The sequence below is a fragment of the Flavobacterium piscis genome, from assembly GCF_031457575.1.
GTDB lineage: Bacteria > Bacteroidota > Bacteroidia > Flavobacteriales > Flavobacteriaceae > Flavobacterium > Flavobacterium piscis_A.
On record NZ_JAVDWQ010000002.1, the window covers coordinates 1 to 461,373 of the forward strand.

Consider the following 461,373-nt stretch of genomic DNA (forward strand, 5'->3'; position numbering starts at 1 on the left):
TACAAACAAAGCCATCTTTCCATTTTATTTGTGCTAAATAAGCTTTGCAAGCTTCATCATCGGGCAATTCTTTTATAAAGTTTAGTATACTTTGATCTTCAAATACTTCCATAATGACTCATTTTAAAGATATAAATATACAGAAACTAAATGACTAACTCAAAACTTTTTTATTTAATAACGATTCTGCCATTCAGCAAAATTGTTTAAAAAATACAAAAATAACGGCGATTATTGCCGTCAAAATAGCTTTTTGTAAATAAACAAATTTATACTACCTTTACTTAACGGCGATTAACGCCGTAATAAAAGTAATTTTTAAATTATGGCAACAAATGTAACACGACGTAAAGAGTTGTATGAAATAATGCCAGAGGGTTTAATAACTACTCATAGGTGGCTTATGGAAAATAATTTCACTCGCCACGCAATAGACAATTTGGTCAAAAGCAATCAGCTGGAATCCATAAGCAAAGGTGTGTATGTTCGAAATGCCTCTAAAATATCATGGCAGTCGCTAGTCTTTTCGTTACAATCAATATTAAAAACAGATTTGGTTGTTGGCGGTCTAAGTGCGCTTGAAATACAAGGATTATCTCATTACCTGTCTCTTTCAGAAAATAAAATAGTTTATTTATTTGGTAATGATTTAATTCCTGAATGGGTTAAAAATTTAGATTTGCATGTGAAACTTGTGAGACACACTAGTAATAATTTATTTCCAAAACAAGATCAAGAAATGCATCCCTTTACATTAAAAAGAGATTGGGATAATGATAATAAAAAACTAATTATATCCTCACCAGAAAGAGCCTATCTTGAAGTGTTATTAGAAGTTCCGCAAAAAACAACTTTTGAACATGCTGATCAATTAATGCAGGGATTAACTACGTTGTCTCCCAGAAATCTTCAAAAAGTACTAGAAAATTGTAAAAACATAAAAGTAAAGCGACTTTTTTTTTGGTTTGCAGAACGTCAAAATTATGTTTGGTTAGACAAATTAAATAGAGAAACAATAACATTAGGATCAGGTAATCGTATGATAATAAAGGGTGGGAAATTAAATACTAAATATAAAATAACAGTTCCAGAATGGCTTTAGATGCAAAAGAGATTTATCGTAAACAAGTACAGCTTTTAATTCGTGTTTTGCCATTAGTAGACACAGAAAAATGTTTCGCTTTAAAAGGAGGAACCGCAATCAATTTATTTTACAGAGCACTTCCTCGCCTTTCAGTTGACATTGATTTATTATACATTCCAATGGACGATCGCGACACAGCATTAATTAATATTAGGGCCGCATTATCTAGAATCAGCAAACTTATACAGGAAAAAATACCCGGAAGCAGAGTACAAGATGCGCATGACCAAAGCGATGCTTTAAGACTAATTGTGAGTCAAGACGAAATACGCATTAAAGTAGAACTGTCTCCAGTAATAAGAGGAACTGTTTTTCCGGAAGTAAGAATGGAAATAGTGGAAGAAGTGGAAACAGAATTTGGATATGTAGAAATGCAGGTAGCATCGCATCCCGATTTATATGCCGGTAAATTATGCGCCGCTTTAGACAGACAACATCCCAGAGATTTATTTGATGTGAAATTTCTTCTGGAAAATGAAGGATTAACGGATGATTTAAGGAAAACTTTCTTAATATTTTTGATAAGTCATCAAAGACCTATGTCAGAATTATTAAATCCACATCGTAAAAACATCAGTGAAATTTATGAAACAGAGTTTAAACAAATGGCTGAAGTAGATGTTCCCTTGGAACAATTAGAAGAAGTAAGAGAACATCTAATTCATCAAATCAATTCTCAAATGACAGATAATGAAAGGCAATTTCTTTTATCATTTAAAAATAAAACCCCAGATTGGAATTTACTAGAAATGGAAAATATTGAGATAGTTGCGAATCTTCCTTCAGTACTTTGGAAAATGATAAATTTAAAGAGGATGCCAGAACAAAAACATAAAGAAGTTTATGGTAAATTAAAAAATGTCTTATACCCATAACAGTATAAGTTAAAATAATTTTTCATTTTTCAACTCATGTTAATGTCATGTAAAAAACTCAACACATTAAATTCTCATGTTAGAAAAATTCAAAAAAGTTAACACGTTATAAATGTCATGTTAATAAAACCATTTACCACAAAGGTCAAAAATAATAGGAATTGCTCTAAATGCTCAAGTGAGGAAAACAAGTGAGGAAAGTCAAAGAACACCACAAAACCTATTTTTAATAAAAACAAAATTAACTGTAAATCAATTTGATACAAAATTAAGTGCTTCAAATTTCAATTTTCATAACCCTGAGGTCACGGGTTCAACTCCCGTCCTCGCTACTCACAAACCCTTAAACATCAAATGTTTAAGGGTTTTTCATTTAAAATACTAATTTAAAGCTAGCAACGTGACAGACATAAAACAAGACCTCAGGTTCAGTGACATCATCCTTATTCCCAAAATAAAAAGCAATCGGTAAAAAAGTTAACACCACAATACGTTTTAACGTAATAAAGTTAGTCCAAAAAAATATACACCTAAGATTAAATTGATTTGAGATTCAAATATTGTGTTTTTTTTAGTTATGCACTTTCTATCAGCCGATGGCTAATAAAAAAGCTAAATACTGCACAAATTAATAATTGCATTAGAACAAAAATATATTTACAAAATTATACGCTTTAACATATAGAAAAATAATTTTTGTTAAAATTATACGTTTTTACATATAATTTATTATTTTTATATAAATTCGTTGTTAAAACATATAATTATGATAGCATTAGCAGATTTTGTAAAGCAGAAAAGAAAAGAAGCTAACCTGACTCAAGAAGCATTTGCTGAACGTGCAGGAGTAGCGCTTACAGTAATCCGAAAAATTGAGCAAGGCAAAGAAAACCTTAATCTAGAAAAGGTAAACCAAGTACTTAAAATGTTTGGGCACACCTTAGCCCCTACAAATGCCAGAGAATTATCTAAAAGCAGCAAACAATAACGATGAGAAAAGCTGCGATATACTATAAAGATCTCTTAGCAGGAATACTTACAGAAACTGACGAAGGTGAATATATTTTTCAATACGAAGAAAAATATGTTCAAGAACATCCTAAACAGTTTCTCTCGTTTACTATTCCAGTAAGAACAAAACCCTATACTGAAAAACGTCTATTTCCATTTTTTGAAGGATTGATTCCTGAAGGATGGCTATTAGACATTGCTTCAAAAAATTGGAAAATCAATCAAAATGATCGTATGGGACTTCTTTCGGCTTGCTGTCAAAGCTGTATAGGAGCAGTAAGCGTTCAACCAATACCACAAGAAAATGAATAATAAAAAATGTTTGTATTGCTACAAGGCATTGGATGAAGGTATTAGTGGCGATTTTCACGAGTATTGTAGTCTTGATTTTTTTGGAACCAAACAGCAGCCTTTATTCGAACATTCTCTCACACAGATGGCAGAATTGGCGAAAAATGTAGTAGAAAGAAGTGTGGCCGTACCAGGAGTGCAGCCTAAACTTTCCTTATCATTAGTAAATGATACCATTCAAGAAGGAAATAAAGGACGTCTTACTGTAGTGGGTACATTAGGTGGAAATTATATTTTCAAACCACCCTCCGACCATTTTCAAGAAATGCCTGAAAACGAACATCTAACAATGCGTATTGCAGAAGCTTTTGATATCAATGTTGTAAAGTCAAGTTTGATTAGATTACAATCTGGAGAGCTTTCCTATATTACCAAACGCATAGATCGAACCGATACTGGCGAAAAAATTCATATGCTTGATATGTTTCAGATTACTGAGGCTTTTGATAAATACAAAAGTTCAATGGAAAAAATAGGTAAAGCTCTAAATGAATATTCAGATAATACTTTATTGGATAAAGTGTACTTTCTGGAATTAGCTATTTTTAGCTTTCTTACAGGCAACAACGATATGCATTTAAAAAACTTTTCGATGATCAATAAAGCAAATCAATGGATATTATCACCAGCATATGATCTGCTAAACGTAGCTATAATCAATCCGGATGATACTGAAGAATTAGCTTTAACTCTGGAAGGAAAAAAGAAAAGGATCACATGGGAAAATTTTGAACAATTAGGAAAACTGTTAGACCTAAATGAAAAACAAATTAGAGGAATTAAAAAACGTTTCCTAAAAAATAAAACCATTGCTTTAGAATGGATAGAGAGTTCGTTTTTGTCTGACCAGTACAAAGAAAAATATAAAACTCTTTTGGAAGACAGATACAAAATCTTAAATGCATAAAATTTTAGAAACTAAAGTACATAGTTTTAAACTATATCTTAGACCAATAAAAAACAAACACTATTAAACATAAAATCAATCCTAATCTCAAGTGAGGAACTCGAGTGAGGAAAACCCAAAAAACAATATAAAACCAAATTTCCACAAAGGCATAAATAACTAACTATCAACAACATACAAAATTCACAAACTATTAAAACAGTTTTCATAACCCTGACTACGAAGCAAGATATACATATAAAATATAGGTGGCAATTTTTTTGCGAATATTCTAAGTGCTCGCCGCCATTGATCTATAATTAGGCTTCGGGATGATACTGGGCCTCACAAAAAAAACTGAATAAAATAAAAAAAGTTTAAAGTTGTTATCGTTATTTTTATCGTAAATAGTTACAGATTAAATCATAAACACTTAATATACTGTATTGTTATTAGGTTTAGTTTCGATTGTAAACTCCGCGCAGAAGTTCAAATTTCCATCAGGCTTTTTTCATTGCCAGATTTTTATAGTGAAAATTCAATATTTGAGAAATTACAGAAAAAACCGAAATTGATTTAGAAAATCTTCCTTAATTTTTTCTCTGCTTTTTGTTGCATATCCACCCTTCTTATTTACTTAACTAAAAAAAGTAAATTTCAAAAATCAGTTTTCCATTGATATGACTAACTAAAACATTTAATAGCAATCTCTTTGTTTATTTGCATAAGAATATATAAATACATCATTTGTTTTACAGGATGCTTCAAATTTTCTACTATCGTCAATACTGTAAAACTACATTTACAATCTTAAAATTCTACTAATTTCATGTGCATATAAATGTATAGTATTCAAAATAAATCATACTAAAAAAACATATACTTATATAAAGGATTTTAAAAAAACCTCTCTAATAACTAATAACACAATAATGAAAAAACAAATTAACAAATATGCATTTTTACTCCTAATTATTTTTGGAAACGGATATGCACAAACAAAAAAACATCTGGATATCAATAAACCAATTGAAGACCGAATTTCACTTCTGATGAAAGAAATGACTTTAGAAGAGAAAGTGGGTCAAATGAATCAATACAATGGCTCATGGGATGTTACCGGGCCAAAACCAGAATCAGGTTCTAATGAAGAAAAATATAATAATATAAAGAAAGGCTGGGTAGGTTCTATGCTGAGCGTAAGAGGTGTTAAAGAGGTTCGGACAGTACAAAAAATTGCTGTTGAGGAAACCCGTCTTGGCATTCCGCTTATTTTTGGTTTTGACGTCATACATGGCTACAAAACCCTCAGCCCTATTCCCCTGGCAGAAGCCGCAAGTTGGGATTTAGAAGCAATTAAAAATTCGGCCCGGGTGGCTGCTGTTGAAGCTTCTGCTTCCGGATTGAACTGGACTTTTGCACCTAATGTAGATATATCAAATGATGCACGATGGGGAAGAGTGATGGAAGGTGCCGGTGAAGATCCTTATCTGGGCAGTAAAATTGGCGCAGCAAGAGTGATCGGTTTTCAAGGAGAAAGTTTAAGCGCTAATACCTCTATAATAGCTTGCGCCAAACATTTTGCAGGTTATGGGTTTGTAGAAGCAGGTCGCGATTATAACAGTGTAGACATGAGTAATTCTAAGTTATACAATAGTGTACTACCCCCTTTTAAAGCAACAGTCGATGCAGGAATTCGAACTTTTATGAATTCATTCAATACTTTAAATGGGATTCCTGCAACCGGAAATAGCTTTTTGCAGAGAGATATTCTAAAAGGAGCCTGGGGGTTTAAGGGTTTTGTTGTTTCTGACTGGGCTTCTATAGCCGAAATGATTACACACGGTTACGCAGCTAATGGTGCCGATGCGGCTAAAAAAGCCGCCATAGCAGGTTCTGACATGGATATGGAATCAAATATTTACGTGGCAGAATTGGTGCAATTAGTAAAAAAAGGATTGGTAAAAGAGAGTGTTATTGATGATGCTGTTCGCAGAATTCTTAGAGTGAAATTTGAATTAGGCCTATTCGATAATCCTTATAAATATTGTGATGAAGCCCGTGAAAAATCAAATATTGGCAGTAAAGCAAATAATGATGGTGTTCTGGACATGGCCAAAAAGTCAATCGTTTTATTGAAAAATGACAAAAACCTGCTGCCTTTGAAAAAAAGCGGAGCTAAAATCGCCTTAATTGGTGCTTTGGCAAATGATAAAAACAGTCCTTTGGGAAGCTGGAGAATTGCGGCTGATGACAACACAGCGATTTCAGTTCTTGAAGGAATGCAGCAATATAAAAACAACTCATTAGTTTATGAAAAAGGAACGGATGTAGCTGTAAATAAACAAACATTTTTAGACGAAGTAAAAATTAATACAACGGATTTTTCCGGATTTGAAGCAGCAAAAAAAGCAGCAAAAGAAGCTGATGTTGTCGTAATGGTTTTAGGTGAAATTGGTTTTCAAAGCGGTGAAGGACGCAGCAGAACAGACTTAAATTTACCAGGTAATCAACAGCAATTATTAGAAGAAGTTTACAAGGTAAATCCTAATGTAGTTTTGGTTTTAAACAATGGGCGTCCATTGGCATTACCGTGGGCCGCAGAGAATATTCCCGCGATTCTGGAAGCCTGGCAGTTAGGAACACAATCCGGAAATGCAATTGCGCAGGTTTTATATGGTGATTATAATCCGAGTGGAAAATTACCAATGTCTTTCCCAAGAAATGTAGGCCAATGCCCTATTTATTATAATTTGTACAATACAGGAAGACCGACTGATAAAGATCAAAATGTTTTTTGGTCCCATTATTCTGATGTCGAAAAAACACCTTTATACCCTTTTGGATATGGATTAAGTTATACTTCTTTTGCATATAAAAATCTAAAAATGGCAAAAACTTCGTTTCAAAAAGGAGAAAAAATTGAAATCTCTGTTGACGTTACCAACACAGGTGATTTTGACGGAAAAGAAGTCGTTCAATTGTATCTAAATGATCCTGTCGCCAGTATTGTGAGACCAGTAAAAGAATTGAAAGGTTTTGAACTTATAGCATTAAAGAAAGGAGAAACTAAAACAGTTCAATTTACATTAACAGATAAGGAACTTGGTTTTTATGATAACGAAGGCAAATTTTTAGTTGAACCAGGACTATTTAATGTTATGGTGGGCTGGAATTCTAATGAAGGACTTTCCGGCAAGTTTGAAGTAAAATAAATGCTGAAGAATTTTAAAAAAAATCCGTAAAAATAGATTTTTCTTTTTTTACAATCTTATAGCCTGAGTACGATTAATCTTTCTAAAGTTATTAATCGAACTCAGGTTTTTGGCAATATGCTAAAATTTGTGAAGAAAATTTATGTGTTCTGTTTAGTTTTATTAATATTGTTTTTAAATGCTTAAAAAATCAATTTGCAAACTCATTTCATCTCAAGTTGAAAAACAATAATTTAAAGTCTAAATGAAAAGTATTAAATATATTCTTGTATGCTATTTTATGTTTATAAATTATCTGTTTTCTCAAGGTAAATTTGATAACTATCAATTTAGAAGCATTCAGGAAACTACTTCAAAAAGAGCTATTTCTTCTATCATTCAGGATAATAATGGTTTCATTTGGATTGGTACAAACGGTGCAGGTATATATAGATATGATGGGGTTAACTATTTTGGATATAATAAACATAATCAAAAACTAAGTTCCATAAACAGCAACTTTATTTATACCACTTTTATTGATTCTAATAATAATTTATGGGTTGGTACGGATGAAGGTTTGTGTCTGTACAATAGAGATTTGGATAATTTTACCAAAATCAATATTCAGGATGCAATTGTAAAAGGGTATACCCAGCCAATAACTATAAAAACAATTATTCAGGATAATAACGGTAATTTAATATTAGGTGCTTATGGTTTTGGGATATTCAACCTGAATATAAAGACTTTAAAAGTTTCTCTGGCTCAGTCAGAGATATTAAAACGGCCAAATTTGCTAATAAAATGTTCGGCAAAAAATAAGCAGGGAATAATTTATTTAGGAACTAACTATGGCCTTTTAGAAATAGATTTAAATGGAAAAATTAAGCAGGTTTATAAAGACAAATTTAAAAGAGAACCTTTATTAGATGACATAGAAAATCTTGTTATAGATAAATTTGGGTATTTATGGCTGGGAACGACTGAAAATGGCCTCATAAAAATTAAACCTGAAACAGATAATTACCAATTTGAAAACTATTTTATTACCAAAAATAAAATCCTGTCTATTGTAGAAAGCAGTCTTGGTTATATAGTTTGCGGAACCGAAAATGACGGATTATTTGTTGTAAATTATAAAGGACAGGTACTGCAAAAATATTTACACAGTAAGTACAACAATTTCAGTTTAAAATCGAACTCTGTTTGGTCTTTGTATGAGGATAAAGAAAAACGGCTTTGGTTAGGTTATTTCAATAAAGGGCTTGGCGTATTTGATAAACCTAATAACAAATTTAATTCACTTGAATCTCTCGTAAACAATGATAATTCTTTACAGACCAGTTATGTTACTTCAGTTGTAAAAGATAAAAAAGGCAATTTGTTGATAAGCAATGAAGGCGGAGGACTTGATATTTATAATCTTACTGATAAAAGTTACATTCACGTTAACAAAAACAATCAAAATTACTATTCCGGTTTAGATGCTGTTGATATTCAGACCATATTTATAGACAGCAAACAAAATATCTGGATAGGAAGCTGGGATCGTGGCATCTATTTTTTGAAAAACGGAACCAGCAAATTTATCAACTACAATACAGCGAATACAGCAGGATTAAAATCGAATCGGGTTTTTAGTTTTTCTGAAGATTCAAAAGGCCGAATCTGGATTGGAACTTTTATAAAAGGATTGCATTATTTTGACAATAAGAACAACATATTTGTGCATTGTGACTCTAAACCATTTGCAGAAAACGACTTGGACAAGGCTTTTATTCGCAAAGTTTTTGTCGACTCTGATGATGTTTTGTGGGTTGGAACAATTTTAGGATTGTATCAGGTAAGTTTAAAAGACGTCCCTAATTTTAAAGTGAGAAAAATGAGGGATGAAATGTTCAGGGACATAACGAAACATAATAGTATCCAGACCATATTATCCATTTATGAGTCCAATGATAAAACGATATGGGTAGGAACAGATGGTGAAGGATTATTTAGTTACAATAAAAAAAATAAGTCATTTTCAGATTATGACGCTTTTCCCGGTTTTAAAGAGAAATCTGTTCGTGCCATAATTTCTGACAACAATGGCTCTTTGTGGATAAGTGGCGGATCCGGATTAACAAAACTCGATTTCAAAAATAAAAAAAGCACCAATTTTAATAAAGACGATGGCCTTATCGATAACGATTTTAACAATAATGCTGTCTTTAAAGATGGAAACGGAAACTTGTATTTTGGAAGTTATGAGGGAGTAAATTATTTTAATCCTGCCGAAATCAAAAAAACAGAAAAAGCCCCAAGGCTGTATTTCAGTGATTTCAAATTATTCAATCGATCCGTAAAACCAAATGAAGAGGGTTCACCATTAACCAAAGTTATTTCTCAAACCAAAGAAATTATCCTCGACTATACACAATCTGTTTTTACAATTGAATACGTTGGAATTAACTATAATTATTCCAAAAAAAATCAATATGCCTATTACCTGGAAGGTTTTGAAAAGGACTGGAATTATGTAGAAAATAACAGAGCGGCTACCTACACAAATCTAGCGGCTGGCAATTATGTTTTCAAAGTAAAATCGGCAAATGCAGACGGTTCCTGGAGCGATACTATATTAGAACTAAAACTAAAAATCCTGCCTCCATGGTGGAAAACCTTTTGGGCCTACTTAATTTACACCTCTGTTTTAGTTTTCCTGATTCTATATTTTAACAAGCTTTATCAAAATCGTTTCAAGGCCAGACAGGCAATTATTTTGGAGAAAGAAAAAACAATTCAATTAGAGAAATTAAACAATAAGAAATTGCAGTTTTTCACGAATATTTCGCATGAATTCAGAACGCCATTAACACTGATTATTAATCCTTTGGAGGACATTTTAAGAAGTAAAAATGTATCCCGGGAAATACATAATAAATTAAAAATCGTACACAAAAGTTCCGATCGGCTTTCGAGGCTAATCAATGAACTTATGGATTTTAATAAATTAGAATTTAATAAAATTTTTCTCCAGGCCAGTAAAATTGAAGTGGTAGCATTTACACAAGGAATCATTAGCTATTTTGATGAAGAAGCCGCTGCCCGCAATATCACTATCAATTTTGAGTCATCCCTTGAAGAATTGGAAGATTGGCTGGATCCTAAAATGCTGGAAAAGATCCTGTTTAATATTATTTCAAATGCATTTAAATTCACTCCTGATGATGGTTTTATTACTATTTCTATAGATAATTCTGATACAGATCATTCATTGCTAATCAATGGAAATAAAGTTCCTTCATTTTCAATAACAATTACAGATACTGGTTCAGGAATTCGCAAAAAAGATTTAAACAGGATTTTTGACAGGTTCTACCAAGTCAATAATATAAATAAAGATTACTACGGCAGTACAGGAATTGGCCTGGAGGTTGTAAAAGAATTTATTGAGCTGCATAAAGGAAAAATTGATGTTGAAAGTCAGGTAGGAGAAGGCACAAAATTTATAGTGACATTTCCTTTAGGCAAATCTTTTTATAAAAAAAGTGAAGTAATTGATGATGTTTTTAAAATAGAAAAAAATAAAAACAAATTCCCGTTTGAATCTGCTAATATTCAATCTGAAGAAGATGAATTTACTGATGAAACAATTGAAGATTCTATAAAAACCTCAAAACCATATACAGTTTTGATTGTTGAAGATAATCCTGAATTAAGAAATTATTTAAAACAGGAACTGAGTAAAACATACAAAGTCATTGTAGCAGAAAATGGTAAAAAAGGGTACGAACTTGCTGTTCAAAAATTACCGGATATAATAATTACAGATGTCATCATGCCGGTAATGGATGGGTTGCAAATGTGCAAAAACATTAAAGGAGATTTAAAAACAAGTCACATTCCTTTATTAATGCTGTCTGCTAAAGCAATGGTAAAAGACAGATTAGAAGGCATAGATTCTGGAGCAGATATGTATTTGAGTAAACCATTTGAATTAGATATTTTAAAATCCAGTCTGGCACAACTGATTACAAGCAGGCAGATCATGTTTAAGAAATTTTATAGCGGAATCACAAAACAAGGGAAAGAAAAGACCACTTCGCTGGATAATGATTTCATTCAAAAAATCCTGCGCTTTATTAATGAAAACATTAGTGAGCCTGAATTGACTGTAGAACTATTATCATCCAAAATCTTCCTGAGCAGGAGTCAATTGTATCGAAAAATAAAAACATTAACAGGTGTTTCAGTAAATGAATTTATTAGAAATGTACGATTAGAAAAAGCAAAACAATTGCTGGAACAAGGCAATAATAATGTTAATATTAATGAAATAAGTTATAAGGTAGGTTTTACTTCCCCCTCCTATTTTGCTAAATGCTATAAAATTAAATATGGACATCTGCCTAAACAAGAAATAGCAACAAAAGAATAGGATAAAACTATCCGTTAAACATAAAAAAAGCTTCGATTTAAAATTGAAGCTTTTTTTATGCCAGACTATTTCTTTAAAGATTATTATTTCTCTTGTGTTGAACTAAACCACTCTGCACTGAAAGTGCAGAGGTTTGGTTGGCAGACTGAAAGTCTGCAAGGTTGCAGTACTTATTTATTAGCCACAAATTACACAAATTTTCACAAATTAATTAGCGCTAATTTGTGTAATTTGTGGTTAAAATATTTTTAGAAGCTAAAGCTAAATGCACTAAAGTGCATAGTTTTAAACTACTTCTGAGACCAATAAATTTACATTTTCAATAAAATTATTACAATTAAATTTTTTTAAAAATATTTTTAGTTTGTTTTTTTAGCAATGCTTCAGTGATAGTTTTTATTTGCTTAGTGATGTTTTTAATGAATTCAGGGGGTTCAGGAGCCCTTTTTGCAACAAATGGTGCACGATTTGCTTCATCCGTTCTACACTTGCAGTCAACTAGATTTTACATTCGTTAAGAAATATTTAAGAAATAGTTTTTGTCATCCACTCCAATAATCAACTTGATAAAAAGCAACATAATTAGATATTTTCTAAACTAAGATTAACTAATTATCAAACAAACTAAACTAAATTTTATGCAGAAAAGAACATTAAAAAAGCTATTGTTTTTAATAGTATTTATGTGGGGAAATTTTTTCTTCGCTCAGACTGTTAAAGGAAAAGTAACATCAGAGGGAGCCAATTTCCCCGGTGTTAGTGTAATAGTACAAGGAACAAAAAACGCAACTACCACCGATTTTGATGGCGGTTTTGTTTTAAACAATGTAGAACCAAAAGCTATATTGCTTTTTAGCTATGTTGGATATAAGAATCTAACATTGCCGGCAGACACCAAATCGGTGATGCAGGTGGTAATGGTCAGTGACCTTGAAAAATTAAATGAAGTAGTGGTTGTAGGTTATGGAACTTCAAAAAGAAAAGATATAAACGGAGCTGTTTCTTCTATTAAAGCGTCTGAAATTCAGGACAAACCCTTTACCTCCATCGATCAGGCTCTTGTAGGTAAGGCAGCTGGTGTAAATGTTACTCAAAATTCAGGTACGCCCGGAGGAGGAATCTCTGTTCAAATTAGAGGAATTACTTCTATTAATGGTAATGAGCCATTATATGTTATTGACGGAACGCCTGTTTTTGCTGACAAAAACAATGATACATTTTCTTTCAGCGCTTTAGGCGGAGGGAACGGACAAACTAAAAATTCTGCTCTGTCCGGTTTGAATATTTCGGATATCGAAACTATTGACATTTTAAAAGATGCATCGGCAACTGCAATATATGGTGCAAATGGTGCAAATGGTGTGGTTTTGATTACCACCAAAAAAGGAAAAAAAGGAAAATCAAAATTTACGTATGAAACGTATTTGGCTACTCAGGAAGTAACAACTTCTGTTGATGTTTTAAACTTGCCTCAGTATGCCAGATATCAGGCAAAGATTTTCAAATTAAATGGTGAGCCTGTTCCTTATCAATATCAAAAACCTGATTTACTAGGAAATGGAACGAACTGGCAGGATGAACTTTTCAGATCTGCTATAATGTACAACCATCAGTTGTCCTTTTCCGGCGAAAAAGAAGGAACACGCTACTATACCTCTTTAAATTATTTTGATCAGGAAGGAATTGTTTTAAACTCAGATTTTAACAGATTATCTATGCGGTTAAATGTAGATTCTAATGTAAAATCCTGGCTGAAAATTGGCAACAATTTATCGGTAAGCAAATCGTCTCAGCAAGTCGTAAGAAATGATGACAGAGGTGGTTTGGTTATGAACACGTTAAGACAATCGCCTGAACTACCTGTCAGATACGCAGATGGTTCTTATGCAGGCCCAACAGGTGGTTTAGGTTCTTCGGCAAATGAGGCAACGAATCCTATTGCTTTGGCGGAATACAATAATTCAACTACGGAAAGGTTTAAAATTAATGGTAATTTATTTGCTGACTTTACTCTTATCAAAGGATTGGTTTTTAGAACAGAATTAGGTTACGATTTAAATTTTTCAAAAAGTGGTGCTTTTGCCCCAAAATATACTTTAGGAAATGTATCGGAGCTTCTGAACAAATCATTCAAGCAACAGGATCAAAGCTATTATTGGAACATTAAAAATTATTTGACGTACAATAAAACAATAAGCGAAAACCACAATTTTACTTTCTTATTGGGTCAGGAAGCGCAGGAAAGTCAATACGAGTATTTAAGCGGATACAGAACGGGTGAATTTTTAAATAAGGATTTCACTAATTTAAATATTGGTGATATTGATACAGCCATTAACGGAAATGGTTCCGGAAGATGGTCTATGGCCTCTTATATTTCGAGATTGAATTATAGTTTTTCCGACAGATATTCTTTCTCAGCTTCTTTAAGAGCAGATGCCTCGTCAAACTTTGGTCCGAATAACAAGTGGGGTTACTTTCCTTCCTTTTCAGGAGGATGGACAGTTAGCAGCGAAAAATTCTTTGAGCCTTTAGCAGACAACATTAATTATTTGAAATTCAGAGCGGGTTACGGATCGGTAGGTAATCAAAATATTCCCGCAAACAGATATCAGACTATTCTATCGTTACTTTCATCTCCATTTGGAGGCGTTTCCCCAACAATTGATAATTTAGGTAATCCGGATATTAAGTGGGAGTCGCTTAAGTCTTTCAATGCTGGTTTTGAAGTGGCTATGATTAATAACAGAGTAAAATTAGATTTTGATTATTATGTCAAAAATTCTTCCGATTTCCTTACCAGGCAAATCAATGACGAATCAAATCAAAGTGCCCTTAATTATTACCTGAATACGGGTGAAATTGTAACTAAAGGAATCGAGCTTACATTGAATACCAGAAATATTGTTACCGATAATTTTACATGGGACAGTACTATTATTTTTTCAAAATACAATAATGAACTTACAAGTTTTCAGGGTGAAGGCAAATCGCTATTAGGAAAGGTACAATTCGATTTATATAACGTAACCCGAACTACAGAAGGAGAACCTGTGGGACAATTTTATGGGTATGTTACCGATGGTTTATTCAAAAACGATGCTGAATTAGCAGCAGGGCCAATTCAGGAAACCGGAACCGGAGTGGGTGATATTCGTTTTAAGGACATCAATAATGATGGAAAAATTGATGCAAAAGATCAAACAGCGTTGGGAAGTGCAATTCCTGATTTCACTTATGCATTTACCAATAACTTTAAATACAAAAACCTTAGTTTATCAGTTGTTTTAACAGGAAGTCAGGGTAACGAAATCTACAACTTTACCCGTCATTACACTGATGGAATTTATCCGGGATTTGGAGATCGGTTTGCAAATGTAAGTACCCAGGCTTTGAATGCTTTTGAAACCGGTGTAAACGAAAATACAGATGTACCAAGGATTACACTTAATGATCCAAATGGTAATGGAAGAATTTCAAGCAGATTTGTGGAAGACGGTTCTTATTTAAGAATCCAAAATGTCTCTTTGAGCTACGACTTGCCAAATACAATATTTGAAAAATCTATTTTCTCTAAAATCAGATTATATGTAAATGTTCAAAATTTATACACGTTTACTAAATATACCGGTTTTGATCCTGCTTTAGGAAATTTAGATCAGAATATAACACTGAGCGGTATTGACTTAGGGCGTTATCCTGTGCCAAGAACGACTTCTGTAGGGATGAATTTGGAATTCTAAGATTTATAAAAAACACATTTAACTTAATGACTCATAATCATTAACATAAAAAAATAGTTATGAAAAAACTTTTTAAACTTTTTATGATGGGAATGCTCATACCATTGCTGTCTTTATTATCCTGTTCAGATGAGTTTTTGGATGCACCATCTGAGAATCAATTAACACCGGGAGATTTACCGGAAGGAATTACCGCTTTTGACGGAATCGCCGAGAGTTTGTATTTCAAACCCTGGTTTACTTTCAACGATAAATTCCTGATCGCTGTTGGCGATATGTATGCCGGAAACGCCTTTACATTCGATGGTGCTTATGCGCAATTTAAAGATGCTCAGGTAACCTCACAAAATCCGATCCTGACAGAAGGATACGTTTCGTTATTTTCGGTTATCGACCAATCCAATAATCTGATGAGCTTAGTCGAAGAAAGAAAGAGCGAACTACCTGAAGCATCGTATAAAAATGCTATTGCCATATCAAGATTCATGAGGGCAAATGCTTATTTCTATCTGGTAAGAACTTTTGGAGCTGTGCCAATTATCAGTAAAGCAGGTTCTGCTGCTCAACCCAAAAGAAATATTATTTCAGATGTTTATAAATTTATAAAACTGGATTTAGAATATGCCATAGCAAATTTACCTGAAACCTCAGCCAAGAAAGGATATGTTAATAAAACGGTAGCCATGGGTATTTTGGCAAAAGTACATTTAACTTTAAACGAATATGCAGAATGTGCCACTTTGACCCAGCAAATCATCGGAAAACAATATTTTTTAATTGAGGATTACGGAAACTTATTCAGCAGTCCGGAAAATAATAATAGTGCAGAAAGTATGTTTGCATTGCAATGGAAAGCTATTGCAACAGAATGGGGAACACAAAATACAAACCAAGCCTACATTGTTCCCGGTGGTACTGGAATAACCGGCGGCGGTGACGGATGGGGAGTGTACCTTCCTTCTATTTCATTGCAAAATGGATTTGAGCCAATGGATACCAGAAAAAAGAGTACGATTATGACTGATGGCGATTTTTATCCTGAATTGTTAAAAAATCAAGGTGGTTTCACTTATAAAAAAATATACTCCTCTACCTCAGCCAACTTCAGAAAATACATTGTAGGTTCAGCAGCAGAAAGAAACGATGTATTTTTCATGAGAACTTCGCAAAACACGATTATCTTAAGATATTCTGACATTTTATTAATGAATTCCGAAGCAATTTTAGCCGGAGCGAGTTCAACAACTTCTGCAGCTGCTTTAAGTTCTTTCAATGAAGTGAGATTAAGAGCAGGGTTACCTACTAAAGCAATACTGACAAGAGATGATTTGTTTAATGAAAGAAGAGTTGAGTTTGCACTGGAAGGACAATATTTCTTTGATTTAAAACGTCGTGGTCTGGCTGAGGCAACAGCCATTATTTCAAATCAGGAAGTTGGTTTTTATTCGGATGATGCCAGAACAGAATTGATTTCTATCAAAATAACTCCCGGAAGCAATTATTTTGAATTGCCATTACCACAATCTGCTATTGATACTAATCCATCATTATTGGAAGCTCCGGTTCCGTTTAACTTTAATTAATTTATACTATGATCAATAAAATTAAATATAGAATACTTATTCTTTTGGCGTTAGCTTCATTTACAGCTTGCCAAAATGATGACATGACTACTGCAAATATAGATGCAATGGTTGCTGAACCGGGAGATTTACTGAATCAGGCCTTTCCACTAAATAAGGTCAGGGTCGAAGGCGAAGGTTTAACGGGATTAAAAAAGATTACACTGGATGATAAAATTGATGTCAGTTTCAATCCAAACCATAATTCAGATAAAGCCTTTATTTTTACTGTTCCTTTTGATGAAGAACTAGGGAGTAGATTTGGCGTCCAGCCTATAACATTTGTAACGCCAACAGGTTCAGTAACAAAAAATATCGAGATTTTACAGCCTGTTCCTACCATTACAAAAACAATTCCGGCTGTAGCAACTCCGGGATTTCCGCTGGAAATTGAAGGTACGTGGTTTTATAATATTTCTTCGGCAACTTTAGGAGGAAAAGCACTGAGTTATACTCCAAAATCATCTTCTTCAATTATTATCAGTTTGCCTGCAGATGCAGTTTCCGGATCAGAGTTAATCATCACTACACCGGGAGGTACAGCTAAAACAACAATAAATTTTGCCACATTAGTTCTTGTGTCTGATTTTGATGGAAATGGTTCCAGAACGGAGTGGAATGCATATGGCGATATCGATAGTTTTAACGCAAACACTACAGGGGGACCAACAGGCAATTATGCAACACTTGCATGGACTGGCTCAACTGCTAATGGTTATAACGGCAGCAGTGCCGGAGGAGGAACCAGTTTTCTAAGTACCTCTAATACTGATGCTGCAAGAACTTTTATAGATATTGATGTAAGTGCAAATGTTGTAGGTGCTCAATTCGCTATACAATTAAACACTATTGATGGTAAAGACTATGGCTATAATTTTAAAGTAACTGATGTTAATTGGACAACAAAAACCATAAATTTAGCTGATTTTAAAGATAATTATGGGTTTGGAGAGCCTGCCACTACGCTGAATGCTTCTAAAGTTAATGAAATTAAGGTAGGGATAGTTCAATCAGATACTCCTAATCCCAGCATAATAAAATATGATAATATTAAAATTCGCTACCAATAATTGATGACTGTATGATTTAATAAAAAGGAGGTTGTCATCAAAAACAACCTCTTTTTAAAAACTAAATCATATCATAAATAATAAAACAGAAAGTATAATAAGAGTATTCCCAAAAAGATATTCTACAATAAATAACAGTATGAAAATTAAATTTTTACTAGTGCTCACCAGCCTCTTCTTTTCTTTAAATTCCTGTTCGAAAGACGAAAATGAAGCTGACACTACTTTAGAAACACCCATTGCAAACGCCCCAAAAGATGTAAATGACAATGGTTTTAGAGCGAAATGGAATTACGTTTCCCACTCTAAAAGCTATCTTTTGGACGTTTCAACCAGCGGTAATTTTGAAACATTTGTACCTAATTACAATTCAAAAGAAGTAACCGATTTAAACGAAGTCGTAAGTGGTTTAACAGGTGGTACCCAATATTATTACAGAGTCCGAGCCAAAAATGAGGCACAAATTTCAGATTATTCTAATGTAATCAGTGTTGTAACTACAGGTTCAAATGGTATTCCCGAAGACCCTACTTTTTTAAAGGTAAAAGCAAATAAATTGGCAAACCCATTTTTTGTTGGTATGGCAGTAAAAGCTTCACAATTAACCAGTGGAAGCCAGTATGATGTAATTTTGAAAAATGAATTCAGTAGTATTTCTGCTGAATACGAAATGAAAATGGATCCAATTTCTACGGCAAGCGGAGTTTACAACTGGACAGCTGCTGATAAAATTGTAGCTTACGGAAATGCAAATGGCATCAATGTTCATGGTCATGCTTTGGTATGGCATAACGCAGTTCCTCAATGGCTAAAAGATTTTTCAGGTACAGATGCCGAATTCGCTTTAGAAGTAAAAGAATACATTACTGACGTTGTTACTCATTATGCGGGAAAAGTAAAATCCTGGGACGTTGTAAATGAAGCGGCAGATGATAATGGCGGGAACATGAGAAATACTATTTTTCTTCAGCGAATGGGACCTAATTATATAAAAGATTGTTTTCAGTGGGCCAGAGCTGCAGCAAATGCAGCCGGTGATACCTCTTTATTATTGTTTTATAATGATTATGCTACATCCACCAATATCCCAAAACAAGATAGGGTTTTTAGCATTGTAGATGATTTAAAAGCCAGCAATCTAATTGATGGAGTTGGCTTTCAAATGCATAATACGTATTTAAGCCCAACCAAAGCCCAAATAGAAACTGATATCAACAGAGCAGTGGCAAAAGGGTTAAAAATTCACGTATCAGAGTTAGACATTCAGGTAAACCAATTTAATGACATCTCTACTTTTACAAATGAAAGAAGATTAGCTCAGAAAGAGAAATACAAGGAAATGGTAAAGATTTATAGCGCTCTTCCGGCTGCTAATAAATACGCTTTGACGATTTGGGGAATGAAGGATGATGAATCCTGGATTCCATATAGTACAGAACTGAACCACGTTGGAAATGACTGGCCTTTACTGTATGATGCAAATTTTGCCATAAAAAGTTCGCATACCGGATTCTTAGAAGGTTTGGATTAAATTTCAAACCATATTTGATTAAGTCATTTATAAATGGATTATTTATGAAAGATCAATAATTAATAAGGTTTGAGAATTAAAACTCTTAGGGTTATTAAAAAACCTGTGAAATATAGTTTTCACAGGCTTTTTTTTGTTTCATTTTAGAAAGTATAAAATCTATTACTATGTACTAAGTTGATATTAAATTGCTTCTCATTCAATAGCGTCTACATTCTATAAAAAAATCCAACTCAGTTATAAAAAAATATTCCGGTATAAAGCTGCTTCATTACTTTATACCGGAATATTATATTTAAAAGTTCAACTTATATTATATTAAATTGGTCTTTTGTAAACGGTTACATCATCTACCCACATCATTACACTGGTAAATAACTTTATTTTATTTGGATCTATAAAATTGGAATCTTTTGAGCCAACGTTCACATTAAAAATAACAGAGTGCGTCCCGAAATTATTAAAATTAAGATTGGCTGCGCTACTATTAGTATATGTTGCAACAGTTATATTATCAACCTTTATGGTCACCGTTACGACATTGTTTTTCATTTTCCAAAAAGATTCATACAAATGCCATCCGTTATTTCCGTTTATATTAAAATTAGCCGGATAGTTTCTTTCTGCTGAGTTTCCTAATAAATTATTTCCAACAGAAGTTCCGTAAAAAATATTGGAAGTAAAACGGCTGGAATTAGGTGCAAAAGAGTAACCTTCCATGATATCGATCTCCCCTTTCGTTGGCCATCCATTTCCCTGCACGGACCAAAACGCTGGCCAGGCACCGTAAGTGTCGGTAAAAGACTTGTATGCCCCACCGTCCAACGCTATTAATTTAATATTAGCAGAAAGCATATATTCAGTATTGTTTTCCGGTTTGTATTGGTAATTAGAAGTAATGAAACCAGATTGGTATTTGTACGTACTCAATTTTGTCGTCTTAATTTCCAAACATTGTTTTCCATCTCTCCATTGTGTGGTAGGAACTGAACTATGGTAGTCACAGTACCAGGAATTATAATCTGCTCGCTGTTCTTTTGTCCATTGTGACAGATTAGAACCTACATTAAATGTATCTTCAAATTGTTTCACCCAGGGTGCTGCTGCATATTTACCGGTATTGTTTTTAACTTCAGTTTTCAATTGATTTTCTGCTATAGCATCAGGATTATCCGAGCAGTAGGTAAATCCTAATGAACATGTTAGGAGTAATGAGATCAAACTAAATTTTTTCATAATTTCTTTTTTAGTGGTTAATTTATAGTAAAGTGTTAATTGAAGCAGTTTTTACGAGTAAAAAACCTACTCTAAGTCAGGATTATTTTTGAAAACAAGCAAACATAAAATACTGTTTATCAACAATAAAACATTCAATTAAAGTAAAATGGTTTTGATAAAATTAGTTTAATATCAATAATCCAAATGCAGTATTTGAAGCAATTGATACGACAAATGATGTATAAGAGTAGCATATTAAATTCTATGTACTGAATTTTGGAAGAATTAAAAGCGAAAGTCATTAAATTACATTGTAACGTCAAAAAACAAGTTGTTTATAAGCAAGTATCGGATATGCAAATAAAAACTGCACATTAAGTTAAGCTGCATATAATTATTAATGACAAAGGAGAATTACTGAGCTTTGCTGTAACTCAGGCTAATGTTGATGATAGAGAACCACTGAAAAATGAAGGTTTTCTGAATGCTGTTTTTGGAAAGTTATTTGGTGATAAAGGCTATATAAGCAAAACTCTCCCAATTATTATTTGTTGATGGAATCCAGCTTATTACAAGCATTCGCAATAATATGAAAATAGCTTAATGGAAATGAGTGATAAAATTTTGCTTCGTAAACGTTCAATAATCGAAACCGTTAACGATGAGCTTAAAATATTTGTCAAGTTGAGCACTCTAGACATCGCTTATTTACTAACTTTCTGTCAAATCTAATTGCTGGAATAATTGCTTATAATTTTCTGCCAAAAAAACCTTCCTTGAAATACGAAACAGTAAAAACTAACCAATTATCAGTCTTTATTAATCGAGTTCAGGTTAATAGTAAGCTCTGGAGAAGGTTTTAATGCCTATTTAAAAGACTAAGCAGAAATGTTCAAATACTTGCTTTTTCCTGAAATTTCATATGAATATTTAGTTTGAATTTTTAAATTATCTCCTTCAGCAATAAAATCTTAGACAATGCGCTAATTCAAGATAACAACAAATCCAATCTTAAGACTGGTTTTTCCAATGTCATTTTCTTTGGTTATAACACTTATCGCTCTTTTTTTTTAAAACTTCATTACACAGCGAAGTCTAAACTCATGACTGTACTTAACCTTTCTTTCCATAAAAATACCCTCAATAGTGTCTAACTTTTTTTGAGGGCATTTCATTGTCGATGGTTTTTATATGAAAAAACCGCCTCAAATTTTGAATTGAGACGGCTTTTAAAAACAGTAGGCACTTCTACCAGAGTTGGGATTGTTTGATCTCGTGTTTACCGGACAAATAATGGTATAACGCGGATCGTTTTATATCTGAGCATAATTTTCTTTATCAAGAGTGTGAGCGATTTATTTTTGGAAGTTCTTCTCCAATCAAATCAGCAATGTCCTGACAGTAAATTCACGATGCTTTCTTTTTAAATCGTGTATAAATTAATTATTAAAGGGAGTTAGCAACCATTCTAAAATGAGTTGTTGTACTTGTAAAAGTGTAACCTCTATAGCCAGTAACCGGTATCTCAGCAAAATAAAGACCATTAGGATTCATAAATTCATCATCAAGCGCTTTTAAGAAAGATGGAGGTGAGATTGCCGGTCCTTTTGGAGTAACACCTGAAGACCCAGCGGCTGCAGTACCTGATTTCCAAACACCCGAAGTAAATGTAACCGTCTTGTTTACATGATCTGCTTTTATAGTAAAGTAGTGATAATATCTTTCTTCCGTTACGTTGTCACCAGATCTGTATTCTATATAATTAGTTCCATCATTATTATTAAACCAAAGCTGTGCTCTAATAAGAGGTACACCACTAACTTTTTCTATGTCTTCTAATAAAGATAAAAACAAGGCAGAGTTTTGCCCTTCTAATTCTGTAAAATTATACATGTAAGCATAGACATTATTTCCGCTTCCAGGCAATAGCAATTTATAATCATCTGTCAAAAACAATGGTTTACTATCATATTTAATTGTAGCACTCACTCCATTTACACCTGTTGCAGTAAAATTTCCTGTAACATCATCATAAATAAATTCAGTTAATTGCTCGTTATTGACCACCACAGCCGGACTTACAATAATACCTGTTTTTGTAAAAGCAATACCCATATTATAACTCATGCTGTAACCCTGCTCTACAGAATTTGCAGTTGCAAATCGAGATCTGGGAGCATAATTAAAGTCTAATTTATGAATATCAGTACCATCATTAATTTCCAATAATCGAAAAAAAGGGCGTTTATCTGAACCAACTACATTTTGAGCCATTTCTGTATTTAATTCCAAATCCATCCAATCTTCAGCCGTAGCTTTTACGAAGCGTAACTCCTGAAAACTTCGGTTGGTTTTAAAAATTATTTCATCATTTTCCTGGCCGTAATATAAAAACTGAAAATCTCCTTTGTATCCTTTACCTTTTAATGCCGATGTAGGATAATCATTGGAATCAGATAACAGGTGTATTCTGTTTTTGGTAGAGAACAATAAACTAATTGTACTCCCAATCTCAATACTATAATCACTATTATGAATACTGGTATCGTTATCAAAATCCGATGCCATATCTACTTTTCCGTCTGCAGTAAATCTAAACAAATGTGTAAATCCCCCAAGTTGTGTGTCATCTGTAAAATAAACTGCTTTCCATCCAAATTCAGACGAAAGCAAGAGATCATTAAGCTCTTTTTTCTGAGCATTTATTCTTTCAGCAGGCGTCTTATCAAATTTTTGTTCTGCTTCATTACTATTACAGCCCCCTAATTGTATAGCAAGAAAGGCTATAATTAGAAACCTAAATATATTTTTTATTTTCATAGTGTTTTCTTTTTTAGTTATCCTAAATTAAATTGGCTTTAATTTCCATTTAGTACAGCAGTGGTATTTTTTTCCGCTTCATCTCTTAAATCATAAAAGTCCAGATTGAACTCTTTTTTGAAATATTTGACAACAATAACTTCTTTGGCTCTTATGGCTGCAACTGCTGCCTCACTATGAATACCTGCCAAAAGGGCTTCATATTCATCTTTAGAATTTATTAGCATAACAGAAGCCATTTCAGCAAAATCCTCATTAATATTCGATTTTGCATACGCTGTAATAAACCCTTCTTCATTAGCATCGGCATCCGAGATAGCATACCAGTTTGCCGTATAACCTGATGGTGTTATTGTTGCCATGGATTTTTCATCATATGGTTTATGCTGATTCAAAATATGAATGTATTCATGCTGAATCGTATGGATAAATTGTTTTACGTTTTCCCTATCTGTGATATCTACATTATCCGTTTCAAAAAGTGTTACTCTTTGTCCGCCTTCTGCCAAACCCAAAGTAAGCGTTCCGGTTAAATCTAAATTTGCTCCCCCAACCATTACAATTTCCCGGGGAGCAATTTTCTTTACAAAATCAGGTCCTGCAATTGCATTATAACTATCCAGCCAAATTTTTTGTATAACTTCTAAAACGGGCTGTACTTTATTTTCCTCAGGCGGATACAGGTAACGATTATTGTCAACAGCATTCTGGTTCCATTTGTATTGGATGTTTATATTATAAGGGTTTAAATAATTATCCGTAATCCAATTATCTAACGCTGATTGAGGAGGATTTGTGACATCTAATTGGCTACCTTCAGGCTGATCTTCACGTGTACATCCCGAAAAAGCAATTGCAGCTATTGCCAAAAAAGTCATCGTATATTGTTTTACTATTTTCATGTGCTTGATATTAATTTATCTTGGATTTTTTTCGATACCATTTATTGATGCCTGAAGTGGTATTTGTAATGCCCTGCGATTGTCATCTTTAGTTAAGACATTTGTTGGCTCATTGTAGATTTGATGCGTAACCTCTAAATTAAATCGTTTAATGTCAAACCATCTGATACCCTCATGTATAAAATCCCTTCTGCGTATTTCTGCTATAGCTTTTATATATGAATTTTGCAAATCTGTCAGAGCATAAAAAGGAGTATATTCATTTGGGATTACAGGATATTTACTAACTATTAATTCATTTGTTAAAATATCGGTTTCGGGATCATAATCCATCGTTCTTATTCCAATAAAATATTGCAATGCTGCCAATGCTTCATCCATTCTGTTTGTCATCACAAGTGATTCGATTCGATTCAAATAAACTTCATCATTACTGAATAATACTAGTGCATCATATCCATTACCAATACCTGCATTGGCGTTTGTATACTTGAAATATTCATCAAATTTGGGTACAAATGCTGTATTGTTATTATAGGATAAGGGTACGTAAAACCAATATTTATTAAAAAAGTTTGTTGCCGCACCTAAAACTTCATCTTGTCTGGATAATGTAAGCTGAAACCTGTTTAAATAAAAAGATCTTGAATAATTAGATAATACTGAGGCAATCAGTAAATTTGTATCCTGAGTTGGCTCGGCATAAATTCTAAATTGAGTACTATAATCAAGACTCTGATAATATGCAAAATCTCTTAATTTTCTATCCGGATTAGCTGCTAATTGATCCGTAAGTTCAATAACTCTGTTCCAATTTCCTTTTATTAAGTAAAAACGTGATGCAAAAGCTTTGGCAGCTTCTTTATTAAAATGGAATTTTGGGTGGTTGTATTCGCTTGTAACATATTTTAAGCCCTCTTCGATATCACTTTCAAGATAGCCAAAAACTTCGGCTACAGAATTTCTTTTATATTTTTTGATCAGTACATCTTCCGGTTCTGTTAAATACGGTATTCCTAAATCTGTATCAGCTGTAGCCGGATCATAACGTTTAGACCAAAAAGAAACCAGCATAAAATGTGCATACGCCCTGGCCAGCAGTGCCTCCCCTTTTTGTGGATTAAGATTTCCAGGGCTACCAAGCTCTTCTATAGCCCTAAGGGCTGTATTAGCGTGCGCAATTGCCTTATAACAGGCATCCCAATATCGCTCCTGACTCTCAAGATTAGAACTATTACTGTTCATTTCCCAGTTGTAATTTTCTGTATTTTGAGTGTTAAATAATCCCGGATCACCACTATCAAAAACATTGTCAGTCATGGTTTCTGCAAACTCCATATAACATGCGTCCGGATAAGCATTAACCAATAATTCAGAAATTTTTTCCGGGGTATCTACTTGTGTCCTGTTGTCAGGTATTTCAGAGAGAAATTCATCACAGCTACTAATACTTGCAAATAGTAATAATGCCAGTATAATTTTTATTTTTTTCATACTATTTATAGATTATAATGAAATGTTTAAAGCAAATGTATATTGAGTTGTAATTGGCAATGCTACACCTCCTGCATTACGAAATTCAGGATCCTGACCGTTTAATCTTTTATCAGAATAAAGTAATAATGGATTAATTGCTGATCCCTTTAATGTGAAATTTGCTAATCCTAATTTTTGCTTGAAAGCTTTTGGGAATTCCCAACTTAAGGATATATTTTTTAATCTTACAAAATCTCCATCTGCAATACGTACATCAGAGAAATTATATGTGTTATAAGCAATTCCCAATTCTTTGGACTGAGCATTATAATTATTAATCAAAGGTTTATCAGCTATTACAGGTACATTGGTACTGTTTTCATCTCCGGGATTAATCCAACGATTTGTAAAATCTTTTGTAAAAACAGTTAAATCACTATAATTGCTGGAATAAACAGGGTTTAAACGTACCTTATTTCCGGCTGATGCAACAACGAAAACGTATAATGACCAATTTTTATAAGTAAAAGTGTTCGAAAGTCCAAAAGATTTATTAGGTTCTATTGAACCCTCATATTTTAAATAATTAGTTACATTATCCCTATCATGAAAACTTGCTCCGGCAACATTATCCGATTGTCCATCTTTCATTACAAAAGTTGGCAGGCCCTGGTTATTTAATCCGGTAAAATGATAAGAATAAAGAGAATTTCTTGGATGGCCAATAGTATTTCCTCCCGTTCCTTCGATTAAATCAAAAGCGGATGCCTGGTTCTCTAATTTTGTAATTTTCTGGTTATATACAGAAAAATTAAAATTAGTTGACCATTTAAAATTGTCAGTTGCTATATTTTTGGTAGTCAGACTAATCTCAAGACCTTTAGTTTCCATATCGGCATTATTGCCTTGTTTTACTTTTTGTCCGCCAATTCCTGATGTTATTACATAATCAACTAAGTCAAAAGCTTTACGGCTGTATATATCAGTTGTTAATTGTAATTTGTTGTTGAACACGCCAAGATCAAAACCAAAGTTGGTTTCAAATTGTTTTTCCCAGGTTAAGTCTGAATTTTGTAATTGATCTATACTAATACCTGATTCCCTGTCATCAATATTTAAACGATTAGTGATGAAATTTTTATAAATCGCTAATGAATTTGTAGCCGGACCTGCCGTTGCTGTAAGTCCATAAGATCCTCTTAATGCTAAATTATTTACAGATTCAATATCTTTCATAAAATTTTCCTCCTTCATATTCCATTTTCCACTAAAAGTGTAAGTTGGAAGCCAACTGGCTGAATTATTATTCCCTTGTCTGTTTGAACCATCATAACGTCCGGTAACTGAGGCTGTATAACGGCGATTATAGGTATATCCTGCTTTTCCAAAGAAACCTGCCGTTCTTTCTCTTTCTTCATTAAATCCAAAATAAGAACTTCCCTCATTAATAATTTTCGCCAACATTTTCGGCTCTGTAAAACTTGTAAGGCCTTTATCGTATTGTATACCGTAAGCAGTAAAATTGTCGCTCTTCCTATTTAAAGATCTTATCTCAGTACCAAATAATCCCTCAAATTCATGCTTAAAATTTAAAGTGCGTCTATAACTTACACTATTCCTTATATAAAATGAATTTAAATCATCTGTAAATTTTCTTAACATTCCGCCATTAGGAAGAACTGGTACTTTTGGTGCCGTTAAATCGTTTGGATCCTGGTATAAAAAAATATTCGCATCTCTGACAGCAGTTGTTTCTGCAGCTTTATAAGCCCCTATTATATTTGAATCTTCCAGTATTTTATGTTCTCTTCCGGTATTGGCATAACGGGCTGAACCTGTAAGATTATAAGTTAGGTAAGGATTAACTTTATATTCTAAATCCATTTGGAAACGAATATCTTTTACCTGGATTTCCATGAAATTATTTTTAAGTTCATTTAAAATATTAAAAGGTGCCCAATTGCTTCTGTAATATTCCAGATTTCCATTGTCATCGTAAGGCCTTAGAGTTCTGTTTGTATTTAAGGCATACTTAAAAGGATTAATATCAAAATTTCGGGTTGTCTTTCCAAAAAGATCATCATTTTCACTATCATAACTTCCTGGTGCACCCTGATTCCTTACAGAAGCTTGTGTACCAAGTGTAATATTTAAGTCATCATTAATATAAAAAGTACTTTTTAAGTTTGATGAAAATTGTTTTACATGATCGGCAATACTCCAGCCCGGATCACTATAATAGGCTAATGAAGCGTACATTGTACTTTTTTCTCCTCCTCCCGAAAAACTCAGGGAGTGGTTTTGGGCAATCGAAGGACTAAACAGTGTCTTAAACCAATTAGTATTGGCTAATTCATATTTTCTTAGAAAGGCGTTGCGTCCAGCCGGGTCATTACTTACTAAATAGCTGTCTGTTTCGGGAACATACGTATTAATTCCTCTGGCTAAAATATTATAAACTCCTCCATAACGTCCTTGAGCGGTTGAAGGCAAATCTAAAAATCCTTTTGCCTCCACTTCTTTCAAAACACTCATGGTTTCTTTTGAATTCAAAATGTCGTATTGGCTATAATTAGGTACTGTTCTCGCCGTTTGTTCTAATGAATATGTTATCTTTAAAGGAGAATCTTTTCGTCCCTGTTTTGTAGTTATAACTACAACTCCATTTAAAGATCTTGATCCATAAATCGAAGTTGCTGATGCATCTTTCAAAATTTCAATACTTTGTATATCATTAGGATTAATTCCGGCAACAGAAGAACTTAATAAGGTTGCAGAATTTCCTGAAGCCAAATCTGATACAGACACATTAATAATATCTTCCTGAACAACACCATCAATAACCCATAATGGCTTTGTATCTCCAAAAATTGAAGAAGATCCACGAACAGTAATTTTTGGAGCTGTACCAAAAGTTCCTGAAATATTCTGTACAGTAACCCCGGCCACTTTTCCTTCTATTGCCCTGCTTATATCAACTAATCCGTCAACTTTAAGTTCTCCAATGGGAATTTTACTGACAGCACCTGTAAAAGTCCTTTTAGAGGTTTTTTCATAACCTGTTATAACTATAATTTCTTTTAAAGTTTGCCCTGATTCGGTTAAAACAATTGTTGGAAAATGATTCTCTGTTCCAATTTCTTTGGTTTCCATTCCAACATAAGAAATAACCAACTCGTTACAATTTGATGGTATTTTGATAGAAAAGCTCCCATCAAAATCAGTTAATACAACAGTTTTAGTTCCTTTGGCAGTTACTGTCACTCCTGGCAGGGGAACTCCGTTTTGGTCAGTAACTTTTCCTCTAATAACAGGATCATTAAACCTATTTGATTTTGTGTTATTTTGCAAAATAATCTGATTGCTTATTTCTATATAAGTAATATTGAATGGCTTCAGGATTCGACTAAGAATACTTGACAATGTTTCCTGATTAGCCTCAATACTAACTTTTTGATTTAGCTGCGGTAATCTTGAATTGTACGAGAATTTTACGTGTGCAGACTTTTCAAGTTTAGATAACACATTATCCAGACTTAAGTTTTCAACTGCAATGGTGACCTTTGTATCTAATTTTTTTTGTCCATTCACATTGTTTGCCATAATAACACTTGAAAACACAAGTGCTAAAACGAACTGAAATAGGGTTATTTTCATGATTCGATAGAGTAATCGTTGTTTACCAACTGATTTTTTCATAATTTTGATTTGTTTTGATTAATACTATTCAAGCGTATTTTTAGAAACACAATAAAATGACTCTTTCCAGAGAGTCATTTAATTTTATCAAGTGTCGGATATGCTACAACATTTCGGCACTTTTTTATTTTTATCACATAGGCAGCAATTTAGTTTTATTAAATTTATATATAGTTTGATTGTATATTACTTAATAACAGCCCTGTGAGGTTATTATAATTTGATTTCCATTCATTTCAAAACTGGTATCAATGCCAATACTTTTACAAATAATTTTAAGCTTTTCTGATAATGGCTGGTCACTTAATGAAGCTGTTAAATGACAATCTTTTAATTTATCCTTAGGGAAATCAATATCAACCAGATATGCCTGCTCTATTGTTTTAAAAATCTGATCTACAGGAATATCAGTAAATTCAAAACTTAATTGTTCAATATTGCCAGTATTACTAGTCAATGTCTTGTCTTCTATGATATTAGTGATCTTATTAAAACTTAAATCACTTCTGAAAAAGCGTAAGGCTTCATTAGGAAGTAAAACAACCTCTTTTTTCCGGTCTGAATTTGCAGCCAATTTGTTTGAACTTACCCTGACTTTACCTGTCCGAACAAGCACTTCAATATTTGGCTGGTCCGGGTAAGCTTTTACCCGAAAACTTGTACCAACTACTTTTGTAATAATTTCGTTTGCGTAAACAAAAAAAGGTTTATGGGAATTTTTACTGATTTCAAAGAAACCTTCACCGGATAAATAAACTTTTCTTTTGTTTCCTGTAAAGATTTTAGGATAACTTAATTTACTATTGGGTTGTAATAAGACAGAACTGCCATCAGACAGAGTAATTACTTGCGGCTTGTTAGAATTATTTGTTTGCTCTACAAGTCCTTCGTTACTATCATTAACAAGTTCCTTATATGTAACAGCAGTATGATTGGTTCGAAATTGATTTTTGTAAAACCAAACCGAGAAAAAGGCAAAAAACATAGCAGCTGCAACTCCTGTTAGCCAATACTTTTTTAAGTATCTGCCAGCATTGATTTTAGTTGATTTATTGCCATTTTCTATCTCTTCAATTTTAACCCATGTTGATTGTAATGCAGTATTTAGTTCTGAAGAAGAAATAATAGTATAAGGTACTTTCATTGCCAGCAATAAAAGCCGGGCATCTGCAACCAATTTAGCGCGTTGTTGATTTTCTAAAGTCCATTCTTCCCAGCCATGTTCATCAACTCTGGACAAAATCCATGTTCGGAATGATTCATCTGATAAGAAATCTTCAATTTCGATATAATAATTACGTTTTTGCATCTATAAATAAGGTTACAAAAACACAGAGGACAGCTTCTTTATTAAGTACTCACCAATTTATATTTTTTTTTATATTTTCTTTTAAATAAATTAAAAAGCACTGGAAGACAGCAATGCAATGATCGAAAGACTTCCTTTCCATTCTTTTCGAAGCTTAAATAATCCACGATGCAAAAGATTCTTTGCCGATTGATAATTAACATCTAACATTTCTGCAATCTCTTCTACACCCAGCCCTTGATTATACCTTAAAAATAAAGCCTCTTTTTGACGCGGGGGTAAATCGTTTAATAATTTATTGAGATAGAAAACACTTTCCGCAGTTGCCTCATCATCAATAAGTTCTTTCTCAACCGAAAAATCAAAAAGAAATTCAATTGAATCTGTAGTTGTAGTTTTTCTAAAAACATGATCCCGTTCGTACAAACGTGCAATTCTCTTTCGTACACTTGACAATAAATATGCCTTTACCACATCTGGTTCTTGCAAGGATTCATGATATAACCAAACATCTGCAAATACGTCCTGGACACAATCCTGAACTCTTTCAGGAAAAGGAGAAAATGAGTTTCCATAATTAATTAAATCACCATAGTACTTTTCAAAAAGCAGGGAAAATGACTTTTCGTCACCCGCTTTAAGTTTATTCCAAAGTTTGTGGTCATCATAGGTTTTCATTGTCAGAGCCTGGGTCTTCATAAAAAAATGCTTTTTAGTAAAAATGTCATTCGATTTTTTAATCATCAGATAAAATGAACATTATTTAAAGAATTTTATGTCTTTAATAATTATTCCAAAATGTGAGTTCTAAAAAAAAATCACTATCAATTAGTGTAATAAATAAGATTAATGTATCTACAAGAATAAAAAGGGAGGCTATAAAACTCCCACGTTTAAAAAAACTTAACCATTCTTATTCAGTTCATGCAATAAAAATTTTCATCCGCAAACCTCATTAAAACTTCATTATTCCATGGTATCCTTTTGTATCAAAAAGGTGCCTCATTTGTTATATTTAATGGTATCGGCTAAACCATGGATTTATAGTTAAAAACCTTTTGGCGAAGAAGGACAGAAATATGGATTTCTAAAAAACTTCCTAAATCTATTTGATTGGAAACTGTACTTTTTTTGTGGGCGAAAGCAAATGATTAAGAAATTTGCTGCTCCGGAAACTTTATAACCATACATATACCCAATCGGGGTTAATTCCAACTTCATCTGATAAGAAATCTTCGATTTCGATATAATAATTACGTTTTTGCATCTATAAATAAGGTTACAAAAACACAGAGGACAGCTTCTTTATTAAGTACTCACCAATTTATATTTTCTTTTATATTTTTTTAAATAAATTAAAAAGCACTGGAAGACAGCAATGCAATGATCGAAAGGCTTCCTTTCCATTCTTTGCGAAGCTTAAATAATCCGCGATGCAAAAGATTCTTTGCCCTCTTTTCGAAGAGTTCTAGTTAAAGAATAATTTGTCTTGTGTGCTGTGCGAATGTCTCCTGACTTTGCACCCGCAACGATAAGACACTAACATATTCAAACAAAATGAACCATAAAAAACAGGCAAGTTCACTTGTTTTTTTATTCTTAAGAAACACCAAATTTTCGGGAGTAGCCGTCTTGGTCTGGAAGCTAAGAATTTAGTGGTATACAGCAGCAGTAATACCAGCACGGTCGTAGATTCAACTCCAACAAATTTCTTATCTTTGACTGGTGATAACTGCCGTTAAAATAGCATTTTGCACACTAAATTTTTAAAACAACATGGATATAGTCAAATTTAAAATCACATCAAAAACGATTAAAGTAGAAGTACGCAATTCTAACAATTATATTTTCAATTTCAATACTGCTTTGGAGATTGAAAAACAAGACAGGGATGTTTTATTGAAACTATACAATGCACTAGATCTTCTCTTTAAGAAAGAAAATCCCAGCGAAATAAAAAACTACATTTCGCCCAACCAAACAAATATACTTGACCAAATTTCAACCGTTGACAATTTAGAACAGGAGAAATAAACCACTCTGCACTGAAAGTACAGAGGTTTGGTTGGCAGACTGAAAGTCTGCAAGGTTGCAGTACTTATTTATTAGCCACAAATTACACAAATTTTCACAAATTAATTAGCGCTAATTTGTGTAATTTGTGGTTAAAATATTTTTAGAAGCTAAAGCTAAATGCACTAAAGTGCATAGTTTTAAACTACTTCTGAGACCAATAAACAAGCTATAGATTATGTTAAATAATTCTAAGTTAATATTCTCTTATTTTCTGGTTGCAGAACATATATACCTATAAAAATGTCCCCAAATTGACAAAGTTGGGGACATTTTAATGGTATCTTATTTAAATTATAAAGGCTATATTCTTACCTTCAGGATCATATTTTCAATTCTGGAATTAGAAATCTCAGGATTGGCTCCCGGTGCTTCAGCTACTAAGGCTCCTACTGCACAGGCAAAATCAATAGCTGTTTGCGGTTTTTTTTCGCCAAGTAATGAAGTTATCAAGGCCGCTAAAAAAGAATCTCCTGCCCCTACTGTATCAGCAACCTTGACCGGATAACCTTCATTTTGATAAAGCTGTCCTTCCCACATTAGCAGAGCTCCGTGTTTTCCTTTCGTTACGCACATAGCCGTGACCTGAGTTTTTTCAGAGATATAAAACATATTTTCTTCCAATCCGGTAAAAGGCGAATGCATGGCTGCAGCTATTTCCAATAATTCTTCGTCATTGAATTTAATAAAATCAGCAGAATGCATTAATTGCTCCAGAATTTCATAGGAATAATGAGGCTTTCTTAAATTGACATCAAAAACCTTATAGACTTTTGTTTGCAGCAATTCTTCCAGAGATTGTCGGGATATTTTGTCTCTGCAAACCAGGCTTCCGTAAATTAAAACATCAGCATCAGTTGCCAGATTTTTAGCCCGATCATTCAATACAATTTTATCCCAGGCGGCTGGGTAGCTTATTTCATAACTAGCCGAGCCACGTTCGTTTAGTGTTACATTAACTAATCCGGTAGCAAAATCTTCTGTTTGCATAATGGCGTTAGTATCAAGTCCTAAACTTTTTACCTGATCAATAATTGCTTTTCCATCTTCATCATTTCCTACACAGCTTATCATGGCCACTTCACACCCTAATGTTTTCATTCGCAAAGCTACGTTTAGCGGAGCGCCGCCAATCTTTTTTTCATTGGCAAAAACATCCCAAAGCACCTCTCCGTAGGCCACCGCCTTAAGGTTTTTTCCGTTATTCATTCCAAAATTATTTTTAATTAATATTATTCGGGTTGTGTAACCTGAAGGTTTGAAATCACTGCATTTTGCCCTTCTGCCAGTAATCCCCATTTGTTTTTATCCCGTCCGTAAATTCGATTGGTCAAGGCTGCTTTTCCGTTGATATAAAGCACTACCACACTTCCTTCGGCAATAATCTCAACATCGTATTTAGTACTTGTTTGAAATTGGAACGGTATTCTTGTCACTTCCTGAGAAGCCGAATTGAAACCTTTTATTTTTCCCTGAGCGATATCAAAAACTATTTTGTAATAAGCACCGGCATCATTCGTATGAAAAATAAATCCTGCTGTACCGGAATTATTTGTCAAAGTAACTTCTGCTTTGATCTTTGCTTTTTTACCGATAGCTTTAAAAGTTACCAGTGCTTTTTCTGTAGTGCCTGATAAAGTATAAGTTCCATTATTTACAGTTGCATTTTCTGAAGTTGCATCAACCTCAGCCGTGGCATTCTTTTTACCAAACAGATCTTTGACCGATTGTGGCGATTGTGTTCCTAAAGTTCCATCAGCATTTTGGATCAGTTCATGAATAACCATGTTTCCTGCCCAATCTTTATTTCCAAGATCATTTTCCGGCGTTTTTCTGGCGTTCCAGCCAAAAACATATCTCTTGTTTCCGTCAGAAGCTGTTTTTCCTGCATAAAAATATTCCCCGTCAATCATGTCATTTTGTGGCGTTGTCCAGGGGCCATTGATAGAGGATGCCATTTTGTAATGTGTTCCCGTATTACCGCTCCAGTTTTCAGAAAAAATCAGGTACCAGTAATTACCCATTTTAAAAATGTCGGCACATTCCATCATCAAATAATTCTCCTGAGGAGTTGTGGTATAAAGAGGTGCTTGAACATCCCATTTTCCGGAAGCCGGATCAGCACTTGTAAAATGCAGTAAAACGGCTTTTCTTCCAGGTTCAGTCTGCGTACTCACCAGCATTGAATATTTTTTCAATTCATCATTATAAAATACATGCGGATCTCTGAAATCATAATTATAATAACCTGCAGGCGCCGTAATTTTAAACGAAGGATTTTTTGTCCAGTTTTTCAAATCCGGACTTGTGGCGCACAATACACTTTCTCTTGCATTGGATTGCAAAAAAGCAGGTAAACCATTGTGTCCTGTATAATAAAAGTAGTAGAGATTCTCCACTTTCACCACTGATCCTGTGCCAATAGCAAAATCAGGGTCATTGGTTTGACCATACGGAATCGTTTGGCCTTCGTATGTAAAATGGGCTAAATCGGTACTTGAAAATTCATGGATATCATGAAATCCTTTTCCGGACGGTTTATTTTGTGCATCATGCAGAAAGTAAATATGAAACTTTCCATTATTAAAAAATGGCATTATATCTCCTGTAAATCCTGCACTGTAATACGGATCGTTTGCTCCCATCCATTGTGCAGGCGGCATAGGAAAAACACTTGTTATTTCAGAATTCCCGCCTGAAACAGAACCTCCCATATATGTTTCGTCAGAACTACAGGAAACAAGCGACAAGAAAATGGAAACTATCGTTATTATATTTTTATATTTCATTTTTGTTGAATTCATGGTTAATCTTTAGCTAAATAATTGATACTATTTTGTGTCAAAAGCTTAATATTGGTTATAAACTCGTTGGCCTGACTTGGCACACCACTGCTGTTGGTTTCGTTATACCAATCATAAGCTCCCATTGAAATCACGATTACATTTTTATTGGCAGATGTGTTTGGAAACTCTGCAATGGTAACTCTTCCGTCAAGACCATTATCCCAGGCTTCACTGGCCAGGTTGGTTCCTCCTGTCTGGTTTCTCCAGCTCTCTCCGTTGCCATATCCACCCCACTCCGGTAAAAACCACCAGGCGGTATGGTTCAATCTGAAAGTTCCAGCTTGCAGCAAATTCGCTTTTCCAGCTTCAAAAGTGACCAATCCCTCAAAAATCGGGTGGCTTTCATGTCCAACAAATGACATTCCCCAGGAATTTCCATCTACAAATCCATTTGGAGGAAAATCCCCAAAAACGTTATTCGGTCCTTTTCCTGAAGGCACAATTCCCAGAGCATCTACATATTGCGAAGCAAAAGAGGTCAAAAGTAAATTTCCTCCGTTAGATCTGAAATTCTTTAAGGCAGTCGTTACAAGAGGATTGTATGCTACAGCAGGTAAATTTGCTGCCGAATCAAAGTGCCACCAAATTACATCGATATCACTTAGATCAGCACCGTTTACAATACTATTGAATGAAATATATCTTGCTCCGGTAAAAGTGGTGAAAAACCAATTTGCAGCTGTAATTTCATCCATATTGGTTAATTCACCTCTTGTTGCTGCTGTTCCTAAGAAAGCTACCACTAATCCTGTAACCGGAAGCCCAATATTAGCGGTATAATTCACGCTTTTTCCATTTGCCGTTACTACAAAAACCACTGAATCAGTAAAGTCAATGCTGGTTCCTGAAGCTGGAGAAACAGAAACTCCTTCTGTCAATTCAATAATCGGTGTCAGAGCCGTTAAATTGGTACCTTCCGGCAACGTCATCGTAATAGTTTTGCTCGCATCATTAATTGTTGCGGCAAGTCCATTAATTTTAAAACTCTTTATTGGACTTAAAACCACAACTTTTACTTCATAATCTTTATATAAGTTACCGTTTACTACTCTAAACTTTACCGCATTTGTAAAGTTAATTGAAGTATTGATGTCTAAATTTGAAGTAGCTCCTTCCTGCAAAATCATGTCCGGCTTAATCGCAGTAATATCTGATCCGTAAGGCATTGTTACAGTAATTTTTCCAGTTTTCTGATCAATTTCGCCTACTGTTCCGTTTATTTTAAAAGAAGTAACATTGGAAGGGGAACTGACATCAAAACCGCCATTTTCGAAACCATTTTCACAGGCTGTAATTACGAAAAGCAATGCTAATACTATAGACACTTTGGTCCAGTATTTATATATAATTTTCTTCATATTGATATATCTTAAAATGGATTAATAACCCGGATTTTGTTTGTATAATCCCTGACTGAAATTAATTTGTTTCAACGGAATTGGGCAATATTCTTCTTTACTTGCATCAAAAAAGGCATCCTGATAGTAGGTACGTTTCGTTTTTTCTTCAGTATAAAAGGCATTCATCACTTCATCAGTCACGCCCCATCTAACCAGATCAAAGAAACGGCTTCCTTCCATAGCCAATTCTAAACGACGTTCCCAGCGTAAAGCCTTACGGGCAAAATCCTGAGTCCAGTTGCAATTGCTTCCGTCAACATAAGTTTCAATTTTAAAATTGTTCGCATACGGAAGTCTTCCGGTACTTTGGGCGGCTCTTTCCCTGATTTGATTAATGAGCGGTAAAGCCTCTGCGTGTCTTCCTAATTCAACTAAAGCTTCCGCACGCATCAGGATCACATCGGCATAACGAATTTGTATTCTGTTTTTTGAATTCCCATAAAACGGATCAATATTTACAAAACAGCTACAACTTGGTGCCACATTTTCTTTTAATGAAGCAAAATAACCATACGTTCCCGGAGATCTTACCCAAGCCTCTACATATAAAAACTCAGGATCATACTTATAAGGCAAGCCAGGCATTGCAACAGTATGATACAATCTTGGATCGACCGTATTGCCATCTCTGTTTTTATAATCAAAATCCTGATCATTATAAGTGTCAAATTCCGGCAAACCATTAGCTCCTGTTTTAAAAGCATTCACTAAATTTTGGCTTGGCTTGTGAAAGTCACAACATCCCAGACCTTGTGGTGTAGACAGTACATCTGAAAAATTTAATCTTCCGTATAAAGTCCCGTCATTGTCTGAAAACTGAATAGAGAAGATAGATTCTGCTCCGTTTTCAAAAGCTCCCGGCAAAAAGTTGTTGGCAAAATCAGGTTCTAAACTTGCTTTTCCGATTACTTTATCAGTAGCAGCAATGACTTCCTGCAAATGCTGCTGATTAATTCCTGTAACCTTATATTTTTCGTCCTGAGTGTAAGCCTGATATAAACGTGTTTTAGCTAAATAAGCATAAGCCGCTTTTTGGGTTGCACGTCCTGCTTGCGGTTGTACTTCTGGTAAATTATCAGCTGCAACCTGAAAATCCTCAGCAATTTTGTTCCAAAGTTCTTCGTTTGAAAGTGCCTTGTTAGAGATCGTTTTATAATCTTCTACCGGAATGTCCTGTGTGATGTAAGGAACATCCCTGAACATAATTTTCAGCATAAAATAGAAATGACCTCTTAAAAAACGCATTTCGGCCATTCTCGTTTTTTTCAATGGATAATCGGCTTCCGAAATTTGTTCCAGTGCTTTCAATGCCTTATTGGCTCTGGAAACCCCAACATAACTGATGAACCAAAAATTATCCAGTTCACCAAAATCTGGTCTGATATTATTGGATACTTCAAAAAAGTGAAAATCCTGAATATCATTAGTCCCGCTACCGCCTTTATAGGCATCATCCGAACGTACATTTCCAAACGGCCACAAGCTGTATGGCGAATCGTAATGATCATTACCCAATTGGGCATAAGCTGCGTTCATAAATCCTTCTACCGATTGCGGTGTTACAATATCATCTTCTGACAATACTCCCCGAGGATCATTTTCGAGAAAATCTGAGCAGGAAGCCAATAGCCCCATCACTAAAAACCCTGTTATATATAGTATCTTTTTCATGTTTTTGATTTAATCTTTATTATAATGTAATATTAAGACCAGCCGTAAAGGTTGTTGGTTGCGGATATCCAAATCCTGCATTTTCAGGATCTACGCCCGTAAAGCTTTTAGCATCAATAATCAATAGGTTTTGCCCGCTGATGTACAATCTGAAAGTTTCTAAATTGATTTTCTTCAATACCTCTTTTGGCAGACTGTATCCTACTTGTAAAACACGTAGTTTAAGGTAGTTTCCATTTTCTACATAATAGGTTGAAAATCTGGATTCTGCATTTCTGTCTACTGTCGTTAAAGCCGGAATATTTGAATTTGGATTATCCAAAGACCAGGCATTTAGCAAGCGTGTTCCTTTGTTAGAACCTACATCATCAACACTCCAGAAATCAGTTTGATACTTAGTATTATTAATCACATCAACATCACTTGCCCCTTCCCAGAAAGTGGTAAAATCCCAGTTTTTATACCCTAATCCTAAATTAAATCCGTACAATAATCCCGGATTTGGATTTCCTATCCAGGTACGATCTTTATCTGTTATTGTTCCGTCTCCGTTTAAATCTTTGTAACGAATTCTGCCAAGGCCTTTTCCTTCCTGATTGGCCGAGTTATCTACTTCGTTCTGATTTCTAAACAATCCGTCAGCTACATAACCGTACATAGAGTTAATCGGGCGGCCTAAAATATTGTCGTTTAATCCGTCACCTCCGTAATTGTTTTTTACTTCATCCGGCAATTGTGTAATCTTGTTTTTATTTGCCGAAACATTTGCCGAGATATCATATTTCAATCCAAATGAAGTTTCATCACTGTATCCTAACGTAACTTCCCAACCTTCATTTTCCATCGAAGCACCGTTTACCCAACGGTTTCCACCTTCGCCAATTACGCCTAAATAAGGTGGCAATACTAAAATATCTTCCGTTTTTTTGATATAATAATCAACAGAACCACTTAATTTTTGCTTAAATAATCCAAAATCTAAACCGATGTTGGTCTGCGTTGTAGTTTCCCATTTCAAATCGTCATTTCCGGATTGAGTTGCTATAAAACCTGATGGCAATAAACCGTTTCCGTTTCCTGCAATATCGTAAGCTGTACCAAAAGACGTTGCCCAGGTAGGGCTTCCGCCGGCATAACTTGCTAAATAGAGACTATAAACCGCCGTATTGCTAATTTCCTGATTTCCGGTTTGTCCCCATCCCGCTCTTAATTTTAAATCTGAAAATACAGGAGCTTTATTTTTGATGAAATTTTCATTGCTGATTCTCCATCCTGCTGAAACTGCGGGAAAAGTTCCGAATTGGTTGTTTTTACCAAATCGGGAAGAACCATCGCGACGAATTGTAGCTGAAACTAAATAACGATTGTCAAACTCATAATCTGCTTTTCCAAAATAAGAAAGCAATGAATATGCTGTAGAAGTTCCACTGGTAAAAGATTCTCCCGTTCCTGCATCCGGATACATATAATCTGGCGTTTCTATCAAAAAGTCATTTTTACGCAAGGTATTGGTATCAAAAACATCTTTGTACATTTCTGTTCCTGCCATCAAATTCAAATTGCTTTTTCCAAAATTCAAACTGTAAATAGCCGTATTGGTCCAGGTCCATTTATCACTTTGCGACTGATCAATGGTTACCGAATTCTGATCATTTTGCAGATAACCGGATTTATAGCTTCTTTGTAGCGTTCGTTTTTTATAAAACCCATAATCAAGACCGAAACTACTTTTGATATGAAGATTTTTGATTATCTCTAAATCGGCATAGATATTTCCGAAAAGACGCAAATAATCATATTTATTGTCTTTGTTATATTCTAAAAGACGCACCGGATTTTGTCTGTCGTTCATTCCTCCAACAGGTCCTCCCCAGCCTTTTCCGTCTACAGTGCGTACCGGAATTATTGGCAAGGCACGAAGTGCAGGATCTAAAACTCCGGGATCTGTAACCTCTTTGGTACGGTTGAAGCTGAAGTTTTCTCCAATAACCAATTTGCCATCAAAATATTTATAGGAACTATTCATTCTGGCAGAAATTCTTTCGAAATCAGTTGTTTTTACAACACCTTCATTACCATAATATCCCAATGAAAAAACATAATTTCCTTTGTCTGACGCATTTGAAACTGATAAATCATACGAATTAGCAATTCCTGTTTGAGAAATGGCATCATACCAGTCAGTATTTGAAGCTTTCAGGGTCTGATCTGCATCCAAATATTCAGGAACCAAAACATTATTTAATTGTGGTTTATTATTATTTACCGACCAGTCAAATTGGTATCGTAAGTTGTTATTGTTCGGATTTAATCCGTCATTAATATTTGCCTGCCATAAAGCCTGACCAAATTGATTGGCGTTCATAACATCAAGTTTTCTTGAGTAATCAGAAAAAGAAGAATAGGTGCTGAAATTAATTCTCATTTTACCCGCTTTTCCTTTTTTTGTTGTAATAATGATAACTCCATTCGATGCGCGTGAACCATAAATACTGGCGGATGAAGCATCTTTTAAAACCTGGATTGTTTCAATATCATTTGGATTAAGTTCGTGCATCCCCGATTTGGTTGGCATTCCGTCAATTACATAAAGAGGATCTGTGTTGTTTAAAGTTCCTACTCCACGAATTACGACCTTAGTGTTCGCTCCACTCGGAGAACCATCAGATGAAACTTTTACCCCCGCTACCCTTCCTTGCAGCGCTTTTATTGGGTTGGGTTCTGGCTGTTTCATGACTTCCTTCATGTTTACAACGGCAACGGCCCCGGTAATATCTGTTTTCTTTTGCTTTGAATATCCCGTAACAACAACCTCATTCAGTTGATTGTTATCTACTTTTAACGTTATATTGAATGTTTTTTGCCCTTTAACAGAAATCGATTGTGGTGCATATCCGATAAAAGAAACAACAATTACAGCATCCGGATTTATTTCCTGAAAAGAAAAATTCCCGTCAAAATCTGTTACTGTACTGGTATTCGTTCCGGAAATAACTAATGTTGCTCCCGGAAGCGGCATTCCGTCATCTGACGAAATTACCGTTCCTTTGATTCCTCCTTCCTGTGCCGTCATTATCAGCATAGGAAAAAAGAAAAATAGAAAATAAAAAAAATTACTTTTCATTGTTAGTGGTTTAGATGTTAGTGTTAGTTCTAGTTTATATTTAATTGGTTCATTACGATATTATTCACTTCTATTCCCTGACCTGAAGAAACTGAGAGCGAGTTGAACGGCTGGTTTAAGAAAAAGATTTCGGTAATTACTTTTTCGCCGTTATTGTAAAATATTTCAATGGATGTTTTATCTAAAATGATTTTAAAAGTTCCTTCTTTTTGGCTACCCTCTAAAATTGCTTTGGTAATAGTGGAAGCAAATTTTTCTGAGAAATCAATTTTTCCTGATTTCGAACGATCCACAAACAAATAGTGATCTGAATTATTGATTCCGAAAGTCAAAGATTCTCCCAATGTATTGGAAAGCGTAAAAGTGTAAGTATCCTGTTTTAAGTTTTTTAAATTTAAATTGATAATGGCCTGTATCAAATCTATTTTTCCTGCTTCCGGAATTGAGATTGTACCTTTTCCTTTTATACTTTTTGCCTTAATCGTTTTAGAAACATATTTATTGATTTCTTTCACAGGGTTAGAAATCAAACTGTAATCATTTCCTTTTTTGATTAACTGAATTTCACGGGCAATTGTCATTGCGCTTCTCCATGCATCCGTTGGTACTTGCTGTGCGTAGTCCCAGTTGGACATCCATCCGATAAATAATCGTCGCCCGTCAGCAGTTGGAACATTATTCCAGGTTACTCCGGCATAATTATCTTTTCCGTAATCGATCCAGACTGCTTTTTCCTTTTCTACTTTTTTAGCAAAATTGCTATCCTGCGTAAAAGTCTTTCCATCAAAATCCCCAATAAAGTATTGTGTTCCGGAACCGCCATTAGCTCCACCCGGATTTAAACTCTGAATCAGAACCCATTTGGTTTCATCAGATCCTTTTACTTTCATCTCAAAAAAGTCAGGACATTCCCAAACACCTCCGTGAGCACCGATATTTTTTCCAAAATCAGATAAATATTCCCAGTTTTTAAGATTGGCTGATTTATAAAACTGAGAACGGTCCTGTGCTGCCAAAACCATTATCCATTGTTTATGGGTTTCATCCCAGGTTACTTTTGGATCACGAAAATCACGAATTCCAGGATTTTTTATGACAGGATTTCCTTCCTCAAATTTCTGCCATGTAAAACCATTGTCATTCGAATACGCTATATCCTGCTGTTCGACATCAATTTTGTTTTCTTTTTCCTTTGTCATATCGTGCAGCGTGTAAATTGCTACGATTGGAGCCGTTTTTCCGGTACCTAAGCCTGAAGTATTGTGTGTATCTACAACAGCACTTCCTGAAAAAATGTATTTATCATTATCCGGATAAATCCCTATTGGAAGCTCCTCCCATTTAATCATATCTTTACTGATTGCATGTCCCCAGTGCATTGGTCCCCATTTATTTCCATCAGGATAATACTGATAGAATAAATGATAATTTCCGTCAGCGAAAAACATTCCGTTTGGGTCATTCATCCATCCTTTTTTAGGGGTAAAATGAAAATTAGGACGATACATTTTTTCCTCAGCCGTACTTACAACTGAAACCGGAGTAGTTTGTGCAGCAGTAGAAAATGGTTTGCAGCCCGATATTGAAAATAGAACAGCACTACAGAATGCCAGCGGTAGATGTTTCTTTGATTTCATTTTTTTTGATATTTTTTTTGGTTAGATTTTCGCTTAATACTTCTAAAGAAATTCCTTTGGTTTCCGGCATCATAAAAATTACAAACAGTAATTGCAGCACCATCATTAAGGTAAAGATCAGGAAAACCACTTCTGGTCCTATTTCTGAAAACAACATTGGAATTAATGACGGAATTATCGCTGCCAAAACCCAGTGTACTGAGCTTCCAAAAGCCTGTCCGGATGCCCGAATATGATTGGGAAAAATTTCTGAGATAAAAACCCAGATAACGGCTCCCTGACCAATGGCATGTGAAGCAATAAAGAGGAAAAGAAAAGTAGGTACTGATAATCCTCCCCAATTGTAATAAAAAGATGCAGAGACCAATCCTAAGGAAATAATATATCCGACAGAACCAATGTACATTAACAACTTTCTTCCTAATTTGTCAATTAATGCCACTCCGATTAAAGTGAATATAAGATTGGTAATTCCAATTCCGATGCTGCTCAGCAAAGCGGTATTTTGTCCTAAACCAGCCTCTTCAAAAATTCTTGGTGCATAATATAAGAAGGCATTAATTCCTGAAAACTGATTAAAAAAGGCAATTAAAAAAGCCAGCATTAATGGAAACCGGTATTTTTTCATGAAAATATTTTCATGTCTCGTAACACCATTTTCTCTGGAATCATCCATGATGTCTTTAAGATCTGCATTCGGATCAATTTGAAACAGCACTTTACGAGCCTCTTCATCACGGTTTTTAGATAATAACCATCTTGGACTTTCCGGAATGGTGAGTATACAAAGAATATAAATAAAAGATGGAAAAGCCTGAACTCCCACCATCCAGCGCCATGCATTTTCACCAATATCTTTTAGAAAGTAGTTTGAAATAAAAGCAATTAAAATTCCAAGTACAATGTTAAACTGATATAAGGCTACCAATCGGCCTCGTTTGTTTGCAGGGGCTATTTCAGAAACATAAGCCGGAGCAGCAATGGTTGAAGCTCCAACACCTAAACCTCCTATAAACCTGAAAGCAGCAAAAACATAAGGATCGTTTGCATAGGCAGCACCAACAGCAGAAATGAAATATAAAATTCCAATCCAGAACAGCGTCTTTTTACGACCTATCTTATTAGTTGGAATTCCTCCAAAAATAGCACCTACAACTGTTCCCCAAAGTGCCATTGCCATAACAACAGATCCATGAAAAGCATCAGATGAATGCCAAAGAAGCTGTAATTGTTTATCAGCTCCAGAAATAACTACGGTATCAAAACCGAATAGAAAACCTGCCAGTGCAGCAGTAACAGACCAAAGTAATATCTTATTCATTGTACATGTATTAAAAACTTGTTGCTAAGATATCCGCAATAAAAACAACTTATTTTTAACGATGTTACAATTTAATTCTATAATTATTGCTAGTTTATCATTTAATCACGAACACCTTTATTTACAAGGCTTTACATAAATTAAATTTTATTTACGAAAACCGTGTAGTTTCGATTTCGTTACATTTTGTATTAAATTGATACATTAATTGCTTGAAAAAAGGGGCAAAGCAACAAAGGTTCTGAGGTTCTAAGCTGTTAAACTATAAGTGAAGAAGATTTCAGGCTTTATTTAAGAGCCTGTTTAAAATTTAAATATTTAGATTTTATGAGATTATTTTTCGATAGATGAGGCAAATTTTGAAAGAATAATAGACTTATTTTTGAGTAAATTTTAAACAGGCTCTCTAAGTTTTATTTTTCTTTTTTGAATTGGCTCCTGCTTTAGCTGGAGGTAATTCAAATCTTCTAATCTCCCAAGGTTCTATATTGTTATCCTAACAGGTTTAAAAACCTGTTAGGTATTCTTCTGTATTGATTATTAATACCCAAAAGACCAGAAAAAAGCTTGCAGGAAAACGATTAATACCATTTAGATATAAAACAGTTTTTTGTTTTCCTCACCCCAGCCCTCTCCAAAGGAGTTAAAAAAATTGGATTATTTTATATTTCTAAATGGTATAAGATCGACTTTCTATTCAAAAATCAATACCAAAAACTCATTAATAATTATCGTTTTTGTATTCTTTTGGTGAAATTCCAAATTTATTCTTAAAAGCTGTAGAAAAATAGTTGGGGGAAGAAAATCCAAGTGAATACGCAATTTCAGAAATATTCATCTCATTAGACTTTAAAAGTTCTGCTGCCTTTTCTAATTTTACATTATTAATATGGTCACTAATATTAATTCCAATAATGGCTTTAACCTTTCGATATAGCTGAACTCTGGAAACACTTAGTTTCTCTGCCAAATCTTCAACAGAGAATTTGGGATCATCTACATTCGTCGAAATGATCGTATTCATTTTAGTAATGAAAGATTGTTCCTGATTACCAAATTTTGACTCGGGTTCAATACGATAAATATTATTGGTATAGTAGTAGCGTAATTTTTCTCTGTTGAAAAGCAAACCTGAAATGGATTGTTTTAAAATAGAAAGACTAAAAGGCTTTGTAAGATATTGATCTACTCCGCTCTGTAAACCTTTTAAAACTGATTCCTTGTTGCTTTGTGCCGTTAAAATAATAATTGGAATATGTGAAGTACGTAAATCTTTCTTTAATTCTTTACTAATTTCATAGCCATCTTTGCCGACCAAATTAATGTCGCAAATAATAATATCCGGAACAATTTCCATTGCTTTTTCAAGAGCGTCACTCCCGTCAGAAGTATGAACTACATATTCGTTAGATAATTTAGCTTTTAAAAAGGTAATCAAATCGACATTGTCTTCTATAATCAAAAGAGTATGTTTCTCTGATTCAGCAATTGCATTTACTTCATTAAAATCAGATTCTATATCCAGGTTATCAGTTATTAAATTTGGAATTATATTTACGTTTTCAGCTTTATCAATGATTTCCGAAGGCTCTAAATGGCTACTGCCTTTTAATAAAGTAATAATAAAATCGCTTCCTTGTTTCGATTTTAGTTCGATTGTTCCCTTATGCAGGAGCACAAACTCTTTTGACAAATGAAGTCCTATTCCTGAGCTGTTTTTGTTGTTGTTTGAAGCTCGAAAAAAAGGCTTGAAAACATTGGACAATTCATTTTCAGGAATTCCAATACCAGAATCTTTAAAATGAATTTTAATTGTATCGTCCTGATTTTCAATAATTGAAATACTTATTTTTCCATTATCTGGTGTAAATTTAAAGGCGTTAGAAAGCAAATTGAAATACACTTTATCCATAAGTCCCCTGTCAATAAAGAGTTCCGTGTTTTTGCTCTTACCAGTTAGCTGAAAATCAATATTTCTGCGGGCTGCTTCTCCTTTAAAATTGGTCATTACTTCATTTGTAAAATCATAAATATTTGTTTTTGAAGCTCGTAACCAGAATTTTTGCTCTTCTATTTTTCTAAAATCTAATAACTGATTTATTAATCTTAATAATCTGTTTGAATTTTTATGAATCAGTTTTACTTCATCAATAAGTGATGTTTTTTTTATCTTTTCATTTTCAATTAGTGATTCCACATAACTCATAATCAAAGTTATGGGTGTTTTGAATTCGTGTGAAAGTCCGGTGAAAAAATTCAATTTGGCTTCATTGCTTCGTTCGGCAATTTTAGCCATTTCCTGAATTTCATTATTTTGATCAATTACGGTTTGATTAATTCTTTCGAGTTGTTTTTTCTTCCTTGAAATTGAAATAGTCGAATAAATACTGTATACCGTCAAACTCAAAATAATCACTAAGAAAAAACTCAGTAACCGAACCAGATTGTTCTGAGAAGCATATTCTCTTTCCTGCACTTTTATCGCTCCCTGCTGCGACTCGATAACTGTTTGCTGCTGGTCTACTTTATCCATCTGGTTTTCAATAATTTCAGCATTATTCTGATCGATAACAATCGTATTGAGGATATTATTTTTAGAAATCGGTTCTTTGTTATATATTTTTAACGCCAGTTTCAAAGCTTCATTTCCTCCTGTTGGATACAAAATAGTCCCATCTAAAACCCCACTTTTAACCAACTCAATTCCGCCATTAACAGTGTTGAGTCCGTCAACACCAATAAATTTAATTTTCTTTTCTAATCCTAGTGTTTTGGCTGTTTCCCAGGCACTTAATGCCATACGGTCGTTATGGGCAAAAATATATTCAATATCAGGATTTTGTAAAAGAATTGCTTTTAACGGTGCTTTAACTGATTCTCCTTCCCAATCGCCATGAATAATGTTCTCGACTTTGAAACGTCTGTTTTCATTGATTATTTGGTCAAATCCCAGACTGCGTTCATACGCTGGTGATGAACCATTTGCTCCGGTAATTTCGATAATTTTGCCAGAACCTTTACTGTGTGAAATAATATATCGGGCAGCAATCCTTCCAATTTCAATATTATCGGCTCCCAGGTAAGCGGTGTAATTTTCTCCCTCAATTTTTCGGTCTACCACAAGAACCGGAATACCTGCTTTAATTGATTTTTCGACAACAGCCGTTAAGGGTTTTGACTGAATTGGTGATACAATAATAATATCTGCTTTATTAGAGATGAACCCTTCAATATCTTCGATCTGTTTTTGAATGTTATTATTAGCGTCACTAATATGTAAATCCACTTCAGGCCGCAAAGAAGCCTCAACTTTGATGGAAATATTCATTTGTTTACGCCAATCGTCCGTAGTCATGGCTTGAGAAAATCCGACTTTGATTTTGTCTCCTTGCTTTTGTTTACAAGAAACGAAACTTAATGATGCTACAAAGAGTAGCAAAATATATTTTATAAATTGATACATGAAATTATGATTTTATGTAAATGAATGACTTTAGAAATATTTCCTTAAAAAATAACAACTTGCCAAAATAATTAGGAAGAATTATTTTTTAACAAGGAAGAAGGAAACAGAAAATTTAAAAAGTAAAATTAAACTTTTATTTCATGCACACAAATCAGAATGGAAAATTCATCGTTAAGAGGGAATAATCCCTGGTGCTTTTTAATAAAAATAAAGTTTTTTTTCTTTAACAAAATCATTAACTTGTTTTAGAATTCAAATTTTACATTAAAAACACTTACTTAATTGTAAATAAAAAAAACTATGCGAGTATCAGTTATCAGAAAAAATATAAAATTTATCCCTGATTCAAAAAGAGTTGTTGCCCGATATTTTATGAATGGTGATGAACGAACCCAACAAATGGTGAGCCGCATAATGATGCTTGATGAAAAACAAGTATTGGAAACCTTAGAACAAACACTTCGTGAATTTGCCAGACGCCATCGAAATATTTCAGCCATATTTTTCAGGCATTGCGAAAAAATCAGAGATTTAATCGAAGCAATGCAAATTGATTATGAAGCTATGTCTCTTGATCGAAAGATGCTCATTGGTTCTTATTGTACGATGGAATACGCTATAGAATCTGCAGCAATTTTTAATCCTTCCATTGTTGAAGATTTTGATCAGTCGGGTTTGGAGGCAGGCGAAAAACGCGTTATCATTTCTTTCCGTGCAACTGGTGAAGGTCATATTTCATCAATTGTTTTTAGAAGAGGAATTCTCGACAAGGACAACAATTTACAGGTAATGAAAATTGGTCATCATATTGACAAGGCTGAGATTGAACACAAAACTTTGTTCAACAAAGAGCGATTTTTGACTAAATTGTCTGAAATGCATACTCAGGACAAATATATAGTACAGATTATGCAGGATCTGCCAGAAGAATTTGAGTTTGCGATTCTAAAAAACATGGTAAATACAACCTTAAGCGATCCTTCTATTAGTGAGGAAAGAAGAATGGCAATGAAAGAAATACTCTGGTTAGCCGATTCATTTTATGATTTACAGTTTAAACATGATTCTGACATCACCGAGCGTGTTATATTTCCAATTTCAGATTCTGAAAGCCGTGGTATCGAAGATGCCCGGTTTGTACGCTTTGTTGATGATGATGATTCCGTTCGTGTTATGGCTACCTATACTGCATATAATGGGCACACTATATTACCAAAGCTTATTTCTACCGAAGATTTTTATACTTTTAGAGTAATGCCTCTACATGGTATTGGTGCCCAGAATAAAAATCTGGCTTTATTTCCCAGAAAAATAAAAGGCAAATATGCTATGCTGGCACGAATCGATGGTGTAAACAATTACATTATGTATTCTGACAGGGCCACCCAATGGAATAACCCGGTTCTTCTTCAGGAACCGCGTCATCCATGGGAATTTACACAAATAGGAAATTGCGGATCACCACTTTGGACTGCAGAAGGATGGCTTGTTATTACTCATGGTGTAGGCACAATGAGACGTTATTGCATAGGTGCTTCTTTATTTGATCTTGACAATCCATCTAAAGAAATTGGAAGACTTAAAGAGCCTTTGCTTTCGCCACTAGAAGACGAGCGGGAAGGTTATGTCCCGAATGTGGTATATTCCTGCGGGGCGATAATTCACAACAAAAGCCTTATATTACCTTATGCTGTATCTGACTATTCCTCTACCTATGCGGTAGTTGATATGGTAGAATTGATAGATGCTTTGAAGAAAAGCAAATAGAAAACCAGCACATCATTACCAGTAAATAAACACAAATAAATTCACATTTTAATTTTAGGCTTGATTTTTGTCTTACATCATATATAACCAATTTAAAATGAAATTATGAAAACTTTAAAATATTTATTGATAGGAATTGTATTCCTTTCTTTTAGTCCTTCACATGCTCAGCTTTCAGTAAATGTAAATATTGGAACTCCACCAGCATGGGGCCCTGCCGGTTATGATGATGTTCGTTATTATTACCTGCCTGATATTGAAACTTACTATGATGTCAACACATCAAATTATGTCTATATCAGTAACGGAAAATGGATAAGAGCCAGATCATTACCTTCTGTCTATAGAAATTATGATCTTTATAATGAATATAAAGTGGTATTGACTAATTACAGAGGAGATAGACCTTATGACAATTTTAAAACCCATAAAGTAAAATATGGAAAAGGCTATAAAGGGAAACCACAAAAAACAATCGGGCAAAAACCTGGTAAAGGAAATAATAAAGAAGCAAAACACAATGGTCATCGTGGAAATGACAAAGGAAAAGGAAAAGGAAAACATTAAAAAAGAGGCTGCCCGAAAGGTCAGCCTCTTGGTTTTTACAAAGGACTGAAAGTCTCCCTATTTTTAAAACCGGGATAAAATTTTAATCTGATACCAGGCCAATTTAAACGCTAAGGCTTTATACATTTTTTTGCGTTACTAAACTACTGCAATAAATTGCAATGTTTTAAACCCTGACCTAAGGTCAATAAATCAATATTATAGCCGACTACGACCATGGATCAAGCACTACTTTTACACAGCCATCTTCCTTTTTCTTAAAGATCTTGTAGGCATGGGAAATTTGCGACAGAGGCAATCTATGTGTAATAATATCATCTAATTTTACCTTTCCCTGAATTACATATTCCAAAAGTTTATCTATATGTTTGTGGGCAGGTGCTTGTCCTCCCTTAAGTATGATTCCTTTATCAAAAAACTGGCCAATAGGAAAATTATCATAATTTACCGGATAAACACCCAGAACCGAAACAATCCCACTTCTTCTTACGGCACTCATACAGGCTTCCAAAACTTTTGTAGATCCTTTTTCAAAATTAATCGTAGCTTTTATACGATCAGCAAAATCCCTGTCGGGTTCAAAACCCACGGCATCAATACAAACATCTGCTCCACGACCTTGGGTGAGTGACCTAATATGTTCTACAACATCTTTAGCATCATCCTCCCAAAGTATTGTTGTTGCCTTAGTTGTTGCTTTTGCTTTATCAAGTCTGTATTGCACTGTATCAACAATAATTACTTGTGCTGCACCGAGCAACCATGCACTTTTGGCAGCCATCAAACCTACTGGCCCTGAGCCAAAGATTGCTACCGTCTCTCCTCCTTGTACTTCACCCCAATCAACTCCGGTATATCCGGTAGGAAAAATATCTGTCAGGAAAAGCACCTGCTCGTCTGTTAAATCCTCAGGAACCATTCTTGGTCCGTAATTAGCATAAGGAACCCGGACATATTGCGATTGACCTCCGTCATATCCTCCGTATAAATCAGTATAACCAAAAAGTGCCCCTCCTTTCTCTGTCAGTATACCACCCTCTGGTCCATAATGTTCCGGATTACTATGTTCGCAGTTTCCCGGAACATCATGGTTGCAAAAAAAACAATTTCCGCAAGCGATAGGAAAAGGAACAACAACACGATCACCCCTTTTAAGATAGGTTACTGCTGATCCCGTTTCTTCTACTATTCCCATAAATTCATGTCCGAGCACCATGGGCCTAGGTTGCGGAAGTCCTCCGGAATAGATGTGCAGATCAGATCCGCATATGGCGGTTGAGGTAACCTTCAAAATAATATCATCTTTTTCTACTAGTTTGGGATCATCTACTGTCTCGTATTGTATTGAACCCGGTCCGTGTATAACAGCTGCTTTCATATGTTGAATTTTAAAAATTTAAAAAAATCTAATTAACTAATACAAAAGGACTTATGATTATATCTTTTAATAAAATAATTACATAAAAAACACAATGGCAATCATATAAAATTTACAATTAAAATTGTAAGAATCTCATTTTTGACATTAGTTAGCTTTGATATTCAGATCTGATATAAAATATTAAACCTTACACTATGAATAAACTGAATACATTAAAAAACTCTAGTATTACTTCGGGTGGAAATGTTTCATTTTGGATTGATTCCTCAGCAATTATGTCCTATAACAAACCATATCAGGATATTATAACAGAAGTACTTATTATTGGCGGCGGAATTGCAGGTCTTACTACAGCTTATAAGTTGCTCAAAGCAGGTAAAAAAGTAGTATTAGTTGAAGATGGCTTCATTGGCAGCGGCGAATCCGGACGTACAACAGCACACTTAACCTGCGCTCTTGATGATCGTTATTATTTTCTGGAAAATACTTTTGGTGAAGAAGATACAAAATTAGCCGCCGAAAGTCATGCTGCAGCAATTGATGAAATTGAAAAAATTGTTAACACTTTAAATATAGACTGCTCGTTTAAAAGAGTAAATGGTTATTTATTTCTGCATCCAACTGATAAGGAGAAAAGTTTAGACCAAGAATTCCAGGCTACTCAAAAAGCAGGATTACAGACTTCATTGCTAAAAGGAATTCCTGCATTGGCAAATTGCGAAAAGCAGCGATGCCTGGCTTTTAGCAATCAGGCACAATTTCATATTCTGCATTATCTTAAAGGACTTGCTAATGTCATTGTTTCTCTTGGAGGTATTATTTATACAGAAGCTCATGCTGAAGAAATTACGAAAAAAGGGGCACAAGTAAATGGCTATACTTTTTCTGCGGACCATATAGTGGTCGCCACCAATACCCCGATCAATGATACTTTAACAATGCACACCAAACAACATGCTTACCGAAGTTATGTTATTGGAGGAAAAATTCCAAAAGGAAAAATTCCTTACTCTCTTTGGTGGGATACAGGAGATCAGGAATCAAAATGGGTTTCTCAACCTTATCATTATGTACGTCTTGAAAATTATGATGACGAATATGATTTACTGATTTCAGGTGGAGAAGACCATAAAACCGGTCAGGCAGATGAGGAAGATATTTCTCAACTGGAAAGATATGACAGACTGGAAGCCTGGACACGAAATTATTTCCCGATGCTGGATGATATATCTTACAGATGGTCCGGACAGGTTATGGAACCTGTCGATTCATTGGGTTATATGGGTAAGAATCCCGGAGATGACAATATTTATATAATTACCGGAGATTCGGGAAATGGTATGACACATACTACCATTGGTGCCATGATTATCTGTGACAGTATTATGGGAATTAAAAATAAGTGGGAGGATTTATACAGTCCATCAAGAATAACACTAAAAACTGCTGGCGATTTTGTTAAGGAAGCGGGTAACATGGCTTCACAATATCTGGATTGGATAAAAGGATCGGACTTGAAAAACACAGCAGATTTACCAACAGGAGCTGGTGGCGTACTTTCGTCTGGCCTGAAAAAAATTGCGGTTTATCGTGATTATGACAATACTTTAAAAGCTTTTTCTGCCGTATGTCCTCATTTAGGATGCATTGTGCAATGGAATGGTGATGAAAAATCTTTTGACTGCCCGTGTCATGGTTCCCGATTTGACACAGAAGGAGCTGTCATTAATGGCCCTGCGGCAACAGATTTACCTAAAATTCATATCAAATAGAATAATATGAAAGCGATTATACTATTGGCAACTTTAAAAAATAAGGGGCGTTCAAATACAGAAACCTTAGTGGAATTTCTAGGAGAATATCTGACCCAACAAAATATTGAATTTGAAGTAATCAAACTGGCAAGCCATACTATTGTTCCCGGAACATTTACCCACATGAATACAAAAGATGACTGGCCGGATATCTACAATAAAATTCTGGAAGCAAAAATTTTGTTATTTGCAACTCCCATTTGGTGGAACAATCATTCATCAGAACTTCAAAGATGTATTGAAAGACTGGATGAGGTTTATGATGTTATCCTTCAAGGTGAAGATTCTCCGCTTGATGGCAAAATTGGCGGTGTAATCGTTACAGGAGATTCAGACGGTGTTGAACATATTACCGGAAACATTGCTAATTTTTTCTGCAGTATCGGTGTTACTGTTCCTCCTTATACCTCACTTGGCATTATTTGGGAAGGTCATGCTAAAGATTCAAAAAACACAAAAGCACAACTCCTGAAGTATTACAAACGCACCTATGCAAAAGATGCAGAAGCAATGGCAGAGTCTTTGAAAAAGGCAGCAAAATAATGAAATTTAGTATTCCTAAATTCTAAAACAAACAGTGTACTTCCTTGTTGCAATTTGTTTCATACTGATATTAATGTTGTTGTCGCACTCACGACAATTATGTTTTAACAGAGAACCTGAAAGTACATTTTTTTTCAAAAAATTAATCATATAAACCCCAGCCCATGAATACCTATACTTTATTACAAATCATTGTTTCGGCAATATCGACAACATCTGTAATGACATTCTTTAGTTATGCAGTTTCGGCAAGTGCAAGGGAATTGTATAAAGAACCTGTATTGCTTAGCTATACTTTAGGTACCAGGCATTGAAGTATCAACACCAGTGAGAGTATAACCTTAGGATGGTTTTTGCATTATCCTATCGGTTTGGCTTTTGTTATCACTTATCCTTAATTTATGGATTTATGATAGTATAGAAATGTCATGGCGTGCAACTTTTCTATTAGGAGCAATAAGTGGTATTATTGGCATATTGGCTGGGTGGTTTTTATTGGAGTTGTACCGAAAAAACCCAATATTGATTTTTAAGGGATATTACATACAACTTTTTGTAGCCCCATGTCTATTTTTACCATAGTTGCATTTGTTGTCTATAAACTTTTTATCTGATGTTATCCGAATACTTATCATCAGTTAATTCTATAATAATGAACGAAAATACTATAAAGCAAAAAACCATAAAGGACTTATTTTTAACTTATTACAAATACAATTATTAACATTATGAAAAACAATGAAAATATAAGAAATCCGCTTACAGAATATATGAAACCTCCTTATGATGAAAAAAAGCAGGAGCTTCCGGGATATGAAGCTTTCATGAATATAAAACCGGATCATGGAGAAAACTCTTATGTAGGATCAGGTAAATTAAAAGGAAGAAAGGCAATAATAACTGGTGGCGATTCTGGTATAGGAAGAGCTGTTGCCATTGCCTTTGCCCGTGAAGGGGCTGATGTTGTCATTTCTTATTTAGATGAACATGCCGATGCAAAAGAAACAGCAGATTATATTGAAAAAGCAGGACAAAAAGCAATATTGCTTCCGGGAGATATTAGTAAGGAAGAACAATGTATCTCAATTGTTAACCAGGCCGTTGAACAAATTGGCGGAATTGATATTATAGTAAACAATGCAGCTTATCAAATGTCCAGAGATTCATTACAAGATATTTCTACAGAGGAATGGGAGACAACTTTTAAAGTCAACATTCATCCCATGTTTTATATTTGTAAAGCTGCTGAACACTATCTTGAGCCAGGAAGTACAATTATAAACACAACTTCTGTAAATGCCTATAAAGCACCTTCACACCTTATACCATATTCTGCAACAAAAGCAGCTATTCAAAATTTTACTGTAAGTCTTGCACAACTTTGGGCAGAAAAAGGCATTCGTGTTAATTGCGTGGCGCCAGGCCCTATCTGGACGCCTCTTATTCCGGCCACACTTAAGGCAGAAAAGGTAGAGCAATTTGGCTCAGACACACCTTTAAAACGAGCAGGACAACCAGCTGAACTGGCAGCCGCATATGTATTACTCGCCTCACATGATTCCAGTTATATGACTGGATCCACTGTTCAGGTAACTGGCGGTTATCCTACTATTTAAAAATAAAAATCAATAAAAAAGTAAGAATTATGGAACCAATAACAACATCTCCGGCACAAAATCAAAAAAGTTCAAAGCTATCGATGCTTAAAAAAAATGTATCAACACTTGAAAGAATCGCCATGATAACCAGTGGCGGTTATCTTTTATACAAAGGTTTATCGCAGGAAAATAAAAGTATCGCAAAAATCGGCAGCGGCAGCGCAATGCTATTAAGAGGTCTTTCCGGATATTGTCCTGTCTATGATGCTGTTGACCATCTTAAAAATGACAAAGCATCAAACGTCAATATTCGAATAAACAGTGTAATCAATAAACCTGTTAATGAAGTGTATACTTTCTGGCGTGATTTTGAAAACCTGCCAAAATTCATGACTCATCTCGAATCAGTTAAACCTTTGAGTTACACCACTTCAAAATGGACAGCTAAAGGCCCTGCCGGAATAGGGAAATTGAGTTGGAAAGCAGAAATTGTGAAAGACGAAAAAGACAAACTTATCAGTTGGAACTCACTGCCGGATTCATCCATACAAAATGCAGGAAAAGTAGTTTTCAGGCCAAGCGGAAAAAACACGGAAATTATTGTAACAATCTCATATCATGCTCCTCTCGGAATTGCAGGAGAAGGCGCGGCAAAATTGCTAAATCCGTTTTTTGAAAAATTGGTAAGAGAAGATCTTATGAATTTCAAGACCTATTTGGAATCTGTTTAATTCCTTTTTTATTCTAAAACAAAAAATAAGCCGTCTCAGTTTTGGGACGGCTTATTTATTGAATTGCATAATCAAAATAACATTTCCTGATTATGAAGATTATTACCGCTTAGAAGCTATTCTCTGTTGGCAGAAGACGTTGAATCTGCTCTCACATTTGGATTTCCTTTTTGTGTGGTTCCGGCTGATCCTGAACCGGTAGAGCTTTCTCCTGTTGCACCTGTAGTTCCAGTGGTTCCGGAATTCACATTCGTTGTATCCACATTTGGCCCGATAGTATCAACTGCCATCTCCGTAGAATCAATTTCACTATTGTAATTATCTGCCGGGGCAGTTTCATTCTTTTTGCAAGAGAATGCAAGACCAGTCAGAACAAGCAGGAATGCTAATTTGGATTTGAATAATGTTTTCATAATAATTCACTTTAAATGTTATAATTCTAAAATTAATTTAAACGAAAAAAAACAGTTTACATAATTCCTAATAATAATTACACATTAAAGACCTGTAAATTATATAATCAGCAACCATTTATTTGTAAGAAATCATACGGCAACCCGGGTACATTTGTACAGATTTGAAAGTAGAACCCATACAAGTTGTTTTTCAACAATAATTCATTCTTAAATTATAAGCACTATGATAAATAATAATGTAAAAAAAATCTCGAAAAATGGCCCTGATAAAGCAAATTTATTAAACGATGAAACCCCGCAATATTATGACATGATAGTCTTTTGTCATTTAAGATGGCAATTTGTTTATCAACGACCCCAGCATATTATCAGTCGATTGTCACCTGCTGTGAAAGTTTTGTTTATTGAAGAGCCATTAACAAACAATTTAAACGAAAAATCAGGAAATCTTATTGTAATTAATGACAACTTACATGTATTGCAACCCAATGTAAAAGACATAGAGTCTATAGCCGGAATAATTCCTGAATATATTAAAAATAAATCTATCCCGGTAGGATGGTTTTATTCAGCTTCATTTTCACCATTACTGCAACAACTCAATTTCGAAACCGTTGTATATGATTGTATGGATGAACTTTCTTTATTTAAAGGTGCTCCGGAACATTTAATCAATCAGGAAAAATATCTGATGGCACATGCCGATATTATATTTACCGGAGGAAAATCATTATACGAATCAAAAAAACAGTGGCACGCCAATGTGCATTGCTTTCCGAACTCAGTAGATGAATCCCATTTTACAAAAGCCTTGAATGATAGTACTGTTCCTCATGATATTGCCAATTTACAATCTCCGGTTGTAGGTTATTATGGCGTTATTGATGAGCGTATCGATTTAGCGCTTCTTCATAAAACTGCTCTTAAGTTACCCAATGTTTCTTTTGTGATGATTGGACCTTTGGCAAAAATTGATGAAACAGATCTTCCAAAAGAAGCTAACATCCATTATTTTGGAATGAAATCTTATGAAGAATTGCCATATTACCTGAAAGCATTTGATATTGCCATAATGCCTTTTGCATTAAACGATACAACCAAATATATAAGCCCAACCCAAACTTTAGAGTATATAGCGGCAGGAAAACCAATTATCTCAACTAAAATCACAGATGTCATACGCGATTACAACAGATGTGTAAGCTTAATTGAAACAGCTGATGAATTTTGCGAAGCCATAACCTTTTTATTGGATAAAACTGACCGTTTATCTATGGAATTGGAATATTACAAAATCCTTAAAAAAACATCCTGGGATGCGACTGCTGACCGTATGAAATCAATCATTAAAACTTTTGCAAAATGAAAACATATCGACATTTTAATTCCTGATGCCGGTATACCGGGATTTGTTTTGGCTGAACGTTATGCCTTACTCGGAAAAAGAGTTTTGATTATTGAAAAACGCCACTACATTGCAGGAAACGGAAGTTTATTTTACAGGAATCATAAAATACAGACGCCCCGTAAACCAAAAATCAAGACCACTGGAGTAAAAGATTTTATTGTTGACGAAAGAGAACCTTATGATCTCCAATCCAAATTTGTGGTATCAGGAAATTATTTTGTGGACAACAGAACAGGATCTTCATAATATTGAACATTTTGATAATTATTAGGAACATCTAAAGGATTTGTAATTACGAACTAAATTTATTTTTATGCCTTCGGAAATAGTTATTAAATGCAGTAAAGCAATAGCAGCAAAAGGATGGAATATCGCTTTTGCCGAAAGTGCCACAGCCGGAAGAATGAGTGCTGAATTTTCGATGACAAAAAATTCCGGAAAAATTTTACGGGGAGGAATTGTTTGCTACGAAGTATTCGTTAAAGAACAATTTCTAAATGTTCCTCAAAACGTTATTGAAAAACATACCCCTGAATCTGCAGAAGTTACTCAAATACTGGCACAACAGGCCGCCAAATTATTCAATACTAAAATAACTGTCGCCATAACCGGACTAACTACTCCTGGCGGAAGTGAAACTGATGATAAACCAGTTGGCACTATTTTTCTGTATATCATTACTCCTGGTAAAAAAATTAATCACGAAGAAGTCTTTAAAGGTTCTTCTGAAGAAATTATATTACAGGCAATTGATAAAACAGCAGAACTCATTATTGAGAATATTGCCAGCCTGTAAAAAATGATAAAAAAACCTGTAATCAATACAAAATGTGATTACAGGTTTTTTATGAAGTGTGATAGAATAATTATTCTTCATCTTCTTCTAAAGCTTCAAAATTGATATTATTATAAGCTGTTTCAGTTAAAAGCGTATCAGCTTCTTTTTCCTCCTCAAGAGTCTGTTGCAGTAATATCAAAGCTTCATCTTCACCCAGGGTTTGGGCAAATGCTGCCAATGTACCGTAAGTTGCAATTTCATAGTGCTCATTTTTTTGTGAGGCACAAACTACATACTGGCTCACACTGCTAACAGGCAGTATCCTCTCCCTGAAAAAAAAGTGGAAATATTATCAGGAGTGGCATAATACGGCATTTTTTCACTGGAAAGTTCCAAAATGCCTAATAGAAAACTATATTCCTGACGGACTGGAACTTGATACATACGATAATATTGCCTGGGTATCGCTTGTATCTTTTGAGGTAAAAAATATGAGGGTGCGAAATCTACCGCCTCTTCCCTATTTATCTGATTTTCAAGAAATAAATATCCGAACTTATGTTGTAAAAGATGGTATTCCTGGAATTTATTTATTCTCTATTGAAACAGATAAACTTATCGAAGTCTTGCTGACACGGGTTTTTATTGGACTTCCGTATAAAAAATCCAGCATTAAACGGGAAGCTAATCGGTTATCCAATAACAATATATTCTCAAATAACCATTTAGATATTCAATTCCAAGGCAATTCTCCTTTAATAAAGAAATCAGAACTGGATTTTTGGTTAACAGAAAGACATTCGCTTTACGAAAAATGCCATACAAAACTATGCCGGTTTGATATCCATCATAAAGAATGGGAACTTAATGCACTGAATGCAAAAATTAACAAAATAAAATATAGTGCCGGAAGATATAATCTTAATGTATATCCGGATAAAATTCAATATTCAAAAAAACTGGATATTGTATTATGGGGAAAGAAACCCCTCTAATGAATACAAATCATTTAGCCGAGAAAGCGGATCAAAAAGGAACAGCTTCTAAAAGCACTTCAAAATCTGTCAAAGACGACAAAACAACAAATAAAACAAAGAAATAATTTTTAAAACAAAGTATTATGAATATAGATGAAAGAGAAAATTACAGCCAGGATGGTCAGTCTTTTCAAAATGATGCACCATACAAAGATACAGACGATTTAGATCCGGATGATTACGAAGAAAATAACCTTATAGAAGACGATGATCCTGACGAGGATTATAACACCGAAGAGGAGCACGATTTAGAAGATGATGATTTGGAAGAAGAAAATGATTATGAAAGTGATTTTAATGGAACAAATTAGATAATGACATTAATGAAACTGGTTCTCAACAACCTCGGGAATTGTAAATTTTTAAATTTAGAAACCGTTTGAACTTATTTTCAGACGGTTTTTATTTGCTGTAAACAAATTATACACATGGGAATTATGTAACAATAAAGAATAATTATACAAATTAAAATTATATCCGGTTTAATATTTTTGTTTTTATGAATACGTTAATCTACTAAAAATAACTCCATGCGCCTCCCAAATCAGACAAAATCTAACTTTAACTTAAAATTTTTTTTACTGCTGTTTCTTGTAGCTCTTGTAAATATCAATTGCGAACATTGTGATGATGAAGATTACATTAGAGAACAAGAAGAAAATACAACCGTAAAACAGCCAGGCACAAAAGTTTTAAATAAATAAAGAAAAGCCTAATTTAAAAATAGGCTTTTCTTTAATCTACTTCTCATTAAATTGGCATTAAGGTCTTGGAGTACCTAAAGTATCACGACGCATTGCCGGATCAGTAGATTTAGTTTTCGTTGTGTTTTTGTCGGTACGATGTTTTTTAATCGTATCCGTCTTATAAGTCGGATTGTCACTTCCTTTTTTACTTTTCTTAATCGTATCAGAAGTACTTGTTGATTGTTTTGTTTTAGTTGGGGTTTCCTGCGCATATATACCTCCAAAAAAAACAAGCATTACGGCTGTTAAAAATACTCTTTTCATAACATCAATTTTAATTAATAATTTGATTTTAAGATAAATACATTTAATAAATATTTTTACAAAACAAATTTTGCAAAGAAATCAGACTAATTTTTACACATTATCCACCTTTATTTTACATGATTACCACATATTGTATGTATTAAATTTTAATCAGTAAAAACTCCTTATCTTTGATTATTAACCTATTTTACTGTACAATCATGATAACCGCAGATATAAAAAACCCACCCAAATCAATACAAAATTTCCCGGTCGTTGGTATTGGAGCTTCTGCCGGTGGACTGGATGCCTTTAAAAAATTACTCGCAGCAATACCCGGAGATTCCGGAATGGCTTTTGTTATTGTTCAGCACTTATCCCCCGACCATCACAGCAGCCTTACAGAAATATTATCTGCCCATTCTAAAATACCAGTTCATGAAATAATTAGCAATATAAATCTGGCACCCAATCATGTCTACATAATTCCTGAAAATAATCTTCTGATAGCAGAAGATGGTGTTTTAAAACTTAAACAGAGAACCCGTAAAGAAAGGCGGAATAATACTATAGACATTTTTTTTGAATCTCTCGCAGATGTCCATAGAACTTTTGCTATTGGCGTTATACTTTCAGGAACAGGTTTTGATGGCACATTAGGATTCAAAAAAATTAAGGAATTAGGAGGTGCCACCATAGCCCAGGATCCTGAAACTGCAGCATTTAAGGGGATGCCTCAGAGCGCTATTGATACTGATGCAGCAGATTATATATTAGCACCAGAGAAAATCCCGTCTCAATTGCTGGAAATACAACAGAGTTATATTACCAATTATGGCTATACGGAAGAGGAACATATTCCAACAAATGATGAGGCGATCCTCTTACAGATTATCAATCTTATTTTTTTAAGAACAGGTAATGATTTTCGGTATTATAAGCAACCTACAATAAGACGGCGTATTGCCCGAAGAATGGTCATAGCAGAAAGAAACACTATAGAAGATTACTATAATTTTCTAAGAAACAACAAAAATGAGCAAGATCTCTTGTTTAATGATTTTCTAATTCATGTAACCTATTTTTTCAGGGATCAGGAAGCTTTTGAGAACCTGTCTAAAACTGTTTTTCCTTCATTAATCAAAAATATAACAAATAATAACCTGAGGATTTGGGTAGCCGGATGTTCTACTGGTGAGGAAGCCTATTCATTAGCTATCTGCCTTCATGAATACCTGTTAGAAACCAACAATAAAAACATCAAAGTTCAGATTTTTGCGTCAGACATATCCGAAAAATGCATTACAAAAGCCAGATCTGCTATCTATACTTATCAGGACGTCCAGCAAATATCAGAAGAAAGGTTGCATAACTACTTTACAAGAAGTGATGGTAATTACCATATCAACAAGGTAATTCGCGATATGTGCATTTTTGCTGTACATAATTTTATAAAAGATCCTGCTTTTGCCAGAATTGATTTGGTTTCCTGTCGCAATGTGCTTATCTATTTTGATCCTTATTTGCAAAATAAAGTTTTGGGATCCTTTCATTATTCGCTTAAAGACACCGGATTTCTGTTTCTTGGAAAATCAGAATCAGCAATTAATTCTCAGGATCTGTTTGAGAGTATAGAAAAACACGAAAAAATTTATATTCGCAAATTTGTACCTGGCAGATATGAGGTTAAGCCATATAAACCAGCTCAAAGCAATTTACAGGTAAAAATGAAACCCTCTGAAATAAAAACTATCCCTGAGGATGATTTCAGAAAGACAGCATCAGACATTTTATTTACAAAGTATACGCCCGCTAGTGTAATAATCAATAAAAATCTTGAAATTGTTCACTTTCATGGTGACACAAGTCCATTTTTATTGCCTCCACAGGGAAAACCCAATTTTAATATTCTAAAAATGGCACGTGAAGGTATTTGTTTTGAATTACAGAATGCCATCTTAAAAGTTAAAGAAGAAAAATTAAACATCCGAAAAGATAATATTCAAGTCAAAAATCAACCTTATACTATCTCTTTTGAAATAGTTTTGCTTCAAAGTGATGATGAATACCTTATGGTTCTTTTTTATAAGATAATGCTCCCGGAGGCAGATTCTAAAAAAAAATTACTGGAAAAAAAATCAGAACAAAAACGTATTGACGAACTTGAGAGTGAGTTGTCACAATTACGGGAAAATATTAAAAGAGTAACAGAAGAGCAACAAACTGCTTTTGAAGAATTACAAACAAGTAATGAAGAATTATTGAGCAGCGGGGAAGAACTTCAGGCAATGAATGAAGAGCTGGAAACTTCAACAGAAGAACTTCAGTCTAATAATGAAGAATTGATGTGTGTTAATGATGAACTTATGGATCGTCAGCAACAGCTTATATCCATGCGGAATTATTCAGAATCAATCGTCAAAACCATTCGCGAGCCATTATTAATTGTAGATAAGGATTTTATCATTAAAAGTGCTAACCCGGCATTTTATAAATACTTTAGTACAACTGAAAGTGTAACAGAAGGTTATAGCCTTTTTGAAATTGGCAATTGCCAATGGGACATTCCTGAATTTAGGCAACAAATTGTTAAAATCGATAATCAATTTTCTATAGAAGACTTAAAAATTGATACTATTTGCGCTGATATTGGAAAAAAAACAATGATAGTAAATGCACGTCGCATTCTAAATTCTACACCTGAAGGCATGATTCTTCTGGCACTCGAAGATATTACGGATTTGGTTACCTCAAATGAACTATTGACGGCAAAGAATTTTGAATTGCAAAAACACAATGAACAACTGGAAGCTTTTACCTCTGCCGCGAGTCACGATTTACAAGAGCCCCTCCGGAAAATTAATATGTTCTGCAAAAGAATTTTTGAAAAGGAAGAAAATTTAAGCGAATCCGGAAAACATAATCTTGAACGCGTCATATTTTCAGTATCTAATATGAGCCAGTTAATTGCAGATCTCATTAATTATTCGAGAATTAACTTTATAGAAAAAGAATACAAAAAAACAGATTTGAATTTGCTTTTAAAAAAGACGCTAAATGACTTAAAAGATACTATTAACGAAAAAGATGCCTCAATTTCATTAAGTCCCTTACCGCAATTAAATATAATCCCTTATCAGATTCAACAGTTATTCACTAATTTAATAACCAACTCAATAAAATATACCAAAGAAGATGATACGCCTCAAATAAAAATTGAGACGGATCGGCCTTCAACTGAGGAAATTATTGAAATTGGGGGAAATCCGGAAATCAATTATGCTAAAATTTGTGTTGCTGATAATGGAATAGGTTTTAACAAAGATTATGAAACCCGAATTTTTGAACCTTTTTACAGATTACACAATAATGATCAATATAGTGGCAGTGGTCTTGGTCTTACCTTAGTTAAAAAAATAGTAGCCAATCATCACGGATTTATAAGAGCTTCAAGCAAGCAGAATTTGGGTACAACAATGTCTATTTATATTCCACTGTAAAAATTAAAATTGGGTAATTTATGTGCCCATTTTTTTTATGTTAATTTTCAATCTTATCTTTTTTGTGTTTCTCTACTTTATTCTTTTTCCAGTATTGGATTATGTTTTCAATAACCTCCTTGAATTTTTCATACCTGTAAGGTTTTATAAAATAACTCTGAGTTGGTATAGAATAAGAATCTATTACAAAACACTGGTTAAAAAGTGTTGTAAAGAACATACAAGGGCAATTCATCTTCAAACATATAGCATTATAAACAACCTGCTCTTTATGAAACAACCTTATATCTGAAAAAACTATAAAAGGCTTGATTTTTTCTGAAACTAAATAGTTTTGCGCATCGCTGCAAGAATCAAAGCAGAGTATTTTATTGGATAATTCTAACTCTGAAAAAATATCTACAAATAATTGGCGATCTTCTTGATTATCCTCAATAAGCACAATAGGTCCTTCTTCATTATTCATAACAAATATTTTTTAAGTTAATAACTACAGAATATTCTTATTTCAAATATTTAAGTTTTTAAACTTTATTATTTACATAATTTCCCTGAAACCTTATACAATTCACATCTTTTAAAATCATATAAATATTATTCCTTTAGCTAATTGAATAACCATAACCGCCCGTAATGTCAAAAATGCGTTAAAAACACATTCCCGATAGGAGTTTTACGTAATAAAAAATACATTTGTTTAAACGAATAAAGTGAGTTTATCACGTATAAGAAACATAATTGTATGAATTATGAAAAATTTATTTTCTGCCTCGAAGGTGTTCACGATATAGATATTGTTACCACTACTGCTGTGGTTAAAAGCCTGGAGGAAATTGCTATTGAACAGGGCATTACCAGTATCTACAAAAGCTGTGATACCATTGAAGGCTTAGAAGAAAGCCTTAATGCCTTACTTTATGAAGATCATAATTTTAAAGATTATGAAATTATTTACTTCGTTATGCCGGGCGAACCCAATAACATTTGCCTTCATGATTATTATTACAGCCTGGAAGAAATAGCAGAGCTCTTTGAAGGAAAGATGAAAGGGAAAGTTATACATTTTGCCAATAAAAAAATATTAGACTTAAATAATGAAGAAGCCCAATATTTTTTAGACATTACAGGTGCCCGTGCGATTTTAGGCTACGGATCATCTTATAATAAAATAGCAAGCTCCAGTACAATCGATAAGGCTTTTTTTAGTTTGTATCAGGAAAATGATAACCTTACTGAGGTTGTTGAGGAATTATATCAAAAGCATTATGCACTCTGTAAATTGTTGGATTTTAGAATGTATTATTAAAAAGTTAATCTAACAGAAAAATAATTAGAAAATTACAAAGCAAAAAAAGGAGAATATTCTAAAAAATGAATATTCTCCTTTTTAATATTTTGAGAAATAAACTAGTTAGTTCATTAATACTTTTGCAGATTTTTCTCCTTCTGCAGATTTTGATCTTACCACATAAATACCTGTGTTTAAATCAAAACTTGTATCAGATCCCGTTTTAAATGATTTAACCAAAACACCACTAATTCCATAAACATCAACTTGTGTATCTGATTTTACATTAGATATAAAAACCAGTTTTCCGTTTGAGTATACGTTTGATGCTGCGTCAGCTTGGAAGTCCTTAGTAGAAAGTGAAGCATCTGTTGATTCAATTTTAAAATAATTAATTGCTGCAGTAGAATAAACATAAATAGTACCTGTACCTCCAGTATAATTTACAGATAGAAAAAGTGGCTTATTTACATCTTCAGATGTTAACTCACCTAAAAGAGTAGTTCCATCACTTATTTGGCATTTACGTCCTCCAGTTCCATTAACTCTAAACCACACTTTTACTGTAGTTGGTCCAGTAACAGGAAAACTAAAATAACGACTTGTCGGTAAGTTACTCGCAGCACCGGCACTAGAACCACCCGACTTAAATTCCTGAGCTGATGTATAACCATCTTCAGTCCAAGTAAGCTCTTTGGATGCAGTTAATGCAAAACCAGCCCCACCAACCTCAGTTATTGGCGGATCACCTACTGTTGTTGTCCCGACAAGAGCTGTAGTGTTTGAAGCAGGCCACAATGTCGTATTGTTACCCATATCCCAACTTCTTTGAGCATTCATTGAAAATGCAGTGAAAAGCACAATCGTAGTTAAATAAAGTAATTTTCTTTTCATAATTTTAGTTTAAATAGTTAATAATTACACTTGTAATCGATTACATAAAATTAATGCTTTTTTTTATTAAATCATATTTTTTAAGATTTTTTTTTACACATCTTTTATAAATAAGTTAATTATTTCTTTATTAAAGAATTTACGGAATCGTAGTTAGTATTATAAGAAAAAAGCAAGCCCTAAAAAAGAATTTAGAGACTTGCTTTTTGAAATAATTAATGTTAAAATCTAATAATTAATACGTCATAATTTTTACAGATTTCTGTCCATCTGAAGCTTTAACCATAACAATCCAAGCTCCATTTTGAAATTCAAAATCAACATCCTGATTTATTTTAAATGATTTTACCTTAGTTCCTGTAATACTATAAATAGCAACAGAAGTTTCTGATTTTACATTTGAAATGGCAATTCTGTTTTTATATCCAAATACATTAACAGCAGAAACTGGCATATTATCTTTAACCCCTAAACTTTCATTAGAAATTAATTGCGGTAACGGATCCCAGTTATCACTTCCTTTTGTAAAATTGAAAGTTGTAATTGGTGTACCATCAGTAAGTGTAGGTACAACTAATTTAGTAGCCCAGGCAGCACGGCTTGCTGAATTATCTACACCTGAATTTTCGATAGTTCCGTATTCGTACATTTTAGCAGATTCTGCGTTACCCAATGAATTATTCCATCCTAGAGGCAAAATTAATGATTGACCTGTATAAGAAGGATTAGTAGAAGTTTCAATAGTAGTGTTATAAAAAACAACTTCACTGGTTACAGCTGCCCAAGGGCGACCAAAATAACCTGGTTTAGATCCGTAAGCAGATGCAGTTTCTGTACCAGGAACTGCAGATGTAACTTTACACTCATACATCAAATAACCTCTTCCTGTAGCTTGTTGTGCAGCTGTTATATAACACACGTCACTGCTCGCATCACTAGTATTCATTGCAAAATCTGTTTTATAAAAAACTGCATTCATACCTCCAAAAATATAATCAGTAGCTCCCATCATAACTCCTTTATAAACGACAACCCTTGCTGTTGTTCCTCCGAAGAAAGAATCCTGACGTCCAATAACACGACATTTATTTAATATCACTTTATCAATACCATTTTTAACAGCAAAGGCCGCTGCTCTTTCTACAAAGCTTTTATCCTGAACAGCAGTACTTCCGTATGTTGTTGGACGAACTCCTTTATTACCTGATCCCAACTCAACAACATCCTGAGATTCTTTTAATGAGATATATTGATTATAAGAGTTCTCAATAATGATATCTTCTGCTATAAATCCGTTTGCACTAATCAGCAATGTTGCATTCCAATAAGAGTTATTAGTAGTTCCGCTTACATTTGTATAGGGCTGATAACCATTTTCTTTATTCACTCTTAAAACATCGGCATCCCATTTTTGATTGCTTTTCATGCTATAATAGTTGTACCCTATTCCATAATAAGAAGTAATCCTTACAGCTCCGGCCGCAATATCAACTCCTTTATTTAACAAATTAATATTTGGCGTTGCAGCCGTATTTTTTAAAGTAACATTAGCCTGGGTAATATCTATCATTTCTTCATAATTCCCGGGATCAATCATAATCGTAACACGATCTGTACTGGTACGAGTCATTCTTGAAACATCAGCAAGGGCCGCATTAATTGTTTTGTATATTTTATTGGTACCAACAGTAAGAACTGAAGTATAAGGAATACTTCCGGTTGGTGCAGGTGCTACAAAATCAAGCGTTTTAGAAACAGCAGCATCAGTTACTTTTAAATTAGAAGTTAAAGTCATCACCACAACACTGCCATTCAAACCACTGTAAGTAATAACATAAGTACCATTACGCAAATTGATTGGGACTCCTGGTGCAAAAGTATAAACATATCCACTTTCATTCAAGTTAGTAAATGTCAATGTCAAACTATTAATTTGAGTAGCATCTAAGCCAGTCGTTGTAATCGTTACAGGATAAACAGGTTTATTAGTAAATGCAACATCCGCAGTAGTTGTACCAGTGACAGTAATTGTATTAGCTAAAACTTCATAATCATTAACTCCCGTTGCAGACACCGTATATTGAGTGTTAGGTTCCAGTTCTACGGTATAAGTAGAATTCGCAGTATTGATGACTGGTTTCGGAATAAAAATTTTATTCGCTAATGGATCAGGAGTATAAGTTAAAGCTAGTTTAGAAATATCAGTTCCCAATCCGGTGACAGAACCAGATACAGTGAATAAATCTATTTTCAAGGCAACTATATTATAGCTTGTTGTTGTTGCTAAAACATTTAGAGAATCACCATTACTGATGATATAGCCGTTTGCATTTAACAAACTCATCTGGTAGGTATATCCTGCAGGCAGTGTTACATTATAAGTTCCGGAAGTTACAGGTGCAGTCCATACCTTTCCGGCAGGGTTTGTAAACACAACAGAGTACCCGGCTATTCCAGGAGCTGCAGTTTCATCTATAGTGCCTGTAATTGTGGTGTAAGTGGCAGGTTTTCTATAAATTCTAAAAAAACTGGCTTTCTGCGTTACATCAAAAATTCTATATGTTCCCTCTGTTTTAGCTACGAATTTAACTTCAGTAATAGCTCCGGAAGCTGATGTTATTGGGGATGAATCCTTTTGCAATAAATAATTAGATTCGAGTGCGAAAGTTAGTTGTCCTGTATCGGCATCACATCTTGCAATGATTGTAACTTCATCATTCTCGTTCAATTTCATGGATAAATATTTTGTGGAAGCCAAACCAGCAACTAGTGAAGGCACTCCATTCGCATACAACCTTCCTCTATAAGTTGTTGCATCTGGAACACTGGCAACATTAGCATCATAACGGGTTAATGCCGTATTTGTAGTTCTTAATCTGTCACTACTACCAACCCAACTTAATACATCAGCTGTAAATACAGTATTTCCCACGGTATTAGTTGTAGCAGCTGTACCAGAACTTCCCAACACACCATTTAAGGTGGATACGTTCAATAAATTATTATATAAATCAGCATCAAGAGAGGTGGCTCCAAAATCCCAAACATCAGTTTTTTGGGCATTAGCAAACGATACTGACAACAATATCGTAAAAAAAAGTAATTGTAATTTTGTTTTCATAAATTGGTTAAATTGGTTAAATAGTTAAGCAAATATATAACCCGTTAAGTGTTATTAAAATCAAAAAATAAATGCACACAACGGGTAGTTGTTCTATAAATTCTAAAATTCAAAAGCTCCTAAGTCAGGCAAAGTCCCTTTAAATGGCAGACCTACATCTATTCCTTTATTAATCATATCACTATCTGCCTTTAATTGAAAAAAAGTCACATCAGGTAAACTACCATCTGCTTTTCTGGCTCCTAATAATTGAGTATAATCAATACTAGCAAAATCATCTGCCGTAACTGTTATTCCGTTTTGCCAGCTGTTATTTGTAACATCTGTAATATCTGCAAACGTGGTTCCATAAGCCCCTAAAACATTGCTATTTTTAATGATTAATTTTGTTAACGGATTTGTAGTGCTAAAAGAATAATTTCTACCATTTTCATAAGCTGAACAATTAAAAAGAGTTACTTCTCCCCTGTTACTATTGTGATCAAAACCATCAGCGACATTTCCTGCTGCTATGCAATTGGTATATTTTGCATTGTGTTTTAGTAATTTATCATCGCTTCCTCCGGTTTTAAATCCGTTTCCGTCTCCGACTCCTTTAGTTCCGTTTTTAAGATAACCGTTTTTGATTGCCCAACAATTTTGATATGTCGTTGAAATATTATCTGCTCCTCTTAAATAACCATCCCAACCGTCATCTAAATTTTGCCATGCCCTGCAACCTATAAATTTATTTCCTGTCCCGGCATTTAATTTACAGGCAAATCCATCGGCATTTTCAAGAGTAGAGTCGGCATTGAAATACGAATCACAATTAAGAATCGTGTTATTTGCAGCACCATTATCCAATTGTAATCCTGAATCAGCACATTCTGAGAAAGTCATAAACTCAATTATATTATTGCTTCCTTTAACTTGCATTCCGTTATCTCCGGCTTTATAAATATCAATTCCTTTAATATGCCAATAATCAGCGGTTAGGACGATTCCCTGATTTACTGAATTTTCCATCATTGCAGAAAAATCCAGTTTAGGTCTTGCAGCTCCTTCTTTTGCTTTAAGCGTAATAACTTTATCTGATGTTCCTGATGATGCTATGGTAATCTTTGAAGTCATGGCATAAGTACCTCCATTCAAAACAATAGTTTCACCTGGTTTGACTTTACCTAAAGCCGTAGTTAATTCCGCAACATTTGAAACCTCATAATCTGCAACTGGAGCAATTGAAAAACCTGTGATCTTAATCTCTTTGTTTGCGGTAACAATACTTTTATCTTTAGCTGTAGCAGTAACCGTTATAGTTCCATTCTTTTTGGCTGTAATCAGACCATCTACAGATATATCGGCAATCGTTGCGTCTGAAACTTTCCATGTAATCGCTTTATTAGTTGCATTTTCTGGGGTTATTTTAGCAACCATTTGCCCGCTAACACCAGATGTAATATCAGCACCCTGAATTTCAATATTTTGAACCAGGACATCAGCAACGTTGACAGCAGTCTCATCATCTTTTTGACATGAAACCAAAACAACTAATAATACCAGTCTGAATATTGTTTTTATTCTCATTTTTTTTAAAATTAAATTTCATCTTAACTAAAAAGGCATGCAAAAATATTTAAATTCAGCATGCCTTTTAACCAACAAATGTTTTATAAAAAACCTTAGTTAATCCAACGAGGATCTCCTATTTTATCATCAATCATAGTTTGATTTTTGATTGTAAAATCACCTGATGCAGCATTAACAAATTGTGGATCAAGAGTAGTTCCTGAGGCATCTACTTTATTACTTGCAATAGTAGCATCCTGAAAGCTCGGTGCACCAAAATAATAATTATTAGTAAAAGTTGGTGTTATTGTAAGTGACTGGTTTGTATAAATAGCTGTAGTTGATGTAATCAAAGTATTTCTTACAATAGATGTATTTGAACCAAATCGAACATACAATATTCTTTTTGGCGCAGCAGTATCAGAAACCTTATACAAAGTACAACTGTCTATTAACACATTAGTAGTTAACCCAGTTCCAGTTAGCCCAGCAGCAGCATCAGTTCTAACAAAATCACGTCCAGTAGAACAGGTATCAAATGTACTATTTTTAAGAACAATATCAGCCACATAACTATTTCTAAAATCTATAAAGTCTGCGCCGATATTAGTATTTACATTTTTAACAATACTATTATCAACAGTTAATGATTTTACTTTTGAGCCTGTAGCTGTACTTGCAGACAATAATGAACGAGTATAATCATGAACTATGCACCCACTTATTAAAAAGTCACCATAATTTGAACCAGATGTACCTATTGTTATTACACTAGCATTAGTAATACCTGAACCATCTAAATCTAAATTTAAAAGCGAAATATTATTTGTTCCTGCATTTGCAGTAATTTTATAATGCAAAACCGGTTTAGCTTTTCCTGGAATAGCGCTAATAGTAATGGATTTTTTTAATATCATATCAGTACTTGGAGTTACTCCATCAGCTCCAAACGATTTGTAATCACCCGATTCTAGAAATAATTGTGCACCTGAATCAGCGTTTTCTATTACTTCTAATAAATCCTCTGTATTTTTCACTAAAATACCATCTCCAATATCAATACCTGTTGTAAATGCAAGAGCGCCTCTTTTCTTAGTGTTGTTAAATAAATTTGCCTGATAGTTTGTTTCCGGGCTTAAGCCTTTAACGGTAGCAATACCACTAATTTTTTCTTCCGCTGTAATAATATGTGTAATATCTCCAGGTATCAATACAATTTGTGTTACACTGCTATTAGCAACCCATCTTAAAGTAGCCTCTTTAGAAGCTATATCACCATCTTGCACAGCTAAGAAAAGTTGTTCTGACAAAGTATTTGCAGTAACCACAGTCCATTTTGAACTTTCTAAACCTGAAGCACTAACTGCCTTAACTCTTATAGAATAAAGTGTTTCTCCTTCTAGAACAACCTGCACTGGTAATTCAGCTCCAGTTACTTCTACGGTTTTAAAAATCGTAGAAAAATTCGGGTCGTCTGCGCTAAATTCTACCACATAATGATCTGCTTGTTCGTTTACAGTCCAATTCAATTCAACTGATGTTTGATTTCTAACAGTTGCCTTAACATTCACAGGAGAAAACACTCTGCTATTTCCAATTCCGTCTAATAAAGCCTCGTTGTAACTATCACAACTCGTCCCAAGTACTACAACCAAAAAAGAAGCAACCAGACCTTTTATTATATATTTTACTTTCATAATTAATGATTCTTATGATTTATATTTTTTCTAATTCGCTATTAATATCCGTAATCGTTAAATATCAAGTTATTACTATTATCTATAAACACTTGCCAGATTGGCCAAAACTGTCTGTTATCAGGATTTGACCCAACTTTGTAAAGTGAACTGATTTTAGTATCCTCTAATTTATTCCAGGCAACGGAAGTATAATCAGCTCCGGGATTTACACTTTCACCACGGTTTAAACCATATACAATTAGTGAAACATTGTCAGCTCCATATTTAAAATATAAAGTAGATGGTACATCGGCATATTCTCCGGAACGTGCTTTCAAATCAGTCATTTTAACTTTTGCCTCATCCAATTTTACTTTAAGCAAATTCCAACGAATAAGTGCCTGCTTACGCTCCATTTCTCCGGTAAATTCATATTTATTTTCTTCAACAATAGCATTCAGCATTGCCTGCTTATCTGTTAGAGCATTTACATAAACATCTACTTTTACAGCATGAGCCGATGCAGGGAAAGCCCTTCTTCTAATTTCTTTCAAATAAGGTGCTGCAGCTGCAGGCCCTTCCAGTTCATTCGCAGCTTCCGCAGCAATTAAAAGTACTTCGGCATAACGCATGTACATTTTATTAACACCATCATCATTAGTAGAAGTAACTCTGCGTATCATCCAATCGTAGCGATATTTACCAAAATACCATGTATCTAAAGTATTCAATTCTTGTTTCGCGATTTGATTTACTGCTGCACCATATTTATAAGGAACGCAAGTCACATCTCTACGTGAATCTGTTTGGTCATAGTCATAAAAAACAAATGGCAGCGGACCTGCTACACCCCCACGGTTAGCTCCATTAGCTTGAAATTGGTCAATAGCAGAAGTATGTCTTACTGCAAAAGTAAACAACATTCTTCCACGCCCATCAGCAAAAGGAAGCTCCCACAATGATTCTCCACCAGCATTAGTATTTTCCTGATTGTATTTTCTCCATAATCCTTCAAAAGTTGGTTCTAATTTTGCTGAACCACTCTGAATAACATCACGAACTTCTTTTAATGCCAATGCATACATATTAGCTACTGAAAGTTCCGGATCATTACTTCTTCTCACGCCACCTTCAGGATATTGTTGATATCCACTGGCTACCATTGCTAAACGTGCTCTAAATGCTTTTACAAAAGCTTTATTTACGTGTTCAACAGTACTTGTGTAAGCGGTTTCATTTGGCCAGGCAACCAAATTTGATGCCTCTCCTAAATCAGCAATCAGTTGTTTATAAATAACATCACGATTTGTTTTAGGTAAATACAAGGTTTCATTATTAATAGGTTCAAAACGAGCAGGAACATCTCCCCATGCTTTAAGCAAATCAGCATAATAAATAGCTCTTAATGTCAAAGCCTCTCCTAATAACTGTCCCATTTCTGTTCCTGGCAAAGGATTCCCATACTGACGTATACCCTTGATACAGATGTTAGCACGTTCTATTCCTGAAAACATCATTGAATAAGCATTATTAGCCGTATTCATTTCTGTATTATTAGGTTTTGCATCATAAACACACAAATCCGCCTTATCTCCAGGACTTTGTGAAGTATTATACCATTCCACATCTGTATTTAAACCGTAATATGGCAAAAAACGCCCCCTATATGAGTTAGTTTCAGCAAATGGTACTTTTATTCCATCAATAGCCCCTTTTGCAAGTCCGGCCGTAGAAAAAATCACAGACGCATCTAACGATGATTCTGCAGGTGCCTCTAAATAATCGTCTTCAAATTGTTGACAAGAACTGAATAAACCAGATATGATCAGTCCTGCTATTATTATTTTATGTTTCATTTTGTAATAATTTAAAATTAGAAATTAAGATTCATCCCAAAAACCATTTGTCTGCTTCTTGGATAAGGACTTGAATCAACCCCAGGTGTAAGTGGATTTTTTCTTCTGGTTGAAACTTCCGGATCAGAACCTGAATAATTTGTCCATACAAAAACATTATTTGCCGTTAAATAAAACCTCAACTTGGAAATTCCCATTTTAGATGTGAATGATTCAGGAGTTGTGTATCCTAATGTTAATGTATTTAATCTCAGAAACGATGCATCTTCAACAGCCCAATCGCTAAATACTGCACTTCTCATGTAGGGAGACCACATAGTAGTGTTTGCATTTAAAGCTGTTAATGCTGCAGGATCAGTTACCAATTGACCTGAATCAGGATCTAGATTCGTCCATCTGCTTCCGTCTGCCATAATTGTATTTAAATTTTTGTATTGTCCTGCACCAGGAATAGCTGTTGAGAATTCAATTTTATCAGCATTATATACGTCATTTCCAACGCTCCAGTTAAACGCTGCCATTAAATCAAATCCATAAGCATTTCCATTAATAACAAATCCACCCGTACTTTTAGGATTTACATTTCCGATTACAGTCTGATCATTTGCATCCACCTTACCATCTCCGGTTATATCTTTCAATTTCATATACCCTGGCTGAATAGCACTGGACGAAACAATACCAGTAGCATCTGCTACACCACTTTTTAAAGTATATTTTGTACCATCCCAATCAAAATCAGATACTTCATATCGACCATCATTTTGGTAGCCATACATAGTTCCCAATGAAGATCCCACTGCCACCAAATAATCAGCTCCGATTTGTGTAGAAGCCCAACCTGTATTAGTTCCAAAGTCATCCATTATACCCAATGAGTTAATACGGTTTTTATTAATTCCCATATTAAATGAAAAGCTCAATCCGTATTTCTCTCTTTCCAGAGCGATTACGTTTATCGTCGCTTCAAATCCTTTGTTTTGTGTTTCACCCATATTACGGAATTGAGAATCATATCCTGTTCCGCCTGTCAGGAAATTTATTAATAAGTCACTTGTCGTATTATTGTAATAATCTAAAGTACCATTTATACGGTTTTTAAAAAAACCAAAATCTAAACCAAAGTTTCTTGTAACTGTAGTTTCCCATTTTAAATCAGGATTAGGCATTATTTTTGAAGGTGCCCATATACTTTCAACTCCATTAATCCACGTTGTTGTTGTCGATTGAAAAGTCTGGACTTGCTGCCCTACAGGTATATTGTTATTACCCGCTTCACCATAACTTGCTCTAACTTTAAGAAGATCTAACCAGGAAACATTTTTCAGAAAACTTTCTTCAGACATTTTCCATCCTGCTGCTACTGCAGGGAAATATCCCCAACGATTTTGTTTTAAAAATTTACTGGATCCGTCAGCACGAAACGTACCAGTTAATAAATAACGATTTTTGTAATCATAATTTACACGTCCAAAAAATGACAATAATTTATCATCCGGATTGTAATAATTATCTACTGCCTGTGGTTTACCCTGTGTTGTTAATGTTTTTGCTTTATTAAAATCAAAAAATGTCGGATAACCATGAATAGTTGTTGTTACTGAGTTTGAATTATAAGTAATACTCTCTTGTCCTAAAAGGGCAGACAAGTGATGATCCTCACCCATTACTTTTTTGAAATCATAATTCAATGTGTTAGCGTTTCTAAAACGTCTGTCTTTGGTATCTGTCATAATCATAGCAGGCATACCTTGATTAACCCCAAGAGGCGCATTATCAATATAGTATGTAGTCAATCCATAAAAACGATAGTCCAAATTATTAAAATTATCTAAACCTAAATCTACTTTCAATTTTAAATTATCTATAAGTTCCCATCCAAAACTACCTAACATATTAAAGTTTTTACGAAACTGCTGACGATCATTATCATAAACAGATGCAAAAGGATTTACCATTAAGTCACCTTCATTTGTATCATCTGTTGCTGACGTCAAACCAGGAACCGGAACTGGAGAGTAACCCACAATTGTACGCATACGTGAATCTGATGAAGATTTTTCATTTTGCTCATTTACTCCACCACCATTAATTTCAGTATCAGAATAACGTATCGTAAATCCGGCATCAATCCTATCTGTTATTTTACTTTTTAATGCCATAGACAGGTTATTTCTTTTATAATTTGAACCTATCATTATGGCTTTTTCATCAAAATGAGCGTAATTGAAATTATAATTCAACTTATCGTTTCCTCCTCTTATCCCTAAATCACGACTTTGAACTTCTCCTGTACGTCCAAAAATTTGTTTTTGCCAATTGTCTCCTTTTAAACCTTTGTATATATCCTGATCTTGCCAGTTTCCAAAATATTTAGTATAAGAAGTTGGATTAGAAGCCACTTTAGTTCCAGTTTGAGAAAGCAAAGCATATTCATATTGCCATTTAGTATAATCTTCCGGCGACAAAACATCAATTTGCTTGGCCATAGTCTTCATACCGTAAAACATATTAAAACTTACAGACATTTTACCATCTTTACCACTTTTTGTAGTAATTAAAATTACTCCATTTGCACCACGAGATCCATAAATTGCAGTAGAAGAAGCATCTTTTAAAACTGTCATGGAATCGATATCAGACGAAGAAATATCATTCATACTGTTCACAGGAAAACCATCAACAATAATTAATGGTGAAGCATCCTGAGTAAGGGAACCTCCTCCACGCACTCTAATTCTTATATCGGCATCTGGAGAACCTTCTGAAGATGTTACCTGTACACCGGCAATTCTACCTGTTAATGCCTCAGCAACATTTGCTACCGGAACTTTTTTCAAATCATTCCCTGAGATAGTTGAGACAGCTCCGGTTAAATCAGACTTCTTAACAGTCCCATACCCAATTACCACTACCTCATTTAAAGCATTTGCTTCTTCTGCTAAAACAACATTAATTGTTTTTTTACCCGCCACCGGAACAGATTGAGTTGTAAATCCAATAAAGGAAAATTCCACAATTGCTTTTGAGTTTGAAAGTTTTAATTTATATTTTCCGTCAAAATCAGTAGACACGCCATTTTTAGTACCTTTCTCCAATACATTTACACCCGGCAAAGTCAAACCCGAAGCATCCTTAACGACACCCTCTAATGTTGTATCCTGTGCACTTACCTGATTGCTGGAGAGCAAACACAATAAGAAAACAAATGCAAAGCAATAATTTGCTCTTTTATTAAGTAAATCTTTAAAATTCATAGTTAGTGTTTAGTTTAATTATTAATTGTTTTTAAGTTTTTTTGTGGTCTTAATTACATTTTCCTTCTTAAATAACTTTAAAATAATGTTTTTTTTCTATTTGAAATTAAATCTGTTTTCTATAACCCCTTGAAAACATTAATAAAATTGATTTTTTTAAATTAAAAAAAGAAAGTGTAATCGATTACACAAACATAAAAAAAAAATCTAAATAAAAAATAAAATTTCCCAAAAATTTCATAAAAAAAATTACATATTAAAAATTATATTCAGTTTTTCTATGACATCTATAATTTTAACCTCAAAAAAATAACAAATATTCTTTTATTTTTTAAAGATACTTTTGCTTTTTATAAAAAAATCAATCGATTACACAATCTATTGATTTTTTCATAATCGCCGATAAAATTTAAAAAATAAAGTAATTTCTTTATAATACCCTATAAAATATAACAGAACAATCTTAATTGAAATATTACGAATTTGATTTTATATTTTTCAAGCAACAGCTGTGACACAGAAGTTATTCTTTATGAAAGTTTTAAATTATAAAAAAGAAAGCCCTTAAACAATTATATATGCTTAAGGGCCTATTACCCGTTGGGGTATTAATTAAAACTCTTATTTGATATCAAAACAGTAGGTTTAATTGAGTAAAGCCTATTTATACTTCACCTGAGTCCATTTGTCTTCGCTCAGGATAAACTTAGTAGAAAGTTTTTTACTTCGAAAAGGCTTCGGCTCCACTTATCCTGACTCTTGTTTTGAATTAACCCAATGGTTGGGCTTATTATTTTTAAAATATAGTTTTAAATATGCTTCAACTGCAATATAGACTTATGTTTTTGCATTAAGAGTAAAGTAATCCCCATTCCAACAACCGACATTCCAACACCTATAAGATTAGGGGAAGCAAAACTATATCCGGCAGCCAACGGCAAACCTCCTAAAAAAGCCCCCAATGCATTTCCGATATTAAAACTTCCCTGAAGCGATGCAGAAGCTATCATCTCAGCGCCAACAGCGGTTTTAATCATCAGCATTTGGATAGGTGCAATAACCGAAAACGAAATACAACCAGTCAGGAAAGTTAAAAACAAAGAAACATATTGATTGTAAGAGAAAAAGTAAACCAAAATTAAATCAACAGACATTATAAACAATAGAGCTAATGTTGTTGGTGCAGGAGAAAATCTATCTGCTAATTTACCACCTGCAAAATTTCCAACAACCATTCCTAATCCAGCTAAAATAAGAATATAGGAAACATCTTCTGGCGAAAATTTAGAAACATTTATCAGCAACGGAGCGATATAACTAATCCAGGCAAACAATCCTCCAAATCCAATAGCCGTAATTCCGATAATCAACCAGGCTTCTGTTTTCTTAAAGAATAACAATTGTGTTTTCATATTTACATTTCCGCTTTTCTTCAGATTTGGCATCCATAAATAGATAAACAATAAGGTTAGTAAACCTACAATCCCAATCAATACAAAAGTATAACGCCAAATAAAATGATGACCTATATATGTACCAATTGGCACACCTATTAAATTAGCCAAAGTTAATCCCGAAAACATAATCGCAATTGCCTGTGCTTCTTTCCCTTTGTCAGCCAAACGGCTTGCAACTACTGCTCCTACGCCAAAAAAAGCACCATGGGGCAATCCGGATAAAAACCTGGAAGCGAATAAAAAATTATAGTTGGGTGCAATGATAGACAGTGCATTAAAAACCGTTAACATCAATGCTAAAATCAGAAGCATCTTTTTAGGCGCATAATTTCTGCCTACAATTACTAATAAAGGTGCACCAATAACAACACCTAAAGCATAAGCCGAAATTAAATAGCCTGCTACCGGAATTGTAACTTTCATATCTGATGCAATATCAGGCAACAAACCCATCATAACAAATTCGGTTATTCCGATTGTTAAACCTCCTAATGAGAGTGCAATAAGACTTTTTTTCATTTGATTTTCAAGAAAGGAATATGACTTTCTATGACGCAAATTTAAGTTAGCTTTACAAAAACTTAGTTGTATATTTACGATATAAACTTGTATATTTAAGCTATGACAAAATTAAATCAGTTTGAAACACTTCTTATTCATGAATTCGAAGATGAAAAATTTCATCTTCCGCCTCATACTCACACCTATTATGAAATCATTTATATAAAAAAGGGAAACGGTATTCATCATTTAAACAACAATTTATTACCTTATAAATCAGGGGATTTATTTGTGATTTCGCCAGACGACGAGCATTATTTTGACATTAAAAAAAGTACTCGTTTTTTCTACATCAAATTCACAGATAGTTATTTTAATTCGAAACAGAATCTTACTTGTGATGAATTTTTAATTCATACTCCGGAAAGTTTCATGCGTGATAAAACACTCAAGGAAACTGTTTTAAAATTAGATGATCCGTGTAAAATAATTTTAAAGAATACTATTGAAAACATTTCGGAATATAATTGCAAAACCGATGTTTCGAACTCGCCAATTGTGTTTTATCAAATCCTTTCTATTTTTGGATTGATAAAAGAAACGATGCGTGGGATGAATCTTGTTGTAAAAGGAAATTCTATTGACCAAGAGCAAATTACTTCTTACATACATCAGAATATTTATCAGCCCAAATTAGTTCAGATAAAAATGATTGCAAATCATTTTAATATTGCTCAAACATATTTTAGTGCTTATTTCAAAAGGACTTTTGCTATAAGTTATCGCGACTATATTCATAATTTAAGAACGACATTAATAGAAAAGCGTTTCCAAAACGATCAGTTACCGGTCAAACAAATTGCTTATGAATTTGGTTTTACTGATGAAAGCCATCTGTCTAATTATTTCAAAAAACGAAGAAAGATGAATCCAACAGATTTCAAAAGGCTTTAGTTATGAAAATCTTAAAAAAAATTTGAGCTCGTTATTTTTCTCTAAATTTGTATTTCAAAAAAAATTTCTTGAAAACACAAGTCTACATATTATTTATCTTCTTAACTATTGGTTTCTTTTTGATTCCAAGTTCTGGTTTTGCATGTGGAAATAATGGTGGAAAAACTTCTCATAAAAAAGAAATCACTTCAGAAAACAAAGAAAAAGATTGTTGCAAAAAAGACTGTTGCAAGAAAGCTTCTGATTCCAAAAAAGAAAAACATGCTTGCGATGGAAAATGCAATCACATCAATTGTACGACCTCATCTTTTCAATTTACTATTCTAGCAGATGAGTTTGATCTTCAAAATAGAGTTTTCTATTTTTCAATAGAAAAACTTATATCTTATTATAGTGAAACCAACATTTCTGATGGCTTTACTTCAATTTGGCTAAAACCAAAAATATAATAATTGTATTTGTGACAGCCATAAATGGGTCTTTTGAGAACCATTTATTTTAAATTTCAATTAAACAACTCAAAGGAAAATCGAAATTCCTTTTCTAAAAACACACAAAATGAAAAATTCAATAGCAACAATAGCAGCGATAATCGCAATAGTATTTTCTACAAATTTAATTCAGGCAAATTCAGTAAAAACAGAAAGAACAACAATAGAAATTCTGGATTCAAGTCAGCTGCAAAGCGTTTATGACGCCTATTTTACTGTAAAAGATGCGCTTATTAAAAGTGACAGCAAATTAACTTCTGCGAAAGCCAAAGATTTACTGGCAGCAATTAGTGCCGTAAAAATGGACGAACTAAAAAGCGACGAACATACAGCGTGGATGAAAGTCATGAAAAAACTGACTGCAGATACAAAAAGCATTTCAGCAACTACAGATCTTAAAAAACAGCGTGAGACTTTTAAATCTCTTTCAAAAAACACTTACGAATTAATTAAAATTTCAAAATCAAATCAGGTTGTCTACAAACAATATTGCCCAATGGCAGATGCTGACTGGTTAAGCAAAGAAAAAGCAGTTAAGAATCCGTATTACGGTTCTTCGATGCTGACTTGTGGAAATGTGGTAGAAACTATCAAATAAATATGACGCTTTATATCAAGAACATGGTATGCGGCAGATGTAAAATGGTTGTGAAGTCTGAGTTTGAGAAACTCGGACTTCACACTATTTCTGTTGAATTGGGTGAAGTTGAATTACAAGAAGAAATTACTGAAAGCCAAAAAATAATATTACTTAAAAATCTTCATTCTTTAGGATTTGATTTAATTGATGATAAAAGAAGCAAAGCAATCGAAAAAATAAAAACGCTTATTATCGATTTGGTTCATCATAAAAACAACGAACTTAAAACCAACTTATCCGATTATTTAGCTAAAAACCTCAACCAGGATTATAATTCATTAAGCAATCTTTTTTCAGAAATTGAAAAAACGACTATCGAAAAATATTTTATCAATCAGAAAATAGAAAAGGTAAAAGAGCTATTAATTTACAATGAACTTTCATTAAGCGAAATTGCCGATATGTTAAACTATAGCAATGTGGCACATTTGAGCAATCAATTCAAGAAAATTACAGGTTTTACTCCTACTTCTTTTAAACAGTTGAAGGACAAAAACCGTATTCAGATCGAAAATTTGTAAATCTTACAAATCATTTACAAAATTATACAATCCGAAGTAATTGTTACTTCGGAAATTTGCATTGTAATACTTAAAAAAGATAAGACAATGACTCATCAATATATAATTTCAGGAATGTCGTGTGATGGTTGTCGTAAAAAAGTTGAAAAAACTTTAAATACGATTGAAGGAATTCAGGCCGAAGTGACTTTAAGCCCTCCGTTGGCGACTATAACAATGGAAAAACATATTCCGACTGAAAAATTTCAGGAAATCTTATCCGAAGCCGGAAATTATGCTATTGAGATGACTTCTTCTAAAAATACTGCAGAAATTGCCGTTAAATCCTGCTGTTCAAGCCAGAAGAAAGAGAATCCCGAAGAACATCATCATAAAAAAGAAGCAACTGTAAATCACAATACTGCTGGTGTTTTTTATTGTCCAATGCATTGCGAAGGCGATAAAACATATGACAAACCGGGAGATTGTCCTGTCTGCGGAATGGATTTAGTGCCACAAGCTGCCATAAATGCTACACAATTTACTTGTCCGATGCATCCGGAAATCATTTCGAATAAACCTGGTGATTGCCCCATTTGCGGCATGGATCTGATACCAATGCAAGCTTCAGAATCTGAAGAAAATAAAACCTACATTGATTTATTAAAGAAAATGAAGATTGCGGTATTATTTACGCTTCCGATTTTTATTATTTCGATGTCAGAAATGATTCCAAATAATCCTCTCTATAAAATCATGTCCATTCAAAGCTGGAATTGGGTACAATTCTTATTTTCAATTCCGGTACTTTTTTATGCAGGCTGGATGTTTTTTGTTCGTGCCTGGAAATCAATCGTCACATGGAATTTAAACATGTTTACCCTTATTGGGATTGGTACAAGTGTTGCCTTTTTATTTAGTATCGCCGGAATGTTCTTTCCTGATATTTTTCCATCCGAATTTAAATCTCATCACGGATCTATCCATCTTTACTTTGAAGCCGCAACGGTAATTCTAACTTTGGTTTTATTAGGACAACTATTAGAAGCTAAAGCTCACGGACAAACCAATGGAGCTATAAAAGAATTATTAAAACTTGCTCCTACTGAAGCTACTTTGGTCGAAAACGGAAATGACAAAGTGATTTCGATTCACAACATAAAAAAAGGTGATTTATTACGTGTAAAACCAGGAGAAAAAATCCCTGTTGACGGAAAAATTACTACCGGAGAGAGTAGTATTGACGAGGCAATGATTACCGGAGAACCCATTCCGGTTGATAAAAAAGCTGGTGATGCAGTAATTTCAGGAACTATAAACAGCATCAATTCATTTATAATGATTGCTGAAAAAGTGGGTTCAGAAACCTTGCTTTCGCAAATTATACAAATGGTAAATGATGCAAGCCGTTCGAGAGCCCCCATTCAAAAATTAGCTGATCGGGTAGCCAAATATTTTGTTCCAACTGTTGTCATCATCTCTATACTAACTTTTATTGTTTGGGCACAATTTGGTCCGGAACCCGCCTATGTTTATGGATTAATTAATGCCATTGCGGTTTTGATTATAGCTTGCCCTTGTGCTTTAGGATTAGCCACTCCAATGTCGGTAATGGTGGGCGTAGGCAAAGGAGCGCAATTCGGTATCCTGATAAAAAATGCCGAAGTGTTGGAAACTATGAACAAAATAGATGTTTTAATTACCGATAAAACCGGAACCATTACCGAAGGAAAACCATCTGTAGAAAAAATTTATGCTGTTAATAATGATGAAAATGTTTTATTACAAAAGATTGCTTCATTAAATCAACATAGCGAACATCCATTGGCCCAGTCTGTTGTCAATTTTGCTAAAGCTAAAAATCAAGTTTTAATTGAAGTTCCGGACTTTGAAGCCGTTGCCGGAAAAGGAGTTATTGGAACTGTAAATAACACAAAAGTTGCATTAGGAAATAAGAAATTAATGAACCTGGTTGGTGCTTCGACCTCAGAGGATATTGAAAATAGAATTATTGCAGAACAAAATCTAGGCAAAACCGTTTCTTATATCGCTGTAGATAATATCGTTTTAGGTTATGTAACTATTACAGATGCTATAAAAGAAAACAGTGCAAAAGCCATCAAAGATTTAATTGATCAGGGTGTTGAAGTGATTATGCTAACGGGAGATAATGGCAATACTGCAAAAGCTGTTGCCGAGCATTTGCATTTAAGTTCGTTTAAAGCAGATTGTCTTCCTGAAAATAAACTGAAAGAAATTCAACGCTTGCAAGCTGAAGGTAAAATTGTAGCCATGGCCGGTGACGGAATCAATGATGCCCCTGCATTGGCTCAGGCAAATATAGGAATTGCCATGGGAACGGGAACTGATGTCGCCATTGAAAGTGCCAAAATTACACTCGTAAAAGGAGACTTAAACGGAATTGTAAAAGCTAAAAAACTAAGTTATTCTGTAATGAAAAACATCAAACAAAATCTGTTTTTTGCTTTTATATACAATGTTTTAGGTGTTCCAATTGCCGCAGGAATATTATATCCTGCATTCGGGATTTTGCTTTCGCCGATGTTGGCTGCCCTGGCAATGAGTTTGAGTTCCGTTTCAGTAATTGTAAATGCTTTGCGATTACGAAATCTAAACCTTTAAAAATCATTATGAAACTACATACTATTCTTATTGTCTTTTTGATAGCCTTTACTGTAAATGCCCAAAAAGTAGTTCGTTACGATTTATACGTTCGGGACACCATTGTCAATTTTTCCGGAAAAGAAAAACGCGCCCTTACCGTTAACGGCCAAATTCCGATGCCAACATTAACTTTTACTGAAGGCGATATTGCAGAAATTTATGTGCACAATGAATTAAAAAAAGAAAATACCGCAATGCATTGGCATGGATTATTTTTGCCGAATAAAGAAGACGGTGTTCCGTATTTAACCCAGATGCCAATTAAACCGGGAACAACACACAAATATAGTTTTCCAATTATCCAGAACGGAACGTATTGGTACCACAGCCATTCGGGTTTACAGGAGCAAATAGGTTTGTACGGACTTTTCATTATCAATAAAAAGAAAGACGATTTAACTTTCAGAAAAGGAATTGATGACTTACCAACAGTTCCGGTTATTTTGAGTGAATGGACCGATTTGAAACCAGAGAATATCCAACGAATGCTGCATAATGCCAACGATTGGTTTTCGATAAAAAAAGGAACAACACAAAGTTATGCCGAGGCAATTAAAAAAGATCACTTTTCAACTAAAGTCACCAACGAATGGAAACGTATGAATGCCATGGATGTGAGTGATGTTTATTATGAGAAATTCTTAATTAACGGAAAAAATGAAAATCAGCTTTCGCAATTTAAAGCGGGTGATAAAGTCAGACTGCGAATTGCAAACGGAGGCGCTTCAAGTTATTTCTGGCTGACTTATGGTGGCGGAAAAATAACGGTTGTTGCCAGCGATGGAAATGATGTTGAACCTGTAGAAGTAAATCGCCTGATTATTGCCGTTTCTGAAACTTATGATGTTGTAGTTACAGTTCCCGAAGATAAAAAATCATTTGCTTTTTTGGCTACAGCTGAAGACAGAACAGGATCAGCTTCTTTATTTTTAGGCGGTGGCGTAAAACAGCCTGTTGCCCATCTATCGAAATTAAAATATTTTGAAGGAATGAAGATGATGAACGGCATGATGAAAATGAACGGTGAAATGAACGATATGGGTATGAATATGTCATTGAATAAAATGGACATGAATGCTGTAATGTATCCTGAAATTTCCGGAGAAGATGAATCTGTCAAAGTTGGAGATCATTCTAATCATAACATGGAAAACATGAAAATGTCAACCGATACTACAGAAGTTGCTGAAATCATAACCCTGAATTACGGAATGCTAAAATCGCCAACCAAAACAACGCTGCCAAAAGATGCCCCGGTAAAAGAATTACGCTTTGAATTATCCGGAAACATGAATCGATATGTTTGGAGTTTAGACAATAAAGTAATCTCTGAAACGGATAAAATTTTAATCAAAAAAGGAGAAAATGTTCGGATTATAATGTACAACGGATCGATGATGCGCCACCCGATGCATTTGCACGGACATGATTTTAGGGTTTTGAATGAACATGGTGATTATTCTCCCCTGAAAAATGTTATTGATATCATGCCAATGGAGACTGACACTATAGAATTTCAGGCGAATGCTGATGGTGACTGGTTTTTTCATTGCCACATTTTATATCACATGATGGCGGGAATGGGACGTATTTTTAGTTACGAAAATTCAGCTCCAAATCCGTTAATTCATGATCCTGAAATGGCCTACAAAATGCTCAAAATGGATGATCGAATGTTTCATTTTATGGCAGAAAACGATTTTGCTACAAACGGAAACGATGGAGAAGCTATGTTCAGCAACACACGCTGGAGCATTAGTACGGAATGGAGATTGGGTTATAACGACAAACATGGTTATGAAACTGAAACCCATATTGGGCGTTATATTGGAAAAATGCAGTGGTTTATGCCTTTTATAGGTTTTGACTGGCGATATCGAAAAATGGGAATGGACGAACAGGAAAAAAATCTTTTTGGTCAATCTAACACCAAAGACAATCGTTCTGTTTTTAGTGCTGGTCTCGAATACACTTTGCCTATGCTTGTAAAAGCACAAGTTGAAGTTTATACCGATGGTAATGTAAGACTCCAATTTGAAAGAAAAGATATTCCGCTTTCCAGACGGTTGCGAATGAACTTAATGTGGAATACCGATAAAGAATATATGGCGGGTTTAAAATATATAGCGGGTAGAAATTTCGGAATTACTACGCATTATGACAGCGACATGGGAGTTGGTTTTGGAGTTAACTTGAATTATTAAATTTATTTTTAACTCAAAGTTCAGAATCTCAAAAGTGAAATCTTATTATATTTGACTTATTATTCTTAATTCAATTTTTAACAAACAACAATTAAATTTTATAAAAATGAAAAAATTATTTACCATTTTAGCAATTGCCTTATTTACAATTGGTACGCAGGCTCAAGAAACCAAACCTGCCAAAAAAGAAAAGGATAAAAAAGAATCATGTTGTAAAAAAACGGATACAGCAAAAAAAGACAAAAAATCATGTTGCGTTAAAAAATAAGCAACACTTATTTCAATACAAAAGAGGCTGTCTTTTAAAAACCCAAAACACTTCTCTCTGAAAGCCTCTTTTTTTGTAATATCATTTTTAAGTCACGAATTTTTACAAATTTTCCAATATAAAGTAATTTGCGAAAATTCGTAAAATTCGTGGCAAAAAACCTTTATAGTTTTACTTCAAACGAATACTCCATTCAAAATCCATTTCAGAAACCTGAACTCCTTTTTCGTCAGTTCCTATAGATTTCATCCAGAAGGTTTGACCCTCGCCTGTTGCAATTGTTTGCTGAATAGCTTCGGCAATTAAATGTCCGTCGTTGCAAACAAACGTTATTCTTCCGGTTGCTTTTTTAGTGAAGTTTCCTTTATTGTTGGCTACCAACATCGAAATCTTTCTTCCGCTTTGCTCAATTTTTGCGATTACCAATGCCCCGGTAGTTAATTCTGCCGCCATTGCCTGAACAGCAAAATACATCGAATTGAACGGGTTTTGGTTAATCCAGCGGTGTTTTACAGTTACCGTACAACTGTTTTCATCAATTGCTTTAACGCGTACACCGCAAATAAAAGCCGATGGTAATTTGAATAATACAAATTTATTGAGTTTGGAAACTGAAATTGCCATAATTTACTTTTTTATGTAAAAATACAAAAAAACTATGCGCGCACAATAAATCCTGGCGATTTTCCGGAAAAACTCAGTGAAACAAGGCATTAGCATTATTTTTTGATTATTTTAAAGCTAAAACAAAATCTTAAACTTGTTAAAATTTTGTTAATATTTAGTACTATGTAAAACAAGATACTGTCTTTTAGATATATATTTGCATAAGAAATTACTATATACTTTTAATCATGGAAACAATAACACCACTCATCATGGAAAACACAACAGAAAAAAACACAGCAACGTTTACGCATTTAAGCACATTGAGTCAGTATATCATTCCGTTTGGGAATTATATCTTTCCTATTTTAATCTGGACGAGTCAAAAAGACAAATCAGAATTTGTAAATCACCACGGGAAACAGACCTTGAATTTTCAGCTAAGCCTATTGCTTTACACCTTGATCTTAGCTTTAATTGCAATTCCGATTTTTGTAGCTGTCCTTTTGAAAAACATACCAATAGAAGCTATTCTTTATAATGACAACTATGTAATCAGAAATTTCAACTTTGAAGGAAACATTGGCTTATTAAGTATTGGAGCAACTGCTGTCGTGCTTTTTGGGTTGTTAAAAGTAGTTGAATTCTTTTTAGTGATTTACGCTTCTATAAAAACGTCGAACGGAGAATTATACAAATATCCAATGACGATTCCTTTTATTAAGTAAATCTTATAAAATTAAAAGTTATAGATTTTCCAAGAGCCCCAGCCCTGACAGAAGCGGCATCCTTTTTCTGGCTTCTTTAGACAGAAAAAGATACAGCGAATGGCAGGAAACAGCTCCTGAAAACAATCAATCATCAATCATCATCATCAATCAAAAAACGAATTGTTCAATCAAAAAAAAACAAAATGAAATTATGAACATTGAAAACACAAAAGCACAGATGCGCAAAGGTGTTCTTGAGTTTTGCATCTTATCTGTATTAAAAGAAAAAGACGCTTATACATCTGAGATATTAGACACTTTGAAAAACGCAAAATTACTAGTTGTTGAGGGAACAGTTTATCCTCTTCTGACCAGGCTGAAAAACGACGGTTTGCTTAATTATCGCTGGGAAGAATCTACTTCAGGACCACCACGAAAATATTATGGATTAACCGAAATAGGACAAACATTTTTAAACGAATTAAACGGTACCTGGACTGAATTATCAGACGCCGTAAAACTAATCACCAATCAAAATCAATAAGTCATGAACAAAACAGTAAATATTAACTTAGGCGGTATGTTTTTTCACATCGATGAAGATGCATATTTAAAATTGACGCGCTATTTTGACGCTATAAAACGATCATTGAATAGCTCATCCGGACAAGATGAAATTATTAAAGATATCGAAATGCGTGTTTCAGAACTATTAAATGAAAAACAAAAAAGCGAAAAGCATGTTGTTGGACTGAAAGATGTTGATGAAGTAATTGTGGTAATGGGACAACCCGAAGATTATATCATTGAAGACGAAGAAAAATCAAATAAATCTTTTAGTGAATATGGTACCAGAAAACACAAAAAATTATACCGTGATAAAGAAAAAGGTATGATTGGTGGTGTTGCAACTGGATTAGGGCACTATTTTGGAATTGAGGCTGTATGGATCAAAATTGTATTTTTAATATTTGTTTTTGCAGGTTTTGGAACAGGTATTTTAGCGTATTTTGTTTTATGGGTAGTAACTCCTGAAGCGGTTACAACATCAGAAAAACTGGAAATGACCGGTGAACCGGTAACCATTTCGAATATTGAGAAAAAGGTTCGTGAGGAAATTGAGTCTTTATCAGATAAATTTAAAAATGCTGATTATGATGCAATGGGAAACCAGGTAAAGTCGGGAGCTGAGAAAATAAGTAGTTCAGTAGGAGACTTTATCATGACGGGGTTTAAAATTTTTGCTAAACTTTTAGGTGTTATTTTAATTATTGGAGGAATTACAGTTTTATTCTTTTTACTGATTGGCGTATTTACTTTAGGAACAAATATTTTTATTGATTTTCCCTGGCAAAACTTCGTTGAAGCCGGAAACTTTACAGAATATCCTATCTGGTCATTTGGTTTGTTAATGTTCTTAGCTGTTGGGATTCCGTTTTTCTTTATGACACTTTTAGGTTTTAAATTATTAGCTCCTAATATGAAATCAATAGGAAACATTGCTAAATATACTTTGTTGGCGATTTGGATTATAGCTATTACAATTGCCATTAGCATTGGAATTAAACAAGCAACTGAAGTATCATACGATAATAAAATGGTGGAGAAAAAAACAATCAGTATTCTGCCAACCGATACACTTTTTGTAAAGTTTAAATACAATGATTATTTTGCTAAAGATCTTAATCACCATAGAGAATTTGAATTTGTTCAGGATTCTGCCAACAATCAGGTAATCTACTCTACAAATGTACGTTTGCGCGTTTTACATACTGATGAAAATGCACCTTACATACAGATAGAAAAAAGTGCAAGAGGAAATTCATTTACTGCCGCGAAAAAAAGAGCAGAAAAAATAAATTATAACATTGAAATTCGAGGAAATCAATTAATTTTGGATAATTATTTTCTTACAGACATAAAAAACAAATTCAGAGGCCAGGAAGTTGAAGTATATTTGTACTTACCAGAAGGACAATTATTTAAACCAGACGCTTCTGTTGAGGATTATGACGACTCAGATGATAATTTTTTCAGCTTACACTTTAATGGTAATTACAATTATAAAGTAGAAGGTTCAAAAGTTAAATGTCTTAATTGTCCGGCAGAAGAAAATGAAGATGCGGAAGAAGAAAATAATATTGACAATGATACAGTAAAAGAAGTTTCGATTAAAATAAACGGAAAAGAAGTTCTTAACAGTAAAAAAAGTTCAGGACGCTTAACCACAGATAAAAACGGAGTCATAATCAAAATTAATTAATCATGATAAAAATAATCATTCACATTACAAAATTTATAATTGCCACTATCACTGCATTATTGTTTGCTTCCTGTAATTTTAACATGAACTCAATTGAAGGCAGTGGAAATGTTACTACTGAAAAAAGAATTGTTCAGGGAGATTTTAAAAATGTATCAGTAAGCAATGCTATTGATTTGGTTATTGAACAATCTGATTCTACTGAAGTTATTGTGGAAGCCGATGATAATTTACAAAAAGAAATTACAACAAAAGTTGAAAACGGGACCCTGATAATTAAATGCAAATACAGTTCGTTTAACGATGTTACCAAGAGAGTAACTGTAAAAATGCCCGTTATTGACAAACTCGAAGCATCCAGTGCTTCTACTGTAAAAAATAAAAATATTATTACAGGAGAGAAAATAGATTTACAGGCATCTAGTGCCGCCAGTATAAATATAAATACAGAGTCTGATGTAGTCATATGTAAAGCCAGCAGTGGAAGTACAATAAATATCGAAGGTAAAGCACTAAAATTAAAAACGGATGCTTCAAGCGGAAGTACTATTGATGCTAAAAATTTAAAAGCAAACGAAATTGATTCTGATGCATCAAGCGGGGCTTCTACAAACATTCATCCGATTATTAGTTTAAAAGCGGAAGCAAGCAGTGGAGCAAGCATCAATTATGAAGGGTCACCAAAAACTATAGAAAAAAAATCAAACTCAGGTGGCAGTATTAGTCAGGGATAAAAACTTTCACCCTGATTCTTAAAATATTAAAAAATCATTCATCAAAAGTGGATGATTTTTTTATATTTGTCTAAAATCAAATTTAGAATTAATGAAAAAGAATACTGCCTTACTCCTATTATTACTTTTTACTACATTTACATTTGCTCAAAAAAGAGAAAAGATAAAAGGAACAAAAATCGTTACCACATCACTGAAAGAAGTTGGTGATTTTGATGCAATTGAAGCTGAAGACAATCTGGAAATTTATCTGGAACGTGGAGAAAAAAATGAAATCAAAATTGAAGCTGATGATAACCTGCATGACATCGTTGGGATGGATTTGAGAGATAAAGTATTGCGTTTATACACTTCAAAGGAATCTACCATTTTTAAAAAATTAGCAGTTCATGTTACATACACCAAGTCCCTGACAAAAGTCACAGCCAAAAATGAAGCAAAAATTTACGCTATTCAGGAATTGTTATTGGATGATATCACTTTTAACAGTGTTGATTTTTCAAAATTATTTTTGAATGTCAATGCTAAGAAATTCAAATTAATTGCTGATGATAAATCAAAATCTGAGATAAACTTAAAAGCTGAAGATGCGAGTTTACAATTAAGTAAAAGTTCTTCCATAAAATCATTGGTGTCAGCAATTAAATTTAAATGTGATTTGTATCAAAAAGCAACAGCAGCCCTTGAAGGAATCGCTGAAAAGGCTACAATTCGTCTGGATAATAATTCCATTTTCACAGGAACAAAATTCACTTTAAAAGAAGCAAATGTTACTGCAGAAAGTTATGCTGCCGGAAGTGTTTTTGCAGAAATATCAATTTCACTGGCCATAGGTGACAAAGCAGAGATTTCACTTTTAGGAAAACCAAAAATAGAACTTACCCGTTTTAGTGAAGAAGCAAAACTATTTAAGAAAATTAAGTAGTTTCAGGTTTCAGGTTTCAGGTTTCAGGTTTCAGGTTTCAGGTTTCAGGTTTCAGGTTTCAATAAATAAAAAAATCCATTCTTAATACGAATGGATTTTTTTATTTATGAACTTCTAAGATTTATGCTCCAACAACTTGAAACTTCAAACAAAGAAAAACCTGAAACTAAATCTTTACTCTTTAGCCGCTAAATAACGTTCAGCATCCAAAGCAGCCATACAACCAGTACCCGCAGCAGTAATTGCCTGACGATACACATGATCTGCAGCATCACCGGCTACAAACACACCTTCTATATTTGTTTTTGAAGTTCCCGGAACATTTATTATGTATCCTGTTTCATCAAGTGCAATGTAATCTTTAAAAATATCAGTATTTGGTTTATGTCCAATAGCTACGAAAAATCCTGTTGCAGGAATCTCAATAACATCTGCAGTAGTTTTATTTAATGCTTTAATGGCATGCACTACATTTCCATCACCTAAAACTTCAACTGTATCATGGTTCATTAAAATCTCGATGTTCTCCGTTTTACGAACGCGCTCTTCCATGATTTTTGAAGCCCTGAATTTTTCACTTCTTACCAACATCGTTACTTTTTTACAAAGTTTAGACAAGTAATGTGCTTCTTCACAGGCAGAATCTCCTGCTCCTACAATTACAACTTCCTGATTACGGTAGAAAAATCCGTCACAAACAGCACAAGCCGAAACTCCTCCACCCATTTGCAAATAATGCTGTTCAGAAGGCAATCCCAAATATTTAGCTGAAGCACCTGTAGAAATAATAACCGTTTCACAGTGCAACTCGATTGTATCATTGATCCAGACTTTATGAATATCTCCTGAAAAATCTACTTTTGTAGCCCATCCATCACGAATATCTGCTCCAAAACGTTTTGATTGTTCTTGCAATTGAATCATCATTTCTGGACCAGTCACACCATCAACATAACCCGGAAAATTTTCAACTTCATTTGTCGTTGTCAACTGACCTCCCGGCTGCATTCCCTGGTATAAAACTGGATTCATATTTGCTCTGGCAGCATAAATAGCGGCAGTATAACCCGCCGGACCAGAACCAATAATTAGGCATTTAATTTTTTCGATAGTATCTGACATAGTATGATTGTATTAATAATTGACGGTGCAAAAATAAGTTTTTATTGTTGGAAAAAAGAACTCAACTAATCAGTTTTTGCTATTCCAAAATAGAGAATAACGAATATAGCAGAAATAAAAAAATCCTTTCTGTAAATACAAAAAGGATTTTTGTCGGGGTGGCAGGACGACCTGCCTATTCCTTAATTCGTTGATTTTATGGGTGTTCTCAAGTATTCTTCCAAAAAGGGTAGCCGAATAGGTCTCATTTATAATGACTTACCTTTGTAGCCGTTTGTTTCCTTGATCAATTTAATCGCAATCAGTCAATGTACTTTAATAAATGTAAATATATTAAAAATGTCAATATAATACAAGATATTAATAATCATCGTCTCGAATTACTAATGTCGTAAATTGGATAAACTGTTGTCTTTGACTATATTTTTTCTATATATATTGATAAGCAGTTATGGCACGCTGCGAAACATCAAATAGTGGACAAGTACACTGATCTTTCAGATTATAGGATTAAGTTTTATTTTAAAATAATCTTTGTCATCGTAAAGTCATATTTGTAGTTAACTATATTCTGATTTAATATCAATTCAATCACTTCATCTATAACTGTTAAAGGAACTTTAAACCATTCTCTAGGTATAAATCTATTTCCAGATTTATCATATAAATCAATATTCAAACATGCCTCAGCAAAAAAACGGTGCAACAGGTTTTCAAAAGCTTTTACATTTAAACTATAACAGTTGTAAGAGGCAATAATTTCTACATCTGCAAATAAATATGTAGCTTCATTTGAAGCATTTTTTATTCGCTCTTTTATTGGGTTTTTAGAAAATCCTATTTTATAAAGATGTTCTATTTTTTTGATTTCTGGGTTTCCTGATTTCGATTTTAAAATGTAAATCCAGCCACTTTGTATATCCTCTTCACCAACTGCACCAAAATTTTGCTGTAATTGATTGTCCATGTCTTTATCTCTGTTTGTAATAATTTTTCCGTTTTTTTGAATGGCTTTACCTAACGATCTAAATAACATGTTTGAAACAGTTCCGTTTTCAAATATTGTAACTGTTCGTCCTTCTATACGCATCCTATCGCCCGTTTTAATTTCCATTAAAGTCCTTTCAGCATTAGAAACTTCAAGATAAGCCAGTATTCCATCTACTAAATAGAAATTTCCCTCAATCAGATTATTTTCTGCATTAGAAAAATCAAGTAGTTTTCGTTTTCCAGCTTTTAAATCTTTGTGAACCTCTTGAAACATGATTTCATATTTCTTAAATTCTCGCTCAGACATAGACTTTCGTTGTGCAATATAATCAGCGTTAGCTCTACTAGGTCCTTTAGGAGTGTATTTAAATTCAAAAATAGAATTATCTCCAACTTCATCTAATAAACCAAGAGAATCATCATTTAAAATATCATCAATGGATTCAATTTGTAGTTCAACATCACCTAATAAATTAAATCGATCAAAAGCTTTTAAAATACTTTTCTTGCGCTCATTATTTTTAAATTCTTTCAGTCGTGAACATAAAGAATATTCGGACATCGAAGATGTAGATGGCTCTCTTTTATTCTTTTCAAAAAATAGATTAATTTCCTCAAAAGAATCAATCAAACGATCTTCGTCGGTTCGGACAAAGTTTTGTTTTCCTTTTGATTCTAATAAACCAAAATCATCATCATTAAAAATATCATCTAAACTTTTAGCCATTTTGAATTTTTCTACGTTTTGCTTCTTGCAAAATTAATAAAGCTTGAGCTAATCGTTGCTCTTTTGCATCATAAGAATTAATGTCCGGTGCTTTTCCTGTGTTTGTTTTCCATCGTTTAATCGCTTCCCAAGAAGCTATAGCTTCTTCTTCCGTCATTTCAATTTTGGTTATATTAATAGTGTCTTGAATTGATTTCAAGATAGAGGTTGTTACATTTTTAGATAAAATTTCAAACGCTTTCTGGAAAGGATTGACAGTATCTATTAAGTCTATATGAATGTCATCAATATTCACAAAGCTTCCAGCCATTCGTATAAATTTTTTAGTCCCATGTTCCTCCACTTCACTATTTTTAATTACAGAATCTACTACTACATACTGTCGTATTGCCTCGACGTCATCTTCAGCTAAATCAGGGTAAATTTCGCGAATTATTTTTGGAATAAGTACCCTGTTTATTATTTCAGGTTCCAAATTTCCTGGCAAAGCTTTTAGCATAGTGTCGTCTTGAAGAATACGTGCTTTCAAGTCATTTAAATCACTTTCAATTATGTCCTTTGCCCTTTGTGAAGTTGGTTTTTTAAAACCTCTTATTTTTATAGTATTTACATCTGAGTCCTCTTCTTCTCCATCATTATCAATATCCTCCATTGGTTTAAACTTAAAGTTCGGAGCTAATACTTGTTCCATCAATAAAGAGGCCGTTATCGCTTTGAGCATATTGTTTACTGCCAAACGGACATCATCATCTACAGCATCTGGTTGAGCTATTAAATTGGTAAATTGGGCATGTGACTTATTATTGCTATCGCGAGTTGCACGACCAATAATCTGAATAATTTCTGTTAGAGAACCTCTGTATCCAATTGTTAAAGCATGCTGGCAAAAAGGCCAGTCAAAACCTTCTTTTGCCATACCTAAGGCAATAATCATATCAATATCTTCGGGAGTTTTTACTCCACGTAAGTAAGCAACAATTTTATCCCTTTCCTTTTGATTGTCATTGACTAAATCTGCAATTTTCAAAATGCGTCCTGAACGTTTGCTTTTTACAAATAAAACACCTGTTTCTGTATCTTGATATTCTAATTCTCCAATACAGTCTATAACATGATTTACTTCTTCAAATTTATCCCCCGATGACTCAGCTGAATTGACACTAGGAATATGAATAATTGTTTTCAAATTTTCATTTAATATTTCTTCTAATGCTGACATATTACGTTCAGGTTGTATTTTATAGTAACGCCCCTGATAAAAATGATAACCGATTCCTAGTGACTTTAAATATTCGTAACCGTTTAGTTGATCGTAATAGTTATAAGTGACTTTAATGAATTTTTCTTCATCTTCCGGCAAGAGCACTGGGACACTATCTCCGCGGAAATAAGACCCTGTCATTGCTACTATGTGAGCAGAAGATTTCGCCATTATATTTCGCATCACATTTCCTAAAATATTATCTCCGTCCGCCGACACGTGATGAAATTCATCAATAGAAAGTAAACAATTATTGAAATCAGATTCTTGCAAACGTTCAAAAGCAAAACGCAAAGTAGCATGGGTGCAAATTAATATTTTTGAATCGGATTTTAAGAATTCTGCAAAAGCTTTTACTTTGGCCTTATCACTTCCAGGAGAACATAAATTATATTTTTGATGAAATTCCCAATCTGCATAAAAACCGTATTTTTTTAATTCTGTCGGAGCAAAGGAATTTCCGATGGATCGTTCTGGCACTGCCACAATAGCTTTTTTTAATCCTTGATTAATTAGTTTGTCCAATGCAAGAAACATTAAAGCTCGTGATTTTCCCGATGCAGGCGGCGCTTTTAATAATAGATATTTTGCTGTTCGTGAATCATAGGCTTTTGCTTGCATTTCACGCATCCCCAATTCATTAGTAGATTTACTTTTACCAGTTTGACCATAGGTAACATTAACCAAATTGATCGGGTTTATATAATTGTTGGCTTTATTATCTTCCATTTCTGTGTCTATAATTTTGCCCAAAAAAAGGCTAATTGTTTTTCTGTTTTTGTATTAAAGTCTAATCGAAATTATTCAATCTTGCCTAAATTCGTCAATTTTATTTTTTATCACATAAAATGATGAGCGTCATTTTAATTCAGTAAATTAACTTGATTGATTAACGAATAAAAATACTATTGTACTCTAGTAGTTATAATTATTTCTTCTTACTTAGAGCTTTTTTGGGCATTTTTTCTTTCGCAAACAAACTTGCTTTTTGATTCATTTCATCATAGAGTTTAAACAAATATTCTAATCGCTCAGCATCGGTATTGAAAGGAGCCAGTCGATAAATTTGCTCTATACACAAATCTAAATCTTTATGAGCTTGCTTTAAACCGCTAGGCATAGTGCCAGGATTATACAGCCAAGCCATAGTTTTTTCTGGATATTTTGCTCTCTCATCCAAAATACCAAAAACACATAGATTAATACGTTCTTTTTGAGTTTCATTGATAGTAGGGAATGGAAATGTATTATAACATAACTTAGCAGAATAACGATAATCAGTTTTTATTTTTCCTCCTACAGCATCAACCCAAATCATATGCATTTTGGAATGTAGTACTCCAAACAACCAAGGTTGGGCGTCATAAATTGCTAAAGCAGAATCTGCAATTATTGTAGCCGAATTTAAAAAACCTAATGGAATGTAGTCCCTTTTTTCAGACGAGTGACGGGGAATTATTATAGCATTGTCAAAAGCTATATTACGATCTCTAAATTGATGAGCTCGCAAAGCTAATTTGTTTGTCCCTTTGTCTTTGCTAGCTAATCTATGTTTTCGACTTTCTTCGATTCTATTTTTAATGAAGTTGTTTTCTAAGACTTCTTCCAATTCATCATCTTCAATCCAAAAACAATATCTATTAATTCCATTTATAAACTCAGTTGAACCTACCAACTTTCTAATAAATTTCTCAGTATTTGGGTCATTTGATGTTAAATTACTTTTCTCTTCTTCGTCTAATATTAATGCGCCACCATCATTTGGCATATTTCCGAAGTTCATTCGCATAAATCCTGCAATAGATTTCATACGTTCTGATATAATTACATTTGGAGCATCTAATAAATATGCATTAATATTTTTAGCTTCCTTTGCAACAGTTTCCGTAAAAATAAATTTATTTCTTGTAGAAATATTTCTTAATCCTAAAATTATAACTGTTACTCCTGCATTTCCTTTGGCGTTATTCGTCCATTTAAACGATAAATGTGCAAACGAAATTTCAATTGAATGCCTTAATACTTTATCCCATAACAGAGCAATTTGTTGACCTTGACAAATTGAATTGGTAGATACAAATGCCAGCTGTGCGTTAATACTTTCAATATATTTAGAGCCTTTGTAAAACCAAATAGAGATATAATCTAAATCTCTATATTTTTTGAAAGAACTAAACACTAAATCCATATCCGTTTTTTGTTCTTCGTCTTGAATTCTTGCTCCCAAATAAGGTGGATTTCCTATGATATATATTTCATCTCCTTCTTTTTTGGGGCAAACGCTTTCCCAATCTATTCTCGCGGCATTGCCAGCCTTTATATTTCCGGCTTCTTTCAGAGGCAATAATGGTTTGGATTGACCGTAGTCCAATAGCTCCTGCTCAAAAACTTGGTTTATTTGATGCTCTGCTAGCCAAAGCGAGAGTATCGCCATTTCGTGCGCAAAATCTTTTATTTCGATGCCATAAAATTGGTCTAACGAAATTTCGGTAAAATAGATTTTGCTTTGACCTCCTGTAATATTCATTTTAGATTGCGAATTCGGAATAATCGTTTGTGGAGTGTGTTCCTTAAATCCAATTTTTGATTGTACGCTCGGTATAATGACACTAGTTCCTGAATTCAAATCAATTAATTGTTTAATGATTTGAATTTCTAAATTACGCAATTCCTTATAGGTAATAATTAAGAAATTTCCGCTCCCACAAGCCGGGTCAAAGAATTTAATTTTAGAAAGTCTAACTAAAAGTTTATCTAATGCTTTCGCATTGTTTTTACTTTTTTCGAATTCTTCGTACAGTTCATCTAAAAATAATGGTTTAATTAATTTCAGAATGTTGACTACCGACGTATAGTGCATTCCTAAATTATTCCTTTCCTCTGGATCGGCCACTGCCTGAATCATCGACCCAAAAATATCGGGATTAATTTCAGACCAATCTAGTTCACCTGAATCAATTAAAATTTGTCGGGCTTTTTTAGAAAACTTTGGGCATTCAATATCATCGCGAAACAAGCCTCCGTTCACATAAGGGAAATCATTTAAATATGTGGGAAAGTTACCTTTTCCAGGCTCGGTGTTGAGTTTCTTAAACAGCAAAGATAGGAACTCTTTAACATCTGAACCATCCACTTGAGTATTGTTGACCAAGCTTTCAGTAAAAATACTTTTGACAGCAAAAATACCCGTATCTTCAGCAAAAAAACAAAAGAGCAATCTTGATAAAAAAATATTCAGCTGATGGCTCCCTTGTACTATCCAATCAGGATTATCAGCAACTAGTATATCATAAAGTTCGCCAAGTTTATAAGCAGCTTCACGATCCAATTTATTATCATTGCTAACTCGATAAATTTCTGCACCTGATAAGGGCAAAAAGAAATCTGTCTGGTCCGCAAGATTATCAATCGTAAAATCTTTATTCGTTTTAAGTTTGGTGTCAATTGCAAAAAAACTATTATAGTTGGTTACAACTATAAAACGTGGCTTTTGTCTGAGGATTTTCTCATCTTTAGACAACTCATCTATAGTATCTAAAAGATTACCTTCAATTAATACTTTAAAAAAGATTTTTCCTTTATAAAAAAGCTCGCCTTCTATTTTAGAAAGATTGTAGTCGCCTTTTTTTAAACGAGTAATAGTTGTCTTAGATAAGCCAAAAGAAGAAAGAAAATCATAAATAAAATTATCTTTATCGATATTGGTGGATATGCTCTGTAAAAGTTCTTTAATTTCAGATTTTTTCATCTTTCTGTACGAAGTATTTTTCAGTAAATATATAAAAGCTATTGGGATTATTAGTCAAATGGAGGGGCTAAATCTATTGGTAATAACCCGCTTCTTATAATAGTTAAAATATTGAACTTTTTCAGCAATATGGTGCGTCGTATTAATTTATAGCGTAAACTTATTTAGTAGATACTCCTTTTACCATGAAAGGAAAAGCATAAGTTTTTTTAGCCGACTACTGTTATTGTACCATATTTGAGATCAAAAAAAATACAATTCAATTAAAATTGAATTGTATTTTTTTTATTTGAGAACAGGTCGAACAAATTAATTGATGGTAATACTTTCCTTATCGGCTTCGGTGGCGAGGTCAATAACATTATGGATTATGAAGGCCTCAACCAACGAAAGTGCGTAGTCCCGATCAATGGGTAACATATCTGCCTTTATAACTTCTTCAATATATTGTTCAGGATTCCATAATTTACGTACTAACTCAGGATGTGCATGTTCAATACTTTGCAGTGTATCCTCGAATTTCCTGTCTGCTACTTCAATGAATTCCTTGTGATCTTTTTCACCCAATGGCAGGGTAGTAATTTTAATTGTAGATTTCTTTTCCATGGGTTTAATTTTTTGATTTTCAATTGATGCTTTATCTCTTTTAGCCAAACGGTAGTCGTAACCACTTTGATGGCCATCTACATCTGCAAAAACCGCTTTAAAAATGTCCAGTTTAAACTCGTCATCAAATAAGAAACCTTTCTCATCTTGCTCGCCCGAGATATAAATATCCCATTCCTCGATACTGATTTTATGCATGTTATCGAACAATAATTTTGATAATTCCAGTGCCTCTGGATTTGCTTTCAGAAGCACAGTCCATTTTTCAAATCCTCCCAGCCTGGCAATGATATGCTGTGCATTCATCAGTGTGAAATGGTTTTCATGGATCTCAAAGTCTGTGACCAGCGCATCAACATCGAAAAATTTTGGCGAATACTCAAAGAGATTGTCGCCTAACGAAGAATCGAAATAAGGTTTTTGTGTTTTAAAATCTTTGTGCAGATTTTTTGCTTGGAGTTTGAAGTACTCAATAGTTTTCATAATACATTCCTTTAGTACCAACTTAATTATCCTGGATATTTGCGTTCGTAATCTTTATTTGGATAATAAGCAGGTAGGTTAGCATTATTAAACTATTGGCTGATGAAATCTTTGCACGAACGAGCAAGCTTGCCAATAAGCATATGCAATTTTAGGAATTAAATTTTAATCCACCAAATTTATTATACAGATTTAGCGTACGAATGATTATTTATATCTTTGTATTTCAGCATTATACTAGATATAGGTGAATATTTGTAATAGGAATTAAAGTGCCAATCTGCTTCCTAAAATAATCATTGCGTATAATTGTTTTGCGGTAAGACTAAGTTAATCAGGTAGTAATACTTATTCATTGAATTAAAAAAAGGCAATTTAAACATTGATAATATTAAAAAGGTATGGGAAGTTTTTGCGCATTAACATTAAATGGTTATGAAATAGACGAGTCTAAAAGTTACATCAATACGTTATGGTCGTGCTTCTTTAATGAAGATGACAAACGTAGTCGTTATGTTTCATATGATCTTTATTACACAGAGCCCATTACAGATAATGATGAAGTGCCGACCTTTGAGTATGCCGCTTCTGTTGAAACTATGAAGCTGCGTCTTGAAATCATGGGATATACTCTAGATAAAGTTAAAATTAAATATGCAGAGGGCCTTGAGCGGGCTTTAAAAACCAGACAGCAATACAATACTGAACTATCAAGCACCGTTGAAGATACTGATGAAAATCATATCAGTACTTTAAGAGATGGCGGATTTGACCACTGGTTAACATTAATTAAGTATATTTTTGATAACAAAATTACCAACTATAGCGATAACCTTGAGGAATATGATGATATCTATCGCTTTATTGTTGATTATAATGACATTGACGAAAACTTGTATTTTGGTTACCCCAATATAGGTATAGGATACTTCCTTCGAGCAGCATTGGAAGCTGTAGAACCTTGTTCAGAATTAATTTTAGATATAACCTCCGTGGTTTATTCCGGATATTATAAAGAAGAAGAGCTTGTTTGTGCTAGCACCGCGCAGATACATCTTGATTCTACTTTACCATTCCAAAAAATTATCATCCTAACTGAAGGATCTTCAGATAGCAAGATACTAAGCAAAGCTTTGAAATTACTATATCCTAAAGTAGATAACTACTTTTCATTTCTGGATTTTGATACCTACAAAGCAGAAGGCGGATCAGCCATGCTTGAGAAAACAGTTAAATCTTTTGCAGCGGCTGGAATCAGCAACAAAATTATAGCATTATTTGATTATGATGCAGCTGGCGTAGCAGCGACTGAGAGATTAAAGAAGAGAAAATTCCCTAGCAATTTTAGAGTAATGAACTTGCCTGCAATTGATCTTGCAGATAACTATCCAACTATTGGACCGCAAGGAATAATAAATGAAAATGTCAATGGACGTGCGTGCAGTATTGAAATGTATTTAGGTATTGATATTTTAACCGACACAAATAACCAGTTGGCTCCTGTTAAGTGGAGAAATATTGAACCACAAATAAATACTTTGCAAGGCGAGATTTCTCATAAAGCTGACCTGCAAAAAAAATATTTGAAAAAAGTAAAAATTGCTAACGAAAAAGGCTTGCTTCAAGCCAGGCATGACTGGAATGGCTTAATATCAATATTTGATAGCATATTTGCTGTTTCAGCTAGTATCGATCATGCGCCAACGTACCTGAATTATCGCTGATTGGTATCTAATTTAAAACTACATTGGAGTAGTCAAACATTAAATGATAGATAGAAAATGCTTGATTGTTGTGTTTCCTTTTGTGCTTGGAAAGATATGTCCCATTTACAGAACTATGGAGCTTTTCCGGTAGTAGAAACAAGTCCGTATTGATCGTTAATGTTGCCTTTAAAATGTCATTGACTTCATCAGAAATAATTTGATCATTTAGGCGTGTATTTTCAATAAAAGCTATCTGTCCCTCAAATGGTAGTCTCAGATCATGGTGAGCCCTGTTTACAAACTTTTCTATATCCAAAACATAATCTTTTGAGTCGGATTTTATTGATATCCGTTTACACTCAAGGGCAAAATAAATGTTTTCATCTGGTTCATGTAGCCACGCATTCTGCAGTCCCAACTTATTTATGAAAACGTCGATTTTATCAGGTTTTGTTTTTCCGTCAGTAAAATCCGTGTATCTTTTTTGTGTTTCACAAGCAAAATTTATTTGCTCAAGATCAGATATTTTATTTTTTAATAATTCTTTTTGTTTTACTAAATATTTTTCTACAAATTCAAATTTTAAATGATCTTCAAACATGACAGTTCCAGCGGCACTAACGTCGCTTTTAGAATAAGTTATGCCATCAGACTTAAAAAGCTTATGACATTCAAGTACATATGAAAGAATTTGTTTTATCCTTTTTTCTGTGATAGAATTTCTTCTGGCCTTAACGAATGTAGAAGCTTCAGAACCCATTGGAATCAGCATTTATATGGTTCAATTCTGATTCTTCGATAGCTTCTTTAAATTCAGCCACATCATACCATGCAATTGCTTGATGCCAACACTTGTATTCGTTAGGCTTAATTATATAAAAAGAATTCTTTTCAAAACCTTTTATATCTTTTTGAATGAATAAATTGTGCTCCGAATTTTTTGCATCTGTAATATTTGAAATACTTAAGGAATTTGCTAATTTTTTCAATACTTCTTTTTCATTTTTTCCGACTGGATAAATTATTTTTTCTTTAGGTTTTTCATTAGAAAAAACAAAGTTAACAGCTATAAAATAGTCCAACGGATATATCTCTACTTGTAAAAATTCGTCATCGTAAATTTTTTCAAATTCTTGTATATAAACATTTACATAACTATTTAGTACATGCACTCTATTTCGATGATCATTTTCATTAAAATCGGAAACTAAATGCTGCTTGCTTTCTTGAAATTGATAGCGGGCAACGTTCATTACATAGTCAATCAAATCTTTTTCAAAGTCCTTAATTTCATAGATTTCTTCAACAATACGATCGATTTCATTTAATATCGCTTTTTCTGGTTCACCCTGATAAAGCATACTTGGATATTTTTTATAAAAGTCTTTGTATGGTTTCAGTAAATCTCCAACGATAGATACCAGCTTAGTTTTTTGAGATTGATTCGGCTCAATGAATGGAAAAGATAAATACTCGTTCAAATTAATTTCAGGATTGTAAACTCCCCAATTTGAAGTTGTTAAGTATTGAAAATATGTATATAGGCTAGAATTTAAAAAAGAAAATATCTGCGAAACAAATTCGTCATCACTTCCAAGTGGAACACCATATGCACTGTTTCTAAAAACCGCACTATCTTCACAAAGTGATACGCTTATTTCAGTCTCCCTTTTAGGTCTCCTAGTAAAAAGAATCTTTTTACCAGTAAACAAACTTGCATTTCTACCAGCTTCCAGAAAAACATCTTCTTTCTCCAGTATTTTGGCATATTCTGTTACAGGGGTATAAAACTTTTGAATGTTATCAGTTTCGATTATTGGCATACCAATCAATTCTTCAAAATATCTCTTTGGCGTACCTTTATGGATACCATTTCCCGGTTTAGGAGAATTTTGCCTACCAATAAAATCCTCAGTAGTACTGTTGATCCCACCTAGTCTTTTCAAAAATAAATAGTCTAAAGTGTTACCATACAACGCAACTTTAAACATCCAATCATTATCTATGAAATACTTTTGGGAAATAGATTTATGGTCATACTTTTCAAGTACAAGATTTTTTGAAAATTTGTTAAAAAACCTATTCTGTTTGACTGATATATGTTTAACAATCGAATTAAAGTTAGCTTCTTGCAGAGAAGGATTGCTCTTAAAAAATAAAATCATCGCAGGATTATCTGCACCTTCAAATACTAGTCTTCGTACTGAAGACAAATCAAAACATTGGGTTAACCCATTATGATTTAGGAAGTGATGTTTGAATTTCTTTGCCTTATTATTATAAAAAACTTTACTGGTAACTATTAATGCCACTTCAGAATTATCCTGGACAAAATCTTTAACTCTTAGCAGATAAGATTGCGCAATCTGCTTATCACTTACTATCTTGCTAAACTTAGTTTTGTCAAGCCAATCTAAATGTTCTATCGAATTGTCACTTTTCCAGGGCGGGTTTCCCAGTATGAAATTTAACTTCTGATTTTTAATATTATTCAGAACTTCTTCTTGCTGAAGATCAAAAAAGTGAATTTTAAAAAAATTTTTATCTCGTAAATTTGGAAAATGATATTCATCTATATCGCCTGGGCTTTGGTAATCAAGCAGAGCGACATAAATAGAGAAGCACGCAACATTAATAGCTTCGTCATTAATATCAATACCGTAAAGGTTATTTTCAGCAATTTCTCGAATCCTATTTCCGAATGTTATATTGTCGCTTTTATCATTTATTACTAACTCGCGCTCAATCATTCTTCTTAAAGCCTGAACCAGAAAAATACCAGATCCCATTGCTGGATCAAAAATCTTACATTGACTTGTTGAACTGTTTTCTTCGAAATATTTATCTACAGTTTCAGTAAGAATATAATCAACTAAGAAAGGCGGGGTGTAAACTGCTGAAGTTGCATTCTTCGTATCTTCATCCAGCAGTGTTTCGTATATACCGCTTATGAGCTCTACCGGGATAATACCAAAATCAAAAACGTCATACTGAAAATCGAAATCAGAAAATAAATGATGCTTATCCTCCACGGTAACTCCGTCTGGATTAAACAGTTTCGAAAGCAGCAATGCCTGTTGTGGTGTTAATTCAATATTTGAGCTTTTAAAAAGCACACCGTTGAATCTGTTATTTAAATAGTCGAAGAACGCAACCAATTGTTTAGGCGTTGCGATCAAAGCACTAAGAGATCTTCTTCGCTCTGTTACATTCGAAACTTCTCCAGAGATGAAGGCGGTATCTATCTTAATTTCCCTATCTATAAGATAACGAATAAATATTAATCTTAAAACCAGTATTTTCGCTAAACTTTCATCTAAGCTAAATTTGTCTTTTAGTAGTATTATTGTTTGCTTGATATTTTCGAAAAGTTGCTGATTAACACGTTTTTTTAAAACTGTCTTTTTATGCTTTTCGTAAAACCAGTCAAAAGATTGTCCGCTTTGAAGATTCCAAAAGGAAAACCTCGTATTTCTCTCCTCCTCAGATAATAGAATTTCTTCTAATCCTTTATTCTTTTCAAAATTTAAAGCATTGTATACTTTGATTTCAGCTGCTTTTATTACAAAAATGACCGGTGAATTATCAAATGACCATACCTTCTTATGAATATCTTTTTCCCTTTCCACATCATAATTTCCAGTTAAATCGAAAAAAAGAATAAGGGGTTGATTATTAAATACATAAAATGCGTCGGCTTCAAGATCCTGAAGTTTTTTAACTATATCAGATGGGAAATCATTAAACACCTCGCCATCTTCTTCATTTCTGAAGAAAACCGCTTTGTTTTCTATTAAATCTAGCTGATTTAGAAGGCTTTTTAATGACTTTTTCAAAATATTAATTAAATGTTTTTTACAAAAATAAATATTTATATTTATATCCCGAAGATATTAAATGTATGATATGATAGCTTATAATTAAAAGCTATAAAACATTGGGCTAAATTATAACATTATATCTCAATAAAGATTATCTCACTTGTTATAAATCGTCACAATTTCTCTATCATTATTTTTCAGAGCAACTGTTTGAAAACGAAAATCATTTTTAAAGCAAACTTCTTTATAAAAAATATCCAGCAGAGAACATTTTTGATTTGTTGTGACAAGTTAAATTAGGTTAAATTGCTACTTTACTTCAATTCCTAGTTCCTTTAAAATATCCCTTTTCATCCTGCTCAATGGTCGTTTTTCAAAATGGTTATCTGTATGATGAACCCCAAAAGCTAATCTATATATTTCTTCTTCAGAAATACTTAAACCTTTAAATTGGGTGGCTAAAATTTCCAAATAGCGATCTGTATAAGTGTCCCTAATTAATCTAAGGTCTTTAATTTCATCCTCATGAGTTTCATATACGTCTTGTAATTTAAATGCATCAATCGTATTCTGCCCTTTTTCACTCAAACCACGAACATTAAAACTGAAATTCGAATAGTCCTTATGTTTCCAGCTAAAAACCATCTTTGTGTTAATTTCAATATCTAGGTAAGGGTGGTAATGTAGATCCAATTTCATATCTAAATTTTTTTTTACTGCGCTGTTACAGACATGGCAGCTTGGTATCAAATTGTAAAATGAAAGCGCTAAGATTGGATTTTTACTCTTAGGAAACCAGTGGTCAAATTCAGGTCGTGTTATACAGTTTGTGCCATTGACGGTTACAGTCTTGGTATATAGTCTGTTGCAGTAAACGCATGTTTGGATATTTAATGCCCTTGCGAGATCGTACGCATGATAAAATTCATAAAATCCCTCTTTGTTAACCCAATTCTCATAATTAAAAAGTAGCTGAAGCTCTTCCTTGCAATGATAATATTTTGTCTTTATGCTTTCAAGTTTATCTGGAGTGCCAATTAGAATTATTCTTAAATTTGCTTCATTGTTGAGGTATGAGCGTAATCCTTGAGTAATACCATTCATTATGTTGATCCTGGGCATTCCAGAAAAAGGGGCGCTTTCAGCATAACTAGCGCCATTAAGTTTCTTCATAATAACATATTTCATGAATTTGAAATGTAAGGCAGCTGCATCTTTTATTTTTTGATCATTTGGATTTATATAAATCATAAATTATCTCTTCTATTAGTCAAAATTGTTATCTCCCTCTCAAGCAGCTCACGTTGCAAATCTTTTCCTTCTAACACCTCATCCAACATTTCGGCCAGTTTAAATTTTATAATTGGCTCGTCAATCATCGCAATAACATTTTTGTGAACATCAAGGATTTTACCGTCAATTAAGAAATTCTCTGTGTTAGTTGCCTTTTGTAATTTACAGTCGTTTATCCATTGAATTGTATCTTCAATCTTACGTTTAGCAAAATCACCAATTAAATTTTTATCTTGATCATTAAAAAAGAATGAGTCTGCAAGAAGGTCCGTAATATTTGCTCCAAATGACTTCTCGGGTTTCTCGCTTCCTTCCAGAACTATTGTCTTTTTGGAACTATCTTTCTTAAGGTAAATAACATTACTGTTTGGAATATCTGACAGTGTTAGCGGGTCATGAGTTGTGAATATAATTTGAAGGGATTTGAATGTAGCAATTTCTTTCATAATATCCGGTAAAACTTCAACTATAGAAGTTACAAACCTCTTTTTCCATTCTGGATGATACCCCAAATCAGCTTCGTCAAGAAGCAAAATATAATGTTTCCATTTATGAGCATTATGTTGGGAATTCATTGTATAATCGTAGAATTCAGAATATAAATTAAGTAAGGCCTTTTCTCCCGTTGAAAGTCTTTGACTTTCTCCAGAAATCGCATCATAGAAATTAAATTGTAATAGTGAATGTGTGTTTTTTGGCAAGACTGTTTTCTCAAATATTTTTAGTAGTTTTTTGTAATTTTTGACAATTGCCGTAAACGTTTCAGTGATAGCTTCATCTTGGTTAGGATTGGTGAAAATAATTTTATCTCTTTCGAATTTAAAGCCTTCTTTTGTGTCTAATTCCTTTATAAAATAGTAAAAGGTTTCTATCGCGTCAAATAATTGAATTGCTTCATTAACAGCAAAGTAATTATCAAAAGATGAACTCGTGATACTTGCCTTGACATGATGCTTAAAAGCATCCGGCTCCATATTCAAAAAATCCCTGTAAATTTCTGTATTAATAACATAAATATATTGCGCTTTGAATTTCTGGAGAACATCTTCAAATCTTCCTTCAAGAATTTGCTCAATATTATATAAAATCCCACCACTTCCCTGGACCATAGGATAAGTATTATTCACTATCAGAATGGCAAGAATATTGACTTCTATATTTTCTATGATATTATTTTGGGGATGTGTAAATTGATCATAAGTACCTTCAGAAAAATTGTACTTCATCCACAATTTGTCGAGAGCAGAATCCATTCCCTTTTGCATATTGGATATTGCGTAAACTTTTCTGTAGTCTACTTTGTATTGTAACCTTCCCTTAATTGAAACTCCATATATTACGGGGAAATTTCTCTTATAATTATTTTTTAAAGTTTGGGCAAGAAAGGAATAATTAAAAATGACTTGCTTTTCTAGACGGTTTAAATAAAAATCTTCAAGACTACCTTCAAATTTTGAAGAGAAATTTGTGTGAGATACTATATCTACTAAATCAAAATCTGCGATAGGTGAATAATACTCGCTTTTAACTTTTTGCGGATGTTTAATAATTCTACTTGCATCTTTGTAATTAAGATTCGTCAAAACTTTAAAACCATTAGAGGTTTCATATACAAAAGCTATATTTTTATTAGAAGAACCATTTCGGATTTTATCAAAATTATCAATTAACTCTTTTAGTAAACTTGTTTTTCCAGCTCCATTTTCACCAACTATCGACGAGACTAGCGAAATTTGATTACCCCAAAATCCTTTAATAAAATTGGGGTTTACACTTATGACTTCCACCAGTAACTCATCGTTTTTCTCAATTATTGAGTAATTGTAGGCGCCACCAAAGTTTATTACTTGTGGTTTATTAAATAAAAAATGATTTTTTAAGTAAACTGCTGCTAGCCTCATATATAAATGTTTAATCAAATATATAAAACAATTTAAGCGAATACTATTACAGTAGGTAGATAACTGAAACCAAATAATTTTCGCGTTGCTGTTTTAATAAATGAAATTTTAGCATTCAGCTTCTTTCGATAAAAACAATAGAAACTTGAACTACTTTATACTATTTCTACTCCCGGCAGTTTACTAAAGCTATATTCACTACTTCCTCATTTTTTTTAAACTAAAAATCCAGTATGCTTTTGTCTCATTTCAGCAGCAAAGGTATTTCCGTGTCCTTAACGCAATAGCAAGGCCAGGCCCTTCAGGTTTGACAAAAAATCTCCACCCATACGGGTTGTATTTTTTGTCAAAACCTTGCTATGGCTAGACACTAACCTTTTTATGCTCCCGAAACGAAACATAGCATACTCCGGCTCTTTAGACGAATAAAAAAAATGTCAGCATTGAGAAATAAAATATTAAAAATGGATTTGATGAAACAAAACAGCACCTCCTCTCATTGCCGAATAAAATTTCAAAAAAAAATTAATCACTAAAAATCGTAGGAATTATGAACATCACAGGAAGAGTGACAGCAGATGCGCAGGTACGCAACGTGTCGAACAACAAAACAGTAGTAAACTTTTCGGTAGCCATCAACGACAGCTACAAAAACAAAGCGGGCGAGCGCATAGAGCAGACAACGTTTTTCGACTGCGCCTACTGGCTTAGTCCAAAAGTAGCACAGATACTCACTAAAGGTACGTTGGTAGAACTGACAGGCAAAGTGAGCGCAAGAGCGTGGACAGGAAGTGACGGACAACCGCACGCAGGACTGAACTTCAACACCTCGCAAATTAAACTGCACGGGGGCGGTAAAAGAGCCGAAGCGGTACAGGCTCCTACAGGAAACAACAATGATGATACAAAGGATGACCTACCATTTTAACAACGAGTACCTAAATAATTTAAACAATTTAAAATTTAAAATCATGGCACATAATATCAATTTTAACAGCGAAACAGGACGTTATTCTTTCTTTAGCGTAAAGGAAAAAGCGTGGCACGGACTAGGGCAAATTGTAGAGCAATACCCAACAAGTGAAGAAGCTATCAAATTTGCAGGATTAGATTATGAAGTCGTTAAAAGTCCGCTATTTACCAAAGGTTCGGGTATTATTCAAACGGCTGACAGTATCGAGATAGGGAGTAACGAATTGGAAGTCCCTAACTATTTTGCCAATATACGCACGGATAACAATGCAGTATTGGGCGTGGTAGGCAAAGACTATCATATCGTGCAAAACCGTGAAGCATTTAATTTCTTTGATGCCATTGTAGGCGGTGGAGAGGGAATACTATATGAAACCGCAGGAGCGCTGGGTAATGGGGAACGCATATTTATCACAGCCAAACTACCCGACTATATCCGAGTTGGAAATGGTGATGATGTAACCGAAAAATACATTTTCCTGACCACTTCGCACGATGGTAGCGGAAGTATCACAGCCGCTTTTACTCCTATTCGTATCGTATGCCAAAACACGCTTAACGCCTCCTTACGCAGTATGACTAATGTAGTGCGTATCAAACACACTTCGGGAGCAAAACAGCGTATTGAGAACGCTCACAAGATTATGGGATTGGCGAACACCTTGAGCAGTCAGTTAGAGGGCATTTTCAATGAATGGGCAAAAGTAAAGGTATCCGACCGAGAGGTAAGAAAGCTAATCCAATTAGCACTTTGTCCTAATAAGGAAACGTATGATTTGCTTAAAAAAGGTGCGGAAGATGAAATCTCCACCGTGTTCAAAAATACAGTTGAGGATGCTTTTGTATATGCTATGATTAGTGACACACAGCAGATGGAAACTACAAAAGGCACATTGTTCGGAGCCTACAACGCTGTTACAGGCTACTATCAGAATGTACGCAATTACAAAGATGATGAAGCCAAGTTACAGAGCATTGTTTTGGGCGGTACTGCTCAACTCAAATCACAAAAAGCATTTGACTTGTGTACAGGCTTTGCCTTGGATGGTGCAGAAATCCTAAACCTTAATTAGATAACCAAAGGCTACCGCCTTAATCGGTGGTAGCCTGTTATAAAATAACTGATGTGAAAGCAAAATCAATAGACGAAGCTAAAAGTATGGCTAAATCACAAAGCCTTGAAACGAAATACAAAGACGAGGCTGTATATATCATTTACTGCAATAGAACCGAGTATTTCTATATAGATACCAATAGCCTTTTAAGGACTTGGGAAAATCTTACAGGCTATTATGAGAACGGAGTTTATACCGCTGAAAACCGAACCGATAAGTTATGAAGATAACAGATTTGAACGGCTGTCCTATTGAGGTGACCAACCTGAAAGAAGCCATTAAAATGGCAGGACAGTACAAGAAATACCGCCACGAGGATAAAAGTTTCTCCGAGTTCGATAAAAGGCAAAGAACCTATTGGACAGATATGTACGAGAAACTCAGAGCCATTAAAAAACAATTAGACGACAATTAAAATTTTAAAACGATGAATACAAATTTTTTCAATCAGATAGCACAGTTGCAGATTACAGGTGATTTGCAACTTACCATAGCACAGGGGGCAGAAAACAACCTTATCGTATCGGTTATGCTCCAAAATGAACAATGCGGAGATAACGCAAAGAACATCATACCGCCCCTTAATCTTCGGGGAACAGCCGAAGAACTCGACAACGGTTTTTTCGAGAAGATAACCACACCCATACAAGCCGTTTCGGGCTTAATGGTCGATATGGAAAGCTTTATGAAGCAGTTGGAAGAAACCAAAAAACAGTCGGCAATGGAAAAAGAAAAAGCGGACAGGCAGAAGAAAGAACAGGAAGTCAAAGACAAGAAGTTCAAAGACGCAATGGCAAAAGCGGATGAACTTGAGAAAGAAGGAAAGCACCGAGAGGCGTGGGTAAAAGTACCCGAAATTACAGAGTTCCCTGAAAAGGCTGACGAGATACGCAGACGTAAAAGAGAACTGTCCGACAAGTTTTCTGCGCCAAGTCTTTTTGGTGCTATCGAGGAAGAAAAAGCCGAACCCGCAAAAGCGGAAGAAGTAACTGCCGAGTACTTAGCAGAAACTGAGGAGGAAAACTAAATGTAATAACTTAAAATTCATAATCATGTTATTAGCAACGCAATTGGAAAGAGTGTTTATACTTAAAGATAAAGGACACGATATTATATTAACCGATCCTGAACCACGTTGGAGCGTGGAAGCAGTACTAAATTTTTATGCTAACAGATATCCTATTTTGACAACCGCCAAAATATCTGCACCCCACATCAAGGATGATGCAGTAGAATACCGATTTGAGAGCGTAATGGGAACTAAAGGATAATCTAAAATTTTAAAGCAATGGACTATGCACAAACATATCATATCGGGAACAATAAAGCCACCCGAAGAAAAACGACAAAGGCAGTTGTACAGACAGCTCAGCGAGTTCAACCAATGGATGCAAAAACCAAAGGATGCCACCGAGGTTCAAAAAGACAAACGCAAGTCAGTACCTGTGGAAATGTTGCCAATGGTTTTCTAAAGACTTCGTTCCTGCCTAGACTGAATGGAACGGAAACTGTACAGGCTTGCACAGAAACAGTAAGAACAGAAAGGGATTTTTATCAGTCCCTTTCCAAACTTGCCAAGCATTACAAGATAGAACCAATACAGACCAGTCAATTTCAATACCCGTACAATATGGCATTGGCTATATGGGATATTGAAGAAAAGTTAAAACAAAGTGTTCTGAATTGGCACGAAATACGTTTGGTGCAGGATAGTAAGAGAACCTATTTCATCAGTGAGGAAAAATACAACACAGGGACAACCCTTTATTATATACCGATTGAACCGCTGTATCAGATGCTCCACGACCCCAAACGCAAAAGAAACGCACAATTGCTTATTTCTGTTTGCTCGTACCTGTACCACATTGCTGATATTCCTTATTTCAGACAGGAAAGCAGTTATCTGTATTGGATGTATGAAATGCACAAAGAATGGGTGGAGCATGACAATGAAACGGAAGAAAACGAAGTGTATAAGCTTGAGTTTGAAAAAGCGGAATTCATTGGAGATTGTATCGAGCAAAAGATTTTTAACCCAATGAGTTTACAGGTATTTGGTCAGCGTTTAAACACTTTTAAAAGAAGTGATGCATTCGACCATGAGTGTTGGCTGACGGCTTATAATGCCTTTGCACTTTTTACGGAATATCCAAAGGCAAGCATTTTCCGAAATGCTCCAATGCCTGAACAAGACCCTGATAACGATGACGACGACAATGAAACCATTGGTATGGAAAAATATATCTCTTTTATATCGCACACAAAAGGATGGCTTTACGAGAACCTTGCAGAGAGCATCAACAATGAATTCAACGAATACGCAGAAATGCAGGAACCGACAGTCTGCAAACGTTTTGACAAAAAAGAGGTAACGAAAACCACCCTTGATTTTGAAAACAGATTATTTGCCCTTCTGGACGATATGTGCAGTCTGCTTTACAACTATAAAACCACAAGAAAATGAAAAATACAACAGATATAACTGAAAGCTTCGGAACGCTGTACCATCCTAAATCCGCACTCGTTTTCTATGAAACCAAAGGAGCAGACAGCGATGTATATGTGGAGCATTTCGATATGGACAAGAACGGCAATCCTGTTAACGCCCACCCACTGACAGAGCGGGAAGCCAAAGTATTGGCAAGGGCATTGGTAACAGAAAAGGACAAGGATAAAGCCTTTTTAAAATCCAGCGGAATACTGCCGACAAACATACTGCACATCAATCCAAACAAGGATAAGGGTGCGGTACTATGGTACACGAAAGCACAGCAAAGGCAAATGTATTTTGTGGACACTTTGGGCATACCCAGCGGAAAGGCACAAGTACCTGCAATGCTTTGGCTGGCAAGCAAAAGCAGTCTTACCGTATTTGCCTTGGCAAACGACAGAAGACCGACAGAGAAAACGCCGTTGCATTATGCACCATTTTTCAATATCTACGAAAAAGGTAATGTATGTATGGGAACAGTTACTATTGATATTACAAATTCGGCTTCAGTCGAGGAATTTACCCGAGCGTGGGAACACTATTTTTTTAATTCTTATTTCAGTCATTCATTATGCGAAAACCTGACAAGAAAAAACATTGTAAACCTTTGGAAAGACCTTATCCAAACAGGAAACCCTTTTCCTAAAGAGGTACTGAAAAAAAATAACAAAACCCTTAAAAATCTATTGTGATGAATACCGAGAAAACAAAAATACATTTTACGGATAACTACCTCATAAATCCGACTAACCCTATCACTGTAAACTTAATCGGTGCAGGAGGCACGGGTTCAAAAGTATTGACCGCCTTAATGGAAATGAACCACAGCTTAATTGAACTTGGACACGCAGGGTTATCGGTTCGCCTTTGGGATGACGATATTATAACAAGTGCCAATTTGGGCAGACAGCGTTTTGCTGAATGTGAGGTTGGGTTATATAAATCCGTTGCCCTTATAAACCGAGCCAATCGTTTTATGGGAACTTATTGGAAAGCGGAAACCCAAAAATTTGAAAAAGACAGTTTGGGAAGACTGCTCCAAAATGCACAGGCAACTATCTATATTACTTGTGTGGATAATGTAAAGGCGAGATTTGGCGTTGCCGAAATACTTAAAGAATTATGCAACCGCAGAAATCATAGAGATACACCTAAATATTGGTTAGACTTTGGCAACAGCAAACATACAGGACAGGTCATATTATCCACTATTGGAGAAATTAAGCAACCCAATTCTGAAAAGTATGAAACGGTGGCAAGCCTGCCATTTGTTACCGAAGAATTTGGGGAATTGCTACTACAGTCCGAAGAACAGGACGACACACCAAGCTGTTCCTTAGCAGAAGCCTTGGAAAAACAGGAATTGTTTATCAATTCTGCCTTGGCACAAATGGGATGTTCGCTGTTGTGGAGTTTGTTCCGTTATGGCATGACCGAGTACAGGGGATTTTTCCTTAATCTTGGAAATTTTCAGTCACAACCCCTAAAAGTCGCCTGATCCAAAATCGGGCGGCAAAAAGACACTCCCTCCCAAAAGGTCGGGACAGTCTTTTTGCGTTTAAGCGGTGCAGTCATTTTAATAAAAATGCACAATGCGCCATTTTATCAAACAGACTGCGAAAATTTTATAAGGGATATGCAGTATCCCTTTTGTTATTTTAGAGGACTTCTTTTCTTTCCGTAAAAGCGGCCAAAGAAAAGAAGCAAAAGAACGCCGCAATTCGGACAGCTTTTTATAATTGTTATCCTATTTAACTGGGACTGTTTTCCAAACAGAAAAACCCTTAAAAAGATGTTCAATGTGTTCAAACTCAATAAAAGCGATCAGTTCATTTTTACACTTCCCTTTAAATCCCCTGAAACACTGAAAATCCTTGAGGGGGATATTTGCAAGTTCTCCTATGGTAGTAATCCCTAAAGCCTCGATTATAGTGAACATTCTCTTGCTGAAAGGAAAATGGGTATCATATAGCAATTTATTCAGGTCAGTTTCAGCTTTACTTCTTCTTTTTTTAATCCGCCCTGTTTCGTATTCAAAGTCTTCTTTTAACTGCTCTAATTTCTGTTTATAGTGGTCTATATCGTCAAGCAGTTCAGTAACACACTTCACTTTTTCAAATGTCCTTTCATATAATCTACGGACACTCTCGCCGGTGACCCCGTAATTGTCACCCACCTCCTTAAGTGTCATTTTATCTATCAAAAGTTTCTGGAGTATATCATATTCCTTTTCAGAAAGTACCTTTCTGGACATTTCGATATAAAATCTATTGGTACGGTCTATCAGTGTATTAGTTAACATCATTCGTAAGATTGTAGTTAAGTGTCGTCACAAAGTATATATAGTGCCTCACAAATTTGTAGCGTGCTCCTGAATTAAGCCAAATCGCTGTTTCCTGCTAAGTAGCTTAAGGCAGTTTTACTTATTGTCTCGCTGAAATAATACTCTCCCTGATCCAGCTTGATTACAGCTTTTTTTAGTTTTTCAGGATCCGAACCTTTCAGTACATAGCCCCGAACGCCAAGACTAAGCATTTCGATTATACTTTTCTTATTGTCAAGACTGCTGAAAACCAATATCTTGATCTCTGGGTATCTTTCTGCCATCTGCTTGGCTGTCTGGTAACCATCCATAACAGGCATGCTGATATCAAGAATACAAATGTCTGGCAGTACTTCCTGCATCTGCAAACCCTCGATTCCTTCCTGACCGTTAGCAGCATGAAGCACCACTTTAAAATTACTATATTCCAAAAAATTTTGAAGGGATATTCTAAGCCCTTCATGGTCATCAATTAAGGCAATCGTAATCTGATTCTCTTTTTCCATTATTGCTTATTTAATGTTGAACAAATTATAGAAAATAATGACCCATAATTTGTCGCCATAGGACTTTCGTCCTATATGTAGTGATTAAAGACTTTATTAATACTTCAGAGTAATAATAAAAGGTCTTTATAAATTACTTGTCGATAACTGCAAATATGTTCCTGCTTAGTTAAGTAGCCGTAATCGCCGTTCTATAAAAAATATGGCGCAGACCACTACACTTATCGGAACTGAGGCACTGGTATACCCGACCACGAATAAGCGAGCGCCCACGCCAATGGCATGAGCGTCCTTACTTATTTGTCTCGCGGTCTTTAAAAATTACCAGTTTTCAGTTACCGAGCCTTAAGCAAAAACACTAAATGAGTTTTCTATATTTTGTCCAAAGATAGTAACGTTTGTGAAGTTATCCAATGTTTCTTTAACAGAATCCGTTAATAACTGACAATAAAACAACCCGAAGATGATCTCCGGGTTGTGCTTAAAAAAATCGAAATTTTACTGTTTATATTAAACTAATATGGTACTCTTAATCGCTACTGTTAAATTCAAAACTCAATTGTTTTTCATTCCCAAAGTTATCTGAAATCCACACTTCAAAAGACTGGGAAACGGTGGAGTTTGAAGTGTAATACAGTCTGAACTGTTCTGTTGGTATCGAATATAAATCATTTGGCTGGTAAGCCGGTTCATTGTAATAGCGCAATGTGCCATGTCCGTCGAATTGAAAATAGCGAATAAAATAGTGCGTGCCTGTGTAATTACCTGTAGGCTCTATTGTTAACCTTATTTCTACGGTATCTCCAATGGCAATTTCCTTGGGTACGGGCATGACATTTACCTCAAATGGGAACTCATGCTGTATTTCCAGTTCTTCCTTATCACAGGATAAGAGTGTGGCAGAACTTAGCAGGACTGCCAGCAATACCTGCAGTAACCCTATTCTCAACTTATTAAAAAATGCTGTCATCGTTTTTCGTTTTAAAAATTAAATCTTAATCCTACACCTGCGGATGGGCGGAGCTGTTTCAGGTCAGTACCCCACAAAACTTTTGTACGCCCTTGGAGGACTAGTACAAATCGGTCAGATAGGTATGTTTCAAAAGACAGCCGTCCGCCAGCACCGTAAATGAAATTGTCTTCACTTACAATTTTCGCCCCGTCAAATAAAAGCTCTTCGCCTCGATTGATACTTTCATACCCGACTACACCTGTTATAGCTGCATTGAATGTAATGTTCTTACGGGCATCACCCAGCAGCAAGAAACTGTAGCCGCCTTCTGCGGTATAGGTCTCCTGCGGAATGCGGAGGTCTTTATATTGATAATATTGGTGTGCATACTCTAAAGCCCAAAGCTGGTAATTCCCGTTTTTACCATTTACGATCATAGCCGCATTAATGTAATAATCATTGCCGATTTTGTCATTGGATAATACACCTGCATTTACTTCCAGTCCTTTTTGTTTAGGCAGCATACGTTGTGCTTGCGCAATTGTGATACTCATCAAAACGAGCATTACTGTATAGATATACTTTTTCATTTTCTATTGCTTAATGGATTACTAAAACTTCAGATGCATGTCGCTAATTAATCGGGCTTTTATCAAATCCGAATTTTCCACCTGAAGCGTCTGATGCCTTCCGCCGTTCTTCTCAAAAATCTCAATCAGCAATACCTTATCATCGGCAATGGTAAATTGGTCCAAAAGGAATACGTTTTGTTCGACTTCTTTACTGCCAATCACACCCAGTGGCTTGTAACTGCGAAGCGGTATCATCGGTCTTTCCTGTATCACGGTGCGTTTGGCTATTTTCTTATCTACCACCTTGAAATTCATAAATTCAATCTGGAAAGGAACATTCGTGCGATTATCCAGTTCCGTATGGAAATAGTATTTACCGTTGTGGATGTAAATTCCCTTGAGAATAGACTGAATACCGAAACTTTTCGCCCCAATATGTTTTACAAAACGTTTGTCCTTTTTATAGATTGTTTCCAGTATCAAACCTGCCAGAGATGGCGAGTTGTTCCCCAGCTCTTCAAATAGCACATCTTGTCCGGCGGATCTATCCACCGCCTTTTGCATTGCCAGAAGGTTGTAACTCAATGTAGATGGGCAGGCACTATAATAGGCGTCGAAGCTGTAAAAACGACCGTCGTCGGTAATCACCGAAAAATTAGTTTCAGGCTCAAAGTCCTTTACCGACGCTTTTACGCGCAACACATTTTCTGCGTCTTCTGCTTTTCCTGCAATTAAGTACTCACTTCCCAGATCCACGTAACGTATTGCGCTTGGGAAAATCAGATGAGAAGTCTTGTCGTAAGTAACCTGCATTTCGTACGATTCTATCCTGCCCAGGGCAAGCGAAGTTTTTGCAGTTTCCTGCGCAAAAGAGGCAGCGGCAAAGCCGATCATAAGGGCAGCAGCCCAAAAGGTTTTTAGATAATTTTTCATTGTTAATTTATTTTAGTTTATTATTATTTTTTAGAGACAAGAAATACCTGATAGCCCGCTTTCAGGGTAACTTTTGGCGTTTTTACTTTTTTGGAGAAATAGCCTGAAATGCCCTGTACAACGCCTCTGCTCAAATCTGCCGCAACCTGCTGTCCTGCTGATTGGGTCAGCATCAGGCTCGTTCCTGAAGTCTGGCTCATATTGCCTGCCATCTCAGTAAGGGCATTCATTTCAGGAGAATACGGGACGTACAAACCCTGCTGCCCGTCAAGGTCATAAATGGTTATGTCTACCGGGATAATATTACCATCGAGTTCTATGGAAGTAATTTTCATCTGTAAACGACCTCCCTGAAATTTAGCGATTGCCGTTAAGAGCGTTCCCTTCGGGATGGTGCGGTTAGGGGTTTGGGCAGGTTCCAATAAACGAAGGCGCACGCCGCTTTCACCAATAATAGTTTGTGTTTCCTGTATGCAGGCTTTCACACTGTTTTTCGGCTGTGCAATCTGCTGTATAGATCCCGGAGTATAAAAATTCCTGTTTTTGTTTGCGCTCCAATCCGCTAAAAAAGCACTATCTGAAGGCTCTCTGTACAAAGCCGAAACGGCTTTTTTTCCTGCAGGGGCGAATGCCACAAAATATTCTTTCTGCGTACTGGCAGAAGCTGTACTGCCTTTGTTGGAGGACGCCTCACCGATACTTGCACCTGTAGGAAGATATTTTGCAGCCATCTGGTAGGACTTTTCCATGAGTGCCAGCTGGTCATCAACTGTCACGCTTTTGGGAACGTCTTTATCAGCCAGCTTTTCTTTCAGCTCATCAAGCTGTCTGCGGAGTTCTTGCGTTTCATTATTATCATCCTTATAAAAGGAGCCAAGCGCACTTTGAGAATTTCGGTAACTGTTTAGTGCCGGATTAGCTGACCTTCCCGGATTGTTGCCGAAACCCGTGCTTTGATCTTCCTGCTCAGGGAGTGTATCCTGATTGTCTTTAGATGAACTGTCCTCATTCCAGTAATCGGACAGCGTGGTCAGTGCATTACGTTTTTCCTGGTCTTTCTGCTCTAGCATTTCTTGCTCATATGCTTTCTGTTTGTCGGCCTGCATGCCGGCTTCGCTGGCCTGTGGGACGGCATCGTTAAGCCCGATATTCTCGATTTCCTTCTTGTCTGCAGACGGTTTAAATATCAGGTACATACATCCGAGAAAAACGATTCCCATAAGTATGAATATTACCGGTTTTTTAAGCTGTTCTTTGCTGCTCTTTTTATCATCGGGCAGATTGGATGCTCTGGATTGGTCAGCTTCTTCAACCAGAACGCTGACCCTTTTTTCATTTTCTTTCATAAATCTTTTCTTTTATTTTTGTTGATAATGTGTCCAATTGGGAGGCAGGACTTTCTTTTTTACGCACAGGGTTGTCAATATGCTCGATGACCATCCTGTTATCAGATTTTGCCGTGTCGTACCACACTTTTAAAATAACCACGACGGTAACCAGCAGGTACACTAAAAAAAGGCAAAGCGTATATCTTCGCTGTCTGTCTAAGGATAAGGCCCGCCAGCTTTTATCCTGCTTGTCAAACCACTTGTCTATATTTATTCTTATTGTTTTCATACTGTTAAGATTATGGATATCACATTCGAAACCCTTTTTTTCGCGGAGCAATCTCTTCTTTAGGTTTTTCTGACACCTGGGCAATAGCCTCCTTTATTGTCGGAACCGAACTTGCCGTAAGGTTTGTCAGTTTAAATTCCTTCATTAATTGCCCGTAGCGGTCTGTTCTTTTTATATACATTTCTGTATCCCCTAAATCGAATTTCCCGTTCTCGTATCTTACCCTCATATTGCACTCAACCTTTGGCATGTCTTCGCCATTCCATTCGAGGTAGGTAGATAAATGCACATAATTTGCTAATGATGGAGCATTAGTACCATTTTCCCAAGTCTGTAAAAATCCACTGATGCTATCCTTTAGTTTGCCTGGACAACAGCTCTCAGTGTGGAAATAACCGTCATATCCCTTATCTGTCAAGGATTTTGCGAATGCGTCTAAATCAAGTAAAAGTTTCATATCACTTAATTCTTAGCGTTCAATGACTTCTATGTCCTTATTTTCCACCACGGAAAATTTTTCGATATTAAAGCCCTGCGGGTTATTGTCCGAACGGACGGAGTTAACAAGGAAACTGGACGTAACAAGGTTACGTTTTGTCACATTGCTCGAACGGATGATAAACTGTTTGGCATAGGTGCGGACGGCATACGGATAATTCTCGAAATTGCAGGCCACACTATCTATTTCAATTCGCTGCTGCACATTGCCCGATATGATACGGTTGTAATATCCTTTTTCCGAGAGGTCTTTGTAATAATCAAAGGCGCTTTTATCGGCAAGATTAAATGCCCTTTTCATGTTGCTCTCAATAGCGTTTTTATCTGGAGCGAGCGTAAAGAACAGTTCGTGGAAGCGCCTTACGTGTTCCCTTGCTTCTACGGGACGATTTATAGACGCATCCTGAGCGAGTGCCAGCATGAGTGATTTGCCATTGTCCAGCACATATATTTTTTGTCTCTGCTGTTCAGCAAAACTGTAAGATCTCCATACGGCATATCCTGCAACGCCTGTGCAGAGCACGGCAAAAACTATAGCATACAATCTTATCTGCCTGAAACTGTTTTCGATATTTCTTAGCGTTTTAAATTCCATTTTCTTAAATAATTAGTTGTTTTATTTGCTCATCAGCCTGCCACCAATATTTCCTGCTGCTGAACCGGCTCCCGCTCCGGTAACATTTCCTGCTTTCATCGCTGTCTGGTTGACATTGCGGGTAAAGTTCCCGGCTCCGCCGGCCTGGATAATCCAGCCTGTTACTGTTGGAATTGTGAAGTAACCCACAATTCCTATAATCATAAATATGATATACACGGTATTTGAAGTGTCGGGAATAAATGTCGGATCAGACAGCATTTCAATGTCACGTTCCAGTATTAGGGACTGAATCCTCGCGAGCATTGAGCTAAAGAGGTCGGCTACAGGAAGCCAGAGGTAGACACTTATATATCGTGTGAACCACTGATTAAGCGTAGACTGAAAACCGTCCCACACGGAAATAGCGAAGGCAATCGGGCCAAGTATAGACAGGACGATAAGAAAAAATGTCCTGATGGTATCGATCACCAATGCTGCCGCCTGAAACAGTACTTCCAAAAGATTACGGAACCATTCTTTCATTGCTTTCTCAATCTTATACTCCTGACGGTCCATGTACATTCCTGCCATTGTCCCAATGTCTGAAGGTGACCAGCCGAGTTCATCAAGCTTCTTGTCGAACTCTTCATCCGAAACCATATAGGCAGTTTCGGGATTTCTTACCATTGCTTCGTATTCCAATTGATCTTTTTGCTGCTGTAGTTTGTTTAGGTCAAGCACCTGGTCTTCGAGTATAGCATGTGTTCCTGTAACTATAGGGCTTAGTACCGCATTTACGGTTCCAAGGACGATCGTGGGAAAAAACATGATACACAATCCTAAGGCAAAAGGCCGCAGGAGTGGAAACATATCAATAGGTTCGGCACGGCTTAACGCCTGCCATACCTTTAATGCTACATAGAACAGCGCACCCAGTCCGGCCAGACCTTTAGCTACTGCTGCCATATCACCTGCAAGCGGCATCATGTCATCGTAGAGCGAACGCAGGACTTCGTGAAGATTATTCCATTCCATCCTTTACCAGTATTTTTGGTTGGAGGTCCCATAGAGTTCAAGTACACGCTTAGCGTCATTTTTCTTTTTTGCTCTCAGGTAGCTGACAGAAATATTCTTGCTGGTATAGTAGCGAACAAGACTGTGATACTCTTTGACTTCTTTATAAACGCGGTCGATAACGTCCATGCGCTCTTTGTCATTTAGAGAAAGATTCGATGCAGTTACTATCTGCTTGAGTTCCTTCAGAAGTTCGGTACTCTCATTGAGCAGTGCTGAATAACCGTTTCCAATAGCCGCAAGTTCCTGCGGTGTAAAATTGGGATCGTTCATCATCTTGCCGAAGTTGGTAACATACATCTCCGATACGTCGCCAACCAAAAGCACGGTCTGCTGCACTTTACGGGCATCTTTCACAAGGTTGCTTACGGCTTTTAGTTTGTCGTAATACTCTTTTCCCTGGTTGTACACTTTCTCCACCTCCTTGAAATTTTTAACAACATTGGATACCGTAGATGAAGTCTGTACGATTTCATTAGCGCTGTTGAGGATACCTGAAGCCAGGTTCGTAGGATCTGTAACCACCCATTGGGCTTTTACCGAGGGCGCTGCGGCAAGCATAATTGCGGCATACACCATGAACATTAGTTTTTTCATTTTTCTTAAATTTAAATTGTTAATTATTATTACTAATTTGCTTTCTCGCGTCTCTGCATAGCAATATGCTTAATGGCGAGTTCCACATTGCCGTCCAATTCTGATGCGAGCTGCATCACTTCCATTTTTTCTGTTTCTTCAGTGGTATAGGCGAGGTACTCCTCAAGGCTCACTTCTGTAGCATATACTGCTGAATCAGTACCACCGAGACCTATCCATACTTCCTTGTAAAGGCGCGAAGCATCATTATTCATATTGATAGAAAGTACCTGTGCTTTTTCCTTATCGGTTAGACCGAGCATCGCCTGAATGTCATCGAACTTGTTCATGTACTTGCGCTGGTCCAGCAGGATTTTGCAGTCGGAATTGTTGATAATACTTTCCTTGACGATAGGTGACTGGATGATATCATCCACTTCCTGCGTAACGACTATTGCCTCGCCAAAGAATTTTCTAACCGTCTTAAAAAGATACTTTATGTATTCCGCCATTCCTTCCTTGGCAATGGCTTTCCAGGCCTCTTCAATGAGGATGAGCTTGCGGATACCTTTGAGCCTTCTCATCTTATTTATAAAGACCTCCATAATGATGATGGTCACGATGGGAAAAAGAATTTTGTGGTCTTTAATGGCATCAATCTCAAAAACGATGAATCGCTTGGAAAGCAGGTCTAACTGCTTATCGGAATTGAGTAGGTAATCGTACTCTCCGCCTTCGTAATAAGGTTCCAGTACATTGAGGAAATTGGCAATATCAAAATCTTTTTCCCTTACCTGTTTTTCCTGAAGTACCCGGCGGTAATCGCCCTGAACATATTCATAAAAGCCATTGAAAGACGGATAGACCTCATCATGCTTAATGCGTTCGATATAACCGCTGACAGCATTGGACAGAGCCACTTCTTCAGATCTTGTGGGCGGCTCATCATCCCGTTTCCAAAGGGTAAGAATGAGCGTTTTGACACTTTCCCTTTTTTCAATGTCAAATACGCCATCATCTGTATAGAAAGGGTTAAAGGCAATGGGATTGTCCTCTGTATAGGTAAAATATACCCCATCTTCGCCTTTGGTTTTGCCTTTTATTAGCTCACATAATCCCTGATAGGAATTACCGGTATCGACCAGCAGTACGTGTGCGCCCTGCTCGTAATATTGCCTTACCATATGGTTAGTGAAAAAAGACTTGCCACTTCCTGACGGACCCAAAATAAATTTGTTTCGGTTGGTGATAATGCCACGCTTCATCGGCAAATCAGAAATATCCAGATGGATCGGTTTGCCTGTGAGCCTGTCTGCCATCTTGATACCGAACGGCGATGCCGAATTGTGGTAATTCGTTTCTTCCGTGAAGAAGCACAAAGCAGGTTCAATGAAGGTGTAAAAACTTTCCTCGCTTGGAAAATCACCTGCATTTCCAGGCATTCCAGCCCAATACAGCGTGGCCACATCGGTGGTATTATGTCGTGGCTTGCATTCCATTAGCGCCAGTGCACTCCCGCTATCATTTTTTAGCTGTTTAAGTTCCCCCTGATCATCCGACCATGCCATAATGTTGAAGTGCGCCCTGATGGAAGAAAGACCGAATGAATGTGCTTCGTTCAGGTATTTTTCTATCCACTCTTTGTTGATCTGGTTGGCACGGCTGTAACGAGCCAAAGAGTGCATATTTCTCGCTGATTTTTCAAACTTCTGAAGGTTCTCTTCGCTGTTATCCAAAAACAGGTATTGGTTGTAAATATGATTGCAGCTCAGAAGCAGTCCAACGGGTGCAGCAAATGAAAGTCGGCAATCGCTTCGGTCTGTAGAAAGTTTTTCATAACGTGTATCTGCCGAAACGTTTCCGGGCAGGTCATCCGTATCGGACAAGGTATGCAGGCACAGCCTTTTGTTTCCGATACGAACCTCTTCAGCGCCCAATACAATATCCTGCATCGGTGTCTCTGCTTCTCTGGAAAGCGTTAGGTATTGTTCCAGTAATCCCTGCTTTTCATCTGTACCAACGATGTCTTCTTCGCTCAGGCGATTCAGCTTGATAAGTCCGCTGTCGTTAATGATACGCTCAAACTGTCCGACGGCTTCCATAAAACGATGGATCGCTTCCTTGTCCCTGATTTCCTTTGGTATGAGTGAACCTTTGCATAGCGAAGAGAAATTGCTCTGCATTCGCATCCTTTCCTTAGTGGTCTTGGTCAGGAAAAGGTAACAGTAATGGTTCAGGAATGGACGCTCATTAAAATGACGCTGGTAGGATTTAGCCAGAAAGCTCTGGTCATCCTTTGCCAAATCAGGGGCGTAGTTTTCCTTGATATACCAATCTTGTTTGTGGATTACCGTAAAATCAGGCAAAGTCTTGATAGCCTTGTGCCAGGCAGAATGAATAGCTTCATATTCCGCAGATGCAACTGTAAAAAGTTCAGGTAAACGCACTTCAAAGCAGGCGGTAATGTCCGCGTCCTTTGACAGGATGCAGTTATTCTCTACCGCCAGTAATGGAAACCTGCTTTCCAATGTTGTGGTCTTTGCTGAATTTCTCATACGGCATTGGATTTAGGGGTAAACCTCAGATAGCAGTGTACAGGCTTGCGGCAGATGATGTAGCGGGGATGCCTTTTCTTTGCACCCACCTTCATGAGTCCGTGCTCACCGTATTTTTTATTCAGGGAGAAAGTCTGCCATACAATAAGAGAGGCACCGCCGGCTCCAAGAAACAGGCAGATGAAGGAGTTAACTCCCGCCATGTATAGTATCATGACCAGGATAAGAGTTCCGAGCAGTCCGCCGGCAAAAATGAAAAGGTATTGTGCTTTCAGCCCCTTAAACTCTACGGTTCTCCCAATGCCCTTGTTGATGTTATAATTACTCATAAGACTGTGGGATTAAAGGAAGAATGAGCGCAGGATGGTTGCAGCTACTATGAGGAAGATACAGGCACCGAACCAGCTTGCTGCGGTTTTGCTTGTATCGGGATCGCCGCTGCTGAATTTGTTATATACCTTTACACCTCCGATAAGGCCTACCACGGCTCCGATGGCATAAATAAGCTGCGTGGCGGGATCGAAATACGAGGTTACCATCTGCGTGGCTTCATTGATACCCGCCGTACCATTTCCCTGTGCCAGCGCACCGAAACCTGTCAGCATTGCCACTGCTGCCAACAGGATTTTGTTTGTTTGTTTTTCCATGATTAAAAACTTTAATTTTTTCTGATTTCCCACACTTTGCGGGCGTTCAGTACAAAGATGTTATAGAAATCAAGGCGTCATAACAATATGGCAGTCAGTGGAATTACTTGGCTAACTTTGGCATTATTGTAGATGTTTAAGCATAAAAAAACGCCAGACTTCTTTACTGTCTGGCGTTCTGTTCTCGGAGTTCCGACTTACATTTTTTGTCCTTTAGGTTTGCTTATATCCGGTTGTGCAAGCAGCTGTTTTTCGTTGGCTTTTTGGTGGTTCTTTTCGGTTTTGAGGTTGCTTTCAATCAAATCAGGAAGAAAGGTTTTTTTCCATGGAATAGGCTTCGCCGTAAACTTTAATTTCAAACCGTGCTTTGCAAGTCCTTGCGTAAGTTCAAATCCGTGTTGCCTGTTCCATCCAATTCTGTCAAGCAATCTTTCAGAGGGAAACTGCACTGCTATTAAATCTTTGGGAAGCTCCTTGATATTCTGATAGTCGGGCTCCTGGAATTCGTGGGTGTTAGGATTATAAGGTATGGTATAGGTTCTTTTGTCTTCGTCGTAGTAGTTTTCGATATCCGAGAGCACAATACCTTTAGAAAGGAAATCATCTTTTGGTCGGAGCATATCCATTCGGATATCAACATAGAAAGTATGCTTTGCGATATCCACAGTTGGAAGTATTCCTTTGTTTACCCGCATATTATAAGCTTCCTGATCGATCATCAGGTTAAAATCAGATTTGCCCTTTATCTCTTCTAGTGGATAATTATATCGGGCAGCCATTCCTTCCGGATCAAGTACCACAAATTCAGAAATCTTAACTGTTATACAGTCACGGTCAAACATATCCGGAAGATTTTTATTTTTCAGGCTGTAGTCAAAAGTATAGCCATCGCCTAAATCTCGCATATCTTCAAATGCAATGGTATTTGTCGGGTCAGCCTTTTCCCTGAGTTCAAGTTTGGAAACATCTACTATAAAGTCGGTACCTTCAATATTTATGACTGGCAGTTCTCTTTCCATGATATTATGTGTTTTTTATTAAACAATAAAGGGGAGTATTGCCCTTTCAAACAAACTCCCCAATATCAAAATCACCCAAATCATTTTTCCGCAAAGTGGAAGAACCGGAATCAACTTCAGAGAGACTGCTGTCCAACAGCATGGCTATTTTTCTTGAAGCACCCTCTATGGAATTTTCCAGCAGGCTGAATAATTCAGTACCCTGTAATTTTTGAACTATTGCAATTGCCGTTTCTTTTTGGGCTTGCTCCAATTTTTCTTTTTGGAGTAACACCCCTACGGAGCTTAATTCATCATAGGTAACCCCTTGGGCAAGACTGTCATCACCTGCGGATATTCCGTACCTGTTCCATTCTTCTTCTTCCTCTTCAAAATCAGGCATATTACTGAAAACTTCGTCCAGCTCTTCCTGCGGAATTTGAATACCTACGTTTTCATTTTTGTCGTATTCAATGTCTAAATTATAGGGATTTATCTCTGTTTCCTCAATTTGGCTCTCACTGGCATTGTTTGGAACTGAAAGGCTTCTTACAGGCTTGGGCTGCCCCATAATATCCGGCAGGTTTGGGTTAACTTTTTCCTGTTTCGGCTGCTGTTGCCCCGATCTTTTCTTAATGACAATCTTGTCCTGCAAAAGCAGAACAATGACTATCAGCAGGCATATCACAATTACATTTTCCATAGCTTATAAAATGGGTTTAAAACGTTCGTTGAAATAATCAGTAATATCATCCCCAAACTCCTTAAAGTGATGTTCAAGGATGTTGTCAATATATGAGTACAGTGTTGTCTTTTCTTCCCTTGTTAATTGCACAATGCGGATTAACCTTTCGTGGTATTCGGGACGTATGTAAACAACCTTTCCGTTACGGCCTGAAGGAAACCGATTGACCAGAAATATCTCCTCATAATTCAGCTTCTTTGAAAAAGCGGTGCGGGCTTTTTCTTTTGGTTTTGGTTCCTTCTGTATTTCTTGTTGCTGATTAGCTTCGGGTACAGTAGAAGACTTATTACCACTCATGATGTTCATGATTAACTCTTCATCAACAGCAGGTTTATCAAAGTCTTTTCTTCTTTTATCTATAGACATCCTTAAGTGTTTAGAGATTAACAATTTTTAAAAACTCCTCGACAAACAAATCTATTCTAGTTGCTTTCATAAGCTGTGGTTCGGCAGGTAGCAAGCTTGACCGAAATACACTGTTGAGTGTATCATCCGTTTCTTTCCTGAAACGTTTACTATCCATTATTTTTGAGGTCATTACAAATAAATCAAGCTCGTTAATAACACTTTGGTAAGCTTCATATATTCCTGTCTTTTCCCGACCGTCTACCTGGTTCCAAAACATCCACATTTGTTGATCCTTATTACTCTGATCTGTTTCGGGTAAACCAAGGAATGCCTTAGTAAAGCTTAACGTACTTTCCATAACCAGACGGTCAGCACTGATTGGAGAAAAAATAAAATCCATTCTTCTTAAGGTAGTAAGCACACCTTTTGTATTGGCTGTACCGGGAAGGTCAAAAAAAATTATATCAGGCTCTATTGCAGATTCATTTACGTATTCAAAAGCCTGTGATAAGGCATCCTCCGCTTTACAACTGATAATCGGATATGCCTTTTTATTGATACTTTGATACAACTTCATTGCAGCTCTTTTATGGTAGGGATTCTGCATAATCGTTTTTAAATCTCTTTCTCTCATATTTGCTAAACTGTGTTGTGGAAAATCACAATCCATTACAAGTACATTAAATCCTAAACGATAATGCAATACACTTGAAAGTAGTGCAGTCATCGTAGATTTTCCAACACCGCCCTTAGGCGTTGAAAAACTGATTTTTAAGGTTTTCATTTTTGTTTCCATTTTTTAAATATTTATTGTTACACATTTTATTTGTTTGGCAGGTTTGAATATTGGTGTATTTGAATAGTACCTACTTTCCGTATGCCTGTATTCCCCTTTTGAAAATTTCCTTGATTGTTGTTTGCTTTCATTACAACTTGGTGAGTTATAATTTTTAGCAAATGGTAACCGTTGCAATCGGTAAACTGCTTTACCACTTTTATGCTTTTACATTTTTAAAGTTTTACGCTTTTAAAACCTTATACTTTTATTCCAAAATACCTGTGTCCAAATACTTCTTTCTTGTTTACCTGTACACAATTTTTATAACCTGCATTAAAACCATAAAGCAAATAAAGCGATTGAATTAGCTTCTTATTGTTGTGTGGCAGTGTTTGGCACTCAAAGGCAGAGTTTGACTGGTGATTACATTACAATATTCTTACAGACAGGTCTTTACTTTGCAAAATGATATTTATTAACAGATTTATGCGAAGCACCCTGACAGAATGGAAACTAAACAGAGCGGCCTTGAGCCGTTTTTCCCTGTTATATTTAATCCGTCCCGAAGGGCGGATTTTTGTGTTCACCCGAACACGGCAAGTTGTGTTTTGAGGCACTCTAAACCGAGTTAGTGCCCCAAAACAACTTGCCCTGCCGGGGACTGAAAAAAACCTTCCGAAGTCAGGGTTTTGTATAAGAATTAAAATGGACAGGTTATGGACGAAAACAATGACAACAAACGCAATAAGGGGGGGCGCACGCCAAAAGACGACCCCAGTATCCACCGCCACGTATTTCGTCTGACGGATGAAGAAAACGCCAAACTTTTATCGCTTTTTGAAGCTTCGGGAATGCCCAATAAAGCAAAATTTATCATTTCGCTGCTTTTCAGCAAGGAGATGAGATCGGTTAAAATTGACAAAGGGACAGTTGATTTTTATATGCGATTGACTTCTTTTCACAGCCAATTTCGTTCGGTAGGCGTGAATTATAACCAGATTGTAAAGGTGTTGTATCGTCATTTTTCCGAGAAAAAGGCGGCAGCTTTTCTCTATAAATTGGAAAAACAGACCGCTGAAATGGCGGTACTATGCCAAAAAATCATTCAGATAACCGAAGAATTTGAAGCAAAATACCTCAAAAAAAAGCCTTAGAAATGATAGCAAAAATAGGAAGAAGCGGAAATTTATACGGAGCATTAGCGTACAATCAGCTCAAAGTGGAGAATGAAAACGGGCAGATTTTGTTTGGCAATAAGATGATTGAAACCGCGAGCGGTCACTATTCCGTCGCAAAGTTAGCCCAGTCTTTTTCACCTTATCTCATTGCCAACCGCAATACGGAGAAACATACGTTGCATATTTCGCTCAATCCCGATCCGAAAGATAAGGTAAGTGATGACAGGTACAAGGAGATGGCAGAAGCATATATGCAGGAGATGGGTTACGGACAACAGCCTTATGTGGTGTTCAAACATACTGATATTGACCGAAGCCATATTCATATTGTATCGGTTTGCGTGGATGAACAGGGCAAAAAGATTTCGGACAAGTTCGAGAAAATGCGTTCTATGAATGTGTGCCGTGAGCTGGAAAGGAAATATGGATTGATACTCGCAACAGATAGAGAGCATAAACAGAGCGACAAGGTTTTCCGTCCTGTAGATTATCGGGAAGGTGATGTAAAAAGTCAGATAGCTTCAATAGTACGTCACCTGCCGAATTATTATAAATACCAAACTTTGGGAGAATGCAATGCCTTGCTTTCCCTCTTTAACGTTACCACCGAAAAAGTTGGAGGGGAATTACAAGGAGAGATGCGACAGGGTTTACTGTACATTCCTTTAAATGAAAAAGGCGAAAGAGCGGGACATCCGTTCAAGGCTTCTTTATTCGGAAAGAGTGCCGGACTGTCGACTTTGGAATTGCACTACGCGAAATCCAAAGAAACTTTAAAAGACCACCCGGCAAAGCCAACCATTACAGCTGCAGTTACCATTGCTTTACAATCAACAAGTAATGAGCTGGCTTTTAAAAAACAGTTAGGCGAACAGGGAATTAACGTAGTAGTACGCAGAAATGATACAGGACGTATTTACGGAATAACCTTTATAGACCATAATTCTAAAACAGTGTGGAACGGTTCACGATTAGGAAAAGAGCTTTCTGCCAATACCTTTAATAATTACTGGAACAATAATATCGCACCTGAGATTAAAGAGCCAGTCGAACTACAATCGAAAATATCCACAGTAAATGATGTAGATCTTCCTGCTGAGGAACCCCATCATTTGTTCGACTTCCTGAGTACTGCTGAAAAACACGAAGACGGTTTAATTGAAGCATTAGGCGGCTTATTGCCAGAAGCCAACGGCGAAGATTATCAGGAACAGGATTTTGCCAACAGAATGAAGAAAAAAAGAAACCGCCAAAGAGGTCAGAAATAGCATTCTGCCAAACACTGCCCCGCCCAGCCATTGACTTCCACATTCTTATAGCCGAGCTGCACAGCTTTTAAATTCACGCCCGAACATTAAAAATTAAAATAATGCAGGGAGAAGATGATTTAAGAGGACTTGCCAAAATTATGGCTTTTATGCGGGCAGTAAGTATCCTTTTGGTACTGATGCACCTTTATTGGTTTTGCTACGGTTACTTTATAGGTCGCGGCTGGACTTTAGAAGTAATCAACAAAATATTAGGTAATTTTCAGCGTACCGCGGGATTGTTTTCGCATACTTTATATACCAAAGTATTTGCCCTGGTATTATTGGCACTAAGCTGTTTGGGTTCAAAGGGAGTTAAACACCAGAAGATAACCTGGACCAAAATTTATACTGCTTTGGCGATTGGGTTTGCATTTTTTTTTCTGAATACACCTTTATTAAAGCTATCAGTAACTACCGCCACAATACTTTATATCCTTACCACTGGTTTAGGATATATTGCTTTAATGGTAGCGGGAGTCTGGATGAGCCGATTGCTTCGTAACAATCTCATGGACGATGTTTTCAACAACGAGAACGAAAGTTTTATGCAGGAAACTACATTGATGGAAAACGAATATTCGGTAAACCTTCCCACGAAGTTTTATTACAAAGGAAAATGGAACAATGGCTGGATTAATATAGTCAATCCTTTTCGAGCAACGATTGTCTTAGGTACACCCGGTTCGGGAAAATCATATGCAATTGTAAACAATTACATCAAACAGCAGATTGAGAAAGGTTTTAGTATGTACATCTACGATTTCAAATTTGATGATCTTTCTACCATTGCCTACAATCATTTAATGAAACATCGGGATAAGTACAAAGTGCAGCCCAAATTCTATGTTATCAACTTCGACGACCCACGCAAGAGCCACCGTTGCAATCCCCTTAATCCCGATTTCATGACAGATATCTCAGATGCTTACGAAGCAGCTTATACAATTATGCTGAACCTCAACAGGTCTTGGATACAGAAGCAAGGCGATTTCTTCGTCGAGAGCCCGATAATCCTTTTGGCAGCCATAATATGGTATCTGAAAATCTATGACGGCGGTAAGTATTGTACATTCCCACACGCTATTGAACTCCTGAATAAAAAATATTCAGACGTATTTACCATTTTAACCTCATATCCAGATTTGGAAAACTATTTGTCTCCTTTTATGGATGCGTGGCAGGGAGGCGCGCAAGACCAATTACAGGGACAGATTGCATCTGCAAAAATTCCTCTGTCAAGAATGATTTCACCACAACTCTATTGGGTTATGACGGGCGATGATTTTTCATTGGACATCAACAATCCTAATGAACCTAAAATATTATGCGTAGGTAATAATCCCGACCGCCAAAATATCTATTCTGCTGCACTAGGATTGTACAATTCACGTATCGTAAAACTCATTAACAAAAAGGGCCAATTGAAGAGTTCGGTTATCATAGACGAGCTGCCCACCATCTACTTTAGAGGATTGGATAACCTTATTGCAACTGCAAGAAGTAATAAGGTCGCAGTATGTTTGGGATTTCAGGATTATTCCCAGCTGACAAGAGATTATGGCGACAAAGAGAGCAAGGTAATTCAGAACACCGTAGGTAATATTTTTAGCGGTCAGGTTGTCGGAGAAACAGCCAAAAGCCTTTCTGAGCGATTCGGGAAAGTATTACAGAAAAGGCAAAGTATGAGCATCAACCGCAACGACACATCTACCTCAATCTCTACCCAATTAGACAGTCTGATACCAGCTTCCAAAATATCTACCTTGACGCAAGGTTTTTTTGTTGGATCTGTATCGGACAATTTTGATGAACGTATCGAGCAGAAAATCTTCCATGCTGAAATTGTCGTGGATAATGAAAAGGTTACTTCCGAAACTGAAGGGTATCAAAAAATACCGGAAATCTTATCTTTTGTTGACGAAAACGGTAAAGACAATATGAAGCAGGCAATCGAGGGCAATTACAGGCAGATAAAAACGGATATTGTACTGGTTATCGAAACCGAATTGGAACGTATAAAGAATGATCCCAATTTAAAGCATTTAGTGCCAAAGGATAGTCATAAAGGGGATAAATAAATTAAGTATATCTACAGTCCATAAGCTGGCGAAGCTATCGTGTTATACTAAAAAAACTTTTCAATGATTGATAAAAAGGATATATTTACCATTACAATAAGCACATACATTTATTGAGCAAAGCCAACATGAAATTAATTCCATTGGTCAGTTTTTATCAACAATATATACAAGTACGCAGCAAGTTTAAAAGACCAATATGGATAGCAAACAAAAAGTAAAAGAATTAGTATTAGATCAATTTCGAAAGGGAAATCTTCGTGATAATGATATCATAATGATGCGTGTTTTTATTAATCTTGAGTACAAACTTCCTCCAAAACAAAGAGATGTTTTTTACGAAGCAATCAATGAATTAATAACAGAGGAATATATTATTTATGAAAAGTCCACGCCAGAATGCTTACGTTTAACAAAAAAAGGATACGATTATATATACATGGAAGAGGACGAAATTAAACCAACTAATATGTCTGAAAACTCAACAGATACAAATAAAGAAAAATCTTCAGATCCTTCTGCACTGGAAATTTTGAACCAGGCAATTACTAAAGTACCATTTGTCAAATATGCTTTGGGAATTGCCGGAGTAGGCGCAGCAATAGCAATCGTCGCAATGTTTGTCACAGAAGACGCAAAAGTGCCAGTAATAAGCTTACTTATTATGCTTGGACTTATGGTTTTGCTTTTTGTCTTAGCAAGAGTCGCAAAATCAAAAGAAGTACATATTAAGTACGCTGGATTTATTTTATTATACTTCATTGTGGCCGTAACTTGCTTATCGTGTGCATTACTTATTACAGCTGTCTTTTTTGATTTTCCTAAACCAATCGGCGACATAATTAAATAATAAACCTGCCGCTAACAGCTATCATATTCCATTGCAGTTTTCCAGTTGCAATAAAATTTATCTTTTTCACTATATTTATCATAGCTTAAACAACTCTGCTTCGTTTCCGCAACAAAATATGCTAGCAAAACGTTAGCTACAACTTTATGACAACAGCACTCTTCAAAAACATCAAAAAAAATATTGAATCGAATATTTATTCGGCGAAAGAATCAATTGTGGTTTCTGTTGCATGGTTTACTAACAAAGATCTTTTAGGACAATTAAGCGACAAACTCGAAAGTGGCTGCTCAGTTGAAATAATAATCAGTGATCATTTTGAAAATACAAGATTGTCTTTTGAAAATTTCATTAAAAAAGGCGGGAAAGTTTTTATTTTACAAACACGAAGTGGAAAATTTTTACATGATAAGTTTGCTATATTTGATGGGGTAAAATTAATTGCGGGCTCTTATAATTGGACATATTCTGCAGAACATTATAATCATGAATTTGTTATTCAGAGTGATGATCTGCAGCTTCTAAAGCAATTTTCTATTCGTTTTCGAAATCTTAAAGAAATTGTTATCAACTATGACAAATTAATTTTGAGTACACATGATGCACTTTTATCAGAAACAAAAGAAGATTCATTTTTAGTATTGGAGAATGAATTGCATGACGAACTAATTGCTTCTGTGGATTTATCAATAAAGGCCGGGGCGAAAATTAATAGGTCAATTATTCTAAATCAGATTTACGATTACGGAGCTATTGGTGCCGCAAATCGTCTTATACAAGAAGGCACAGAAAAATTACATTCAGGATTAATAAAGATGTTTCACATTAACAGACTCGATCTCACAATTGAAAGTATAATTCAAAAGGATAAATATAGGGTTTTGTTTACTGACGAAATACTTTTAAAAGCCAAGCAAAGGCTGGCAAAATTGCAATAATTAAACATTGACTAACGCTACGATATTCCATTGCAGTTTTGTAGTCAGGAGCATTTTATTTTTTAACTATATTTACCACAGCCGAGACAACTTGTACACTTTCGTCAACATAAATATGCAAGTATAACTTTGTAGGCATTTATAAACAAATCGCTTAAATTATGGACCAAGCTTTACGAATATATTGGAAACTTTATAACGAAATCTTTTCAAATGAATTAATGATTCACAAGAGCCATAATTTACTTAGGAATTTTGAAGAAGAATTTATTGAGGGGCCAATACTTGAATTAGGCTGCGGACAAAGTAATTTTTTGGTAGAATTTTCAAAAACCGGAAAAGAAATATTTGCAATTGACAATGAGGATTTACAATTAAATTTATTAAAAAAAAGAATTGAATCATACGCTGGAAAAGAAGCTGGAAAATTACATTTATTGAATATTACAATTCCAGAGAAAGAAATCCCACAAGAAATATTTTCATTAGTAATTGCATCTGATTTTTTACATTTTTTTTCAATAAATGAATGTAAGAAAATCATTTCTCAGATTATTTCAAGAACACAAAAAGGTTCTTTAATTTATGTCAGAGTTCATTCGAAATCACATTCTTACAGTGTTTCCCCAGATCCGCAATTGCACGAGTATTTTAAACATTTTTTCACAGAAAGTGAATTGACAGAACTTTTTGATGAACAGTATTTCGAGAGAATGATTCTATCCAGTACAGTTCAGAATATTAGATCTAAGTTTACAAGAGATATGGAGATAAAATGGACAGTAAATGTATTAGATGAATATCAAATTTTCGATCCACAGGAAAGGCAGGAACATCTTGATGAAATTAGTCAAGAATTAAACGTTGGTTATTTAGAATGTATTTACAGGCGAAAATAGCTGCCTGCAGCAAGTACTGAGCGAAGCTATCACGCCTTTAAGCGCATCGCAGGTTTATCTTGCTCGTGACTATCATTGATTTCAATAGTTTCTTTATGCTCTTTATTTTCAGGACTAATAGATAATTGTATCTTCCTCTCAATAGCAGCAAGCCCCGTTTTGAGTTCACTCAATCGGCTTTCCTTAGACCACATACCGTTTATCACTTCCTGAAGAACGGGAAGGTCTTTTAGTATTTCAGTAATCTTCTTTTTTTCCTGTTCGATATAGCCTGGTAATTTCTCCAGCGCATTAAGAAAGTTCATAGTTGCCAGCTTTTCATCTTTAGCGATTAAACCGTTGTTGTACGTATATTTAATATTTCCCGCACCTTGTATCAAAAATCGGTTTATCCGGATATCCACGCCCTCTTTTTCAGATATTTCCGTTTTGACCAAAAGCGTAAATCCGTACAAAGTACCGATTTCTTGATATTGACCTCCGGTACGGGCTTTCTCTGCAAGCTCGTTGAGCTTGGCACCGATTTGTTTATTATCAGCATTGGAAGGTAAACTGTCCAATCGCAAAGGATTTTCGATAGTACCGTCCAAACATTTTTGTATGCGCTCTTGTAAGTTTTCCCAATCAAGGCTCATTCGGTTAAAACGGGATTGGGCACTTTCAAGTAATTCCGTAAAATCCTGCAGCTTGTATTTGGCACTGAACTTAGAACGGTTAAACGCCTGCTTTTCGCTTTCCAACCCTCCAATCTGTTTTTCCAGTTTGGCTTTATCCAACAGGTCGGTATTTCCCGAAAGAATGGCCACGTATTCCGAGAAGTTCATTCCTGATTTTTCGTCCATACTGCCTTCGTCAATAGTCCGTTTGCCCAGATTGTTGTTTTTTAACTGGTCTATAAATAGCTGTTTATTGTACAACAGGTTAAACTTATAGCTGTCCAGTGATTTTTCTACTGCATAGATAATGACATCTACTTTGTTATCGGCAAAGAACTTAGCAATCTCATTGCCTTTTCGGACTGCCCTTCCGTCGCGTTGCGCAAGGTCACTTGGTCGCCACGGCGTATCTAGATGGTGAACGGCAATGGCTCTTTTTTGTGCATTTACACCGGTTCCTAACATACTTGTTGAACCAAAAAGTACACGGATTTTTCCCTCGTTCATTCCCTTGATCAGTTCCTTACGCTGCTTATCGGTCTTGGCTTCCTGTATAAACCGGACTTCATGTGCAGGTATGCCGTGGTCTTCCACGAGCTTGCGTTTGATTTCGGAATACACATTCCATTCTCCCGGCTTGTAAGTTCCCAGATCCGAAAAAACGAACTGCGTTCCTTTCTGTGCGTTGTATCGGTTGTAATATTTGGCAATGCTTACCGCACAATGCGAAGCCTTGTTATCGGGGTGGTCATCATATAGGCCGTTTACCATACGCATATCCAGCGACATCTTACGGGCATAATCTGTGGCAATGAGCATTTTCGCTTTCTCTTCCGATTGGGATAGCGGAGCTCTTCCCAGTAAAGTAGCATTTCCCGATTTGGCAAACTCCATTAGCTTTTTGATAAAATCTTCCTGGTCTGGAGTAGGTGGTATATTATACAATACCTCGTTCTTATTGGGCCGGTCAATACCTATATCTTTTGCCGTGCGGTAATCCGTGATTTCCGAATAGAATTGGGCTAGCTCCGGCACTTTGATAAAGTATCGGAAACGTTCTTTCGCTACAATATTGTTAGCCACCGAAAATTCATAATCAGTCGTTTTCCTTGCATAGATAGCCGCCCACGCATCAAAAGAGTGAATGCCTTGTTTTTCCATTGCTCGTGGTCGCAGGTATTTGAACAGCAGGTACAGCTCAGTTAATGAATTGCTGATAGTTGTACCCGAAAGAAAGGTTGCTCCCATATCAGTATTGATGCGTTCCTGAATAGTACGGATAGCAAACAAAAGGTTCATTGCCTTTTGGCTTCCGTCCACATTACCCAATCCGGCAACCCTTGTATGTCTTGTGTTGAACATCAGGTTTTTAAATTGATGGCTTTCATCCACGAACAAATGGTCAATGCCCATCATCTTAAAGTCCACTACATCATCTTTGCGGTTTTCAATATCGTGCTGCAGGGTTTTGAGTTTGACCTCAAGGTTTTCTTTCCGCTTGATTACTCCGGCAAGCATCCCCCTTGTAACTTCCTTGCCTTGCGATTGCAATGCATCTATGTTACGCTCTACGCTGTCCAATTCTATTTCGAGTATTTCCTTTTGTATTTCGGGCGATTGCGGTATCATACCGAATTGGTCATGTGTCAGGATAACACAATCCCAATCGTTATTTTTAATATCCCCGAAAATCCGCATCCGTTTTTGCGGCGTAAAGTCTTCTTTTCCAGGAAACAGAATTTTAGCGTGTGGATAGGAAGTACGGTAAGCTTCGGCAATTTCGTGAACATTGCTTTTTAGCCCGATAATCATAGGCTTATTGGCTAGTCCCAAACGCTTCATTTCCTGTGCAGCCGCGCACATTACGAGCGTTTTTCCTGCGCCTACTTCGTGGTCGCAGATCGCACCGTTGTTAAGCTTTATCATCCAAACGGTGTCCTTTTGGCTCGAATACAAATCTTCGATGCCCAATGCTTTTCGGTCCAGTCCCGGAAAATCCTGATGGCTTCCATCATAGTTTGGTCGGACGAAACAGTTAAACGTATCGTTGTATTGCCCCGTCAGCCTGTTCTTAAACTCATCGTTTTGGGCGTGAAGCCAGTCGGTAAAGGCGGTACGGATTTCATCGATCTTGGTGTTGGCCATTTGTATGGCTTCCATATCCCGTACCTTGACCTCCTGGTCGCCAACCATTATTTTTTTGGTAATGTCCGGTGTGGTATTGACAAGGGCGTGTTTGAGAAGAGTAATCCCGTCAAAGTTCCGGCTTTCGGCTTTGACAGCATATTTTTCCCATATATGCAAATTCCCCTGATGGCATTTTACCGAAAAGTCATCGGAGCTTTCCGAGTAATTTATAAGTACATCTGCATCGAAAAGATGTGAAGCAAAACGGGCATAAAGGCCTGTAGGTATCCAGCGTTCGCCCAAATTAAAATCGAGTTCCTCAAATTCGATACGTCTTGGTCGGGCTTCATCCAAAACGGTGAGGCTTGCTTGGGCTTGGCTGTCTTCAGGATTGTTTTCGAGGTAGGCTTTGACCTCTTGGGCTTTTTCAACTACGTTGCCTGCAATCCAGCGTTCGGATATTTCATATTCCTTTTGCAGGGGATTGTAATAAATACGACCGTGTAATGCTTCTTTCAGGTCGTCGTCCGTCATACTGCTGATTTCAGACATATAGTCCAAATTCACAGTTCCGTATTTGTTCAGCGAAGCAGCCAGCGCTTCTTCGGGATTATCCATTGCTATTGCTAAGGTGGAGAAACTTACAGGACGGCTGAATATATCGGCCTTATGTACAACACCGCCAACGACACGTTCCAAATAAGGGATTTCCTTGCCGGAGTTATCCGTTTTGATGAGCTTGATATTATCGGCATTATTAAGGCTGCCGTACCTTTTGACAAAAGAATCGTAAAGGCGGTTAAGGTTTTCCCTTTCTTCTTTTTGTTCAGTCTGAAACGTTGCCTCCTTATTGTAAAGCTGTTGGTAAACATCACGTACAGCTATGTACGCTTCGGCTCTTGCTTTCTGTAAAGGTGGCAGATGCAAAGGGTGGAAAACCGCCACGCCCTCTGATGTATCTACATCTTGCAGATGACCGACCCAGCCATTATTTGCAACAAGGCAGTCGTTACGATGGAACGATTGCACCTCGCTACTGTACGGAGCAGGTTTGGGAATAACTGACGTATCAGTTGGATTGTTACCGCTTGTACTCGAAAACAGGTCGCCGATAGCTTCCTGTTTTTTATCTTCGGCTGAGGTATTTCCATTGGTAAGAGTTGGCGTGTACGGTTGCTGCATCGCACTGAAAAGGTCAGTTTGGCGACCTATCGCACGGCTGTTTTTTTTAGTACTTTGCTTTTTGACTTTGGGAGTTCCTTTATTTGGAACAGCTAACATTACAGGTTCGTCCACATTTTCAAACAGGTCAAAAATGCTTAACTGCTTTAATTCCTGCAGGCTTTCCCGATTGGTTACAGGAGTTGGTACAGATAGCGACTTTTGTATAATGCTCACGGGTTCGACAACTGCTGGTGTAGCCGTTGTTTGAGTAGGGGTCTTTGTTGTAGGTCCTGCGTTACTTTCTCCTTTATACAAACCAAAATTCAAATGCATTATAAAATCGTCGGAAAGCATTTGCTTCAAGTCTTTGGCAATTCCCTCAAGGCCGTCTTTATGCGTATAGATTAATGCAGGTTGCCCATAGGCGTCGGTATCTAATTTACGTTCGGTATGCACAATTCTTGTACTGTCCTGAAAGAGTGCATTGCCCGGTGTGTTGTATTCTGTCTGCATGCTTTGGCAAAACAGATCTTCCCTTTGGGTCAGGCCTTGCTTTGCCCTATTCTTTTGCAGGATAATCAAATCACTTCCAACTGCTGTTCCGGCGTAATCTGTAAACAGGTTGTTGGGCAAGCGAACAACCGAAATCAGATTATTATCCTGCATGAGCGCCCTGCGTATAGGCTCATTGTTCTGGCTGTTGAGAATGCCCTGCGAGGTAATGTAAGCCAGCAGACCACCCTCACGGAGCATATCAGTACCTTTGAGAAAAAAGTAATTGTGAACGCTTCGGGCTGCCTGTACTTTTGCACTGTCCTTGCTCCGGGAATAGGAAAGGTCGAAAACGGAAGTGTCTCCAAAAGGGATGTTACTGGCTATTACATCATAGCTGTTTTGTTCCTTTTCGGGGATTTCTTCAAAACCGGAAATACGGATATTGCTTTCAGGATAAAGCTGTTTTAAGATCTTGCCTGTGAGCAGATCTTTTTCGTAAGCAGTAACATTGGCTTTTTGATTTTCTGAAAAGGATTGTATGAATGAGCCGACACCGGCAGAGGGTTCGAGGAATTTATCAATGTTCAGACCGCTTTCACGCAAGGTTACGGAAATCGCATTAATGACCTGTGACGGAGTATAAAAAGCCGTCAGAACGGAGCTTTTCATACTATCAACATATCTGCGGTATTGCTTTTCGTCTTCTGAATTTTCTTTGAGTAGCTGGTGGAGTTCGCGGGTGATCGGGAAAAGGTCGTGTTCGGTTTTTCTCCAATTATTGATGTCAATTTCATTCGCTATAGGGTTCAACACGAATTTAAGACCGCCAAATCCGCTGTATTGCATCATTAGAAGTCTTTCGCCTACGGTGGCTTGTCGTTTCTCCTTTTCCAGTTTAAAAGCAATTCGCAGGGCATCAATGTTCTGTTGGAGATGCTGCTTTTTACTGAAGCCCATGTTTCTGTATCCATATTGAGATGGTTCCCGTTATTTCGGAATAGAGCAGGTCAAACTCATAACTGTACGCGAAGTCATCGGTTAGCTCGTATCTGGAAAAAAGAGGCGTGCAGACAGGAAACATTTTAAGGGCAAATGGTTGCAGTTCCTCGTCTGCCATAATAGTATCAAACTCATTGCAGACAACCTGAAAAACAGTGTCAAACCTGGAGAAATATAGGTTTTCAAACAGGATGTAATTTGCTATTTCACTGCATTGCTCAATAGTGTTTCCCGAACTAAATGCGCCCTCATAAGCATTGGCTGCCCACGAGGAACGCTGTTCAATAAACTTTTGGTCATTAGTTTTTTCGGGGAAGCTGATATTTAATAATTCTTGCAGTCGTAATCTGAAATACGATAAGTCTTTTCGCTGAGTATCCATACTGTAATTTTGTTTAGAATTGGCATGATGCCTAAAATTATAGCACTAGATAATAGCCTTTACTGAAGTTGAATGCTTTGGCTTTGCGTGGCAGGATTTGGTGCAAAGAGATTAGTTGTGAAAAATTTAATTTGTATTTTTGTGGTTGACAAATAAGCTTTCAAGCTTGCACATAAAATATACGCATTGCTTATATCTAAGGCTACCTTACAATAAAAAAACTTGAACTCTGAAAAAATTAATTCAGAATCTCTATCTTTGTAGTCTGATTTACTAATTAACATATTATCTGTGTCTTTCTCAAAAAGACAAGCTCGACAAAACGAGCTATTAATGCATAGAATCTTCTAATTCTTTAATGCACAGATAATCGTATCCAGTTATTTTATCCAATCTTAAACAAAAACAATTGATTACAAATCGATTGCTTCATCACTTTGCATTGTGTCCAATATGTGATGATAATACAATGATTAAAAATGAATAGTAAACAGTTAATAAGCAGAAATATAGAAGTTTTTTATAATAATGCATCAGAAGAAACCAGACTTGATAAAGGAATGGGCATATTTGAATTTGAAAGAATTAAATCACTCATAGAAAAATATATTCCATCTTCGCATTCAATAATAATAGATGTTGGTGGTGGTACAGGAAAGTATTCAGAATGGCTTGCAGAAAAAGGACATCAAGTTCATTTAATAGAACCAGTACCAAAACATATTAAATTAGCCCAAAATAGAGCGAATAAATTAAAAAATAAATTTTCCGTACAATTGGGCGAATCTCGAAAATTAGATTTTAAAAATAATTTTGCCGACTTAATAATACTTCACGGACCACTTTATCACCTTCAAAAAAAAGAAGACAGAGATTTAACCATTTGTGAAGCTAAAAGAGTTCTAAATAATAACGGAATTATATTAGCTTTTGCCATTAATTATACTGCATCAACTTTGGTCGGTCTTTTAAATGGTCTAATTCATAAAAATTCATTCTTTGAAATGTGCAGAGAAGAATTAACATCAGGAATACACAATCCACCTGATGATTTCCCTTGGCTTTTAGCAGAAGCATATTATCATAAACCTGAACAACTAAAAGACGAGTTTATAAATCAGGAATTAACCCATATTAATACTTATGCAGTTGAGGGAATGGCTTGGTTGGATAAAGAATACTTTGCAAATATGATGAATGACAAAAAGAAAAAAACATTATTAGAACTTATTAAAATCACAGAAAATGACAGTTATCTTTTACCTTTTAGCCCACATATGATGATAGCTGTTCAAAAAAATAACCTATGAAAATTAAAGAAGTATATTATAAAGCATTAATCGAAAATAATGGTCAACTAAATGAAATTGACCTTGGTGAAAAATTTGGACTTAATGAAGAAGAAACAAGAGAAATAATTGTACAGCTTCTATCTGAACATAAAATCGAATATGTCGAATATAGGTCTTGCAATTACAGATTGAACAAACTCAATAAAAGAAAAAAATAACTGTAGCTAACACCTAAATAATTACTTGTTTTAATGCTAAACAAAGGGAATTACTGTTTTGCTACATCTGATTTTTCTTCAGAAAACACTCGTACAACTTATTATTAAAGATCAATTCAAAACTAAACCCTCTTAATAATCAGAGGGTTTATTGTTTATACAAGATTTGTAACATCCTTCCAACCTCAATATCCATTCTCGAAAAGGCAAACCATTTCTTGCCCAGGTCTTTGAGTGATGCTCCGATATGGTAAAGCTCCGTATCGTCAATTATCATAAAGCGGTCGTGAGCATTTGAAAATAATTCAACTTCAATGCGAGGATATTGGCTGTTGTACCGTTGCATATCCAACCGTAATTGATTGCTTATGCTTTTGGTATAAATTGTTGCGGTTACATTGTCGCTTCGCTTGCCCAATAAGGTTAATACCGTGTCATCCACATAATTATCCAGCAGGATGATGGAGCTTTGAGCACTTCGGATAATATCGGACACAAAGGCATAGGCATCAAAAATCTGCCCATTGTAGAAAATCCCTTTTTCGCTGTGGAGCTTATCGCTTTCCAAAGCCTTAAAAATCTCTTCAAATTTTTGGTCGGATTCGGATTGCTTCAGTTCAATGTTATCCAAACGATAAAATAGGGAGGCATTGCTGATAAGCACTCTTCGCATTTCCACAAAGGCTTCCATAATTTCAACACTGACTTTAACGGCTATATCAGAACGAAGTATAGCAGAAGCCATTGCGACCCCTTGTTCCGTAAAAACATAGGGTAAATAACGTCTTCCGCCGTAGCTTAAACTTGAGGTTCCAATTTGGAACCTCAAGTTTTCAACGTCCTCTTCGGTCAGTTGAAAGCAGAAAGAAGCAGGAAACCTTTCAATATTTCTTTTTACGGCTTTGTTGAGGTTCTTTGTTTCCACCTGATATAAGGAAGCGAGGTCGCTATCCAGCATCACTTGCTTTCCACGTATGGAATAAATCAGATTTCTGATTTCCATTGTGCTAATGGTAGGCTTATTTTCCATTACTTTTTGTAGATTTTATTTTTATCAAACTCAAAGGAAGTTTCGGCTTTGTCATTCAATACGATATACGCATCGAATTTTTTACCTGCCTTGCTTTTCATTCCCTTGATAAGGGAAGTTTTGCCTTTATTGACAAGGTTTTCAATATCGGCAATGCCGATTTGTACGCCACACACGTTGCGGAACTGCACCCAACTGCAAACTTCGTCAGGACATTTGACAATCTTATCCCGGATAACGAGCTGTTGGCTTTTACATTTCGGGCAAATGAGTTGTGGCAGGTTATTTTGAGCAATGGAAGTCTGCAACAATTCAGTGGTAATAGATGAGGCATAAATTTCCATTTCTTTTTGAAATGCCGTTGCATCCGTTTCGTTGTTCTCGATTTTCTGCAATGCGAGTTCCCACTGGGCTGTCATTGCCACATCTGCTATTTTTTGGTCTTTAACCAATTCATATACCTGCAGTCCTTTTTCTGTTGGTATCAAGGATTTATTATCCCTTTGGATATATTTACGGGTAAACAACGTTTCAATTATCGCAGCTCTTGTCGCCGGGGTTCCGATACCAATATTTTGCAAGACTTTGCGTTCGTCTGCATTTTCAATTTCTTTTCCGGCACTTTCCATAGCCGACAAAAGGCCTGCTTCGGTATAAAGTACAGGCGGTTTGGTTTTCTTCTCCAAAACGCAAGCTTCTTTTATTTTAAGATCATCTCCTTTTTTCAACTGGGGCAAATCCTGTACCGGTTCTGTATCATCATCGGAGAAACTGCCTTTAATGGAACGCCAGCCCGCTTCTATAATCTTACAGCCTTTTGCGGTAAAATCATAATGCAATACCTGTAAACCGACATCCGTTAACTCTTTGACGCAGGCCCCGGAAATGGCTTCGAGTAATCGAAAGGCAATCATATCATAAACCGCATTTTCCTTTGCATTAAGCGCTGATGGGATTTTATCAGTAATTAATAATCCATGATGGTCCGTAACACGCAAATCGTTCACGATACGTTTATTAAAACGACCCCATTTCACTTGAGATAGGGTTTGTTTAATGTTTTCTCTGTTTTGTAAAGCTCTTACAAGAATGGGAATTTCTGCCCACATATTTTCAGGAATGTATTTGCTTCCTGTACGTGGGTATGTAATAAACTTTTTTTCGTAAAGACTTTGGGAAATGTTGAGGGTTTCTTCAGCAGAAAGGTTCAATTTTTTGTTAGCTTCTTTCTGCAAGCCAGTAAGATCGAACAATAAAGGCGGTTGTTCAGTAACGCTTTTGGTTTCTACCGATGTAACTACTGCCGTTTCGCTGCGCTGAATGGCTTTAAGCGTATCGCCGCTAAGTTTTTTGTCTTCCCATTTGATTTTTGAGGTACTTTTAAAATCTATAAGCTCTTTGTTATGTGACAATTGTACCTGCCAATAATTTTTTACAGGGAAACTTCTGTTATCCAAATAGCGTTTGCATATTAAAGCCAGTGTAGGTGTCTGCACTCTTCCGAGTGAATAAACCCCATTGGCTGCTGCTATCGAGAGTGCTTGTGTAGCATTTATACCTACTAGCCAGTCGGCGCGGCTTCTGCCTTGCGCGGCCTGATATAATCCGTCAAATGCTGTCCCACCTTTGAGATTGTCAAAACCTTGTTTAATGGCTTTTTCAGTAAGCGAGCTAATCCAAAGCCGTTCAAAGGGTTTGTTGCATTTCAGGTATTCGTAAATGTACCTGAAAATGAGTTCGCCTTCACGTCCCGCATCGGTGGCTACGATAATGCATTTGCTTTTGTTGAAGAGCTGTTCAATGATTTTCAGTTGCTTTAATGCACTTGTATCTGCAGAGTAGCCTTTATCTTTTTTGACCTTTCGGACAGTCAGTAAAAAAGGGTTTGGGAGTATAGGCAGTGACGCTTTGTCAAATCCCGTGATCCCGTAATCTTCGGGCATGCCCAATCCAATGAGATGGCCTAGTGCCCAAGTAACAAAATAGCCGTTACCTGTCAGGTAACCGTCCTTTTTCTCGGATGCGCCCAATAAGCCGGCTATTTCCCTTGCTACGCTTGGTTTTTCTGCAATTATAGTTTTCATACATCTTACATTTTACGTCCTTTGGATTTGGCAGGTGCGTCAGGTTCTTCCTGTTGTTCCTGCTGCTTTCTGTTGTTGGGATTTGTTTGACCGGATTTCAAGGGCTCCTTGATATTCTTGGTTGCCTCATTGGTTTTGCCTTCTGAATTGACCGCCGTCTGCGTTTTATGTGCTTCAGTAGGTTTTGCCTGTTCCTTAATCTTGTCCGGATTTTGGAAAGAGAAATCCGTTTTATTGGTTTGCTTGTTGAAAGTGATATAACCATTATATTCCTTTCCCTTCTTATCAACCAAGCCACTTACATAAACCGTCTGCCCATCTTTGAACTTTTGGTATTGCTCTTTATCCAGCTCTTTGTCCCTGAAAGTTTTCGGAACTTCCTGCGATTGGTTTTGCTGATTGTCCTGTGTTTGTTTGTTGGTGTTGCTCCTGTCGAACTGGAACTCTACAAAACGCTTGTCGGCATTGAATTGTACGGTTGCATCGAACTGAGTTCCTTTCTTGGAAGTCATTCCTTCTAAATAAAGTGGCTTGCCCTCCATTAAGGTTTGCTTCTGCTCATCATTAAGTTTTACACCTTTGAGCTCATCAGGGATTTTTATAAACTCAGTACGTAATGCCACCAGTTCATTGGTAAGTCTGTCCACACTTATAATGGAAGGAATGGTCTCGTTTGGATTTTTTATATTGACAAGATTAACAACACGCCCCATATTTCCTGTTTCTAGCAGGTTGTTCTTGTCTGCCTGACTGAAGCTATGCCCAAAAAACTCAAAGTTCAGGTTGGGCTCTTTTCGAATTCCGTGAATGGCAACTACTACCTGTCCGTCGTCATTCGATTGCAGCGATAATCGGGCGTCCATTCTCGTAACGGCGGTTCCCAGGTTTAGGCTTACAGGTATAAGCTCATTTGTCTTGTAACCTTTAAGTAGCGGATCGAGCAAGTTCATTTTTTCAAGTTTCTCTTTACTTAATCCCAAGTTGTTCATGGTTTCCCAATCAATCTGTTCCGGTTTGTATTTATACTCACTTGTGTCCGGTGTGCTCTGCGTTGTTTCCATATTATTTTTATTTTCTTGTTTATGATTCTCTTGTGGTGTCTTCACTTCGTGCTGCTTCATCAACTTATCACCTTCAGGATTTGGTTGATCTACCTGTTTTTGCATTTCTTTTGCCAACTTAATACTTAGTGGTGCAGGAATTTTAAAGAAGGAAAAATTGGTGGGGTTCTTAAGCTGGCTGAAAAAATTGGAAAAGAAGTTGGAAAATAAATCCCCTTGCTTATCGACACGCATGAATTGGTTCTGGTTTTTCTTTGAAGGTTCAATGGTTTCCAGTTTTCCATTTTCATCAATGCCCTTTACTGCCATAATTTTCATTTTCTCTTTATCCAGCACCAATAATATCTCCGATATTTGTTCGGGAGACTCTGCTTTTTCTGAAATTTGTTCACTCATAGTTTAAAATTTTTAAATTTAATACCGAAAGTAAAAGAGGTCTTTGCTATCTGGTGTTAACTGGCATCCGATGGCCTTATTTGTCACTTGCTGGCTTTCTTTTAGGCACCGGGGCCGTAAAGCTTTCCCTGACCAATTGATGTATATCTGAGAGCTTATAATAAATTTTTCCGCTGATTGTATAATATGGTAGCTTGCCTGACGAGCGGTATCTTTGCAATGATCGTGCACTTATCTTGAGCATCTGAAGGACATCCTGACTGTCCAGTAACTCTTCTCCATCAACAGCAGTACGCTGATTCTTACTTGTGTTTACCACATCCATAAGGATGTCGAATCTCTCCATGATTCGGTCCATCCACGCCGTGAATTCCATTCTATCGATATTCATAACCGCTACTTTTGGTTTAACACCACAAAATTGACACATGAAAAAATTATTTTCTGCCAAGTCTTGCCCATTGGCAAGGAAGATTTTTTTAGCAAATCGTTCTATAAAATGGTGGGATATCGAAGTCTGGGATTGAGCGTTCATTACGATAAGTAAGGGTTTTGCCTTTTGCCAATGGGCAGACATGGGCTATAAAAAAGCAGTGCTGTGGGCACTGCTTTAAGTAACAGGGGCTGATATAAAACCTACAGCTCCTTATCCATATACTGCTCAAGGGAAGATTTGAGCTGGTCCAGGAATAAGGTACGATTGGAGGCCCTATCTTTCATGCGATGAAATGAATGATGAATATCTCCAAGCGGTACACGAAAAAGTATTTGAAATACAAGAGTAATTTTGCGAATACCAATTTTTCCATGAGATATTACTCCCGAAGCGTAGAGCGCATAAATGAGTTCGATGAGTGCATTTTTAGAGTCGGTCCAAAAAATATCTTTAGTTGACTCATGATTATTCAGCACAGAACCTGAATGTTCCTCAGGATTTATCTTCGTTATCAGATAGGTATAAATTAATTCGTTGGCCATAATCCTGGCAACTTTAGAATCGTAGTATGTAGAAAACTGGTGGTCGATTTCAAAAACGTAACTGTTGAGTCCGTCCCTGTAATTAATTTTTCCTCTCAAAAAATATTCCTCATCTCGGTCTATTCTCCCTGATCTGTAATAGCGATAAAAGTGACAGCCGCAGACATCTTCTTTAAACTCCTGTTTAAGTGACTGAAGCTGGTTCATGAAAAATTTCTGGTACATCTTGCCGTTCTTTACCGGACAGATGGTTTCAATTCTGAATACTTTATTATAATACATCAGTTGTCCTAAAATATAGGGCTTAATGTCACGGAAAAATTGTATCTCGTCGGCTTCATTTGCGAAGCCCTCTTTTAAGATTTGTTCTCTGGTTGTATGCAGCATCTCATTCAAATACAGTGTCATTTGATAAGCCTCATCAATCAGATGGGAGGTTTCCCGCGAAATTTGATCTTCCTTACTATGGATTTCGGAAATAATTGTACTCAATGGTTTCATAGCTCATATGGTTTTAATGTAATACCTTTCAAAAAAACTTATGGACTATATAAACATTACTGTGCTTACTGTACAAATCATGCTATACGATTAAGATGGGGCTATTCACAAGCAAAACCAATTATGAAAAGATATTACGGTTCAGTAGATTTACAGTTGGATTAAAAGAACGGATTAAAATTTTAGATGTAAGCGGTATTGGGTCGGCGTTAATTTGGTATGTTTTTTAAAAAAATGGCTGAAAGATTGGGGATTTCTAAAATTTAAGTGCTCACCGATCTGGGTAATGGTAAGGTTAACATCTGCCAGTAGTGTGTACGCTTCAGATATAATTGCCATTTCAATATAATGTTTGGCAGACATTCCGATAGCATTCCGTACAGCCTTACCCAAGTGCCCCTTGCTGACAAATAAAGCGTCCGCATAAAAGCTTACATCATGGCGTAGTCTGCAATGCTGCTGCACAAGTGCCAGAAAGCGCGTACTAATTTTTTCAGTGCGGCAGTAAACATCAATTATATTTTCACCATGCTTGTAGCATATCCCGCTGAATTCATAAAGGATAAGATTGAAATAAAGCAGTACCATTTCTTCCTGAAAAATACTGTCCCTGCTACTAATTTTTTTCTTAAGAAATCCAACAACCTCTATCAGATAAATTATTTCAGCCTGTGTAAGCGAAATTACAAAAGGTGAATGGCTGGTAAGAATCTCTATGTAACCGATACCGGATTTTGAGAACCTGTTGGTAATGGCAAAATCCTTTTTACAAGAGATAAAGCTGACCTTTAGCGACGGTGTCTGTTTAATGACTTCAGCCGTACTGGGAACTGCGTACATATCTCCTTGGGAAAGACGGACCGTTGATGGACCATCCATAAAATATATTGTGCCGGATACTATCACAAGGAGAGAAAACCAGTCTGGATTCATCAGGGTTTTGCGTGCCTTAAAAGATTTAAAATCTATAAGATGATAGACTTTTAATTCCTTTTGCCAGCGTCTATTTTTTAAGGTGTCCAAAATGTTAGTGTTTTATATTAATAAAATGCCGCTCAAAGCGTTTCATCGCTTAGTCAGCTTTTAGTACAACATACGCACAGAGCAGTAAAAACAAATAGGATATTGCATAGTGCAGGAATTAGAAAAACATACACAAAGTCATGTGGATCGGAACTCTTAAGTCCCCCGTCAGCGAGATAACCCACCATTTCATCATAGCTCAGAAGATCTATGATGAAATAAAGGCTACCTACATTCAATGTTATGAGCAGAAATCCTGAAGCTATAGCAACAGTTCGCTCATAACGTTCCAGCAGAACAATAATCCAGTTCACAGAGTAGGGTCGTTGCTTTGATATATCTCGACGGTTAATGCCATTTTTAGCCCCAGAATCAGGTTTTGCTCTGCACCGCTAACCGTCGCAGCTATACTGGTAACGTTGGTCTCCCAGTCTTTGTCTTTTCTTTTCTTCTCATAGGCTGTATATCGGGCAACTGAAGTAGCAGTTAGGATTATACGTTTGTCCTCATCAGAGAATCCAGTATTGGCAAGAACGCCTGCCTCATAGGAAACAATAACCGAATGGATATCATCATATGGATCATTAGCAACTAAAGGGAGGTTATTTACAAATGTTATAAAGTTTGCCTTGGCACTTACTCCCATTGTACATGCTGTCAGCACATCGGTAATAGCATTTTCGTTATTTACTATCCATGTGATTTCTGACAGTCTTCCGGACAAATTATAATCGCTGGATAATGGCATCAGCTCAGGGTGGGCATCTGAAACCGAATCAATTAAAATAGCTATCTCTTCAATAGACTGGGAGTTAAAGTCGGTATCGCCGATAATCTCTAGGATTTCATTATGCATACTTCCTGCGGTATCGAAGGGATTCGCTGGATTACCAGGTCCAATGCCTGATTTTTTTGCACTTTCATTTCGATACGCAATTTCCGTAGTCTTACCTGTAAAATCATCTATATAATCATCTGAACAGGCAACAGTGAATAATGGCAGGATTGCCAACAATACTTTTAAATTTTTCATGTGTACTAGTGTTAAATGTGACTGATTACTTTTTTTCGTCAGTTCATTTTTCACCTCGAGGGAAAGCAGAACGGTGCTGGTTTTAAGCCAGACTTTGCTTTTGAATTCAGAGCAAAACTATTTGCTAAATGCAACATTGACAAATGGTTGTCTGGACATTTACAGTATTTTTACTATCGTTTTTCAGAAAATCGACACAGCTTTTTTGTGTTCGCTTTGTAGGTTTTTCCTGTTTTTATAGTATATTTGATATATTCATCACTATTTCGTTTGCCCCAACTCTCACTATCATACTTATTGTATTAAATGGGGGTTCCTACCAATGAAAATAGCTTAAATCTAATCTATGATTGTAAGATATTTCCTTGCAATATCTTTATGCTTTAGTTATTGTATACACGCACAAAAGCATATGATTCAAATTCCTGATTCGTTAAAGAGTAAGGATTTCGACTATATATTTGATCGTATCGAAGATGATAGTATAAGTGATGGTGCTAGATCAGTATACCTGATCTCATTTCTAATAAAGGCCAAGTCGGAGGAAAACTGGGAGGAACTTTCCAATGGCTATAAGAACTATATCTACTATGCCCCAGACCAGTCAAAACTTATCTACGCCGATAGTATGGTTTGGGCAGCTAAAAAATCAAACAACGATGAAATTATAGGATCAGCATACCTGTCAAAAGGCGTTGCTTACTATAGTCAAAAACGTCTCAAAGAGGCAATGGATATTTACTTAGTCGCCGACTACTACATTAAAAAAACAAATGATCCATACCTCATTCACAAAACCAAATATCAAATTGGGCAGATAAAACTTTATTTGGGATATTATAACGAAGCGATCGCACTTTTTAAAGAGTGCATCAGCTACTTTAAAGATTCCAATGTCAGGGCATACTTAAACTCTCTGCATGCATTGGGAGTCTGCTATAAAATGGTTGGCAATCATGGGCTTTGTACTGCTACAAATGAAATAGGTATAAGTGAAGGAATCAAAACCGGAAACCTCGACATGCAGTCCTACTTCATATTTTCAGAAGGAGTCAACCAATGCCTGATCCGCAATTATGCCATAGGCATTGAAAAGCTGCAAGATGCATTGCCAGACATTCTGGACAATAAGGACTTTTCCAATGAAATGGTGGGATACTTTTATATTGGAAAATGTTACTGGGGATTAAACAATAAGGAAAAGGCTCTGAGATACTTTAAAAAAGTTGACCAAATCTATATGAAACGGGATTTTATGCGTCCTGACCTGAGGGAAGCATATGAGTTTATGATTACTTATTACAAGGACAAAAATATGATCAAGTTGCAGTTACATTATGTTGAGAAATTACTCGAAATAGATAAGAAACTGCATCATACCTATACCTATCTTCAAGGAAAAATCCGTAAGGAATATGAAACTAAAGAGTTGCTGGCTGTTCAGCGTACGCTTAAGGGAAGGCTGGATCGGCAGAGCTATAAGAATCAGATATTGTTTTCTATCATTGGAGTAATGTTCATTGTCATAGTATACGGGATAGTTAATTATTTTAAAAATAAGAAGGAGGCTAGGATTAAGTATGAAGAATTGTTGCAAAAAATTGAAAACTCAGAAAAGAGTAAAGACAATAAGATAGATGAGCACGATTTTTCAATGAGCAAAGATGCCGAAGACGCAGTTTTAAACAGTTTGAAGAAATTTGAAAATAGTAAAAAGTTCCTTGAAAAGGATCTGAATCTAACTAAGCTGGCAAGCTACTTCAAGACCAACACTAAATATTTATCACTGATAATTGCCCGTCACAGAAATAAAAAATTCAATGAGTATATTAATAGCCTTAAGGTCGACAATATCGCCAAGAGGATTCGTAAGGAAAAAAATCTGCAGAATTATACCCATGAAGCGCTCGCTGATGAAGCGGGATTCAGCAGTACGCGAAGGTTTGTAAAGGCCTTTGTAGCCGATACTGGCATTTCTCTTGCGTACTTTATTAAAGAATTGAAAAAGGGAGATTTTCAAGACTAGCATTTTACGATTGTAATATGTAATTATCAGGGATACTTTTTCTAAAAATGAACCAACTATTTTATCAAGAGTATCCACCGCGTAGAAATACCTGTTTTTTCATCTTACGTCAAATACATGATTTTTATTTGTACTATTGTATTAGTAATCAATAACTTAATATTTTTTATTATGACAAAAACATTACTTTCAATCTATCTCCCCTTACTCTGCCTGCTTAGTTCCTGTGCTGGCATAACTCACAATGAGGTCACAGACGAATCCAAGAATAAGGGTTTCAGGTATTACAACAGCTCGCCATACCTTTTGGCCTATTCGAATGGCAAAGGCGGCGTTACCACGCAAATCATATTCCTTGCAGATCCCCAAAAAAAAATGTCGGCGGCTCCTTATAATTTTCTTGCAAGTATTCAGGCAACCATGGAATTTGAAAAAGGGATCTACAAAAATGGAAAAACAACAGCCGACGGAACAGTCGTTTTGTCTTCCATAGCTAAAGCTGTGGAAACTGTCGCCCCCCTGATCCTTGCGGCCCTTAATGCTCCGGAATTGACTGAAAGGGAGGTGCCTGCACCTTATCTGTACAAGATTGTGATTGATGGTGACAAGGTGAATTTTATAGGAGGACAGGGTGACATATCTGTCAAGGTTAATATTTTAAAACAGAAAGAAAATGCAAAATAAGCTGTTTTATTTCATCCTTGTGCTGATAGCATCAGGATGCACAATAGTGAGGGTAACAAAGGTAAAAGAAGCAAATAAGAACACCGTAAAAGGTATTCGCTATGCCCTAGGCAAGCCGTTCATCAAAGCCACTCCGTCCAGTAATGGAGATGGGACTTACACTGTTGAAGTGGTATACCTGCCTGATGAGGATCAAATTTATGCTGTGGATGCAAGGACCTATTTTGCCAAGAGCGAAATGGAGATTGCTGTCGATGAGAGCGGCATATTAAAAAAGATCGACTGGAAGGGAACAAGCGATGCTACGGCATCCGAGGTTGCAAAAGCGGCCGGAAATATAGCAAAAGCTGATCTGGAAAACACCAAGAAGGAAAATGATGAGAAGGAGAAAGAATATAAGGACAAAAAAAAGGCGGCAGAAGAGGCTGTAAAAGCCCTGCAGACATCATTAGACCAGAAGAATATAGACAAGGCAGTTGCTGAAAATGATAAAGTGCTGCTTGGTCCGCCATCCAATGATGCCACCAAAGAAAAAATCCGGCTTCTTGACAGTTTAATTTTCAAGCTTGATGCAGAAATCAAGGCCCTTGAGAATAAGATTAAAATAGCCACAGCAACTGCCAGCAGTTTTAATAATCCGGAATCCAAGAAGGAGATGAATGCCTATGGTCCTGTCCTTTATCGCATAACCGAAACATCAGGAAGAAATCCGACACTCAAACTGGAAGCGGTTAGCACTTTAACCGACATAAAGCAGCTTCAGTTTGCTACAGTTTCAAAGGCAGAGCAGCCTGCGGCTTCTGCAGCTTCGGTTCCTGTTCCCAAACAATCGGTTTACGGTCCTGTTGACTACGCTGTTGATGGTACGGCCTCTATTGTTGTGGAATTTAAAGACCCGATAACGAAAATAAACGAAACCATATCTGCAGTATCACCTGCACAGTACAGTTTTTCCAAGATAGCAGTTTCAAGTGCTGACAATAAAAGCTATACTTTGAAATTTAATAAAACTGATTTTCCGGCAGGAGAGTATATACTGACACTGAGCTACAGCTATAGGGATGAGGCTGGGGAACTGCAGGATGCCACGAAAAGCCTTAATGTTAAATTAAAGTAATAATGCTAAATCTTACCTGCTATCTAGGAGCCGTGCGGACATCTTGCATCCCGGATTTTCCGCTGCTCCTAAACAGCTTTACCATACCGCAGCATTTTTCAAGAGGTTCCATGGATGACATGGGAGTGCCAGGTATCAATCTTCTCATGGATCAGCTATCGCGGATAAATACAAGTATCATTGGACCAAATGCTAAGACTGATACTTTTCACCTGCAGGAAGCATTGCGCAGGCTAACCCGCAATGATGTTTTCAATCGCAACATCGATAGTATCGGACTGCTGTTTGCTGACCGGTTCTACGGTCATGCAGGGGTTTTTGGGTATATGTTTGATCAGGGTTTCGATCCGGAAGGGATTGAAAGAGTGGATCAGGTCTTCCACATGCTGCCCAGGGAAGGGTGCGTGGTATTTCTAGATGAAATTAGGGATCACCGTAATTCGGGTGATTACGCCAATGAGGTAATGTTCACGGCCATCCATGAACTGGGGCACGTCTTTAACCTGTGGCACATAGAGGATAAGTTGAATTTTATGAAAACCAGCTCACCTGACAGGTCTGCATACGGTAGTGAGGCACAACTATTTACAAGAAATCACCGACTGCGGTTACACAATGCCACAGATCCGTATGTCCGTCCGGGAGGAAAACCCTATTCTACATGGGGAATGGGCGGTCCTCCTGCAAATAATCCATTTAAGGAAACTCAAAAAGAGCAGTACCTAAAACTCGAGATTGAAATTCTTCAAAATGAATTCTGGTATTTTGAGCCAATTGAAATGGATATACGATTGTCAGCTATCGTTAAGGGAAAAGTTTTTGAAGTCCCTGATGAGCTTGATCCCGGATATGAGCGCTTCTGCATTTATATTACCCGTCCCGATGGTACGGTAACCAAGTACAAGTCAACGAAGCATTTTTGTCATAATAACGGCACTCTGAAAATTTCTTCGGGGGAAGGTTTTCAGCGCGATATCAGCATATTTGGACAGTCCGGGGGCTATACCTTTGAAGGCGACGGGCTTTATAGCGTAGAGTGCTTTTTTAAACCGTACCAGACGTGGATAAGATCTAATACGATAGAAGTAAACGTGAAGTCTCCCCTTCCCAGAAGCCAATCTTATAGTAAGATCAAAAATCTTTTTTCCAACTCCCAGACAGCAAAACTGCTGTACTACCGCAGCGGTTATTATTCTCAGGAAATTATCCGCGAATTGACACAGCAGAGCAAGAAAAAGAGAGGCGGCCATCTGACAGCCAATTTGTCCTATGCACTGGCGTGTTATATCTCCAAGTATGAGACGGCAGGAAACAGCAGTAAGAAACTTGCGGCATTGCTTGTCAACAATGCACTGGATTCAGGAAATTTAAGTTTAAATAGAACGAAGAACCTTCTAAAGCTAAACGAACGCATGGAGCTAAGATGATAGAGCAGGAAATCATCCCAAGGTCCTGACGTAGGATTTTCTACGAGAAGGACGATTTGCCCTGGAGTGCAAAAATTCCAAATTAAGATTTTCTTCTTTTTCCGTTTTAAAAAATGCCTCCATATCCGAAAATTCTAACTCATAAAGATCTTTCTTAAAGATTAATAATGAATATTTCATAAAGTAATTACTTTTAAATTTCTATGCAAGGCTTATAAGGAACCAGATTTCCTGACCTAACTTTTTGAGCTGGATTTTCTAAAATTTTCACCTCAGGCTCAGAAGTACCTGTTCCATATACCCGATAAAATAAGTATTTTTCATTTTTGCTTAACATAAATTTCCATTCTTGCTCCGAAAGATAAACCAAATCTTTGGTTAAAGACGGCGTTCCTTTTACTTCAATAAATAATTGATCTCCTTCATTATCTACCATAAAATCATATGGCATGTAGCTTTCTGTTTCTTCATTCATCCAATTTATCTTTGCTTCAGGATAATTTTGCTTTAATAGTCCATTGACAAATTCTTCCGCCCATCGCCCATGACCTTTCCGTAAGCCTTCATCTCCCATCTCCTTGTATACAACTTCTGTTTCTGTTTGTATTTCGTCTGTCTCTGGATCGCGATCACTATTTGATTCTTTAAAAGTAATTTTCGAATAGTCAAAATCAGTGGCAACCCAATTTGGTACATACATGGCGGTATTATGCTGTTCTTCATCTACGAAATCATCTGTGACCGTTACCAGACTATTAACTTTAATCGATTCTATTTCAGGCGTTAAAATTTGTTGTTTATTAAATTTTCTGATGCTTTTTATGGTAGAAATATTTATATCGTTTTCCTTTAGCCAACTTTCAATCTCAGCAAAATCAGGTTCCAGCAAAAGAAATCGAAATTCCTCGTTTGTCCCTGGAAATATTAAATATTTTTTTAATTCATCTAAAAGTTCTAATAAGATCCTTTCACTATTCCATTTCCCTTGAAAGTTAATTTTGTCAGGTTCGCGAAAAACTTTAACTAGAGGCCCTTTAATATATTCCTCACCATTTTTAAATGATAAATAAATAGTGCTTGCCGTACCGAAAGACATATTGTCCAAAAGCGAATAGAGCCTATCAAATTCATCAGATTCTTCAAGGCTTTTCTTTTGAGAGATTAAAGCCAGGTAAGGTAGAATTTTTTCGAATCTGTCTTTCAAAGTATCGTCATCTCTCAGATTTTCATATTGAGGTATAAATTCACGAACAGTCAGTACTCCGAACAAATCCAATAATGAACCAAGATCTTCTTTATCACAATTGCTTGGAATTAAAAGTATCTTCAAAACTGAAACTTTAGAAAATCCCTCTTTCGTTATTCTCTTAAGTTCCGAAGTGGGTTCGTAAGTATCTCCTATTGTCAGAAGTCGTGCTTTTTCTCCCCATTTTTTAATTTTACTTCTTTCATCACTTGCTAAATTGGGTAAGAGCATGCATAGTTTACTATATACTCTGCCAATATTTTTAATATCTTTCTTTGTCGGGCTTTGACTTTTGATTGCAATTTTATCAAGTATTGTTAGATAATCTTCAACTTCCAGCTTTTTTTTAAAATTAAAATACACACTCCAATCTGCTGTAATATTATCATCATATTCCAACACGGGGAAATATTCTCCGGCAATATCACGTATCTCTTTAATGCTTATGTAAACATCTTCAGATTTTTCTAAGGTTCCCAATGATGTTGGTATACAAGCATTATTCGCTACGAAATAATGGAAATAATTTTTTACCGGTACCTGATACCTGTTTTTTCCATTACCTGTACCATAATAAAATACAGCATCAACTGCAAGTTCGCGAGCTAAACTTGAATCGTCCAACATGTGCTTCCAGAATATTTTGCTGTAATCATAATTACTTGCAGTTGCATGTAAGAAGGAAGGAATTTTAACCCCATATATAAGATTTGAGCTTGCAAATCCAAATCCTCCTTTACGCTCAGCCAATTGTCTTCCTATGTCTTTAGTTTCATTTACCCAGTTAGCACTAGAAATTACCTCAATACTTGATAATGTACAATTTGATGTTATTGTTTCAATCTCTATGCTGTCTTTTACACTAAGTGCCTTAAAAAAAAGATACATGTCAGTTATCGAAATTCCTATCTGCAAATATTGTTCTGAAACAAAAGTCAAGGACACAATATCTTCTAAATTTACTTTTGGATTGTAATTTTTTGAAAGATAACACTTTTGTGCCTGTTCAAACGATAGTTCATCTTCACCCGTTTTTAGCTTCAATATGCGCATGCGTGCCAACATCTCATCATCCAAGATTCCCTGTTTAAACATCTTGACTAAATAAACAGTTATACTTACATAGTTCGCAATGGTTATAAAGTTGTCATTACCTAGCTGTGGTAGAATAATGTTAGTGATGTAGGCACTTTCAGAAGGTGTTTGAGTACCCAATTTTAAAAACCAGTCATGTATTGATTTCTCCTGATTGATGAATTTGTAGATTTCGTTAGCGATCACTGGTACATCTCCCATTTCAAAACGATTAATTCCATCACCAGCAGGAAAACAAATACCGTCAGAGGGATTCCGTAAGATATTATCCTGATCAAATACAAATGGCAAACTTCGAAGTTCATCAAGTAAAACACCAGTTTGATCTTGATCGGATTTTTGCTTCAAAAATTTTATAAGCTCAAAATTATCCTTAATCTTATGGCTATCTAAAAATTGTCTCGATTTGAAGAACTCTGTGATATTTTCCAATGAAAATTCTGTTACCTCTAATTGTGATAATTTGCTTTTTAGCTCCATTTCTGGATGAAGAAAACAATTGTCCTTAAAAAGTATTTTTTTTTCGTTCTCAAGATATTTTATGATAATGTTTTTTTCTATAAAAGCCTGTTCAGATAAAGATGTTTTATCATAAAGTGTTTCATCTGGGCTAAGTATATCACCATTGTAAGAAGCTAGAAATCTTCCCTTTATAGCAGATGAATTGAAACCATCGTTAAAGGCATTTTTCAACTGATTTGTTCCTGTACTGAATTTATTACCGAGTAATTTTAAGAGCTGAAACTTATAGGATGTTGACGCCAATTCCTCAAGCCATGAAATGTTTAGATGAGCTATTGTTTCAAATAGCCAAATGTTCCAAGGATTATCCTGATGTATAGATTCTCGTGGAGAATTTGTTAGAAAGTTGCCATTTACCAGATATGGAAAATCATATTCTTTAACCTTGGTTGGAAGGAAGGTATATATTAATCTTTGATCTCTGGCAGGTGTGTCTATTTTATCGTCATTTAGTACAGCAGCAAAAGTAATTTCAGAATGTGTGGCAGATTTAAGCTTTTCAGGTACTTTATCATCATCTGCAAGTGCTAGAGACACCTTAGAAGGAACATCAATATCTGAAAAAGTACGAACTAGCCAATTGCTGAGCGTTTTGCCATTTTTAAGTAACGTTACTTTTTTTGACAATGTACTTTTTGTATCTACCGATTTTTCCAAAACAGTTACAGCATTTCCGTCGTATGAAATTATTATTTGATTTACACGTCGCAAAAAAAGAAGTATCTCACCTTCTCCTAATAATCCTTCTAATGAGGCCTTAAGGTCAAAAACACTTTCCATTTCAATCACTGTGATAACTGAGTGCTTTAGAGTAGAGATGACATCCTGAAGATTACGAGGTAATTCGTTTATTTCTGTCCATATAGGTATTGTCTGCCAAGGATAACCATCTTTTACAACTGCTTTATCGAATCTAAACTGATATCCGTCTGAAAAGATACTGACCCTGCGCGACCTTCCGAATACCGATTTAAACCCGATACCTTTATATCCTGTTGTTGCCTTTTTTGATGTTTTTGTACTTGCCCCGGCATCAGTAATGGAATCTATATCATCCTCTGAAAAAGAATCTCCATCATGAGAAACGATTAGTGCATTTTCGCGAAAATCGATATATACTGTGTTTTTATCAGAAGATGCAGAGTCGTCCGCATTCTGAATCAATTCGTAAAAAAAACGTTGGCTTTCAGAGTAAATGTCAGCTGATACTATATCAAGTAATTTTGTGATGCTTCTTGCTTGTGAATCATGTTTAAAATCCGAGCGCATTCCATGTAACTGTTCAATAAATTCTTTTTTACTCATAATAAGGAAAATGTGTTAATGCTAGATTGGTTAGGAAGTAAATTACGATCTCATTATAGAATAATCCATTTGTTTCCGAAAGCGTTAAATGTGAGGATGCACATAATTTAAAATTCAATAAAGATTTATCAGGTAAATAACTAATAAATTATAGCTCCGCGTATTGCTTTACTGTAATTCATCTATTGAGATTTCTTCTCCAAATGATTTCCACCCCATCCCTTTACATTCGTAATAAACTATTGGAGAAGACCCCTTCATATCTGGATCAGAAAGAATTTTATCAAAGTACTCTTTGCTAGATTCTCCATATTTTAAATCTAATACTTGCTTGTTTTTATATATAAACTCTTCGCACTCATAATCCATGTCGTTATCATTATGTCGGAAATAATACATTTTTGAAGTTGTAGAATCAATATCTATCTTAAGGTAAATGTGCCCATCAAATTTTTTTCCCATAGGTTCTATTATGTTTTAGTGTATAAAGTGTTATATATTAATCTAAAAAAAATCTTTTTATTAAGTGTTTCTTACTTTATAAAATGTTTTGTTATCAAACCTACAAAACCATTTTTTAGTTATTATATGGTTTTCCGTAATTCATCTCCAAAAGTTGCAAAATACTTCTTTTAATGATAAAAAGACCACCGTATAAATACCTGTTTTTGATTTCGAAAGATCATAAAAAAAGAATACAAGATGCAAAATGCATCTTGTATTCTTTTTTTATATCTTAATTATTTTAGACTTAATCAAATTATGCTTAAATACTATTATAGTAACCACTTTACCATCGCGAGAGCTATTATTCCAAAAATAATAAGCAGCCCGCCAATAAAAGTTAGGATACTCTCCCAAAATGGAGTAAGTAATGCACTACGGTAATTTTTATAGCCTTCTGCACCTGAAGGACTTCGGCGATAGAATCTTCTTCTGCCAATAAAGAGTTTAAGGAGAACACCTATAATTAGTGCTAAAACACCGAAAATGATAAGTACTGCATTATCTCTATTCATAGCATTTGCTTTAAAGTAGACAATTAATTAATTCTATTTGCGAAGAAAAGTTGGTGTTAATTCTCACACTAATTTATAAAAAAATATTACAATAATTAATTATTCAGTTTCCAAAAATTGGTCTTTATTAAAATTGAAGATAAAAGAATGATTTTATGAAATTTTTCGAGGAATAAAAAAAGGTCTATTTTTTGGTACTTCTTGGTTGTTCAGCTATTTTTTTTTTAAATAACTCTATGTCAGAAGTTACAATTGAATCATAAACTTTTGAAAAATCTATCAAGGAAAAACCCATTGCTTCAATAATTAAAAACAATGTTAATGAATTTGGAACTGACTTTGCATTAAAAGTATTAGATACAGTAGCTTTTCTGATATTTGCAGTCGTAGCAATTTTATCATAACTCTGCTTTATTGGCAAGTTACCATTGCTTTCAAGTAGCTTCCGTAGACTAATTGAAATCTTAAATATAGTATTGTCGTCCGTCTCTTTTTTCACAACTGCAATTAACATTAACTAAAATAATTTATCGGTACGTTTTGGCGTACCGATATTTTTTAATATATTTGGCTCAGTACTAGTTAATCAGTACGTGTTTTATTAAATTTGCGATTCTTCAATAGAAAACATTTGAAGCATTCGCTTGGAGTCTCGTTTCCGAAAACTGGTAATTTTTAAATGCGCGAGATGATAAGTGTAAATGCTCACGCCTATAAAGGGCGTGGGCTCACTTATTCGCGCATAAGGGTATACCAGTACCTCGGAAGCGGATATGTTGAGTTCTGCGCCTATTTTTTTTCGGCAACATCCTCAACTTCTCGAAGCTACTTCACTATATAGAAAAGAATCGCAGTCGTATGTTTAACCATTATCGGTTTGCCTATGTTGTAGTTTCTTTATTTCATTTTTATAATGCCTGGCCCTGTTTTGGTATCCTGCTGAGTTAGTCAGGGGAAGGGCCGGGTTATTATGCTATCAGCTTTGCCTTTTAGCATTACTACAAAATTGCAAATCGTAAAACCACACAAGAACAAGTTTTAACTTATAAATAACCAAAACCAAATTATGCCTATGATTAATTAATTAACAAGAAAAGCCTTCTAATACTCGTGGTGGAACATTCGTATAGAAGGCGAGAGAAAACCAAACTTTCGTTCAATTTTAATCCTTTTTAAATTTATGAAAAATCTTTCATTTAACAAAGGCAGGCCTTACTGTCTTTGTATATTTATTTTCGTAATACTGCTTTCAAATCATAGTAATGCCACTGGACTAACGTTCAGAAGCTACACGAAGCAGTTACAACATCAAATTACAGGTACAGTTACCGATGCCACTGGACCACTTCCAAGCGTGACGGTCATTGTCAAAGGAACTACAACTTCAGCCGTAACAGATGAAAAAGGCAATTTTTCAATTACGGCTAATTCAACAGACGTACTCATCTTTTCATTTTTAGGTTATGCCACACAGGAAATAATGGTTAGAAACCAAACTTCCATAATTGTGATATTAGCAGAAGACAGTACACAGCTTAAGGAGGTGACCATCAATGCAGGTTATTACAGTGTAAATGACAAAGAAAGAACCGGAAGTATTGCCCGCATTACATCCAAGGATATCGAAACTCAACCTGTAAACAATGTTTTGGCAACCATGCAGGGAAGAATGGCCGGTGTGGAGATAACACAGAACACAGGAATTGCAGGAGGTGGTTTTGAAATTCAAATCCGTGGACGTAACAGCATTAGGTCTGATGGCAATGCTCCTCTCTTTATCATAGATGGTGTGCCGTATTCATCAGAAGCCATCGGCTTTAGCGGGACTATGAGCGTACTGAACACTTTTACAAGTCCCTTAAATAACCTGAATCCTGCCGATATACAAAGTATAGAAGTACTAAAAGATGCCGATGCCACTTCTATTTACGGATCGCGAGGCGCTAATGGTGTCGTACTGGTTACAACTAAAAAAGGTAAAGCAGGACAAACAACGGTTAACGTAAATTTTTCAAGCGGAGTGGCACAAGTAGCACATTTCATGGATCTTCTTAATACGCAGCAATACCTCACAGTTCGAGCCGAAGCATTTCAAAATGATGGCATTACTGAATATCCCGAGGGCGCTTATGATATCAACGGAACTTGGGATCCTAACCGTTATACAGACTGGCAGAAAAAATTATTAGGCAATAGTGCCCAAATTACAAATCTCAGTGCAGGTATACAAGGTGGCAGTGAATATACCCAGTTTTTACTATCTAGTAATTTTAATCATGAAACTACGGTCTTTCCGGGCGACTATGGATACAAAAAGGCTAATGTAAGAACAAGTATCTCACATCAGTCCAAGGATAAACGCTTCCACTTGGATTTTTCAGGCGGTTATACAGTTCAACATAATAATCAGCCCCTTGCAGATCCAACACTTGAAGCAATAACCACTCCGCCAAATGCACCTGAAATGTATGATGCACAGGGTAACATCAATTGGGAGGACAACACCTTTGAGAATAACCCCGCAAGAAACTTTCTGGGAAGCTCACAATCACAAACCTATGATTTGGTTGCTAACATCCAGTTATCGTATAAAGTCTCGCAGGATATTACCCTTAAGACCAGTTTAGGCTATACAGACCTTAAACATCACGAGTCATCCGCTTATCCTTATACTATCTATCTGCCAAATTATGGGCTCGGCGCGGAATCTTCGGCCATTTATTATAATGATGTGGCACGTCGCTCCTGGATTATTGAACCTCAACTTAATTGGAAAAAATTATGGGGCAGGCTTCAGACTGAGTTACTAGGAGGAGCCACTTTTCAAAGACAGGATAACGAGCAGATTGCCATGTCAGCATTAGGTTTCGCCCATAACAGCCTGATGAATAATCCCGCTGCAGCAACCTACCTTACAGTATCAGGCAACGATGAGTCCATATATAAATATCAGGCCCTTTTTGGACGTCTAAATTTGCAGTTGGATAATCGTTACATTGTGAATCTTACAGGAAGAAGAGACGGTTCTAGCCGCTTTGGTCCATCAAATCGTTTTGCATGGTTTGGGGCAATAGGCGCGGCATGGATTTTCTCAAGCGAAGATTGGTTTGTTAAACAGGATGTCCTTAGCTTGGGAAAACTCAGGGCTAGCTATGGAATCACCGGCAATGACCAAATAGGTAATTACCAATATTTGGACAGTTATGGTACCTCGGGCAACAACTATCAGGGAATTCCGGGATTGCAGCCTAGCCGCCTGTACAATCCTGATTTTGGATGGGAAACCAATAAAAAATTGGAATTTGCCTTAGAAACTGGATTTTTACAAGACAAAATTCAATTCACTGCCGGCTGGTACCGTAATCATTCGTCGAATCAACTCGTAGGTGTGCCTATGCCGGGAACAACAGGTTTTCCTTCACTTCAGGCTAATCTTGATGCCACCGTAGAGAATAAAGGCATCGAATTGACACTACAGACGACTAATATACAGACCAAAGATTTTAGCTGGACCACGGATTTTAATTTCACATCAGTAAAAAATAAACTGCTATCCTTTCCGGGATTGGAAAACTCCACTTATTCTAATCAATATGTAATTGGACAACCCCTGAATATCATTAAGCTATTTCACTACACAGGGTTGGATTCACAATCAGGAATTTACACTTTTGAAGATATAAATGGCGATGGTTCTATAAATTCCCCCAGTGATAAGCAGGTTTTGCTTAATCTCAATCCCAAATTTTATGGCGGCGTGCAAAATCAATTCCGGTATAAGAATTGGCAGCTTGACTTTTTGCTTCAGTTTGTAAAGCAGGACAATATCGATCCAAGAAAAATTATTGGTGTTCCGGGAGAAATGGGCAATAGATCGACACAAATTCTCGATCACTGGTCTGTTCCTGGAGATAGCGGTGCTGTGCAGCTTTATACAACAGGAGTAAATTCGGATGTAGAAAGTGCTTTCTTTAATTATGCAGCTAGTGATGCTGTAATTACAGATGCATCTTATATACGTTTGAAAAACCTTCAACTCTCCTATAACCTGCCTGCCAAATGGATAGGCAATACCAAATGCAGGCTTTACTTACAGGGACAGAACCTTTTAACCTTTACGTCTTTTAAGGGACCTGATCCTGAGTTCCGTGCTGTTGGAACATTACCTCCACTTCGAATCCTTACTATCGGCACACAAATAAGTTTTTAAAATATAGAAAAAATGAAAACAAAATTTTATAAAAACACGATGATAAAGGCTTCCTTAAGTCTTATCGCCATATTGCCCCTTATGGGAGGATGTGATAATTTTACAGAGACTGGCCTCACCCCAACGCAGCTTGACACGAATGCAGTATTTGAAAATTCAAGTACTGCTACAGCTGCCCTAACGGACGTTTATGCTCGCATAAGGGAAGCAAGCCTGCTTTCGGGAAAAAACAGCGGAACAGGATACCGCCTTGGTCTTTATGCTGACGAGCTCACCTGGTATGGCAGCACTGCTATTCAAACCGCATTTTATAATAATAGTGTACTTCCTTCTACAGCCGGCCTTGATGTTATGTGGAACAATACCTATTCACAGATTTATGCTACAAATGCTGTTATAGAAGGGGTAGCTGCTTCTCAAACACTGCAAGAATCCGACAAACAGCAATTAACAGGTGAAGCCCTTTTCATACGTGCTCTTGAACATCTTTATTTAAATCAGCTTTGGGGAGAAGTACCTTATATAACCACAACAGATTACCGCATCAATCGTATTGCAAGCCGGGTATCCCAAGCAGAATTCAACCAGAAATTAATAGATGATTTAGAGCAGGCTGCACAATTACTCCCCGATGCATATATCGACATTGATAGGGTAAGGCCCAATTCATTTGCCGCCCGTGCATTACTGGCAAGAGTATACTTGTATGCACAGCGCTGGGCAGAAGCGGCAAACGAGGCTTCAGCTGTCCTGAACCAGACTGAGCTTTATGTATGGGACACTGACCTGAGCCAAGTATTTTTAAAAGATAACGCTACCACGATCTTGCAGCTCAAACCAAGAAATGAAGGATTAAACACAGACGAAGCTTCCTCCTTTTACTTCAATTCAACACCCACTGTGGTAAGCCTGAGACCCGATTTAATTGCGGCCTTCGAAACAGGGGATCTTCGCCTAAGCAACTGGACACGTAAAGTCACCAATAATAACGGTACATGGTACCATGCCTACAAATACAAAGAGCGTACAAATACTGGGAGTTCTGTTGAATATTCAAAAATATTACGCCTCGCAGAGCAATATCTCATTAGGGCTGAAGCCAGGGCTCGTCAGGGCGAGCTTATTGGAGCACTTGAAGATTTGAACGTAATTAGAAATACAGCTGGTTTAGGAAATTGTCTGGCTGTATCTCAGGAAGAAGTTATTCAGGCTATCCTGAAGGAAAGAAGGGTCGAATTGTTTACCGAGTATGGTCATAGATTTATGGACTTAAAACGTTACAACCAGCTTGATGCTGCTTTGGAAACAGTAAAACCAGGATGGGATACTACTAACAGGCTCTTGCCCATTGCGGAAAGTGAGTTAAGCCTGAATCCGAATCTCAAGCCCCAAAATCCGGGTTATTAATTATGAAATATTTTAATCAAAATAGCGTCATACTGCTTTTTTTACTTTTCGTAATTTATGCAAGCTGTCCCGCACAGGGGCAGCCTCTTAAAAGACAGCTGACAGAACAGGATTATAACAAGTGGGGAATGATAAAACCTGGCCCAATTTCGCAGGATGGAAAATGGGTGAGTTGGTCCGTGCATTACGATGAAGGGCAAGATACTCTTTTTGTTGCAGCAAGCAGTGGCAGGAAATGTTACAAATTTGCTGCAGGCCGACAAGGCAAATTTCTTGGAAATGAAATTTTTTACTTTCAGAACACAGGAAAAAACAGCTGCCTTATTGAGCTAACTTCCGGTAAGCATCACAATATTGGACAAACTGGCAAAACCGCTGTTTGGGAATCATATCTTGTTGCTGCTAATCCTGAATTTAAAAATATAGAAGTATGGAATAACGAGGGCAGTAAATTAAAAGAGATCAAAGACATTAAGCAATTTTGCGTTTCCTCTACAGGACAGACTTTTGTTTATATAACACACACTAATGAAAAGAGCTTGCTGCATCTATCATTATTAAACTCAAAGAAAAAAATTTCTGAAAGTGAAATCAGTTTAGGCGAATATCAAAATCTAACTATTTCGAAACCTATATGGTCTGAAGACAATAAATCTGTATCTTTTTATAGTAAAACCGAGCGCGACACGACAGTATTTTATTTTGACATTAACGCTAATGAGTTAAGGCAATTAAATAACAGCCATCTTTCAAACGAGATGAAAATCGATTTTGACGGAAATCTAAGCCTGACACCACGAGGCGAAGTACTTGCTACAATACGTGATGCTGCATTACCATCAATTGAAACCCCAATAGTGGAAGTATGGAATACTTTGGATAAGGTAATATACCCTAAAGCTCTAGAAACCCATAATTGGAAATATGCCCCTAAAACTTTACTTTGGAATCCCAAGACAGGCAAAATTCAGCAACTCACTACTACGGATTATCCTCAAGCCGCACTTGTCCCCGGTGGGAAATATGCTTTGCTATGGAACACGGATCACTATGAACCTCAATTTGAATGGGTTTCTAATATTGACCTGTACTTATTGAATGTAGAAACAGGAGAAAAAAAGATTCTTCTAAAGAATCAGCAAAACAGCTCCATGTCATGGCAGATATCCCCTGATGGTAAATACCTGACCTACTTTACACAAGGTCATTGGTACAATTATAATTTTTCGAAGGGCATTCATGCAAAGTTGTCACATAATTTTCTGGCTGGCTCAGATACACCAAGCTCTAAGGTAGCACCTAATGCACCTGTTCTCTGGACAAAGGATGGTAGATCGATACTTCTGTGTGATGATTTTGATATTTGGCTGGTATCGGCTGACGGTGGATATACCAAGCGGCTGACCAATGGAAGGGAGCATAATATTATTTTAAGGATACCCCAGCAACATGCCGTTAGTCCTTTAAAACCTATTATCAATGGCTGGGGTAGCTCCAGCGTGGATATGACAAAAGATATTGTCCTTGAGGCCAGGGCCCCTGACTATAGCAAAACAGGGTATTATCTCTTAAAGAAAAATGGTGTACTGGAAACTATAGTTTTTGACCAGTCACGTAACTACAATCTGGCGCAAGCCGGGAAGACCATTAGCTGGTATTCGGAGCGTTATGACAGTCCCACAGCAATTCGTTGCCGCAGAGGAAAAGGCCCAATTGTAGATGTAACGCAAAATCAAAAGTCAATCGCAGAATTTTACTGGGGAGAATCAAAGCGAATTTCTTATCAATGGAAAAATCATTCACTAGGAGGGATATTATATTATCCGGCAGATTTTAGAAAAGGAAAAAAATACCCGATGGTCGTTCACGTATATGAAAAACAATCCCAGCGCTTACATTATTTTATAAGGCCAAGCCTTTACGATGGTGAAGGTTTTAATGTCACAAATTTAACCAACAAAGGCTATTTCGTTTTTCTGCCAGATATTGCGTACCAACTCGGCAGCCCAGGCGATTCTGCACTGAATTGCACTCAGGCAGGTGTGATAGCTGCTATTACAGATGAAGCTGGAATTGATGCTGCGCGGTTAGGTCTTATCGGCTATTCTTTTGGCGGATATGAAGCGAGCTTTATTGCTACCAAAAGCACTATGTTCAAAGCTATTGCCGCTGGAGCAGGGGTTACGGATTTTGCAAGCAGCTATTTTTCCTTGGCAGAAAACTACAATATTCCGGAATATTTCCGGTTTGAAACTTTCCAAATGAGAATGGGAAAACCTTTCCATGAAAACATTCAGGGGTATATCGAAAATTCTCCTGTTTATCAGGCAGCAGGTGTAAAAACGCCTATCTTAATTTATACTGGAGGAAAGGATAAACAGATTCGTCATAATCAAAGCCGTGAATTTTATTTTGCCCTTAGACGATTGGGAAAACCAAGTATTCTTCTTGTTTATCCAGAAGAAGACCATGCCTTTGAAGACCGAAAGACAATTATGGATCTGACCCATAAAATTGAAATCTTCTTTGGACATTATCTTAAAGGACTTGAAAAGAAAGACTGGATGGAACCCAATTTTTAATAGCAATGCAGCCCTGGGGCTGCATTGTTTTTTTGCTATTGTGGGCGGAAAAGCTGCACAATGCATTGGTTGTTCTGATTCTTTTTCCATAAGCGTGTAGCTCCTGGAACATCTCCCACCGTACACATTTGGCTTCCCGTAGGAGAGCACTCGTCGGATGGTTCACAATCGGTAAGATTGCTGTGGCGTATATACCCCACCTCATTAACAAGTGCATTTTTTACCGAATTCTGCGGTGCATTCATCGCCGCTGCTGCGGCAAATCCCATCACTACGACAGGCAAAATGAATTTCAATAATCTTGTTTTCATGATTTAAAAAATTATGGTTTGCAGCCTACTCTTTTTCAGGTTTTCGGCTAAATCCCTGATACCCCGGCCGGGTATATTTAAAACTAATTGCTTTTAGGTAAGTTGACGGACTTTGATTTATATTTATTGGTAAGATCTTTATTAAGAGGTACTTTCGATATCCAATTTCCGCTAAGGGCATATAAAGTTTTTCCCTGTACCATAAAACTGCGCATGGGTTTGTTTTCCACATGGTAGATGTAAAAACTGGAATCGTATGAATTATTGTTTATATTATAGACATCTATGATGCTGGCCTGCCTCCACATCTGTGCATCTTCATATCGCCCGATTAGCTGGGAGTTCACAAATAATAAATTGTCATATGCCGCTGCGGTTCTGTTGACAATAAGAGGAGGTGCCGATAATTTTCTCTCGTGGCGATCTTTTAAATAAGCAACCTTCAAATTAGCCTGATAAACGGTATCAATAGTATGTGCCCTTCCCCTCATTATTAGGCTGCTATCCAATCTGAAAAATTCATTGCGATAAAAATAGATGTAGTGAAAATCGGAAGTATATCCATTTCTAAATAACAGCCCATCACTGTCAAAAATACCATCATGTTGGGATATAATTAGGCCGGGCTTCCATATAGGATTTGCTGAGCTGTTAAAATCCAATAACGCAAGGGAGTTCTGCATTTGTGTGGGATGGATTGCGCGTATCACCATATGAAGGGAATCAATAGGCTCAGCATGAGTAAAAGGTACTTCCTGTTTATCAATTAGCTTTGCCTTCCAATCTTTAAGATTACCACGAAATACGCAAGGCACAGTACCATCGGTAAGATAGAAAAATGGAGGTGCAACCCGAATATGAACTGCCCTGAAAGGCAAATCCATATGATCAAGCTCAATTAGAATACGGTCTACTTTATTAAAGCTCGTATTAATGGCAAGCAACATTCTTGGTGCCAGTGTATTACCAAGATAGATGGTTGATCCGTCGGCACCGGCAAAATAAAAAGAGGAGGATTTAAGATCAAGCTTTTTACTCTCAGGTTCAGAAAATGCAGAATAACGCCGGACAAAATTATTGCGGTGGTGGATAATATCTTCCGACCATACGTAAAGCAGGGCCATTGTTATAATATTAAACACAAATAGTATGAGTATTCTAAATGCTGCTTGTAAAGGTCTTTTGAAAAACTTATCTTCTTTTGATGTCAAATCTAAAATTATCGCCAGAAATAATAGAAGAACGAAGAAAAGATTAAAAAGAAGATGTTCCTGCCAACTAAGCTTTTCCAGTACACCGCCACAGGAACATGGAACATATGATCCGTAATTCAGTATTATATAGATATAAGCTGTGAACATTGCCATTAATGAAAAAGCCAGTACTAATCCCACGAATCGGGTACGGGGTATCGCTAACATTATTGCTATGATAAGTTCGCTCAGCGGAACCAATATAGCAACCCATCCAGCAAAAGCACTTAACATGGGTGACTGTCCAAGCTGTACACTAAAATTTTCAAAATCCACAATTTTACTGACAGATGCATAGACGAATAACAAAATACAAAGAAGACAAATAATCTCAATGATAATATTTCTTATGGATTTAGGTATTTTCATCTCATCAGTTTTAATATAGTAAAAAGCGGCTTTTCTGATACGGAATTATTAATTTCCAATTTATGTTCGACTAAAGCTTTGATCTTCAGTTATAAAGCGAAATTAGAACAATAAAAGAGAAGGATTGTTAACAAAAACAATCCAAAATTTGCAAAAAACGATCCATTTTGCATTGTATGAGAGAATTACAAACAAAAAAGCTGGCATAAGCCAGCTTCATAGTACAAGTATCCCATTTATCTCTTCCGTTCCAGTCTTCGAATGTCATTCTTTAATTCCATAAACATTTCTTCAATACTGCCGGGAGTAATGGTAGTCCTCTTTTTGTCTTTTTTGCCCAGATTACATTTGAATTCCCATATCTGTTCAATCTCTGATGCCCTGACTTCATAAGTAGCATAAAAAGATTCGTCTGATTCCAGTACAAGTACGTTTCTTTTGTTTTTATTCATCCGTTTATAAACAATGCCATCATTTTTAGTAATGATAATGTAAGTCCTGCCGTCAACTACTTCATCAAGTCTTTCTATATATTTGGCAACAATCACATCACCGTCTTCGTGCGGGGGCATAGAATCACCGTCTACTGTAAATCCCCTATGAAGACCTGGTCCCAAAAAAGGAAGTGAAATACGCGGAAGGCTTTCTATATATTCTGGATCTGAATATCCATTCATATAGCCTGCCTTAGCTTTTTGCGTAACAATTTCTATAAAACTTTCACCGTCATTATTCACCATAACTGGTAATAGAACCCTGTTATCCTCAAGCTTGACCAAATCATCAATTTTGACTTTCCTTACGTCAATGCATAGCAGGATGTCAATGCTAACCTGGTAATATTTTGATATCCTTTTCAATATTTCATATGGAGCTTCTGAAGTCCCGTCTTCATACTTTGCATACCTCCCACGTGTTATTAAAAGGCTTGTAGCGACCTTTTCCTGCGAAATTTTCTTTTTCAACCTTAAGCTTCTGATGTTATCGGAAAATAAAGACATATAGTTTTTGTTACAATTTGTATCAGCAAATATAATTTATTTGTTACAATATGTACTAATTTTGTTTGGTACAAAAATGAAGGTTATGGGAAGGGCAATTGTGCACATGGATTTGGATACATTTTTTGTGTCCTGCGAGAGGCTGACCGATTCAAGATTGAATGGTATTCCATTGATTATTGGCGGAGGTGAAAGGGGTGTCGTTGCTTCATGCTCTTATGAGGCTAGAACTTTCGGCGTACGCTCAGCGATGCCAATTAGAATGGCATTGCGGTTATGTCCGCAGGCAAAAGTGATGAAAGGCGACATGGAATTATATTCCCGGTTATCACATGAAGTTACTGAAGTTATAGAAGAAAAAGCTCCAGTCATGGAGAAAGCCAGTATCGATGAATTTTATCTCGACATCACAGGGATGGATAAATTCTACGGTTCATACTTATGGACTAACGAGCTGGCTCAGTCCGTTACAAAAGAAACGGGCTTGCCTATTAGCTTTGCATTATCGATCAATAAAACCGTATCCAAAATTGCAACAGGTGAAGGTAAGCCTAAAGGTAATCTTGAAATACCGGAAGATATGGTACGACCTTTTCTTAATCCATTGTCTATAAAAAAAATACCGATGGTAGGCGACGCCACTTTTCAATTGTTATCGCGGATAGGTGTCAGAAATATCCAGACACTTTCTGAAATGCCGGCTGAGGTACTACAGCAGATGATTGGTAAGAATGGAATCGAGTTATGGAAAAAAGCTAACGGTATCGACAACAATCCAGTTGAACCGTATACGGAGCGTAAATCAATTTCTACAGAGCATACTTTTTTGCAGGATACAATTGATCTCGACAAACTCAAAAGAGTACTTCAGGGTATGGTGGAAAAACTGGCTTTTCAGCTTCGTTCTGAAGGCTGGCTTACCTCAACGGTGGTCATTAAAATACGCTACGCAAATTTCGATACTGAAACCAAACAATGCAGAGTTCAGTACACTTCTGCAGATCATATACTGATGAAGAACGTAACAGACCTTTTCAACAAACTTTACCAACGCAGGATGCGACTTCGACTTATTGGTATTCGCTTCTGCGGTCTGGTTAGAGGAACTTATCAGATCAACATGTTTGAAGACACCGAAGAAATGCTTTCGTTGTACCAGGCAATGGACAGAATGAAAACCCGATATGGTTTTGATGCAGTAATGCGTGGAGGCGGCGCAACATTCAAGCCCAACAATAAAAATGAAATATTAAAAAGAAAAAAATAAGCCATGTACCTGAATTGCCATTCATTTCATAGCCTACGCTATGGCACTATACCGGTTGAAGAATTGGTACAGCTGGGGATTCAATGCAAAGCAGAATCTATGGCACTTACTGACATCAATACGGTAACAGGCATTTACGATTTTATTAAATTATGTCAGGCTGCATCTATAAAGCCCCTCATAGGAATTGAATTTCGCTACCAACATACATTACGATATATTGGTCTTGCCTTAAACCGCGAAGGTTTAGGAGAAATGAGCCGATTTTTGACAAAACATAATTTTGAAGATTCAGCGCTTCCGGTCCTTGCGCCGGCATTCGTGAATGTTATAGTAATTTATCCTATCAGCAATGCCCCGGCTAACCTACAGGAAAATGAATACATCGGTATCAAGCCTGATGAACTTTTTATATTATATAAAGAAAAATGGAAAAACAGATTAGATAAAATGGTGATGCTGCATCCTGTTACAATTAGGAATAAAAAGGAATATAACCTTCATAAAATATTACGTGCTGTTGATCTAAACGTGATAGGGTCAAAATTAACTACGGAGGATTATTGTAATGATTCAGAAACAATGCTGCCCCTTTCAGAATTATTGGAAAAATATACGCTCTATCCTACTATAATTCAGAATACCCAAAACATAATTGAAAGGTGCAATTTTGAATATGAATTCGGAATACCGCGAAATAAAAAATATTTCACCAACAGCCGTGATGAGGATATGCAACGGTTAAGAGAACTCGCCCAGGAAGGAATGGTAAAAAAATATGGACCTGATAATATTATTGCCAAACAGCGCGTTGCCAAAGAGCTAAAAGTCATTGAAGAATTGGAGTTCAGTGGTTATTTTCTCATAACATGGGATATTATTAGGTATAGTATCAGTAAGGGTTTTTTGCACATAGGACGGGGCAGCGGAGCTAACAGTATTATCGCCTATTGTCTGGGGATTACCGATATCTGTCCTATTGAACTGGATTTGTATTTTGAGCGATTTCTGAATGTAAACCGAAAAAGCCCGCCAGATTTCGACATTGACTGGTCATGGAAAGAACGTGATATAATATTAGAATATATCTTCAACCGCTACGGAGTGGAGCACGTTGCTTTCTGCGGCACCAATGTTGAGTTTAAATATCGGTCAATATTCAGGGAAGTCGGAAAAGTATTTGGACTGCCAAAAGAGGAACTTGATGCCCTGGCTAAAAACCCGCTAGAACTTCACGATAATAATAAGGTGGTGAGGATGGTTCAAGAATACGGAATGATGCTTGAAAAATATCCCAATCAGAGAAGTATGCATTCATGTGGGATACTGATTTCTGAAGAGCCTATCATCAATTTTACAGTACTGGAAATGCCACCAAAAGGATTTCCAATAGCACTGTTCGATATGCATGTGGCAGAAGATATTGGTTTTGAAAAATTCGATATTTTGAGCCAGCGCGGAATAGGACATATTGATGATAGTGTCAAACTGATACGTAAGAACCGTGGTATAAATGTTGATATTAGGGATACATCGCTTTCTAAAGATGAGGCTTTATGCAATCAATATTTAGGTCGTGGTCAAACTATTGGTTGTTTTTATATCGAAAGTCCCGCAATGCGCGGGCTTCTCAGAAGACTACAATGTAATAACTATAAGATACTTGTGGCCGCATCGTCCATTATTCGTCCTGGTGTTGCCCAAAGTGGAATGATGAAGGAATATATTTTCAGACACAACAACCCGACACAATTTGAATACTTCCATGAAGTATTTAAGGAGCAGCTCGGTGAGACGTATGGCATAATGGTATATCAGGAAGACGTAATAAAGATAGCCCTGCATTATGGAGGACTTCCCGCTGCAGATGGGGATATTTTGCGCAGGGCAATGAGCGGAAAAGGGAGGTCAAAATCCGCCCTTCAGAAAGTAAAAGATAACTTTTTTGAATGCTGTGAGCGTCAAGGCCATCCTTTGGAACTTAGTCAGGAAATTTATCGCCAGATCGAATCGTTTGCCGGATATTCTTTCTGTAAGGCACACTCAGCATCTTATGCAGTTGAAAGCTATCAGAGCTTATATCTTAAAGTACATTATCCAATTGAATTTATGGTTGCGGTTATTAATAACCAAGGAGGTTTTTACAGAACTGAAGTATATGTGCATGAAGCCCGGATGTCAGGTGCCATAATACATAATCCATGTGTAAATAAAAGCGAATATGAAACTACACTTTATGGTATCGACGTTTACCTTGGGTTTATGCATCTTGAAGGATTGGAAACAAAAGTAGCAGAGCACATAGTTAACGAGCGTCAATTAAATGGAGAATATAAATCACTGGAAGATTTTATAAATAGAATACCGATTGGCATCGAAGGAATCCAAATATTAATATTTATTGGAGCATTCCGTTTCACGGGAAAAACAAAGAACCAGTTATTAGTCATTGCAAGGCTGATACTGGTTAATTTCAAACCTGAAAATCGCAATTTGATGCTTCTTCAGGAACCAGTAAAGGAATACAATCTCCCGGTCTTAGAACGCTCAAGGTTTGAAGATGCTTTCGATGAAATTGAATTATTAAACTTCCCTGTTTCCTGCACGCCGTTCGATCTGCTGCAGACAAAATTCCGAGGCGATGTAATGGCAAAAGACTTATTACAACATCACAAAAAAACGGTAAAAATGCTGGCTTATTTGATCTCTCGAAAGCACGTTCCTACAAAGATGGGCGCAATGTTTTTCGGAACATGGATAGATGTAGAGGGAGAACTGTTTGATACTGCTCATTTTACTGGCAGTCTTAAAGAATATCCCTTTCAAGGAGGAGGATGTTATCTGTTGCTAGGAAATGTGGAGGTCGATTATCACTTTCCTACGATAACAGTAACCAAGATGGCTAAAATGCCTTTTATACCAGATCCAAGATATTCTGAAAGTAGCGAAAAACAATATGATGCGCATAGAAATATCCGCGAAGATATAAGCATGACCCAGAGAGCGCCATACCCGCAGGAGCATGAGATAGGTCTGCCACGACATAAAATGGGAAGTGCCTGAAGATGATCAGTAAAGAAACCACGTAAAAATACTTGTTTTTACTTTTTGAGGTTTTTCCGTAAGGATATAGAAAAAATATTTTGTATGTTCGCTTCGGAAAAGTCTTACCTACTAAAAGCTTATTAGCTGTTTCATGTCCACGCCAAGCGCGTCAGCAAGATGTGTTAGATAGATTAGGGACGGACTAATCCTGCCGTTTTCAATACGGCTGATATAGGAGATATCCAAATCGCTGTCAATAGCAAGCTGGGCTTGAGTAAAGCCTTTGTCTTCGCGAATTTTCTTAAGGTTGGCTCCAAAATTTTGTAAATATTCTTTGTCTTTATCCCTCACAGGACAAAATTCAGAGTTCTAATAATAAATACTGTAGGACGTACGTCCAAGTTAAAGATAAAGTGAGAAATAATAATCTTTTCGAAATTTACAAGCTTATTAAGATAGCCTTTTGCGTTTTTCTTTATATCGCACAAGCTTCTGGTCAATCTGTACCCAAGACAGATTTGCCCGTAATTCAACCAACTCTTCCAACTCTTATTTTACCGAGTATGGATAATTTTATTATACCTACTTCAAATTATTCAACTTCATCTGGTAATACTTATCAGCAACAGCAAAATAGGCGTATTATGAACGAAGTAGATCAGCATGAAAAGCTTCGTCAAGAGACTTTGTACAGTGTGAAATCTGACATAGATGAACTACGATCTGAAATTCATTACGATCTACCATCTAAATCAAACATAGAGGGTACATCCGCATATAAGATTCTTTTTGATAAGATGCTTACGTTGGACGTAAATAATTATTCCGTAAAAGGTGTAAATTTTGATATTGAAAACGCGTATTTCAACAATAAAGCAGATAAGTCCCAATTTGACCAAATTATACATCATACTGGAGAATTTCTGACTGCTAAAATGAAAGAATTAAAATATGATCATAATAGCAATTCAGCAAAAAATTATATACTGTTTCAGTTTTTTTCGGAGGAAATGAAATTAGGGAAACAAACGCATTTGCCTTTCAAATACGATTTTGAAGACTATATGGGTGTTAAAGATTATTCAAAGATGTTTGTGTCCAAACTCCTTTCCACAGGTTCTGGACAGTGTCATTCATTGCCTCTATTATACCTTATTCTTGCAGAAGAAATTGGTGCGGAAGCTTATTTATCTCTATCACCGAATCATTCATATATACGCTTTCCTGATGATCGCGGAAAATGGTATAATATTGAATTGACCAACGGAATGTTTTCAACAGAATCTTATATCTCTCAATCTGGTTATATCAAGTCGGAAGCCCTACAAAATAAGATTTATATGGAAAATTTATCAAAAAAGGAGCTACTATCAAAACACTTTTCAGATTTAGCTGAAGGCTATATTCATAAATTCGGGTATGATGAATTTGCCCAAAGTGTTATCGACAAGGCACTTGAATTGTATCCTAATAGCATATCAGCAAATATGATTAATGCAAATCTTGCTACTGTACGCGTGAAATATGTAGTGAAGCAATTAGGAATTGATATTTCTGATGGTAAGGAACGTGAAAAGATTCTCAATTATCCTAAAGCAGTGGAACTTCTTAAAGAAATGCAAAAGCAATATGCTGTTATTGATAATTTAGGATATGAAAACATGCCGCCGGAAGAATATCAGAAGTGGCTTCAATCCATGAAAGGCGAAAAACAAAGGGAAGAAACCAAGGTTATTGAAAAACAATTTAAGGGTGCAATAATTAAGTCAACAAAACAATTAAAGGATTAATGAAAAGATATTTACTACTATTTTTACATATTATATTCACGGGGTTTGCTGTAGCACAAAGCCAAGAAACGCTGTACATGAACAGCTTCAACACACTTAACAGTATGCTGGCCGACGGTACTAAATATAATTTCAAACAGGCTGTGTTTTCAGTCGAAAATGCATATCTGCAAGGAAAACTGGACATTGCTGAAGTTGATAAAGAAATCCATATCCTCACCGCTGTGTGTAACTCTCTTGTAGAAGGTAGGTTTTTAGCATATCTGGAAAATGATAAAAAGGACGTAAATAAGTGGGCAGCTGCATATCAGGTAATGTGCGACAGCATTCCAATTGTTATAAAAGACAAACAGTATAAATATATCCCTTTCCGTTATGACTTCGATGATGTATTTGGAAATCAAGACATAAGCAATATGTTTGTATCAAAACTGTTATACACCCGCAAAGGGAACTGTCATTCATTACCTTATTTGTATAAGATTTTATGCGAGGAACAAGGAACTACAGCACATCTAGCCTTAGCGCCAAACCATGTTTATATTAAGCACCAAAATAAAAAGAACGGATGGTATAATACTGAGCTAACCAGCGGAATATTTCCTAATGATTCATGGCTAATGGCTTCTGGTTTTGTCCACTTGGATGCCATTAAAAACGGTGTGTATATGAAAGCTCTTAATAACAATGAAAGTATAGCAATTTTATTGATAGATTTAGCAAACGCTTATCAAAAATCCTTTCCTGAAAATGACGGTCTCTTCCTTATGAAATGTGCTGATGCTGCAATTGGTGCATATCCAAATTTTGCAACAGCACTTATTTTAAGAGCAGAACTTCATAAGAAGCAAGTAGAAAATGAGGCAGACAGTAAAAAAGCAAATGCAGATTTTAAACTTTTGGAAAAAGAATATGCACATATCCATGAAATTGGTTATCGTTTCATGCCAGAAGAAATGTACCTTAATTGGCTCGTATCATTAAAAACTGAAAGGGAAAAGTACGAAAACAAAAAATTGAATACCTTTAACAAGCAATAAACCAGATCAATGAGAAAAAATTATTTTTTAATACTACTGCTGCTTTTTGCGGGTTCTATGTTAGCGCAGGAGAAATTATCGCAGGAAGAAAAAGCCCGTCGTGAAAAGAATATTGAAGCAGCAAATCCTTTTAAGCAGTTTGGCTATAAAGCAAAAGTCGCAACCTTAAGCAAAGGGAAATATCTTGAAGTGCATGACCTTGATAGTATTGTCACCATAGGGTCTGTAAAGTTTCATGTAGATAGGAAAGAAATCGTAGGAAATGTAGATAAGGATACTATAAATGGTATATATGCAAGACCAATAGGCGACATGCCTAGCAGATGGCTTTCTCCAGACCCACTGAGTGAAGAATTCTCAAGCTGGTCCCCATATTCATTTGTGTTTAATAATCCAGTAAGATACACCGATCCTACGGGCATGGCTCCTGATGATGTTATCATTACCGGTGCTCAGAGCCAGGCCGCTTTGCAGGAACTACAAAGATCTGTTCAAGGACAACTAACTTTGGCAATGGATGCAGGAGGCAGAGTAAGTTACACGCAAAGTGGCACTGGTCCGCTTACTGCAGATGCTGCACAATTGATGACTGCTGTTGACGATCATTCGGTTACTGTTAATGTATCAGCAACAAGTAATACTACCACATCAACAGGAAATTTATATATAGGTGGTGCTTTCATGGGTAATACTGTTGCACCAGGTGATCCTTTGCTAGGAGGCGGTAATACGGTGAGTGCAAATCAAGAAATTAATCCTGGAGTACTATCAGCTCTGAGCACAGCATATTCTAAACCAGGTGCAGACACTCTACATGAAGTCACCGAAGCTTATCAAGGTGCTACTCTTTCGAAGGCAAGTGGAGTAAGCTCTGGTACGGCAAGCCAAGCCGGCTCCGTGTATCAGCAAGCACATAATGCTGCTACTCCCCAATCTGGATCAGTGGTGCAAGAAGTTTATGACGCAAATAATAATGTAGTCCCACAAGCTGCCAATGGAGGGTATCCAAATGGAGTTCGTGCAGAGTTTATAGCAAGACATGGAACACCTAATCCTGTTATTATACAGACATTACCTTAAACATTCATAATATGAAAAATTATATACTTGCAGTTAGTGCTATAATATTTATTGCCTTAAGTTGTAAATCTAGTCTTCCAAATAGAGTAAGTGAAAATTTATATAGAATCTATAAAATTGATTCTATTAATGACTACTACCTTATCTACGCTAAAAGAGGCGACTCCTTGTTTAAAATAGTTTCTAAAAAAGAACTTGTCGGAAAGCAACAGGAAATAAAAGTGAATAAGTCTTATCCATTAAAACTACATTCTAGAAGGGAAAATTTGCCTACGATTGGTGGAGTAAAACTAGAGCCAATGAATTATCTAGATGTGGAATGTTTTGGGTATGATAAAAATACGACTATCTGTATTGAAAGAGATTCAATAAATGATCTTCATTATGCAGAAAACATCAAAGGGAAATATTTTATAAAACAGTAATAACCTAAGAAATAAGGTTGTCGGTTGGAGTTAATTTGTACCATCCATTAATTTTTGGATATCCTCATACCGATAGTACATTAACCCGCCGATTTTGTTGTAAGGAATGGTACCGTTCACCCGCAGATTTTGCAAGGTTCCAGCGGAAATATTTAGAAGTTTACGAACCTCGTAGCTTTTAAGCCATACACGAGCTTCCTGACCTTGTTTCCGCGGATATTGCTGATATCTCCGAATTTCTTCTAACAGTTCTTTTTTAAATCTTTCAAGGTCATCCCGGGTAATAAGATCTACATTCATAATTCACACTTTTAAATTGAACAATATCTAACTTAGATTTTGACAGTTTTTACAAACCATTTGCAAATTAAACTCATGAGTGAATTGAAAAGGTAATAATGACCATGTTTGGCTGATTGTGGCTTCCCTTTACCAGAGAAATGCGGTTGTTATCATATACATACACAAAAGGTGGTCGATATCGACCACCTTTTAAATTTCTATATTTTTGATTGTCCTACACACTAGTAGACATTCGTTGTTTAAGATTATTCATGTCTTCACTAAGCTTGCACTCTACAACCTTTGCATATATCTGAGTAGTTCGAATACTGGTATGGCCGAGCATTTTTGAGACGCTTTCTATTGGTACCCCATTGCTCAGTGTAACAGTAGTCGCAAAAGTATGACGCGCTATATGAAATGTCAATGTCTTGGTTATCCCACAGATATCAGCAATCTCTTTCAGGTAGCCATTCATCCGCTGATTTGAAATTACAGGGAAAACTGTACCGTTATTCAGAGCCCTCGGATCATTTCTATACTTCTCCATCAATTCTATTGCCTGTGGCAGCAGCGGCACACGTACACCTGTATCTGTTTTAGCCCTGATTGTAGATATCCAAAGTCCTCCGTCTATGCCTGTTACAATTTTGTCTGTGGTAAGTTCAGCAAGTTCAATATAGGAAAGACCTGTATAGCAGCTATACAGAAACATATCTCGAACATGCCTTAACCGTTCAATAGTAAACTCTTTATTTGCTAATGATATTAGCTCTTTGTTGTTTAATGACTCCCGGTCAACTTTATCAAAATGCTTCTTGAAACTAGCGAAGGGATCTTTGGACAGCCAATCCAACTTAACAGCCATATTTATCATTTTGCGCAGCCTTTCAATATGCTTCATGATTCCGTTATTGTTCAGTGGCTTTTGGTGGTCCTTGGGAACATAATTAAAAAGGTAGCGTTCAAAGTCTAGAATAAATTTATACGTAAGCTGTGAAAGGAGTAAGTCATTCCTGTAATATTTCTCTCTTAGGAATTTTTCGATATACCGCTGCGTTGTGTAGTAGTTTTTCATAGTTCCCGGAGCAAGTTTAATTTCCTGCTGCTCGTTATGATATTCTATTAGGGATAATAATGTTGGTGCCAAATGATCCGTACCCAGTACCTTATCGCGGATTGCAGGTCCATCTATCGCCGCATCATTCAATAACATCTGCTGATATGTATTTATAATTTTTGCCTTGAATTGGTTAAGAAACATGTTAAGTTCAACAGTTTCTTTACGGCTGCCCTTTGCCATTCCTTTTCTTTCATCCCATTCATTTGCGTTTACCGAACGCTTTACGGAAATCTCAGTGCGTTTTCCATTTACAGTAACCCTGGCGCATATTGGCGCCCTGCCTTGTATGGAGGTCTTTTGTGTCTTTAAATAAAAGAGCACCCCAAATGTTGTAGTAGCTGTTTTCATATCTCAAAAATTTAATGTTCAGATCATTTGCACATTAAATGGGTCCCAAGAGAGCTGGATTTCTGCTGAAAACCGACATACTCAGAAAAGCATCAAATGTTAAAATTTGAGCACAACAGACTGAAAACGATGGTATTAAAATGATTTTTGGGACCTAAAGGTAAAAAAAGAAAAGGGGTAGCCGAATAGGTCCCATTTTCTTTGATATAACTTGAATATTTTGGAGGTGAATAAAAAAGAAAACCCCTTAAATCCAATGATTTAAGGGGTTTTGACGGCCTTTGAAGGCGTTAGTGTCGGGGTGGCAGGATTCGAACCTGCGGCCTCCTGCTCCCAAAGCAGGCGCGATAACCGGGCTACGCTACACCCCGTAAGCGGGTGCAAATATATAACTATTTTTTGCTTATCCAAAACAATTTAAGAAATAAGAAATATTTTTAATTATCAGACATTATAGTAAGTGTGAATCTTTAATCTTACTATTTCAATTAACATGAAAAGAACAAAAAAAAGAATGTTCGTATTAAAATGTTATTATATTTACAAAATCATAACATAATACTATCTTCTTATGGAAAGCTTTCTTCTGGTTGCGTTATTTTGTTTTCTAATCTATATATTAAATACTATCAAAGGCCGTTTTAACAATCTTGAAGATGACATTCAAAGACTGAGTAAAAAAATAGATCTTTTAAAAACAATTGAAAAACCTGTCGAAAAACCATCAGTTGCGCCTCTTGTAATTCCGAAGGAAGAAATCAGTTTTGAAAAACCAAAAGAAGAGAAACTGGCTCCAGCTTCCATCGTTAAGAAAGAAGTTCCGGAGGAAAAAACAGAAAAAGTTGTTTTTTCTATGGAAAGCAAAGCAACTCCTGTTACTGAAAAGATCACTACAAAACCAATAACCCCAATTGTTCCCAAAAAATCATTTTGGGAGAATTTCAAAGAACAAAATCCTGATTTAGAGAAATTCATCGGTGAGAACCTAATCAATAAAATTGGAATTTTAATTCTCGTTTTAGGCATCAGCTATTTTGTAAAATATGCTATTGATAAAGATTGGATTAACGAACCGGCGCGTGTAGGAATAGGTGTTTTATGCGGTGCATTGGTTATGGGAATCGCCCATAAACTGCGCAAAAATTATGCTGCTTTCAGTTCTGTAATTGTTGCCGGAGCGATTGCGATCTTTTATTTTACTATCGGAATCGCTTTTCATGATTATCATTTATTTAATCAAAGTGTAGCTTTTGGAATAATGGTCGTAATTACCGCATTTAGCGCACTCATTTCATTATCATACAACAGAGTAGAATTGGCAGTTTTATCATTAATAGGTGGTTTTGCAGTTCCGTTTATGGTAAGCACCGGCGAAGGAAATTATATAGTGCTGTTTAGTTACATCATCATTCTGAATATTGGAATTTTAGCTATTGCTTATCACAAAAAATGGAATCTTGTCAATATACTCACCTACATTTTCACCGTGTTACTTTATGGAGGCTGGCTGGCTAATGATTTGGCAAACGCCAAACCCCATTATCCTGGCGCTTTATTATTTGGATTTGCCTTCTATTTTATTTTTATTTTAATGAATATCATTAATAATATAAGAACAAAAGGAGAATTTTCTAAAACCCAATTAACTATTTTAGCAAGCAACACCTTCTTATTTTATGCAGCGGGAATGGCCGTTTTATCTAACTTCCATCCTGAATTAAGAGGCCTGTTCACTACAATTATTGCATTATTAAATTTAACTTATGCCTGGTTTTTGTATAAAAAATTCGGTCTTGACAAAAAAGCAGTTTATTTGCTTATTGGATTAACACTAACTTTTATAACGCTTGCAGTCCCTATTCAGTTTGAAGGCAATTACATTACATTATTCTGGGCAGCAGAAGCTGTATTATTATTGTGGCTTTCTCAAAAATCAAAAGTTTCAAGCTATAGATTCGGTTCTGTAATTGTACATGCTTTGATGGTTATCAGCTTAATAATGGACTGGAGTCTTATTTATAATCGCAGTCTGCCTTTAACCATAATAATCAATCCAATATTTATAACAGGCCTCTTTGCCGTAGCATCATTATTGACTGTTTGGTATTTATTAAAAAATGAAAATGAAAATTTCACTCTTTTCAGTATTGCTTTTAATACTGAAAAATATAAAAACTACATTATAATTTTAACCATCGTAATTTCGTATATAACAGGTTTTCTTGAAGTCACTTACCAATCCAACAGTCATATAGAAAACAGCAATAGTGCTATTGCACTCCCTATCTTATATCATTTGATTTTCTCTGTGTTACTATCTTTTGCTTCACTTAAAAAGAAAACAGATTCACGATATCAGGCAGTTATTGTAATTGCAATTACTAATATTGTCCTGTTTACTTTTGGATTTTCAAATTATTCGTTTTTTGAACATACCGATATAATTGCAACCGGAAACGGACAGCCAATTGCCTTTTATCTGCACTACATTTATTTGTTTATCATTTTATACTTTGGCTATCTATTATTTCAAATTAACGGCAAAATAAATTTTAGTATTTTTCAAAACCGTTATTTTGTTTGGGTTGTTGCATTTTTTATAATTTACATAGCCAGTTCAGAAGTTATGCTTCACGGTCTTGTACTAATGAATTCTCCTGTTACGTTACAAGACATACAGTCAAGCCCAATGTATGCCTCATTCAAATCTGATTTGCCGTACATACAAGGGTATATTGCTGATGAAGTTATTGAAATGGCAAGAATTAAAATAATAAAAACAGGTTTTCCGGTTCTTTGGGGAATTTTGGCTTTTGTATTTTTAATCATTGGAATAAAAAAACAGCATAAAACATTGAGAATTATTGCCTTGAGTCTGTTGGGACTAACTATATTAAAATTATTTTTATACGACATCAGTAACATTTCTGAAACCGGAAAAATAATATCGTTCATCCTTTTAGGAATCTTAATTCTGATTATCTCTTTTGTTTATCAAAAAATAAAAGTTTTAGTTATTGATGAAAACAAACCAGCTGAAACAAATGAAACTAAATAATTTTTTTATACTCTTATTTTTGACAAACTTTTCGTTTGGACAATTTCAAGTAACGGGAAAAATAAAAGATATCACAGAAAATGGTTTCCATGAAATTCTTTTATCTCCGGATATCCGTTCGTTTTCGAAGCAGGACTTAAGTGATATCAGAATTTTTAATTCGAAAGGAAATGAGATCCCTTATTTTATTCAGAATAATTCAGAAGCATTATTAAATACTTTTGAAGAATATACCATTGTTTCGAAAACGGTTTTCCCTAAAAAAAGCACTTCAATCGTTATTGCTATACCCTCAACTCAGAATAACAATCAGCTCACACTTTTTATTGCTAATGCCGATGTTGAAAAAAACTATTCAATATCAGGAAGTAATAATCAGAAAGAGTGGTTTGGGATATCCAATTCAAAAGTGTTATATGATTTGAATAGTAGAACCGAAGCGAGTGTTGTCAAAACCATTTCGTATCCGTTGAGCACTTATAAATATCTAAAAATAGACTTTGATGACAGAAAAACACTTCCTGTAAATATTTTGAAGGCTGGAAATTTCAATACACAAATTCAAAAAAAATCATGGCTGGAAATTAAGCCAAAGAGATCGCCAACAACAGAAGATCAATCTAAAAAAGAAACTCAGATACATGTTATTTTTGATGGTCCGCAAATCATCAATCAGATAATTTTTGAGATTTCGAAACCAACTTATTATAGCCGCAAAGCCATTATTTACAAAAAAGCAACACAGAAGACAAAGCGAAAATCTCAAATATACAATCAGGAAATTGCCTCATTTGAGTTAAATTCAAACACAAAAAACAGTTTCACAATTCCGGAAATATTCGAAAAAGATTTTTATATCAAAATAGAAAATCATGATAATCTGCCTTTATCAATTTCAGCAATAAAATACAATCAGAAACCCATCTCTATCATTGCTGATTTAAATGCAAATGAAAAATACAATATAAAAACAGGTGATAAAAATTTAATTGGGCCACAATATGACCTTTCAGGTTTCAAAAACAATATACCTGATAATTTACATCAAACATCGATTTATGATATTACACAAATAGCAGACATAAAAAACAAATCCGAAGAAAAATCTGTCTGGCAGCAACCCTGGTTTATGTGGACATGTATTTTATTTGGTGCAGCTACTATTCTGTATTTTACCGCCAGCTTAATAAACGATTTAAAAAGAAAAGATTAAATCTGTTTTAGGAATTTTAAATCTGAAACAAGGCTATTTCCCAAATACAAAAAGTCCGAATAGAGAGAAATTTCGGAGTTATAATTTATAACAAACACCCACCACACAGCGACTAATCAAAGTTTAGCAAATGTTAACAAAATAGATTTTCAAAAACCATAAATAATTGTATTTTTACGGTTCAAAATTTAGAAAATAAATGGGCAAAATCATTGCGATTGCTAATCAAAAAGGAGGCGTTGGAAAAACTACTACATCAGTAAATCTTGCAGCCTCATTAGGTGTTTTAGAGAAAAAAGTATTATTAATTGATGCTGATCCTCAAGCAAATGCTACATCCGGTCTTGGAATTGACGTAGATTCTGTTGAAATTGGAACCTACCAGATACTTGAACATAGCCATACACCTAAAGAAACTATTGTAAAATGCACAGCTCCTAATGTTGATGTTATTCCGGCTCACATTGATCTTGTCGCCATTGAAATAGAATTGGTCGATAAAGAAAACAGGGAATACATGCTAAAAAAAGCATTAGAAAGTGTTAAGGATGAATACGATTTCATTATTATTGATTGTGCACCATCTTTAGGCCTGTTAACTTTAAATGCTTTAACAGCAGCAGATTCTGTGGTTATACCTATCCAATGCGAGTATTTTGCACTTGAAGGTTTAGGAAAATTATTGAATACAATAAAAAGCATCCAAAAGATTCATAATCCTGATCTGGACATTGAAGGTTTATTGTTAACCATGTATGATTCAAGATTACGTTTATCCAATCAGGTTGTTGAAGAGGTTCAAAAACACTTTAACGATATGGTATTTGATACTGTAATTCAGAGAAATGTTAAATTAAGTGAAGCTCCTAGTTTTGGCGAAAGCATTATTAATTATGATGCAACCAGCAAAGGTGCTGTTAATTACATTAATTTAGCTCAGGAAATTATAAAGAAAAACAGCAAATAGTTTTTTATGACAAAAGCAATTAAAAAGCAAGCCTTAGGAAGAGGATTATCAGCCTTATTGAAAGATCCTGAAAATGACATTACATCAGTAGAAGACAAAAATGCTGACAAGGTTGTTGGAAATATTATTGAGCTGGAAATAAGCGCTATAGAAATTAATCCGTTTCAGCCCAGAAGCAATTTTAATGAAGAGTCGCTACGGGAATTAGCCACTTCTATCAAGGAACTTGGTGTAATCCAACCTATTACTGTTCGTAAATTAGATTTCAATAAATACCAGTTAATTTCCGGAGAACGTCGTTTACGTGCTTCAACTTTAGTTGGTCTGACACATGTTCCGGCTTACATCCGTATTGCTAATGACAATGAATCATTAGTTATGGCTTTGGTGGAAAACATTCAGCGACATGACTTAGACCCTATCGAAATTGCGCTTTCTTACCAACGTTTGATTGATGAAATTCAATTAACGCAGGAACAAATGAGTGAGCGTGTAGGAAAAAAACGTTCTACGATTGCCAATTATTTACGTCTTTTAAAATTAGATCCAATTATTCAAACAGGTATTCGTGATGGCTTTATCAGTATGGGGCACGGTCGCGCAATTATCAACATTGAAGATTTAGATATTCAGACCGATATTTACCAAAAAATAGTTAGCCAGAATTTATCTGTTCGTGAAACAGAAAGCTTGGTAAAAAACTATCATGAAAGCCTTAAACCAAAAGCAGAAGGAAAAGCAAAAACTGATTCTTCATTTATGGTTAAAGAAACTCAAAAAAACACTTTCAATGATTATTTTGGTTCAAAAGTTGATATAAAAGTCGCTGGTAACGGAAAAGGGAAAATCACGATTCCGTTTAACTCAGAAGCTGACTTTAACAGAATTATAAAATTAATAAACGGGTAGTGAATAAAATTGTCCCCATAAGTCTATTGTTCTTTCTCTTAGGAACCGTCTCTCTTTTTGCCCAGGTAAAAGAAGAAACGGTTTTAATCGCTAAAGACACTACCAAGTTGCAGGAAATAGACCCGCTTACACCTGCCAAAGCAGCATTTTATTCTGCTATCTTGCCAGGTTTAGGACAAGCATATAATAAAAAATACTGGAAAATACCTTTGGTTTATGGTGCTATTGGTACTAGTTTATACTTTTATCTCGACAATAATAAAAAATACCATGAAGTTAGGGATGAATATAAAAGAAGATTAGAAGGTTACGAAGGAGATGTAAAATTTGTGAGACTTGATGATTCACGATTAATTGATGCACAAAAATTTTACCAGCGTAATCGTGATCTATCCTCATTATTTGTTATAGGCTTTTATGTTTTAAATATAATTGATGCCAATGTTGATGCTGCATTAATTCAGTTTAATGTTAACGAAAGATTGTCTTTGCGACCAGAAATTTATCCCAGCGATGTAACTTTTAAACCAAATGTTGGACTAACTTTTAATTACAATTTTTAAATAGGTTTTATTTCTTATTTAAATAAATATATAAAAAAATGAAAATTGCACTTTTAGGGTACGGAAAAATGGGTCAGGTAATCGAAAGGATTGCTTTAGAAAGAGGTCATGAAATAGTTTTGAAAAAAGACGAATTTAATACTTATGATGGGCTTTCTACAGCTGATGTGGCTATCGATTTCAGTGTTCCTACCGCTGCAGTTAGCAATATATCAAGTTGTTTTAACAATAACGTTCCGGTTGTATCAGGAACAACAGGCTGGCTGGAACATTATGATGAAATGGCAGCGCTTTGCAACGAAAAACAAGGCGGTTTTATTTCAAGTTCAAATTTTAGTCTTGGAGTAAACATTTTCTTTGAACTAAATGAATATTTAGCCAAAATCATGTCCCAATTTGATTCTTATAAAGTTTCGATGGAAGAAATTCATCATACCCAAAAACTGGATGCCCCTAGCGGAACTGCTATTTCTTTGGCTAAAGGTGTTATTGAAAACAGCAGCTATGCTAACTGGACGCTGGATCAGGCAAAAGACAAAGAAATCCATATTGCTGCAAAAAGAGTTGGTGATGTTCCCGGAACCCATACCGTAACTTATGATTCAACTGTAGACAGCATTGAACTGAAACATACTGCCAATAACCGTGAAGGCTTTGCCCTTGGAGCTGTGATTGCTGCTGAATGGCTGGCAGGTAAAAAAGGCATTTATTCTATGAAAGATGTTTTGAACTTAGAATCAAAATAAAAAAATTAAAAAATATTCTGAATCTCAGAACTAAAATATAAAACTATGACACTTTATCTTTGGTTTGTTTTTTTCCTTGCCGTACAAATAATTCATTTTTTAGGAACCTGGAAATTATATCAGGCAGCGGGTAGAAAATCCTGGGAAGCAGCAATTCCCGTTTATAATTCGATTGTTTTGATGAAAATAATTGGTCGTCCAACATGGTGGACCTTTTTACTTTTTATTCCAATTATAAATCTGATTATGTTTCCGGTTGTCTGGGTTGAAACCCTGAGAACATTCGGAAAAAAGTCAACCTTAGATACTATTTTAGGAATTTTTACATTCGGGTTTTACATCTATTATATCAACTATACCCAAAAATTAGAGCATAATCCCAACAGAAAGTTAACTCCTGAAAATAAAACTGCAGACACGATAAACTCTTTGCTTTTTGCCATAATAGTAGCTACATTGGTGCATACTTATGTAGTACAGCCTTTTACTATTCCAACTTCTTCATTAGAAAAATCATTATTAATTGGTGATTTTCTTTTTGTGAGTAAAGTAAACTATGGACCACGTGTACCTATGACAACTGTTGCTTTGCCAATGGTTCATGATTCTATTCCTTTAACAAAAAAGAAATCATATTTAAGCTGGCCACAACTACCCTATTTTAGATTACCTGCTTTAGAAAAAATTAAAAACAATGATATTGTCGTTTTTAACTGGCCAGTCGATACGGTACATTACTTTTTTGAACCAAAAGGAAGGCCTGGTGTCATCAAACCAATAGACAAGAAATCAAATTACGTTAAGAGATGTGTAGGTATTCCTGGGGATAACTTATCTATAAAAGATGGTTTTGTATTCATTAACGGAAAAAAATTAGTTTTACCTGAAAGAGCAAAACCGCAGTATGAACATACAATTTACGCTGCCAAAGGCATATCAAATGAATTATTGAAAGAAACAGGGTCAACAGAGTTTTCAAGAACTTACATCATAAAACCTACTTCTGATGCACAATTAGAAGCTGTAAGACCTTATATTATTTATGCGAACCAAAATCCGGACAATTCATTCACTATACAAACTGGATTTAACGGATTACCGGCAAACATAATTCAAACTACAGGGATCTATGCACAGGAACAATATCTTGCCGAAACGAATGCTAATCTCACTTTAAAGGCAGCGGATGAATTAAGAAAGAATAAAGCAATTGATTCCATTATTCAATATGTGGAGAAAAAACACAGCGGAACAGAAATTTTCCCTCATAATGGAAAATGGACAATGGATGAATATGGGCCAATATTAATTCCTAAAGCCGGTGCAACAGTACAGTTAAATAGTGAAAACATAGGTTTATATGCCCGAATAATTGGCACTTATGAAAACAACAAATTAGAAATAAAAGACAATCAAATAAAAATCAACGGAGAACTGGCAAACAGCTATACGTTTACAAAAGATTACTATTGGATGATGGGAGACAATCGTCACCACTCTGAGGATAGCCGTTACTGGGGCTTCGTTCCTAGCGATCATATTGTAGGAAAACCGGTTTTTATATGGTTAAGCTGGGATACAAACGGCAAAGGGATCAACAAAATTCGTTGGGACAGGGTTTTCACTACTGTTGATGGAGAAGGCCAGCCACAATCGTATTTCAAATATTTCTTAATTATCCTGGCTGCATATTTTATAGGCGAATATTTCTGGAGAAAAAGAAAAGAAAGCAAACAATAATAGTCTAACGTCTGAAAGTCAAAAGTCATAAAGTCAAATCAAAATAGCACTTTATGACTTTTGACTTTCACACTTTAAAACTTAGGACAATATGAATTCCTTATTACTTCCAACCTATTTCCCTTCAATTAGTCATTTTGCGGTTATGGCTCAATCTGAAAATATCACTTTTGAAATGGAAGATAATTTTCAGAAACAAACTAATAGAAATCGTACTTACATTTACAGCCCAAATGGAATACAGCTTTTAAATATTCCTGTTAAACATTCCAAAAATACACATCAAAAAACTAAGGATGTCTTGATTGAGAATGAATTTGACTGGCAAAAACAACATTTTAAATCATTGGAAGCTGCATACAGAAGTTCTCCCTTTTTTGAGTTTTTTGAAGATGATATAACTCCTGTTTTCCAGAAGAAACATACTTTTTTGATGGATTTAAATATGGAAGTTTTAGAAATAACAGCCAAGTGTTTAAGAATGAAACTGGAATTTGATAAAACAAGCGAATATTTCCATGAAGCTGTAAATATATCTGATTTCAGATATCTGGCAAACGGGAAAAAAGACATAAATTCATTCGAAAGATATCAGCAGGTTTTTGATGATAAACATGGCTTTATAAACAATTTAAGCGTTTTGGACCTGCTTTTTAACGAAGGTAAATTTGCCATGGATTACTTGAAAACTCAGAAGATAACATAATTTGCTAACGCCTAACATCAGCATTATTAATATCTTGATTATCAATCTTATCACTGAATTTCTTACCAAAGTTATACGTTAAAATAAGCAATAAATTTCTTGAATTATTTTTAGTTTCTATTTTTTGATAAAAATTATCATAACTACTTATATCAGTAAAACCACTTGCTTCTTTCCCTAGTAAATTTCTACCATACAAGCTAATATTTAATTTATCTTTTAGCACATTGGTTGCAATCGTAAAATCCAGATATGGTTTAGTTATTCTTTTTGATAACAAAGAATAATTTGGACCATCCTGTCTCCCTGAGAAAGACATTGAAACTCTATCTCTAAAAAACTTAGTGCTTAAATTAACACTCCCCCTGAATGTATAACCACTATTTTTCTCAATTACTGCCATTTCACTGTTATCCTCATAGACATTATAATCTAACCCTGAGTTTAGATTTGTAATTATTTTTTCAAACAATTTAGTTCTAAATCCAATATTCATTCCGGTAGAATTATATTTTGCAGCATTATCAAGCGTTTGAATTAACAAGTCACCATCTTTTCTATAAACTTCAGTAATTGCATTATTGATTGATTCATTATAGATTTTAAATGACAAATTATCATATTTAAAAAATTTACTTAAAGTCAGGGAATAATAATTACGTAGTTGAGGATTAAGTTCAGAATTACCCTGTTTTGCTATACCAGGATAAATAATTATTACTTCATCATTCAAATCACTTGCACTTGGCCTTAACACCTTTCTAGAATACCCAAATTTCAGGTCAGTCTTATTTTTAAAATGATACAATGCATTAATAGTTGGCAATAGCAAATTATAGTTTTGATTTATACTCCTATTGAAATCATTTGTATTTTCAAAAGTTAAAGCCAATTCAGTCGAAAATTTATTAGACCAATTTGAATCCAGTTCAGCCGAAGCATCAATGACATTTTGATTAATATAATAACTTTGATCCGAAAAATCATATTTTCTATTTATGAACTTCAGGTCGGAATAAAAATCCATGTCCTTACCCAAAAAAACCAACTTCTCTAATTCATAATTCATCTGCACTGAAAATTCTCTGTTTTTCGAGTTAACATTAAAATACTCTGGGCTTCTATCTTCATAATTAAACTGGCTAACATCCGTTTTACCATATGTAGAATATGCACTTTTAACAAAGAATATAGAGTTTTCCTCAATTTTGTAATTATATACAGACGCAATATTCCAATTTTTCATTTTATTTCTGTTGTCTTTAAAGAAATACTGAGGTATATCATTATCAACTATACTAAACCCCGATGCGTTGCCTAAAAAATCATAACCATAAAAACTATTAGTCAATGTAAGACTGGATTTATCGCTAAAATTCAATCTTGCTCTTGTACTTGAACTTATTTGTTTGTTTCGGGAATGATTAATATTACTTTGCAAAAAAGTTCCGTTTTCATCAACTCTTTTAGAATTAAAATCTATAATTTGAGGATTATTAACATATCCCAAATTAGACTTAATAATAAATATTCCCTTCTTATACGAAAAAGCAGGGTTTAAGCCCCAAAAATTATTTATTAGTCCAATAGTAGTTTCCAAACTGCCTTTGATAAATTCTTCAGCTTTTTTTTGCGTTATAATATTTATTATTGCCCCAAAAAAATCAGATCTAAAATAAGCCGCAGAGGGATTATTTATAATTTCAACGTTTTTAATATCGGCAGCATCAATATTTTTGAGCTCATCAGGCATGGCCTCTAAACCATCTATGAATATTTTTGCATTTAGGTTCCCATCAACAATTATCTTACCGTCAAATTCATTAAAATAAACATTTGGCACAGAACTCAAAACCACTCCTGCTTTTGCATTTTTTAAATAATCTTTTTGATCAATTTTATAAACATTTTTTTTAGCCTTATTAATAATTTTACTATCAGATGTTATAATAATTTCTTTTAATTGTTCAGGTTCATCAATAACAAGATGAATATCAAAAACGCCAATTTTATTATTTTCTGCAATCTTTTGATCATACATTTTGTAACCAAAACTATTAACTTTCAATATAACAGAATCATTCGATATTATATATTCAAACTTATATTCTCCTTTTTTATTACTTATTGCAAACTTAGAAATTGTACCTGTCTTTAATTCTACTAAAATATCAGGTAGCACAACTTCATTTGATAAAATTTTTCCCTCTATAACCCGTCTTTCCTGACAAAAAACATTACTCAAAATAAATAAAAAAAATAAAACTAAAATTTGACTTTTCATAAAATTATGTGCCTAATGGTACTACTATAATAAAAAACTTTCCTGGCCAGAAAAACTAGCCAGGAAAGTAATAACTAAAAAAAATACTTTATGTGTTATATTCTCCAACGATTACCCTACCGTCATCTGTTTTTCCACATTCTTTAGTAGAACCCGAACAGCCACCAGTATTATCCTCTTTTTGCTTTGCGCTCATATCAATCGAACCAAATAATGCAACAGTTACATCAAAAACTGCAATAATAAATTTTAAATAATTTTTCGTTTTTTGTTAATATATTTATGATTATCCGTTTTCAATCATAACCCTGAAATACTATTATAGCTTTCTTCAAAATATCTTCGATTGAGTTTATAAACAAAACTCGTTTAGATATAATTGAAGATATTTCCCTTTTATTTTATGATAATTTCCTGAAAAACTACGTTTGGCATTACTAATTGCAATCTTGAAAACGCAAAAACTTTTTTAACTTAATCCATCGAAAGCGTTGCCATAATTGGATAGTGATCTGAATTTTCAAAATCTGAGAAGCTTTCAAATTTTTTAACTTTCATCTTACTGTCAGCAAAAATATAATCGATTCTTGCAGGATAATATTTGAATTTATATGTGGCTCCAAAGCCTTCTCCGGCTTCTTCAAATGTATCTTTTAATTTTCCTTTTATATTTCGGTACACGTATGAAAAAGGACTATTATTCATATCTCCACAAATAATGATTGGATTTTTAGATTGTTTGATATTTTCCTTAAAAATTTCTGCCTGTTCTTGTTGCTGTCTAAATCCTTTGCTAATTCTGCTGTAAATAAGCTGTGATTTACGCTGATTTACATTATCAATATCATCTGAAATTTTATCTACATCCGGAGAAATTTTGATCGACTGCAAGTGCATATTGTATACACGAATAATATCTTTACCACGCTTAATATCGGCATAAATTACATTGTTATCTGAATTGGGAAATACAATGTTGCCTTCATATAAAATAGGAAATTTAGAAAAAATTGCCTGTCCTGTTTTAATTTGATTTCCATCTATAAAAATATAACGATGCGGATATACTTTTAAATCCAGATGGGCAGAATTCGAATATTCCTGAATACACAGAATATCCGGATCTTTTTCATCAATAAAAGCTTTAATATTAGACGGGATATCATCACGATCCAGCCATTTAAAAACATTAAAAAGGCGTACATTATAACTCATTACTGTAAAATCTTTTTCCTCTTTAAAATATTCTTTCCCTGATATTTTATAGAATTTACTAATGAAGGTAATACCCGTTAACAAAACCAAACCAGACAAAATAAGCCGTTTTTTAAACTGTACCCCCCAATAAATAAAGAACAAGCCGTTCAGTATAAAAAAAGCCGGCATAAACAATGTCATCACCGATAAAAGAGGAAAGCTCTTAGGTGCCAGAAAAGGTAAAATATAGATAGTAAAAGTCAATACAGTTAACACTATATTCAAAAAGAACATTATTTTATTAAACCAAGACAGGTTTTTCATACTCTCTTTATTACCGGATTATTTTCCTGCTTTAAACAAAAATTCCTTTTCTTCTTTTGTCAGGCAATCATAGCCGGACTGACTGATTTTATCCAAAATCTCATCAATTTGCTGTTGAGTTTTATCTTTGGTAACAATTCCTGAAGATGCTTTTTGTGTAGTTTTATTATAATTTTTATGTACTTTTTTAAAAGGAGTTGTTGAAGATTTACTGAATAAGTTAGCAAAAAAATCTAATGTTTTAGAAATTCCTATACTCAGATCAGTTCCGTTTTGAAGTAATTTAATAAAAATAAATCCGAAAAAAGCACCCGCCAAATGCGAAATATGACCTCCCATATTCCCTAAACGAAATTGCATTAAATCCAGAATTAAAATTACTCCTGTTATGTGCCATAACTTGACATTTCCAATCAATAACAAACGAACATTCATCAAGGGCTGATAAGTAGTTGCAGCTACCAAAATTGCCATAATGGCAGCAGAAGCACCAACAATAGTTGCAGAATAATTCAAAAAATAATAACTTAAAACAAAAACTACACCTGAAAAAACAGCACTTAAAATATACAATCCTAAATATTGCTTTTGAGTAAAAAAGGTCAAAAACAAATTACTCGCAAAATTGAGCACAATCATGTTAAATAACAAATGCCAAAAGGTAAAATGTAAAAATGCATACGTTAAAAAAGTCCATGGCTTAAACAAAAAAACATCTGGATCCGAATATAACGCAAGCCAATTTGGATAATTAAAACCACCTCCTGAAAATTGATAAAAAAACACCAAAGAAATCAGGAAACAGGCGATGTTCCAGTAAATAACCCTCATTGCGATACCGCCTAATTTATATTGCAATTTTAAATCATCCAGAATATTCATAAAAGCTTTTTTGGTTTTGATAATTAATATTAAAGTTAAAAATTAATTCCAACGGTTCTTATTAAACTGATTTTTTTTCCAATACCACATAATTAAGAATCCGAACAAAGCTCCTCCAATATGGGCATAATGTGCAATTCCTGATTCAATTCCCATAAATGAACTTCCAAAAATACCAAAGAATCCATCAAAAAGAAGCATGTAAATTGGAACAAAAAATTTAGCTTTTATCGGAATAGGTATAAACATAATTCCAAGTTCAGCATTAGGAAACATAAAAGCAAAAGCAACCAGCAATCCATATACTGCGCCCGATGCTCCTAAAACTGCTCCCGTGTAAGCTTCAACAAAATGTGTAAATTCAGAAACGGACAATATTTGTTGCCATCTAGTGTCAATTTTTCCTTCATTAAGTAAATTAAGAATATCTGTTTTATGAAAGCCATTTGCTAATAAAACATTCAAACCATCTTGATAAAAATAATAATTTACAGCATAATTAACCAAAGCAGCGCCTAAACCACATGAGATATAAAAAAATAAGATTTTTTTACCGCCCCAAAAATGCTCCAAAGTTGAGCCAAAAGAATATAAAGCAAACATATTAAATGCGATATGCATGAAATTACCATGCATAAACATATGAGTAATAGGTTGCCAAAATTCAAATCTAGGATTTTCAGGAAAAAAGAGTATTAAGTAAGCTTGTGCAGCCTGAACTAAATATGTACCAATAAAAAATATAATATTAATAATCAACAATTGTTTTACTACGGGAGTTATCTTCATCATAAGGCAAACTTTTTATCTATATCTTCCACACGCATGGTGATGAAAGTGGGTTTTTGAAAAGGTGAAATATTAGGATCTTTACAGGCAAATAAACCATTTACAAGATTGTCCTGTTCTTTTTCGGTTAAATAGGAGCCTGTTTTAACCGCTAAACTTTTAGCCATCGATTTCGCAATGGTATCATTCTGGCTGTAACTGCTCGCTGGAATTCCGTCTTGTAAATCGCTCAATAATTGTTCGATTACCATTGAAACTTCACTTTCGGTAATATTGACAGGAATTCCGGAAATTACAATATGATCTGTTTGTGCTTCTTCAAAAACAAATCCGGTTGTTTCTAATGAAGGTTTTAATTCTTCGATTAATGTCATTTCATCTGAAGAATAGAATAAATTTAAAGGGAACAACAATTGTTGGCTTGACGCCTGATTTACTGTCATATTCAGCAAAAACTGTTCGTATAAAATACGCTGATGAGCACGTTGCTGATCGACAATTACCATTCCTGATTTTATTGGCGAAACAATATATTTTTTGTGAATCTGATACGTTTTCTGAATCGCTTGTTCTACATCATTATCATTAAACAACGAAGAAGTCACTTCTTCATTTTCGAATGAAAAAGGGGAACTTTCAATACTTTCAGTTTCTAAACCCACATATAAACTTTCCCAACTGGCTGTTGGTTCTACTCTTTTAGAATAACCTGAATACGAATTTGATCTCGAACCTGCTTTAGAATAATGTTTATTTGTCTTATCATCTGTAAAGGGATTAAAAGTACCGTCAACCTGAATTGTCGGCGTTTCAGCTTCCAGATCTTTATAATGATAGGGTGTGTCCAAATTAGAATCCCGATCAAAATCAAGAACTGGTGATACATTAAACTGCCCTAAACTATGTTTAATGGAAGCTCTTAAAATTGCATATAAAGCCTGTTCATCATCAAACTTAATTTCAGTTTTGGTGGGATGGATATTGATATCAATTGTATTGGGCGGAACTTGTAAATACAGAAAATAACTTGGCTGCGAACCATCTTTCAAAAGCCCGTCATAAGCCGCCATAACAGCATGATGCAGGTAACCGCTTTTTATAAAACGATCATTAACAAAAAAGAACTGTTCTCCCCTGTTTTTCTTTGCAAATTCGGGCTTACAAACAAATCCCTGAATGGATATAATTTCAGTCTCTTCGTTTACAGGTACTAATTTCTCATTGGTTTTACCTGAAAAAATGCCTACAATTCGCTGACGAAAATTAGAAGCCGGCAAATTATACATTTCACTTCCATTGTGATAAAAAGTAAAATGAATGTTTGGATGTGCTAAAGCTACTCGTTGAAATTCATCCATTACATGACGAAATTCAACCGTATCCGACTTTAAAAAGTTACGCCTTGCCGGAATATTAAAAAAAAGGTTTTTAACTGCAAAAGAAGTTCCTTTCGGTAAAACCGCCACTTCCTGCGAAACAAATTTGCTTCCTTCAATAACAATATGTGTCCCCAGTTCTTCCTGGTCCTGTCTGGTTTTCATTTCCATGTGGGCAATCGCCGCAATAGAAGCCAAAGCCTCACCACGAAATCCTTTTGTACATAACGTAAATAAATCCTCCGCCTGACGGATTTTTGAGGTGGCATGGCGTTCAAAACACAATCTTGCATCTGTCACACTCATACCTAAACCATTATCGATAACCTGAACCAATGATTTTCCGGCATCCTTAATAATGAGTTTGATATCGGTTGCTTTTGCATCAACAGCGTTTTCTAATAATTCTTTTACGACTGAGGCCGGTCTTTGAACCACTTCACCAGCGGCAATTTGATTCGCAACATGATCAGGAAGTAATTGAATAATACTCGACATTAAAAATTGGGTTTTAAGGTTAACTTTTCCAATTCAATGGAATTAATAAGGTTTAAAAAATTTAAACCAAGGAGTACAAATTTAATGAATTTATACGGTGTTTCAGAACATCTGTAATCATAAAAAAAACAAAAAACCTATACTATTTGAAAAATAGTATAGGTTTCATTATTTCAATAATAGTTTTATAAGGGTATATTATTCTCTGGTGTAAAACTGATTCCCTAAAATATCTTTGAGACCAACAATAACCATCCAGACAAAAATAAAGAAAAGCCAAATCGCAAATCCGGATTTCAAACTTCCAATGGTCAGCGAAACTAAAAAAACAGCTAAAACCATTGAACAAATCCCAATCAGTGCAAGAAAAATAAGATTTGTTTCTTTTTCTCTAATTTCATTTATTCCAATAATTAACAGGCAGACCGCATACCCTAAAATGATACAATTCACAATAGACACTGAAAAATCCGGATCTGTTTTCAACTTATTGAAGGAGTCGAAAAAAATCAGCATCGAAAAAAAAATTCTGGAAATAGCCCAAAAAAGCCTGGTTTTACAGAAAAACTCATCCATACATCTTATTCTTTTTCTATTTTTCTTGGGGTCTCTTCAATTTGAATTGCACCTGAAGCCAACAACGGCTGATTAAACGAATGCGAAATAGAAGCCTGCTGGCGTATGTATGCCATTTTTATAGCCGCAATTGCCGCCTCCGTACCTTTGTTTCCATGAATTCCTCCACTTCTGTCAATAGACTGCTGCATATTATTATCTGTCAAAACACAAAAAATAACCGGAATATCTGTTTGAACATTCAGGTCTTTGATGCCTTGCGTAACACCTTCACAAACAAAATCGAAATGTTTGGTTTGTCCCTGAATTACGCACCCAATTACAATAACTGCATCAACATTTTGCGTCTGCAACATTTTTTTTGCACCATAAATCAGCTCAAAACTTCCCGGAACATTCCAGCGGATAATTTGCTGAGCAGGAACTTCATTATCTATTAATGCTTCAAAAGCACCATTATAAAGCCCTTCTGTTATAGTATCGTTCCATTCAGAAACAACAATCCCAAATCGAAAGTCTTTCGCATTTGGGATTGTGTTTTTATCGTATTCTGATAAATTTTTATTTTCAGTAGCCATCTTTTATATTTAAGATTTTAAAGTTCAGATTTTAGATTATTTATCTAATGAACTACAAAACTAATATATTTATTGCGCTAATCCAATCAATACATCAACAGAAGCAGCTTCTGGTGTACCGTCATAATTTTCTTTAATATCTGTCAAATATTTTAAAGCATCTTCTTTTTGACCTAAAGCCAGCGCTGTTTTACCTGCTTTCAATAAGAAACGAGGTGTCGTAAAATCGTTTTTATCAGACTCAGCAGCTTTTACATAATAGCTTAAAGCCTCTTTTTGATTGTTTTTTTGAGAATAAGCATCTCCTATTCCACCAATCGCCAAAGCATTCACAATCGCCTCATCAGACTTAAATTCACCTAAGTATTTAATTGCTTCATCAAATTTACCAGTATTCAGGTAAGCCATACCAGCATAATAATTAGCTAAATTTCCTGCATCGGTACCAGAATATTCATCAGCAATTTTAATGAATCCGAATTTCCCTTCAGAACCATTCAATGCCAGTTTATACAATGAATCGCTAGATACACCATTAGTTGCCTTTTCGAAGTTTTGCTGTGCAACAAACATTTCATTTGCAGCTTCCTCTTGCTTAGGAGCCTCGATAAATTTTTGGTAAGCCAGATAACCAATAGTTGCAACAGCAATACCAGCAACTAAACCAATAATGATTTTTTGATTTTTAGCAACCCAATCCTCCGTTCTTGAAGCAGTTTCGTCTAATTTTGAAAATACACCAGCTGTTGTACTGTCTTTTTCATCAACGACTACCTGTTGTTCCTCATTTACTTCTTTAACTTCCTTTTCCTTTGGTGCTTTATATCCTCTTTTATTGTAAGTAGCCATTTAAAATTAATTTAGTGAACGGCAAAAATAAAATTTTTATTGAAACCCACGTATAAAAAATCAACTTTATAGCTAATTTTATAAAAAATATTTTCAACAATCGTAACTCGTTTGTCTTCAGCATCAAAATAATTCATCCGGAAACATCCCAAAAGCCTTTTATATCGATAATTTTCGATAATTTGCACCCTCAAATTTTTGCTGTTCAAAAACACTGAGTTTTATCCCTAGAGTTTCTTAAAAAATGCATTTAAACAAAATTTCCTTATTTAATTATAAGAATTTCTCCGAAGCCAGTTTTGATTTTGACCACAAGATCAATTGTTTTGTTGGAAAAAACGGAATTGGCAAAACCAATGTACTTGACGCTATTTATCATTTGGCTTATGGAAAAAGTTATTTTAATCCCTTAGCTGTACAAAATATCAAACACGGAGAAGAGTTTTTTGTGATTGATGCAGAATTGGAAAAAAATGAAAGAACGGAACAGATTGTCTGCAGCTTAAAAAAAGGACAAAAAAAAGTCCTGAAAAGAAATGGAAAGGCTTACGATAAATTCTCCGATCATATTGGGTTCATTCCATTAGTCATTATTTCTCCTGCTGATCGTGATTTAATTGTAGAAGGAAGCGAAACACGCCGTAAATTTATGGATAGCGTGATTTCGCAATTAGATTCCACTTATCTGCACCAGCTTATTCAATATCAGAAAATAATTGTACAGCGAAATGCTTTGCTTAAATATTTTGCCCTGAATCATGTTTTTGACAATGATACCTTATCTATATATAATGAGCAATTAAATGGTATTGGAAAATCTATTTTTGAAAAGCGAAAAAATTTCCTGGAACAATTTATACCTATATTTAATATCCATCATCAGGCAATAACAGGTTCTGAGGAAACCGTGCAATTGGTTTATGAAAGTCATTTGTATGAAAAAGATTTACTGACACTTTTACAGGAAAATATTAATAAAGACAGAGCGCTGCATTACACGGGTGTTGGTATCCATAAAGATGATTTATCATTTGAAATAGATTCCCATCCAATAAAAAAATTCGGATCACAAGGTCAGCAAAAATCATTTTTGATTGCTTTGAAATTAGCTCAATTTGAGTTTTTAAAGAAACAAAGTGGTGTAAAACCGCTGCTGCTTTTTGATGATATTTTTGACAAACTGGATGAAAGCCGCGTTGCCAAAATTATAGAAATGGTTAATAGCGAAACTTTTGGTCAGCTTTTTATTTCGGACACACATCCGGAACGGACCGAAGCAATTGTAAAATCGACGCATCAGAGTTACAAAATATTCAATTTATGATTTCATTCGAAATTCAAAATCAAAAAAAACCTTAATTTAGCGATACTTTAAAAATTATTATCATGAAATTCCCTCAGACCTTATTAGTAATAGTCGTTTTTATATTCGCTTCTTGTCATGGGCAAACAGCCAAATCATTTGAAGAAATTACTCCGAAAGATTTTGCCGAAAAAATAAAAACTACTGAAAATCCACAAATTTTAGACGTTCGTACTCCTGACGAATTTGCATCTGAACACCTTGACAATGCAATAAACGTAAACTGGAATAGCGATGACTTTTCAGCAAAAGCAGCAACTTACAACAAGTCAAAACCTGTTTTTGTCTATTGTTTAAGTGGCGGAAGAAGTAAAAAAGCAGCTGCAAAATTAACCGAAATGGGTTTTACAAATGTTTACGAAATGGAAGGCGGTATCATGAAGTGGAAAGCCGAAGGTCTATCGAAACCATCAACAGCACAAATTGGAATGACGCAAGATGATTTTAATAAATTATTACATACTGACAAAAAAGTTTTGGTTGATTTTTATGCCGAATGGTGTGGGCCATGTAAAAAAATGGAGCCTTACCTTTTGAAAATGCAAAAAGAAATGGCAGACAAAGTAACTATTATTCGTATTGATGTTGATAAAAACAAAACACTGGCAACCCAAATGAAAATTGACCAGCTGCCGATTGTTGTATTATATGAAAATCACGAAGTAAAATGGAAGAATCTGGGTTACATAAGCGAACAGGATTTAAAAAAACAACTGCAATAACATACCCTATATGCTAACAAAAGAATCATTGCAATTTTTAGACGATTTAAAAATCAATAATAACCGGGATTGGTTTCAGGATAATAAAAAAAGATACGAGATTTTTAAAAAAGATTATCATCAATTGGTAAGTGATTTTCTGGACGCCATGAAACCGCTTGATCCTTCATTGGAATTATTAGAAGTAAAAAACTGTACATTCAGAATCAATCGCGACATTCGATTCTCTAAAGACAAATCGCCTTACAAAGCACATTTAGGTGTTTGGATGTCATCTGGGGCCAAAGGCGCAAACCGTGCCGGATATTATGTACATATTGAGAAAGGCGCTAGTTTTATAGCCGGTGGATTTTATTCTCCTGAAGCGGATGATTTAAAAAAAGTACGTAAAGAAATTGCCTTTTTTCATGATGACTTAGAGGCTGTTTTAGTTGAGGAAAACTTCAAAAAAGAATTTAAAAGTTTAGATGTAAATGAAAACAATTCGCTTAAAAATCCGCCAAGAGGTTATGAAAAAGACCATCCTGCAATTGAGCTTTTAAAATTGAAAAGTTTTACAGCTACTCAAAAGTTTGACATTTCCGAGGTCATCAAAAAAGATTTTGTTATAAAAATGAGCCAGAAATTAATTGCGCTGAAACCTTTAAACGAATTCATTAATCGTGCTTTAGAAACGGATGAATTTTAAGCTGACCGAATGAAAAAAAGGAAAATACTTTTTTTGGGCGAATCCTATCGTGCAGATGCCATTACGTGGATGAAAGGCATAAAAGAATTTGGTGATTTTGAGATTTGTACCTGGGAACTTCAAACACCAAACAATTCAAAATTCAATCGATTCAGGCGTATTTTAGAATATGCTTTTGCCCCAGTTTCTATTCGTAAAACAATCCGTCAGCAAAAACCGGATATGATAATTGCAGAAAGAACCACCAGTTATGGTTTTCTAGCTGCAATTTCTGGCATGCACCCTATTGCAATTGCACAACAAGGCCGGACAGATCTATGGCCGGAAGATTCTGTTTTATATCTTTTTAAGAAATTTATTCAGAAGCACGCTTTCAAAAAAGCCGATTTAATTCACGCATGGGGTCCGGTTATGACGATCTCGATGGCAGCAATTGGCGTTAATATGAGTAAAGTTTTAGTTCTCCCAAAAGGAATTGACTTATCGCTTTTTTCTCCTTCAACAAATAATTCAAATAAAATTGAAGCAATCGTAACACGTTCTTTACAACCTGAATATCGTCATGATTCTATTTTAAAAGCATTTGCAATTTTAAATCAAAGAGGAATTAATTTTTCTCTGACGATTGTAGGTGACGGAACCCGTTTACAATATCTGAAAGATTTAGCCAAGGATTTACAAATTGAAAACAAAGTAACTTTCACCGGAAGAATCCCTAATACAGAACTTCCTCAACTATTACAGCAATCCAATATTTATATCAGTATGCCGATTACAGAAGGTGTTTCGGCTTCCTTGTTTGAAGCAATGGCTTGTAATTGTTATCCGGTTGTTTCTGATATTCCAGGCAATCAAAGCTGGATTACACATCGCAAAAACGGACAATTGATTGAAATTGATAATATCAAGCAATTATCCGAAGAATTAATTTGGGCTTTTGAAAATTCAGGATCACGAAATGAAGCTATTTTACAGAATAAAAAATTTGTTGAAGAAAATGCTAATTACAACATCAACATGAAGATTATTGCAAATAAATATCATGAATTATTGGATACATATAATAATTTTAAACCCAATGAATGGAAGATTTAATTAATGAATCCTATGATTTTGAACAAGTTGACAATGATCCTTTGCATACCAAATATGATTTTGTAAGCAATGGTAAAAAAGATATCCCTAAGAGGATTGCAATGATAAAGTATCCACACCCTGGTTTAGAAAGATTTTACAATTTAGGATTTGGCAATATCTTTATTGATGAAAATGGCAACGAGTCAATTTCTGATATGTCAAGAGATAATAATAAAGATGATAAAGACAAAGTTTTAAAAACAGTTTTCACTTGTGCTCTGGACTTTTTATCAACCTCTCCCAATTCGATTTTGACTTTTTATGGCAATACTTCTGCAAAGCACAGATTGTATAAAATGGACTTAAATAAAAATTTATTATCTATTGAAAATTGCTTTATTATCAAAGGCTGTGTTATTCATGATTTAAAAATTACAGAAAGCAAAGAAAATGGAAAGGAACTAAATTCAGTTATCAATATTGACAATATTGAATATCAAGTATATGATCCTGCAAAAAGCAGGATATATAGTTTTATAACTTTTGAAATTAAAGATGACTTAAAATAAATTGTCTATATTTGTACCATTAAAAATGATGTTGTTATGAAAAATATAATTAAAGATATTTTAGACAAATCTGGAAAAAAAACTGTTGTTTCCTACAAAGACAAGGAAAACAGAAAATCTTTTGATGAAACTTTTGGAAAAAACAAAATGGAAATTGCCTCAAAAATCATAGGAGACAATTCGATTTCCCTTTCTAAAAAATTAGCTGCAAAATAAATTTAAAAAATATTACTGATAAGCCTTCAAATTTTGGAGGCTTTTTTATTTCCATGTTAAGAATGACAAAACCCTCCGTTTAATTTCTCAAAAAAAATATCTATTCAAATCACAACTGATATTTTGTCAAAATTGAATTCAAATAAATTATAATCCTTACTTTTGAAGCCAGAATCAATTCTTCAAAAAGCCTTTTATTTATGGAAATCCAATGCAATTTTTCTTTAAAAAACTACAATACTTTTGGCATTGAGGCCCAGGCCAGGCGATTTGTTGCAGTACATTCTGTTGATGAACTGAAAACAATTTTAGAAGAAAACAAAAACGAGAAAAAATTTATTTTGGGAGGCGGAAGCAATATGCTTTTAACCAAAGATATTGAGGCGTTGGTGATTCATATTGATTTGAAGGGCAAAAAAATAATCAGGGAAGATGATGATTTTGTCTGGATACAAAGTCAGGCTGGCGAAACCTGGCATGATTTCGTTCTTTATACCATCGACAACAATTTTGGTGGCTTAGAAAACATGTCGCTAATCCCGGGAAATGTTGGAACAACACCGATTCAGAATATTGGCGCTTACGGAACCGAAATAAAAGACACTCTTGTTTCCTGTGAAGCAATCAATATCAAAACTCAGGAATTGAGAACTTTTACAAATGCGGAATGTAATTTTGGCTACCGCGAAAGCATCTTTAAAAACGAAATTAAGGATCAATACATTATTACATCGGTAGTTTATAAACTGACTAAACGCAATCACAAAATCAACACTTCATACGGAGATATTACTGCCGAACTGACTAAAAACAATATTACAAAGCCAACTCTAAAAGAGGTGAGCAATGCTGTAATTGCCATCAGACAAAGTAAATTACCTGACCCAAAAGAATTAGGCAACAGCGGAAGTTTCTTTAAAAACCCAATTTTATTGAAATCTGATTTTGAAAAAATTCATCAGAAATTCCCAGAAATGAAATATTATGAAGTTTCAGAAACCGAAGTAAAAGTTCCTGCTGGCTGGCTGATTGAGCAAGCTGGTTTTAAAGGAAAACGTTTTGGAGATGCGGGAGTTCATAAAAACCAGGCTTTGGTTTTAGTAAATTATGGAAATGCAACCGGTCAGGAAATTTTAGCAGTTTCAAAAGATGTCCAGGAAACCGTTTTTAAAACTTTCGGCATTCATATTGAAGCTGAAGTGAATGTAATCTAATGAATTCACAAATTTAATTCCTAAATGAAAAAACTTAACATTAGAGTAATTTTATTTCAATTACTCGGAATGATTTTCCTTATTCATGGTGTATTACAACTAAGATTTTACACCGTAGCTGAAAAATTCATTTGTGCTACAAATCATTTTCAAGAAGAAAAATCAGAATGCTGGAATAGGTTATTCCCGGCAAAAGATGATATTTTTAATTTTTTGCCCAGTATATACATCTGGATATTTTTGGGTCTGTCATTGGGAGTTATCATAATTGCTTTTTTGAATTGGAAAAACAAACTGTCGGCCCTGAACACGATTTTAGTTTCAATAATAATGTACATTATTTTGAGGCTGAAGTTTTTTAGAAAAGGAGTATTCTCTCGTTTGTTTGATTATTTCACATCAGCATTTTCTGATGACCTTACAACACAATTTATCATTGGAGGAATTACTTTTACTGTGATTGGAATTACAATTTTATGGATAAGTACTGATCCAAATTTATTTAATTTCAGGAAAGTTTCAAATTAATTATTAAATGTACACACCAGATATCTATAAAAACGAAGATCCGGACTCCATCAGGACTTTTTTAAAGGAAAACAGTTTTGGAATTCTGATCAATCAGACGAATGGAAAATTATGCGCCACGCATATTCCGATAGAACTTGAAATGAATGCTGATGGAAAAGAAATATTACAAGGCCATATTTCAAAGCTGAATCCGCAGGCAGAAGGTTTTATAGAAAACGATCAGGTTTTGGCAATCTTTTCTGGTCCGCACTCTTATGTTTCCTCATCCTGGTATGATCATGAAAATGTACCTACATGGAATTATATAGCCGTACATGTTTATGGCAGAATTAAGATCGTGAATGAGGATACTACAACAGAGCAACTTAAAAAGTTAGTTGATAAATATGAAGCTAATTCAGTGAATTCTGTTCGTGTTGAAGATTTATCTGCCAAAACCATGCGTCAGGTTAAGGGAATATTTGGTTTTGAGATAGAAATTGATGAAATTCAGGCCACAAAAAAACTTTCGCAAAACCGTGATAACCATAATTATAAAAACATCATTTCAGAATTAAAAAAAACTGAAAACCCACAGGCCATTGCCATTGCAAAAGAAATGTCAAAATACCGAAAGTAAATCGATTTTAACCATTGAAAATTAGGAATTCATAATTACATTTGCACTCGCAAGATTCAGAAATTAAAAGACATTAAAACATATGCTTATATTTTTACTTTACTTCTTTATTGCTATTGTATTCATACAAATTTTTTACTACTTAGGTGTTTTTGGGAAGTTTGCTTTCGCTAAACCACAAGAGATTACACCAAATAAACTTCCGGTTTCTGTAATTGTCTGTGCAAAAAATGAAGAAGAAAACGTAAAAAAATACATTCCGCTATTAGCTGAACAAAATTATCCTGATTTTGAAATCGTCTTAATTGATGATGCCTCAAGCGACGAAACCCTGGAAGTTTTTGAACAATTTGAAAATCAGTATCCTAATATACGTCTGGTAAAAGTAAAAAATAACGAAGCCTTTTGGGGTAATAAAAAATACGCTTTAACATTAGGAATAAAATCTGCCAGAAAAGATTATTTGTTGTTTACTGATGCTGACTGTTATCCAGCCTCAAAAGACTGGATAACTGCCATGACTTCGCAATTTACATTGAATAAAACAATTGTTTTGGGATATGGTGCACACGAAAAAATCGAGCGTTCTTTACTGAACAAGATTATTCGTTTTGAAACCCTTCTTACAGCTATTCAATACTTTTCATGGGCTAAAACAGGATTTCCATATATGGGAGTAGGAAGAAATTTAGCCTATAAAAAAGAGGAATTTTTTAACGTGAATGGCTTCATAGACCACATACAGGTCCGCTCCGGTGATGATGACCTTTTTGTAAACCAGGCAGCAAATAAAGCCAATATTGCAATTGCTTATACCCCTGAAAGTTTTACGTATTCTAAACCCAAAAAATCTTATAAAGAATGGTTTACACAAAAGAGAAGACACGTTACTACAGCAAATCACTATAAATTTTTTGATAAACTTCAATTAGGTCTATTTTATACATCGCAATTATTCTTCTTTTTATTAGTTATAATTTTACTGGCATTTCAATTTCAATGGATCGCTGTATTGGCTTTAATGGCAACACGTTATACCATTGCATGGATTGTCGTTGGGTTTTCTGCCGGAAAATTAAAAGAAAATGATATAAAAGTTTGGTTTCCTGTTGTGGAAATCATGCTTATATTCACCCAAATTAATATCTTTATAACTAATCTCTTTTCAAAACCTGCACATTGGAAATAAATTCTAAAATAGAAAAAGCAAAAAAAGGCGACCAGATTGCCTTTACTTTTTTATTAGATTATTATTGGAATGAAGTGTACGGATTTATGTTAAAACGTACCGAAAACGAAACCACTGCCGAGGATATTACAATTGAAACTTTTTCTAAAGCTTTTGATAAAATTGCTACTTATAACAAAGAATTCCAATTTAATACCTGGCTAATTGCTATTGCAAAAAACGTTTATATTGATTTGTTACGTAAAAAGAAAACTTCTCTTTTTGTTGAAATCACAGATACCGAAGACCAACAAGCTTACAATATTGCTGACCCTACCCCATCTGCTGAAGATGCATTAATTAAGGAACAAAATTTATCCCGACTGCTGCAATGCATCAAAGAATTAAAGCCACATTATCAGGAAGTCATTCAATTACGTTACTTTCAGGAAATGACCTATCAGGAAATTGCCCTGAAAATCGATGAGCCGCTAAGCAATGTAAAAGTAAAATTACTTCGTGCTAAAAAATTATTAGCCGAAATCATAGAACGTAATAGATAATTTATTATCTTTAATCAAAAGACAATATATCTTTACATTTACTCTTAAAAAAACAACAAATTCATACATTTATAATTCCAATTGTTTTCGTTCTTAATTAAACCAAAATCGCGTTTGCTTATGATTTAATACTACTTAACCTTTTAAATCTATTAACTATGTCTAAATTAATCCTTTACGAAACCGGATGGACAAATCTTGTTTTCGAGAACAAAAACAAAGAGTACGGCGCGTATCAATTACGTCAGGAAAGTTCAAAAACATCATTTTCAGCACTGTTTCTCGGATTGCTGTTTATAGCAACCCTGGCCAGTGTGTCAATTTTGATTAGCAAATTTCAAACACCTGTTATCGTAGAAGGGCCCACCACGGTTATTGACGAACCTATTGTAGTTGTAAACTTTGATAATCGTCCGCATACAATTCTGCCGGAAGACCCACAGCCTATTGCTCCGCCTGAACAAACTGCAACACCATCAATTACAGAACAATTAGTAAATCCGGTTGTAGTTCCGTCTGATCAGGCTACGCAAAATATTGCAGAGAATACGGACAACAAACCGATTGTAGATAATGCTTCTACAGGAAACGGAACTAGCGTTAATGTATTACCAACTACTGGTGGCGGTGACGGAGATATTGCACCATCAACCGGGACAAGTAATGAGCCTGTTTTAGCAACTGCACTAGATAAGTTACCTGAATTTCCGGGAGGAATGAGTAAATTTTATACTTACGTAGGAAATAATTTCAACCGCCCTGAATTGGATACCGAAAGAATGTTAAGGGTATATGTTTCTTTTGTAATCGAAAAAGATGGTTCAATGACTGATATTACAGTAAAAAACGATCCGGGTTACGGATTAGGTAAAGAAGCTGTACGTGTCTTAAAATCATTAAAAACAAAATGGACCCCAGGAATATTAGACGGAAAACCAGTACGAACTGCATACAATCTTCCGATAACTATAAAAACGGAAATAGAATAACAAATATGAAAAGCAGAATTTAGGTTCTGCTTTTTTTATGGTTTTTTATTAAATCCAAGCTAAACAAACAACAATTTATTTCCAAAACTATTACTTTTACATTCCTTAACCAGGAAAAATTAATTATTAAAAATAATAATCTAAAAGAATGGGAATATTTTCGGCACTACTTGGTAACGCTGGCTCAGTTAGTCAGGAAGATTTACTTAAAAAATACGGACAACTTTTAACTGACAATGAAGAAATTGAAATGGGTTTTAAATTAATCCGGGACACGTTTATTTTCACCAACAAAAGATTAATCCTGGTTGATGTACAAGGTCTTACTGGCAGTAAAACAGAATACAAATCAATTTCATATAAAAGTATTACCCGATTTAGTGTAGAAACTGCGGGTACTTTTGAACTTGATGCCGAATTAAAAATATGGGTATCTAGTGAGACTCAGCCCAGCATTATAAAACAATTCAACAAATCAGTTAATGTGTATGAAGTGCAAAAAGTATTGGCACATCACGTTTTAGGATAATCATCAGATAGAAAACCCGGCAAGTTTCAGAATTTGCCGGGTTAATTTTTATCAATAGAAATTATTTTTTCTTTTTAACCGGTGTCTTTTTAACCGGTGCTTTTTTAGCCGGAGGAGTCGTATTTACAATCTTCTGTTGCACATAGGCCTTGTAAAGTCCTTCTTGTTCAGCTCTTTTCTTTGAATCATCAGCCCTTTTCTTTGAATCCGGATGAGAACTCATCATTTGATCAATAAACGAAGCTTGTGTTCCTTCACTCATTTTGGCTAAAATTCTAAAAGCAGACTCTGCAGCATTAACATTATAACCATTTTTTTTCAAAAATTCATACGCAAACAAATCGGCTTCTGTTTCTTGTTTACGACTATGTTTACTATCAATTAGAGCACTTCCAATTTTACCCAACTGGCTATCTGTAACCGTTGCAACGGTAGCTGACTGGGAAGAAACACCATCAATCAAAGCTTCTTTTTGATATGCTGCACGCATCGCATCTCTTGAATCATTGTTCGCAACATGACCAATTTCATGACCAATTACTGCCAGCAATTCATTATCATCCATAATATCCATTAATCCGGAATATACACGAACGCTTCCATCAGCAGTGGCAAATGCATTTACTTCTTTTAATTTATATACTTTGTAACTTAAAGTATACCCTTCTCCGGAAGTATGTTTTCCAAAAAGCCTGTTTAGTCTTAGGGCATAAGGATCGTTTGGTCCGGCAACTTCATGTTCAGCATCCATCTTTTCAACTGCAGCTCTGGATAATTTTGCAGCATCTTCATTGCTTAAAGTAAAACTGGCAACTCCTTTTTGAACCGCTCCCAACGCTTTTTCTCCAAAATTAATTTGGGCATTCATTTTGGCAACACTAAAAAAAGCAAGCGAAATTCCTAAAACTATAAATTTATTTTTCATTTATTTTTGATTTAAATTGACAACACAAATATACTTAGAACTAAAAAGATAAATAAAATTAATATTATTTGTTTTCAATTGTTAAAAAACTATTATATCATTCCCTTATCCAAATCAGTATCGAATTCAGGCTATGAAATTAACAAATTATTCTTAATCAATCCATAAACCCAACAAGATAAGAAACGCAGATACCGCTAACTTAAAACAACTTTATGTATCTTTGCACTTTGAATTTTGAGATATGGAAACAGTCATTGAAAATATACCAACTCCAAAACCTAAATGGTTAAAAGTTAAACTTCCGATTGGACAAAAATATACCGAGCTTCGTGGTTTGGTTGATAAATATAGCCTAAATACAATTTGCACTTCAGGCAGCTGCCCAAATATGGGAGAATGTTGGGGAGAAGGGACAGCAACTTTCATGATTTTAGGAAATGTATGTACACGTTCTTGTGGATTTTGCGGTGTAAAAACCGGAAGACCGGAAACAGTAGATTGGGACGAACCAGAAAAAGTAGCGCGTTCTATAAAAATAATGAATATCAAACATGCGGTAATTACCAGTGTTGACAGAGATGATTTAAAAGACGGTGGTTCTATTATCTGGATTGAAACTGTAAAAGCAATCCGCAGAATGAATCCCAATACTACTCTTGAAACTTTAATCCCTGATTTTCAGGGAATCGAAAGAAACCTGGATCGGATTATTGAAGCTAATCCTGAAGTTGTTTCCCACAACATGGAAACTGTTCGCCGTTTAACACGCGAAGTCCGAATTCAGGCAAAATACGATCGTAGTCTTGAAGTTTTACGTTATTTGAAAGAGAAAGGAATTAACAGGACCAAATCAGGAATTATGTTAGGCCTTGGAGAAACGGAAGATGAAGTTTTTCAAACCATGACTGATTTACGAAATGTCAATGTTGATGTAGTAACTATTGGTCAGTATCTACAGCCAAGTAAAAAACATTTACCGGTAAAAGAATTTATTACCCCTGATCAATTTGCCAAATATGAAAAATTTGGTCTTGAACTAGGTTTTCGTCATGTAGAAAGCGGCCCATTGGTTCGTTCTTCTTACAAAGCCCAAAAACATATTTTATAAAAGGCTATTTGTTAAGCTGTTTATTCGTTTAATCGTCAAAATGATAAAATAAACAAACAGTTAAAACGATTAAACAAATAAACATTAAGACTTGAAAACAAGAGTTGCTATAAATGGTTTCGGAAGAATTGGTCGAAATTTATTTCGATTGCTTTTAAATCATCCAGAAATCGAAGTCGTTGCCATAAACGATATTGCCGATACAAAAACCATGTCGCATTTGATAAAATATGACAGTATTCATGGTGTATTGCCTTTTCCGGTAAGCTACAATGATGAAGGAATTATTGTAGATGGCAATTCTTTTTTATTCTTCCACGAAAAAAATATTCCAGACTTAAACTGGAAAGTTCACAACATCGATTTTGTAATAGAAGCTACAGGAAAATATAAAACTTACGAAGAGTTAAACGCTCACATTATTGCCGGTGCAAAAAAAGTAATTCTTTCGGCTCCATCAGAAGTTGAAATCATCAAGACAGTAGTTTTAGGCGTTAATGAATCCATTCTTGACGGTACTGAAACTATTATATCCAATGCAAGCTGTACTACCAATAATGCAGCTCCAATGATCAAAATTATTGATGAATTGTGTGGCATTGAACAAGCATACATTACCACTATCCACTCTTACACTACCGATCAAAGTTTACATGATCAGCCGCATAAGGATTTACGAAGAGCAAGAGGAGCCAGCCAATCTATTGTTCCTACAACTACCGGAGCTGCAAAAGCCCTGACTAAGATTTTCCCTAAACTCGTTGACAAAATTGGAGGTTGCGGTATCCGCGTTCCTGTTCCGGACGGTTCATTAACAGATATTACCTTCAATGTAAAACGAGCCGTAACAATTGAAGAAATCAACAAGGCATTTGAAACAGCTTCAAAAACCAATTTGAAAGGGATTTTGGATTATACGGAAGATCCTATTGTTTCTGTTGATATTATTGGCAATAGAAATTCATGCCTGTTTGATTCCCAACTTACCTCAGTAATTGATAAAATGGTTAAAGTTGTAGGATGGTATGATAATGAAATAGGATATTCATCACGACTTATCGATTTGATCTTGCTTTCAGTAAGGATAAATACTCAAAATTCTGAACATACACCTTACGAAACTGTACTTTAAATTATTAAATCTTTACATATTCTAAAATAGCCGCATCGAAATTTTGTTGCTGATTGACAAACCTGCTTTTTATGGGCAGATAATACAATTCAGCAACCAATTTAGAATCTTTTAAACGAACATAATCCTTTTCGGTCGTAATAATTTTTCTCCCTTGGGCTTTATTCTCAATCGAATCTAAATCGGCTTCAGAAAAATGATGGTGATCCGGAAAAGTCAGGCATTCATCATTTTTATTTTTTAAATAATCGAAAAATGGCGCTGGTTTTGCAATTCCGACCAAAAGTAATTTAGGCTCTGACTTAATTTCGGCAACATCTATTTTTTCATTTTTACCATAAATGGCATTGTCGTAATCTATAAAAGTAAAATACAATTCCTGATCTGTATTTAATTTTAGCTTTCTTCGAATTCTATCCTGCTCTTCATCAGACAAATTCCTGGAACATTTAGTTACAATAACGATATTGGCCCGATTAGCTCCACTCCTGCTTTCACGTAAATTTCCAGTTGGCAGCATAAAATCATCAGCATACAAATCACCGTAAGATGTAAGCAAAATATAAAAACCAGCCTTTACTTTTCGGTGCTGGTAAGCATCATCGAGTAAAATTATACCAGGTTTTTCATTTTGTGAAAGCAATTGAGTGATTCCATTAATTCGATTGGCATCAACAGCCACCTGAATATTTGGAAATTTTTGATAAAACTGAAAAGGTTCATCTCCTAAAATTTCGGCATTTGAAGTTGAATCTGCCAAAACAAAACCTAAGGACTTACGTTTGTAACCACGGCTTAAAGTCGCAATTTTATATTTATCCGATAAGAGTCGAATCAGATATTCAATTTGAGGCGTTTTGCCTGTTCCGCCAACACTTAAATTCCCAACCGCAATAACCGGAATATCAAATGCAGTAGATTTCAGAATTCCTTTATCAAAAAGAAAATTCCGAATTGTAGTAATGAACCCATATAAAATGGCAAATGGAAAAAGTGTTTTTCGAAGTAAGTTCATAAAGTTATTTATCAGAATAATGCCCCATTACTGAAACAACAAAAACGGTTACAATTTCTTCTTCTACCTTATAAATTAATCGGTCTTTTTGATTGATTCGTCTTGACCAGAATCCTGAATATTCAAATTTCAATGGCTCTGGATTTCCAAAACCCTCATAAGGATTTTTACCAAGATCAATTAAAATTTTAGCAATATTATTAATTGAAATTTTATTACCTGATTTTATATGTTTTTCAATATCTTTATTTGCGGTTTTAGTTACTTCAACCCTAAACTTCCCCATATATCATCTGGATTCAGCGTTGTAGTTTCGCCATTTTTAATGTTTTTTTCTGCTTTTTTAATTTTCGCAATAAATTCAGGGCTATATATACTTTTTTCCTTTTTTAATTTTTTCGAATCCGTTTCGACAATCTCTACACCATCATCACCTTTAGTAAATGCTTCAGACAAGAGCGCCATAAAGGCTTTTCCTGTTTTGGTACGCTCATTGATTTTTATGGTTATTGTAGTCATGATTATTGATTTTGAAATACAAATATACGAAAATCGTACTATTAGTATGAATAGTACGAAAATATCATATTAAAAAATCGCCTTTCAAAGAATCATAAATTTTCAAAGTTAATTCGTTAATTTGTATTGAAATAATCAAAAATAAATGATAAAAATTAAAGACATAATCGCAGCGCTCGAAGAAATGGCTCCTTTGGCTTACGCCGAAGATTTTGACAACGTTGGCCTTTTAGTCGGAAATTCTGAAACTGAAAGTACAGGAGTTTTGGTTTGCCACGATGCGTTGGAAAATGTTATTGACGAAGCCATTGCCAAAAACTGCAATTTGGTAGTTTGTTTTCACCCTATCTTATTCTCCGGAATCAAAAAAATCACAGGCAAAAATTATGTTGAACGGGCAATTTTAAAAGCCATCAGGAACGATATTGCAATTTATGCTGTTCACACTGCTTTAGACAATCATTCACAGGGAGTAAATAAAATCTTCTGTGATGCCCTGGGCTTATTAAATACTAAGATTTTAATTCCGAAACAGAATTTCATTCAAAAATTAGTGACTTATACCGTTCCGGATAATTCTGAAAAAGTTCGAAATGCTTTATTTGAAGCCGGTGCCGGAAGAATTGGCAACTATGACAATTGTAGTTTTAACACAGAAGGCTTTTTTACTTTTGAAGGAAATGAAGACAGCAACCCTGTAATTGGAGAAAAAGGTAAATTACACACCGGAACCGAAATAAAAATTGAAGTTATTTTTGAGAAACACTTACAATCTAAAATTTTAAAAGCGCTTTTTGCCAATCATATTTACGAAGAAGTCGCTTATGAAATTTATGATCTTCAAAATTCTCATCAGAATATTGGTTTAGGAATGATTGGGGAACTTCCTTGTGAAATGGATGAAAAAGAATTTCTCACTTTCGTGAAAAATAAAATGGAAGCTGATGGAATCCGCCATTCAGCCTTTACAGGAAAAAAAATAATAAAAGTTGCCGTTTTGGGCGGATCAGGAAGTTTCGCTATCAAAAATGCAATTATGGCCGGAGCAGATGCATTTTTGACTGCCGATTTAAAATACCATCAGTTTTATGAAGCCGAAAACAAGTTACTTTTAGCCGATATTGGTCATTTTGAGAGCGAACGCTATACAAAAAACTATATTGTTGATTATCTTCAGAAAAAAATCCTTAATTTTGCCATCATTTTATCAGAAGAAAATACAAATCCAGTTAAGTACTTATAGAATATGGCGAATACGAAAGAATTAAGTGTTGAGGACAAGTTAAGAGCAATTTACGATTTACAGCTTATTGACTCCAGAATTGACGAAATCAGAAACGTAAGAGGAGAACTTCCATTAGAAGTTGAAGATTTAGAAGATGAAGTTGCAGGTTTAAGCACGCGTTCAGAAAAACTGAAAAGTGAACTTGAAGTGGTTGAGGATCTTATTAAATCTAAGAAAAACGCTATTGATGAACACAAAGAAGTCATCAAAAAATACACAAAACAACAAGAATCAGTTCGTAATAACAGAGAATTTAATTCGTTGACAAAAGAGGTTGAATTTCAGGAATTAGAAATTCAATTGGCTGAAAAGCAAATCAAAGAAATGAAAGCTTCTATCGAACATAAAAAAGAGGTGATTTCTAATTTAAAAGAAAAATTAGAAGCTAAAAGCACGCATCTTAAACATAAAAAATCTGAGTTAGATGCTATTATGGCTGAAACTCAAAAGGAAGAAATCTTCCTGACTGAGAAATCAGCTGAATACTCTGCACAGATTGAAGCGAGATTATTAGCTGCTTATAACAGAATCAGAAGCAGTGTTCGTAATGGTTTAGCTGTAGTATCTATTGAAAGAGGAGCTTCTGCAGGATCTTTCTTTACGATTCCGCCACAAACGCAGGTAGAAATTGCTTCCAGAAAGAAAATTATCACTGATGAGCATTCAGGAAGAATCCTGGTTGACAGTGTACTTGCTGATGAAGAGAAAGAAAAAATGGAACAGTTGTTCTCAAATATCTAAATAAATTGTCCCGATGTTTATCGGGACTTTTTTTTATCATTATTTTTGCCATAGATTAAAAGATTCATAAAGGATTTCATCTCAGAATTTGAGTAATTTAGAATCTTTGATAATCTATTTAATCTATGGCAAAACTTTTTTAGCTGGTTTACCAATCATTCTTTACCTTTAAAAAAATTACGTTTTGGGACTTAAAAAAGGAATTCGTTTTATTACATTAAAATCGGTTGGACAATATATCAACTTCCTCAGTTATGTACGTCCGCAAAAAGCCGTAGCTCTTTCGTATGCGCTTTTCAGTCAACCCCGAATTGGCCGGTTACAGAAAGAGAGTCTTCCTAAAATTCTGAAAAATACAGAAACAGAAACGTTTCATCATAATGAGCATCATTTTCAAACTTATGTATGGAAAGGAAATGATACGAAAATTTTACTCGTGCACGGTTGGGAAAGTAATGCTTCGCGCTGGAAAAAAACCTTGCCTCATCTTCAAAAATCCGGAAGTACCATAATTGCCATTGACGCCCCTGCTCACGGTCAAAGCAGCGGTAAGGAATTTAATGTTCCGCTTTATGCCGAGTTCATCAACAAGGCAGTAGAAAAATATCAGCCCACTATTATCATTGGCCACTCTATTGGCGGTGCAGCCTGCGTTTATCATCAATATTTATTTCCAAATACAAGTATTAGTAAAATGGTAATTCTTGGGGCACCATCAGATTTAAAAACCTTAATTGACAATTATATTGCGATGCTAAGTTTAAACACCAAAATGTTTTCACTTTTAGAAAGCAAATTTGCTAGTCGTTTCAATTTTAAACTCGAAGATTTCTCCGGGCAAAAATTCGCTTCAGAATTTAACATTTCCGGATTGGTAGTACATGACACTTCAGATGATATTGTTTCTTTTGAAGAAGGCAAAAAAATCGTCAGTAATTGGAAAAACAGCCAGTTTATAGAAACCAAAGGTTTGGGGCACGGCATGCACGATGATGAATTGTACCAGAAAGTAATTGATTTTTTGTTTGCTGCAGACAAAGTTTAATCCCATACAGGTTTTCCTGTGAAATTTTGAGAAACCCGGAACTAAAATAGAAGATGATTAAACAACTATTTTAAAATACCTCAACAATTCTTTCTCGCCTTTACCTGTTATAGTAATTGCTCTTGAATTTGTTGTTCTTCTGATCCAATCCTCATCGAGCATCTTATGGAACAGTAATGTTCCTATTGAACCTGCAATATGGTTTCTTCTTTCGCTCCAATCCAGGCAAGGTTTTAAGAACATTCTTTTTTGCTTTTGGGCTTCTTTTAAATCAATTCCAAAATCTGAAAACCATTTTTCTCCTTTGCGGCTTATTTCAAAAGTATTATTCCTTTCGATAAATATTTTTTGTTCCAATAAATTATCAGTTACAGCGACACCAATTTTTCCGGCTAAATGATCGTAACAACTTCTGCAGAATTTTATTGGAGGATAATTTTCTGTTTTACTTTTTGAAGAAACTTCAGGCTTTGGAATAAGATTTATTATGGCTTCAACTGCATACGCAACATCCTTGTTCGAAAACCTGTAATATTTATGACGACCTTGTTTTTCCACACAAAGCAAACTAGCCTCCAGAAGTTTTCCTAAATGCATGCTTATGTTTTGCGGAGAAGTGTTGGCAATAACAGCTAATTCTGTTGCCGTAAAAGCCCTTCCATCTAATAAAGTCCATAAAATTGATGCGCGTGTCGGGTCGCCAATTAACGACGCAGTTTTTATAAATTGATCTTCCATTTGGATTTTATAGTTAAGTACAGAATGAAGTGTTTCTTTGTAAAGTTAAATAACTTTGGCAAAAAATTGATATGTCTGCTTTATTCCTTCAGTCTGACGTTTGCGATCCTTATTCGGTATATAAATCGATGTTAGAAAAAAATCCTGTTTATTGGGATGAAATGAATAAAATATGGGCAATTTATTCTTATGAAGACTGTATTTCAATTCTAAAAAACCCTAACACCCGGATTCCAATTGTAAATCCAGACAACCAGCAAAACCTAAATCAGTACGCTTTAGATATTTTAAATAATCTGACCCGATTGACAAATGGGATTCAGCATACAATAGCAAGAGAAATCGCGATGTTGTTATTAAATATGAAATCTGTTCCTATCAATACACTCATTTCTCAATTAATTCAAAATGATTTAATCGAAAATAAAATTGATTGGGTAAATTCTGTTTCTAAAAAACTGCCGATTCTTATTATTCTAAAAAGTTTTGGTTTTGATGAAGATGATGGTGCTTATATTTTGGAGAAAATCGAATCTTTCGTCAAAATAATGCTTCCGAATAAAACCGAAAGGCAAGTGACCTTAATCAATCAGAATTCAGAAGAAATATATTTCATAGTTGAAAAACATTTATATTCTTTATCATTTTATAAACCTTTATTAGTACAAATTTCGGAAGAACACAATATGCAATTCGATCAAATTATTCCAATTGTTATTAGTAATTTAATTGGTTTTTTTATTCAGGGTTTTGATGCCGGTCGTGGAATCCTGAGTAATTCGTTATTACAAATTCTCCAAAATAAAAATACTTCAGATAAAATTCACATAGAAAAATCAATTATAGAAACTTTGCGGTTTGATCCGCCAATTCATAATACAAGAAGAATTGCTGCTAAAGATTTTATCATCGGCGAAAGCCTCATTAAAAAAAATGATTCGATATTAATTGTACTGGCATCCGCAAATCGTGATCCTGAAAAGTTTCACAATGCTTTGGATTTTGATATTGAAAGAACTAACAATAATGAAAATCTAACTTTCGGAATTGGTGGTCATATGTGTCTGGCGAAACATTTTTCGATTCATTTAGCAACAGAAGCTTTATGGTTTTTATTTGAAGAATATAAAACGATAAAAGTTTTAGAAAACAACATTCAATACGAACCTATGATCAACGCCAGATTACCAAAAAACATCTGGATTTCTATACACTAATTAAAATACATCACTATGATAGCCGTAATTTTTGAAGTTATACCTAATGAAGGAAAAAAAGGAGAATACCTCGATATTGCCACAAGTTTAAAACCGGAATTAGACAATATAGAAGGTTTTATCTCTATAGAAAGATTTCAAAGCTTCAATGATCCCGAAAAAATTTTATCATTGTCTTTTTGGAAAGATGAAGAAAGTATCCGGCAATGGAGAAATCTCGAAAGGCATCGCTATGCACAGGCAAAAGGGCGGAATGAAATTTTTAAAGAGTATCATTTAAGAATTGCTACTGTAGTTCGGGATTATGGTATGTCCGACCGAAAAGAAACCCCAAAAGACAGTACAGGATTCCATGATAAATAGAAGCAATGTAATCTTAAACACTGTGCTCAACGAATTATCTAACAATCTAAGAAGCCTAACAATCTAAGAAGTCTAAATTTTGACTACTTTTGCGGTATGGAAGAGAATTTAAAACGTCTTAATAAATTTATTGGTGAAACAGGTTACTGTTCTCGTCGTGAAGCCGATAAATTGATTGAAGAAGGACGCGTAACAATAAATGGTGTTGTTCCTGAAATGGGAACTAAAGTTTCTCCGAATGATGAAATACGCATAGACGGAAAATTAATTGTAGAGAAACATGAAAAAATGGTGTATCTGGCTTTCAACAAACCTGTTGGAATTGAATGCACTACTAATCTGGAAGTTCGAAACAATATTGTCGATTATATTAATTACCCAAAACGCATTTTCCCGATTGGAAGATTGGATAAAGCCAGTGAAGGATTAATTTTTATGACGAATGACGGTGATATTGTAAATAAGATTTTACGCGCCAGAAACAATCACGAAAAAGAATATACGGTAACGGTTAACAAGCCAATCACTGATCGTTTTATACAACGAATGGGAAATGGTATCCCTATTTTGGACACTGTTACCCGAAAATGTAAAGTAGAGCAAATTAGCAAAAACATTTTTAAAATTATTTTAACGCAAGGATTGAATCGTCAGATTCGTAGAATGTGTGAATATCTGGGTTATGAAGTTACGGCCTTAAAGCGTATCCGGATTATTAATATTTCGCTTGATATTCCAGTTGGCCGTTATCGTGATTTGACTGATGCTGAGATCAAAGAATTAAACGAATTAATCGAACCTTCGAGCAAAACCGAAGAAGCCAGCTTACCCAAAGCAGAAGCCCCCAAACGCAGAACCGAATTTATTTCAGAACATGATCCACGATTTAAGAAAAAAGGTGATTATTGATTCTTATATTAAAACTAAAAAATCCTTCAGGAATCAGAAGGGTTTTTTAGCTCATTTATATTTCTGAGCGTAAAATAATTTACTTTAAAATGCGGAAGTTTTTAACAAAATCTTTGTATTTATCGCTCAATGTAACCTTATGATTTCCTTTTAAAATGACCAAATTATCATTTACGATTATTTCTTTTATTTTACTTGCATTTACAATATAGTTTCGATGTGTCTGAAAAAACTTTACCGGATCCAGAAGCTGAATAATTTTGGTCAATGATATTAAAATGACAAATTTTTCGGCTTCGGTAATAATATTACAATATCGATCTTCCACCTCGATGTAAACAATATCCTGAATTCGTACTTTCTTCAAGGCCTTGTTTTTTTTAATAAAAAGAGAATCATTGCTTATAACCGTGTTTTGGTCTTTACTGTGAAAAACATTTGTTTGTTCATAGAATTTCTCTACGGCCATTTCCAGCGCATATAAAATTTCAAGTTCATTAAAGGGTTTTAATAAAAAACTAAAAGGTCTTGTCAGTTTTGCTCTTTCAAAAATCTGGCGATCTTTAGAACTGGTTAAAAAAACAAATGGTTTTAATCCGTTGGGAACAATATTGATGGTCTCCGCAAAAGTAATTCCGTCTGGTTTTCCATCCAGAAAAACATCAATTACTATAATATCAACATCATTTTGATAGAACAATGTCAGCGCTTCATTATGAGTAGTGGCAACTCCGACAACATTATAATTATTTTCGGTAAACACTTTTATGAGTGCATCACTTTCTGCAGGTGTATCTTCGACAATCAATACATTTATATTATCCATGGTTTTTAAACTTTGGTAAAGCTATAATTATTTTAGTCCCAACATTTTCTTCGCTCTCTATATCAAGTTTGCCGCCGTTTTTATGAATCATGCTTTTACACAACTGCAGCCCTAATCCGGTTCCTATTGCGTCGTCATTTTTTTTTCTGGAAAGCAGAATAGTATCTTTTAATAATTCTTCTCTGGTTGATGCATTCATTCCTAATCCGGTGTCTTCAATAACCAAATAACAAAAATCCTCAGATGACGGTCGTGTATAAATAGAAATCGTTCCATTTTCCTGAGAGAATTTAATAGCATTATCTAACAGGTTTCGGATCACTATTTTAAGCGAATCCAAATCGGCAAATACATAATCTGCTACAGCAACATCGTTTTTAAAATTGATGTTTTTATTTAACATCAAGGGCTTATAATTGTATTCTACATGTTGCACAATACTGGCCAGATGCAATGACTCCTGATAAAAATAGGCTTGCTGGGTTTGCAACAATGCCCAGTTAAGCAAATTGTCCAGTAAATTATAAGCACCGCTGGCAATTGAACTGTTTTTGTGCAGTAAAACATCGAGTTCTGTGTAGTTTTTACTCTCCAAATTGTCTAAAAGTTTACTATTACTCACTTTTAAAGCATTTACAGACGATCGTAAATCATGACTGACGATGGAAAACAATTTATCTTTTGTCGCATTCAATTCATCGAGCTGATTCTTTTGTGCTAAGATTATCCTGTTGTTTTTAATTTTTTGCCTGTAAAAATAAACCCCGGCACCAAACATGATAAGCAATAAAACCGAAGAAATGAGAAACCCATTTCTTTCGGCTATTTTTGCTTTATTCTCGGCAGCCAGAACGTTGACTTCTTTTTGTTTTTGTTTTACTGCAAATTTCTTTTCAAGATCTGCAATTGCCCAGACCTTGTTTTGATCGTTTAAGGAATCTTTCCAGGCTTCGTATTCTTTTCTGTAGACTAATGCCGCTTGATAATTTTTTCTGTTTTCTTCAACAACAGACATATTTATGGCGGCTGTCTGTTTTAACTCTACTGGTTTTACTTTTTTAGAAAGATAATATGCTTTTTCAAAATAGGGAATCGCTTGATTGTCTTTATATTGTTCATAATACAAAGTCGCAATATCCATATAAGATCCAATCAGCAACATGGTATCTTTTTCAGATTCCTGGATTCTTTTACTTTTAAACAAATATTCTTCAGCCTTATCAAATTTATTTAGATGCAAATAACATAATCCAATATTATGAATTACAGTACTCTTTTTATAAATATAAATAATGTTATTAGGTAAATCTTCAATCTCTCGAAAATACTGAAGTGCATTTTTAAACTCCCTCTGACTTAATGCTATTTCACCCAAAGAAAATTTCACTTTATAATAAAATCTAAAATTCTTAGATATTTTATTAAATTCTTTTTTAGCCTGATGCAAAAGTTTTTTATTTGTAAAACTTATTGCTCTAAAATAATGGCAATAGTCACTTAATTCTATAGTTCTGTTTTTACTTAGCTGTTTAGCAGAATATACTAAAGTAGAATCCCAATTATTCTCAAAAAAAAATAATTGGGTCTTCATAAAATTGATTTCCTTATTAAATTTTCTTGTTGCCTTTTCTACTTCAAACTTAAGTAAATCATCACTGGATCTTAGCTGAGAAAAAAGAATAGAAGGATAACATATCAATATCAAAACAACGAAAAAATTATTTTTAATCATTGTATATACTATTTAAAATGGATGAACTCAATAATACTGCTTTAATTTGCTTGTACAGTAGTCACAGTACCTCTTGATGCTACCGGATCTACATCCCAAAGGAAAGTTTGAATGGTTTTTATATCTGAAAGTTTTCCTGGGAAAATATTTTGCTTTGCATGAAAATCAATCTCATAAATAGTAAAGTCTTTTGATATTTTTTCAGGCATATCATAAGCAATAAAAAACTGTAATTGAGCCTTTCCATCTATATCAACATAAGAATTTTGATAGATTGAGCAAACGAAAATTTCATTTTCTAAAGCATTTACATCAACATACACAACTGCTCTTGCTGTAAGAGTATTCTTTTCAGCATTGTAATAAGCCTCAACGTAAGGGGCCAAAATTCCTTCCGACTTTCTTTTAGGAAATGAGACACTTCCTACTGAAGAATAAACTTTATCATCGATAATTTCAATTCCAGGAGGATTAATAGTTTCAACAGGCGATTTTAAGGTAGTTTTTTCCATGGTTTATTTGTTTTTAAAGGTTAAAAATTATTAGTTATTTATGCTTTTAAAATATTCTATTCAAAAACACACAAATATTTTTTTAGCAATCAAATATAACAAAGTATTTCTTAATAACTTTTATTTCAATGTTCATTATCGATAATATCTACTTTTTAACGTTAAAAAAATAGGCTGCTTTCTAGAGACAAATGCATTTATAAAAAAAATCCTACTCTGAAAAGAATAAGATTTGGATTGATCGCTTATTTTTTATTTTTCAAAAACTCATAATACAAAGGTTTAGATAAAAACGTTTTTTCCTGATACATATAAATATTATTTTCTCTGTTTAACTCAGTCTTACTCTCCTGAATTTTATTTTGCAAAAAGTATTCACGGCGGGTTTCATCATTAAAATTCAAATCACTCAAAAAACCTGGTTCTATGCCTTTATTCACTGAAATATTATAATTGGTAATCAGATTTCCCCAATTGACATAACTGCATAATAAAACGGTTCCATAAAAATACCAAACCATTTGATTTACCAGATAGGCATTTGTTTTCTGTCTTACAATTTTCAAGAAAGCGTAAACCAGACCAATAATTGCCAGAATTAAAAAGGCATACACTCCTAAACGTTTATATGTCAAACCGAAAAATGAAACATATTCTGAATTTTTAATAATCGTGCTTACAATCAAAACGCCATTTAAGAAAATCCAGATTTTGGCCAGTCTTTTTAACTGAACAGCTTTTTCATCAAAATTAAATCCGCCTTTGAAGTAAAACAAAATCACACCCACCGCCATTACGATTGAAAAAATAACTGCATTTACCCTTTCGTGCGTATCAGCACTTAAATTTGTTTTTTTGATAGTTTCGAAAAACTGTTCATAATTATACGTGACAATAAAAATTAACAGCAATGCATTTAAAAGAAACAAGGTGATCTCACCGCTTTTTCTTTCAAAATCAATATCAAGAAACGAAAATGAACTTTGATTTTGTGTTTTAGCATCTTCACTAAAATCATTATCCAGTATTTGATTTTTTTCATAACAAACTTCAGGAATCCAATAATTCCAAAAAGTGAATGATATATAAAATCCTAAGCCTGTAATTACGATAAGCTGCCAGATATCAATATCTAAATAATAATCAGTAAACAAGGATGAAAAATGGTCACTTCCGAAAGAATAAACAATAAAAAACAGTCCCAAAAACATAACCGGAATAATAAAGTAGGCTATCAGCTTTTTAGCAAAACCATTGTTTACTTTTCTTTTTGGAAGGTATTGACTAAACATTAATATTCTCCCCAATGAAGCAATTCCGTTTACGATTATTAACGGAAATGCCTGTAACAGTTTCAGCTTAGGCTCCTGAGTTTTAAATTGTAAAAAGATAACTGAGAATACTAACGCTAAAAACGATGCAACATCGCCGTACCAGGCAAAAGCGAGACAAGACAGGACCGATGTAACTACTAAAATTAAATGTGAGCGACTGGTAAACCGATCCTGGAAGAAATAACAAATCGTGGCGGTTAGCACTATTCCGAAAATAGCTAAGTTAACACCTAATTCCTCGTTGTAAAAAAGCAGTGTGAAAATTAAACTGCTGGCTAAAATAAAATGTAGTTTTTTCATTGTTTCAAATTAAAAGTACTTTGTTTTTCAAAGTAATTAGACAAAAAAATTTGGTTATTAAGATTTCATTAATTTTTCAAGGTAGGATAAGTGTTCTTTAAAGGCCGCGCGTCCTTTGTCCGAAACTTTATAGGATGTCCTTGGTTTTTTCCCCACAAACTCTTTCTTTACTTCAATGTATTCCGATTTTTCCAGAGCTGATGAATGGCTGGCTAAATTACCGTCTGTGATGCCTAACAATGTTTTCATCTCAGTAAAATCGACCCATTCATTCACCATCAGAATGGACATAATTCCCAATCTGACACGGCTTTCAAAATCTTTATTTAATTTATCGATAATTCCCATGTAGGCTATTTATATTTTTTGAACATCACTAATCCGTATAAGATATGCAAAATACCAAAGCCAATAATCCAAAAAACCAAACCATAGCCCAGATAAAAAAGAGAAAAACATCCCAAAATTAACTGGCAATACCCTAAATATTTTATATCTGAAAAAGTATATTTTTCAGCATTTATAAGTGCTAATCCGTAAAATAATAACGTAGCTGGCGCAATCAGAACATATATCTGATGGTACAAAAGTGCCAGGCAAAAAATACCACCAACCGCCAATGGAATTGCGAGATTCAATAGCATATTTTTGGTAGCCGATGTCCACACAGGCAAATTATATTTTCTGCTCTTTCTGATGGTAAAAAGGAGACCGAATGTAAACGCAAAAGCTAAGATAACAAGACCTGTGGCAAACAATTCAAAAACGAGATTTGCAGAATACAATTTATGTTCACCATTAAAGTATTCCAGTCCATTTGATTTGAATAATTGATAAACATATAATCCCCCAATTAAGGCAGAGAGTCCTGCAAAAACCCCGGAGAGTCCACTTAGGGATATAAATCTTGAAGAACGCTCCATCATGGAACGGATATGTGCTAAATCTTCCTGGTGCTTCTGATTCATAATTAAAGTACTTTGAGATGCAAAGTTATGTTTTATTTTGAGATGACAAACAAAAAATGAAATTTTTATTCAATAAACCACCAATTAATGCCAACAAGGTTTTGGGAGCCTTGCTGGAACTCATAAAAAACAATAAAGTTCGTTCTACCGAATGAGCTTTATTGTTTTTTATATAATTTCTAAATCTAATCTTTATATCAGAACCATCTTCTTCGTTTAAACAAAAACACCCCAAAAGCGGATAATACAACTGAAATAAACAGAAGAATCCAAATGCCATATTTACTTTCTTCCAAACCATTGGGAACATTCATACCATATAAACTGGCTATCAAAGTAGGGATCATTAAAATAATAGAAATAGAAGTCATTTGCTTCATGATATTATTCATATTATTCGAAATTACCGAAGCATATGCATCCATCATCCCTGTCAGGATATTGCTGTAAATATTAGCCGTATCCTGTGCCTGACTTAATTCGATTTCAACATCTTCTAACAAGTCAAAATCATAATTTGCTTTATGTGCTTTTAAGTTTTTAATTCGATGGAATAAAACATCATTCCCTTTTAATGAGGTAATAAAAAACACCAGACATTTTTCGATTTGAAGCAATGCCTGTAATTCTTCATTTTTGATCGATTTCTCTAAATTATCTTCAGCCAGTTTTATCTTTTGATTGACTTGTTTCAAATACTTTAAATACCAGACACTTGATGACAGGAGCAATCGTAAAACCAAATCAGGGTTGTCTTTGATTTCGATATTTTTACGTTGCGTATACAGCACAAAATCAGCAATGATTTCTGTTTTATAAAAAGTGATGGTAACGCAAATGTCGTCTTTAAAAATTAAACCAAGCGGAACGGTCTGAAAAGGGAGTTTAACATCGTCACTTTTTATAGGAACACGCATTATAATCAATGTCCAGTCCTCTTCGATCTCAATACGAGGTCTTTCGTCGATATCCTCAATGTCGTTGTAAAATGCTTCGGGAATCAGAAGTTCATCCAGCAAATATGCTTTTTCTGCTGCTGTTGGAGATTCAATATTAATCCAGCAGTTTGGAGTCCATTTTGAGATTTCTGTTAATCCGTTGTTGTTTGTGTAAAAGGCTTTCATTTCAAAATTAATGGTTTTATCATAGCATTTTGAAATTTTCAAAAGCTACTTTAATTTAATACTAACGAATAATAATCGTCCATTTGGAGAAGTTTTTTTAAAAGTGTGGCAAAAGTATCTTTTATTTTTTAGAACCAAAACTTTAAATTATTAATTATATATTAAAAACAACAAAGCCTACTCAATTGAATAGGCTTTGTTGTATTGATATTCTATAAAATATTATTTTCTTGCGTTTCTCATTTTGCGTGCTAAAAGCGTATTTTTAAGCAACATTGCAATTGTCATTGGTCCTACTCCACCTGGAACTGGTGTAATGAAAGAAGATTTTTTGCTTACTTCATCAAAATCAACATCACCTGTAATTACATATCCTTTTGGATTTGAAGCGTCCTCCACTCTTGTAATTCCAACATCAATAACCACTACTCCGTCTTTTACCATATCAGCTTTTAAGTAATTTGGAACTCCTAAAGCTGTTATGATGATATCTGCATTTTTTGTAAACTCTTCAATATTCTTTGTTCTGCTGTGTGTTAAGGTAACAGTTGAATCTCCGGGATTTCCTTTACGGCTCATTAAGATGCTCATTGGTCGGCCTACAATGTGACTTCTACCAATAACAACAGTGTGTTTTCCTGCAGTTTCTACTTTATAACGCTCTAACAACTGCATGATTCCGAAAGGTGTTGCAGGAATGAAACTTTCCATTTCCAGAGCCATTCTCCCAAAGTTAGTTGGATGAAAACCATCAACATCCTTATCAGGATCAATTGCCAATAAGATTTTTTGCTCGTCGATATGTTTTGGCAGTGGCAACTGAACGATGAAACCATCAAGATCGTCATCTTCGTTCAGTTCTTTAATTTTAGCCAACAAATCAGCTTCTGTAATATCTTCCGGTAAACTTACTAACGTGGAATCAAAGCCAATTTGCTGGCAAGATTTTACTTTACTTCCTACGTAAGTTAAACTGGCTCCGTTTGTACCAACAATAACAGCTGCCAAATGAGGTACTTTTCCTCCCGCATCTTTTATCAATTGAACTTCGGCTGCAATTTCGTTTTTAATATCTTCTGCTGTTTTTTTACCGTCTAGTAGCTGCATTCTTTTTTAGTTAAATGTTTCAGGTTTCAAGTTTCATGTTGAAACTCATATTTGTTATATTAAAAAAGTTTCAAATTTCAGTCTCAAAACCTGAAATCTGACACCTGAAACTTTTAATTTTTTTATTATCTCGGCATTCCGCCTGGCATTCCTTTCATGCCCCCCATCATTTTCATCAGGTTTTTTCCGCCCGGACCCTGCATCATCTTCATCATTTTGCTCATTTGGTCAAACTGCTTCATTAACTGATTTACCTGCTCGACTTTGGTTCCGGAACCTTTAGCGATTCTGGCCTTCCTTTTTACGTCAATAATGGCAGGTTTGCTTCTTTCGATTGGTGTCATCGAATGGATGATGGCTTCAATGTGTTTGAAAGCATCATCTTCTATTTCTACATCTTTCATGGCTTTTGAAGCCCCCGGTATCATTCCGACCAGGTCTTTCATATTACCCATTTTCTTTACTTGTTGAATCTGTGTTAGGAAATCATCAAAACCAAATTCGTTTTTAGCGATTTTCTTTTGAAGTTTTCTGGCTTCTTCTTCATCAAATTGTTCCTGCGCTCTTTCTACAAGCGACACAACGTCACCCATACCTAAGATACGCTCGGCCATACGATCCGGATAGAAAACATCAATTGCTTCCATCTTCTCGCCTGTACCTACAAATTTGATTGGTTTGTTTACAACCGATTTAATAGAGATTGCAGCTCCACCACGAGTATCACCGTCTAATTTTGTTAAAATAACTCCATCAAAATTCAGGATATCGTTGAACGCTTTTGCCGTATTTACAGCATCCTGACCTGTCATGGCATCAACAACAAACAAAGTTTCCTGAGGCTGAATTGCTTTATGAACACGGGCAATTTCATCCATCATTTCTTTGTCTACTGCCAAACGACCAGCCGTATCGACAATCACTACATTGAAACCGTTTGCTTTTGCGTGTTTGATTGCATTTTGAGCAATTTCAACAGGATTTTTATTTTCCGGTTCTGAGTAAACGGCAACACCTATTTGGTCTCCTACAACATGTAACTGGTTAATCGCCGCAGGACGGTAGATATCACACGCTACTAAAAGAGCTTTTTTATTTTTCTTTGTTTGTAGAAAGTTCGCTAATTTTCCTGAGAAAGTCGTTTTACCAGAACCTTGCAGTCCTGACATTAAAATAACTGAAGGAGTTCCTGAAAGATTAATTCCTGCAACATCACCTCCCATTAATTCTGTCAACTCATCTTTTACCAGCTTCACCAACAATTGTCCTGGCTGAAGCGTTGTAAGTACGTCCTGACCAATTGCTTTTTCTTTTACTTTTGTTGTAAAATCTTTAGCAATTTTAAAGTTAACATCGGCATCAAGTAAGGCACGACGAACTTCTTTTAAGGTATCGGCAACGTTTACTTCTGTAATTTTACCGTGTCCTTTTAATATATGGAACGCTTTATCTAATTTATCACTTAAATTATCAAACATAGTATTGTTTTTTTTGAAGTTGCAAATATAGAACAAAGTTGGAAAGTTTCAAAGATTCAGACTCGCAAAGGTTTAAAGTTTTAAAACGTCTTGTCATTACCTCATCAGAAAATTGTAACCATAAAAAAAGAGGCTGGATAAATCCAACCTCTTCCAAAAAAAAATAAAAAAAACAAAGCTAATGATTAACTAGATTTTACAACAAAGCAATCTGAATATACTTTTATTGAACTATGATTTTACCAGTTTTAACTTCTTTAGTTCCTGAAAGAATTTTATAGAAATAAATTCCTTTTTGATAACTCGCAGGAATATCCCAATTTACAACTTGATTTGGTGTTACTTTTCCTTTAAAAACTGATTTTCCATTTCCTAACTGAATATAAAACGATCTCAATTTTCTTTATCAGTTGAGAAATTTATTGATTCAGATATTGGATTTGGCGAAATAATAACCAATTCCCCTTCAGACTGAACTTTTGAACTTTCTTTATTTAATAAAGATGTAGCATATAAACTTATTTTGTTACTATAGTAAAACTTAACGGATCATACTATCCTTATAATCGAGCGGAAGGATCCGTTTCTAAAATATTAATTGCTCTCCAATATGGAGTCAAATCCAAATCCCTTGTAGTCTCATCAAATATAATAGAGTCTTGCTGGCTACTTAAAAACCACGAATATCTATAATCACCAACTCCACCTGTCGTCTGATTACCAGTTATTTGATATCCATCAATAGAAATTGTATTTAAAATTTGCAACAAAAATATTCTTTTAAAATGTTGTTGTACTATTAGCCTGGTATGCAAAATTAAAAGTATAATATCTTGCTTCAGATGTTGTCGCATCAGGTTCTGCAGGCGCATCCTTATAGTAGCTTAAGATTTCAAATTTTGCGTATTTACCATCGTGTGTTTTTACAACAAAAACTTTTCCAGCTTTTGCAGAAATAATGTGTGTTAAAGAATTATAATCATACCAAGCATCAGTTCCTGAAGTTGGAAATGCATAAATTGAAGCACCATCCTGAGCAAAAGTTGCCGCTGCGGGGAATGTAGTTACACTCTCAAATATACCTGAAACAATACTTACTGCCCCTGACCCGGTTCTTGCTGGTTCGCCTGCATCTTCAGCATTAACTTTTACTCCTCCATTTACAATAATAAACGTTCCACGAAAAGCAATATCCCATTTATCGGTAGTAACAACTTTATTTTCCGAAAAGCTAAATTTTGTAAATTCACCACCAATTGGCTGCCCTTGTCCTCCTGTTTGTGGAGCTGAAAGGTTAGAAACTTTTGTTGTTACAACTACAGGAGGAGTTGTATTGTTGTCATCATCACTACTGCAAGATGCTGTAAAAATAAATAATGCTAAAAGCGAAAGTTTTAAAAAATGTGTTTTCATGGTAAAAGTGTTTAAATAATTGTTAATTAAAAATTGTATTGAATTCGGGCAAAAAGCTGCCTTCCCGGAAGATTACTAATTTGACCGGGATCTGTATAATCAAATAAATTATTGGCGCCTGCCTGAAGTAATAATTTATCCGTTATATATTTTGAAATTGATAAATTGGTTATCAAATAGTCATTTACAAACTTGTCGTATTTATCCAGAATGTTATTGTTATTGGTATCGAACATTCCATATTTGCTGCGGTAGAAAACACGTAAATTAATATCCGTTTTTATTTTTGGAATAGTGTATGCAAACTTCATATTAGCTGTATGTTTAGATCTGTTGAATAATCCGAAATAATCCGATTTATTAATCTGAACCGTTTGCAATTGCGAATTTCTTATGTATTGATGATCTTCAAAATTGTCCACAACCGATTTATCTTTCGCAATTAGATATTGATATCCAAGCGAAATTGTAAATTCCTTACTGAAAGTATAAGTAGAATTATACTCTACTCCGTAAGTAAAAATTTCACTGATATTAAAATAGCTAAAAATATTCTGACCATTGTTTTTTTGAGCTACAGCACGTGTATCAATTAAATTTTTTATTGAATTATAAAATGCATTCACTTCTAATTTAAGTTTGTTTCTTTTGTAAAAAGTTCCAAAATTAAAGTTTACACCACTTTCTGCTTCCAATGGATTTTCAAAACTTATTCCTGGCGCCCTTGATAAAAGCTGGCCCTGATTTTCAAATTGGTTCAAACGATCTTCTGCCACATTATAACCCAAAACTGTATATCCAACTGAGGGATTCGTAAAATCGAAAAACAACTGACGAAAATCTGGTGCTTTATAACCATATCCTACAGAACCTTTCAAAGAAAAATTATTGTTGATTTTATAATTTACAGCTAATTTTGGGCTAAATTGTGATGCGTATTCACTATGACTATCATATCTAAATCCAGTAAGGATATTCCATTTCTCTGAAGGATTATAATCATATTGTATAAAAACATATTGTGAATTAAAGTTTACATTTTTAGCAAAATAGGTCCTGTCTAAAGTTTCATAATTCAATCCAATGCCCGAAGATAATTTGTTGTTTTTTATTGATAAGGTTGTTCTGATTTCTGGTCGAAAAAGCCATTGATCATAATATGATTTTTCAAAAAGCAAATTGTCCTGATCATTTAAAAATGAATCATTTTTATAATTGGTAGTATATAATTCATATTCTGAATACAACTTAGAATTCCACTTATGCTCAAATTTAACTTGCGCATTCCACTCTTTTTCTGTTGCATCGCCATTATATTGTTCAGAATCAATTATAGCAGCATTATTCATCTTTTGATTATAAAAACGATTACTAACAATTAGCTTCAGATTTTCCGAGAAATCGTAATACAATTTTGGCTGAATTGTAGTATTATAAAAATTTTCGATATTTTTTAATGGCGTAGTTTTATCTAAATCATATCCGTCAGATGAATAAAAATTAGTAAATAAGTTAGCAGAAAGCTTCTTCTTTTTCCAAAGAAGATTTGTATTTATATCATTCGTATTAAAAGTTCCATATCGATAGGAAAGATTCCCAGAAAACACATCTTTTACAGGTCTTTTTGTAATTACATTAATCACTCCTCCCATTGCTTCTGAACCATATAAAGCTGATGACGCCCCTTTTACAATTTCAATCCTCTCTATATTTCCAACAGAAACTCTTGACAAATCCAAAACTCCGGCACTTCTGCCTACAAGAGGAACTCCATCAATCAGAATCATGGTATAAGCCGCATCTAAACCCTGCATCTGAATTCCTTCAAAACCACTTTCATCAGGTATTAAAATAATTCCTGTCTGCTCATTTAGAATTTCATTTAGTCTCGTAACGCCTGATTTTATAATCGTTTCAGATGTAATAATGACAACTGGCAAAGGTAATGAAGACACTATCCTTTCTGTTCTTGTTGCTGTAACAACCGTTACTTCATTTAACTTCTGCGTTTTTAAATTACCCGTGGTTTCTTCATCCTGACCAAACGAAAGTTGACAAAAAAGAAAAGTTGTAAAAAGGATAATTCCGGTTTTCATTATTTTTATTTAATCTTAATAACACTGCAAATATATAATTATTTTTAATTATTCTAAATAAAGTTTATATATTTGCAAAAATAAAAACCAAAAATAATTATGATTACAAAGAGCCTCTATTTTTCAGCCATTATGGCTTTGACTTGTAGCCTTGGTTTCAGTCAGGACAAAAAGCAACAAGACATCAAATCAATAAAATCAATGTGCGGATGTTACGAAGTGAAATTTAATTTTGTAGAAACATTTCAATATCCTAAAGATTCAGCGACCTATAAACCTTCACAAACCAAACATGAATCAGCTTTGGAATGGGTAGAATTATTAGAAGACACCCCTAATAAAATTGTGATGCAACATTTATTAATTGTAAGTGACGACATGATTATCAAACACTGGAGACAGGACTGGTTGTATGAAAACACCTATTTATATTCATTTGACAAAAATACTTCTTGGAAATTCCAAAAACTGGATAAAAAAGCAGTCAAAGGACAATGGACACAAAAAGTATATCAGGTAGATGATAGCCCAAGATATGAAGGTTCTTCGACTTGGGTACATGTTGACGGAAAAGACTATTGGGCAAACGTGACTGACGCTCCGCTACCAAGAAGAGAGCACACAAAACGTAATGATTACAATGTTTTAAAAAGAAGAAACATTCATGAAATTACAGCTACGGGATGGAATCATGAGCAGGACAATGCCAAGTTAATCCGGGACGAAAACGGAAAAGATATTTTGCTGGCACAAGAAAAAGGATTTGATGTTTACACCAAAGTCCCAGATATTAAATGTATCGCTGGTCAAAAATGGTGGAAGGAAAACAATGCCCTTTGGAAAAACGTACGTGATAAATGGCAAACTGTTTTTGAAAGAAACAAAGACTTAAACTTAGAAGCAAAAGTCGACAAAAAAGCACTTTATTCGCTGTTGTTTGATTTAAAACCAAACGCACCAAAAGCAGAAAGTGATGCTATTATTGACAAATTCGTAAAATAAAAATGTTTGTGTTAGTTGTTAAAAGAGCCGATAGTTTTAGGACTATCGGCTCTTTTTACTTGGTCAAATTTAGTTTAAAACTATGTACTTTAGTGGATTTTGCTTTAACTTCTAAAAAAATAGCAGCCACAATCTTTACCATTTACTATTTACATTCTCTCAGGAACTTCAATTCCTAATAAAGTAAATGCTTCTTTTATGACTTCGGCAACTTTCTGCGAAAGCTGAACCCTGAATATTTTTTTGGTTAAATCCGCTTCTCCTAATATATGTACAGACTGGTAGAACGAATTATATTCTTTTACCAGATCATAAGTATAATTGGCAATCAAAGCCGGACTGTGATTTTGAGCAGCATTTTGTATAACTTCAGGAAAAAGTTCAATTACTTTTACCAGTTCTTTTTCTTTTTGGTGTAATTCCTCAATACTGACTTTAGCAGAGAAATCAAAATCTGCTTTACGGATTATGGATTGAATTCTCGCATAGGTGTACTGAATAAACGGGCCTGTGTTTCCTGCAAAATCAACAGATTCTTCCGGATTAAACAAGATGCGTTTTTTAGGATCTACTTTTAAAATATAATATTTTAAGGCTCCCAAACCAATTGTTTTATACAATTTCGCTTTTTCTTCGTCAGAATAGCTGTCTAATTTCCCTAAATCTTCCGAAATCTGTTTGGCTGTATCCGTCATATCCTGCATTAAGTCATCAGCATCAACAACAGTCCCTTCACGGCTTTTCATTTTTCCGGAAGGCAAATCTACCATTCCGTATGATAAATGATATAAACTTGAAGCCCAGTCAAAACCTAATTTTTTAAGAATCAAAAACAAAACCTTAAAGTGATAATCCTGCTCGTTGCCAACCGTATAAACCATTCCGCCCACATCCGGCATATCTTTTACACGCTGGATTGCAGTACCAATATCCTGTGTCATATAAACTGCAGTACCATCAGAACGCAATACAATTTTACGATCGAGACCTTCATCTGTCAAATCTATCCAAACTGAACCATCAGGATCTTTTTCGAAAACACCTCTGTCCAGTCCAACCTGAACTACATCTTTTCCTAATAAATAGGTATTGCTTTCGTAGTAATATTTATCAAAATTAACCCCAAGATTGGTATAAGTAGTCGCAAAACCATCATAAACCCATTGGTTCATTTTTTTCCAAAGTTCAATTACTTTTTCGTCACCAGCTTCCCATTTCTTAAGCATTTCCTGAGCTTCAACAATAATTGGAGCCTGTTTTTTAGCTTCTTCTTCTGTTTTACCTGTCTCTATTAATTGATTAATTTGGGCTTTGTAAGCTTTATCAAACGCTACATAATATTTACCAACCAACTTATCTCCTTTTAATCCGGAGCTTTCAGGAGTTTCTCCGTTTCCAAATTTCTCCCAGGCCAGCATCGATTTGCAGATATGGATTCCTCTGTCATTTATGATTTGGGTTTTGTAGACTTTTTTACCGGAGGCTTTTATGATTTCAGCCACAGAATAACCTAACAAATTGTTACGAACGTGACCTAAATGCAAAGGTTTATTGGTATTTGGTGAGGAATATTCTACCATAATTGCTCTGTCCTCAGGATTTGGCATTACATGACCAAACTTAACATGATCTTTTATTTCATTAAAGAAATTCAAATAATAACTATCCGCAATTACAATGTTTAAAAATCCTGACACTACATTAAATCGTGCCACTTCAGTAACATTTTCAACGAGATAACTTCCAATCTTATTTCCTAATTCGGCAGGATTGCTTTTAATCACTTTCAGCAAAGGAAAAATAACCATTGTAATATCGCCTTCAAACTCTTTTCGGGTAGTCTGAAATTCAATTTTATCAACAGTAACATCAAATAAGGCTTGTATTGCTTTTTGTATAGAGGGAGAAAGAATTTGTGATAATGACATGTAAACTTGTTTTTTAAATGAGCAAAGATACTGCTTATTCATCAATTACAGAAAACGAAAAAGATATAAAATACCACAAAAAAATAGGAATTTTTGAAAAATAGCTCCAATTGAACACATAAAATTGTCAAAAAAATCAAACACTTAATCTCTTATAAAACAGCGTTTAGTAAAAAAAACAAAAAATTATTTAAAATATTCTGTAACATATCGATGATTAAATAGTCTTAATAGCAACTTTAAAATTCATTTAAAAACTTAATCAAAGCAAATAATCATCATCAATCAATCAAAATAATCAATTATTACATTATGAAATTAAAATTTTTTCTGTTAGCATTACTGGGTGTAATGACAGCAGCTCAAGCCCAAAATTCAGGAACAGTTTCCGGAAAAATTACAGAAAAATCAAACAATGCCCCTATTTCTTATGCTACTGTTACTATCAAAGACAACGGGAAAGTAATATCCGGAGTAAATACAGATGAAAATGGAGACTTTACAGTAAAGAATTTGGCTTTAAAAAGCTATTCTGTCGAAATTCAATATATTGGGTTTAGAAAATATATAGGTTCTCTAATTTTAAGCGAAAATAAAAAAACAGCAACCTTTAATGTGTCTCTTGAAGAAGAAGCTACTCAGCTTAAAGGCGTAAACATTATTAATGAGCGTTCTACAATTGAACAAAAAATTGACAGAAAAGTGATTACTGTTGGTAAAGATTTAACTACAGCCGGAGCTTCTGCATCTGATATAATGAACAACATTCCATCTGTAAATGTGGATCAGGATGGTAAACTTTCGCTTCGCGGAAATGACAACGTTCGTGTATTAATTGACGGAAGGCCTTCTAATATTGATCCTGCACAATTATTAAAACAAATTCCATCGACTTCTATCAAAAAAATTGAGTTGATTACCAATCCAAGTGCCAAATACAATCCGGAAGGAATGTCCGGAATCATTAATATCATTTTACATAAAAATGCCAATACAGGTTTTAATGGCAGCTACAGTGGCGGAATCACTTTTGGAGAAGTTGCCAAACACAATCAATCTTTAGACTTAAATTACAAAACAGGTAAAGTAAATTTCTTTGGAAATGTGGGTCAAAACTTCGGAACTTATTATAATGAGGGTTTCATTAAAAGATTAGACCAGGATCTTGTTCAAAATATCGATGTTGTAAATGATAATGATTCGTACTTGTATAAAATTGGTATGGATTATTTTATTGATGACCACAATACCTTGTCATTTTATACTAATCAAAACAAATCAAATGGCAAAGGATTTGTAAATACTGATATTGATTATAACAATGTAGCTGATTCAGATATTTCTAACATTTTTCAAAAATCAAGATACTGGGGACCCGATCAGGTTGGAACCTATAATTTAGCTTACAAACATATTTTTAAAAAAGAAGGTCACACATTAGATTTCGAAGCCAACTATAGCGATAATAAGAAAACTCAAAACGCTTCTTTTGATACCAGAACAACAAGATTAGATGATTCAACAGCTGATGTTTTATTTGAAGATTACCTAAAAGGAACTCGAAAACTAAGTACCATAAATATTGATTATGTTAATCCTCTAAATGAAAAAACTACGCTGGAAGCCGGTGCAGAAGCAAGAATAACAAGAACAGATAATGATTACATTACAGGCAACCCTGGAATTCCTGCTACTGACCGTGTTTCTAATTATACTTACGACACTGATATTTATTCTGCTTATGTAACTTTTGGACAAAAATTCACCAAATTCAGCTACCAGGTAGGCGCTCGTTTTGAAAGTTATAAAGCAGCGGCCAATTTAAACTTTGGTGCAGATAAATTTGATGATGATTATATTACGCTATATCCATCTGCCTATTTAACGTATAATTTAAATGAGAAAAATACTTTTCAATTGAGTTACAGCCGTCGTGTTGACCGCCCTAGTTTAGAGCAGACAAAACCTATCCGTGAGTTCGCTACACCATTAGTAACATCATTAGGAAATCCGGAGTTAAGACCTCAGTTTACCAATTCTGTTGAGTTAAATTATACAAAAACTCTCGAAAAAGGAAGTTTTACTGCCGGCGTTTTTGTTAGAAGCATCAACGATCAGATTAGTAGAATTTTATATCCAGATAAAGCAGATCCAAGCGGTGAAAAACAAATCATGTCTTATACCAATTACGATCATAATACTGCATACGGATTCGAAATGTCTTTTAATTACAAAATCACAAAATGGTGGGATATTTCGCCATCTATTGATTTTTCCAGTATTGATCAGCAAGGAATTGTATTTTTATTCGATCCGGCAGACAAATCAAGTAAACCTTATGAAAGAAACATTACTGTTGCCGCATTTAACGGACGTATGAACTCCAACTTTAAAGTGAATAAACGACTAAGCTTTTTAGCTTTCGGTTTTTACAGAGGCGCAGTTGACGGACTTCAAAATGACAGTCATGAAATGTACAAGATGGACATAGGTTCCCGTTATACATTGCTGGACAACAAAATGAATATAAGCGTTCGTTTTAATGATGTTTTCAATACTATGAAATATGCTTTTGACACCATGTATCCTTATCCTCAGGCGGGGCAGTTTACCTGGGAAAGCCAAACGGTTTATTTGGGTTTAACTTACAACTTTGGAGGTGCAAAAATCAAAAACTTACAACGTAAACAAAGAGATGACAACACTAATAAAGGTGGTGGCGGAATGTTTTAACCACTCTCTTATATCTAGGATTTTAATATTTTTGAATTAGTTCTTGTAGAAAAAAAGCCTGAAGTATGTAAACTTCAGGCTTTTTGATATTTATAAATGTGCCAATAAAGCTTTTATCTCTTCTGGATCAGCAATTTCTGCTTCTCCCGTAATTGCTGAAGAATGATAAAACGTTGGCGTTAATTTTTCCTTTAATAATTCAATATTTGAAGATCTCAAACCTCCTCCGGGCATGATTACAATTCTGCCTTTTGCTAATCCCTGAATTTTTTCTAATTCAGAAATCCCTTCAACCACATTTACGCCTTGTCCTGAAGTCAAAATTGTTTCAAACCCACAATCAATTACATCTTCCAGGGATTGTTGTACATTTTTAACAACATCAAAAGCACGATGAAATGTACAAGGCAAAGAACCTGCTAAATTGATCAACTCCTGATTCCGGGTTTTATTTACACTCCCGTCAGAATTTAAAATTCCAAAAACAAAACCATCGATTCCTAATTTTTTAAACTGCTTTACGTCTTGTTTCATCGCAACAAACTCTTCATCTGAATAGACAAAATCCACACCTCTGGGCCTTATTATTACATGCATTTTTATCGATAACTTTTCCCGAACTTTCACCGTCAAAATATAATTAGGTGTTGTTCCTCCAAGATGCATGTTTTCGCACAATTCTATTCGGTGAGCTCCATTTTCCTCTGCAATAAGAGCAGATTCATAATTAAAGCAGGCAATTTCGAGTTGGTTTTTCATTTAAATTAAAGGTATTAACTTATAATCTTTCATTCCGAAAAAAAGATTTCTCATTTCTCAGCAAAATACTAAAATATAAATTATCATTTTATATGTTTCGAAAATCTCATAATAAAATGCTAATAAAAATTTCATTCCTCTTATAAGTTTATATTTTTGCCTTATGTTAAATTCAATCAGACAAAATAAACAACTGAGATTCTTTTGTGTTTTTATGGCAGTGTATCTTCTTAATTGCAGTGTTGACACCAATGATTTTAACTCAAACTTTACTGCAGAAAATTCATCTATAAACTATCAGGAAAGTATTATAGAACTAGTTGTAGAAAAAGTTTTAGGGTATCAAAATGCAATTCCTGAAATAGATGATTGCGACTCTGACAACCACACTATATTGAAAAAAACGGTCACATTAGACTTTTTTACGCTTCCTTTTTTTGCTATCCGTATTGGTGAGGCTGAATGCGAATTGGGGACTAAAAACACCTGTTTAAGCAATTCTGCTCCATTAAAAACTTATTTAGAAATTCATTCTCCTCCTCCCGAGGCTTAATTTGTTTATTTCTGTTTCATCTGATTTTGTTTTTCCAAAAGAAAAGCAAAGCCAATTTATGTTTAACAAAATCCAACAAATTATAATGAAAAACAATTCATTAAACAGCATCATGCTTTTAATTAGTATAGCATTGACAATTAGTGCAAATGCTCAAATCAAAAACCAAAATGAAAGTACACTTGACAGTCTTTATATTCAAGAAGTGGAGAACATAAAACGACCGGTAAAAATTTTACATGCTGAACCCTTATATATTGATTTAATTAGGGATTTAGGAGCCCGAAAAGGTGAAAAAGAATGGAACGTAGGTTTTGGACTTACTGATAAGAATAATTATGATGAATATTTAACATTGATAGAATATGAATGGGCGCCAATAGATCGATTGGGACTCGAAGTCGAACTGCCTTTCACAATTTATCCATCCAATAAAAATTCTGATGTACCGGGCAGCAAACTAAATGGATTGAAATTAGCAGCCCAATATTCATTTTTTGTATCCGAAAAACTCAAAACATCAATGGCCATTGGCTATATCCATGAATTTGAGTTGACTGCCTTTAATCAATACGGAAACAGCAAATTATTTACAGGAAACATCTACAATCCATTTTTTGTAATTGCAAAGCGATGGGGGAATAATTTTCATACACTTCTTTACACAGGACCAGCAATTAAACATCATTTTGAGGACAATTCGACCTCAGCTTCCTGGCAAATAAACACTAATTTTCATTATATGATTCCGGGCACCAAAAACTTTATAGGTGTCGAATTTAATAAAGACCTCCATAAAGAAGATTTTGACATGATTATACGACCGCAAATGAGAGTTGGCATTGCCGAAAATCTTTTAGTGGGTATTGTTACAGGAATTCCAATTAGTAGGGAAAATGAAAGATTTAGTACTTTTTTAAGGTTAATTTACGAACCCAAACATTAACTAAACCATTAGCGCTGAAATAGATTTGGCTGGCAGATTTAAAGCCTGCAAGGTTGTAACACTATTTATTAGAAGCAAAATACAATAAAGTATATAGTTTTAAACTTATATCTGTGACCCATAAAATCCCCTAAGAATTATACTCTTAGGGGATTATTTTTTTTCAAAATATTAAAAATTTACCATTTAATAATAGCACTTGCCCAGGTAAATCCACTTCCAAAAGCAGCTAAAACAACTGTGTCCCCTGATTTTATTTTTCCTTGTTCCCAAGCTTCTGTCAAAGCAATTGGAATTGAGGCTGCAGTTGTATTTCCGTATTTCTGAATATTGTTATGTACTTTATCATCAGACAATTTGAATTTGTTCTGAATGAATTGTGAGATTCTCAAATTCGCCTGATGCGGAATCAGCATGTCGATATCGGAAACCTGTAAACCATTTGCTTCTAAACCTTCATTGATTACTTCTGCAAAACGAACTACTGCATTTTTAAATACAAACTGCCCGTTCATATACGGATAATAACTTTCGTCATTTGGGTCGTTATCCGCTAAAATATCTGTTACCCATCTCGCCCCCATTCCTGGTGCCTGTAAAGCTAGTTCTTCGGCATGTTGTCCTTCAGAATGTAAATGTGTTGATAAAATACCTTTTGTCAAATCTTCTTCACGGCTCAAGACAGCGGCTCCTGCTCCATCTCCAAAAATTACTGAAACACCACGCCCACGAGTTGTCATGTCTAACCCTGTTGAATGTACTTCAGAACCAATTACCAAAATATTTTTATACATTCCGGTTTTAATATATTGATCCGCTACCGAAATAGCATACACAAAACCCGAACATTGATTTCTTACATCAAGTGCCCCTACAGTTCGTAATCCTAAATCACGTTGTACTAAAACCCCTGGTCCAGGAAAATAATAATCCGGGCTTAATGTTGCAAAAACAACAAAATCAATATCTTCTTTGGCAACACCTGAACGCTCGATAGCTATTTTAGCGGCTTTTACACCCATTGAAGTGGTAGTATCTTCTCCACGAATAATATGTCTTCGTTCCTGAATTCCTGTTCGCTCCTGAATCCATTCGTCATTGGTATCAATAATCTTCGACAAATCATCATTTGTCACCACATTTGAAGGAACATAATATCCTAAGCCTGCTATTTTTGAGTGATACATATTCTTTTTGTTATTTGTTAAAAAATTGGACTGTAAATTTAAACATACTTTAAAACATTAGCGTACAAATTACTACTTTTTTAGTAATTAACAATTCGATATATTCTTAAAAAAATATTTTAGTCAACTCTAATTTGTTTTATAAATCGAAAAAAGAAGACAATAGCACAAGAAATGTAACAAGATTACAATACTTTAGACTAACCAAATATATCCTCGCTTTTTTAAAAACAAAAAATTGAACTTATGAAATTAAAAGTAACCCTGCTTCTATTTTTAAATCTTAGTTTTATTGCTTTTGCGCAAGAAAACCTAACGTATCAAAAACCTTCCAAATCAATTTTAGATTTGGCCAATTATGAAAGAGCACCTACCGTATCAATGGATACCAAAAAAGAGTATATGCTTTTATCCTACAGAAATACTTACAAAACTTTAGATGATCTAAATCAGGAAGAACTTCGTTTGGGAGGTTTAAGAATTAATCCGATAACCAATATTTCGAGTACCGTAACATATATCAACAATTTTAAAGTACGAAAAATAAATGGCAAAGAGGAAGTACAAGTTTCCGGCTTGCCAGACAATCCAAAAATAAGCAACATACTTTGGTCTCCAAACGATAAGAAAATTTTATTTTCGCATACCACAAATTCGGGAGTTGAGCTTTGGGTATTGGATGTCGCCAGTGCCAAAGCAACTAAGCTTACTGAAGGAACTTTAAATGCCAATCTTGGAAATCCGTTTAGCTGGTTTTTAGATAACGAAACTATTTTGGTCAAGTTGCTGCCAAAAAACAGACAACCCCTACTTGATTCCAAAAAAGATTTGCCAACAGGTCCTATTATTTCAAATACTTCCGGGGAAAAATCTCAAAACAGAACTTATCCTGACATGTTAAAAAACAAAAATGATGAAACAAATTTTGAAAACATTATCACCTCTGAATTATACAAAATTAACCTAAACGGAACTGCTGCCTTATTTAAAGAGGCAGCTATGTATGCAGGAGAAAAAATATCGCCTGACGGAAACTATATTATGCTAACGACAATCCAAAAACCTTTTTCGTATGTTGTACCGTTAAACAGGTTTCCTTCTAAAACGGTTGTTTATGATAAAAACGGTGCGGAAATAAAAATAGTAAACGAAGTTCCGCTCAATGAAGTTATACCAAAAGGTTTTATGGCTGTTAGAAAAGGGAAAAGAGAAATGGCATGGAGAAATGATAAACCGGCCACTTTATCTTATGTATTAGCTTTAGACGAAGGAAATCCTGCTAATAAAGTAGATTTTAGAGATGAAGTTTTTCTTTGGGATGCACCATTTACAAATAACGCCACTACTTTAGTAAAAGTACCTCAGCGATTTAACTATATCACTTGGGGAAATAACAACACAGCAATCCTTTCTGATGAATGGTATGACACACGAAATACAAAAACGTACCTGATAAACCCTTCAAATCCTGACCAGCAACCCAAAGTGATTTCAGACAGGAATTCGCAGGATATTTATGCCGATCCCGGTATTTTCGAAACCAGGAAAAATGAATACAACAAATATGTATTGGCTATTGAAAATGACAATGCTTATAGAATTGGTGAAGGTTTTACTAAAGACGGGCAATTTCCTTTTATTGATGAATTCAATCTAAAAACATTACAGACCAAACGTCTTTATACTTCAACTTATAAAGATAAAAAAGAAGATTTGTTAGCAATAGAAGATTTTAAAAACGGAAAGGTTTTAGTTCAGATTCAATCAAAAAATGACTATCCGAATTATTATTTCAGAAACATCAAAAAAGAAAATAGCCTGACTCCTATTACAACTTTTAAAAATCCGTTTGAAAGTATTAAAAATGTTAGCAAAGAAGTGATTAAATACAAACGAAAAGATGGTGTCGAATTATCTGGCACATTGTATCTGCCTGCTGGTTATGACAAAGTCAAAAAAGAAAAATTACCTTTATTAATCTGGGCTTATCCGGCAGAATATAAAGATAAAAGCAGTGCGGGGCAAACAACTCAGAATCCAAACGAATTTACTTTTCCTTACTATGGTTCCTTTGTATATTGGGTAACGAAAGGATATATTGTTTTGGATGATGCTGCTTTTCCTATAATTGGAGAAGGCACAACAGAACCAAATGATAACTTTATCACACAATTAGTTGATAATGCAGAAGCTGCAATAAATGCTGTTGATGCCTTAGGATATATTAACCGTAAAAAAGTAGCAGTTGGAGGACATTCTTATGGAGCCTTTATGACCGCCAATCTATTGTCACATTCCAATCTTTTTGCCTGCGGAATTGCACGAAGCGGAGCTTACAACAGAACCCTGACCCCATTTGGGTTTCAAACTGAACAACGTAATTACTGGGAAACTCCATCTGTATACAATACCATGTCTCCTTTTATGAATGCTGATAAAATGAAAACCCCAATTTTATTAGTACATGGCGAAGCCGATAATAATCCAGGTACTTTCACTCTGCAAACAGAACGCTATTTCCAGGCATTAAAAGGATTAGGTGCTCCTGCAAGAATGGTAATTTTACCAAAGGAATCACATGGATATGCTGCCAAAGAGAACATTTTACATTTACTTTGGGAACAGGACCAATTCTTAGAAAAATATTTAAAGAACTAATTATATTCAGTTTTCTAATTCCAGAAAAAGCCCCTAAACAATAAATTTAGGGGCTTTCATTTCTGTCATTTTTTAATCTTAACCTTTTAACCAGGCATTTTTAAGTTTGTCTTTTGATGGATCAGTAGCTTTAAAAGTTTCTTTTTCTTCGTATGGTAATTTTACTGTTCCTTTAATAGTTTGTTCTTTACCGGCACGTTTTATCTGAACTGTAACAGCATCATTTTCTTTCCAGACCTCACTTTCAGAAATCAAATCGTAAATATTAGCCAGGGAATAGGGTTTATTGTTTATGGATATGATAACATCCCCGCCTTTAAGATTTAAATTTGTAAAAAAAGGATTTAATTCGACATTAGGACGAACACTTATTTCTTGCGTTTTCTGGTCTACTGCTATATAAGGAACTTGCCCTTTAAGAAAAATAGATCCGGGAACTTTTTCACTTGCTTTTGTTACCCCTGCTTTTGCTAAATAAGTATCATACGAAATTGGAGTTGTTCCGGCTACATAAGTCTCTAAAAATTCTCCTACTTCCGGGTAAGTTAACTCTGTGATTTTAGCAAAAAGTTCATTATCATTAAATGGTTTTTCAACGCCATATTCTTCTGATAATTTATGCATCAAGTCCAGAATTCCTCTTTCGCCGCTGCTTTTTTCCCTAATAATGATATCAATACACATTCCAATCAAAGCACCTTTTTGATATACGTTCAAATATTGGTCTTTGTAAGGCTGCTCTAAAACATTTTTACTCATTGTTGTAAATGACATGGTATCGTTTAAGCCTTTGGCCTGTTCAATTTTATCTGCAATACGAGTATAAAATTCGGCCTCATCAATTAAGCCCTGATTAATTTGAAAAAGATTAGCAAAATATTCTGTTACACCTTCATACATCCATAAATGCTCTGACATTTTTGGTGCATTATAATCAAAATACTGAATTTCTTTTGAGTGAATAGTCAATGGTGTTACTATATGAAAAAACTCATGCGATACTACATCTTTCATAGATTCTACCAACTTTTCCTTCGGCATCGATTCAGGCAAAACAACCGTAGTTGATGTTGGGTGCTCTAATGCCCCAAAACCATGGGCATCGTCTTTTGCCATGCTTGATAAATATAATAAGACAGTATATTTTTTAGTAGCATTCACTTTACCTAAAAAGTTTTTCTGAGCAGTCATCATGGTTTTCATTTCTGGTGTGATGCTTTCTGCCGTAAATTTTCCTGTTGGCGAGTAAACTGCAATTAAAATATCCATTCCGTTTACATTGAAAGTTGTATAATCCGGCTTAGAATACATTATCGGATTTTCAACTAAAACAGCATAACGAGGCGTTACAAACACATCACTTGTATTACTTGCATCTTCATCTGTCATTGATGTTGCTCCCCAGAGTGTTTCAGGATGCGTAACCGTTACTTTATAAGGGGTGTCCAGTTTATCCTGAAAATAACCTACAAAACCATGTGTATTCAACATAAAGTTTTTACCCGCATCTATATTAGTTCCTGCTGGTGAAAAAACATCATCATTACCAAATCCTGTCCCTTTTTCAGTATCAAATGTATCCCCAACTAAATAAGTAATTCTTGATAATATTTTTGCATTGGAAACAGACCAGGAATTATCATCAATCCTTTTTACTGTCAATGCATTTCCTTTAGCATCAAAAGCTTTAAAATCATCAGAATATTTACCATAATTATCCGTAGAATATGTTCCCGGAACAGTTTTAGGAATGCTATAGATAACCTCATCCGTTTTTATTTTGGGAGCTGTAACCGTAACCAAAACCCTGTCATCTTTTACATCAATAAGATTAATATTAACATCAACCGTATCGTTTTTAGCAGCACCAGAAGTACTACCTGTTTTACAGCTCCAAAATGCTACTGCAAGAGCTAATGTGTAAATTATTTTTTTCATTTGTTTGTGTTTAGTATTTTTATAAGTCTTACAAAATAAACAATTGTTACAGGAAGGATATAAATATAAAAAAACTCCTGTATTTCAGGAGTTTAAATTTAGTCTAGCTTATTTTTTATGTAATATTTACCATCCAGATCCTCATCAAAATCGTCTATTTTAACCGGTTTTGGTTTTGGCTTATTTGCAATGGCCTTTTTTTTCCACATCTCAAACTTTTCAAGAGGCATTTTCTTCTTCATTATTTCCAAAACTTCTTTTTCTGAAAATCCGAATTCTTTTTTTATAATTTCGAATGGATTTCTTTCTTCCAGTGCCAGCGAAACAAGTTTTTCTGTTTGTTCCCAATTCAATTCTTTGCGGTTACTCTTTTTCATCACGTGAAAATTAATTCAAAATGGAGATTAAATGATTAATAGATTGATTTTCAATTTAAGTATCAATATTAATAAAAAAAGTAATTAGTTCATCAGATTGAGTATCTTTTTTTTATTAATTATAGCTATTTTTTACTAATTCTGGCTTTCGAAACGGAATTTGCAATAAATCATTCAATTTATCCATTTTCTACTTCTGTCATATGAATATCAACACTATGGGTTACGATTTTCTTTGTTCTCATAAAAGCACCCTTAAAACCCGATATTGTTGAATAAAAAAAGAAAATCAAATATAAATATAAGATTTTCTCTCTTCAAAATAAATTACTTCCCGCAGTATTTATGTTTTTTTAATCAGGCTGATTATAAATAATAATACCCATGCTCCACCAACGGCAATTAGAATCTGCCAAAGAAGTCCGCCACCACCAATACCGAATCTACCAGCAATCCAGCCGCCAATGATTCCGCCAATGATTCCAACGATGATATTACCAATTAATCCAAAACCTGCTCCTTTCCAAATCTGGCCTGCTAACCATCCGGAAATTGCTCCAATAAGTAAGAAATACAAAAATTCCATAATTTTAAATTTTTAATGTTAGTAATGAATATATTATGCTTCGTTGTGATTTTGCAATACTGTTTTATAAATAAATCCAGCCACAATTGCACCCAAAATCGGAGCTGCCCAAAACAGCCAAACTTGCGATAATGGTTCACCTCCGGTAAAAACAGCCTGAGATAATGATCTTGCAGGATTAACAGAAGTATTAGTGATTGGAATACTAATTAAATGAATTAAGGTTAAAGCTAATCCGATAGCGATTCCGGCAAATTTTCCGTTTGCAAATTTATCTGTAGCACCTAATATCACTAATAAAAAGAACAAAGTAAGAACAAATTCAGCTATAAAGGCTGATGACATAGAATAACCATCTGGTGAAAATGCACCAAAACCATTAGATGCAAAAGCACCTGCTCTAGTATTATCTATTACATTTCCGGCTTTTCCGGACCAAATAATAAACAATGTTCCGGCAGCGGCAAGAGCACCAATACATTGTGCTATTATGTATGGAATCAAATCTTTTGCAGAAAATCTTCCGCCAGCCCATAATCCTAAAGATACAGCAGGATTAAAATGTCCTCCCGAAATATGCCCAACAGCATATGCCATTGTTAATACCGTTAAACCAAATGCTAACGAAACACCTGCAAACCCAATTCCTAAATCGGGAATTCCCGCTGCAAAAAGAGCGCTTCCACAACCTCCAAAAACAAGCCAAAACGTTCCAAAAAACTCTGCAAATAATTTTTTCATAATAAATAATTTTAATTAGTGGTTAATAGTTAAAAAGTATATTGGTATGCCCATAAAATCAATAAAAGTTGTAAAGGCAATCGCAATAGTAAAACCCATTTTGATAAACCAAAACTTGCCTCCGTATTTTGATACATGAAAAGATTTGCAGGAAATACGGCAATTAGCAAAGCTATGATTCCCCATGCGGCAAATTGAGTCAAAGAAGGTAACATTAGGAGAATACCTAAGACTATTTCGGCTGCTCCGCTTAAAATATTTAATAATTTGGGATTTGAAAAATAAGAAGGAATAATTTTAAGGTACATTCCCGGGTTTCTGAAATGGTTAATTCCCGCAATTATATAAATAAAAGCCATCAAATATAAGTGCCAGGATAAATCCATGATAGTTCTGATTTTAACACGAATTTAATAAAATTTTAGGACTACTCACCTTTAAGTGTGATTTTTTTTACAATTAATTCAATTGTCCCTTCTAAAATTTATATTCATTATAATGATGGCCAGGATAATAAAAACAATTCCAACCCATTGCAGAAAAATAACTTTTTCATTTAATAAAACAAAAGCCATCATGACAGAAACAGGAAGTTCAAGTGCAGAAACTATACTTCCTAAACCAATTCCGGTTAATGGAAAACCTGCATTCATTAGCATTGGCGGTATTATGGTTCCAAAAAGTGATAGCACAATACCCCACTTCAGAAAAATAGTACTATTAAAAGGAGTTATCTGAGTAGCAAATGCAAACGAAAAAACAATTATTGCGCCACCCAAAAGCATATATAAACTTCGCTGGGCTGAAGAAATATTGATTGCTACCCTATTTGCGGTAAACATAGTGGTTGTAAAAGATGCTGCTGCCAGTATTCCCCAACCTATGCCTCTCCAGTCAGGTTTTACATCATTATTAATGATATTGGTCGCAAGAACAGTTCCGACAAGAACAATAAAAACGGCAATTATTTTTTGTTTTGATGGGAATTTCTTTTCTAAAATCATTTCAAGCAGAACACCCATCCAAACAGTTTGCATCAATAAGACTATACCAATTGAAACAGGAATATATTTTACTGCCAGATAATAGAATAAACTTGTCATACCTAAGGAAGTACCTGCTAACATTAAATTAAAAATGTTTTGGGGTGTGGCTTTTACTACCTTTTCTTTATTTTTTATTTTCTGGAAAGTATTGATAAGCAAAACTCCAAAAATCCCTAATATAAATTGTGATGTAGTAACTTCTGCCGTAGTAAAACCTTCATCATAAGCCATTTTTACAAAAGTAGCTAACATTCCATAACTTGTAGCACCCAGCGCAACCAGAAAAACTCCTTTAAGAACATTTTTTTGCAACATTTTTAATCCTTTTTTAAATTTTGAGCCAGCAAAGATAAGGCATAGTTTCATCAAAAAATTTATATCCCAGAAAAGAATAGACAAGATTTTATGTGTAGTTATTTTCTTGGGTTTTAATCAAAAGATTCCGATTTAGAATTTCACTTATTGCATTATATCATTTAATTAAAACATAACAAGATTTCTGAGCCGACAGTCGCAGCCTCTGATGATTTTATAAAAATTTTGAATTTAGAACTTAAAAACTCCTGAAAACCAGTTTTAAAAATAAAAGAAGGATTACAATCTTAAAAACCCGATCACTAATTATTTTTCAAAAATTAAACGCCTTACACTATTCATTAAAACATTTTTCTTTATTTTGCAGCAAAATCTAAAGAACAATGAAAAAATCAATTATTGCCTTTGTTGCAATTGTACTGTTAATCTCATGTGACAAAAAAGAACCTACTGATGGTTTGCACTTAACCGGAAACATAAAAGGACTAAAAGAAGGCACTTTATATATCCAGAGAGTAGTAGATACGGCACTTGTAGCCATAGACAGCATTAAGATTGAAGGCAATTCAGCTTTTGAAAGCAATATAAAATTAGAATCACCAGAAATGCTGTATTTATTTTTGGATCGCGGGGTTACCAACTCCTTAGACAACAACATTATGTTTTTTGCTGAACCGGGAAAAATAAATATAGATACCAATCTTGATAATTTTATATATGGAGCAAAAATAACAGGTTCAAAAAACCAGGAATTATATGAAGAATATATAAAGATAAACTCTCGTTTCAATGATGAAAGCCTTTCATTGGTTGAAGCAAAATTCAAGGCACAGAAAAGACAAGACCAAAAAGCGCTTGACAGCATCAACGCAAAAAACGATTCAAATATTAAAAGGAAATATCTATTTGCCACTAACTTTGCCATTAATCACAAAGATCATGAAATAGCTCCTTATATTGCTTTGGCTGAGATTTACGACATTAATATTAAGTTTCTGGACACCATTCAGAAGTCAATGACTCCTAAAATAGCAAAATCATTATATGGCAAAAAGCTAACTAAGTATGTAAATACTATCAAACAACAAGAGAATAAATAATCTTTATTATAAACAAAAAGTCCTGAAAAAATTTTCAGGACTTTTTGTTTATAATAAAGACCCCAGATTGATCCTTAATCCAGATTGAAAAATCAAATCCAGATTCAAATCATTCTATACGATATCAAGAACGATACATTGTCAACTATATTGAATTATTTTGACAACAGAAGCACCAAATGCTTCAGCAGATCTTTTTAAACCACTCCTATGAAAGCCCATAGATTTAGGTTGGGACTCAAAGTCTGCAAGGTTGTACCACTATTTATTAGCCACAAATTACACAAATTAGCACTAATCAATTTGTGTAAATTTGGCTAATATTTTTTTAGAGGCTAAAACAAAATGTACTAAAGTACATAGTTGTAAACCATATCTGAGACCAATAAAAGTTTTTAGATTTCAATTTAAAGACGTAAAAAATATAAAATTCTTCCTTTTGAGGCTAACTAATATTTATGCCTAAATTTTCTCGCTCCACAACATTTTGTGTTGATCCGATTGATCCCCCGGATCCCCTATTTTACATCTCGCATCAAAAATTATCCCATAAAAAAACCATCACTAAAAAGTGATGGTTTATGTTGAGCCGGCGGAGGGACTCGAACCCACGACCTGCTGATTACAAATCAGCTGCTCTAGCCAACTGAGCTACGCTGGCGACTCATTACGGGTGCAAATATAATCCTGATTTTCGTATTTCCAAAATAAATTTGCACTTTTTTATTATTTTTTTCGACTACAATTCGTTGATTTTAGCAATCAATTGATTTGCAGTTTGTTCCAATTCAACATTAATTTGTTTGAAGTGTGCTTTTTTATTCTCAACATTCTTAGCGTTTACTTTTGTGATTAAAGTATCAAAAGCAACAATAGCTTCGTCGATTAAAGCATTCGTTTCCGGAGTTGGGTTTCCTGTTGTAGACATCTCGAATAAGTAAACTGCTTCAATAATATCTCCTAATACGAAGTTGATGTCTTTTTTTAAATTTTTAACGTTTGCCATTTTATTTTAATTTTAATTTGCGACTGCAAAAGTACATATAATCTTTTTATTACGTGCTATGAAATGTAAATTTCTAAAATTGAAGCTTTTCCGCTTAAAATAAATGCATTTATCTCAGCCGGAACCAAAACAGTATCACCTTTACTATAGGACTGCTTAAAATCATCAGACTCAATTTCAAAACTTCCTTCAATACACATATAGACCGTAAAACTTGTTCCTGATTTAGAAACTTCAACTTTATCTTCTAACGGAATAAAATTGGTTGTAAAATAAGAGCAGTCAACCACTTCATTTGATATATTGATTTTCGATTCGTATTTCTTTTGAGTATCAACTTTTTTATAATTAATAGCATCTAAAGCCAGATCAACGTGCAGTTCTCTTGTGTTACCTTCAGCATCTTTACGGTCAAAATCATATAAACGATAGGTTATATCTGATGTCTGCTGAATTTCTGCTACCACCAATCCGGCACCTATGGCATGAACAGTCCCTGTTTCTAAAAAGAAAACATCGCCTGATTTTGCTTTTACATCATCTAAAATTGAAACTAAGGTCTTATTATTTAAATGATCCAGATATTCTTCTTTACTTGAGTTTTCTTTAAATCCAACAATGATTCTGGAATCAGGATCAGCCTGCATTACGTACCACATTTCGGTTTTACCAAAGGAATTATGACGTTCTTTAGCTAACTTATCATTTGGATGGACTTGTATAGATAAATCCTCACGGGCATCTAAATATTTGAAAAGCAACGGAAATTGTTTTCCGAAACGCTTGTAAACTTCCGTTCCTAAAATTTCATTTGGCATTTCCTCAATAAGCTGCACCAATGACTTGCCTTTTAATGACCCATTGGCAACAACACTGACATCTCCATTAACAGTTGATAACTCCCAGCTTTCCCCGGTAATTTTAGAAGTAATGGGTTTATTTAAAAGCGCTTTTAATTTTTCACCTCCCCAGATTCTTTCTTTTAAGATGGGTTCAAATTGCAAAGGGTATGTTTTTGAATTCATGTTTTTTTTGGGCTAATATCTTTATTAATTTAATATTGATGTAATACTATTTTTTAAATTTATAATACTAATTCTTTAATTGTTTGTAAGGCTTTAGGGATGTGTTTTGCAGCATTCATACTATCGAAAATTAAAATCACGACACCATTTCTATCAATAATATAAGTTACTCTCCCTGGCAAAAGACCAAATAAGTTATCCCTAACTCCAAAAAGTTTTCTTATTTTTTTATCCTGATCAGATAACAAAATGAAAGGCAACTGATATTTATTTGCAAATTTATGATGCGATTTTACGCTATCACTACTAATTCCAATAACTTCAGCCCCCAAATCTTTAAAGTCTTCGTATTGATCCCTGAAACTACAAGCTTCAGTCGTACAGCCCGGAGTATTATCTTTTGGGTAAAAATAAATCACGAGCGGTTTTCGACCTAAAACACTTTTACTTTCAAAAAGCTCTCCCTGATTATCTTTAGCAGTAAAATTTGGAACTATATCTCCTATTTTTAATGACATTTATTATTCTCCTTTATAAGTTACAAAATTGCGGTCTGTTTCATTCAAAACGATTTCTAAATCAAAATCGGATTGAATTCTTTTTCTAATTTTATTCCATATCACAACGGCAATATTTTCAGCTGTTGGATTCAAATCCTGAAATTCCGGCACATCCAGATTCAGGTTTTTGTGATCAAACGGAATTTCCACTTCTTGATGGATAATATCCGCCAATACCTTTACATCTAAAACAAAACCCGTTTCGGGATCAATTTTTCCAGTAACACTTACTGTTAAACCATAATTATGACCATGAAAATTGGCATTATTGCACTTTCCAAAAACAGCATCGTTTTTTTCGAATGTCCAATCTTTCCTGTGCAATCGATGTGCGGCATTAAAATGTGCTTTTCTTGATATAGTTACTCTCATTTGGGTTGTCGCTAATATGTATGTTAAAGTTTGTGGTCTTCTAAATAATGATAAAATTCATCAAAAATTATTTTAAACCACACGGTATAAATTTCGGGCCGATTTTCAATATCTATTTTTATATCTTCAATTTTCATCCACTTCCAATCCTCAGCTTCATCTAAATTAATGTTCGGATTACCACTATAATATCCAATCATCACATGGTCTAGCTCATGTTCCGTCAAACCATTATCAAAAGGGGCTTTATATATAAAATGAAATAATTCTTTTAAATCAGTTTTAAAACCCATTTCTTCAAATAACCTTCGGTTTCCTGCAGCTATATTTGTTTCTCCTTCGCGCTGATGACTACAACATGTATTGGTCCAAAGTAAAGGGGAATGATATTTTTGATGAGCTCTTTGTTGTAACATCACCTCGTTGTTTCCGTTTAAAATAAAGACCGAAAAAGCACGATGCAGAACCGCTTTTTCATGTGCTTCTAATTTTGGCATTAAGCCAATTTGTTCATCGTTATGATTAACTAATATTACGTTTTCTTCTATCATGGCTTTTATTGTACAAACAAAAATACGAAAAAAGAAATGGCTTGAAAATCTTAGAAAAGATTGTGAAAAGTTTAACGGGCTAACTATTTCATAAAACGCTAATAATCAGAATATTTGATTTGAATAAATTATTTTAAAAACCTCTATAACAAGAAATAAAAATCTAACGCTGCTGAGTTCACGTAAATAGGAAAAGTTAAATCATACTTAAAAAAATCTGAATTATAAATTATACCATATTAATTGACAAAGTCTAGTTGTACCTTTGATAAACAAAAATAAAGCCTCATGAAAATTATGAATACAAAATCTCAATTTTTCAGTCTTTGCTTTTTAATTCCGCTTTTTATTTTTCAAGCGTGCGGACAATCTGTAAAAAAACAAAATACAAAAACTGTTGTTATGGAAAACAAGATTAGCAAACCCGGAAATCCATATTATTCAAATACAGATACGACAAAGCTAAATGTGAGTGATGCCGAATGGAAAAAAGTATTACCCGAAGATGTATATGCCGTAATGCGTCAGGCTGATACTGAAAGACCTTTTACCGGAAAATATTGGAATACCGACGAAAAAGGAACTTATTATTGTGCTTCGTGCGGGAACAAACTTTTTAGATCTGGTGCAAAATTTTCCAGCAATTGTGGATGGCCGAGCTTTTTTGAACAGGATAATAAAAAAAGTGTTATTTATAAAAGTGACAATTCATTGGGAATGGAAAGAACTGAAGCTCTTTGTGGTCGTTGTAACGGACATCTGGGCCACTTATTTGATGACGGCCCTGAACCTACAGGAAAGCGTTATTGCATGAACTCAATTGCTCTTGATTTTATTCCTGACAACAAATAATTAAAACAATGAAAAATATACTTGCTATTTGTATTTTCGCATTATTCCTAAACGGATTTGCCCAAACAAAAAAAACTTCAAGTTTAGAAACCATTACCCTTGGCGGAGGTTGTTATTGGTGTGTTGAAGCGGTTTATGAGAATTTAAACGGCGTTAAATCAGTTGTTTCGGGATTCTCCGGAGGAAAAGACGCTAATCCAACTTATGAAGATGTCTCTACAGGAACATCCGGACATGCAGAAGTTGTACAGATTACATTTGATAATACCGTAACTGACATTAATCAAATTTTTAAGGTTTTCTTTACCGTGCACGATCCAACAACATTAAACAGACAAGGTGCAGATGTTGGGACCCAATATCGTTCTGTGATTTTTTATAAAAATGAAGAACAAAAAAAAGCGGCTCAAAACATTATTGCCGAACTTAATAAAGAAAAAGTTTACAACAGCCCGATTGTGACAAAAGTAGAACCGCTTACAAAATTTTACAAAGCCGAAGATTATCATCAAAATTATTATGCAAAGAATAAAAACCAACCCTATTGCAAAATGGTCATTCAGCCTAAAATAGAAAAATTTGAAAAAGTTTTTAAAACTAAATTAAAAAAGAAATAAATTAATACTTTACTTAAAGATATTTCTATAAAAAAATCTGTTTCATAATTTACGAAACAGATTTTTTTATTATAATATGTACTTAATTCTTAATGTGTCACGTCTAATGAATAGAATTTCACATTGGCATAAGATCCTGTTATATCACCCTGCAGATTACATCCTACTGTAAAGTAATTATCAAAAGCTCCCCATTTTTTATAATTATCTCCAGAGTATACTTTTGTTTCTCTATTTACTGTTACTTCCATTTTTCCGTCAGTAATTTCAATTTCCAAAGTAAACTTATCACCATTTACCTTATTTTTAAATGTATGTCCATCGTCATCAATCCAGGAATCTTCCTTCAATAAATCATTTCCTGAAATTGATGGATCAGCAATTCTCTTAGATCTTAATTTTATATAGCCATTATCCCAGTATACTTTTAATATTGAAGGTGCATTTTTGTCTTTAGCACCAATTAAACTAACCTGGTCTTCTTTTAGCCTTCCTCCTATCTGAACAAAAATTACTCGTGGATTAATATCGTTTTTCTTAGAAATTTCTCCCATTTTAACCACTGCTTTCAGTTTCGCACCTTGCCTGAAACTCCAGCCGGCATCACCACCAAATGAGTTTTGTTCTTTTAGATCAGTCTTATTGAAAGTTCTTGTTGATTTAATAGATGGATAGGCGTAAAAAACCAATGATCTGTCTGATAAATCATTAAACATAAACTTATGAATTTCAAAATTATTGGCGTAATCTAACAATTTTGGTGCTTTATAAGTCGTCACTGAACCTTCCGGGATAGTTAATTTCCATAAAGTCAAATCTATTTTTGGTGCTTTTTGGGCATGACCTATTAAAGTAATACAAGTGAATAATACAAAAAAACAAGGTTTAATTTTTTTCATTTCCGTTTGGTTTAAGTTAATAATAAAACATTGATTTAAGAGCAATCTAACTATAAGAAATTCTTAAAAAATAAATTTTAAATAATCCTTATATTAAATTTAGATACTACATCCAACTCTTTGTAATCGATTGCATAAAAATAGATTTTTTTTACGATTACTTTCTAATTTTTTTTATATTTTTTTATATTTAATAAAAAAACAATTAAAAAAATACGAACATCCAAAGAAGACATCGAAAAACCTGAACTATTAAGAGGAAAAAAAGGTTAAAAAAGAAAAATCCTTAAACGTCTTTTTAACATAAATTAAAAATTAATCCTTAAATTTTTACAAAAACAGGATGTGAGGTCTTAAAACACAGAATAAAGATAAAAATCGGCTTTTTATATTAAAGTAACGGCTAGAATGGCACTTAGAAATAAGAGTCGGATAAAATAAAGGAAGTATAAATTATAAACTATTGATTTCAATTCCTGTTGCTTCAGATAATTCAAGTATTTTACACACTTCATCTTTATTTACAACAAAAAACAAATAATTATCCCCATGCGTGTCATAGGTCATCAACTCTAAGTCTAATTTCGTTAAAGCAGCTTGTATATAGGGAAACAAATCATGACTGTACGTTTCTTCCGGGTATTCGAAATTCAGATTTTTACCAATCATTCCTGAAATAAAATATTCAGCATCTTCCGGATCAAATTTCCAATCGCTATTCCAACAATTTATAGCTTCAAAAAATTCAAAATGTCCTTCAACCACTTTATGATATTCTTTTGACTCTTTTTTGAAATTCTTAAAAAGTTTTTTAGATTGTTTCTTAAGAAGTTTTTCATCAGCATTTCCTCTTGAAATTAATCTGATAAATTCTTCAAAAGTTTTCGTTGTAACTTCAATTTCTTCTGGTAGTAAATTATCTGTTGAAGAAACTTCAATGCTTTCGGGTATTTCAATTTGCAAATACTGGCAAATTCCCTGCACAATTCTCTCAAATTCTTTAAATCCTATTTTCTGTACGTCGCTTTTAGGATTTTTTATATCAATGTATTCAGTATCCAGAATTCCTTTGGTGTAATCAAAAAAGTAATTATTAGTATATAAAATTCTAAAATCGTTGGTTTCTAAGCTATTGGTGCAACAAAAGAAAATGATGAAATTATGCAAAACATGCTTCAGATGCTTTTTTATTTCCGGAGTTGGTTCTGTATAAAACTGAATGTGAATATAATCAAATTCTAATCCCTCATTTATCTGATCTTCAGTTATAGGCCCGATATTAATCTTTTCATACAATTCATTTAAAACTTCATAAGCATTTTTATAACCAGCTCTCTTAATTTCGTTTTGTGCTTCTTGATAATTAAATGAAGCAGGAAACGAATATAAATTTACTGCAACTGTATCATAAATACCTTTTATTTTAAACTCGAATTTATTTTGCTCATGATATAAATAAGAATAAATAGCATCTAAAATACCAAAAGACACAATTGATTTTGGATCATTATCTCTTCCAAAGAAATTAGAAAAGAAGTTTTTCATGAAAGACATAATCATTTCAAAGTTTCTGCAATCATCAAAGCGCATTTTTCGCCATCTATTGCGGCCGAAATTATTCCGCCGGCATAACCTGCCCCTTCTCCACACGGATATAAACCTTTAATTTGCAAATGTTCGTATGTTTCAGGATTTCTCGGAATCCGAACTGGTGATGAAGTCCTGCTTTCCGGCGCATGCAATATTGCCTCATTGGTTAAATAGCCACGCATTGATTTTCCAAATTCATTAAATCCTTCACGCAAAATCTGTGATAAAAACCCAGGAAAAACCTGCCCCATTTCCACAGAAGTTGTTCCGGGAACATATGAGGTTTTAGGAATGTCTGATGACACCTTATTTTGTGTAAAATCTACCATTCTTTGTGCGGGAACTTTTTGGGTTTCGCCAGCCAAATGCCATGCTTTTTGCTCGATACTTTTCTGAAATTCCATTCCTGCCAAAGCACCAAATTTAGCGAAAGGCTTAAAATCTTCCAACTTCAATTCGATTACAATTCCTGAATTTGCCGTAACCTGATCACGTTTTGATGGTGACCAGCCGTTGGTAACCACTTCGCCCGGGCTTGTCGCACAAGGCGCAATTACACCACCGGGACACATGCAAAATGAATACATACCGCGGCCATTAACCTGCTTCACAATAGAATAAGGCGCTGGTGGCAAATGTTCTCCGCGATAATCGCAACTATATTGAATACTGTCGATTAACTCTTGAGAATGCTCAGCACGAACACCCAATGCAAAAGGTTTTGCTTCAATAAAAATTTTCTTTTTATCTAATAATTCAAAAATATCACGTGCTGAATGCCCTGTTGCCAGGATTAGTTTATTGGCAAGAACGGTATCTCCGTTTTGAGTTACAATTCCTTCCACCTCGTTATTTTTCACCAAAATATCAGTCACTCTTGTATCAAACAAAACCTGACCGCCAAATTCAATTATTTTATTTCGAATGTCTTCGATGATTTTAGGCAATTTATTGGTTCCTATATGCGGATGCGCTTCTATCAATATATCTTCAGAAGCTCCAAAAGCAACTAAAAGTTCTAAAATTCTGGTTACATCGCCACGTTTTTTAGAGCGTGTATATAATTTTCCGTCAGAATACGTTCCAGCACCGCCTTCTCCAAAACAATAATTAGAATCTTCGTTAACCAAATGATCTACATTGATCGCTTTTAAGTCACGTCGGCGTCCCCGAACATCTTTTCCTCGTTCAACAACAATTGGTTTTATGCCTAATTCAATTAATTGCAATGCAGCAAAAAGTCCGGCCGGGCCTGCACCAACTACAATCACTTCCTGTGCAGAAGAAACGTCTTTATATATAGGTAATTCAATTTTAGTTTCCTGAAAAGGTTCGCCTTGCAGATAGACAACTACTTTCAAATTGATTTTTATCGCTTTTTGACGTGCATCAATTGAACGTTTTAAAATTGAGACATGCTGAATTTCCTGTGGAGAAACTTTTATCTGTTTAGACAAATAATCTTTAAGCAATAATTCGTTTGCTGCTATTTCCGGTGTTACCTGAAGTAAAAGTTCTCTTGGCATTGTATCGTAATTTATTCTATTAGCTTTTCTATTTATGAAAAGAACATGCAAAAATAACATTTTGAACTGAAATTAAGAGACTAATATAAAATCCATTTTCAAGATAGACTTTGTACCTTTGTATCTCAGGAACTTTGCATCTTAAAATAATGTCTAGAAAAATAAAACTAATTTGGGATTTCCGTGGTCCGGCTTCTGCCAAAACAGCTGAGCATCATGAAATTCATTTGAAGGAATATATCGTGATCGAAAAATTACCGTTGAATATTACCGGTTTTAAGATAATAAACGACATGCAGGCGATTGCTTTTATGGTTGTTACCGATGAGAATATGATTCAGGTAAGAGATGCTTTGAAACCGCATCGTGGGGAAGTTTATTCTGAAGAGTAATTTAGTCTCAGTTTCCAGTCTCAGTAAGAAACTGGAAACTGAGACTGGAAACTTTTTTTAATTAGCTACTTCACTAATGAACTTAATTCGCATCAAACGCAATTCATCAATATCATATTCACCATCGAATTCTTTAAGGGCATCTTCGATTTTATCAGATTCTGATTCCATGAAATAATCGTGAATTTCTTCCTGCTGATCATCATCAAGCATATCATCTACCCAATATTTAATATTCAATTTGGTTCCGGCATATACAATCATTTCCATTTCTTTGATCAAAGCATCCATTGAAAGCCCTTTTGCAGAAGCAATGTCACTCAATGGTAACTTTCGATCAATATTCTGAATGATGTACAATTTATTTGCAGAGTTTACTCCGGTAGATTTTACCACTAAATCATCTGGACGAATAACATCATTATCTTCAACATAACGGTTGATTAAAGTAACAAAATCCCCTCCATATTTTTTAGCTTTTCCTTCACCAACACCATGAATATTAAATAGTTCAGCAATTGTAATTGGATATTTTAAAGCCATATCTTCCAGAGAAGGATCCTGAAAAACCACAAACGGAGGAACTCCTAATTTTTTGGCTACTTTTTTACGTAATTCACGCAACATCCCCATTAAAACCTCATCAGCCGTACCGGAAGATTTTGCTGCTGTAACAATTGCTTCGTCTTCAGATTCATTATATTCATGATCCTCAGACATCATGAACGAAATCGGTTTTTTAATAAAATCCAATCCGCTTTTGGTGATTTTTACAACACCATATGTTTCAATATCTTTTGATAAATACCCTGCTACCAAAACTTGTCTGAGCAATGCCATCCAATATTTTTCGTCATGATCAGAACCTGATCCAAAATAAGACTGGGTATCTGTCCTGTGCGCTTTGATAACAGCATTGATACGACCAATTAGGGTAAATACGATTTCTTTTGATTTGTAAATGTGTTTGGTATCCCTGACAATTTCCAATAATTTAACAACCTGCTCTTTTGCTTCAATTCGGGTTTTAGGATTTCGAACATTATCATCCATATCTGCACCATCACCATTATCCGGAAATTCTTCACCAAAATAGTGCAATAAGAACTTCCTGCGTGACATGGAGGTTTCAGCGTAAGCCACTACTTCCTGCAATAAGGCAAAACCAATTTCCTGTTCGGCAACTGGTTTTCCAGACATGAATTTTTCCAGCTTCTCAACATCTTTATAAGAATAATAGGCCAGACAATGCCCTTCTCCCCCATCACGACCGGCACGACCAGTTTCCTGATAATAACTTTCTAATGATTTTGGAATATCGTGATGAATTACAAAACGAACATCAGGTTTATCTATTCCCATTCCGAAAGCAATTGTTGCTACCACTACATCAACATCTTCCATTAAAAACATATCCTGGTGCTTCGCTCTTGTTTTAGCATCTAAACCTGCGTGATACGGAACGGCACTTATGCCGTTAACCTGTAAAACTTCAGCAATAGATTCGACTTTCTTTCGGCTTAAACAGTAAATAATACCTGACTTTCCTTTGTGTTGTTTGATAAACCGAATAATATCCGATTCTATATTTTTAGTTTTTGTTCGAACTTCGTAGTATAAATTAGGTCTGTTGAATGATGCTTTGAAAGTATTTGCATCAGACATGTCCAGGTTTTTAAGAATATCTTCCTGTACTTTTGGGGTAGCAGTTGCAGTAAGACCGATAATTGGAACAGTACCTAACTGCTTTATTATATTTTTCAGGTTTCTGTATTCTGGCCTGAAATCATGACCCCATTCTGAAATACAATGTGCTTCATCAATTGCGACAAAAGAAATTGGTACACTTTGTAAAAAAGCAACATATTCTTCTTTTGTCAAAGATTCAGGTGCAACATACAAAAGCTTGGTCAATCCGGAAGTAATATCTTTTTTTACCTGAGTGATTTCAGTTTTTGTAAGAGAGGAATTCAAAACATGGGCAATCCCGTTTTCTGAAGAAAGGCTTCTGATTGCATCAACCTGATTTTTCATCAAAGCAATCAAAGGAGAAACAACAATAGCAGTTCCATCCTGAATTAATGCGGGCAATTGATAACAAAGAGACTTACCGCCACCAGTAGGCATGATAACAAACGTATTTTTTCTGTTTAAAATACTGGTAATGACTTGCTCCTGCAAACCCTTAAATTGGCTAAAGCCGAAATACTTCTTTAATTCTTTATGTATTTCAATTTCGTTTGAATTCATTCTTTATTTTATGGTATTTTGTATAAATTTGCATTATAAAGATACAAATTTCTTTCACACTCACAAATTTTAACTTTCCTGTTTTGATAACAAAAGAAAATATTTTAGCTATCGCAAAAAAAACAATACTTTCTGAAAGTGAAGCAATTACAAAACTAATTGACTTTCTTGATGAAAATTTTTACGAAGCAACACAGCGCATTTACGAAACTAAAGGAAGATTAATCGTAACAGGAATTGGAAAGAGCGCTATTATTGCACAAAAAATGGTTGCTACTTTTAACTCTACAGGAACCCCCTCTATGTTTCTTCATGCTTCCGAAGCTATTCATGGCGACTTAGGAATGATACAAAATGATGATATCATAATCTGTATTTCAAAAAGCGGTAACAGTCCTGAAATCAAAGCTTTAGTTCCTTTATTAAAACGTTTTGGAAACATTTTAATTGGAATAACAGGAAACATTACTTCGTTTTTAGCGAAAGGTTCTGATTATGTTTTAAATACGACTGTTGACATGGAAGCATGCCCAATTAATCTTGCACCAACCAATAGTACAACTGCACAATTGGTTATGGGGGATGCCCTGGCGGTATGCCTGATGGAAATGCGTGATTTTAAACCTGAAGATTTTGCCGTTTATCATCCTGGCGGTGCCTTAGGCAAGAAATTACTACTTCGTGTAAAAGATATGATCGAAAATTCATTAAAACCAATGGTAACTGCGGATACATCAATCAAAAAAGTTATTTTTGAAATATCTGAAAAAAGATTAGGTGTTACTGCTGTTATCGAAAATGATAAAATTATCGGGATTATTACCGATGGGGATATCAGAAGAATGTTGAACGACAGAGATACTTTTACAGATTTAACAGCTAAAGATATTATGACAAAAAATCCAAAATTAGTAACGTCCGAAACAATGGCAGTTGATGCATTAAATATTCTGGAAGACTTTTCGATAACACAATTGATTGTTTCGGACAATGGAGAATATAAAGGAGTTTTACATTTACATGACATTTTAAAAGAGGGAATTGTATAATGGCAAAGAAAAACCTTAGCGAAATGTCATTTTTAGATCATCTGGAAGAACTAAGATGGCTATTAGTCCGAAGTACAATTGCTGTTCTTGTAATGGCTTTTTTTACTTATTTTATTAGCGACTACCTGTTTGATGTTATACTGTTAGGCCCCACAAGACCTACCTTTTTTACTTATCAATATTTTTGCGAATTATCGCATCAATTAGGTTTTGCAGATAACATTTGCATTACTGAAATGAATTTCATCATTCAGAATACAGAAATGGAAGGCCAGATAAACATATTTATATGGATGTGTATTTTAGCCGGATTTATTTTGGGATTCCCTTATATATTATGGGAAATATGGAAGTTTATCAGCCCTGCCTTATATGAGAAAGAGAGAAAAAATGCACGGTTATTTATTTTTGCATCCTCATTGCTTTTTTTCTTAGGTGTTATTTTCGGTTATTATGTTGTAATTCCGATGTCTGTAAATTTCGTTGCAACATTTTCTGTGAGTGATGTTGTTCAAAATCAATTTACTTTAAGCTCTTATATGGGAATGGTAAAAACAAGTCTTTTAGCGGGTGGCTTATTTTTTGAATTACCTATAATTATTTATTTCCTGACCAAACTAGGGCTAGTAACTCCAACTTTCTTAAGAAAATACTGGAAATATGCTGTTGTTATTATACTTATTGTAGCTGCAATTGTTACTCCTCCGGATGTTGTAAGCCAGACTATCGTTGCCATCCCAATGTTAATAATCTATGAAGTAAGTATTCTTATCTCAAAAATTGTTTATAAAAATAAAAACACAGAAAATGTCTGAAATCATTCAAGAGTTTAATGAGTATCGTTCTAAAATGAACGAAAAATTACTGGCTGACAACAATAAAATTGTAAAACGCATTTTTAATCTTGACACAAATGCTTATGCTCCCGGTGCTCTTGACGTTAAAACTAAAGAACTTTTAGGGTTGGTTGCTTCAGCCGTTTTACGCTGCGATGACTGCGTAAAATATCATTTAGAAACAAGTTTCAAGGAAGGCGTTTCAAAGGAAGAAATGATGGAAGCGATGGGAATTGCTACTTTGGTTGGTGGGACAATTGTAATTCCTCACTTAAGAAGAGCATACGAATTCTGGGAAGCTTTAGAGGAGAACGCCCATTAGATAATTTTAAAAATGTGTCAATTAAATAATTTTGAAAATGCAATTATTTGTTAATTCCTTTATCTGATTGATTATTTTACTTTTAATTTGCTTCTTCTAATTTACTCATAAATTGAATTGAGCTAATTTTTCAATTATCTCATTTTCTAATTATCACATTATCTAATTAAAAAAATGAAGCTAAGAGCCGATAATTTAATCAAAACCTACAAAGGCCGCAGTGTTGTAAAAGGAATTTCTGTTGAAGTAAATCAAGGGGAAATCGTTGGTCTTTTGGGTCCCAATGGCGCCGGAAAAACAACTTCTTTTTACATGATCGTGGGATTGGTAAAACCAAATTCAGGAAATATTTATCTTGATGATTTGAATATTACCGATTATCCAATGTACAAACGTGCCCAGCAGGGAATTGGTTATTTAGCACAGGAAGCATCCGTTTTCAGAAAATTAAGCATTGAAGATAACATCCTGAGTGTTTTGCAATTAACCAAACTTTCCAAAGAGGAACAAGTTGCCAAAATGGAAAGTTTAATTGAAGAATTCAGCTTAGAACACATTCGCACCAACCGGGGCGACTTACTTTCCGGAGGAGAACGCCGTCGTACCGAAATTGCACGTGCATTGGCTACTGATCCAAAATTTATTTTATTGGATGAACCTTTTGCTGGAGTTGACCCTGTTGCGGTTGAAGACATACAAAGAATTGTAGCTCAGCTAAAAAATAAAAATATCGGAATCTTGATTACTGATCACAACGTTCAGGAAACTTTAGCAATTACCGACAAAACATATCTGATGTTTGAAGGAGGGATTTTGAAAGCAGGTATTCCCGAAGAATTAGTAGAAGATGAAATGGTTCGCCGCGTTTACCTTGGACAAAATTTCGAATTACGTAAAAAGAAACTTGAATTTTAAGGAAGTAGACAGTCGCAGTTTTTAGTTTGCAGTTTTACTTGAGACTGAAAACGGAGGGATTTCGAAAACAGATATTCCCGAAGAATTAGTAGAAGATGAAATGGTACGCTGTGTTTACCTTGGACAAAATTTAGAATTACGTAAAAAGAAACTTAAATTTTAAGGAAGTAGACAGTCGCAGTTTTTAGTTTGCAGTTTACTGAGACTGAAAAAGAAGGGATTTTGAAAACAGATATTCCCGAAGAATTAGTAGAAGATGAAATGGTACGCTGTGTTTACCTTGGACAAAATTTAGAATTACGTAAAAATAAACTTGAATTTTAAGGAAGTAGACAGTCGCAGTTTTTAGTTTGCAGTTTACTGAGACTGAAAAAGAAGGGATTTTGAAAACAGGTATTCCCGAAGAATTAGTGGACGATGAAATGGTACGCTGTGTTTACCTTGTACAAAATTTAGAATTACGTAAAAATAAACTTGAATTTTAAGGAAGTAGACAGTCGCAGTTTTTAGTTTGCAGTTACTGAGACTGAAAACTTGAGACTAAAAACTAAAATCACTCAACGGTTATAAACTGCAGCTGCTCTAAATCTCCGTTATATATATTTACATCAACACGGTGTTTTATTCCCGGCAAAGATGCTTTTTCTGTAAATTGCCAAAAAAGCCAGTCGTCTTCAATTTTCTCCCTGTAAAAATTGTAGTTGGCAATCCAAAAGAGATATTCGCCAAATTCTTCTTTCAAAAAATCACTGTAATAGCGCTCTCCTGTATAGATTATCGGCCGTACCTGATAATGGGCTTCAACTTTATTTAACCATCTCTTTAATCCTTTTTTCAGACTGTCCAAAGATTGATTTTTGGGCAATCTTTCAATATCCAAAACGGGAGGTAAATCACCTTTTTGCAACTTTACCGTTTTGATAAAAAAATCTGCCTGTTCAATAGAATTTTCATTAGGTCGATAATAATGATAGGCCCCTCTAATAATTTTATATTTTTTAGCGCCCTTCCAGTTATGCTCAAACTGTCTGTCAATTCTATTATTGCCTGCAGTTGCACGAATAAAGACAAATTGAACAGGATATTTTTCTTCAAAAATTTCTATTTCACCCCAATCAACGATTCCCTGAAATTCAGATACATCTATACCTACAACTTTACCTTTATGTTTCTCCAGAACCTGAATATTACGAACGTCAGAAAGATGCTTATCAACTTCATCTTCACTTAAAACCTTACCTGATTTAAATCCCAAATAATACGCAAGGCCATCACGATAATGATAAACTCCAAATAAAAAGAGCAATCCTAAACTTGTCGCAACAACAAATCGTAACACTTTGCTAAAAATCGATTTATTAGGTTTCGTTTTTCGGTTATAAGTAGTTCTTCGCGAAGTCGTTTTTCTTTTCATTCAAATAAAACTACTTTTTCAAAAACTTATTATTTACTACGGACAGCATCACGTAAAAAATGATAACCAATGGAATCGCCACATAATGAAGTAACAACACTAACACAATAGAAATCAACAGAAAAATAACCTGAATTATATTATCTTTCAGATTAAACTTCTTGATTTTTAAAGCAAATAATGGAATTTCGGCATTCAGAATATAAGCACTACATAACGTGATCGCTAACAAAATCCATTGATTGGTTAAAATTTCAAGAATTATTAAAGAATTTGAAAATTCAATAACCAACGGCAAACTCAAAATAAAAAGTGCATTTGCCGGCGTCGGCAAACCAATAAACGAATCAGTCTGGCGTGTATCTATATTAAAATTCGCTAAACGATAACAAGATCCTAAAGTAATTATAAATCCTAAGAACGGAATAAAAGAGTTTGTTCCTATTTCATGCGCACTATTGGTAAACATGCTAAACATCACGTAACCCGGAACAACTCCACTCGTTACCATATCTGCCAAAGAATCCAATTGCAGACCCAATGGGCTGGAAACTTTAAATAAGCGGGCAAAAAAGCCATCAAAAAAATCAAGAAAAATACCTAAACAAACAAAATAAAAAGCCATTACAAAATTACTTTCCGAAACAAAAACTACAGCAATACAGCCGCAAAAAAGATTAAGCAATGTAATTAAGTTAGGAATGTGTTTTTTAATATTCATGTTTTAAAATTTTGAGAGTCCAAAGAGCAAATTTAGTATAATAAGTCAATCTAATATGCGTTTTTAAATGAGTTTTTTTGTTCTAAAACCGGACTTTTACAATATTTATCAAAAGGAAGAAATAAGCTCGGTAAAAAATTATATTTTTGATAAAAATTAAAACAGGCTTTGGTTTGTAAAAAAAACATCCGTTGAAGAAACTTTTTCTGCTTTTATTAGTTTGCAGTTGCATGACACACTATGGGCAAACTGTTCGAAAATATTCGAATGAGTTTATGAACATTGGTGTTGATGCTGCAGCATTAGGAATGTCGAGTGCGGTAGTAGCTTCTACGAATGACGTAAATTCTGTGTATTGGAATCCTGCAGGTCTGACACATCTTGAAGATCACCAAATTTCATTAATGCATGCCAGTTATTTTGCGAATATTGCACAATACGATTATATTGGATATGCAATTCCGATTGATGACAGAAGTGCCTGGGGAATTTCGATGATTCGTTTTGGGGTAGATGACATTTTAGATACTACAGAATTAATTGACAGCCAGGGTAATATTGATTATAACAGAATTAGTTTGTTCTCAACTGCTGATTACGGTTTTACATTTTCGTACGCAAGAAAATTACCCATTGAGGGTTTTCAATACGGTGTAAATGCGAAAATAATAAGACGTATTATTGGAAAATTTGCCAATTCATGGGGATTTGGTTTTGATTTTGGATTACAATTCGAAAGAAATGACTGGCAATTTGGATTAATGCTTCGCGATATCACAACAACTTATAATATATGGAATATTGATGAGGAGGAATATCAGAAAATTGCAAATGCAATTCCTGGAGAAAATCAGGAATTACCGGAAAGTACTGAAATTACTTTACCCAAAGCACAATTAGGAATAGCTAAGAAGATTGAATTTCACAATGATACCAGCCTTTTGATTGCTACTAATCTGAATATGCGATTTGAACAAACTAATGATATTATTTCATCAAAAATAGTAAGCATTGACCCGGCTGTTGGATTTGAATTTGGCTATACCGATCTTATTTTTTTAAGGGCCGGGGCTGGTAATTTTCAAAATGTTACTCAATTAAACAATGCTGAAAAATTAAACTTCCAGCCTAATATTGGACTAGGCTTTAAGTATAAAGGCATTCAGGTCGATTATGCTTTAACTGATTTAGGAAATCAAAGTACTGCCTTGTATTCAAATATATTTTCTTTGAAAGTAGATTTAGGTATCTTTAGATAATAATTTTCAATTATAAAATGCAGATTATGAAAGGATTATCATTTCAAACAGCGGTTTTTATTATACTATCATCTCTAAATTTACAATTTGGTTTTGCTCAAAATTTGCCATTATCAGAAAAAACCCTCGTTAGCATAATAACCTGTGGCTTAGGCAATGAAACCTATTCTTATTTTGGACACACCGCCATTCGGGTTAAGGATACAGTAAACAATATTGATATAGTGTATAATTATGGTGCTTTTGATTTTAGGACTCCCAATTTTGTTATGAAATTTGCGAAAGGTGATTTGCAATATTTTGCTGTTGCTCATTCTTACAATGATTTTATAAAAGATTACACATATGAAAGAAGAAGTATTTATGAGCAGGAATTACTGATTAGTCAGGATTTTAAACAAAAAATATTTGACAACCTGAACGCTACACTGCTTTCAGAAGATCGATATTACACTTATAAATTTATTGACAAAAACTGTACTTCGATGGTAGTTGATGTAATTAATAAATCCTTAAATGGAAATATAATCACTAAAAAAGTTGACAAGGATAAAACCTATCGAACCATTTTATTCCCTTATTTTGACGGACATTTTTATGAGAAATTAGGAACCAGTATTATTTTTGGAAGTAAGGTTGATCAGAAAGGAACTAAAATATTTTTACCTTTTGAATTAAAAAATAGTTTAGCAAAAACAGCTTTTCAAAATCGTCCTCTTGCACGTAAAAGTAAAACGCTTTTAAATTTCGAAAAAGAAACTCCAAATTCGTGGTGGAATAATATTTACTGCTATATTGCTTTACTTGGTTTAGTCGCTTTCTTAAACAAAAGATTCGTAGATAAACTATATCTTTTCATTTTATCTCTAATGGGAATATTTTTTGTTTCAGTTGGTTTTTACTCATTTCACCAAGAGTTGGCTATGAATTACAATGTATTTTTATTCAGTCCGCTTTTGTTGATCTTAATTATCCTATCAGCTGTGAATAATAAAAAAGGCACATATCAGTTTGCAGTATTGCATTTATTGTTATTAATTATTTATACTCTTTTCATAATTAATAAGGCCCATCTTTTTATTGTTCTGCCAATGATACTTACAAGTGGAATTGTTTTGGTTAGAGTCGCAATTCGGAATAAAAAAAGGATTCCAATAATAATCTAAATTATTGTCCTCTATAAAATAAAACCGTGGTAATTGTTTTGAAAGTGATACTTAAATCAAGAAAAACACTTCTATGCTTAATGTAATAAAGGTCGTATTGTAGTTTTATCAAACTTTCTTCTATCGATTCACCATATGAATAATTAACCTGTGCCCAACCTGTAAGTCCGGGCTTAATTACATGCCTTGTTTCATAAAAAGGCATAATTTCGGCAATTTCCTTCACAAAAAATGGCCTTTCAGGTCTTGGCCCAATAACTGCCATATCCCCTTTTAAAATATTGATAAACTGAGGAAATTCATCCATTCTCGTTTTACGCATGAATTTACCAAAAGGAGTAATGCGTTTGTCATTTGAAGTGGCAAAAGTAACTCCGTTTAATTCTGAATTTTCTACCATTGTACGAAACTTATAAATTTCAAAAACAACTCCATTTTTACCTACTCGCTCTTGTGTATAAAATAAACTCCCTCTATTACCAATACAGTTCCCAATAAAGATAAAAGGGATGAATAAGATGCACAATAGTAATCCGGTTAATGAAAAAGCAAAGTCAAGAAATCTGACTAATAATAAGTATAATTTATTATTATTGCTTCGGCTAAAGGGAAAAAAACGGTAGAAATCCCTTGAAATATAATGTACTGGAATACGTTGGGTTTTACTCTCATAAACCTGAGTGTATTCTCTAATTATATTTCCAGATTCTAATAAATGAAGCAATTGCTGATACAAATCTGCTGTAATACCTTCTGTTTTTTGAGATGCTATAACGATTTCAGAAATATTATTTGTTTTTACAAAATTTTCTAATTCCTGCTTTTTTATTTCTTTTACATAACTATTAACGAAATTTTCTCCGGTTAAAGAATCAGAATTTACAAAGCCAATAATTTTATAGTGCGGGTCAACATTTTCGAGTCCTATAACCAATTCTTCTACCTGATTATTTCCGCAAATTAAAACTACATTTTGTGAAAAACGATTTGATGCTAAAAAATAAACATAAAAAAAACGCCAAATTAATAATGCCCCGAGTACTATAAAATAGAAAATGACTATTGTTAATCTATGTTTAGGAAGTTCCGGAGATAATACAGGTGTAAATAAATAAACCAAAACAGTGGTTGTTGCAGTAAGAATAACACTTCTAAGAATCTGAAATTGATTACTTGCCACTTGTAAATTATACATTTCGAAAATTGCTCCAAAAACATTTATGTAAACTACAAGCAGAATAAGGGCATAATATTTAACATCCCCAAAAATAAAATAATGATAATTAAATACTTGTTCCATTATGTACAATGCTGTGATAATAAAAACAGCGTCAAACAAATGAAGTAATACTTTGCGTTCCGATATTTCGAAATGCATTTTTTTTTTCTGTAGCATTTTTTTAGTTCTTGGTTAAGCTTTTTCTATAATTAAATTTGGGGAATTTAAAATTACAGAAACAAATGTATCAATAATTAGTAAAAAGACATTATCTAATCTGTTATAGATTCCTTATTTTTAGTATTGTTTGTTTTAATATTAGTTACATTAAGTAAAGTCAAAGCATATACAAAAGCCGGGGCTGCCGTACGCATGGCGGCGTGATTAATGGTCAGCAGCCAAAAAAAGTAAAATGATAAAAAATAAAAATGCTGTCTATTACCTATATACATAATAAGCGGAGTGATAAAAAGTATAATTAATCCTAACAGGCCAAACAAACCGTGTTCACTTAACATTCTGGTAATTTCGTTGTGTGTTGCTGCATCTTCAATTTTGCCCATATTTTTTCTGTTTTCTTTTCCTAAACCTGCCCCCACTCCCATAACAGGATTAGTGATAAACATATTAAGCTCTGAATTCATAATGGCCTCACGACCGCCTAATCTATCTTTTTTGACTCTTCCCACAGCATCTTCATTAGCGTATCTTTTATTAATTAGTCCTGAAGTCTGAAACGAACTATAACTCCAGACAGCCAAAGCTAAAATCGCTGTTACCATTAAGACCAAACTTAATTTTGTTTTTACTTTAGCATTTGAATAACAATACAACAAAAACATTAACCCCATTATCATCACTACACCGGTCATTACCCCACCACGGGAAAAAGTAACAATCGCCCGATAACTTATGAGTAATACCAATCCCCCGTTCAATAACAACATTTTTTTTGACTGGGAAAATAAAATTAGCTGTGTAAAAAAAACAAACATTCCTAGTCCCAATATTGTAGACACCTGATTAGGCCCAAACCCTCCTGAGGTTTCAAAATTTGATTGCGTACCAGTAACAACGTCCTGAACACTGGGATTATATAAAAACAAATAAGCTGTAGTCGTAATAATAGGAAGCCCCATTACTTTGACAATATTTTGTAAATCTGAAAAAGAAATATTTCTTTTAAAAGTATAAATTGCCGCGATCCCTAAACAAACAGGGCCTGAAATATTAAACACCAGGACTTTTTTAATATCAGTCGAAAAATCAGCTGATGTTGCTGTAAGTAAAATACCGGGTATCAATAAAATCAAAAAAAAACTATAGATCAATGAGTTGACCGTAAAACCATTATACACCATTCCTATCAGCATAAAAAAAATGATATTTACTTTTACATATTCATTATTAAAATTCCCTCCTGTCATTCGCAGAAAAACCTCAACCCCAACCATGTACGCAGCTATCAAAAGAACTTCGTTATTTTTATTTTTAGTACCAAAAACATATATTAATCCCGCAAAAGGAATCAGAAGAGCATAAACTTTAGATAAAAAAGGTACAGCAAAAACAGCCAGGGCAATAGCTAAATGAATTAAAATAAGGGTAGTATAGGAAAGCGAATTATTTTTCATTCTGCAGGGAATCTTTTTTAGTAAAATTAGACAAAGAATTTAGCCATGTCACATAATGGTCAATAATATTTTTCTCACTATATTCAAATAGTACTTTTTTATTCAATGTTAAAGCAATTCCATCCCTGTAATTTTCATTAGGAATGAGTTTTTTTAAAGCATTAATAAATTCATTTACATTATTCGATTCAACAATTAATCCTTCTTTTTCAGAGGTAATTATTTTATCAATTTCACCAACTTTAGTTGCGATTACTGGCAATTTATGTTGTCCATATTCAAGTATTGCTAAAGGTAATCCTTCTGATAAAGATGTTAATACTGCAATATTACATTGTTGTAAAGCCGAAACGATATTATTTGTTGATCCATACAAAAAAACGGTTTCTTCTAATTTAGAATCTTTGATAATGTTTTTTATTTCCGCAGAATATGTATCTTCAAAATCTTTCCCAAAGAGATGAAATGTCCAGTCAGGATATTGCTTGTTAATAGTAATTGCTGCTTCAAGTAGTAATTTATGATTCTTTTGTGGCCTCAAATTGGCTACACAAATAATTCTTTTACCATCATATCCTTTTAATTGTATTTTTTCAGTATCATCATGTGTAGTACTGATAAAATTAGGAAAATAAACAACATTAAAATTCAACAAATACGATTCTGCCCAATTTTTCAAAGATGAATTAACTGCGATACTTCCGTTAAACAGAAGAGAGGCTAATTTTAATACTACATTTTTTCTGGACGATAAATCCTGAGAAATCCCATAATGATCATGCCAAATAATTTTTATTTGCGGCAAAGTCAATTTTACCAAAATAGCAATAAAAAAAGAAGAACTATGGGCATGAATAATAGTAACTCCACTTTTTTGAATATATTTTCTTAATCGAAAAACGGCCGAAAAATCAATCTTTTTCTTTTTGTTCAAAAATAGGTATGAAACTTTTTCATTAATCTGATTTTGCAAAACCCCCTCTTTCCGGGTTGCTACCAATCCCGAAAACTCGATTTTTTGAGTCAATCCATTAGCATAATTCACTGCCATACGCTCAGCACCACCTGCTTCTAATGAATCTATAATCTGAATAATTCTCATCTTTTTAAAAGCTTTTTTATTTCGGTTTCAAAAACATCAGTTGTATATTTTCGTGACCATTCACCTGCCAGTATACTTTTAAGTTCAAAATCTACTTTATTTTTCAAAACAGCAGTAATTTGAGAAGTATCGGCTTCCAAATCCATTTTCAACAAAACACCTCTATTACCAAAATCCAACATAAAGGGAACACAAGAAACCTGTGTTGAGACAGGAACACAACCAAAGAACATTCCCTCTGCAATTGCTTTAGGCCAACCTTCACTCTTAGATGGCAAAATAACAAAGTGACTTTTTTGATAGGCTTTTTTTAATGTTTCCTTATTTTGATTTCCATGCAAAGAAATATGATTTTCCAACTGATTTTTTCGAATATAATTTTCCAGAGATTCTCTTTCCGGACCTTCACCATATATATCCAATGTAACTTTATTTGCTTCTTGTATCAAATCCTGAATCAATTTTACAGCATACATTGGATTTTTACCTATAACCAAACTTCCAACAAAAATGAAACGAATACCAGAATTAAAATTCGTTTTCGGAATTATTTCTTTCTCTGATTCCGAATAGCTGGCCGTAAAAAAAGGTCTTACATTTTTAGATTGATTCTCCCATTCTCCGTAAACCAGAACCTGCATATTGCGTGTTAAAAATGCATTATTTAAAATAGATTTTTGTAATTTATATGTCCAGGGCTGTTGCGCATTGGGGTCCCAATTTCCTGCATATTTAGCCGTTTTAGTTTTATTTGGGAAAAATATTTGGGTCACACAACCAATCAAAGCTATGTTTCCAGGGCATCGTAAATGAATGTGATCTGCCTTTTTCATGGCTTTAAACAAAACCACAAAATTATATATACTCTGAAAAATTGCTTTAAAGATATTTTTAAAAGAATTGAGATTTGAATCAATTACTTTAAAATGTTTTATGAAATGAAATGGCAATTTAGAAATTAAAAGTCCTCTATCTGTTTCCCAAACCGGACATGCAAAATAAATTTCATGGTTAAATTTCGCTAAAACAATCAATTCATTTACATATGGACTGTAGGCATAAACACTATTATCGCTATAAATTAAAGGCGCAGTTGAAACTATTAATAATTTCATTAAATATATCCTTTTGAACCCTTTTGGGAAATTAATATTGCCGGAACTCCCAAAACAACTGAATTATTAGGAAAAGAATCTTTTACCATCGAGCAGGCACCAATCAATACATTATTACCGATTTGAATATTACCTGCAAGAACAGCATTCGCACCAACATAGACATTGTTTCCTAAAACTGGCGTACCTCTCTTTTCTTCCGTCCCTGAAATACCAAAAGTTACTCCTTGCGAAATATTACAATTATCTCCAATTATGGTGTTTGCATTAATAATGATTCCACCAAAATGACCAATATAAAATGAATGACCAATTTTTACGGAAGATGGGATTGAAATTCCTGTAATAATTTCGATCCCTTTTTGCCACAATAAAGCCAAAAACAAAAGTGGAAACCTAAAAAGCTTCCACTTTACATTCTTGTAAATGCAATGTGCAAATCTGTATTGAAAAATGGCCCAAAAACCTTGTGTAAAAAAAACAATGGCAAAAAAATGACTACCGTATTTTTTATACTTTTTATAATCTGATTTTATCAGTTGTAATAATGTCATATTAATAGCTTCAAATCTAAATTATATTAATGTTTTACTTTTGGTTTATTGAATAACAAACTCCACCAGCCTATTTGTCTTCCTAAACTTTCTGTAAAGGCCTCTTTTTTATTATTCGAAGTAAATGTATTACTAAATCTTATCAGAGTCAAAAGAATCGTTATTGCATGCCATTTTAAAACGTCTTTGAAATTTGGATTTGGATTCTTTATATGCCAAACATACCAACCGTTTCTAACCACCATTTTACCATACTTGTATTTGTTTGGTCTGCCTGATTCATCATGAAAGTGACTTAATCTTGCGGCAGTATTTAAATATAGTTTTCCGGATTTTGCAACACGCAATGTAAAATCAGCATCTTCATATAAACCATAACCTTCAAAATAAGTAGAGAAAGCAAATTTTTCAAAAACTGATTTTTTAAAAGAAGATACACCTCCCATCAATTGTTCAACTTCATATATCTTATTACTCGGAGGCAAAAAACCCACACTTCTTCCGTGCGAAAATAGAGGAGAAAAACCAGGCTCACAATTACTGTCCAGATTTAGTTTTTTCCGTAACACAAAACGGCTTCCATCTTTACGCTTCCATCCATCAAAATAAAACTCGTTTATTTTTGGCACATAATTATCTGTAACATTTTCCCATTTTGTTTCATTAAAAATATATCCCCCAACTCCGAGAGCTCCGGGAAAATATTGGTAAGTTTTTATTAAATTTTCAAAATAATCTGCTTCTAAAACTGTGTCATCATCTAAAAAACAAACAATTTCGATATTTTCGCTTACTTTATTAATTCCGAAGTTTCTTTGTTTGGTAAGTCCACGATTATAGTCATCAACCACAAAATATTGTAGATTCTCAAATTGATTTTCGTTTAAAACAAGCTCTGTTTTATTATTTGTAGATCCATCAATAATTAAAATTGCATCAGGATATACACTTTGTATCTTAACTGACTGCAATAATTTCAGCAACGGTTCAGGACGCATATAGGTACAAATTATTAGGGAAAATTTCATGTTTTTATTTATGTCTAATTCCTAAATCATTGAGTTTTTTAGCATAAAAAAGCGATTTTTTAAACTGCCGATTCTTATACGGCAATCTTAAAAAGCGATATAAAAGTCCTTTTTTTGAACCTTTAAAAAGATACAAAAAAAAATGCTTATACTTATATTCAACTACTTGCTGGGCTGTAAAATGTTTTACAATTCCATACATTACCGTTGGGCTGGGCACTGGACGAACAAATTTAACCGGAGTATCTAATTCCCAAGGCTGAGCTTTTCTCTTTTTTCCTAAAATCCTGGCCTGATTACCCCAAAATCGATATCCTCCTACTGGTGGTTTTAAATGTAAATTTGGAGAAAAAGGATTAAGAATCACAATTTGCCCTAATTTAACTAGCGACATCCCGAAATCACTGTCTTCGCCATACCCACCATCAAAATTAATATCATTTCCTACTAATTTTCTAACATATTCTGTTTTTACGCAGGAGTTGGCATTACTGAAACCGGAATTTGCTCCAACCTTCCATCTCTTATCTCCTAATTCCTTCAGCTTTTCTTCTAGATCTGTCAAATCCTGCTGTTGATTATCAGCTCTTATATCTAATCCATTACAAGCATTTACCTGGTAAGTCTGTAAGATTCTAATATGATTTTCTATAAAATCCGGTTGCACACGAACATCATCGTCTCCGAAAACAATATAATCTCCGGTACATAAATCTATTGCTTCATTTCTGGCTCTGCAACTTCCCTTTGTCTCCTGCCATTTTACAATTAATTCAAAAGGAAATTCTTTTTCATTATATAACTTTTCATCTCTTAGATTTTCAGGAGTTGCATCTACTATTACTACTTGAGAAACAGGATACGTCTGTATAGCTAAATCTTCTATTAACTGCAAAGTAAAATCCTGACGCATCATGGTTGGTATAATATAACTTATTGACGGATTTCCTTCGATACTTTTTAATTCACGGGCTTTAACAACTGGTTTTTCTCCTGATTGCCTGAAATTTTTCTTTGCATAAAAAAAGGCCTCCCATTCTTTCCATTTCCAAATTCCTTTGCGGTATAACATAAAAATAGAATGATCTATCTTGAAATTTTTTCTAAAAAATACATATCGGTCTTTTACCGAAATATGGATTTCTTCCTTAGCAGTTTCTTCAAAGAGCCCTTTTATATATAAGGGAATGGCAGAAGAATTTCGCAATGCATTATATCCAAAATCTAAAGCCTGTAACTGAACGTTTTTATATTCAGTATCAAAGCCTTTAAGGGTTTCCCAAACTGACTTACGAACTGCAAACTGATTCGGATTAATTCGCCAGCTCAAACATTCATCGAGATTATCAAAATCATTAATAAATATAAAAAAAACGGCCGTTTGATATACTAGTTCCTGAAAAACGTTTTTATATCCTTGCTCAAAAGAACTGTGCCAAATATCCCCTGCTCCTTTTGATACTATTTCTAACTTATCGAAATTAGGTTGTCCGTTATAAAGAATAATTTCTCCAGTTGCTGTTACAAATTCTTTTAATTTCATTTTTATATTCTGGATTTATTATTTTATTGAGTTTTTATAAAATTCAATATTTTGCTTTGCCAGTACTTCTATATCAAAACATTTCATCACTTTATCTCTTGCCTCTTTACTAAACTTTAACGAAAGTATTTGATCATCGAGCAAAAGATTAATTTTTTCTGCAAAAATCATATAATCCTTCGGGTGGACTAAAAATCCATTTACTCCATCATCAATCATTTCTTTCGCCCAGCCAATACTGGAAGCTACAATAGGTTTTTCCATAGCCATAGCTTCAAGCCATGAAACCGGAAAAGCCTCTGCAAAAGAAGGAAAAACACAAACTGAAGCTTGTTTAATTTTTTCTTTTATTTCATTGTATGGCACACTATCTACATATTCGACATTTAATAATGCTTTATCTGAAAATAGTTCCTGCATCATCTTCCACGTTGAGGATGTACCAGAAACAATATCGGGAACATCTTTACCAACTAAAAGTAACTTTGCAGAAGGATTATGCTTTATTACCTCATTAAAAATTAAAGGTAATTCTAAGAGCCCTTTTTTACGAATCAGACTTCCAAAATATAATATGCTTTTTTCTTTTTGAGTATTTTCATTATGAGATTGAAACAAACTTGCATCAATAGGATTTGGAATAATGGTAAACTTTTTATTTAAACCAAAAACGACATTTGTTGTATCTGCAGTAAATTGACTAACTGATATTAATACGTCTGCTTTTTGTAACGCCCTTTTTTCATGAAAATGATTTACCCATTTTACAGGACGATTATCCAAATGACAGAAATAAGTATCAGAACCATTTAATCGAATTATTAATGGGCACTTCTCAGGTTTAATAAAAGATGAAATTCCTGTCCAGTCTGGTGCTTCTACTAAATCAATTTCTTTATCTGAATATAATTGATTAATGATACTTTCTAGTTTTTTCCTAGTTAGAAACCATGATAGTCCTTTAAATTTTACATTTTTTATCTGCTGAATAAAAACGCCATTATCATCAAAAAAACCATCTTCTTTCTGACCGTACACAAGAACTCTGACTGAAATGCCCTGGGCAAAAAGTCCGATTGCCAAATTTTTAATACTAGTACCAATACCACCTGAATTTCCGGTTTTAGGATGTGGATACTCTGGGGTCAGAAAAGCTATTTTCATCATTATTTATTAAAAAAGTCTTTTAAAATTTTCTCGGTAAACATTCTCGCCCCTGAATCATTCATGTGTCCGCAGGAAGAAAAGTATTTATTTTCAACTACTACATTTTCATAATTATGGATTTCCGGGTACTTTTTTTTCACTTTGTCAAAATAGTTCATGCCTACTACATTTTCGCACATTGGGGTCATTACAGGAATAAAATTAATTTTATTCACTTTGCAGATATTTTTAATTTCTTCGTAATATTTATTGTGAGGTAACGGATTAAGGTTAGCGATATTATTTTTCATATTGCCATTTTTATGTTTAATTAACGGATAATAACCTAAGTTATCTAAAGCATTAGTTTTTTTATTAATTGACGTAAAAAACATTTCTCTAAAACCTATTTTACTATCAAATTTTATATATCTGTAAAATGGAATGTAATATAATTCATTAAAAATTTCTTCTGATGAAAAATGATCTTTTATAACATTTGAATTATGAATATAAGGCAAAAATTTAGCGGAGATTCCTTCAGCTTGATGATCATTAGAAAGATTTAAATCGGCCTCAAGAATAACATTTTTAATTACATATTTTCTTTCTATCATTAATTTCAATAGCAAAGAAGCTTCAAATAAATGCCCGCTGCTCATTCCGTAATTAAAGGTCTTTAATCCTTTATCTTCAAACATTTGAGAAACAAAATGATTATTAGCGCGGGACGAACCTAAAATAATTACATCTAGTTTTTGTGGTTTAGAGTTAAAAACAGTTTCAATTTTACCTCTGTTTTTAGATTGCAAAAAAACATAAGTATAAAGTCCGTCTAAAACCACAGCAATCAGGATAGCTATGATTAAAATTTTGGCCGTATAAACTAAAAAAATCTTCATTAGAACTGAAAATATATAAATTCTTTATAATCTGAAAACGTTCCGAAAGCCATTATCGCTGCTATTGCCAAAGATAATTTCAAGATGCTTTTCTTACCTGATAAAGGCTCTATTTTGTTCCGGTTATTCCATTCGACTAAAACAAAAAGACCAATCATTAGTAACAATTCGTAACTATATCTTTCATTATCCAAATATTGAAAACTAAAATCGTTGCTTGTAATGATACGCTTTAAATACAAAACAGCATCTGTTATTGTTTTAGCTCTAAAAAATATCCAGGCTACACAAGTCAATAAAAAAGTATATAAAATGCTCATTATGACTTTTACAGAATCAAAATTCCACTTTAATACAATAGCATCCATATTGTTCCTGTTGGAGTTTGATAAAAGTAAGGGCAAAAAGTAAACAGCATTTATAAACCCCCAGGCAATGTAGCTCCAATTGGCTCCATGCCAAAAACCGCTGACAACAAAAATGATAAGTGTATTTCTGATTTTTATCCAGATTCCTCCCTTGCTTCCTCCCAGCGGAATATATAAGTAGTCACGAAACCAGGATGAAAGCGAAATGTGCCAGCGACGCCAAAACTCGGCAATATCTCTTGAGAAATAAGGGTAGTTGAAGTTGCGTAACAAATCTAATCCAAAGAGTTTTGAGACTCCCAATGCAATATCTGAATATCCTGAAAAGTCCCCATAAATTTGAAATGCAAAATAAATCGCTCCCAGAATTAACGAAAACGAGTTCATTGACGAATAATTATCAAAAATAGCATTGGCGTAAGTCGCACAAGTATCGGCTATAATTACTTTTTTGACTAATCCCCAAACGATTTGATAAATACCTTCTTTGCCCAATTGAAAATTAAATTCCCTTTTCATTTTTACCTGAGGCAATAAATGTGTCGCTCTTTCTATTGGCCCGGCTACAAGAAGTGGAAAATAGCTCACAAACAGGGAATAATCAACAAAGTTGTATTCTGCTTTTATTCGTTTGTAATAAATATCAATTACGTATGATAGTCCGTGAAAAGTGTAGAATGAAATGCCGACTGGAAGAACTACATTCAATAAAATTGGACTTGCCTTAACTCCCACAGAATTTAATAAATCAGAGAAAGAGGCGGCAAAAAAGTTGTAATATTTAAAAATCCCCAAGAAACTTAAATTGACTAAAATGCTGAGCCAAAACCAAGATTTCCGACTTGCTTCTGATTTTCCTTTTTCGATTTGAATTCCGGTGTAATAATCCAGAAATGTAGAAAAAACCAGTAAAAAAAGAAATCTCCAATCCCAACAAGAATAAAAATAATAACTGGCAACAACTAATAAAGCATTTTGTGTGCTTTTGGTTTTATTGAAAACAAACCAATACAAGAAAAAAACGATTGGCAAAAAAATAGCAAATGCTATGGAGTTAAAAAACATCTGTGGACCTTATGAAATTTTAAAATTATTTGTTTCCTCTAAAATTAGTTTTAAATGATTTTCGACCATTTTCGGCAAAGAAAAGCAATTGGCTATCAATTCTCTTGTATTAACCGATATCTTTTTCTTTCCTAAGTAAACATCTTCAAGAATTGCCGTTAAAGATTTGATGTTTTTGGTTTCAAAGATATAGCCATTTTCAGCATCAGAAATTACTTCCGTATTTCCTCCTACATCGGTCGTAATCACAGGAACGTTGGCGGCGAGGCTTTCTAAAATCGACAAACTAAAACATTCCATGTGCGTGGGCTGCAGCATATAATCGTATTGAGAAAAAATCTCATTGAGATTTGCTTTACTTCCTTTAAAATCGAAACAATTTTCAAGCCCGTAATGTTTTACTTTTTCTATTAAATCCTGTTTGTATGGTCCATCACCATAAATGCTTATTTTAATTTCATTTTTAATGAAGGTCGGAAGACCATTTACCGCATCAATTAAATCCTGAATTCCTTTTGATTCTCTGAGATGCGATGCTACTAAAAAACCTGGCTTAACTATATTTCTTAATTCTCTAACTAGAATGCTATCTAAAATAACACCATTGTAAATTGTTTTCGATTTTGATTTTAGATGAGAACCAAAATCTTTTAAAATAGCTTTTACCGTATAATTAGAAACCCCAATAAAAACATCAATATATTTTGAAAAGAAAATTCCTTTTAGTCTTTTGTTAATTCTCTTTTTGAATGAATATCCGTTTAAAGGTCTTGGATTATGATCAACAGCAATGATTGTAACGTTTGATATTTTCTTGACTGCAGAGAAAAATGGAGTGCATAATTCTACAAAATGAGTAATAACAAATGCATAATCTGTTTTGTTTTGTTTACAAAAAGAAAGGAAATTATTCTCTACACTTGCATTTATATCACTATAAATAGTCAGGTCAGAATAACTTCCGTGATTCGCAGTATTGGGGAAAAACCAATCGATTTCGATATTATTTTCTTTACATTTTTTATCAAAATCCCAGAAAAAATAATCCATTCCTCCCACTCGTTCTGGAAGTAGTTCATAATTACAGATTATAGCTATCTTTCTATTAGTCATGAAATGAGGATAAAGTTGTTGCGATGCGTTCACTTGTTCCCACTAAACTTTTTCCGATTTGCAAATCGATCATGGCATTCCTGCCTGCTGTTCTTTCTATAGGATTATCGAAAGTTTGATTTATCTGGTCAATCAATTCTTTTTTATTTTTAGCAATTGTAACGGCATTACCATCTATAACTTTTTTATAATGATTGTAATTTAAAAATCTTTGATCATTATAAAATCCATTTTCCGGATTTCCGAAAACGGTATTAATTACGGGTTTGTCAAAAAGCATAAAATCTAAGCTCATCGTAGAACACATATTAATACTCAAATCGGCATTTTCCAGTATTGAGCGTAAATCTGTTATATCTTCCTGGCTTGGTATTCTTTGAGACCAGCTTTCCTGATGATTTTCTCTTGTTAATATCCATTTGGGAACATTCCATGTAATTTCAGGAAATTCTTCACGAATGGCTCTAAATCTGCTATCATCTTCGGCAGGAGAGGTTCGTACCAAAAGCTGTACTTCAAATTTAATTTCATTATTTCTAATTGCCTCAGCAATAGCTTTAATTGCTATAGGATCATTACCGCCAATTGAGACATCAGCACAGCTGTAACAAATTATTTTTTTATCAGGATCTAATCCAAATTTAGCAAGGAAGTTTTCTTTTGCAGCTTTATATTTATCGAGAACATAAGGTTCAAATTGAGGTGTTCCCACAATTTGTACATTTTGCTGTTTTACATTTGGATAAAAATAAAGCAATTCATCCTTCATTAATTGACTCCATACTAAAAAATGATCAAAAGTTCCTAACATTCTGCCTTTAGATGCTAAGTTGTCCCAACTAAAAATAAATGTACTTGTTGGAATTTTTAACTGGATGGCAGCATACAAAAACGGAGCTAAATAAGGAGGTCTCTGATGCGTGAAAAACAAATGAGACGGCTTATCATTTTTAAGTATTTCGATATATTCTTTGGTAATTTTATTATTTGAAAAAGATCGAAACTGCAATTTTTCTGCTAATAAAATACTTGAATTTGTATTTATGTAATTCGTAAAAGAATACACTCCTTTTACAAATATGGATCGAAGTGAATTTGTTTTAGGATACCCTGAAACCAAATTATCATTCATTCCGTAGAATGATTTATATTTTTGTAAATGGGCGATTTCTTTCCATTTTCTAAAAGCCCATGTTGTTTTTCCTTCCTTAAAAACAGTTAATTCCTTTATTTCGAGGTTCGGATTATTAAAACTCTGATAACAACTTTCAGGCAAACCAGAATAAATTATAATTTTATCAAATTGCAACAATGCTTCTACTATGAAGTTACTCATGATAAAGTTTCTGTATCCTACGCCATCTGTTATTACTATTCCTAATTTCTTCATTTTTTATTATTCTCAGACTTTAAAAATCTCTAAATTGTTTCTGATGATTCAGTTGCCAAATCTCTGCCTTTTGGATACATTGAAGAAATAATACGTTACTATTTCCATGACCAAAATCATCTTCAACAATTTGCACCTTATGTGAATCGATAATTGAAAGTGCCTCTTTTATACCAATTTCTGAATAATCTGTATTGATAATATCTGCATGAACAGCCCTGTTTTGCTGACGGGTTCCAATATTAATAATTGGAATACCGTAATATGGCGCTTCTCTAATTCCTGCACTACTATTGCCAATGATAAATTGGCTGTTTTTTAATAATGTCAGGAAATATTCAAAACGAAGAGACGGAAAAATCCTGAATCTTGAATTGTTTTTTAATTTTTCGTATGCTTCTATAATGAATTGGCTGCCTAAATCATTATTTGGAAAAATAACAATGTAGTTATGATGATCCTCCAGTAAAGAGCCAACAAAATCTTCTGCATATTGTTGCATTTCTTTAATTTCAGTAGTTACCGGATGAAACATAACAATAGCATATTTTTCGAAATCAATTTTATAATAATCTTTGGCAATTGCTAAAGCCGGTAACTGATCTGAAAACATGATATCAATATCAGGAGAGCCTATTGTAAAAACAGACTCTTTAATTTCTCCCATTTGCATCAATCTTTTAGCAGCTTGTTGATTTGACACAAAGTGAATGTGACTAAGCTTGCTAACACTATGACGGATTAATTCATCTACGGTTCCTGAAATTTCTCCTCCTTCTATATGAGATACTAATATATTATTTAGCGATCCTACAATGGCACCTGCGAGAGTTTCGACACGGTCGCCATGCACAACAATCATATCAGGATTTATGTCTTTGCAACAATTAGACAATCCTTCAATGGTTTTTGCCAATGTTAAATCCATTGTAGTTTCGTGTGTATGATTTTCGAAGGTAAAAACGTTTTTAAAATTACAACGTTCAATTTCGATTAAAGTATAACCATATACTTCTTGTAAGTGCATTCCGGTTACGAATACAAAAATTTCAAATTCTGGTTGTTGTTCCAAAATCGAAATCAATGATTTTATTTTACTAAAATCGGCACGAGTTCCTGTTAAAAAAAGGATTTTTTTCATTTTAATACTTTACTCGAAATCAGTAAAATCTAATTGCTCATCATTATTAATATCCCTAGATGCAATTTTACCTATTAAATCATTAAAATGTTCTGCTAAGATTTTCCCTGTTCCCGGACGTTTTACCCAAATATTTTGTTTAGATAATTTTTCGCCTTTTTTAATTGAAGCAATTGCGCAAACGGTAGCAAAAGCGAAATCTATTGTTACTTGTTCTTCCAATGCCGGTTTTTTGGTTCCACCGCGCATCAAAGCTATTTCAGCACTTGAAATTATCAGTTCCTGACAAGCTTTTTCGTCCATACTGCAAACAATATCCGGACCTGTGCGTTGCATATGATCTGTAAAATGTCTTTCTAAAATACTTGCGCCAAGAGCTACTGCCCCTAAACAGGCATTGTTATTTAATGTATGATCACTTAACCCAAAAACTTTACCGGGAAATGCTTCATGCAACTCAACCATTGCACCAAAGCGAACCAAATGAATAGGTGTTGGATACAAATTTGTCGTATGCAAAAGGGCCACCGGAATATTATGTTTATCGAAAATAGCCACTGCTTTTTGTATGCTTTCGATCGTGTTCATGCCTGTACTCAAAATTACAGGTTTTCCAAATGAAGCAATATGTTCTAATAATGGATAATTATTACATTCTCCTGAACCTATTTTGTAAGCTGGAATATCAAATTTCTTCAATCTTTCTGCGGCAGCACGGGAAAATGGCGTCGAAATAAAAATCATTCCTTTGCTTTCGACATACTTTTTTAGTTCGAGTTCATCAGCCTCATTAAGTGAGCAACGTTCCATAATTTCATAAATAGAAACATTGGCATTACCGGGAATTACTTTTTTAGCGGCTCCGCTCATTTCATCTTCCACAATATGAGTTTGATGTTTAACAACTTCAACTCCTGTTCTTTTTGCAGCATCTACCATTTCTTTGGCAACCTGCAAAGAGCCTTCATGGTTAATTCCTATTTCGGCAATAACTAATGGAGGAAAATCTGGTCCAATTTTTCGTCCTGCAATTTCTATAAATGGGTTCATAAAGTAGGTTATGAATTTAAGATTTTATATGTTTATGGTATAAATATTCTGCGTAATCAAAATCGTCCTGAGTGTCGATATCGACATAGGCAAAAATAGAATCTATTTTGAAAGGAAATGCATTTTCGGCTATAATTATATTTTCAAGAATCAATGCAGCTTTTGTAATATAAAGCAACCCATTTTCAAAAAAAAGCAGCTCTAACTCCTGACTTCTTTGTCCAATTTCATAATTGTATGGCACAAATTTTTGGTTGACTATTTTTCCGAATTTCTGATGATTTCTGGAAACTGTAAATAAACTATTGCAATTTTCTTTTTGATAAATATCAAATGCTTCATGCAACATTTTTTTTGGGCGAAGCGGATTTGTAGCTTGTAATAAAACAACATTCTCAACCTCATCAGTAATTTGTTCCAGAACATTTTTTAAAGCCGAAACTGTAGGCTCTAAGTCGCCTGAAATACTTTCAGGTCTATTGATGACTTTTGCCCCAAACTCTAAAGCAACATTTTTTATAGCTTCATCATCGGTCGAAACATAAACCTCATCAATGATCTCCTTATTGGCTTTAGCATATAAAATACTATGGGCAAGGAGGGGAATTTCACCAAGTAATTTTATATTTTTTTGAGGCAGTCGTTTAGATCCCCCCCGAGCTGGAATAATTGCAATAGTTTTCATTTGACTAAATTATTTATCTTCTGGTTTCCAATAGATTTTTGTTTCTTCTAATTTTTGATATTCCTGATATTCTTTTAATGATAATCTGTTTGCGTTTTTAATAATTTTCGGAATTGAAATCAACAAATCAAACTGGGCTAACAGCATAGCTTTTAATGCCTTCAAATCGCCTTTAAAAATTTTTAATCTCAGTTGCATCCAAATAGAATATGCTAATTTTCGCGGGATTATCTTAATCGGATAAAATAAAAAATACAAATACCAGCCGGCTCGTAATGATCGTTGCAAACGTAAACTATAATCTGTATTTTTTTTACGGGATTTTATGTCTACTCTATGATTCACTAAAACCTCTGGCAAATAATGAATCTCCCATTTTTTTTTAAATAACTGATAGGATGCAAAATCTTCTTCTCCATAAAAAATAAACCAGTCGGGATAATTAGGAATATCTAGCCAGGCACTCATTCGCCAAACGTGACCACATCCAACAAAACTTTTCATACGATGTGAAACCTCATCAGAACTATTTATTTTGGGTTCCTGAGGATTCCAAAAAACCCTAAAACCGAACAAACCAATTTTGGAATTTTCATTAAAAGCATTTCTAATAATTTCTAAAGGATTTTGAGTAATAAAATGCAAATCATCATCAATAGAAATGGCAAATTCGGTACTAACCAGATCCATTAATCTGTTTCTGCTAAAAATTAATCCTTTGCTTTGTGTATTTCGAATGAATTGAATATTAGGATACTCTTTCTGAATAAATATATCTGTGCCGTCTGTTGATCCATCATCACAAATAATAAATTTGACATCTTCCCTATCTAATAGATACTGACTTTTACGCAATGTAAGAGCCAGATCATCTTTTCGATCTTTGGTCGTAATTAATATTGAAAATTCTTTGGAAGTAAATGTCATTTATTAATATTTTGAAATCATTCCTTTAGGTAACTTTTTCCACTTTAGAAACAACTTTATCAATACTTTTATCGAAATAAACTTTACGAAAAGCTTATTTTTTATCCAGTATAAAAATGGACTTATTTTTTTGTTTTTCTTAAAACTGTATTTTAATTGCTCAATATTTTCTTGTAAATTTTGAGGAACAATCATCCAGTTTTCTAAAGTGTTTCCCATGTGAAAGGCATAATTATCTTGCGTTGTTACACGCCAATAATCTTTTTTAAGTGGCATTTTATCTAGATATTCTTCACTTGTACCACCCATTTTAAATTGGATGTAACTTATTATTTCGTTAAAAATATCTTTTTTATAAGTTGCCACAAAATGGCCGGAACCTAACAAAACATTTTGATTGCTATTAATTTTAAGCCCTAAATTATATTCAATATAATCCTGATTGTAGTTTCTATCCCAACCCAAACTATCATAAAAACGTATTAAAGCTTCTTTGTTTTTTACAGGGATAAATTGAAGTTTTGAACTAAGGATTGTATCAAATAATATATTGCCGCAATTACTTTCGTACATTTTGAACTGAGGCACAATTCCAACAACTCCAGCTTTTGGAACTGTTTTAAAAACATTAACTGTTTCTTTTTGCCAATTGTTTAAAAATAGCACGTCTGAATCAGAAATGGTAACCAATTCTATATTATTCCCGGCTAATCCTTTTAGTATGGCATTTAGTTTTCCAATATTTTGGGTATGAATAAGTTCCTGAATCTTATTTTCTTTTAGAAGTGAATCTAAATAATTTACAATAATTATATCACTTCCGTTATTTACAATTGTTATACACGTTTTATTATGTATCGTTGCGAATAAGGATTGTAAGCATAATTTCAGAATTGAGAGACTATCCTTGAAATATCCTTCGTGATTAGGAATATATACCGGAATGATTATCTGGTGTAAATATTCTGAATCTTCTTGTTTTTTATCTTTATGTGGATTATATCCTACCCGCATGTTTATTAAGTCTTAGCTTTATTTTTTTTATTAGTTTTTTTAATTTCAACAGTAAATTATCATGCTTAATCTGGTTTTTAAAAAAGAAATTATTCTCTTCGATTATAAATTTGTATTTCTGTTTAAGAGAATTATAAACTGCTTCTTTCTTTTTATTGATGTAATCAGAATTTTCATCTTTATAACGAACTACATACAAAGCTTCAATAATTTTCCAGCTATTAATCAAACTATATAATTTTTCATGAGAATCAAGTTCGCTTAAATTTTCATTACCCTGAACAACTTTTCTATGATATACAATCGCCTTTTCTTCAAAAATTATTTTTGAGGCATTCGATATAATCCGGAAAAAAAATTCTCCATCATCATTGTTTGTTAAACTCTCGTTCCAAAAACCTGAAAAATTGATTATATCACGAGAAATTAAAAATACCTCCGGGGGGAAAAACCCACCATATTTTCCAATTGTTTTAAAATATTCCCCTGTGTCATCAAAGTTTCTGTAATCTGCTTTATTATAAAACTCCTTAATCTCTTCTATTAAACTTTCAAATCTTTCCCATTTACAAGTACTAATGGTAAATCTATCATTTTCATTTAGTTGAGCTACTTGAATTTCAATTTTTTCTGAATGTAAAAGATCATCTGAATCAAGAAATTGAATGTAATCTCCTTTTGAATTATCGAGCCCAATATTTCTTGAAGCGCTTGCTCCTTTTTTTTGACCTTTATTTTTTACAATAAATGTAAATCGAGGATCTTTTTTAACATAACTGTCAATTATTTCAACCGAATTATCATTACTTCTATCATCTATTATGATACATTCCCAATGCTGATATGTTTGTAAAAGTACACTTTCAAGTGTTTCACTTATTACGCCAGCCCGATTATAAGTGGGAATTATTATAGATACCAGTGGATTTTTACTTAACATAACTATTTTCCAGATTTTGCACTTTTGTTTAAACTCCTAAAAATTTGTTTGAGAAAATTAAAATACTCCTGAAACAAAAACCTGATAACAAAGTAGTTAGATAGCCTTAAGAAAAAATTAATGTTTTTTTTATCATTTATATAAATTCCCTTTATCTCTTTCAATAATTCATTTCTTTGAAAAGTGTTAAAAACTTCCTTATCTAATACTAGTAGATAATGTAAAAAATCAAAGGCAGCTTGGCTTTTTAATTTATCCAGTTTTTTGTTTCCTGAGATACTTTTATCTGAAACACGTATATAGGCGATTGAATCATTAATTGTATAAACGTTACCAAAATCTGATATTTCTAAGACCGCTAAAATATCAGTACACCAGGCTAAAGGAAAATCTTTAAAACCAGTTTCTGAAGCCTTTTTTTTATTAAATACATATTCACTTAAAGACGATCTTCTTTCTTTGAAAAAAAAATCAACAGAGCTTTCAATAACCGGATTTTGAAATAATATTGATGTTTGCTTTCCATTTTCATCAATATTACAACTTGCAAATCTTACAACATTATATTCCTGACTAAAAATAGGAATGTTATTATAGAAACTTTCAATATAATTATCTGCCAAAACATCATCATCGCCCAAAATAACAAACCATTCTTCTGCGTCAGATAAATTTAAGCATCGTTCCCAATGTTGTACTAATGAATTTTTTCCAAGATTATTGTCAAATTTTTGATATACAAAATCAATTTGACTTTTATACTTTTCCAAAAGATTCATTGGATTTTCTGTACTGCAATCATCGCCAATATAAACTTTAAAATTTTTATTAGTTTGATTTGCTAAAGATTTTAAAGTAGTTTCGAAAAAAGTATATTTATAATAGGGAACAACAATTGCTAACATTTATATTTTCTTAAATTTATGAGAACAAACTCAAAATAAACCTTCTGATACATTTTAAAAAAAGTAAAAACTCAGTGTTTAAAAAGTAAAACCTCAATAAGCTCAACCATTCTTTAGTTTTTAGTTTTCGATTCTTCTTAATGGCTTTTTCATATTCTAATGTTAAATCTGTTTTTTGTTTTTTATCAAAGCACGTTATGTTTTTATAAATACATTCTGAGTAAAATTTTTCGCATGCTAAATTTTTCAAACCCTGATCCAATTTATTTCCAGATATACTAAATGCTGAATATCTAATAAACACATTACTATCATTTATAGTATAAATTGGTTTATTATCAGCGAAAGTTAACCACGCAGCATCATCGCTATGCCAGGCCAATGGAAAATTATGGAATCTATATTTCATAAAAATTTCTTTTGAGAATATATATTCTGAAAGTGTACTTCTGGTCAAACCCTTAAATCTTCTGTAATAAGAATCTGTTGCTTTCTCCCATAATGGATGTACAACCAAATCGCTAACCTTATTCAATTTCATGTTTACAGATTTTGTTGCAAACCTGATTACATTTGATTTTTCAATAAACGCATCATAGTGTTTGTACCAAGATTCTATAACTGTTTCTTCTAAAAAATCATCGTCTCCTAGAATCATTATCCATTCTTCATTTTCAGTTAGTTCTATGCATCGTTCCCACTGCTGTACTAAAGATTTTTTACCCAGATTCTCTCTAAAACGATGGTATATAACATCAAATTGATTTTTGTAATTGGATAATAATTTTTCAGGATTTTCAGTACTGGCGTCATCTCCAATATAAACCTTAAATCTCTGATCTGTTTGTTTTGCTAAAGACATTAGTGTCTCTTCAAAAAAAACTTTTTTATAGTATGGAATTACTATCGCCAGCATCATTTTGATATTTTCTTTAAATATTCTTTATATACACCTGATTTTAATGAAATGATAAAAAAATCTAAAAGAAGACTGATCGTTATTCTGTTAAATCCTAAGCCTAAAATTTGTTTTATATATTTTGTTGCATTTTTAAGCTCCAGCTTTTTAATTTCTTTAGTATCGTTGGCTGATCTTGTGGTAACGGGAAGGTATTCGCTATATATCTTATGAAATTTGAAAATTGCTTTTAGCCAATTTTGATCTAGTTTCCCAAGAGAAAAATGCTCTATTAAGATTTGATTTGTTACGATTATTTTATAGCCATTCTTTTTAAAATTCAGGGATATACTCAAATCATAGTTATGAAATCCTTTTATCTTAGAATCAAATTGAATAGTTTCATTTTTTCTCATGGCCATAAATACGCCATCAATCACTGCAACTTCTACATTATTTTCTTGTTCAAAACCATAATCCCATGTTACTTTTCTTTCAGTACTAAAGTGTTGAATTAAATTAACTGCTTTTTGATTATGAGGACAATCCCACCATCCTGATGGCATTTTGGTTTTTACTTTTGCTCCTGCCACTCCTATCAATCCTATTGTCTTATTTTTATTAAAAAGATCGATCAATAAAACTCCCCAATTATTTGTATATATGAGAATGTCATCATGTAAAAAACAAAGCAGATTATTTTTGCTTTTTGCTATTCCAATATTGTATGCTTCAAATATCGAATACTGGTTTGTAGAATTATCAATAATGATCAATTCATAAACACAACCTATTGTGCTATTTATGTTTTCAGATAAAATTGAATTAATTGTACTTGTTCTGCTGCAAATAATTATTGATATCATTGAATCTCTTTTATTATTTCAGCGGGCACGCCTGCTGCAATACAATTTGGAGGAACATCTTTAGTTACTACAGCATTTGCTGCAATTATACAGTTTTCACCAATTGTTACATTTGGCATTATAGCAACTCCTTCTCCTACCCAAACGTTATTTTTAATAACAATAGGGCCTTTAGATAGTAAAGGTCGTTTCATAGGAAACCATTGTAACATTTCTTTAGTTGTTTCTCCATGATTGTGATCACTTATAAATATCCTGCTTGCAAACAGACAATTATCTCCAATTATTATGGAATTAATGCACCCTATGTGCATATCAGTATTAAAATTTACATTATTTCCTATCTTAATAGTTGGGGTAAATGTTTGATCACCAAAATTATCAATAGCTTCAATTCGAAATCTTTCTAAAGCTTTAAAATCATCTCCTATTTCTATATACTGAGGATTATAAATACTATAATCTTTTTTTATTTTAAAATTTACTCCAAGGCTCTTAAATTTATCTTTTACCTCAGCCAATTCTACTTTTTGTTTATATGCCAGTAATCTATTAAATAAGGTCAGTAACAGCTTCTTCATATTTTTCTTCTAGGTTTAGCAGTCATTAATTTATTAATCGCTTCTTTCATCCTCATAGAATCTGCACTAAACTTTTTTCTTCCTTTACTGCCTTGTATATATAAATTTGGAAGATGGTGAATCAAATTATCTTCAAACTCAGATATGCAAATCATCTTTTTCATTCCTCCGTATAGAAAAACATCTGTATTTACTTTACATTTTTCACTATATAATTTTATCCTGAATAAATCTATTTTAAATATTTTTTTAATCCCTCTTTTAATGAACAAAATTAGCTTTGGATCGTCTTCATTTACGAGTTCAGTAAATTTTACTTTTTGTGAAACTTTTAAAAGCTGTTCTTTAGTTAATATAAAAGTCGCCTGATGCAAATTGTTAAAAAAGGCAAAACGTTTATTTCCGTATATTTCAACAGTATCAAAATCCCATTCAAAACCTGAATGATATCCTGGGTAATAGATCTGATTATTTTCCTCTTCATATTGCACTAAGCCCGGTATTCTGTTTTTAGGTAAAATAGCTGAATATTTTATATGCCTATCGATATGACTTTCTAAAAATAGATGATCGTTCTCTCCATAAACAAACAAGTCAAATTGGTCTTTATTTTCCCAAATAGTTTCTCTGCATGTTAATGGCAACAATTGATAATTATCTAAAGTAAACAGATTAACCTTATCAATGCCTTTTATATCCAAATCTATATTGGAATTAACAATCACTGTTACTTCAAATTTCTTAAAACTTTTTAACTCATTAACAACTTGTTCTAAATACTGGAGTTGTTCACTTCCATAATTAACTAATACTGCCAAAACTTTAAAGCATTTATTTTCCATTTAAATTGAGTTTAACTTTCAGGAAAGTAAAATTATTAGCTTTACTCGCTTCCTTATATTCTTTTATTAGATTAGCATTTTTTATAAGCTTTCTTAAATAAAAAATATTACTTTTAAAATAGAATCTGTTTGTATTTATTATTGATTTTAAAATACCTTTCAATGTCATTTTCAACATTCTATTTACAGAAATATTTCTATTAGGATCCATCAATTTTACATCATTACTATTTACAAAAGTTTTTAAATCATAAGACCTGTTTTTCAAAATTCTATCATGAAAAGCCATGGCTTCCGGAACAATTCCTATTTTCATCTTTTGATATCTACATCGGTTTAAATAATCATTATCCTCCGCATAATGAAAAAAGTAAGGATTAAAACCTCCAACGATTTCTAATGTTTTCCTAGAAAGTAACCAAACCGCTGCGTTCACAAATGGAAGTTCATAAATTGATTTCAATTCTTTTTTTAAATAAACATCGGAATAAAAATTCTTACAATTATTAGGCCCACAATAAATTTGAAAATACAAATCAATTTCGTCTCCATTCCCATTTAAATGAATTGGGCTCAAAACTCCATAATCAATATTGGATTGCATTGCATTTATTAATATTTCAACTGTATCTGGTTTTACATAAACATCTTGATTAAGCAATAAGAAATAATCACCTCCATTTTCTAATGCTAAATTTAAACCTATATTATTAGCGGCTCCAAAACCTAAATTTTCATTTTGATTATAAACGTAAACCATATTGAAATTAGCCTCTATAAACTCGCTTGTCCCATCACTACTACCATTATCGATAACTATAATTTCTAATGGTGTTGAACTATTTAAAATACTATACAAGCATTTTTCAATCCAATTCATCGCATTATAAGTTACTATTACAACAAATATCTTCATAATAGTGCCTCAAGATATTTTGTCCCCCATTTTTGACAAGGCTCTAAATGATTACCCTCTGCCCATTCATTCCAAGCATTTATAAATATGAAATTTTCATCTAAGCCTTCAAAATTTTTTACCTTAGTTTTGTTTTGATACCAAAATTTAAATAAATCTGGGCTACTATTAACAAGCATAGTCGCATTTTGTCCTACTCGGCGAGATGAATTATCCCACATTGGTGTAACCCCTGGATAAACTCCCTTATTAACGTTTTGAATATCAAAGTTTATGAATTCCTTATAATTTACTCTTAAATCAGCAAGTATTATTTTAGGTTCCAATTTTAATTTTTTGCGGAATTTATTTTGAATTCGTTTCAAAATCTTTCTTTTTTCTAACAACTTTTTAAATTCACACATTGAATTCGATAAAGGTTGAAATTCAATTATTGCATCAAAATCAAACTCATCCATCTTTTCTTTCTTCCATCCATTCCAACGTTCAAAACACCCCAAATATAATTCTAAGTTTTCTCTCAAGGCTTCCTCCCTAAATATAGCTATTGTCCGAGCCATATTAGGAAATAAATCTGGTTTATAAAAAATAAAGAAAGGTTTGTCATTAACTCTTATATATCTTTCATCTTTAAAAAAAGACAATAGAAAGCTTATATGTTGTCTATCATCATCTTCAGAATAGTTTTGTTCCAGTAAAACATCTTTTATTCCACCATCCCAAGCTCTGGTCCAGTTTTCATTGGCCCAACACATCATAAAAGGTAAATCTTCTTTACTATTTTTTAATTTTCTGTCTAACGGTTCATACAGAATGCGTTTTCCGTTGAACCAATAATGATAATAACAAAAGCCATGAACACCATAATCTTTTGCCAATTGTTCCTGAGCTAATCTTGCTTCTTCAAGTCGCAGATCATAGAAACCTAAATCTGCAGGCAGATGTGGTTGATAATGTCCTTTATATTTTGGTTTAGCTTTTGTAACATTGGTCCATTCTGTAAAACCTTTTCCCCACCAGCGATCATTTTCTGGAATAGGGTGAAATTGTGGCAAATAAATCGCAATGGGTTTAATTTTATGTGACATGACGCGCTATTAGTAAAAAAAATTACTTTTCTATAAGTTCTTTAAATATATCATAAACAAATTCATCATTAGAATGTGTTGAATTAAGATAAAAATTTGCATTCTCGCCTAATTTATTTCTATATTCCGTATCATTGTAAAGATTTATAATTGCCTGAATAACTCCCTCAATATCTAGAAAAGGTACAATTATCCCTCCACTAGAATCTAATATAAAATCTTTACTTCCGCAAACTGAATCAAAGCAAATTGAAGGAATATTGAATTTTGCTGCTTCAAGAATAACAAGCGGATATGGATCTTCCCTTGAAGGTAATAGTAGTAGATCGATAGAATTATAAAAATCATTTAAATCTGAACTTGAAAATTCAAAAAAAACTTTGTTAGTCAATTCACTTTTTCCTATTTCATAATTTAATTTATCCAATTGAATTCCAGAATTTGCTCCCGCCCATCGAAAGACAATGGAAACATCAGGATATTTTAAGAATAGTTGTTTTGCAATTACAATAAGCAAGTCAGCCCCTTTCCGCCAATCAGTAGTGCCACAGCCACCAACTATAAACTCTTTTTTTATTTTTTTTAGTTTTATTTCAGATGAATAATTAGGGATATGATAAGGCATTGTAAAAATATTATGCTGATCAATTTTTAATTTATCTTTTAAATAATTATTTACAATAGAGGACGGAACCCAAAATCTAGTTGAATTTTGTATTAGTTTCAATATATTTTGTTCATTTGAAAAAGTTTTTGATGCAATTTCAAGTTCATGTATATAACTAATTATTTTTCCTTGATATGTTTTTTTTATTATTTCTAAAATATCACCATTAGTAATTGTATTTGAAATAATGAGATCGAAACTATTTAAAAACAAATGGTTTTCGATAATACTTTTTTTTATTCTAAACAAAAATGACAACCTACTTCTCTTTTGTTTATTTTTTAAAAAATAAGTGGGAGCAATAGAACTAAAATCAGTCTCTAAGACTCCTCCATTTTTCAAAAGAAATGTGACTTCATGTTCATTAAAATTTAAAATTAATTTAGCTAGATTTAATAATAAAATTGGTGCTCCAGTTCTTGATGCATCATGAGAAATAAATAATATTTTCATTTAAAAAAAAATTGGATTTTTTTTGATAATCTTCTAATAATCTCATTTATCAAAAGTCTTATCCTGATGTTTTTAATTTCTATTTCAGAAGAAAGTTTAATCTTATTGCTCAAATGTGTTTCTATCTCATAAAACAATGATGCATGACAATTTTTATTATACTTATAATTTGTTTCCATGTCAACTAAATTTAATAACAAAGCACTATCATAAACTTTCTTTATTCCAAAATGAGTATTGGATATCCCACCTTCATGTAATCTGTAGACAGACATTACTTCATTTAAGTATTTTATATTTCCTTTTAGTGCAAGTAGAAAAAGAAGTAATTTATCTCCGCTTTGCACTTTAGAATACCAATCTGGAATTTGAAGATTATTTTTAAAAACAATACTCGCTGTGGGTATAAAATGTTTTTCAAATAAATCTTCAATAGTAAAAACAGATTTGTTTTTACTTACATATTTATATAATTTAACATCATTTTTTACTACGAATGCATCATGAAAACTCATTGAAAACTCAGGATTGTTTTTTAGGAAATCAACTTGTTTCTGTAATTTATAAGGATCAGTCCAGTAATCATCTCCTTCACATAAGGCAATATATTTACCTTTGGCTTCAGGAAATAAAATATCAAACCAAGGTTTTATTCCTTTTGAGTATTGGTTTTCCTTTTGATAAAAAATTCTAAACAAATTTGGAAACTTCCTTTCGTATTCTTTTAAAATTGAAACACTTCTATCTTTTGAAGCATCATCATTTATTAGGATCTCAACTTTAAAATTTGTTTTTTGCATTAAAAAGCTATCTATCGCTTGGGCAATAAATTTTTCATAGTTAAAGCATGTTACAATTATACTTAACGTTACATCTTGGTTATTATAGAAATTATTTTGTATTGAAGATAAATTTTCTGTTTTCATAAATTCTAAAAAATATTTTCTTCAGTAATAATACTAATGCCTTTCATCGATTTTATTCCAATTTTTGGTTTCAATAATTCCTTTTCAATTTTTTCATTCAAATACCATTTTATAATTGCTTTTGGCAAGTTAACCCCTGCTTGATGACTAAAAGGATAACCTCCCCCAAAACGAGGATTAAACTCTAAAACTGAAGGAGTTGTTCCGTCAAAAAAAACATCCACATCCATATTAGCTGGATGTTTTGATAATACAGCTAATTTTTTACCAATTGCTTCTAAAACTGGTTCGTTTACAGTAATTGCAGAATCCGTTTCGCCTGAACGCATCATAAGCTTTTTTTTTACAATGGTGCAGCAATAGTTTCCGTTCAAATCATTTATAACATCTAAACCATACTCTTCTCCTTTTAAAGCAGTTTGAATCAAAATTGAATTATCAGTATCCTTATCACTTTCATATTTCAAATATGTATTTTGTATTTCTTTTTTTACCTTCTCATAATAAAAATTGAGTTCCACCATATTATCCGCTTTAAAAACTGAAATTGACCCCATACCCCATCTTGGTTTTATGTAAACTGGAAAATCTATCAAACCTTTATCAAATGCATCCAAAAAATCAAACTGATTTTGATAGGTTGGCAGCACTTCAAAATTATTTTCCTTAAGAAATAAATAAGTTTTCCACTTATCATTTGCGATATCTGTAAACCAAGTATCAGCTACTATTATAGTTATTGCGGAAGATGCAAACTTATCTTTGAGTCTTGATAAAACAGGAAGCTCTATATCAAACAACGAAATAACTACATTAATTTTATTCTCAACACAATAATTAAGCAAAAACATCTCATACTCATTATCATAAATCAAAGGGCTTTTAGCTGAATAATCAGCTATCCAAAGTGCTGGAGAGTCTAAGTCACTATTTATTGCAAAAACTTTTCCCTTGTAAGGTTTAAGTGCTTCTTTAAAATACTCAACCATATAATTTCTTCTGCCAGCACTTGTTAATAAGACATTCATTATATTTTAAAATATTTACTAAACTCTTCTTGAGGATAACGTGATTTTATAAATTCTTCTTTATATACAAATACTGTAAACTCAAACAGTGCATAATTATGTCGAATCTCAAAAAACCGGCTCAATTCATCATTAATAAAATTTATAAGCTTGGGCATATTTGAGTAGTACACCTGAGTTTGATAAAAATCTACAAATGGTGAAATAAAGTTGAATGCAATACCTTTATTACACATTTCGAAAGAATTTTTAAGAATGTTTTGAGAAAATTTTTCCCAATCACGTATAGAAGTTTCCCTTCGTTGATGAAAAACACCACTCATCAAAAGATAATCATATTTGTCTTGAAAAAATGATTCAGCTATATCTCTATGAAAAAAATCCAATTCTGGAAAACGTTCTTTAGAATCCTGAACAAATTCTTTTAAAATTTCTGACCCCGAATAAACAACCTCTTTTTCCGAAAAATTTTCTTTTATAAAAACATTTAAATCTGCAATTCCCATTCCAACATCATGCACACTAAATTTATCATCCTCTTTAAAAATTTCGCATATTTTACTAAATCTCAACTTTTTATGGTTTAAGGATTCTGAACTTACTGCCATAGGTGTCCCCGCATGTTTTTCATAAAGTTCTTTATAAATTTTTTCTTGAGATGCTCTGGTTTTATTCATTTAGTTTTTTAAATAATTGGTCTTTATTCATCTTTAATAAAATATTAGCTGGGTAAGATCGCCTATATTTATAATACTTATCAAATTTCTGTATTTTTTTTATTTTAAGAACAAATTCACAGTTTTTTTTCAGAATATAAATATTGGATTTATTGTCAATTGAAAACACATAAAGATTAGACTCATATTTATTCTCCAAATATTTTTTTTCATTTTTCCCTATATTCAAGAGTTCGGTTTCTCTCACAATATATTTTTTTTTATTGTATTCAAAATAAGGTCCAAGATATTGAAAACTTTCTTGAGTGTTAGCTAAAATATGATAATGAATACTTTTAAGTGATTTAGCCCAATCGATTAATAAGTGCGCTTCATTCCACTGCCATTTTTTGTAATAATGGTAGTATATAGGATTATGCTCAACATGAAAAGTTTGTTTTTTACCATGTTTTTCAATTTCTTTTAATAGCGGAACCATTATATCTGCACCAATATGACCTAACTCATAAAATAACTGTTGTGGTGTTATTTCACTACTCATCTTAAACTCTTTTTGTGCTAAAATTCCTCCAGTGTCAAATGTTCCATCAACATAATGAATTGTTGATCCTGATTTCTCTATTCCATATAATACTTGCCACCTAGTTATAGAAGTCCCTCTAAATTCAGGCAAAAGGGATGGATGGGTATTCAAACAGCCCAATTTAGGAAAAGAATATACTCTTTGTGGTATAAGTTCATGCCAGCCACCTCCTAAAACAATGATGTCTGGATTTATCCTACTTAACTCTTTAAAAAAAGAGTCAGATTTAATGCTTTCTGCCCAAACAATAGGAATATCATATTTCTTTGCAAGAAACTCTTCAGAGTTAATTGTTCTCAGTGGCTGACAACGATAATAGAGACATTTTACCTTATATAAAAAAATTAAAAAAAAACGAAAGAATCTAACTCTCCATTTATCTTTATTTTTATGCAATAAAACTGCTTCAATATTAAATCCCCTTTCTATTAGTTTCTCTAATAAAATATACCCACTATGATTGAAATGCCTTGTCACATAAAATATCTTCATATTTTTTTATAATTCAACTGATGGCTTACTAAATTAAAAACTTTACTATTTACCAAACAAATACTCAAAACAAGTGCAGTTTGCATAAAACCAGGTACACCTGTTAAGTATAAAAAAAAATGCATTGATATTACTAAAAAAATCAATAAATAATTATACCTGTTGGTAAAAAAAATTAAAACACAAAGCAATTCAATTATTAATGAACTGAATGACAATAATCCAAATACTAAACCATTTGAAGAATAATCAAAAAGAGGCTTTCCAAATATATAATAAAAAGCGCTATCCAAAAATCTATCATAAATAATTTCCTGGCTTGTGCCTCCATTTAACCAACTCAAACCCTTTGAAACAGGAAAAATCTTTGCAAGTCCGGCAGCAAAATAAATATAAGCAAACCAACCCGATATAACTTCAACTGGCCATCTATAAACATTATTCGGAAGTTCATTATTAGAATTTGCTGTCTTAAAATACTTATCTAAGGATAAGGTATCTGCTGATCTACAAAAACACATTATTAAAAGTGGAAACCAAATATAAAGCCAAGGTACGGGGGCGTTAAAATGGTTATACCAAAAACCAAATAGCAATAAAAAAGCTACAAACAAAACAGGAAGTATTATTCTTGTAAACAAGCCTAAAACAAGAAAAACACTTAATACTTGAACGATGCCCTGGAGATACGGAACAGCAATAACTTCTACTATATTGTCAAGAAACTGCGGAAATATAGTTTTAGTTTGTTTAGTTCCGTCGACAACTAACAAAAGATGTAATAACTTACTACTTGAAGAATACAAAATTTGTAAACCTAAGGCAATTCTAAACAGGGCAAGTTGCAATGCTGAACCTGGAAGTTGCATTCTACTAAAAATATTCTCCTTAATGTAATCTATGTTCATCACACTTTTTTATTTGGTATTCTGGAATAAAAATTGGCCCATAATGTAAATTTGGATTATTGTTGATATTTATAGCATTGCAAATATTTGGATTGAACCAAACTTTTTTCGTTTTATAATTTACAGCATGAATTCCAACCCATATTGTATCTATCCCTCTCTCTCTCAGTTCCGACATTATAAACTCAAAATTATCTTTTTGAGCCTTGTTATGATAGGTACTTGCAAATGTAAATTCATGTGTATATCCTAATCCCAAATGTTCTGATAAAAAATAAAAACTTTCTTTTCTTATATCCAATATTTTGACAATACCATTCTTATAATAATAATATTTGGGGTTATAAACAATCTCGCTTTTAGCCTTAAAAGATGTATTCCAGCGAAACATACCAACATCATAAAAAGGATATAATGGTTTTGCTAAAATTATAGACATTGCGTTCCCAACAAAAACTACACAAATAGCTATTTTGGCACCTTTTGGAATATCAAGTTTTAAAAAAAAATTATACAGCTTCACTAAAAAACTAGTTTTCTTATAAATTTTTATAAGAACAAAGACTAATAATAATATTATTATTAAGAGATGAGTAAAAAGTAATAATTGAATTTTTCTTGAATCACTAAAAACTTCAAACAAATAATTACTTTGTTTTAAATTAATAATCAATGCCAAGAATAAAACTATTGCAAAAATTTCAATTGATTTACTCTCTAAACCTTTAGGTATTTTTAAATTCATCTATTTTGAGAATTAATTAAACTTGCAATTAAATCTAATTCACTTTCTTTTAACCCCAAATACAAAGGCAAACACAATATTCGTGATGCAATACTCTCAGAAATTGGCATTTGCACGCCTTTTACATATTCAATTGTATTTAAAGATGGATAAAAATATCTTCTTGGAAAGATTTGTTTCTCATTTAATATTTTTTGAGTTTGAAGCAATTGATTTTCGTTTTTAAAAATAAGAGGATAATAACTATTGTTCCACTGTGTGTTTTCTCTGATTTTAAAAGTATTGACTTTAGAGAAATTAAGGGTCTTATAATAAAAATCTACTACTTTTTTCCTTTCGTCGATTATATTCTCGATATACGGCAAAACAGCTAATCCCATTGCAGCGTGCAGTTCAGACATTTTACCATTAATTCCCAGACCATGAAAAGCAAGTGCTCCATTATGTCCAAAGTTATGACTATAAAATAACTGATGCAGCAAATCTTTATCTTTGGCAAACATAGCTCCGCCTTCTCCACTATGAAATAATTTTGTAGCATGAAAACTACAGGTACTTACATCACCATAATCAAAAATAGATTTATCTTTATATTTTACGCCAAAACAATGTGCTGCATCATAAATAACTTTTAAGTTGTATTTTTTTGCTATTATTTCTATTACTTCAACATTGCATGGATTCCCAAAAACATGGGTTGCTAAAATAGCTGTTGTTTTATCAGTAATAGCAGCTTCAATTTTAGTTTCATCAATTGTTAGATATTCTGGATGGATATCTACAAAAACAGGAGTACAATTCTCCCAAACTATTGCTGCTGTAGTAGCTACATAACTAAAAGGAGTTGTTATTATTTCACCTTGATTACCTAATACTTTTAGAGCAATTTGTAGAGGTACAGTACCATTGTTGGTTAGTATAATATTTGATACAGACAAATAATTTTCTAATTTCTCTTCTAATTCCTTGACTAATTTGCCCCGATTAGTAATCCACTGATTATCCCAGGCACGCTGCAGATATTTGTTATATTCTTCAATTGATGGCAAAAAAGTTTTGGTAACATTTATCATTTTTATGGTTAATTTCGTAACTAAATAATTTGAGATTACTTAATTATATTGTTTCAAACTTAGATTTAAGCAGAAAAGGTTCCCAAACTTCTTCGGGATGTGAAACCTGAAAAGTAAGTATATCATTAATTCTTAGTATCGGTATTTTTGTTGTTTTATCCCTAACGGCTAAACTTAATGTATAGAGTCCCTTCGAAAATTGCAAATTCTGATGCATTATTTTAAATTCAACAATTGTATTATCCGGATCCGGATTTAAAGATTCTTGATTTCTTTCTAATACACCCACCGCTCGTTGTTCCTTATCATTAATAATAATACTAAAATCAAGGCTATTTACCGGCACTTTTATCCTCAGCTTAAAATATAATTCAAGATCTTCTCCCCATTTTAATTGTGGAATATTCTTCTCATAAACTGCATTAAAAACCTCAACTTTTTCCAAAGCAAGGCTGCCATCATCAAATACTGCATTAGACTCATTTTGGGCAAAACGACTATAATAAAGATCAATTGCTTTGCCTACATCACTGCCTTGAAACTCTGTCTTCCCATGTTCCATGAGTATAATTTGATTACATATTCGGGACACCATGGGCATACTATGAGAGACAAATATAATAGCAGTTTCTGGCAATATAGTATCAATAGTTTTAAAACATTTCAATACAAATCCTAAATCGCCTACTGCTAAAACCTCATCGATAATTAATACATCTGGTTTCATCTGGGCAGCAACAGCAAAACCTAAACGTACCTTCATACCACTGCTGTAGTTTTGCACGGGCATATCTATAAATTCACGAATTTCTGCAAAATCAATAATTTCTTCAATTTTAGAATTGATTTCCTTTTTGGTAAAACCCAAAACTGCTCCATTATTGTAAATATTTTCGCGACCTGTTAAGATAGGATTGAAACCGGCACCAAGTTCAATCAGTGCACCAACTTTGCCTTTAATAGTTACTTTGCCTTCATCAGGATTAATAAGTCCGTTTAGTATTTTTAACAAAGTAGATTTTCCTGCTCCATTATGACCAATAAGACCTAAACATTCACCTCGTCTTAGTTCGAAATTTATATTTTTAACAGCCCAAAACTCATCTCGACGTAAAAAACGTTCATTTTTGTTACCCCATATATTATCATATAAGTCTTTAACCCCATACCATAAACTAGTTTTAAGGTCTTTACAAAACTTTTTTGAAAGATGTTCTACTTTTACTAATACTTCATTGTCTATCATAATCTAAGCACTCATTCGTTCAACAATAATAGGAATCGAAATTCTATAAAATATTAATCCGAAAAAAAACAACGGAACGCATGCTATCATAATTACAAGATAATACATAGTATATTGTGAATTTTGTCCCATCAACAAATCTCTCGATGTTAGAATTAATGGTGTTAGAGGATTAATTTCCATAATGGTTTTTAAGAAACCTGTTTTAGGAATTGCATAAACCACTGGTGTTGCATACATCAAAAAACTGAGTCCCATAGTAATTATTTTTCCAATATCATTATAAAGCATTCCCAAAGGCGTAAGGAATAAACCAATTGTTGTCCCAAAAAAAATAACCCCTAAAAATGCTAAAGGAAAAAGAAGAATAGAAGAATGGAAGCCAACTCCATAGGCAAATAAAAAAAACATCAATAATGCTATTTTCATAAGACTGCTTAATAATAGTTTGTAAACACCCGAAACAATTAAAGCTTCTTTCGGAAAATTAATTTTAGAAAGTATCCCTTTTGCGGCATTTGTATTCATCATCGGTGCATTAATGGATTCTGTAATAATAGACCAAAGCAAAGTACCTGAAAAAACATAAACTGGATATGGAATGCCTGTATCTGTGACTGAAATAGTTCCTGATTTATTTAAGACAACCCAAACCAAAGCAGTAGTCAACGGTGTGATAAATGCCCAAATAACACCTAAATATGATTGGCGATATTGTGCCTTGATATCCCTAACTGCAAGCTGCTTTGCTAAAAAACGGGAAATCACCATATCATTAAAACTTTCTTTTAAAAGTTTAACAGTATTGCTATTATTTTCTTTTTGATAGACTGTTGTCTTTAGTTCCATTTAAAAATTCAGGATTAATAATATTATTTAAAAAGTAATTAATAATTAAGTTGCTATAGTATAATCAACAAGATTTTTATTCCTGTGTAATTTGCCTAAAAGTAAAAAGGTGTTTAATAAAAACACCTTTAATAATTTATGAGTATAAATTATTTATCCAAAACCTCAAAAGCAGAATTCATACTTTTAAATTCCGGTACAATTTTTTTCATTTTAGTTACAATATCATCATTATCATAATAGTTGGCAATACCTATTAACTCATCGACTTCTATATGCAGGTTCTCATACTCGTCTTGTATTTCCTGTGCAATCATGATTTTGTTATGATAAGTAGGTAATGTCTTCGAAGTATCATTTAACAATTCCTCATAAAGTTTTTCTCCTGGTCGCAAACCTACAATTTTTATCTTTATTTCTTTTTCAGGTATGAATCCTGCTAATTTGATCATTTTTTTAGCCAGATCAATTATTTTTACCGGCTTGCCCATATCAAAGATATAAATCTCACCTCCGTTGCCCATTGCTCCGGCTTCGAGTACCAATTGACATGCCTCAGGAATAGTCATAAAATAGCGAATAATATCCTGATGGGTAATAGTAACTGGACCACCTTCTGCAATTTGTTTCGTAAACAAAGGAACAACGGAGCCATTTGAACCTAAAACATTTCCAAAACGGGTTGTAATAAATTTTGTAACCCCTTCTACTTTTTCTTTTTGGTTTTTTAAAAACAAAGACTGCACGTATTTCTCTGCAATTCTTTTACTGGCTCCCATAACATTGCTGGGATTAACCGCTTTATCTGTTGAAACCATTACAAATCTCTTTACCTTATATTTACAGGATAAATCAGCCAGGTTTTTTGTTCCCTTAACATTTGTTAATATCGCCTGTGAAGGATTTTCTTCCATCAAAGGAACATGTTTATAAGCTGCTGCGTGAAAAACCACTTGAGGACGATAATCTTTGAAAACTTTTTCCAGAGCCGATTTACTTTTAACATCTGCAATCACAGCTCTTATCTTGGTTTTAGAATCTAATGTCAATGTTTCCAAACATAAATGATGCAGTGGGGTTTCGGCGTGATCCAAAATAATAATCATCTTCGGATTGAACCCTAAAACCTGTCTTGTTATTTCACTCCCAATAGAACCTGCTGCACCAGTAATAAGTATTACTTTATCTTTTAATTGTTTGGAAATTAACTTACTGTCCAGTACAATTGGTTTTCTTTCCAGTAAATCCTCAATCTGAATATTTTTTACTTTTTGTGAAATTTCTTTTTGATTCTCCCAATCTGAAATTAAAGGGACTGTATAAACCCTATAATTAAATTCTAAACATTGATCAACAATAATCAACTGATCTTCTTTAGACAAACTTTTATCAGCTATAATAACCCCTTCAGCGGCTACAGAACGCATTAAAGCAGGAAGCTTTTTCTTTTGAATCAGGATGGGTAAATCCAACATCCTTTTAGAAGCGTTTTGACTGTTTTTATCAACAAAACCAACAATCTTAAAACGGGATGGAGTTTCAAATTTTAAAGCATTAGCAACTGAAATAGCGTTAGCATCAGTTCCATAAATTACAGTTCTTATTAATTTAGAATTAGTTTTTTCGGAGAAATAAATTTCAAATGTTTGTTTGACAATCACACGATATAAAAACAATCCACAAAAAGAAAGTACAAGATTAATAAATAGTGCTGTATTTAAAAAGGCTTTATGACCTGCATATAATTCAAATATTAAATTGAAAAACAAGAAAAAAACCAAAACCGACATTTGAGAAAATAAAAGCTTAATAGCATCTATATAGGAAGAATGTCTAATAATTCCTGAATATGTTCTAAATAACCAAAAGAAAAAAACATTTACAATAATTAAACTAGTGACAAAATAAAAATGATGAGAAGTAATAATATACCCTAATGCTGTTCCTTCAAACAACATATAGGTAAAAGTGAATGAAAAAGCAAGAACCATTACATCAATAGCCACAATAATCCATCTAGGCAAGTAACTTAGGTTATTTATATTTGCCCTTAAATTCCTTGGCGAAAAAAAAATATGAAATAAGGATCTTATTTTGTTTGGCTCGTTTGTATTCAATTTTGTTTAGTTTGTTTTGTATTGTAGAATTAGTATGATAACAAAAATACAAATTAAAGTTTTTAAAAGATTATTTCTTCATGAAAATTAAATTTTAACCCCCTTCTCCTTTTGTTTTAAAAAATCAATTAAATAAGACCCATATCCGGATTTCACTAATGGCAATGCAAGTTTTTCTAATTGTGCATCATTTATAAATCCTTGTCTCCAGGCTATTTCTTCTATACATCCTACTTTTAAGCCTTGTCTTTCTTCAAGTACCTGAACAAATTGTCCAGCCTGCATCAAACTGTTAAAAGTCCCTGTATCCAGCCAGGCGGTGCCTCTGCTTAAAATCCCAACCTTTAAATCCTTTCGTTCTAAATACACTTTATTCACATCAGTTATTTCATACTCTCCACGAGCACTTGGCTTAATGTTCTTAGCAATTTCAACAACTGAGTTATCATAAAAATATAACCCTGGAACTGCAAAATTAGACTTTGGCTGCTCTGGTTTTTCTTCAATTGATATGGCATTCAAATTTTCATCAAATTCTACTACACCATAACGTTCAGGATCTGAAACATGATAAGCAAAAACAACTCCACCGTCAGGTTTTGTATTTGATTTTAAAAGCTCTTGCATATTAGACCCAAAAAATATGTTATCCCCTAATATAAGCGCAACATTATCATCTCCAATAAATTCTTCTCCAATCACAAAAGCCTGTGCCAAACCATTTGGAACCGCTTGTTCTGCATAACTGAATTTACAACCTAAACTAGAACCATCTCCTAATAATTTTTTAAAATTGGGTAAGTCATGCGGAGTAGAGATAATCAATATTTCGTTTATTCCTGACATCATCAAGGTTGACAATGGATAGTAAATCATTGGTTTATCATAAACAGGCATCATTTGCTTACTCATTGCTAGTGTTAATGGATGCAATCGGGTGCCAGAACCTCCGGCTAATATTATACCTTTCATAGATCTAAATTTTATGATTTTAGATTTTAATTTGGATTTCATTTTGTAAACGAAATTTCACCTTAAATCTAATAATAATTTATATAAACATTTTCTTTAAACTTTCTTTATAATCAGGAACATTCACTTTATAAACTTCTTTAATTTTCTTTTTTTCCAATAATGAAAATTCCGGACGTCTGGCCGGTGTTGGATAGGATGCTGATGGAATACCGCCAATAATACAATTATATCCTCCAAGTTCTTTTATTGCCAACGCAAATTCGTACCAACTTATTTCCCCTTCGTTTGAAAAATTGTAAATCCCGGGCTCCCACTTTAATGATTCAAGAATATCCATCATTGCCACTGCAAGATCTGCAGCGTAAGTTGGAGAACCAATTTGATCATTTACTACATTAATTTCATCTCTTTCCTCCATTAATCGTTGCATCGTTTTTACAAAATTATTTCCAAACTTACTATAAACCCATGAAGTCCTAATTATAATAGAATTAGGATTTTCATTCAAACAAGCTACTTCACCAGCTCGTTTACTAACGCCATAAACATTTATTGGATTTGTTTCTGCTTCTTCATTTAAAGCTATTGAAGAAGAACCATCAAACACATAATCAGTAGAAATATGAATTAATTTTGCGTTATTTTCTTTAGCATATTTAGCGATCACTTCTACAGCTAAATGATTTACGGTAAAAGCCAATTCTTTTTCTGATTCTGCTTTATCTACTGCAGTATAAGCACCACAATTAAAGATTATGCGGGGCTTAATTCCTTCTAACTGAACCCGAAGAGTTTCTAAATCATCTAAAGTAATTTTAATTCTATCAGCAAAAGCCCATTCATATTGAGGATAATTTGATGATAAAACAGCAAGTTCAGACCCTAATTGTCCATTTGCTCCTGTTACAAGAATTCTCTCCATTAAAATAAGCTGTTACAATTTTCAATAAAAGGAAGAACCTGATCTTTTTCTGACACAATTGCGTCATTTAAATTCAATCCCCAATCAATATTTAGTGATGGATCATCAAATTTAATTCCTCCCTCTGAAGCTTTGTTATAAAACTGATCACATTTATACATCACTGAAGCAGTCTCGCTGACAACCGAAAAACCGTGAGCGAAACCTTGCGGCACTAACAATTGTTTCTTATTTTCAGCAGAAAGCAAAATGCTAAAAGCTTTTCCATAAGTTGGAGAATCTTTTCTTAGATCTACAGCAACATCAATAATCTCTCCTTCTAAAACACGAACAAGTTTAGTTTGTGCAAATGGCGGGTTTTGATAATGAAGTCCTCTTAAAGTTCCTTTTTTTGAAAAAGATTGATTATCCTGAACAAATTCTATATCAATTCCTAAATTTATAAATTTAGTTTTGCTGTAAGATTCAAAAAAATAGCCTCTTTCGTCTCCAAAAATTATTGGCTCAATAATAACCAAATCTTTTATAAATGTCTCTTCAATTTTCATACTATAATATATTAATTCCTAATCTACTTAAAGAAAGTTCCGATCACTTCTTCAATTCTATTTTTATCTTCAATTGTAAGGGTTAAACCTGAAGGCAAACACAGGCCTTTTTCAAATAATTCTTCAGCTACTTTATTACCATAATAAGGATATTTCATAAAAACTGGTTGTAAATGCATAGGTTTCCACAGAGGCCGGCTTTCAATATTTGCTTCTTCAAAAGCAAGTCTTACACTTTCCTTATTTATATTTTTGCCTCTATCTGTTTCAATCAAGATAGTGCTTAACCAGTAATTTGAAAAATAGTCTTCGTTTAAAACTTCAAATAGGGTTATGCTTTTTATCTTTTTGAAAATTTCTTTATAAAAAGAATGCATATTTCTTCGCGCTAAAATGTTATGTTCCAAAATTTTTAACTGCCCAAGCCCAATTCCGGCGCAAATATTACTCATTCTGTAATTGTAACCAATTTCGCTATGTTGATAATGAATTGCTTCATCTTTAGATTGAGTAGCATAAAATAACGCTTTTTCCTTTAATTCTTTTTTGTTTGAAACTAATGCTCCCCCACTAGAAGTTGTAATGATTTTATTGCCATTGAACGAAAGAATTCCAAGATCTCCAAAAGTCCCACACTTTTTTCCTTTATAACTACTTCCTAGTGCCTCAGCACTATCTTCTATAATCGGAATTTCATATCGATCAGCAATTGCATGTATTTCATCAACCTGATATGGGTTCCCATATAAATGAACGGTTATAATTGCTTTAGGCTTTTTACCCTTTTTAATTCTTTCCTTAATTGCAATTTCAAGGTTCTCAGGACAAATATTCCAGGTGTCGAATTCGCTATCTACAAAAATGGGGATCGCTCCCTGATATAAAATAGGGTTAGCTGATGCCGAAAATGTTAAACTTTGACAAATAACCTCATCTCCCGCTTTTATGCCTAGCAAAATTAATGCTAAATGAATCGCAGATGTACCAGAATTTAAAGCTGTCACATATGATTCATCAGAAAGATAATTTTCGAGGACTTTTTCAAAATCATCTACATTTGGGCCGCCTGAAGTTATCCAATTATCATCAAGTGCTTTCTGAATATATTCTTGTTCAAAACCACTTTGTTGTGACAAGGATAAAAAAATTCGCTTCTTATTCATTAATTTTCCAATAATCAGAATTGTAGCGAACATCATCATCACTAACATTCACTAAAGGTAAAGTTGAAAATGATAGTAGCTTTGAATTTGTTTCCAATGACTCTATTGCATTGGCATAACCTGCCGGGATATGCACTATTTTACTTTCTGAGGCATCTACCATTATAGTTTCGATTCTCAAATTTTTTGAGGGATTCTCCCAGTTATCAATCTTTATGAAATGAATTTTGAAAGAACCGCTTAAACAATAGAAATTCTTAGCATCTAATTTATGCCCTTGCCAGGCTCGAACTGGGTTTTCATCAGAATTACTAATAATATAAAATCGTTCGATACCCTTGAAACTAAAATCATTTACAAATGAAATAGTACCTCGACGATCCGAAAAATTTCCACCATGGATTATTTTAGGATTCATGAATTTAATTTTAAATCATTTTTCAGTAGATAAAATTTCAAAGAATATATCATAAGCAAAGGAGAAATTACAATTACAAACAGTATTATGTCTGAAACCTTCTGATATAGAGAAATAACCACTGTAGAAATTAAAATTTGTGCTAATCCATAATATAGGGCAACCAATCGATGCTGTATTTTATTTTCATTGCTTAAAACCTGATAAAAATGCAGACGATGTGCTTCGAAAATGTTTTGTTTTAAATATAAACGATGTAGAATTGTACAAACGGCATCTACTCCATAGACTGCTAGAAACAAAATCCATATCAGTGAATTTGTAACTAAAATAAGTTTCAAAACCAGATAAATAATCCAAAAAGCGATTGCTATACTACCAACATCCCCTGCGAAACATTTTGCTTTTTTTCTATAATTAAAAAATAGAAAAACCACACTGGCGATCATGGCATATATTATAAAATCATGATCTGTAAATAGTTGAACATTTTTATTAACATATAATAACGATCCCATTACTACCAAAGTATAAAGACCAGTTATACCGTTGATACCATCCATAAAGTTGTAAGCATTAATAATGCCTATGGAAAAAATATAAGCTAGCATAATTTCAAAAAAAGGTAATGAATGAAAAATATCAAGATCATAAAAAATTAGAGAAATCGCTAAAAAGTGAATTGAAATTCGAATCTTATTAGACATACTCTGAATATCATCCAAAAAACTAACTAAGCTAACTAGAGATATTCCTGCAAAAAAGAAGTAGCTACTTTGAAGATGTTGAACAAAATATAGCAAGACTGCAAACCAAAAAATAATCCCTCCTCCTCGCAAAGTGATATCGCTGTGGGAACTTCTTTCATTGGGTTTGTCAATGATATTAAAATGATTGGCTACTTTAAAATACAGTAACATTAAAATCATTAAAAGAATTCCTAATAATGTATAACCCATAATTAAATTAATATTAATTCCATCTAAATTTTTAGAATTCCACACCCAAATTGGCACTATAACTCCTAGAATAAATTACTCATCCTTAGTATAGTAGCGATTTATAAGGAATTAACTTGAACTCATCCTTACATGCACTCCCGCTATTAATTTGTATAGCCCTAAAATAAGGCAAAAAATAAAAGCAGCACATAAAAGAGATAAGCCAAAATCGCCTATTTAGTAAAGCATAACGAATGATATCGGCAACAAGAATAATTTCAAAAATTCTAAAATAAATATAAATTCTCGTTAATTCGGTAGATTCCGAAAATAAATTCAAGAAAAATATAGAACAGACATAGAGCAACAACAAGTATCTTTGATAATCATACTGAAACTTTTTTTTGTTAAAATAATTTATCACCAAAATCCCCATTATGTTCATAATTAATAACTTTAATAAAGGAACTGGAACTGCTTCTTTATTTGAAACATAATACAAATAATGAGAATCTTTAAGTAACAAACTCGCCCAATAGATAAATCCTATTTGCGATATAACAAATGAAATCCCCATCAATATATACAAATGATAGTTTTTCATATAATCTCCCCATAAAAAAACTAAAAGAAAAATTACAAGCGGTATCAAACAACTGTAATGAAATGAAACTCCTACTAACATCCATAGAAAGTAAATAAAGTATTTTCTCTCCAACAAAAAAGTAAAAGCATAAAAAGCGATGGTAACAGATAAATATTGTCTTATATAAGTAAATGAATATAAAAACAAAACTGGAATCAAAAAATAAAGCATCAAAGGTAAACTTCTTTTTTTAGTATATTTTTTGATTCCCAGATAAGCAAAGAGATAAGTAAAAAAAGAAAAAAAGAAAAAAAGAAATTCATAATCTAGATTTAAATACCTAAACACCCTCATGACTGCTAAAAAACCAAATTCAAGATCATTATCTCTGGTTCCTTTAAAATACCAATTCGTATAATTAATAAAATCCCAACCTATTCTATCCCTAAATCCCCCAATTAAAATCAAAATACCCAAAAGCGTTAAACTTATGTTTTTTTCCGAACTTGGATATCTATAACTAATAAGGAATAGAGCTAGTATTACGAACAATAATAAAACATAAAAACCCATTCCATTTGTTTATTTACAATGCTCTGTGCACCTTATTATTCTACAACTATTTAAAATAATATAAACATAATTAATCAAACTCAGTTTACCTAGAACTTTTCATTTAAGAAAAGGAATATTTAGTATTTTGATATTACCAAGTATTTAAACCTGTTGAGTTGTTTATTTTAAATCTACTTAATTCTAACCATTAATTTTTTTCACACATATTTAAATTCCCATATCTGTTTTTTTAATCCTCCAATCTGCAACATTTAATTGAGAAGCCCCATTAGTTTATGATGAATTATTATACTTTACAAAATCACCCATCCAAAGTTTCTATTTTTACCGAAATGATATTAAATATTCATTCCCGACATTAACTAATCCTAAACCATCATAATTTTAGATATATTGAAATTACATTTTAGCTTAGACTGAACATTTATAAATGACAAAAAATTAAATAACACAAATATAAGATTCCTGCTTTATCAGGCAATCTCTGAGTTTCATTATACAAATTAATTATGCTATTTTAATAAAATCTCTCTAAATATAATAGATATAATATAGCAAGGTTACAAACAAAAAAATTCGTCTCTCTTTCTTAAGTAATCTCAGCATTTGAGCTCCTTTGATTAAGTTTATTATATTTAAAGCTATCGGCTTTTAATTAAAATGATTTTCAGTATTCTGCATTCCGTTAATTTAATTAATTCCTTCAATCCAAATATTTGGTTCACTATTGACAAACAAACATGACAACCAACCTTTTAATGACATTCTTTCGTATAAATCTTCATCAATAATTTTATAATTAGATTCAAAAAATTCTTTGTTCAAGTGGATATTTTCTCTGTCAATAATCAAAATATTATCAGGATTGTAAAATTTATACTTTTTAACTTCAATATTTGTAGTAATCATTTTCCTATTAGCTCCTATAGTTTCAAAAGTACGCATAGTGAGTCCTTTTTGTCTAGGGTGATTTATATCCAAAACAACTCTAGATTTTTGATATAACTGAAATAAATCTTTTGTTTTTAAGCTTTCAAAACTCAATTTTTTATAATCGAATTCTTTAAAAGTTTTATCAAACATTCTTTTATAAAAATAGACTAATCTTCCTTGCATATAATAATAACAATATGCTTTAAGTTTATATTTATCGCACCAACCTGCAATATGATTACTTATTCTATATCTATCAGAATGTGCAGTTCCTAAAAAAAGTAAATCGTTTTTTATTGCTACATTAGAAATTAAATCTATATCCTTATAAAAATCTAAATAAAAAAGAGGCCTAAATTCTAAGCCATAGTTAACAGCGTCATCTGAATCAAATGAAAATTTCTTATGAAAATACTTTAAAATTGTTAATGCATTTTTATTGTTTGAAAAAGAATCCCAAGTATAAAAAATGCATTGACAGTTCGGTTGTGCTTTTTGAAATTCATCCAAAAAGAATTCAGGAACAACCTCGCCTTTATTCACAAATAAAAAATCATAATCTTTAGCACTAATTTCGAGCAATATTTTTTTATAATATTTTTTTATTTTAAATTGATATATACTCCTCTTTAACCTTATAATGCCTTTAGTTAAATTACTATTTGAAGGTCTCTCATCAAAGTAATCTACATTTGCGCCTAATTCTTCCAACTTTTTAATGATTTCTTTTTCAAGATTAAAAGTCTGAACAGAAAAAAACAAAATATTCTTATCTATAAGAGCTTCTTCAATTATCATTTTAACAATCCTTTTTTCTTCATTTCTTCAAGAGATTTACTTAATTTGTCTTCTTGAATTTCTTGTTGTAATACCCAAGAAGAAAATTTCTCTATCCCCTCTTTAAAAGAAACTTTAGGTTGAAATCCTAAGTGCCTTATAATTTTAGTTAAATCAGCATAATTATGACGAATATCTCCTAATCTAAATCTACCTGTTACAGTTACCGGCACATTTATATCATAAGCTTTTATCAAAGAATTGGCTACTTCAAGAACATCTGTTCCAACACCTGTTCCAACATTAAAAACATGTCCATTAGCTTCCTCTTTTTCTATTCCTAGTATAGTTGCATCAACAACATCATCAATAAAAACGAAATCTCTTGACTCTTTTCCATCTTCAAAAATTTGAATTGGATTATTATTCCTAATTTGAGTCGAAAAAATTGATAAAATACCTGTATATGGATTTGATAACGATTGTCCAGGCCCATAAACATTTTGATACCTAAAGCCCACAGGTGCAATTCCTAATGTTGGACAAACAGTCATAATCATTTGTTCCTGATTTTGTTTAGTAATACCATAAACAGACGAAGGATGAATTTTTGATTCTTCGTCTGTAGCAAGTAATTCAAGAATTTGATCATCTGCGAATGTAAGCTCAAAACTTCCTGCCATCATATCTTTTTCTTTTCTATGCAAAGGATATACAATCCCTAATTCAGGATGTTTGTATTTCCCTTCACCATAAATTGAACGGGAAGAGGCAATAACAATTTTTTTAACAGAATGTTCATTATTAGCTAATATATCGAGCATGATTGACGTACCTTGAATATTTACTTCGGTATATTTTTCAATACAATACATAGACTGACCAGTTCCTGTTTCAGCAGCAAAATGCACCACTACATTTTGATTTTCTAATGCTTTTGTCCAATCTTCTCTTGAAGTAACAGTACCTTCAATAAAAGTAACTTTATCTTTTATACTTTTAAAAAGTGGAGAAGTAACTTCCGGATTTTCGCCATGTATTTGTTTTGACAGGTTATCTAAAACTGTAATTTTATGTCCCTTTTCTATAAGTGCAAGAGCTAAATTGCTTCCTATGAAACCAGCTCCTCCAGTAATTAAAATGTTCTTCATGATTTATTTATAGATATTTTTCCCATTTCTGAGATTGAAAATTAAATTTTTTTATTGGTTTTGCAGGAATTCCAACTGCAATTACAAAGTCCGGTAAGCTTTTCGCAACTACAGAATTAGCACCCACTATTGTTCCCTCTCCTACTATTACTCCTGGCAAAATGGAAACTGATTCTCCAAGCCAAACGTTATCTTTTATTATTACAGGGGAAGAAAAAAGAACTCTATCTGATGGATTAGTCTTTGGATTACTATCATTATTATCTCCTGAATAGCTTCCATGAGTACAATCTGAAATATAAATTTTACTTGCCATCAATACATTATTGCCAATACTTACTTTTTCCATTGCTGTAATATGAACATAATCATTTATTTGAACATTTTTTCCAATAAAAAGAACCTTATCTCTATTAGTTGGATATGCCTCTAATCTACAACCCACACCTGTTGTAAAACCTTTTGATATTGAAATAAATTTCTTTCCTCTTACATCAAATGGAAATCTTATTATTCTAGCTTCTTTAAATAAAAATTTTGTTCTAATTACATTAAAAAACAGAATAATTAATTGATATAAAGAGTATCTTTTAAATAAACTACTCATTTAACTATCGTTTAAGTAAGTGATAAAACGAATAAATTCTCATATTGATTTTTTTCATAAAAGAGTTATTACTCTTTGTTCCTCCAGTAGAAGCATTATCAAGATGTCTACGGTATTTAATTAGGGGCTCTTTAACAAGTTCAACTTTATAATAGAACTCTGCAATTAAGGTCAACCAATAATCGTAAGCGCAAAGCTTTTGATTCTGAGGAAATGGTAAAGCCTTCTGCAAAATTTCCCTCTTAAAAGCCATACAAGCTCCAATATATCTTGTTTTTAAAAAATTTTTCAGAAAACCCTTTTTTACTTGATATAAATCAAAATGAGAATTATTGATTAAATCTAATTGACTATCAACAATCAACGCATTATGTATTGCCAACGGAGCTTTATACAATGCCTCAATCATAGTTTGAATTTTATTATCAAACCAAACATCATCTTGATCGCAAATAAAAATAATATCTCCCGAAGCTTTCTTTATTGCATTTTCAAAATTTTTAGAGTAACCATTTTCCATTTCATTGTTAAAAATTTTTATTCTGACATCCCCTAAATCTCTAATCACATTTAAAGTATTATCTTTTGAATGGTCATCAGAAATAATCACTTCATCATTATTATCTAATTGAGACAAGATAGAATTTAGTTGCTCTCCTATATATTTCTCCCCATTATAAGTTGCTATGCAGACTGAAATCATAAAAATTTTTCTTTTTGTAATTCTACTAATTTTGAAAATACTATAACAGAAATCAAAATCATCAATAATCCAATTGGATTATTCATATATGGGTTTGTACCAGATTGTAAAATAATAAAAATTACACTTAATAAAAAAGGAAGAGCAATATTTCGGTAAGATTTAATTTTAATTTTTGCATATAAAAAAAAAATATAAAAAAATAAACCAAACCAAAACGCTAAACCAATTATGCCTTGTTTATGAAAAATTTCTAAAAAAGACAATTCCATATGAACTGGCCGTGATTCAACACCAACTCCAAACCCATGTCCGATAATAAAACTTAATGGATTAATACCTTCAATTACTTCATTGATTTGCAAATATCGCAAACTATCAGAATCTGACTTATCTCCCAAAATATCTAATAATATCGGCACTAAAATTGAAAAAGCAATTATTCCAAGTAAAAATGTAATCCATTTAAGTACAATGTTCTTATTAATAAAAAAAACATAATAAGCAGATATTAGGATCGTAAATAAAATAAACCCCCTTGTCAGTGTCAGTATAATACAAGCAAATAAAAAGAGAGCACCAAATTTATTTCCTTTCCCATCAGATAATAAGAAAAAAAAATAACCAACACATAAGTAAAGAAAACCTTTATAGAAAAAAAGTGTTTCATTTCTAAACATTATTTCTCCAATTTTACTTTGCTGATAATAAAAAGCCGTGAAATTTATTTTTCCTAGAAGTAACAATATTATTACCAGAATATAAATAACTCCTAATATCAAAGGACCTATTTTTAGTATTGTAGAAATTTTTTTTATATCGTCAATATCTTTTACCACAATAGCAAAAAATAATAATATATAAAAAAAAGATAATGGCTTTAAATCCTCTAAAACTGAGCCAAGGTGGGCATTATTCGAAAACCCTACAATAGAGCTAAAAATAAGTGTCATTGAAAATGACAACAATATGACACTTAGATCTTTCTTTATAACTTTTTTTTCTAAATAATATATAATTGCTAAAAAAATTACTACGAGGTAAGCAACTATCCTAAAAGTTATCGGACCAAATTCCAAATAATGACCACTCCCCCCGATTACCAGTTCATATAAAACAGGGACAAATAGTAATTTTAAAAAAAATAAAAAACTAAAATTTAATTTTTTAAGCATTCCTATGGCGCAATAAAATCTTTAAAGTAAACTTATAATATTCTTTATTTCTAAACTTTCGTTGCTTTAGAATTCTAAAAAATAACCTTAACTTAAAAACAGCAAGACTTATAAAACTCTCTTCCATAATAAATAGGCTTTCTGCTTTTAACATTTGCTTATATCTTTCAATTGAAACACTTTCTTCAAAGTTTTCAAGAACTGATAGGTCTTGATTAATTGTGGCATTCAGCAAAAAAATATTTTTCCCATCATCAAATATTTTTTTAAAATACCAATGATCTAACATATCTAAAGTATAATTTGCATTAAATCCATCAATAGACTTAAAATAATCAACTTTTAAAATAGTACCTGAATTAATTCCACTAATCTTAGATGTAATTATGCCTTCTTGATAATTAAATGGTCTACAAATTCCTCCTAATATAATCTTAGCCGGAGAAATTTTTTGGTTATTTGTTAAAGATTTTACCCTAGGAATAACAGCAACAGTCTTTTTGTCCAATTTATCTACTCTTAACATTTCAACTGCATCAATATATTCTTTTGTAAAACAAGTATCCTGATCTAATAACAACAACCATGAACATTTATTATTTACGGCTAATTTCAATGCATAATTATACGCTTTACTAAGTCCAACGTTTGTGGGATCATGAAAATACTGAACATTAAATTTATTGTAAGAAAAACTCTCTTCAGGATATTGTTTCTCTGAACTATTATCGTAAACAAATAAATTAATCTTTTTATCTAAAGAAGTTTCCAACGTTTTAATTGTTCTTGAATTCTCTAAATTATTTTTATAAAGAATGATAATGACAAATATATCTTCTAGTTTCATATTATTCTATCATTCTTCTTAACCAATTCTCAATTGAATATTTAGAGATAATTTCATTTGGAATTGGAGTGTATTCAGATTCAAAAAAAGACTTTTCTAAAACTGGATTACCACGGTTAATAATTAATATATTGTTTGGATTATAAAAATCGTAGTTTAAAATATCTTCGTTTGTTGTAACTATTTTTCGCTGTGCCCCAATAAGTTCTATTGTTCTCATTGTCAAACCACTTTGAAATGGATGCGCTATATCTAAAGTCACTTTTGAATTTAGGATATTCTGGAAATTTGTTTTAGCCGAAATAGGTTTAAATGTCAAAAAACTTTTATTATTTTTAAGCTGACCTCCAAAAATAGATTGAAAAATGTAACTAAAATAGCCTGTAAACAATATAAATTCATATTTTAAATTATTCTCTTGGCAATATTTGGCAATTTTTTGTATTAAAATCAATCTGTCTGAATGATACCAACCTAAATGATAAATATGATTATTTTGTATGCAATCATTGCTTTGATTTAAATACTCATTTCTAAAAAATAAAGGATTCAAAATAAACTTTTCGTTTTCTACACAATCTAATCGATCAAAAGAATATACTTTATCAAAAAGAATCAATTTTTCATTGACATCTTTTATCCTACGTATTGAATCCCATAAATACAATACATATTTGGCATTGGGATTTTTTGCTTTTAAAATTTCTATTGCATTTCTAGAAAAAGATTCGCCTTTAATGATAAAAACTAAATCATATTTTACATTCAAATTTTCAACAATTCCTAGACTATGTTTCTCTTTGAGAGACTCAATTTTTTGATATTTTTTGAGTCGAGAATACAATCGATATAAAAATGTATTAGGAGGGGTTCCTGAGAAATAATCAATTTTGTAATCTTGCTTTTTAAATTCCTCAATAATTGCATCTTCATAATCATAAAAACCAATACCAATAAATAAAACTCTTTTTTTTGTCATTATAAAATATATTTAAGTAATTGGAATGATTTGTTGTTGTATTATTAAAAATTTTAACTATTTGTTTTTTAGTCAATTAAGATAATTTATATAAAAGTAAAACACGACATTATTTCTTTTTCACTACTTATACTACAAAATTCCCTTTGCCATCCGTTTTTTTCCAACTAGCAGAATCAAAACAATATCTTTTTATTATTTTCGCCGGAGCGCCAACAACAATGCAATAATCTGTAAAATTCCCACCAACAACACTGTTTGCACCTATAACGCAATGCTTCCCAATTTTTGTTCCAGGTAAAATAACTACATTATTATAAATTTTACAATCATCACCAATACTGACTGGAGTAACTATTAATGCGTGTTTCTCAATAGGCAAATCGATATTTTCATATGGATGATTGATATCCGTTATAGTAACATTTGCCGCAATGGCTGTATTTTTTCCAATAAAAATATTTTCAGCACACGTTAAATGCAAATTTTGCTGTATGGTACAATTTTCACTTATTTGAATATGAGGAGAAAAACTAACTCCTTCATAACTCGTTATCCCTTCTATTCTTGAATTAGGCAGAATAAAAACGTTATCAGAAATAGAAATATATTTTGGGGTTATTATCAATGCATTTTTAACAAATGTATTTACACCTAATTTCTTATAACTCCTTTTGTTATAAAAATGCCAAAATCTTCTATATAAAGCGTTATAAATTCTAATCATAATTATGTCTCACTTACTTTTGATTAAAAATTTAGTTTTAATAAAATTTAAATCAATGTTTAAAACTTTAAAACTAAGAAGAATAAATAATAATGAAATAAAAATTTTGATAGTTATATTTGACACTATTTTAAAGTTAAATAAAGTATCATAAACTGTTGGTATCAAAACCACTAATAGCATTAATATAATTTGAGTAATAATATATTTTTTTGTAATAACAGTATTATATTGAAATATAACATTAGAAAATAAAAAAGAAGTTCCAGATGCGATTATGGCGCCATAGCAACCATAATAAGGAATAAAAATAAGATTAAGAGCAACTGAAATAATGGCAGAAATAATAGAAACTAATGATACCATTTTTTGTTTTTTATTTGCTATCATCAAAATAATTAAATATGTATTAATTCCTGAAATAACTACAGAAACAATAAAGAGTGGTACTAATTTATAGCCTTCTCTAAAAGTACCTGAAGTTGCTATCATAAAAAATTCTTTGCTAAAAATAGAAGCTCCAAAAGCTCCAACAAAAATGGCTAATAAATAAATTTTATATAATTTCAGGTTAGTCTCCTGAAAATTTTCATTAAAATATTCTTTAAATAAAATAGGCTCAAATGTTTTATATAAAGCTTGAATTACAATATTTAAAACGGAAGCCAAAGTGATTGCGACAGAAAAAATCCCTAATTGATCTAATGAAATATATCTCTCTAAAATAATTCTATCACTTAAAGACACAAATAAAAAAGCTAAGCTACCAGGCAAAATGGGCAATGTAAAATATAATGCTTCTTTTACTAATTTAAAATTTATCTTGAAAATACTGTTTCTATAAATCATGTAAAAATAGATGAACATGAAAGGAGCATTTACAATTAATCGTGCATAGTAACTTCCTAAAAGCCCTTGATTATAGACGACTACAAAAATATAAACCATCAAAAATTGTAATAGTGTTCTTGAAAGACTCAATATTAAAAACCCTTTGGCATTTTCTTTAACTCTATACAATACTAACGGTATAATAGAGATTACATCGAAGAAATTATTTAAAATTGCTAATTGAAAATAAGGTTTAAATGGAATATTAATATTAAAAAAGTTAATTATAAATGGAAAAAAAAGCATTTGAAGAAGAATCAAAGCGCAATTAAATCCAAAAATAAACAGAAAGATACTACCAATTAATTCTTTTCTTGAATTCTCATCTTTTGAGCCATAATAATGACGTAAAACAAAAGTGTTTAATGATAAGGTTGCAATTACAAATACAAATGTCATTACAGAATTTGTATAGCTCACTATTCCGTATTCATTGGCCGTAAGATATTTTGTTAAAATGGGTAATAATAGAAACGATATAATTCTGGGAACGATTTCTCCTATTGAATAATATAGGGTCGTTTTTACGATTTTTTCAGACATTAAAAAAACGAATTAAAGCATTTGAAGATGATCTCAATTTACTAGTAGTGAATTACCCACAAATTGATCAAATTTATAAGAATCAAAATTTTTAAAAAACAAATTTTCACTCAAATCATCAATAACAAACTCTTTATCGTATGCTTCGACAATCTCATTAGCATTATTTATTAGGTTTATATTTGGCAAATCAAAAACATGTTCATGTCTTCGATAGGTTTGTTTTTTATATATGAATGCTATTTTTTTTAAATGGTAAGCTTCATATAGAGCAGTAGATTGTATAACTAATATTGCTTTTGAAATTTCTAACAATTCATAAACACTATTTTCGTTAGTATAAACCTTTACATTTTCAAAATTTGCAAATTGATCTATGTAATATTGTTTTTCCACAAATTGATTAGGGTGCAATTTAAAATATACCGGAATAGTTTTATTAATATTAACAAAGTCAATTACTATTTTTTTTAAGTTTTCACCAAATACATCAGAACTAGCTACTAGTAATCCATTTACGCTTTTATTTTTATTTTTACTATATTGAGCATTAAAAAAATAAGAATTCCCCATTGAAATAATTTCTTTTATTGGAAAATTTAAATCTTTTGCCCAAAAATCTGAAAATGAAAAAAAATAAGTAGGTAAGTAAATTTGATTTTTTATATAATCAATTTTTTTAGAGTAATTATAGGCCAAGTGGGCATCATCTATAATTCCGTGTTGTACTTCTACTATAGGAATATTTCTTTCTTTAGCGGCAGCAAAAAGTCCTTTTTGAATACCATTTTGAGTGATAAAAATGGCTTTAGGTTTCTTAAATTTAAAAATTACAGAATAATACAAACAATCAATTTTAAAATCTAAGATCAATCTATTAATATCTTCACTTGTGAAGGCAGAATTTGAAAACTCAGCATTGATTAAAGAAATTAGTTCAGAGTAGTCTTTTTTTTGCTGATAAAATATCTTTGTTATCTTTTTGAAAATAGCTATCGGATTAAATAAAGTATTCTGATAATACCATTTTGACTTATTCCGTTCAAAGGTTTCAAAAGCACAATAACTTCCTCGTATATTGTTTAAAATATCACCTAAATTTTGGTCAAAAAACTTATCCTTATCAATCATATTTCGGGAAGATGTAAAAAACAAAAAATCAGGCTTTTTAAATAAAATAAAAACAAAAAAAGATTTAATTTCGTCAAAAATTTGTCTTTTAGTTACTGCTGATTCTTCACTTTTTACATTTGACTTATGATTCCACAATAGGTGATAAAATAATTCAAACCGTATTAGATCCCAATAAAATAAACCATCGGATTGTTTACTAAATAGATTATATTTTTCTTCAAAATCAAAAAAAGTATTTTGGTTAAAACCTGTTTCTGTTTTTTCTTTCTGCATAAGTTATGTTCAAAACATACAATTTAAAAAAATCTCTTAAATTACTATCTAAAAATATTTGAATTACACACTTAGTTGTTATTTGTAAATCAGGCACTTAGAGTTTAAATTATGAAATTTAAAAAGCAAAACTTTTATAGAGATTAGCTATAATTAATAAAAACATGAATTATTGATTATTAGCAATATATAAAATTACTTAAGTGTATAACTCAATAAAAATATTTTATCTATAAACCAAGATCGCTTAATTTAACATTTTTAATATAAATATCTGAATGTCGCCCTTTATATCTATCATGCGATGAGTAATAACTTACCCATAATTCTCCATCCTTGATTACCATTCCTGCATAGCCACAATCTCCACCACTAGGAAAGGTAAGTAACTTTCTATAGTTATTATTAATTAGATCATAACTATAAAGAACTACTTGCATTGCTCTAGAATCACGACCTGTAATTAGCATTTTATTTTCATAAAAAATAAAATTAGGGCCTCCCAATGACAATACTTGTATTTTATCAAAAACTTGCCATGATTTATTATGATCAGTGCTTTTAGCCAAAATAAGATCTGTACTTCTAATTACAGCGTAAAAGTCTCCTTTATCATCCACTCTTATTGTTGCTTCACCTCTAAAAGGAAAAGCTTTTGGAATAATATTTAAGCAATTGAATGCTAACCCATCTGTGCTGTCATATAAATCAAATCCCCATGAACTGTAACCAAATGTATATGCCTTATGTTTATACCAAGTAACTCTCCATGGCCATCCCTCGTTACCTTTTATTTTTGAAATCAAAGGTTTTGAGTTAAGTAACTTAACCTCTTCTAAATCCTCCCAATTGTTTCCTTCTATACAAACAGACCTATAGTCTGAAAAACCTAGCAATTCTTTATCAACATACTTTGACCCGTGTAGGTATAACATTAATTGATCATCATTTACTGAAAACTTTGGGTCTCTTAAATCAATACCATCAACTTTAAAAGTTTTAACTAATGTCCAAATTTCGTTATCTAACCTTGTGTACAAATTAATAACTCCATCTTTGCCAAAAGCATGGCTATCTGACTCTCTAAAAATTAGAAACCATCTCTCCTTAAAATAAACGAGATCAGTAAAGTTATAAGATATGTCGTCAGTAAATGGGACAATCGAATTTAATTTAATACCTTTATTATTTACATTCCTTTCTGAATTTTCTTGAGTGGAACATGAAACTGTAGAAATTACAAATATAACTGTGAGTATTTTTTTTATCATAATTCAGTCTAAGATTTTAATAGTTATATTTAGGTTTAATTTATTTTTCCCATGATTAAAACTTTGACAAAATAAAAAAATTAGTTGTTAAATGCTGAAATGGATATAATTATTGGTCAAACTTATTTAAGGATTTAAAATAAAGTTCTAATACTTTTTCCATCTCAGCTTCGCCTATAATTTTTTCCACAAATTCTCTAAAAGCCCCATCCCCACCTTCTTTGGTTAACAATAAATTTGTATGTTTTTTAACATAATTAGGAGCATTAATAGGGCAAGCACTTATTCCTACATTCATTAAAACCTGAATATCATTAATATCATCTCCTATATAAGCAACATCTGAGATTGAAATATTAAACTTTAGACATAAATCTTTAACAACTTCAAGCTTATTTTTAATTCCCATGAACAAAATATCTATGCCTAATTTATTGGCTCTATTTTGTATAATGTTATTTTTTTCCCCAGTAATAATTCCAACTGGTATAGTAAGTAATCGGCAAAAAAGAATTCCAGCACTGTCTGATGTATTGTATTTCTTAAATTCATTTCCTGTATTATCATAATACATACCGCCATCAGTCCAAACGCCATCAATGTCTGTAAGAATAAGTTTTGGGAGAATCATAAGATCACTTAATAAAATCAGAATAAATTATCTCATTTGCAGAAACATCTTGTTTTAATACCTGCCCTATAAGCTGTTCTTTTTCATCCCACTTCAAACCATCACCTGGACTTAATAAATGCAAATCAACTTCAGAAATAACATGCCCCTTTTTTAAATCTTTTAAAGTTGCAATAGATCTTTCCAATTTAACTTTTGCTGAATGAACAGAATCCGCTATAAATATTTCTTCCTTACCAATAGAAAGTTCAAGATTTCTAATATCTCTAACCATTCTTTCAATTCCTTCTACAGCTAAAGATCCTGCCTGATCAGTACCTTTCATTAATCTATCTAATGTAATGTGCTTTTCAATTATTTCAGAACCCATGGCTACAGCCGCTATTGGAGTTGCAATGCCAATTGTATGGTCTGAATATCCTATAATAAAATCAGAATAATTTTTTTGGAGATATTTTATAGTATTCAAATTAACATTTTCGTATCTAGTTGGATACTCAGATACACAATGAAGAATACCAATATTATTATGATATTTAACAATCACATCTAATGCATTGTCAATTTCTCGTACGCCTCCCATTCCAGTAGAAAGAATAATGGGAATTTTAGTCTCGGCCATAGCATTTAGCAATGGCAAATTTGTTAAATCTCTTGAAGCTACTTTTAGTTTATCAGGAGTAAATAATTTTAATAAACTTAAACATCCTATTGCACACAAAGTCTCAACAAAATCTAAACCATAACTTTTAGCATAATTATAAATTTCAAAATGCTCTTGGTCATCTAATTCTAGAAACTCTCTATGTTCCCCATAAGTTTTACCAAAAGAATGTGGTGTATCATAAGCTTTTGACATTTGGGAAGCAGAAAGTTCTTGGTTTAAATCACGCTTAGTAAGCTTTACTGCGTCCATACCTTTTAGTTTTTTACCAAAAAGTTTATCTACAACTGGTCTCGATGCTACATCGATAATTAATTTTGCAATATCAACTGATCCATTGTGATTTTGACCAATTTCTCCAATAATATAAGTCATTTTGAATATTTTTTTATGTTATTAATCATTTTAATTTTGTACTCCTCATGAGAATCTATAAAACCAATCAAAAAACGAATATCATCTTGTTTACTATATGTAAGGCTATAAAGAGATGCCAAGTAATCAAAATCTTCTTTATCATCTAATGTTAATCTTATATCCTCTCTTAAATGAACCTCAGAAGGGCTATTTAGTAATTTTATATTAAAAATTTGTGGATTAGAATATATAAAATTTGTAACATGTTCTTGATAAATTAGTTCATTCTGAAGATTAGTAGCTTTTAGTAGAGCCTTTAAGGATACAATTTCAGTAAATAATCCTATGTGTGTTTTAATAACTGGAATTCCTAAATAATTACAGTAACTTAAATAATCAATTTCTGGACTATCAAGTTCTTTTATCAAAAAAGATATTAGATTGATATTTAAAAACGGGTTATCAGAACAAATACGTAACAAATGAGTTAATCTTCCATTTACGCCAACCTCAACAAATCTACTCAATACATTTTCTTCACTCCCTTGATAAAACTCAATTTGATGCTTTAAAGCAATTTCAGACAAAACATTATCATTCCTATTAATTGAAGTTGCAAGAATAATTGGATAATTAAAAAATTTAGATTTTAACTTTTCAATTAATATGTCTAATATCGATTTATCTTCATAAAAATTCATTAAAATTTTATTTGGAAGTCTGCTCGAACCAGTTCTTGCTTGTATAACAATACCAAGTGAAATATCTTTTTTTTTTGTCATTTCCCAGTCATTTTAGAAAAACTTAAATTATTATTACTTAAATAGGGATATTAAAGTTTTTTCAAAATTCTTTTAGTAATTAAAAATAAAACAATAAAAAAAACTCCTAGAAATCCTCCTAAAATTATTCCTTTTATTTTACCAAACCGTTCTTTTGCTAACGGTAAAATTGGTCTGTCAATAATTTGAATTAAAGGTGTCTCTTTACGTAAAGTAACTTTTGCCAACTCAGTTTGTTTAACTAATTCTGTTAAGATTGCTGTATTTGCTTGTACATCAACTTGTCTCCTCGCTGATGGTGCTCGACGAACATTAAGTGCTGGATTTAAATTAAATGTATTATCATTGGCAACTGCAACTCCTATAATTGCACCATTAAGTTCCCTTCGAATAGAATCTGTTTGATGTTGTAAAATAGCCATATTCATTCTTGCTTTTTTACTTTTAGTAGTTACGTAAAAATCAGATACTTGTTTGGCTAATGCTTCACAAAAATATTTTGCAAAAAGCTCATTTTGAGAAGTAACATCAATACTAATAATTGAAATTTTTTTGTCTTTTTGAGCGACAGACAAGCCTCCTTTTGACAAACTTTCATACATTTTTCCCATAATACTATCCTGAACGCGGGTGTATGGTTCTCGGTTTGCATTTGGTAAAAATTCTAAACTTGCAAATTTTGGATTATCATTCCAGCCTTTACGCCACTCATTATTCTGAATATACATTTCTGCCAAAGAAATTACCTTTCCATTTACATTAACTGGGGACAACAACGTTTTCTCTACCATTGATCTGGATTTAAATAATTCAGTCAGATTAGAACCCGTAAAAATACTCCCACCTCCGCCACCTAGATCGATACCAAAAGAACTTACTAATCCTAAAGCGCTTCCTAAACCACCTCCGCTTTTTTCATCTTCCAAAGCAAACGACAATGTCGCCGTATAAACAGGCTTTTTAATAATCGAATATGTGATTCCCAAAGCAGCTCCTATTAGTCCGATAAGAAAAATAATTTTCCATTGTGAAAGTAAATATACCCACCATTCTTTTCCTTTTTGCAGTAATTCTTTTAATGAAATTTCATCATTGTTACCTTGCAAATTATTTTCCATATAGAATTCTAAATTTATTTAAAAGCCGTAATGATTAACAATGCTAAACTAGTTAAAACACTACCAATACTTACCCATTCTCCTGTAGACATTTTTTTAGTTTCAGGTTTTTCCGGAACAACAATTTGAGAATCAGGCCTAACTATCGGATAAGACCTGAAGAACAAAAATGAACCTGTCACAGAAGCCTTTCCATTTGGGTAAATGATATATGCCTTTTTTTTCCATCCTTTATTATCAACTCCCCCAACTGCATTTATATAATATTTAAAATTTTTACCTCTTCTGTATGGAATTTCTGAAGTCAATAATACATTTCCAGTAACTTTCACTCCTTCGTTATAAACAGCAACTTCAATTTCGTCTCCGGGGAATAAGGTAACATTTGAATAATGGTTCCTATTCTTTACAATTTTTTCCCAATTGACTGGAATTACTGCATACCTTAATTCATCTTTTAATCTTTTAGACAATTTGTCCTTTACACTATCATTCTCTGCTAAATTTAAATCAATACTTTCAAGTTGATCAATTTGATCTTGTTTAATAGGCCTTTTAATTTTCATACCATCTAAATTAGCAATAGAGGTTAACCCTCCGGCTCTCATAACTACATTATAAATCGTTTCTTTTTTATTGGCTAAAACATATTTACCTGGATAAGCAACTGCACCATTTACTAAAACCATTTGAGGTTTTTCATAAACGGCGATCCTTCTAATATTAATAACATCAAATGGTTTTAATACAAAATTTTTAATTTGTTCATTATTATCAGCAGTGATTTCAAGTTCTACCAGTTCAATACGTTTTGGATCTGCATCATCTATTTCATCTGATTTAACCATTCTTGCTATCTCTACCCTTTTTGATGCAGACCCTGTTAGTCCTCCAACCTGAACTACCAAATCATTTAAAGTTAGATTTTCAAAATATTCATATTCTCCCGGATTTTTTACTTCACCGTCAATCGTCACTTTATATTCTTCCCTGAAATCTAAAATTGAATATACAGTTACTATATCTTCTCTTTTTAATTCTATATCTGAGCTTAAATCTCCAGATAACACAGCACTTAAATCGATGTTTACAATTTCCGTTGTCAAATCTGATTTTAAGCGAATTATTCTGGCTCTTTTACTGTATGCATCTTCTTTGAGTCCTTCTGCTCTCGCAATAAGATCGGAAATCCTCATTCCTTCTGTAAAAGAATAATAGTCAGGTCTAAAAACAGCACCTTCTATCTTAATACGGTTTTCAAATCGATTTAAAATTTTAGTGACTTTAAAAACATCTCCCGATTGAGGTTGATACGAATCAAACTCACTTTCATTTATATCCTGAACCTTAAATTCTTTACCTGTTTTTTGCAAAACATTTACGGAAGCTGTATAGGCGAATTCATTAAATCCAGATGCAAAACTTAATAGATCGGCAAATGTTTCCCCGTTTTTCATTTCAAAAATACCAGGTCGCTTTACCTCCCCTTCAACAGTTACTCTCTGGCTATAAGATGGAATCCTGATAACGTCATTTTCTTTTAAACCAACATTATCAGACTGATCTCCTTTTACCAAAAATCTATAAATATCAATATTTTTATAAACTTTATTATTTCTAATTAATTCAATATTTCTATAACTTCCATTTTTTCCCGGACCTCCCGCTAAATGTAATGCGTTGTAAACTGTTGCTAAGGAAGAAATAGAATAATTTCCAGGTTGCTTACCTCCAACAACAGTAACTTTAATAGTTCTTATACGATTCAAAGTGACACTTACTTGTGACTGACCTGAACGCAAAGTACTGTAAACTTTTGCTATTGCAACCTTAATTTTTTGTGTAGCAGCTTCAATTGACATTCCTGAAACAGAAATTTGTCCGACGTTCTGAATAGTAATGTTTCCTTCAGCACTCACCGGAACGCTAGCATTGTATTCCTGAACACCATAAACACTTACCTGAAGTTCATCTCCTGGTCCTAAAATATAATTTACTGGAGTAGCCAGATTCAAATCTGGTTCAAAATTTAAAGTTGGATTGTCAAACAGCTCCGAGCCAAAAATCAAAGCATTTACTGTATCCTTTATTTTATAGTTCAAAATTTTTTCCTGACTTCTGCCCGAATCATTTTTATTATCCTTGCGATTTTCACTCTTGTTTTTATTTAAAGAACTTGCTGGTCCATCGTTTAGTCTTGTTTTCAGTTTAGCAAATTCCACAGTACTCATTCCTTTTGACAGAGCCATTGGTTCAGCTTGCTCAATAGTCATATTATTACTTTGTAATTGCATTCTTATTTTAGCAATATCGTTATCAGATAAATAATCAACTTTTACAGTACTCAAATCATTTGATTTAATTAAATCCTGAGCATTTATTTGATATGAAAATAAAAAAGTAAAAAATAATACAATAACAGTTGTTATTTTTTTCATATTTATAATATTTAATCCCGATTAAATTAACAAATCGAAGAAGAATTATTTTTTAAGAATATTGTTTTTGATAATAATCTTTATAAGAACCGGAAGTTACATTCTGTAACCAGTCTTCATTATTCAGATACCAATTAATTGTTTTTTCTAAACCTTCTTCAAATGTTACCGATGGTTTCCATCCTAGCTCTTTATTGATTTTTGAAGCATCGATAGCATAGCGTAAATCATGCCCGGGCCTGTCTTTAACATATGTAATTAATTCTTGGGATGTACCTGATTCCCTTCCTAACTTTTCATCCATAATCTGGCATAATAATTTTACCAAATCAATATTTTTCCACTCATTGAAGCCACCTATATTATAGGTTTCATGATTTTTTCCTTCATGAAAGACTAGGTCAATTGCAATGGCATGGTCTTCTACAAACAACCAGTCCCGGGTATAATTACCATCGCCATAAACTGGCAGTGGTTTATTATTTATAATATTATTTATAAACAATGGTATCAATTTTTCAGGAAAGTGATAAGATCCATAATTATTGGAGCAATTAGTTAAAACATAAGGCAAGCCATAAGTTTCGCCATAAGCTCTTACAAAATGATCGGAACTTGCTTTTGAGGCTGAATAAGGAGAATTTGGGTCATAAGCTGTAGTTTCTGTAAAAAGACCTTCAACACCAAGAGAACCATAAACCTCATCAGTACTTATATGATAGAATCTTTTTCCTTCAAAATTGTTTTTCCATTGGTTTTTTGCAGTGTTTAATAAATTCATCGTACCAATGACATTAGTTTTTACAAATGCTAATGGATCTTCTATAGATCGATCAACATGCGATTCAGCCGCTAAATGCAAAATACCATCAAAATTATGAATTGAGAAAAGCTCCTTTATAAAAGTTTCATCTACGATATCTCCTTTTATAAAAGTATAATTTGGTTGATTTTCAATATCTTTGATATTCTCCAGATTACCTGCATATGTTAAAGCATCTAAATTATAAATATGATATTCCGGATATTTATTTACAAAGCGTCTCACGACATGTGATCCAATAAAACCGGCTCCGCCCGTTATGAGAATTTTTTTCATTTTGAATTTCAATTAATTTAATAATTCTGAATTTTGTTTTTCCAACTTATTGTATATATCCTTCACATCTTGCGAATTTTCTTTTTGCAAGATTAAATTAGCACTCTCAGTATAAACAAAAATAATGTTTTTTAATCCCAAAAAGGTAGTATGTTTTTCACAACCTATTACCATATTACCATTCTCATCAACAGGATGACTTTTTGAAACTAAATATTCATAAACAGATTCAAACGATCCCAAATCTGACCATGAAAAAGATGCTGGCACTACTTTTATTTTTTTACTTCTCTCCATTACAGCATAATCAATACTAATGGATGGGATTTCCAATGATAAATCTAAATCTAAGAAACCATTTTTACTTGCTTCCCAAACTGCTTTTGATTTTTCATAAACTTCAGGCTGAAACTGTTTTAATTCGTTTAGCAAAACTTGGGCTCTAAAGCAAAACATACCACTATTCCATAAAAAATTCCCTTTCGCAATAAAATCTTTTGCTGTAGTTTCGTTAGGTTTTTCCCTAAATGAAATTACTTTATCTCCCTTTGATTCTATATACCCATACCCTGTTTCTGGCTTTGTTGGAATAATCCCAAATGTTACAATAAAACCATCTTCTGCTTTTAAAACTGCTTCTTGGATGGCCGTATTGTAATCTTCCATTCTATCAATAATATGATCGGAAGGCGTTACAATTAAAATATCATCCGGATCAGCTGCAAAAGCTGCAAAAGCTATAGCCGCCGCTGTATTTCGAGGTGTAGCTTCAACAATGTTAACATAAGAAGTTTTTGTCTTCTCCATCACCTTACCACTTAAATGGTGATTGTCTACATTTCCAACTACCATAACTTTATCAGCTAAATGGCTGTTGCGCTCAACGGTCATTTCGAATAACGATTTATTTTCAAAAATTTCTAAATATTGTTTTGGCTGGCTTTTACGAGACAATGGCCATAATCTGCTGCCTATTCCTCCTGTTAAAATTACATGTATTATTGAATTATTTGTTTTCATTTCTTTTCCAATTAAGAGAGAGTTTTTAAATACTATAATCTATTATCAGCTATAGTTCCTAAAACTCCCTTTACATCATAAATTAAACTATTTAATTTTTGTAATTCTAAAAAATTTAATTTTAGAAATTCTGAATGTGCGACTCCTAAAACTATTGCATCAAATTTTTTTACAGGAAGGTTTTTTACTGTCTGCAATCCATATTCCTTTTTCACTTCTTCAATATTAGCTAAAGGATCGTAGATTGTAACTGAAATTCCATATTCTTTTAGTGCTTTTACTACATCTACTATTTTGGTATTTCTTACATCCGGACAATTTTCTTTAAAAGTAACCCCAAGCATTAAAAGTTCTGCCTCATTTACTGATATCCCTTTTTTAATCATCAATTTAACAATCTGGGATGCAACATATTCTCCCATGCTATCATTTAAACGACGTCCTGCCAAAATTATTTCAGGATGATATCCAAATTCTTGAGCCCTTTGCGCTAAATAATACGGATCTACACCTATACAATGTCCACCAACCAGACCGGGTTTAAAAGGTAGAAAATTCCATTTTGTTGCTGCTGCTGCCAATACTTCTTGTGTATCAATATTCATAAGATTGAATATCTTAGCCAATTCATTAACAAAAGCAATATTTATGTCTCGTTGTGAATTCTCTATAACTTTTGCTGCTTCTGCTACTTTTATGTTTGGAGCGAGATAAGTCCCTGCAGTAATTACCGATTTATAAAGTGCATCCACTTTTTCTCCAATTTCCGGAGTAGATCCTGAAGTTATTTTAAGAATTTTTTCTACTGTATGTTCCTTATCTCCAGGATTGATTCTTTCAGGTGAATATCCTGCAAAAAAATCTTCATTAAATTTCAATCCTGATACTTTCTCTAAAACTGGTACACATTGTTCCTCGGTTGCACCTGGATAAACAGTTGACTCGTAAATTACAATATCATTTTTTTTTAAAATTTTCCCAACCGTCTCGCTAGATTTATACAATGGTGTTAAATCCGGGCGATTATTTTTATCTACTGGAGTAGGAACAGTTATTATAAAATAATTACAGTCCGCTAAATGGCTTATATCTGAAGTACAATATAATCCTTTTTGATAAGGAACATCAACCAAAACATTTTGTAAAACAGCATCTTCAACTTCTAAAGTACTGTCTGTTCCTGATTTCAAACTTGTAATTCTGGTTTGGTTTATATCAAATCCTGAAACAGAATATTGTGTTGCAAATAAACGAGCTAAAGGCAAACCAACATAACCTAAACCAATTACAGCTATCTTTATGTTATTATTCATATTTTTCCTTAATTTCTTTTATCATGTTGTACGGCTTCGCCATTCAAAGTCACATAATATGACATGAATAATCTGGAATTGGATTCCGGCAAATATAGCACAATAAGTCAATTTAATCAACTCTCAAAAAATTTATAACTAAAAAAAGAACCTAAAAATCACAAAAAAACTCAACCCATTATAAGTCAACAAATAATGATGTGTGCTCTAAAAAAACAAAAAATCACTAAAATTAGTGACCTTTTGTTTTTGTTTTTTATGTAAGCTAATGGAATTCAGATCATTTTTTTCTTATATTCATTTTTAAAACACATCCTAATGACTCTAAAACCAATATATAATGTGTATTTGAAATTTCCTGTACTATTGCATCCTGACTGCTAAACACTCCGGTTTCTAATTTTATTTTATCCCCTTTTTTATACGGCAAAACCAAAACTTCGGAAATATCTACATCTAAAAGACTTTTTTTTATTGTTTCAATTTCCTCATCTCTTACTATTGCAGGTTTTCCTAGCCAAAATAAGTATCGAATAACTCCTGCTACTTTAAATACAGAAGTTCTATTGGCATCTGGCAAATGAACAAAAACATAGGAATTAAAAAGTGGTCCCTCGACTTTCTTCTTTCTATCCGACCATTGTTTTATTTGTGTAATTAAAGGGCAATAGCACTCAATACCTATTTGATTTAGCCTTTCAGCTACTTTCCTTTCCCATTTAGGCTTTGTATAAACAACATACCAATTCATTTTGATTTATTTTAAGAACCTATTCCTTTGTAGATAAATCCAATTAATTCTAATTCTTTTGCGTTTAATATATTTCTACCGTCAAAAATGAAAGCTGGCTTCTGCATTGAATCGTATATTTTTTGCCAATTATAATTCGTAAACTCATCCCATTCTGTAAGAATAGCAATCGCATGTGCTTCCTTACAGGCTTCATAAGCATTATCAAAAGAAGCAACAGCATTCGCATTATCAATGGCGTTTCTTGTTTCTAAATAATCCAGATCATTCAGGATTTTATTTCGGGATACTTTAGGATCATAGACAGAAATTTTTGCCTGTTCATTGATTAAATCATCTGCAATATATATAGCGGCAGATTCTCGGGTATCATTTGTATCTTTTTTAAATGCCCAGCCTAAAAATGTTATTTTTTTTTCAGCAACAGTGTTATAAAGCGTCTGAACAATTTTATTCGAAAATCTTCTTTTTTGATGATCATTCATAATGATTACCTGTTCCCAATAATCAGCAACTTCATTTAGTCCGTAAGTTTTTGCTATATAAACTAAGTTCAAGATATCTTTTTGAAAACAAGAGCCTCCAAAACCTACTGATGCTTTTAAAAATTTTGAGCCGATTCTACTGTCCATACCAATAGCACGAGCAACCTCATTCACATTTGCCCCTGTTTTCTCGCACAATTCTGACATTGCGTTAATAGAAGAAATTCTTTGCGCCAAAAATGCATTTGCCGTAAGTTTAGACAATTCCGAAGACCAAACATTTGTGGTTAAAATTTTATCTCTGCTTACCCAATTTGAATAAACATCAACTAAAGCATTAATAGCAGATTTACCTTCTGGTGTTGTGTCACCACCAATTAAAATTCTATCCGGATTCAATAAATCCATAACTGCTGTACCTTCTGCCAAAAATTCGGGATTAGAAAGGATTTGAAACTGCACTCCATTTCCTGTATTATCAAGAATACTTTTTATAGCTTCAGCTGTTCTGACAGGCAATGTGGATTTTTCCACGACAATTTTATTTTCTTTGGCAACTTTTGCAATTTGCCTTGCGCATAATTCGATATATTTTAAATCCGCAGCCATTCCTTTCCCTTTACCATATGTTTTGGTTGGTGTATTTACCGAAATAAAAATAACCTGTGCCTCATCTATAGCTTTTTCAACATCTGTTGAAAAAAAAAGATTCCTTCCTCTTGCTTCAGCTACAATTTCAGAAAGCCCTGGTTCATAAATTGGAATATTGTCCGTATTCGGATCATTCCATGCATTAATTCTTTGTTCATTTAAATCGACAACAGTAACTTTAATATGAGGGCATTTTTGTGCAATCACTGCCATAGTAGGCCCTCCAACATATCCTGCACCAATGCAGCAAATTTTTGTAATTTCCATTTAATATCTTTTAAATTAACTTTATTTTATCTTAAATTATTCCAATACCAATTCACAGCATCCCTGAGACCAGCTTGTAAAGAATATTCCGGGTTATAACCCAACAATCTTTTTGCTTTATCAATACTTGCTAATGAATGCGGAATGTCACCTACTCTATTGACACCATAAATAATTTCTACATCAGCAATTTTGGAATCAAATTCAGTTAAATATTGTTGTAGGTATCCAACCAAATCATTCAAAGTATTCCTGTCTCCAAATGCAGTATTATAAACAGTATTAATTGCATCGGGATTTTCACTTGAAATAGCCAGATCATTCATTTGAATTACATTATCTATATAAGTAAAATCTCTTGAATAATTTCCATCGCCATTTATTACCGGACTTTCATAATTCATGAGCTGCATCACAAATTTTGGAATTACAGCAGCATATGCTCCTTTTGGATCTTGTTTTCTTCCAAAAACGTTAAAATAACGCAACCCAATTGTTTCCAGTCCATATGTTTTACTGAAAATTTCAGCATACAACTCGTTTACATATTTTGTAATTGCGTATGGCGACAATGGTTTTCCTATTACTTCTTCAACTTTAGGCAATCCTTCAGAATCTCCATAAGTAGAGGAACTCGCTGCATAAACAAAGCGTTTAACTTTTGCATCACGTGATGCGACTAACATGTTTAAAAAACCAGAAACATTAACATCATTGGTCGTAACAGGATCATTGATAGACCTGGGTACAGAGCCTAATGCGGCCTGATGCAACACATAATCAACTCCTTGGGCCGCTAAATTACAATCGTTTATATTTCGAATATCACCTTCTATTAATTTAAAATTTGGATTTGACATGAAATCTTTTAAATTATGATGATGCCCGGTAGAAAAATTGTCCAAACAAATTACTTTTTGTCCCTTCTCCAAAAAGTACTCACATAGATTAGAACCTATAAATCCTGCTCCTCCTGTTATTAAAATTGAATTTTGAATCAAATTTTTCATCTATTTCAATTTATTTTTTATTGAATTTATTAAAAACAGACTTTATAAAACCTTCTTTTACTTCCTCTTCATGATATCCATTAGAATATGCTCCATATCCATAACCATAGCCATATGCTGATCCATACTTTGCTTTATTTTCAAATCCATTCAAAACAATACTTACATTAGTTAATTCCCCTCTTTTTACACGATTATTCAACAGCATAATCATTTCCTTTTTTGTATAATTTTGCCTTACTACATATAGGGTAACATCGCTAAACTCAATCAATTCTAATGCGTCAGAAACAAGTCCAACCGGTGGTGTATCAAGTATGATATAGTCATAGTTTTTTTTGAGTTCATCTATAAATTCCTTCATTGTTTCGCCTATAATTAATTCCGAAGGATTTGGAGGAACTGGTCCCGAAAGAATAACATCCAAATATGGGATTTTAGTTTTATTTACAATTTCTGCAAGGCTTTTTTGTTTTATTAAATAATTAACAACCCCGAAATTATTTATTAAATTAAATTCTTCGCTTAATTTTGGTTTTCTCAAATCCAGACCCACTATAACAGTTCTTTTTTCACTCAATGCAAATACGGTCGCTATATTTATAGAGCAAAATGTTTTTCCTTCACCACTAATAGAGGAAGTAATCATTAATGTTTTTGCACCATCAAGCTGTTGCTTTTTATATAAAAATTGTAACGACGAACGTATTGCCCTAAAGGCTTCTGATAATGGCGATTTAGGTTTATCAAAAACGGCTAAACTTGATTTTTCTTTATTTACACCAACCACACCTATCAATGGGATTTGGGTCTGATTGGTAATATCATCCGTATTCTGAATAGAATTATTGATAAAGAAAAGTATGAAAACTATAATTAAAGGAATTAAGATACCTAAAAATAAAGCCAGTACATAATTCACAGAAGTTTTTGGACCAATTAGCCCTCCTCCTATATCTTTAGCAGGATCTATAAAATAAATATCCGATAAATTAGATGCTTTTACAATATCGGCCTCATTTCGTTTCTGTAAAAAAGTACTGTAAATATTGTCGCTTAAATCATATTTTCTTTTTATTTTTAACAGTTCTTGCTGCTCCTCGGGAAGTTTTTTTATAGTACTTTCTACCTCCCCAATTTTACTGCTGATTATTGCCAAATCATATTGTAAAGAAGATTTTGCGGTAGCGATGTTCTCTAACAAAACATTTTTAACAGCTATCATCTGATTGTCAAAATCCTTGAAAATCTTATCACTTTTTACTGCGTAAGACATTTCAGATCTTTGAGTTGACAAAGTTATAAGTTTAGAAATATTTACAACAATATTAGGGTCTTCAATACCAGCCACGGATGGAGCAGGTAATTTAGAATAATCTACACTGTTTCTAAGATATGCTTTTAATGAATTGTAGTAGGCAATTTTTCGGGTAACTTCATCTTTCTGCACATCGAAACCAGAGATTTTATCAGAAAACTTTCCTCCCCCCTGTTCAATATCATAAATATTTTTATCTTTTCTAAATGATTTTAATTCATTACCTGTTTCCTTTAATTGAGACTCCATAGCTACAAGTGTACTATCAATAAAACTGATTGTATTGGTAGCGAATTGATTTTTACTATCGAGTTGCATCTTAATAAGCATTTTAACAGTCGAATTCAAATATTCTACCATTCTGGCTTTGTTTGTGCCATTTAAAGACAATGTAAGAATAGACCCCCCTTTTTCCGAATCAACATTAATTCCTCTGTAACGAGAAACAGTACCGTCAAAATTGTTAAATCTTATAAAATATTCTTTGCCTTTGTAAAATCCAGGGTTATCTTTTATCTCAAGTTTCCAATTTAAAAAAGGTAATGAAACTTGTTTCCCTACTTTATACTTTTTGACAAATTCAATGGGCTCAACTGCTGTTTGACTATAACTATTACTTGAATAGGTAAATAATGAAACCGAATTATTTTCAAAAGGTATTCTAATTTCATATTCATTTTCACTTATAAATCTAATTCCAATTAACGAACCTGATAACTGAGGTTTCGATTTATCAATATTAATATAAAAAGGAGTTGCTCCATAAACATCAATCATATTATACTTCCCCTGCTCGAGATAATCAATATAATACTGCAATTTATCCACAACTATTTCATTATGGGATCTTGATTGTAAAATAGTTGAGACACCTGTTACCTGATCTGAAATCCCTCCCCAATTAAAAACTAAACTTGTATTAGAGGTAAAAAAAGGATTGCTTTGCTCTTTAATAGAAATTAAAGTTTGCATTGCATATATCTTCTCTTTGCGAATGTTTACCTGATAAGCAATTGTAAATGCTATTAGTAAACTTATTAAAAACAATTTCCAATAGCCTCCGATTTTAATCAAAAAACCTTTAAAGTCAAAGCTTTTATGGTTTTCAAAAATCGAAAAATCTTTTATATCTAACATGGTGTGAACTTAATTTTTAATTTTTCAACAATAAATAAACCGTTGTTGCTAAAGACAACAAAGTAATAATTGTTCCTATTGATTGTATTCCTGTCTGACCAGTCCCCCACGTTTTTTGTTTTAATGGTTTCACATATACATAATCATTTGGCTGTAAATAATAATAAGGTGATTTCATTACATTTACATCGGTAAGATCGACATCATTCATTTGTACCCCTGTAGGTGTTTGTCTTATTACGGTCACCGATTTTCTATTACCAACTGTTGTAATATCACCTGCATTTGCAATAGCTTCCATAATGTTTACATGTTCCTGAAACAATGTTTTTGTTCCGGTACTTCCAACTTCTCCGTTAATAGTATATCTAAAGCCTGCTAATTTAACGGTAACAAATATATTTGCTTCTGCTTTAAAATATTCTTCGAGTAATTTTTTTTCAATTTTTATGCGGACTTCTTCAAGGGTATACCCAATAACGTTTATCTCCCCTAAAATTGGCATTCTGATATTACCGTGATCATCAACCGTAAATCCTTGAAAATACAATCCTGATTCTGATTTACTATTATTTCCTGAAGCAGAATTTTCTGAAGAACTAAAAATACTAACTAGTTTAGGATCTATTGCCTTTATATCTACACTCAAAATATCGTTTGCCTGCAACCTGTAGGGTTTTGATTCTACAGATAATACTGTAGTTTGATTATCTGAAGTTCCTTTATCTTGTAAATACACTAAATCTTTTACGGGAATACATGAAGTAAACAGGACGCTAATTAATAGTAATATATAAAAACCGTTTTTTGTCATTTTTTAATTTTTATCAGCAAATATAGCTTTTCCTTTAATTATGAGAAAATCTTGATTGCATACGTTTTTATTTTAAATGTTTTTAAATGTTTTTTCAAAAGGAACACGATGTAAAATACTTCTTCCAAGTGTGACTTCGTCTGCATATTCTAATTCATCTCCAACTGATATTCCACGTGCAATAGTTGAAATTATAATTTCAGATTCAGCTATTTGTTTATAAATGTAAAAGTTAGTTGTGTCTCCTTCCATTGTTGAGCTTAACGCAAAAATAATTTCCACGACCGTTCCTGATTTTACTTTTTCTACTAAGCTCACAATATTTAACTGACTTGGGCCCACTCCTTCAATTGGAGAAATCTTACCTCCTAAAACATGATAAATACCTTTATATTGCCCGGTATTTTCTATTGCCATAACATCCCGAATATCTTCGACAACACAAATTGTTTGTTGATTTCTCGATGAATTGGCACAAATTTCGCAAACTTTTGTATCAGAAATATTATTGCAATTTTCACAGAACTTAATATCCTGACGCATATTTAAAAGCGCCTGAGATAAAAAACCGGTTTGTTCTTTGGGTTGTTTTAATAAATGCAAAACAAGTCGCAATGCTGTACGTTTACCAATACCAGGTAATTGCGACATTTCGCTGACAGCCTTTTCTATTAGTTTTGATGAAAATTCCATATTAACAAAAGTAATACTTTTAATGTTTTTTTAAAGTATAGCCCCAGACACAGTAACGTCATCCTTTTTCTGACTGCTTCCAGCCTGAAAAGACATGGTGGATCGCCCGAAATAGCTCTTAAAAAAAACTAATATTGATTAGTGGCGAGCAAAACTAAGGTACAGGCAACTTCTGCCTTAATATCGTTTAAATCAAGTAACTGATACAATTCGGGATTTTCTGTTCCCGGGTTAAAAATTACTCTTTTTGGCTGAGCTTCGATGATATAATTATAATAATCCCGCTGACGAACAGGGTTTAAGTACAAAGTTACAGTATCAATATTTTTAACTGGAATTGCCTTGGTGTGAATTTTTACCCCAGCAACTTCACCTACATTCTGGCCTATTGCCAAAACGGTGTGACCTTTTTGCGTTAACATATTTATAGCTTTAAAAGCATAGCGTTCAGGTTTAGTCGTTGCTCCCAGAACTAAGGTTTTTTTATTTTTCATTATTTTTAAATATGCTACAAAAGTAATCAAAAAAAAACATTAATTCCTCTGCATTATTGATAGAGAGATCTTAAGATAAAAAACTATATCCTAACATGAATTTGAAATAAGATCTTAAATTTTGACTATTTTTACACTACTAATCAAAAAAAATATGGATTTATTTATCTACTTATTTGCTGCTCTTTTCTCTGTTTTAAACCCTATTGGAACCGTTCCTATCTTTGTTGGATTAACACATGATGATTCAAAAAGAGAACGTTCCAGAATTTCATTATGGACCGCTATAAATGTTTTTATTATCCTGATGGTCTCTTATTTTATTGGTCAGTATGTTTTGACTTTTTTTGGAATTAGTATTGATGCTTTAAGAATTGCCGGAGGAATAGTGATTGTGAATTCAGGATTTTCATTGTTGTCGGGAAAATTTAATAAGAAACGAGGAATCAATAAAAAAATTGAAACTGATGCACAAAAAAGAAATGACATTGCCTTGACACCTTTGGCTATTCCAATGCTGGCGGGTCCCGGATCTATTTCTTTATTGATCGCTTTTTATCAGGAACATCATCAAATAAACGAAATTATTATTTCGAGTTTAGCTATTTTAGCAATTGCGATTGCCATTTTTGCTATTTTGAAAAGCGCACATTACCTCGCCAGAATACTGGGTGCATCCGGAATTGTGGCAATTTCCAGAATTGTTGGATTTATTGTAATCTCTATTGGAATACAATATATAGTAAGCTCCATTATTAATATTATTAAAGGAAATCTGATGTAGATTATTTCATTCATATAAAAACAAAAAAGGGATAAAAGCGTGAATCTTTTATCCTCTTTTGTTTTATTAATAATATTTTTAGTTTCTTGGTAAAAACACTTCCGCTATCATACATCTGGCACTTCCTCCTCCACAAGCTTCAATTGTATCTAAACTTGAACTTAAAATCTCGGCATGGGTTTCTAATTGTTTAATTTGTTTTGGAGTTAAACTTTGATGTGCAGATGCACTCATAACAATATATTTTTTGTCATTTGCACCTTTAACTTCCAACATATTACCTGCAAAATTATTTACTTGTGCTTCAGTGATTAAAATGATTTCCTTCTTATCAGCTTGCAAGTTTTCCAGAACCATTTTGCGTTCTTTTCTATCATCAATGCAATCAGCACAAATTACAACAAATGTTTCCCCTAAGCACATCATTACATTCGTATGGTATATTAATTTACGTTCTCCATCAACTGTCTGAAATGCCTCAAAAATTACCGGTGCATAATCAAAATCTTCACAAAATTCAATAAACAATTCTTCATCAGCACGAGGTGATAAAGCACAATAAGCTTTAGCATTGACTCTGTCTAAAAGCAAACTACCCGTTCCTTCCAGAAAAAAGCCATCTTCTTCCGCAGACGTATAATCCATGATATTATTAATCTCAAAGCCTTTTTCTTCTAAAATATCCAAAATATCTTCACGGCGTTCCTGACGACGGTTTTCAGCAAACATTGGATACAAAGCCACATCTCCGTTTTCATGAAATGAAACCCAGTTGTTTGGAAAAATGCTATCTGGTGTATCAGTTTCCAGATTATCTTCAATAACCGTAACGTCAACCCCAACCGATCTCAATTTTTCTACAAAAACATCAAACTCTTGTTGTGCTTTAGCATTTACCGTACTTGGCAAAAGCCCGTCTAAAACTTTTTGATAATAATTATTAATAGCTGTTTGCTCATTCATTCTGAAAGCAACAGGTCGAATCATTACAACTGTATTGGTTGTTTGTTTCATGTTTTTGATATAAAATTAATCTCTAATTAATGGTAAAGTCGAGCATCTCAATAATCCTTCTTGCTTTGCAATTTCAGCATACGGAATTTCTTCCACTATAAAACCATTTGCACGCAGCCAATTATTTAATCTAGTAAAATTTTTCTCTGAAACTACTACGTTTTCATCAATTGAAAACACATTGGAAAACATATTATACATTTCATTTCTTTCAATATGAAATAAATTCTCTCTCCCAAAAAGATTAACTAAATACATATAATCAGCTTCTTCGCGGAAACCTCTTTTATAAATTATTCCTTTATTTTTTCCAACTGGCTGAAAACAACAATCTAAATGTAAAGCGTTATCTCGGGCTTCAATCTTAGATTTAACCAAATCAAAATCTTTTACAACCTTGTTCGGAAACAATTCTTTAATAAAATTTACACCATGCATATTAGTCCTTGCAGTAATATAATCTTTATAGTCACTTCCTTTATAGGTTCCAATGAAAACATGATCGTTCCATAACATAACATCTCCGCCTTCAATATGAACTTCTTCTGGCGGACGAACTACCTTCATTGGATTAATTTGATTTATAATATATTGAATTGCATCAAGTTCACGCTCCCTATCTGGTAAAATATTAGATTTTACAAAAATATCATCAATCACAAAACCAATATCTCTTGCAAAGATTTGATTATAATTATCAATCATTTCAGGGCGATAAACAGTTACATCATATTTTTGAAACACACTATTAAAAGCATCCATTTCTGCAATCATATCTTTTTCGACAGGATATGTTCCTGCTTTAATATGTTCCAATGATTTGGGATCATAAGCCTCATCTATTGATGGTGTTGGCCCATTATGAACGGCAGAACCCAAAACTACAGCACGTAATCTTGATGTTTCATTCTTTATATTTAATTGCAACATAAATGTATTAGATTTTGTGCAAATATAAAAAAAGCTTCACAGTTAAGTGAAGCTTTTGAAATGATTTTATTTTTTAGACTTAAAGTCTCTTAGCGGATGTCCTGTATAAATTTGCCTTGGCCTACCAATTGGTTCTTTATTTTCACGCATTTCTTTCCATTGTGCAATCCAGCCCGGTAATCTTCCAATTGCGAACATAACCGTAAACATATCTGTCGGAATCCCTAATGCTCTGTAAATAATTCCAGAATAAAAATCAACATTTGGATATAAGTTTCTCGATTTGAAGTAATCATCTTCAAGAGCTGCAGCTTCTAATTTTTTAGCTATTTCTAAAATCGGATCTTCAACCCCCAAAGTTTCTAATACTTCTTTAGCTGCTTTTTTAATGATTTTCGCTCTTGGATCAAAATTTTTGTAAACTCTGTGACCAAATCCCATTAAACGGAAAGGATCATTTTTATCTTTTGCTTTTGCTAAAAATTTATCTGTATCTCCACCATCTTTATTGATTTCTTCTAACATTTCAAGAACAGCCTGATTAGCTCCTCCGTGAAGAGGCCCCCAAAGAGCAGAAACTCCGGCAGAAACAGAAGCAAATAAACCAGCATGAGAAGAACCTACCATTCTTACTGTAGAAGTAGAGCAGTTTTGTTCGTGATCAGCATGTAAAATAAATAATTTATCTAATGCATCGATAACAACAGGACTTGCTTTGTAAGGACCTGTCGGTAATTGAAACATCAATTGCATAAAGTTCTCTACATATCCTTTTGTATTATCGTAATAATTTAATGGATAACCCATAGATTTTCTGTAAGTCCATGTAGCAATTACAAGAAACTTAGCCATTGTTTTACAAATAGCTTCATACATTTCTTTTTCATTTTCTACATTTACTGCTTTTGGGTTAAATGCTGTTAAAGCACTTGTTAAAGCAGATAAGACCCCCATTGGATGAGCCGTTTTTGGAAAACCATCAATGATATTTTTCATTTCTTCGTTTACCAAAGTATGTTTTTTAATATCATTTTCAAATTGTTCTAATTCCTGAGCAGTCGGTAACTCCCCAAAAATTAAAAGATAGGAAACTTCAAGAAAATTAGCTTTTTCAGCTAAATCTTCGATTGAATACCCTCTGTAACGTAAAATTCCTAATTCTCCGTCTAAGAAAGTGATTTCACTTTTACAAGATCCTGAATTTTTGTACCCTGGATCAATTGTAATAATACCTGTTAAATCACGTAATTTGTTAATATCGATAGCTGATTCATTTTCACTTCCAGTAATTATTGGAAGTTCAATTTTTTGACCATCTACTTCTAATGTAGCTATTTTTGACATAATATATCGGAAATAAATCTTTAAAATAATAATTTATCAAATCTAAGGAATTTAAGACTAATTAAAAAAGGAATAATGCTATGAATTTGTTAAAACTCCAAAAAAAAACCATTCGCAAAATACGAATGGTTTAATTCTACACTATAAATCTTATATTTATTTAATCTTGAATGCATTTAATCCCGGAAAATATGCCGTATTTCCCAACTCTTCTTCTATTCTTAATAATTGATTATACTTTGCCATACGATCAGAACGTGAAGCAGAACCTGTTTTAATCTGACCACAGTTTAAAGCTACTGCTAAATCAGCAATAGTATTGTCTTCTGTTTCTCCTGAACGATGAGACATTACTGAAGTATACCCTGCATTTTTAGCCATATTTACAGCTGCAATAGTTTCAGTTAAAGTACCTATTTGATTTACTTTTACCAAAATTGAATTTGCAATACCTTTTTCGATTCCAGTTGATAAACGTTCAACGTTAGTAACAAATAAATCATCACCAACTAATTGTACTTTATCACCGATTTTTTCAGTCAGCAATTTCCATCCATCCCAGTCATTTTCATCCATTCCATCCTCAATAGAAATAATTGGATATTTGGCAACTAATTCAGCTAGATATTCTACTTGTTCAGCAGAAGATCTTACTTTACCGGTTTCTCCTTCAAATTTAGAATAATCGTATTTACCATTTACATAAAATTCAGCAGAAGCACAGTCAAGAGCAATCATAATTTCGTCACCGAAAGAATATCCTGCATTTTCAACTGCTAATTTAATTGTATCTAAAGCATCTTCAGTTCCACCTGCCAAATTTGGCGCAAAGCCTCCTTCATCGCCCACAGCTGTACTCAATCCCCTGTCATGTAATACTTTTTTCAAACTATGAAAAATCTCAGTTCCCATTTGCATAGAATGTGAAAAAGAAGTAGCTTTTACAGGGAAAATCATGAATTCCTGAAACGCAATTGGAGCATCAGAATGTGAACCACCATTAATAATATTCATCATTGGCACAGGCAAAGTATTTGCAGAAACTCCACCTACATATCTGTATAATGGCAATCCAAGCTCATTAGCAGCAGCTTTTGCAGCAGCCAAAGAAACCCCAAGAATAGCATTAGCCCCTAATTTTGATTTATTTGGTGTACCATCTAAATCAATCATTAGCTGATCTATAGTGTTTTGTTCGAAAACAGAAGTCCCAACTAATTCTTCAGCAATAACAGTATTTACATTATTCACTGCATTTAAAACTCCTTTTCCAAGAAATGCTTTTCCTCCGTCACGTAATTCAACAGCTTCATGTTCTCCAGTTGAAGCTCCAGATGGAACAGCAGCTCTTCCTAAAACTCCATTTTCTGTAATAACATCAACTTCAATAGTAGGATTACCTCTGGAATCAAAAATTTGTCTTGCGTGAACTTTTATTATAATACTCATTATTTTTTAGTTTTTAGTTTCTAACACGCAAATATATTCTAACTTTTTCATTCTAATCAAAAAAATATCGAATTTTATTAACGATAACGTTGTAATCTTTACAATAACACAAATTTTCCTGGCTGATAGAAAATTAGAAAAGACAAATTCTTTATTTTTCTATTTGATATTTCTACCTGTTAAAAACACCTCTAAATTGATACAATAACCTTTCTATTAATCTTAAATCTTCAGTAATTATGTCTGCAGAACCAGACATTTCTTGCTGAAAAACAATCTGTCTTTTATATGATGTTTCCAAACCACTTGGCAAAGAAACATCAACAAGAAGATTTCCGTCTTTATCAGGCGTTAACGAAATTGCTTTTACTTCTCCCATAACAATTCCAAATTCTCTATCTGGATAATTAGCCAGTCGAATATTTACAGATTGTCCTGTTTTGATTTTACCTGAGTTTAAAGCCGGAGCTCTTAATTTCCCTATATATCCATTTTCATTAGTTGGAATAATTGTAAAAACATTTTCCCCAGCATTCACAATTTGATTTTCGGCCCAAAGTTGCAAAAAACTTACCTTTCCATCAATTGATGAACGTAAAACGTAATTTAACTCCCAATCCTTAATAGCCTTTTTAAGCTGATAAAAAGATTGAATTACATTGCGCTTTAAATTTACGCTTTCTTTATTTTCATTAATTCGTGTAGTCTTATTACTTCTATTTAATTCATTTAGTGAAGATTTTAATTGCGAAATTGTACTCAAAACACTCTTGTAATTTTTTTGAGACTGTAAATAGATTAACCTTTGTTTCTCAATTTCTTGCTCTGAAACAATCCCTTTATTATATAATATTTCGTAACGATTAAGGTCGTTTTTTTGAAGTTGTAATTCATTTTGATTAATTTCTTTTTGCGATTCTAATAAATTCAAACGTTGTTTTAACTGAATAGCTTCATAATTTTGCGCCTCTTTTTCTACTTGGTACGGATGCAAATTAGCATTCAATTCATCAGTAATGCTTTCTTTTTGAAAAATAGCAAAGGTATTTTCAACATCTCCAAATTGCGCTAGTTTTAACTTCTCAAAAGGAAATTTACTTCTATCAATATTAATAGTATCAACAATACTTCTTAGCAAGAACACATCTTTATAATTAGCTGAATTTTCAATAATAGCAATTGGAGTATTCTTTGAAACTACTATTTTGTCTTTTACTAAAATAGCTTCTATTTTCCCTGTTACTTTAGCAACTAACTTTTCAGGTGGAATATTGGTTGTAATAACAATTTGTGTCGAAATTATATCCGGATATTTAAACAACCAGGATATGAAAAACAATGATAATAAGATTGATAAAATCACAACTGAACCCCAACGGATCATCCAAGGCGGAACTCGCGTTAAGATTTCTTGCACTTCTTCATTTCTTAACTCTATCTCTTTTTCGTCTAGCATTATATCTTTTTTAAATACTTAAATCAAAAATCATTAATTTCATACTAAAATCTTAATTACCTAATTGCAATTGATTTCGTACCAATTCATAATATTTCCCTTTAAGTTTCACTAATTCATTATGATTTCCAATTTCAACAATCTTTCCTTGTTCTAAAACTACAATTTGATCAGCATTCATAACAGTACTTAATCGGTGTGCAATGACAACAACAGTTTTGTTTCTAAAAAAAACATCCAGTTTCTGCATTATCTCTTTTTCGTTATTAGCGTCAAGAGCAGAAGTTGCTTCGTCAAAAAACAGCATTTCTGGATTTTTATAAACCGCTCTAGCAATTAATAGACGTTGTTTTTGTCCTGTACTCATACCTATACCTTCCATTCCTATTTTAGTATTGTATCCTAAAGGATAATCTTGAATAAAATCTTTAATATTTGCCACATCAGCAGCATAAACCAATCTCTCTTTGTTGATAATATCTTGACCAATAGCAATATTATTAGCAATAGAATCATTAAAAATATAACCTTCTTGCATTACCGTTCCTACATGGCTTCTCCACGCTTTTTGAGTAATTGTTTTTAGTAGTATTTTATCTAGTAATATTTCGCCAGTAGTTGGTTCATAAAATTTTAACAGCAATTTCATCAAAGTAGTTTTACCGCTTCCACTTGTCCCTACAATAGCCGTTATTTTGTTGGCTGGAATTGTCAAATTTAAGTTTTCTAAAACAGGCGTATCAGATCCAATATATCTAAAACTCAAATTATTTATTACAATATCACTATCAACAGAGATTTCATGTGTTTGTACCTCTTCTTGTCGAGTTTCATCTTCTTTTTCGTGTATTTCAGACAATCTTTCCAAAGATATTTTGGCATCTTGTGCCTCTCTAATAAAACCAATCAATTGTAAAACAGGCCCGTTTAAACTACCCACAATACTACTGACAGCAAGCATCATCCCTAGAGTAATCTGCCCATCGATAACCAGTTTTGCCGACAGAAAAACAATTACAATATTTTTTAATTCGTTGATAAAATTAGAACCTATAGTTTGGGTTTGTTCTAATACCAAACCCTTCATAGAAACCTTAAAAAGTCTTGCTTGAATGTATTCCCAACCCCAACGTTTCTGCTTTTCAGCATTATGAAGTTTTATTTCCTGCATTCCATTAATAAGTTCAATGACTTTACTCTGTTCTTGACTTACTTCTGCAAAACGTTTATAATCTAATTCTTTTCTTTTCTTTAAAAAAAGTGTAACCCAAAAAAAATAAAGAATACTTCCAACAAAAAAAACAAAAAATATTTTCAAATTATAATAAGCCAAAACACCACCCATTATAATCATATTAATAAGTGAAAATAAAACACTTATTGAGGATGTAGTTAAAATTCTTTCAATTCTATGATGGTCGTTAATACGCTGCATAATATCTCCAGTCATTCTAACATCAAAGAATGAAATAGGCAAATTCATTAGTTTAATAAAAAAGTCTGAAATCAACGAAATATTTATTCGAGTAGAGAGATGTAATAAAATCCAGCTTCGTATTAGCTCCAAAGCTGTCTTACCAAAAAACAAAAAAAGTTGTGCAAAAAGCACCAAATAAATAAAATGAATATTCTGGTTCTGAATCCCTACATCCACAATACTTTGAGTAAGAAAAGGAAAAATTACTTGCAACAAACTTCCAGCCAACAAACCAATCGCTAACTGAATCACAAATGATTTATATGGAAAAAGATATTTGAATAACAACGAAAAACCAAAGGCTTTTTTATTTTCAACACCAAACTCATAATCATAAAACTTCGGTGTTGGTTCTAATAACAAAGCAATTCCATCTTGGGTAGTCTCATCGACATTATTGCCCATCCAAAATTTAAGAAACTCCGTTTTGTGGTAACTTAACAACCCTATAGATGGATCTGAAATATAATAAACATCTTTTTTTATTAAATATAAAACGACATAATGATTTTTATTCCAATGCAACATACATGGTAAAGACGCCTCAACTAAATTCTCCAAATTGAGCTTTACACCTAAGGATCTAAATCCTATTTTTTCAGCAGCGTCACTTAAGGCTAATAAGCTGCTTCCCTCACGGGTAGCTTCGCTAAAATTTCGTAAAATTTGTATGTCGATGGTTTTATCATAATGCTTTGCAATTATTTTTAAACAAGTTGGTCCGCAATCCTTAATATCAAGTTGTTTATAATTTGGAAAATTTAACATTTTAGTTTTTTAATTATTTGCCATCAATTTAATCGATTATGTAAAATCACTATGTGTTAGCAACTTGGGAAAAAAAATATTTTCACACTATTATTACTAATACTTAAAAATCATCTTCTATGAGATCATTTACAAAATAAGACAACAAATCTCGATCATATGTTTGCGGATATTCATATCCATTGATAAAAATGGCAGGAGTAAAATCGAAATTATTTTCTTGACACCACTTATATTGAGTATCGAAGATTACATCAAACTCTGAAGTTGTATTTACAGAAAATAAACTAAGCCATTCTTTTGCCTCTCTAATTTCAAACCAACTTTTTAATGCATTTACAAAATCCGTTTCTCCCTTTTTGTCATAAATAGTTATTAAACTTCTAAGGACATTTTTATTATCACTGCTTTCCTCTTCAATATTTGTTTTTAGTATTACTTGAATTTGTAAATCGTCATCATGTTTTTCTAAGATAGATTCCAATAACTCGTGTGCTTCTTTACAATGAGTACAAAACAGATTGAAAACGATGCTAATTATAATTTTACTTTCAGGATTACCCAAAATTATTGATGTTTTAGGCAATCTGAAAGATGGATTGGCTATCAAATTATTCTTGAAATTTCCATAATTACGCTCAAAACGAATAGATTTAAACAATTTTTCTTTTAGTTGTTTTTGTTTTGTCAATATTTTTTTTAGTTGGTTCCAAATCGAAAACACTAAAACAAATGTGAAAGCTGATAATAAGAATGCGTCAAATGAAAATTTATGATTAAAATCAATTGCGAAATAAATAAATATCATTTCCATAATAATTATAGAAATGATAATCAAGCAAATAGGACACCACTTTTTCTCTACAAATTTTTGAAAATATAAAGACGCCAACATAACAGGTATCGAAATTAAAAGCAATATTATTTGTACGATTAAAAAACTATAAATATTATTTGTTAAAATAGACAAAAATAAACTTACTAACTGCGAACAGAAAAGCACAATACTTAAATCACTGAAATTTATAATTTTAAAAACTTCCCATTTATTTGACTCTGAAACACTAGAGCAATTAGAAGATAATGTTACACTACAAAAATTATTAATTAATTTGCCAGTATCCCCAAACAAATTCTTAAGTGCCGCAATTGAAAGCAAAACACCAACAAAAGGAAATACAAAAAATAAATTGATTTTCAAAAATGAACTGAAACGATATAGAATACCTAAAAATAAGATCAAAACAAATCCAAGCAAAATCCAATTATAATTTTTAATGCTATTTTTAACAACATAATCAAATTCTGATTTTTCTACTAAAAGCACAACATTAGTCCATCTATCTTCTAAAGACGATTGAGAAAGTATAGAAAATTCATTATTATCCGCAAAACAAATGTATTCATTATCTTTTTTTTCTATGAAACAAAATTTTGGCACACCGTTTTCTTGTTTCAAAGCTGTTATAAAATAATTGGGCAGCAATAGTATTTCTGAAAAACACACATTAATTGCGTCGTTCTTTACATTAAATTGCGCTAAAACATCTGTTATTGCCAATAGTGACGGATATTCTGGGTGTGATTTGAATTGAAAAATAAATTTAGATTTTTCAATAAACACGCCTTCCTTTTTCAAATATTGAAAAAGACAATCAAATTCATTCATATGTTTTGAGTTCGTAAGTTCGATTATTTTTGAAACTAATACTGTTTATAACATATCATTGTAATAAAGTCAAATATCCATGTTCAACAAGTTCAGTTTTTTCTTTAAGATGAATTGCCCTTGTATCTTTAACTAAATAAATTTTTGTAGCAATATCCAATACATTTTGATAATCATGATCTGTAATAATTATTACTTTATTCTTTGAACATTCTTTGATTATTTTTTTTATTTTTTCTATTAATAAAGGAGATAATCCTAAGAAAGGCTCATCTAATAATGAAATAATCGTATCTAAATATAAAATTAATTTTATTTCCAAATATCTTAACTCACCGCCAGATAGATTGCGAATTCTAGTATTTTTAATGGAATCAATAATCTCATCATTACTACTGATTTTATCAATATTTGGGGAACCTAGGAAAAATTTTATTGCATCAGAAACAAATAGCTCTTTCGGTATAAAGCTATCTTGCGGCAAATATGAAATTATATTTACCTTTTTATAAGGCTTCATTAAAATCTTATTATCAATTTTAATCATCTTATTTTCCGCATCCTCAGTCCCATAAATAATTTTCAACAATGTTGACTTACCTGCTCCATTTTTTCCAAATATTGCTAATATATCACCTGTTTCACACTTAAGATATACATCTAATAATATTGATTTACTATTATACTTTTTTATAACACTATCAACTTCTAATATATGAGCCATAACAATAGTTTAATTATTATTGATAAAATAACATTAAATGAAAAGACATATCCATACAATTGAAATTTTGAAAAATTATTATTATGATAATAATAAAATTCATTGTTTTTATATGCTTCTTTATAGAGTATTGCTGTTACAAAACTAATTGTGCAAAAAATAAAACAAAAAAATGAGACATCTGGAATGAAAAGAAATGACAAAAATGACAAACTTAAACTTACTGGTAAAGTACTTTTATAGAAGAGAAGAAAAAGATAAATTTTATTCATAAATTATTTTAATCATAACATATAAACCAAACCTTCAAAAAAGAAGGCTTGGTCAACTAACATAAAGCATTAACAACTATAAGATAAATCGCACCACCAATGCCACATACGACGATAACAGACATTACAAATATGATCAGGATGATAACTACCTCCATTGATTTCCTTCATTTCACTTCTCTTGAGAGTCTTAAACTTTTTTAAAGTTAATTTTTTCATAATTTTAATTTTAATTTAATTTTTTATAAATATCCACGATATAAAACTTAAAAATTAATTAAATAATCCGTCGACTCATCAATTAAGAAAATTTTAAGAATTTATACAAAAACAAATTTACAGAAAACATTTACAATATATAAAAACTAAAGTTTTAATTATGACAACTAATGTTTATTTTTTACATTAGCAAAAACTATTAAAAATGACATTAGGCACTAGGTTATCTAATTTTAGAACTTCGCGAAATTTATCTCTAGAAAAATTAGCGTATGAGTTACAAATTTCTAAAACTGCTATCGGCAAATGGGAGGCAGATAAAGCCAAACCCAGCATAGACAATCTCCTGAAAATCTGTGATTATTACGAAACAGATGTTTATAAACTGCTTGAAAACGTAGATAATGTAAATTTTGGTAATGCACAATTCAAAGGAAATCAATATGTAATTTATCCAAACAACTCTACAATAAATTATTCAACTTCACAAGAACTTGTAGATACCATCGTTATTAATCAAAAAACGATTACGGAGTTGATTCAGGCACAAAATGATTTAATTATAAAACTTTCAAACAAAAAATAGAAAAAAATCAAATCTTGTAAAAGTTAAAAATCCGATTGAAACTTGTTATTTCAATCGGATTTTAAAAAATTTATTTCGAAAGATTCTCTATGAACTGATCAAATAAATAGGATGAATCATGTGGCCCAGGACTTGCTTCCGGGTGGTATTGTACTGAAAAACAATTTTTATTTTTCATCCGCATTCCTGCAACCGTATCATCATTTAAATGTATGTGTGTAAGCTCTAATTCCGGATGCCCATTTAAAGCTTCTCTTTTTACAGCAAAACCATGATTTTGTGAAGTAATTTCACCTTTTCCGGTTATTAGATTTTTCACAGGATGATTAATCCCTCTATGACCACCAAACATTTTATAGGTTTTAACGCCATTTGCTAAAGCAATTATTTGATGCCCCAAACAAATTCCAAATAAAGGTTTGTCGTCTGCAATAATTCTTTTTGCAACTTCAATAGCACCATAAAGTGGATCCGGGTCACCAGGCCCATTCGATAAGAAATAGCCATCAGGATTAAATACGGCTAAATCTTCGTATGTAGAATTATATGGAAAAACCTTAATATAACAATCTCTCTTTGCAAGATTTCTTAGGATGTTCTTTTTGATACCTAAATCTAAAGCTGAAATTTTATATGCTGCATTTTCATCACCAAAAAAATAAGGCTCAGTAGTTGAAACTTTTGATGCCAACTCTAAACCTTCCATATTTGGCACATTAGCCAATTCTTTTTTCAAATCTTCTACAGGAGTTCCGTCTGTACAAATTACTGCATTCATAGCTCCGTTATCACGGATGTAGCTTACTAGGGCGCGAGTATCAACATCAGAAATACAGATTAAATTCTGCTTAGTAAAATAATCTTCTAAACTTCCGGACGCATCTTCTCTAGAATAATTAAAACTGAAGTTTTTACAAACTAAACCAGCAATTTTGATGCTATCTGATTCAATTTCCAAATCATTAACACCATAATTTCCAATATGTGCATTGGTAGCCACCATAATTTGACCAAAATAAGAAGGATCAGTAAAAATCTCCTGATATCCTGTCATTCCAGTATTAAAACAAACTTCACCAAAAGTTTTACCGCTAATTCCGATAGATTTTCCGTGAAAAATTGTTCCATCACTTAGTAATAAAATGGCGCTTTGTCGTGTAGTGTATTTCATTATTTAATTTGTATTGTTTTTAATTGTCATATGAAACTCGCCAGGCTCATTCCATTTGTAATTAGATATTTTGCAAATTTACTTCTTTAAAAGAGTGCTTCCAAGATTTTTTAAAAAATTCATTCATAAAAATAAAACCTAAGTGCATAAATAAGTTAAATTATAATTTTACTCAAAAAATTTCAAAAAAAAAGGATAAACTAAAAATTAGCTTATCCTTGATTTCTATAGAATCATTACTTTCATAATTATTCAGAAGCTTCAGTAGTCGTTTCTGATTCAGCAGCAGGAGCTTCCGGAGTAGTCTCCTCAGCTTTTTTAGCTTTACCACCACGACGGCTTTTTGCTTTTTTAACTTCTTTTTTACCTCCATTATAAAGCTCATTAAAATCTACAAGTTCGATCATTGCCATATCAGCATTATCTCCCAAACGATTTCCAACTTTAATGATACGAGTGTATCCACCTGGACGGTCTCCAACTTTAGCAGCTACGTCTCTGAACAAGTCAGTTACCGCATATTTACTACGTAAGTAAGCAAAAACTATACGACGATTGTGAGTCGTATCTTCTTTTGATTTTGTGATTAAAGGCTCAACGAATTGTTTAAGCGCTTTAGCCTTAGCAACAGTAGTGTTAATACGTTTGTGCTCAATAAGAGAACAAGCCATATTAGCTAACATAGCTTTTCTATGTCCAGTCTGTCTGCTTAAGTGATTGAATTTTTTTCCGTGTCTCATTGCTATTTTAAATTTAATCCCGCAAGCGGGATTGAATTATTCTTTATCTAATTTGTATTTAGCTAAGTCCATTCCGAAAGTTAAATTTTTAACAGCTACAAGTTCATCTAGCTCCGTTAAAGATTTTTTACCAAAATTACGGAATTTCATTAGGTCATTTTTATTGAACGATACTAAATCACCAAGTGTATCAACTTCAGCCGCTTTCAAGCAATTTAATGCTCTCACAGATAAATCCATATCAACAAGCTTAGTTTTAAGCAATTGTCTCATATGCAATGACTCTTCATCATACGATTCTGTTTGTGCAATTTCGTCAGCCTCGAGTGTAATTCTTTCGTCAGAAAACAACATGAAGTGGTGAATTAAAACTTTTGCAGCTTCAGTAAGAGCATCTTTTGGATTAATAGAACCATCAGTTTTAATTTCGAAAACTAATTTCTCATAATCTGTTTTTTGCTCCACACGGAAGTTTTCAATTGCATATTTTACGTTTTTTACCGGAGTAAAAATAGAGTCTGTAAAAATGGTTCCAATTGCAGCATTCTGTTTTTTGTTCTCCTCAGCAGGAACGTATCCTCTACCTTTTTCGATTGTTAAATCGAAGTTCAATTTGATTTTAGAATCTAAATTACAGATAACAAGGTCTGGGTTCAGAACTTGAAAACCTGAGATAAATTTTTGAAAATCACCTGCTGTTAATTGATCTTTACCAGAAACAGAAATAGTAACTGATTCATTATCTATATCTTCAATTTGACGTTTGAAACGCACTTGTTTTAGATTAAGGATAATTTCGGTAACATCTTCAACAACACCTGAAATAGTAGAAAACTCATGATCTACACCTTCGATACGAACAGATGTAATTGCATAACCTTCTAATGCTGAAAGCAAAACTCTTCTAAGTGCATTACCAACTGTCAATCCATAACCAGGTTCTAAAGGTCTAAATTCGAATTTACCTTCAAAATCGGTTGAATCGATCATGATAACTTTATCGGGCTTTTGAAAATTAAATATTGCCATAAATTTCGACTAAGTCAATTATTATTTGTTGTACAACTCTACGATTAATTGTTCTTTAATGTTTTCTGGAATTTGTAATCTTGCAGGTACAGAAACGAAAGTTCCTTCTTTAAGATCTTGATTCCAGGTAATCCATTCATAAACATGACTTGAATTTGATAAAGAACGTTCGATAGCTTCTAAAGATTTAGATTTTTCACGAACAGCCACTTTATCACCAGGCTTAAGGTGGTAAGAAGGAATATTTACAACTTCACCATTAACAGTAACGTGTCTGTGAGAAACTAATTGTCTGGCACCTCTTCTAGAAGGAGCAATACCCATTCTAAAAACAACGTTATCTAATCTTGCTTCACATAATTGTAAAAGAACCTCACCAGTAACACCTTTAGTAGCTGATGCTTTTTTGAATAACCCTCTGAATTGTTTTTCTAAAATTCCATAAGAATATTTAGCTTTTTGCTTTTCCATTAACTGAACAGCGTACTCAGATTTTTTACCTCTTTTTTTTGCCATCCCGTGTTGTCCAGGTGGGTAATTTCTTTTTTCGAAAGATTTGTCATCTCCGAAGATTGCTTCGCCAAATTTACGAGCAATTCTAGTTTTAGGACCAGTATATCTTGCCATTTCTAAAAATTAAATTTAAAGTAGAGATTATGAATTCAGGTCATATCCTTCGATAATCGTTTATTCTACCTTGTTATACTTAAATATATTATTAAACTCTACGTCTCTTTGGAGGACGACAACCGTTGTGAGGCATTGGAGTAACATCGATAATCTCTGTAACTTCAATTCCACCGTTATGTATAGAACGGATAGCAGACTCACGTCCGTTTCCTGGCCCTTTTACATAAACCTTAACTTTTTTAAGTCCTGCCTCAAGAGCTACTTTACTACAATCTTCTGCTGCCATTTGGGCTGCGTAAGGAGTGTTCTTTTTAGAACCTCTGAAACCCATTTTTCCAGCTGAAGACCAAGAAATAACTTCACCTTTCTTATTAGTTAAAGAAATAATGATGTTGTTGAAAGTGGCAGAAATATGAGCTTCACCCGTTGATTCAACGATAACTTTACGTTTTTTTGCAGTTGCTTTAGCCATATTACTTATTATTTAGTTGCTTTTTTCTTGTTAGCAACAGTTTTTCTTTTACCTTTTCTTGTTCTAGAGTTGTTTTTAGTTCTTTGTCCTCTTAACGGAAGACCAGATCTATGACGGATACCTCTGTAACATCCAATATCCATTAAACGTTTAATGTTCAAAGAAACTTCAGAACGCAATTCTCCTTCAATTTTATAAAATCCAACAGCATCACGAATTGCTCCGATCTCGTCATCATTCCAATCTTGAACTTTTTTGTCTTGGCTAACTTGAGCTTTCTCTAAAATCTCAATTGCTCTACTTCTTCCTAATCCGAAGATATAGGTAAGTGCTATAACACCTCTCTTATTTTTTGGGATATCTACCCCTGCTATTCTTGCCATAATTATCCTTGTCTTTGTTTAAATCTAGGATTCTTTTTGTTTATTACGTACAATCTCCCTTTTCTACGCACAATGATGCACTCGGGACTTCTCTTTTTTACTGATGCTCTAACTTTCATAGTGAATATCCTTTAATATCGATAAGTAATTCTTGCTTTTGACAAGTCATAAGGGCTCATTTCCAGTTTCACTTTATCACCAGGTAATAATTTGATGTAATGCATACGCATTTTTCCAGAAATATGAGCAATTACAATATGTCCATTTTCTAACTCTACACGGAACATCGCATTTGATAATGCTTCAATGATAGATCCGTCTTGTTCTATTGCTGATTGTTTTGCCATAAAATTAAGCTACTGCTTTTCTATTTTTACCAGTCTTCATTAAACCATCATAATGTTTATTTAACAAATATGAATTGATTTGCTGAATAGTATCTATTGCAACTCCAACCATAATTATTAAAGAGGTACCTCCAAAAAACATTGCCCAAGATTGTTGTACATCCATAATACTTACAACAATAGCTGGGAACACAGCAATCAAAGCAAGGAATAAAGATCCTGGGAAAGTTATTAAAGACATCACTTTATCAAGGAAATCTGAAGTTTCAGCTCCAGGTCTTACCCCTGGAATAAAACCACCACTTCTTTTCAAATCATCAGCCATTTTATTAGTAGGTACCGTGATTGCAGTATAGAAAAATGTAAATACAATAATTAAAGTTGCAAAAACAAAATTATACCAAAATCCGAACATATCACTAAATGTTCCGACAATAGATTGTGATGTGTCTGACTTAGACAATCCAGCTACCGCTGCAGGTATAAACATAATTGCCTGAGCAAAAATGATAGGCATAACCCCGGAAGCATTAAGCTTAAGTGGAATCCATTGTCTATTTCCTCCTGCTAAATCTTGCTCATAATCACCTGTAGTTGTACGACGAGCGTATTGTACTGGAATTCGACGTACTGCCATAGTAAGTAATACACAAGCAACAATAACCAATAACCAAACAATAATCTCGATGGCCATTAACATTAAACCACCAGCATTATTAGTAACTACAGATTTAAATTCTTGTATAAAAGCTTGCGGTAAGCGAGCCAAGATTCCAACCATAATTAATAATGAAATTCCGTTTCCAATTCCTTTATCCGTAATTTTTTCTCCAAGCCACATAGCGAAAATAGTACCTGTAACTAAGATAATAACAGAAGAAAACAAGAACTCCGGAGAGTTAAACCCTAGCAAAAATGCATTACCAGGTAATGTTCTGTATAAATTATAGATATAAGTTGGACCTTGAACCAATGTAATAGCAATAGTTAACCAACGTGTAATTTGATTAATCTTTTTTCTACCGCTTTCTCCATCGCTTTGAAGTTTTTGCAAATAAGGAATCGCAATTCCCATCAACTGAACAACAATCGACGCAGAAATATAAGGCATAATACCCAAAGCAAAAACTGAAGCTTTAGAAAAAGCACCTCCGGTGAACATGTCCAGGATTGATCCTAAACCATTTTCTGTTTGTCCCGCTAAACCAGTCAATTGCGTTGCGTCAATTCCAGGAAGCGTAACGTGTGCTCCAAAACGATATACCAAAAGCAAACCTAATGTCATTAGGATTCTATTTTTCAGTTCTTCGATTTTCCAAACATTACTTATTGATTCAATAAATTTCTTCATACAATAGAAAAATTATATTGTTACAGCCTCTCCACCAGCAGCTTCAATAGCAGCTTTTGCAGTAGCAGTAAATTTGTGAGCAGTTACTTTTAATTTTGCTTTCAATTCTCCTCTTCCTAAAATCTTAACGATTTCGTTTTTGGTAGCTAGACGGTTTGCTACGTAATCTGTCATTGAAACAGAATCAGTAATCACACCATTGTCTACTAATAATTGAAGCGTGTCTAAATTAACACCTTCGTATTCTTTACGATTGATGTTTGTGAAACCAAACTTAGGCACACGTCTTTGAAGCGGCATTTGCCCTCCTTCAAAACCAATCTTTTTAGAATAACCAGAACGAGATTTTGCTCCTTTGTGACCTCTTGCAGAAGTACCACCTTTTCCAGAACCTTCTCCTCTACCTAATCTTTTATTTTGATTGTGTGTTGACCCTTCAGCTGGTTGTAAGTTACTTAAATTCATAACAGTATTTGTTATTTAGCTTCTTCGACAGAAACTAAGTGTTTAACTTTGTTTATCATCCCAAGGATAGCAGGGTTTGAATCATGCTCTACAACTTGTCCCATTTTACGTAGACCCAAAGCTTCCAAACCTCTCTTTTGAGAAAGAGGACAGTTGATTTTGCTTCGTACTTGTTTTACTAATAATTTAGCCATAATTTCCTTGAATTAACCTTTAAAAACTTTTTCTAAAGAAACACCTCTTTGTTTTGCAACAGTGTAAGCGCTTCTCATTTGTAATAAAGCATCAAAAGTCGCTTTTACTACGTTATGAGGATTTGATGATCCTTGAGATTTAGATAATACATCGTGAATACCTACTGATTCAAGAACTGAACGAACAGCTCCACCAGCAATAACCCCTGTACCATGAGAAGCAGGAATTAAAAACACACGTGCACCACCAAATTTACCTTTTTGTTCGTGAGGAACAGATTGTCCGTTCAAAGGAATTTTTACTAAATTTTTCTTAGCATCTTCTACTGCTTTCGCAATTGCTTCAGAAACATCTTTAGATTTTCCTAATCCGTGACCAACTACTCCGTTTTCATCACCTACAACTACAATAGCAGAAAAACCGAAAGCTCTACCACCTTTTGTAACTTTAGTAACACGATTAACACTTACCAGACGATCTTTAAGTTCAAGACCACTTGGTTTTACCAATTCTACATTTTTGTATTTAGACATAATATATTAGAATTTAAGTCCAGCCGCTCTTGCGCCTTCTGCTAATGATTTAATACGACCGTGATACAAATATCCACCTCTGTCAAAAGTGATGGTATCAATCCCGGCTTTTAACGCTTTTTCAGCAACTAGTTTTCCAACTGCAGCAGCTACTTCAACGTTAGTACCTTTTCCTATTTCTTTTTCTCTTGAAGATGCAGCTAATAAAGTAACTCCATTTACGTCATCAATAAGTTGCGCATAAATTTCCTTGTTACTTCTAAATACAGATAGTCTAGGGTTAGTAGCAGTACCACTAATCGATTTTCTAATTCTGAATCTAATTCTCTGTCTTCTATCAGATTTTGTTAATGACATAATCTTATTTTTTAAGCTGATTTACCTGCTTTTCTTCTTAATACTTCACCCACAAATTTAACACCTTTTCCTTTATATGGCTCAGGCTTACGGAAACCTCTGATTTTCGCAGCAACCTGACCTAAAAGTTGTTTGTCAAATGATGTTAATTTTACGATAGGGTTTTTACCTTTTTCAGATATTGTTTCAACAACTACTTCAGCAGCAACTTCTAAAACAATATTGTGAGAATATCCAAGAGCTAAATCTAGCTTTTGACCTTGGTTTGAAGCTCTATAACCAACTCCAACTAATTCAAGTTCCTTTGTAAAACCTTCATTTACTCCAATAATCATGTTATTGATTAGTGATCTGTATAATCCGTGTTTTGCTCTTTGGTCTTTATGATCAGACGATCTTTCAACTAAAGCCTGATCGCCTTCAACTGTTACAGTTACGTCCGAAAACTCCTGAGTAAGTTGACCTTTTTTTCCTTTTACTATAATAATACCGTCTTTAACTTCTACAGTTACGCCAGCAGGGATTACAATTGGGTTTTTACCTATTCTTGACATCTTATTTAGTCTTTAAAATTAGTATACGTAACAAATTACTTCACCACCTACATGTAATTGCTTAGCTTGTTTTCCAGTCATCAAACCTTTAGATGTAGAAACAATAGCAATTCCTAATCCGTTAAGGATTCTAGGTAATTTATCAGCACCTGCATATTTACGCAAACCAGGTTTACTAATTCTTTGGATATCTTTAATTACCGGCTCTTTAGTATCTTTGTCATACTTCAAAGCAATTTTGATTGAACCCTGAACAGAGTTGTCCTCAAATTTGTAACTCAAGATATAACCTTGATCAAATAAGATCTTAGTTATTTCTTTTTTTAGATTAGAAGCCGGAATTTCAACAACTTTGTGGTTTGCAGCCACAGCGTTACGAACTCTAGTCAAATAATCTGCAATAGGATCTGTATACATATGTATTTGATTGCGATTATGGTTTTCGGGAGACACTCGTCTCCCGAACCTTTAATCAATTAAAATTATTTTTTGGTCTGCAAAAGTACAAACTTATTATGAGATTACCAAGATGCTTTTTTCACACCAGGAATTAATCCATTATTAGCCATTTCACGGAAAGTTACACGCGAAATACCGAATTGACGAATATATCCTCTTGGTCTACCTGTTAATTTACAACGATTGTGCAAACGAACTGGTGAAGCATTTTTAGGTAATTTTTGTAATCCTTCAAAATCTCCAGCCTCTTTCAAAGCTTTTCTTTTCTCAGCATACTTTGCTACCGTTTTTTCTCTCTTAACCTCACGGGCTTTCATTGATTCTTTAGCCATGTCTTAATTCTTTTTAAAAGGTAATCCTAATTCAGCCAATAATGACTTTGCTTCCTTGTCTGTTTTTGCAGTAGTAACAAATGTAATATCCATTCCAGAAATTTTGTTTACTTTGTCAATATCAATTTCAGGGAAAATGATTTGCTCCAAAACTCCAAGATTATAGTTACCTCTTCCGTCGAAACCAGTAGCTTTGATACCACTAAAATCTCTAACTCGTGGCAAAGCAGAAGTAACAAGTCTATCTAAAAACTCATACATTCTTTCTCCACGTAAAGTAACTTTTGCTCCAATAGGCATCCCTTTTCTCAATTTGAAAGACGCGACGTCTTTCTTTGAAATTGTAGATACTGCTTTTTGTCCAGTGATCTTTGTCAACTCATCAACTGCATAGTCAATAAGTTTTTTATCAGATACAGCTGCACCAACTCCACGGCTCAAAACGATTTTTTCAAGTTTTGGAACTTGCATTACGTTTGTATATCCGAATTCCTCTTTAAGAGCAGAGATTACCCTACTCTTATATTCTTCTTTTAGTCTAGGTGTATATGCCATTACTATAGTACTTGATTAGATTTTTTTGAAAATCTTACTTTCTTATCTCCTTCTACTCTAATACCAACTCTAGTTGTTTCCTTAGTTTTAGGATCAATTAGTGAAATGTTTGATATTTGTATAGAAGCTTCTTTTTTAACGATACCACCTTGAGGGTTTTTAGCACTTGGTTTTGTATGTTTCGAAACCATGTTTACACCTTCAACTATCGCTTTATTTTTCTCACGGTAAACACGTAAAACTTTACCTTCAGCACCTTTATGGTCTCCAGCAATAACTCTTACGATATCTCCTGATTTTATTTTTAGCTTTATCATCTTAAAACGAATTAAAGCACTTCTGGTGCTAATGATACAATTTTCATGAATTGTTTTTCACGAAGTTCTCTTGCTACCGGACCAAAAACACGAGTTCCTCTCATTTCTCCTGCAGCGTTCAAAAGAACACATGCATTATCATCGAAACGGATATAAGAACCATCAGCTCTTCTCACTTCTTTTTTGGTACGTACAACAACTGCAGTTGAAACAGCTCCTTTTTTAACGTTACCGTTAGGAGTTGCATCTTTAATAGATACTACAATCTTGTCACCAACAGAGGCATACCTTCTTTTGGTACCTCCTAAAACACGGATAGTTAAAACTTCTTTTGCTCCCGTGTTATCTGCTACTTTTAGTCTTGATTCCTGTTGTACCATAATTATTTAGCTCTTTCTAAGATTTCAACTAATCTCCAACATTTTGTTTTACTTAAAGGACGCGTTTCGCTAATTCTTACAGTATCTCCAATGTTACAGTCGTTTGTTTCGTCGTGTGCAACATATTTCTTAGTTTTCAACACGAACTTACCGTATAATGGGTGTTTTACTTTTCTTACTTCAGCAATAACAATAGATTTATCCATTTTATTTGAAGTAACAACACCAATTCTTTCTTTTCTTAAATTTCTTTTTTCTTCCATCTTTCAGCAGAATACAATTATTGTAACTCTCTTTTAGTTAACTCTGTAGCCAATCTCGCAACTGTTCTTCTTACACTTCTGATTTGAAGCGGGTTCTCAATTGGAGAAATAGCGTGAGCCATTTTTAGGTCAGCATATACTTTCTTAGTTTGACTAAGTTTTTCTTGCAACTCCGCTGCAGAAAGATCTTTTATTTCTGATTGTTTCATAATATAAATTTAATTATGCTTCGAAATCTCTAGCAACAACGAATTTAGTTTTTACTGGAAGCTTTTGAGCCGCAAGACGTAAAGCCTCTTTTGCAACTGATAAAGGAACTCCTCCAACCTCAAACATAATTCTTCCGGGTTTAACAACGGCAGCCCAATATTCAACGGCACCTTTACCTTTACCCATACGTACCTCAAGAGGTTTCTTAGTAATTGGTTTGTCTGGAAATATTTTGATCCATAATTGTCCTTCTCTCTTCATGAAACGAGTAGCAGCAATACGCGCAGCTTCGATTTGACGAGAAGTTAAGAACATTCCATCTTCATGTACAGATTTAATACCAAACATTCCATTAGAAAGTTCATGCCCTCTTTGAGAGTTACCTTTCATTTTACCCTTTTGTACCTTACGGTATTTTGTTCTTTTAGGCTGTAACATTTTTCTTTAGTTTAAAAATTTACTTTCTTTTACGAGCGTCTGGTTTACTACCTTTATTAAAAGGTTTTCTGTCTCCTCTCGGAGAATCTCCACCTTTACCACCACCAGTTCCGGATTGTTTTTTATCCATTCCTGCAAGTGGGGAAAGATCTCTCTTTCCATAAACTTCACCTTTCATGATCCATACTTTGATACCCATTCTACCATAAGTAGTGTGAGCTTCAGCCAAAGCATAATCAATATCTGCTCTGAAAGTTGATAGAGGAATTCTACCTTCTTTGAAACCTTCTGAACGTGCCATCTCAGCACCATTCAAACGACCAGAAATCAAAACTTTGATACCTTCAGCGTTCATACGCATAGAAGCAGCAATAGCCATTTTGATTGCACGTCTGTAAGAAATACGGCTTTCGATTTGACGAGCGATGCTTGTCGCCACAAGATAAGCATCTAATTCAGGTCTTTTGATCTCAAAGATGTTGATTTGAACCTCTTTGTCAGTAACTTTCTTAAGTTCTTCTTTTAACTTGTCTACCTCTTGTCCGCCTTTTCCGATAATGATACCAGGTCTTGCAGTAGTGATAGTAACGGTTACAAGTTTTAAAGTTCTCTCGATTATTACTTTTGATACACTAGCTTTTGATAAACGAGCGTGGATATACTTTCTGATTTTGTGATCTTCAGCAAGTTTATCGCCGTAATCATTTCCACCATACCAGTTTGAGTCCCACCCTCTGATGATACCAAGTCTATTTCCAATTGGATTTGTCTTTTGTCCCATGCTGCTTAAGAATTGCTTTGTGTGTTATTGATAGCTCCAAGCACGATTGTTACGTGGTTAGAACGTTTTCTTATTCTGTGTGCACGACCTTGTGGAGCTGGACGAAGTCTTTTCAACATCATTCCACCATCTACTCTGATCTCTTTAACAAATAACCCAGCTTCTTCTAAATTACCTTCACTATTTTTTTGCTCCCAGTTGTTGATTGCAGATAATAATAGTTTTTCTAATTTTCTTGAAGCTTCTTTAGAACTGAATCTTAAGATGTTAAGTGCTCTTTCTACCTTCTGACCTCTTACCAAGTCCGCTACTAAGCGCATTTTTCTAGGTGAAGTAGGGCAGTTATTCAATTTTGCGAAAGCAATAGACTTATTAGCCTCTTTTCTCGCATCTGCTGTTTCTCTTTTACGAACTCCCATTGCTTCTTATTTTTTACCTTTATTTTTTGCTCCAGCATGACCTCTAAAAGATCTAGTTGGTGAAAATTCTCCTAATTTGTGACCTACCATGTTTTCTGTTACGTAAACTGGTACAAATTGACGACCGTTATGAACTGCGATAGTTTGTCCAACAAAGTCTGGAGTTATCATAGAAGCTCTAGACCAGGTCTTTACTACTCCTTTGTTTCCGTTTTCAATGTTTTCCTGAACTTTCTTGTCTAACTTATAATGAACGAAAGGTCCTTTTTTTAATGAACGTGCCATATCTTATTATTTCTTTCTACGTTCTACGATATACTTGTTACTCGGGTTTTTCTTAGAACGAGTTCTATAACCTTTTGCTGGTATTCCATTTCTTGAACGTGGATGTCCACCAGAAGAACGTCCTTCTCCACCACCCATTGGGTGATCAACAGGGTTCATAGCAACAGGTCTTGTTCTAGGTCTTCTTCCTAACCATCTTGTTCTACCAGCTTTTCCTGATACAACTAATTGGTGGTCTGAATTAGAAACAGCTCCAATTGTAGCCGAACAAGTTAACAAGATCAATCTCGTTTCACCAGATGGCATTTTGATTGTAGCATATTTTCCATCTCTTGCCATTAATTGAGCAAATGTACCAGCTGAACGAGCGATAACCGCTCCTTGACCTGGACGTAACTCAATACAAGAGATTACAGTTCCTAAAGGAATTCTGCTTAAAGGCAATGTATTACCAATTTCTGGTTGAGATTCTGGACCAGAAACTAATTTCTGACCAACTTTCAATCCGTTTTGAGCAATTACATAAGTTTTCTCCCCATCAGCGTAAGCTAATAAAGCGATAAATGCAGTACGATTTGGATCATATTCGATTGATTTCACTGTAGCCGGAATTCCGTCCTTAGTTCTTTTGAAATCAATAATACGATATCTCTGCTTGTGACCACCACCCGTATAACGCATGGTCATCTTTCCTTGACTATTTCTACCTCCAGAGTTTTTTATCGGCGCTATCAAAGAGCGTTCCGGCTTATCAGTTGTAATGGCGTCATAACCATTCACAACTCTAAATCGCTGACCTGGGGTAATAGGTTTTAATTTTCTTACTGACATTTTTCTATCTTAGATATTGTTGTAAAAATCAATTGTTTCTCCTTCTTGTACTTGAACAATTGCTTTTTTATATGCATTTGTCTTTCCACTGATCAAACCACTTTTAGTGTATTTTGTGCTTCTATCCGGTCTTACGTTCATCGTGTTAACTGAAACGATAGTTACTCCATAAGCAGCTTCGATAGCTTTCTTAATTTGAACTTTGTTTGCTTTTTTATCAACAACGAATCCGAAGCGGTTTAAAACTTCACTTTCTTTGGTTACTTTTTCCGTTACTATAGGTCTGATTATGATACTCATATTCCTATTATTTGCTTAAATTTTCTTCAATTAACTCTAAAGAACCTTCCAAAAGCACTAAATTATTAGTGTTTAATATAGCGTAAGTACTTATTTCTGAGCTAGTTACAACGCTAGAAGCCTTTAAATTGCGTGAGGACAAATATACATTTTTATTCGACTCTCCCAACACAAATAGAGATTTTTTATTTTCTAACCCTAAAGCTTTCAAAACGTTAATGAAATTTTTAGTGTTTGGCACTTCAAAATTAAAGTCTTCAAGAACGATGATATTCGCTTCTTTTGCTTTGATTGAGAATGCTGATTTTCTAGCCAATCTTTTTACAGCTTTATTCAATTTAAATGAATAGCTTCTTGGTCTTGGTCCGAAAATTGTTCCACCACCTTTAAACAATGGATTTTTGATACTTCCCGCACGAGCCGTACCTGTTCCTTTTTGTTTTTTAATCTTACGTGTACTTCCTGTCACTTCAGCTCTTTCTTTAGCCTTATGAGTTCCTTGTCTTTGATTAGCAAGATATTGCTTAACATCAAGGTATACAGCGTGATTGTTTGGTTCAATTGCGAATACTGAATCAGAAAGTTGAACTTTTCTTCCAGTATCTTTTCCGTTGAAATCTAATACTTTTACTTCCATTACTTCTGAATGATTACATAAGAGTTTTTATGTCCAGGAACGCATCCTTTAATAACAAGCAGGTTCTTTTCAGCAACCACTTTTAAAACTCTAAGGTTTTGAACTTTTACATTGTCTCCTCCCATTCTTCCAGCCATACGCATTCCTTTGAATACTCTGGATGGATAAGAAGAAGCTCCCACAGAACCTGGCGCTCTTAAACGGTTGTGTTGACCGTGAGTTGCTTGTCCAACACCACCAAATCCGTGACGTTTAACAACCCCTTGAAAACCTTTACCTTTAGACACACCTTGCACATCTACAAATTCTCCTTCAGCAAAAATAGAAACATCAATAAGATCTCCTAATTTTTGTTCAGTTGCAAAATCTTGAAATTCAACGACTTTTTTCTTAGCAACAGTTCCAGCTTTTTTAAAGTGGCCTAAAGCCGCTTTAGTGGAATGTTTCTCGTTTTTGTCATCGAAACCAAGTTGCAACGCTTCGTACCCGTCAACACCTTTGGTTCTGACTTGGGTAACAACACACGGCCCAGCTTCGATTACTGTACAAGGAATGTTTTTCCCGTTTTCATCAAAAATGCTAGTCATGCCGATTTTTTTACCAATTAACCCAGACATAAATATTAATTATTAATTACTAAAATTCCCTTCAATTTGAAAATAACAAAAATTTCCAAACAGGGAGTGCAAAAGTAGATATTAAAATTGAATATACCAAACAGTTACAAAAATTAAATGACTCATTATCAAAATCCAAGAAACAAACTTACCGCTAATTGTATTTAATTTATTCAAAAAAGCAGATTCCTCTTTTTAACTTAGAACATCATTAGCCTTAACAATTCCTTAATCAACAATAGAAAAAACTTTGCGAGCAGCCTAAATAAAGGATATTTCAACAAAAAAGAATATGATTAATTAAAGAAAAACATTTCAACAATCACAAAACAAAATTTTACACAAACAAAAAAAGCGAAACAGAAATGTTTCGCTTTTTTTTATAAAATATAATGAAAAATTATACTTTTATTTCTACTTCAACTCCACTTGGCAATTCAAGTTTCATTAATGCATCAATAGTTTTAGATGAAGATGAATAAATATCAATCAATCTCTTGTATGACATTACTTCAAATTGCTCTCTCGCTTTTTTGTTAACGTGCGGAGAACGAAGAACAGTGAAAAGTTTTTTGTGAGTTGGTAACGGAATTGGACCTGTTACAACTGCTCCAGTAGTTTTTACTGTCTTTACGATTTTTTCAGCAGACTTATCTACCAACATGTGATCGTAAGATTTTAGTTTTATTCTGATTTTTTGACTCATTTTCTTAAGAATTACGCGTTACCTTTTGCTTTTTTAATTACAGCTTCCGAAATATTAGAAGGTGTTTCTGCATAATGTGAAAACTCCATTGTTGAAGTAGCTCTACCAGAAGATAATGTTCTTAATGTTGTTACATATCCAAACATTTCTGATAAAGGCACATCAGCTTTAATAGTTTTAGCACCATTTCTGTCACCCATGTCATTCACCTGACCTCTACGACGGTTGATATCACCAACAATATCTCCCATGTTTTCTTCTGGCGTAATAACTTCCATTTTCATGATTGGCTCCAAAATAATTGCTCCAGCAGCTTTTGCTACTTCTCTATAACCCATTCTAGCTGCTAATTCAAAAGAAAGTGCATCAGAATCGACAGGGTGGAAAGATCCGTCTGTCAAAGTTACTTTCAAACTATCCACTTGATAACCAGCCAAAGGACCAGTTTTCATAGCTTCACGGAAACCTTTTTCTACAGATGGAATATATTCCTTAGGAACGTTACCACCTTTTACCGCATTAACAAACTGTAATCCTACAGGAACTTTACCATCAACTTCATCAGCTGGCTCAAGTGTAAATACGATATCACCAAATTTACCACGACCTCCTGATTGTTTCTTATAAGTTTCTCTATGAGTAGCAGTTCTTGTAAACGCTTCTTTATATTCAACTTGAGGCTCACCTTGGTTCACTTCAACTTTAAATTCACGTTTCATACGATCTACCAAAATGTCTAAGTGAAGCTCACCCATACCTGAGATAATAGTCTGCCCTGAAGCCTCATCTGTTCTAACAGTAAATGTTGGATCTTCTTCAGCCAATTTAGCCAAAGCCATACCCATCTTATCAACGTCAGCTTTAGTTTTAGGCTCAATTGCAATACCAATTACCGGCGCAGGGAATTTCATAGACTCAAGAATAATTGGGTGTTTTTCATCACACAATGTATCTCCAGTTTTGATATCTTTAAATCCAACAGCAGCCCCAATGTCTCCAGCTTCGATATAATCGATTGGGTTTTGTTTGTTAGCATGCATTTGATAGATACGAGAAATTCTTTCCTTATTTCCTGAACGGGTGTTCAAAACATAAGAACCAGCATCCAGACGTCCAGAATAAGCACGGAAGAAAGCTAAACGACCTACAAATGGGTCAGTAGCAATTTTAAATGCTAAAGCTGCGAACGGCTCTTTTACATCTGGTTTACGCAAGATTTTAGTTTGATCTTCTTCCAATAATTCAGCATCATCAGGATGAATTCCTTCGATACCTTCCTTATCCATTGGAGAAGGTAAATATTTACAAACCGCATCTAACATAAACTGAACTCCTTTGTTTTTGAAAGAAGAACCTGCAATCATAGGAATGATTGCCATATCCATAGTAGCAGCTCTTAAAGCTTTGTTGATTTCTTCCTCTGTGATAGAGTTTTCATCTTCCATGAATTTCTCCAAAAGATTTTCATCGTAATCAGCAACTGCTTCAATAAGAATCGATCTGTATTCTTTAACTTCAGCTAACATATCTTCCGGAATAGGCACAATATCAAAAGTCGCCCCTTGAGTAGCATCATGCCAGATGATAGCTTGGTTTTTTACTAAATCCACAACACCTTTGAAATCATTTTCTTCACCAATTGGCAAAGTGATTGCAACAGCATTTGATTTTAACATATCACGAACTTGTTGACAAACTGCCAAGAAGTTAGACCCCTGACGGTCCATTTTATTTACGAATCCCATACGAGGAACTCTATATTGATCAGCAAGTCTCCAGTTAGTTTCTGATTGAGGCTCAACACCATCAACAGCACTAAACAAGAAAACTAATCCGTCAAGCACACGTAAAGAACGGTTTACCTCTACAGTAAAGTCAACGTGTCCAGGAGTATCAATAATATTAAAGTGATATGGCAATGACTCAGGCAATATTTTACCTTGCTCCGTTGGAAAATTCCACTCACAAGTTGTTGCAGCTGATGTAATTGTAATACCTCTTTCCTGTTCCTGAGCCATCCAGTCCATTGTCGCAGCACCATCGTGCACTTCACCAATTTTATGTGATTTTCCAGTATAAAAAAGGATACGCTCAGTTGTTGTTGTTTTACCAGCATCAATGTGAGCAGCAATTCCAATATTTCTTGTATATTTTAAATCTCTAGCCATTTCTTACGAATTAAAATCTAAAGTGAGAGAAAGCTTTGTTAGCTTCTGCCATCTTGTGAGTATCCATTCTTTTCTTAACCGCAGCACCTTCTTCTTTAGCCGCAGCTAAACATTCTGACGCTAAACGTTGTGCCATAGATTTTTCATTTCTTCTTCTGGAATAAAGTATCAACCACTTCATTGCCATAGAAATTTTTCTGTCTGGTCTAATTTGCATTGGAATTTGAAATGTAGCTCCACCAACTCTACGACTACGTACTTCTACGTGAGGCATAACATTTGTTAAAGCATCTTTCCAAATTTCTAATGAAGATTTTTCTGAATCCTGCTTCTTAGACTCAATGATGTCAATAGCATCATAAAATACTTTGAAGGCTGTAGATTTCTTACCATCCCACATTAAGTTGTTCACAAAACGTGTTACCAATTGGTCGTTAAACCTCGGATCTGGTAAAAGTGGTCTTTTCTTTGCCGCTCTTTTTCTCATGTCTTTTTTTTAATAAAAAGTTATAGGTTATCCGTTAAATGTTATGTGTTAAAGATTTTTAACTTTCGCCTTCAAACCCTGACCCTTAACTCCTAACCTCCAACTCTTAACGTTTTAAATTACTTTTTTGCTTCTTTTGGGCGTTTAGCACCGTACTTAGATCTTCTTTGCGTTCTTCCTGCAACTCCTGACGTGTCAAGCGCTCCACGAACGATATGATATCTAACACCTGGTAAATCTTTTACCCTTCCACCTCGCACTAATACTATCGAGTGCTCTTGTAGATTGTGTCCTTCTCCAGGGATGTAGGCATTCACTTCATTACCATTTGTCAAACGTACACGCGCAACTTTACGCATTGCAGAGTTTGGTTTTTTTGGTGTAGTAGTGTAAACACGCGTACAAACCCCTCTTCTTTGAGGACAAGAATCTAAAGCAACCGATTTACTCTTCTTAGTGATCTGAGTTCTTCCTGTTCTTACTAATTGTTGAATTGTTGGCATAATTAATACTAAAAATTTATTATGTATATTAAATTCCCGCTTTTTACGGGGTTGCAAATGTATAAAATATTTTTCACTAAGCAAACGTTAATCCATTAATTTTCAATAACATTATTTATACTTATGTTTTTACAAACAAACAATAGATATTTGCAATACATTTAATAAAAAAATCAACTATTTAGATTTGAAACAGATTTTATACATATTATTCCTTTGCCTCGGATTAAACACTTATGCTCAAAATTTTTATTTAAAAATAGAAGGAACAAATCATACAGAAAATCTAACAATTGATTCATTAAACTACTCAAAAAAACATACGAACTTAAAATCATTATTTGAAGAGGCAAATAATTCCGTAAAAGAGCTTTCAAAAAAAGGATATTTAGACATTAACATATTAGAAAACAAAAGAATAAACGACAGCACTTACCTATCTAAAATCAACCTAAAAACAAGAACAAAATACATACATATATATATAGGTATAAATAATACTTTTTTTGATTCATCAGAAACTAAAAATGACACCTTAAAAATCCCATATGAAGACATAGAAAATTATCTAAATCAAAAAGTAATTGATGCTCAAAAATCAGGATTTGCGCTAACTAAAATAAAACTTGAAAATATCCGAAGAAAGAATTCAATAATTTATGCCGACTTAAATTTCAATACCGAAAAAAAACGCAATATAAATTCCGTTATTATAAATTACATAAATAGCAATCGTAAGGATATTTTCCCCAAAGGACACCTAAAACAAATCAATAAAAAATACACCAATAGAATTTTCAATCAGGAAACCGTCAAAGAACTATATAGCGATTTAAACAATTATGAATTCATTACACAAACAAAATATCCTGAAATATTATTTACAAATGATTCAACAAAAATATATACCTATCTGGAAAAAAGAAAAGCAAACACATTTGACGGCTACATCGGGTTTACTAATAACGAAAACAAGAAAATAAATTTTAACGGATATCTTGACGTTACATTACTAAACACACTTCATGCCGGAGAACAATTTTCTTTATATTGGAAAAGTGACGGTAATCAGCAAACCACTTTCAATACAAAAATAGAAATTCCATATATTTTTAAATCATCTTTTGGAATCAAGGCACAACTCAATATCTTTAAACAAGACAGTACATTTCAGAATTCTAAAACAGCAATCGATTTAGGGTATTATATCAATTATAATTCAAAAATATATTTAGGCTATCAATCTACTGAATCAAGTGATATTCAGAACACCAATAACACCTCAATAAGTGACTATAAAAATTCATATTTTACTTCAACATTTGAATACAAAAAAACAGATCCTGATAATCATTTATTCTCAAAAAAGACAAATATTAATTTTATAATTGGTTTTGGAAAAAGAAACACAAATAACCAACCAGAAACAGTTAGCACAAGTAGACAGTTTTACTCAAATCTGAATTTATCATATAATCTTGAACTTAATGAAAAAAATTTCATTAACATAAATTCACAAAATTTTTATTTAAAAAGCAATAACTATATTATAAATGAAATATTCCGTTTTGGTGGAATAAATTCAATAAGAGGGTTTTTAGAAAATAGTTTCCAGGCAAATTTTACTTCTTCAATTCTTACAGAATACAGATATATTGTTTCAAACAATATATATATCCATTCCATTACAGATTATGGCATATATCAAGACCTGACACGAAATACTCAGCCAAATGAAATTTCAAAATTAATAGCAATAGGACTTGGAACCGGCATACAAACAACAAACGGGTTATTAAAAATCACTTTTACCAATGGAGCACCAGACATTAAGCAATTACAATTATATAACACTATCGTAAACTTATGTTATAATGTTAAATTTTAGTGTTTTCCAAAAAAAGAGTTTCATTCATTAGGATAGTTAACAAATTATTAAGAGTTTTGCGTTACTAATTCAAAATATTTAAAAATGAAACTAAAGTTCAATGGATTCTTAGTGCTTTTAGTAGCACTAATGGCGCAATTTACTTTTGCGCAAGAAAGAGCTGTTTCAGGAACTGTTTCTGACAATGCAGGTATGCCTTTACCAGGTGTGAGTGTATTAGTTAAAGGAACAAAATCTGGAACACAGACTGATTTTGATGGTAAATTCTCTATCAAAGCATCAACAAGCCAAGTTTTGGTATTTAGCTACATTGGAATGAAAAGCCAAGAAGTAGTAGCAAGCTCATCAGTTATTAATGTTAAACTTACTGACGATTCAGTAGAACTCGAAGGTGTTGTAGTAACAACAGCTTTAGGTATTAAAAGAGAAAAAAAATCTCTTGGATATGCTACACAAGAACTTAAAGGTGACGCCGTATCCAATGTGAAAAGTTCTAACTTTGTAAACTCGCTATCTGGTAAAGTGGCAGGTTTGGAAATTAAAACTTCAGGAAATTTAGGTGGTTCTACACAAGTAGTTATTAGAGGAAACAACTCAATAGCTGGTAACAATCAAGCTTTATTTGTGGTTGATGGCGTGCCAATAGATAATAGCAACACAAATACAACAGATCAAAAAACTGGTAGAGGTGGTTTTGACTATGGTAATGCTGCATCTGATATCAATCCAGATGATATTGAAACTATTAACGTCCTAAAAGGTGCTGCTGCAACTGCACTTTATGGTTCTCGAGCTTCTAATGGTGTTGTAATGATCACAACCAAAAAAGGTAAAAGGCAAAAAGGTATTGGAGTAACAATAAATTCAAGTATAACTTTAGGAACTGCAGACAAAGAAACATTACCAAGATATCAGAATAAATATGGAGCTGGGTATGGTCCTTTTTATGACTCTGCAGATGGTTATTTTGGTTTGGCCGATATAAATGGAGATGGTATTGATGATTTAACAACTCCTTTTACAGAAGACGCATCTTATGGTGCAGCATTTGATCCAAATTTAATGGTTTACCAATGGAATTCCATTTATCCACAATTAACAGCAACTTACGGCAAAGCGACTCCTTGGGTGGCTGGTAAAGCAAATCCAAATTCAGTTTGGGGTACAGCCAGCACTGCAGTAAATTCTGTTTCATTAGATGGTGGTGATGAAAAAAATTCTTTTAGACTAGGTTTTACCAACTTAACACAAATAGGTAATTTACCCAACAGTAGCATCAAAAGAAACACTATAGCTTTTTCAGGATCGCATAATTTGACCGAAAAATTAAAAGCTTCCACTAGTTTCAATTTTATAAAAACTGATGGTAAAGGAAGAAATGGTACAGGTTATTCTTCTACTAACGTAATGCAGCAATTTAGACAATGGAATCAAATGAACGTTGATTATGATGAACAAAAAGCCGCTTATTTTCTTACAAGAGAGAACATTACTTGGAATCCTAACTCCTCTACTAATTTGAAACCAATTTATTCCGATAATCCATATTGGACATTCTATGAAAATTATGAGACGGATACAAGATCAAGATACTTTGGAAATGTCGCTTTAGATGACAAGCTAACTGATTGGTTGAGTATAATGGGTAGATTTTCATTTGACACTTATAGTGAATTGCAAGAGGAAAGAATAAATGTTGGAAGTGCAGATGTATCAAAGTATTCAAGATACAACAACAATGTTGCCGAATACAATTATGATTTAATGTTAAATTTTAATAAAAATATAACAGAAAAGTTAAATTTGGAAGGAAACATTGGTTGGAATCTAAGAAACAATATTCGAAACAGCATTTTTGCGGCTACCAACGGAGGTTTAAACAAAGCCCGTCTATATTCGCTTTCAAATAGTGTAGGTCCTATTGAATCCCCTACAGAATATGCTGCAAATAGTATGGTTGATGGTGAGTACATACGAGCAAGTTTAGGTTATGATAGTTTTGCATATCTAGAGGGTACCTTTAGAACTGACCGTTCTTCAAATTTACCAAAAGACAATAACAGGTATAATTATTTCTCCGTTTCAGGAAGTTTAGTCTTCTCTAAATATATTGATGCAAAATGGTTGTCATTCGGTAAATTAAGAGCCAATTATGCAGAAGTTGGTAGTGATACAACCCCTTATAGAGTTTTCAATACATTTGATATTGGAACTCCTTTTAACGGAACTGGGATTGCTTCAAATCCTGGCGCTCAAAATAATTTGAACCTTTTACCAGAGAGACAGGAAAGTTATGAATTTGGTATAGAAATGGCCTTTTTTAACAGACGTCTTGGATTTGATGTATCCTATTACAATAATTTAAATATCAATCAAATTACAAGTATACCATTATCAACAACCACAGGATATACTTCAGCTGTATTAAATGCTGGAACTATCGAAAACAAAGGGATTGAAGTACAGTTTAATGCTACACCAATTAAAACAAATGATTTCAGATGGGATTTAAATCTAAACTGGTCTCAAAATAAAAGTTTAGTTGTTGAATTACTTGGAGGTATTGAAAACTTGCAATTAGCATCCTTACAAGGTGGTGTGTCTATCAATGCAACACCAGGACAACCTTACGGAACCATCAGAGGTAGTGATTTTATTTATGCTGCAAATGGCCAACCAATTGTTAACCAAACAGGAACTGCGTCAAGAATTGGTACCTATCAAAGAACTGATGCAAGTAATGTGGTAATTGGAGATATCAATCCTGATTGGAAAGCAGGACTTAATAACAGTTTCACATATAAAAATTTCAATTTAAGTTTCTTAATTGATATGCAAAAAGGTGGAGATGTTTTCTCTCTTGATACATGGTACGGCTATGCAACAGGTATGTACGACTTCTCTGCAGCTGATAATGACTTAGGAAACCCAGTAAGAGACCCAATTACAGGAACACCTGGAAACTACGGTGCTGACAGTGGTGGTTTTATTTTGCCTGGGGTTGCTCCTGATGGAACACCAAACCAAGTTAGAGCTAATGGGAGTGTATATACAACTGCTTGGGGTTATGCAAGAGCTCCAAATAAACTTCACGTTTATGATGCGGGCTATATTAAGTTGCGTGAAGCAAGTTTAACTTATAATTTTAACACCAAAACATTAGGAGACTCTCCTTTCACTAATATTGCTGTATCATTAATTGGAAGAAATCTATGGATTATCGATAAAAACACTCCATATACAGATCCAGAAGCTGGTCTAAGTTCTGGAAATGTTCAAGGATACCAATCTGGAGCTTATCCATCTATAAGGGAAATCGGAGCAAGTCTTAAACTACAGTTTTAAAAAATTAAATTATGAAAAAAATAATATTAACAACTTTAACTATTATATCTTTAATGACATCATGTCAATCTGATGAGCAATATGAAGATAAAAATAGAGATCCAAAAAACCCTACACAGGTTAGTTCAGATTTTTTATTCAATTCTGCAACCAAGAGTTTATTTGATCAAATGACGAGCACCAATGTAAACACTAATATCTTTAGGATGTTAGGTCAGCATTGGACTGAAACGACTTACGTGGACGAAGCCAATTATGATTTCAATACACGCAATATTCCACAAAACCATTGGTCTGAAATGTACAGAGATGTTTTGTTGGATTTAGCTACTGCAAAAACAAATAATGATGCAGATACTGAAATTTCAGACGCTACCAAAAAAACAAGAAACGCTCAAATTGAAATATTGGCAGTTTATACTTGGGCACAAATGGTTGAAACGTTCGGAGATATTCCTTATAGTCAATCGTTAAATGCTGGTACTTATGTATTACCGGTATATGATGATGCTGCAACTATTTACGATGACTTGCTTACACGTTTGACTGCTGCAATTCCTAATTTAACTGATAGTGGTTTTGGTGCAGCGGATAATATCTATGGAGGGAATACCACCAATTGGAAAAAATTTGGTAATTCATTATTGCTAAGAATGGGAATACGTGTTGCAGATGTTCCAGCACTGGCAGCTAAATCAACTGCTGCAATTCAATCAGCTGTTAGTGGTGGAGTATTTACATCAAACGCTGATAATGCTGCTTTAACTTATTCTGGATCAACACCTAACACCAATCCTGTTTGGGTTGATTTGGTACAATCTGGAAGATCAGATTTTGTTATTGCCAATACATTAGTAGATAAGATGAATGCTCTTAATGACCCTAGAAGACCTTTTTACTTTGATGAAAATTTAGGAACTGGAGTTTATGTTGGTGGACCTTATGGTGATAACAATAACTTTTCAGCATACACTCATGTAAGTGCTAGAATAATAGACCCAACAAATCCAGCATCTTTAATGGACTATTCAGAAGTATGCTTTTACTTGGCTGATGCCGCAGAACGTTCTATTTCAGGAACACCAGCTGCTGCAGCCGGGTTTTATAATGCAGGTATTACTGCATCATTTGACTATTGGGGTACTCCTAACGTAGCTGCTTATTTACTTAATCCTGCCGTGAATTATGCAACAGCTTCAGGAACATGGAAAGTAAAAATTGGGACTCAGCTTTGGTTGGCCATGTATAACAGAGGTTATGAAGCGTGGACTGCTTGGAGAACTTATGATTTCCCAGGTTTTAACTTGCCAGCAGTATCTGAAGATCCTGTTCCGACAAGATATACTTATCCTATTAACGAACAAAATTTGAATAAAACCAACTATACTGCAGCATCTACAGCAATAGGAGGTGATAATCAAACAACAAAACTATTCTGGGATAAATTCTAATCGCCCCTAAAATTATTTAAAACCATCAGTGAAAGCTGATGGTTTTTTTTTTGAAACCAAAACCTATAAGAACTGTGAATTAAGAGATAAAAACAGCTAAATCCAAAGAGATTTTTTATAAAATTCTCTGTTTTCTTTAATAATTACGATTGTGTATATTATGCTTCATAATTTTGAATATTATGAGCTATCGGGTAAATTTAACCAAGGGAGAATTAGTTAATTTAAAACGGATAAAGCATGAAGCCAAGGATAGTAAAATTCTACGTAGGCACCAGTGTCTACATATGTTGCACACAGGAATGAAGCGACAGAATGTAGCTGAATTATTAGATATTTATATAGACACGATAACTGACTGGGTCAAAACCTATCAAGGCAATAATCGCGCAGAGCAAAGCAAAAAAGCATGGAATAGACTTGGCATGTTTACCCCATATAGTCCAAATCTGAATTTGATAGAAAGGTTATGAAAAGAAAAAAAATTAAGGAAAGTAATTAAAAAAAATACTATGAAGATTTCAAAACATTTAAAACTGTTATAGAAAAAAATTTGAAAATTTTGACCAGTACAAATTATAAGTTATCTCAAAACTTATCGTTTTAAACTAAAATGACCTTTCCCCTCTCGACCATCTTCTAATTTTATCGTATACCAATAATCATCTGAAGGCAGTGGGAATCCATTAAAATTTCCATCCCATCCTTCGTTTGATAATGGAACCATTTGTTTGATGAGTTTCCCATATCTGTCAAAAATATTAATCATGCTATTGGTATAAAAAGGAGTATTTACACCTTTTACATTCCAATAATCATTATAACCATCATTGTTTGGAGTAAAAAAAGCCGGTGCATCGAGCACTGAGATATTTTCTCTTATTTGCCCACAACCATCAATATTTTCTATTATTATTTCGTGAAATCCACCAGGCATATTTATAAAAATGGGAGAACTTTGAAATGGAGTTGTCGTACCATTTTCAAATTTAATCATATATTGGTAATTACTTGGATTTGCAACTTCAATCATAACATTATTTAACGATAGTATATCGTTTACAATTATGTTATTTATTCTTGCTGTATAAGACAAACTTACAATGCTTTTATGAGTTGCTGTACAACCATATTTATTTTTTACAATAACAGTATATTCGCCTTCTTTAGCAACAGTTATTGTTGGAGTTATTTCGTTTGTTGACCACAAATAGCTAAAATCGCTAGCAATGTCAGGTGCTAAAATTCCAGCATCTAATATAACCGAAGGACTTGCTGTGCCTTCGCAAATTATCATGTTTTCTAATGGATTGATTTTTGGAGTTGGTTCTACCACCAAATCAAATTGCCCAGTTCCATAACATCCGTCTTTATTTTCGGCACGAATAAAAAGTGTTTTTGAAGTCGAAGAATATAATCCCTTTAATTCATTTTTACCTAAATCTGCATCGTTTTTATTGGAATAAAAAAACAAAACAACATCCGATGGCAAACTTAATTCGATTTTGATTAATACCTTCTTTTGATCTAAATCAAATAATGTTGACCCATCACCGATGTCGCATTTGTTATAGGATTCAGGTAGTATTGCAATGTTTTTATTAACATGCAAAATAATGGTTCCAATGTTGTAGCAAGAAGAGTTGGCTTGAAATACTTTTGCATAAACAATTTCATCCCGAACATTATTTTGATAAATGACAGGAATCGATTGAATATTTTCAGTATCATTTTCCGCTTCAACAATGCTGTGATAATAGGTAACTTCAAAATCCTTTTGTCCTAAACATAAAGGTTCATTGGCAAGAGATAAATTAAATATTGACACACCATCTGATGGAAAAGCATCTCGCGTGTCGCACTGTATTAATTTATAAGGTGTTCCCAATATGCTTGGAGTTTCATATATCACAATGTTTTTTTCTACAGGTTCCCTATTTTCACCATTCACCGTTTTAATCAGGGTCACCTTATAATCGCCAGGTACCAAATAAGTATGATAGGGTTCTCTGTCAGTCGATGTCGTTCCATCGCCAAAATCCCAAACAACAGAGTCGATTGTTTCTACGGAATTAATAAAAAAATGGGTGGCTTGACCAAAACAATTAAATTCGTAACTAAAAGTATAAAGGAATAAAGAAGTAATGAATGGTGGCAACCCCTGTTCTGTGCTACCTGTTTTCAAATCAATGGCATTTGGTAAATAATTGCAACTAGTTCCGTCTAATTCTGGATTATTGATTACGGATATTTTATTACGTTTAAAATCAGTTGTTAGATATCCTGCACAGTATATTTTTTCATCGATGCCCAATTGTAGTGCTCCTGATATGAGAGGTGAAGTATTTACAATCGTCTTTGAGGATAGAATATTGGCACTTTTTAGGTCATATTGGATTAATGAACTTTCTAAAATGGTCTCACCATCTGCATTAAATTTATTTGCCGTAACATATATTTTTTTTGTTTTAGACGAAAATTCTACACCATAAGGATTTGAATTGCTCAATAGCAACATTTCATTACTTGTTATTCCAGTACTCGAATCGAAATCGTAAAGTAAAACATTGCCGGTATCTCTGATAGGATTGCCTTTTGGTCCATTTTCATTTGTTCGCCTTGAGGCATTGTTTGCTATAACTATTTTTTTTCCGTTAGGAGACGCTTTTAAGCATCCAATGGCATTGGCAAGATAACCTCCTATTGGGATAGTAAGAGCAGTCGTTGTCTTGACAGGATTATTATTGACTCCTTGTGCACTTATTTTGAAAGCATAAAAATTATTTATAAAATGTGTAATTACCCAAAAAGAAACCCCATCTCCGTGTTGAACGGCCGTAATTTTCTCGGAACATTTGTATTTGACTTCTTCGCTATCATTTAAATCATAAGTAACAAGAGGAACGTTTTTTTCAGTAACCACTATGTCTCCAAGACCATTGTTTAGCCTAATGTCAACTTGGGAATAATTCAATCCATTATTTGGAGGATTCATATCGTTTAATGGATTGTCATCGGCATTTGCGGGAAGTGGCTGGTCAACTGTAAAAATATAATATACATAAGGATTGTTTGGTTTTGGAACAATTATCGCCGACTGTGTACTTGAGTTATGCCCCAGTAAACCTGACCCATTTGGCATAATTTGATGGTTTTTATTGTAAACGATGGAGCCATCCGTATAAAAAAGTAAATTACCATCTTTATCAGAAATAGTGGCGCAACCCTCTTTAGTAATTAATTTGCCATTTGTTAGAGCAACCGGACTGCCTGAATTGAAATCAAGTCCAGCATAATTTCCAAAGAACCAGATAGCCGCTTCTTTTTGTGCAAAAGAAGGAGTTGCTAATATGAAAAGAATAAAAATGAATTGGGCACTAATTTTCATATTTCTTCAATATTTTATTTAAATTCAACAAAATACAATTTTTAAATTATAAAATAAAGAACAAGTATTTTATATATTAATAATTTGTCCTTGTATTTAATATAAAAATACATTTATCGTTTCGACTTTACAAGTCTGTTTTTAAGGAGAAATCTATTTAGAAAGAGTTAAGCTCATTGTTTATTTATAACTGCTTTATGTAAGTAAAAAATAGTTTTTACAGCCAAACCCAACGATTTATAAAGAAATTTTGGTTTTCTTTTAAAAAACAGTTTCTTGTTGATACTCGATAAACTGTTACTGCATTCAAATACGTACTAGATTACTTATAAAAAAATAAATCTTTGGAAAAGAATCTGATTTACTTTTTTCCTTTTACTTAAATATGAATTATATCTTTTTATATTTTTTTTTAGTGCTCACAAAAATAAAAAAACAGTACCTTAAAAATGGTAGTTTTTTGTACCTTTGCGCCATGGAAAAAGAACATCAAATATTTGGAATTAGAGCCATAATAGAAGCAATACAAGCAGGAAAAGAAGTTGATAAAGTATTTATACAAAAAGAAATATCCGGTGAATTAATGAAAGATTTAATGAAGGTAATGAAACGTGCCAACATCAATTTTTCGTACGTTCCTGTTGAAAAACTAAATCGTTTAACACCAAACAATCACCAGGGTGCCGTAGCCACAATATCACCTATTGGATTTATAGATTTAGAACATTTGGTAGAATCTACTATTGAAGCAGGTTCAAAACCTTTATTTTTGATTTTAGATCAGATTTCAGATGCCAGAAATTTTGGGGCTATCATCAGAACTGCAGAATGTACGGGCGTTAACGGAATTATTGTTCAGAAAGCAGGTTCTGCCCCAGTAAACGGAGATACTGTCAAAACTTCTGCCGGTGCCGTTTTTAATGTTCCTATTTGTAAAGTAGAACATATTAAAGATGCTATATTTTATTTGCAGGGATCCGGAATTAAAACTGTTGCTGCAACTGAAAAAACAGAACAGAATATTTACGACATTACCTTAAATGAACCTGTTGCTATTATCATGGGATCTGAAGACAGAGGTATCAATCCTTCTGTTCTTAAAATTGTTGATGAAAAAGCTAAGTTACCTATGTTTGGAACAATTGGATCACTGAATGTATCTGTTGCCTGTGGTGCTTTTTTATATGAGGCAGTTCGCCAGAGAAGCTAAATAGTTTGCTATTCAAATCAATTATTATCTTCTTTTGATTCACTTTTCGTAATGGTATAATTAACCAAAACATCAGAATTAAAATAGAAATTAGAATTCTCTGATTCTTCAATTGGTTTCTCTGTATTGACAAAGTTTCCGTTTTCGTCAAAGTGCTTCATAAAAGGATCATTTTCCGGGCTAAAATCAGTTTTTTGCCAATCATAAACGATAGGTTTTGTATATTCCGGCGTCTTGTAAAACAAGGTCATTGCAAAGCCGGATATAAAACCTGCCAAATGCCCTTCCCAGGAGATTGAATTATCAATTTCAGGAAAAACATACCAGATCATTCCACCGTAAAGCAATATAACCGATAATGAAAGTGCTACTAACCGATAGTAGCCAGTCTGAATCCCTTTGAAAAAAATAAAACTTACCAAAACATAAATCAATCCACTAGCACCAATATGATAATTTTCACGACCAATTATCCAGGTAATTAATCCGGAAAAAAGAATTCCGAATACGATTACCTTAACAGATAGTTTGGGATAAAAGTACTGCAGAGCTGCTAACAATACCAATAATGGAATTGAATTATTGTATAAATGATTTAGATTTTCATGAATGAAAGGACTAAACAAAATACCTTGTAAACCTGAAAAGTCTCTTGGATAAATTCCGTTTTTGTAAAAATCAAAATCATAACGAATCTGGAACCAGTACAAAATCCATAAAAAAAGAACAAAAAATACTGGAAATCCAATAACTGCGTTAGAAAATTTAAACTGATTGTCATCCATATCGGGTATATTTCGTAAATTGAATAAATATCAAAAAACTATCCAAATACAATTTACTGATAATTTGTCAGTTTAACGCAAATATCATCATATACAAATTATAGCCCTGATGGAAACAGTATCCTTTTTTGGCTTTTTCTGCCAAAAAGATATAGTGGACAGCAGGACACTGACGAAGTAATTAGCTTCTAAAAAAATTAAAATCCAAATTGAAACTCGTAATTTTACAAAATGGAAGCACCTTTAGCCGAGCGTATTCGCCCACAGAAATTAGAAGATTATATTAGTCAAAGCCATTTGGTTGGACCAAACGGATCATTGACGCAACAAATTTCTAAAGGAATTATTCCGTCATTAATATTTTGGGGACCACCGGGAACTGGAAAAACAACTTTAGCCCAGATTATCGCACAGGAATCTAAACGACCGTTTTATATACTAAGTGCGATAAATTCCGGCGTGAAAGATATCCGGGATGTGATTGAAAAAGCCAAACAAAGTGGTGGATTGTTTACTACCAAAAATCCGATTCTTTTTATTGATGAGATTCACCGATTTAGCAAATCCCAGCAGGATTCACTATTGGCAGCTGTAGAAAAAGGCTGGATTACCCTTATTGGTGCCACGACTGAAAATCCGAGTTTCGAGGTTATACCTGCTTTATTGTCACGCTGTCAGGTTTATATATTAAATGCATTCAGCAAGGAGGATTTGGAAAACTTACTTCATCGTGCCATGAAAATGGATACAGAGTTGGCTTCAAAAAATATTATCTTAAAAGAAACAGAAGCCATACTACGCCTTTCTGGTGGTGATGGCAGAAAATTATTGAATATTTTTGAGCTTGTTGTCAATGCTTCTGCGAATGACGAAATCATTATTACAAATGACCGTGTTTTTGAATTGGTACAGCAAAACACAGTTTTATATGATAAAACCGGCGAACAGCATTATGATATTGTCTCGGCTTTTATAAAATCGATTAGGGGTAGTGACCCAAATGGTGCTGTTTATTGGCTGGCCAGAATGATAGAAGGCGGTGAAGATGTAAAATTTATAGCAAGGAGAATGCTTATTTTATCTAGTGAAGACATTGGAAATGCCAATCCCACGGCTTTTATTATGGCAAATAATACTTTTCAGGCAGTATCCACTATTGGGTATCCTGAGAGCCGAATTATACTAAGCCAATGTGCTATTTATCTGGCTACCTCACCAAAAAGTAATGCTTCGTATATGGCAATTGGAAGCGCACAACAATTAGTCAAGCAAACAGGTGACCAGCCTGTTCCTATTCATTTGCGCAATGCACCAACAAAGCTCATGAAAGAATTGGGCTATGGTGAAGATTACAAATATTCACATGATTATGCAAATAATTTTGCTGAACAGGAGTTCTTGCCAGATGCCATAAAAGAAACGGTTCTTTATAATCCGGGAAGCAATTCCAGAGAGAATAGCAACCGTGAATTTTTAAAGAACCGTTGGAAAGATAAATATGGTTATTAAACCCTTTTTTTATTTAGAATTTAACCGAAATTTTTTCAGAAATTAATTTATCGTTCTGATAATATTCAAAAAACCATTGATTGTCTTTTGCATTTAAAGTTCCCTGAACACCATCTTTGATTGCAATAAACGAATCAGGACGGGATGTTTTAAGCAACTTCATTACCACTTTTGGAGTTTTATCAATAAGTTGAAAACCATTTTCTGTTGGCTGTGCATATAGTAAATTCGGATCAGCCATATCTGCTACAGGAGTCATTGTGGCTGCAGCGGGTGCTGAAGTTACTGCAGGAACACTCTTAGTAACGGTAGTTGTTCCGTTTTCAGAAGCAACAGTTTTTTTACCATTGTATTTATAACCGAGTTTGTATATAGACAAAAATGCCTGATCAATACATTCCCTGTAGGCGACATCATATTCTTTCTCTTTACTTTTCCCTATTTCAGAAGTATAGATCACTTTTCCGTAGCAATCTTTAAATTCTATATAAAGCTTACTGACTAAAAAGCCACTTTCCTTTTTTATATCAGCATATAAAAGTTCACACCGTTCGCCATATCCGGCAGGAAGCTGTTCGTTTTCATAAAAAGCCTCAAAACCGGCTTTTATCAAATTTGATTTGGTCAACGTAGACATTCGATGGGGATTTACACCTTTAGCAAAATCGAATTTAATCGGTACGATTACCGCTTTATAGTCATTTATGGTCTGCGAAAAACCAATGAAAGAGGTGAAAAGGATAAGTAATAAAAATTTAATTCTCATAATTATAAATATTTTTTTAGTTCTAATAAATTATTTATTTGTTTAATATTTTCCGGAGCTTTCATTTTTTTATCATTAAAAAAAATAGCATCTAAACCGGCATTTAAAGCGCCATTGACATCGGCATCCAGACAATCACCAATCATAATGCAATTTTCTTTTGACGCCTGTGCCAAATTAACAGCGTAGTCAAAGATAATACTATTTGGCTTTTTTACACCAGCCGATTCAGAATTTGTAATGGTGCTGAAATATCCGGAAAGCAATGCATTATTGATTTTTTTCTCCTGGATATTTGCAAAACCGTTGGTGATAATATGCAATTTATATTTTGGTTTGAGATATTCTAAAACCTCAATAGCACCATCAAAAAGGTGATTGTTTTCAGTTAAAGAATTGATATAATCATTTGCAATTTGATTAATATCCTGATCTGATATAACAACATTTAAAGCATCAAAAGAAAACTTTAATCTATTGTAGCGCAATTGAAGATGTGTAATTTCATCATTTTGATATAATTTCCAGCAAGCATGATTTATTGGAATATATTTTTCAATAAAATCATTACAATTTATTTCAGGAAATTTATTTTTGAAAATGCTGTTAAAAGCAATTTCAGAATTTTTATCAAAATCCCAAAGCGTATGGTCCAGATCAAAAAAAATGTCGGTAATATGGGTTTTCATATTTTAAAAAATTCCTTGATCTACAAAACTATAATATTTTGTTTCAGTAATAATCAAATGATCTAAAACTTTAACATCCAGACTCTCTCCTGCAAGTTTTAATTTCTTTGTAATTTGTTTATCGGCATCGCTGGGCAGTAAGGTTCCCGAGGGATGATTATGACATAAAATCAAAGCTGTTGCTCCCATTTCAAGAGCTAATTTAAAAACCAAACGCACATCTACAATAGTCCCTGAAATACCTCCTTTACTTAGTTGCGATTTGGAAATTGCTTTATTGGAATTATTCAAAAAAAGCACCCAAAATTCTTCATGAGGAAGTTCTCCTATAATAGGTTGCATGATTTCGAAAACCAATTTACTGGATGTTATTTTTACCAATTCAACAGCATCTTCTGCTCTGCGTCTTCTTCCTAATTCTAAAGCTGCAATAATAGAAATTGCTTTTGCTTCGCCTATACCTCTAAAATTAGTTAATTGAGAGATAGACATCTTGCCCAATGAATTTAAATTATCTACGCTATTCAATATTCTTTTACTTAAATCTACTGCCGATTCATTACGGCTGCCCGAACCTATTAAAATAGCAATCAACTCAGCATCACTTAACGCATTTCTACCTTTAAGCATTAATTTTTCGCGAGGCCTGTCGTCTTCTGACCAGGTGGTAATAGGGAAATGTATAGTTTCCATTGTCATAAAATTTAAATAATAGATTTGCTCATACAGACACTATTCAATAATCCTACATACGGCTCATAATTTTCTACAATTTTAAAACCTTTTTTTTGATACAAATTAATAGCTTCTATTTGTTTGTATAAAGTTTCTAAAATCAAAACTACAAAACCTTGATTCTTAGCTTCTGCTTCTAATTCTTTAATGACTAACTGAGCCAAACCGAATCCTCTTGCTTCGGGTAAAACAAACATTCGTTTGAGCTCAGCTGATTCTTCATTATATTTTTTGAAACAACCACAAGCAACGGGTTTTTCATCTAAATAAACAATAAAAACATTTACGTTAAACTCTATTAAATTATTACCCCAATAATTTTTTTCTAACTCTGGATAACGCTCCCATAAATAAGCATCAAAGGTTTCTATTAAAAATATAAAATCAGGATTTTTGCTAGTTGTTTTCACAACTTTAATCTTTGCATTCATATAAAAATATCTTATTCGGCTAAGCTACATAAAAAAAGAAGAAATTTCAGTCAAAATAAATTTAAATCTTATTCTAAATATGTTTAAATTTAAACAAAAAAAGATGAAATATACTTCTGTTCTGTTAATCATAATATTGTCATGTTCTTGCAGCCAAAAAGAAAAAAACAAAACCTTGTCATTCGTTACAAAACAAACAACCAATACATTTGGGGAAAAATTATCAAATGCAGCAATATCAATAATAGATCCATCCATAGATTATGATCCGGCATATTTTTCTATAAAATATCCAAACGGGGATATCCCGCCAAATAAAGGAGTCTGTACAGATGTTATAATCCGGACATACCGAAAACTGGGCATTGATTTGCAAAAAGAAGTTCATGCAGACATGAAAGCTAATTTTGCATTATATCCAAATTTAAAAAAGTGGGGAATGACAAAAACAGACACTAATATTGATCATAGACGTGTCCCGAATTTAGAAGTGTTTTTTGAAAGAAAAGGAACAAAATTACCGTTAACTCATAATGCCGCAGATTATAAAACAGGTGAATTGGTCACCTGGATGATAAACGGAAAATTACCGCATATTGGGATTATCACCAACAAAAAATCAGAGGATGGGAAACGAAATCTTATTGTTCACAACGTTGGTGGCGGGCAGGTTTTGGCAGATTGTTTGTTTGAATATAAAATTGTGGGACATTATAGCTACACAAATTCCAAAATATAAATTTCAAATTCCAAAACTCAAAAAATGTGTCAACCACCAAACAGCGATTGACACATTATCCAATTTTCTAATTGACATATTATCTAATTAATCAAGGTCTTAACCTCATCAAAATCCAAACCTCCATAATTCCCTGAGCTCATTAAAAGTAATGCTGAATTATCCAAATTCAAGTTGAATAAATAGTCTTTAAATTCTGTTGGATTGGTATAAATAATCAAATCTTTTCTGTTGAAAGAACTGGCAATCTGCTCATAGGTAACTTCTTCCAATTGTTTAATTTTTACTGCATCGGGAGAATAAAAAACAACTGCGACATCAGCACATTCTAAGGCTCCCTCATATTCTTTCAGGAATTCAGCATTTAAACTGCTATAGGTATGTAATTCTAAACAGGCTACTAAAGTCCTGCCTGGATATTGTTCTTTTACTGCCTTGGTTGTTGCTGCTACTTTACTTGGTGAATGTGCAAAATCTTTATAGGCCACTTTTCCTTTTCCTTCAGCAATTTTTTCTAATCGTTTTGAAGCTCCTTTGAAACTGGCAATGGCTTCGTAAAAATCAGCTTCGTCAACGCCCATATTTTGGCAAATCCATTTGGCTCCTGCTAAATTATTAAGGTTGTGTGCACCAAAAACTTCAATTGGCATGTCTCCTTCCGGGGTTTTTAACAATGTTATACCATCATTCACAGTATATTCCGGTGTGTGATAGGCTAACTTACGTATCGGATTTGTTGCGGCTTCGGCAACGCGTTTTACTTCCGGGTCATTTTCATTATAGACTACAATTCCGCCATTGGTAATTTTAGCAATGAAAATTTCGAATTGCTCTACATAATTCTCATACGTTGGAAATACATTAATATGATCCCAGGCAATTCCTGAAATCAAGGCAATGTTAGGTTGATATAAATGAAATTTTGGACGTCTGTCAATTGGGGAAGATAAATATTCATCACCCTCCAAAACCATAAAATCATTTTCTTCTGTAAGATGCACCATGGTGTCAAAACCTTCTAACTGTGCTCCTACCATATAATCTACTTCGATATTATGATAATGCATCACGTGCAAAATCATTGAAGTTATCGTGGTTTTTCCGTGTGAACCGCCAATTACTACACGTGTTTTATTTTTAGACTGCTCATATAAAAACTCAGGATATGAATAAATTTTCAAACCCAATTCCTGCGCTTTTAGTAATTCGGGATTGTCAGCTTTGGCGTGCATTCCTAAAATTACGGCTTCAATATCTGAACTTATTTTCTCAGGAAACCAACCTAATTCAGCTGGTAAAATTCCTTTTTTTTCTAATCTGGATTTCGAAGGTTCAAAAATAGCATCATCACTACCTGTAACCTGATATCCTTTATTATATAGTGCTAATGCTAAGTTGTGCATCGCACTTCCGCCAATGGCGATGAAATGTGTTCTCATTTAAATTCTATTTTTTTATATTCCGAATTCCATTTTTCATGGAATTTATATTTTGAAACCTAATTAATTATGCTTCATGTTTTCGTTTTAATTCCTGTGCCTTTTTTGGGTCTTTTAATTTGTTCAAATATAAATTATATAATTTTTGAAATGTAATTTTAGAATTGCCAATTTCATGTGCCTTCAAATAATTTTTTTCGGCTGCAGCATATCTTTTAAAATATTCATCAATTCTTCCTTTTGAAAGATACCCATCAACCGGTGATAATTTCACCAATTCATTCGAATATTTCAAGGCTTTCGATTCGCTTCCACCCACTATTCCGGGCAATTGCAAATATAATTCGATTAAGGCCCATCGCGCTGGAAGATGTTTCGGATTTAAAACAATGGCTCTTTCGAATGAAGATTTCATGTCATCGACCATTCCAAAAGCTTTGAATTTATTCACTTCTAAAGCCCTCATCCCTAAACAGCCACCATATTTATAAAAATAATCGGCATCATTGGGTTTTAATTGCTTTAGCTTTTTATAATACAATGATGCTTTTTCCCATTCTTTTTCCTCTGAAGTAATCTCTGCCAGACGCTCGAGTGTTTTAATATCATTAGGATAATACTTTAAGTTTTCCTGAAAAACTACTTCTGCTTCCTTGTGTTTTTTAGCATGAAATAACTTATCTCCTTTTTCGAAATTGGATTGTGACCAAAGAAAAAATGGTGTCAATAGCAAAAAAAGCAGTAACTGTTTCATCTCTCAAAAATAAGGAAATATTAAAACGGACATTTGATTTTGGAGATAAATTACTAATTTGTACGAAATTTATTTTAAAACCGTCCCAACCTTTTTTAGAAAAAGACGCTCTTATATATTAAAACTCACTTATGAAAAATATAGTATTTGTCTTTTTATTACTTTCTACTGTGTTATTAGCACAAAAAAACGATAAAAATTGGGAGAGAGTTATTGCTTATGAAAACGAAGGCAAAGTAAAATCGGCAAATGATATCGTAACAAAAATTTACAAAAGAGCAGTTACTGACAAAGACGAAGTGCAAATGATAAAATCTTTTTTTTATCAATCCAAATACCTCCAGGTTGCTGATGAAAATGCACAGACCAAAATTTTAAGAAATCTAAAAAGTGAAATTAATCGGGTTTCTATTCCATCAAAAGCAATTTTGAATTTGGTTTATGCGAAATGTTTAGATGATTATTACAATAGAAATAGTTATCAAATAAGACAAAAAACCAATACAACCTTTCTTGATGAAAACTTTTTGACCTGGACAGATACTATATTTAAAAATCAAATTGATACTGCCTTAAAGCAAACATTATCTAATGAAAAAAAATTAAAAGCTACTCTATTATCACAGTATGAACCCGTTTTTGATTATTTCACACTAGAGAAATTCAAAGATGAAAATCTGTTTGATTATTTATTAAAAGAAAATATCAAATTTTATACTCATAAAATACAACATTGGCAAATTCAAAAAAATGATTTTAACACAATTAAAGATGCGCTTTTAGGAAAACCAAAAGATTTTACAAAATTGAACTTCGGTTTTGTAACTGAAAGCAATCTTAAAAAAACCTTGTCATTATTTCAAAAACAGGAGATAGAAAAACCAACCCCTGAGAATCAGTTTGAACGCATGCAATTTTGCCATACTTATTTAACTACACTGAATGATGATGATTTTTTGAAGTCGTTGAATAGCCTTCAAAAAAAATCCAATGACACAAATTTGATTCAAAAAATACAATTAGAGAAAGCTTTAACTTTCAAAAAACTAGCATCAAAAGAAACGCATCCGGATTATAATAATAAGGCAATTGCGCTACTTGACAGTATTATAATGATTAATAATCGCTCAAATGCTTATAAATTGGCTATCCAAAACAAACAAAGTATTATTTTTAAATCCCTGAATATACAGCTTCAAAAACAAAACTATTCTGATGAAAATACCCGGGCTTTTATTCAATTTAAAAATATAAATCGGTTAGCTGTTTCATTTTACAAAATCAATCAGAAAGAAATTCAACTCTTTAAAAATTCTTCGTATCCAAAAGACAGTTTAGCAGAGAACATTATCGAAAATCAAAAACCTGCTGTTTCTGAAAACTACAACCTTTTGAACAAAAATGATTATTTTGAATATACTACAGAAGTACTTTTGCCTCAGCTTAAAACTGGCAGTTATTTGGTGTATTTTGAAAGTGATTCAGATCTAAAAACCGGAAAAGCTTTTGCCTTTGAAACCATTTCAGTTTCAAATTTAGCTGTTCTGGCAACTCAAAAGAAAGACACTCAAATTTTTCTCGTTACAGATAGAAAGACTGGCAAACCTTTAGAAAATATTTCGGTAAACTTACTCAATCAATCTATAAAAACAGATAAGAACGGTTTAGCTTCCTTTATAAAAGAAAACAATTATTACAATCAGGAGCCTATTACATTATCAAGTGCAAGCGATACACTTTCACTTACAAAAAGTTATCTGGGCCAAAACAATGATTACTCTACAAACGAAAAAGAAGAAAATAAAGGCAATATTGAATTTTATTTAGACCGAGCTATTTATCGTCCCGGACAAACGGTATATTACAAAGGCATTGTCATTCAGAAAATAAAAAATAAAGCAAGTGTTGTAACCAATACCGGGGTTAAAATTACTATTCTGGATGCTAACTACAAATCCTTTAAAGAATTTGAAGTAACGACCAATGAATTTGGCTCTTTTTCGGGCGAATTTGTTTTACCAAAAACGGGTTTAACAGGTACTTTCACTATAGATGCAAGTGCCCCAAAAGTCCCGCTAAAAATTGCTTCCGGTTTTTGGAAGACAGGTAATTTTGGAAACGCTATTACCCGATTTAGAGTTGAAGAATACAAACGTCCAAAGTTCGAAGTTCGTTTTGAACCTAAAAAAGATACCTATAGGGTTAATCAAAATATTAAAGTAGCCGGAATTGCAAAAGCATTTGCAGGAAGTACAATTTCAGATGCAAAAGTTACTTATACGATCTCAAGATTTACAAGTTACATTAAACAATATTATTATGAAGAAGAAAAGGAAACTATAGCTACTGGCGAAACCCAAACGGATGCTGCCGGAAAATTTGTCGTTAATTTTGATGCGCAACCTTCTAAAAATGCTGTGCAAAAAGAATTTCCTGTTTTTAATTATCAAATAAATGTAACTGTTACCGATATAAATGGTGAAACGCACACTGCAGAAACTATTATGAAAATTGGCTATCATGATTTATTGCTTAGCGCAACAATATCAAACGAAATCGAGACGAAAAACAAAAATAAAATTAGCCTTACAAGCACTAATTTAAATGGAGAATTTCTAGCAGTTAAAGGAGAACTAAAACTATACTATGTTAGTCCCTTTTCGAATAAATTTAAAAACCGTGTTTTCCCACAGCCTGAAATTCAACAGATTACCGATTCTGAATTTGAACGCCTATTTCCTTATGAGAAGAACTCCAAAACCAACACTTTAAAATCAAATAAAACTTTACTGCTTTCTAAAAAAATTGATACCTCAATAGATAAAAAATTAATTTTAGACTTTATCACCAATTACAAATCAGGGAATTATCAAATTGTTTTTTCTGCAAAAGACAGTTTCGACAATCCAATTGAAACTTACACTGATTTTCAACTGACACAAAGCAAAGATAAATTCAATCCCCGTAAATTATTTACTGCAGAACAAATTAATAGTGACCCTAAAAAAGATGGTTTTATTTTAATAAAATTAGCTTCGGTAATACCTGAACTTTACATTGCTACAACTGGAAATTACAGAAGTCAAATTTATTTCAGCAATATGTTTCATTTAGAGAACAATGAACTAATTGCACAAATACCGCTACAAAAAGATTTTGAAGAGAAATTAAATATAGGTTTTGAAAGTGTTTTTGAAAATGAAGTTTTTAATGATCAAATACAAATTCTTCTAAAAAAAGAAGAACCTAAATTAGAAATTGATGTATCTAGTTTCAGAAATAAAATAGAACCTGGCAGCAAGGAGAATTGGTCTTTTCAATTAAAATCAACCAATACCAGAAATGAAGCTGAAATTTTAGCTTCAATGTATGACAGCTCTTTAGACCAGTTTACAATAACAGATTGGGACAAATTAACATTTGTAGATTATAATTATAATAGTGCAAATTTTAAAACACGTTTAGGTTTTGACAAAACGTCAAACTCATTAAGAAATCTAAATCCTTCTTCATACGGAATTAGCCTAAATGATGAAACCACCAAATTAATCTGGTTTGGATTTAACTTTAATGATTCGTTTAATCATTATCAGCAAAATGAATACTTAAAACAAGTGAACAAAAAATTAAAAAAACCAGATAATGCAAAACTTATTTATGGCATTATTACTGAAAAATCTGGTTTGATACTTCCCGGAGTTATTGTAAATATAAAAGGAACACAACGAGCAACAGTATCTGATTTTGATGGTTATTATGAAATTGAAGCAGCTGTAAATGAAGAACTTATTTTTTCTTTTATTGGTTTTAAAAATAAATCTGTTTTAGTCGGAAACAAAAAAACAGTCGATGTTGTTTTAACTCATGATTACAATGCCTTGAATGAAGTGCTCGTCATTGGATATGGCAAATCGAAAAGAAAAGATCTTACGGGGGCAATATCTTCAATATCGGGTGATGAGCTTCGTGAAACACGACCAGTAACAATCGATCAGGCTCTTCAAGGCAAAATTGCTGGTGTTATGATTTCTGGTCAACCAGGAGATGGGATTAATGTGCAAGTTCGGGGTCAGTCTTCTTTTGGTAATAATTCTCCCCTGTATGTGATAGATGGGGTTATTATTGATGGAGGTAACGGTACAAATCCATTGGCAACTATTAATCCATCAGATATTTTATCCATAGATGTTTTAAAAGATAACAAAGCAACAGCTCTTTACGGAAGCAAAGGAGCAAACGGAGTTATCATCATTACAACAAAAAAAGCCTTAGAAGCCTTAACACAAGTAAAAGCCAGAAAAAATTTATCAGAAACAGCGTTCTTTTTACCGAATTTGAAAACTGATGCTAAAGGAAATATAAATTTCAACTTTACTTCGCCCGAAGCTTTAACATCATGGAAACTTCGTTTATTGGCACATAACAAAGAAGCCGTTTCCGGTTATTTGGAAAAAAGCGTAGTAACTCAAAAAGAACTGATGATTTTGCCAAATTTTCCGCGTTTTTTCAGAGAGAAAGATACGATTGTGATTAGCACCAAAATCTCAAACATTACCAATGATGTCAAAACAGGAATTGCTATTTTACAATTCTTTGATGCGGCAACCATGCAGCCAATTGACGCCAAAATGATGAATCTAAAAAATGTTAGAAATTTTACCATTCCTGCCTACGGAAACACAACTGCAAACTGGACAATTTCAATTCCTGAAGGTTTACAAGGAGTTCAATATAAAATTCTGGCCAAATCAGGTAATTTTTCTGATGGAGAAGAAAATATACTTCCGGTTTTAACGAATAACAGGCTGGTAACAGAAAGTATTCCGATTTGGGTTAGAGAGAATTCAACTAAAGAATATACATTTGAGAATTTAAAAAACAATACTTCTTCGACTTTAAAGAACCATCAATTTACGTTGGAATACACATCAAATCCTGCATGGATTGCGATTCAGTCACTGCCTTATTTAATGGAATACGAACATGAATGTGCTGAGCAGACATTTGCACGATTTTACGCAAATACTCTGGCTTCGGAGATAATTTCGAGCAACCCTAAAATAGCAACTGTTTTTGAAGACTGGAGAAAGAACGGAAAATTAAAATCTAAGTTAGAAGAAAACGAAGAATTAAAATCAATAATTCTGGCTGAAACTCCGTGGCTAAATGATGCTCAAAGTGAAGACGAAAAGAAAAAAAATCTGGCACTTTTATTCGATTTGGAGAAAATGAAAACTTCTCAGAAAGCGACTTTCGATAAATTAAAACAAAAACAAAAATCATCAGGAGGTTTTGCCTGGTTTGATGGAAGCGATGAAAACGAATACATTACCAGACATATTTTGAGTGGTTTAGGGCATTTGTCAAAATTATCTAAAAATAACATTTCACAAATTGACCAGATTGCCAAAACCGGAATTCCTTTTTTAGATCATAATTTTTTGACTTATCATAAAGCAAGAACAAAAAATTTAAAAGCAACAGACAAATTAATGGGGATCAATCCATACAGTGATTTGCATTATTTATATACCAGAAGTTTTTATTTAGACAAGTATCCGTTATCCGATACTTTGAAAAAAGCAACAAAATTATATTTGGAAACTGCCAAAAAAGATTGGCTATCGTATTCTCTTTACGAAAAAGGTCTGGCAGCATTGACTTTAAATCGTTTTGGAGAAAGTGAATCTGCCAAAAAGATTATCGAAAGTTTAAAAGAGACCTCATCGAATAATGAAGATTGGGGAATGTACTGGATTACGAATAAGGCAGGCTGGTATTGGTATCAGGCACCAATAGAAACACAGGCTTTATTAATTGAGGCTTTCGCAGAAGTAAATCATGATACAAAATCAGTGGATGCCATGAAAGTTTGGTTGTTAAAAAATAAACAGACCAAAAACTGGCCAACTACAAAGTCAACAACCGAAGCAGTGTATGCTTTGTTGATGCATGGAAACGATTGGTTAAGTGTAAAAGACAATACAATTATTAAAATTGGAGATGAAAAAATCCTAACTAAAAAATTATCAGAAAACGAAAAAGAAGCCGAAACTGGCTACATCAAACTGAACTGGAAAGCTGATGAAATTAAAAAAGAAATGGCAACCATCAACATTCAGAACAAAACTAAAGTTCCCGGTTTTGGTGGCGTTTACTGGCAGTATTTTGAAGATTTGGATAAAATCAAAAACAACTCTGGTGCCGTTTTATCGGTTTCAAAAGAATTATATCTGAAGAAAAATACCATGAAAGGTGATGAACTACAAAAAATTACTTCTAAAAATGAATTAAAAACTGGCGATCTGGTTACTGTAAGATTGGTTATTTCATCTAAAGAAGACATGGAATTTGTGCATTTAAAAGACATGAGAGCTTCCTGTTTTGAACCTGTTAATGTACTTTCTGAATATCAATACAAAGATCGACTGGGATATTATACGAGTACGAAAGATGCTGCAACACATTTCTTTTTTGATCGAATCAACAAAGGCACTTATGTATTAGAATATGATATTAGGGTAAATAACAGCGGTGAATTCTCAAACGGAATTACCACAATTCAAAGCATGTATGCTCCGGAATTTTCAAGCCATACAAAAGGAATTAGGGTAAAGGTGATTCAACAAAAAAATTAAATATTAAATCCGTCAGTATTCATCTGGCGGATTTTTTATCACAAAAAATAATTCTAAATATACATTCTCATAACATAGCACTGTTACTTTCGTAAAATAATTCGTGAAGAGAAAACGACTATAATGAAAATATTTTATGCGATTCAGGCTACCGGTAACGGACATATCAGCCGGGCAACACAGTTATATCCGTATCTGCAGAAATTTGGTTCGGTAGATTTTTTGGTAAGTGGTATTAACGCCAGCCTCGATGTTAATTTGCCAATAAAATTTAGAAGTAATGGCTGTAGTTTACATTATAGCAAATGCGGTGGATTGGATTATTGGGATATTGTAAAAAACATACGTCCACATCAAATTTATAAAGATGCAAAGTCGTTGCCACTAAAAAATTACGACATTGTAATTAACGATTTCGATTCGATTACGTCTCTTTCCTGCAAGCTGCAAAAAGTACATTCCGTTCAATTCGGTCATCAGGCCAGTTTTATATCACAAGCTACCCCAAGACCTGACAAAAAAAGTGTAATGGGAGAAATGATTCTGAAACATTATGCCCCTTCCCCAAAAAACATTGGACTGCATTTTGAAAAGTATGATTCGTTTATTTATCCTCCGATTATCAAAGATGAGATTGTAAATGCCGAGCCAAAAAACCTGCAGCATATAACGGTTTATCTTCCATCGTTTCAAAAAGATTGTTTGGAAAAAGCTTTCAACAAACTTAAAGACGTGAAATTTCATTGGTTTTTATATAATGTAAAATTTGAACATACGATTGGTAATATCACTTATTTTCCGGTTAATCAGGATTATTTTAATCGAAGCCTGATTGATTGCGAAGGTATTATTACAGGTGGTGGATTTGAAACACCATCCGAAGCTTTGTTTTTGGGAAAAAAGATTCTTAGTATTCCAATACGCGATCATTATGAACAGGAATGTAATGCTGCCGCTTTGAAAAAAATGGGAGTACCGGTTATGTATGATGTCGAAGATGATTTTGATCAGATTATAGCAAACTGGCTTAATTTAGATGTAAAATATCCTACTATGAAAGCCAATAATATTTCTGAAACGCTTCAAATGCTATTTGACACTTATAAAGATTAAAACTTTAGTAAATAACAAAACCCCATTCAAGATAAAATGAAATGGGGTTTTGATTTAAAAAACATAAAATTATTTTATAATGGTCATTTCATCAATAATATTTTTGGCTCCGGCGTATTTGTCAATAATCCAAAGTACGTAACGAATATCAACGTTAATAGTTCTTTGTAATTTTTGATCAAAAATAACATCTCCGGCCATAGCCTCAATGTTTCCGTCAAAAGCAATTCCGATTAATTGCCCTTTCCCGTTTAAAACCGGAGAACCAGAATTTCCACCAGTAATATCATTATCAGTCAAAAAGTTTATCGGCATATATCCTGCCTTATCAGCATATTGTCCATAATCTTTTGCTTTGTTTAATTCTAATAGACGTGATGGCAAATCAAATTCCTCATCTCCTGCTTTATATTTCTTCACCATACTTTCCATAGTGGTGTAGTTGTTAATTTTAGCATCATTACGTTTGTCTTCAGGTAACGCGCGAACTTTCCCGTAAGTCAGTCTCAAGGTAGAGTTGGCATCAGGATATTGAACCGCATTTAATTTTGATTCTCTCAAACCTTCAACCAATTTACGGAAAGCAATTGCAAAACCATCATCAGCTTTTGCCTGATCATCTGTTTTTGCACGATATTTTGTAAGCAAGTCATTAGAGATAATATACAAAGGATCGTGTACAATTGCTAATGGTTTTGGGTCAGCCATAAAGGCTAATACTTTTTCTTTAGTCGTAAAATAACTTGTTTCAGTTGCTTTGGCAATATCTGTCGTAAAATCACCATTATTTGCTGATTTCATTTTAGCTATTTGCGGTGCTAAACCATATTCAGACGCTTTAGAAGCATATAAATTTAATTGCGCAGCTAACACATCTTTTTCTAATGGCGCATAAAATTCACCATAAATATTATCGATTATTTCGTTAATTTTAGGCAACATTTCGGCTTTTTTAGCGTCATTTTCTTTGTAGTACGCAATTAAAGCATTTCCTAAATTCGCCGGCCCGGTTGCATAAGCTGAAGTTCTTAAAAGCTGTATTAAATAATTATCGTGAGTTGCTTTTAAATTTGTTTCTCTGTAATAATCATTAATAGTTGGAATTACATTTTCATATTTTTCCTTATTTGCCGGTTTAGTTGCCCATTCATAAAACTTATCTTCTTGTTCTGCTTTAGCAGCTGCAGTTCCCGCTTTTGTTAAAGCATCAATCATACCCTGACGGTTCTTCCAGTAATTGGCAGTAGAAGCATATTTAGAGGCATATTGCAAACGAACAGTAGCATCTTTATCCATATACTTTTTCATTTGGTCCATTCCGGTTTTTGCACCTTCAACCCATGCAGGATAAGCAAATTTTACGTTTTGCTCGATTCCGCCAGCCGGCATCCAACGGTTTGTTCTTCCGGGATAGCCTAAAATCATGGCAAAATCATTCTCTTTGACTCCTTTAATGCTTACTGGCAAATAATGTTTTGGCTTCAAAGGCACATTATTTTTTGAATAAGCTGCAGGATTTCCGTCTTTATCCGCATACACCCTAAACATAGAGAAGTCTCCAGTTTGACGCGGCCATTCCCAATTATCTGTATCTCCACCAAATTTACCCACACTTTCGGGTGGTGTTCCTACTAAACGTACATCTGTATAATCCTGGTAAACAAAATAGTAATATTCATTTCCCTGAAAGAAAGGACGAACGGAAACGGTATATCTCCCGCCTTCGTTATTTTCTTTTTCGATCAAAGCAATTTCCTGCTGAATGATTTTGTTTCTTTCAGTCTCCGTCATTTGATCATTTACTTTTGATAAAATTCTTTTCGAAACATCATCCATACGAACGAAGAAACGAACATACAACGATTTTGGTTTCATCTCAGCACTTTTTTCTTTTGCCCAAAAACCGTTTTTCAGGTAATTTTGCTCTGCAGATGAAAGTTCAGCAATGGCATCATATCCACAGTGATGATTGGTTAATACCAGTCCGCTTTTAGAAACGATTTCAGCGGTACAACCTCCATTAAATTGCACAATAGCATCTTTTAAACTATGGTTATTAATGCTGTAAATTTCTTCGGCCGTCAATTGCAGACCCATTTTCTCCATATCTCTATGGTTTAATCTTTCGATAAACATTAAGAACCACATTCCTTCATCGGCTCTTACAGGAAATGCCATGAGGCACATCGCTAAAAATAAGACTATTTTTTTCATATAATAAATTGAATTAGTCTTGCGAAGATACTTCATTTTGATAACCGTATCATTCAATTGGCATTGAAAATGCATTTTAGAGATGCAATTTTATCATTTTATTACGAATTCAATATTGTTAAAACAAAAAAGATGCCCTGTTTCCAGAGCATCTTTTAATATAAAACTTGTCATTTTGTTATTCATTCAGCATTTTCCATAATTTGTCTTTCAACTCAGTTAAACCTTGTTGAGCCACAGATGAAATAAACATGTATGGAATATCTTTGAAAGCGACATCTAATTCTGTTTTTAATTCGGCTTTAAGCTCATCGTCCAGCATATCGCATTTTGAGATTACCAAAAGACGTTCTTTATCCAGCATTTCAGGATTGTATTTGGTTAATTCGTTTACCAAAATATCATATTCACCTTTAATATCAGGAGTATCAACAGGTACTAAAAACAGTAATGTTGAGTTACGCTCGATATGACGCAGGAAATAATGACCTAAACCTTTTCCTTCAGCAGCTCCTTCAATAATTCCCGGAATATCAGCAATTACAAAAGACTGATAATCCCTGTAGGCTACAATTCCTAAGTTTGGTTTTAAGGTTGTAAAAGGATAATCTGCAATTTTTGGTTTTGCTGAAGTCAGTACAGATAATAAAGTCGATTTTCCTGCATTAGGAAAACCTACCAATCCAACATCAGCCAAAACTTTCAATTCTAAAATTACGTCCATTTCTACGCCCGGTAAACCTGGCTGTGCATAACGGGGTGTTTGGTTGGTTGAACTTCTAAAATGCCAGTTTCCTAATCCACCTTTTCCTCCTTTTGAAAGGATTCTTTTTTCACCATCTTCGGTAATTTCGAATAAGGTTTCACCCGTTTCTTTATCTTTTACGACAGTCCCTAATGGCACTTCGATAAATTTATCATCTCCATCAGCACCAGTACTACGGTCTCCTCCTCCATCACCACCGTGCCCAGCTTTGATATGACGGGCAAATTTTAAGTGAAACAATGTCCATAGACCTTTATTCCCTACTAAATATACGTGTCCCCCACGTCCTCCATCACCACCGTCCGGGCCTCCCTTTTCAATAAATTTCTCCCTATGTAAATGTGTAGATCCTTTTCCTCCCTTTCCGGAAGAAACATATATCTTAACATAATCTACAAAATTTCCTTCTGTCATTGTTTTTAGTATTCAGTCGCAGTCGCAGTTTTCAGCGCAAACTGCGACTGAAAACTGCGATTGAAAACTATTTTGTTTTTTACTCTTTTAGTGCTTTTATCAACACTTTATCAATCTTTACACCATCCATATCGATGACTTCTAACACAAATTTCTGCCAGATTAGTTTTTCGCCTTCTTTCGGAATACGTGAAAGCTCGGTCATAATCATTCCGCTTACCGTGTTTACTTCGTAATCGTTCGTCAATTCATCCAATTCAAAATAGGTTAGGAAATCATGCAACGAATAATGCCCGTCAACCATCCATGAACCATCTTCTCTTTCTACAAGCTGGAATTCATCCTTATAAAAATCGGATGCATCGCCCACTAAAGCTTCCAGAATATCATTCAGCGTAATAATTCCCTGAAAAACACCATATTCATCTGAAACTAATGCATAATGTACACCGGTTCTTTTAAAGTTTTCCAATGCTTTATATGCGGTTGTCTGTTCCATTAAATAGGGAGGGTCTGTCATTATTGCTGATAAATCAAAATGATCACTTTCAATATTGGCAAAAATATTTTTGAGCGTTACGATTCCAACAATGTCATCATAATTATCACTAAATACAGGATATACGGTATGCAGATCATGCAACACCAACTCTTTTATTTTTTCCTTATCTGCATTTAATGGCAACATATCTACCGATTTGCGGTGTGTCATTAATGAATTTACTTTGCGGTCTCCAATATGAAAAACACGCTCTACAATGTCCTGTTCAATTTCCTGAACTTCACCACCTTCAGTTCCTTCTTTGATAATGGCTTTGATTTCTTCCTCTGTCACTCTTCCGTCAGCTGAAGGTTTTATTTGCAATACATTCAATAAAAAATCCGTTGAAGTTGTTAATAACCAGATAAACGGTGCTGTAACAATAGACACTATTTTCATTGGCAACGCCACCATTTTTGCAATGGCCTCCGGATAATTTAATCCGATACGTTTTGGTAATAATTCTCCTAAAACTAAAGAGAAAAAAGTTAAAATAACCACTACAATTCCAACAGCAACTGAGTGGGCATAAGGTTTTAAAACTTCAAATCCTCTGACAAAAGTCTCAACATCCATTGTTATTTTGTCACCACTGTAAATACCCGTCAAAATTCCGATTAAGGTGATTCCGATTTGTACGGTTGATAAAAACTTGTTTGGAGAATTAGCCAGATCAAGTGCAATTTTAGCACTTTTATTGCCTTTTTTTGCAGCAGTTTCCAGTCTGTTTTTTCTAGCTGAAATCAGTGCGATTTCTGACATCGAGAAGACTCCGTTTAATAGTATTAGAAAAAATATTATTAGTATTTCCAATTTATGGGTTATTCGTTATTTAATAGTCCGTTAATGTAATTGTACCCTAAGCATGTTATAGCCCAGATGGAAGAGAAAAGCCCGGAGCTAAAAAAACTAATTTTTCCTGCCAGAAAACAGCGACCGGCGGAAGCTCGTTTTATGGTGTGGAAAAATAGTTTTTTTAGCGAGGACTTGAAACGTACAGCTGGAAAATGCTTCTACAAATTATCTATAACTGACGTTAATCGCTCTGTAATTTCTTCAATCGTTCCGATACCGTTTACGGCATGAAACTTATTTTGTTCTTTGTAATATCCAATTAATGGTGCTGTTTTTTCGTTGTATTCCTGATATCTCACCCGAATTTTTTCTTCGTCCTGATCATCTGGTCTTCCACTTGTTTTTCCTCTTTCCAGTAAACGTGCTACCAGAATTTCATCATCTGCTTCCAAAGCAATTGTTGCTGTAACTTTTGAACCGATTGTTGGCAAAAATTTATCTAATGCCTCTGCCTGGTCAATTGTTCTTGGATATCCGTCGAATAAAAATCCGTTTGTATCCGGGTGTTTATTTACTTCATCAATTAACATTGCAGTGGTAACTTCGCAAGGAACTAATTCTCCATTGTCCATAAAAACTCTTGCTTTTTTACCTAAATCCGTATCGTTTTTTAAATTAAAACGAAAAATATCTCCCGTTGAAAGATGTGTTAATTTGTATTTTTCTTTTAAAAATTCTGCCTGAGTTCCTTTTCCTGCTCCCGGCTTTCCAAATAAAACAATGTTAATCATAAAAGTAATTTAATGATTAAAAGATTTTAAATTGAAAGATTTTTGCAATCTTAAATAATTTAAATTTCTCTAATCGTGTTGTTAATGTGTAGTTATGTTATTTTTTAATCTTTAAAATGCTTAAATCTATTCGGCTAATTTATACACTTCGGGAAGGTTTCTTCCTAAACCATCGTAATCCAGACCGTAGCCAACAATAAATTTATTGGGAATCCTGATGCCGACATAATCAATTTTAATATCTTTTTTATAAGCTTCGGGTTTAAAAAACAAAGTGGCTACTTTAAAGTGTTTTACATTTTGAGCTTTAAACAAATGCTTCAATTCTTCGATTGTATTTCCTGTGTCGATAATATCTTCAATAATGATAACGCTTCTGCCTGACAGATCCTGATTAATTCCGATTAATTCTTTAACGGAATTGGTACTTTGAGTTCCTTCGTAAGAAGCCATTTTGATAAAAGACACCTCGCACGGATTTTTATATTTTTTCAAAAAATCGGCAACCACCATAAAGGCACCATTTAAAACGCCAATAAATATTGGGGTTTCATCTGCAAAATCATCTTCGACCTGAGCAACTATCTTCGTTAAAGCAAAATCAATTTCCTTAGCCGAAATAAACGGAACAAATTGTTTATCGTGAAGTTGTATCATTATTTTCATATTTAAAATAATGCGCAAAGATACAGAATTACAACCAAACTGTAAGTAACAAATCGTATTGTCACTACACTTTTTTCAGAATGTTAAATATCACTTAATATTTACAGTTTTTTTATTTGTACTATTTTAAAATTTGTTAAATTGTTGTTTTATAAACCTTTAACTCCAGATTCAATGAGAACATCTACACAAATATTTTCAATATCCTTATTAATAATAATAACAGCCTGCAACGGACAGGTAAAAAAAGAAGAAAAAGAAGCTTTGGCAAAACAACCGGGAAATGTTGTAAAAACTGCTATTGGAGACCTGAGATTACCACCACCTTATGCAACCGAATCTAAGACCAATAACAGTAAAGTTATTGGCTGGCCGGAAGGAAAAACGCCAAAAGCACCAGAAGGCTTTACCGTAACAAAATTTGCAGACGGTTTCGAAAATCCCCGTTGGACTTATATCGCACCCAATCAGGATATATTTGTTGTAGAAAGCGGAACAAGAGCGAGCAAAAACCAAATTACAGTTTTACGTGATAAAGACAAAGACGGAAAATTTGAAACCCGGGAAGTATTTATCAAAGACCTGAACAAACCGTTTGGAATGTTGGTTATAAAAGACTTTTTCTATATTGCCAACACGGATGGCTTATACCGCTATCCGTATAAAAATAATCCGCTTAAACTAGAAACAAAAGGAGAAAAAATTCTTGAACTTCCTGCGGGAGGCTACAACAATCACTGGACAAGAAATTTATTGGCGAATGCTGACGGCTCTAAAATTTATGTTTCTGTAGGTTCAGGAAGTAATGTTGGAGAAAATGGCATGGATAAGGAAATTCGCCGTGCTGCTATTTTAGAAATTAATCCTGACGGAAACGGTGAAAAAATCTATGCAAGCGGACTTAGGAATCCGGTTGGAATGGACTGGAATCCGGCGAATAAAGAACTTTGGACGGCGGTAAATGAACGTGATGAATTAGGTGATGATTTGGTTCCTGATTATATTACCAGTGTTAAAAAAGATGGTTTTTATGGATGGCCGTATTCTTATTTCGGAAATATTTTAGATCCAAGACTAAAAGGTGAACGTAAAGATTTAGCAGCAAAAGCTATTGTTCCGGATGTTCCGGTTGGTGCCCATACTGCTTCTTTAGGACTGGCTTTTTACAACAAAGACAAATTCCCTGCAAAATATAAAAATGGGGCTTTCGTAGGACAGCATGGTTCCTGGAACAGGGCAAAAATTTCGGGTTACAAAGTGGTATTTGTTCCTTTTGCTAACGGAAAACCTTCGGGAAAACCGGAAGATTTTTTAACCGGTTTTATTTCTGACGAAAACAAAGCTGAAGTGTATGGACGTCCGGTAGCGGTTACGGTTATGAATGACGGGTCGCTTTTGGTGAATGATGACAGCGGAAATACAATTTGGAAAGTTACTGCTAATAAATAAATTTCAAATTCCAATTTTACCGGGAATTCAAAAATGCAGAATTTTATTTGAGCATATTAATTTTGCCGCAGAGGCAGAGAAAGCAAAGTTCGTACAGCTTTAGTCATTTTTGTCAGAAATGACAAGATTGTGTTTAAATTTGCGACTTCTGCGATTATTTTTTTATCATTTGAATCTAAAACCTAATGTTTTTAAAAACTACGTTCTAAAATTTCATTTATGATTATAAAAAAATATTGCTTTCTTCTTTTTGTTTTTTTTGTTTTTCAAAACATTTCGGCACAGAAAAAAGAAGGCAAATCTATTGATTCTGTAAAAACAGAAAAATTGAAGGAAGTTGTGATCAGTTCCCTTCATATCGATACCAATTTATTAAACACTCCGGCTTCAATTGGGATTCTCTCTAAAAAAGATTTGCTGCAAAATAACACCACAGATATTGCAACGGTGCTTAACACAATTCCGGGTGTGTTTATGCAATCCTCCAACTTTACCACAACCCGAATTTCGATTCGTGGTATTGGAGCGAGAACGACTTATGGCACAAATAAAATCAGGGCGTTTTACGGCAGTATTCCGTTAACTTCCGGAAACAGTGAAACAGTAATTGATGATATTGATTTGGAAAATATCAACCAGATTGAGATTATCAAAGGACCGCTTTCTAGTGTTTACGGTGCAGGTTTGGGTGGTGCGATTTTGATTTCACCTCAGCTTTCTAAAGATCACGGGCAAAGTGCCAGCATCAGTTCGGTTTTTGGCTCTTATAGTTTATTAAAGAACAGTTTGAATTATAGTCTGGATGAAAAGCAAGGCAGCCTGAATATCAGCTATCATAATTTGAAAACAGACGGCTGGCGTGAAAACAGTGCCTATAACCGTGAAGGAGTTACGCTTGCAGGAGAATTATTCCGAAAAGAAAACAGCAAACTGACTTACTTTTCCAATTACACTTATTTAAAAGCTTTTATTCCGAGTTCGATTAATAAGGAAGCTTTTGACAACAATCCAAAATCAGGAGCACCAACGTGGGTTGCTTCAAAAGGTTATAAGGAATACAAATCGACTTTGGGCGGACTGGCTTATGATTTTAAAATTAATAGCAACTTAAACAATTCTACTTCTGTTTTCATCAATTACAAAGACAGCAACGAGCCGCGTCCTTTTGATGTTTTACGGCAATATACTTTTGCTGCCGGAGCAAGGACGCAATTTTCAGGTGCTTTTAAAATCGGGAAAACACAAAATAATTTCATTGCCGGAATTGAATATTTCCGTGATAATTACAGCGGAAATACTTTTGAGAATTTGTACCAACAGAATAATGGCCTGGGAAGTTTACAAGGGGATCAGCTTACCGAAACAGATCAGAAAAGACATTTTTACAATATCTTTTCCCAATTACGAACTTCGCTATCACAGCAATTTGAAATTCAGGCAGGATTGAATTACAACAAAACACAATTTGAACTTACCAATTTTACGGATGATTCAAATCAAAAATATAGTTATGACGGAATTATTTCTCCGCAACTTTCTTTTTTATTTAAACCCAACCCACAGCAAACTATTTATTTTTCAGCCAGTCGTGGGTTCTCATTACCTGCCACAGAAGAAACGCTTACCAGCGAAGGCACAATTAATACCGATATAAAACCTGAAAACGGTTATAACTTTGAAGCAGGTGGAAAACTCTATTTTTTCAACAGAAGACTTTATACAAAAATTGCTGTTTACCGAATGGAAATTAAAGATTTATTAGTTGCAAAAAGAGTTGGTGACGATCAGTATGTGGGTCTAAATGCCGGAAAAACATTTCATGAAGGAATTGAAATTACCTTTAACCATAACTGGCAAATCAATCGGTTTTTTTCTGTGAATTCTTATTTAGCGGGTTCTCTTGGAAATTATGAATTCAAGGAATTTGTAGATAACGAAAATGATTATTCGGGAAATAAATTAACCGGAGTTGCTGCCAATAAAATCAACGCAGGATTATTTCTCAATACAAAATCGGGAATTTATTTAAGTGCCGATTATCAATTTGTGGACGAAATTCCGATGAATGATGCTAATTCTGCTTTTTCAGACTCTTATAATATCATCAACTTAAAAACCGGTTATCGATTTGAGATTCTTCCTCGTTTAACTACAATTTTCGCTGCCGGAATAAATAATGTTACTAATGAAAAATACGCATCATTGATTTTGCCAAATGCAGTAGCCGTTGGAAATGCAACACCCAGATATTATTATCCCGGGCTTCCTGTAAATTATTACGGAACTATATCGTTAAATTATTTATTTTAGGAGCGTTAAATCAAATTCAAAAAAGATGCCTTCAGAATTACAAGAAAAGTTGGATTATGTGAATGCCTATAGAGAAAACCGTTTAAAAGGCGCACAGGATATACTTGAAAATCCATCTTTATTTGATGAATTGATTTCGATTTGTTTTTCTCCGGAAGACAAAAACAATCATAAAGCCTGCTGGATTTTAGAATTTGTTTCTTACGAAAAGTTAATCTGGCTGCAGCCACATGTTGATTTTTTGTTTTCGAATCTAAAAATTCTCAAAGATGAAAGTTCCTTTAGACCAATTGCAAAAGTGGTGCAGCTTTTAGTAAAGTCACATTACAAAAAAGACGAAAACTGCATCGTTCTTTCCAAAGAAAATCTTCAGGATTGTATTGAAGCTTCTTTCGACTGGCTGATTAATGATGTAAAGGTGGCCACAAAAGCCTACTCCATACGAACTTTATATCTTTTAGGAAATCATTACGACTGGATCCATCCTGAATTGCAGATTATTTTAAACAAAGATTATGCAGATCATTCGGCTGCTTATAAAGCGGTTGCGAAGGAAGTTTTGAAGAAAATAAAATAGCGTTTTCCTATTCAATCATTATAAAGTATCTTTGCGCATCACAAACACACAACAATGAATTATTTTTCTTCTGATTTTAAATTAGGAATATTAGGCGGCGGACAATTAGGTAAAATGCTGTTGTCTGACACCCGAAAATTTGACATTCAAACTTATGTTTTAGATCCGAGTGATGAAGCGCCGAGCAAAATTGCCTGCAACAAATTCTTTAAAGGCGATTTGATGGATTATGAAACTGTTTATAATTTTGGGAAACAAGTTGATGTTTTAACTTTTGAAATTGAATTGGTCAATCTTGAAGCTTTAACGCAATTAGAAAATGAAGGCGTAAAAGTGTATCCATCGCCAAAAACCTTAAAAGGAATTCAGAATAAAGGCGTTCAAAAAGATTTTTATACCCAAAATAATATTCCGACAGCTGCCTATTTACGATTTGATAGTCCACAGCATTTGCAAAAATCTGTTGGGGACAATGAAATTACCATTCCGTTTGTTTGGAAATGCACCGAATTTGGTTACGATGGAAATGGCGTAAAAGTAATTCGCCAGATTTCTGATTTGGATGATTTGCCTAATGTTGAATGTATCGCAGAAACAATGGTTCCATTCAAAAATGAATTGGCGGTTATTGTATGCAGAAACTCATCGGGAGAAATTAAAACCTATCCGGTTGTTGAAATGGAATTCCATCCGGATGCCAATCAGGTAGAATATGTAATCTGTCCTGCCAGAATCGATGAAAAGGTTGCAGAAAAAGCCCGGGCAATTGCGTTGAATGTTTCGGAGAAATTCAATCATGTTGGTCTTTTAGCTGTCGAAATGTTTCAAACCAATGATGATAAAATTCTGGTAAACGAAGTAGCCCCTCGCCCACACAATTCGGGTCATTATTCTATCGAAGCCAGTTATACGTCACAATTCGAAAATCATTTACGTGCGATACTAAACCTTCCATTAGGAAATACCGACAGTAAAGTTGCCGGAGTTATGGTAAACTTAGTGGGTGCCGAAGGTTTTTCAGGAGATGTAGTCTATGAAAATATCGAAACTATTTTAAGCTGGGATGGTGTGACGCCGCATATTTACGGTAAAAAACAAACTCGTCCTTTTAGAAAAATGGGTCATGTGACGATTGTAAATGAAGATATGACCGAGGCGAGACGAATTGCAGAGGAAGTTAAAAACACAATAAAAGTAATCAGTATATAGTCACAGTTTTCAGTCTCAGTTCACAACTTGAAACCTGAAACTTGAAACCAAATGAATAAACAGTTTTCAATCTCAACAAAAACATGAAACCTGAAACAAAAAAAAAAAACACATGAGCAAAGTAGCCATCATAATGGGAAGTATCTCAGACATGCCAGTCATGCAGGATGCCATCGACATATTAAAACAATTTAATATCGAAACTGAAGTAGATATCGTTTCGGCACACAGAACGCCGGAAAAATTATTCGATTTCAGTAAAAATGCACATACTCGCGGTATTTCAGTAATTATTGCCGGAGCCGGAGGCGCTGCGCATTTACCTGGAATGGTGGCTTCGATGTCGCCGCTTCCTGTAATTGGAGTTCCTGTAAAATCAAGCAATTCTATTGATGGCTGGGATTCGGTTTTATCGATTCTGCAAATGCCGGGTGGTGTTCCAGTTGCAACAGTTGCTTTGAACGGAGCAAAAAATGCCGGAATTTTAGCAGCACAAATCATCGGAAGTCACGATAAAAAAGTGCTTGAAACAATTATTTCATATAAAGAAGAATTAAAAGCGGTTGTTAATAAAGCGGCTGAAGGTTTGAAAAAATAAGATTGTTCCACGGAGATACACAAAGAAAGCACAGAGATTCACTAAGATTTTTTACACTTATTATTTGAGAAAAATTTTGCGAATCTCTGTGCTTTCTTAGCGAGTCTTTGTGAAACAAATTTATTATTTATAGTTTCTTCTGAAATTAAGCTTCAATTTCCTCCAAAACAGATTCAAATTCAGATTCCGTTATGTCTTCTTTATTTATCCAATTCTCCGACGTAACCAGATTATAATTGACATCATCTTCTGTTGTCAGCTCCCAAATAATACTTTCTGCTTCTGGAAATGGAATCTTTTGAGATATTTGATTTTCAAACAACCTTTTAATAAGGTTTCTGTCAGACAAACCATTATTTAATAATTTCAGGACGTTTTCTTCGGTCAATTTTTGTACTTCTCCATCCGTCGGCGTCATTGAAAAATGAACCACAGAGGCTTTTGCATTCGGAAATTTTCCGTTATATGCCTTAAAAAGCAATTGATTCACATGAAACATTGTTCCCTGCATGTGTATTTCCGGATATTCCTCGCAAACCTTATCGATTAACATGTTGTTCGAAATTTGCTCAATTTGCCCTTCGCTTAATTGATCACCTAATTTATAGTCCAAAACTATTGCGGCAGCTTCATTAGCTTCATAATCCGAAATAGCCATTTCTAATAATTCCGGCAAACTGCTTTTCTCAGCAGTTGCACCATCGGGATAATTGAATTTTTCTAATAATGCAATAAAATCATTATCAGACCAATATCCTTCAACTTCATTCACCGTGTCTATATTCTTAATTGCAACTTGATAATTCATCTTTTAAATTTTTATAATTACGATTAGTATTTTATGATTCTAACCTATTTTCTCAATTTACGCTTTTAAAGCCGCCTAACGAAATAAATAACATATCTATAACACAATTTAAGAGAGTTTTATATCAAGAATCAATTTCATATAACAGATTAAATTTTTATAAATTGCTATCTTTGGAATTCAGAAATTTGACTTCAACTAATAAAAATAGTATATCATAATGAGTGTTTTACTTTCAAAATTCAATACCAAACATAACACAGCCCCTTTTTCACAAATTAAAATCGAAGATTACGTTCCTGCTTTTCAGGAAGGAATTACTTTAGCTAAGGCCGAAATTGATGCCATCGTAAACAATTCCGAAGCGTCAACTTTTGAAAACACAGTAGTGGCAATGGATTTTGCCGGAGATATTTTAGATCGTCTTTCGAGTATTTTCTTTAATTTGAATTCGGCTGAAACGAGTGATGAGATGCAGAAAATTGCTCAGGACGTTTCGCCTTTATTATCTGAATTTGGAAATGATATTACGCTGAACGCTGCTTTATTTGCTAAAATAAAAACGGTTTACAATCAAAAGGAACAATTAAATTTAACTCCTGAGCAAACTACGCTGTTAGATAAAAAGTATAAAAGTTTTTCAAGAAACGGAGCGAATTTACCGGAAGGCAAAAAAGATCAATTAAGAGAAATTGACAAGGAATTATCAAAACTGAGTTTGCAATTTGGCGAAAATGTATTGGCAGAGACCAATGCTTTCGAATTGCATTTAACTGATTACAACCATTTAGCCGGTTTACCGGAAGGAACCATTGAAGCTGCCCGCTTATTAGCCAAAGAGAAAGAAAAGGAAGGCTGGATTTTTACATTAGACCATCCCAGTTATGTTCCGTTTTTAACGTATGCGGATAATCGCGAATTACGTAAAAAAATGGCCATTGCTTTTGGGGCAAGATCGTTTCAGAATAATGAATTTGACAATCAGCAAAACGTTTTAAAAATTGCCCAATTACGTTTTGAAAGAGCAAATTTACTAGGATATAAAACGCACGCTCATTTTGTATTGGAAGAAAGAATGGCGCAAAGTCCGGAGAAAGTTTTCTCTTTTCTAAATGATTTATTGGCAAAAGCAAAACCAGCAGCCCAAAAAGAATTTGCAGAACTGACTGCTTTTGCGAAAAAACTGGACGGAATCGAAGAACTTGAAAAATGGGATGGGGCTTATTATTCTGAAAAATTAAAACAACAGCTTTTCAATTTGGATGATGAGAAACTAAAACCTTATTTTCAATTAGAAAAAGTATTGGACGGTGCTTTTACCGTTGCTAATAAACTATTCGGATTAACCTTTACCGAAGTTTTTGATATCGATAAATACCACGAAGAAGTAACAACTTATGAAGTAAGGGATTCAGAGAATAATCTGGTTTCGATTTTCTATGCTGATTTTTTCCCAAGAAAAGGAAAACGAAACGGAGCCTGGATGACTTCATTCAAATCACAATATGTAAAAGACGGCATAAACGAAAGGCCTCATATTTCGAACGTTTGTAATTTTACCAAACCAACCGAAACCAAACCATCATTGTTGACTTTTAATGAAGTTACGACTTTATTTCACGAATTTGGTCACGGATTACACGGAATGTTGGCGAACACCACCTATCCAAGTTTATCGGGAACTTCTGTTTATTGGGATTTTGTAGAATTACCAAGTCAGATTATGGAAAACTGGTGTTACGAACCGGAAGCTTTGGCTTTGTTTGCCAATCATTATGAAACCGGAGAAATGATTCCGATTGAATATGTGCAGAAAATTAAGGAAAGTGCCAGTTTTCAGGAAGGTATGGCAACGTTGCGTCAGTTGAGTTTTGGATTATTGGATATGGCATGGCACGGACAAGACCCAACTCCTATTACGGATTTAAAAGCATTCGAGACCGAGCAATTTGCCAACACACAATTATTTCCTGATGTAAAGGAAAACGCCATGAGTACTGCTTTTTCTCATATCTTTCAGGGAGGATATTCTTCGGGATATTACAGCTACAAATGGGCAGAAGTACTGGATGCTGATGCTTTTGAATATTTTCAGGAAAAAGGAATTTTCAATACAGAGGTCGCGAAGAAATTCAAAGACAATGTACTTTCAAAAGGAGGAACAGAGCATCCGATGACTTTGTACAAACGTTTTAGAGGTCAGGAACCAAAACCGGAAGCTTTGTTGAAAAGAGCGGGATTAGTTTAGATTTGTTAGATCGTCAGGCTTCTTAGATTATTAGTCATTTTAAAACCGAGGTAGCAATATTTCGGTTTTTTTATTGAACCTGAATAAAACGCTCAAAATAATTTTACTTATCTTCACAACTTTATTTAACTTTAATCTTACAAAATTGAAATTGAAAAAATATTTAAAAATAATTCTGTACCTTTTTATTATTGTATTAATTGCAGTTGTTTCTGCCAATTTACACGTAAAATCTACGACCAAAAACCGTATTCATCATTCACTGAAAAGATTTCCAAAGAATGATGTCGGAATTATTTTTGGTGCTGGAATTAATGGCGACCAGCCAGGCAAATATTTAAAAGACCGATTGGATGCCGGGATTTTATTGTACAAAGCAAAACGAATCAATAAAATTTTGCTTTCGGGTGATAATGGGCGCCAGGAATATGATGAATTAACGGTAATGAAAAATTACTGTTTTAATCACGGTGTGGATACAACCAAAATATTTATCGATTATGCCGGTTTCGATACCTACTCTACAATGTATCGGGCAAAACATGTTTTTAAAATCAAAAGAGCGACTTTAATATCTCAAAAATATCATTTAAACAGAGCGATTTACATTGGACAGAAGTTTGGAATAAAATCCGTTGGATATTCAGCAAATAAAGGAGACTACAACGGTTATGAATATGTTACTTTCAGAGAATATTTTTCCGTTTTTAAATCGTTTTTTGATGTTTTAAGAAATCGGGAACCCCACTTTTTAGGAAATTCAATTGATATAAATGGATATTCGAATTATTCTAAGGAAGACAAACGATAAAAGAAAACTGAAGTAGAGATGCTTCAGTTTTTTTTAATTCCTTTTTTCTAAAAACAAATCTTTCTATACTTTTGACAAGACAAGAATTAGAATGGACATTAAAGAAATAAGGAAATACATCAAGACAAATAGCAATCCAAATTCAAGAAGTAATTCAAAATATGTATATCCCATAATTACTGAATATTCCCTTAGTAAATTTGAATTTGAATGCGAAGGCAGTTATGGTGACTACATCATAGAAATTGACATAAAAAACAATAACATAAGCACCTCTTGCTCTTGCCCATACAAAAACACCTATTCTGGTATTTGTAAACACGTAATTGCCTCTTTAAAAATAATTATCGAAGATTATAATGGTGCCGTTCCAACAATAGTTCCGGAGAAGGATATAAAAACATATACTATATTCGAAGAACTTCCTGTTGCAACTGCAACCAAAACCAACAAGCTCAAAGCCAACCAAACCAAACTGATTAATGGTGTTATTACAGCAAACATTATTAATAACTGGACGGTTGCTCCCAGATACCGTGGCTACAATTATGATGAATATAAAATAACAGCAGCCTCCCAAACAGAAGTAAACACTCAAACAACGGGCTGGAATACTTCCAAACAAGTATTTAAGTACAACCCCGAAACCGAAATTTTAGAATTTGAATGTACGTGTACCAAAACAAAAAAAGCCTGCGAACATATTGGGAATGCATTACAAGAAATAGAAACCGTTTTTGGTAAAAATTTGTTTGCTAAAAATTATATCGAAGAAAAAACAAAAGAGGCAATTGCAAAATATGGCTTCACAACTGATGATGACTACAATAGTGTTTTTAATTTTAAAATCACAACCAATGGATTTGAAGCCAGATCAAAAGCCAAAAACATTACAACCGATTCCAGAGACTACTCAAAAATATTCAAAACCATCGAAGCGGAAACAACATTGAATTTACCGCTATTAGAAAGCAAAAACAACGATTTTGGCTTAGGAATTTGTTTTGAATTTGAGAGAAAAAAATTTCAGGAATTAATACTCTTCCAAGCCAAATACAATAAAACAAAAACCGATTTCTCTTCCTCAATTACAAGAATTAACTATTATAATATTGAAGAAGCCTTAATGATTTATAATTCGGAGCGAGAGCAAAATTTGATTGTAAAAACAATGCAAATCAATACAGCATTGTCCAAATTCAAATCTACCGAAGACGTAAATTATTTAAAAAAAGCCATGGTTTCCAACCAAGAACTTTTGGCGATCTTGCAAGACAGTTTTAGCTATACTTATGACGGCAGTAAAAACCTGGTCTGCAAAAATTTAACGCCCTGTGTGTATGATAATAAAACGATAAAGTTGTTTTTTACAATAAATGAAACTGCTCATTTCTACACCCTAAAAGCTAAAGTTTCGCTGAATGACAAGAACTATAATTTAGATGCTGCCGCAATTCAAATTACTCCTTTATATATTTTTGCAGATGATGTAATTATACCCATAAATGACGCCAAACTTTCAGTATATCTAAACCATTTTAGCAATTATGCGGAGATTAATTATCTAAAAAAAGATACTCCTGATTTTTTTTGAAAAAATTGTACAACCGTTATCCGAAAAATTTGAAATTCAAACGGCAATTTTCAAAAAAGAAAAAGAAAAAATCAGTGACGATGAACTCGAAAAACAAGTCTATCTAACGGATTATGAAGGCGAATATATTACTTTTAAACTAGCCGTTAAATACCCAACACAATTGGTGAATGTACAGTCATCCGAAATTTTATTTAACAAAGAAACCAATAGCTACCAGGAACGAAACCAAGCCGTAGAAGATAATTTTACAGAAGAATTCAGGTTACTGCATCCTGCATTTCAAACCCAGGACGAGCTTTTTTATCTCACACCTGAGGAACTTTTTGAAAACCACTGGATGCTCCACGCCATCGAAAGGATGAAACAATTGGGTATCACTGTTTTTGGGGCAAATGATTTGAAATCATTCAAATTTAATTTGAATAAACCCGTTATTCGAGTTAATTTAAAGTCGGATATTGATTGGTTTGATATCGAAATCGACATTAGCTTTGGCAATCAAAAAGTAAGCATTAAAGAATTGCAAAAAGCATTTTTGAAGAAATCAAATTATGTTACACTCGGTGATGGAACGCTCGGAATCTTACCTGAAGAGTGGATGAAAAAATTTGCCAATTACTTTAAAACAGGCGAAATCAAGAAAAACGGGGTTCAGATTTCCAATTATCAATTCGGGATTATCGACGAATTGTATGACGAACTCGAAACCAAACCTACTTTCCTGGAAGAATTGTACAACAAAAAAATGCGTTTACAAAACATTTCCGAAATTGAACCGATTGCTATCCCAAAAGGCATCAAAGCCAAATTGAGAGATTACCAGCATCACGGACTAAACTGGCTGGCATTTTTGGACAAAAATCAATTGGGCGGATGCTTGGCAGACGATATGGGGCTGGGGAAAACCCTGCAAACCATTACGTTTTTGCAACATTTAAAAGTAAACAACCCTAAAGGTCAGCCTTCGCTAATTATAGCTCCAACTTCGTTAATTTTTAACTGGAAAAATGAAATCGAAAAGTTTTGTCCAACCTTAAAATTATTGATTTTTACAGGTGCTAACCGTATCGAAAACAAAAATAATTTCAACAAATATGACTTGATCATTTCTACTTACGGTTCGTTGTTGAACGATGTAGAATTTTTAAAAGATTTTAAATTCAATTATGTCATTTTAGACGAAAGTCAAGCCATAAAAAACCCTAACTCCAAGCGATACAAAGCCGTTCGATTACTGCATTCGCACAACAAAATAGCTCTTACAGGCACTCCAATTGAAAACAATACCTTTGATTTATATGCCCAACTCAATTTCCTAAATCCGGGATTATTAGGCAATATGACGCATTTCAAAAACAACTTTTCGGATGCTATCGACAAAGAAAAAGATGTAGATGCTTCACAACTTCTGGGCAAAATCATTGCGCCTTTTATGTTGCGAAGAACAAAAGAACAAGTTGCTACCGAATTGCCCGAGAAAACGGAAAGCATTATTTTTTGCGAAATGGAAAAAGAGCAACGCAAAGTCTATGATACTTTCAAAAATCAATACCGTGATTATTTACTGAACAAAATTGACGAAAACGGAGTCGAAAAATCGCAAATGTATATCCTGGACGGATTGACAAAATTGAGGCAAATATGCAATTCGACAGCTCTAATTCCTTCTGAAGAAGATTTTGGAAATTATTCTGTAAAGCTCGAAGCTTTAATCGAAAACATCAAAGAGAAAACGGGAAATCACAAGATTTTGGTCTTTTCGCAATTTGTAAAAATGCTCCAAATTGTAAAAACCCGCCTCGAAGAAGAACATATTCAATACGAATACTTAGACGGAAAAACCAACAACAGGCAAGACAGAGTGGATAATTTTCAAAACAATTCAGCCGTACGGGTGTTTTTAATCAGCTTAAAAGCAGGCGGAACAGGCCTTAATCTAACCGAAGCTGATTATGTTTTTTCATCGATCCCTGGTGGAATCCTGCTGTCGAAAATCAAGCTATTGACCGTTGTTACCGCATTGGGCAAACCAAAAAAGTAATGGCTTACCGAATGATCTGTAAAGATACCATTGAGGAGAAAATAGTTTCCTTACAACAAAAAAAGAAAAATGTAGCTTCAAGCATTATTTCGATAGACGACGAAAAGAAATCCTTTGACATTAATGAAGTCAAGGAATTGTTTCGATAATTTTTGATTTAAAACCGAAGTAGCAATGCTTCGTTTTTTTTACCCTAAAACTTCTTCGTGTTTTATGATATAATTCAGTGCTTCTTTGACAACATCATTCAAGTTTAATCCTTTTTTGGATGCCAAAAGAGCCGTTTTTTGATGTAATTCTTGTGAAACTCTTACGTTAAACGAACCTTTAAAAACCTTATCCGGGTTTTTATTTAATGCTTGACAGGTTTCTAAATAATCTATAACTCCTTCTTGAAAAGATTGCTCTAATTCATCTACCGAAGTTCCCTCAAAAGTCACTAAATCATTTATTCCTTGAATTTTACCAAAGAAAATTTTGTCTTCAGCTGAAAATTCAACCGTACCGATATATCCTTTGCATTCTAAATAATTTTTCATTTTCTACAATTTTAAATAGTCAATAATGATATCCAACTGATACGATTTCAAAATTTTTTGTGGATGTGGTTCGTGTAAGCTGATAATCTGTTTTTCTTTATTGATAAATTTTCGCCTAGAACCACCCGTTTTTCCTTGCGCTAATTGTTCGAAATCAAAATATTTCAAAACTTTAAGCATTTCATCCCAAGTAAAATCTTTTGGTCTTGATTTTAATTTCTCTATTAACTTTTCAACTTTACTCATACAAAGATACTATTTTTTTTAATTGCAACTAAAAAATAGTTGCATTCTAATTTGGCATTAATAACAATTCTTAAACATAAATAAAATCCCTCAAAAAACAACATTAAACAAACTTTCATTTATTTTTGAAAGTTTAAAAACTTTTACTTACATTTGTTTCAAGAAAAGGAAATAAAACCAAAATGGAATTCAAAGAAGCAAAAAATAAGTTCGTACAAACCTGGGGAGCATTAGGTTCTCAATGGGGAATTAATAAAACTATGGCCCAGATTCATGCTTTATTAATGGTCTCGAACGAAGCTGTTTCGATGGAAGACATTATGGAGGAATTGCAAATCTCCCGTGGAAATGCCAGTATGAACCTAAGAGCTTTAATGGATTGGGGAATTGTTTATAAAGAATACAAAGCCGGAGAACGAAGAGAGTTTTTTACTGCTGAAAAAGATTTGGATGAATTGGCAGTGAAAATTTCAAGAGAAAGAAGCAAAAGAGAAATTAAACCCGCTCTAAAAATATTGAAAGAAGTTTCGACAATTGAATCAGGAAATTCCGCTGAGGAAAAACATTTTATAGATCAAACTTCTAAATTGTATGATTTTGTTTTAAAAGCGGATAACATGTTAGACAAAATGACAGAATTTAATGAAAACTGGTTAGGCCGTTTGGTTCTAAAAATTATGAAATAAATTATCACAGTAAAAAAATTTAATCAAAACTTTCATTTTTTTCTGAAAGTTTAAAACAAACTATAATTATGAAAACAACATTTAAAATAATGGAAATTGTAAACATAGCTGCTTTACTATTTCTGTTGGCAGGAGCATATGGAATAGCCGTTACAGGAATATTACAGATTTTGGCAGCCCTGCTCTTTTTAATACTTTTTCCAAAAAACAAATGGATTTATCTTTATTTTGGGCTGGTTATATGCTTCTTTTTAATTTGGGCTGGTGAACTTTTAAACTGGCTTTTTTTACTGCCAATTTCATTAATATTTTTCTTAACCTTCATTATTTACAATCAAAAAAAGAAATTATGAATACAACTATCCCAAATTGGCTTATAATTCTAAGTGGAATTGGCCAGATATTTACAGCCCTAATTTATCCATACATTCGACATAACGTTTTTGATTGGTACAACGATGTAAAACAACTTAAACCACTTAATCAGGAAATTGCCAAAACTTATGGAAGATACATTCAGGGATTAAACTTTTGTTTTGGATTAATCGCTATTGTTTTTACTACAGAATTAAAAGAGCAATCAGCATTGGCAGTTGCATTGACCGGATTAATCGCTCTGTACTGGGTTGGAAAAGTAGCGACTCAGATAGCCTATTATCCAATGTACCAAATTCCGCAAAAATTAATTTTCAAAATTGGAAGTTACTGTATGAATGCCTTATTTGTGTTATTTGCAGTAATAAACTCTGCTTTGTTCATTCATAATTTAACAGGTCATTATAAACTACTTTAATCATGAACCTCAACATCATTGGATATTTTATTTACCTCAGCATAACGATTTTTATCATCTTGAAAGTGGGTAAAATCTGCTACAAAAACGGAAATATTTACGTTGCGGAACTCATTCCAAATCATGCAGACATTTGTCAAAAAATCAATCAGGTTTTGCTTTTGGGATATTATCTATTAAATATTGGTTATTGCGCTATGACTTTAATTTCCTGGCAGAAAATCACATCATCACCACAACTAATAGAAACTATCGGAATCAAAACAGCGATTATTATTTTCATCATATCGCTACTACATTATCTCAACATTATAATTCTAACCAAGTATATTCATAAATTAATTAAATAACTCCTAAAATCAAATATCATGGAAACTACAAAAATCCTAATCGGTTACAGCATCTATCTGCCAATTGCATTATTTCTTACTTATTATGTTTCTAAAACACTTTTTAAAAACGGAAAAATATTCATGCTGGACATATTTAAGGGAAGAGAAGATATTGCTCAGGCAACCAATAAACTCTTTGAAACCGGGTTTTATCTTTTAAATATTGGATTTGCGCTGATGATTCTTCAAATGAATATTAGCGAGAACAGCTATCAGGAATTAATTGAAAGATTAAGTTATAAAATTGGTGGATTTTCTATTTATCTTGGCTTCATGCTGTTCTTTAATTTATACTTCTTTTTTAGAGGAAAAAGAAAAGCCAAAGAAGCTCAAAACACAGAACGATTAGTTTTTAAAGCTTAAATATTCTGGATCATGAAAACTCTCGAAAACCAAACCCTACTTTACGATGAAGATTGTCCGCTTTGCAATGCTTACACAACTAGCTTTGTAAAAAGTGGCATGTTAGATAAAAACGGAAGAAAATCATACAGTCAATTATCTCAGGAGGAACAAAATTTTGTAGACTTAAAACGTGCTTCAAATGAAATTGCTTTGGTTGATAATAAAAATAAAACCGTAATTTATGGAATTGATAGTTTATTGAAAGTAATAGGTTTTTCATTTCCATGGATTGAAAAAACAGGGACAGTTAAACCCATTCATTTTATCTTGAAAAAGCTCTATTCTTTTGTTTCATATAATAGAAAAGTAATTATCCCGGAAACTATAAAAGAAGGAAACAAATTGCAATGCATCCCTGATTTCAATTACAAATACAGATTTATTTTTATCGGATTTGCTTTAACAATAACCACTTTTATATTGTTCAAATATTCTAATTTAATTCCAAGTTTACCAAAATCAAGCATTTTGAGAGAAACTGTTTTAGCATTTGGCCAAATCATTTTTCAAAGTTCATTTCTTTTAAAATTCGATAAAAAAACAATTATTAATTATGCCGGAAATTTAATGACCGTTTCTTTAATGGGTTCTCTAATTTTAATGCCGATATTGCTTCTTAGTCAATTTATGAATCTTTCTGAAACACTGATTTTAGGTTGGTTTGGAGTTACAGTTTTCATTATGTTTGCCGAACACTTCAGAAGAATTAAAATTTTAAAACTTCCATTTTACTTATCATACACCTGGATAATTTATAGAATTATTGCTTTTCTATTAATTTTAAATTTATAACATGAAAAAACTCATCATCGCAGCCGGAACTGGTTTTTTAGGACAGGTTTTAGTCCATCATTTCAAAGAGAAATTTGAAGAAATTATAATTCTGACCCGAGGAAATTCAAAAACAATCGACGGAATTAAATATGTAAACTGGAATGCCAGAACTTTTTCAGGCTGGGAAAATGAATTAGAAAATGCAACGGTTTTAATAAATCTCGCAGGAAAATCAGTTGACTGCCGTTATACTCAAAAGAATAAAAAAGAAATTTTATTGTCCCGAATTGAAAGCACCAGGATTTTAAACAAAGCTGTTTTAAATTGTAAAAACCCACCGAAACATTGGCTAAATTCATCTACGGCAACTATTTACCGATTTTCTTTAGACAAACAGATGGATGAAATTAGCGGTGAAATTGGAAATGATTTTTCTATAAATGTCGCTCTTTCATGGGAAAAAGCATTTTTTAAAACTAAAACACCAAATACATTGAAAACTGCTTTACGAACTTCAATTGTTTTAGGAAAAAACGGCGGCGCTTTTATTCCGTTAAAGGCTTTGGCAAAAATTGGCTTTGGAGGAAAACAAGGAAAAGGAAATCAATTTATCAGCTGGATTCACGAAGATGATTTTGCAAATGCAATTGATTTTATTATTCAAAAAGAAATTACGGGAATTATTAATGTTGTTTCACCAGAACCAATTCGCAATTCAGATTTTATGCAGAAACTTCAAAAAGCAATTGGATTTCCTTTCGGGATTCCGATGAATACATTCTTATTAAAAATTGGCTCTTTTATCATTCGAACAGAAGCCGAATTGGTTTTGAAAAGCAGAAATGTGATTCCGAAAAGACTATTGGAAAACGGATTTAAATTTAAGTTTAAAAATATTGATAATGCTTTTATAGATTTACTCAAAAAATGAAAACAAACAACACAAATTGGATTTATTGGGTTAAACATTGTCTTTCTACATTATTATTAAGTCCATTTATGTCTGAAATAATAATGCTTTTTAATCCCAATAAAACTCTTAGTCTTCTACAAGTTTATCCTTTTGTATTTATTATAAGTTTAATTTTCTGTTTACCAACTTATGCTTTTTATGCATTCATATATAAAAACTTATCCGAAAAAGAAATTTCAATTATTTATGCAAAAGTAATTCTAATTACAACATCAGTTATTGGCATTTTTATTACAATGTATATCTTAATGGGAGATAAGTGGGTAGATTTTGCATTATCATATTCATTAACATCTATTATTACCGGATTATTTTTTAAACTAAATTTTGAAGATAGCTAAAAACCATTTTATGACTACCATAAACCTCACCACAAAAATAAAAGCATCACTACAAACCGTTTTTGATGCTTCAAGAAACATTGATGTTCATCAGCAATCTGCAAATAAATCAAACGAACAAGCAATTGCCGGTGTAACATCAGGTTTAATAAACTTAAACGAAACCGTAACCTGGCGCGGGAAACATTTTGGCTTTTATCTTACCCATAAAAGCAGAATTACAGGAATGGATTTGCACGACTATTTTGTTGACGAAATGGAGGAAGGGAAATTCAAAACATTCAGACATGAACATTTTTTTGAAGAAAAAAACGGAGTTACCATAATGACAGATAAACTGCAATATGAAACTCCGTTTGGCATTATTGGAAAATTATTCAATGCTTTGTTTTTAAAACCCCATCTGATCGATTTTCTTTTATTGAGAAATGACATTCTCAAAAAAATAGCCGAAAACCAATGACTTTTTTTAAAATCAACAACCTTTTAATCACCGCAAATTGGTAAACTTTTCCCCAAAAAGCACAACCATTAGTGATTATTGTTTAGCACGAACAAACTCTTCAAATTGATTTAATTTCAGAACTCTTGTTTCTTCAATACGTTTCAGTTTAGCATTATTTGCATTTTTAGCACTTGGTTTAGGTGCGTAGTATACAAATAAGATTCAAACACATGGCTTAAATACAAAGGAGATTTCCCTTTGTGTATGGTATCAAAATTTTGAGATTGATGACAGGCAAAACAACTTACCAGATTGGTGTTGTTAATAGTATGAATATCTTTCTTAAAAGTCTGAGTGTACGTTTCCATTGGCCAGATTAACAGAACCTCTGGCTAACGAATTCAGAACCGCCTCGTTTTTTAAGTGGGTTATGCTCCACTTTTTTACTTTATGTTTTCACTAATACATTATCGTAACAAGTAAAATTTTATAAAATGTATTTTTGTTTACTTTGAAATAGCCTTTTTAAACAATCATTTTTTTTATTTTCTTTATTAAAATTACATTGTATATGAAGTCTCAAATAAAAAAATGTCATGAGAGCGGTTTTTTTATCCATAAGACAAATAATAAGTGGAATAAAGCTGTTTTCGGAACAACTAAAACATATTACTTTCTAAAAAAACATTATCTCAAATCCAGCAACATTGGGGTTTTAGCAGTATTGGGGTCTGTATACAATTCAGCTGCTGTAACCAGCAAAACTTTAACTTCCATGAAGTGTTCATTGTAGTGTAATAGTTTTTTTAATTCTGCACATTTTTGCTGAACAAAATCCAGTCTTTTATTTTTGGAAACATTTTGCACAATTAACATCCGAACAACTTCTTTATAAATTTCATCAGTAGATAATTGAATCTGGAAAGCATCTGCTTCATTTGTAAGAGGAAGTAATTGCTCTAAATCATAGTGTTCTTCACAAACAATAAAAGATTTCGTTTCTCTGGATTTTAATTCCAGAAAAGATTTACCATCTAAATCAACCCATCGCCCTAAATCGCCTATTGCATATCGAAAGACCGGAAATCTTTTACGAAAAGTATTGGTAACGGCAATTGTACCATATCCGTCTTTATCAGGATTAATAATTTCGACTATAATCCCTTTAATAACTGAAAATAATGATGGGTTCTTAGTAAAATCCGACCAGGCCCAAATCCCGGTTTCTGCAGAGCCATACATCGAATAAATTTGTTGAAAGCCGAATTTTTTTTGCAACAGCTTTTGTATGTTAGGCCTTAAAAATTCGCCTGCATAAAACAAATTTTCTATCTCTAATTTTTTGTTATTCTCTTCTAAAAACTGCGCAAAACATAATAATTTTGAAGGTGTTCCCAATATAAAATTCGGTTTAAAATAACGTGCCGCCTGTTCGATATCAGTATAGCTTGCATGCGCACTCAATGCCAATGTTGTTCCCTGACATTTTTCTAAAATATCATCCATAATGGCTGCTGTGCGATACATATCTGAATAACCAAAAATATTTAAGGCAATTGTTTTAGCAGTAAAAAAGTTATTTTTAGTCAGTTCCTCTGCCAGTTCAAGGCGTTGATTTTGATTTTCCTGTATGTCAACCGGAAAGACCAAAGGCTTTTGAGTACTTCCGCCTGAACGCACCAAATACACACCAGTTTTTTCTTCCTGAAGATTAAAATTTGTCTCTAAAATTGACATTAATTCTTTTTTGCTCAGCATAGGAACTTCTGCAGCAAAATCATTTCCTTTATAGAATTCGATGTATAAAGGATTCTTTTTAGCCAATTCAAAATAATCCTGCAATACTGAGTTGTCTATTTTTGGAGAAATACAAGCTGAATACATAAGGTTGTTATTTTATTTACTTCTTTTTTTGAAATAATAGCGGTTTTTAATTAAGATCGCGGAATGATTTAAAATAAATAAAGCTTTTTGTTTCCAGGACGGTAATCGCTCCATTGCGTGTTCAAACCACCGTTGTGACAACATTCCCATTAGCTGTTGATCGTACCGGTTAGAACTTTTCTGATATCGCTTTATCGTAACCGGAATTTCTAATGCTGCCCAATGAGCATAATTCTCTCTGGATAAACTCCCTTCAACCTCTCTTACTTCGATACAGATTTTATTCAGTAAACCGACACGGGTCTTTTTTTTCATGTTTTTCAAAACGCGATACCAAAAATCAATTCCTTCATTTAAGGAAACATTAGTCTCGTAACGAATGCCTTTTAAATGCTTTTTTTTGATTACAACATTACTGCCAACACCCATAATAAAATCTGGCGAACTAATACTATGCAATACATTTGGTATCAAAAACAATTCATCCGACAGGAAAAACAATTCTTTTTTAAACGATTTAATGTTTGGCAGATAATATTTAAATGGTACCAATAGAATTCCAAGTATCAAAACATCCATTTTTTCTTGTTCCATAATTAAATCGACCTCTCTTAAACAAGAAGAAGTATAACAATCATCTGCGTCCAAAAAACTTATAAGATCTCCGGTTGCTAATTCTATCCCTATATTTCTTGCATTGCCCGGGCCTTTATTTTCTTTTAATTCAATGATTTGAATATCAGTTTGCAAAAATTGCGGTGCAAAAAACGATAATGAATCTTTTAAATAAAACAGGCTTTTATCAGTACTAAAATCATCAACAATAATAATTTGTGATGCTTTTTTTTCCTGAAAAGCCAACGAACGAATCGTATCATATATGTACGCTTCTTTGTTGTAAAGAGGTATAACAACTGTATGTTTCATGATTTTTTATTAGTCTAAAATTGGATAAATCAAAGCCCTTCCCTGATGCACATTTACAACTGATTCATCTGAACCACGGAACAAACCAGATCCATAATTTTTGTCATCTTTACACAGCAGCATGCCAACTAAATGAATCTGACGATTATTTTCAACATCGTTAAATTCTTTCTGGTCAACAAAATGCTGAATCAGGTATTTATCCCAATTTTCCCTGATAATGATATTCCAGTCTTCAGTTGTACAATCACTTTTAACATAAGCACCTATTCCTCTTCCTCCACTATTTAATTTTAAAATCAAATTCTGTTCACAATCAGTAAAAACATCACAACCGGCAGGGTCAATAACAACAAAACTCGGAATAAGGTAATTTTGTAAAAAACCATACTCTTCTTTGCTTAAGTAATCACTCATTATTTGAATATCGTACATTACCGCCAAGACCCTTTTGTCATGAATTAAAATTAAGGTGCGGATATCATTGAAATAAGAGTTCTCTTTGATTAGCTTATCCATTACGTCCGGACTTATTTTTTTTAACTCTTCTCTGTCCATTTCTAATATAAACTGCGAAACAGGTACTCCATTTACACATATTGAATCATTTGATACTATTAAATCCTGAGGTTTTGCAGAAATTAATTCGATGTCTAGTTTCGCCAATTCCTTTTGAAAATAAAAAATCTCGGTTCCTTTTTCATCATCATGAATAAGAGCTACTTTTCTATGAGAGGCAAATTGATTGTATAAATCACCGATAAGATTTTCTAAAGCTGTATTTTCAGCACTTACTCTGCCTCCATAAGTATTTGTCTGATTGCTTATCAATTTTAAATAATAACTAATCATCCATCCGTTTAGGGGATATCGTGCTCCTATCTCGCAAATTTTTGCCTGATCGTTTGTGTCATATAAAAAATCAGGGCGATAAAAACCCTGATTATATGCTTCGTTATTGCATTTTTTTAATAAAGCTTCCAGATCTTTATCCAGTTGATAATATTTTCGAATTCTATCGTCCTCAAAATAATTCAAAACAATTGCTTTACAGGCCTTATTTAAAATAGCACACAAACGATTCATTTGCTGGCTGTACTCTAAAGACAGGGTTACCGAAGAATTAGCAAATAAATTGCTGTTTAATCCTGTATCTTTTTGAAAATATTCAGAAAATAACTGATTCCATTTTTTCTGTTTATCAGCTTGGTTTTGCTGTAACTTAATTTTAGACATAATGAGCTGGAGTTTCTTTCTTTGTAATAATTATTGCTGGAATATGGATTTAAAAACTATATTCTTCAACTGTCATAAGATCCTCCATTACGGCAGATTTTTTAGCCAAATAATCTTTAATAATTCCCTCTAAATCATACGATTCAAGATCAATATTCATTGCTTTGGCATAATGAAAAATAGAACTAACAGCAAAAAAGAAATGATTTTTTTCAGTTGGACCGCAATGAACGCTTATCCATGCCAATGTTTTTTCGCATTCCTCTTCTGAGAAGCCATAATCGTTTATCAGCCAGGATTTAAATTTTGGAAGTATTAATTCCACTTCACCATGTGTATAAATTTCGTGTACCAAGGTTGTCAATAAAGCAATCATTATGTCTTTATTACGCAATGAATTTTGGTCTTTCCATGCTTTAAAATCACAAGCGCTTTGGTTTAAATATTTACGTAAAAGCCAATCATCATCAGTACAAATAGTAGTTGCCATTGTATAAAACAACTGAGAATGTAAAATTCTGCCAACAACTGCCAAATCTTCATCTACAATTCTATTTAAACTTGTGATTGAATGCAATAGTGCTTTTTCATCTGCAATTGGTTGATTTTTATGAACCAGCATTGTCATGCGATTGCTAATTCCAGCAACGGTCATTGCGCTGTTGTTGGTTTGGCTCCAACTATGAAAAAAGCGTTGTAATCGTTCCTTATCTTGTACTTTCGATGTCAATTGATTAAAACTTTTTTCAATTTTTGAAAATGACTCTTCCTGATTTGGCAAAAATTTTAATAATTGATCTTTTAAATGTGATTCCTCCATTCCTTCAAGGACCGGAAGAATAATTGAACTTAAATTGGTCATGATTATTCTGATTTTAAATTGGTTACTGTTTGATTTTGCTTTCTAATATTTGTTAAGAATCTGCTTTTTTTTTAATAAACCTACTTTATAAAAATGCAGGATAAATGCAAAATGTCATAAACACATTAATATTAGGTATGAAGTGATTAATTCATGTAATAAAGAAATTAGCACAACCAAATAAAATCTTTTACCCTGCTCATGACAAGAAGATTTTAAAATTTAATTAATCCTTTACAGAACGATAGTATTTAATTTTCCTGACAACATCAATATCCTTAAAATGATATTGTTCTAACCAGTTGGCTTCATCAAAAAAAGTGCAACGGGATTCAGCAATCACGGTAATGGGCTTGTTTAATGAAATCCGATATAACTTATTTAATAATTCAGCATATTGAAAATCAAAAAGAGGGTTGTACAGATAAAAAACATTCCCGTCAGAAATATCGGCCTTTAAAATATCACCACAAATTGCAATAACATTTGCTATTTGTTCTTTTTCGATTAAGTTAGCACAAACTTCATTTCGTTCCTGAAGGATTTCAATTCCTTTAAACTGTGCATCAGGATATTTTACAGCGCCATATAAAATTATATTTCCATAACCTGAGCCTAAGTCATAAAATACCGTTTCGTTTGTTATTTCAATAGGATCAAAAAGATCAGCTAAAAAACTGGAAGATCCATATCTATACGAATTAAGACCGTGTCGAATTGTGATTTCAGGCAGACTTAAAGCTTCTTCAATATTATACGAATATTTATCAATTTCAGATTGAATTTTCTTTAATAACTCCATATTATTTCATCATTAATAATTCTAATTTTTCCAGCGAGCGTTTTGCTTTTTCCATTTTAACGGCATATTCATCGTTTACTTTTTGAACATCGGCGTTACAAAAACTGCAAGTAGTTTCTTCTTCATAAACATAATTATCACATCCATTGCATAATTTAAGTGCTTTGGGTATTCTGGGAACTCTATCTGTAATATCTGATACTGGAATTAAAGGAGTATCATTAGGGGACTGTATTTCTACCATTTCTCCTTTTTCATTTTCTACTATAATTTCAAAAAGTCCCTGGTCAAAAGAAAGCCCTGGTGCTTCTTGTGTTTTTCTTATACGTTCTCTAAGTCCTTTCTTTTTTAATTCTAAAGCACGGTGATGACAAAACGGATTATTCCCTCTCTTACCAAACAGCACGTGGCTTGTCCATGTACAGCCGGCCAAACAAGAAGACTCATAATAGCAGCCTTTACAGCCTCCCCATAATTCTTCTTTATTTCTATATCTGGAAAAAACCATTTCTTCGCTATATTTCCAAATATCTTCGAGTTCCATGTCTTTAACATTTCCTCCTGTATATTCGCTTGTTGGTAATGACGGACAGCCTTTAATTTTACCATCGGCCTCTATACCAATTCCGGTATGTCCTGCTGAACATCCTGTATAATATTTTTCGTTACCCTGTCTCCAGATATGCTCATAAGGTCCAAAGTAACCAATGTTATTTCCTGCTTGTATTAAAACATTATTGGCTAATGCTTTTCTGTATATTACAATAAGGTTATCGTAAAAATCATTTAATTCATAAGGCTGCAATATCAATTCTTCCGAATTATCAACGGCATTTCCCATAGCAACTGCCAATTGTATTTGCCAATTTTTTACACCATTTTTAATCAAAACATCCAATAATTCATTCAGCTCTTTTTTATTGGTTTTTGTAATCACGGTATTTACGCTGGACGGTATATTGTGTTTTTTTAACAGCTGAAGACAATTAATTACATGTTCGAATGAATCTCTTCTTCCTCTTATTTTGTTATGAGTATCAGGCAATCCGTCTATAGAAACACCAATATTTCTGATTCCCGCTTTTTTGGCATCAATGATTCTTTCTTCATTTAAATTGTATGCTCCGGACTGCATGGAACATTCAATTCCGCTTTGACTTATTTTTTCTATTATTTCAAGCCAGTCTTTTCTTAAAAAAGCTTCGCCCCCAATAATCGTAATCTCTCTTGTACCAAGACGTTTAAGACTATCAATAACACCAAAACATTGTTCTGTAGTTAATTCACCAGGCCTTACTTTTCCAGCTCTTGATCCGCAATGCGAGCATTTCAAATTACAGGCTAAAGTAATTTCCCATACTACATGAACCGGAGTGGCTGTTTTATAATCATCTCTTACTCTGTATCGTGTCGAAGTCTTGTCCATCTTAATTTTATTTATGGTTTGATAATTACTTAAAAAACGGTTTAAAAAGTAAAACTTAATAAACCGTCTTTTTTTTTAGATTACTTTCTCAGCGATTCAATTGCTTCTAACAATTCTATCAATGCCGAGCTTAAGTCTCCTTGTTCTCTAACAGTTTGTTTAGCCTGTTCAGCTACTGCCTTCATTTTTTCTAAATCATTTGAAGCGATTGCCTCTCTGATTCCTGCTGCGTAAAGCATTACTACTCCCATAACATTTTATTTTAAGTTATTCCTACTCTTAAGGTTTTTCGGATCCACCCTTGTTTTTGTTAACAAGACAACTCTCTTTTATTTTTTATTTTTTAGAGCATCGATGGCTTCCAGCAATTCTAACAAAGCAGCACTTAGGTCTCCTTGTTCTTTTACTGTTTGTTTTACTTGTTCAGCAACAGCTTCCATCTTGGCTAAATCATTTGAAGCTATAGCTTCTCTGACAGCGGCACCATAAGGCATCATTATTCCCATAGTTGTAATTTTTATATTAATTATTACTTGTTCTGTTGTTTAATTATCAAACCCAAATTGACGTAAAAAAAGTGCCGGCTCGTTTGGATCCAAACAAGTCAAATTACCCATAGTAACCGTTTTACCGTCTTTGTTTTTTCCGGTGATCATGATATTTTTCATCCCTGTCACTAATTTTCCTAAACGATTACCTTCAGTTACTTCAATTCCCATTTCATGAGGTGTACCTGTTCTGGTAGCAATAACATTCCCTGCCCCATTTTCAATTAGCAATATCTCCCCTATTGCTGGCGGTGGAAATGACTGTGTAACTGTAATATCAGTAAGTGGCCCTAGAGTAATATAAGGAGGTATACTTCCTGCATTAATAGCTACAGAGTCTTTCTTATTAAGTGTGATGGTTCTTCCAAATTCTGGTTGGCTACCATTATTTGTGCAATACATCCACGGAGTAGTGAAAGGAGTACCATCTTCTGTCTCTCCTATTGCTACATATCTCTGGTGTATGCCAAGTTTAGGTTTTTGAGTTTGTAAATCAAGATCAAGATTGTAAAATACAGACATCAAAAGTGTACCTACAGCGTAGGTTCCGCTGGCTCCTTCAATAACAGGCCCAACACCTCCACCATTCCAATCTATATAAGGATATACATTTACATTTTTAACTTTTACTGGTATTGCTTGCATAAGAATTAATTTTAGATTCCTACTCATGAGGCTTTTCAGATCCGCCTTCGCTTATTACTGTGTGAAACAGTTCGTTTTTTCTGTGGGTTCTGCTCCACTTTCTAAATTTTGTTGTTTCTCTATAATTTGTCTTTCTCATCTAACGAAGTTTTATAAATCATATCAACTGATTAAGGTTGTCTTATGAGAGATAAATTAGAAACAAATCCTGAAAATAAATGGTGCTGATTTTTATTTTCTATAGTAAAATTACGACAGAAGTAAAGTCCAGAATAAAAAAATGGTATGAGAGGGGGATTATTACGTATGAGAGCCTTAAAAATTAACGCGAGCTATTTTTTTTATAAAACACTCACTATCAGTATTAAAAAAAATTAAATACAATCCAGAAAGTCGCTTATAAAATGAAAAACAAAAAAACTTCGCAAAATTTTATGTTCTAAAGGAATGCTGTTTCTATTAAATTTGTTGTTCATCAGTGAATCTAAAACCTTACTAAATTTCTCCTTTTTTAAGACCTAATTATGGCTCTAATTTATTTTAGACCATCCCTTTTTTACTTGGGTCAGATTACAAATTCATTTTATAGCGATTTATTAGTTAACCCAAAATCCGGGTTATACTTGGTTGATACACCTGAATTATTTGATCTCACGGACTATTTTTAAAGCAGAAAACGAAGTTCAGTGGATACCAATAAGAATAGTCCCCCATGAACTAATGCTTCTGAATTTTAATATAAATATAGAAGGAGTATTAGTTCTTGAAGGAAATTCTAATTGAAGTTAATTTCTAATGCGGATTCCAGGTTTAGGCTCTATAATATCAAAAGGTCATCAGTCTGATTCTTGTTTGCACAACAATGATTCTTAATAATTTCATACGAGGAATAAAGAGCCACTTAGGGAATCTTGGATATTCCAGGTGCTCACTAATCATAATAAAAGTTACAACCAGCATCGCTAAATTGTGCCCTTTGGGTAAAAGCATAGGAAAGAGCATCAATGCCCATCCAGAACCAATGCACCAAACACCGTGAGTAAGCCCAAAAAATAATGAATCCCTAAAGGCCTTCCATCCAAAAGCTGATAGAATTCGATGATCATGACCGAGGTTTAAAAAGCGCTGCTTAATTGGAGAAATCTCCCATACTACTGCAATAACAAACAATCCAAATGCAGGAATATAGGACATAGGTAGTAAAAGGTTAACTCCCATTATTATTTCTATCATAAAAACACCAACAATCATCCATACTAATATATAACCAAACACAAATAATAAAGAACACAAGAAACGATAGCGTTTGAAGCTCTGCTGGTAAATAAACTGAATGGGTAGGATTAATTTAGGAAGCATCATTGCAACCACCATAAGCCCCCAACCAATTAATTGCGACGAAAAAAGCTTCATCTCAAGCAACATCTGAAATGATGTTGCAGAGGGACATGAAGCAAAGACATGGCAGTATTTCATTGCCATAATGTGGCCAGGGTTTACCAAAAGTAATGTCCAGACAAAAATGCTGATAATTACTAAATTAATTGCAATACACTTATTTTGTGAAAGTTTCATATGTCTTTTTTGACTTATTGCCCTGAACGGTAAATTCCTATTCGTTCTACTGTGATTTCATTACCATCGAGAGGGGCATCTTTACTCTTTATTTGAACATCTAGTGAATTAATATCAATGGCACTCTCCAGATGTAATTCGTCAATGATACTTGTGATATTAAATTTAAAAGTAAGTCCTGCACCGCCATGAGCGGTATTTTTCATAGATGCACCAAGGAGTCCAAAAAGGGAAACAGACTTGATAAATGTTTGATTTACATAAACTGAAAGGAAATTGGAGTCACCACCTCCTTTTACACCTTCTAACTGAAGATACACCTCATCAGGGACATTAGAGACAGAAGCTTTTAAAAGACTATTCTTTACTGATTTCCATGCCGTTTTATCCAATTGAACAATAGCTTTGGTTTCTTTATCCTTTAAAGTAATTGAACCACTACTTGCTCCTACTAATTCATTATTTTGTTTATTGGTCATCTTAATTCCTGTTTCTAAATTTGTCGTACCCAGTTTAGTTAATCTAAGAGATAAACTCTTTTTCAAAGAACTCGGTTGAATTGTGTCATAAGAAGTTAAAGAGAGATCGCTATATGTATAAGAATAATAAGACCCGTTATACTTCAAATTATTTGTCGTTTGAACATCTGCAGGTGTGTAATACCAAGCAGTACCCTTTGCATCCAAAGGCATAGCAAATTGTGAATTGCCATTAGCAGTTGGTCCGGCTAGCCAATTTACATCCGAAGGATTGTTGTTTTTTCCTGTTACATTCCAGGCATCCCACATACGATCAATATTAGAATGATGCAAGAAAAATATAGGGTCGAGCCCTGCTGTTGCTGGCACACCCATCAAACCTATTTGTCTCGCGGCATTTTGTCCGCCAACCATACCATGGACAAAATTATGAGGATTCTGCTCAAGATCGCCAGTTTCTGAACCACTATGTGAAAATCCAGTTTCTCCTCCGCCATAAAAATAGCCATTTAAATCACCTGGTCCAAGTTGTGCAGGAGCTGACCCTTCACTGTAAATGGTATCCCATTGGCATTGATCATTTGCTGAATTCTCTCCATTGCCTACTTGTACATTAGGTCCATAACGCTCAGGTACGTACAAAGGATTTGGTGTGTTATCCGGTAAAACAGTAAGTGTAAATGCTGGAGGGATATTCGATTCAATATAGGCAGTAGATTGGCTTAGATAATTCCAATATGGCAATGCCCAGTCCGAAGGACCATTTAATTGAGATATAATTGTACGAAGAATATTTTCGAGTGCTACCAAATAACCCCTGTGCCAAGGAGGAAAAAACCAAGTACCATGCTGGCATTGATCCCAAAAAACAGTTGTTAATGCACTGGATGGAAGCGTACTTAAATTTGCAGCTGCTCCTATGTAGTTAATGTTTATCCAGTTTAGATATTGGTATGGCTTTGGATATAAAGATCCTGGCAATAATAATTGACCGTGGATTGCAGCATAGAACCACCAGCTAGTAGGGTCGCTTATTGGGCGGGATTGCATTACCTTAACAGCTTTTGCATACCAATAAAGGTCGGTATAATTGCCAGACTTATCTATAAATTGCCCACCGTTATTGGCATCCCATGCATTTTTTCTTAAATAAACTAATTGTTTCCAAGTTGTCCCATTATCCCAATTTATTTCAGAATTGTTTCTTGACAGCGTACCTGTTTTATTTCCTCCATCATCCGTAAAGTTTACAGTAATTACTGATGGATTAGAAGTATTAAGAGTACCTTGAAAAGGGCCACGTCCGTTGCCATAAGTGACACTAATGCTAGTTTTAGATCCAGTAATTGTGATTAACACATTTTGTTGATCTACCCATTTTCCAATAAATGAATTCATATTTTAATGATTTAATTATTTGTCTTACTCATAAGGCTTTTCAGATGACACCTTCGCATTTTACTGTGCGAAACAGTTCGTTTTTTAAGTAGGTTCTACTCCACTTTCTAAATTTTGCTGTTTCTCTATAATTTGTATTTCTCACCAAACAAAGTTTTATAAATCATGTCAACTCATGAAGGCTGTCTTACAAGAAATTAATTAGAAACAAATCCTGAAAATAAATGCTGCCAGCTTTTATTTTCTATACTAAAATTACGTCAGAAGTAAAGTCTGGAATAAAAAAATGGTATGAGAGAGGGATTATTAAGTATGAGAGCCTTAAAAATTAACGCAAGCTAATTTTTTCATAAAATACTCATTATCAAAACAAAAACACGATTGTATTTTTTTTGAATAAAATTAGGCCCTGGAGTCTAAAAACACTTCATTTCAATTGTCTTGACAACAATCGAAAATATCGAGAGGTACAAGTAATTTTTGTTACTAAACAATTGTGCAAGATGGATTTAGAGGAAAGGTATCAACATATATTTCTTGTTGGAGTAACTCAATATTTAGGCTGCCATCATCCTCCGTTTTTATGTAATTTGGTTCTGGCAAATACCTTAATTGAAGGTGAGGGTGATACACCGTTTTTCTGCCTTTACGGAAATACGCACACATTACCGAAAAGCTACTATTAGAGCAAACCAGTATGTCAGCTTCAACAAAGGATTTAAAAATAGAATGAATTTGATCATAATTTTTTTCCTCACGATCAGAGCCAAGTACTACTCTGGTATGCTTTCTGTTATTAAACCTTTGTAGAATAGCCTCTGCATTTTGTTTTTCGGTGTAAATATTAAAATGAACCTTCCCTACGCCATACGCTTTTTCTATATGCAAAATAATGTTTTCGTAATAATCCATATCAAACATATACCTCACTGCAAATGGGCTTGTAAAGTGTTCTGGAAATTTTTCTCTATCGTAATCCGTTCCTCTATTAATATGAACGGCAACTTCTATAGGTGATTTGAATTTATTTATTTTTAAAGAGTGGAGTTCATTGAAGTTCTGAGATACTTCTTGTTGAATTTCGGCAAAAATATTCCGAGTCGTTCTTCCTTCCAGATACCATGGTATCGTTTGAAATGGATGAACTCGCAAAGCATTTTCTAAGATTACTAATGTGTCGTTACTGGTTTTAGGTAAAACTTTTTCAAAATATTCTAATAACTCCTCGTAGTCATCAATTCCGCACCACAGAGGGCCTTCAATTCTTACTGTTTTTTTATATTTCGATTTACGCCCTGCTTTTTCTACAACAGGATATTTAAATCCAAGTCCAAAATAATCCAAATAATCGTATGGAGTATGCACATAATTTAAATTCAATAAGCGACCAATAGTAAGACCACCCAATGCGTCTTTCAGTTGATGGCCGTGATTTCCTCCAGAGGTAAATTCGATTGTGAAGTCCATTTTATATTTTTTTGTTTTACGAAAGTTTATTTTACGATCCTCTCTAATAGTTCTACTGATTTGAACATCTCGTTGACATGATCTTCTCCTTCTAAGTACTCATAACCATGCTTTTTTTCTCTACTTATCTCACTCATTCGGTTTACATACCCTTTATGTTTTTTGTATAAATAATCCTTGCCTAAATACTTGTAATGCAATAATTTAAATTCCATTTCTGAGTCTGCAATTGTATTTTCATAAAAAACAGGCTTGCACAAATGAGCCCCGGGTCTGTAGTTAATCTCTTTTATTCTTTTCGGATCAAAAATGATGTGTTTGTCAAATCTATCAGATCTCACGCCATGCTTAACTTGTTCTGTTATCAGCCTTTTATAGTTGGTTGGAAAATCATCACTCATCATATTGTAACCTATTATGGTTGGCATAATTATATTTTGCTGTTTGGCTATTACTAAATTTTCCAGTAAATTTTCATCGTATAAAAATTCATCCATATCACAAACAATTACATAATCTGCGGTACTTCCTTTCCAACAGTTATTTTTTGATTCTGTCAATTTATCTTCGATGAATTCATTTCCCGAATCCAAATATTTAAATGCTACATTTTTATAATTACTTGCTAAACGTATGGAATCATCTGTACTCTGATTATCAATAATGATAATTTTACTGCATATTTTAGAATAATAATTTAAAGTATGCATAATCATTTTTTCTTCATTAAAGCAAAGCAGATAAAGCTCAATAGTAATAGCGCTGTTTTGAATCATAATTTTCTTCGCTTACATTTTATTTGTCCAACCATCATGTTTCATACTCACAAGACATTTGAATCAGTAGTATGAAAAAAAACAAGTCCTGAACCGAGCTGAAATGCTAAAAAATCAGATAGAAAACTCGATAAAATATATTTTGTGAATTGCTGTTTTTTTCTATTTCAAAGCTATAGTGACCTTCTGAATTTAAAAGAAAAATTGTAACAGGAAAAAGAATCTTTGTCATGAGGCAAACAAAACCGGTCATAACTATTCTTTAAAAAAATATTTAGAAAACTGCCGTGAAATTTCAGAAAAACAATTTGACGTTTTTTCCCCGAAAAGAGACTACGCAGCTTTTCTTTATAGAAAGAAAGAAAAAATGGTAGGAGAAGAATCAAAAAAAATAAAATTAGAAAAAAACAACCATCAGCCACCAAAGAATCGGTACACTTTCGACCCAAAAAGAAGTATAATATTTAGATCGTGCCGGGTTTGCAAATAATATAAACAACATCAATACTATTACCATAATAAGATTGATAAAGAGATCATGATAATTAAATGTAGAAATAAAAACTTCCAGGAACCAAAACGGAACCAAAAGTGAAAATCCTAAAATTTTAGTCCGCTTTACGCCGATGGTTTGTGGAACAGTTTGCAAATGGGGGTCATCATTGGCTAAATCTAAAATCTCAAAAACAAGAATTAGAACAAAAACCAATATAAACCGCTGAATACATTTTATAAAGAAATTAGCCGTAAAGGGAATTTCGGCATTTATATAAGGCAAAACCAAAGTAGCGCCTACCCAACAAAGCGCCACAATATAAATTTTTACGCCCGCCCAATTTCTGGCATTTTTACGATTTGGAAAAAACGGGAGTGTATAAAGAGCTGTTATGGCAAATATTCCGAATGAAACTATTTGAGTAATGCGTTTCAGTTGAAAAAAATAATAACCAATTAAAATCACCGAAATCAAACTCAGAAAAGCAATAATTTTTAACTGATTTCCTATCGGTTTTTTTTTCACCCGAACCAAAGCATCATATTTGACAAAATTATATCCTACGATTGTACCGAAAAAAACAAATAAAGCTATCGTTTCATCGTATTGAGTATGAAATACATGAAACGTAATCCGAACCAAAGCATAACACGACAAAGCCACATGAATACTGCTGTTGAGGTAAAAATCAAATATCAGTTTAAACAGTTTCATCTCTTAAATCTAATCAATTATTAACAAATCAACTCATTAGTTGAAAATTTCACAAAAATTGAAGTTAAAAATACCCATTAAATTATTAATAATACTTAATTTTGCGCCACAAAAAAACAACACATTTACTGTAAAATGTAATAAACCTGGTGTAACACTTGATTAAAATCAAAAATACGCTTTGCAAATTACATTTCTTTTTAAAAAAAAATAGATAGCTACAAATGAAAACAGATGCTTTTGCTTTAAGACACATTGGCCCAAGAGAAACAGATCTTCAACACATGTTAAAGACTATTGGAGTGGAATCAATTGAACAACTTGTTTACGAAACCCTTCCGGATGATATCCGTCTAAAAGCACCTTTAAACTTAGATCCGGCAATGACCGAATATGAATTTTCGAACCATATTCAGCAATTAGGAAACAAAAATAAAATTTTCAAAACCTACATCGGTTTAGGTTACAATCAGGCAATTGTTCCTGCTGTAATTCAGCGTAACGTTTTTGAAAACCCGGGATGGTATACGGCTTACACGCCTTACCAGGCAGAAATTGCTCAAGGTCGTCTTGAAGCTATTTTGAATTTTCAAACCACGGTTATCGAGTTAACCGGAATGGAAATTGCCAATGCCTCTTTATTGGATGAAGGAACTGCTGCTGCCGAAGCTATGGCTTTGTTACTGGACGTTCGTTCTCGTGATCAAAAGAAAAACAATGTAAATAAATTTTTTGTTTCAGAAGAGATTCTTCCTCAGACACTTTCTGTTTTACAAACTCGTGCAACTCCAATTGGCGTTGAATTAGTAGTTGGAAACCACGAAACTTTTGACTTTTCAACAGAATTCTTCGGGGCTATTTTACAATACCCTGGAAAATACGGACAAGTTTACGATTATACATCATTTATAGAAAAAGCGGCTGCAAGCGAAATAAAAGTTGCCGTTGCTGCTGATATTTTAAGCTTGGCAAAATTAACCCCTCCCGGAGAAATGGGAGCTGCAGTTGTGGTGGGAACAACACAACGTTTCGGAATACCGTTAGGTTACGGAGGCCCACACGCGGCTTATTTTGCAACAAAAGACGAATACAAACGCAGTATGCCGGGACGTATTATTGGTGTTACTATTGATACCAACGGAAACCGCGCTTTACGTATGGCATTGCAAACACGTGAACAACACATCAAACGTGATAAAGCAACTTCAAACATTTGTACGGCACAGGTATTATTGTCTGTAATGGCGGGAATGTACGCTGTTTACCACGGACCAAAAGGTTTGCAATATATTGCTGATAAAGTACACGCATCTGCTGCAACTTTGGCAAACGAATTAAAAAAATTAGGCGTAGAGCAAATCAACTCTGCTTTCTTTGACACTATTTTAGTGAAAGCTGATGCTAAAAAAGTAAAAGCAGTTGCAGAAGCAAACGAAGTAAACTTTTACTATGTTGATGAAAATACCATTTCAATTTCGCTAAACGAAACTACAAGTATTACTGACTTAAATCAGATTCTTAGTATTTTCGCTTCCGCAAAAGAGACTCAGGCAAGTACAATTTCTGAATTAACAGAAACAAATCATTACCCGGATTCAGTAAACAGAACTTCTGCTTTCTTAGAGCATGATGTTTTCAACAAATACCATTCGGAAACTGCTTTGATGCGTTACATCAAAATGTTAGAGCGTAAAGATTTAGCATTAAATCACTCGATGATTTCGTTAGGTTCTTGTACCATGAAACTGAACGCCGCTGCAGAAATGTTGCCGTTAAGCAACCCGAACTGGAACAACATTCACCCTTTTGCCCCGCTTGACCAGGCGCAAGGCTATCAGGAAATGTTGAAAAAATTAGAAGAGCAATTAAACGTAATTACTGGTTTTGCCGGAACTACTTTACAGCCTAATTCTGGTGCACAAGGAGAATATGCCGGACTTATGGTTATTCGTGCGTACCATCAGTCCCGTGGAGACGATCACAGAAATATTGCTTTGATTCCTTCATCAGCACACGGAACCAATCCAGCTTCGGCAGCAATGGCAGGAATGAAAGTCGTAGTTACCAAAACTCTGGAAAACGGAAATATCGATGTTGAAGATTTACGTGAAAAAGCGATTCTTCACAAAGACAATTTATCATGTTTGATGGTGACTTACCCATCAACACATGGAGTTTTTGAAAGTGCTATTCAGGAAATTACAAAAATTATCCACGATAATGGTGGACAAGTATATATGGATGGGGCGAACATGAACGCTCAGGTTGGATTAACAAATCCGGCAACAATTGGCGCTGACGTTTGTCACTTAAATTTACACAAAACATTCGCAATTCCTCACGGTGGCGGAGGTCCGGGTGTTGGCCCTATTTGTGTGGCACCGCAATTAGTTCCTTTCTTGCCAGGAAATCCGGTAATTCCAACAGGAGGAGAAACTGCCATAACCGCTATTTCTGCTGCTCCCTGGGGATCAGCTTTAGTATGTTTGATCTCTTACGGATACATTTCGATGTTAGGAGCTGAAGGTTTAAAAAGTGCTACAGAACATGCAATTTTAAATGCCAACTATGTCAAAGAAAAATTAAACGGCCATTACGATACTTTATATTCCGGAGAAATGGGCCGTGCCGCTCACGAAATGATTTTAGAATGTCGTCCGTTCAAACAAAAAGGAATCGAAGTTACCGATATTGCAAAACGTTTAATGGATTATGGTTTCCACGCACCAACAGTTTCTTTCCCGGTTGCAGGAACTTTAATGATTGAACCAACTGAAAGTGAAAACTTAGAAGAATTAGATCGTTTTTGTGATGCCATGATTTCGATCAGAAAAGAAATTGAAGCTGCAACAATCGAAGACAGCAATAATGTATTGAAAAATTCTCCTCATACTTTAGCGATGCTAACTTCTGAGACCTGGGAATTTCCATACACAAGAGAACAAGCCGCTTTCCCATTAGAATATATCGCCGAAAATAAATTCTGGCCTTCAGTTCGCAGAGCCGACGATGCTTTTGGAGACAGAAATTTAGTTTGTAGCTGTGCTCCTATTGAAGCTTACATGGAAAACTAAGAAATAGTTTTCTTTAAAATAAATCCAAACCCGACAAAGTAGTTGTATAAACCTGTCGGGTTTTCTATTTTAGTTGGTTTTGTTTCAGGTTTCAGGTTCGAGCATAACCTGAAACCTAAAACTAAATGCTGTCGGGCTATCCAGGCTGCTCCGGTAGCTTCCTCTTATTTCAATGTCATTAAGTTAAGCTTTTTTAGTCGTCACTTCGATCATTTTAATCTGTCCAATCTGTCGCATTGCTTTTAAAACCTCCCTCTTTGTGAATCTTCTTTTTTATCTTCATCAACAAAAACTTTCGTGAATCTTCGTAAAAAAAAATTACAGCCCACTTTCATTTCAAACGTTTGAAATCTCTGTAAAATCCAAAATTCATTAAAAAATAAACAATATATTTAGTAAAAATTTATTATTTGATAATTATATGCATGCATAGTATTTTTTATGATAGTTATCATAATTTTATTTATAATTTAGCAATAAATTTATCTGAATAATTAAGGAATAATGAAAATAAAGATAATAGGCATCGGAAGTTACATTCCTAATAAAGAAGTTAGTAATACAGACTTTGACAAACATGTTTTTTTGAATGATGACGGGACTCCTTTTGGATACCCAAACGAGGTGGTAATTAAAAAATTTAAAGGAATAACAGGTATCGAAAACCGTCGTTATGCCGAAGACCATCACACTACATCTGACTTAGCTTTTTTTGCTGCCAAAAAGGCAATCGAAAACGCTAATATCAATAAAGAATCTTTAGATTATATCATTTTCGCTCATAATTTTGGCGACGTAAAATCAGGCACTCATCAGTCGGATATGATTCCGAGTTTAGCTACCCGTGTTAAAAACAAACTGGATATTAAAAATCCAAAATGTGTGGCATACGATATTCTTTTTGGATGTCCAGGATGGATTGAAGGCGTTTTGCAGGCCAATGCTTTTATTAAATCAGGCATGGCAAAAAGAGTTTTGGTAATCGGAGCCGAAACTTTATCAAGAGTTGTTGACGACCATGATCGTGATTCTATGATTTATTCTGATGGTGCTGGTGCTTCCATATTAGAAGCTTCTGATGACGAAACTGGTATGTTGTCATACGAAAGCGCAACTTTTGCTAATGACGAAGCTAACTATTTATACTTCGGAAAATCATACAATCCAGACTTAGACCCAGACATTAAATACATCAAAATGTACGGTCGTAAAATATACGAATTTGCGTTGAGTCAGGTGCCTTGTGCCATGAAAAGCTGTTTAGACAAAAGCGGAATTGCTATTGATGATGTCAAAAAAATACTGATTCATCAAGCTAACGAAAAAATGGACGAAGCGATTATTGCCCGTTTTTACAAGTTATACGAAAAAACACCTCCCGAAAACATCATGCCTATGAGCATTCATGACTTGGGTAATAGCAGCGTTGCAACTGTACCAACTTTATATGATCTTTTACTTCAGGGAAAATTAGAAAATCACGAAATCAACAAAGGCGATGTGGTTATTTTTGCTTCAGTTGGAGCAGGAATGAACGTTAATGCATTTGTTTATCGATATTAAAAGTCGCAGTATTCAGTCACAGTTTACAGTCGCAGTATTCAAAGTCTACCAAACTGATCACTGCGACTGAAAACTAAAAAGTCCGCATCCTAAAATGCGGACTTTTTAGTATATTTGCGACCTAATATAAAATCAAGAACGAGCGATTGCTTCGTTCCTCTCAACGAATATGTACGAAAAAACGTTTCCAAATAAAAGATTCAGACTTACTTTAGAATTTTTACAAAAGCATATCAAAACTTCTGAAACAATCCTTGACTTAGGAGTTGAAAATCCGTTTTCGAAAATCATGAAGGAAGCTGGTTATTCAGTTAAAAATACAACTGGAGAGGATTTAGATTTAGATCAAACTGTTTTAAAAACTGACAATCAGAATGTGGTAACTGCTTTTGAAATCTTTGAACATTTATTAAATCCGTTCACGATTTTAAATGAAATAAAATCAGACAAACTTTTAATTTCAATCCCGATGCGTTTGTGGTTTTCACCGGCATATCGTTCTAAAACAGACATGTGGGACAGACATTACCACGAATTTGAAGACTGGCAGTTAGACTGGCTTTTAGAAAAAACAGGCTGGAAAATCATCGACAGGCAAAAATGGACCAATCCTGTAAAGAAATTTGGTATCCGTCCACTCTTGCGTAGTTTCACCAATCGATACTATATTGTTTACGCAGAAAAAATTAAGATTTAAGATTGTAGATTAACGAATGCTGATTTGTGATTGTGATAATGGATTTAAAAAATCTGAAATCGTTAATCTTCATTCAAAAATATTTTAAATGAAATATTACATCGTAATTCCCGCACATAACGAACAGGATTTTATTGGACTGACATTACAATCTTTGGTTTCTCAAACCGTATTACCGTCTAAAGTTGTTGTAGTCAATGACAATTCTACTGATAAAACAGAAGAAATCGTCTTGGGATTCGCAAAAGACAATCCGTTTATCTCTGTCGTGAGCGCTACATCAGACGCGATTCATATGCCAGGCAGCAAAGTCATTCAGGCTTTTCAAAAAGGTTTTGAAACCCTGGACGCAGATTACGACATTATTGTAAAACTGGACGGTGATTTAATTTTTCCATCCAACTATTTTGAAACGATTATCAAACACTTTCAATCAGATCCCAAAATTGGAATGGCAGGAGGATTTTGTTACATTGAAAAAAATGGGGATTGGGTTTTAGAAAACCTAACCGACAAAGATCATATTCGTGGCGCACTGAAAGCCTACCGTTCGGCAGCTTTTCAGCAAATTGGAGGCTTAAAACCGGCAATGGGCTGGGACACGGCAGACGAGTTGCTTTGTAAATACTATGGCTGGAAAATAGCTACAGACCCTTCTTTACATGTAAAACACCTCAAACCAACAGGTGCCAATTACAACAAAACAGCACGTTATAAACAGGGAGAGGCTTTTTATACATTAGGATACGGCTTTTGGATAACAGCGATCGCATCGGCAAAGCTGGCAATGATGAAAAAAAAACCATTGCTTTTTTTTGATTACATAAAAGGATTTTGGAAAGCAAAAAACACCAAAACCCCTTTGTTGGTTACTCCGGAACAAGCTAAATTTGTCAGGAATTATCGTTTTCAGAAAATGAAACAAAAGCTTTTTTAAACTCAAAACTTAAAAAACTGTAAACTGAAACAGTAAACTGTAAACTAATCCTTAATTTAGCCAATATTTGTAAAACTATGATGCTTATTCGTTATTTATCTCAAATCGGAAAATATTTTTTAATGCTGAAAGAAATTTTCAACAAACAGACCAAATGGCCTGTAATGAAAAAATTAATTTTCAAGGAAATCGACGATTTGATTATCGACTCTCTGGGCATCGTTTGTTTTATCTCATTCTTCGTTGGAGGGGTTGTTGCCATCCAAACAGCTTTAAATTTAACCAATCCTTTAATTCCTAAATATCTAATTGGTTTTGCCACACGTCAATCGGTTATTTTGGAATTTGCCCCTACTTTTATTTCGGTTATTATGGCCGGAAAAATGGGGTCTTTCATTACTTCCAGTATTGGTACCATGCGTGTTACTGAACAAATTGATGCTTTAGAGGTTATGGGTGTGAACTCTTTAAATTATTTAGTTTTCCCTAAAATAATCGCTTTATTATTGTATCCTTTCGTTATTGGGATCAGTATGTTTCTGGGAGTTTTTGGCGGTTGGCTCGCAGGAGTTTACGGAGGTTTTACGACCAGTGTAGAATTCATTAACGGTGCACAAATGGATTTTATTCCGTTTCATATTGTTTATGCTTTTATCAAAACCCTGATTTTCGCCATGTTATTGGCAACAATTCCGTCTTTTCATGGTTATTATATGAAAGGCGGGGCTTTGGAAGTAGGAAAAGCAAGTACAGTATCGTTTGTCTGGACTTCAGTTTCGATCATTCTTTTTAATTATATACTAACACAATTGTTATTAGGCTCATGATAGAAGTAAAAAACATAGAAAAATCATTTGGCGACACCAAAGTTCTGAAAGGGGTTTCTACAGTTTTTGAAACTGGAAAAACCAACCTGATTATTGGACAAAGCGGGTCCGGAAAAACTGTTTTATTAAAAAGTTTATTAGGAATCCACACGCCGGAAGTAGGAACAATTGAGTTCGACGGACGCGTGTATTCTGAATTGAATCCCGATGAAAAAAGAGAATTAAGAACTGAAATCGGAATGGTTTTTCAGGGAAGTGCTTTATTCGATTCGATGACAGTTGCTGAAAATGTAGCATTTCCTCTAAGAATGTTTACCAATGACAACAGAGCCAAAATAAAAGAGCGTGTTGACTTTGTTTTAGAAAGAGTAAATTTGGTTGATGCGCATACAAAATTACCTTCAGAGATATCGGGAGGAATGCAAAAACGTGTGGCGATTGCCCGCGCTATTGTTAATAATCCAAAATACTTATTTTGCGATGAGCCAAACTCTGGCCTGGATCCAAATACCTCTACCCTAATTGACAATTTGATTCAGGAAATTACCAAAGAATACAACATCACAACCGTAATCAACACACACGATATGAATTCGGTTATGGAAATTGGCGAAAACATTGTATTCCTAAAAAAAGGATTAAAAGCCTGGCAGGGAACTAAAGAAGAAATCTTTAGGACAGATAATAAAGACATTGTTAAATTTGTTTACTCTTCTAATCTATTTAAAAAAGTAAGGGAAGCATATTTAAAAGAATAACTTTTTTAAATTTTAAATATAAAAAATCCCAAATTAGCTTTAGTCAAAGTTGAATTTGGGATTTTTTATTGTTTTAATTATGACTGGGCAAAAGTTCTACTTCAGCATTTGGATTAAAAAGATAAGTTTTTCCTGAACTGATTTCTATACATTCGAAACGCTTGGTTCTAACCGCTAATTTCTTGAATATTTTTCCGTTTTTAATCCTGAAAACACTGCCGTAGGGAATTTCAAAAACATAATTTTTATCATTCCCTGCATCGAATTGTTTTAAAGCTAAAGACAAGGTAGTATCAGTATCACTACTTGCTGAAGGGTTTTTAAAATGTCTGGCCAGCAAAGGCAATATATGACCCGGAAAAATCTCAGGCCGAATAAAGGGCACCATCAATCGCTGAAATGTATACTTCCATTCATTTCCATGAGGTTTAATATTCCGTCCAAACTTTTCAAAGGCTACCAAATGTGCAATTTCGTGAATCAGGGTAATCAGAAAACGATATTTATTCAAACTCGCATTTACCGTAATTTCATGTTTTCCACTAATCCCTTTTCTATAATCACCATGACGCGTTTGGCGCTCATTTACAATTTTTAGATGCACCTGATTGGCAACTATCAATTCAAAAACGGGTTTTACAGCGTGTTCGGGTATGTATTTTGAAAGCGTTTCGTTCAATTTAAGTTAAGTATTATTTGTTAAAAGTTAGAAGTTTTTTTCAATTACTTTTAAATTCGAATGCTCAATTTTATTTATTATTTCTTCTAAATCTAAATTCATTAAGTTTATAATATTTAGCTTTTTCAAATTTTCATACATAAACTTTATATTCTTTTCAAGTAATCCCGCTGATTCTGATTTTATAAATTCAGTTTGCAAATCTATCATGATATCAATGATTTGAATATCTGCTTTTTGAAAATTTCACGTCTTAGATTATTAAAAACCCAAACCGTTTTTTCATCATAATCCATTTCAGAAAACACTTTGGTATAATCTTCGCCTCCATCAAAATTAATATGTATAGCAATTAATGAATTCTTAATTTCCCTGAATTTCTCCCAAGGCCATCCAAATCCCTACCATCCAAATAAAATAGTTAAAACAGAATATTTAATTCCAGGAATATTGCACTTCCTCCATTTCATAAACTTTTGAATTAGTATAAAAGGAAAAAAGAAAATATTTATACTTGTTCTATATGTTCTATATTTAATCTTATTATCGGTCATAATTCAGAACTCATAATTTATAATTAATTAAGGATTTGTCGAGGAAACCTCTAACACTTTTCCATTAAAATATTTATTTCCGTTAAGGGCAAAATCATAAATGTAAGTGGCCATTCCTTCTGCAGAAATTGGTGCCTGATACCCCGGGAAGGCTTCTTCGAGCATTTCTGTCTGAACGGATCCCAAAGCAAGAACATTAAAGGAAATTCCTTTTTCTTTATATTCCTCAGCTAATAATTCTGTTAAAGTAATCACGGCTCCCTTACTTGAACTGTAAGCTGCAAGACCTGCAAACTTCAAACTTCCTCTCACCCCGCCAATCGAACTGATGGTTACCACATGGCTTCCTTTTTGAAGATAGGGTAAACATATTTTGGTAAGATTCGCTACGGCAAAAACATTTACTTTGTAAATACTTTCAAAATCGACTTGTGTTGTTTCTGCAAAAGGTTTCAATAATAAAGCGCCCGCATTATGTACAAGAGCATCCACTTTTTTCCATGTAGAAGAAAGAAAATCAGTTACCCTTTGCAGAGCTTCCTCATTTGCCAAATCAACAGACAAACAGGTAACATTTTGATGCTCTATTAATATTTGAGGTGTTTTTCTGGAAATAGCCAAAACCTGATGACCTGCGTTAGCAAATTGCAAAGCCAGTTCATAACCAATTCCTCTGCTCGTTCCGGTAACAATAATATTTTTCATAAGGCAAAAATAAACAAATCCAGCAAAAGGAGCCGTTATTATTTCATGGTAATTTCTTCTGTTGGAGAAGCTGCCATTAGAGTTACAGCCGGCAGAAATTCTTGTATAAAAGAAGTCATGTGTGGAATATCCATTAATTTAAATTCATCTGAAACATGATGGTAGAATTCGAAATTTTCAAAATCAAAGGTACTTATGGACTGGCAAGGCTTCTTGAAAGCTTCAAAAAAAGGATAATTATCAGATCTGAAAAACAATTTGTATTCTGCTTCTTTTGGTAAAAAGCCAATAGTGTTTTTACCGGTGTATTCATTAATCTTTTCGGCCATATTCGATTTATCAAAACCTGTTATATAAGCCAAATAATCCCGTTTCATTGGTACACCAATCATTTCAATATTTAACTGGGCGTACAAATTAAAATCTTGCTTTTTTAGTTTCTGAACCAGACTTTTAGAACCTAACAAGCCTTTTTCTTCTCCGGTGAAAAATACAATGAGGATACTTCTTTTATTAGATTTGGTTTCACTGAAATATTTTGCCATTTGAGCGACAGCCGTTACACCGGAAGCATCGTCGTTTGCTCCATTATTAATAACATCCGCTTTTTTATTTTTCTCTAAACCAATATGATCATAATGTGCACTTAAAATAACAAATTCTTTTTTGAGTACCGGATCTGTTCCGTCTACAACCCCAACAATGTTATAAGCAGGAGATTTAAAATTGGTAAGTGTATCACGATAGGTCTTAAAATAAGGTTTTACATTATTTTTTCCTAAAAAATCTTCCAGAAAAATTGCTGCTTTCTCAATTCCTTTTGTCCCGGTTTCCCTTCCTTCTAATTCATCAGAAGAAAGATATTCTAAAAAATCAGAGACTTCAGATTCATTAACTTTATAAGTAACCTCAACAGGGTTAGCTACTGATTTTGAAGTTTTATCGTTTACTGTATAGATATTGGATTTACAACCTAAAAGAACAAATGGAAGAAGAAAATATAGTTTTTTCATAACGAATGATTTTGGATTAATACAGCTTTAAATCCTAAACTATTGATTTAAAGACTAAAACTTCTGAAAAGTAAAAAAAATAATCGTAAAAAAAACCCTTTCAAAGCTAAAAAAGCAGAAAGGGTTTATGAGATGAAAAAGAATAATTATTTATCCGGCAATAACTGATCTTGAAATTACAATTTTCTGGATTTCTGAGGTTCCTTCGTAAATCTGGGTAATTTTGGCATCACGCATAAAACGTTCTACGTGATATTCTTTTACATAACCGTTTCCACCATGAATCTGAACAGCTTCTACAGCAGTATCCATAGCGACTTGCGATGCAAATAACTTTGCCATGGCACCACTTACATCATAATTTTTATGCTGGTCTTTGTCCCAGGCTGCTTTCATACACAAATGACGGGCAGCTTCAATATTCACGGCCATATCTGCCAATTTAAAAGCAATGGCCTGATGGTTACAGATTTCCGTTCCGAAAGCTTTACGTTCTTTTGAATATTTCAGGGCCAATTCGTAGGCTCCTGAAGCAATTCCCAAAGCCTGAGAAGCAATTCCGATACGTCCGCCGGCAAGGGTTTTCATGGCAAACTTGAATCCGAAACCATCTTCTCCTATTCTGTTTTCCTTAGGTACTTTTACATCATTAAACATTAACGAATGCGTATCTGAACCACGAATACCCATTTTTTGCTCTTTTGGACCAATCGAAAAGCCCGGCATGTCTTTAGTCATAATCAAAACATTAATTCCTTTATGTTTCAATTCAGCATGTGTTTGGGCAATTACCAAATAAACTGATGCTGTATTTCCATTAGTAATCCAGTTTTTTGTCCCGTTTACTAAATAATGATCGCCCATATCTATAGCAGTAGTTTTTTGAGATGTTGCATCGCTTCCGGCTTCAGGTTCACTTAAACAAAAAGCGCCGTGAATCTGGCCAGAAGCCAAACCCGGTAAATATTTTTGTTTTTGTTCCTCGGTTCCAAATTCCTGCAGTCCCCAACAAACCAATGAATTGTTAACAGACATTACTACAGAAGCTGAAGCATCTACTTTAGAAATTTCTTCCATCGCAATTACATACGAAATGGTATCAAGACCGCTTCCACCGTACTTTGGATCAACCATCATTCCCATGAAACCCAGTTCTCCCATTTTTTTCACCTGTTCGGTCGGAAAAATTTGTTTTTCATCACGTTCAATTACACCTTCCAACAATTCATTTTGTGCAAAATCCCTCGCGGCTTGTTGAATCATTAAATGTTCTTCAGTAAGATTAAAATCCATAACAATGTATATTTAGAAAACTTGAATAAAA

General features: G+C 33.7%; 416 protein-coding genes, 2 tRNA genes and 6 pseudogenes. 153 read left to right on the forward strand and 271 right to left on the reverse strand.

The genetic code is table 11. The features are described from left to right. The coding region (locus J2W48_RS03065) for a transposase (RefSeq protein WP_310279135.1) at positions 1–112 on the reverse strand (112 nt) is incomplete at its 3' end. Between the two features lie 213 nt (positions 113–325). On the opposite strand from J2W48_RS03065, the gene J2W48_RS03070 reads away from it, so the two are divergent. The 11 genes from J2W48_RS03070 to J2W48_RS03120 all read left to right on the forward strand — a co-directional run bounded on the left by J2W48_RS03070 (position 326) and on the right by J2W48_RS03120 (position 19,853). Continuing rightward, positions 326–1,102, forward strand: a complete 777-nt coding sequence (locus J2W48_RS03070) for a type IV toxin-antitoxin system AbiEi family antitoxin domain-containing protein (RefSeq protein ID WP_310277918.1) — start codon at positions 326–328, stop codon at positions 1,100–1,102. Beyond that, positions 1,093–2,019, forward strand: coding sequence for a nucleotidyl transferase AbiEii/AbiGii toxin family protein (locus J2W48_RS03075; protein WP_310277921.1), 927 nt, complete (start codon positions 1,093–1,095; stop codon positions 2,017–2,019). Before J2W48_RS03070 ends, J2W48_RS03075 begins: the two co-directional genes overlap by 10 nt. Before the next feature lie 766 nt (positions 2,020–2,785). Further along, on the forward strand, positions 2,786–3,007 hold the full coding sequence (locus J2W48_RS03080; RefSeq protein ID WP_310277924.1) for a type II toxin-antitoxin system Y4mF family antitoxin: 222 nt from the start codon (positions 2,786–2,788) through the stop codon (positions 3,005–3,007). Positions 3,008–3,009: 2 nt separating this feature from the next. Beyond that, positions 3,010–3,342 carry a HipA N-terminal domain-containing protein gene (locus J2W48_RS03085; RefSeq protein ID WP_310277927.1) on the forward strand — a complete coding sequence of 111 codons (333 nt, stop codon included), beginning with the start codon at positions 3,010–3,012 and terminating at the stop codon, positions 3,340–3,342. Next, the gene (locus J2W48_RS03090) at positions 3,335–4,288 is read left to right on the forward strand and encodes a HipA domain-containing protein (RefSeq protein WP_310277930.1); all 954 of its coding nucleotides are present in this window, start codon (positions 3,335–3,337) and stop codon (positions 4,286–4,288) included. Before J2W48_RS03085 ends, J2W48_RS03090 begins: the two co-directional genes overlap by 8 nt. A gap of 911 nt (positions 4,289–5,199) precedes the next feature. Next, positions 5,200–7,482, forward strand: coding sequence for a beta-glucosidase BglX (bglX, locus tag J2W48_RS03095; RefSeq protein WP_310277932.1), 2,283 nt, complete (start codon positions 5,200–5,202; stop codon positions 7,480–7,482). A 244-nt stretch (positions 7,483–7,726) separates the two neighbouring features. Beyond that, positions 7,727–11,887, forward strand: coding sequence for a hybrid sensor histidine kinase/response regulator transcription factor (locus J2W48_RS03100; protein ID WP_310277935.1), 4,161 nt, complete (start codon positions 7,727–7,729; stop codon positions 11,885–11,887). Positions 11,888–12,525: 638 nt separating this feature from the next. After that, positions 12,526–15,630 (forward strand): SusC/RagA family TonB-linked outer membrane protein, encoded by a 3,105-nt coding sequence (locus tag J2W48_RS03105; RefSeq protein ID WP_310277938.1) that lies wholly within the window; start codon positions 12,526–12,528, stop codon positions 15,628–15,630. A 59-nt stretch (positions 15,631–15,689) separates the two neighbouring features. Next, positions 15,690–17,213: a RagB/SusD family nutrient uptake outer membrane protein gene (locus J2W48_RS03110; RefSeq protein WP_310277941.1), complete on the forward strand. Its 1,524-nt coding sequence runs from the start codon at positions 15,690–15,692 to the stop codon at positions 17,211–17,213. 8 nt (positions 17,214–17,221) lie between these two features. Beyond that, the gene (locus J2W48_RS03115) at positions 17,222–18,322 is read left to right on the forward strand and encodes a hypothetical protein (RefSeq protein ID WP_310277944.1); all 1,101 of its coding nucleotides are present in this window, start codon (positions 17,222–17,224) and stop codon (positions 18,320–18,322) included. Positions 18,323–18,461: 139 nt separating this feature from the next. Continuing rightward, positions 18,462–19,853 (forward strand): endo-1,4-beta-xylanase, encoded by a 1,392-nt coding sequence (locus tag J2W48_RS03120; protein WP_310277947.1) that lies wholly within the window; start codon positions 18,462–18,464, stop codon positions 19,851–19,853. 318 nt (positions 19,854–20,171) lie between these two features. On the opposite strand, the gene J2W48_RS03125 is transcribed toward J2W48_RS03120, so the two are convergent. Next, entirely contained in the window at positions 20,172–21,089 is a 918-nt protein-coding gene (locus J2W48_RS03125; protein WP_310277950.1) for a glycoside hydrolase family 16 protein, read from the reverse strand. 399 nt (positions 21,090–21,488) lie between these two features. On the opposite strand from J2W48_RS03125, the pseudogene J2W48_RS23050 reads away from it, so the two are divergent. Then, a pseudogene (locus tag J2W48_RS23050) lies at positions 21,489–21,803 on the forward strand (transposase). Between the two features lie 714 nt (positions 21,804–22,517). On the opposite strand, the gene J2W48_RS03135 reads toward J2W48_RS23050, so the two are convergent. The 6 genes from J2W48_RS03135 to J2W48_RS03160 all read right to left on the reverse strand — a co-directional run bounded on the left by J2W48_RS03135 (position 22,518) and on the right by J2W48_RS03160 (position 31,976). Next, complete coding sequence (locus J2W48_RS03135; RefSeq protein ID WP_310277952.1) at positions 22,518–23,891, reverse strand: DUF4302 domain-containing protein; 1,374 nt, start codon at positions 23,889–23,891, stop codon at positions 22,518–22,520. A gap of 38 nt (positions 23,892–23,929) precedes the next feature. Then, positions 23,930–24,793, reverse strand: coding sequence for a zinc-binding metallopeptidase (locus J2W48_RS03140; RefSeq protein WP_310277956.1), 864 nt, complete (start codon positions 24,791–24,793; stop codon positions 23,930–23,932). Positions 24,794–24,808: 15 nt separating this feature from the next. Further along, positions 24,809–26,287, reverse strand: coding sequence for a RagB/SusD family nutrient uptake outer membrane protein (locus J2W48_RS03145; protein ID WP_310277959.1), 1,479 nt, complete (start codon positions 26,285–26,287; stop codon positions 24,809–24,811). A 12-nt stretch (positions 26,288–26,299) separates the two neighbouring features. Further along, positions 26,300–29,968 (reverse strand): SusC/RagA family TonB-linked outer membrane protein, encoded by a 3,669-nt coding sequence (locus J2W48_RS03150; RefSeq protein ID WP_310277964.1) that lies wholly within the window; start codon positions 29,966–29,968, stop codon positions 26,300–26,302. A gap of 190 nt (positions 29,969–30,158) precedes the next feature. Further along, positions 30,159–31,277, reverse strand: a complete 1,119-nt coding sequence (locus J2W48_RS03155; protein WP_310277967.1) for a FecR family protein — start codon at positions 31,275–31,277, stop codon at positions 30,159–30,161. Between the two features lie 90 nt (positions 31,278–31,367). Continuing rightward, a complete protein-coding gene (locus J2W48_RS03160; protein WP_310277970.1) occupies positions 31,368–31,976 on the reverse strand; it encodes an RNA polymerase sigma factor in 609 nt (202 codons plus the stop codon). A gap of 1,077 nt (positions 31,977–33,053) precedes the next feature. Here J2W48_RS03160 and J2W48_RS03165 point away from each other — a divergent pair. After that, on the forward strand, positions 33,054–33,311 hold the full coding sequence (locus tag J2W48_RS03165; protein WP_310277973.1) for a hypothetical protein: 258 nt from the start codon (positions 33,054–33,056) through the stop codon (positions 33,309–33,311). A gap of 342 nt (positions 33,312–33,653) precedes the next feature. Here J2W48_RS03165 and J2W48_RS03170 read toward each other — a convergent pair whose 3' ends face one another. The 8 genes from J2W48_RS03170 to J2W48_RS03205 form a co-directional block, all read right to left on the reverse strand. Beyond that, positions 33,654–34,559, reverse strand: coding sequence for a carbohydrate kinase family protein (locus tag J2W48_RS03170; RefSeq protein ID WP_310277976.1), 906 nt, complete (start codon positions 34,557–34,559; stop codon positions 33,654–33,656). A gap of 23 nt (positions 34,560–34,582) precedes the next feature. After that, positions 34,583–36,154, reverse strand: coding sequence for a glycoside hydrolase domain-containing protein (locus J2W48_RS03175; protein WP_310277980.1), 1,572 nt, complete (start codon positions 36,152–36,154; stop codon positions 34,583–34,585). A 2-nt stretch (positions 36,155–36,156) separates the two neighbouring features. Further along, positions 36,157–37,554, reverse strand: a complete 1,398-nt coding sequence (locus J2W48_RS03180; RefSeq protein WP_310277983.1) for a DUF4960 domain-containing protein — start codon at positions 37,552–37,554, stop codon at positions 36,157–36,159. Between the two features lie 21 nt (positions 37,555–37,575). Then, complete coding sequence (locus J2W48_RS03185; RefSeq protein ID WP_310277986.1) at positions 37,576–39,267, reverse strand: RagB/SusD family nutrient uptake outer membrane protein; 1,692 nt, start codon at positions 39,265–39,267, stop codon at positions 37,576–37,578. A 19-nt stretch (positions 39,268–39,286) separates the two neighbouring features. Continuing rightward, the gene (locus J2W48_RS03190) at positions 39,287–42,391 is read right to left on the reverse strand and encodes a SusC/RagA family TonB-linked outer membrane protein (protein WP_310277989.1); all 3,105 of its coding nucleotides are present in this window, start codon (positions 42,389–42,391) and stop codon (positions 39,287–39,289) included. 29 nt (positions 42,392–42,420) lie between these two features. Beyond that, positions 42,421–44,028 (reverse strand): glycoside hydrolase family 32 protein, encoded by a 1,608-nt coding sequence (locus tag J2W48_RS03195; RefSeq protein ID WP_310277992.1) that lies wholly within the window; start codon positions 44,026–44,028, stop codon positions 42,421–42,423. Continuing rightward, on the reverse strand, positions 43,991–45,349 hold the full coding sequence (locus J2W48_RS03200) for a sugar porter family MFS transporter (RefSeq protein WP_310277995.1): 1,359 nt from the start codon (positions 45,347–45,349) through the stop codon (positions 43,991–43,993). Before J2W48_RS03200 ends, J2W48_RS03195 begins: the two co-directional genes overlap by 38 nt. 721 nt (positions 45,350–46,070) lie before the next feature. Then, positions 46,071–48,812 (reverse strand): substrate-binding domain-containing protein, encoded by a 2,742-nt coding sequence (locus J2W48_RS03205; protein WP_310277998.1) that lies wholly within the window; start codon positions 48,810–48,812, stop codon positions 46,071–46,073. Positions 48,813–49,115: 303 nt separating this feature from the next. Here J2W48_RS03205 and J2W48_RS03210 point away from each other — a divergent pair, with 303 nt between their 5' ends. Together J2W48_RS03210 and J2W48_RS03215 are read left to right on the forward strand one after the other, a co-directional pair. Beyond that, positions 49,116–50,582, forward strand: coding sequence for a glycoside hydrolase family 130 protein (locus tag J2W48_RS03210; protein ID WP_310278001.1), 1,467 nt, complete (start codon positions 49,116–49,118; stop codon positions 50,580–50,582). Positions 50,583–50,687: 105 nt separating this feature from the next. After that, positions 50,688–51,149 (forward strand): hypothetical protein, encoded by a 462-nt coding sequence (locus tag J2W48_RS03215; RefSeq protein WP_310278004.1) that lies wholly within the window; start codon positions 50,688–50,690, stop codon positions 51,147–51,149. Between the two features lie 208 nt (positions 51,150–51,357). Here the strand turns inward: J2W48_RS03215 and J2W48_RS03220 are convergent, their stop codons facing one another. Then, a complete protein-coding gene (locus J2W48_RS03220) occupies positions 51,358–52,527 on the reverse strand; it encodes a zinc-dependent alcohol dehydrogenase (RefSeq protein WP_310278009.1) in 1,170 nt (389 codons plus the stop codon). 197 nt (positions 52,528–52,724) lie between these two features. Here J2W48_RS03220 and J2W48_RS03225 point away from each other — a divergent pair, with 197 nt between their 5' ends. The 5 genes from J2W48_RS03225 (at position 52,725) to J2W48_RS03245 (ending at position 57,216) form a co-directional block, all read left to right on the forward strand. Then, positions 52,725–54,302: an FAD-dependent oxidoreductase gene (locus J2W48_RS03225; RefSeq protein ID WP_310278012.1), complete on the forward strand. Its 1,578-nt coding sequence runs from the start codon at positions 52,725–52,727 to the stop codon at positions 54,300–54,302. A gap of 6 nt (positions 54,303–54,308) precedes the next feature. Continuing rightward, positions 54,309–54,887, forward strand: coding sequence for a flavodoxin family protein (locus J2W48_RS03230; protein ID WP_310278015.1), 579 nt, complete (start codon positions 54,309–54,311; stop codon positions 54,885–54,887). Between the two features lie 164 nt (positions 54,888–55,051). Continuing rightward, complete coding sequence (locus J2W48_RS03235; protein WP_310278018.1) at positions 55,052–55,201, forward strand: hypothetical protein; 150 nt, start codon at positions 55,052–55,054, stop codon at positions 55,199–55,201. 414 nt (positions 55,202–55,615) lie between these two features. Further along, the gene (locus J2W48_RS03240; protein WP_310278021.1) at positions 55,616–56,503 is read left to right on the forward strand and encodes an SDR family oxidoreductase; all 888 of its coding nucleotides are present in this window, start codon (positions 55,616–55,618) and stop codon (positions 56,501–56,503) included. 29 nt (positions 56,504–56,532) lie between these two features. Then, positions 56,533–57,216, forward strand: a complete 684-nt coding sequence (locus J2W48_RS03245; RefSeq protein WP_310278023.1) for an SRPBCC family protein — start codon at positions 56,533–56,535, stop codon at positions 57,214–57,216. A gap of 116 nt (positions 57,217–57,332) precedes the next feature. On the opposite strand, the gene J2W48_RS03250 is transcribed toward J2W48_RS03245, so the two are convergent. Beyond that, a complete protein-coding gene (locus tag J2W48_RS03250) occupies positions 57,333–57,629 on the reverse strand; it encodes a hypothetical protein (protein ID WP_310278025.1) in 297 nt (98 codons plus the stop codon). 226 nt (positions 57,630–57,855) lie between these two features. On the opposite strand from J2W48_RS03250, the gene J2W48_RS03255 reads away from it, so the two are divergent. The 3 genes from J2W48_RS03255 to J2W48_RS03265 all read left to right on the forward strand — a co-directional run bounded on the left by J2W48_RS03255 (position 57,856) and on the right by J2W48_RS03265 (position 59,836). Beyond that, positions 57,856–58,998 (forward strand): glycosyltransferase, encoded by a 1,143-nt coding sequence (locus tag J2W48_RS03255; protein ID WP_310278027.1) that lies wholly within the window; start codon positions 57,856–57,858, stop codon positions 58,996–58,998. Between the two features lie 48 nt (positions 58,999–59,046). Then, positions 59,047–59,286 carry a hypothetical protein gene (locus J2W48_RS03260; RefSeq protein WP_310278029.1) on the forward strand — a complete coding sequence of 80 codons (240 nt, stop codon included), beginning with the start codon at positions 59,047–59,049 and terminating at the stop codon, positions 59,284–59,286. Between the two features lie 67 nt (positions 59,287–59,353). After that, on the forward strand, positions 59,354–59,836 hold the full coding sequence (locus J2W48_RS03265; protein WP_310278031.1) for a CinA family protein: 483 nt from the start codon (positions 59,354–59,356) through the stop codon (positions 59,834–59,836). Between the two features lie 70 nt (positions 59,837–59,906). Here J2W48_RS03265 and J2W48_RS03270 read toward each other — a convergent pair. Continuing rightward, a pseudogene (locus tag J2W48_RS03270) lies at positions 59,907–60,110 on the reverse strand (DUF892 family protein); the annotation flags it as partial. Positions 60,111–60,147: 37 nt separating this feature from the next. On the opposite strand from J2W48_RS03270, the gene J2W48_RS03275 reads away from it, so the two are divergent. The 3 genes from J2W48_RS03275 to J2W48_RS03285 all read left to right on the forward strand — a co-directional run bounded on the left by J2W48_RS03275 (position 60,148) and on the right by J2W48_RS03285 (position 61,559). Beyond that, the gene (locus J2W48_RS03275; RefSeq protein WP_310279138.1) at positions 60,148–60,813 is read left to right on the forward strand and encodes a YqjF family protein; all 666 of its coding nucleotides are present in this window, start codon (positions 60,148–60,150) and stop codon (positions 60,811–60,813) included. Positions 60,814–60,938: 125 nt separating this feature from the next. After that, a complete protein-coding gene (locus J2W48_RS03280) occupies positions 60,939–61,166 on the forward strand; it encodes a hypothetical protein (protein ID WP_310278033.1) in 228 nt (75 codons plus the stop codon). Positions 61,167–61,385: 219 nt separating this feature from the next. Then, positions 61,386–61,559 carry a hypothetical protein gene (locus tag J2W48_RS03285; protein ID WP_310278036.1) on the forward strand — a complete coding sequence of 58 codons (174 nt, stop codon included), beginning with the start codon at positions 61,386–61,388 and terminating at the stop codon, positions 61,557–61,559. A 57-nt stretch (positions 61,560–61,616) separates the two neighbouring features. Here the strand turns inward: J2W48_RS03285 and J2W48_RS03290 are convergent, their stop codons facing one another. After that, positions 61,617–61,865 (reverse strand): hypothetical protein, encoded by a 249-nt coding sequence (locus J2W48_RS03290; protein ID WP_310278039.1) that lies wholly within the window; start codon positions 61,863–61,865, stop codon positions 61,617–61,619. Between the two features lie 203 nt (positions 61,866–62,068). Here J2W48_RS03290 and J2W48_RS03295 point away from each other — a divergent pair, with 203 nt between their 5' ends. Beyond that, positions 62,069–65,347, forward strand: a complete 3,279-nt coding sequence (locus tag J2W48_RS03295) for a CheR family methyltransferase (protein WP_310278042.1) — start codon at positions 62,069–62,071, stop codon at positions 65,345–65,347. A 40-nt stretch (positions 65,348–65,387) separates the two neighbouring features. Here the strand turns inward: J2W48_RS03295 and J2W48_RS03300 are convergent, their stop codons facing one another. Beyond that, positions 65,388–65,813 carry a response regulator gene (locus J2W48_RS03300; protein WP_310278045.1) on the reverse strand — a complete coding sequence of 142 codons (426 nt, stop codon included), beginning with the start codon at positions 65,811–65,813 and terminating at the stop codon, positions 65,388–65,390. Positions 65,814–66,089: 276 nt separating this feature from the next. Between J2W48_RS03300 and J2W48_RS03305 the strand changes: the two genes are divergently transcribed. Then, complete coding sequence (locus J2W48_RS03305; RefSeq protein ID WP_310278048.1) at positions 66,090–66,653, forward strand: DUF6642 family protein; 564 nt, start codon at positions 66,090–66,092, stop codon at positions 66,651–66,653. 105 nt (positions 66,654–66,758) lie between these two features. Here the strand turns inward: J2W48_RS03305 and J2W48_RS03310 are convergent, their stop codons facing one another. From J2W48_RS03310 to J2W48_RS03340, 7 genes are all read right to left on the reverse strand, one after another. Next, on the reverse strand, positions 66,759–67,529 hold the full coding sequence (locus J2W48_RS03310) for a T9SS type A sorting domain-containing protein (RefSeq protein WP_310278051.1): 771 nt from the start codon (positions 67,527–67,529) through the stop codon (positions 66,759–66,761). A gap of 235 nt (positions 67,530–67,764) precedes the next feature. After that, a complete protein-coding gene (locus tag J2W48_RS03315; protein ID WP_310278053.1) occupies positions 67,765–70,650 on the reverse strand; it encodes a pectinesterase family protein in 2,886 nt (961 codons plus the stop codon). A 102-nt stretch (positions 70,651–70,752) separates the two neighbouring features. Next, a complete protein-coding gene (locus tag J2W48_RS03320) occupies positions 70,753–72,216 on the reverse strand; it encodes a right-handed parallel beta-helix repeat-containing protein (RefSeq protein WP_310278055.1) in 1,464 nt (487 codons plus the stop codon). A 95-nt stretch (positions 72,217–72,311) separates the two neighbouring features. Next, positions 72,312–73,895: a DUF5123 domain-containing protein gene (locus tag J2W48_RS03325; RefSeq protein WP_310278057.1), complete on the reverse strand. Its 1,584-nt coding sequence runs from the start codon at positions 73,893–73,895 to the stop codon at positions 72,312–72,314. Between the two features lie 41 nt (positions 73,896–73,936). Further along, positions 73,937–75,733 carry a RagB/SusD family nutrient uptake outer membrane protein gene (locus tag J2W48_RS03330; protein ID WP_310278059.1) on the reverse strand — a complete coding sequence of 599 codons (1,797 nt, stop codon included), beginning with the start codon at positions 75,731–75,733 and terminating at the stop codon, positions 73,937–73,939. A 17-nt stretch (positions 75,734–75,750) separates the two neighbouring features. After that, complete coding sequence (locus J2W48_RS03335; protein WP_310278062.1) at positions 75,751–78,990, reverse strand: SusC/RagA family TonB-linked outer membrane protein; 3,240 nt, start codon at positions 78,988–78,990, stop codon at positions 75,751–75,753. A gap of 809 nt (positions 78,991–79,799) precedes the next feature. Further along, entirely contained in the window at positions 79,800–80,966 is a 1,167-nt protein-coding gene (locus tag J2W48_RS03340) for an MFS transporter (protein WP_310278065.1), read from the reverse strand. A 102-nt stretch (positions 80,967–81,068) separates the two neighbouring features. Here J2W48_RS03340 and J2W48_RS03345 point away from each other — a divergent pair, with 102 nt between their 5' ends. From J2W48_RS03345 to J2W48_RS03375, 7 genes are all read left to right on the forward strand, one after another. Beyond that, entirely contained in the window at positions 81,069–81,902 is an 834-nt protein-coding gene (locus tag J2W48_RS03345) for an AraC family transcriptional regulator (RefSeq protein ID WP_310278068.1), read from the forward strand. A gap of 68 nt (positions 81,903–81,970) precedes the next feature. Continuing rightward, complete coding sequence (locus tag J2W48_RS03350) at positions 81,971–82,351, forward strand: hypothetical protein (protein ID WP_310278071.1); 381 nt, start codon at positions 81,971–81,973, stop codon at positions 82,349–82,351. Positions 82,352–82,460: 109 nt separating this feature from the next. Further along, positions 82,461–82,991, forward strand: a complete 531-nt coding sequence (locus tag J2W48_RS03355) for a DUF3347 domain-containing protein (RefSeq protein ID WP_310278074.1) — start codon at positions 82,461–82,463, stop codon at positions 82,989–82,991. Positions 82,992–82,993: 2 nt separating this feature from the next. After that, a complete protein-coding gene (locus J2W48_RS03360) occupies positions 82,994–83,554 on the forward strand; it encodes a helix-turn-helix domain-containing protein (RefSeq protein WP_310278077.1) in 561 nt (186 codons plus the stop codon). An 87-nt stretch (positions 83,555–83,641) separates the two neighbouring features. After that, complete coding sequence (locus tag J2W48_RS03365; RefSeq protein ID WP_310278080.1) at positions 83,642–86,176, forward strand: heavy metal translocating P-type ATPase; 2,535 nt, start codon at positions 83,642–83,644, stop codon at positions 86,174–86,176. 8 nt (positions 86,177–86,184) lie between these two features. Next, positions 86,185–88,422 (forward strand): multicopper oxidase family protein, encoded by a 2,238-nt coding sequence (locus J2W48_RS03370; protein ID WP_310278083.1) that lies wholly within the window; start codon positions 86,185–86,187, stop codon positions 88,420–88,422. A 106-nt stretch (positions 88,423–88,528) separates the two neighbouring features. Then, on the forward strand, positions 88,529–88,690 hold the full coding sequence (locus J2W48_RS03375) for a hypothetical protein (protein ID WP_310278086.1): 162 nt from the start codon (positions 88,529–88,531) through the stop codon (positions 88,688–88,690). 171 nt (positions 88,691–88,861) lie between these two features. Here J2W48_RS03375 and J2W48_RS03380 read toward each other — a convergent pair whose 3' ends face one another. Next, positions 88,862–89,314, reverse strand: coding sequence for a DUF4442 domain-containing protein (locus J2W48_RS03380; RefSeq protein ID WP_310278089.1), 453 nt, complete (start codon positions 89,312–89,314; stop codon positions 88,862–88,864). 230 nt (positions 89,315–89,544) lie between these two features. On the opposite strand from J2W48_RS03380, the gene J2W48_RS03385 reads away from it, so the two are divergent. The 5 genes from J2W48_RS03385 to J2W48_RS03405 all read left to right on the forward strand — a co-directional run bounded on the left by J2W48_RS03385 (position 89,545) and on the right by J2W48_RS03405 (position 93,928). Then, positions 89,545–90,024 carry a DUF4870 domain-containing protein gene (locus J2W48_RS03385; RefSeq protein WP_310278093.1) on the forward strand — a complete coding sequence of 160 codons (480 nt, stop codon included), beginning with the start codon at positions 89,545–89,547 and terminating at the stop codon, positions 90,022–90,024. Between the two features lie 193 nt (positions 90,025–90,217). Further along, complete coding sequence (locus J2W48_RS03390; RefSeq protein WP_007804050.1) at positions 90,218–90,550, forward strand: PadR family transcriptional regulator; 333 nt, start codon at positions 90,218–90,220, stop codon at positions 90,548–90,550. Positions 90,551–90,553: 3 nt separating this feature from the next. After that, the gene (locus J2W48_RS03395; RefSeq protein ID WP_310278097.1) at positions 90,554–92,269 is read left to right on the forward strand and encodes a PspC domain-containing protein; all 1,716 of its coding nucleotides are present in this window, start codon (positions 90,554–90,556) and stop codon (positions 92,267–92,269) included. A gap of 2 nt (positions 92,270–92,271) precedes the next feature. Continuing rightward, positions 92,272–93,003 carry a head GIN domain-containing protein gene (locus J2W48_RS03400; protein WP_310278100.1) on the forward strand — a complete coding sequence of 244 codons (732 nt, stop codon included), beginning with the start codon at positions 92,272–92,274 and terminating at the stop codon, positions 93,001–93,003. A gap of 91 nt (positions 93,004–93,094) precedes the next feature. Then, the gene (locus J2W48_RS03405) at positions 93,095–93,928 is read left to right on the forward strand and encodes a GIN domain-containing protein (protein ID WP_310278103.1); all 834 of its coding nucleotides are present in this window, start codon (positions 93,095–93,097) and stop codon (positions 93,926–93,928) included. Positions 93,929–94,102: 174 nt separating this feature from the next. Here J2W48_RS03405 and trxB read toward each other — a convergent pair whose 3' ends face one another. The 5 genes from trxB to J2W48_RS03430 all read right to left on the reverse strand — a co-directional run bounded on the left by trxB (position 94,103) and on the right by J2W48_RS03430 (position 102,688). After that, entirely contained in the window at positions 94,103–95,050 is a 948-nt protein-coding gene (gene trxB / locus J2W48_RS03410) for a thioredoxin-disulfide reductase (RefSeq protein WP_310278106.1), read from the reverse strand. Between the two features lie 517 nt (positions 95,051–95,567). Beyond that, positions 95,568–96,767, reverse strand: a complete 1,200-nt coding sequence (locus tag J2W48_RS03415) for a GIY-YIG nuclease family protein (protein WP_310278109.1) — start codon at positions 96,765–96,767, stop codon at positions 95,568–95,570. Then, the gene (locus tag J2W48_RS03420) at positions 96,760–98,757 is read right to left on the reverse strand and encodes a DEAD/DEAH box helicase (RefSeq protein WP_310278112.1); all 1,998 of its coding nucleotides are present in this window, start codon (positions 98,755–98,757) and stop codon (positions 96,760–96,762) included. Before J2W48_RS03420 ends, J2W48_RS03415 begins: the two co-directional genes overlap by 8 nt. Positions 98,758–98,956: 199 nt before the next feature. Beyond that, positions 98,957–101,776: a class I SAM-dependent DNA methyltransferase gene (locus J2W48_RS03425; RefSeq protein WP_310278117.1), complete on the reverse strand. Its 2,820-nt coding sequence runs from the start codon at positions 101,774–101,776 to the stop codon at positions 98,957–98,959. Positions 101,777–102,085: 309 nt separating this feature from the next. After that, the gene (locus J2W48_RS03430; protein ID WP_310278120.1) at positions 102,086–102,688 is read right to left on the reverse strand and encodes a hypothetical protein; all 603 of its coding nucleotides are present in this window, start codon (positions 102,686–102,688) and stop codon (positions 102,086–102,088) included. A gap of 578 nt (positions 102,689–103,266) precedes the next feature. Here J2W48_RS03430 and J2W48_RS03435 point away from each other — a divergent pair. Then, positions 103,267–104,589, forward strand: a complete 1,323-nt coding sequence (locus J2W48_RS03435; protein WP_310278123.1) for a HEPN/Toprim-associated domain-containing protein — start codon at positions 103,267–103,269, stop codon at positions 104,587–104,589. Positions 104,590–104,596: 7 nt separating this feature from the next. Here the strand turns inward: J2W48_RS03435 and J2W48_RS03440 are convergent, their stop codons facing one another. The 4 genes from J2W48_RS03440 to J2W48_RS03455 form a co-directional block, all read right to left on the reverse strand. Continuing rightward, positions 104,597–105,331, reverse strand: a complete 735-nt coding sequence (locus J2W48_RS03440; protein WP_310278126.1) for a hypothetical protein — start codon at positions 105,329–105,331, stop codon at positions 104,597–104,599. After that, a complete protein-coding gene (locus tag J2W48_RS03445) occupies positions 105,321–108,407 on the reverse strand; it encodes a DNA methyltransferase (protein ID WP_310278130.1) in 3,087 nt (1,028 codons plus the stop codon). Before J2W48_RS03445 ends, J2W48_RS03440 begins: the two co-directional genes overlap by 11 nt. Positions 108,408–108,701: 294 nt before the next feature. Continuing rightward, positions 108,702–109,643 carry a hypothetical protein gene (locus J2W48_RS03450; RefSeq protein WP_310278132.1) on the reverse strand — a complete coding sequence of 314 codons (942 nt, stop codon included), beginning with the start codon at positions 109,641–109,643 and terminating at the stop codon, positions 108,702–108,704. Then, positions 109,640–111,586: an AAA family ATPase gene (locus tag J2W48_RS03455; RefSeq protein ID WP_310278135.1), complete on the reverse strand. Its 1,947-nt coding sequence runs from the start codon at positions 111,584–111,586 to the stop codon at positions 109,640–109,642. The genes J2W48_RS03450 and J2W48_RS03455 overlap by 4 nt, the downstream gene beginning before the upstream one ends. A gap of 550 nt (positions 111,587–112,136) precedes the next feature. Between J2W48_RS03455 and J2W48_RS03460 the strand changes: the two genes are divergently transcribed. The 9 genes from J2W48_RS03460 to J2W48_RS03500 are packed head-to-tail and all read left to right on the forward strand — an operon-like array spanning position 112,137 to position 117,662. Continuing rightward, positions 112,137–112,514: a single-stranded DNA-binding protein gene (locus J2W48_RS03460; RefSeq protein WP_310278138.1), complete on the forward strand. Its 378-nt coding sequence runs from the start codon at positions 112,137–112,139 to the stop codon at positions 112,512–112,514. A gap of 43 nt (positions 112,515–112,557) precedes the next feature. Beyond that, complete coding sequence (locus J2W48_RS03465; RefSeq protein ID WP_310279140.1) at positions 112,558–113,631, forward strand: DUF932 domain-containing protein; 1,074 nt, start codon at positions 112,558–112,560, stop codon at positions 113,629–113,631. A 53-nt stretch (positions 113,632–113,684) separates the two neighbouring features. Next, positions 113,685–113,897 (forward strand): DNA-binding protein, encoded by a 213-nt coding sequence (locus tag J2W48_RS03470; protein ID WP_310278140.1) that lies wholly within the window; start codon positions 113,685–113,687, stop codon positions 113,895–113,897. Further along, a complete protein-coding gene (locus tag J2W48_RS03475; RefSeq protein WP_310278143.1) occupies positions 113,894–114,088 on the forward strand; it encodes a hypothetical protein in 195 nt (64 codons plus the stop codon). The genes J2W48_RS03470 and J2W48_RS03475 overlap by 4 nt, the downstream gene beginning before the upstream one ends. 12 nt (positions 114,089–114,100) lie before the next feature. After that, entirely contained in the window at positions 114,101–114,700 is a 600-nt protein-coding gene (locus J2W48_RS03480) for a PRTRC system protein E (RefSeq protein ID WP_310278146.1), read from the forward strand. Positions 114,701–114,725: 25 nt separating this feature from the next. After that, positions 114,726–114,944, forward strand: coding sequence for a PRTRC system protein C (locus tag J2W48_RS03485; RefSeq protein ID WP_310278149.1), 219 nt, complete (start codon positions 114,726–114,728; stop codon positions 114,942–114,944). A gap of 17 nt (positions 114,945–114,961) precedes the next feature. After that, positions 114,962–116,137: a hypothetical protein gene (locus tag J2W48_RS03490; protein ID WP_310278151.1), complete on the forward strand. Its 1,176-nt coding sequence runs from the start codon at positions 114,962–114,964 to the stop codon at positions 116,135–116,137. After that, positions 116,134–116,856 (forward strand): PRTRC system protein B, encoded by a 723-nt coding sequence (locus J2W48_RS03495; protein WP_310278153.1) that lies wholly within the window; start codon positions 116,134–116,136, stop codon positions 116,854–116,856. Before J2W48_RS03490 ends, J2W48_RS03495 begins: the two co-directional genes overlap by 4 nt. Then, positions 116,856–117,662, forward strand: coding sequence for a PRTRC system ThiF family protein (locus J2W48_RS03500; protein ID WP_310279142.1), 807 nt, complete (start codon positions 116,856–116,858; stop codon positions 117,660–117,662). Before J2W48_RS03495 ends, J2W48_RS03500 begins: the two co-directional genes overlap by 1 nt. 249 nt (positions 117,663–117,911) lie before the next feature. Here J2W48_RS03500 and J2W48_RS03505 read toward each other — a convergent pair whose 3' ends face one another. The 18 genes from J2W48_RS03505 to J2W48_RS03590 all read right to left on the reverse strand — a co-directional run bounded on the left by J2W48_RS03505 (position 117,912) and on the right by J2W48_RS03590 (position 131,881). Then, positions 117,912–118,418: a sigma factor-like helix-turn-helix DNA-binding protein gene (locus tag J2W48_RS03505; RefSeq protein ID WP_310278156.1), complete on the reverse strand. Its 507-nt coding sequence runs from the start codon at positions 118,416–118,418 to the stop codon at positions 117,912–117,914. A 122-nt stretch (positions 118,419–118,540) separates the two neighbouring features. Next, positions 118,541–118,993: a response regulator gene (locus tag J2W48_RS03510; RefSeq protein WP_310278158.1), complete on the reverse strand. Its 453-nt coding sequence runs from the start codon at positions 118,991–118,993 to the stop codon at positions 118,541–118,543. Between the two features lie 529 nt (positions 118,994–119,522). Continuing rightward, the gene (locus tag J2W48_RS03515) at positions 119,523–119,963 is read right to left on the reverse strand and encodes a DUF3872 domain-containing protein (protein ID WP_310278161.1); all 441 of its coding nucleotides are present in this window, start codon (positions 119,961–119,963) and stop codon (positions 119,523–119,525) included. Between the two features lie 11 nt (positions 119,964–119,974). After that, on the reverse strand, positions 119,975–120,535 hold the full coding sequence (locus J2W48_RS03520) for a conjugal transfer protein TraO (protein ID WP_310278164.1): 561 nt from the start codon (positions 120,533–120,535) through the stop codon (positions 119,975–119,977). A 21-nt stretch (positions 120,536–120,556) separates the two neighbouring features. Beyond that, positions 120,557–121,450: a conjugative transposon protein TraN gene (gene traN / locus J2W48_RS03525; protein ID WP_310278166.1), complete on the reverse strand. Its 894-nt coding sequence runs from the start codon at positions 121,448–121,450 to the stop codon at positions 120,557–120,559. 23 nt (positions 121,451–121,473) lie between these two features. Next, on the reverse strand, positions 121,474–122,796 hold the full coding sequence (gene traM / locus J2W48_RS03530; protein ID WP_310278170.1) for a conjugative transposon protein TraM: 1,323 nt from the start codon (positions 122,794–122,796) through the stop codon (positions 121,474–121,476). After that, entirely contained in the window at positions 122,783–123,067 is a 285-nt protein-coding gene (locus tag J2W48_RS03535) for a nitrogen regulatory IIA protein (RefSeq protein ID WP_310278173.1), read from the reverse strand. Before J2W48_RS03535 ends, traM begins: the two co-directional genes overlap by 14 nt. A gap of 19 nt (positions 123,068–123,086) precedes the next feature. Then, positions 123,087–123,485 (reverse strand): hypothetical protein, encoded by a 399-nt coding sequence (locus tag J2W48_RS03540; protein WP_310278176.1) that lies wholly within the window; start codon positions 123,483–123,485, stop codon positions 123,087–123,089. A 51-nt stretch (positions 123,486–123,536) separates the two neighbouring features. Then, a complete protein-coding gene (gene traK / locus J2W48_RS03545; RefSeq protein ID WP_310278179.1) occupies positions 123,537–124,160 on the reverse strand; it encodes a conjugative transposon protein TraK in 624 nt (207 codons plus the stop codon). 21 nt (positions 124,161–124,181) lie between these two features. Beyond that, complete coding sequence (gene traJ / locus J2W48_RS03550) at positions 124,182–125,177, reverse strand: conjugative transposon protein TraJ (protein WP_109746246.1); 996 nt, start codon at positions 125,175–125,177, stop codon at positions 124,182–124,184. 3 nt (positions 125,178–125,180) lie between these two features. Next, a complete protein-coding gene (locus J2W48_RS03555) occupies positions 125,181–125,813 on the reverse strand; it encodes a DUF4141 domain-containing protein (protein ID WP_277011883.1) in 633 nt (210 codons plus the stop codon). 32 nt (positions 125,814–125,845) lie between these two features. After that, entirely contained in the window at positions 125,846–128,347 is a 2,502-nt protein-coding gene (locus tag J2W48_RS03560) for a TraG family conjugative transposon ATPase (RefSeq protein WP_310278186.1), read from the reverse strand. Beyond that, positions 128,344–128,676 carry a DUF4133 domain-containing protein gene (locus tag J2W48_RS03565; RefSeq protein WP_272092593.1) on the reverse strand — a complete coding sequence of 111 codons (333 nt, stop codon included), beginning with the start codon at positions 128,674–128,676 and terminating at the stop codon, positions 128,344–128,346. Before J2W48_RS03565 ends, J2W48_RS03560 begins: the two co-directional genes overlap by 4 nt. 12 nt (positions 128,677–128,688) lie before the next feature. Beyond that, on the reverse strand, positions 128,689–128,994 hold the full coding sequence (locus J2W48_RS03570; RefSeq protein ID WP_310278190.1) for a DUF4134 domain-containing protein: 306 nt from the start codon (positions 128,992–128,994) through the stop codon (positions 128,689–128,691). A 197-nt stretch (positions 128,995–129,191) separates the two neighbouring features. Continuing rightward, entirely contained in the window at positions 129,192–130,013 is an 822-nt protein-coding gene (locus tag J2W48_RS03575) for a hypothetical protein (protein WP_310278194.1), read from the reverse strand. A gap of 46 nt (positions 130,014–130,059) precedes the next feature. After that, a complete protein-coding gene (locus J2W48_RS03580) occupies positions 130,060–130,695 on the reverse strand; it encodes a conjugal transfer protein TraD (RefSeq protein WP_310278196.1) in 636 nt (211 codons plus the stop codon). Positions 130,696–130,698: 3 nt separating this feature from the next. Next, positions 130,699–131,103, reverse strand: a complete 405-nt coding sequence (locus J2W48_RS03585; RefSeq protein WP_310278199.1) for a DUF3408 domain-containing protein — start codon at positions 131,101–131,103, stop codon at positions 130,699–130,701. Between the two features lie 10 nt (positions 131,104–131,113). Continuing rightward, positions 131,114–131,881 carry a ParA family protein gene (locus J2W48_RS03590; RefSeq protein WP_310278202.1) on the reverse strand — a complete coding sequence of 256 codons (768 nt, stop codon included), beginning with the start codon at positions 131,879–131,881 and terminating at the stop codon, positions 131,114–131,116. Between the two features lie 698 nt (positions 131,882–132,579). Here J2W48_RS03590 and mobA point away from each other — a divergent pair. The 6 genes from mobA to J2W48_RS03620 all read left to right on the forward strand — a co-directional run bounded on the left by mobA (position 132,580) and on the right by J2W48_RS03620 (position 139,116). After that, positions 132,580–133,017: a conjugal transfer protein MobA gene (mobA, locus tag J2W48_RS03595; protein ID WP_310278205.1), complete on the forward strand. Its 438-nt coding sequence runs from the start codon at positions 132,580–132,582 to the stop codon at positions 133,015–133,017. Between the two features lie 2 nt (positions 133,018–133,019). Next, complete coding sequence (gene mobB / locus J2W48_RS03600) at positions 133,020–134,309, forward strand: conjugal transfer protein MobB (RefSeq protein ID WP_310278210.1); 1,290 nt, start codon at positions 133,020–133,022, stop codon at positions 134,307–134,309. 101 nt (positions 134,310–134,410) lie between these two features. Further along, positions 134,411–136,429, forward strand: a complete 2,019-nt coding sequence (mobC, locus tag J2W48_RS03605) for a conjugal transfer protein MobC (RefSeq protein WP_310278213.1) — start codon at positions 134,411–134,413, stop codon at positions 136,427–136,429. A gap of 199 nt (positions 136,430–136,628) precedes the next feature. Next, a complete protein-coding gene (locus J2W48_RS03610; RefSeq protein ID WP_310278216.1) occupies positions 136,629–137,279 on the forward strand; it encodes a hypothetical protein in 651 nt (216 codons plus the stop codon). A gap of 146 nt (positions 137,280–137,425) precedes the next feature. Beyond that, entirely contained in the window at positions 137,426–138,217 is a 792-nt protein-coding gene (locus J2W48_RS03615; protein ID WP_310278219.1) for a phospholipase D-like domain-containing protein, read from the forward strand. A 161-nt stretch (positions 138,218–138,378) separates the two neighbouring features. Then, positions 138,379–139,116 carry a methyltransferase domain-containing protein gene (locus J2W48_RS03620; RefSeq protein WP_310278222.1) on the forward strand — a complete coding sequence of 246 codons (738 nt, stop codon included), beginning with the start codon at positions 138,379–138,381 and terminating at the stop codon, positions 139,114–139,116. Positions 139,117–139,145: 29 nt separating this feature from the next. Here J2W48_RS03620 and J2W48_RS03625 read toward each other — a convergent pair whose 3' ends face one another. Then, the gene (locus tag J2W48_RS03625; RefSeq protein WP_310278225.1) at positions 139,146–144,515 is read right to left on the reverse strand and encodes an N-6 DNA methylase; all 5,370 of its coding nucleotides are present in this window, start codon (positions 144,513–144,515) and stop codon (positions 139,146–139,148) included. After that, positions 144,502–144,939: a DUF1896 domain-containing protein gene (locus J2W48_RS03630; RefSeq protein ID WP_310278229.1), complete on the reverse strand. Its 438-nt coding sequence runs from the start codon at positions 144,937–144,939 to the stop codon at positions 144,502–144,504. Before J2W48_RS03630 ends, J2W48_RS03625 begins: the two co-directional genes overlap by 14 nt. A gap of 479 nt (positions 144,940–145,418) precedes the next feature. On the opposite strand from J2W48_RS03630, the gene J2W48_RS03635 reads away from it, so the two are divergent. Beyond that, positions 145,419–146,249 carry a class I SAM-dependent methyltransferase gene (locus J2W48_RS03635; RefSeq protein WP_310278233.1) on the forward strand — a complete coding sequence of 277 codons (831 nt, stop codon included), beginning with the start codon at positions 145,419–145,421 and terminating at the stop codon, positions 146,247–146,249. Next, complete coding sequence (locus J2W48_RS03640; RefSeq protein ID WP_154339499.1) at positions 146,246–146,449, forward strand: hypothetical protein; 204 nt, start codon at positions 146,246–146,248, stop codon at positions 146,447–146,449. Before J2W48_RS03635 ends, J2W48_RS03640 begins: the two co-directional genes overlap by 4 nt. A gap of 148 nt (positions 146,450–146,597) precedes the next feature. Here J2W48_RS03640 and J2W48_RS03645 read toward each other — a convergent pair whose 3' ends face one another. The 7 genes from J2W48_RS03645 to J2W48_RS03675 form a co-directional block, all read right to left on the reverse strand. Then, entirely contained in the window at positions 146,598–147,479 is an 882-nt protein-coding gene (locus J2W48_RS03645; RefSeq protein WP_310278241.1) for an ORF6N domain-containing protein, read from the reverse strand. After that, positions 147,479–149,563 (reverse strand): type IA DNA topoisomerase, encoded by a 2,085-nt coding sequence (locus J2W48_RS03650; RefSeq protein ID WP_310278244.1) that lies wholly within the window; start codon positions 149,561–149,563, stop codon positions 147,479–147,481. Before J2W48_RS03650 ends, J2W48_RS03645 begins: the two co-directional genes overlap by 1 nt. Positions 149,564–149,568: 5 nt before the next feature. Next, a complete protein-coding gene (locus J2W48_RS03655) occupies positions 149,569–151,020 on the reverse strand; it encodes a DUF3945 domain-containing protein (protein WP_310278247.1) in 1,452 nt (483 codons plus the stop codon). A gap of 76 nt (positions 151,021–151,096) precedes the next feature. Further along, positions 151,097–151,411, reverse strand: a complete 315-nt coding sequence (locus tag J2W48_RS03660; protein WP_026726936.1) for a helix-turn-helix domain-containing protein — start codon at positions 151,409–151,411, stop codon at positions 151,097–151,099. 245 nt (positions 151,412–151,656) lie between these two features. Next, positions 151,657–152,499, reverse strand: coding sequence for an RteC domain-containing protein (locus J2W48_RS03665; RefSeq protein WP_154339503.1), 843 nt, complete (start codon positions 152,497–152,499; stop codon positions 151,657–151,659). Positions 152,500–152,673: 174 nt separating this feature from the next. After that, positions 152,674–153,522 carry a helix-turn-helix domain-containing protein gene (locus J2W48_RS03670; RefSeq protein WP_310278252.1) on the reverse strand — a complete coding sequence of 283 codons (849 nt, stop codon included), beginning with the start codon at positions 153,520–153,522 and terminating at the stop codon, positions 152,674–152,676. Between the two features lie 310 nt (positions 153,523–153,832). Then, positions 153,833–154,537 carry a hypothetical protein gene (locus tag J2W48_RS03675; RefSeq protein WP_310278255.1) on the reverse strand — a complete coding sequence of 235 codons (705 nt, stop codon included), beginning with the start codon at positions 154,535–154,537 and terminating at the stop codon, positions 153,833–153,835. Between the two features lie 430 nt (positions 154,538–154,967). Between J2W48_RS03675 and J2W48_RS03680 the strand changes: the two genes are divergently transcribed. The 4 genes from J2W48_RS03680 to J2W48_RS03695 all read left to right on the forward strand — a co-directional run bounded on the left by J2W48_RS03680 (position 154,968) and on the right by J2W48_RS03695 (position 159,809). Further along, complete coding sequence (locus J2W48_RS03680) at positions 154,968–156,581, forward strand: helix-turn-helix domain-containing protein (RefSeq protein ID WP_310278258.1); 1,614 nt, start codon at positions 154,968–154,970, stop codon at positions 156,579–156,581. Between the two features lie 171 nt (positions 156,582–156,752). Continuing rightward, the gene (locus tag J2W48_RS03685; protein ID WP_310278261.1) at positions 156,753–157,265 is read left to right on the forward strand and encodes a hypothetical protein; all 513 of its coding nucleotides are present in this window, start codon (positions 156,753–156,755) and stop codon (positions 157,263–157,265) included. Continuing rightward, a complete protein-coding gene (locus J2W48_RS03690; protein ID WP_310278264.1) occupies positions 157,255–158,382 on the forward strand; it encodes a hypothetical protein in 1,128 nt (375 codons plus the stop codon). Before J2W48_RS03685 ends, J2W48_RS03690 begins: the two co-directional genes overlap by 11 nt. A gap of 110 nt (positions 158,383–158,492) precedes the next feature. After that, the gene (locus tag J2W48_RS03695) at positions 158,493–159,809 is read left to right on the forward strand and encodes a hypothetical protein (RefSeq protein WP_310278267.1); all 1,317 of its coding nucleotides are present in this window, start codon (positions 158,493–158,495) and stop codon (positions 159,807–159,809) included. A gap of 193 nt (positions 159,810–160,002) precedes the next feature. Here J2W48_RS03695 and J2W48_RS03700 read toward each other — a convergent pair whose 3' ends face one another. The 4 genes from J2W48_RS03700 to J2W48_RS03715 form a co-directional block, all read right to left on the reverse strand. Continuing rightward, positions 160,003–163,977 carry a protein NO VEIN domain-containing protein gene (locus tag J2W48_RS03700; protein WP_310278270.1) on the reverse strand — a complete coding sequence of 1,325 codons (3,975 nt, stop codon included), beginning with the start codon at positions 163,975–163,977 and terminating at the stop codon, positions 160,003–160,005. Between the two features lie 168 nt (positions 163,978–164,145). Further along, complete coding sequence (locus tag J2W48_RS03705) at positions 164,146–164,439, reverse strand: hypothetical protein (RefSeq protein ID WP_310278273.1); 294 nt, start codon at positions 164,437–164,439, stop codon at positions 164,146–164,148. A gap of 314 nt (positions 164,440–164,753) precedes the next feature. Then, entirely contained in the window at positions 164,754–164,996 is a 243-nt protein-coding gene (locus J2W48_RS03710) for a molybdenum ABC transporter permease (RefSeq protein WP_310278276.1), read from the reverse strand. A 184-nt stretch (positions 164,997–165,180) separates the two neighbouring features. Continuing rightward, positions 165,181–165,510, reverse strand: coding sequence for a hypothetical protein (locus J2W48_RS03715; protein ID WP_310278279.1), 330 nt, complete (start codon positions 165,508–165,510; stop codon positions 165,181–165,183). Between the two features lie 666 nt (positions 165,511–166,176). On the opposite strand from J2W48_RS03715, the gene J2W48_RS03720 reads away from it, so the two are divergent. From J2W48_RS03720 to J2W48_RS03730, 3 genes are read left to right on the forward strand one after another with little or no spacing between them, the layout of a single operon-like run. Further along, positions 166,177–169,206, forward strand: coding sequence for a SusC/RagA family TonB-linked outer membrane protein (locus J2W48_RS03720; protein WP_310278282.1), 3,030 nt, complete (start codon positions 166,177–166,179; stop codon positions 169,204–169,206). A 12-nt stretch (positions 169,207–169,218) separates the two neighbouring features. After that, positions 169,219–170,613 carry a RagB/SusD family nutrient uptake outer membrane protein gene (locus J2W48_RS03725; RefSeq protein ID WP_310278285.1) on the forward strand — a complete coding sequence of 465 codons (1,395 nt, stop codon included), beginning with the start codon at positions 169,219–169,221 and terminating at the stop codon, positions 170,611–170,613. Between the two features lie 2 nt (positions 170,614–170,615). Then, positions 170,616–173,195 carry a S9 family peptidase gene (locus J2W48_RS03730; RefSeq protein WP_310278288.1) on the forward strand — a complete coding sequence of 860 codons (2,580 nt, stop codon included), beginning with the start codon at positions 170,616–170,618 and terminating at the stop codon, positions 173,193–173,195. 35 nt (positions 173,196–173,230) lie between these two features. Here the strand turns inward: J2W48_RS03730 and J2W48_RS03735 are convergent, their stop codons facing one another. From J2W48_RS03735 to J2W48_RS03750, 4 genes and pseudogenes are all read right to left on the reverse strand, one after another. Further along, on the reverse strand, positions 173,231–173,506 hold the full coding sequence (locus J2W48_RS03735; protein ID WP_026726920.1) for a DUF6520 family protein: 276 nt from the start codon (positions 173,504–173,506) through the stop codon (positions 173,231–173,233). 83 nt (positions 173,507–173,589) lie between these two features. Then, a complete protein-coding gene (locus J2W48_RS03740) occupies positions 173,590–175,128 on the reverse strand; it encodes a DoxX family protein (RefSeq protein WP_310278292.1) in 1,539 nt (512 codons plus the stop codon). 236 nt (positions 175,129–175,364) lie between these two features. Next, complete coding sequence (locus J2W48_RS03745) at positions 175,365–175,907, reverse strand: S24 family peptidase (RefSeq protein WP_310279145.1); 543 nt, start codon at positions 175,905–175,907, stop codon at positions 175,365–175,367. A gap of 96 nt (positions 175,908–176,003) precedes the next feature. After that, positions 176,004–176,129: pseudogene (locus J2W48_RS03750) on the reverse strand (helix-turn-helix domain-containing protein); the annotation flags it as partial. A gap of 85 nt (positions 176,130–176,214) precedes the next feature. Here J2W48_RS03750 and dinB point away from each other — a divergent pair. Then, positions 176,215–177,396: a DNA polymerase IV gene (dinB, locus tag J2W48_RS03755; RefSeq protein WP_310279147.1), complete on the forward strand. Its 1,182-nt coding sequence runs from the start codon at positions 176,215–176,217 to the stop codon at positions 177,394–177,396. Between the two features lie 3 nt (positions 177,397–177,399). Next, positions 177,400–180,459: a DNA polymerase III subunit alpha gene (locus J2W48_RS03760; protein WP_310278297.1), complete on the forward strand. Its 3,060-nt coding sequence runs from the start codon at positions 177,400–177,402 to the stop codon at positions 180,457–180,459. A gap of 111 nt (positions 180,460–180,570) precedes the next feature. On the opposite strand, the gene J2W48_RS03765 is transcribed toward J2W48_RS03760, so the two are convergent. Further along, positions 180,571–180,792, reverse strand: coding sequence for a helix-turn-helix domain-containing protein (locus tag J2W48_RS03765; RefSeq protein ID WP_026726915.1), 222 nt, complete (start codon positions 180,790–180,792; stop codon positions 180,571–180,573). A 62-nt stretch (positions 180,793–180,854) separates the two neighbouring features. On the opposite strand from J2W48_RS03765, the gene J2W48_RS03770 reads away from it, so the two are divergent. The 4 genes from J2W48_RS03770 to J2W48_RS03785 all read left to right on the forward strand — a co-directional run bounded on the left by J2W48_RS03770 (position 180,855) and on the right by J2W48_RS03785 (position 184,776). Further along, the gene (locus J2W48_RS03770; RefSeq protein ID WP_310278301.1) at positions 180,855–182,231 is read left to right on the forward strand and encodes a hypothetical protein; all 1,377 of its coding nucleotides are present in this window, start codon (positions 180,855–180,857) and stop codon (positions 182,229–182,231) included. After that, the gene (locus J2W48_RS03775) at positions 182,231–183,271 is read left to right on the forward strand and encodes a hypothetical protein (RefSeq protein WP_310278304.1); all 1,041 of its coding nucleotides are present in this window, start codon (positions 182,231–182,233) and stop codon (positions 183,269–183,271) included. The genes J2W48_RS03770 and J2W48_RS03775 overlap by 1 nt, the downstream gene beginning before the upstream one ends. A gap of 312 nt (positions 183,272–183,583) precedes the next feature. Continuing rightward, positions 183,584–184,351 carry an RHS repeat-associated core domain-containing protein gene (locus J2W48_RS03780; RefSeq protein ID WP_310278307.1) on the forward strand — a complete coding sequence of 256 codons (768 nt, stop codon included), beginning with the start codon at positions 183,584–183,586 and terminating at the stop codon, positions 184,349–184,351. An 11-nt stretch (positions 184,352–184,362) separates the two neighbouring features. Then, the gene (locus J2W48_RS03785) at positions 184,363–184,776 is read left to right on the forward strand and encodes a hypothetical protein (RefSeq protein ID WP_310278309.1); all 414 of its coding nucleotides are present in this window, start codon (positions 184,363–184,365) and stop codon (positions 184,774–184,776) included. Between the two features lie 30 nt (positions 184,777–184,806). Here the strand turns inward: J2W48_RS03785 and J2W48_RS03790 are convergent, their stop codons facing one another. The 3 genes from J2W48_RS03790 to J2W48_RS03800 form a co-directional block, all read right to left on the reverse strand. Beyond that, complete coding sequence (locus J2W48_RS03790) at positions 184,807–185,076, reverse strand: helix-turn-helix domain-containing protein (protein ID WP_310278312.1); 270 nt, start codon at positions 185,074–185,076, stop codon at positions 184,807–184,809. 217 nt (positions 185,077–185,293) lie between these two features. Beyond that, positions 185,294–186,529, reverse strand: a complete 1,236-nt coding sequence (locus J2W48_RS03795) for a site-specific integrase (RefSeq protein ID WP_310278315.1) — start codon at positions 186,527–186,529, stop codon at positions 185,294–185,296. Positions 186,530–186,825: 296 nt separating this feature from the next. After that, positions 186,826–186,900 (reverse strand) — tRNA-Pro (locus J2W48_RS03800). A gap of 200 nt (positions 186,901–187,100) precedes the next feature. On the opposite strand from J2W48_RS03800, the gene J2W48_RS03805 reads away from it, so the two are divergent. The 8 genes from J2W48_RS03805 to J2W48_RS03840 all read left to right on the forward strand — a co-directional run bounded on the left by J2W48_RS03805 (position 187,101) and on the right by J2W48_RS03840 (position 196,431). Beyond that, positions 187,101–189,587 (forward strand): DUF2339 domain-containing protein, encoded by a 2,487-nt coding sequence (locus J2W48_RS03805; RefSeq protein WP_310278318.1) that lies wholly within the window; start codon positions 187,101–187,103, stop codon positions 189,585–189,587. Then, positions 189,574–190,800: a hypothetical protein gene (locus tag J2W48_RS03810; protein ID WP_310278321.1), complete on the forward strand. Its 1,227-nt coding sequence runs from the start codon at positions 189,574–189,576 to the stop codon at positions 190,798–190,800. Before J2W48_RS03805 ends, J2W48_RS03810 begins: the two co-directional genes overlap by 14 nt. 199 nt (positions 190,801–190,999) lie before the next feature. Continuing rightward, entirely contained in the window at positions 191,000–191,767 is a 768-nt protein-coding gene (locus J2W48_RS03815) for a ParA family protein (RefSeq protein ID WP_310278324.1), read from the forward strand. A gap of 6 nt (positions 191,768–191,773) precedes the next feature. Then, a complete protein-coding gene (locus tag J2W48_RS03820) occupies positions 191,774–192,676 on the forward strand; it encodes a ParB/RepB/Spo0J family partition protein (RefSeq protein ID WP_310278327.1) in 903 nt (300 codons plus the stop codon). Beyond that, on the forward strand, positions 192,676–193,239 hold the full coding sequence (locus J2W48_RS03825) for a DUF5683 domain-containing protein (protein WP_310278331.1): 564 nt from the start codon (positions 192,676–192,678) through the stop codon (positions 193,237–193,239). Before J2W48_RS03820 ends, J2W48_RS03825 begins: the two co-directional genes overlap by 1 nt. Positions 193,240–193,277: 38 nt before the next feature. Next, on the forward strand, positions 193,278–193,985 hold the full coding sequence (gene dapB, locus J2W48_RS03830) for a 4-hydroxy-tetrahydrodipicolinate reductase (RefSeq protein ID WP_310278334.1): 708 nt from the start codon (positions 193,278–193,280) through the stop codon (positions 193,983–193,985). A gap of 45 nt (positions 193,986–194,030) precedes the next feature. Further along, positions 194,031–195,725, forward strand: coding sequence for a signal peptidase I (gene lepB, locus J2W48_RS03835; RefSeq protein WP_310278337.1), 1,695 nt, complete (start codon positions 194,031–194,033; stop codon positions 195,723–195,725). Between the two features lie 91 nt (positions 195,726–195,816). Beyond that, complete coding sequence (locus tag J2W48_RS03840; RefSeq protein WP_310278341.1) at positions 195,817–196,431, forward strand: WbqC family protein; 615 nt, start codon at positions 195,817–195,819, stop codon at positions 196,429–196,431. A gap of 4 nt (positions 196,432–196,435) precedes the next feature. On the opposite strand, the gene J2W48_RS03845 is transcribed toward J2W48_RS03840, so the two are convergent. From J2W48_RS03845 to J2W48_RS03885, 9 genes and pseudogenes are all read right to left on the reverse strand, one after another. Next, entirely contained in the window at positions 196,436–198,715 is a 2,280-nt protein-coding gene (locus J2W48_RS03845; protein ID WP_310278344.1) for a TonB-dependent receptor plug domain-containing protein, read from the reverse strand. A gap of 300 nt (positions 198,716–199,015) precedes the next feature. Next, positions 199,016–199,163, reverse strand: a pseudogene (locus J2W48_RS03850) (transposase); the annotation flags it as partial. Positions 199,164–199,189: 26 nt separating this feature from the next. Further along, the gene (locus J2W48_RS03855; RefSeq protein WP_310279150.1) at positions 199,190–200,206 is read right to left on the reverse strand and encodes an endonuclease/exonuclease/phosphatase family protein; all 1,017 of its coding nucleotides are present in this window, start codon (positions 200,204–200,206) and stop codon (positions 199,190–199,192) included. Positions 200,207–200,254: 48 nt separating this feature from the next. After that, positions 200,255–201,118 (reverse strand): rhomboid family intramembrane serine protease, encoded by an 864-nt coding sequence (locus J2W48_RS03860; RefSeq protein ID WP_310278348.1) that lies wholly within the window; start codon positions 201,116–201,118, stop codon positions 200,255–200,257. 42 nt (positions 201,119–201,160) lie between these two features. After that, positions 201,161–201,910: a rhomboid family intramembrane serine protease gene (locus J2W48_RS03865; protein ID WP_310278350.1), complete on the reverse strand. Its 750-nt coding sequence runs from the start codon at positions 201,908–201,910 to the stop codon at positions 201,161–201,163. After that, on the reverse strand, positions 201,907–203,781 hold the full coding sequence (gene mutL, locus J2W48_RS03870; protein WP_310278353.1) for a DNA mismatch repair endonuclease MutL: 1,875 nt from the start codon (positions 203,779–203,781) through the stop codon (positions 201,907–201,909). Before mutL ends, J2W48_RS03865 begins: the two co-directional genes overlap by 4 nt. A gap of 198 nt (positions 203,782–203,979) precedes the next feature. Next, a complete protein-coding gene (locus tag J2W48_RS03875; protein ID WP_310278356.1) occupies positions 203,980–204,297 on the reverse strand; it encodes a hypothetical protein in 318 nt (105 codons plus the stop codon). A gap of 65 nt (positions 204,298–204,362) precedes the next feature. Next, positions 204,363–204,935 (reverse strand): 6,7-dimethyl-8-ribityllumazine synthase, encoded by a 573-nt coding sequence (ribH, locus tag J2W48_RS03880; protein ID WP_310278359.1) that lies wholly within the window; start codon positions 204,933–204,935, stop codon positions 204,363–204,365. Positions 204,936–205,004: 69 nt separating this feature from the next. After that, complete coding sequence (locus J2W48_RS03885) at positions 205,005–205,784, reverse strand: tetratricopeptide repeat protein (RefSeq protein ID WP_310278361.1); 780 nt, start codon at positions 205,782–205,784, stop codon at positions 205,005–205,007. A gap of 244 nt (positions 205,785–206,028) precedes the next feature. Here J2W48_RS03885 and recF point away from each other — a divergent pair, with 244 nt between their 5' ends. The 13 genes from recF to J2W48_RS03950 all read left to right on the forward strand — a co-directional run bounded on the left by recF (position 206,029) and on the right by J2W48_RS03950 (position 216,032). Next, positions 206,029–207,108, forward strand: a complete 1,080-nt coding sequence (gene recF, locus J2W48_RS03890; RefSeq protein ID WP_310278365.1) for a DNA replication/repair protein RecF — start codon at positions 206,029–206,031, stop codon at positions 207,106–207,108. A 62-nt stretch (positions 207,109–207,170) separates the two neighbouring features. After that, a complete protein-coding gene (locus J2W48_RS03895; RefSeq protein ID WP_310278368.1) occupies positions 207,171–207,869 on the forward strand; it encodes a thioredoxin domain-containing protein in 699 nt (232 codons plus the stop codon). Between the two features lie 10 nt (positions 207,870–207,879). Further along, entirely contained in the window at positions 207,880–208,557 is a 678-nt protein-coding gene (locus J2W48_RS03900) for a DUF2461 domain-containing protein (protein ID WP_310278370.1), read from the forward strand. 9 nt (positions 208,558–208,566) lie between these two features. Further along, positions 208,567–209,652 (forward strand): glycosyltransferase, encoded by a 1,086-nt coding sequence (locus J2W48_RS03905; RefSeq protein ID WP_310278373.1) that lies wholly within the window; start codon positions 208,567–208,569, stop codon positions 209,650–209,652. Next, positions 209,640–210,203: a DUF6934 family protein gene (locus J2W48_RS03910; RefSeq protein WP_310278376.1), complete on the forward strand. Its 564-nt coding sequence runs from the start codon at positions 209,640–209,642 to the stop codon at positions 210,201–210,203. The genes J2W48_RS03905 and J2W48_RS03910 overlap by 13 nt, the downstream gene beginning before the upstream one ends. A 36-nt stretch (positions 210,204–210,239) precedes the next feature. Beyond that, positions 210,240–210,419, forward strand: a complete 180-nt coding sequence (locus J2W48_RS03915) for a hypothetical protein (RefSeq protein ID WP_310278379.1) — start codon at positions 210,240–210,242, stop codon at positions 210,417–210,419. A gap of 200 nt (positions 210,420–210,619) precedes the next feature. Continuing rightward, positions 210,620–211,633 carry a UDP-N-acetylmuramate dehydrogenase gene (murB, locus tag J2W48_RS03920; RefSeq protein ID WP_310278384.1) on the forward strand — a complete coding sequence of 338 codons (1,014 nt, stop codon included), beginning with the start codon at positions 210,620–210,622 and terminating at the stop codon, positions 211,631–211,633. A 24-nt stretch (positions 211,634–211,657) separates the two neighbouring features. Next, complete coding sequence (locus tag J2W48_RS03925; protein WP_310278387.1) at positions 211,658–212,161, forward strand: hypothetical protein; 504 nt, start codon at positions 211,658–211,660, stop codon at positions 212,159–212,161. 7 nt (positions 212,162–212,168) lie between these two features. Then, entirely contained in the window at positions 212,169–212,783 is a 615-nt protein-coding gene (locus tag J2W48_RS03930) for an FMN-binding negative transcriptional regulator (protein ID WP_310278390.1), read from the forward strand. Positions 212,784–212,865: 82 nt separating this feature from the next. Then, positions 212,866–213,972: a glycosyltransferase gene (locus J2W48_RS03935; protein ID WP_310278393.1), complete on the forward strand. Its 1,107-nt coding sequence runs from the start codon at positions 212,866–212,868 to the stop codon at positions 213,970–213,972. Further along, positions 213,963–214,514, forward strand: a complete 552-nt coding sequence (locus J2W48_RS03940) for an RNA polymerase sigma factor (protein ID WP_310278396.1) — start codon at positions 213,963–213,965, stop codon at positions 214,512–214,514. Before J2W48_RS03935 ends, J2W48_RS03940 begins: the two co-directional genes overlap by 10 nt. A 158-nt stretch (positions 214,515–214,672) precedes the next feature. Further along, on the forward strand, positions 214,673–215,503 hold the full coding sequence (locus J2W48_RS03945; RefSeq protein ID WP_310278398.1) for an energy transducer TonB: 831 nt from the start codon (positions 214,673–214,675) through the stop codon (positions 215,501–215,503). A gap of 148 nt (positions 215,504–215,651) precedes the next feature. Next, the gene (locus J2W48_RS03950; protein WP_310278401.1) at positions 215,652–216,032 is read left to right on the forward strand and encodes a PH domain-containing protein; all 381 of its coding nucleotides are present in this window, start codon (positions 215,652–215,654) and stop codon (positions 216,030–216,032) included. A 61-nt stretch (positions 216,033–216,093) separates the two neighbouring features. Here the strand turns inward: J2W48_RS03950 and J2W48_RS03955 are convergent, their stop codons facing one another. Further along, positions 216,094–216,957: a M48 family metalloprotease gene (locus J2W48_RS03955; protein WP_310278404.1), complete on the reverse strand. Its 864-nt coding sequence runs from the start codon at positions 216,955–216,957 to the stop codon at positions 216,094–216,096. A 244-nt stretch (positions 216,958–217,201) separates the two neighbouring features. Between J2W48_RS03955 and lipA the strand changes: the two genes are divergently transcribed. Continuing rightward, entirely contained in the window at positions 217,202–218,068 is an 867-nt protein-coding gene (gene lipA, locus J2W48_RS03960) for a lipoyl synthase (RefSeq protein ID WP_310278406.1), read from the forward strand. Between the two features lie 91 nt (positions 218,069–218,159). After that, complete coding sequence (gene gap / locus J2W48_RS03965; protein ID WP_310278409.1) at positions 218,160–219,200, forward strand: type I glyceraldehyde-3-phosphate dehydrogenase; 1,041 nt, start codon at positions 218,160–218,162, stop codon at positions 219,198–219,200. A 4-nt stretch (positions 219,201–219,204) separates the two neighbouring features. Here gap and lpxK read toward each other — a convergent pair whose 3' ends face one another. From lpxK to J2W48_RS03980, 3 genes are read right to left on the reverse strand one after another with little or no spacing between them, the layout of a single operon-like run. After that, positions 219,205–220,215, reverse strand: coding sequence for a tetraacyldisaccharide 4'-kinase (lpxK, locus tag J2W48_RS03970; RefSeq protein WP_310278412.1), 1,011 nt, complete (start codon positions 220,213–220,215; stop codon positions 219,205–219,207). Between the two features lie 4 nt (positions 220,216–220,219). Further along, positions 220,220–220,501 (reverse strand): Txe/YoeB family addiction module toxin, encoded by a 282-nt coding sequence (locus J2W48_RS03975; protein WP_310278414.1) that lies wholly within the window; start codon positions 220,499–220,501, stop codon positions 220,220–220,222. After that, complete coding sequence (locus J2W48_RS03980; RefSeq protein WP_310278417.1) at positions 220,477–220,734, reverse strand: DUF2683 family protein; 258 nt, start codon at positions 220,732–220,734, stop codon at positions 220,477–220,479. The genes J2W48_RS03975 and J2W48_RS03980 overlap by 25 nt, the downstream gene beginning before the upstream one ends. A 148-nt stretch (positions 220,735–220,882) precedes the next feature. On the opposite strand from J2W48_RS03980, the gene J2W48_RS03985 reads away from it, so the two are divergent. The 3 genes from J2W48_RS03985 (at position 220,883) to J2W48_RS03995 (ending at position 223,805) form a co-directional block, all read left to right on the forward strand. After that, entirely contained in the window at positions 220,883–221,977 is a 1,095-nt protein-coding gene (locus J2W48_RS03985) for a Nif3-like dinuclear metal center hexameric protein (RefSeq protein WP_310279152.1), read from the forward strand. A 3-nt stretch (positions 221,978–221,980) separates the two neighbouring features. Next, entirely contained in the window at positions 221,981–222,760 is a 780-nt protein-coding gene (locus tag J2W48_RS03990) for a zinc ribbon domain-containing protein (RefSeq protein ID WP_310278420.1), read from the forward strand. Positions 222,761–222,944: 184 nt separating this feature from the next. After that, the gene (locus J2W48_RS03995) at positions 222,945–223,805 is read left to right on the forward strand and encodes an alpha/beta fold hydrolase (RefSeq protein ID WP_310278422.1); all 861 of its coding nucleotides are present in this window, start codon (positions 222,945–222,947) and stop codon (positions 223,803–223,805) included. A 57-nt stretch (positions 223,806–223,862) separates the two neighbouring features. Here the strand turns inward: J2W48_RS03995 and J2W48_RS04000 are convergent, their stop codons facing one another. After that, positions 223,863–224,543 (reverse strand): ArsR/SmtB family transcription factor, encoded by a 681-nt coding sequence (locus J2W48_RS04000; RefSeq protein WP_310278425.1) that lies wholly within the window; start codon positions 224,541–224,543, stop codon positions 223,863–223,865. Positions 224,544–224,614: 71 nt separating this feature from the next. Between J2W48_RS04000 and J2W48_RS04005 the strand changes: the two genes are divergently transcribed. From J2W48_RS04005 to rluF, 3 genes are all read left to right on the forward strand, one after another. After that, positions 224,615–225,760, forward strand: coding sequence for a cytochrome P450 (locus tag J2W48_RS04005; protein WP_310278427.1), 1,146 nt, complete (start codon positions 224,615–224,617; stop codon positions 225,758–225,760). A 15-nt stretch (positions 225,761–225,775) separates the two neighbouring features. After that, positions 225,776–226,123 (forward strand): antibiotic biosynthesis monooxygenase family protein, encoded by a 348-nt coding sequence (locus J2W48_RS04010; RefSeq protein WP_310278430.1) that lies wholly within the window; start codon positions 225,776–225,778, stop codon positions 226,121–226,123. 96 nt (positions 226,124–226,219) lie between these two features. Then, positions 226,220–227,032 carry a 23S rRNA pseudouridine(2604) synthase RluF gene (gene rluF / locus J2W48_RS04015; protein WP_310278433.1) on the forward strand — a complete coding sequence of 271 codons (813 nt, stop codon included), beginning with the start codon at positions 226,220–226,222 and terminating at the stop codon, positions 227,030–227,032. A gap of 79 nt (positions 227,033–227,111) precedes the next feature. Here rluF and J2W48_RS04020 read toward each other — a convergent pair whose 3' ends face one another. From J2W48_RS04020 to J2W48_RS04080, 13 genes are all read right to left on the reverse strand, one after another. Further along, positions 227,112–227,858: a LytR/AlgR family response regulator transcription factor gene (locus J2W48_RS04020; protein ID WP_310278435.1), complete on the reverse strand. Its 747-nt coding sequence runs from the start codon at positions 227,856–227,858 to the stop codon at positions 227,112–227,114. Then, positions 227,851–229,449 (reverse strand): ATP-binding protein, encoded by a 1,599-nt coding sequence (locus J2W48_RS04025; protein ID WP_310278437.1) that lies wholly within the window; start codon positions 229,447–229,449, stop codon positions 227,851–227,853. Before J2W48_RS04025 ends, J2W48_RS04020 begins: the two co-directional genes overlap by 8 nt. Before the next feature lie 182 nt (positions 229,450–229,631). Further along, complete coding sequence (locus J2W48_RS04030) at positions 229,632–230,102, reverse strand: hypothetical protein (RefSeq protein ID WP_310278440.1); 471 nt, start codon at positions 230,100–230,102, stop codon at positions 229,632–229,634. A gap of 245 nt (positions 230,103–230,347) precedes the next feature. Beyond that, positions 230,348–231,736, reverse strand: a complete 1,389-nt coding sequence (locus J2W48_RS04035; RefSeq protein WP_310278443.1) for a DUF4153 domain-containing protein — start codon at positions 231,734–231,736, stop codon at positions 230,348–230,350. 57 nt (positions 231,737–231,793) lie between these two features. Then, a complete protein-coding gene (locus J2W48_RS04040) occupies positions 231,794–232,084 on the reverse strand; it encodes a winged helix-turn-helix domain-containing protein (protein ID WP_310278445.1) in 291 nt (96 codons plus the stop codon). Positions 232,085–232,089: 5 nt separating this feature from the next. Continuing rightward, on the reverse strand, positions 232,090–232,704 hold the full coding sequence (locus J2W48_RS04045; RefSeq protein WP_310278447.1) for a hypothetical protein: 615 nt from the start codon (positions 232,702–232,704) through the stop codon (positions 232,090–232,092). 197 nt (positions 232,705–232,901) lie between these two features. Further along, positions 232,902–233,828, reverse strand: a complete 927-nt coding sequence (locus J2W48_RS04050) for a magnesium transporter CorA family protein (RefSeq protein WP_310278450.1) — start codon at positions 233,826–233,828, stop codon at positions 232,902–232,904. 222 nt (positions 233,829–234,050) lie between these two features. Beyond that, positions 234,051–234,935, reverse strand: a complete 885-nt coding sequence (locus J2W48_RS04055) for a bifunctional 5,10-methylenetetrahydrofolate dehydrogenase/5,10-methenyltetrahydrofolate cyclohydrolase (RefSeq protein ID WP_310278452.1) — start codon at positions 234,933–234,935, stop codon at positions 234,051–234,053. Between the two features lie 125 nt (positions 234,936–235,060). Next, a complete protein-coding gene (ffh, locus tag J2W48_RS04060; protein ID WP_310278455.1) occupies positions 235,061–236,413 on the reverse strand; it encodes a signal recognition particle protein in 1,353 nt (450 codons plus the stop codon). Positions 236,414–236,636: 223 nt separating this feature from the next. Then, positions 236,637–236,810, reverse strand: coding sequence for a T9SS type A sorting domain-containing protein (locus J2W48_RS04065; RefSeq protein ID WP_310278458.1), 174 nt, complete (start codon positions 236,808–236,810; stop codon positions 236,637–236,639). Positions 236,811–236,973: 163 nt separating this feature from the next. After that, positions 236,974–237,183: a hypothetical protein gene (locus J2W48_RS04070; RefSeq protein ID WP_310278461.1), complete on the reverse strand. Its 210-nt coding sequence runs from the start codon at positions 237,181–237,183 to the stop codon at positions 236,974–236,976. Positions 237,184–237,193: 10 nt separating this feature from the next. Continuing rightward, positions 237,194–237,826, reverse strand: coding sequence for an HmuY family protein (locus tag J2W48_RS04075; protein ID WP_310278463.1), 633 nt, complete (start codon positions 237,824–237,826; stop codon positions 237,194–237,196). A 26-nt stretch (positions 237,827–237,852) separates the two neighbouring features. After that, positions 237,853–239,922 (reverse strand): TonB-dependent receptor plug domain-containing protein, encoded by a 2,070-nt coding sequence (locus tag J2W48_RS04080; protein WP_310278466.1) that lies wholly within the window; start codon positions 239,920–239,922, stop codon positions 237,853–237,855. 99 nt (positions 239,923–240,021) lie between these two features. Here J2W48_RS04080 and J2W48_RS04085 point away from each other — a divergent pair, with 99 nt between their 5' ends. Then, a complete protein-coding gene (locus tag J2W48_RS04085; RefSeq protein ID WP_310278469.1) occupies positions 240,022–240,924 on the forward strand; it encodes a DUF6607 family protein in 903 nt (300 codons plus the stop codon). Between the two features lie 149 nt (positions 240,925–241,073). Here the strand turns inward: J2W48_RS04085 and argS are convergent, their stop codons facing one another. Next, positions 241,074–242,852 (reverse strand): arginine--tRNA ligase, encoded by a 1,779-nt coding sequence (gene argS / locus J2W48_RS04090; protein ID WP_310278474.1) that lies wholly within the window; start codon positions 242,850–242,852, stop codon positions 241,074–241,076. Between the two features lie 312 nt (positions 242,853–243,164). Here argS and J2W48_RS04095 point away from each other — a divergent pair, with 312 nt between their 5' ends. Then, the gene (locus tag J2W48_RS04095; RefSeq protein WP_310278477.1) at positions 243,165–245,585 is read left to right on the forward strand and encodes a TonB-dependent receptor; all 2,421 of its coding nucleotides are present in this window, start codon (positions 243,165–243,167) and stop codon (positions 245,583–245,585) included. A 90-nt stretch (positions 245,586–245,675) separates the two neighbouring features. Here J2W48_RS04095 and J2W48_RS04100 read toward each other — a convergent pair whose 3' ends face one another. Further along, complete coding sequence (locus J2W48_RS04100; RefSeq protein WP_310278481.1) at positions 245,676–246,344, reverse strand: copper homeostasis protein CutC; 669 nt, start codon at positions 246,342–246,344, stop codon at positions 245,676–245,678. 163 nt (positions 246,345–246,507) lie between these two features. Here J2W48_RS04100 and J2W48_RS04105 point away from each other — a divergent pair, with 163 nt between their 5' ends. Both J2W48_RS04105 and J2W48_RS04110 read left to right on the forward strand, forming a co-directional pair. After that, entirely contained in the window at positions 246,508–246,897 is a 390-nt protein-coding gene (locus J2W48_RS04105) for a hypothetical protein (protein WP_310278484.1), read from the forward strand. 85 nt (positions 246,898–246,982) lie between these two features. Continuing rightward, entirely contained in the window at positions 246,983–247,843 is an 861-nt protein-coding gene (locus J2W48_RS04110) for an HAEPLYID family protein (protein ID WP_310278487.1), read from the forward strand. Positions 247,844–248,022: 179 nt separating this feature from the next. Here J2W48_RS04110 and J2W48_RS04115 read toward each other — a convergent pair whose 3' ends face one another. Further along, positions 248,023–249,030 (reverse strand): 3-oxoacyl-ACP synthase III family protein, encoded by a 1,008-nt coding sequence (locus J2W48_RS04115; RefSeq protein WP_310278491.1) that lies wholly within the window; start codon positions 249,028–249,030, stop codon positions 248,023–248,025. A gap of 246 nt (positions 249,031–249,276) precedes the next feature. Between J2W48_RS04115 and J2W48_RS04120 the strand changes: the two genes are divergently transcribed. Then, complete coding sequence (locus J2W48_RS04120) at positions 249,277–251,688, forward strand: S9 family peptidase (RefSeq protein WP_310278494.1); 2,412 nt, start codon at positions 249,277–249,279, stop codon at positions 251,686–251,688. A gap of 78 nt (positions 251,689–251,766) precedes the next feature. On the opposite strand, the gene J2W48_RS04125 is transcribed toward J2W48_RS04120, so the two are convergent. From J2W48_RS04125 to J2W48_RS04150, 6 genes are all read right to left on the reverse strand, one after another. Then, on the reverse strand, positions 251,767–253,626 hold the full coding sequence (locus J2W48_RS04125) for a M61 family metallopeptidase (RefSeq protein WP_310278496.1): 1,860 nt from the start codon (positions 253,624–253,626) through the stop codon (positions 251,767–251,769). Positions 253,627–253,724: 98 nt separating this feature from the next. Continuing rightward, positions 253,725–254,003, reverse strand: a complete 279-nt coding sequence (locus J2W48_RS04130) for a DUF2805 domain-containing protein (RefSeq protein ID WP_310278499.1) — start codon at positions 254,001–254,003, stop codon at positions 253,725–253,727. Between the two features lie 343 nt (positions 254,004–254,346). Next, positions 254,347–254,589, reverse strand: coding sequence for a GlsB/YeaQ/YmgE family stress response membrane protein (locus J2W48_RS04135; protein ID WP_310278502.1), 243 nt, complete (start codon positions 254,587–254,589; stop codon positions 254,347–254,349). 33 nt (positions 254,590–254,622) lie between these two features. Further along, on the reverse strand, positions 254,623–255,330 hold the full coding sequence (gene aqpZ / locus J2W48_RS04140) for an aquaporin Z (RefSeq protein WP_310278506.1): 708 nt from the start codon (positions 255,328–255,330) through the stop codon (positions 254,623–254,625). Positions 255,331–255,359: 29 nt separating this feature from the next. Continuing rightward, a complete protein-coding gene (locus tag J2W48_RS04145; RefSeq protein WP_310278509.1) occupies positions 255,360–255,716 on the reverse strand; it encodes a DoxX family protein in 357 nt (118 codons plus the stop codon). A gap of 78 nt (positions 255,717–255,794) precedes the next feature. Further along, positions 255,795–256,691 carry an EamA family transporter gene (locus J2W48_RS04150; RefSeq protein WP_310278512.1) on the reverse strand — a complete coding sequence of 299 codons (897 nt, stop codon included), beginning with the start codon at positions 256,689–256,691 and terminating at the stop codon, positions 255,795–255,797. Positions 256,692–257,074: 383 nt separating this feature from the next. Here J2W48_RS04150 and J2W48_RS04155 point away from each other — a divergent pair, with 383 nt between their 5' ends. Continuing rightward, on the forward strand, positions 257,075–257,791 hold the full coding sequence (locus J2W48_RS04155; RefSeq protein ID WP_310278515.1) for a DUF4369 domain-containing protein: 717 nt from the start codon (positions 257,075–257,077) through the stop codon (positions 257,789–257,791). A 587-nt stretch (positions 257,792–258,378) separates the two neighbouring features. Here the strand turns inward: J2W48_RS04155 and J2W48_RS04160 are convergent. The 6 genes from J2W48_RS04160 to idi all read right to left on the reverse strand — a co-directional run bounded on the left by J2W48_RS04160 (position 258,379) and on the right by idi (position 261,305). Beyond that, positions 258,379–258,452, reverse strand: a tRNA-Thr gene (locus J2W48_RS04160). Between the two features lie 78 nt (positions 258,453–258,530). Beyond that, positions 258,531–258,797, reverse strand: coding sequence for a hypothetical protein (locus J2W48_RS04165; protein ID WP_310278517.1), 267 nt, complete (start codon positions 258,795–258,797; stop codon positions 258,531–258,533). Positions 258,798–258,853: 56 nt separating this feature from the next. Beyond that, the gene (locus J2W48_RS04170) at positions 258,854–259,822 is read right to left on the reverse strand and encodes a type I phosphomannose isomerase catalytic subunit (RefSeq protein ID WP_310278519.1); all 969 of its coding nucleotides are present in this window, start codon (positions 259,820–259,822) and stop codon (positions 258,854–258,856) included. Between the two features lie 59 nt (positions 259,823–259,881). Then, a complete protein-coding gene (locus tag J2W48_RS04175; protein ID WP_310278521.1) occupies positions 259,882–260,340 on the reverse strand; it encodes a peroxiredoxin in 459 nt (152 codons plus the stop codon). Between the two features lie 3 nt (positions 260,341–260,343). Continuing rightward, positions 260,344–260,754, reverse strand: a complete 411-nt coding sequence (locus J2W48_RS04180; protein ID WP_310278523.1) for a 6-carboxytetrahydropterin synthase — start codon at positions 260,752–260,754, stop codon at positions 260,344–260,346. 23 nt (positions 260,755–260,777) lie between these two features. Next, positions 260,778–261,305, reverse strand: coding sequence for an isopentenyl-diphosphate Delta-isomerase (gene idi / locus J2W48_RS04185; protein WP_310278525.1), 528 nt, complete (start codon positions 261,303–261,305; stop codon positions 260,778–260,780). Between the two features lie 297 nt (positions 261,306–261,602). On the opposite strand from idi, the gene msrB reads away from it, so the two are divergent. Together msrB and msrA are read left to right on the forward strand one after the other, a co-directional pair. Then, a complete protein-coding gene (msrB, locus tag J2W48_RS04190) occupies positions 261,603–262,157 on the forward strand; it encodes a peptide-methionine (R)-S-oxide reductase MsrB (RefSeq protein ID WP_310278527.1) in 555 nt (184 codons plus the stop codon). Between the two features lie 8 nt (positions 262,158–262,165). After that, the gene (gene msrA / locus J2W48_RS04195; RefSeq protein ID WP_310278529.1) at positions 262,166–262,774 is read left to right on the forward strand and encodes a peptide-methionine (S)-S-oxide reductase MsrA; all 609 of its coding nucleotides are present in this window, start codon (positions 262,166–262,168) and stop codon (positions 262,772–262,774) included. 89 nt (positions 262,775–262,863) lie between these two features. Here msrA and J2W48_RS04200 read toward each other — a convergent pair whose 3' ends face one another. The 3 genes from J2W48_RS04200 to J2W48_RS04210 form a co-directional block, all read right to left on the reverse strand. Beyond that, entirely contained in the window at positions 262,864–263,673 is an 810-nt protein-coding gene (locus J2W48_RS04200) for a polysaccharide lyase family 7 protein (protein ID WP_310278531.1), read from the reverse strand. A gap of 453 nt (positions 263,674–264,126) precedes the next feature. Beyond that, a complete protein-coding gene (locus J2W48_RS04205) occupies positions 264,127–265,218 on the reverse strand; it encodes a DUF6630 family protein (protein WP_310278534.1) in 1,092 nt (363 codons plus the stop codon). Between the two features lie 11 nt (positions 265,219–265,229). Next, positions 265,230–266,789, reverse strand: coding sequence for an NAD(P)/FAD-dependent oxidoreductase (locus J2W48_RS04210; protein ID WP_310278537.1), 1,560 nt, complete (start codon positions 266,787–266,789; stop codon positions 265,230–265,232). Positions 266,790–266,938: 149 nt separating this feature from the next. Between J2W48_RS04210 and J2W48_RS04215 the strand changes: the two genes are divergently transcribed. Further along, entirely contained in the window at positions 266,939–267,181 is a 243-nt protein-coding gene (locus J2W48_RS04215; RefSeq protein WP_310278540.1) for a hypothetical protein, read from the forward strand. A 57-nt stretch (positions 267,182–267,238) separates the two neighbouring features. Here J2W48_RS04215 and recQ read toward each other — a convergent pair whose 3' ends face one another. After that, positions 267,239–269,431, reverse strand: a complete 2,193-nt coding sequence (gene recQ / locus J2W48_RS04220; protein WP_310278543.1) for a DNA helicase RecQ — start codon at positions 269,429–269,431, stop codon at positions 267,239–267,241. An 83-nt stretch (positions 269,432–269,514) separates the two neighbouring features. On the opposite strand from recQ, the gene J2W48_RS04225 reads away from it, so the two are divergent. From J2W48_RS04225 to J2W48_RS04250, 6 genes and pseudogenes are all read left to right on the forward strand, one after another. After that, entirely contained in the window at positions 269,515–270,480 is a 966-nt protein-coding gene (locus tag J2W48_RS04225) for a KpsF/GutQ family sugar-phosphate isomerase (RefSeq protein WP_310278546.1), read from the forward strand. Further along, positions 270,480–271,295, forward strand: a complete 816-nt coding sequence (gene tatC / locus J2W48_RS04230; protein WP_310278550.1) for a twin-arginine translocase subunit TatC — start codon at positions 270,480–270,482, stop codon at positions 271,293–271,295. The genes J2W48_RS04225 and tatC overlap by 1 nt, the downstream gene beginning before the upstream one ends. After that, positions 271,288–271,638, forward strand: a complete 351-nt coding sequence (locus J2W48_RS04235; protein WP_310278552.1) for a carboxymuconolactone decarboxylase family protein — start codon at positions 271,288–271,290, stop codon at positions 271,636–271,638. Before tatC ends, J2W48_RS04235 begins: the two co-directional genes overlap by 8 nt. 174 nt (positions 271,639–271,812) lie before the next feature. Beyond that, positions 271,813–272,553, forward strand: coding sequence for an LPS export ABC transporter ATP-binding protein (gene lptB, locus J2W48_RS04240; RefSeq protein ID WP_140507447.1), 741 nt, complete (start codon positions 271,813–271,815; stop codon positions 272,551–272,553). A 52-nt stretch (positions 272,554–272,605) separates the two neighbouring features. Next, positions 272,606–272,716, forward strand: a pseudogene (locus J2W48_RS23185) (LPS export ABC transporter ATP-binding protein); the annotation flags it as partial. A gap of 53 nt (positions 272,717–272,769) precedes the next feature. Further along, positions 272,770–272,877: pseudogene (locus tag J2W48_RS04250) on the forward strand (LPS export ABC transporter ATP-binding protein); the annotation flags it as partial. Between the two features lie 229 nt (positions 272,878–273,106). On the opposite strand, the gene J2W48_RS04260 reads toward J2W48_RS04250, so the two are convergent. Together J2W48_RS04260 and J2W48_RS04265 are read right to left on the reverse strand one after the other, a co-directional pair. After that, a complete protein-coding gene (locus J2W48_RS04260) occupies positions 273,107–273,967 on the reverse strand; it encodes a glycoside hydrolase family 25 protein (RefSeq protein ID WP_310278557.1) in 861 nt (286 codons plus the stop codon). 10 nt (positions 273,968–273,977) lie between these two features. Beyond that, on the reverse strand, positions 273,978–274,688 hold the full coding sequence (locus J2W48_RS04265; RefSeq protein WP_310278560.1) for a CDP-alcohol phosphatidyltransferase family protein: 711 nt from the start codon (positions 274,686–274,688) through the stop codon (positions 273,978–273,980). Between the two features lie 191 nt (positions 274,689–274,879). On the opposite strand from J2W48_RS04265, the gene J2W48_RS04270 reads away from it, so the two are divergent. Both J2W48_RS04270 and J2W48_RS04275 read left to right on the forward strand, forming a co-directional pair. Continuing rightward, positions 274,880–275,947 carry a putative type IX sorting system protein PorV2 gene (locus J2W48_RS04270; RefSeq protein ID WP_475690758.1) on the forward strand — a complete coding sequence of 356 codons (1,068 nt, stop codon included), beginning with the start codon at positions 274,880–274,882 and terminating at the stop codon, positions 275,945–275,947. Between the two features lie 26 nt (positions 275,948–275,973). Further along, positions 275,974–277,113, forward strand: a complete 1,140-nt coding sequence (locus tag J2W48_RS04275; RefSeq protein ID WP_310278562.1) for a lipoprotein N-acyltransferase Lnb domain-containing protein — start codon at positions 275,974–275,976, stop codon at positions 277,111–277,113. 1 nt (position 277,114) lies between these two features. On the opposite strand, the gene J2W48_RS04280 is transcribed toward J2W48_RS04275, so the two are convergent. From J2W48_RS04280 to J2W48_RS04620, 69 genes are all read right to left on the reverse strand, one after another. After that, positions 277,115–278,509 (reverse strand): sugar transferase, encoded by a 1,395-nt coding sequence (locus tag J2W48_RS04280; protein WP_310278567.1) that lies wholly within the window; start codon positions 278,507–278,509, stop codon positions 277,115–277,117. A 95-nt stretch (positions 278,510–278,604) separates the two neighbouring features. Beyond that, positions 278,605–279,966 (reverse strand): O-antigen ligase family protein, encoded by a 1,362-nt coding sequence (locus J2W48_RS04285; RefSeq protein ID WP_310278570.1) that lies wholly within the window; start codon positions 279,964–279,966, stop codon positions 278,605–278,607. After that, positions 279,956–281,068: a glycosyltransferase gene (locus J2W48_RS04290; RefSeq protein ID WP_310278573.1), complete on the reverse strand. Its 1,113-nt coding sequence runs from the start codon at positions 281,066–281,068 to the stop codon at positions 279,956–279,958. The genes J2W48_RS04285 and J2W48_RS04290 overlap by 11 nt, the downstream gene beginning before the upstream one ends. Further along, positions 281,065–282,183 carry a glycosyltransferase gene (locus J2W48_RS04295; RefSeq protein WP_310278576.1) on the reverse strand — a complete coding sequence of 373 codons (1,119 nt, stop codon included), beginning with the start codon at positions 282,181–282,183 and terminating at the stop codon, positions 281,065–281,067. The genes J2W48_RS04290 and J2W48_RS04295 overlap by 4 nt, the downstream gene beginning before the upstream one ends. Beyond that, positions 282,183–282,737, reverse strand: a complete 555-nt coding sequence (locus J2W48_RS04300) for a serine O-acetyltransferase (protein ID WP_310278579.1) — start codon at positions 282,735–282,737, stop codon at positions 282,183–282,185. Before J2W48_RS04300 ends, J2W48_RS04295 begins: the two co-directional genes overlap by 1 nt. 26 nt (positions 282,738–282,763) lie before the next feature. Then, on the reverse strand, positions 282,764–283,765 hold the full coding sequence (locus J2W48_RS04305) for a glycosyltransferase family 2 protein (protein WP_310278582.1): 1,002 nt from the start codon (positions 283,763–283,765) through the stop codon (positions 282,764–282,766). A 4-nt stretch (positions 283,766–283,769) separates the two neighbouring features. Then, positions 283,770–285,308, reverse strand: a complete 1,539-nt coding sequence (locus J2W48_RS04310; protein WP_310278585.1) for a glycosyltransferase family 2 protein — start codon at positions 285,306–285,308, stop codon at positions 283,770–283,772. Positions 285,309–285,326: 18 nt separating this feature from the next. After that, positions 285,327–286,472 carry a glycosyltransferase family 4 protein gene (locus tag J2W48_RS04315; protein WP_310278588.1) on the reverse strand — a complete coding sequence of 382 codons (1,146 nt, stop codon included), beginning with the start codon at positions 286,470–286,472 and terminating at the stop codon, positions 285,327–285,329. 2 nt (positions 286,473–286,474) lie between these two features. Beyond that, complete coding sequence (locus tag J2W48_RS04320) at positions 286,475–287,356, reverse strand: hypothetical protein (protein WP_310278591.1); 882 nt, start codon at positions 287,354–287,356, stop codon at positions 286,475–286,477. Continuing rightward, positions 287,356–288,789, reverse strand: a complete 1,434-nt coding sequence (locus J2W48_RS04325) for an MBOAT family O-acyltransferase (protein ID WP_310278594.1) — start codon at positions 288,787–288,789, stop codon at positions 287,356–287,358. The genes J2W48_RS04320 and J2W48_RS04325 overlap by 1 nt, the downstream gene beginning before the upstream one ends. 9 nt (positions 288,790–288,798) lie before the next feature. Continuing rightward, positions 288,799–289,839, reverse strand: a complete 1,041-nt coding sequence (locus J2W48_RS04330; RefSeq protein ID WP_310278596.1) for a glycosyltransferase family 4 protein — start codon at positions 289,837–289,839, stop codon at positions 288,799–288,801. Between the two features lie 55 nt (positions 289,840–289,894). Next, positions 289,895–291,292, reverse strand: coding sequence for a CDP-glycerol glycerophosphotransferase family protein (locus tag J2W48_RS04335; RefSeq protein WP_310278599.1), 1,398 nt, complete (start codon positions 291,290–291,292; stop codon positions 289,895–289,897). 19 nt (positions 291,293–291,311) lie between these two features. Next, the gene (gene neuC, locus J2W48_RS04340; RefSeq protein ID WP_310278603.1) at positions 291,312–292,433 is read right to left on the reverse strand and encodes a UDP-N-acetylglucosamine 2-epimerase; all 1,122 of its coding nucleotides are present in this window, start codon (positions 292,431–292,433) and stop codon (positions 291,312–291,314) included. Positions 292,434–292,442: 9 nt separating this feature from the next. After that, positions 292,443–293,483, reverse strand: a complete 1,041-nt coding sequence (gene neuB, locus J2W48_RS04345) for an N-acetylneuraminate synthase (RefSeq protein ID WP_310278606.1) — start codon at positions 293,481–293,483, stop codon at positions 292,443–292,445. Between the two features lie 16 nt (positions 293,484–293,499). Then, positions 293,500–294,168: an acylneuraminate cytidylyltransferase family protein gene (locus tag J2W48_RS04350; protein WP_310278609.1), complete on the reverse strand. Its 669-nt coding sequence runs from the start codon at positions 294,166–294,168 to the stop codon at positions 293,500–293,502. 9 nt (positions 294,169–294,177) lie between these two features. Continuing rightward, positions 294,178–295,095: a glycosyltransferase family 2 protein gene (locus J2W48_RS04355; RefSeq protein ID WP_310278612.1), complete on the reverse strand. Its 918-nt coding sequence runs from the start codon at positions 295,093–295,095 to the stop codon at positions 294,178–294,180. Between the two features lie 3 nt (positions 295,096–295,098). Then, the gene (locus tag J2W48_RS04360; RefSeq protein ID WP_310278615.1) at positions 295,099–296,109 is read right to left on the reverse strand and encodes a glycosyltransferase family A protein; all 1,011 of its coding nucleotides are present in this window, start codon (positions 296,107–296,109) and stop codon (positions 295,099–295,101) included. Beyond that, positions 296,093–297,049 carry a glycosyltransferase family 2 protein gene (locus J2W48_RS04365; protein WP_310278618.1) on the reverse strand — a complete coding sequence of 319 codons (957 nt, stop codon included), beginning with the start codon at positions 297,047–297,049 and terminating at the stop codon, positions 296,093–296,095. The genes J2W48_RS04360 and J2W48_RS04365 overlap by 17 nt, the downstream gene beginning before the upstream one ends. A gap of 2 nt (positions 297,050–297,051) precedes the next feature. After that, the gene (locus J2W48_RS04370) at positions 297,052–297,954 is read right to left on the reverse strand and encodes a glycosyltransferase family 2 protein (protein WP_310278621.1); all 903 of its coding nucleotides are present in this window, start codon (positions 297,952–297,954) and stop codon (positions 297,052–297,054) included. Between the two features lie 16 nt (positions 297,955–297,970). Then, on the reverse strand, positions 297,971–298,873 hold the full coding sequence (locus tag J2W48_RS04375) for a glycosyltransferase family 2 protein (protein ID WP_310278624.1): 903 nt from the start codon (positions 298,871–298,873) through the stop codon (positions 297,971–297,973). Beyond that, positions 298,870–299,718 (reverse strand): glycosyltransferase, encoded by an 849-nt coding sequence (locus J2W48_RS04380; RefSeq protein WP_310278627.1) that lies wholly within the window; start codon positions 299,716–299,718, stop codon positions 298,870–298,872. Before J2W48_RS04380 ends, J2W48_RS04375 begins: the two co-directional genes overlap by 4 nt. Further along, positions 299,715–300,299, reverse strand: coding sequence for an acyltransferase (locus tag J2W48_RS04385; protein WP_310278629.1), 585 nt, complete (start codon positions 300,297–300,299; stop codon positions 299,715–299,717). The genes J2W48_RS04380 and J2W48_RS04385 overlap by 4 nt, the downstream gene beginning before the upstream one ends. After that, positions 300,296–301,141: a hypothetical protein gene (locus J2W48_RS04390; RefSeq protein WP_310278632.1), complete on the reverse strand. Its 846-nt coding sequence runs from the start codon at positions 301,139–301,141 to the stop codon at positions 300,296–300,298. The genes J2W48_RS04385 and J2W48_RS04390 overlap by 4 nt, the downstream gene beginning before the upstream one ends. Then, on the reverse strand, positions 301,131–302,057 hold the full coding sequence (locus tag J2W48_RS04395; protein WP_310278635.1) for a glycosyltransferase family 2 protein: 927 nt from the start codon (positions 302,055–302,057) through the stop codon (positions 301,131–301,133). The genes J2W48_RS04390 and J2W48_RS04395 overlap by 11 nt, the downstream gene beginning before the upstream one ends. After that, positions 302,054–303,145, reverse strand: a complete 1,092-nt coding sequence (locus tag J2W48_RS04400; protein ID WP_310278639.1) for a glycosyltransferase WbsX family protein — start codon at positions 303,143–303,145, stop codon at positions 302,054–302,056. The genes J2W48_RS04395 and J2W48_RS04400 overlap by 4 nt, the downstream gene beginning before the upstream one ends. 22 nt (positions 303,146–303,167) lie before the next feature. Further along, entirely contained in the window at positions 303,168–304,265 is a 1,098-nt protein-coding gene (locus J2W48_RS04405) for a glycosyltransferase family 4 protein (protein WP_310278642.1), read from the reverse strand. Beyond that, entirely contained in the window at positions 304,262–305,191 is a 930-nt protein-coding gene (locus J2W48_RS04410) for a glycosyltransferase family 2 protein (RefSeq protein ID WP_310278645.1), read from the reverse strand. Before J2W48_RS04410 ends, J2W48_RS04405 begins: the two co-directional genes overlap by 4 nt. 5 nt (positions 305,192–305,196) lie before the next feature. Continuing rightward, positions 305,197–306,219 carry an ATP-grasp domain-containing protein gene (locus J2W48_RS04415; RefSeq protein ID WP_310278647.1) on the reverse strand — a complete coding sequence of 341 codons (1,023 nt, stop codon included), beginning with the start codon at positions 306,217–306,219 and terminating at the stop codon, positions 305,197–305,199. Then, positions 306,219–306,896, reverse strand: coding sequence for a class I SAM-dependent methyltransferase (locus tag J2W48_RS04420; protein ID WP_310278650.1), 678 nt, complete (start codon positions 306,894–306,896; stop codon positions 306,219–306,221). The genes J2W48_RS04415 and J2W48_RS04420 overlap by 1 nt, the downstream gene beginning before the upstream one ends. Further along, positions 306,889–307,971 (reverse strand): methionyl-tRNA formyltransferase, encoded by a 1,083-nt coding sequence (locus J2W48_RS04425; protein WP_310278653.1) that lies wholly within the window; start codon positions 307,969–307,971, stop codon positions 306,889–306,891. The genes J2W48_RS04420 and J2W48_RS04425 overlap by 8 nt, the downstream gene beginning before the upstream one ends. After that, positions 307,968–308,882 (reverse strand): hypothetical protein, encoded by a 915-nt coding sequence (locus J2W48_RS04430; RefSeq protein WP_310278656.1) that lies wholly within the window; start codon positions 308,880–308,882, stop codon positions 307,968–307,970. Before J2W48_RS04430 ends, J2W48_RS04425 begins: the two co-directional genes overlap by 4 nt. Beyond that, on the reverse strand, positions 308,860–309,624 hold the full coding sequence (locus tag J2W48_RS04435; protein ID WP_310278659.1) for a hypothetical protein: 765 nt from the start codon (positions 309,622–309,624) through the stop codon (positions 308,860–308,862). The genes J2W48_RS04430 and J2W48_RS04435 overlap by 23 nt, the downstream gene beginning before the upstream one ends. Beyond that, on the reverse strand, positions 309,621–310,697 hold the full coding sequence (locus J2W48_RS04440; RefSeq protein WP_310278662.1) for a DegT/DnrJ/EryC1/StrS family aminotransferase: 1,077 nt from the start codon (positions 310,695–310,697) through the stop codon (positions 309,621–309,623). Before J2W48_RS04440 ends, J2W48_RS04435 begins: the two co-directional genes overlap by 4 nt. 43 nt (positions 310,698–310,740) lie before the next feature. Continuing rightward, positions 310,741–311,943: an ABC transporter ATP-binding protein gene (locus tag J2W48_RS04445; RefSeq protein ID WP_310278664.1), complete on the reverse strand. Its 1,203-nt coding sequence runs from the start codon at positions 311,941–311,943 to the stop codon at positions 310,741–310,743. A 3-nt stretch (positions 311,944–311,946) separates the two neighbouring features. Beyond that, the gene (locus J2W48_RS04450; RefSeq protein ID WP_310278668.1) at positions 311,947–312,792 is read right to left on the reverse strand and encodes an ABC transporter permease; all 846 of its coding nucleotides are present in this window, start codon (positions 312,790–312,792) and stop codon (positions 311,947–311,949) included. A gap of 149 nt (positions 312,793–312,941) precedes the next feature. Continuing rightward, on the reverse strand, positions 312,942–314,783 hold the full coding sequence (locus J2W48_RS04455; protein ID WP_409025164.1) for a polysaccharide biosynthesis protein: 1,842 nt from the start codon (positions 314,781–314,783) through the stop codon (positions 312,942–312,944). A gap of 213 nt (positions 314,784–314,996) precedes the next feature. Continuing rightward, on the reverse strand, positions 314,997–315,881 hold the full coding sequence (gene rfbA, locus J2W48_RS04460; protein ID WP_310278675.1) for a glucose-1-phosphate thymidylyltransferase RfbA: 885 nt from the start codon (positions 315,879–315,881) through the stop codon (positions 314,997–314,999). Positions 315,882–315,960: 79 nt separating this feature from the next. Beyond that, positions 315,961–316,806: a dTDP-4-dehydrorhamnose reductase gene (gene rfbD / locus J2W48_RS04465; RefSeq protein ID WP_310278678.1), complete on the reverse strand. Its 846-nt coding sequence runs from the start codon at positions 316,804–316,806 to the stop codon at positions 315,961–315,963. Then, complete coding sequence (rfbC, locus tag J2W48_RS04470; RefSeq protein ID WP_310278681.1) at positions 316,806–317,354, reverse strand: dTDP-4-dehydrorhamnose 3,5-epimerase; 549 nt, start codon at positions 317,352–317,354, stop codon at positions 316,806–316,808. The genes rfbD and rfbC overlap by 1 nt, the downstream gene beginning before the upstream one ends. Positions 317,355–317,377: 23 nt before the next feature. After that, entirely contained in the window at positions 317,378–318,517 is a 1,140-nt protein-coding gene (locus J2W48_RS04475) for a DegT/DnrJ/EryC1/StrS family aminotransferase (RefSeq protein WP_310278684.1), read from the reverse strand. Then, on the reverse strand, positions 318,510–318,935 hold the full coding sequence (locus tag J2W48_RS04480; protein ID WP_310278687.1) for a WxcM-like domain-containing protein: 426 nt from the start codon (positions 318,933–318,935) through the stop codon (positions 318,510–318,512). The genes J2W48_RS04475 and J2W48_RS04480 overlap by 8 nt, the downstream gene beginning before the upstream one ends. Continuing rightward, positions 318,932–319,894 carry an MraY family glycosyltransferase gene (locus tag J2W48_RS04485; RefSeq protein WP_310278689.1) on the reverse strand — a complete coding sequence of 321 codons (963 nt, stop codon included), beginning with the start codon at positions 319,892–319,894 and terminating at the stop codon, positions 318,932–318,934. The genes J2W48_RS04480 and J2W48_RS04485 overlap by 4 nt, the downstream gene beginning before the upstream one ends. 85 nt (positions 319,895–319,979) lie before the next feature. After that, positions 319,980–321,035, reverse strand: a complete 1,056-nt coding sequence (locus J2W48_RS04490) for an EpsG family protein (RefSeq protein WP_310278692.1) — start codon at positions 321,033–321,035, stop codon at positions 319,980–319,982. 693 nt (positions 321,036–321,728) lie between these two features. Beyond that, positions 321,729–322,769, reverse strand: a complete 1,041-nt coding sequence (locus J2W48_RS04495) for a WaaS/CpsH family glycosyltransferase (protein WP_310278695.1) — start codon at positions 322,767–322,769, stop codon at positions 321,729–321,731. Further along, a complete protein-coding gene (locus tag J2W48_RS04500; RefSeq protein ID WP_310278698.1) occupies positions 322,766–323,899 on the reverse strand; it encodes an NAD-dependent epimerase/dehydratase family protein in 1,134 nt (377 codons plus the stop codon). The genes J2W48_RS04495 and J2W48_RS04500 overlap by 4 nt, the downstream gene beginning before the upstream one ends. A gap of 7 nt (positions 323,900–323,906) precedes the next feature. Then, positions 323,907–324,506, reverse strand: coding sequence for an LbetaH domain-containing protein (locus tag J2W48_RS04505; protein WP_310278701.1), 600 nt, complete (start codon positions 324,504–324,506; stop codon positions 323,907–323,909). A gap of 4 nt (positions 324,507–324,510) precedes the next feature. After that, positions 324,511–325,209, reverse strand: a complete 699-nt coding sequence (locus J2W48_RS04510) for a glycosyltransferase (RefSeq protein ID WP_310278704.1) — start codon at positions 325,207–325,209, stop codon at positions 324,511–324,513. Then, positions 325,206–326,384: a hypothetical protein gene (locus J2W48_RS04515; RefSeq protein ID WP_310278707.1), complete on the reverse strand. Its 1,179-nt coding sequence runs from the start codon at positions 326,382–326,384 to the stop codon at positions 325,206–325,208. The genes J2W48_RS04510 and J2W48_RS04515 overlap by 4 nt, the downstream gene beginning before the upstream one ends. Continuing rightward, positions 326,377–327,231, reverse strand: coding sequence for a glycosyltransferase (locus J2W48_RS04520; protein ID WP_310278709.1), 855 nt, complete (start codon positions 327,229–327,231; stop codon positions 326,377–326,379). Before J2W48_RS04520 ends, J2W48_RS04515 begins: the two co-directional genes overlap by 8 nt. 1 nt (position 327,232) lies before the next feature. Then, positions 327,233–328,210 (reverse strand): WaaS/CpsH family glycosyltransferase, encoded by a 978-nt coding sequence (locus J2W48_RS04525; RefSeq protein ID WP_310278712.1) that lies wholly within the window; start codon positions 328,208–328,210, stop codon positions 327,233–327,235. A gap of 127 nt (positions 328,211–328,337) precedes the next feature. Next, the gene (locus J2W48_RS04530; protein WP_310278715.1) at positions 328,338–328,937 is read right to left on the reverse strand and encodes an acyltransferase; all 600 of its coding nucleotides are present in this window, start codon (positions 328,935–328,937) and stop codon (positions 328,338–328,340) included. A gap of 9 nt (positions 328,938–328,946) precedes the next feature. After that, on the reverse strand, positions 328,947–330,371 hold the full coding sequence (locus J2W48_RS04535; protein ID WP_310278719.1) for a lipopolysaccharide biosynthesis protein: 1,425 nt from the start codon (positions 330,369–330,371) through the stop codon (positions 328,947–328,949). A gap of 33 nt (positions 330,372–330,404) precedes the next feature. Further along, a complete protein-coding gene (locus J2W48_RS04540; RefSeq protein ID WP_310278725.1) occupies positions 330,405–331,778 on the reverse strand; it encodes a hypothetical protein in 1,374 nt (457 codons plus the stop codon). Positions 331,779–332,008: 230 nt separating this feature from the next. Continuing rightward, positions 332,009–333,049: a hypothetical protein gene (locus tag J2W48_RS04545; RefSeq protein ID WP_310278728.1), complete on the reverse strand. Its 1,041-nt coding sequence runs from the start codon at positions 333,047–333,049 to the stop codon at positions 332,009–332,011. Positions 333,050–333,158: 109 nt separating this feature from the next. Then, positions 333,159–333,680 carry a KdsC family phosphatase gene (locus J2W48_RS04550; protein WP_310278731.1) on the reverse strand — a complete coding sequence of 174 codons (522 nt, stop codon included), beginning with the start codon at positions 333,678–333,680 and terminating at the stop codon, positions 333,159–333,161. Between the two features lie 4 nt (positions 333,681–333,684). Further along, positions 333,685–334,719: an N-acetylneuraminate synthase family protein gene (locus J2W48_RS04555; RefSeq protein WP_310278733.1), complete on the reverse strand. Its 1,035-nt coding sequence runs from the start codon at positions 334,717–334,719 to the stop codon at positions 333,685–333,687. Next, the gene (locus tag J2W48_RS04560; RefSeq protein ID WP_310278736.1) at positions 334,716–335,483 is read right to left on the reverse strand and encodes a cytidylyltransferase domain-containing protein; all 768 of its coding nucleotides are present in this window, start codon (positions 335,481–335,483) and stop codon (positions 334,716–334,718) included. The genes J2W48_RS04555 and J2W48_RS04560 overlap by 4 nt, the downstream gene beginning before the upstream one ends. Positions 335,484–335,533: 50 nt before the next feature. Next, positions 335,534–336,601 carry a Wzz/FepE/Etk N-terminal domain-containing protein gene (locus tag J2W48_RS04565; RefSeq protein WP_310278739.1) on the reverse strand — a complete coding sequence of 356 codons (1,068 nt, stop codon included), beginning with the start codon at positions 336,599–336,601 and terminating at the stop codon, positions 335,534–335,536. Positions 336,602–336,615: 14 nt separating this feature from the next. Continuing rightward, entirely contained in the window at positions 336,616–339,039 is a 2,424-nt protein-coding gene (locus J2W48_RS04570; protein WP_310278741.1) for an SLBB domain-containing protein, read from the reverse strand. 52 nt (positions 339,040–339,091) lie between these two features. After that, positions 339,092–340,138, reverse strand: a complete 1,047-nt coding sequence (rfbB, locus tag J2W48_RS04575; protein WP_310278743.1) for a dTDP-glucose 4,6-dehydratase — start codon at positions 340,136–340,138, stop codon at positions 339,092–339,094. A 12-nt stretch (positions 340,139–340,150) separates the two neighbouring features. After that, complete coding sequence (locus J2W48_RS04580) at positions 340,151–341,158, reverse strand: mannose-1-phosphate guanylyltransferase (protein ID WP_310278746.1); 1,008 nt, start codon at positions 341,156–341,158, stop codon at positions 340,151–340,153. Between the two features lie 32 nt (positions 341,159–341,190). Beyond that, positions 341,191–342,471, reverse strand: a complete 1,281-nt coding sequence (locus J2W48_RS04585; protein ID WP_310278749.1) for a nucleotide sugar dehydrogenase — start codon at positions 342,469–342,471, stop codon at positions 341,191–341,193. A gap of 280 nt (positions 342,472–342,751) precedes the next feature. Continuing rightward, on the reverse strand, positions 342,752–343,222 hold the full coding sequence (locus J2W48_RS04590; RefSeq protein WP_310278751.1) for a UpxY family transcription antiterminator: 471 nt from the start codon (positions 343,220–343,222) through the stop codon (positions 342,752–342,754). Between the two features lie 11 nt (positions 343,223–343,233). Next, entirely contained in the window at positions 343,234–344,625 is a 1,392-nt protein-coding gene (locus J2W48_RS04595; RefSeq protein WP_310278754.1) for a UDP-glucose 6-dehydrogenase, read from the reverse strand. Positions 344,626–344,651: 26 nt separating this feature from the next. Further along, positions 344,652–345,635 carry an SDR family oxidoreductase gene (locus J2W48_RS04600; protein ID WP_310278757.1) on the reverse strand — a complete coding sequence of 328 codons (984 nt, stop codon included), beginning with the start codon at positions 345,633–345,635 and terminating at the stop codon, positions 344,652–344,654. A gap of 10 nt (positions 345,636–345,645) precedes the next feature. Beyond that, positions 345,646–348,090: a GumC family protein gene (locus tag J2W48_RS04605; RefSeq protein ID WP_310278760.1), complete on the reverse strand. Its 2,445-nt coding sequence runs from the start codon at positions 348,088–348,090 to the stop codon at positions 345,646–345,648. Positions 348,091–348,106: 16 nt separating this feature from the next. Beyond that, entirely contained in the window at positions 348,107–348,904 is a 798-nt protein-coding gene (locus J2W48_RS04610) for a polysaccharide biosynthesis/export family protein (protein WP_310278763.1), read from the reverse strand. 72 nt (positions 348,905–348,976) lie between these two features. Further along, positions 348,977–349,597, reverse strand: coding sequence for a recombination mediator RecR (gene recR / locus J2W48_RS04615; protein WP_310278766.1), 621 nt, complete (start codon positions 349,595–349,597; stop codon positions 348,977–348,979). Positions 349,598–349,725: 128 nt separating this feature from the next. Then, positions 349,726–350,091 (reverse strand): CoA-binding protein, encoded by a 366-nt coding sequence (locus J2W48_RS04620; RefSeq protein ID WP_310278769.1) that lies wholly within the window; start codon positions 350,089–350,091, stop codon positions 349,726–349,728. Positions 350,092–350,245: 154 nt separating this feature from the next. On the opposite strand from J2W48_RS04620, the gene J2W48_RS04625 reads away from it, so the two are divergent. After that, positions 350,246–350,875, forward strand: a complete 630-nt coding sequence (locus J2W48_RS04625) for a MarC family NAAT transporter (protein ID WP_310278772.1) — start codon at positions 350,246–350,248, stop codon at positions 350,873–350,875. Between the two features lie 78 nt (positions 350,876–350,953). On the opposite strand, the gene ctlX is transcribed toward J2W48_RS04625, so the two are convergent. From ctlX to J2W48_RS23055, 9 genes are all read right to left on the reverse strand, one after another. Continuing rightward, positions 350,954–351,889 (reverse strand): citrulline utilization hydrolase CtlX, encoded by a 936-nt coding sequence (gene ctlX / locus J2W48_RS04630; RefSeq protein WP_310278775.1) that lies wholly within the window; start codon positions 351,887–351,889, stop codon positions 350,954–350,956. 15 nt (positions 351,890–351,904) lie between these two features. Continuing rightward, positions 351,905–352,819, reverse strand: coding sequence for a dimethylarginine dimethylaminohydrolase family protein (locus J2W48_RS04635; RefSeq protein ID WP_310278778.1), 915 nt, complete (start codon positions 352,817–352,819; stop codon positions 351,905–351,907). A 66-nt stretch (positions 352,820–352,885) separates the two neighbouring features. Beyond that, positions 352,886–354,163 carry a citrate synthase gene (locus tag J2W48_RS04640; protein ID WP_310278781.1) on the reverse strand — a complete coding sequence of 426 codons (1,278 nt, stop codon included), beginning with the start codon at positions 354,161–354,163 and terminating at the stop codon, positions 352,886–352,888. Between the two features lie 156 nt (positions 354,164–354,319). Then, on the reverse strand, positions 354,320–355,612 hold the full coding sequence (eno, locus tag J2W48_RS04645) for a phosphopyruvate hydratase (protein WP_310278784.1): 1,293 nt from the start codon (positions 355,610–355,612) through the stop codon (positions 354,320–354,322). 172 nt (positions 355,613–355,784) lie between these two features. Further along, complete coding sequence (locus J2W48_RS04650) at positions 355,785–357,068, reverse strand: HlyD family secretion protein (RefSeq protein ID WP_310278787.1); 1,284 nt, start codon at positions 357,066–357,068, stop codon at positions 355,785–355,787. A 52-nt stretch (positions 357,069–357,120) separates the two neighbouring features. Next, positions 357,121–359,313, reverse strand: a complete 2,193-nt coding sequence (locus J2W48_RS04655) for a peptidase domain-containing ABC transporter (RefSeq protein WP_310278790.1) — start codon at positions 359,311–359,313, stop codon at positions 357,121–357,123. Between the two features lie 103 nt (positions 359,314–359,416). Continuing rightward, the gene (locus J2W48_RS04660; protein ID WP_310278793.1) at positions 359,417–360,937 is read right to left on the reverse strand and encodes a thioredoxin domain-containing protein; all 1,521 of its coding nucleotides are present in this window, start codon (positions 360,935–360,937) and stop codon (positions 359,417–359,419) included. A 100-nt stretch (positions 360,938–361,037) separates the two neighbouring features. Next, the gene (locus J2W48_RS04665) at positions 361,038–361,706 is read right to left on the reverse strand and encodes an ATP-binding cassette domain-containing protein (RefSeq protein ID WP_310278796.1); all 669 of its coding nucleotides are present in this window, start codon (positions 361,704–361,706) and stop codon (positions 361,038–361,040) included. A 341-nt stretch (positions 361,707–362,047) separates the two neighbouring features. Further along, positions 362,048–362,197: a hypothetical protein gene (locus J2W48_RS23055; RefSeq protein ID WP_409025162.1), complete on the reverse strand. Its 150-nt coding sequence runs from the start codon at positions 362,195–362,197 to the stop codon at positions 362,048–362,050. Positions 362,198–362,402: 205 nt separating this feature from the next. On the opposite strand from J2W48_RS23055, the gene J2W48_RS04670 reads away from it, so the two are divergent. Next, positions 362,403–362,783 carry a helix-turn-helix domain-containing protein gene (locus J2W48_RS04670; RefSeq protein ID WP_310278799.1) on the forward strand — a complete coding sequence of 127 codons (381 nt, stop codon included), beginning with the start codon at positions 362,403–362,405 and terminating at the stop codon, positions 362,781–362,783. A 70-nt stretch (positions 362,784–362,853) separates the two neighbouring features. Here J2W48_RS04670 and carA read toward each other — a convergent pair whose 3' ends face one another. The 33 genes from carA to rpsL all read right to left on the reverse strand — a co-directional run bounded on the left by carA (position 362,854) and on the right by rpsL (position 381,698). Beyond that, a complete protein-coding gene (gene carA / locus J2W48_RS04675) occupies positions 362,854–363,954 on the reverse strand; it encodes a glutamine-hydrolyzing carbamoyl-phosphate synthase small subunit (RefSeq protein WP_310278802.1) in 1,101 nt (366 codons plus the stop codon). Between the two features lie 248 nt (positions 363,955–364,202). Next, entirely contained in the window at positions 364,203–364,694 is a 492-nt protein-coding gene (rplQ, locus tag J2W48_RS04680; RefSeq protein WP_031456031.1) for a 50S ribosomal protein L17, read from the reverse strand. Between the two features lie 36 nt (positions 364,695–364,730). After that, positions 364,731–365,723 (reverse strand): DNA-directed RNA polymerase subunit alpha, encoded by a 993-nt coding sequence (locus tag J2W48_RS04685; RefSeq protein WP_008464329.1) that lies wholly within the window; start codon positions 365,721–365,723, stop codon positions 364,731–364,733. 21 nt (positions 365,724–365,744) lie between these two features. After that, complete coding sequence (gene rpsD, locus J2W48_RS04690) at positions 365,745–366,350, reverse strand: 30S ribosomal protein S4 (RefSeq protein WP_310278805.1); 606 nt, start codon at positions 366,348–366,350, stop codon at positions 365,745–365,747. 91 nt (positions 366,351–366,441) lie between these two features. Then, positions 366,442–366,825, reverse strand: coding sequence for a 30S ribosomal protein S11 (gene rpsK, locus J2W48_RS04695; protein WP_007803677.1), 384 nt, complete (start codon positions 366,823–366,825; stop codon positions 366,442–366,444). 8 nt (positions 366,826–366,833) lie between these two features. Continuing rightward, positions 366,834–367,208, reverse strand: coding sequence for a 30S ribosomal protein S13 (gene rpsM / locus J2W48_RS04700; RefSeq protein WP_031456033.1), 375 nt, complete (start codon positions 367,206–367,208; stop codon positions 366,834–366,836). A gap of 2 nt (positions 367,209–367,210) precedes the next feature. Next, positions 367,211–367,327: a type B 50S ribosomal protein L36 gene (gene ykgO / locus J2W48_RS04705; protein ID WP_072945378.1), complete on the reverse strand. Its 117-nt coding sequence runs from the start codon at positions 367,325–367,327 to the stop codon at positions 367,211–367,213. A gap of 12 nt (positions 367,328–367,339) precedes the next feature. Further along, complete coding sequence (gene infA / locus J2W48_RS04710; RefSeq protein ID WP_007136545.1) at positions 367,340–367,555, reverse strand: translation initiation factor IF-1; 216 nt, start codon at positions 367,553–367,555, stop codon at positions 367,340–367,342. A gap of 4 nt (positions 367,556–367,559) precedes the next feature. Then, positions 367,560–368,906, reverse strand: a complete 1,347-nt coding sequence (gene secY, locus J2W48_RS04715) for a preprotein translocase subunit SecY (RefSeq protein WP_310278811.1) — start codon at positions 368,904–368,906, stop codon at positions 367,560–367,562. A 12-nt stretch (positions 368,907–368,918) separates the two neighbouring features. Continuing rightward, positions 368,919–369,371, reverse strand: a complete 453-nt coding sequence (rplO, locus tag J2W48_RS04720) for a 50S ribosomal protein L15 (RefSeq protein WP_007803667.1) — start codon at positions 369,369–369,371, stop codon at positions 368,919–368,921. An 11-nt stretch (positions 369,372–369,382) separates the two neighbouring features. After that, positions 369,383–369,565 (reverse strand): 50S ribosomal protein L30, encoded by a 183-nt coding sequence (rpmD, locus tag J2W48_RS04725; protein WP_017495010.1) that lies wholly within the window; start codon positions 369,563–369,565, stop codon positions 369,383–369,385. Between the two features lie 12 nt (positions 369,566–369,577). Continuing rightward, positions 369,578–370,102, reverse strand: coding sequence for a 30S ribosomal protein S5 (gene rpsE, locus J2W48_RS04730; RefSeq protein ID WP_085950271.1), 525 nt, complete (start codon positions 370,100–370,102; stop codon positions 369,578–369,580). A 3-nt stretch (positions 370,103–370,105) separates the two neighbouring features. After that, entirely contained in the window at positions 370,106–370,456 is a 351-nt protein-coding gene (gene rplR / locus J2W48_RS04735; protein WP_072960630.1) for a 50S ribosomal protein L18, read from the reverse strand. An 11-nt stretch (positions 370,457–370,467) separates the two neighbouring features. Then, positions 370,468–371,010 carry a 50S ribosomal protein L6 gene (rplF, locus tag J2W48_RS04740; protein ID WP_310278814.1) on the reverse strand — a complete coding sequence of 181 codons (543 nt, stop codon included), beginning with the start codon at positions 371,008–371,010 and terminating at the stop codon, positions 370,468–370,470. An 18-nt stretch (positions 371,011–371,028) separates the two neighbouring features. Then, complete coding sequence (rpsH, locus tag J2W48_RS04745; RefSeq protein WP_160374439.1) at positions 371,029–371,427, reverse strand: 30S ribosomal protein S8; 399 nt, start codon at positions 371,425–371,427, stop codon at positions 371,029–371,031. A 104-nt stretch (positions 371,428–371,531) separates the two neighbouring features. Beyond that, the gene (gene rpsN / locus J2W48_RS04750; protein ID WP_007803655.1) at positions 371,532–371,801 is read right to left on the reverse strand and encodes a 30S ribosomal protein S14; all 270 of its coding nucleotides are present in this window, start codon (positions 371,799–371,801) and stop codon (positions 371,532–371,534) included. A 3-nt stretch (positions 371,802–371,804) separates the two neighbouring features. Next, on the reverse strand, positions 371,805–372,356 hold the full coding sequence (rplE, locus tag J2W48_RS04755; RefSeq protein ID WP_007803652.1) for a 50S ribosomal protein L5: 552 nt from the start codon (positions 372,354–372,356) through the stop codon (positions 371,805–371,807). 2 nt (positions 372,357–372,358) lie between these two features. Further along, on the reverse strand, positions 372,359–372,673 hold the full coding sequence (rplX, locus tag J2W48_RS04760; protein ID WP_007803650.1) for a 50S ribosomal protein L24: 315 nt from the start codon (positions 372,671–372,673) through the stop codon (positions 372,359–372,361). Between the two features lie 11 nt (positions 372,674–372,684). Beyond that, complete coding sequence (rplN, locus tag J2W48_RS04765) at positions 372,685–373,053, reverse strand: 50S ribosomal protein L14 (protein ID WP_007803649.1); 369 nt, start codon at positions 373,051–373,053, stop codon at positions 372,685–372,687. 2 nt (positions 373,054–373,055) lie between these two features. After that, entirely contained in the window at positions 373,056–373,316 is a 261-nt protein-coding gene (gene rpsQ, locus J2W48_RS04770) for a 30S ribosomal protein S17 (RefSeq protein WP_007803646.1), read from the reverse strand. 17 nt (positions 373,317–373,333) lie between these two features. Then, complete coding sequence (gene rpmC / locus J2W48_RS04775) at positions 373,334–373,525, reverse strand: 50S ribosomal protein L29 (protein ID WP_031456038.1); 192 nt, start codon at positions 373,523–373,525, stop codon at positions 373,334–373,336. Between the two features lie 13 nt (positions 373,526–373,538). Continuing rightward, positions 373,539–373,964: a 50S ribosomal protein L16 gene (gene rplP, locus J2W48_RS04780; protein WP_007803637.1), complete on the reverse strand. Its 426-nt coding sequence runs from the start codon at positions 373,962–373,964 to the stop codon at positions 373,539–373,541. Positions 373,965–373,983: 19 nt separating this feature from the next. Continuing rightward, a complete protein-coding gene (gene rpsC, locus J2W48_RS04785; protein WP_310278821.1) occupies positions 373,984–374,745 on the reverse strand; it encodes a 30S ribosomal protein S3 in 762 nt (253 codons plus the stop codon). 5 nt (positions 374,746–374,750) lie between these two features. Beyond that, complete coding sequence (gene rplV, locus J2W48_RS04790) at positions 374,751–375,164, reverse strand: 50S ribosomal protein L22 (protein ID WP_007803631.1); 414 nt, start codon at positions 375,162–375,164, stop codon at positions 374,751–374,753. Positions 375,165–375,170: 6 nt separating this feature from the next. Beyond that, the gene (rpsS, locus tag J2W48_RS04795; protein ID WP_007803626.1) at positions 375,171–375,449 is read right to left on the reverse strand and encodes a 30S ribosomal protein S19; all 279 of its coding nucleotides are present in this window, start codon (positions 375,447–375,449) and stop codon (positions 375,171–375,173) included. Positions 375,450–375,455: 6 nt separating this feature from the next. Beyond that, complete coding sequence (gene rplB / locus J2W48_RS04800) at positions 375,456–376,280, reverse strand: 50S ribosomal protein L2 (RefSeq protein WP_007803623.1); 825 nt, start codon at positions 376,278–376,280, stop codon at positions 375,456–375,458. A gap of 9 nt (positions 376,281–376,289) precedes the next feature. After that, the gene (gene rplW / locus J2W48_RS04805; RefSeq protein ID WP_310278824.1) at positions 376,290–376,580 is read right to left on the reverse strand and encodes a 50S ribosomal protein L23; all 291 of its coding nucleotides are present in this window, start codon (positions 376,578–376,580) and stop codon (positions 376,290–376,292) included. Positions 376,581–376,587: 7 nt separating this feature from the next. Then, positions 376,588–377,217 (reverse strand): 50S ribosomal protein L4, encoded by a 630-nt coding sequence (gene rplD, locus J2W48_RS04810; protein ID WP_310278826.1) that lies wholly within the window; start codon positions 377,215–377,217, stop codon positions 376,588–376,590. Beyond that, positions 377,217–377,834: a 50S ribosomal protein L3 gene (gene rplC, locus J2W48_RS04815; RefSeq protein WP_007803612.1), complete on the reverse strand. Its 618-nt coding sequence runs from the start codon at positions 377,832–377,834 to the stop codon at positions 377,217–377,219. Before rplC ends, rplD begins: the two co-directional genes overlap by 1 nt. Before the next feature lie 400 nt (positions 377,835–378,234). Next, positions 378,235–378,540 (reverse strand): 30S ribosomal protein S10, encoded by a 306-nt coding sequence (gene rpsJ / locus J2W48_RS04820; protein ID WP_007803605.1) that lies wholly within the window; start codon positions 378,538–378,540, stop codon positions 378,235–378,237. Between the two features lie 11 nt (positions 378,541–378,551). Beyond that, the gene (gene fusA, locus J2W48_RS04825) at positions 378,552–380,708 is read right to left on the reverse strand and encodes an elongation factor G (RefSeq protein WP_310278828.1); all 2,157 of its coding nucleotides are present in this window, start codon (positions 380,706–380,708) and stop codon (positions 378,552–378,554) included. Between the two features lie 10 nt (positions 380,709–380,718). Further along, positions 380,719–381,195, reverse strand: coding sequence for a 30S ribosomal protein S7 (gene rpsG / locus J2W48_RS04830; RefSeq protein WP_007803600.1), 477 nt, complete (start codon positions 381,193–381,195; stop codon positions 380,719–380,721). Positions 381,196–381,314: 119 nt separating this feature from the next. Then, positions 381,315–381,698, reverse strand: a complete 384-nt coding sequence (gene rpsL, locus J2W48_RS04835) for a 30S ribosomal protein S12 (protein WP_007136570.1) — start codon at positions 381,696–381,698, stop codon at positions 381,315–381,317. A gap of 187 nt (positions 381,699–381,885) precedes the next feature. Here rpsL and J2W48_RS04840 point away from each other — a divergent pair, with 187 nt between their 5' ends. The 4 genes from J2W48_RS04840 (at position 381,886) to J2W48_RS23060 (ending at position 388,855) form a co-directional block, all read left to right on the forward strand. Next, positions 381,886–383,586, forward strand: a complete 1,701-nt coding sequence (locus tag J2W48_RS04840) for a BamA/TamA family outer membrane protein (RefSeq protein WP_310278831.1) — start codon at positions 381,886–381,888, stop codon at positions 383,584–383,586. 84 nt (positions 383,587–383,670) lie between these two features. Beyond that, positions 383,671–386,931, forward strand: a complete 3,261-nt coding sequence (locus J2W48_RS04845) for a SusC/RagA family TonB-linked outer membrane protein (protein ID WP_310278834.1) — start codon at positions 383,671–383,673, stop codon at positions 386,929–386,931. An 11-nt stretch (positions 386,932–386,942) separates the two neighbouring features. Continuing rightward, on the forward strand, positions 386,943–388,382 hold the full coding sequence (locus J2W48_RS04850) for a SusD/RagB family nutrient-binding outer membrane lipoprotein (RefSeq protein WP_310278837.1): 1,440 nt from the start codon (positions 386,943–386,945) through the stop codon (positions 388,380–388,382). 182 nt (positions 388,383–388,564) lie between these two features. Then, positions 388,565–388,855 carry a helix-turn-helix domain-containing protein gene (locus J2W48_RS23060; protein WP_409025163.1) on the forward strand — a complete coding sequence of 97 codons (291 nt, stop codon included), beginning with the start codon at positions 388,565–388,567 and terminating at the stop codon, positions 388,853–388,855. Between the two features lie 122 nt (positions 388,856–388,977). On the opposite strand, the gene J2W48_RS04855 is transcribed toward J2W48_RS23060, so the two are convergent. Beyond that, complete coding sequence (locus tag J2W48_RS04855; RefSeq protein WP_310278840.1) at positions 388,978–391,770, reverse strand: T9SS type B sorting domain-containing protein; 2,793 nt, start codon at positions 391,768–391,770, stop codon at positions 388,978–388,980. 475 nt (positions 391,771–392,245) lie between these two features. Here J2W48_RS04855 and rlmB point away from each other — a divergent pair, with 475 nt between their 5' ends. Beyond that, complete coding sequence (gene rlmB / locus J2W48_RS04860; protein ID WP_310278843.1) at positions 392,246–392,980, forward strand: 23S rRNA (guanosine(2251)-2'-O)-methyltransferase RlmB; 735 nt, start codon at positions 392,246–392,248, stop codon at positions 392,978–392,980. 17 nt (positions 392,981–392,997) lie between these two features. On the opposite strand, the gene J2W48_RS04865 is transcribed toward rlmB, so the two are convergent. Next, positions 392,998–393,765, reverse strand: coding sequence for a rhomboid family intramembrane serine protease (locus J2W48_RS04865; protein WP_310278847.1), 768 nt, complete (start codon positions 393,763–393,765; stop codon positions 392,998–393,000). Between the two features lie 231 nt (positions 393,766–393,996). Here J2W48_RS04865 and J2W48_RS04870 point away from each other — a divergent pair, with 231 nt between their 5' ends. Next, entirely contained in the window at positions 393,997–395,274 is a 1,278-nt protein-coding gene (locus J2W48_RS04870) for a replication-associated recombination protein A (protein WP_310278851.1), read from the forward strand. A gap of 13 nt (positions 395,275–395,287) precedes the next feature. On the opposite strand, the gene J2W48_RS04875 is transcribed toward J2W48_RS04870, so the two are convergent. The 4 genes from J2W48_RS04875 to J2W48_RS04890 are packed head-to-tail and all read right to left on the reverse strand — an operon-like array spanning position 395,288 to position 397,895. After that, positions 395,288–396,040: a hypothetical protein gene (locus tag J2W48_RS04875; RefSeq protein ID WP_310278853.1), complete on the reverse strand. Its 753-nt coding sequence runs from the start codon at positions 396,038–396,040 to the stop codon at positions 395,288–395,290. A gap of 2 nt (positions 396,041–396,042) precedes the next feature. After that, entirely contained in the window at positions 396,043–396,729 is a 687-nt protein-coding gene (locus J2W48_RS04880) for a YjjG family noncanonical pyrimidine nucleotidase (RefSeq protein ID WP_310278856.1), read from the reverse strand. Between the two features lie 3 nt (positions 396,730–396,732). After that, entirely contained in the window at positions 396,733–397,422 is a 690-nt protein-coding gene (gene radC / locus J2W48_RS04885) for a RadC family protein (protein ID WP_310278860.1), read from the reverse strand. A gap of 11 nt (positions 397,423–397,433) precedes the next feature. Next, entirely contained in the window at positions 397,434–397,895 is a 462-nt protein-coding gene (locus tag J2W48_RS04890; RefSeq protein ID WP_310278863.1) for a GNAT family N-acetyltransferase, read from the reverse strand. Between the two features lie 103 nt (positions 397,896–397,998). Between J2W48_RS04890 and J2W48_RS04895 the strand changes: the two genes are divergently transcribed. Then, positions 397,999–398,634: a DUF1287 domain-containing protein gene (locus J2W48_RS04895; protein WP_310278866.1), complete on the forward strand. Its 636-nt coding sequence runs from the start codon at positions 397,999–398,001 to the stop codon at positions 398,632–398,634. Between the two features lie 83 nt (positions 398,635–398,717). Here the strand turns inward: J2W48_RS04895 and J2W48_RS04900 are convergent, their stop codons facing one another. Both J2W48_RS04900 and J2W48_RS04905 read right to left on the reverse strand, forming a co-directional pair. Further along, positions 398,718–400,073: a UDP-N-acetylmuramate--L-alanine ligase gene (locus J2W48_RS04900; RefSeq protein WP_310278870.1), complete on the reverse strand. Its 1,356-nt coding sequence runs from the start codon at positions 400,071–400,073 to the stop codon at positions 398,718–398,720. A 67-nt stretch (positions 400,074–400,140) separates the two neighbouring features. Further along, positions 400,141–400,827, reverse strand: coding sequence for a tetratricopeptide repeat protein (locus J2W48_RS04905; protein ID WP_310278873.1), 687 nt, complete (start codon positions 400,825–400,827; stop codon positions 400,141–400,143). 131 nt (positions 400,828–400,958) lie between these two features. On the opposite strand from J2W48_RS04905, the gene J2W48_RS04910 reads away from it, so the two are divergent. Together J2W48_RS04910 and J2W48_RS04915 are read left to right on the forward strand one after the other, a co-directional pair. Beyond that, positions 400,959–407,465 carry an alpha-2-macroglobulin family protein gene (locus J2W48_RS04910; protein WP_310278877.1) on the forward strand — a complete coding sequence of 2,169 codons (6,507 nt, stop codon included), beginning with the start codon at positions 400,959–400,961 and terminating at the stop codon, positions 407,463–407,465. A 123-nt stretch (positions 407,466–407,588) separates the two neighbouring features. Further along, positions 407,589–408,578: a glycosyltransferase family protein gene (locus tag J2W48_RS04915; RefSeq protein ID WP_310278880.1), complete on the forward strand. Its 990-nt coding sequence runs from the start codon at positions 407,589–407,591 to the stop codon at positions 408,576–408,578. 69 nt (positions 408,579–408,647) lie between these two features. Here J2W48_RS04915 and J2W48_RS04920 read toward each other — a convergent pair whose 3' ends face one another. From J2W48_RS04920 to hpt, 5 genes are all read right to left on the reverse strand, one after another. Further along, positions 408,648–410,792 carry a S46 family peptidase gene (locus J2W48_RS04920; RefSeq protein WP_310278882.1) on the reverse strand — a complete coding sequence of 715 codons (2,145 nt, stop codon included), beginning with the start codon at positions 410,790–410,792 and terminating at the stop codon, positions 408,648–408,650. Positions 410,793–410,970: 178 nt separating this feature from the next. Then, positions 410,971–411,972 (reverse strand): GTPase ObgE, encoded by a 1,002-nt coding sequence (gene obgE, locus J2W48_RS04925; protein WP_310278884.1) that lies wholly within the window; start codon positions 411,970–411,972, stop codon positions 410,971–410,973. Between the two features lie 79 nt (positions 411,973–412,051). Continuing rightward, positions 412,052–413,326, reverse strand: a complete 1,275-nt coding sequence (locus J2W48_RS04930) for a hemolysin family protein (protein ID WP_310278885.1) — start codon at positions 413,324–413,326, stop codon at positions 412,052–412,054. Positions 413,327–413,526: 200 nt separating this feature from the next. Then, positions 413,527–414,099 carry an adenylate kinase gene (locus J2W48_RS04935; RefSeq protein WP_310278887.1) on the reverse strand — a complete coding sequence of 191 codons (573 nt, stop codon included), beginning with the start codon at positions 414,097–414,099 and terminating at the stop codon, positions 413,527–413,529. A gap of 126 nt (positions 414,100–414,225) precedes the next feature. Continuing rightward, a complete protein-coding gene (gene hpt, locus J2W48_RS04940; RefSeq protein WP_310278891.1) occupies positions 414,226–414,756 on the reverse strand; it encodes a hypoxanthine phosphoribosyltransferase in 531 nt (176 codons plus the stop codon). 183 nt (positions 414,757–414,939) lie between these two features. Between hpt and J2W48_RS04945 the strand changes: the two genes are divergently transcribed. From J2W48_RS04945 to purE, 5 genes are all read left to right on the forward strand, one after another. After that, the gene (locus tag J2W48_RS04945) at positions 414,940–416,214 is read left to right on the forward strand and encodes a PQQ-dependent sugar dehydrogenase (RefSeq protein WP_310278892.1); all 1,275 of its coding nucleotides are present in this window, start codon (positions 414,940–414,942) and stop codon (positions 416,212–416,214) included. A 219-nt stretch (positions 416,215–416,433) separates the two neighbouring features. Continuing rightward, the gene (locus J2W48_RS04950; RefSeq protein ID WP_310278893.1) at positions 416,434–418,524 is read left to right on the forward strand and encodes a TonB-dependent receptor; all 2,091 of its coding nucleotides are present in this window, start codon (positions 416,434–416,436) and stop codon (positions 418,522–418,524) included. A 25-nt stretch (positions 418,525–418,549) separates the two neighbouring features. Beyond that, positions 418,550–419,101 (forward strand): hypothetical protein, encoded by a 552-nt coding sequence (locus J2W48_RS04955; protein WP_310278894.1) that lies wholly within the window; start codon positions 418,550–418,552, stop codon positions 419,099–419,101. 54 nt (positions 419,102–419,155) lie between these two features. Further along, entirely contained in the window at positions 419,156–420,310 is a 1,155-nt protein-coding gene (locus J2W48_RS04960) for a 5-(carboxyamino)imidazole ribonucleotide synthase (protein ID WP_310278895.1), read from the forward strand. A 112-nt stretch (positions 420,311–420,422) separates the two neighbouring features. Continuing rightward, on the forward strand, positions 420,423–420,908 hold the full coding sequence (gene purE, locus J2W48_RS04965) for a 5-(carboxyamino)imidazole ribonucleotide mutase (protein WP_310278896.1): 486 nt from the start codon (positions 420,423–420,425) through the stop codon (positions 420,906–420,908). Positions 420,909–421,053: 145 nt separating this feature from the next. Here purE and J2W48_RS04970 read toward each other — a convergent pair whose 3' ends face one another. Beyond that, positions 421,054–421,716: a hypothetical protein gene (locus J2W48_RS04970; RefSeq protein ID WP_310278897.1), complete on the reverse strand. Its 663-nt coding sequence runs from the start codon at positions 421,714–421,716 to the stop codon at positions 421,054–421,056. A gap of 220 nt (positions 421,717–421,936) precedes the next feature. On the opposite strand from J2W48_RS04970, the gene J2W48_RS04975 reads away from it, so the two are divergent. The 5 genes from J2W48_RS04975 to J2W48_RS04995 all read left to right on the forward strand — a co-directional run bounded on the left by J2W48_RS04975 (position 421,937) and on the right by J2W48_RS04995 (position 428,562). Beyond that, a complete protein-coding gene (locus J2W48_RS04975; protein ID WP_310278898.1) occupies positions 421,937–423,964 on the forward strand; it encodes a M3 family metallopeptidase in 2,028 nt (675 codons plus the stop codon). A 151-nt stretch (positions 423,965–424,115) separates the two neighbouring features. Beyond that, positions 424,116–424,775 (forward strand): SanA/YdcF family protein, encoded by a 660-nt coding sequence (locus tag J2W48_RS04980; protein WP_310278899.1) that lies wholly within the window; start codon positions 424,116–424,118, stop codon positions 424,773–424,775. Between the two features lie 91 nt (positions 424,776–424,866). Next, positions 424,867–426,369, forward strand: a complete 1,503-nt coding sequence (locus J2W48_RS04985; RefSeq protein WP_310278912.1) for an SWIM zinc finger family protein — start codon at positions 424,867–424,869, stop codon at positions 426,367–426,369. 166 nt (positions 426,370–426,535) lie between these two features. Further along, on the forward strand, positions 426,536–428,413 hold the full coding sequence (locus J2W48_RS04990) for a DEAD/DEAH box helicase (RefSeq protein WP_310279157.1): 1,878 nt from the start codon (positions 426,536–426,538) through the stop codon (positions 428,411–428,413). Beyond that, entirely contained in the window at positions 428,413–428,562 is a 150-nt protein-coding gene (locus J2W48_RS04995) for a hypothetical protein (protein WP_310278915.1), read from the forward strand. The genes J2W48_RS04990 and J2W48_RS04995 overlap by 1 nt, the downstream gene beginning before the upstream one ends. Positions 428,563–428,601: 39 nt before the next feature. Here J2W48_RS04995 and J2W48_RS05000 read toward each other — a convergent pair whose 3' ends face one another. Beyond that, complete coding sequence (locus J2W48_RS05000) at positions 428,602–428,952, reverse strand: type II toxin-antitoxin system HicB family antitoxin (protein WP_310278918.1); 351 nt, start codon at positions 428,950–428,952, stop codon at positions 428,602–428,604. 3 nt (positions 428,953–428,955) lie between these two features. Further along, positions 428,956–429,198: a type II toxin-antitoxin system HicA family toxin gene (locus tag J2W48_RS05005; RefSeq protein WP_310278923.1), complete on the reverse strand. Its 243-nt coding sequence runs from the start codon at positions 429,196–429,198 to the stop codon at positions 428,956–428,958. 182 nt (positions 429,199–429,380) lie between these two features. On the opposite strand from J2W48_RS05005, the gene J2W48_RS05010 reads away from it, so the two are divergent. The 9 genes from J2W48_RS05010 (at position 429,381) to J2W48_RS05050 (ending at position 434,025) form a co-directional block, all read left to right on the forward strand. Then, positions 429,381–429,884, forward strand: coding sequence for a GbsR/MarR family transcriptional regulator (locus tag J2W48_RS05010; protein WP_310278926.1), 504 nt, complete (start codon positions 429,381–429,383; stop codon positions 429,882–429,884). Between the two features lie 68 nt (positions 429,885–429,952). Next, entirely contained in the window at positions 429,953–430,237 is a 285-nt protein-coding gene (locus J2W48_RS05015; RefSeq protein ID WP_310278929.1) for a hypothetical protein, read from the forward strand. Continuing rightward, positions 430,234–430,677 (forward strand): hypothetical protein, encoded by a 444-nt coding sequence (locus J2W48_RS05020; protein ID WP_310278932.1) that lies wholly within the window; start codon positions 430,234–430,236, stop codon positions 430,675–430,677. The genes J2W48_RS05015 and J2W48_RS05020 overlap by 4 nt, the downstream gene beginning before the upstream one ends. A 2-nt stretch (positions 430,678–430,679) precedes the next feature. Further along, on the forward strand, positions 430,680–431,027 hold the full coding sequence (locus J2W48_RS05025; protein ID WP_310278935.1) for a hypothetical protein: 348 nt from the start codon (positions 430,680–430,682) through the stop codon (positions 431,025–431,027). A gap of 18 nt (positions 431,028–431,045) precedes the next feature. Further along, entirely contained in the window at positions 431,046–431,432 is a 387-nt protein-coding gene (locus tag J2W48_RS05030; RefSeq protein ID WP_310278937.1) for a hypothetical protein, read from the forward strand. A 12-nt stretch (positions 431,433–431,444) separates the two neighbouring features. After that, a complete protein-coding gene (locus J2W48_RS05035) occupies positions 431,445–432,266 on the forward strand; it encodes a DCC1-like thiol-disulfide oxidoreductase family protein (protein ID WP_310278940.1) in 822 nt (273 codons plus the stop codon). Position 432,267: 1 nt separating this feature from the next. Beyond that, on the forward strand, positions 432,268–433,179 hold the full coding sequence (locus J2W48_RS05040) for a TIGR01777 family oxidoreductase (RefSeq protein WP_310278943.1): 912 nt from the start codon (positions 432,268–432,270) through the stop codon (positions 433,177–433,179). Next, on the forward strand, positions 433,176–433,562 hold the full coding sequence (locus J2W48_RS05045) for a hypothetical protein (RefSeq protein WP_310278946.1): 387 nt from the start codon (positions 433,176–433,178) through the stop codon (positions 433,560–433,562). The genes J2W48_RS05040 and J2W48_RS05045 overlap by 4 nt, the downstream gene beginning before the upstream one ends. A 10-nt stretch (positions 433,563–433,572) precedes the next feature. Further along, on the forward strand, positions 433,573–434,025 hold the full coding sequence (locus J2W48_RS05050) for an SRPBCC family protein (protein WP_310278950.1): 453 nt from the start codon (positions 433,573–433,575) through the stop codon (positions 434,023–434,025). A 669-nt stretch (positions 434,026–434,694) separates the two neighbouring features. Here the strand turns inward: J2W48_RS05050 and J2W48_RS05055 are convergent. The 14 genes from J2W48_RS05055 to J2W48_RS05120 all read right to left on the reverse strand — a co-directional run bounded on the left by J2W48_RS05055 (position 434,695) and on the right by J2W48_RS05120 (position 449,242). Next, complete coding sequence (locus J2W48_RS05055) at positions 434,695–435,891, reverse strand: phenylacetate--CoA ligase family protein (protein WP_310278953.1); 1,197 nt, start codon at positions 435,889–435,891, stop codon at positions 434,695–434,697. 12 nt (positions 435,892–435,903) lie between these two features. Further along, positions 435,904–436,818: a glycosyltransferase family 2 protein gene (locus tag J2W48_RS05060; RefSeq protein WP_310278956.1), complete on the reverse strand. Its 915-nt coding sequence runs from the start codon at positions 436,816–436,818 to the stop codon at positions 435,904–435,906. Positions 436,819–436,827: 9 nt separating this feature from the next. Beyond that, entirely contained in the window at positions 436,828–438,054 is a 1,227-nt protein-coding gene (locus J2W48_RS05065) for a hypothetical protein (RefSeq protein WP_310278959.1), read from the reverse strand. Between the two features lie 49 nt (positions 438,055–438,103). Next, positions 438,104–438,916, reverse strand: a complete 813-nt coding sequence (locus J2W48_RS05070) for a hypothetical protein (RefSeq protein WP_310278962.1) — start codon at positions 438,914–438,916, stop codon at positions 438,104–438,106. Positions 438,917–439,142: 226 nt separating this feature from the next. Next, positions 439,143–439,718: a class I SAM-dependent methyltransferase gene (locus tag J2W48_RS05075; protein WP_310278965.1), complete on the reverse strand. Its 576-nt coding sequence runs from the start codon at positions 439,716–439,718 to the stop codon at positions 439,143–439,145. Position 439,719: 1 nt separating this feature from the next. Next, the gene (locus J2W48_RS05080) at positions 439,720–441,144 is read right to left on the reverse strand and encodes a radical SAM/SPASM domain-containing protein (protein ID WP_310278968.1); all 1,425 of its coding nucleotides are present in this window, start codon (positions 441,142–441,144) and stop codon (positions 439,720–439,722) included. Positions 441,145–441,224: 80 nt separating this feature from the next. Beyond that, complete coding sequence (locus tag J2W48_RS05085) at positions 441,225–441,395, reverse strand: DUF1843 domain-containing protein (RefSeq protein WP_310278973.1); 171 nt, start codon at positions 441,393–441,395, stop codon at positions 441,225–441,227. Between the two features lie 78 nt (positions 441,396–441,473). Next, positions 441,474–441,650 carry a DUF1843 domain-containing protein gene (locus J2W48_RS05090; RefSeq protein ID WP_310278976.1) on the reverse strand — a complete coding sequence of 59 codons (177 nt, stop codon included), beginning with the start codon at positions 441,648–441,650 and terminating at the stop codon, positions 441,474–441,476. Between the two features lie 39 nt (positions 441,651–441,689). Beyond that, a complete protein-coding gene (locus tag J2W48_RS05095; protein ID WP_310278979.1) occupies positions 441,690–442,337 on the reverse strand; it encodes a hypothetical protein in 648 nt (215 codons plus the stop codon). 825 nt (positions 442,338–443,162) lie between these two features. Continuing rightward, a complete protein-coding gene (locus J2W48_RS05100; RefSeq protein ID WP_310278980.1) occupies positions 443,163–443,912 on the reverse strand; it encodes a copper chaperone in 750 nt (249 codons plus the stop codon). A 14-nt stretch (positions 443,913–443,926) separates the two neighbouring features. After that, positions 443,927–445,789 (reverse strand): tyrosinase family protein, encoded by a 1,863-nt coding sequence (locus J2W48_RS05105; RefSeq protein WP_310278983.1) that lies wholly within the window; start codon positions 445,787–445,789, stop codon positions 443,927–443,929. Between the two features lie 486 nt (positions 445,790–446,275). Beyond that, positions 446,276–447,256, reverse strand: a complete 981-nt coding sequence (locus tag J2W48_RS05110; RefSeq protein WP_310278986.1) for a hypothetical protein — start codon at positions 447,254–447,256, stop codon at positions 446,276–446,278. Positions 447,257–447,282: 26 nt separating this feature from the next. After that, a complete protein-coding gene (locus J2W48_RS05115; RefSeq protein WP_310278989.1) occupies positions 447,283–448,032 on the reverse strand; it encodes a glycosyltransferase family 2 protein in 750 nt (249 codons plus the stop codon). A 397-nt stretch (positions 448,033–448,429) separates the two neighbouring features. Then, positions 448,430–449,242, reverse strand: coding sequence for a hypothetical protein (locus J2W48_RS05120; RefSeq protein ID WP_310278992.1), 813 nt, complete (start codon positions 449,240–449,242; stop codon positions 448,430–448,432). Positions 449,243–449,466: 224 nt separating this feature from the next. Between J2W48_RS05120 and gcvP the strand changes: the two genes are divergently transcribed. The 6 genes from gcvP (at position 449,467) to J2W48_RS05150 (ending at position 457,098) form a co-directional block, all read left to right on the forward strand. Beyond that, on the forward strand, positions 449,467–452,316 hold the full coding sequence (gcvP, locus tag J2W48_RS05125) for an aminomethyl-transferring glycine dehydrogenase (protein ID WP_310278994.1): 2,850 nt from the start codon (positions 449,467–449,469) through the stop codon (positions 452,314–452,316). Between the two features lie 504 nt (positions 452,317–452,820). Further along, a complete protein-coding gene (locus J2W48_RS05130) occupies positions 452,821–453,879 on the forward strand; it encodes a 3-oxoacyl-ACP synthase III family protein (RefSeq protein WP_310278997.1) in 1,059 nt (352 codons plus the stop codon). Positions 453,880–454,048: 169 nt separating this feature from the next. Beyond that, positions 454,049–454,576 (forward strand): methyltransferase, encoded by a 528-nt coding sequence (locus tag J2W48_RS05135; protein ID WP_310278998.1) that lies wholly within the window; start codon positions 454,049–454,051, stop codon positions 454,574–454,576. 88 nt (positions 454,577–454,664) lie between these two features. Then, positions 454,665–455,513 carry a glycosyltransferase family 2 protein gene (locus tag J2W48_RS05140; protein ID WP_310279002.1) on the forward strand — a complete coding sequence of 283 codons (849 nt, stop codon included), beginning with the start codon at positions 454,665–454,667 and terminating at the stop codon, positions 455,511–455,513. A gap of 77 nt (positions 455,514–455,590) precedes the next feature. Further along, complete coding sequence (locus tag J2W48_RS05145; protein ID WP_310279005.1) at positions 455,591–456,340, forward strand: MlaE family ABC transporter permease; 750 nt, start codon at positions 455,591–455,593, stop codon at positions 456,338–456,340. After that, positions 456,337–457,098 carry an ABC transporter ATP-binding protein gene (locus J2W48_RS05150; protein WP_310279008.1) on the forward strand — a complete coding sequence of 254 codons (762 nt, stop codon included), beginning with the start codon at positions 456,337–456,339 and terminating at the stop codon, positions 457,096–457,098. Before J2W48_RS05145 ends, J2W48_RS05150 begins: the two co-directional genes overlap by 4 nt. A gap of 73 nt (positions 457,099–457,171) precedes the next feature. On the opposite strand, the gene J2W48_RS05155 is transcribed toward J2W48_RS05150, so the two are convergent. The 5 genes from J2W48_RS05155 to J2W48_RS05175 all read right to left on the reverse strand — a co-directional run bounded on the left by J2W48_RS05155 (position 457,172) and on the right by J2W48_RS05175 (position 461,342). After that, entirely contained in the window at positions 457,172–457,777 is a 606-nt protein-coding gene (locus J2W48_RS05155; protein WP_310279009.1) for a SprT-like domain-containing protein, read from the reverse strand. Between the two features lie 27 nt (positions 457,778–457,804). After that, positions 457,805–457,987 carry a hypothetical protein gene (locus J2W48_RS05160; RefSeq protein WP_310279012.1) on the reverse strand — a complete coding sequence of 61 codons (183 nt, stop codon included), beginning with the start codon at positions 457,985–457,987 and terminating at the stop codon, positions 457,805–457,807. 371 nt (positions 457,988–458,358) lie between these two features. After that, positions 458,359–459,036, reverse strand: coding sequence for an SDR family NAD(P)-dependent oxidoreductase (locus J2W48_RS05165; RefSeq protein ID WP_310279014.1), 678 nt, complete (start codon positions 459,034–459,036; stop codon positions 458,359–458,361). Positions 459,037–459,074: 38 nt separating this feature from the next. Continuing rightward, positions 459,075–460,049, reverse strand: a complete 975-nt coding sequence (locus tag J2W48_RS05170) for a M20/M25/M40 family metallo-hydrolase (RefSeq protein WP_310279017.1) — start codon at positions 460,047–460,049, stop codon at positions 459,075–459,077. Between the two features lie 150 nt (positions 460,050–460,199). Continuing rightward, the gene (locus J2W48_RS05175) at positions 460,200–461,342 is read right to left on the reverse strand and encodes an acyl-CoA dehydrogenase family protein (RefSeq protein WP_310279020.1); all 1,143 of its coding nucleotides are present in this window, start codon (positions 461,340–461,342) and stop codon (positions 460,200–460,202) included. Between the last annotated feature and the right edge of the window lie 31 nt (positions 461,343–461,373).

Excerpts from the sequence above, each read along its gene's own strand:
- J2W48_RS03070 (WP_310277918.1), top strand. The coding sequence starts at position 326 with ATGGCAACAAATGTAACACGACGTAAAGAGTTGTATGAAATAATGCCA.
- J2W48_RS03075 (WP_310277921.1), top strand. The coding sequence starts at position 1,093 with ATGGCTTTAGATGCAAAAGAGATTTATCGTAAACAAGTACAGCTTTTA.
- J2W48_RS03080 (WP_310277924.1), top strand. The coding sequence starts at position 2,786 with ATGATAGCATTAGCAGATTTTGTAAAGCAGAAAAGAAAAGAAGCTAAC.
- J2W48_RS03085 (WP_310277927.1), top strand. The coding sequence starts at position 3,010 with ATGAGAAAAGCTGCGATATACTATAAAGATCTCTTAGCAGGAATACTT.
- J2W48_RS03090 (WP_310277930.1), top strand. The coding sequence starts at position 3,335 with ATGAATAATAAAAAATGTTTGTATTGCTACAAGGCATTGGATGAAGGT.
- bglX (WP_310277932.1), top strand. The coding sequence starts at position 5,200 with ATGAAAAAACAAATTAACAAATATGCATTTTTACTCCTAATTATTTTT.
- J2W48_RS03100 (WP_310277935.1), top strand. The coding sequence starts at position 7,727 with ATGAAAAGTATTAAATATATTCTTGTATGCTATTTTATGTTTATAAAT.
- J2W48_RS03105 (WP_310277938.1), top strand. The coding sequence starts at position 12,526 with ATGCAGAAAAGAACATTAAAAAAGCTATTGTTTTTAATAGTATTTATG.
- J2W48_RS03110 (WP_310277941.1), top strand. The coding sequence starts at position 15,690 with ATGAAAAAACTTTTTAAACTTTTTATGATGGGAATGCTCATACCATTG.
- J2W48_RS03115 (WP_310277944.1), top strand. The coding sequence starts at position 17,222 with ATGATCAATAAAATTAAATATAGAATACTTATTCTTTTGGCGTTAGCT.
- J2W48_RS03120 (WP_310277947.1), top strand. The coding sequence starts at position 18,462 with ATGAAAATTAAATTTTTACTAGTGCTCACCAGCCTCTTCTTTTCTTTA.
- J2W48_RS03125 (WP_310277950.1), bottom strand. The coding sequence starts at position 21,089 with ATGAAAAAATTTAGTTTGATCTCATTACTCCTAACATGTTCATTAGGA.
- J2W48_RS03135 (WP_310277952.1), bottom strand. The coding sequence starts at position 23,891 with ATGAAAATAAAAAATATATTTAGGTTTCTAATTATAGCCTTTCTTGCT.
- J2W48_RS03140 (WP_310277956.1), bottom strand. The coding sequence starts at position 24,793 with ATGAAAATAGTAAAACAATATACGATGACTTTTTTGGCAATAGCTGCA.
- J2W48_RS03145 (WP_310277959.1), bottom strand. The coding sequence starts at position 26,287 with ATGAAAAAAATAAAAATTATACTGGCATTATTACTATTTGCAAGTATT.
- J2W48_RS03150 (WP_310277964.1), bottom strand. The coding sequence starts at position 29,968 with ATGAAAAAATCAGTTGGTAAACAACGATTACTCTATCGAATCATGAAA.
- J2W48_RS03155 (WP_310277967.1), bottom strand. The coding sequence starts at position 31,277 with ATGCAAAAACGTAATTATTATATCGAAATTGAAGATTTCTTATCAGAT.
- J2W48_RS03160 (WP_310277970.1), bottom strand. The coding sequence starts at position 31,976 with ATGAAGACCCAGGCTCTGACAATGAAAACCTATGATGACCACAAACTT.
- J2W48_RS03165 (WP_310277973.1), top strand. The coding sequence starts at position 33,054 with ATGGATATAGTCAAATTTAAAATCACATCAAAAACGATTAAAGTAGAA.
- J2W48_RS03170 (WP_310277976.1), bottom strand. The coding sequence starts at position 34,559 with ATGAATAACGGAAAAAACCTTAAGGCGGTGGCCTACGGAGAGGTGCTT.
- J2W48_RS03175 (WP_310277980.1), bottom strand. The coding sequence starts at position 36,154 with ATGAATTCAACAAAAATGAAATATAAAAATATAATAACGATAGTTTCC.
- J2W48_RS03180 (WP_310277983.1), bottom strand. The coding sequence starts at position 37,554 with ATGAAGAAAATTATATATAAATACTGGACCAAAGTGTCTATAGTATTA.
- J2W48_RS03185 (WP_310277986.1), bottom strand. The coding sequence starts at position 39,267 with ATGAAAAAGATACTATATATAACAGGGTTTTTAGTGATGGGGCTATTG.
- J2W48_RS03190 (WP_310277989.1), bottom strand. The coding sequence starts at position 42,391 with ATGAAAAGTAATTTTTTTTATTTTCTATTTTTCTTTTTTCCTATGCTG.
- J2W48_RS03195 (WP_310277992.1), bottom strand. The coding sequence starts at position 44,028 with ATGAAATCAAAGAAACATCTACCGCTGGCATTCTGTAGTGCTGTTCTA.
- J2W48_RS03200 (WP_310277995.1), bottom strand. The coding sequence starts at position 45,349 with ATGAATAAGATATTACTTTGGTCTGTTACTGCTGCACTGGCAGGTTTT.
- J2W48_RS03205 (WP_310277998.1), bottom strand. The coding sequence starts at position 48,812 with ATGTATCAATTTATAAAATATATTTTGCTACTCTTTGTAGCATCATTA.
- J2W48_RS03210 (WP_310278001.1), top strand. The coding sequence starts at position 49,116 with ATGCGAGTATCAGTTATCAGAAAAAATATAAAATTTATCCCTGATTCA.
- J2W48_RS03215 (WP_310278004.1), top strand. The coding sequence starts at position 50,688 with ATGAAAACTTTAAAATATTTATTGATAGGAATTGTATTCCTTTCTTTT.
- J2W48_RS03220 (WP_310278009.1), bottom strand. The coding sequence starts at position 52,527 with ATGAAAGCAGCTGTTATACACGGACCGGGTTCAATACAATACGAGACA.
- J2W48_RS03225 (WP_310278012.1), top strand. The coding sequence starts at position 52,725 with ATGAATAAACTGAATACATTAAAAAACTCTAGTATTACTTCGGGTGGA.
- J2W48_RS03230 (WP_310278015.1), top strand. The coding sequence starts at position 54,309 with ATGAAAGCGATTATACTATTGGCAACTTTAAAAAATAAGGGGCGTTCA.
- J2W48_RS03235 (WP_310278018.1), top strand. The coding sequence starts at position 55,052 with ATGAATACCTATACTTTATTACAAATCATTGTTTCGGCAATATCGACA.
- J2W48_RS03240 (WP_310278021.1), top strand. The coding sequence starts at position 55,616 with ATGAAAAACAATGAAAATATAAGAAATCCGCTTACAGAATATATGAAA.
- J2W48_RS03245 (WP_310278023.1), top strand. The coding sequence starts at position 56,533 with ATGGAACCAATAACAACATCTCCGGCACAAAATCAAAAAAGTTCAAAG.
- J2W48_RS03250 (WP_310278025.1), bottom strand. The coding sequence starts at position 57,629 with ATGAAAACATTATTCAAATCCAAATTAGCATTCCTGCTTGTTCTGACT.
- J2W48_RS03255 (WP_310278027.1), top strand. The coding sequence starts at position 57,856 with ATGATAAATAATAATGTAAAAAAAATCTCGAAAAATGGCCCTGATAAA.
- J2W48_RS03265 (WP_310278031.1), top strand. The coding sequence starts at position 59,354 with ATGCCTTCGGAAATAGTTATTAAATGCAGTAAAGCAATAGCAGCAAAA.
- J2W48_RS03280 (WP_310278033.1), top strand. The coding sequence starts at position 60,939 with ATGAATATAGATGAAAGAGAAAATTACAGCCAGGATGGTCAGTCTTTT.
- J2W48_RS03285 (WP_310278036.1), top strand. The coding sequence starts at position 61,386 with ATGCGCCTCCCAAATCAGACAAAATCTAACTTTAACTTAAAATTTTTT.
- J2W48_RS03290 (WP_310278039.1), bottom strand. The coding sequence starts at position 61,865 with ATGAAAAGAGTATTTTTAACAGCCGTAATGCTTGTTTTTTTTGGAGGT.
- J2W48_RS03295 (WP_310278042.1), top strand. The coding sequence starts at position 62,069 with ATGATAACCGCAGATATAAAAAACCCACCCAAATCAATACAAAATTTC.
- J2W48_RS03300 (WP_310278045.1), bottom strand. The coding sequence starts at position 65,813 with ATGAATAATGAAGAAGGACCTATTGTGCTTATTGAGGATAATCAAGAA.
- J2W48_RS03305 (WP_310278048.1), top strand. The coding sequence starts at position 66,090 with ATGAATTATGAAAAATTTATTTTCTGCCTCGAAGGTGTTCACGATATA.
- J2W48_RS03310 (WP_310278051.1), bottom strand. The coding sequence starts at position 67,529 with ATGAAAAGAAAATTACTTTATTTAACTACGATTGTGCTTTTCACTGCA.
- J2W48_RS03315 (WP_310278053.1), bottom strand. The coding sequence starts at position 70,650 with ATGAAAACAAAATTACAATTACTTTTTTTTACGATATTGTTGTCAGTA.
- J2W48_RS03320 (WP_310278055.1), bottom strand. The coding sequence starts at position 72,216 with ATGAGAATAAAAACAATATTCAGACTGGTATTATTAGTTGTTTTGGTT.
- J2W48_RS03325 (WP_310278057.1), bottom strand. The coding sequence starts at position 73,895 with ATGAAAGTAAAATATATAATAAAAGGTCTGGTTGCTTCTTTTTTGGTT.
- J2W48_RS03330 (WP_310278059.1), bottom strand. The coding sequence starts at position 75,733 with ATGAAACATAAAATAATAATAGCAGGACTGATCATATCTGGTTTATTC.
- J2W48_RS03335 (WP_310278062.1), bottom strand. The coding sequence starts at position 78,990 with ATGAATTTTAAAGATTTACTTAATAAAAGAGCAAATTATTGCTTTGCA.
- J2W48_RS03340 (WP_310278065.1), bottom strand. The coding sequence starts at position 80,966 with ATGAAAAAAAGTCTTATTGCACTCTCATTAGGAGGTTTAACAATCGGA.
- J2W48_RS03345 (WP_310278068.1), top strand. The coding sequence starts at position 81,069 with ATGACAAAATTAAATCAGTTTGAAACACTTCTTATTCATGAATTCGAA.
- J2W48_RS03355 (WP_310278074.1), top strand. The coding sequence starts at position 82,461 with ATGAAAAATTCAATAGCAACAATAGCAGCGATAATCGCAATAGTATTT.
- J2W48_RS03360 (WP_310278077.1), top strand. The coding sequence starts at position 82,994 with ATGACGCTTTATATCAAGAACATGGTATGCGGCAGATGTAAAATGGTT.
- J2W48_RS03365 (WP_310278080.1), top strand. The coding sequence starts at position 83,642 with ATGACTCATCAATATATAATTTCAGGAATGTCGTGTGATGGTTGTCGT.
- J2W48_RS03370 (WP_310278083.1), top strand. The coding sequence starts at position 86,185 with ATGAAACTACATACTATTCTTATTGTCTTTTTGATAGCCTTTACTGTA.
- J2W48_RS03375 (WP_310278086.1), top strand. The coding sequence starts at position 88,529 with ATGAAAAAATTATTTACCATTTTAGCAATTGCCTTATTTACAATTGGT.
- J2W48_RS03380 (WP_310278089.1), bottom strand. The coding sequence starts at position 89,314 with ATGGCAATTTCAGTTTCCAAACTCAATAAATTTGTATTATTCAAATTA.
- J2W48_RS03385 (WP_310278093.1), top strand. The coding sequence starts at position 89,545 with ATGGAAACAATAACACCACTCATCATGGAAAACACAACAGAAAAAAAC.
- J2W48_RS03390 (WP_007804050.1), top strand. The coding sequence starts at position 90,218 with ATGAACATTGAAAACACAAAAGCACAGATGCGCAAAGGTGTTCTTGAG.
- J2W48_RS03395 (WP_310278097.1), top strand. The coding sequence starts at position 90,554 with ATGAACAAAACAGTAAATATTAACTTAGGCGGTATGTTTTTTCACATC.
- J2W48_RS03400 (WP_310278100.1), top strand. The coding sequence starts at position 92,272 with ATGATAAAAATAATCATTCACATTACAAAATTTATAATTGCCACTATC.
- J2W48_RS03405 (WP_310278103.1), top strand. The coding sequence starts at position 93,095 with ATGAAAAAGAATACTGCCTTACTCCTATTATTACTTTTTACTACATTT.
- trxB (WP_310278106.1), bottom strand. The coding sequence starts at position 95,050 with ATGTCAGATACTATCGAAAAAATTAAATGCCTAATTATTGGTTCTGGT.
- J2W48_RS03415 (WP_310278109.1), bottom strand. The coding sequence starts at position 96,767 with ATGGCTAAAAGTTTAGATGATATTTTTAATGATGATGATTTTGGTTTA.
- J2W48_RS03420 (WP_310278112.1), bottom strand. The coding sequence starts at position 98,757 with ATGGAAGATAATAAAGCCAACAATTATATAAACCCGATCAATTTGGTT.
- J2W48_RS03425 (WP_310278117.1), bottom strand. The coding sequence starts at position 101,776 with ATGAAAAAATCTGAAATTAAAGAACTTTTACAGAGCATATCCACCAAT.
- J2W48_RS03430 (WP_310278120.1), bottom strand. The coding sequence starts at position 102,688 with ATGAATGCACAGCATATCATTGCCAGGCTGGGAGGATTTGAAAAATGG.
- J2W48_RS03435 (WP_310278123.1), top strand. The coding sequence starts at position 103,267 with ATGGGAAGTTTTTGCGCATTAACATTAAATGGTTATGAAATAGACGAG.
- J2W48_RS03440 (WP_310278126.1), bottom strand. The coding sequence starts at position 105,331 with ATGGGTTCTGAAGCTTCTACATTCGTTAAGGCCAGAAGAAATTCTATC.
- J2W48_RS03450 (WP_310278132.1), bottom strand. The coding sequence starts at position 109,643 with ATGATTTATATAAATCCAAATGATCAAAAAATAAAAGATGCAGCTGCC.
- J2W48_RS03455 (WP_310278135.1), bottom strand. The coding sequence starts at position 111,586 with ATGAGGCTAGCAGCAGTTTACTTAAAAAATCATTTTTTATTTAATAAA.
- J2W48_RS03460 (WP_310278138.1), top strand. The coding sequence starts at position 112,137 with ATGAACATCACAGGAAGAGTGACAGCAGATGCGCAGGTACGCAACGTG.
- J2W48_RS03465 (WP_310279140.1), top strand. The coding sequence starts at position 112,558 with ATGGCACATAATATCAATTTTAACAGCGAAACAGGACGTTATTCTTTC.
- J2W48_RS03475 (WP_310278143.1), top strand. The coding sequence starts at position 113,894 with ATGAAGATAACAGATTTGAACGGCTGTCCTATTGAGGTGACCAACCTG.
- J2W48_RS03480 (WP_310278146.1), top strand. The coding sequence starts at position 114,101 with ATGAATACAAATTTTTTCAATCAGATAGCACAGTTGCAGATTACAGGT.
- J2W48_RS03485 (WP_310278149.1), top strand. The coding sequence starts at position 114,726 with ATGTTATTAGCAACGCAATTGGAAAGAGTGTTTATACTTAAAGATAAA.
- J2W48_RS03490 (WP_310278151.1), top strand. The coding sequence starts at position 114,962 with ATGGACTATGCACAAACATATCATATCGGGAACAATAAAGCCACCCGA.
- J2W48_RS03495 (WP_310278153.1), top strand. The coding sequence starts at position 116,134 with ATGAAAAATACAACAGATATAACTGAAAGCTTCGGAACGCTGTACCAT.
- J2W48_RS03500 (WP_310279142.1), top strand. The coding sequence starts at position 116,856 with ATGAATACCGAGAAAACAAAAATACATTTTACGGATAACTACCTCATA.
- J2W48_RS03505 (WP_310278156.1), bottom strand. The coding sequence starts at position 118,418 with ATGTCCAGAAAGGTACTTTCTGAAAAGGAATATGATATACTCCAGAAA.
- J2W48_RS03510 (WP_310278158.1), bottom strand. The coding sequence starts at position 118,993 with ATGGAAAAAGAGAATCAGATTACGATTGCCTTAATTGATGACCATGAA.
- J2W48_RS03515 (WP_310278161.1), bottom strand. The coding sequence starts at position 119,963 with ATGACAGCATTTTTTAATAAGTTGAGAATAGGGTTACTGCAGGTATTG.
- J2W48_RS03520 (WP_310278164.1), bottom strand. The coding sequence starts at position 120,535 with ATGAAAAAGTATATCTATACAGTAATGCTCGTTTTGATGAGTATCACA.
- traN (WP_310278166.1), bottom strand. The coding sequence starts at position 121,450 with ATGAAAAATTATCTAAAAACCTTTTGGGCTGCTGCCCTTATGATCGGC.
- traM (WP_310278170.1), bottom strand. The coding sequence starts at position 122,796 with ATGAAAGAAAATGAAAAAAGGGTCAGCGTTCTGGTTGAAGAAGCTGAC.
- J2W48_RS03535 (WP_310278173.1), bottom strand. The coding sequence starts at position 123,067 with ATGAAAACAATAAGAATAAATATAGACAAGTGGTTTGACAAGCAGGAT.
- traK (WP_310278179.1), bottom strand. The coding sequence starts at position 124,160 with ATGGAATTTAAAACGCTAAGAAATATCGAAAACAGTTTCAGGCAGATA.
- traJ (WP_109746246.1), bottom strand. The coding sequence starts at position 125,177 with ATGGAATGGAATAATCTTCACGAAGTCCTGCGTTCGCTCTACGATGAC.
- J2W48_RS03555 (WP_277011883.1), bottom strand. The coding sequence starts at position 125,813 with ATGAAAAAACTAATGTTCATGGTGTATGCCGCAATTATGCTTGCCGCA.
- J2W48_RS03560 (WP_310278186.1), bottom strand. The coding sequence starts at position 128,347 with ATGAGAAATTCAGCAAAGACCACAACATTGGAAAGCAGGTTTCCATTA.
- J2W48_RS03565 (WP_272092593.1), bottom strand. The coding sequence starts at position 128,676 with ATGAGTAATTATAACATCAACAAGGGCATTGGGAGAACCGTAGAGTTT.
- J2W48_RS03570 (WP_310278190.1), bottom strand. The coding sequence starts at position 128,994 with ATGGAAAAACAAACAAACAAAATCCTGTTGGCAGCAGTGGCAATGCTG.
- J2W48_RS03575 (WP_310278194.1), bottom strand. The coding sequence starts at position 130,013 with ATGGAAAGAGAACTGCCAGTCATAAATATTGAAGGTACCGACTTTATA.
- J2W48_RS03580 (WP_310278196.1), bottom strand. The coding sequence starts at position 130,695 with ATGGAAAATGTAATTGTGATATGCCTGCTGATAGTCATTGTTCTGCTT.
- J2W48_RS03585 (WP_310278199.1), bottom strand. The coding sequence starts at position 131,103 with ATGTCTATAGATAAAAGAAGAAAAGACTTTGATAAACCTGCTGTTGAT.
- J2W48_RS03590 (WP_310278202.1), bottom strand. The coding sequence starts at position 131,881 with ATGGAAACAAAAATGAAAACCTTAAAAATCAGTTTTTCAACGCCTAAG.
- mobA (WP_310278205.1), top strand. The coding sequence starts at position 132,580 with ATGGACGAAAACAATGACAACAAACGCAATAAGGGGGGGCGCACGCCA.
- mobB (WP_310278210.1), top strand. The coding sequence starts at position 133,020 with ATGATAGCAAAAATAGGAAGAAGCGGAAATTTATACGGAGCATTAGCG.
- mobC (WP_310278213.1), top strand. The coding sequence starts at position 134,411 with ATGCAGGGAGAAGATGATTTAAGAGGACTTGCCAAAATTATGGCTTTT.
- J2W48_RS03610 (WP_310278216.1), top strand. The coding sequence starts at position 136,629 with ATGGATAGCAAACAAAAAGTAAAAGAATTAGTATTAGATCAATTTCGA.
- J2W48_RS03615 (WP_310278219.1), top strand. The coding sequence starts at position 137,426 with ATGACAACAGCACTCTTCAAAAACATCAAAAAAAATATTGAATCGAAT.
- J2W48_RS03620 (WP_310278222.1), top strand. The coding sequence starts at position 138,379 with ATGGACCAAGCTTTACGAATATATTGGAAACTTTATAACGAAATCTTT.
- J2W48_RS03625 (WP_310278225.1), bottom strand. The coding sequence starts at position 144,515 with ATGGGCTTCAGTAAAAAGCAGCATCTCCAACAGAACATTGATGCCCTG.
- J2W48_RS03630 (WP_310278229.1), bottom strand. The coding sequence starts at position 144,939 with ATGGATACTCAGCGAAAAGACTTATCGTATTTCAGATTACGACTGCAA.
- J2W48_RS03635 (WP_310278233.1), top strand. The coding sequence starts at position 145,419 with ATGAATAGTAAACAGTTAATAAGCAGAAATATAGAAGTTTTTTATAAT.
- J2W48_RS03640 (WP_154339499.1), top strand. The coding sequence starts at position 146,246 with ATGAAAATTAAAGAAGTATATTATAAAGCATTAATCGAAAATAATGGT.
- J2W48_RS03645 (WP_310278241.1), bottom strand. The coding sequence starts at position 147,479 with ATGGAAAATAAGCCTACCATTAGCACAATGGAAATCAGAAATCTGATT.
- J2W48_RS03650 (WP_310278244.1), bottom strand. The coding sequence starts at position 149,563 with ATGAAAACTATAATTGCAGAAAAACCAAGCGTAGCAAGGGAAATAGCC.
- J2W48_RS03655 (WP_310278247.1), bottom strand. The coding sequence starts at position 151,020 with ATGAGTGAACAAATTTCAGAAAAAGCAGAGTCTCCCGAACAAATATCG.
- J2W48_RS03660 (WP_026726936.1), bottom strand. The coding sequence starts at position 151,411 with ATGAATATCGATAGAATGGAATTCACGGCGTGGATGGACCGAATCATG.
- J2W48_RS03665 (WP_154339503.1), bottom strand. The coding sequence starts at position 152,499 with ATGAAACCATTGAGTACAATTATTTCCGAAATCCATAGTAAGGAAGAT.
- J2W48_RS03680 (WP_310278258.1), top strand. The coding sequence starts at position 154,968 with ATGATTCAAATTCCTGATTCGTTAAAGAGTAAGGATTTCGACTATATA.
- J2W48_RS03685 (WP_310278261.1), top strand. The coding sequence starts at position 156,753 with ATGACAAAAACATTACTTTCAATCTATCTCCCCTTACTCTGCCTGCTT.
- J2W48_RS03690 (WP_310278264.1), top strand. The coding sequence starts at position 157,255 with ATGCAAAATAAGCTGTTTTATTTCATCCTTGTGCTGATAGCATCAGGA.
- J2W48_RS03695 (WP_310278267.1), top strand. The coding sequence starts at position 158,493 with ATGGATGACATGGGAGTGCCAGGTATCAATCTTCTCATGGATCAGCTA.
- J2W48_RS03700 (WP_310278270.1), bottom strand. The coding sequence starts at position 163,977 with ATGAGTAAAAAAGAATTTATTGAACAGTTACATGGAATGCGCTCGGAT.
- J2W48_RS03705 (WP_310278273.1), bottom strand. The coding sequence starts at position 164,439 with ATGGGAAAAAAATTTGATGGGCACATTTACCTTAAGATAGATATTGAT.
- J2W48_RS03710 (WP_310278276.1), bottom strand. The coding sequence starts at position 164,996 with ATGAATAGAGATAATGCAGTACTTATCATTTTCGGTGTTTTAGCACTA.
- J2W48_RS03715 (WP_310278279.1), bottom strand. The coding sequence starts at position 165,510 with ATGTTAATTGCAGTTGTGAAAAAAGAGACGGACGACAATACTATATTT.
- J2W48_RS03720 (WP_310278282.1), top strand. The coding sequence starts at position 166,177 with ATGAAAAATCTTTCATTTAACAAAGGCAGGCCTTACTGTCTTTGTATA.
- J2W48_RS03725 (WP_310278285.1), top strand. The coding sequence starts at position 169,219 with ATGAAAACAAAATTTTATAAAAACACGATGATAAAGGCTTCCTTAAGT.
- J2W48_RS03730 (WP_310278288.1), top strand. The coding sequence starts at position 170,616 with ATGAAATATTTTAATCAAAATAGCGTCATACTGCTTTTTTTACTTTTC.
- J2W48_RS03735 (WP_026726920.1), bottom strand. The coding sequence starts at position 173,506 with ATGAAAACAAGATTATTGAAATTCATTTTGCCTGTCGTAGTGATGGGA.
- J2W48_RS03740 (WP_310278292.1), bottom strand. The coding sequence starts at position 175,128 with ATGAAAATACCTAAATCCATAAGAAATATTATCATTGAGATTATTTGT.
- dinB (WP_310279147.1), top strand. The coding sequence starts at position 176,215 with ATGGGAAGGGCAATTGTGCACATGGATTTGGATACATTTTTTGTGTCC.
- J2W48_RS03760 (WP_310278297.1), top strand. The coding sequence starts at position 177,400 with ATGTACCTGAATTGCCATTCATTTCATAGCCTACGCTATGGCACTATA.
- J2W48_RS03775 (WP_310278304.1), top strand. The coding sequence starts at position 182,231 with ATGAAAAGATATTTACTACTATTTTTACATATTATATTCACGGGGTTT.
- J2W48_RS03780 (WP_310278307.1), top strand. The coding sequence starts at position 183,584 with ATGCCTAGCAGATGGCTTTCTCCAGACCCACTGAGTGAAGAATTCTCA.
- J2W48_RS03785 (WP_310278309.1), top strand. The coding sequence starts at position 184,363 with ATGAAAAATTATATACTTGCAGTTAGTGCTATAATATTTATTGCCTTA.
- J2W48_RS03790 (WP_310278312.1), bottom strand. The coding sequence starts at position 185,076 with ATGAATGTAGATCTTATTACCCGGGATGACCTTGAAAGATTTAAAAAA.
- J2W48_RS03795 (WP_310278315.1), bottom strand. The coding sequence starts at position 186,529 with ATGAAAACAGCTACTACAACATTTGGGGTGCTCTTTTATTTAAAGACA.
- J2W48_RS03805 (WP_310278318.1), top strand. The coding sequence starts at position 187,101 with ATGGAAAGCTTTCTTCTGGTTGCGTTATTTTGTTTTCTAATCTATATA.
- J2W48_RS03810 (WP_310278321.1), top strand. The coding sequence starts at position 189,574 with ATGAAACTAAATAATTTTTTTATACTCTTATTTTTGACAAACTTTTCG.
- J2W48_RS03815 (WP_310278324.1), top strand. The coding sequence starts at position 191,000 with ATGGGCAAAATCATTGCGATTGCTAATCAAAAAGGAGGCGTTGGAAAA.
- J2W48_RS03820 (WP_310278327.1), top strand. The coding sequence starts at position 191,774 with ATGACAAAAGCAATTAAAAAGCAAGCCTTAGGAAGAGGATTATCAGCC.
- dapB (WP_310278334.1), top strand. The coding sequence starts at position 193,278 with ATGAAAATTGCACTTTTAGGGTACGGAAAAATGGGTCAGGTAATCGAA.
- lepB (WP_310278337.1), top strand. The coding sequence starts at position 194,031 with ATGACACTTTATCTTTGGTTTGTTTTTTTCCTTGCCGTACAAATAATT.
- J2W48_RS03840 (WP_310278341.1), top strand. The coding sequence starts at position 195,817 with ATGAATTCCTTATTACTTCCAACCTATTTCCCTTCAATTAGTCATTTT.
- J2W48_RS03845 (WP_310278344.1), bottom strand. The coding sequence starts at position 198,715 with ATGAAAAGTCAAATTTTAGTTTTATTTTTTTTATTTATTTTGAGTAAT.
- J2W48_RS03855 (WP_310279150.1), bottom strand. The coding sequence starts at position 200,206 with ATGTTCTTTTTGAATATAGTGTTAACTGTATTGACTTTTACTATCTAT.
- J2W48_RS03860 (WP_310278348.1), bottom strand. The coding sequence starts at position 201,118 with ATGAATATTCTGGATGATTTAAAATTGCAATATAAATTAGGCGGTATC.
- J2W48_RS03865 (WP_310278350.1), bottom strand. The coding sequence starts at position 201,910 with ATGATGAAGATAACTCCCGTAGTAAAACAATTGTTGATTATTAATATT.
- mutL (WP_310278353.1), bottom strand. The coding sequence starts at position 203,781 with ATGTCGAGTATTATTCAATTACTTCCTGATCATGTTGCGAATCAAATT.
- J2W48_RS03875 (WP_310278356.1), bottom strand. The coding sequence starts at position 204,297 with ATGCTGATTTTTTTCGACTCCTTCAATAAGTTGAAAACAGATCCGGAT.
- ribH (WP_310278359.1), bottom strand. The coding sequence starts at position 204,935 with ATGGCTACTGAAAATAAAAATTTATCAGAATACGATAAAAACACAATC.
- J2W48_RS03885 (WP_310278361.1), bottom strand. The coding sequence starts at position 205,784 with ATGGCTACTTACAATAAAAGAGGATATAAAGCACCAAAGGAAAAGGAA.
- recF (WP_310278365.1), top strand. The coding sequence starts at position 206,029 with ATGCATTTAAACAAAATTTCCTTATTTAATTATAAGAATTTCTCCGAA.
- J2W48_RS03895 (WP_310278368.1), top strand. The coding sequence starts at position 207,171 with ATGAAATTCCCTCAGACCTTATTAGTAATAGTCGTTTTTATATTCGCT.
- J2W48_RS03900 (WP_310278370.1), top strand. The coding sequence starts at position 207,880 with ATGCTAACAAAAGAATCATTGCAATTTTTAGACGATTTAAAAATCAAT.
- J2W48_RS03905 (WP_310278373.1), top strand. The coding sequence starts at position 208,567 with ATGAAAAAAAGGAAAATACTTTTTTTGGGCGAATCCTATCGTGCAGAT.
- J2W48_RS03910 (WP_310278376.1), top strand. The coding sequence starts at position 209,640 with ATGGAAGATTTAATTAATGAATCCTATGATTTTGAACAAGTTGACAAT.
- J2W48_RS03915 (WP_310278379.1), top strand. The coding sequence starts at position 210,240 with ATGAAAAATATAATTAAAGATATTTTAGACAAATCTGGAAAAAAAACT.
- murB (WP_310278384.1), top strand. The coding sequence starts at position 210,620 with ATGGAAATCCAATGCAATTTTTCTTTAAAAAACTACAATACTTTTGGC.
- J2W48_RS03925 (WP_310278387.1), top strand. The coding sequence starts at position 211,658 with ATGAAAAAACTTAACATTAGAGTAATTTTATTTCAATTACTCGGAATG.
- J2W48_RS03930 (WP_310278390.1), top strand. The coding sequence starts at position 212,169 with ATGTACACACCAGATATCTATAAAAACGAAGATCCGGACTCCATCAGG.
- J2W48_RS03935 (WP_310278393.1), top strand. The coding sequence starts at position 212,866 with ATGCTTATATTTTTACTTTACTTCTTTATTGCTATTGTATTCATACAA.
- J2W48_RS03945 (WP_310278398.1), top strand. The coding sequence starts at position 214,673 with ATGTCTAAATTAATCCTTTACGAAACCGGATGGACAAATCTTGTTTTC.
- J2W48_RS03950 (WP_310278401.1), top strand. The coding sequence starts at position 215,652 with ATGGGAATATTTTCGGCACTACTTGGTAACGCTGGCTCAGTTAGTCAG.
- J2W48_RS03955 (WP_310278404.1), bottom strand. The coding sequence starts at position 216,957 with ATGAAAAATAAATTTATAGTTTTAGGAATTTCGCTTGCTTTTTTTAGT.
- lipA (WP_310278406.1), top strand. The coding sequence starts at position 217,202 with ATGGAAACAGTCATTGAAAATATACCAACTCCAAAACCTAAATGGTTA.
- lpxK (WP_310278412.1), bottom strand. The coding sequence starts at position 220,215 with ATGAACTTACTTCGAAAAACACTTTTTCCATTTGCCATTTTATATGGG.
- J2W48_RS03975 (WP_310278414.1), bottom strand. The coding sequence starts at position 220,501 with ATGGGGAAGTTTAGGGTTGAAGTAACTAAAACCGCAAATAAAGATATT.
- J2W48_RS03980 (WP_310278417.1), bottom strand. The coding sequence starts at position 220,734 with ATGACTACAATAACCATAAAAATCAATGAGCGTACCAAAACAGGAAAA.
- J2W48_RS03990 (WP_310278420.1), top strand. The coding sequence starts at position 221,981 with ATGGCGAATACGAAAGAATTAAGTGTTGAGGACAAGTTAAGAGCAATT.
- J2W48_RS04000 (WP_310278425.1), bottom strand. The coding sequence starts at position 224,543 with ATGGAAGATCAATTTATAAAAACTGCGTCGTTAATTGGCGACCCGACA.
- J2W48_RS04005 (WP_310278427.1), top strand. The coding sequence starts at position 224,615 with ATGTCTGCTTTATTCCTTCAGTCTGACGTTTGCGATCCTTATTCGGTA.
- J2W48_RS04010 (WP_310278430.1), top strand. The coding sequence starts at position 225,776 with ATGATAGCCGTAATTTTTGAAGTTATACCTAATGAAGGAAAAAAAGGA.
- rluF (WP_310278433.1), top strand. The coding sequence starts at position 226,220 with ATGGAAGAGAATTTAAAACGTCTTAATAAATTTATTGGTGAAACAGGT.
- J2W48_RS04020 (WP_310278435.1), bottom strand. The coding sequence starts at position 227,858 with ATGGATAATATAAATGTATTGATTGTCGAAGATACACCTGCAGAAAGT.
- J2W48_RS04025 (WP_310278437.1), bottom strand. The coding sequence starts at position 229,449 with ATGAAGACCCAATTATTTTTTTTTGAGAATAATTGGGATTCTACTTTA.
- J2W48_RS04030 (WP_310278440.1), bottom strand. The coding sequence starts at position 230,102 with ATGGAAAAAACTACCTTAAAATCGCCTGTTGAAACTATTAATCCTCCT.
- J2W48_RS04035 (WP_310278443.1), bottom strand. The coding sequence starts at position 231,736 with ATGAAAAAACTACATTTTATTTTAGCCAGCAGTTTAATTTTCACACTG.
- J2W48_RS04040 (WP_310278445.1), bottom strand. The coding sequence starts at position 232,084 with ATGGGAATTATCGATAAATTAAATAAAGATTTTGAAAGCCGTGTCAGA.
- J2W48_RS04045 (WP_310278447.1), bottom strand. The coding sequence starts at position 232,704 with ATGAATCAGAAGCACCAGGAAGATTTAGCACATATCCGTTCCATGATG.
- J2W48_RS04050 (WP_310278450.1), bottom strand. The coding sequence starts at position 233,828 with ATGAAAGCCTTTTACACAAACAACAACGGATTAACAGAAATCTCAAAA.
- J2W48_RS04055 (WP_310278452.1), bottom strand. The coding sequence starts at position 234,935 with ATGCAGCTACTAGACGGTAAAAAAACAGCAGAAGATATTAAAAACGAA.
- ffh (WP_310278455.1), bottom strand. The coding sequence starts at position 236,413 with ATGTTTGATAATTTAAGTGATAAATTAGATAAAGCGTTCCATATATTA.
- J2W48_RS04075 (WP_310278463.1), bottom strand. The coding sequence starts at position 237,826 with ATGAAAACACATTTTTTAAAACTTTCGCTTTTAGCATTATTTATTTTT.
- J2W48_RS04080 (WP_310278466.1), bottom strand. The coding sequence starts at position 239,922 with ATGAAAACCGGAATTATCCTTTTTACAACTTTTCTTTTTTGTCAACTT.
- J2W48_RS04085 (WP_310278469.1), top strand. The coding sequence starts at position 240,022 with ATGATTACAAAGAGCCTCTATTTTTCAGCCATTATGGCTTTGACTTGT.
- argS (WP_310278474.1), bottom strand. The coding sequence starts at position 242,852 with ATGTCATTATCACAAATTCTTTCTCCCTCTATACAAAAAGCAATACAA.
- J2W48_RS04095 (WP_310278477.1), top strand. The coding sequence starts at position 243,165 with ATGAAATTAAAATTTTTTCTGTTAGCATTACTGGGTGTAATGACAGCA.
- J2W48_RS04100 (WP_310278481.1), bottom strand. The coding sequence starts at position 246,344 with ATGAAAAACCAACTCGAAATTGCCTGCTTTAATTATGAATCTGCTCTT.
- J2W48_RS04105 (WP_310278484.1), top strand. The coding sequence starts at position 246,508 with ATGTTAAATTCAATCAGACAAAATAAACAACTGAGATTCTTTTGTGTT.
- J2W48_RS04110 (WP_310278487.1), top strand. The coding sequence starts at position 246,983 with ATGAAAAACAATTCATTAAACAGCATCATGCTTTTAATTAGTATAGCA.
- J2W48_RS04115 (WP_310278491.1), bottom strand. The coding sequence starts at position 249,030 with ATGTATCACTCAAAAATAGCAGGCTTAGGATATTATGTTCCTTCAAAT.
- J2W48_RS04120 (WP_310278494.1), top strand. The coding sequence starts at position 249,277 with ATGAAATTAAAAGTAACCCTGCTTCTATTTTTAAATCTTAGTTTTATT.
- J2W48_RS04125 (WP_310278496.1), bottom strand. The coding sequence starts at position 253,626 with ATGAAAAAAATAATTTACACATTAGCTCTTGCAGTAGCATTTTGGAGC.
- J2W48_RS04130 (WP_310278499.1), bottom strand. The coding sequence starts at position 254,003 with ATGAAAAAGAGTAACCGCAAAGAATTGAATTGGGAACAAACAGAAAAA.
- J2W48_RS04135 (WP_310278502.1), bottom strand. The coding sequence starts at position 254,589 with ATGGAATTTTTGTATTTCTTACTTATTGGAGCAATTTCCGGATGGTTA.
- aqpZ (WP_310278506.1), bottom strand. The coding sequence starts at position 255,330 with ATGAAAAAATTATTTGCAGAGTTTTTTGGAACGTTTTGGCTTGTTTTT.
- J2W48_RS04145 (WP_310278509.1), bottom strand. The coding sequence starts at position 255,716 with ATGGATTTATCCTGGCACTTATATTTGATGGCTTTTATTTATATAATT.
- J2W48_RS04150 (WP_310278512.1), bottom strand. The coding sequence starts at position 256,691 with ATGTTGCAAAAAAATGTTCTTAAAGGAGTTTTTCTGGTTGCGCTGGGT.
- J2W48_RS04155 (WP_310278515.1), top strand. The coding sequence starts at position 257,075 with ATGAAAAAATCAATTATTGCCTTTGTTGCAATTGTACTGTTAATCTCA.
- J2W48_RS04165 (WP_310278517.1), bottom strand. The coding sequence starts at position 258,797 with ATGGCAAACGTTAAAAATTTAAAAAAAGACATCAACTTCGTATTAGGA.
- J2W48_RS04170 (WP_310278519.1), bottom strand. The coding sequence starts at position 259,822 with ATGAATTCAAAAACATACCCTTTGCAATTTGAACCCATCTTAAAAGAA.
- J2W48_RS04175 (WP_310278521.1), bottom strand. The coding sequence starts at position 260,340 with ATGTCATTAAAAATAGGAGATATAGTTCCAAATTTTACTGCTAAAGAT.
- J2W48_RS04180 (WP_310278523.1), bottom strand. The coding sequence starts at position 260,754 with ATGAGAGTAACTATATCAAGAAAAGCACATTTTAATGCCGCACATCGA.
- idi (WP_310278525.1), bottom strand. The coding sequence starts at position 261,305 with ATGATAGAAGAAAACGTAATATTAGTTAATCATAACGATGAACAAATT.
- msrB (WP_310278527.1), top strand. The coding sequence starts at position 261,603 with ATGAATACAAAATCTCAATTTTTCAGTCTTTGCTTTTTAATTCCGCTT.
- msrA (WP_310278529.1), top strand. The coding sequence starts at position 262,166 with ATGAAAAATATACTTGCTATTTGTATTTTCGCATTATTCCTAAACGGA.
- J2W48_RS04200 (WP_310278531.1), bottom strand. The coding sequence starts at position 263,673 with ATGAAAAAAATTAAACCTTGTTTTTTTGTATTATTCACTTGTATTACT.
- J2W48_RS04205 (WP_310278534.1), bottom strand. The coding sequence starts at position 265,218 with ATGAAAAACTTCTTTTCTAATTTCTTTGGAAGAGATAATGATCCAAAA.
- J2W48_RS04210 (WP_310278537.1), bottom strand. The coding sequence starts at position 266,789 with ATGCCAAGAGAACTTTTACTTCAGGTAACACCGGAAATAGCAGCAAAC.
- J2W48_RS04215 (WP_310278540.1), top strand. The coding sequence starts at position 266,939 with ATGTCTAGAAAAATAAAACTAATTTGGGATTTCCGTGGTCCGGCTTCT.
- recQ (WP_310278543.1), bottom strand. The coding sequence starts at position 269,431 with ATGAATTCAAACGAAATTGAAATACATAAAGAATTAAAGAAGTATTTC.
- tatC (WP_310278550.1), top strand. The coding sequence starts at position 270,480 with ATGGCAAAGAAAAACCTTAGCGAAATGTCATTTTTAGATCATCTGGAA.
- J2W48_RS04235 (WP_310278552.1), top strand. The coding sequence starts at position 271,288 with ATGTCTGAAATCATTCAAGAGTTTAATGAGTATCGTTCTAAAATGAAC.
- lptB (WP_140507447.1), top strand. The coding sequence starts at position 271,813 with ATGAAGCTAAGAGCCGATAATTTAATCAAAACCTACAAAGGCCGCAGT.
- J2W48_RS04260 (WP_310278557.1), bottom strand. The coding sequence starts at position 273,967 with ATGAAAAGAAAAACGACTTCGCGAAGAACTACTTATAACCGAAAAACG.
- J2W48_RS04265 (WP_310278560.1), bottom strand. The coding sequence starts at position 274,688 with ATGAATATTAAAAAACACATTCCTAACTTAATTACATTGCTTAATCTT.
- J2W48_RS04275 (WP_310278562.1), top strand. The coding sequence starts at position 275,974 with ATGAAAGGATTATCATTTCAAACAGCGGTTTTTATTATACTATCATCT.
- J2W48_RS04280 (WP_310278567.1), bottom strand. The coding sequence starts at position 278,509 with ATGCTACAGAAAAAAAAAATGCATTTCGAAATATCGGAACGCAAAGTA.
- J2W48_RS04285 (WP_310278570.1), bottom strand. The coding sequence starts at position 279,966 with ATGAAAAATAATTCGCTTTCCTATACTACCCTTATTTTAATTCATTTA.
- J2W48_RS04290 (WP_310278573.1), bottom strand. The coding sequence starts at position 281,068 with ATGAGAATTATTCAGATTATAGATTCATTAGAAGCAGGTGGTGCTGAG.
- J2W48_RS04295 (WP_310278576.1), bottom strand. The coding sequence starts at position 282,183 with ATGAAATTATTAATAGTTTCAACTGCGCCTTTAATTTATAGCGATAAT.
- J2W48_RS04300 (WP_310278579.1), bottom strand. The coding sequence starts at position 282,737 with ATGACATTATTACAACTGATAAAATCAGATTATAAAAAGTATAAAAAA.
- J2W48_RS04305 (WP_310278582.1), bottom strand. The coding sequence starts at position 283,765 with ATGAAATTTTCCCTAATAATTTGTACCTATATGCGTCCTGAACCGTTG.
- J2W48_RS04310 (WP_310278585.1), bottom strand. The coding sequence starts at position 285,308 with ATGAAATTAAAAGAATTTGTAACAGCAACTGGAGAAATTATTCTTTAT.
- J2W48_RS04315 (WP_310278588.1), bottom strand. The coding sequence starts at position 286,472 with ATGAAAATAGCTTTTCTGACCCCAGAGTATCCACATCCTAAAACCGGA.
- J2W48_RS04320 (WP_310278591.1), bottom strand. The coding sequence starts at position 287,356 with ATGAAGATTTTTTTAGTTTATACGGCCAAAATTTTAATCATAGCTATC.
- J2W48_RS04325 (WP_310278594.1), bottom strand. The coding sequence starts at position 288,789 with ATGTTTTTTAACTCCATAGCATTTGCTATTTTTTTGCCAATCGTTTTT.
- J2W48_RS04330 (WP_310278596.1), bottom strand. The coding sequence starts at position 289,839 with ATGGATTATTTTTTCTGGGATTTTGATAAAAAATGTAAAGAAAATAAT.
- J2W48_RS04335 (WP_310278599.1), bottom strand. The coding sequence starts at position 291,292 with ATGAAGAAATTAGGAATAGTAATAACAGATGGCGTAGGATACAGAAAC.
- neuC (WP_310278603.1), bottom strand. The coding sequence starts at position 292,433 with ATGAAAAAAATCCTTTTTTTAACAGGAACTCGTGCCGATTTTAGTAAA.
- neuB (WP_310278606.1), bottom strand. The coding sequence starts at position 293,483 with ATGAACCCATTTATAGAAATTGCAGGACGAAAAATTGGACCAGATTTT.
- J2W48_RS04350 (WP_310278609.1), bottom strand. The coding sequence starts at position 294,168 with ATGAAAACTATTGCAATTATTCCAGCTCGGGGGGGATCTAAACGACTG.
- J2W48_RS04355 (WP_310278612.1), bottom strand. The coding sequence starts at position 295,095 with ATGACATTTACTTCCAAAGAATTTTCAATATTAATTACGACCAAAGAT.
- J2W48_RS04360 (WP_310278615.1), bottom strand. The coding sequence starts at position 296,109 with ATGCGGGTAGGATATAATCCACATAAAGATAAAAAACAAGAAGATTCA.
- J2W48_RS04365 (WP_310278618.1), bottom strand. The coding sequence starts at position 297,049 with ATGTTAAGTAAAAATCCACTGGTATCTATAATAATTCCCACTTATAAT.
- J2W48_RS04370 (WP_310278621.1), bottom strand. The coding sequence starts at position 297,954 with ATGTTAGCAATTGTTGTTCCCTATTATAAATATACTTTTTTCGAAACT.
- J2W48_RS04375 (WP_310278624.1), bottom strand. The coding sequence starts at position 298,873 with ATGATGCTGGCGATAGTAATTCCATACTATAAAAAAGTTTTTTTTGAA.
- J2W48_RS04380 (WP_310278627.1), bottom strand. The coding sequence starts at position 299,718 with ATGATATCAATAATTATTTGCAGCAGAACAAGTACAATTAATTCAATT.
- J2W48_RS04385 (WP_310278629.1), bottom strand. The coding sequence starts at position 300,299 with ATGAAGAAGCTGTTACTGACCTTATTTAATAGATTACTGGCATATAAA.
- J2W48_RS04390 (WP_310278632.1), bottom strand. The coding sequence starts at position 301,141 with ATGGAAAATAAATGCTTTAAAGTTTTGGCAGTATTAGTTAATTATGGA.
- J2W48_RS04395 (WP_310278635.1), bottom strand. The coding sequence starts at position 302,057 with ATGAAGATATTTGTTGTAATAGTAACTTATAATGCGATGAATTGGATT.
- J2W48_RS04400 (WP_310278639.1), bottom strand. The coding sequence starts at position 303,145 with ATGTCACATAAAATTAAACCCATTGCGATTTATTTGCCACAATTTCAC.
- J2W48_RS04405 (WP_310278642.1), bottom strand. The coding sequence starts at position 304,265 with ATGAAAATATTATTTATTTCTCATGATGCATCAAGAACTGGAGCACCA.
- J2W48_RS04410 (WP_310278645.1), bottom strand. The coding sequence starts at position 305,191 with ATGAAAACAGAAAATTTATCTTCAATACAAAATAATTTCTATAATAAC.
- J2W48_RS04415 (WP_310278647.1), bottom strand. The coding sequence starts at position 306,219 with ATGAATGTCTTATTAACAAGTGCTGGCAGAAGAAATTATATGGTTGAG.
- J2W48_RS04420 (WP_310278650.1), bottom strand. The coding sequence starts at position 306,896 with ATGAATAAAACCAGAGCATCTCAAGAAAAAATTTATAAAGAACTTTAT.
- J2W48_RS04425 (WP_310278653.1), bottom strand. The coding sequence starts at position 307,971 with ATGAAGATATTTTATGTGACAAGGCATTTCAATCATAGTGGGTATATT.
- J2W48_RS04435 (WP_310278659.1), bottom strand. The coding sequence starts at position 309,624 with ATGAATTTAAAAATACCTAAAGGTTTAGAGAGTAAATCAATTGAAATT.
- J2W48_RS04440 (WP_310278662.1), bottom strand. The coding sequence starts at position 310,697 with ATGATAAATGTTACCAAAACTTTTTTGCCATCAATTGAAGAATATAAC.
- J2W48_RS04445 (WP_310278664.1), bottom strand. The coding sequence starts at position 311,943 with ATGATAGACAATGAAGTATTAGTAAAAGTAGAACATCTTTCAAAAAAG.
- J2W48_RS04450 (WP_310278668.1), bottom strand. The coding sequence starts at position 312,792 with ATGGAACTAAAGACAACAGTCTATCAAAAAGAAAATAATAGCAATACT.
- J2W48_RS04455 (WP_409025164.1), bottom strand. The coding sequence starts at position 314,783 with ATGGTTCTTGCTTTTTCATTCACTTTTACCTATATGTTGTTTGAAGGA.
- rfbA (WP_310278675.1), bottom strand. The coding sequence starts at position 315,881 with ATGAAAGGTATAATATTAGCCGGAGGTTCTGGCACCCGATTGCATCCA.
- rfbD (WP_310278678.1), bottom strand. The coding sequence starts at position 316,806 with ATGGAGAGAATTCTTGTAACAGGAGCAAATGGACAATTAGGGTCTGAA.
- rfbC (WP_310278681.1), bottom strand. The coding sequence starts at position 317,354 with ATGAAAATTGAAGAGACATTTATAAAAGATTTGGTTATTATTGAGCCA.
- J2W48_RS04475 (WP_310278684.1), bottom strand. The coding sequence starts at position 318,517 with ATGAATAAGAAGCGAATTTTTTTATCCTTGTCACAACAAAGTGGTTTT.
- J2W48_RS04480 (WP_310278687.1), bottom strand. The coding sequence starts at position 318,935 with ATGAATCCTAAAATAATCCATGGTGGAAATTTTTCGGATCGTCGAGGT.
- J2W48_RS04485 (WP_310278689.1), bottom strand. The coding sequence starts at position 319,894 with ATGGGTTATACATTATTAGGAATTCTTTTAATGATTTTAATGTTACTG.
- J2W48_RS04490 (WP_310278692.1), bottom strand. The coding sequence starts at position 321,035 with ATGGGTTTTTATGTTTTATTATTGTTCGTAATACTAGCTCTATTCCTT.
- J2W48_RS04495 (WP_310278695.1), bottom strand. The coding sequence starts at position 322,769 with ATGATAATTGAAGAAGCTCTTATAGATAAGAATATTTTGTTTTTTTCT.
- J2W48_RS04500 (WP_310278698.1), bottom strand. The coding sequence starts at position 323,899 with ATGAAGAACATTTTAATTACTGGAGGAGCTGGTTTCATAGGAAGCAAT.
- J2W48_RS04505 (WP_310278701.1), bottom strand. The coding sequence starts at position 324,506 with ATGAGTAGTTTATTTAAAAGATACTCTTTATATCAATTAATTATTCTG.
- J2W48_RS04510 (WP_310278704.1), bottom strand. The coding sequence starts at position 325,209 with ATGATTTCAGTCTGCATAGCAACTTATAATGGGGAGAAATATATAGGA.
- J2W48_RS04515 (WP_310278707.1), bottom strand. The coding sequence starts at position 326,384 with ATGCTTAAAAAATTAAATTTTAGTTTTTTATTTTTTTTAAAATTACTA.
- J2W48_RS04520 (WP_310278709.1), bottom strand. The coding sequence starts at position 327,231 with ATGAAACTAGAAGATATATTTGTCATTATCATTCTTTATAAAAATAAT.
- J2W48_RS04525 (WP_310278712.1), bottom strand. The coding sequence starts at position 328,210 with ATGACAAAAAAAAGAGTTTTATTTATTGGTATTGGTTTTTATGATTAT.
- J2W48_RS04530 (WP_310278715.1), bottom strand. The coding sequence starts at position 328,937 with ATGATTAGAATTTATAACGCTTTATATAGAAGATTTTGGCATTTTTAT.
- J2W48_RS04535 (WP_310278719.1), bottom strand. The coding sequence starts at position 330,371 with ATGTCTGAAAAAATCGTAAAAACGACCCTATATTATTCAATAGGAGAA.
- J2W48_RS04540 (WP_310278725.1), bottom strand. The coding sequence starts at position 331,778 with ATGCAGAAAGAAAAAACAGAAACAGGTTTTAACCAAAATACTTTTTTT.
- J2W48_RS04545 (WP_310278728.1), bottom strand. The coding sequence starts at position 333,049 with ATGATAAAAAAAATACTCACAGTTATATTTGTAATTTCTACAGTTTCA.
- J2W48_RS04550 (WP_310278731.1), bottom strand. The coding sequence starts at position 333,680 with ATGATTCTCCCAAAACTTATTCTTACAGACATTGATGGCGTTTGGACT.
- J2W48_RS04555 (WP_310278733.1), bottom strand. The coding sequence starts at position 334,719 with ATGACTTATATTATTGGAGAAATTGGTCAAAATCACAATGGATCAGTT.
- J2W48_RS04560 (WP_310278736.1), bottom strand. The coding sequence starts at position 335,483 with ATGACAAAAAAAAAAGATATTTCACTTGGTATTGTTATACAAGCAAGA.
- J2W48_RS04565 (WP_310278739.1), bottom strand. The coding sequence starts at position 336,601 with ATGGAAAATAATTTGCAAGGTAACAATGATGAAATTTCATTAAAAGAA.
- J2W48_RS04570 (WP_310278741.1), bottom strand. The coding sequence starts at position 339,039 with ATGAAAAAAATAACAACTGTTATTGTATTATTTTTTACTTTTTTATTT.
- rfbB (WP_310278743.1), bottom strand. The coding sequence starts at position 340,138 with ATGAAAAAAATTCTCATAACGGGCGGAGCCGGTTTTATTGGATCACAT.
- J2W48_RS04580 (WP_310278746.1), bottom strand. The coding sequence starts at position 341,158 with ATGAAAACAAATAATTCAATAATACATGTAATTTTAACAGGAGGAATA.
- J2W48_RS04585 (WP_310278749.1), bottom strand. The coding sequence starts at position 342,471 with ATGAATAATAACATAAAGATAGCTGTAATTGGTTTAGGTTATGTTGGT.
- J2W48_RS04590 (WP_310278751.1), bottom strand. The coding sequence starts at position 343,222 with ATGAATTGGTATGTTGTTTATACAAAGCCTAAATGGGAAAGGAAAGTA.
- J2W48_RS04595 (WP_310278754.1), bottom strand. The coding sequence starts at position 344,625 with ATGGAAATTACAAAAATTTGCTGCATTGGTGCAGGATATGTTGGAGGG.
- J2W48_RS04600 (WP_310278757.1), bottom strand. The coding sequence starts at position 345,635 with ATGAAAAATTTGATTCAAAATTCAATTTTAATAACAGGAGGAGCAGGA.
- J2W48_RS04605 (WP_310278760.1), bottom strand. The coding sequence starts at position 348,090 with ATGTTAGATATAAAAGATTTTTCGATTTTTGAAAACCATAAAAGCTTT.
- J2W48_RS04610 (WP_310278763.1), bottom strand. The coding sequence starts at position 348,904 with ATGACAAAAAACGGTTTTTATATATTACTATTAATTAGCGTCCTGTTT.
- recR (WP_310278766.1), bottom strand. The coding sequence starts at position 349,597 with ATGGAATTTTCATCAAAACTAATAGAAAAGGCTGTCAGCGAAATGTCG.
- J2W48_RS04620 (WP_310278769.1), bottom strand. The coding sequence starts at position 350,091 with ATGAAAAATAAAAAAACCTTAGTTCTGGGAGCAACGACTAAACCTGAA.
- J2W48_RS04625 (WP_310278772.1), top strand. The coding sequence starts at position 350,246 with ATGGATTTATTTATCTACTTATTTGCTGCTCTTTTCTCTGTTTTAAAC.
- ctlX (WP_310278775.1), bottom strand. The coding sequence starts at position 351,889 with ATGAAACAAACAACCAATACAGTTGTAATGATTCGACCTGTTGCTTTC.
- J2W48_RS04635 (WP_310278778.1), bottom strand. The coding sequence starts at position 352,819 with ATGTTGCAATTAAATATAAAGAATGAAACATCAAGATTACGTGCTGTA.
- J2W48_RS04640 (WP_310278781.1), bottom strand. The coding sequence starts at position 354,163 with ATGTCAAAAATAGCTACATTAGAAGTAGATGGTCAAAAAATTGAACTT.
- eno (WP_310278784.1), bottom strand. The coding sequence starts at position 355,612 with ATGAGTATTATAATAAAAGTTCACGCAAGACAAATTTTTGATTCCAGA.
- J2W48_RS04650 (WP_310278787.1), bottom strand. The coding sequence starts at position 357,068 with ATGCTAGACGAAAAAGAGATAGAGTTAAGAAATGAAGAAGTGCAAGAA.
- J2W48_RS04655 (WP_310278790.1), bottom strand. The coding sequence starts at position 359,313 with ATGTTAAATTTTCCAAATTATAAACAACTTGATATTAAGGATTGCGGA.
- J2W48_RS04665 (WP_310278796.1), bottom strand. The coding sequence starts at position 361,706 with ATGGCTCATATATTAGAAGTTGATAGTGTTATAAAAAAGTATAATAGT.
- J2W48_RS23055 (WP_409025162.1), bottom strand. The coding sequence starts at position 362,197 with ATGAAAAAATTAACTTTAAAAAAGTTTAAGACTCTCAAGAGAAGTGAA.
- J2W48_RS04670 (WP_310278799.1), top strand. The coding sequence starts at position 362,403 with ATGACATTAGGCACTAGGTTATCTAATTTTAGAACTTCGCGAAATTTA.
- carA (WP_310278802.1), bottom strand. The coding sequence starts at position 363,954 with ATGAAATACACTACACGACAAAGCGCCATTTTATTACTAAGTGATGGA.
- rplQ (WP_031456031.1), bottom strand. The coding sequence starts at position 364,694 with ATGAGACACGGAAAAAAATTCAATCACTTAAGCAGACAGACTGGACAT.
- J2W48_RS04685 (WP_008464329.1), bottom strand. The coding sequence starts at position 365,723 with ATGGCAATATTTAATTTTCAAAAGCCCGATAAAGTTATCATGATCGAT.
- rpsD (WP_310278805.1), bottom strand. The coding sequence starts at position 366,350 with ATGGCAAGATATACTGGTCCTAAAACTAGAATTGCTCGTAAATTTGGC.
- rpsK (WP_007803677.1), bottom strand. The coding sequence starts at position 366,825 with ATGGCTAAAGCAACTGCAAAAAAACGTAAAGTTATCGTTGAATCAACG.
- rpsM (WP_031456033.1), bottom strand. The coding sequence starts at position 367,208 with ATGGCAAGAATAGCAGGGGTAGATATCCCAAAAAATAAGAGAGGTGTT.
- ykgO (WP_072945378.1), bottom strand. The coding sequence starts at position 367,327 with ATGAAAGTTAGAGCATCAGTAAAAAAGAGAAGTCCCGAGTGCATCATT.
- infA (WP_007136545.1), bottom strand. The coding sequence starts at position 367,555 with ATGGCAAAACAATCAGCAATAGAACAAGACGGATCTATCATTGAAGCA.
- secY (WP_310278811.1), bottom strand. The coding sequence starts at position 368,906 with ATGAAGAAATTTATTGAATCAATAAGTAATGTTTGGAAAATCGAAGAA.
- rplO (WP_007803667.1), bottom strand. The coding sequence starts at position 369,371 with ATGAATTTAAGTAACTTACAACCAGCTGAAGGGTCAACACACAATCAA.
- rpmD (WP_017495010.1), bottom strand. The coding sequence starts at position 369,565 with ATGGCTAAATTATTAGTAAAACAAGTACGAAGCAAAATCAACTGTCCT.
- rplR (WP_072960630.1), bottom strand. The coding sequence starts at position 370,456 with ATGTCATTAACAAAATCTGATAGAAGACAGAGAATTAGATTCAGAATT.
- rplF (WP_310278814.1), bottom strand. The coding sequence starts at position 371,010 with ATGTCAAGAATAGGTAAAAACCCAATTGTAATCCCTGCTGGCGTAACT.
- rpsH (WP_160374439.1), bottom strand. The coding sequence starts at position 371,427 with ATGTATACAGATCCTATTGCAGATTATTTGACTAGAGTTCGTAACGCT.
- rpsN (WP_007803655.1), bottom strand. The coding sequence starts at position 371,801 with ATGGCTAAAGAATCAATGAAAGCCCGTGAGGTTAAGAGAGAAAAAACG.
- rplE (WP_007803652.1), bottom strand. The coding sequence starts at position 372,356 with ATGGCATATACACCTAGACTAAAAGAAGAATATAAGAGTAGGGTAATC.
- rplX (WP_007803650.1), bottom strand. The coding sequence starts at position 372,673 with ATGATAAAGCTAAAAATAAAATCAGGAGATATCGTAAGAGTTATTGCT.
- rplN (WP_007803649.1), bottom strand. The coding sequence starts at position 373,053 with ATGGTACAACAGGAATCAAGACTAAAAGTAGCAGATAACACGGGAGCA.
- rpsQ (WP_007803646.1), bottom strand. The coding sequence starts at position 373,316 with ATGGAAGAAAAAAGAAATTTAAGAAAAGAAAGAATTGGTGTTGTTACT.
- rpmC (WP_031456038.1), bottom strand. The coding sequence starts at position 373,525 with ATGAAACAATCAGAAATAAAAGATCTTTCTGCAGCGGAGTTGCAAGAA.
- rplP (WP_007803637.1), bottom strand. The coding sequence starts at position 373,964 with ATGTTACAGCCTAAAAGAACAAAATACCGTAAGGTACAAAAGGGTAAA.
- rpsC (WP_310278821.1), bottom strand. The coding sequence starts at position 374,745 with ATGGGACAAAAGACAAATCCAATTGGAAATAGACTTGGTATCATCAGA.
- rplV (WP_007803631.1), bottom strand. The coding sequence starts at position 375,164 with ATGGGAGTTCGTAAAAGAGAAACAGCAGATGCGAGAAAAGAGGCTAAT.
- rpsS (WP_007803626.1), bottom strand. The coding sequence starts at position 375,449 with ATGGCACGTTCATTAAAAAAAGGACCTTTCGTTCATTATAAGTTAGAC.
- rplB (WP_007803623.1), bottom strand. The coding sequence starts at position 376,280 with ATGTCAGTAAGAAAATTAAAACCTATTACCCCAGGTCAGCGATTTAGA.
- rplW (WP_310278824.1), bottom strand. The coding sequence starts at position 376,580 with ATGAGTATCATAATCAGACCTATAGTAACGGAAAAAGTAACCAAAGAA.
- rplD (WP_310278826.1), bottom strand. The coding sequence starts at position 377,217 with ATGGAAGTAAAAGTATTAGATTTCAACGGAAAAGATACTGGAAGAAAA.
- rplC (WP_007803612.1), bottom strand. The coding sequence starts at position 377,834 with ATGTCTGGGTTAATTGGTAAAAAAATCGGCATGACTAGCATTTTTGAT.
- rpsJ (WP_007803605.1), bottom strand. The coding sequence starts at position 378,540 with ATGAGTCAAAAAATCAGAATAAAACTAAAATCTTACGATCACATGTTG.
- fusA (WP_310278828.1), bottom strand. The coding sequence starts at position 380,708 with ATGGCTAGAGATTTAAAATATACAAGAAATATTGGAATTGCTGCTCAC.
- rpsG (WP_007803600.1), bottom strand. The coding sequence starts at position 381,195 with ATGAGAAAAAGAGCGGCAAAGAAAAGACCACTTTTACCAGATCCGAGG.
- rpsL (WP_007136570.1), bottom strand. The coding sequence starts at position 381,698 with ATGCCAACAATTCAACAATTAGTAAGAACAGGAAGAACTCAGATCACT.
- J2W48_RS04845 (WP_310278834.1), top strand. The coding sequence starts at position 383,671 with ATGAAACTAAAGTTCAATGGATTCTTAGTGCTTTTAGTAGCACTAATG.
- J2W48_RS04850 (WP_310278837.1), top strand. The coding sequence starts at position 386,943 with ATGAAAAAAATAATATTAACAACTTTAACTATTATATCTTTAATGACA.
- J2W48_RS23060 (WP_409025163.1), top strand. The coding sequence starts at position 388,565 with ATGAGCTATCGGGTAAATTTAACCAAGGGAGAATTAGTTAATTTAAAA.
- J2W48_RS04855 (WP_310278840.1), bottom strand. The coding sequence starts at position 391,770 with ATGAAAATTAGTGCCCAATTCATTTTTATTCTTTTCATATTAGCAACT.
- rlmB (WP_310278843.1), top strand. The coding sequence starts at position 392,246 with ATGGAAAAAGAACATCAAATATTTGGAATTAGAGCCATAATAGAAGCA.
- J2W48_RS04865 (WP_310278847.1), bottom strand. The coding sequence starts at position 393,765 with ATGGATGACAATCAGTTTAAATTTTCTAACGCAGTTATTGGATTTCCA.
- J2W48_RS04870 (WP_310278851.1), top strand. The coding sequence starts at position 393,997 with ATGGAAGCACCTTTAGCCGAGCGTATTCGCCCACAGAAATTAGAAGAT.
- J2W48_RS04875 (WP_310278853.1), bottom strand. The coding sequence starts at position 396,040 with ATGAGAATTAAATTTTTATTACTTATCCTTTTCACCTCTTTCATTGGT.
- J2W48_RS04880 (WP_310278856.1), bottom strand. The coding sequence starts at position 396,729 with ATGAAAACCCATATTACCGACATTTTTTTTGATCTGGACCATACGCTT.
- radC (WP_310278860.1), bottom strand. The coding sequence starts at position 397,422 with ATGGAAACTATACATTTCCCTATTACCACCTGGTCAGAAGACGACAGG.
- J2W48_RS04890 (WP_310278863.1), bottom strand. The coding sequence starts at position 397,895 with ATGAATGCAAAGATTAAAGTTGTGAAAACAACTAGCAAAAATCCTGAT.
- J2W48_RS04895 (WP_310278866.1), top strand. The coding sequence starts at position 397,999 with ATGAAATATACTTCTGTTCTGTTAATCATAATATTGTCATGTTCTTGC.
- J2W48_RS04900 (WP_310278870.1), bottom strand. The coding sequence starts at position 400,073 with ATGAGAACACATTTCATCGCCATTGGCGGAAGTGCGATGCACAACTTA.
- J2W48_RS04905 (WP_310278873.1), bottom strand. The coding sequence starts at position 400,827 with ATGAAACAGTTACTGCTTTTTTTGCTATTGACACCATTTTTTCTTTGG.
- J2W48_RS04910 (WP_310278877.1), top strand. The coding sequence starts at position 400,959 with ATGAAAAATATAGTATTTGTCTTTTTATTACTTTCTACTGTGTTATTA.
- J2W48_RS04915 (WP_310278880.1), top strand. The coding sequence starts at position 407,589 with ATGAAAATATTTTATGCGATTCAGGCTACCGGTAACGGACATATCAGC.
- J2W48_RS04920 (WP_310278882.1), bottom strand. The coding sequence starts at position 410,792 with ATGAAAAAAATAGTCTTATTTTTAGCGATGTGCCTCATGGCATTTCCT.
- obgE (WP_310278884.1), bottom strand. The coding sequence starts at position 411,972 with ATGACAGAAGGAAATTTTGTAGATTATGTTAAGATATATGTTTCTTCC.
- J2W48_RS04935 (WP_310278887.1), bottom strand. The coding sequence starts at position 414,099 with ATGATTAACATTGTTTTATTTGGAAAGCCGGGAGCAGGAAAAGGAACT.
- hpt (WP_310278891.1), bottom strand. The coding sequence starts at position 414,756 with ATGATACAACTTCACGATAAACAATTTGTTCCGTTTATTTCGGCTAAG.
- J2W48_RS04945 (WP_310278892.1), top strand. The coding sequence starts at position 414,940 with ATGAGAACATCTACACAAATATTTTCAATATCCTTATTAATAATAATA.
- J2W48_RS04950 (WP_310278893.1), top strand. The coding sequence starts at position 416,434 with ATGATTATAAAAAAATATTGCTTTCTTCTTTTTGTTTTTTTTGTTTTT.
- J2W48_RS04955 (WP_310278894.1), top strand. The coding sequence starts at position 418,550 with ATGCCTTCAGAATTACAAGAAAAGTTGGATTATGTGAATGCCTATAGA.
- J2W48_RS04960 (WP_310278895.1), top strand. The coding sequence starts at position 419,156 with ATGAATTATTTTTCTTCTGATTTTAAATTAGGAATATTAGGCGGCGGA.
- purE (WP_310278896.1), top strand. The coding sequence starts at position 420,423 with ATGAGCAAAGTAGCCATCATAATGGGAAGTATCTCAGACATGCCAGTC.
- J2W48_RS04970 (WP_310278897.1), bottom strand. The coding sequence starts at position 421,716 with ATGAATTATCAAGTTGCAATTAAGAATATAGACACGGTGAATGAAGTT.
- J2W48_RS04975 (WP_310278898.1), top strand. The coding sequence starts at position 421,937 with ATGAGTGTTTTACTTTCAAAATTCAATACCAAACATAACACAGCCCCT.
- J2W48_RS04985 (WP_310278912.1), top strand. The coding sequence starts at position 424,867 with ATGGACATTAAAGAAATAAGGAAATACATCAAGACAAATAGCAATCCA.
- J2W48_RS04995 (WP_310278915.1), top strand. The coding sequence starts at position 428,413 with ATGGCTTACCGAATGATCTGTAAAGATACCATTGAGGAGAAAATAGTT.
- J2W48_RS05000 (WP_310278918.1), bottom strand. The coding sequence starts at position 428,952 with ATGAAAAATTATTTAGAATGCAAAGGATATATCGGTACGGTTGAATTT.
- J2W48_RS05005 (WP_310278923.1), bottom strand. The coding sequence starts at position 429,198 with ATGAGTAAAGTTGAAAAGTTAATAGAGAAATTAAAATCAAGACCAAAA.
- J2W48_RS05010 (WP_310278926.1), top strand. The coding sequence starts at position 429,381 with ATGGAATTCAAAGAAGCAAAAAATAAGTTCGTACAAACCTGGGGAGCA.
- J2W48_RS05015 (WP_310278929.1), top strand. The coding sequence starts at position 429,953 with ATGAAAACAACATTTAAAATAATGGAAATTGTAAACATAGCTGCTTTA.
- J2W48_RS05020 (WP_310278932.1), top strand. The coding sequence starts at position 430,234 with ATGAATACAACTATCCCAAATTGGCTTATAATTCTAAGTGGAATTGGC.
- J2W48_RS05025 (WP_310278935.1), top strand. The coding sequence starts at position 430,680 with ATGAACCTCAACATCATTGGATATTTTATTTACCTCAGCATAACGATT.
- J2W48_RS05030 (WP_310278937.1), top strand. The coding sequence starts at position 431,046 with ATGGAAACTACAAAAATCCTAATCGGTTACAGCATCTATCTGCCAATT.
- J2W48_RS05035 (WP_310278940.1), top strand. The coding sequence starts at position 431,445 with ATGAAAACTCTCGAAAACCAAACCCTACTTTACGATGAAGATTGTCCG.
- J2W48_RS05040 (WP_310278943.1), top strand. The coding sequence starts at position 432,268 with ATGAAAAAACTCATCATCGCAGCCGGAACTGGTTTTTTAGGACAGGTT.
- J2W48_RS05045 (WP_310278946.1), top strand. The coding sequence starts at position 433,176 with ATGAAAACAAACAACACAAATTGGATTTATTGGGTTAAACATTGTCTT.
- J2W48_RS05050 (WP_310278950.1), top strand. The coding sequence starts at position 433,573 with ATGACTACCATAAACCTCACCACAAAAATAAAAGCATCACTACAAACC.
- J2W48_RS05055 (WP_310278953.1), bottom strand. The coding sequence starts at position 435,891 with ATGTATTCAGCTTGTATTTCTCCAAAAATAGACAACTCAGTATTGCAG.
- J2W48_RS05060 (WP_310278956.1), bottom strand. The coding sequence starts at position 436,818 with ATGAAACATACAGTTGTTATACCTCTTTACAACAAAGAAGCGTACATA.
- J2W48_RS05065 (WP_310278959.1), bottom strand. The coding sequence starts at position 438,054 with ATGTCTAAAATTAAGTTACAGCAAAACCAAGCTGATAAACAGAAAAAA.
- J2W48_RS05070 (WP_310278962.1), bottom strand. The coding sequence starts at position 438,916 with ATGACCAATTTAAGTTCAATTATTCTTCCGGTCCTTGAAGGAATGGAG.
- J2W48_RS05075 (WP_310278965.1), bottom strand. The coding sequence starts at position 439,718 with ATGGAGTTATTAAAGAAAATTCAATCTGAAATTGATAAATATTCGTAT.
- J2W48_RS05080 (WP_310278968.1), bottom strand. The coding sequence starts at position 441,144 with ATGGACAAGACTTCGACACGATACAGAGTAAGAGATGATTATAAAACA.
- J2W48_RS05085 (WP_310278973.1), bottom strand. The coding sequence starts at position 441,395 with ATGGGAGTAGTAATGCTTTACGCAGCAGGAATCAGAGAGGCAATCGCT.
- J2W48_RS05090 (WP_310278976.1), bottom strand. The coding sequence starts at position 441,650 with ATGGGAATAATGATGCCTTATGGTGCCGCTGTCAGAGAAGCTATAGCT.
- J2W48_RS05095 (WP_310278979.1), bottom strand. The coding sequence starts at position 442,337 with ATGCAAGCAATACCAGTAAAAGTTAAAAATGTAAATGTATATCCTTAT.
- J2W48_RS05100 (WP_310278980.1), bottom strand. The coding sequence starts at position 443,912 with ATGAAACTTTCACAAAATAAGTGTATTGCAATTAATTTAGTAATTATC.
- J2W48_RS05105 (WP_310278983.1), bottom strand. The coding sequence starts at position 445,789 with ATGAATTCATTTATTGGAAAATGGGTAGATCAACAAAATGTGTTAATC.
- J2W48_RS05110 (WP_310278986.1), bottom strand. The coding sequence starts at position 447,256 with ATGGACTTCACAATCGAATTTACCTCTGGAGGAAATCACGGCCATCAA.
- J2W48_RS05115 (WP_310278989.1), bottom strand. The coding sequence starts at position 448,032 with ATGATTCAAAACAGCGCTATTACTATTGAGCTTTATCTGCTTTGCTTT.
- J2W48_RS05120 (WP_310278992.1), bottom strand. The coding sequence starts at position 449,242 with ATGAAACTGTTTAAACTGATATTTGATTTTTACCTCAACAGCAGTATT.
- gcvP (WP_310278994.1), top strand. The coding sequence starts at position 449,467 with ATGAAAACAGATGCTTTTGCTTTAAGACACATTGGCCCAAGAGAAACA.
- J2W48_RS05130 (WP_310278997.1), top strand. The coding sequence starts at position 452,821 with ATGAAAATAAAGATAATAGGCATCGGAAGTTACATTCCTAATAAAGAA.
- J2W48_RS05135 (WP_310278998.1), top strand. The coding sequence starts at position 454,049 with ATGTACGAAAAAACGTTTCCAAATAAAAGATTCAGACTTACTTTAGAA.
- J2W48_RS05140 (WP_310279002.1), top strand. The coding sequence starts at position 454,665 with ATGAAATATTACATCGTAATTCCCGCACATAACGAACAGGATTTTATT.
- J2W48_RS05145 (WP_310279005.1), top strand. The coding sequence starts at position 455,591 with ATGATGCTTATTCGTTATTTATCTCAAATCGGAAAATATTTTTTAATG.
- J2W48_RS05150 (WP_310279008.1), top strand. The coding sequence starts at position 456,337 with ATGATAGAAGTAAAAAACATAGAAAAATCATTTGGCGACACCAAAGTT.
- J2W48_RS05160 (WP_310279012.1), bottom strand. The coding sequence starts at position 457,987 with ATGATAGATTTGCAAACTGAATTTATAAAATCAGAATCAGCGGGATTA.
- J2W48_RS05165 (WP_310279014.1), bottom strand. The coding sequence starts at position 459,036 with ATGAAAAATATTATTGTTACCGGAACGAGCAGAGGAATTGGTTATGAA.
- J2W48_RS05170 (WP_310279017.1), bottom strand. The coding sequence starts at position 460,049 with ATGAAAAAACTATATTTTCTTCTTCCATTTGTTCTTTTAGGTTGTAAA.
- J2W48_RS05175 (WP_310279020.1), bottom strand. The coding sequence starts at position 461,342 with ATGGATTTTAATCTTACTGAAGAACATTTAATGATTCAACAAGCCGCG.